The 442,644-nt window shown below is 67.3% G+C and carries 447 protein-coding genes, 9 tRNA genes and 9 pseudogenes (1 of these 465 running past the window's edge); 184 read left to right on the forward strand and 281 right to left on the reverse strand.

Annotated features, from left to right (window positions below; translation table 11 throughout):
• Window positions 1-10 precede the first annotated feature (10 nt).
• Window positions 11-679: an ArsR/SmtB family transcription factor gene (locus tag RJT50_RS10465; RefSeq protein ID WP_313691248.1), complete on the forward strand. Its 669-nt coding sequence runs from the start codon at window positions 11-13 to the stop codon at window positions 677-679.
• Window positions 680-696: 17 nt separating this feature from the next.
• Here RJT50_RS10465 and RJT50_RS10470 read toward each other — a convergent pair whose 3' ends face one another.
• Window positions 697-1,236, reverse strand: coding sequence for a hypothetical protein (locus RJT50_RS10470; protein WP_313691250.1), 540 nt, complete (start codon window positions 1,234-1,236; stop codon window positions 697-699).
• Between the two features lie 256 nt (window positions 1,237-1,492).
• On the opposite strand from RJT50_RS10470, the gene RJT50_RS10475 reads away from it, so the two are divergent.
• Both RJT50_RS10475 and RJT50_RS10480 read left to right on the forward strand, forming a co-directional pair.
• On the forward strand, window positions 1,493-1,651 hold the full coding sequence (locus tag RJT50_RS10475; RefSeq protein ID WP_313691252.1) for a DUF7559 family protein: 159 nt from the start codon (window positions 1,493-1,495) through the stop codon (window positions 1,649-1,651).
• Complete coding sequence (locus RJT50_RS10480) at window positions 1,648-2,238, forward strand: Hsp20/alpha crystallin family protein (RefSeq protein WP_313691254.1); 591 nt, start codon at window positions 1,648-1,650, stop codon at window positions 2,236-2,238. The genes RJT50_RS10475 and RJT50_RS10480 overlap by 4 nt, the downstream gene beginning before the upstream one ends.
• Here the strand turns inward: RJT50_RS10480 and RJT50_RS10485 are convergent, their stop codons facing one another.
• The 8 genes from RJT50_RS10485 to RJT50_RS10520 form a co-directional block, all read right to left on the reverse strand.
• Window positions 2,239-3,360, reverse strand: a complete 1,122-nt coding sequence (locus RJT50_RS10485) for an NAD(P)/FAD-dependent oxidoreductase (RefSeq protein ID WP_313691256.1) — start codon at window positions 3,358-3,360, stop codon at window positions 2,239-2,241.
• A gap of 34 nt (window positions 3,361-3,394) precedes the next feature.
• Window positions 3,395-4,162, reverse strand: a complete 768-nt coding sequence (locus RJT50_RS10490) for a creatininase family protein (RefSeq protein WP_313691257.1) — start codon at window positions 4,160-4,162, stop codon at window positions 3,395-3,397.
• Between the two features lie 293 nt (window positions 4,163-4,455).
• Window positions 4,456-4,698 carry a hypothetical protein gene (locus tag RJT50_RS10495; protein ID WP_313691258.1) on the reverse strand — a complete coding sequence of 81 codons (243 nt, stop codon included), beginning with the start codon at window positions 4,696-4,698 and terminating at the stop codon, window positions 4,456-4,458.
• A 253-nt stretch (window positions 4,699-4,951) separates the two neighbouring features.
• Entirely contained in the window at window positions 4,952-5,176 is a 225-nt protein-coding gene (locus RJT50_RS10500) for a hypothetical protein (RefSeq protein ID WP_313691259.1), read from the reverse strand.
• A 72-nt stretch (window positions 5,177-5,248) separates the two neighbouring features.
• Window positions 5,249-6,220: a GNAT family N-acetyltransferase gene (locus RJT50_RS10505; protein ID WP_313691260.1), complete on the reverse strand. Its 972-nt coding sequence runs from the start codon at window positions 6,218-6,220 to the stop codon at window positions 5,249-5,251.
• Complete coding sequence (gatD, locus tag RJT50_RS10510) at window positions 6,211-7,470, reverse strand: Glu-tRNA(Gln) amidotransferase subunit GatD (RefSeq protein WP_313691261.1); 1,260 nt, start codon at window positions 7,468-7,470, stop codon at window positions 6,211-6,213. The genes RJT50_RS10505 and gatD overlap by 10 nt, the downstream gene beginning before the upstream one ends.
• 599 nt (window positions 7,471-8,069) lie before the next feature.
• On the reverse strand, window positions 8,070-9,548 hold the full coding sequence (locus RJT50_RS10515; protein WP_313691262.1) for a sodium:solute symporter family protein: 1,479 nt from the start codon (window positions 9,546-9,548) through the stop codon (window positions 8,070-8,072).
• Window positions 9,541-9,762, reverse strand: coding sequence for a DUF3311 domain-containing protein (locus RJT50_RS10520; protein ID WP_313691263.1), 222 nt, complete (start codon window positions 9,760-9,762; stop codon window positions 9,541-9,543). The genes RJT50_RS10515 and RJT50_RS10520 overlap by 8 nt, the downstream gene beginning before the upstream one ends.
• Before the next feature lie 138 nt (window positions 9,763-9,900).
• On the opposite strand from RJT50_RS10520, the gene RJT50_RS10525 reads away from it, so the two are divergent.
• Entirely contained in the window at window positions 9,901-11,082 is a 1,182-nt protein-coding gene (locus tag RJT50_RS10525; RefSeq protein WP_313691264.1) for a glycosyltransferase family protein, read from the forward strand.
• Window positions 11,083-11,172: 90 nt separating this feature from the next.
• Window positions 11,173-11,772, forward strand: a complete 600-nt coding sequence (locus tag RJT50_RS10530; RefSeq protein ID WP_313691265.1) for an NUDIX hydrolase — start codon at window positions 11,173-11,175, stop codon at window positions 11,770-11,772.
• Window positions 11,773-11,798: 26 nt separating this feature from the next.
• Here the strand turns inward: RJT50_RS10530 and RJT50_RS10535 are convergent, their stop codons facing one another.
• Both RJT50_RS10535 and RJT50_RS10540 read right to left on the reverse strand, forming a co-directional pair.
• On the reverse strand, window positions 11,799-11,954 hold the full coding sequence (locus RJT50_RS10535; RefSeq protein WP_313691266.1) for a hypothetical protein: 156 nt from the start codon (window positions 11,952-11,954) through the stop codon (window positions 11,799-11,801).
• Between the two features lie 39 nt (window positions 11,955-11,993).
• A complete protein-coding gene (locus RJT50_RS10540; protein ID WP_313691267.1) occupies window positions 11,994-12,146 on the reverse strand; it encodes a hypothetical protein in 153 nt (50 codons plus the stop codon).
• A 309-nt stretch (window positions 12,147-12,455) separates the two neighbouring features.
• Between RJT50_RS10540 and RJT50_RS10545 the strand changes: the two genes are divergently transcribed.
• Complete coding sequence (locus RJT50_RS10545; RefSeq protein WP_313691268.1) at window positions 12,456-13,247, forward strand: DUF7388 family protein; 792 nt, start codon at window positions 12,456-12,458, stop codon at window positions 13,245-13,247.
• 104 nt (window positions 13,248-13,351) lie between these two features.
• On the opposite strand, the gene RJT50_RS10550 is transcribed toward RJT50_RS10545, so the two are convergent.
• Complete coding sequence (locus tag RJT50_RS10550) at window positions 13,352-13,825, reverse strand: DUF7975 family protein (RefSeq protein WP_313691270.1); 474 nt, start codon at window positions 13,823-13,825, stop codon at window positions 13,352-13,354.
• A 144-nt stretch (window positions 13,826-13,969) separates the two neighbouring features.
• On the opposite strand from RJT50_RS10550, the gene RJT50_RS10555 reads away from it, so the two are divergent.
• Window positions 13,970-14,596, forward strand: coding sequence for an adenylate kinase (locus RJT50_RS10555; protein ID WP_313691271.1), 627 nt, complete (start codon window positions 13,970-13,972; stop codon window positions 14,594-14,596).
• A 207-nt stretch (window positions 14,597-14,803) separates the two neighbouring features.
• Complete coding sequence (locus RJT50_RS10560) at window positions 14,804-15,457, forward strand: dolichyl-phosphate hexose transferase (protein ID WP_425499727.1); 654 nt, start codon at window positions 14,804-14,806, stop codon at window positions 15,455-15,457.
• Between the two features lie 29 nt (window positions 15,458-15,486).
• On the opposite strand, the gene RJT50_RS10565 is transcribed toward RJT50_RS10560, so the two are convergent.
• The 7 genes from RJT50_RS10565 to RJT50_RS10595 all read right to left on the reverse strand — a co-directional run bounded on the left by RJT50_RS10565 (window position 15,487) and on the right by RJT50_RS10595 (window position 25,459).
• Window positions 15,487-17,163: a GMC family oxidoreductase gene (locus tag RJT50_RS10565; RefSeq protein ID WP_313691275.1), complete on the reverse strand. Its 1,677-nt coding sequence runs from the start codon at window positions 17,161-17,163 to the stop codon at window positions 15,487-15,489.
• Window positions 17,156-17,779, reverse strand: coding sequence for a gluconate 2-dehydrogenase subunit 3 family protein (locus tag RJT50_RS10570; RefSeq protein WP_313691276.1), 624 nt, complete (start codon window positions 17,777-17,779; stop codon window positions 17,156-17,158). Before RJT50_RS10570 ends, RJT50_RS10565 begins: the two co-directional genes overlap by 8 nt.
• A gap of 72 nt (window positions 17,780-17,851) precedes the next feature.
• Window positions 17,852-20,155 carry a DUF7846 domain-containing protein gene (locus RJT50_RS10575; protein WP_313691277.1) on the reverse strand — a complete coding sequence of 768 codons (2,304 nt, stop codon included), beginning with the start codon at window positions 20,153-20,155 and terminating at the stop codon, window positions 17,852-17,854.
• Window positions 20,152-21,384 (reverse strand): ABC transporter ATP-binding protein, encoded by a 1,233-nt coding sequence (locus RJT50_RS10580; RefSeq protein WP_313691278.1) that lies wholly within the window; start codon window positions 21,382-21,384, stop codon window positions 20,152-20,154. The genes RJT50_RS10575 and RJT50_RS10580 overlap by 4 nt, the downstream gene beginning before the upstream one ends.
• The gene (locus RJT50_RS10585; protein WP_313691279.1) at window positions 21,377-23,011 is read right to left on the reverse strand and encodes an ABC transporter permease; all 1,635 of its coding nucleotides are present in this window, start codon (window positions 23,009-23,011) and stop codon (window positions 21,377-21,379) included. The genes RJT50_RS10580 and RJT50_RS10585 overlap by 8 nt, the downstream gene beginning before the upstream one ends.
• Window positions 23,011-24,147 carry an extracellular solute-binding protein gene (locus RJT50_RS10590; protein ID WP_313691280.1) on the reverse strand — a complete coding sequence of 379 codons (1,137 nt, stop codon included), beginning with the start codon at window positions 24,145-24,147 and terminating at the stop codon, window positions 23,011-23,013. Before RJT50_RS10590 ends, RJT50_RS10585 begins: the two co-directional genes overlap by 1 nt.
• Window positions 24,148-24,214: 67 nt before the next feature.
• On the reverse strand, window positions 24,215-25,459 hold the full coding sequence (locus tag RJT50_RS10595) for an alpha-1 4-glucan-protein synthase (protein WP_313691281.1): 1,245 nt from the start codon (window positions 25,457-25,459) through the stop codon (window positions 24,215-24,217).
• Between the two features lie 145 nt (window positions 25,460-25,604).
• Here RJT50_RS10595 and RJT50_RS10600 point away from each other — a divergent pair, with 145 nt between their 5' ends.
• The 4 genes from RJT50_RS10600 (at window position 25,605) to cruF (ending at window position 30,543) form a co-directional block, all read left to right on the forward strand.
• The gene (locus RJT50_RS10600; protein WP_313691282.1) at window positions 25,605-26,507 is read left to right on the forward strand and encodes a DUF106 domain-containing protein; all 903 of its coding nucleotides are present in this window, start codon (window positions 25,605-25,607) and stop codon (window positions 26,505-26,507) included.
• Between the two features lie 769 nt (window positions 26,508-27,276).
• Entirely contained in the window at window positions 27,277-28,773 is a 1,497-nt protein-coding gene (locus RJT50_RS10605) for a phytoene desaturase family protein (RefSeq protein ID WP_313691283.1), read from the forward strand.
• 7 nt (window positions 28,774-28,780) lie between these two features.
• The gene (locus tag RJT50_RS10610) at window positions 28,781-29,659 is read left to right on the forward strand and encodes a prenyltransferase (protein ID WP_313691284.1); all 879 of its coding nucleotides are present in this window, start codon (window positions 28,781-28,783) and stop codon (window positions 29,657-29,659) included.
• Window positions 29,656-30,543, forward strand: a complete 888-nt coding sequence (gene cruF, locus RJT50_RS10615) for a bisanhydrobacterioruberin hydratase (RefSeq protein ID WP_425499671.1) — start codon at window positions 29,656-29,658, stop codon at window positions 30,541-30,543. The genes RJT50_RS10610 and cruF overlap by 4 nt, the downstream gene beginning before the upstream one ends.
• Window positions 30,544-30,669: 126 nt before the next feature.
• Here cruF and RJT50_RS10620 read toward each other — a convergent pair whose 3' ends face one another.
• Together RJT50_RS10620 and RJT50_RS10625 are read right to left on the reverse strand one after the other, a co-directional pair.
• Window positions 30,670-31,623, reverse strand: coding sequence for a phytoene/squalene synthase family protein (locus RJT50_RS10620; protein ID WP_313691285.1), 954 nt, complete (start codon window positions 31,621-31,623; stop codon window positions 30,670-30,672).
• Between the two features lie 129 nt (window positions 31,624-31,752).
• Window positions 31,753-31,914, reverse strand: coding sequence for an HVO_2523 family zinc finger protein (locus RJT50_RS10625; protein WP_313691287.1), 162 nt, complete (start codon window positions 31,912-31,914; stop codon window positions 31,753-31,755).
• An 87-nt stretch (window positions 31,915-32,001) separates the two neighbouring features.
• On the opposite strand from RJT50_RS10625, the gene RJT50_RS10630 reads away from it, so the two are divergent.
• From RJT50_RS10630 to RJT50_RS10640, 3 genes are all read left to right on the forward strand, one after another.
• Complete coding sequence (locus RJT50_RS10630; RefSeq protein WP_313691288.1) at window positions 32,002-33,531, forward strand: molybdopterin-dependent oxidoreductase; 1,530 nt, start codon at window positions 32,002-32,004, stop codon at window positions 33,529-33,531.
• A gap of 41 nt (window positions 33,532-33,572) precedes the next feature.
• Window positions 33,573-34,430, forward strand: a complete 858-nt coding sequence (locus RJT50_RS10635; RefSeq protein ID WP_313691290.1) for a ZIP family metal transporter — start codon at window positions 33,573-33,575, stop codon at window positions 34,428-34,430.
• Between the two features lie 168 nt (window positions 34,431-34,598).
• Entirely contained in the window at window positions 34,599-35,153 is a 555-nt protein-coding gene (locus tag RJT50_RS10640) for a GNAT family N-acetyltransferase (protein ID WP_313691291.1), read from the forward strand.
• A gap of 21 nt (window positions 35,154-35,174) precedes the next feature.
• On the opposite strand, the gene RJT50_RS10645 is transcribed toward RJT50_RS10640, so the two are convergent.
• Both RJT50_RS10645 and RJT50_RS10650 read right to left on the reverse strand, forming a co-directional pair.
• Window positions 35,175-35,468, reverse strand: a complete 294-nt coding sequence (locus tag RJT50_RS10645; protein ID WP_313691292.1) for a DUF8060 family membrane protein — start codon at window positions 35,466-35,468, stop codon at window positions 35,175-35,177.
• Window positions 35,461-36,468 carry a DUF7490 domain-containing protein gene (locus RJT50_RS10650; RefSeq protein ID WP_313691294.1) on the reverse strand — a complete coding sequence of 336 codons (1,008 nt, stop codon included), beginning with the start codon at window positions 36,466-36,468 and terminating at the stop codon, window positions 35,461-35,463. The genes RJT50_RS10645 and RJT50_RS10650 overlap by 8 nt, the downstream gene beginning before the upstream one ends.
• A gap of 130 nt (window positions 36,469-36,598) precedes the next feature.
• Here RJT50_RS10650 and RJT50_RS10655 point away from each other — a divergent pair, with 130 nt between their 5' ends.
• Entirely contained in the window at window positions 36,599-36,997 is a 399-nt protein-coding gene (locus RJT50_RS10655; RefSeq protein WP_313691296.1) for a universal stress protein, read from the forward strand.
• A gap of 290 nt (window positions 36,998-37,287) precedes the next feature.
• Here the strand turns inward: RJT50_RS10655 and RJT50_RS10660 are convergent, their stop codons facing one another.
• From RJT50_RS10660 to RJT50_RS10675, 4 genes are all read right to left on the reverse strand, one after another.
• Window positions 37,288-38,514, reverse strand: a complete 1,227-nt coding sequence (locus tag RJT50_RS10660) for an ornithine cyclodeaminase, nickel-pincer nucleotide-dependent (RefSeq protein ID WP_313691297.1) — start codon at window positions 38,512-38,514, stop codon at window positions 37,288-37,290.
• 60 nt (window positions 38,515-38,574) lie between these two features.
• Window positions 38,575-39,504, reverse strand: coding sequence for an alpha/beta hydrolase (locus RJT50_RS10665; protein WP_313691298.1), 930 nt, complete (start codon window positions 39,502-39,504; stop codon window positions 38,575-38,577).
• A gap of 314 nt (window positions 39,505-39,818) precedes the next feature.
• Window positions 39,819-40,250, reverse strand: a complete 432-nt coding sequence (locus RJT50_RS10670; RefSeq protein ID WP_313691299.1) for a universal stress protein — start codon at window positions 40,248-40,250, stop codon at window positions 39,819-39,821.
• Window positions 40,251-40,424: 174 nt separating this feature from the next.
• Window positions 40,425-40,616 (reverse strand): hypothetical protein, encoded by a 192-nt coding sequence (locus tag RJT50_RS10675; protein WP_313691300.1) that lies wholly within the window; start codon window positions 40,614-40,616, stop codon window positions 40,425-40,427.
• Between the two features lie 171 nt (window positions 40,617-40,787).
• Between RJT50_RS10675 and RJT50_RS10680 the strand changes: the two genes are divergently transcribed.
• Window positions 40,788-41,630: a hypothetical protein gene (locus RJT50_RS10680; protein WP_313691301.1), complete on the forward strand. Its 843-nt coding sequence runs from the start codon at window positions 40,788-40,790 to the stop codon at window positions 41,628-41,630.
• A 5-nt stretch (window positions 41,631-41,635) separates the two neighbouring features.
• Here RJT50_RS10680 and glmS read toward each other — a convergent pair whose 3' ends face one another.
• The 26 genes from glmS to RJT50_RS10810 all read right to left on the reverse strand — a co-directional run bounded on the left by glmS (window position 41,636) and on the right by RJT50_RS10810 (window position 58,199).
• Window positions 41,636-43,444 (reverse strand): glutamine--fructose-6-phosphate transaminase (isomerizing), encoded by a 1,809-nt coding sequence (glmS, locus tag RJT50_RS10685; RefSeq protein ID WP_313691302.1) that lies wholly within the window; start codon window positions 43,442-43,444, stop codon window positions 41,636-41,638.
• 190 nt (window positions 43,445-43,634) lie between these two features.
• Window positions 43,635-45,104 (reverse strand): preprotein translocase subunit SecY, encoded by a 1,470-nt coding sequence (gene secY / locus RJT50_RS10690; protein WP_313691303.1) that lies wholly within the window; start codon window positions 45,102-45,104, stop codon window positions 43,635-43,637.
• A 3-nt stretch (window positions 45,105-45,107) separates the two neighbouring features.
• On the reverse strand, window positions 45,108-45,602 hold the full coding sequence (locus tag RJT50_RS10695; RefSeq protein WP_313691304.1) for an uL15m family ribosomal protein: 495 nt from the start codon (window positions 45,600-45,602) through the stop codon (window positions 45,108-45,110).
• Window positions 45,602-46,060 carry a 50S ribosomal protein L30 gene (rpmD, locus tag RJT50_RS10700; RefSeq protein ID WP_313691305.1) on the reverse strand — a complete coding sequence of 153 codons (459 nt, stop codon included), beginning with the start codon at window positions 46,058-46,060 and terminating at the stop codon, window positions 45,602-45,604. The genes RJT50_RS10695 and rpmD overlap by 1 nt, the downstream gene beginning before the upstream one ends.
• Window positions 46,060-46,713, reverse strand: a complete 654-nt coding sequence (locus RJT50_RS10705; RefSeq protein WP_313691307.1) for a 30S ribosomal protein S5 — start codon at window positions 46,711-46,713, stop codon at window positions 46,060-46,062. Before RJT50_RS10705 ends, rpmD begins: the two co-directional genes overlap by 1 nt.
• Window positions 46,714-47,271, reverse strand: a complete 558-nt coding sequence (locus RJT50_RS10710) for a 50S ribosomal protein L18 (protein ID WP_313691308.1) — start codon at window positions 47,269-47,271, stop codon at window positions 46,714-46,716. It lies immediately after the preceding gene.
• A complete protein-coding gene (locus RJT50_RS10715; protein ID WP_313691309.1) occupies window positions 47,271-47,732 on the reverse strand; it encodes a 50S ribosomal protein L19e in 462 nt (153 codons plus the stop codon). Before RJT50_RS10715 ends, RJT50_RS10710 begins: the two co-directional genes overlap by 1 nt.
• Entirely contained in the window at window positions 47,725-48,462 is a 738-nt protein-coding gene (locus RJT50_RS10720; protein WP_313691310.1) for a 50S ribosomal protein L32e, read from the reverse strand. Before RJT50_RS10720 ends, RJT50_RS10715 begins: the two co-directional genes overlap by 8 nt.
• A 3-nt stretch (window positions 48,463-48,465) precedes the next feature.
• Complete coding sequence (locus RJT50_RS10725) at window positions 48,466-49,002, reverse strand: 50S ribosomal protein L6 (RefSeq protein WP_313691311.1); 537 nt, start codon at window positions 49,000-49,002, stop codon at window positions 48,466-48,468.
• 2 nt (window positions 49,003-49,004) lie between these two features.
• Entirely contained in the window at window positions 49,005-49,397 is a 393-nt protein-coding gene (locus tag RJT50_RS10730; RefSeq protein ID WP_313691312.1) for a 30S ribosomal protein S8, read from the reverse strand.
• Window positions 49,398-49,399: 2 nt separating this feature from the next.
• Window positions 49,400-49,591 carry a 30S ribosomal protein S14 gene (locus tag RJT50_RS10735; protein WP_313691313.1) on the reverse strand — a complete coding sequence of 64 codons (192 nt, stop codon included), beginning with the start codon at window positions 49,589-49,591 and terminating at the stop codon, window positions 49,400-49,402.
• On the reverse strand, window positions 49,588-50,112 hold the full coding sequence (locus RJT50_RS10740) for a 50S ribosomal protein L5 (protein WP_313691314.1): 525 nt from the start codon (window positions 50,110-50,112) through the stop codon (window positions 49,588-49,590). Before RJT50_RS10740 ends, RJT50_RS10735 begins: the two co-directional genes overlap by 4 nt.
• A complete protein-coding gene (locus RJT50_RS10745) occupies window positions 50,109-50,810 on the reverse strand; it encodes a 30S ribosomal protein S4e (RefSeq protein ID WP_313691315.1) in 702 nt (233 codons plus the stop codon). The genes RJT50_RS10740 and RJT50_RS10745 overlap by 4 nt, the downstream gene beginning before the upstream one ends.
• Complete coding sequence (rplX, locus tag RJT50_RS10750) at window positions 50,811-51,173, reverse strand: 50S ribosomal protein L24 (protein ID WP_313691317.1); 363 nt, start codon at window positions 51,171-51,173, stop codon at window positions 50,811-50,813.
• Window positions 51,170-51,568: a 50S ribosomal protein L14 gene (locus tag RJT50_RS10755; RefSeq protein WP_313691318.1), complete on the reverse strand. Its 399-nt coding sequence runs from the start codon at window positions 51,566-51,568 to the stop codon at window positions 51,170-51,172. Before RJT50_RS10755 ends, rplX begins: the two co-directional genes overlap by 4 nt.
• Window positions 51,568-51,894 carry a 30S ribosomal protein S17 gene (locus RJT50_RS10760; RefSeq protein ID WP_313691319.1) on the reverse strand — a complete coding sequence of 109 codons (327 nt, stop codon included), beginning with the start codon at window positions 51,892-51,894 and terminating at the stop codon, window positions 51,568-51,570. The genes RJT50_RS10755 and RJT50_RS10760 overlap by 1 nt, the downstream gene beginning before the upstream one ends.
• Window positions 51,885-52,463: a ribonuclease P protein component 1 gene (locus tag RJT50_RS10765; RefSeq protein WP_313691320.1), complete on the reverse strand. Its 579-nt coding sequence runs from the start codon at window positions 52,461-52,463 to the stop codon at window positions 51,885-51,887. The genes RJT50_RS10760 and RJT50_RS10765 overlap by 10 nt, the downstream gene beginning before the upstream one ends.
• A 1-nt stretch (window position 52,464) precedes the next feature.
• Window positions 52,465-52,683, reverse strand: a complete 219-nt coding sequence (rpmC, locus tag RJT50_RS10770) for a 50S ribosomal protein L29 (RefSeq protein ID WP_313691321.1) — start codon at window positions 52,681-52,683, stop codon at window positions 52,465-52,467.
• A 2-nt stretch (window positions 52,684-52,685) separates the two neighbouring features.
• Window positions 52,686-53,717 (reverse strand): 30S ribosomal protein S3, encoded by a 1,032-nt coding sequence (locus RJT50_RS10775; protein ID WP_313691322.1) that lies wholly within the window; start codon window positions 53,715-53,717, stop codon window positions 52,686-52,688.
• On the reverse strand, window positions 53,717-54,184 hold the full coding sequence (locus RJT50_RS10780; RefSeq protein ID WP_313691323.1) for a 50S ribosomal protein L22: 468 nt from the start codon (window positions 54,182-54,184) through the stop codon (window positions 53,717-53,719). Before RJT50_RS10780 ends, RJT50_RS10775 begins: the two co-directional genes overlap by 1 nt.
• Window positions 54,185-54,186: 2 nt before the next feature.
• Entirely contained in the window at window positions 54,187-54,609 is a 423-nt protein-coding gene (locus tag RJT50_RS10785) for a 30S ribosomal protein S19 (RefSeq protein WP_313691325.1), read from the reverse strand.
• Window positions 54,610-54,612: 3 nt separating this feature from the next.
• The gene (locus tag RJT50_RS10790; RefSeq protein WP_313691326.1) at window positions 54,613-55,338 is read right to left on the reverse strand and encodes a 50S ribosomal protein L2; all 726 of its coding nucleotides are present in this window, start codon (window positions 55,336-55,338) and stop codon (window positions 54,613-54,615) included.
• A gap of 2 nt (window positions 55,339-55,340) precedes the next feature.
• Window positions 55,341-55,592 (reverse strand): 50S ribosomal protein L23, encoded by a 252-nt coding sequence (locus RJT50_RS10795; protein ID WP_313691327.1) that lies wholly within the window; start codon window positions 55,590-55,592, stop codon window positions 55,341-55,343.
• Window positions 55,589-56,335 (reverse strand): 50S ribosomal protein L4, encoded by a 747-nt coding sequence (rpl4p, locus tag RJT50_RS10800; RefSeq protein WP_313691328.1) that lies wholly within the window; start codon window positions 56,333-56,335, stop codon window positions 55,589-55,591. The genes RJT50_RS10795 and rpl4p overlap by 4 nt, the downstream gene beginning before the upstream one ends.
• Before the next feature lie 3 nt (window positions 56,336-56,338).
• Entirely contained in the window at window positions 56,339-57,355 is a 1,017-nt protein-coding gene (locus RJT50_RS10805) for a 50S ribosomal protein L3 (protein ID WP_313691329.1), read from the reverse strand.
• 10 nt (window positions 57,356-57,365) lie between these two features.
• Window positions 57,366-58,199: a putative RNA uridine N3 methyltransferase gene (locus RJT50_RS10810; RefSeq protein ID WP_313691330.1), complete on the reverse strand. Its 834-nt coding sequence runs from the start codon at window positions 58,197-58,199 to the stop codon at window positions 57,366-57,368.
• Between the two features lie 232 nt (window positions 58,200-58,431).
• Here RJT50_RS10810 and RJT50_RS10815 point away from each other — a divergent pair.
• A tRNA-Gly gene (locus RJT50_RS10815) sits at window positions 58,432-58,502 on the forward strand.
• Between the two features lie 31 nt (window positions 58,503-58,533).
• Here RJT50_RS10815 and RJT50_RS10820 read toward each other — a convergent pair.
• Window positions 58,534-58,812, reverse strand: a complete 279-nt coding sequence (locus tag RJT50_RS10820) for a hypothetical protein (RefSeq protein ID WP_313691331.1) — start codon at window positions 58,810-58,812, stop codon at window positions 58,534-58,536.
• A 493-nt stretch (window positions 58,813-59,305) separates the two neighbouring features.
• On the opposite strand from RJT50_RS10820, the gene RJT50_RS10825 reads away from it, so the two are divergent.
• The 4 genes from RJT50_RS10825 to RJT50_RS10840 all read left to right on the forward strand — a co-directional run bounded on the left by RJT50_RS10825 (window position 59,306) and on the right by RJT50_RS10840 (window position 62,081).
• Window positions 59,306-59,641, forward strand: coding sequence for an MTH1187 family thiamine-binding protein (locus tag RJT50_RS10825; protein WP_313691332.1), 336 nt, complete (start codon window positions 59,306-59,308; stop codon window positions 59,639-59,641).
• A 223-nt stretch (window positions 59,642-59,864) separates the two neighbouring features.
• The gene (mch, locus tag RJT50_RS10830) at window positions 59,865-60,800 is read left to right on the forward strand and encodes a methenyltetrahydromethanopterin cyclohydrolase (RefSeq protein WP_313691333.1); all 936 of its coding nucleotides are present in this window, start codon (window positions 59,865-59,867) and stop codon (window positions 60,798-60,800) included.
• A 4-nt stretch (window positions 60,801-60,804) separates the two neighbouring features.
• A complete protein-coding gene (locus tag RJT50_RS10835) occupies window positions 60,805-61,371 on the forward strand; it encodes a double winged helix-containing putative transcriptional regulator (protein WP_313691335.1) in 567 nt (188 codons plus the stop codon).
• Window positions 61,368-62,081: an HAD family hydrolase gene (locus RJT50_RS10840; RefSeq protein ID WP_313691336.1), complete on the forward strand. Its 714-nt coding sequence runs from the start codon at window positions 61,368-61,370 to the stop codon at window positions 62,079-62,081. The genes RJT50_RS10835 and RJT50_RS10840 overlap by 4 nt, the downstream gene beginning before the upstream one ends.
• Here RJT50_RS10840 and RJT50_RS10845 read toward each other — a convergent pair.
• Both RJT50_RS10845 and RJT50_RS10850 read right to left on the reverse strand, forming a co-directional pair.
• Entirely contained in the window at window positions 62,066-63,691 is a 1,626-nt protein-coding gene (locus RJT50_RS10845; protein ID WP_313691337.1) for a GTPBP1 family GTP-binding protein, read from the reverse strand. The genes RJT50_RS10840 and RJT50_RS10845 overlap by 16 nt on opposite strands.
• A gap of 214 nt (window positions 63,692-63,905) precedes the next feature.
• Complete coding sequence (locus RJT50_RS10850) at window positions 63,906-64,463, reverse strand: J domain-containing protein (protein WP_313691339.1); 558 nt, start codon at window positions 64,461-64,463, stop codon at window positions 63,906-63,908.
• Between the two features lie 214 nt (window positions 64,464-64,677).
• Between RJT50_RS10850 and RJT50_RS10855 the strand changes: the two genes are divergently transcribed.
• Window positions 64,678-64,914: a hypothetical protein gene (locus RJT50_RS10855; protein WP_313691340.1), complete on the forward strand. Its 237-nt coding sequence runs from the start codon at window positions 64,678-64,680 to the stop codon at window positions 64,912-64,914.
• On the opposite strand, the gene RJT50_RS10860 is transcribed toward RJT50_RS10855, so the two are convergent.
• The 4 genes from RJT50_RS10860 to proS all read right to left on the reverse strand — a co-directional run bounded on the left by RJT50_RS10860 (window position 64,911) and on the right by proS (window position 74,312).
• Window positions 64,911-66,611 carry a histidine kinase N-terminal 7TM domain-containing protein gene (locus RJT50_RS10860; RefSeq protein ID WP_313691341.1) on the reverse strand — a complete coding sequence of 567 codons (1,701 nt, stop codon included), beginning with the start codon at window positions 66,609-66,611 and terminating at the stop codon, window positions 64,911-64,913. The genes RJT50_RS10855 and RJT50_RS10860 overlap by 4 nt on opposite strands.
• A gap of 60 nt (window positions 66,612-66,671) precedes the next feature.
• Window positions 66,672-67,496 (reverse strand): orotidine-5'-phosphate decarboxylase, encoded by an 825-nt coding sequence (gene pyrF, locus RJT50_RS10865; protein ID WP_313691342.1) that lies wholly within the window; start codon window positions 67,494-67,496, stop codon window positions 66,672-66,674.
• 478 nt (window positions 67,497-67,974) lie between these two features.
• On the reverse strand, window positions 67,975-72,558 hold the full coding sequence (gene gltB / locus RJT50_RS10870; RefSeq protein ID WP_313691344.1) for a glutamate synthase large subunit: 4,584 nt from the start codon (window positions 72,556-72,558) through the stop codon (window positions 67,975-67,977).
• Window positions 72,559-72,827: 269 nt separating this feature from the next.
• Window positions 72,828-74,312 carry a proline--tRNA ligase gene (gene proS / locus RJT50_RS10875; RefSeq protein ID WP_313691345.1) on the reverse strand — a complete coding sequence of 495 codons (1,485 nt, stop codon included), beginning with the start codon at window positions 74,310-74,312 and terminating at the stop codon, window positions 72,828-72,830.
• Window positions 74,313-74,564: 252 nt separating this feature from the next.
• Here proS and RJT50_RS10880 point away from each other — a divergent pair, with 252 nt between their 5' ends.
• A complete protein-coding gene (locus tag RJT50_RS10880; protein ID WP_313691346.1) occupies window positions 74,565-75,032 on the forward strand; it encodes a GNAT family N-acetyltransferase in 468 nt (155 codons plus the stop codon).
• 11 nt (window positions 75,033-75,043) lie between these two features.
• Here the strand turns inward: RJT50_RS10880 and RJT50_RS10885 are convergent, their stop codons facing one another.
• From RJT50_RS10885 to RJT50_RS10910, 6 genes are all read right to left on the reverse strand, one after another.
• Window positions 75,044-75,502 carry an 8-oxo-dGTP diphosphatase gene (locus RJT50_RS10885; RefSeq protein WP_313691347.1) on the reverse strand — a complete coding sequence of 153 codons (459 nt, stop codon included), beginning with the start codon at window positions 75,500-75,502 and terminating at the stop codon, window positions 75,044-75,046.
• Between the two features lie 721 nt (window positions 75,503-76,223).
• Window positions 76,224-76,403 (reverse strand): RNA-protein complex protein Nop10, encoded by a 180-nt coding sequence (locus RJT50_RS10890; protein WP_313691348.1) that lies wholly within the window; start codon window positions 76,401-76,403, stop codon window positions 76,224-76,226.
• 37 nt (window positions 76,404-76,440) lie between these two features.
• Entirely contained in the window at window positions 76,441-77,241 is an 801-nt protein-coding gene (locus RJT50_RS10895; RefSeq protein WP_313691349.1) for a translation initiation factor IF-2 subunit alpha, read from the reverse strand.
• Between the two features lie 124 nt (window positions 77,242-77,365).
• On the reverse strand, window positions 77,366-77,542 hold the full coding sequence (locus RJT50_RS10900) for a 30S ribosomal protein S27e (RefSeq protein ID WP_313691350.1): 177 nt from the start codon (window positions 77,540-77,542) through the stop codon (window positions 77,366-77,368).
• A 2-nt stretch (window positions 77,543-77,544) separates the two neighbouring features.
• Window positions 77,545-77,826: a 50S ribosomal protein L44e gene (locus RJT50_RS10905; protein ID WP_313691351.1), complete on the reverse strand. Its 282-nt coding sequence runs from the start codon at window positions 77,824-77,826 to the stop codon at window positions 77,545-77,547.
• 142 nt (window positions 77,827-77,968) lie between these two features.
• Window positions 77,969-78,964 (reverse strand): radical SAM protein, encoded by a 996-nt coding sequence (locus RJT50_RS10910; RefSeq protein WP_313691352.1) that lies wholly within the window; start codon window positions 78,962-78,964, stop codon window positions 77,969-77,971.
• A 180-nt stretch (window positions 78,965-79,144) separates the two neighbouring features.
• On the opposite strand from RJT50_RS10910, the gene RJT50_RS10915 reads away from it, so the two are divergent.
• A complete protein-coding gene (locus tag RJT50_RS10915) occupies window positions 79,145-79,801 on the forward strand; it encodes a DUF6517 family protein (RefSeq protein ID WP_313691353.1) in 657 nt (218 codons plus the stop codon).
• Between the two features lie 125 nt (window positions 79,802-79,926).
• Window positions 79,927-81,060, forward strand: coding sequence for a DUF373 family protein (locus tag RJT50_RS10920; RefSeq protein ID WP_313691354.1), 1,134 nt, complete (start codon window positions 79,927-79,929; stop codon window positions 81,058-81,060).
• Window positions 81,061-81,101: 41 nt separating this feature from the next.
• Here the strand turns inward: RJT50_RS10920 and RJT50_RS10925 are convergent, their stop codons facing one another.
• A complete protein-coding gene (locus RJT50_RS10925; RefSeq protein ID WP_313691355.1) occupies window positions 81,102-81,566 on the reverse strand; it encodes an NYN domain-containing protein in 465 nt (154 codons plus the stop codon).
• A gap of 188 nt (window positions 81,567-81,754) precedes the next feature.
• On the opposite strand from RJT50_RS10925, the gene RJT50_RS10930 reads away from it, so the two are divergent.
• A complete protein-coding gene (locus RJT50_RS10930; RefSeq protein ID WP_313691356.1) occupies window positions 81,755-82,201 on the forward strand; it encodes a DUF5799 family protein in 447 nt (148 codons plus the stop codon).
• Between the two features lie 52 nt (window positions 82,202-82,253).
• Here the strand turns inward: RJT50_RS10930 and RJT50_RS10935 are convergent, their stop codons facing one another.
• The 9 genes from RJT50_RS10935 to RJT50_RS10975 form a co-directional block, all read right to left on the reverse strand.
• A complete protein-coding gene (locus RJT50_RS10935; RefSeq protein ID WP_313691357.1) occupies window positions 82,254-82,403 on the reverse strand; it encodes a DUF7557 family protein in 150 nt (49 codons plus the stop codon).
• A gap of 32 nt (window positions 82,404-82,435) precedes the next feature.
• The gene (gene leuB, locus RJT50_RS10940; RefSeq protein WP_313691358.1) at window positions 82,436-83,416 is read right to left on the reverse strand and encodes a 3-isopropylmalate dehydrogenase; all 981 of its coding nucleotides are present in this window, start codon (window positions 83,414-83,416) and stop codon (window positions 82,436-82,438) included.
• A 1-nt stretch (window position 83,417) separates the two neighbouring features.
• Entirely contained in the window at window positions 83,418-84,098 is a 681-nt protein-coding gene (gene leuD, locus RJT50_RS10945) for a 3-isopropylmalate dehydratase small subunit (RefSeq protein WP_425499672.1), read from the reverse strand.
• Window positions 84,095-85,522, reverse strand: a complete 1,428-nt coding sequence (gene leuC / locus RJT50_RS10950) for a 3-isopropylmalate dehydratase large subunit (RefSeq protein ID WP_313691359.1) — start codon at window positions 85,520-85,522, stop codon at window positions 84,095-84,097. Before leuC ends, leuD begins: the two co-directional genes overlap by 4 nt.
• The gene (locus tag RJT50_RS10955) at window positions 85,519-85,905 is read right to left on the reverse strand and encodes a DUF7989 family protein (protein WP_313691360.1); all 387 of its coding nucleotides are present in this window, start codon (window positions 85,903-85,905) and stop codon (window positions 85,519-85,521) included. Before RJT50_RS10955 ends, leuC begins: the two co-directional genes overlap by 4 nt.
• The gene (ilvC, locus tag RJT50_RS10960) at window positions 85,902-86,963 is read right to left on the reverse strand and encodes a ketol-acid reductoisomerase (protein ID WP_313691361.1); all 1,062 of its coding nucleotides are present in this window, start codon (window positions 86,961-86,963) and stop codon (window positions 85,902-85,904) included. The genes RJT50_RS10955 and ilvC overlap by 4 nt, the downstream gene beginning before the upstream one ends.
• Complete coding sequence (gene ilvN / locus RJT50_RS10965; protein WP_313695978.1) at window positions 86,956-87,633, reverse strand: acetolactate synthase small subunit; 678 nt, start codon at window positions 87,631-87,633, stop codon at window positions 86,956-86,958. Before ilvN ends, ilvC begins: the two co-directional genes overlap by 8 nt.
• Before the next feature lie 152 nt (window positions 87,634-87,785).
• Entirely contained in the window at window positions 87,786-89,573 is a 1,788-nt protein-coding gene (ilvB, locus tag RJT50_RS10970) for a biosynthetic-type acetolactate synthase large subunit (RefSeq protein ID WP_313691362.1), read from the reverse strand.
• Window positions 89,574-89,891: 318 nt separating this feature from the next.
• Window positions 89,892-91,127, reverse strand: coding sequence for a LeuA family protein (locus RJT50_RS10975; protein ID WP_425499728.1), 1,236 nt, complete (start codon window positions 91,125-91,127; stop codon window positions 89,892-89,894).
• Between the two features lie 331 nt (window positions 91,128-91,458).
• Here RJT50_RS10975 and RJT50_RS10980 point away from each other — a divergent pair.
• A pseudogene (locus RJT50_RS10980) lies at window positions 91,459-91,746 on the forward strand (DUF5779 family protein); the annotation flags it as partial.
• Window positions 91,747-91,781: 35 nt separating this feature from the next.
• Here the strand turns inward: RJT50_RS10980 and RJT50_RS10985 are convergent.
• Complete coding sequence (locus RJT50_RS10985; protein ID WP_313691363.1) at window positions 91,782-92,549, reverse strand: VOC family protein; 768 nt, start codon at window positions 92,547-92,549, stop codon at window positions 91,782-91,784.
• Window positions 92,550-92,609: 60 nt separating this feature from the next.
• On the opposite strand from RJT50_RS10985, the gene RJT50_RS10990 reads away from it, so the two are divergent.
• Both RJT50_RS10990 and RJT50_RS10995 read left to right on the forward strand, forming a co-directional pair.
• Window positions 92,610-93,284: a hypothetical protein gene (locus RJT50_RS10990; RefSeq protein WP_425499729.1), complete on the forward strand. Its 675-nt coding sequence runs from the start codon at window positions 92,610-92,612 to the stop codon at window positions 93,282-93,284.
• A 126-nt stretch (window positions 93,285-93,410) separates the two neighbouring features.
• Entirely contained in the window at window positions 93,411-93,839 is a 429-nt protein-coding gene (locus RJT50_RS10995; protein ID WP_313691365.1) for a JAB/MPN domain protein-containing protein, read from the forward strand.
• 68 nt (window positions 93,840-93,907) lie between these two features.
• Here RJT50_RS10995 and RJT50_RS11000 read toward each other — a convergent pair whose 3' ends face one another.
• Complete coding sequence (locus RJT50_RS11000; RefSeq protein ID WP_313691366.1) at window positions 93,908-94,117, reverse strand: ribbon-helix-helix domain-containing protein; 210 nt, start codon at window positions 94,115-94,117, stop codon at window positions 93,908-93,910.
• Between the two features lie 132 nt (window positions 94,118-94,249).
• Here RJT50_RS11000 and RJT50_RS11005 point away from each other — a divergent pair, with 132 nt between their 5' ends.
• Window positions 94,250-94,576 carry a DUF5789 family protein gene (locus RJT50_RS11005; RefSeq protein ID WP_313691367.1) on the forward strand — a complete coding sequence of 109 codons (327 nt, stop codon included), beginning with the start codon at window positions 94,250-94,252 and terminating at the stop codon, window positions 94,574-94,576.
• Between the two features lie 23 nt (window positions 94,577-94,599).
• On the opposite strand, the gene aglJ is transcribed toward RJT50_RS11005, so the two are convergent.
• The 6 genes from aglJ to RJT50_RS11035 all read right to left on the reverse strand — a co-directional run bounded on the left by aglJ (window position 94,600) and on the right by RJT50_RS11035 (window position 102,012).
• Window positions 94,600-95,511 carry an S-layer glycoprotein N-glycosyltransferase AglJ gene (gene aglJ / locus RJT50_RS11010; RefSeq protein ID WP_313691368.1) on the reverse strand — a complete coding sequence of 304 codons (912 nt, stop codon included), beginning with the start codon at window positions 95,509-95,511 and terminating at the stop codon, window positions 94,600-94,602.
• Window positions 95,512-95,587: 76 nt separating this feature from the next.
• Window positions 95,588-96,283 carry an enolase C-terminal domain-like protein gene (locus RJT50_RS11015; protein WP_313691369.1) on the reverse strand — a complete coding sequence of 232 codons (696 nt, stop codon included), beginning with the start codon at window positions 96,281-96,283 and terminating at the stop codon, window positions 95,588-95,590.
• Window positions 96,284-97,305: 1,022 nt separating this feature from the next.
• Window positions 97,306-98,598, reverse strand: coding sequence for a UDP-glucose/GDP-mannose dehydrogenase family protein (locus RJT50_RS11020; protein WP_313691370.1), 1,293 nt, complete (start codon window positions 98,596-98,598; stop codon window positions 97,306-97,308).
• 109 nt (window positions 98,599-98,707) lie between these two features.
• On the reverse strand, window positions 98,708-99,442 hold the full coding sequence (aglF, locus tag RJT50_RS11025; protein ID WP_313691372.1) for a UTP--glucose-1-phosphate uridylyltransferase AglF: 735 nt from the start codon (window positions 99,440-99,442) through the stop codon (window positions 98,708-98,710).
• A gap of 191 nt (window positions 99,443-99,633) precedes the next feature.
• Window positions 99,634-101,076, reverse strand: a complete 1,443-nt coding sequence (locus RJT50_RS11030) for an oligosaccharide flippase family protein (RefSeq protein ID WP_313691374.1) — start codon at window positions 101,074-101,076, stop codon at window positions 99,634-99,636.
• A 135-nt stretch (window positions 101,077-101,211) separates the two neighbouring features.
• Window positions 101,212-102,012 (reverse strand): FkbM family methyltransferase, encoded by an 801-nt coding sequence (locus tag RJT50_RS11035; RefSeq protein ID WP_313691375.1) that lies wholly within the window; start codon window positions 102,010-102,012, stop codon window positions 101,212-101,214.
• 352 nt (window positions 102,013-102,364) lie between these two features.
• Between RJT50_RS11035 and RJT50_RS11040 the strand changes: the two genes are divergently transcribed.
• The 4 genes from RJT50_RS11040 to RJT50_RS11055 all read left to right on the forward strand — a co-directional run bounded on the left by RJT50_RS11040 (window position 102,365) and on the right by RJT50_RS11055 (window position 107,059).
• Window positions 102,365-103,207: a hypothetical protein gene (locus tag RJT50_RS11040; RefSeq protein ID WP_313691376.1), complete on the forward strand. Its 843-nt coding sequence runs from the start codon at window positions 102,365-102,367 to the stop codon at window positions 103,205-103,207.
• 264 nt (window positions 103,208-103,471) lie between these two features.
• The gene (locus tag RJT50_RS11045) at window positions 103,472-104,428 is read left to right on the forward strand and encodes a glucosamine inositolphosphorylceramide transferase family protein (protein ID WP_313691378.1); all 957 of its coding nucleotides are present in this window, start codon (window positions 103,472-103,474) and stop codon (window positions 104,426-104,428) included.
• Window positions 104,429-104,537: 109 nt separating this feature from the next.
• On the forward strand, window positions 104,538-105,560 hold the full coding sequence (locus tag RJT50_RS11050) for an N-acetylneuraminate synthase family protein (RefSeq protein WP_313691379.1): 1,023 nt from the start codon (window positions 104,538-104,540) through the stop codon (window positions 105,558-105,560).
• A gap of 56 nt (window positions 105,561-105,616) precedes the next feature.
• Window positions 105,617-107,059: a glycosyltransferase gene (locus RJT50_RS11055; protein WP_313691380.1), complete on the forward strand. Its 1,443-nt coding sequence runs from the start codon at window positions 105,617-105,619 to the stop codon at window positions 107,057-107,059.
• On the opposite strand, the gene RJT50_RS11060 is transcribed toward RJT50_RS11055, so the two are convergent.
• Both RJT50_RS11060 and RJT50_RS11065 read right to left on the reverse strand, forming a co-directional pair.
• Complete coding sequence (locus tag RJT50_RS11060; protein ID WP_313691381.1) at window positions 107,056-107,775, reverse strand: glycosyltransferase family protein; 720 nt, start codon at window positions 107,773-107,775, stop codon at window positions 107,056-107,058. The genes RJT50_RS11055 and RJT50_RS11060 overlap by 4 nt on opposite strands.
• 25 nt (window positions 107,776-107,800) lie before the next feature.
• Window positions 107,801-109,228, reverse strand: coding sequence for a hypothetical protein (locus RJT50_RS11065; RefSeq protein ID WP_313691382.1), 1,428 nt, complete (start codon window positions 109,226-109,228; stop codon window positions 107,801-107,803).
• A 168-nt stretch (window positions 109,229-109,396) separates the two neighbouring features.
• Here RJT50_RS11065 and RJT50_RS11070 point away from each other — a divergent pair, with 168 nt between their 5' ends.
• Entirely contained in the window at window positions 109,397-109,942 is a 546-nt protein-coding gene (locus RJT50_RS11070) for an acyltransferase (RefSeq protein ID WP_313691383.1), read from the forward strand.
• Window positions 109,943-109,948: 6 nt separating this feature from the next.
• On the opposite strand, the gene RJT50_RS11075 is transcribed toward RJT50_RS11070, so the two are convergent.
• The 4 genes from RJT50_RS11075 to aglG form a co-directional block, all read right to left on the reverse strand.
• Window positions 109,949-111,460: a sulfatase family protein gene (locus RJT50_RS11075; RefSeq protein WP_313691384.1), complete on the reverse strand. Its 1,512-nt coding sequence runs from the start codon at window positions 111,458-111,460 to the stop codon at window positions 109,949-109,951.
• Window positions 111,461-111,541: 81 nt separating this feature from the next.
• Window positions 111,542-112,912, reverse strand: coding sequence for a sulfatase family protein (locus tag RJT50_RS11080; RefSeq protein WP_313691385.1), 1,371 nt, complete (start codon window positions 112,910-112,912; stop codon window positions 111,542-111,544).
• Between the two features lie 151 nt (window positions 112,913-113,063).
• Window positions 113,064-114,113, reverse strand: a complete 1,050-nt coding sequence (locus RJT50_RS11085) for a glycosyltransferase (protein ID WP_313691386.1) — start codon at window positions 114,111-114,113, stop codon at window positions 113,064-113,066.
• A gap of 231 nt (window positions 114,114-114,344) precedes the next feature.
• Window positions 114,345-115,304, reverse strand: coding sequence for a glucosyl-dolichyl phosphate glucuronosyltransferase (aglG, locus tag RJT50_RS11090; protein WP_313691387.1), 960 nt, complete (start codon window positions 115,302-115,304; stop codon window positions 114,345-114,347).
• 109 nt (window positions 115,305-115,413) lie between these two features.
• Here aglG and RJT50_RS11095 point away from each other — a divergent pair, with 109 nt between their 5' ends.
• From RJT50_RS11095 to RJT50_RS11110, 4 genes are all read left to right on the forward strand, one after another.
• The gene (locus tag RJT50_RS11095) at window positions 115,414-118,761 is read left to right on the forward strand and encodes an oligosaccharyl transferase, archaeosortase A system-associated (RefSeq protein ID WP_313691388.1); all 3,348 of its coding nucleotides are present in this window, start codon (window positions 115,414-115,416) and stop codon (window positions 118,759-118,761) included.
• 168 nt (window positions 118,762-118,929) lie between these two features.
• Window positions 118,930-119,826: a DUF368 domain-containing protein gene (locus RJT50_RS11100; RefSeq protein ID WP_313695981.1), complete on the forward strand. Its 897-nt coding sequence runs from the start codon at window positions 118,930-118,932 to the stop codon at window positions 119,824-119,826.
• A 110-nt stretch (window positions 119,827-119,936) separates the two neighbouring features.
• Window positions 119,937-120,350, forward strand: coding sequence for a DUF371 domain-containing protein (locus RJT50_RS11105; RefSeq protein WP_313695983.1), 414 nt, complete (start codon window positions 119,937-119,939; stop codon window positions 120,348-120,350).
• 309 nt (window positions 120,351-120,659) lie between these two features.
• Window positions 120,660-121,487: an endonuclease III domain-containing protein gene (locus RJT50_RS11110; RefSeq protein ID WP_313691389.1), complete on the forward strand. Its 828-nt coding sequence runs from the start codon at window positions 120,660-120,662 to the stop codon at window positions 121,485-121,487.
• A gap of 3 nt (window positions 121,488-121,490) precedes the next feature.
• On the opposite strand, the gene RJT50_RS11115 is transcribed toward RJT50_RS11110, so the two are convergent.
• Both RJT50_RS11115 and RJT50_RS11120 read right to left on the reverse strand, forming a co-directional pair.
• Complete coding sequence (locus RJT50_RS11115; RefSeq protein WP_313691390.1) at window positions 121,491-121,934, reverse strand: DUF7332 family protein; 444 nt, start codon at window positions 121,932-121,934, stop codon at window positions 121,491-121,493.
• Window positions 121,935-122,071: 137 nt separating this feature from the next.
• Entirely contained in the window at window positions 122,072-123,997 is a 1,926-nt protein-coding gene (locus tag RJT50_RS11120; protein WP_313691391.1) for a beta-CASP ribonuclease aCPSF1, read from the reverse strand.
• 207 nt (window positions 123,998-124,204) lie between these two features.
• On the opposite strand from RJT50_RS11120, the gene RJT50_RS11125 reads away from it, so the two are divergent.
• The 4 genes from RJT50_RS11125 (at window position 124,205) to RJT50_RS11140 (ending at window position 127,520) form a co-directional block, all read left to right on the forward strand.
• A complete protein-coding gene (locus tag RJT50_RS11125; RefSeq protein ID WP_313691392.1) occupies window positions 124,205-124,702 on the forward strand; it encodes a DUF7984 family protein in 498 nt (165 codons plus the stop codon).
• Window positions 124,703-124,937: 235 nt separating this feature from the next.
• Window positions 124,938-125,699, forward strand: a complete 762-nt coding sequence (locus RJT50_RS11130; protein ID WP_313691393.1) for a proteasome assembly chaperone family protein — start codon at window positions 124,938-124,940, stop codon at window positions 125,697-125,699.
• Between the two features lie 159 nt (window positions 125,700-125,858).
• Window positions 125,859-126,698, forward strand: coding sequence for an aldo/keto reductase (locus RJT50_RS11135; RefSeq protein ID WP_425499673.1), 840 nt, complete (start codon window positions 125,859-125,861; stop codon window positions 126,696-126,698).
• A gap of 81 nt (window positions 126,699-126,779) precedes the next feature.
• The gene (locus RJT50_RS11140) at window positions 126,780-127,520 is read left to right on the forward strand and encodes a hypothetical protein (protein WP_313691394.1); all 741 of its coding nucleotides are present in this window, start codon (window positions 126,780-126,782) and stop codon (window positions 127,518-127,520) included.
• 34 nt (window positions 127,521-127,554) lie between these two features.
• Here the strand turns inward: RJT50_RS11140 and RJT50_RS11145 are convergent, their stop codons facing one another.
• Window positions 127,555-128,685 (reverse strand): DUF373 family protein, encoded by a 1,131-nt coding sequence (locus RJT50_RS11145; RefSeq protein ID WP_313691395.1) that lies wholly within the window; start codon window positions 128,683-128,685, stop codon window positions 127,555-127,557.
• A gap of 85 nt (window positions 128,686-128,770) precedes the next feature.
• Here RJT50_RS11145 and RJT50_RS11150 point away from each other — a divergent pair, with 85 nt between their 5' ends.
• Window positions 128,771-129,160, forward strand: a complete 390-nt coding sequence (locus RJT50_RS11150; protein WP_313691397.1) for a RidA family protein — start codon at window positions 128,771-128,773, stop codon at window positions 129,158-129,160.
• Between the two features lie 44 nt (window positions 129,161-129,204).
• Here RJT50_RS11150 and RJT50_RS11155 read toward each other — a convergent pair whose 3' ends face one another.
• The 5 genes from RJT50_RS11155 to RJT50_RS11175 form a co-directional block, all read right to left on the reverse strand.
• Window positions 129,205-130,203, reverse strand: coding sequence for a S49 family peptidase (locus RJT50_RS11155; RefSeq protein WP_313691398.1), 999 nt, complete (start codon window positions 130,201-130,203; stop codon window positions 129,205-129,207).
• Between the two features lie 588 nt (window positions 130,204-130,791).
• Window positions 130,792-131,715: a coiled-coil protein gene (locus RJT50_RS11160; protein ID WP_313691399.1), complete on the reverse strand. Its 924-nt coding sequence runs from the start codon at window positions 131,713-131,715 to the stop codon at window positions 130,792-130,794.
• Between the two features lie 240 nt (window positions 131,716-131,955).
• Window positions 131,956-132,711, reverse strand: a complete 756-nt coding sequence (locus RJT50_RS11165) for a metallophosphoesterase (RefSeq protein ID WP_313691400.1) — start codon at window positions 132,709-132,711, stop codon at window positions 131,956-131,958.
• Window positions 132,712-134,346, reverse strand: coding sequence for a hypothetical protein (locus RJT50_RS11170; RefSeq protein ID WP_313691401.1), 1,635 nt, complete (start codon window positions 134,344-134,346; stop codon window positions 132,712-132,714).
• Window positions 134,343-135,644 (reverse strand): Single-stranded DNA binding protein, encoded by a 1,302-nt coding sequence (locus tag RJT50_RS11175; protein ID WP_313691402.1) that lies wholly within the window; start codon window positions 135,642-135,644, stop codon window positions 134,343-134,345. Before RJT50_RS11175 ends, RJT50_RS11170 begins: the two co-directional genes overlap by 4 nt.
• 290 nt (window positions 135,645-135,934) lie before the next feature.
• Between RJT50_RS11175 and RJT50_RS11180 the strand changes: the two genes are divergently transcribed.
• On the forward strand, window positions 135,935-136,711 hold the full coding sequence (locus RJT50_RS11180; RefSeq protein WP_313691403.1) for an SDR family NAD(P)-dependent oxidoreductase: 777 nt from the start codon (window positions 135,935-135,937) through the stop codon (window positions 136,709-136,711).
• A 173-nt stretch (window positions 136,712-136,884) separates the two neighbouring features.
• Here RJT50_RS11180 and RJT50_RS11185 read toward each other — a convergent pair whose 3' ends face one another.
• Complete coding sequence (locus RJT50_RS11185; protein ID WP_313691404.1) at window positions 136,885-137,523, reverse strand: DsbA family oxidoreductase; 639 nt, start codon at window positions 137,521-137,523, stop codon at window positions 136,885-136,887.
• Window positions 137,524-137,636: 113 nt separating this feature from the next.
• Between RJT50_RS11185 and RJT50_RS11190 the strand changes: the two genes are divergently transcribed.
• From RJT50_RS11190 to RJT50_RS11200, 3 genes are all read left to right on the forward strand, one after another.
• Window positions 137,637-138,101, forward strand: a complete 465-nt coding sequence (locus RJT50_RS11190) for a DUF7575 domain-containing protein (RefSeq protein WP_313691405.1) — start codon at window positions 137,637-137,639, stop codon at window positions 138,099-138,101.
• Window positions 138,098-138,715 (forward strand): TetR/AcrR family transcriptional regulator, encoded by a 618-nt coding sequence (locus tag RJT50_RS11195; protein WP_313691407.1) that lies wholly within the window; start codon window positions 138,098-138,100, stop codon window positions 138,713-138,715. The genes RJT50_RS11190 and RJT50_RS11195 overlap by 4 nt, the downstream gene beginning before the upstream one ends.
• Window positions 138,716-138,834: 119 nt before the next feature.
• Window positions 138,835-139,164 (forward strand): hypothetical protein, encoded by a 330-nt coding sequence (locus RJT50_RS11200; RefSeq protein WP_313691409.1) that lies wholly within the window; start codon window positions 138,835-138,837, stop codon window positions 139,162-139,164.
• Window positions 139,165-139,190: 26 nt separating this feature from the next.
• Here RJT50_RS11200 and RJT50_RS11205 read toward each other — a convergent pair whose 3' ends face one another.
• On the reverse strand, window positions 139,191-141,050 hold the full coding sequence (locus RJT50_RS11205; RefSeq protein ID WP_313691410.1) for a cbb3-type cytochrome c oxidase subunit I: 1,860 nt from the start codon (window positions 141,048-141,050) through the stop codon (window positions 139,191-139,193).
• Between the two features lie 60 nt (window positions 141,051-141,110).
• Entirely contained in the window at window positions 141,111-141,566 is a 456-nt protein-coding gene (locus RJT50_RS11210; RefSeq protein ID WP_313691411.1) for a DUF6789 family protein, read from the reverse strand.
• Between the two features lie 304 nt (window positions 141,567-141,870).
• On the opposite strand from RJT50_RS11210, the gene RJT50_RS11215 reads away from it, so the two are divergent.
• The 3 genes from RJT50_RS11215 to mutS all read left to right on the forward strand — a co-directional run bounded on the left by RJT50_RS11215 (window position 141,871) and on the right by mutS (window position 146,925).
• Window positions 141,871-142,566: a hypothetical protein gene (locus RJT50_RS11215; protein WP_313691412.1), complete on the forward strand. Its 696-nt coding sequence runs from the start codon at window positions 141,871-141,873 to the stop codon at window positions 142,564-142,566.
• A 267-nt stretch (window positions 142,567-142,833) separates the two neighbouring features.
• Complete coding sequence (locus RJT50_RS11220; RefSeq protein WP_313691414.1) at window positions 142,834-144,198, forward strand: PQQ-dependent sugar dehydrogenase; 1,365 nt, start codon at window positions 142,834-142,836, stop codon at window positions 144,196-144,198.
• A 39-nt stretch (window positions 144,199-144,237) separates the two neighbouring features.
• Window positions 144,238-146,925, forward strand: coding sequence for a DNA mismatch repair protein MutS (gene mutS, locus RJT50_RS11225; protein ID WP_313691415.1), 2,688 nt, complete (start codon window positions 144,238-144,240; stop codon window positions 146,923-146,925).
• A gap of 53 nt (window positions 146,926-146,978) precedes the next feature.
• Here mutS and RJT50_RS11230 read toward each other — a convergent pair whose 3' ends face one another.
• Window positions 146,979-147,665: a TIGR00266 family protein gene (locus RJT50_RS11230; protein ID WP_313691416.1), complete on the reverse strand. Its 687-nt coding sequence runs from the start codon at window positions 147,663-147,665 to the stop codon at window positions 146,979-146,981.
• A 203-nt stretch (window positions 147,666-147,868) separates the two neighbouring features.
• Here RJT50_RS11230 and RJT50_RS11235 point away from each other — a divergent pair, with 203 nt between their 5' ends.
• The 4 genes from RJT50_RS11235 (at window position 147,869) to RJT50_RS11250 (ending at window position 153,298) form a co-directional block, all read left to right on the forward strand.
• Complete coding sequence (locus RJT50_RS11235) at window positions 147,869-149,008, forward strand: Fic family protein (protein WP_313691418.1); 1,140 nt, start codon at window positions 147,869-147,871, stop codon at window positions 149,006-149,008.
• 385 nt (window positions 149,009-149,393) lie between these two features.
• Complete coding sequence (gene mutL / locus RJT50_RS11240) at window positions 149,394-151,646, forward strand: DNA mismatch repair endonuclease MutL (RefSeq protein ID WP_313691420.1); 2,253 nt, start codon at window positions 149,394-149,396, stop codon at window positions 151,644-151,646.
• A gap of 85 nt (window positions 151,647-151,731) precedes the next feature.
• Window positions 151,732-152,691 (forward strand): bifunctional 2-dehydro-3-deoxygluconokinase/2-dehydro-3-deoxygalactonokinase, encoded by a 960-nt coding sequence (kdgK1, locus tag RJT50_RS11245; protein WP_313691421.1) that lies wholly within the window; start codon window positions 151,732-151,734, stop codon window positions 152,689-152,691.
• A 10-nt stretch (window positions 152,692-152,701) separates the two neighbouring features.
• Window positions 152,702-153,298 (forward strand): cupin domain-containing protein, encoded by a 597-nt coding sequence (locus RJT50_RS11250; RefSeq protein ID WP_313691423.1) that lies wholly within the window; start codon window positions 152,702-152,704, stop codon window positions 153,296-153,298.
• A gap of 57 nt (window positions 153,299-153,355) precedes the next feature.
• On the opposite strand, the gene RJT50_RS11255 is transcribed toward RJT50_RS11250, so the two are convergent.
• A complete protein-coding gene (locus RJT50_RS11255) occupies window positions 153,356-153,958 on the reverse strand; it encodes a J domain-containing protein (RefSeq protein WP_313691425.1) in 603 nt (200 codons plus the stop codon).
• Window positions 153,959-154,060: 102 nt separating this feature from the next.
• Window positions 154,061-154,318 (reverse strand): MTH865 family protein, encoded by a 258-nt coding sequence (locus RJT50_RS11260; protein ID WP_313691426.1) that lies wholly within the window; start codon window positions 154,316-154,318, stop codon window positions 154,061-154,063.
• A 127-nt stretch (window positions 154,319-154,445) separates the two neighbouring features.
• Between RJT50_RS11260 and RJT50_RS11265 the strand changes: the two genes are divergently transcribed.
• Both RJT50_RS11265 and RJT50_RS11270 read left to right on the forward strand, forming a co-directional pair.
• Window positions 154,446-155,504, forward strand: a complete 1,059-nt coding sequence (locus tag RJT50_RS11265) for a M42 family metallopeptidase (protein WP_313691427.1) — start codon at window positions 154,446-154,448, stop codon at window positions 155,502-155,504.
• Between the two features lie 273 nt (window positions 155,505-155,777).
• Window positions 155,778-156,404, forward strand: coding sequence for a plastocyanin/azurin family copper-binding protein (locus RJT50_RS11270; RefSeq protein WP_313691429.1), 627 nt, complete (start codon window positions 155,778-155,780; stop codon window positions 156,402-156,404).
• A gap of 53 nt (window positions 156,405-156,457) precedes the next feature.
• On the opposite strand, the gene RJT50_RS11275 is transcribed toward RJT50_RS11270, so the two are convergent.
• Together RJT50_RS11275 and RJT50_RS11280 are read right to left on the reverse strand one after the other, a co-directional pair.
• Window positions 156,458-157,324 (reverse strand): hypothetical protein, encoded by an 867-nt coding sequence (locus tag RJT50_RS11275; RefSeq protein WP_313691431.1) that lies wholly within the window; start codon window positions 157,322-157,324, stop codon window positions 156,458-156,460.
• A 114-nt stretch (window positions 157,325-157,438) separates the two neighbouring features.
• The gene (locus RJT50_RS11280; protein WP_313695987.1) at window positions 157,439-158,503 is read right to left on the reverse strand and encodes a glycosyltransferase; all 1,065 of its coding nucleotides are present in this window, start codon (window positions 158,501-158,503) and stop codon (window positions 157,439-157,441) included.
• 233 nt (window positions 158,504-158,736) lie between these two features.
• Here RJT50_RS11280 and RJT50_RS11285 point away from each other — a divergent pair, with 233 nt between their 5' ends.
• The 6 genes from RJT50_RS11285 (at window position 158,737) to RJT50_RS11310 (ending at window position 166,033) form a co-directional block, all read left to right on the forward strand.
• A complete protein-coding gene (locus RJT50_RS11285; RefSeq protein WP_313691432.1) occupies window positions 158,737-160,584 on the forward strand; it encodes a S9 family peptidase in 1,848 nt (615 codons plus the stop codon).
• A 115-nt stretch (window positions 160,585-160,699) separates the two neighbouring features.
• Window positions 160,700-161,899 carry a GAF domain-containing protein gene (locus tag RJT50_RS11290; protein ID WP_313691433.1) on the forward strand — a complete coding sequence of 400 codons (1,200 nt, stop codon included), beginning with the start codon at window positions 160,700-160,702 and terminating at the stop codon, window positions 161,897-161,899.
• A 155-nt stretch (window positions 161,900-162,054) separates the two neighbouring features.
• A complete protein-coding gene (locus RJT50_RS11295; RefSeq protein ID WP_313691434.1) occupies window positions 162,055-162,651 on the forward strand; it encodes a zinc ribbon domain-containing protein in 597 nt (198 codons plus the stop codon).
• Between the two features lie 87 nt (window positions 162,652-162,738).
• Window positions 162,739-163,161, forward strand: a complete 423-nt coding sequence (locus RJT50_RS11300; RefSeq protein ID WP_313691435.1) for a cobalamin B12-binding domain-containing protein — start codon at window positions 162,739-162,741, stop codon at window positions 163,159-163,161.
• Entirely contained in the window at window positions 163,158-164,312 is a 1,155-nt protein-coding gene (meaB, locus tag RJT50_RS11305) for a methylmalonyl Co-A mutase-associated GTPase MeaB (protein WP_313691436.1), read from the forward strand. Before RJT50_RS11300 ends, meaB begins: the two co-directional genes overlap by 4 nt.
• 755 nt (window positions 164,313-165,067) lie before the next feature.
• A complete protein-coding gene (locus RJT50_RS11310) occupies window positions 165,068-166,033 on the forward strand; it encodes an alpha/beta fold hydrolase (protein ID WP_313691437.1) in 966 nt (321 codons plus the stop codon).
• Between the two features lie 69 nt (window positions 166,034-166,102).
• Here the strand turns inward: RJT50_RS11310 and RJT50_RS11315 are convergent, their stop codons facing one another.
• From RJT50_RS11315 to RJT50_RS11345, 7 genes are all read right to left on the reverse strand, one after another.
• Window positions 166,103-166,516, reverse strand: a complete 414-nt coding sequence (locus RJT50_RS11315) for a Zn-ribbon domain-containing OB-fold protein (protein WP_313691439.1) — start codon at window positions 166,514-166,516, stop codon at window positions 166,103-166,105.
• A complete protein-coding gene (locus RJT50_RS11320; RefSeq protein WP_313691441.1) occupies window positions 166,513-167,679 on the reverse strand; it encodes a thiolase domain-containing protein in 1,167 nt (388 codons plus the stop codon). The genes RJT50_RS11315 and RJT50_RS11320 overlap by 4 nt, the downstream gene beginning before the upstream one ends.
• Window positions 167,680-167,880: 201 nt before the next feature.
• Window positions 167,881-168,087, reverse strand: a complete 207-nt coding sequence (locus tag RJT50_RS11325) for a hypothetical protein (protein WP_313691442.1) — start codon at window positions 168,085-168,087, stop codon at window positions 167,881-167,883.
• A gap of 140 nt (window positions 168,088-168,227) precedes the next feature.
• On the reverse strand, window positions 168,228-168,758 hold the full coding sequence (locus RJT50_RS11330) for a 50S ribosomal protein L16 (protein WP_313691443.1): 531 nt from the start codon (window positions 168,756-168,758) through the stop codon (window positions 168,228-168,230).
• 105 nt (window positions 168,759-168,863) lie between these two features.
• On the reverse strand, window positions 168,864-169,718 hold the full coding sequence (gene nucS, locus RJT50_RS11335; protein WP_313691444.1) for an endonuclease NucS: 855 nt from the start codon (window positions 169,716-169,718) through the stop codon (window positions 168,864-168,866).
• Between the two features lie 214 nt (window positions 169,719-169,932).
• Window positions 169,933-170,127: a cold-shock protein gene (locus RJT50_RS11340; RefSeq protein WP_313691445.1), complete on the reverse strand. Its 195-nt coding sequence runs from the start codon at window positions 170,125-170,127 to the stop codon at window positions 169,933-169,935.
• Window positions 170,128-170,339: 212 nt separating this feature from the next.
• A complete protein-coding gene (locus tag RJT50_RS11345; protein ID WP_313691446.1) occupies window positions 170,340-170,534 on the reverse strand; it encodes a cold-shock protein in 195 nt (64 codons plus the stop codon).
• Between the two features lie 609 nt (window positions 170,535-171,143).
• Here RJT50_RS11345 and RJT50_RS11350 point away from each other — a divergent pair.
• Window positions 171,144-172,514: a DUF4397 domain-containing protein gene (locus tag RJT50_RS11350; protein WP_313691447.1), complete on the forward strand. Its 1,371-nt coding sequence runs from the start codon at window positions 171,144-171,146 to the stop codon at window positions 172,512-172,514.
• 96 nt (window positions 172,515-172,610) lie between these two features.
• On the opposite strand, the pseudogene RJT50_RS11355 reads toward RJT50_RS11350, so the two are convergent.
• The 3 genes and pseudogenes from RJT50_RS11355 to RJT50_RS11365 form a co-directional block, all read right to left on the reverse strand.
• Window positions 172,611-172,981: pseudogene (locus RJT50_RS11355) on the reverse strand (DoxX family protein).
• Window positions 172,982-173,119: 138 nt separating this feature from the next.
• Window positions 173,120-173,193: transfer RNA gene (locus RJT50_RS11360), tRNA-Phe, on the reverse strand.
• Window positions 173,194-173,244: 51 nt separating this feature from the next.
• Window positions 173,245-173,793 (reverse strand): hypothetical protein, encoded by a 549-nt coding sequence (locus tag RJT50_RS11365; RefSeq protein ID WP_313691448.1) that lies wholly within the window; start codon window positions 173,791-173,793, stop codon window positions 173,245-173,247.
• 376 nt (window positions 173,794-174,169) lie between these two features.
• Here RJT50_RS11365 and RJT50_RS11370 point away from each other — a divergent pair, with 376 nt between their 5' ends.
• Complete coding sequence (locus tag RJT50_RS11370; protein ID WP_313691449.1) at window positions 174,170-175,183, forward strand: tyrosine-type recombinase/integrase; 1,014 nt, start codon at window positions 174,170-174,172, stop codon at window positions 175,181-175,183.
• 1,948 nt (window positions 175,184-177,131) lie between these two features.
• On the opposite strand, the gene RJT50_RS11375 is transcribed toward RJT50_RS11370, so the two are convergent.
• On the reverse strand, window positions 177,132-177,341 hold the full coding sequence (locus RJT50_RS11375; protein ID WP_313691451.1) for a hypothetical protein: 210 nt from the start codon (window positions 177,339-177,341) through the stop codon (window positions 177,132-177,134).
• A 536-nt stretch (window positions 177,342-177,877) separates the two neighbouring features.
• On the opposite strand from RJT50_RS11375, the gene RJT50_RS11380 reads away from it, so the two are divergent.
• Both RJT50_RS11380 and RJT50_RS11385 read left to right on the forward strand, forming a co-directional pair.
• Complete coding sequence (locus RJT50_RS11380; RefSeq protein WP_313691452.1) at window positions 177,878-178,159, forward strand: hypothetical protein; 282 nt, start codon at window positions 177,878-177,880, stop codon at window positions 178,157-178,159.
• Window positions 178,156-178,839 (forward strand): hypothetical protein, encoded by a 684-nt coding sequence (locus RJT50_RS11385; RefSeq protein WP_313691453.1) that lies wholly within the window; start codon window positions 178,156-178,158, stop codon window positions 178,837-178,839. The genes RJT50_RS11380 and RJT50_RS11385 overlap by 4 nt, the downstream gene beginning before the upstream one ends.
• 328 nt (window positions 178,840-179,167) lie before the next feature.
• Here RJT50_RS11385 and RJT50_RS11390 read toward each other — a convergent pair whose 3' ends face one another.
• Window positions 179,168-179,977 carry a hypothetical protein gene (locus RJT50_RS11390; protein WP_313691455.1) on the reverse strand — a complete coding sequence of 270 codons (810 nt, stop codon included), beginning with the start codon at window positions 179,975-179,977 and terminating at the stop codon, window positions 179,168-179,170.
• A 745-nt stretch (window positions 179,978-180,722) separates the two neighbouring features.
• Here RJT50_RS11390 and RJT50_RS11395 point away from each other — a divergent pair.
• Window positions 180,723-181,079, forward strand: a complete 357-nt coding sequence (locus tag RJT50_RS11395) for a hypothetical protein (protein WP_313691457.1) — start codon at window positions 180,723-180,725, stop codon at window positions 181,077-181,079.
• A 179-nt stretch (window positions 181,080-181,258) separates the two neighbouring features.
• Here the strand turns inward: RJT50_RS11395 and RJT50_RS11400 are convergent.
• Window positions 181,259-181,331, reverse strand: a tRNA-Val gene (locus RJT50_RS11400).
• A gap of 93 nt (window positions 181,332-181,424) precedes the next feature.
• Here RJT50_RS11400 and RJT50_RS11405 point away from each other — a divergent pair.
• The 4 genes from RJT50_RS11405 (at window position 181,425) to RJT50_RS11420 (ending at window position 185,925) form a co-directional block, all read left to right on the forward strand.
• Window positions 181,425-181,919 (forward strand): DUF192 domain-containing protein, encoded by a 495-nt coding sequence (locus tag RJT50_RS11405; protein ID WP_425499674.1) that lies wholly within the window; start codon window positions 181,425-181,427, stop codon window positions 181,917-181,919.
• A 67-nt stretch (window positions 181,920-181,986) separates the two neighbouring features.
• Entirely contained in the window at window positions 181,987-183,954 is a 1,968-nt protein-coding gene (locus tag RJT50_RS11410) for an ABC transporter ATP-binding protein (protein WP_313691459.1), read from the forward strand.
• A gap of 202 nt (window positions 183,955-184,156) precedes the next feature.
• Entirely contained in the window at window positions 184,157-185,386 is a 1,230-nt protein-coding gene (locus tag RJT50_RS11415; RefSeq protein WP_313691460.1) for a phosphoglycerate kinase, read from the forward strand.
• 50 nt (window positions 185,387-185,436) lie between these two features.
• Window positions 185,437-185,925: a metallophosphoesterase gene (locus RJT50_RS11420; protein WP_313691461.1), complete on the forward strand. Its 489-nt coding sequence runs from the start codon at window positions 185,437-185,439 to the stop codon at window positions 185,923-185,925.
• A gap of 35 nt (window positions 185,926-185,960) precedes the next feature.
• Here the strand turns inward: RJT50_RS11420 and RJT50_RS11425 are convergent, their stop codons facing one another.
• Window positions 185,961-187,034, reverse strand: a complete 1,074-nt coding sequence (locus tag RJT50_RS11425; protein ID WP_313691463.1) for a type II glyceraldehyde-3-phosphate dehydrogenase — start codon at window positions 187,032-187,034, stop codon at window positions 185,961-185,963.
• A gap of 182 nt (window positions 187,035-187,216) precedes the next feature.
• Here RJT50_RS11425 and RJT50_RS11430 point away from each other — a divergent pair, with 182 nt between their 5' ends.
• The gene (locus tag RJT50_RS11430; protein ID WP_313691464.1) at window positions 187,217-188,167 is read left to right on the forward strand and encodes an aminopeptidase; all 951 of its coding nucleotides are present in this window, start codon (window positions 187,217-187,219) and stop codon (window positions 188,165-188,167) included.
• A gap of 43 nt (window positions 188,168-188,210) precedes the next feature.
• Here RJT50_RS11430 and RJT50_RS11435 read toward each other — a convergent pair whose 3' ends face one another.
• Genes RJT50_RS11435 through RJT50_RS11445 form a run of 3 tightly spaced genes read right to left on the reverse strand, consistent with a single transcriptional unit; the run spans window position 188,211 to window position 189,793 of the window.
• Window positions 188,211-188,642, reverse strand: coding sequence for a hypothetical protein (locus RJT50_RS11435; RefSeq protein WP_313691466.1), 432 nt, complete (start codon window positions 188,640-188,642; stop codon window positions 188,211-188,213).
• Between the two features lie 27 nt (window positions 188,643-188,669).
• Entirely contained in the window at window positions 188,670-189,314 is a 645-nt protein-coding gene (locus tag RJT50_RS11440) for a hypothetical protein (protein ID WP_313691467.1), read from the reverse strand.
• Window positions 189,311-189,793, reverse strand: coding sequence for a DsbA family protein (locus RJT50_RS11445; RefSeq protein ID WP_313691468.1), 483 nt, complete (start codon window positions 189,791-189,793; stop codon window positions 189,311-189,313). The genes RJT50_RS11440 and RJT50_RS11445 overlap by 4 nt, the downstream gene beginning before the upstream one ends.
• A 344-nt stretch (window positions 189,794-190,137) precedes the next feature.
• On the opposite strand from RJT50_RS11445, the gene RJT50_RS11450 reads away from it, so the two are divergent.
• Window positions 190,138-190,929 carry a sugar phosphate isomerase/epimerase family protein gene (locus RJT50_RS11450; protein ID WP_313691469.1) on the forward strand — a complete coding sequence of 264 codons (792 nt, stop codon included), beginning with the start codon at window positions 190,138-190,140 and terminating at the stop codon, window positions 190,927-190,929.
• Between the two features lie 180 nt (window positions 190,930-191,109).
• On the opposite strand, the gene RJT50_RS11455 is transcribed toward RJT50_RS11450, so the two are convergent.
• Window positions 191,110-191,952, reverse strand: a complete 843-nt coding sequence (locus RJT50_RS11455) for an alpha/beta fold hydrolase (protein ID WP_313691471.1) — start codon at window positions 191,950-191,952, stop codon at window positions 191,110-191,112.
• A gap of 47 nt (window positions 191,953-191,999) precedes the next feature.
• Complete coding sequence (locus RJT50_RS11460) at window positions 192,000-193,220, reverse strand: acyl-CoA dehydrogenase family protein (RefSeq protein WP_313691473.1); 1,221 nt, start codon at window positions 193,218-193,220, stop codon at window positions 192,000-192,002.
• Window positions 193,221-193,317: 97 nt separating this feature from the next.
• On the opposite strand from RJT50_RS11460, the gene RJT50_RS11465 reads away from it, so the two are divergent.
• Window positions 193,318-194,493: a phosphotransferase family protein gene (locus RJT50_RS11465; protein ID WP_313691475.1), complete on the forward strand. Its 1,176-nt coding sequence runs from the start codon at window positions 193,318-193,320 to the stop codon at window positions 194,491-194,493.
• A 555-nt stretch (window positions 194,494-195,048) separates the two neighbouring features.
• On the opposite strand, the gene RJT50_RS11470 is transcribed toward RJT50_RS11465, so the two are convergent.
• The 3 genes from RJT50_RS11470 to RJT50_RS11480 form a co-directional block, all read right to left on the reverse strand.
• Complete coding sequence (locus RJT50_RS11470) at window positions 195,049-195,984, reverse strand: branched-chain amino acid transaminase (protein WP_313691476.1); 936 nt, start codon at window positions 195,982-195,984, stop codon at window positions 195,049-195,051.
• Between the two features lie 93 nt (window positions 195,985-196,077).
• Window positions 196,078-196,755 (reverse strand): 3,4-dihydroxy-2-butanone-4-phosphate synthase, encoded by a 678-nt coding sequence (gene ribB / locus RJT50_RS11475; RefSeq protein WP_313691478.1) that lies wholly within the window; start codon window positions 196,753-196,755, stop codon window positions 196,078-196,080.
• Window positions 196,752-197,525 carry a DUF120 domain-containing protein gene (locus RJT50_RS11480; RefSeq protein WP_313691479.1) on the reverse strand — a complete coding sequence of 258 codons (774 nt, stop codon included), beginning with the start codon at window positions 197,523-197,525 and terminating at the stop codon, window positions 196,752-196,754. Before RJT50_RS11480 ends, ribB begins: the two co-directional genes overlap by 4 nt.
• A gap of 223 nt (window positions 197,526-197,748) precedes the next feature.
• Here RJT50_RS11480 and argS point away from each other — a divergent pair, with 223 nt between their 5' ends.
• Window positions 197,749-199,512, forward strand: coding sequence for an arginine--tRNA ligase (argS, locus tag RJT50_RS11485; RefSeq protein WP_313691480.1), 1,764 nt, complete (start codon window positions 197,749-197,751; stop codon window positions 199,510-199,512).
• Between the two features lie 215 nt (window positions 199,513-199,727).
• Here the strand turns inward: argS and RJT50_RS11490 are convergent, their stop codons facing one another.
• Window positions 199,728-201,140 (reverse strand): nucleotide-binding protein, encoded by a 1,413-nt coding sequence (locus RJT50_RS11490; RefSeq protein WP_313691482.1) that lies wholly within the window; start codon window positions 201,138-201,140, stop codon window positions 199,728-199,730.
• 179 nt (window positions 201,141-201,319) lie between these two features.
• Between RJT50_RS11490 and prf1 the strand changes: the two genes are divergently transcribed.
• The 3 genes from prf1 to RJT50_RS11505 all read left to right on the forward strand — a co-directional run bounded on the left by prf1 (window position 201,320) and on the right by RJT50_RS11505 (window position 204,290).
• Window positions 201,320-202,582, forward strand: a complete 1,263-nt coding sequence (prf1, locus tag RJT50_RS11495) for a peptide chain release factor aRF-1 (RefSeq protein ID WP_313691484.1) — start codon at window positions 201,320-201,322, stop codon at window positions 202,580-202,582.
• A 99-nt stretch (window positions 202,583-202,681) separates the two neighbouring features.
• A complete protein-coding gene (locus RJT50_RS11500) occupies window positions 202,682-203,758 on the forward strand; it encodes a DUF2891 domain-containing protein (protein ID WP_313691486.1) in 1,077 nt (358 codons plus the stop codon).
• Window positions 203,759-203,858: 100 nt separating this feature from the next.
• Window positions 203,859-204,290 (forward strand): hypothetical protein, encoded by a 432-nt coding sequence (locus tag RJT50_RS11505; RefSeq protein WP_313691488.1) that lies wholly within the window; start codon window positions 203,859-203,861, stop codon window positions 204,288-204,290.
• A 30-nt stretch (window positions 204,291-204,320) separates the two neighbouring features.
• Here RJT50_RS11505 and RJT50_RS11510 read toward each other — a convergent pair whose 3' ends face one another.
• From RJT50_RS11510 to RJT50_RS11520, 3 genes are all read right to left on the reverse strand, one after another.
• Window positions 204,321-205,217, reverse strand: coding sequence for a DMT family transporter (locus RJT50_RS11510; RefSeq protein ID WP_313691490.1), 897 nt, complete (start codon window positions 205,215-205,217; stop codon window positions 204,321-204,323).
• A 90-nt stretch (window positions 205,218-205,307) separates the two neighbouring features.
• A complete protein-coding gene (locus tag RJT50_RS11515) occupies window positions 205,308-205,727 on the reverse strand; it encodes a DUF6276 family protein (protein WP_313691492.1) in 420 nt (139 codons plus the stop codon).
• Window positions 205,728-205,800: 73 nt separating this feature from the next.
• Window positions 205,801-206,499 carry a V-type ATP synthase subunit D gene (locus RJT50_RS11520; RefSeq protein WP_313691494.1) on the reverse strand — a complete coding sequence of 233 codons (699 nt, stop codon included), beginning with the start codon at window positions 206,497-206,499 and terminating at the stop codon, window positions 205,801-205,803.
• Between the two features lie 210 nt (window positions 206,500-206,709).
• Here RJT50_RS11520 and RJT50_RS11525 point away from each other — a divergent pair, with 210 nt between their 5' ends.
• Window positions 206,710-207,981, forward strand: coding sequence for a 5'-nucleotidase C-terminal domain-containing protein (locus RJT50_RS11525; protein ID WP_313691495.1), 1,272 nt, complete (start codon window positions 206,710-206,712; stop codon window positions 207,979-207,981).
• Between the two features lie 290 nt (window positions 207,982-208,271).
• Here the strand turns inward: RJT50_RS11525 and RJT50_RS11530 are convergent, their stop codons facing one another.
• From RJT50_RS11530 to ahaH, 8 genes are all read right to left on the reverse strand, one after another.
• Entirely contained in the window at window positions 208,272-209,705 is a 1,434-nt protein-coding gene (locus RJT50_RS11530) for an ATP synthase subunit B (protein ID WP_313691496.1), read from the reverse strand.
• Window positions 209,706-209,709: 4 nt separating this feature from the next.
• Window positions 209,710-211,473: an ATP synthase subunit A gene (locus RJT50_RS11535; RefSeq protein WP_313691497.1), complete on the reverse strand. Its 1,764-nt coding sequence runs from the start codon at window positions 211,471-211,473 to the stop codon at window positions 209,710-209,712.
• Window positions 211,474-211,477: 4 nt separating this feature from the next.
• Window positions 211,478-211,810: a V-type ATP synthase subunit F gene (locus tag RJT50_RS11540; protein WP_313691498.1), complete on the reverse strand. Its 333-nt coding sequence runs from the start codon at window positions 211,808-211,810 to the stop codon at window positions 211,478-211,480.
• On the reverse strand, window positions 211,807-212,856 hold the full coding sequence (locus RJT50_RS11545; RefSeq protein ID WP_313691499.1) for a V-type ATP synthase subunit C: 1,050 nt from the start codon (window positions 212,854-212,856) through the stop codon (window positions 211,807-211,809). Before RJT50_RS11545 ends, RJT50_RS11540 begins: the two co-directional genes overlap by 4 nt.
• On the reverse strand, window positions 212,849-213,433 hold the full coding sequence (locus tag RJT50_RS11550) for a V-type ATP synthase subunit E (protein ID WP_313691500.1): 585 nt from the start codon (window positions 213,431-213,433) through the stop codon (window positions 212,849-212,851). Before RJT50_RS11550 ends, RJT50_RS11545 begins: the two co-directional genes overlap by 8 nt.
• Before the next feature lie 18 nt (window positions 213,434-213,451).
• Window positions 213,452-213,709 carry a F0F1 ATP synthase subunit C gene (locus tag RJT50_RS11555; RefSeq protein ID WP_313691501.1) on the reverse strand — a complete coding sequence of 86 codons (258 nt, stop codon included), beginning with the start codon at window positions 213,707-213,709 and terminating at the stop codon, window positions 213,452-213,454.
• Window positions 213,710-213,869: 160 nt separating this feature from the next.
• Window positions 213,870-216,113, reverse strand: a complete 2,244-nt coding sequence (locus RJT50_RS11560) for a V-type ATP synthase subunit I (protein WP_313691502.1) — start codon at window positions 216,111-216,113, stop codon at window positions 213,870-213,872.
• A 4-nt stretch (window positions 216,114-216,117) separates the two neighbouring features.
• Window positions 216,118-216,450 carry an ATP synthase archaeal subunit H gene (gene ahaH / locus RJT50_RS11565; RefSeq protein ID WP_313691503.1) on the reverse strand — a complete coding sequence of 111 codons (333 nt, stop codon included), beginning with the start codon at window positions 216,448-216,450 and terminating at the stop codon, window positions 216,118-216,120.
• Window positions 216,451-216,707: 257 nt separating this feature from the next.
• Between ahaH and RJT50_RS11570 the strand changes: the two genes are divergently transcribed.
• From RJT50_RS11570 to RJT50_RS11595, 6 genes are all read left to right on the forward strand, one after another.
• The gene (locus RJT50_RS11570) at window positions 216,708-217,247 is read left to right on the forward strand and encodes a CDP-2,3-bis-(O-geranylgeranyl)-sn-glycerol synthase (protein ID WP_313691504.1); all 540 of its coding nucleotides are present in this window, start codon (window positions 216,708-216,710) and stop codon (window positions 217,245-217,247) included.
• 118 nt (window positions 217,248-217,365) lie between these two features.
• Window positions 217,366-217,866: a hypothetical protein gene (locus tag RJT50_RS11575; RefSeq protein ID WP_313691505.1), complete on the forward strand. Its 501-nt coding sequence runs from the start codon at window positions 217,366-217,368 to the stop codon at window positions 217,864-217,866.
• Window positions 217,867-217,996: 130 nt separating this feature from the next.
• Window positions 217,997-218,533, forward strand: a complete 537-nt coding sequence (pyrE, locus tag RJT50_RS11580) for an orotate phosphoribosyltransferase (RefSeq protein WP_313691506.1) — start codon at window positions 217,997-217,999, stop codon at window positions 218,531-218,533.
• 256 nt (window positions 218,534-218,789) lie between these two features.
• The gene (locus RJT50_RS11585) at window positions 218,790-219,503 is read left to right on the forward strand and encodes a phosphoribosyltransferase family protein (RefSeq protein ID WP_313691507.1); all 714 of its coding nucleotides are present in this window, start codon (window positions 218,790-218,792) and stop codon (window positions 219,501-219,503) included.
• Window positions 219,504-219,675: 172 nt separating this feature from the next.
• Entirely contained in the window at window positions 219,676-221,118 is a 1,443-nt protein-coding gene (locus RJT50_RS11590) for an NCS2 family permease (RefSeq protein ID WP_313691508.1), read from the forward strand.
• Window positions 221,119-221,231: 113 nt separating this feature from the next.
• Window positions 221,232-222,650, forward strand: a complete 1,419-nt coding sequence (locus RJT50_RS11595; protein WP_313691509.1) for an aryl-sulfate sulfotransferase — start codon at window positions 221,232-221,234, stop codon at window positions 222,648-222,650.
• Window positions 222,651-222,834: 184 nt separating this feature from the next.
• Here RJT50_RS11595 and RJT50_RS11600 read toward each other — a convergent pair whose 3' ends face one another.
• A complete protein-coding gene (locus RJT50_RS11600) occupies window positions 222,835-224,181 on the reverse strand; it encodes an alkaline phosphatase family protein (RefSeq protein WP_313691511.1) in 1,347 nt (448 codons plus the stop codon).
• Between the two features lie 145 nt (window positions 224,182-224,326).
• On the opposite strand from RJT50_RS11600, the gene RJT50_RS11605 reads away from it, so the two are divergent.
• Together RJT50_RS11605 and RJT50_RS11610 are read left to right on the forward strand one after the other, a co-directional pair.
• Window positions 224,327-225,730: an MFS transporter gene (locus tag RJT50_RS11605; protein WP_313691512.1), complete on the forward strand. Its 1,404-nt coding sequence runs from the start codon at window positions 224,327-224,329 to the stop codon at window positions 225,728-225,730.
• 212 nt (window positions 225,731-225,942) lie between these two features.
• Window positions 225,943-226,248, forward strand: a complete 306-nt coding sequence (locus RJT50_RS11610) for a DUF7536 family protein (protein WP_425499730.1) — start codon at window positions 225,943-225,945, stop codon at window positions 226,246-226,248.
• Window positions 226,249-226,296: 48 nt separating this feature from the next.
• On the opposite strand, the gene RJT50_RS11615 is transcribed toward RJT50_RS11610, so the two are convergent.
• Window positions 226,297-227,520 (reverse strand): potassium channel family protein, encoded by a 1,224-nt coding sequence (locus RJT50_RS11615; protein WP_313691514.1) that lies wholly within the window; start codon window positions 227,518-227,520, stop codon window positions 226,297-226,299.
• A 99-nt stretch (window positions 227,521-227,619) separates the two neighbouring features.
• On the reverse strand, window positions 227,620-228,783 hold the full coding sequence (locus RJT50_RS11620; RefSeq protein WP_313691515.1) for a sensor histidine kinase: 1,164 nt from the start codon (window positions 228,781-228,783) through the stop codon (window positions 227,620-227,622).
• 117 nt (window positions 228,784-228,900) lie between these two features.
• Here RJT50_RS11620 and RJT50_RS11625 point away from each other — a divergent pair, with 117 nt between their 5' ends.
• Window positions 228,901-229,491, forward strand: coding sequence for a hypothetical protein (locus tag RJT50_RS11625; protein WP_313691516.1), 591 nt, complete (start codon window positions 228,901-228,903; stop codon window positions 229,489-229,491).
• Between the two features lie 83 nt (window positions 229,492-229,574).
• Here RJT50_RS11625 and RJT50_RS11630 read toward each other — a convergent pair whose 3' ends face one another.
• From RJT50_RS11630 to RJT50_RS11645, 4 genes are all read right to left on the reverse strand, one after another.
• Window positions 229,575-230,039, reverse strand: a complete 465-nt coding sequence (locus tag RJT50_RS11630; protein ID WP_313691518.1) for a PaaI family thioesterase — start codon at window positions 230,037-230,039, stop codon at window positions 229,575-229,577.
• A gap of 95 nt (window positions 230,040-230,134) precedes the next feature.
• The gene (locus RJT50_RS11635) at window positions 230,135-230,839 is read right to left on the reverse strand and encodes a DUF502 domain-containing protein (protein WP_313691520.1); all 705 of its coding nucleotides are present in this window, start codon (window positions 230,837-230,839) and stop codon (window positions 230,135-230,137) included.
• A gap of 111 nt (window positions 230,840-230,950) precedes the next feature.
• Complete coding sequence (locus RJT50_RS11640; protein ID WP_313691521.1) at window positions 230,951-231,790, reverse strand: proline dehydrogenase family protein; 840 nt, start codon at window positions 231,788-231,790, stop codon at window positions 230,951-230,953.
• Window positions 231,791-232,262: 472 nt separating this feature from the next.
• Complete coding sequence (locus RJT50_RS11645; protein WP_313691522.1) at window positions 232,263-232,892, reverse strand: FAD-dependent oxidoreductase; 630 nt, start codon at window positions 232,890-232,892, stop codon at window positions 232,263-232,265.
• Window positions 232,893-233,108: 216 nt separating this feature from the next.
• Here RJT50_RS11645 and RJT50_RS11650 point away from each other — a divergent pair, with 216 nt between their 5' ends.
• Both RJT50_RS11650 and RJT50_RS11655 read left to right on the forward strand, forming a co-directional pair.
• Window positions 233,109-234,857: a 2-oxoacid:acceptor oxidoreductase subunit alpha gene (locus tag RJT50_RS11650; protein WP_313691524.1), complete on the forward strand. Its 1,749-nt coding sequence runs from the start codon at window positions 233,109-233,111 to the stop codon at window positions 234,855-234,857.
• 1 nt (window position 234,858) lies between these two features.
• Entirely contained in the window at window positions 234,859-235,722 is an 864-nt protein-coding gene (locus tag RJT50_RS11655; protein ID WP_313691526.1) for a 2-oxoacid:ferredoxin oxidoreductase subunit beta, read from the forward strand.
• A 471-nt stretch (window positions 235,723-236,193) separates the two neighbouring features.
• On the opposite strand, the pseudogene RJT50_RS11660 reads toward RJT50_RS11655, so the two are convergent.
• The 5 genes and pseudogenes from RJT50_RS11660 to RJT50_RS11680 form a co-directional block, all read right to left on the reverse strand.
• A pseudogene (locus RJT50_RS11660) lies at window positions 236,194-237,037 on the reverse strand (polyprenyl synthetase family protein).
• Between the two features lie 228 nt (window positions 237,038-237,265).
• A complete protein-coding gene (locus RJT50_RS11665; RefSeq protein WP_313691527.1) occupies window positions 237,266-237,982 on the reverse strand; it encodes a class I SAM-dependent methyltransferase in 717 nt (238 codons plus the stop codon).
• Between the two features lie 118 nt (window positions 237,983-238,100).
• Window positions 238,101-239,057 (reverse strand): electron transfer flavoprotein subunit alpha/FixB family protein, encoded by a 957-nt coding sequence (locus RJT50_RS11670; RefSeq protein WP_313691529.1) that lies wholly within the window; start codon window positions 239,055-239,057, stop codon window positions 238,101-238,103.
• Window positions 239,054-239,845 (reverse strand): electron transfer flavoprotein subunit beta/FixA family protein, encoded by a 792-nt coding sequence (locus RJT50_RS11675; protein ID WP_313691531.1) that lies wholly within the window; start codon window positions 239,843-239,845, stop codon window positions 239,054-239,056. Before RJT50_RS11675 ends, RJT50_RS11670 begins: the two co-directional genes overlap by 4 nt.
• A gap of 172 nt (window positions 239,846-240,017) precedes the next feature.
• Window positions 240,018-241,214, reverse strand: a complete 1,197-nt coding sequence (locus RJT50_RS11680) for a helix-turn-helix transcriptional regulator (RefSeq protein ID WP_313691533.1) — start codon at window positions 241,212-241,214, stop codon at window positions 240,018-240,020.
• 105 nt (window positions 241,215-241,319) lie between these two features.
• Between RJT50_RS11680 and RJT50_RS11685 the strand changes: the two genes are divergently transcribed.
• Both RJT50_RS11685 and RJT50_RS11690 read left to right on the forward strand, forming a co-directional pair.
• The gene (locus RJT50_RS11685) at window positions 241,320-242,621 is read left to right on the forward strand and encodes a DUF7096 domain-containing protein (RefSeq protein ID WP_313691534.1); all 1,302 of its coding nucleotides are present in this window, start codon (window positions 241,320-241,322) and stop codon (window positions 242,619-242,621) included.
• Window positions 242,622-242,663: 42 nt separating this feature from the next.
• Complete coding sequence (locus tag RJT50_RS11690) at window positions 242,664-243,125, forward strand: type IV pilin domain-containing protein (protein ID WP_313691536.1); 462 nt, start codon at window positions 242,664-242,666, stop codon at window positions 243,123-243,125.
• 45 nt (window positions 243,126-243,170) lie between these two features.
• On the opposite strand, the gene RJT50_RS11695 is transcribed toward RJT50_RS11690, so the two are convergent.
• Window positions 243,171-243,854: a methyltransferase domain-containing protein gene (locus tag RJT50_RS11695; protein ID WP_313691537.1), complete on the reverse strand. Its 684-nt coding sequence runs from the start codon at window positions 243,852-243,854 to the stop codon at window positions 243,171-243,173.
• Window positions 243,855-243,989: 135 nt separating this feature from the next.
• Here RJT50_RS11695 and RJT50_RS11700 point away from each other — a divergent pair, with 135 nt between their 5' ends.
• Window positions 243,990-244,709 (forward strand): creatininase family protein, encoded by a 720-nt coding sequence (locus tag RJT50_RS11700; RefSeq protein WP_313691538.1) that lies wholly within the window; start codon window positions 243,990-243,992, stop codon window positions 244,707-244,709.
• A gap of 25 nt (window positions 244,710-244,734) precedes the next feature.
• Here the strand turns inward: RJT50_RS11700 and RJT50_RS11705 are convergent, their stop codons facing one another.
• From RJT50_RS11705 to RJT50_RS11735, 7 genes are all read right to left on the reverse strand, one after another.
• Complete coding sequence (locus tag RJT50_RS11705) at window positions 244,735-245,178, reverse strand: DUF5790 family protein (protein WP_313691539.1); 444 nt, start codon at window positions 245,176-245,178, stop codon at window positions 244,735-244,737.
• Window positions 245,179-245,241: 63 nt separating this feature from the next.
• Window positions 245,242-245,604: a dihydroneopterin aldolase family protein gene (locus tag RJT50_RS11710; RefSeq protein ID WP_313691540.1), complete on the reverse strand. Its 363-nt coding sequence runs from the start codon at window positions 245,602-245,604 to the stop codon at window positions 245,242-245,244.
• Window positions 245,605-245,802: 198 nt separating this feature from the next.
• On the reverse strand, window positions 245,803-246,504 hold the full coding sequence (locus RJT50_RS11715; RefSeq protein WP_313691541.1) for a LysE family transporter: 702 nt from the start codon (window positions 246,502-246,504) through the stop codon (window positions 245,803-245,805).
• Window positions 246,505-246,565: 61 nt separating this feature from the next.
• Window positions 246,566-247,297 (reverse strand): metal-dependent transcriptional regulator, encoded by a 732-nt coding sequence (locus tag RJT50_RS11720; protein WP_313691542.1) that lies wholly within the window; start codon window positions 247,295-247,297, stop codon window positions 246,566-246,568.
• Between the two features lie 69 nt (window positions 247,298-247,366).
• Entirely contained in the window at window positions 247,367-248,548 is a 1,182-nt protein-coding gene (locus RJT50_RS11725) for a threonine synthase (protein WP_313691543.1), read from the reverse strand.
• 50 nt (window positions 248,549-248,598) lie between these two features.
• Window positions 248,599-249,738 carry a thiamine pyrophosphate-dependent enzyme gene (locus RJT50_RS11730; protein WP_313691544.1) on the reverse strand — a complete coding sequence of 380 codons (1,140 nt, stop codon included), beginning with the start codon at window positions 249,736-249,738 and terminating at the stop codon, window positions 248,599-248,601.
• An 88-nt stretch (window positions 249,739-249,826) separates the two neighbouring features.
• Window positions 249,827-250,534: a metallophosphoesterase gene (locus RJT50_RS11735; protein ID WP_313691545.1), complete on the reverse strand. Its 708-nt coding sequence runs from the start codon at window positions 250,532-250,534 to the stop codon at window positions 249,827-249,829.
• A 145-nt stretch (window positions 250,535-250,679) separates the two neighbouring features.
• Between RJT50_RS11735 and RJT50_RS11740 the strand changes: the two genes are divergently transcribed.
• Window positions 250,680-251,342: a DUF6663 family protein gene (locus tag RJT50_RS11740; protein ID WP_313691546.1), complete on the forward strand. Its 663-nt coding sequence runs from the start codon at window positions 250,680-250,682 to the stop codon at window positions 251,340-251,342.
• Between the two features lie 161 nt (window positions 251,343-251,503).
• Here RJT50_RS11740 and RJT50_RS11745 read toward each other — a convergent pair whose 3' ends face one another.
• The 3 genes from RJT50_RS11745 to RJT50_RS11755 all read right to left on the reverse strand — a co-directional run bounded on the left by RJT50_RS11745 (window position 251,504) and on the right by RJT50_RS11755 (window position 255,219).
• On the reverse strand, window positions 251,504-252,250 hold the full coding sequence (locus RJT50_RS11745) for a G protein-coupled receptor family protein (RefSeq protein ID WP_313691547.1): 747 nt from the start codon (window positions 252,248-252,250) through the stop codon (window positions 251,504-251,506).
• Window positions 252,237-253,817 (reverse strand): methyl-accepting chemotaxis protein, encoded by a 1,581-nt coding sequence (locus RJT50_RS11750; RefSeq protein ID WP_313691548.1) that lies wholly within the window; start codon window positions 253,815-253,817, stop codon window positions 252,237-252,239. The genes RJT50_RS11745 and RJT50_RS11750 overlap by 14 nt, the downstream gene beginning before the upstream one ends.
• A gap of 364 nt (window positions 253,818-254,181) precedes the next feature.
• Entirely contained in the window at window positions 254,182-255,219 is a 1,038-nt protein-coding gene (locus RJT50_RS11755) for a tyrosine-type recombinase/integrase (protein WP_313691549.1), read from the reverse strand.
• Window positions 255,220-255,643: 424 nt separating this feature from the next.
• Between RJT50_RS11755 and RJT50_RS11760 the strand changes: the two genes are divergently transcribed.
• Window positions 255,644-255,916 (forward strand): hypothetical protein, encoded by a 273-nt coding sequence (locus tag RJT50_RS11760; RefSeq protein ID WP_313691550.1) that lies wholly within the window; start codon window positions 255,644-255,646, stop codon window positions 255,914-255,916.
• 158 nt (window positions 255,917-256,074) lie between these two features.
• On the opposite strand, the gene RJT50_RS11765 is transcribed toward RJT50_RS11760, so the two are convergent.
• From RJT50_RS11765 to RJT50_RS11795, 7 genes are all read right to left on the reverse strand, one after another.
• On the reverse strand, window positions 256,075-257,319 hold the full coding sequence (locus RJT50_RS11765) for a hypothetical protein (RefSeq protein WP_313691551.1): 1,245 nt from the start codon (window positions 257,317-257,319) through the stop codon (window positions 256,075-256,077).
• Entirely contained in the window at window positions 257,319-258,164 is an 846-nt protein-coding gene (locus tag RJT50_RS11770; RefSeq protein WP_313691552.1) for a serine/threonine protein kinase, read from the reverse strand. Before RJT50_RS11770 ends, RJT50_RS11765 begins: the two co-directional genes overlap by 1 nt.
• A gap of 35 nt (window positions 258,165-258,199) precedes the next feature.
• Window positions 258,200-258,877: a hypothetical protein gene (locus RJT50_RS11775; RefSeq protein WP_313691553.1), complete on the reverse strand. Its 678-nt coding sequence runs from the start codon at window positions 258,875-258,877 to the stop codon at window positions 258,200-258,202.
• Between the two features lie 126 nt (window positions 258,878-259,003).
• The gene (locus RJT50_RS11780; protein WP_313691555.1) at window positions 259,004-261,019 is read right to left on the reverse strand and encodes a hypothetical protein; all 2,016 of its coding nucleotides are present in this window, start codon (window positions 261,017-261,019) and stop codon (window positions 259,004-259,006) included.
• Complete coding sequence (locus tag RJT50_RS11785) at window positions 261,012-261,416, reverse strand: hypothetical protein (RefSeq protein ID WP_313691556.1); 405 nt, start codon at window positions 261,414-261,416, stop codon at window positions 261,012-261,014. The genes RJT50_RS11780 and RJT50_RS11785 overlap by 8 nt, the downstream gene beginning before the upstream one ends.
• Before the next feature lie 410 nt (window positions 261,417-261,826).
• A tRNA-Ile gene (locus tag RJT50_RS11790) sits at window positions 261,827-261,902 on the reverse strand.
• 89 nt (window positions 261,903-261,991) lie between these two features.
• Window positions 261,992-262,064 (reverse strand) — tRNA-Asn (locus tag RJT50_RS11795).
• Window positions 262,065-262,159: 95 nt separating this feature from the next.
• On the opposite strand from RJT50_RS11795, the gene cca reads away from it, so the two are divergent.
• Window positions 262,160-263,554, forward strand: coding sequence for a CCA tRNA nucleotidyltransferase (gene cca / locus RJT50_RS11800; RefSeq protein WP_313691557.1), 1,395 nt, complete (start codon window positions 262,160-262,162; stop codon window positions 263,552-263,554).
• Here cca and RJT50_RS11805 read toward each other — a convergent pair.
• The 4 genes from RJT50_RS11805 to RJT50_RS11820 all read right to left on the reverse strand — a co-directional run bounded on the left by RJT50_RS11805 (window position 263,551) and on the right by RJT50_RS11820 (window position 267,776).
• Window positions 263,551-264,555, reverse strand: a complete 1,005-nt coding sequence (locus RJT50_RS11805) for a histone deacetylase family protein (RefSeq protein ID WP_313691559.1) — start codon at window positions 264,553-264,555, stop codon at window positions 263,551-263,553. The two genes, cca and RJT50_RS11805, sit on opposite strands and share 4 nt — an antisense overlap.
• A complete protein-coding gene (locus tag RJT50_RS11810) occupies window positions 264,556-264,987 on the reverse strand; it encodes a histone (protein WP_313691560.1) in 432 nt (143 codons plus the stop codon).
• Between the two features lie 547 nt (window positions 264,988-265,534).
• Entirely contained in the window at window positions 265,535-266,974 is a 1,440-nt protein-coding gene (locus tag RJT50_RS11815) for a single-stranded DNA binding protein (RefSeq protein WP_313691561.1), read from the reverse strand.
• Between the two features lie 235 nt (window positions 266,975-267,209).
• Window positions 267,210-267,776, reverse strand: coding sequence for a hypothetical protein (locus RJT50_RS11820; protein ID WP_313691563.1), 567 nt, complete (start codon window positions 267,774-267,776; stop codon window positions 267,210-267,212).
• Window positions 267,777-267,900: 124 nt separating this feature from the next.
• On the opposite strand from RJT50_RS11820, the gene RJT50_RS11825 reads away from it, so the two are divergent.
• The 3 genes from RJT50_RS11825 (at window position 267,901) to RJT50_RS11835 (ending at window position 268,979) form a co-directional block, all read left to right on the forward strand.
• Window positions 267,901-267,973 (forward strand) — tRNA-Arg (locus RJT50_RS11825).
• Window positions 267,974-268,109: 136 nt separating this feature from the next.
• Window positions 268,110-268,748 carry a DUF309 domain-containing protein gene (locus RJT50_RS11830; RefSeq protein WP_313691565.1) on the forward strand — a complete coding sequence of 213 codons (639 nt, stop codon included), beginning with the start codon at window positions 268,110-268,112 and terminating at the stop codon, window positions 268,746-268,748.
• A gap of 105 nt (window positions 268,749-268,853) precedes the next feature.
• Window positions 268,854-268,979 (forward strand): hypothetical protein, encoded by a 126-nt coding sequence (locus tag RJT50_RS11835; RefSeq protein WP_313691567.1) that lies wholly within the window; start codon window positions 268,854-268,856, stop codon window positions 268,977-268,979.
• 88 nt (window positions 268,980-269,067) lie between these two features.
• On the opposite strand, the gene azf is transcribed toward RJT50_RS11835, so the two are convergent.
• Window positions 269,068-269,868, reverse strand: coding sequence for an NAD-dependent glucose-6-phosphate dehydrogenase Azf (gene azf / locus RJT50_RS11840; protein WP_313691569.1), 801 nt, complete (start codon window positions 269,866-269,868; stop codon window positions 269,068-269,070).
• Between the two features lie 418 nt (window positions 269,869-270,286).
• On the opposite strand from azf, the gene RJT50_RS11845 reads away from it, so the two are divergent.
• A complete protein-coding gene (locus RJT50_RS11845; RefSeq protein ID WP_313691570.1) occupies window positions 270,287-271,333 on the forward strand; it encodes an NAD(P)-dependent glycerol-1-phosphate dehydrogenase in 1,047 nt (348 codons plus the stop codon).
• A gap of 29 nt (window positions 271,334-271,362) precedes the next feature.
• Here RJT50_RS11845 and RJT50_RS11850 read toward each other — a convergent pair whose 3' ends face one another.
• The gene (locus RJT50_RS11850; protein WP_313691572.1) at window positions 271,363-272,082 is read right to left on the reverse strand and encodes a M48 family metallopeptidase; all 720 of its coding nucleotides are present in this window, start codon (window positions 272,080-272,082) and stop codon (window positions 271,363-271,365) included.
• Window positions 272,083-272,224: 142 nt separating this feature from the next.
• Window positions 272,225-272,740: an NUDIX hydrolase gene (locus RJT50_RS11855; RefSeq protein ID WP_313691573.1), complete on the reverse strand. Its 516-nt coding sequence runs from the start codon at window positions 272,738-272,740 to the stop codon at window positions 272,225-272,227.
• A gap of 133 nt (window positions 272,741-272,873) precedes the next feature.
• Here RJT50_RS11855 and RJT50_RS11860 point away from each other — a divergent pair, with 133 nt between their 5' ends.
• The 6 genes from RJT50_RS11860 (at window position 272,874) to RJT50_RS11885 (ending at window position 278,974) form a co-directional block, all read left to right on the forward strand.
• A complete protein-coding gene (locus RJT50_RS11860) occupies window positions 272,874-273,518 on the forward strand; it encodes a DUF420 domain-containing protein (protein WP_313691574.1) in 645 nt (214 codons plus the stop codon).
• A gap of 129 nt (window positions 273,519-273,647) precedes the next feature.
• Entirely contained in the window at window positions 273,648-275,030 is a 1,383-nt protein-coding gene (locus tag RJT50_RS11865) for a M28 family peptidase (protein ID WP_313691575.1), read from the forward strand.
• A gap of 487 nt (window positions 275,031-275,517) precedes the next feature.
• Entirely contained in the window at window positions 275,518-276,222 is a 705-nt protein-coding gene (locus RJT50_RS11870) for an NAD(+)/NADH kinase (RefSeq protein WP_313691577.1), read from the forward strand.
• Window positions 276,223-276,337: 115 nt separating this feature from the next.
• The gene (locus RJT50_RS11875) at window positions 276,338-276,790 is read left to right on the forward strand and encodes a DUF7313 family protein (protein ID WP_313691579.1); all 453 of its coding nucleotides are present in this window, start codon (window positions 276,338-276,340) and stop codon (window positions 276,788-276,790) included.
• Window positions 276,791-276,883: 93 nt separating this feature from the next.
• The gene (locus RJT50_RS11880; RefSeq protein ID WP_313691580.1) at window positions 276,884-277,906 is read left to right on the forward strand and encodes an NAD-dependent epimerase/dehydratase family protein; all 1,023 of its coding nucleotides are present in this window, start codon (window positions 276,884-276,886) and stop codon (window positions 277,904-277,906) included.
• 75 nt (window positions 277,907-277,981) lie between these two features.
• Window positions 277,982-278,974 (forward strand): NAD-dependent epimerase/dehydratase family protein, encoded by a 993-nt coding sequence (locus RJT50_RS11885; RefSeq protein WP_313691582.1) that lies wholly within the window; start codon window positions 277,982-277,984, stop codon window positions 278,972-278,974.
• A gap of 37 nt (window positions 278,975-279,011) precedes the next feature.
• Here RJT50_RS11885 and RJT50_RS11890 read toward each other — a convergent pair whose 3' ends face one another.
• The gene (locus RJT50_RS11890) at window positions 279,012-279,710 is read right to left on the reverse strand and encodes an HD domain-containing protein (RefSeq protein WP_313691583.1); all 699 of its coding nucleotides are present in this window, start codon (window positions 279,708-279,710) and stop codon (window positions 279,012-279,014) included.
• Between the two features lie 616 nt (window positions 279,711-280,326).
• Between RJT50_RS11890 and RJT50_RS11895 the strand changes: the two genes are divergently transcribed.
• The 4 genes from RJT50_RS11895 to RJT50_RS11910 all read left to right on the forward strand — a co-directional run bounded on the left by RJT50_RS11895 (window position 280,327) and on the right by RJT50_RS11910 (window position 283,435).
• Window positions 280,327-281,058 (forward strand): alanyl-tRNA editing protein, encoded by a 732-nt coding sequence (locus RJT50_RS11895; protein ID WP_313691584.1) that lies wholly within the window; start codon window positions 280,327-280,329, stop codon window positions 281,056-281,058.
• A gap of 115 nt (window positions 281,059-281,173) precedes the next feature.
• Window positions 281,174-281,632 (forward strand): FlaD/FlaE family flagellar protein, encoded by a 459-nt coding sequence (locus RJT50_RS11900; RefSeq protein ID WP_313691586.1) that lies wholly within the window; start codon window positions 281,174-281,176, stop codon window positions 281,630-281,632.
• Window positions 281,633-281,634: 2 nt separating this feature from the next.
• On the forward strand, window positions 281,635-282,699 hold the full coding sequence (locus RJT50_RS11905) for an actin-like salactin (RefSeq protein WP_313691587.1): 1,065 nt from the start codon (window positions 281,635-281,637) through the stop codon (window positions 282,697-282,699).
• A gap of 4 nt (window positions 282,700-282,703) precedes the next feature.
• Window positions 282,704-283,435, forward strand: a complete 732-nt coding sequence (locus RJT50_RS11910) for a hypothetical protein (RefSeq protein WP_313691589.1) — start codon at window positions 282,704-282,706, stop codon at window positions 283,433-283,435.
• 57 nt (window positions 283,436-283,492) lie between these two features.
• Here the strand turns inward: RJT50_RS11910 and RJT50_RS11915 are convergent, their stop codons facing one another.
• The 3 genes from RJT50_RS11915 to RJT50_RS11925 all read right to left on the reverse strand — a co-directional run bounded on the left by RJT50_RS11915 (window position 283,493) and on the right by RJT50_RS11925 (window position 287,752).
• Entirely contained in the window at window positions 283,493-284,635 is a 1,143-nt protein-coding gene (locus RJT50_RS11915) for a CBS domain-containing protein (RefSeq protein ID WP_313691591.1), read from the reverse strand.
• A gap of 250 nt (window positions 284,636-284,885) precedes the next feature.
• Window positions 284,886-285,734, reverse strand: a complete 849-nt coding sequence (locus tag RJT50_RS11920; RefSeq protein WP_313691593.1) for a phosphatase PAP2 family protein — start codon at window positions 285,732-285,734, stop codon at window positions 284,886-284,888.
• Window positions 285,734-287,752, reverse strand: coding sequence for an ABC transporter substrate-binding protein (locus RJT50_RS11925; protein WP_313691595.1), 2,019 nt, complete (start codon window positions 287,750-287,752; stop codon window positions 285,734-285,736). Before RJT50_RS11925 ends, RJT50_RS11920 begins: the two co-directional genes overlap by 1 nt.
• Before the next feature lie 218 nt (window positions 287,753-287,970).
• On the opposite strand from RJT50_RS11925, the gene RJT50_RS11930 reads away from it, so the two are divergent.
• The 3 genes from RJT50_RS11930 (at window position 287,971) to RJT50_RS11940 (ending at window position 292,850) form a co-directional block, all read left to right on the forward strand.
• Entirely contained in the window at window positions 287,971-289,365 is a 1,395-nt protein-coding gene (locus tag RJT50_RS11930; RefSeq protein ID WP_313691596.1) for an aryl-sulfate sulfotransferase, read from the forward strand.
• On the forward strand, window positions 289,362-291,041 hold the full coding sequence (locus RJT50_RS11935; RefSeq protein ID WP_313691597.1) for a hypothetical protein: 1,680 nt from the start codon (window positions 289,362-289,364) through the stop codon (window positions 291,039-291,041). Before RJT50_RS11930 ends, RJT50_RS11935 begins: the two co-directional genes overlap by 4 nt.
• 129 nt (window positions 291,042-291,170) lie before the next feature.
• On the forward strand, window positions 291,171-292,850 hold the full coding sequence (locus RJT50_RS11940; protein WP_313691598.1) for an alpha-amylase family protein: 1,680 nt from the start codon (window positions 291,171-291,173) through the stop codon (window positions 292,848-292,850).
• Here RJT50_RS11940 and RJT50_RS11945 read toward each other — a convergent pair.
• From RJT50_RS11945 to RJT50_RS11975, 7 genes are all read right to left on the reverse strand, one after another.
• Window positions 292,835-294,580, reverse strand: coding sequence for a glycoside hydrolase family 13 protein (locus tag RJT50_RS11945; protein WP_313691599.1), 1,746 nt, complete (start codon window positions 294,578-294,580; stop codon window positions 292,835-292,837). The two genes, RJT50_RS11940 and RJT50_RS11945, sit on opposite strands and share 16 nt — an antisense overlap.
• A 69-nt stretch (window positions 294,581-294,649) precedes the next feature.
• Window positions 294,650-295,366 carry a hypothetical protein gene (locus RJT50_RS11950; RefSeq protein WP_425499731.1) on the reverse strand — a complete coding sequence of 239 codons (717 nt, stop codon included), beginning with the start codon at window positions 295,364-295,366 and terminating at the stop codon, window positions 294,650-294,652.
• Between the two features lie 163 nt (window positions 295,367-295,529).
• Entirely contained in the window at window positions 295,530-297,056 is a 1,527-nt protein-coding gene (locus RJT50_RS11955; RefSeq protein WP_313691602.1) for an ABC transporter ATP-binding protein, read from the reverse strand.
• Window positions 297,053-298,066 carry an ABC transporter ATP-binding protein gene (locus RJT50_RS11960; RefSeq protein WP_313691603.1) on the reverse strand — a complete coding sequence of 338 codons (1,014 nt, stop codon included), beginning with the start codon at window positions 298,064-298,066 and terminating at the stop codon, window positions 297,053-297,055. The genes RJT50_RS11955 and RJT50_RS11960 overlap by 4 nt, the downstream gene beginning before the upstream one ends.
• Window positions 298,063-299,499, reverse strand: a complete 1,437-nt coding sequence (locus tag RJT50_RS11965; RefSeq protein ID WP_313691605.1) for an ABC transporter permease — start codon at window positions 299,497-299,499, stop codon at window positions 298,063-298,065. Before RJT50_RS11965 ends, RJT50_RS11960 begins: the two co-directional genes overlap by 4 nt.
• 1 nt (window position 299,500) lies before the next feature.
• Window positions 299,501-300,523, reverse strand: a complete 1,023-nt coding sequence (locus RJT50_RS11970) for an ABC transporter permease (protein ID WP_313691606.1) — start codon at window positions 300,521-300,523, stop codon at window positions 299,501-299,503.
• 110 nt (window positions 300,524-300,633) lie between these two features.
• The gene (locus RJT50_RS11975; RefSeq protein ID WP_313691607.1) at window positions 300,634-302,538 is read right to left on the reverse strand and encodes an ABC transporter substrate-binding protein; all 1,905 of its coding nucleotides are present in this window, start codon (window positions 302,536-302,538) and stop codon (window positions 300,634-300,636) included.
• 154 nt (window positions 302,539-302,692) lie between these two features.
• On the opposite strand from RJT50_RS11975, the gene RJT50_RS11980 reads away from it, so the two are divergent.
• The 6 genes from RJT50_RS11980 to RJT50_RS12005 all read left to right on the forward strand — a co-directional run bounded on the left by RJT50_RS11980 (window position 302,693) and on the right by RJT50_RS12005 (window position 307,103).
• Window positions 302,693-303,169 (forward strand): DUF7529 family protein, encoded by a 477-nt coding sequence (locus RJT50_RS11980; RefSeq protein WP_313691608.1) that lies wholly within the window; start codon window positions 302,693-302,695, stop codon window positions 303,167-303,169.
• Complete coding sequence (locus tag RJT50_RS11985) at window positions 303,166-304,104, forward strand: metallophosphoesterase family protein (protein WP_313691609.1); 939 nt, start codon at window positions 303,166-303,168, stop codon at window positions 304,102-304,104. Before RJT50_RS11980 ends, RJT50_RS11985 begins: the two co-directional genes overlap by 4 nt.
• 256 nt (window positions 304,105-304,360) lie before the next feature.
• On the forward strand, window positions 304,361-304,807 hold the full coding sequence (locus RJT50_RS11990) for a site-specific integrase (RefSeq protein WP_313691610.1): 447 nt from the start codon (window positions 304,361-304,363) through the stop codon (window positions 304,805-304,807).
• On the forward strand, window positions 304,792-305,358 hold the full coding sequence (locus RJT50_RS11995) for a site-specific integrase (RefSeq protein WP_313691611.1): 567 nt from the start codon (window positions 304,792-304,794) through the stop codon (window positions 305,356-305,358). Before RJT50_RS11990 ends, RJT50_RS11995 begins: the two co-directional genes overlap by 16 nt.
• Before the next feature lie 186 nt (window positions 305,359-305,544).
• A complete protein-coding gene (locus tag RJT50_RS12000) occupies window positions 305,545-306,405 on the forward strand; it encodes an IS5 family transposase (protein WP_425499675.1) in 861 nt (286 codons plus the stop codon).
• Window positions 306,406-306,686: 281 nt separating this feature from the next.
• Window positions 306,687-307,103 (forward strand): universal stress protein, encoded by a 417-nt coding sequence (locus RJT50_RS12005; protein WP_313691613.1) that lies wholly within the window; start codon window positions 306,687-306,689, stop codon window positions 307,101-307,103.
• A gap of 260 nt (window positions 307,104-307,363) precedes the next feature.
• Here the strand turns inward: RJT50_RS12005 and RJT50_RS18660 are convergent, their stop codons facing one another.
• From RJT50_RS18660 to RJT50_RS12015, 3 genes are all read right to left on the reverse strand, one after another.
• Complete coding sequence (locus tag RJT50_RS18660) at window positions 307,364-307,510, reverse strand: rubrerythrin-like domain-containing protein (protein ID WP_425499676.1); 147 nt, start codon at window positions 307,508-307,510, stop codon at window positions 307,364-307,366.
• A gap of 237 nt (window positions 307,511-307,747) precedes the next feature.
• A complete protein-coding gene (locus tag RJT50_RS12010; RefSeq protein ID WP_425499732.1) occupies window positions 307,748-309,637 on the reverse strand; it encodes an SLC13 family permease in 1,890 nt (629 codons plus the stop codon).
• 366 nt (window positions 309,638-310,003) lie between these two features.
• Window positions 310,004-310,336, reverse strand: a complete 333-nt coding sequence (locus tag RJT50_RS12015; protein WP_313691614.1) for a DUF5789 family protein — start codon at window positions 310,334-310,336, stop codon at window positions 310,004-310,006.
• A 93-nt stretch (window positions 310,337-310,429) separates the two neighbouring features.
• On the opposite strand from RJT50_RS12015, the pseudogene RJT50_RS18755 reads away from it, so the two are divergent.
• Window positions 310,430-311,196: pseudogene (locus tag RJT50_RS18755) on the forward strand (DUF7972 family membrane protein).
• 867 nt (window positions 311,197-312,063) lie between these two features.
• Complete coding sequence (locus RJT50_RS12030) at window positions 312,064-312,555, forward strand: MOSC domain-containing protein (RefSeq protein WP_425499677.1); 492 nt, start codon at window positions 312,064-312,066, stop codon at window positions 312,553-312,555.
• A 230-nt stretch (window positions 312,556-312,785) separates the two neighbouring features.
• On the opposite strand, the gene RJT50_RS12035 is transcribed toward RJT50_RS12030, so the two are convergent.
• From RJT50_RS12035 to RJT50_RS12055, 5 genes are all read right to left on the reverse strand, one after another.
• A complete protein-coding gene (locus RJT50_RS12035) occupies window positions 312,786-313,220 on the reverse strand; it encodes a hypothetical protein (protein ID WP_313691619.1) in 435 nt (144 codons plus the stop codon).
• Window positions 313,221-313,646: 426 nt separating this feature from the next.
• Window positions 313,647-313,721: transfer RNA gene (locus RJT50_RS12040), tRNA-Val, on the reverse strand.
• Window positions 313,722-313,755: 34 nt separating this feature from the next.
• The gene (locus RJT50_RS12045) at window positions 313,756-314,013 is read right to left on the reverse strand and encodes a DUF7553 family protein (RefSeq protein ID WP_313691620.1); all 258 of its coding nucleotides are present in this window, start codon (window positions 314,011-314,013) and stop codon (window positions 313,756-313,758) included.
• Between the two features lie 96 nt (window positions 314,014-314,109).
• Entirely contained in the window at window positions 314,110-314,643 is a 534-nt protein-coding gene (locus tag RJT50_RS12050) for a cob(I)yrinic acid a,c-diamide adenosyltransferase (RefSeq protein WP_313691621.1), read from the reverse strand.
• A 2-nt stretch (window positions 314,644-314,645) separates the two neighbouring features.
• Window positions 314,646-314,885 (reverse strand): glutathione S-transferase N-terminal domain-containing protein, encoded by a 240-nt coding sequence (locus tag RJT50_RS12055; RefSeq protein ID WP_313691622.1) that lies wholly within the window; start codon window positions 314,883-314,885, stop codon window positions 314,646-314,648.
• Between the two features lie 290 nt (window positions 314,886-315,175).
• Here RJT50_RS12055 and RJT50_RS12060 point away from each other — a divergent pair, with 290 nt between their 5' ends.
• Both RJT50_RS12060 and RJT50_RS12065 read left to right on the forward strand, forming a co-directional pair.
• Window positions 315,176-316,150, forward strand: a complete 975-nt coding sequence (locus RJT50_RS12060) for a hypothetical protein (RefSeq protein WP_313691624.1) — start codon at window positions 315,176-315,178, stop codon at window positions 316,148-316,150.
• Between the two features lie 47 nt (window positions 316,151-316,197).
• On the forward strand, window positions 316,198-318,360 hold the full coding sequence (locus tag RJT50_RS12065; RefSeq protein ID WP_313691625.1) for a S9 family peptidase: 2,163 nt from the start codon (window positions 316,198-316,200) through the stop codon (window positions 318,358-318,360).
• A 446-nt stretch (window positions 318,361-318,806) separates the two neighbouring features.
• Here RJT50_RS12065 and RJT50_RS12070 read toward each other — a convergent pair whose 3' ends face one another.
• Both RJT50_RS12070 and RJT50_RS12075 read right to left on the reverse strand, forming a co-directional pair.
• Entirely contained in the window at window positions 318,807-320,636 is a 1,830-nt protein-coding gene (locus RJT50_RS12070) for a ribosome biogenesis/translation initiation ATPase RLI (RefSeq protein ID WP_313691627.1), read from the reverse strand.
• A gap of 1 nt (window position 320,637) precedes the next feature.
• Window positions 320,638-320,958 (reverse strand): EMC6-like membrane protein, encoded by a 321-nt coding sequence (locus tag RJT50_RS12075; RefSeq protein WP_313691628.1) that lies wholly within the window; start codon window positions 320,956-320,958, stop codon window positions 320,638-320,640.
• Between the two features lie 209 nt (window positions 320,959-321,167).
• On the opposite strand from RJT50_RS12075, the gene RJT50_RS12080 reads away from it, so the two are divergent.
• On the forward strand, window positions 321,168-321,446 hold the full coding sequence (locus RJT50_RS12080) for a winged helix-turn-helix transcriptional regulator (RefSeq protein WP_313691629.1): 279 nt from the start codon (window positions 321,168-321,170) through the stop codon (window positions 321,444-321,446).
• A 194-nt stretch (window positions 321,447-321,640) separates the two neighbouring features.
• Here RJT50_RS12080 and RJT50_RS12085 read toward each other — a convergent pair whose 3' ends face one another.
• Together RJT50_RS12085 and RJT50_RS12090 are read right to left on the reverse strand one after the other, a co-directional pair.
• Window positions 321,641-323,065 (reverse strand): DUF402 domain-containing protein, encoded by a 1,425-nt coding sequence (locus tag RJT50_RS12085; protein ID WP_313691631.1) that lies wholly within the window; start codon window positions 323,063-323,065, stop codon window positions 321,641-321,643.
• Window positions 323,062-323,439: a DUF7532 family protein gene (locus tag RJT50_RS12090; protein WP_313691633.1), complete on the reverse strand. Its 378-nt coding sequence runs from the start codon at window positions 323,437-323,439 to the stop codon at window positions 323,062-323,064. The genes RJT50_RS12085 and RJT50_RS12090 overlap by 4 nt, the downstream gene beginning before the upstream one ends.
• Window positions 323,440-323,546: 107 nt before the next feature.
• On the opposite strand from RJT50_RS12090, the gene RJT50_RS12095 reads away from it, so the two are divergent.
• Window positions 323,547-324,584: a PrsW family intramembrane metalloprotease gene (locus RJT50_RS12095; RefSeq protein ID WP_313691635.1), complete on the forward strand. Its 1,038-nt coding sequence runs from the start codon at window positions 323,547-323,549 to the stop codon at window positions 324,582-324,584.
• Between the two features lie 18 nt (window positions 324,585-324,602).
• Here RJT50_RS12095 and RJT50_RS12100 read toward each other — a convergent pair whose 3' ends face one another.
• Both RJT50_RS12100 and RJT50_RS12105 read right to left on the reverse strand, forming a co-directional pair.
• On the reverse strand, window positions 324,603-324,959 hold the full coding sequence (locus RJT50_RS12100; protein WP_313691636.1) for a cell division protein SepF: 357 nt from the start codon (window positions 324,957-324,959) through the stop codon (window positions 324,603-324,605).
• Window positions 324,960-325,063: 104 nt separating this feature from the next.
• Window positions 325,064-325,399 (reverse strand): putative quinol monooxygenase, encoded by a 336-nt coding sequence (locus RJT50_RS12105; RefSeq protein WP_313691638.1) that lies wholly within the window; start codon window positions 325,397-325,399, stop codon window positions 325,064-325,066.
• 188 nt (window positions 325,400-325,587) lie between these two features.
• On the opposite strand from RJT50_RS12105, the gene RJT50_RS12110 reads away from it, so the two are divergent.
• On the forward strand, window positions 325,588-326,343 hold the full coding sequence (locus RJT50_RS12110; protein WP_313691639.1) for a DUF1028 domain-containing protein: 756 nt from the start codon (window positions 325,588-325,590) through the stop codon (window positions 326,341-326,343).
• Window positions 326,344-326,414: 71 nt separating this feature from the next.
• Here the strand turns inward: RJT50_RS12110 and RJT50_RS12115 are convergent, their stop codons facing one another.
• Window positions 326,415-327,614 carry an outer membrane protein assembly factor BamB family protein gene (locus RJT50_RS12115; protein WP_313691640.1) on the reverse strand — a complete coding sequence of 400 codons (1,200 nt, stop codon included), beginning with the start codon at window positions 327,612-327,614 and terminating at the stop codon, window positions 326,415-326,417.
• A 100-nt stretch (window positions 327,615-327,714) separates the two neighbouring features.
• Window positions 327,715-328,194, reverse strand: a complete 480-nt coding sequence (locus RJT50_RS12120; RefSeq protein WP_313691641.1) for an RNA-binding protein — start codon at window positions 328,192-328,194, stop codon at window positions 327,715-327,717.
• A gap of 210 nt (window positions 328,195-328,404) precedes the next feature.
• On the opposite strand from RJT50_RS12120, the gene RJT50_RS12125 reads away from it, so the two are divergent.
• From RJT50_RS12125 to RJT50_RS12135, 3 genes are all read left to right on the forward strand, one after another.
• Window positions 328,405-328,740: a DUF7562 family protein gene (locus tag RJT50_RS12125; RefSeq protein ID WP_313691642.1), complete on the forward strand. Its 336-nt coding sequence runs from the start codon at window positions 328,405-328,407 to the stop codon at window positions 328,738-328,740.
• A gap of 63 nt (window positions 328,741-328,803) precedes the next feature.
• A complete protein-coding gene (locus RJT50_RS12130) occupies window positions 328,804-330,138 on the forward strand; it encodes a ribonuclease catalytic domain-containing protein (protein WP_313691643.1) in 1,335 nt (444 codons plus the stop codon).
• A gap of 100 nt (window positions 330,139-330,238) precedes the next feature.
• Window positions 330,239-330,727, forward strand: a complete 489-nt coding sequence (locus RJT50_RS12135; RefSeq protein ID WP_313691644.1) for a DUF7992 family protein — start codon at window positions 330,239-330,241, stop codon at window positions 330,725-330,727.
• Window positions 330,728-330,827: 100 nt separating this feature from the next.
• Here the strand turns inward: RJT50_RS12135 and RJT50_RS12140 are convergent, their stop codons facing one another.
• From RJT50_RS12140 to RJT50_RS12150, 3 genes are all read right to left on the reverse strand, one after another.
• A complete protein-coding gene (locus tag RJT50_RS12140; RefSeq protein ID WP_313691645.1) occupies window positions 330,828-331,004 on the reverse strand; it encodes a hypothetical protein in 177 nt (58 codons plus the stop codon).
• 220 nt (window positions 331,005-331,224) lie between these two features.
• Window positions 331,225-332,304, reverse strand: a complete 1,080-nt coding sequence (locus RJT50_RS12145; RefSeq protein ID WP_313691646.1) for a branched-chain amino acid ABC transporter permease — start codon at window positions 332,302-332,304, stop codon at window positions 331,225-331,227.
• Window positions 332,305-332,331: 27 nt separating this feature from the next.
• Window positions 332,332-333,684 carry an ABC transporter substrate-binding protein gene (locus RJT50_RS12150; protein WP_313691647.1) on the reverse strand — a complete coding sequence of 451 codons (1,353 nt, stop codon included), beginning with the start codon at window positions 333,682-333,684 and terminating at the stop codon, window positions 332,332-332,334.
• 169 nt (window positions 333,685-333,853) lie between these two features.
• On the opposite strand from RJT50_RS12150, the gene RJT50_RS12155 reads away from it, so the two are divergent.
• From RJT50_RS12155 to RJT50_RS12175, 5 genes are all read left to right on the forward strand, one after another.
• On the forward strand, window positions 333,854-334,735 hold the full coding sequence (locus RJT50_RS12155; RefSeq protein WP_313691649.1) for a branched-chain amino acid ABC transporter permease: 882 nt from the start codon (window positions 333,854-333,856) through the stop codon (window positions 334,733-334,735).
• Window positions 334,732-335,514, forward strand: a complete 783-nt coding sequence (locus tag RJT50_RS12160; RefSeq protein ID WP_313691650.1) for an ABC transporter ATP-binding protein — start codon at window positions 334,732-334,734, stop codon at window positions 335,512-335,514. Before RJT50_RS12155 ends, RJT50_RS12160 begins: the two co-directional genes overlap by 4 nt.
• A complete protein-coding gene (locus RJT50_RS12165) occupies window positions 335,514-336,230 on the forward strand; it encodes an ABC transporter ATP-binding protein (RefSeq protein ID WP_313691651.1) in 717 nt (238 codons plus the stop codon). The genes RJT50_RS12160 and RJT50_RS12165 overlap by 1 nt, the downstream gene beginning before the upstream one ends.
• 95 nt (window positions 336,231-336,325) lie before the next feature.
• Window positions 336,326-336,562, forward strand: a complete 237-nt coding sequence (locus RJT50_RS12170; protein WP_313691652.1) for an antitoxin VapB family protein — start codon at window positions 336,326-336,328, stop codon at window positions 336,560-336,562.
• A gap of 1 nt (window position 336,563) precedes the next feature.
• Window positions 336,564-336,953 carry a type II toxin-antitoxin system VapC family toxin gene (locus RJT50_RS12175; protein ID WP_313691654.1) on the forward strand — a complete coding sequence of 130 codons (390 nt, stop codon included), beginning with the start codon at window positions 336,564-336,566 and terminating at the stop codon, window positions 336,951-336,953.
• 342 nt (window positions 336,954-337,295) lie between these two features.
• Here RJT50_RS12175 and RJT50_RS12180 read toward each other — a convergent pair whose 3' ends face one another.
• Window positions 337,296-338,459: a tyrosine-type recombinase/integrase gene (locus RJT50_RS12180; RefSeq protein ID WP_313691656.1), complete on the reverse strand. Its 1,164-nt coding sequence runs from the start codon at window positions 338,457-338,459 to the stop codon at window positions 337,296-337,298.
• A gap of 442 nt (window positions 338,460-338,901) precedes the next feature.
• On the opposite strand from RJT50_RS12180, the gene RJT50_RS12185 reads away from it, so the two are divergent.
• Complete coding sequence (locus tag RJT50_RS12185) at window positions 338,902-339,192, forward strand: ArsR family transcriptional regulator (protein ID WP_313691657.1); 291 nt, start codon at window positions 338,902-338,904, stop codon at window positions 339,190-339,192.
• A gap of 174 nt (window positions 339,193-339,366) precedes the next feature.
• Here RJT50_RS12185 and RJT50_RS12190 read toward each other — a convergent pair whose 3' ends face one another.
• From RJT50_RS12190 to RJT50_RS12255, 14 genes are all read right to left on the reverse strand, one after another.
• Window positions 339,367-340,383 (reverse strand): DUF7972 family membrane protein, encoded by a 1,017-nt coding sequence (locus tag RJT50_RS12190; RefSeq protein WP_313691658.1) that lies wholly within the window; start codon window positions 340,381-340,383, stop codon window positions 339,367-339,369.
• Complete coding sequence (sp36, locus tag RJT50_RS12195) at window positions 340,380-340,586, reverse strand: Sp36 family protein (RefSeq protein WP_313691659.1); 207 nt, start codon at window positions 340,584-340,586, stop codon at window positions 340,380-340,382. The genes RJT50_RS12190 and sp36 overlap by 4 nt, the downstream gene beginning before the upstream one ends.
• 73 nt (window positions 340,587-340,659) lie before the next feature.
• Window positions 340,660-341,379, reverse strand: coding sequence for a DUF2270 domain-containing protein (locus RJT50_RS12200; protein WP_313691660.1), 720 nt, complete (start codon window positions 341,377-341,379; stop codon window positions 340,660-340,662).
• 551 nt (window positions 341,380-341,930) lie between these two features.
• A complete protein-coding gene (locus RJT50_RS12205; RefSeq protein ID WP_313691662.1) occupies window positions 341,931-342,272 on the reverse strand; it encodes a HalOD1 output domain-containing protein in 342 nt (113 codons plus the stop codon).
• A 77-nt stretch (window positions 342,273-342,349) separates the two neighbouring features.
• Entirely contained in the window at window positions 342,350-343,000 is a 651-nt protein-coding gene (locus RJT50_RS12210) for a helix-turn-helix domain-containing protein (protein ID WP_313691663.1), read from the reverse strand.
• Between the two features lie 263 nt (window positions 343,001-343,263).
• Window positions 343,264-343,602: a DUF7344 domain-containing protein gene (locus RJT50_RS12215; RefSeq protein WP_313691665.1), complete on the reverse strand. Its 339-nt coding sequence runs from the start codon at window positions 343,600-343,602 to the stop codon at window positions 343,264-343,266.
• Between the two features lie 283 nt (window positions 343,603-343,885).
• Window positions 343,886-344,137, reverse strand: coding sequence for a hypothetical protein (locus RJT50_RS12220; protein ID WP_313691666.1), 252 nt, complete (start codon window positions 344,135-344,137; stop codon window positions 343,886-343,888).
• A gap of 198 nt (window positions 344,138-344,335) precedes the next feature.
• A tRNA-Ala gene (locus tag RJT50_RS12225) sits at window positions 344,336-344,407 on the reverse strand.
• A complete protein-coding gene (locus tag RJT50_RS12230; RefSeq protein WP_313691667.1) occupies window positions 344,387-345,073 on the reverse strand; it encodes a rhomboid family intramembrane serine protease in 687 nt (228 codons plus the stop codon). Before RJT50_RS12230 ends, RJT50_RS12225 begins: the two co-directional genes overlap by 21 nt.
• Before the next feature lie 220 nt (window positions 345,074-345,293).
• Entirely contained in the window at window positions 345,294-345,608 is a 315-nt protein-coding gene (gene rpsJ, locus RJT50_RS12235; RefSeq protein ID WP_313691669.1) for a 30S ribosomal protein S10, read from the reverse strand.
• Window positions 345,609-346,877 (reverse strand): translation elongation factor EF-1 subunit alpha, encoded by a 1,269-nt coding sequence (gene tuf, locus RJT50_RS12240; protein WP_313691671.1) that lies wholly within the window; start codon window positions 346,875-346,877, stop codon window positions 345,609-345,611.
• Window positions 346,878-347,158: 281 nt separating this feature from the next.
• Window positions 347,159-348,139 carry a homoserine dehydrogenase gene (locus RJT50_RS12245; protein ID WP_313691672.1) on the reverse strand — a complete coding sequence of 327 codons (981 nt, stop codon included), beginning with the start codon at window positions 348,137-348,139 and terminating at the stop codon, window positions 347,159-347,161.
• Window positions 348,136-348,801 (reverse strand): amino acid-binding protein, encoded by a 666-nt coding sequence (locus RJT50_RS12250; protein WP_313691674.1) that lies wholly within the window; start codon window positions 348,799-348,801, stop codon window positions 348,136-348,138. Before RJT50_RS12250 ends, RJT50_RS12245 begins: the two co-directional genes overlap by 4 nt.
• Before the next feature lie 366 nt (window positions 348,802-349,167).
• The gene (locus RJT50_RS12255) at window positions 349,168-351,360 is read right to left on the reverse strand and encodes an elongation factor EF-2 (protein ID WP_313691675.1); all 2,193 of its coding nucleotides are present in this window, start codon (window positions 351,358-351,360) and stop codon (window positions 349,168-349,170) included.
• 246 nt (window positions 351,361-351,606) lie between these two features.
• Here RJT50_RS12255 and RJT50_RS12260 point away from each other — a divergent pair, with 246 nt between their 5' ends.
• Together RJT50_RS12260 and RJT50_RS12265 are read left to right on the forward strand one after the other, a co-directional pair.
• A complete protein-coding gene (locus RJT50_RS12260; RefSeq protein ID WP_313691676.1) occupies window positions 351,607-352,518 on the forward strand; it encodes an NAD(P)-dependent oxidoreductase in 912 nt (303 codons plus the stop codon).
• A gap of 109 nt (window positions 352,519-352,627) precedes the next feature.
• On the forward strand, window positions 352,628-353,422 hold the full coding sequence (locus RJT50_RS12265) for a DUF5781 family protein (protein WP_313691677.1): 795 nt from the start codon (window positions 352,628-352,630) through the stop codon (window positions 353,420-353,422).
• A gap of 75 nt (window positions 353,423-353,497) precedes the next feature.
• Here the strand turns inward: RJT50_RS12265 and RJT50_RS12270 are convergent, their stop codons facing one another.
• Window positions 353,498-354,790 carry an MFS transporter gene (locus tag RJT50_RS12270; protein ID WP_313691678.1) on the reverse strand — a complete coding sequence of 431 codons (1,293 nt, stop codon included), beginning with the start codon at window positions 354,788-354,790 and terminating at the stop codon, window positions 353,498-353,500.
• Window positions 354,791-355,252: 462 nt separating this feature from the next.
• Here RJT50_RS12270 and RJT50_RS12275 point away from each other — a divergent pair, with 462 nt between their 5' ends.
• Together RJT50_RS12275 and RJT50_RS12280 are read left to right on the forward strand one after the other, a co-directional pair.
• Complete coding sequence (locus tag RJT50_RS12275; RefSeq protein WP_313691679.1) at window positions 355,253-355,963, forward strand: ribulose-1,5-bisphosphate 5-phosphatase; 711 nt, start codon at window positions 355,253-355,255, stop codon at window positions 355,961-355,963.
• Window positions 355,960-356,595, forward strand: coding sequence for a ribulose-1-phosphate aldolase (locus RJT50_RS12280; protein ID WP_313691680.1), 636 nt, complete (start codon window positions 355,960-355,962; stop codon window positions 356,593-356,595). Before RJT50_RS12275 ends, RJT50_RS12280 begins: the two co-directional genes overlap by 4 nt.
• 40 nt (window positions 356,596-356,635) lie before the next feature.
• Here the strand turns inward: RJT50_RS12280 and RJT50_RS12285 are convergent, their stop codons facing one another.
• The 4 genes from RJT50_RS12285 to RJT50_RS12300 all read right to left on the reverse strand — a co-directional run bounded on the left by RJT50_RS12285 (window position 356,636) and on the right by RJT50_RS12300 (window position 360,136).
• Entirely contained in the window at window positions 356,636-357,778 is a 1,143-nt protein-coding gene (locus tag RJT50_RS12285; protein ID WP_313691682.1) for a GAF domain-containing sensor histidine kinase, read from the reverse strand.
• A gap of 138 nt (window positions 357,779-357,916) precedes the next feature.
• Window positions 357,917-358,816: a hypothetical protein gene (locus tag RJT50_RS12290; RefSeq protein ID WP_313691683.1), complete on the reverse strand. Its 900-nt coding sequence runs from the start codon at window positions 358,814-358,816 to the stop codon at window positions 357,917-357,919.
• 274 nt (window positions 358,817-359,090) lie between these two features.
• Window positions 359,091-359,705: a 30S ribosomal protein S7 gene (locus RJT50_RS12295; RefSeq protein ID WP_313691684.1), complete on the reverse strand. Its 615-nt coding sequence runs from the start codon at window positions 359,703-359,705 to the stop codon at window positions 359,091-359,093.
• A gap of 2 nt (window positions 359,706-359,707) precedes the next feature.
• On the reverse strand, window positions 359,708-360,136 hold the full coding sequence (locus RJT50_RS12300) for a 30S ribosomal protein S12 (RefSeq protein ID WP_313691686.1): 429 nt from the start codon (window positions 360,134-360,136) through the stop codon (window positions 359,708-359,710).
• A gap of 261 nt (window positions 360,137-360,397) precedes the next feature.
• Between RJT50_RS12300 and RJT50_RS12305 the strand changes: the two genes are divergently transcribed.
• Complete coding sequence (locus tag RJT50_RS12305; RefSeq protein ID WP_313691687.1) at window positions 360,398-360,541, forward strand: hypothetical protein; 144 nt, start codon at window positions 360,398-360,400, stop codon at window positions 360,539-360,541.
• A 204-nt stretch (window positions 360,542-360,745) separates the two neighbouring features.
• Here RJT50_RS12305 and RJT50_RS12310 read toward each other — a convergent pair whose 3' ends face one another.
• The 8 genes from RJT50_RS12310 to RJT50_RS12345 form a co-directional block, all read right to left on the reverse strand.
• Entirely contained in the window at window positions 360,746-361,009 is a 264-nt protein-coding gene (locus RJT50_RS12310) for a hypothetical protein (protein ID WP_313691689.1), read from the reverse strand.
• A gap of 81 nt (window positions 361,010-361,090) precedes the next feature.
• Window positions 361,091-361,972, reverse strand: coding sequence for a mechanosensitive ion channel family protein (locus tag RJT50_RS12315; protein WP_313691691.1), 882 nt, complete (start codon window positions 361,970-361,972; stop codon window positions 361,091-361,093).
• 105 nt (window positions 361,973-362,077) lie between these two features.
• Complete coding sequence (locus tag RJT50_RS12320; protein ID WP_313691692.1) at window positions 362,078-362,503, reverse strand: NusA-like transcription termination signal-binding factor; 426 nt, start codon at window positions 362,501-362,503, stop codon at window positions 362,078-362,080.
• Window positions 362,504-363,742, reverse strand: a complete 1,239-nt coding sequence (gene rpoA2, locus RJT50_RS12325) for a DNA-directed RNA polymerase subunit A'' (protein ID WP_313691693.1) — start codon at window positions 363,740-363,742, stop codon at window positions 362,504-362,506.
• Window positions 363,735-366,671 (reverse strand): DNA-directed RNA polymerase subunit A', encoded by a 2,937-nt coding sequence (locus tag RJT50_RS12330; RefSeq protein ID WP_313691694.1) that lies wholly within the window; start codon window positions 366,669-366,671, stop codon window positions 363,735-363,737. Before RJT50_RS12330 ends, rpoA2 begins: the two co-directional genes overlap by 8 nt.
• 2 nt (window positions 366,672-366,673) lie before the next feature.
• On the reverse strand, window positions 366,674-368,500 hold the full coding sequence (gene rpoB / locus RJT50_RS12335) for a DNA-directed RNA polymerase subunit B (RefSeq protein ID WP_313691696.1): 1,827 nt from the start codon (window positions 368,498-368,500) through the stop codon (window positions 366,674-366,676).
• Between the two features lie 2 nt (window positions 368,501-368,502).
• On the reverse strand, window positions 368,503-370,068 hold the full coding sequence (locus RJT50_RS12340; protein WP_313691697.1) for a DNA-directed RNA polymerase subunit B'': 1,566 nt from the start codon (window positions 370,066-370,068) through the stop codon (window positions 368,503-368,505).
• On the reverse strand, window positions 370,065-370,295 hold the full coding sequence (locus tag RJT50_RS12345) for a DNA-directed RNA polymerase subunit H (RefSeq protein ID WP_313691698.1): 231 nt from the start codon (window positions 370,293-370,295) through the stop codon (window positions 370,065-370,067). Before RJT50_RS12345 ends, RJT50_RS12340 begins: the two co-directional genes overlap by 4 nt.
• A gap of 259 nt (window positions 370,296-370,554) precedes the next feature.
• Between RJT50_RS12345 and RJT50_RS12350 the strand changes: the two genes are divergently transcribed.
• A tRNA-Asp gene (locus RJT50_RS12350) sits at window positions 370,555-370,627 on the forward strand.
• 239 nt (window positions 370,628-370,866) lie between these two features.
• Here the strand turns inward: RJT50_RS12350 and RJT50_RS12355 are convergent.
• Window positions 370,867-371,646: a DUF7504 family protein gene (locus RJT50_RS12355; RefSeq protein WP_313691699.1), complete on the reverse strand. Its 780-nt coding sequence runs from the start codon at window positions 371,644-371,646 to the stop codon at window positions 370,867-370,869.
• Window positions 371,647-372,409: 763 nt separating this feature from the next.
• Between RJT50_RS12355 and RJT50_RS12360 the strand changes: the two genes are divergently transcribed.
• Window positions 372,410-372,784, forward strand: a complete 375-nt coding sequence (locus RJT50_RS12360; RefSeq protein ID WP_313691700.1) for a CBS domain-containing protein — start codon at window positions 372,410-372,412, stop codon at window positions 372,782-372,784.
• A gap of 180 nt (window positions 372,785-372,964) precedes the next feature.
• Here RJT50_RS12360 and RJT50_RS12365 read toward each other — a convergent pair whose 3' ends face one another.
• A complete protein-coding gene (locus tag RJT50_RS12365; protein ID WP_313691701.1) occupies window positions 372,965-374,842 on the reverse strand; it encodes a serine hydrolase domain-containing protein in 1,878 nt (625 codons plus the stop codon).
• A gap of 662 nt (window positions 374,843-375,504) precedes the next feature.
• Between RJT50_RS12365 and RJT50_RS12370 the strand changes: the two genes are divergently transcribed.
• The 3 genes from RJT50_RS12370 to RJT50_RS12380 all read left to right on the forward strand — a co-directional run bounded on the left by RJT50_RS12370 (window position 375,505) and on the right by RJT50_RS12380 (window position 377,572).
• Complete coding sequence (locus RJT50_RS12370) at window positions 375,505-375,843, forward strand: DUF7344 domain-containing protein (RefSeq protein WP_313691702.1); 339 nt, start codon at window positions 375,505-375,507, stop codon at window positions 375,841-375,843.
• A 295-nt stretch (window positions 375,844-376,138) separates the two neighbouring features.
• A complete protein-coding gene (locus RJT50_RS12375) occupies window positions 376,139-377,302 on the forward strand; it encodes a hypothetical protein (RefSeq protein WP_313691703.1) in 1,164 nt (387 codons plus the stop codon).
• Between the two features lie 42 nt (window positions 377,303-377,344).
• Complete coding sequence (locus RJT50_RS12380; RefSeq protein ID WP_313691704.1) at window positions 377,345-377,572, forward strand: DUF8119 family protein; 228 nt, start codon at window positions 377,345-377,347, stop codon at window positions 377,570-377,572.
• A gap of 160 nt (window positions 377,573-377,732) precedes the next feature.
• Here RJT50_RS12380 and RJT50_RS12385 read toward each other — a convergent pair whose 3' ends face one another.
• The 4 genes from RJT50_RS12385 to RJT50_RS12400 all read right to left on the reverse strand — a co-directional run bounded on the left by RJT50_RS12385 (window position 377,733) and on the right by RJT50_RS12400 (window position 380,874).
• Complete coding sequence (locus RJT50_RS12385) at window positions 377,733-377,999, reverse strand: hypothetical protein (protein ID WP_313691706.1); 267 nt, start codon at window positions 377,997-377,999, stop codon at window positions 377,733-377,735.
• A 205-nt stretch (window positions 378,000-378,204) separates the two neighbouring features.
• Window positions 378,205-379,446, reverse strand: coding sequence for a hypothetical protein (locus RJT50_RS12390; protein ID WP_313691708.1), 1,242 nt, complete (start codon window positions 379,444-379,446; stop codon window positions 378,205-378,207).
• Window positions 379,447-379,545: 99 nt separating this feature from the next.
• Window positions 379,546-379,737 carry a DUF7333 family protein gene (locus tag RJT50_RS12395; protein ID WP_313691709.1) on the reverse strand — a complete coding sequence of 64 codons (192 nt, stop codon included), beginning with the start codon at window positions 379,735-379,737 and terminating at the stop codon, window positions 379,546-379,548.
• A gap of 150 nt (window positions 379,738-379,887) precedes the next feature.
• On the reverse strand, window positions 379,888-380,874 hold the full coding sequence (locus RJT50_RS12400) for an NAD-dependent epimerase/dehydratase family protein (RefSeq protein WP_313691711.1): 987 nt from the start codon (window positions 380,872-380,874) through the stop codon (window positions 379,888-379,890).
• Between the two features lie 86 nt (window positions 380,875-380,960).
• Between RJT50_RS12400 and RJT50_RS12405 the strand changes: the two genes are divergently transcribed.
• The gene (locus RJT50_RS12405) at window positions 380,961-381,620 is read left to right on the forward strand and encodes a helix-turn-helix domain-containing protein (RefSeq protein ID WP_313691712.1); all 660 of its coding nucleotides are present in this window, start codon (window positions 380,961-380,963) and stop codon (window positions 381,618-381,620) included.
• Between the two features lie 232 nt (window positions 381,621-381,852).
• Here RJT50_RS12405 and RJT50_RS12410 read toward each other — a convergent pair whose 3' ends face one another.
• Window positions 381,853-382,023 (reverse strand): glycine zipper domain-containing protein, encoded by a 171-nt coding sequence (locus tag RJT50_RS12410; RefSeq protein ID WP_313691714.1) that lies wholly within the window; start codon window positions 382,021-382,023, stop codon window positions 381,853-381,855.
• Window positions 382,024-382,264: 241 nt separating this feature from the next.
• Here RJT50_RS12410 and RJT50_RS12415 point away from each other — a divergent pair, with 241 nt between their 5' ends.
• The gene (locus RJT50_RS12415; protein WP_313691715.1) at window positions 382,265-382,966 is read left to right on the forward strand and encodes a class I SAM-dependent methyltransferase; all 702 of its coding nucleotides are present in this window, start codon (window positions 382,265-382,267) and stop codon (window positions 382,964-382,966) included.
• A gap of 124 nt (window positions 382,967-383,090) precedes the next feature.
• On the opposite strand, the pseudogene RJT50_RS12420 reads toward RJT50_RS12415, so the two are convergent.
• Window positions 383,091-383,336: pseudogene (locus RJT50_RS12420) on the reverse strand (TFIIB-type zinc ribbon-containing protein); the annotation flags it as partial.
• Window positions 383,337-383,639: 303 nt separating this feature from the next.
• On the opposite strand from RJT50_RS12420, the gene RJT50_RS12425 reads away from it, so the two are divergent.
• Both RJT50_RS12425 and RJT50_RS12430 read left to right on the forward strand, forming a co-directional pair.
• Complete coding sequence (locus RJT50_RS12425; RefSeq protein ID WP_313691717.1) at window positions 383,640-383,978, forward strand: Cdc6/Cdc18 family protein; 339 nt, start codon at window positions 383,640-383,642, stop codon at window positions 383,976-383,978.
• Window positions 383,948-384,256 carry a hypothetical protein gene (locus RJT50_RS12430; protein WP_313691719.1) on the forward strand — a complete coding sequence of 103 codons (309 nt, stop codon included), beginning with the start codon at window positions 383,948-383,950 and terminating at the stop codon, window positions 384,254-384,256. The genes RJT50_RS12425 and RJT50_RS12430 overlap by 31 nt, the downstream gene beginning before the upstream one ends.
• A 160-nt stretch (window positions 384,257-384,416) precedes the next feature.
• Here the strand turns inward: RJT50_RS12430 and RJT50_RS12435 are convergent.
• Window positions 384,417-384,566, reverse strand: a pseudogene (locus RJT50_RS12435) (IS5/IS1182 family transposase); the annotation flags it as partial.
• 183 nt (window positions 384,567-384,749) lie between these two features.
• Entirely contained in the window at window positions 384,750-385,376 is a 627-nt protein-coding gene (locus RJT50_RS12440) for a helix-turn-helix domain-containing protein (RefSeq protein ID WP_313691721.1), read from the reverse strand.
• 176 nt (window positions 385,377-385,552) lie between these two features.
• Here RJT50_RS12440 and RJT50_RS12445 point away from each other — a divergent pair, with 176 nt between their 5' ends.
• The 4 genes and pseudogenes from RJT50_RS12445 (at window position 385,553) to RJT50_RS12460 (ending at window position 387,460) form a co-directional block, all read left to right on the forward strand.
• A complete protein-coding gene (locus tag RJT50_RS12445; protein ID WP_313691722.1) occupies window positions 385,553-386,122 on the forward strand; it encodes a carboxymuconolactone decarboxylase family protein in 570 nt (189 codons plus the stop codon).
• A 30-nt stretch (window positions 386,123-386,152) separates the two neighbouring features.
• The gene (locus tag RJT50_RS12450) at window positions 386,153-386,515 is read left to right on the forward strand and encodes a DoxX family protein (protein WP_313691724.1); all 363 of its coding nucleotides are present in this window, start codon (window positions 386,153-386,155) and stop codon (window positions 386,513-386,515) included.
• Window positions 386,516-386,755: 240 nt separating this feature from the next.
• A pseudogene (locus tag RJT50_RS12455) lies at window positions 386,756-387,090 on the forward strand (ester cyclase).
• 148 nt (window positions 387,091-387,238) lie between these two features.
• Window positions 387,239-387,460: a hypothetical protein gene (locus RJT50_RS12460; protein WP_313691726.1), complete on the forward strand. Its 222-nt coding sequence runs from the start codon at window positions 387,239-387,241 to the stop codon at window positions 387,458-387,460.
• Window positions 387,461-387,555: 95 nt separating this feature from the next.
• On the opposite strand, the gene RJT50_RS18665 is transcribed toward RJT50_RS12460, so the two are convergent.
• From RJT50_RS18665 to RJT50_RS12510, 11 genes are all read right to left on the reverse strand, one after another.
• Window positions 387,556-387,852, reverse strand: a complete 297-nt coding sequence (locus tag RJT50_RS18665) for a DUF1801 domain-containing protein (RefSeq protein ID WP_425499678.1) — start codon at window positions 387,850-387,852, stop codon at window positions 387,556-387,558.
• Window positions 387,853-387,897: 45 nt separating this feature from the next.
• Entirely contained in the window at window positions 387,898-388,638 is a 741-nt protein-coding gene (locus RJT50_RS12465; protein ID WP_313691727.1) for a DUF899 domain-containing protein, read from the reverse strand.
• Between the two features lie 34 nt (window positions 388,639-388,672).
• The gene (locus RJT50_RS12470; RefSeq protein ID WP_313691728.1) at window positions 388,673-389,413 is read right to left on the reverse strand and encodes an SDR family NAD(P)-dependent oxidoreductase; all 741 of its coding nucleotides are present in this window, start codon (window positions 389,411-389,413) and stop codon (window positions 388,673-388,675) included.
• Between the two features lie 216 nt (window positions 389,414-389,629).
• Complete coding sequence (locus tag RJT50_RS12475) at window positions 389,630-390,277, reverse strand: dihydrofolate reductase family protein (protein ID WP_313691730.1); 648 nt, start codon at window positions 390,275-390,277, stop codon at window positions 389,630-389,632.
• A gap of 1 nt (window position 390,278) precedes the next feature.
• A complete protein-coding gene (locus tag RJT50_RS12480) occupies window positions 390,279-390,770 on the reverse strand; it encodes an SRPBCC family protein (RefSeq protein WP_313691731.1) in 492 nt (163 codons plus the stop codon).
• A complete protein-coding gene (locus tag RJT50_RS12485; protein ID WP_313691732.1) occupies window positions 390,767-391,339 on the reverse strand; it encodes a dihydrofolate reductase family protein in 573 nt (190 codons plus the stop codon). The genes RJT50_RS12480 and RJT50_RS12485 overlap by 4 nt, the downstream gene beginning before the upstream one ends.
• 2 nt (window positions 391,340-391,341) lie before the next feature.
• Window positions 391,342-391,797 (reverse strand): SRPBCC family protein, encoded by a 456-nt coding sequence (locus tag RJT50_RS12490; protein ID WP_313691733.1) that lies wholly within the window; start codon window positions 391,795-391,797, stop codon window positions 391,342-391,344.
• A complete protein-coding gene (locus tag RJT50_RS12495) occupies window positions 391,794-392,297 on the reverse strand; it encodes an SRPBCC family protein (protein WP_313691735.1) in 504 nt (167 codons plus the stop codon). The genes RJT50_RS12490 and RJT50_RS12495 overlap by 4 nt, the downstream gene beginning before the upstream one ends.
• On the reverse strand, window positions 392,294-392,632 hold the full coding sequence (locus RJT50_RS12500) for an ArsR/SmtB family transcription factor (RefSeq protein WP_313691737.1): 339 nt from the start codon (window positions 392,630-392,632) through the stop codon (window positions 392,294-392,296). Before RJT50_RS12500 ends, RJT50_RS12495 begins: the two co-directional genes overlap by 4 nt.
• Window positions 392,633-393,022: 390 nt before the next feature.
• Complete coding sequence (locus tag RJT50_RS12505) at window positions 393,023-393,820, reverse strand: ABC transporter permease subunit (RefSeq protein WP_313691738.1); 798 nt, start codon at window positions 393,818-393,820, stop codon at window positions 393,023-393,025.
• Window positions 393,813-394,793: an ABC transporter ATP-binding protein gene (locus RJT50_RS12510; RefSeq protein ID WP_313691740.1), complete on the reverse strand. Its 981-nt coding sequence runs from the start codon at window positions 394,791-394,793 to the stop codon at window positions 393,813-393,815. Before RJT50_RS12510 ends, RJT50_RS12505 begins: the two co-directional genes overlap by 8 nt.
• Window positions 394,794-394,890: 97 nt before the next feature.
• Between RJT50_RS12510 and RJT50_RS12515 the strand changes: the two genes are divergently transcribed.
• On the forward strand, window positions 394,891-395,550 hold the full coding sequence (locus RJT50_RS12515; RefSeq protein WP_313691741.1) for a TetR/AcrR family transcriptional regulator: 660 nt from the start codon (window positions 394,891-394,893) through the stop codon (window positions 395,548-395,550).
• A 57-nt stretch (window positions 395,551-395,607) separates the two neighbouring features.
• Window positions 395,608-395,820 (forward strand): annotated as a pseudogene (locus tag RJT50_RS12520) (cupin domain-containing protein); the annotation flags it as partial.
• A 331-nt stretch (window positions 395,821-396,151) separates the two neighbouring features.
• Here the strand turns inward: RJT50_RS12520 and RJT50_RS12525 are convergent.
• Complete coding sequence (locus RJT50_RS12525; protein ID WP_313691744.1) at window positions 396,152-397,054, reverse strand: ABC transporter permease; 903 nt, start codon at window positions 397,052-397,054, stop codon at window positions 396,152-396,154.
• A complete protein-coding gene (locus tag RJT50_RS12530) occupies window positions 397,051-398,064 on the reverse strand; it encodes an ABC transporter ATP-binding protein (RefSeq protein WP_425499733.1) in 1,014 nt (337 codons plus the stop codon). Before RJT50_RS12530 ends, RJT50_RS12525 begins: the two co-directional genes overlap by 4 nt.
• A 443-nt stretch (window positions 398,065-398,507) precedes the next feature.
• Here RJT50_RS12530 and RJT50_RS12535 point away from each other — a divergent pair, with 443 nt between their 5' ends.
• From RJT50_RS12535 to RJT50_RS12550, 4 genes are all read left to right on the forward strand, one after another.
• Entirely contained in the window at window positions 398,508-399,191 is a 684-nt protein-coding gene (locus RJT50_RS12535; protein WP_313691747.1) for a helix-turn-helix domain-containing protein, read from the forward strand.
• Window positions 399,192-399,511: 320 nt separating this feature from the next.
• A complete protein-coding gene (locus RJT50_RS12540) occupies window positions 399,512-400,213 on the forward strand; it encodes a beta-eliminating lyase-related protein (protein ID WP_313691749.1) in 702 nt (233 codons plus the stop codon).
• Window positions 400,214-400,343: 130 nt separating this feature from the next.
• Window positions 400,344-400,715: a winged helix-turn-helix transcriptional regulator gene (locus tag RJT50_RS12545; protein WP_313691751.1), complete on the forward strand. Its 372-nt coding sequence runs from the start codon at window positions 400,344-400,346 to the stop codon at window positions 400,713-400,715.
• Window positions 400,712-401,392 carry a B3/B4 domain-containing protein gene (locus tag RJT50_RS12550; protein WP_313691753.1) on the forward strand — a complete coding sequence of 227 codons (681 nt, stop codon included), beginning with the start codon at window positions 400,712-400,714 and terminating at the stop codon, window positions 401,390-401,392. Before RJT50_RS12545 ends, RJT50_RS12550 begins: the two co-directional genes overlap by 4 nt.
• A 310-nt stretch (window positions 401,393-401,702) precedes the next feature.
• Here RJT50_RS12550 and RJT50_RS12555 read toward each other — a convergent pair whose 3' ends face one another.
• Entirely contained in the window at window positions 401,703-402,290 is a 588-nt protein-coding gene (locus tag RJT50_RS12555; RefSeq protein ID WP_313691755.1) for an anthrone oxygenase family protein, read from the reverse strand.
• Window positions 402,291-402,368: 78 nt separating this feature from the next.
• Complete coding sequence (locus tag RJT50_RS12560; RefSeq protein WP_313691756.1) at window positions 402,369-403,109, reverse strand: SDR family oxidoreductase; 741 nt, start codon at window positions 403,107-403,109, stop codon at window positions 402,369-402,371.
• A 368-nt stretch (window positions 403,110-403,477) separates the two neighbouring features.
• Here RJT50_RS12560 and RJT50_RS18670 point away from each other — a divergent pair, with 368 nt between their 5' ends.
• A complete protein-coding gene (locus RJT50_RS18670) occupies window positions 403,478-403,726 on the forward strand; it encodes a winged helix-turn-helix transcriptional regulator (protein WP_425499734.1) in 249 nt (82 codons plus the stop codon).
• Window positions 403,727-403,826: 100 nt separating this feature from the next.
• On the opposite strand, the gene RJT50_RS12565 is transcribed toward RJT50_RS18670, so the two are convergent.
• Window positions 403,827-404,618, reverse strand: a complete 792-nt coding sequence (locus RJT50_RS12565) for an ABC transporter permease subunit (protein WP_313691757.1) — start codon at window positions 404,616-404,618, stop codon at window positions 403,827-403,829.
• On the reverse strand, window positions 404,611-405,531 hold the full coding sequence (locus RJT50_RS12570; RefSeq protein ID WP_313691759.1) for an ABC transporter ATP-binding protein: 921 nt from the start codon (window positions 405,529-405,531) through the stop codon (window positions 404,611-404,613). Before RJT50_RS12570 ends, RJT50_RS12565 begins: the two co-directional genes overlap by 8 nt.
• A 97-nt stretch (window positions 405,532-405,628) precedes the next feature.
• Between RJT50_RS12570 and RJT50_RS12575 the strand changes: the two genes are divergently transcribed.
• Window positions 405,629-406,249 (forward strand): TetR/AcrR family transcriptional regulator, encoded by a 621-nt coding sequence (locus tag RJT50_RS12575; RefSeq protein ID WP_313691761.1) that lies wholly within the window; start codon window positions 405,629-405,631, stop codon window positions 406,247-406,249.
• Between the two features lie 19 nt (window positions 406,250-406,268).
• On the opposite strand, the gene RJT50_RS12580 is transcribed toward RJT50_RS12575, so the two are convergent.
• Complete coding sequence (locus RJT50_RS12580) at window positions 406,269-407,042, reverse strand: SDR family NAD(P)-dependent oxidoreductase (protein WP_313691762.1); 774 nt, start codon at window positions 407,040-407,042, stop codon at window positions 406,269-406,271.
• A 134-nt stretch (window positions 407,043-407,176) separates the two neighbouring features.
• On the opposite strand from RJT50_RS12580, the gene RJT50_RS12585 reads away from it, so the two are divergent.
• Window positions 407,177-407,812 (forward strand): helix-turn-helix domain-containing protein, encoded by a 636-nt coding sequence (locus tag RJT50_RS12585; RefSeq protein ID WP_313691764.1) that lies wholly within the window; start codon window positions 407,177-407,179, stop codon window positions 407,810-407,812.
• 139 nt (window positions 407,813-407,951) lie between these two features.
• Here the strand turns inward: RJT50_RS12585 and RJT50_RS12590 are convergent, their stop codons facing one another.
• Window positions 407,952-408,614, reverse strand: coding sequence for a helix-turn-helix domain-containing protein (locus RJT50_RS12590; RefSeq protein ID WP_313691765.1), 663 nt, complete (start codon window positions 408,612-408,614; stop codon window positions 407,952-407,954).
• Between the two features lie 238 nt (window positions 408,615-408,852).
• On the opposite strand from RJT50_RS12590, the gene RJT50_RS12595 reads away from it, so the two are divergent.
• Together RJT50_RS12595 and RJT50_RS12600 are read left to right on the forward strand one after the other, a co-directional pair.
• A complete protein-coding gene (locus RJT50_RS12595; RefSeq protein ID WP_313691767.1) occupies window positions 408,853-409,617 on the forward strand; it encodes an SDR family NAD(P)-dependent oxidoreductase in 765 nt (254 codons plus the stop codon).
• A gap of 126 nt (window positions 409,618-409,743) precedes the next feature.
• Window positions 409,744-409,881: a hypothetical protein gene (locus tag RJT50_RS12600; protein WP_425499679.1), complete on the forward strand. Its 138-nt coding sequence runs from the start codon at window positions 409,744-409,746 to the stop codon at window positions 409,879-409,881.
• A gap of 272 nt (window positions 409,882-410,153) precedes the next feature.
• On the opposite strand, the gene RJT50_RS12605 is transcribed toward RJT50_RS12600, so the two are convergent.
• The 3 genes from RJT50_RS12605 to RJT50_RS12615 all read right to left on the reverse strand — a co-directional run bounded on the left by RJT50_RS12605 (window position 410,154) and on the right by RJT50_RS12615 (window position 412,492).
• Entirely contained in the window at window positions 410,154-410,948 is a 795-nt protein-coding gene (locus tag RJT50_RS12605) for an SDR family oxidoreductase (RefSeq protein ID WP_313691768.1), read from the reverse strand.
• Between the two features lie 202 nt (window positions 410,949-411,150).
• Window positions 411,151-412,107, reverse strand: coding sequence for a permease (locus RJT50_RS12610; RefSeq protein ID WP_313691769.1), 957 nt, complete (start codon window positions 412,105-412,107; stop codon window positions 411,151-411,153).
• A 1-nt stretch (window position 412,108) separates the two neighbouring features.
• Window positions 412,109-412,492 (reverse strand): ArsR/SmtB family transcription factor, encoded by a 384-nt coding sequence (locus tag RJT50_RS12615; RefSeq protein ID WP_313691770.1) that lies wholly within the window; start codon window positions 412,490-412,492, stop codon window positions 412,109-412,111.
• 596 nt (window positions 412,493-413,088) lie between these two features.
• Here RJT50_RS12615 and RJT50_RS12620 point away from each other — a divergent pair.
• Window positions 413,089-413,956, forward strand: a pseudogene (locus RJT50_RS12620) (glycosyltransferase).
• Window positions 413,957-414,058: 102 nt separating this feature from the next.
• Here RJT50_RS12620 and RJT50_RS12625 read toward each other — a convergent pair.
• The 3 genes from RJT50_RS12625 to RJT50_RS12635 form a co-directional block, all read right to left on the reverse strand.
• A complete protein-coding gene (locus RJT50_RS12625; protein WP_313691774.1) occupies window positions 414,059-414,709 on the reverse strand; it encodes a helix-turn-helix domain-containing protein in 651 nt (216 codons plus the stop codon).
• A 74-nt stretch (window positions 414,710-414,783) separates the two neighbouring features.
• A complete protein-coding gene (locus RJT50_RS12630; protein WP_313691775.1) occupies window positions 414,784-415,206 on the reverse strand; it encodes an ester cyclase in 423 nt (140 codons plus the stop codon).
• 309 nt (window positions 415,207-415,515) lie between these two features.
• A complete protein-coding gene (locus tag RJT50_RS12635) occupies window positions 415,516-416,157 on the reverse strand; it encodes a helix-turn-helix domain-containing protein (protein ID WP_313691776.1) in 642 nt (213 codons plus the stop codon).
• 189 nt (window positions 416,158-416,346) lie between these two features.
• On the opposite strand from RJT50_RS12635, the gene RJT50_RS12640 reads away from it, so the two are divergent.
• Window positions 416,347-417,108, forward strand: a complete 762-nt coding sequence (locus tag RJT50_RS12640) for a class I SAM-dependent methyltransferase (RefSeq protein ID WP_313691777.1) — start codon at window positions 416,347-416,349, stop codon at window positions 417,106-417,108.
• 515 nt (window positions 417,109-417,623) lie between these two features.
• On the opposite strand, the gene RJT50_RS12645 is transcribed toward RJT50_RS12640, so the two are convergent.
• From RJT50_RS12645 to RJT50_RS12660, 4 genes are all read right to left on the reverse strand, one after another.
• Window positions 417,624-417,941 carry an antibiotic biosynthesis monooxygenase gene (locus RJT50_RS12645; RefSeq protein WP_313691778.1) on the reverse strand — a complete coding sequence of 106 codons (318 nt, stop codon included), beginning with the start codon at window positions 417,939-417,941 and terminating at the stop codon, window positions 417,624-417,626.
• A gap of 242 nt (window positions 417,942-418,183) precedes the next feature.
• Window positions 418,184-418,603 carry a VOC family protein gene (locus tag RJT50_RS12650; protein WP_313691779.1) on the reverse strand — a complete coding sequence of 140 codons (420 nt, stop codon included), beginning with the start codon at window positions 418,601-418,603 and terminating at the stop codon, window positions 418,184-418,186.
• A gap of 103 nt (window positions 418,604-418,706) precedes the next feature.
• Window positions 418,707-419,192, reverse strand: coding sequence for an SRPBCC family protein (locus RJT50_RS12655; protein WP_313691780.1), 486 nt, complete (start codon window positions 419,190-419,192; stop codon window positions 418,707-418,709).
• Complete coding sequence (locus tag RJT50_RS12660) at window positions 419,189-419,527, reverse strand: ArsR/SmtB family transcription factor (protein ID WP_313691781.1); 339 nt, start codon at window positions 419,525-419,527, stop codon at window positions 419,189-419,191. Before RJT50_RS12660 ends, RJT50_RS12655 begins: the two co-directional genes overlap by 4 nt.
• 130 nt (window positions 419,528-419,657) lie before the next feature.
• Between RJT50_RS12660 and RJT50_RS12665 the strand changes: the two genes are divergently transcribed.
• Window positions 419,658-419,966 carry a hypothetical protein gene (locus RJT50_RS12665; protein WP_313691782.1) on the forward strand — a complete coding sequence of 103 codons (309 nt, stop codon included), beginning with the start codon at window positions 419,658-419,660 and terminating at the stop codon, window positions 419,964-419,966.
• A 166-nt stretch (window positions 419,967-420,132) separates the two neighbouring features.
• Here RJT50_RS12665 and RJT50_RS12670 read toward each other — a convergent pair whose 3' ends face one another.
• The 4 genes from RJT50_RS12670 to RJT50_RS12685 form a co-directional block, all read right to left on the reverse strand.
• Window positions 420,133-420,288, reverse strand: a complete 156-nt coding sequence (locus RJT50_RS12670) for a hypothetical protein (RefSeq protein ID WP_313691783.1) — start codon at window positions 420,286-420,288, stop codon at window positions 420,133-420,135.
• 95 nt (window positions 420,289-420,383) lie between these two features.
• Window positions 420,384-420,749: a fluoride efflux transporter FluC gene (locus RJT50_RS12675; RefSeq protein WP_313691785.1), complete on the reverse strand. Its 366-nt coding sequence runs from the start codon at window positions 420,747-420,749 to the stop codon at window positions 420,384-420,386.
• A complete protein-coding gene (locus tag RJT50_RS12680; RefSeq protein WP_313691786.1) occupies window positions 420,746-421,087 on the reverse strand; it encodes a fluoride efflux transporter FluC in 342 nt (113 codons plus the stop codon). The genes RJT50_RS12675 and RJT50_RS12680 overlap by 4 nt, the downstream gene beginning before the upstream one ends.
• A gap of 22 nt (window positions 421,088-421,109) precedes the next feature.
• Window positions 421,110-422,177, reverse strand: coding sequence for an ATP-binding protein (locus RJT50_RS12685; protein WP_313691787.1), 1,068 nt, complete (start codon window positions 422,175-422,177; stop codon window positions 421,110-421,112).
• A gap of 75 nt (window positions 422,178-422,252) precedes the next feature.
• Here RJT50_RS12685 and RJT50_RS12690 point away from each other — a divergent pair, with 75 nt between their 5' ends.
• Complete coding sequence (locus tag RJT50_RS12690) at window positions 422,253-422,705, forward strand: Ig-like domain-containing protein (protein ID WP_313691788.1); 453 nt, start codon at window positions 422,253-422,255, stop codon at window positions 422,703-422,705.
• Window positions 422,706-423,575: 870 nt separating this feature from the next.
• Here the strand turns inward: RJT50_RS12690 and RJT50_RS12695 are convergent.
• A complete protein-coding gene (locus RJT50_RS12695; protein ID WP_313691789.1) occupies window positions 423,576-424,553 on the reverse strand; it encodes a C40 family peptidase in 978 nt (325 codons plus the stop codon).
• 477 nt (window positions 424,554-425,030) lie between these two features.
• Between RJT50_RS12695 and RJT50_RS12700 the strand changes: the two genes are divergently transcribed.
• The 14 genes from RJT50_RS12700 (at window position 425,031) to RJT50_RS12765 (ending at window position 439,938) form a co-directional block, all read left to right on the forward strand.
• Window positions 425,031-425,852 (forward strand): SDR family NAD(P)-dependent oxidoreductase, encoded by an 822-nt coding sequence (locus tag RJT50_RS12700; RefSeq protein ID WP_313691790.1) that lies wholly within the window; start codon window positions 425,031-425,033, stop codon window positions 425,850-425,852.
• Between the two features lie 315 nt (window positions 425,853-426,167).
• Window positions 426,168-426,932 (forward strand): IclR family transcriptional regulator, encoded by a 765-nt coding sequence (locus tag RJT50_RS12705; RefSeq protein WP_313691792.1) that lies wholly within the window; start codon window positions 426,168-426,170, stop codon window positions 426,930-426,932.
• A gap of 120 nt (window positions 426,933-427,052) precedes the next feature.
• Window positions 427,053-428,171, forward strand: coding sequence for a mandelate racemase/muconate lactonizing enzyme family protein (locus tag RJT50_RS12710; protein ID WP_313691794.1), 1,119 nt, complete (start codon window positions 427,053-427,055; stop codon window positions 428,169-428,171).
• Window positions 428,168-429,331 carry a hypothetical protein gene (locus RJT50_RS12715; protein ID WP_313691795.1) on the forward strand — a complete coding sequence of 388 codons (1,164 nt, stop codon included), beginning with the start codon at window positions 428,168-428,170 and terminating at the stop codon, window positions 429,329-429,331. The genes RJT50_RS12710 and RJT50_RS12715 overlap by 4 nt, the downstream gene beginning before the upstream one ends.
• Window positions 429,332-429,426: 95 nt before the next feature.
• Window positions 429,427-430,593 carry an exo-beta-N-acetylmuramidase NamZ family protein gene (locus tag RJT50_RS12720; RefSeq protein WP_313691796.1) on the forward strand — a complete coding sequence of 389 codons (1,167 nt, stop codon included), beginning with the start codon at window positions 429,427-429,429 and terminating at the stop codon, window positions 430,591-430,593.
• A gap of 89 nt (window positions 430,594-430,682) precedes the next feature.
• Window positions 430,683-432,317 (forward strand): ABC transporter substrate-binding protein, encoded by a 1,635-nt coding sequence (locus tag RJT50_RS12725; RefSeq protein WP_313691797.1) that lies wholly within the window; start codon window positions 430,683-430,685, stop codon window positions 432,315-432,317.
• A 64-nt stretch (window positions 432,318-432,381) separates the two neighbouring features.
• A complete protein-coding gene (locus RJT50_RS12730) occupies window positions 432,382-433,326 on the forward strand; it encodes an ABC transporter permease (RefSeq protein WP_313691798.1) in 945 nt (314 codons plus the stop codon).
• 3 nt (window positions 433,327-433,329) lie between these two features.
• Window positions 433,330-434,235, forward strand: a complete 906-nt coding sequence (locus RJT50_RS12735) for an ABC transporter permease (protein ID WP_313691799.1) — start codon at window positions 433,330-433,332, stop codon at window positions 434,233-434,235.
• Window positions 434,236-434,237: 2 nt separating this feature from the next.
• Entirely contained in the window at window positions 434,238-435,470 is a 1,233-nt protein-coding gene (locus RJT50_RS12740; RefSeq protein ID WP_313691801.1) for an ABC transporter ATP-binding protein, read from the forward strand.
• Entirely contained in the window at window positions 435,467-436,552 is a 1,086-nt protein-coding gene (locus tag RJT50_RS12745) for an ABC transporter ATP-binding protein (protein WP_313691803.1), read from the forward strand. Before RJT50_RS12740 ends, RJT50_RS12745 begins: the two co-directional genes overlap by 4 nt.
• Complete coding sequence (locus RJT50_RS12750) at window positions 436,552-437,625, forward strand: serine hydrolase domain-containing protein (protein WP_313691804.1); 1,074 nt, start codon at window positions 436,552-436,554, stop codon at window positions 437,623-437,625. The genes RJT50_RS12745 and RJT50_RS12750 overlap by 1 nt, the downstream gene beginning before the upstream one ends.
• Window positions 437,618-438,805 carry an anhydro-N-acetylmuramic acid kinase gene (locus RJT50_RS12755; protein WP_313691806.1) on the forward strand — a complete coding sequence of 396 codons (1,188 nt, stop codon included), beginning with the start codon at window positions 437,618-437,620 and terminating at the stop codon, window positions 438,803-438,805. Before RJT50_RS12750 ends, RJT50_RS12755 begins: the two co-directional genes overlap by 8 nt.
• On the forward strand, window positions 438,802-439,533 hold the full coding sequence (locus RJT50_RS12760; RefSeq protein WP_313691808.1) for an HAD family hydrolase: 732 nt from the start codon (window positions 438,802-438,804) through the stop codon (window positions 439,531-439,533). Before RJT50_RS12755 ends, RJT50_RS12760 begins: the two co-directional genes overlap by 4 nt.
• A 27-nt stretch (window positions 439,534-439,560) precedes the next feature.
• A complete protein-coding gene (locus tag RJT50_RS12765) occupies window positions 439,561-439,938 on the forward strand; it encodes a Rid family detoxifying hydrolase (protein ID WP_313691809.1) in 378 nt (125 codons plus the stop codon).
• Window positions 439,939-439,978: 40 nt separating this feature from the next.
• On the opposite strand, the gene RJT50_RS12770 is transcribed toward RJT50_RS12765, so the two are convergent.
• Window positions 439,979-440,782: a creatininase family protein gene (locus RJT50_RS12770; protein ID WP_313691810.1), complete on the reverse strand. Its 804-nt coding sequence runs from the start codon at window positions 440,780-440,782 to the stop codon at window positions 439,979-439,981.
• Between the two features lie 640 nt (window positions 440,783-441,422).
• Window positions 441,423-442,644 carry the 3' portion of a TRAP transporter large permease gene (locus tag RJT50_RS12775; protein WP_313691813.1) on the reverse strand. It continues 74 nt past the right edge of the window, so 1,222 of the gene's 1,296 nt are visible here — the last part of the coding sequence; its start codon lies off the right edge, out of view; its stop codon occupies window positions 441,423-441,425.

The following is a 442,644-nucleotide window of genomic DNA, read 5'->3' on the forward strand; positions in this document are numbered from 1 at the left end:
CCTCACGTGTATGGACTCCGCGGTACTTCTGGATCTCCTCGGCAACGAGAACCGCCGGCGCATCCTCCGGCTGCTCTCGCACAAATCCTGCTACGTGACCGAGATATCCGAGTACCTCAGCGTCTCGCCGAAGGCCGTCATCGACCACCTGCGGAAGCTGGAGGAGGCCGGCCTCGTCGAGAGCCACACCGACGACCGCCGACGGAAGTACTTCCACATCGCCCGCGACATCCGGCTCGAAGTGAGCGTCTCACGTCACGGCTTCGGGGCCAAGAGCGCCTACCCCGCGAACCCGAGCCTCGACATCACCGGTCGCTGTCCCCACATGCGGATCGACGACGACGTGCCGGGCGAACCGCCGACCGAGAACGACGACCTCGCGGAGCTCGCGGCCGAGTTCGACCGGCTCCAGCAGCTCGAAAACGAGCTCTCGCTCGCACAGCGCTGGGTCCACGGCCGGATCGCGGAGACGCTCGACCGGGTGAACGACCGGCTGGGCGTCGAGGCCGACTCGCGCTTCTTCGCCGAGTTGCTCGCGGCGGTGGTGGCGACGGACGGCTCGAAGGCAGCCGTCGCCGACGAGGTGAGCGCCGACGAGGAGACGGTCGAGGAGGGACTGCGACAGCTGACCGAGGGCGGACTGTTGCAAAACAGCGGCGGCTCCTGGGCGCTCGCCTGAGTTCGCCCGGGTCCGGGCTAGACGTCCCGCGTCAGCCCGTCGCGCAGGTCACGGCCGAAGTAGTAGCCGGTGAGCGACAGCAGCAGGCCGACACCGACGCCGACGCCCACCCCGGCCGCCGCGCCGGTGAGGCCGAGTTCCGCGACGAGGTTCGTGCCGAGCAGCAGGCTGCCGCTCGTGAAGAGGCTGAGCAGGAACACGCCCGTCGCCGAGAGCGCCCCGGCCAGGCCGACCTCCAGATACGCGCGGCGCGACCTGAGCAGCCCCAGGCCGAACGTGGCGACCACGAGCCCGAGATAGCGCGTCAGCCCGCCCACCAGCGGCACCGCGCCCCCGACGACGAGGCCGCCGACACAGACGACCAGCGAGAGGAGGAACCCGCGGAGCGAGACCGGCGAGCGGCCGAGCAGCCCCCCGCGGCCTCGTGAGGAGTCCGCGGCCGTCGAGGAGGCGTTCTCGTCGCTCGTGTCGCCTCTCTCGCCCGCGTCGTCGCCGGCGTCCCCGTCGCCGACGTCACGTTCGGCGAGGTCCTGGAGTTCCTCGACGCTCTTTCCCATGGTCGCGTGTGGGTCGGCTGGGGGCATGATTCTTGTGTCGGGCTTGTCGGTGGTGTGTCGGTGAGGGTTTTGGGTCGTCCTGGCTGTTGGCTTCCGTGTTGGGTGAACCGTCCCTTCCATGCCTCGAAAGCCGAGACAAGACCGAACACGATGCTGGAGACGATCCCAAGCGTAACAGCCGAGCCGGTCGCGCCGTTCGATCCGTCGACACGGACCCGCCACGCCGTTTATACCCCATCCGCCCCTATCGCCGGGCATGCCCGCCACGAAGGAAGTCAAGTGTACCAGCGGCGACTGCGAACTCGACATGTTCGAGAACCACTACACGTACGACGTCGCCGAGGACCACTCCGTCTCGGACCTGTCGTGCCCCCTCTGTGGCGAGACGGACTCGCTCGAGGTCATCGAACTATGAGCGAGCAGACCGACCGAGCGCGCGACCTGAAGGAGGTCGGAAAGTCCGCCGTCAGCACCGTCCTCGACCGCGTCGGGCGGGGCGTGGGCAAGGTGCAAGAACGGACGCCGCTGCCCTACGACCTGCTCGAATCCGAGGACGCCTACCTCGTGGTGTTCGACGCGCCCGGCGCCACGCGGAGCGACATCCAGGTGCGGTTCAACGAGGGCGCAGTCGAGGTGCGCGTGGACCGCTTCCGCGACTTCCACGAGGGGTTCGAAATGCGCTTCCCCGGTCGGGGGCTGGCGCTCGACGGTCGGGCGACGCTCCCCGCCCACGCGTCGGTCGACGCCCGCGGTGCCGAGGCGACGCTGACCGACGAGGGGACGCTCCAGGTCCGAGTGCCCAAGACGGAACTGGAGTCGGCGACGAGCGTCACCATCGACGACGAGGAATCCGAGGCCGAGGACGTCGCCTCGGAACCCGATGAAGCCGCTTCGGAACCTGAAGAATTCGAAGCGGGGACGGAAGACGAGGAAGCTTCGAACGAGGCCGGACTCGCGGACGACGGAGACGCGGGCGGCGGAGACGCTGACGACGAGGAGTAGTTACGACCCGTCCCGCTCGACGGCCATTCCTTCCCGAATCTCGAACTCCTCCCCGCCGGAGAACCGGCCGGGATCGAACGCCGGGACCCCGTCCGAGTCGCCGAGCACCTGTGCGGCGATTTCTTCGCCCGTGGCCGGCGCGCGCATGAAGCCGTGGCCCTGCCAGCCGGCGGCGACGTAGAGGTCCTCGCGGAGTTCACCGAGCAGCGGATCGCCGTCCGGCGTCGCGGTGCAGAGTCCCGCCCAGGCGCGCTCGACCTCCTGGTCGTACCCGGCCCGGGTGCGGAGCGCATCCCCGAGGTCCTCGAGGAACCAGCCGTCCGCGTCCCGGTCCCACTCCGCCGGGTCGGACTCCACGGGCACCGTCCCGTCGCCGCCGAGCAGCCCCGTCGGGTGCGGCCGAAAGTAGACGCCGGCGGTCGCGTCGTAGCACATCGGCCCGTCGTACGCGACCGACGAGGTGAGCGCCTGCACGCGATACGGTTTCACCGGGACGTCGACGTCCGCGTCGGCGAGGACCCGCTTGGTGTGCGCGCCGGTGGCGACGAGCACGGCGTCGTAGTCGGTACACGCGCCGTCCTCGGCCTCGATTCCCGGCCCGTCCGGATCGACCGCGACCGGCTCGTTCGCGCGGAGTTCGACCCCCGCCCCCGTGGCCCGGTCCGTCATCATCCCCACGTAGGACGCGGGGTCCGTCCAGCCGGCGTTCCCCGCGACCGCCGCGGCGGCGACGTCGTCGGTCCGGAGCGCGGGGAACCGCTCGGCGAGTTCGTCGGGCGCGACGGCGTCGACCGGCCGACCGTGGGCACGCATCCGGGCGGCGCTCCTGGGGATCGCATCCGCGACCTCGTCGTCACCCTCCCGCGCGAGGAACACGTACGGACACTCGTGGAACTCGAATCCGCCGGTGCCCGAGAACTCCCGAAAGCGCTCCATCGAGCGCGCGCCCAGTTCGGCGTCGACGTCCTCCGCGTAGGCGTCGTACAGCACGCCGGCGGCCCGGCCCGACGACCCCGAACCCGGTTCGTCGCGGTCGTACAGCGTCACCGACGCGCCGGCCGCGGCGAGGTCGTGGGCGGCCGTGACGCCCACCGCGCCGGCGCCGACGACGGCGACGTTCACCGTCCCGTCCTCCGACCCGGCGTGTCCGGCCGACTCATCGGTGCGGTTCGGGCAACAGCGCGTCGAACGGTCGTTCCGCGAGCCAGCCGACGAGCGCGTCCAGTTCGCTCACGGACTGCTCGTACAGCTTCCGGCCCTTCTCGGCGGTGCCCTCGGTCGGGCGACCGACCGCGCCCGACTCGGTGAAGTCCGCGGCGTCGAAGCCGACCCGCGCGCCGTGGACCGTCTCCCCCCACGAGTCCGCAGCGCCCTCCTCGGCGTCCCGAAGCGCCGACTCCCGGACGAGCTCCTCGGCCAGGTGGGCGATCATCGCGGTCTCCATCGCGTCGGCGTGGCCGATGCCCGACTGGTCGAACAGCTCCTCGTCGAGGCCGTCGAGGCTCGACCACCAGTTCCAGGGCGCGGCGAACGCGACGCGCTCGTCACGGAGCCGGCGGGCCGCACGCGAGAGCGCGTCCGCGTTGCCGCCGTGGCCGTTGGCGACGACGAGCTTTCGGACGCCGTGGCTCGCGACGGAGGCGAGGATCTCGCCGACGTAGTCCTCGAACGTCTCGGGTTCGGCCCAGAGCGTCCCGTCGAACTGCCGGTGGTGGGCCGAGACGCCGACCGGAACCGTCGGGAGGACGACGGCGTCCTCGCGGTCGAGCCCGCGCGCGACGGCCTCCGCGGCGAGGAAGTCGGTGCCCAGCGGGAGCGCGGGGCCGTGCTGTTCGACCGAGCCGGTGGGGAGGACGGCGACCTCGACCTCGTCCTCGAACAGGTCGCCCGCCTCCGTGGTCGTCCGCTCGTGCAGGAGTCGCATGTCCGAGCCTCCGCGGGGAGCCACTTAGCCGGTCGGGTGGTGGTTGGTCGCGGTGGTGGTTGGTCGCGGTGGTGGTTGGTCGCGGGAGAACCGACCGGCCGGCCGCGGCGAGCGCGCGCGAAGAGTACGGGATAGTTTCCCGAGCGAGCCTGCGAGTGAAGGTGCGTACCGAGGAACCGCCCGAGTGAAGGGTGAAGCCGCGGTTCGTCGTCGGACGGGACCGAACGGGGCTGCCGTGTCGTGTCGGCGTCCGCGGGGACTACCTCCGCCCGCACTCGTCCGAGGGGTAGCGATCAGTCCCGCCCGACGAGCACGTACAGCAGCGCCACCGCCGGCGCGCCGACGATCCACGCGAACAGGCCGGCGATCACCGTCGCGATCGCCCAGACGATCGCGCTGTCGTTGCCACGCGCCGTCGCGTCCTGATACACCCAGTAGGCGACGCCGATCGGGATGAGGAGCCCGAAGACGCCGAACATGAGGAAGATGATGAGCAGTTCCGGGCCGCCGGGGATCGCACCGAAGAGGGGAACCATGTCAGGACCGTGCCACGGCCTCCCCATCAACGTTACCGTTCGATCCCGTCCTCGTCCCGACCGCCCACGGCCGGCGACGACGTGGAGAGTTCCGACCACGAACCCGGAGAGGATCGAGCCGAGTCCGGCGACGCGGACAGCCGGGACGAGCCTGAACGGCAACTCGGTCGCGAGCGTTCCGCCGCCGAGCAGCGCGCCGAAGAGCGGGACCACGGTCGCTCGCCCCGCCGACCGGACGAAATCGGGCGGTGGGCTACCGCCTGACGACGACGAGGTAGTAGATCACGTACGCGACGAGGAACCCGACGAGCGAGAGCAGCAGCGACGCGACGGCCATGCCCACCGCCCACAGCGCCGCGTTGTCGGTCCGCCTGCTCGCGTCGCGGTAGATGAAGTAGCCGACGACGAGCGCGATGACCACGTTGAACACGAGCAACTCCACGCCGCCGGGAATCTGCAGCATCGCGCCGGTGAGCATGGTCGTGTCCTCGGCCGGCCGACGGAAATAGTCGGTGGCCGAGGGGACCGCGTCGGGCCGGCTTAGCCGGTCTCAGTCCAGGACCGTCGCGGGGTCGGTCAGGTCGGCGCTCATCACGAAGTCCGGTTCCCCCGAGACGGGGAAGCGGGCGGCGGCGACGTCGCTCACCCAGCGGGCACCCTCCGGGATCAGGACGCGGGTGTTGTCCAGGCCCGCCTCGCCCGCGTCGCGTGCGACCGCCCGGAGGATCGCCCCGGCCGCCGCGGGCGTCTCCCACGCGCCGACGCCGTAGATTCCCCAGGTCTCGACCTCGCCGTCGTCGGTCTCGCGTTCGTAGTCGTACGCGCGGTAGCTGAACCCGCGCGTGCCGCCCTCGTCCCGCGCGACGAACAGTCGGTCGTCCTCGGCCGCCGCGCGGAGTTGCTCGCGGCGCAGTTCCGAGCAGGCCCAGGACTCGTTCGCGTCCATCGCCAGCCCGCGGAGGTGCGTGCGGGCGTCGCTGTCGGTCCACCAGGCCCACGCGGCCGCGGGGTCCGCAGTCACCTCGACGTCGGGCGTTCCGCCTCCCTTGGGGGTCGCGTCCGGGTCGGGGTCCGGCTGTGCCCAGCGGAACTCGGTCGCCGGCCTGAAGCCGACCGCGCGCGACTGGCCGAGGCCGGCGACGTTCCACGAGAACACCATGTTCCGGCAGACCGCCGCGCCCCGCTCGCGCGCCCAGTCCATGAGCGCGGCCGAGAGCGACGGGGAGAGCCCCTCGCCGCGGTAGTCCGGGTTGACGCGCATCCCCTGGGCCCACGCCTCGGTGTCGGTGAGCATGGCGCCCTGGATGACGCCGGCGACGTCGTCGCCGTCGTCGACGTCGATGACGAACGTGCGCTGGTCGGGGCCGTCGGTCTCCACCCAGTGGCCGAACACGTCCGGGAGGTAGTCGCCGTGCCGGTCGCCCCAGGTGTCCCGCGTGAACGAGACGACCGCGGCCTCGTCGTCGGCCCTGGCCTGCCGGACGACGAACTCGCGGTTCGGCGTCCGGTCGCTCACGCCCATGGCTTCGACTCCTCGGTCAGTTCGCCGGCGAGGTTCCGCCCCATCGCCTCGGCGGGGTTCTCGACGTTGGCGAGCGCCCACATCAGCTTCACCTTCGCCGTCCCCGGGAGGGTGTCACCCGCCTCCACGACGCCAGCGTCCAGCAGGTCCCGACCGGTGTCGTACACGCGGACACAGACCCGGCCCTCGAGACACTGGCTCGTCATGGCGACCGTCGCGCCCCCGTCGACGAGTTCGGCGAGCCGCGGGATGCGATCGGTGTGGACGTGGCCGAGGCCGGTGCCCTCGATCACGATGCCGGCCTTGCCGTCGAGGTAGTCGAAGGCGGCGGGGTCCATGCCGGGCGTGAACTTCACGAGTTCCACCGCGGGCTCGAGGTCGGGCGCGATGTGGAGGGCGCGCTCGCCGCGCTCCGCGTACGTCTTCCCGTCGGCGATGGTGACCGTCTCCGACTCGTAGTCGACGCGGCCGAGCGGTTCCGCCCCGACCGTCTCGAACGCGTCCCGGCGCGAGGTGTGGTTCTTCCGGACGCGCGTGCCGCGGTGGAGCGCACAGTGGTCGTCCGAGGGGGTCCCGTGCATGCAGACCATCACCTCGGCGCAGTCGGCCTTGGCGGCCTCGACCGCACAGACCGCGTTCATCACGTTGTCCGAGGAGGGCCGGTCCGCGGAGCGCTGGCTCCCGGTGAACACGACGGGAACGGGCGTGTCGAGCATGAACGACAGGGCGGAGGCCGAGTACTGCATCGTGTCGGTGCCGTGCATCACGACGACGCCGTCCGCGCCGGCCTCGATCTCCTCGTGGACCGCGCGAGCGAGGTCCGTCCAGATCCCGGGGTCCATGTTCTCCGAGAGGATGTTGGCGACGACGCGCCCGCGGTAGTTCGCCCGGCCGGCAAGGTCCGGGACGGCCCGGAGCACGTCCTCGGCGTCGAACTGGGCGGTGACCGCGCCGGTGCGGTAGTCGACCGTCGAGGCGATGGTGCCGCCCGTCGAGATGAGCGAGACGGTCGGCAGGTCCTCGTCGAAGGCGATCTCGGAGGCGTCGCCATCGTCCTCCTCCTCGTCGCCGACGGCGTGTGCGTCGCGTTCGAGTACGTCGACCGTCGCGTCAGCGCGGGCGATGCCGACGTTGTAGCCGCCCTCGAGCTTCACGACCAGGTGTTCCGCGTCCGAGGAGGGCATGAGGACGCCCTCGTCCGTCACGTCCGCGTGCGCGACGCGGACGCGGTCTCCGGGGCTCGGTGTCATGTCCGGGAGTGGTGCGGCGTCGGACTTCAAACTGCCCTTGTGGGTGTTCGGGGTCGGACCTGTTCGGGCGACCCGGCTTCATCGGCCGCGTTCGACTGACCGACGGTCGCGGTGGCGCGCGGCGGCCGCCCCTCGTGGGCGGCCAACTCGCGCGAGGGACGAGAAGCGCAGCGAACGAGCGAAGCGAGTGAGTGAGCATCGCAGGAGGCTGGGGAGGGCGAGGTGCGGTGCCGTGCGGTCGCGGTGCGGCCCGGGTGGGACTGAAAGGGGCCGCGGCTCTCGACGGGGGCGCGGACCGACGAGCACCGCAGGAAGGAGGTCGGAGGCCGAGTGACGAGGAGCACAGCGGCCGCACCGAGTCGAGAGCCGCGGGGGCTTTCGAGGCAGCCGAAGTGACAACTCAACCATCACGGACGCAGAGTACCGCGGGGGGCTTTCTAGGGATGCGGCACTGTAGCGGAACCAGCCAACTTGTCGACAGCCGCGGGGGCATTCGAGGCGATCGAAGCGAGGATCGAGCCTCGGCACCCAAGACACCGAGGCATTCGAGGCGTGCGTCACAACGACCGAACCGAAAACACGACCACTGAGGACCAGCCCTAATCCGCGGAGACGCCGAACTTCGCGGCGTTCTCCTCGGCTGCCGGGGAACTGACCAGCGAGACGCCGACCGTCAACAGGAGGCCGAAGAGCATGCACCAGAGCGCGTAGTCCCACGTGAGATACGTCGCGGGGAGCGGGAGGAACACGTGGAGGAGGTAGAGGACATGCCCGCCGACGACGCCCGACGCGATCCCCCAGCGGGTCACCCCGCCCCAGTAGAGCGCGAGCAGCACGGGCAGCGTCAGTTGCGCGTAGCCGCCAAAGGCCGTGTCGCCGAGCGCGACGAGGAAGTTCAGCCCGGTGCCCGCACCGACGAACAGCGAGGCGAGGAACGTCAGCGCCGCGAACGCCGCGACGCCGACGCGGCCGATCCAGCCCTCGCGGGCGTCCGAGGCGTCGGGCGCCACGAACGGCCGGTAGAGGTCGCGGGTGAAGTACGACGAGCCCGAGAGCAGCATCGAGTCCGAGGAGGACATCATCGCGGCCATCGCGCCCGCGATCACGAGCGCGGCGAACCAGACCGGAGTGTACTCGGTCAGCAGCGCCGGGATGACGTTGCCGCCCTCGGGAACCTGCACGCCGAGGCCCGCCGCCCACGTCCCGAGCAGGAACGTCGGCACGAACAGCAGCAGGACGAGCACCGGCCAGAGCGCGAACGAGCGCTTCAGCGTCGCCGAGTCCCGGGCGATGAAGAACCGCTGGTTCACCTGCGGGAACATCGTCACGCCGAACGCGATGACGACGGCCGTCGAGATGACGTACTGGGGGGAGTAGAGCCCGCCGCCCAGCGCGAGGAACTCGGGCCGGTTCGTCGCCAGCGCCGAGGAGACCGAACCCAGCCCGCCGGCCGCCGAGAGCACCCAGGCGACCGCGACCCAGACGACCCCGAGCATGAACAGCCCCTGGATCGTGTCGGTCCAGGCGACCCCGCGCATCCCCGCGAGCCCGACGTACAGCACCATGAACACGGTGATGAGCGCCGCGCCCGCCCAGTAGGGGACCGCGCCGTTCGTGAGCCCCGCGATGGCCTGGCCGGCGCCGACCTGCTGGAGCATCACGTACGGGAACAGCCACAGGAGGCCGACGACGGCGACCAGCCCGCGAAGCGACTGCGAGCCGAACCGGTCGCCGAGCATCTCGCCCAGCGTCACGTAGCCGTGTTCCTGCCCGACGAGCCACTGCTTGTAGCCGATGACGTACCAGAGGATCGCGAACAGCACGCCGTCCATCAGCCCCATCACGAGGATCCACTCGGGCCCCGCCGAGAACGCGACGTTGGGCCCGCCGAAGAACGTGAACGCCGAGAGCAGCGTGGCGAACGTCGTGAACAGCAGCACGACCGTCCCGACCGAGCGGCTGGCGAGGTAGTAGTCCTCCGCCGTGCGCTCGGTGAGCCGGTAGGCCAGCAGGCCGATGGCGAGCGCGACGAGCAGGTAGCCGATGACGATCCCCAGCGAGACCGCCAGGTCAGCCACGGTCCACCTCGAGGTCGACGCCGCGGTCCCACGCGCCGCGGGTGAAGCCGTAGAACGTCACCGACGCCACCGCCATCCAGCCGACGTGCCACCAGAGCCAGACGGGAAGCCCGGCGACGGTCGTCGCGTCGCCCCACAGGAACCAGGGCACCGCGAGCGCCACCAGCACCGCGAACGCGAGTACCCACAGGAAGTCCGTTCGATTACGGGTCATCGAAGCGTGATTGCCGCGTCCACCCCCTAAGTGTTACCCTTCGTTCTCCGTATGCCGGTATCGAAGACAAATTTTCTTCAACCTGGCGAGTGTGGTGGAACACTGGCTTTATGCGGCGAACGGCCGGACGTGGGCGTGATGGAGTACGTGCAGGAGCGCGTCGCGACGCTCCACGAGTTCGACGCGGGGGCCGGGACGGGCCGGGGCTCGGGGGCCGGCGGCGGATCGACGACGGGGGGTTCGGCGACCCCGGCGGGCACGACCGCGGGCGGGAAGTCGTGGTCGCTGCCGACCGGGCGAACCGCCGTCGTCGTCCCGATGACCGAGCAGGAGTACCCCGGACTCGCCGCCGAGCGAGTGCTCGGGGAACTGGAGTCGCTCGACCTCGGGCGGGTCGTGGTCCCGCTGCGCGCCTCGCCCGACCGCGTCGGTGCCGTGCGCGACTGGCTCGACGGCTTCGACCTGCCGCTGGAGCTCCTCTGGTGTGACGGCCCGCGCCTCGGCGACCTGCTGGCCGACGCCGGCGTCGACGGCGACCGCGGGAAGGGGCGCGACGTCTGGCTCGCGCTCGGGCGCGCGCTCGCCGAGGACTACGTGGTCGTCCACGACGCGGACACCACCTCCTACTCGCGCGAGTACGTCCGCCGCCTGCTGTTCCCGCTCGCCCACGGCTACGACTTCTCGAAGGGGTACTACGCCCGCATCGAGGAGGGGAAGCTGTACGGCCGCCTGTTCCGGCTCTTCTACGCACCGCTGGTTCGCGCGCTCCGGGACGAACACGACGACGCGCTGCTCGCGTACCTCGACTCGTTCCGCTACGCGCTCGCCGGCGAGTTCGCGGCGACGGCCGAGGTGGCGGCCGCCATGCGCGTCCAGCGAACGTGGGGACTGGAGGTCGGAACCCTCGCGGACGCGTTCGCCACGGCGGGGTTCGACGGGTCGGCACAGGTCGACCTGGGGAGCTACGCGCACGACCACCGCGCGGTCTCCGGGCCGACCGGGCTCTCCGACATGAGCGAGTCCGTCGGCGCGGCGCTGCTGCGCGCGGTCGAGGAGCGGGGCGTCACCCCCGACTACGGGACGCTGCGCGCACGATACCGCTCGGTCGCCGACTCGTTCGTCCGGGCGTACGGCGCGGACGCGGCGTTCAACGGGTTCGAGTACGACGCGGCGGGGGAACGTGAACAGATCGAGACGTACGCCGAGGCGGTCGGTCCGCCCCGGGAGGACGCCCGCCTCCCGCCCTGGACCGACGCGCCCGTCGACCCCGACGACGTGCTGGCGGCCGCGGCCGAGGACGTCGCCGCGGTCACGACCTGACGCCGTTCCCTCTGAGACTCGTGCCGGTCGCGTGCCGAGAGGCGCGGCCCCGACTGCAACGTTGAAGGGCCACGGTCGCACACTGGGTGCATGGACCTGGACGGGGTCGCCCGCCACTCGCCGGTGACGGTCGCCGACGCCGAGGAGCGAGCGGCCGTGCTGGCCGCGGTCATCCACCGGAGCGGGGAGCCACACGTCCTGTTCACCAAGCGGGCCGAACACCTCAGCAGCCACCCGGGCCAGATGAGTTTCCCCGGCGGCGGCGTCGAGTCGGTGGACGAGGACCTCGAGGCCACGGCGCTCAGGGAGGCCCGCGAGGAGATCGGCCTCGAGGCGCGCGAGGTCGACGTCGTCGGTCGGCTCGACGACGTGCCGACCGTCTCGGAGTTCGCGGTCACGCCGTTCGTCGGCACCGCACCCGACCGCGAGTACCGGCCCAACGACGGGGAGGTCGCGGAGATCGCGCTGCTCGCCGTCTCGGACCTGATCGACCCGGCGAACTACGAGTCCGAGCGGCGCGACCACAGCCACTACGGGCCCGTCCGCATCCACTTCTTCCACGTCGACGGCTACACGGTCTGGGGCGCGACCGGCCGGATGCTCGTCCAGTTGCTCGAACTCACCACGGACTGGCGGATGCCCGCGGAGGTCGACCGCGTCGTCGATCCGGACGCAGACCTGCCGCGGTGACGGGCAAGCCCGTTCGAAGACGAAGCTCAGACGTAGCTCACGACCACGAGCGCGCCGAAGAACAGGACGAGAAAGCCGACCAGCACGAGGACCGTCTTGAGCCGGTCGGACTCCACGTAGCCGTCGCCGGGGCGAGCGCCGCCCTCTCCCCCGTCACCCAGGATGCCGCCGCCGATGTCCATGGACGACCTCCCGACTCGCCGGGTAAATAGCTTCTTCCGTTACAGGTAGCTGAGGGCGACGAGGAGGAGGAAGAACGCCGCGAGCGCGCCGAACAGCACGAGGATGGAGACGACCCGGCCGGACTGGAGGACGTCGCGGCCGCCGTGCTCGGCGGCGGTGAGCCGGTCGCCGAGGAGGTTGCTGATGTCCACATCGCCTGGTCGTCGTTCGTTGCCAAATAGCCGTCGTCCGTGCCCGGTCGTCCCGACCGCCCGCACGGCCACGTCGAATCTGACGCGGACGCCACGCTTATTGCGGTGACGCGAGTCGACTCTGACATGGCCGCACAGGCGATGGATCGCGTTCCGCGATCGTTCTGACCGTTCTCACTCGATGAGTCACGCACAGCACCCCGACAGCGTCGCGTCCGCCGTCGGCGGCGCGGTCGTCGCTCGCGCCGCCAGCGGCGCGGTCGGCGTTCGCACAGCCGGTGGCCTCAGTGCCGCCCGCGGAGGTCGCCGATGAGGTCCCGCACCGAGCACGGCGACCGTCGCTCCGCCCGGCTGGGACTCGACGGCGTCGCGCTGAAACCGACCGAGTGCGACGTCTCGGTCGCGCCGGAGCTCCCGTACGACCTCGTCTGTCTCGACTACGAGGGGCGGGAGTCGCTGCCGGCGTTCGACCTGCTCGCGGAACTGGCGCGGGGAACCGACCTCATGCTGACGATGCCGGTCCGCGCGGACGGCTTCGACCCGCGCGGCGACGACTCGCTGGCCCGGGCGCTCCCCGAGGGCGTCGGTCGCGTGCTCGTCGCCGGTCACCCCGCGTACCTCTCGGACGAGGAGAAGCGCCGCGCGGTCGCGCCCCGACTCGGGGACGCCGTCCGCGCGACCGCCGATCCCTGGGTCGGAACCGAGGGAGTCGAGCGTGTCGCGCTCGCCGCGGGCGGGGTCCAGTACGAACTCCTCTCGCGGACCACCGAGCGCGACCTCCGCGCCCTCCGGGCCGCCGGCTTCGGCGGCGGCCTCGCGGTGTACGCGCCGACGGTTCCGACCGACGACGAGGACGCGATCCTCGACGCGGTCGGTGCCTACGCGGCCCGCCGGAAGCCGGTCCGGCGAGCGCTGCCCGAGAACGCGGCGACCGACTCGACCGCGACCGGTCGCGCCCGGGAGGTGCTCTCGAAGGCGGTCCGCGACTTCGCGCTGGTCGGCACGCCCGCGCGGGTCGGTGACCGGGTGGCGGCGCTGAAGGACGCCGGAGCCGACTACGTCGTCGGCTACCCCGCCGCCGGCGTCGAGACGCTTCGATAGGCGTTTGGGGAACCGGGGAGTTTCGAACGTCGCTGCTCGCGTGAGCCTGTCCGCCCGGCCGCGCGCGGCTGCCAGGAGTCGAGGCCGACGCCGGCCAACCCGGCTCAGACCTGCACGACCCACGCCCGGTAGTCCGCCGGCCGCTCGTACACCTCGCGGAACGCCCGGTCGAGGAAGTCGGCGAGCCGGTTTGCATCCGAGCGCGCCGAGACGCGAACGTTCGTCCCCTCGGCCTCCTGGGGCGACTCCAGTTCGTCGATCCGGAACTCGGGATACGCGTCGAGCAGGTCGTTCAGCCGCTCCAGTTCCGCGTCGGTGCAGTCGAGGTTGAACGTCTGCTCGGCGAACTGGATCCACGGCGGGACGCGTGGCTCCCCGTCGGCGTCCTCGGACCCGGCTCCGTCGTCGCCGCTCGCTTCACCGTCCTCACCCGCCGCGTCGGCCTCGAACCCGGCCACCTGTTCGGGTTCCCGCACCTCGACCGTGAGGAACGCGCTGCCGCGCGTCCGGTGGGCGGTCACGGCGTCCGCGAACAGCTTTCGCCTGTCGGTCGGGTCGTCCGCGTCGAAGCGAGTCATGGCTCGACGTACGGTGAAGCGGGGTAAAAACCGGACGCTCCGCGGGGCGGCGGTCGGACCATCGCCCCGCCGTTCCGCCGCTCCGTCCGGGCAAGCCGGGCGGGATTCAGCACGCCTTTTACCGTGGCGGCGGACGCTGTGTCCATGAGCGATCACCGAATCCTGTTGCTGGGCCCGCCGGGTGCCGGCAAGGGGACCCAGAGCACGCGCCTCACGGACGAGTACGACCTCGATCACATCACGACCGGCGACGCGCTCCGGGCGAACAAGGAGATGGAGACGGAGTACGGCACGCCCGGCGAGTACATGGACGCCGGCGAACTCGTCCCCGATCCGGTGGTCAACGAGATCGTCGTGACGGCCCTCGAGGACGCAGACGGCTTCGTCCTCGACGGCTACCCCCGGAACATCGAGCAGGCGGAGTACCTCTCCGAGCAGACCGACCTCGACGTCGTCGTCTTCCTCGACGTTCCCGGGGAGGAGCTCGTGGATCGGCTCACGGGTCGTCGCGTCTGTGACGACTGCGGCGCGACCTACCACGTCCGCTTCGACCCGCCCGAGGAGGAGGGCGTCTGTGACGAGTGTGGCGGCGAACTCGTCCAGCGCGAGGACGACACCGAGGACACCGTCCGCGAGCGCCTGCGCGTCTACCGCGAGAACACCGAACCGGTCGTGGAGCACTACCGGGAGAAGGGCTCGCTCGTCGAGGTCGACGGCGAAGGCTCGCCCGACGAGGTGTTCGATCGCATCCGCGACGTGATCGAGGGCTGACCCAGGCCGTTTTTGGCAAACCTAAACTATCAAGTACGGGGCCACCTACCGGCAGGTATGAACACGAACGCGGCAACCGAGGCCGGTTCCCGGACCGGGGCCGGACACGGAGACGACGTCGACGCGACCGGTCCCGTCGAGGGAACGCCCCGAGTCGACGGGGCGACCGGCGGCGACGAGTACACGTTCGACGACCTGAGCGTGGTCATGGGCACCTACAACGAGGAGGCGGCCATCGAGCACGTGCTGGACGACGTCGACGCCGTCACCGACGGCCGGGCCGAGGTCGTCTGCGTCGACGGCTCCGACGACCGGACGCCCGACATCGCCCGCGAGCACGGCGCACGGGTCATCGAGCAGGAGCCGCGGGGCTACGGCGTCGCGGTCGAGGCGGCGCTCTCGGCCGCCGAGCGACCGGTCGTCGTCACCACCGACTGCGACGACACGTACCCGATGGAGGAACTTCCGTCGTTCCTCGCCGCGATCAACGACGGAGCGGACGTCGTCAGCGGCGACCGCCTCTACTGGGGGGCAGCCGAGATGCCGGCGCTGAACCGGCTCGGCAACCACGCGTTCGCCGCGCTGGCGAGCGTCCTCGCCGGCGAGCGCGTCCACGACACCACCACCGGCATGCGAGCCTACCGCCGCGAGGTGATCGAGGCCATCGACTGGACCGAGAACACGGGGCTCTCGGCGGAACTGCTCGTCCGGCCGCTGATGCGCGGCTACGAGGTGACCGAGCGACCGATCCCCTACGACGAGCGCCGCGGCGAGACGAAACTGGATCCGTTCGCCGGCGGCGCGGCCATCGGGAAGTCCATCCTGACGGTGTGTCTCGAGGAGCGACTCCGACGGTTCTGAGTCGGCAGCCCGGGGGAACCAGCTTCGTTCTACGACAGTTCCGCGTCCAGATCGTCCGCGACCCGGAGCGCCAGCGCCGCGATGGTGAGCGTCGGGTTCATCGCGCCGCTCGTGACGAACGCGCCCGAGGACGGGAGCCAGCAGTTCTCCAGGTCGTGAGTCCTGAGCCGCGGCGTCACCACGCTCCCGTCGGGGTCGGTTCCCATCCGCGTCGTCCCCATGTGGTGGAACGCGGGACCGGTGCTGTCGGGGCCGACGGTCCACCGGACGTCGACCCCGAGTTCCGACAGGACGGCGTGCTGGATCTCGTTGGCCCGTTCGAGCGTCCGCCTCGTTCGGTCGTCGAGCGACCAGCGTATCTTCGGCACCGGGTTGCCGTGGTCGTCGGTCCGCGAGGGGTCGAGCTCGATCCGGTTCTCCGCGCGCGGAAGCTGTCCGACCAGCCCGCCCATGGCGACGTGGGTGCCGTACGAATCGCGGAGGGTCCCCAGCAGGTCGTCGCCCCACTCCTCGGCCGAGAGCGCCATCTCGACGGGCGAGGGGCCGGCGTAGTTCAGGAACTCCAGCTTGATGGGGCCCAGATCACCGTCGGCGGGTGGAATCGAGCCGGCCGTCCCGGACGCGCCGGCCCCCGGTCGGTCGTAGAACTGGTGGGACTCGCTGGTGAGAAAGCCGACGTGGTTCTGCCGGGTCGGCTCGTCGAGCACCCCGCCGGCGCCCGCGAACAGGTGGTCCATGAAGTAGCGGCCGACCAGCCCCGAGGAGTTCGCCAGGCCGTCCGGATGCCGGGCCGACTCCGAGAGCAACAGCAGTCGCGCCGTCTCCACCCCGCCGCAGGCGACGACGAACTGGCGGGCCTCCTGCCGATGCTCCGTCCCGTCCGGCGTCGCGTACACCGCCGCTTCGACGCGGTCGCCGGACTCGTCGTGTTCGAGCCGCTGGACGGGCACCCGGGTCAGCAACCGCGCGCCGGCCTCCTCCGCCCGCTCGACGTGGCGCTCGGCGCTGTACTTCGCCCCCGAGGGACAGACCGGTTTGCAGGTTCCGTAGCCGACGCAGGCCGAGTCGTCCCCCCGCGACTCGGAGAGCCGGGCGTTCGGCACCGAGTGTGTCGCCACCCCCAGCCGCTCGCACGCCTCGGCGAACAGCGAGTCGCTGTAGGACGGCGGGAACGCGGGCAGGTCGTACGGCTCCTCGCGCGGCGGCGCGAACGGGTTGTCGGCCGCGCCCGAGACGCCGAGCGCCCCCTCCGCGGCCGCGTAGTACGGCCGCAGGTCCTCGTAGTCGATGGGCCAGTCGGCGGCGACGCCGTCGCGCGTCCGCCGTCTGAAGTCCGACTCGTGGAGCCGCATCACCATCCCCTGCCAGTGGAGCGTCGACCCGCCGACGCCCTTCACCCGGGCGGCGTTCAGCGGGTAGTGCCGGTCCCCGCCGGTCGTGTACGCGTCGCGCTCGCCGCCCATCTCCCAGACGGAGTCGGGTCCGTACGCCGGCCTGATGTCGCGCTCCATCCGCTCGGTTCTGTCGCCATCGAATCGTTCGCCGGCCTCGAGCACGACGACGTCGTGGCCCGCCCCGGTGAGCCGGTGTGCGACGAGCGCGCCCGCGGGGCCGCTGCCGACGACGCAGACGTCCACGCGCCCGCTCGGCGTCCGGTCGGCGTCGGCGGACGCGGCCGGGTCGTCACCGTCCGTTGACTCACGCATCGTCGGTCCCCGCGGGCGTCCTCGTGCCGGGGTCCGATCCGGTCGTGTCGTCGGTCCCACCGCCGGTGTCGGCGGCGGCGTCCCCGTTCGTCGGCGGTTGCCGGTAGCTCACCGTCCCGCCGGGGAACCCCTGCGGGTTCTCGATACCGACGAGCTCGCCGCCGGTCGGCGTGGTGTAGAGCGCGTACAGCAGTTCGTTGACGAGGAAGTGCCGGACGCGTTCGGGGTCGTCGCCGTCCGGAACCGGGTCGGCCGTGTCGACGGCCATCTCTCGGAGGTGGGCGTCGCGGGCCGCCGGGTCGAGGTCGGCGAAGCGCGCGTCGCGCCACGCCTCGGCGTACTCGTCCAGCGTCTCGACCGCGTCGGCGACGCCCTCGCGGTGGTTCGGTCGGTCCCGGACCCTGCCGACGCAGTACGTCTCCACGAACTCGGGCACCCCCGATACCGTACTCGGGTAGACCGTGCGTGCGACCGCCACGAGCGCCTCCCGCTCCGCGGGCGTGAACCGTCCCTCCGTCGCCTCGCCGTCTCCCCACTCGAGCCCCGCACAGCCCCCGGCGACCGCCGCACCACCGGCGGCCAGCGCCGCGAGCGCGTCACGACGGCTCAGCTGCATGGCCGACGGGTTAGGGTAGCCTAAACAAATGGCTTGTCATCCGGACGAGGGCGGCGCCGGTCGGCGGGCCCGTCAGCCGGTCCGGTCCGGGGCCGTCCGGTCCGACGCCGTCGGGTCCGACGCAGCGGAGTTCGAGGCCGTCCCGTTCGGCGCCGTCCCGTCGATCGTCGTCCCGTTCGACGCGGACAGGGCAAGTTCGACGGAGACGCCGTCGGCCGCCGCCTCGGGGACGTAGGCCGCCTCGCCGCCACAGAGTCGCGGCGTGGTGCAGACCTCCGCGTACGGCGTCAGCGCCCGGACCTCCTCGTCGTCGAGGAGGACGGGCACGTCGAGCCGGTAGCTGAACGCGCCAGTCCCGCCCGTGCTGACGTACACCACGAGTTCGAGCGTCTCGCGGCCGGTGACCGGAACTGCGGTGTCGTTACCGACGGGGGCGACCGCCCCGTCCACGGTCGCGCGCCCCGCGGCGACCGTCAGCGACAGCGGGAGCGAGGACGGCGTGCAGTTCGCCGCGTACAGCGCGCTCCCTTCCTCGCTCCGGAGCCGGAGCGACACCGACTGCGCGTTCGCCGGGACCCCGAGCGTCGCGTTGAGCCGAACTTTCCCGCCCGAGACGTGCCGGACCCGCTGGATGCGCGGCTCGACGGTCACGCCGGCGGTCGGGGCCCAGTCGCCGCGGTAGGTGTACCGATGCACGGTCCGCTCCGGGAAGGCATCGACGACGGCGAACTGCTTCTCCCGGAGCGCGTACACCGCGTCGCCGTCGTAGTCGGGGTCGTTCCGCAGCGCCTGGAACGGGTGGTTGAGCCAGTCGCCGTAGGGGGTGGGGAGGAACACGAGCGCGTCCTCGAACGACCGGTCCACGAACGGTTCGTACGCCTCCTCGTAGGCGGCGGTGACCTCGGCGTTGCGGTCGATCGGCCCGCCCAGGGCCGTCGCCGCCGGAACCGCGAACGCCGCCGCGCTGAGCACCGTGACGGCGGCGAGGACGGCGGCCGCGCGCGACTCGGAGGACGCCCGGTCGCGCACGTACCCCGGGAGCCGTCGACCGAGGATGACCAGCGCGTGGGCGGCGAACAGCCCGGTCGGGACGAGCAGGTCGAAGTGGTAGTACGGTCCGAGCCCCGCGATCAGCCCGTCGCCCGGCGCGGTCAGGTTCCCGAGGACGTTGAAGTTCCCCCAGAAGAAGACGTTTCCGAGCGGGACGGAGACGGCGAGCCCCGCGAGCGCGACCTGTCGAGAATCGACGCGGTCGATGCCGGTTCCGCCTGCGATCCGGGCACCCAGGTCACTGCCGGCGGCGGAGCCGACCGCACGCGCGCCGAACAGACCCAGTCCGATCGCGGCGAGCAGCGTTCCCGCACGACCCCCGGCGACCCAGTCGGTGAGGAACGCGGCGAGCACGCGCGCGTTCGCCTCCAGCGCGAGTTCCGGCGTGTACTGAACCTCGTGGCCGAGGATCTCTCGGTGCCCGAAGCCCAGGCCGTCCGCGGGAGCGAACGCGACGTACGGGAACACCAGCGGGTCGCCCGTGAGGACGGCGTTGTACGCGAGCGCGGCCGCGACGCCGCCACAGCCGAGCGCCGCGGTGACGAGGTTCCGGGAGAGCGCGCCCCGGTCGAGTTCGCTGACGAACTCCCCGCGGTCGAACCCGTCCGCGGCGAGGCCCCGAACCGTCGACCCCGAACCGAGGATGCGCCACCCGGCGTGGGCGACGAACGGCGCGGCGAACAGCGTCGCCGTGTACGGCCGGGAGAAGAACGCGACGCCGACGGCGACGCCGGCGAGCGCGGCCCACCACGCGCTCCCGGTTCGGTCGGCCCGGAGGTACGCCAACGCGAACAGCAGGTTCCAGAGCGTCGTCGCGGCGTACGGGAGGAACACGCCCGACTGGACGACGAACAGCGGGGAGGCCAGAACGAACGCGGCCGCGAGGACCCCGTGGCGGGCGTCGAACGCCTCCCGCACCGTCAGGTGGGTCAGGCCGACGACCGCCGCGGCGATGCCGACGAGCGCGACCTGCGGCCCGCCGAGCAGCGTGCCGCCGGCGAACATCGCGGCCGGGACTGGCGCGTACTTCGGGTACAGCGTCGCCGCGTCGGTCTCGACGAAGAACCACGGCCGGAACGGGTCGACGACCGGCGGGTCGAGGACGAGTTGCCCCTCGAGCAGCATCGCCGCCTGCTGGAGGTAGACGGCCTCGTCGTGGTTCGACGAGTGGTACGGAAACAGGCCGGTCGCGACGAGCGCGGCGACCAGTGCCCCGGCAACCATCAGGAGAACGGCGACCGCGTCGGCCCGCGTCGCCCCCTCCACCGCCCGGCGGCGCGCCGTTCGGAGGCGCCGTCGGACCGCGTACACGAAGCCACCCGTCATTCCGCAACGCCGTCGGCGGCCGGATACCAGGCGAGCGTGTGATCGGCCACGAGCTCGACGGTCACCCGCCGGTCCAACGCGAACTCGGTCGCGTGGTTGTGTTCACACCTGACGACCCGACCGCCGTCGAGTTCGACGTCGTAGACGAACGACGGGCCCGTGTACGTCCGGCCGACGATGACGCCGTCGCCGTCGCCCCCGGCCGGGACCGCCTCGAGGTCGTCGGGACGAACGAGCACGTCGACGTCGGCCCCGTCGTAGTCGGGGGTGAGTCCCTGAAGCAGCTCCTCGTCGAGCGTGCCCAGCGCGGTCTCGACGCTTCCGCCCTCGAAGCGGCCGGGCAGGAAGCTGGCCTGACCGATGAACTCCGCGACGAACCGCGACTCGGGGTGTTCGAACACGGCTTCGGGCCGCCCAACCTGCTGGAGCGTCCCGTCGTGCATGACGGCGACGCGGTCGGAGATGCTCAGCGCCTCCTCCTGGTCGTGGGTCACCGAGACGGCCGTGACGCCCGCCTCCTTCAGGATCCGTCGCACGTCCTCGCGCATCCGCACCCTGAGCCGCACGTCGAGGTTGGAGAACGGCTCGTCGAGCAGCAGCACGTCGGGTTCGGGCGCGAGCGAGCGCGCCAGCGCGACGCGCTGGCGCTGGCCGCCCGAGAGCGTGTCGGGCGACTGGTCCGCGTACTCGGTCAGGCCGACGAGCTCGAGCAGATCGGCGACCCGCGCTTCGGTCTCGCCGTCGTCGGCGTCCTGCAGGCCGAAGGCGACGTTCTCGGCGACCGAGAGGTGGGGGAACAGCGCGAACTCCTGGAACACCATGCCGACGTCGCGGTCCTCGGGGTCGGTCACGACGCCCTCGCCCGCGACCGTCTCGTCGGCCACGACGACCACGCCGTCGGTCGGGGCCGCCAGCCCGGCGATCATGCGGAGCGTCGTCGTCTTTCCGCAGCCGGACGGCCCCAGCAGGGTGAGCAGTTCGCCGTCCCTGACGGTCAGGTTCAGCCCGTCGACGGCCGTCTCCGTGCCGTACTCCTTCCGGACGCCCTCCAGCCGGAGCACCGGCTCGGCGTCGTCGTACGGTCCCCGCGGGGGGTCCTCGGCCGTTTCCGAGCCGCCCGCGGCGCCGGCGGGTGGTCCCTCGCCCGATCCGGCGTCCGCGTCGTCGTGGCCATCGCTGGTCCCCGTCGTCCCGCCCGCCGTCACCTCGTCGAGCGTCCTTTCAGCCATCGGTCCCCTCCTGGCGCAACAGGAGCACCATCGACAGGCCGGAGACGGCCACCAGCACGAGCGCCGGCAGCGCGGCCCGGCCGTAGTAGCCGGCCTCCTGAACTCGCCAGATGTACGTCACGAGCGTTGTAAATCCTGTCGGATGGAGGATGAGCGTCGCCGGCAGCTCCTTCATCGTGGTGAGAAACACCAGCGCGGCCCCCGCGACGAGCCCCGGCGTGATCAGCGGCAGCGTCACGCGGCGGAACGCGCCGCGCGGCGGCTCGCCGAGCGTCCGCGCCGCACCCAGAAGGTCCCCGTCGACGCCGAGCACCGACGAGCGGGTGGTGCCGACCGCCTGCGGGAGAAAGCGGACGACGTACGCGAACACGAGCAGCGGGAGCGTCTGGTAGAGCCCCGGCGCGTAGCTGGTTCCGAAAAACACCAGCGCGAGCGCGAGCACGACGCCCGGCATCGCGTAACCGACGTACGTCGAGCGCTCCGAGAGCCGTGCGGCGAGCGAGTCCGAGCGTCCGGCGTAGTAGGCGATCGGCAGCGCCAGCACCACGGTCACGAGGGCCGCGAGCAGCGACGCCGACACCGAGTTCAGCCCGAACGCCCAGTCGAACGCGATGCCGCCGCCGGCGTAGCCCGGGCCGCTCCGGAGCAGCCACATCGCCAGGATGCCGACCGGGAGCGCGAGCGTGAAGGTCGCAACCGTCGCGGGGAACAGCATCGCGGGCCAGCGGAGCCGACCCAGTTCGATGACAGTCGAGGACGACGCGGCCGACCCGTAGCCGTCGGACTCCTCGGGGCCGATCCGGGATTCGAGCGCGAGGACGAACGCGGTGACACAGAGCAGTTCCAGCGCGAGCACCGTCGCCCGCGCCTGCCCGAACGCGCCGAGTTCGACGTAGATGACGCGCGTGAACACGTCGTACTGCATGATCGCCGGCGTCCCGAAGTCCGAGAGCGCGTACAGCGCGACCAGCAGCGCCCCCGCGGTCACTCCCGGGGCGATCTGTGGCAACACCACGCGACGGAACGCCGAGCGGTAGCGGTGGTTCAGCGTCCGTGCCGCCTCGAGTTGCGTCGTGTCGAACGACAGCAGCGACGCCCGCGTCGTGAGGAACACGTAGGGGTAGACGAACAGCGTGAGGACCAGCACCGCTCCCTCGAGCCCGTAGATGGTCGGAATCCGGACGCCCAGCGGCGCGAGCAGGTCCGCGAGCGCCCCGCGCGGGCCGAACGCCGAGACGTACGCGAACGCTCCGAGGTAGCTCGGCACGACGAGGGGGAGCGCGGCGACGACGGTCCAGAACCGGCCGAACGGCAGGTCAGTCTGGACCGTGAGGACCGCCAGCGGGACCCCCAGCGCGAGCGACCCGCCGGTGACGAGCGCGACGACCAGCAGGCTGTTCACCAGCACCTCGACCGCGGTGGGTGACGTCGCCAGACCGACGGCCTCGACGAGCCCCACGTCGGCGGCCCTGAGAACGAGCCAGAGCACCGGCGAGACGACGGCGGCCGCGACCGCGACGGCCGCGGCGGCGAGGAGGAGGCCGGCGGCGTCGCCGTCCGCAGCCTCCCGGGCTCGCCGGGTCAGGGTCCCCCCGACCCCCGCCGCATCGTCGCCCCCGGAGGCCATCAGAGCACGCCGGTCTCGCGGAGCAGTTCCAGCGTCGGCTGGACGTCCGAGAGTTCGGTCAGGTCCAGGTCCGGCGGGTTCAGTTCGTCGATGGTCGGGAGCCCGCCGACCGGCGGGATCCCCGGAATCATCGGGTAGCCGTACGTCCGTGTGGCGAAGAACTCCTGGGCCTCCGCCGAGAGCAGGTGGCGGATGAACGTTTGCGCCAGGTCACCGTTGTCGCTCGGCGCGAGCTGTGCGGCGCCGGCGACGTTGATGAGCGCGCCAGCGTCGCCGCTCGTGAACGCGAGGTCGAGCGGTGCGTCCGGCCTGCTCGCCCGCACCCGGAGCGCGTAGTAGTGGTTCGCGAAGCCGGCGGCGATCTCGCCCTCCGCGACCGCGTTCGAGACGAGGAACTCGTCCGGGTACTCCGTGATCCCGGCGTCGAGCATCCCGTTCAGCCACTCGCGCGTCGGCTCCTCGCCCTCGATGACCCGCATCGCGGTGACGAACGCCTGGAAGGCGCCGTAGGTCGGCCCCCAGCCCATCGCGTCCTGCAGCGGCGACGCGCCCGGGAAGTCCATGACCGTCTCCGGGATGTCGTCGGACGAGAGCGCATCCGTGTTGTACGGCACCGCGCGTGCGCGGCCGGCCGTGCCGACCCACTGGCCGTTCGGGTGGAACGTCTCCGGAACGGGCTCGACGACCTCCGAGGGGAGTTCCGCGGTGAGGCCCTCGTCGGCGACCGCGCCGAGCGAGCCGGCGTCGACCGACCAGAACACGTCGGCGGGCGTCGACTCGCCCTCGGTGATGATCGTGTTCGCGCCCTCCGCCGCGCCGTAGCCGCGGATCCGCCCGGTGAAGTCTGGGTAGATGTTCTCCAGCAGCGTCACGAGGTCGCGGTAGAGGCCGCCCTCGCCCCCGCCGAGGTAGATGTCGAGTTCGCCGCTCAGCTCCGGCAGGTCGGAGAGTCGCGTTCCCTCCAGCGGCGGGCGCGACTCGACGAGCGGGCCGGAGCCGCGGAAGTCCGAGAAGGCGACGTTCCGCGAGGGCGTCCGCGAACTGCCGAACTGACAGCCCGCCAGCCCCGCGGTGCCGGCGGCCCCCACCGCCGCGAGGAAGCGCCGCCTGCTCCGTGATCCGTCGGTGTCGGTCATCGTCGAATTTGGTTCGCCTAAAGCCGTTAACTCCTGCGGTTCGCTGCCGTCCGCACGGCCGGAGGGGTCAGTCATCGGCGGTCACCACCCGCGTCCGCTCGACGGTCGAGAGCGCGTCCAGGCAGTCGAGCCAGTCGCGCATGTACTCGCCACAGTGGTTCAGGAACGCGCCGTTGGCGTACTCGCTCCAGTCGCCGGTCGCCAGGCGGTCGGCCATCGCATCGAAGACGGCCGCGTACTCGTCGGCGTCGGCGACAGCGTCGGCCCGTCCCTCGCTCGCGTCGACTCCCGCGGGGGAGACGTCGTCGACGATCTCCCAGAGGTGCTCGTTCAGTTCGAGCCCCGGCACCTCGTCGTTGAGGTCGTCGAACGTCGGTCGCGGCGCCTTGTTGTGCTCACAGAGCGGGCCGCCGGTGACGACGTCGTCCCCGAGCAGGTCCGCCGCGCGCTTGAGGAACACGCCCGACCAGATGTCGTCGAACCGGCCGACGTCCCACTCGTTGTCGTCCATCGGGAGCTGGTAGAACGCCGGGACGACCTCCCGGCGGAACGCGAGGTTCATCGAGCAGACCGTGAGGTACTGACCCGGCGCGGCGACGAAGTCCGCCTCGAAGTCCTCGGCGGTCGTCCTGGTCTCGGCCTGTCCCCGCAGGTCGCCGTCCATCAGGATGCGGACCGCGTCGAGGTCGGGCACGTTGGTCCACAGGCCCTGCGAGGCGACGACGCTATCGACCTGGGCTGTGCCCGTCTCGACCGTCTCGTCCATCGCTGCGTAGGGGTAGCCGCGCGGGTAGAGCCCGTGTTCGTCGGCGTTCTCGTGGAGCACGTTGACCCAGTTCTCGTCCGAGCGGACCTCGGTGAGTTCGCCCTCGTACTCGAGGGTCGCCAGGTGCTCGCCGAAGAAGTCCTGGTCGGAGTGGGGGAGCGTGTCGTCGTCGATGAAGACGCCGAGGTCGAACTCGTTCGCCCAGAGGTACAGCAGGCCGAAGGAGGTCTGGGCGTGGCTGGCGGCCGGGACGAGGTGCTCGAACTCGTCCACGTCGTGGTCGGCGAGCCACTGTTCGCGGCCGTTGCCGTCGAACACCGCGCCCGAGACGCCTTCCTCCCGGAGCATCGCCCGCATCTCGTCAACGTCACAGAAGTCCTCGGTGACGAGGACGACGTGCAGGCGGTCGAGGTCGAAGCCGTGCTCGCGGGCGTTCTCGAAGTAGGCTCGCATGCACTCGTACTCGCGGATCGTCGGGACGACGACGCAGACGTCCGGTCGCTCGCCGCCGGGCGCTTCCGTCGATTCGGTCGTCTCGGTAACCATGTGTCGTTCTCGGAAATCGTTTAGGTTGTCCTAAAGTCTGTCGTTTATTAGGTAGTCCTAAACCGAATCGAGGCGTCGACGTTCGCCCGCGGTCCGCGGTCGAAGAGTACAACCTTCATACGTGCCGGTCGCATACCGGGTCTCAATGGCACGTATCGAATCGCGCGTCCGGGACCTCGCGGAGGACCCGGAGATGCGCGAGGCCATCGAACTCGTCCTCGAGCGCGCGGAGGACGGGGAGGTGCAGTGGGTGGACGTGCGCGATGAGATCTCCAGCGGCGAGTGGGGTCGGCTGATCGAACGCGGCATCCTGGAGGACGGCGAGGCGGGCTTCGCGCTCGCGGACCGGGAGGCCATCGAGGCGGGGCTCGAATCCGAGGGCGGCGACTCCGACATCCCCGAGGTCCCCGACGCCGAGGGGTCGTCCTGGAGCAAGTGGGACAAGGGCGCGGCCGGCGTCACCGTCCTGTTCTTCATCGGCTACTCCTACGGGCCGGTCAGGGACATCATCGGGGGCGGCATGGACGTCCTCCTCGGGCCGCTCCAGGAATCGCTCCCGCTGTACGCGGTCATCATGGTCATCGCGACGCTGACGGGGCTCTACTCGACGCTCCTGCGTGCGAACCTGATGGACATGGACCGCATGGCGGCCTACCAGGAGCGGATGCAGGACATCCAGAGCCGGATGAAGGACGCCCGCAGCCGCGGTGACGACGACGCGGTCGACCGCATCCAGGAGGAGCAGATGGACGCGATGGGCGACCAGCTCGGCATGTTCAAGGAGCAGTTCCGCCCGATGGTCTGGATCATGGTGTTCACCATTCCGTTCTTCCTCTGGCTCTACTGGAAGGTCGGCTTCCGCGGCGCGAGCGGCGACCCGACGGCGGAGTTCGCCAACGTGGTCCTCCCGCTCGCGGGCGAGGTGGCATGGACGGACAGCCTGCTCATCATGCCGACCTGGATCATCTGGTACTTCCTCTGCTCGATGGCGTTCACGCAGATCATCCAGAAGGGGCTGAACATCCAGATGAGCCCGACTACTTCCTAGGGGTTCGATTGGAGCGGGTTTTCTGATCGGTTCGGTTTATCACCGGTCACAAAGCTGTTTGGACGGTTGTGAGTCCTTCTCGAAAGTTCCCGTGGCGCTCTCGTCTGGCGGCTTCTCTGTTGTCGTGACGCACGCCTCGAAAGCCCCCGCGGCGCTCGACTCGGTGCGACTGTTGCGCTCCTCGGCTCGCTGCGCTCGTCTGCGGTGCTTGACAGTCGCGCCGTCGTCCAGCGCCGCGGCCCCTTTCAGTCCCACCCGACCGCCCCGCACAGCCACACGCCTCCCCAACCGATTCGCTCGGTCGGCTCGCTTCGCTCGCCTTCCTTACTCATCCCTCGCGCGCGTGCCGGCGGGCCTCCGTGCCCGCCGGCACGCGCCGACCGCATCTGATGGACGAGCCACGTGGCGCGCGGCGGTCGTGCTGACGCGCGACCGCTCGTGCGAGGGACGAGCACCGCAGCCGAAGGCGAGGAGCGCAGGAGGCTGGGGCGGGCGAGGTGCGGTGCCGTCCAGGTGGGACTGAAAGGGGCCACGGGTCTCGGCGAACCCCGACGACGCAAGCACTGCAGCGCGACCGAAGGGAGCGCGAAGCGCGCAGCGAGGCGCGGGAGTCGAGACCCGCGGGGGCTTTCGCGGGTTGCACTACGATTCTCTCGATTGCGAGCCGGTCGAGCCGATCGTCGGCTACCTTTGGGGAACCAGTCGACTTACGCCCGCCACCTCGTCATGCTACCCACCTTTATACAACCCGGCTCCGTAGGACGGTTTCATGCGAGACCAACGCGACCTCTCGTCCGTCGCAGGGGACGACGTGGTCGTGGTCGGGGGCGGCTTCGGCGGCCTCTCGACCGCCTGCTACCTCGCGGACGCCGGCGCGAACGTGACCGTCCTGGAGAAGAACGAACAGCTCGGCGGCCGAGCGTCGGTGCTGGAGGCCGAGGGGTTCCGGTTCGACATGGGCCCGTCGTGGTACCTGATGCCCGACGTGTTCGAGACGTTCTTCGGCCACTTCGACCGGACGCCCGCGGACTACTACGAACTGGCGCGGCTCGACCCCCACTACCGCATCTTCTTCAAGGACGGCGACCGGATCGACATGGTTCCCGACCGCGAGACGAACCGCGAGACGTTCGAGTCCTACGAGGAGGGCGCCGGCGAGGCGTTCGAGAGCTACCTCGAAAAGTCGAAGGAGAACTACGAGGTGGGGATGGAGCACTTCGTGTACGAACACCGCGACCGCCTGCGGGACTTCGTGGACCTCGACGTGCTCCGCCATGCCCGGGGGCTCTCGCTGCTCGGGACGATGCAGGGCCACGTCGAGGAGTACTTCGAGCACCCCAAGCTCCAGCAGTTGATGCAGTACACGCTCGTGTTCCTCGGCGGGTCGCCCCACAACACGCCGGCGCTCTACAACCTGATGAGCCACGTCGACTTCAACCTCGGCGTCTACTACCCCGAGGGCGGCATCGGCGCGGTCGTCGACGGCATCGCCGACCTCGGCACCGAACTCGGCGTCGAGTACGTCACAGACGCGCCCGTGAACTCGATCAGGGGCTCCCGCGGCGGCTTCGCGGTCACGACGCAGGACGGCCGAACGTTCCTCGCCGACCGGGTCGTCTCGGACGCCGACTACGCCCACACCGAGCAGGACCTGCTCGCCCCGAAGAAACGCCAGTACGACGCCGACTACTGGGAGTCACGGACGTACGCGCCCTCCGCGTACCTGCTGTACATGGGCGTCGAGGGCGACCTCGACCCGCTGGCCCATCACACGCTCGTCCTGCCGACCGACTGGGACGACCACTTCGCGGACATCTTCGAGGACCCGGCGTGGCCCGACGACCCCGCCTACTACCTCTGTGCGCCCTCCGCGACCGACGATTCGGTCGCCCCGGAGGGCCACAGCGCCCTGTTCGCGCTCGTCCCCGTCGCCGCCGGACTGGACGACACCCCCGAGCAGCGGGAGCGCTATCGGCGCCTCGTACTCGACGACGTCGCCGAGAACGCCGGCGTCGACCTCCGCGACCGCATCGTCTTCGAGGAGTCGTTCAGCGTCGACGACTTCGCCGACCGCTACAACTCGGTGCGTGGCACCGCGCTCGGGATGGCCCACACCCTGAGACAGACCGCGCCGTTCCGGCCGAACCGCCGCTCTTCCGCGGTCGACGGGCTCTACTTCACCGGCTCGTACACCACCCCGGGCATCGGCGTGCCGATGTGTCTCATCAGCGGCCTGCTCACCGCCGAAGTCGTGGGGCGGGAGTGACCGCCGGATGAGCGCACCGACGACCGTGGACGAGGTCGGCAATCGACTGCGGTACCTCCTCGTCCTCTCACGCCCCCGGTTCTGGCTCTACCTCGCGGGACCCGTGCTTGTCGGCGTCGCCTACGGCGCGGGAAGCGTCGACGACCTGGTGACGACCGGATCGGTGCTCCTGTTCGCCTACTTCCTCGTCCCCGCGAACCTGCTGCTGTACGGCGTGAACGACGTGTTCGACCGCGAGGTCGACGCCGACAACCCGAAGAAGGAGGGGCGGGAGGCGCGCTACGGCGGCGGCCGACTCGTGCCGACGGTCGTCGTCGGCTCGTTCCTGCTCGGCCTCGCGCCGTTCCCCGCCACGCCGCGGGTCGCCTGGCCGTACCTCGCGGGGTTCCTCCTGCTGGGCGTCGAGTACAGCGCCCCGCCGTTCAGGTTCAAGACGACCCCGCCCCTCGACTCCGTCTCGAACGGGCTGTACGTGCTCCCGGGCGCCGCCGCCTACGCGGCCCTCGCAGGCGCTCACCCGCCGCTCGCGGCGCTGGTCGGCGGGTGGCTCTGGGCGATGGCGATGCACACGTTCTCGGCGATTCCCGACGTCGAACCCGACCGCGAGGCCGGAATCCGGACGACCGCAACGGTGCTCGGCGAGGGACGGACGCTCGCCTACTGTGCCGCCTGCTGGCTGCTGGCCGCGGCCGCGTTCGCGCTCGTCGACCCGCGGCTCGGCGGCCTGCTGCTGGTCTACCCGGTTCTCGTCGCCGGCATCCGTCGGGCAAACGTCGACGTGGCGCGGGCTTACTGGTGGTACCCGGCGATCAACGGCGTCGTCGGGTTCCTGCTCACCGTGGGCGGGCTCTCGCGGCTCGTCTCGCCGGGGGCGGTGTTGCCGTGAGCACCGCCGCGTCGACTGTGCGGGACTGGTGGCCGGGCGACAGGGCCGAACTGGAGTCCCGGCTGGACGCGCTCGTCAGGGAGAACCGGTTCACCATCTCCGTGTTCTTCCCGCTGAACGGGATCGTCCTCCTGCTCGCGAGCGCCACCGTCGCGGCGGTTCCCGACTGGCTGGCGTTCACCGGGACGCTCATCCTGCTCGGGACGGTCGTGATGCGCTCGCCGCTCGTCGCCGGCCTCGCGCCCCTGGTCGACCGGCGGGCGGCGACGGGGATCGGCCTGCTCGCGCTGTACGCGTACGCCATCGAGTACGTCGGCGTCCACACCGGCTGGCCGTACGGCCCGTTCGAGTACGGCGTCTCGCTCGGGCCGATGGTGTCGGGCGTGCCGCTGGGGCTTCCGGTGTTCTTCCTCCCGCTCGTGGCGAACGCCTACCTGCTCTGTCTCCTGCTTCTGGGCGACCGGGCCGAGCGTGGCCCGCTCCGGCTCGCCGCCGTCGTCGCGCTCGTCCTGCTGCTCGACGTCGTGCTCGACCCCGGCGCGGTCGCGCTGGGGTTCTGGAACTACGAGGGCGTCACGACCGAAGGAGCCCTCGCGGTCCTCGCCGGCGGCGGCTTCTACGGCGTGCCGCTCTCCAACTACGCGGGATGGGTGCTCTCGGCCACCGTCGCGGTGGTGACGCTCGATCTCGCGTTCGACCGCGCGGCACTGGTCCGGCGGCTGGCCGAGTGCGAGTTCATGCTCGACGACATGGTGAGCTTCGTCATCCTCTGGGGCGGCGTGAACGCGCTCTTTGGCAACCTCGTGCCCGCGCTCGTCGCCGCCGGGATCGGGGTGGGGCTGGTCCGCGCTGACCGCTTCGACGCGTCGCTGCTCCGGCCCTGACCGTGACCCCGACGGGTCGTGAGAGTGGTTCCGAGGGGTCGTGAGAATGGCCCGACGAGTCCTGGGAACCGTCGGGGCTGAAACCCGTGGAGCGCGTCGAACCGTCGGTTCCCGTCGGTCCCGGATTCAGCGGACCGGAAGACAGCCGCCCAGCCTGGTGTGCTCCCTGTCGGTTCCGTCATACTCGACCGCACTCACCGCCCGGAAGACGGCGACCGGGTCCTTCGTGTGCGCCCACGCCAGCCGGGTGCGAGCGAACAGCCAGACCTTTCGGAGCGTCCCCAGCGACGGGGTCGCGGTGAGCGTGTCGTACTCGCGGCGGCGGATGAGCCGGTGGTGGTCCGCGTACAGGACCGTCGCGAGCAGCACGGCGAACTGGCAGTCCCGCGGGAGGTACTTGATCCCCTTCACGCCCTCCTCGTACAGCGACTCCGCGCGGCCGAGTTCGTGGCGGATCGCCGCGGCGAAGTTCCCGTCGAACTCGAGCCGGCGGAGCTGCGTCTCGGTCACGCCGTGGGTTCGCAGCGTCTCCTGCGGGAGATACACCCTGTCGCGTTCGAGGACGTCCTCGCGGACGTCGCGAAGGAAGTTCGTGAGCTGGAACGCCTCGCCGAGCGCAGTCGCGTGCGGGAGCGCCGCGTCCGGGTCGTCCGGCTCCATCACGGCCGTCATCATTCGCCCGACTGCGGAGGCCGAGCCGTCCATGTACGCCTCCAGCTCCTCGTACGTCTCGTACCGATCCACGGAGACGTCCGAGGCCATCGCGTCGATGAACGTCTCCACGTCCGACTCGGCGATGTCGTACGTCTCGCGGATGTCCGCAAACGCCTCCAGCACCGGGTCGTCGGTCTCGGTTCGGCCGAGCGCGGCGTCGCGCAGTCGGTCGAGTTCCGCGCGCTGCTCGGCCGGCGGGGCCGTCTCGGCGGCGTCGACGACCTCGTCGGCGACGCGGAAGAACGCGTACATGACGTACGTCGGGTGGCGGACCCGCTCGGGCAGGACGCGGGTCGCAAAGTGGAACGTCTTGCCGGTGCGCTGCTGGATCCGCTTGCTCCGCGCGACCGGGTCCTCGGCTACCATGACTGTGCGAGTCGGCGGGTGCCTGGCTGACAGCGGGTCCCTCCGCACATAGTAAGTGTACGACGTAAGGGACGGCGAGACCATAACAGTTTGTGGCCGATTCGGGTGCCGTGGCCCCCGACGCCCGACTTAGCGGTGGAAGAACGTGTCCGCACAGTCCATCACGACGCCGTGTTCGGGACAGACGTACTTGCAGTGGCGGTGGGTCATCGACGAGCCGCAGAACGGACAGGGTCGCGTTCGGACCGTCTCGACGTCGTCCGGCGTCTCGACGTCGTCCGACCCGTTCATACCTGTCGATGCGGGCGAGATCGCTTCAGTGTTCGGTCCACGCGGATCCGCGGTAGCCCTTTCAGAGATGGGGCCCAAGCGTCCCCGATGAACCGACCGACGGGCCGACGACTGCTGGTATCGCTCGCGGCCGGTGCCGGCGTCCTCGCCGGCACGTTCCTCGTCGCGGGGTTCACGCCGCGGTGGGTCGTTCTCGCGCTCGCACGGACCGCCTTCTTCCTCGCGCCCGATGCGTTCGTCACGTTCGGCATCCAGCGGCTCGGCGACCTGGCACGGCCGCTGCTCGTCGTCGGCACCGCGCTCGCGTCGCTGCTGCTGTTCGGCGGGCTGGCGCTCGCCGCGACGCTGGTGGCCGGCGCGCTCGGCCGGGAGCGTGCCGAGGTCGTGTTCGCGGTCGGAGTCGTCGAGACGCTTGCGGCGTTCGCGCTCACGGTCGCCCCCGTCCCCGCGCTCGTCGGCGGTGCGGTCGGCGCGGCGGTGGTCGGACTCGGCGGCCCGGGCAGCGGCGGCGACGTCGACGTCGCCCGGCGCGACCTGCTCCGGTCGGTCGCCACCGCGGCCGCAGCGGTCGGGCTCGCCGGCGCGCTCGGTGCCCGACGAGCGATGGGGAGCGGCACCGACGGCGCGGACGGACGAACGATCAGCGAGGTGGAGGACCCGCTCGTTCGGGAGCTCCTCTCGACCGCCGCGGAGCGGTCGCTCCCGCTCGATGGCGTCGACCCGCTCGTCTCCGAGCGGTTCTACGAGGTCGACGTCAATTCGGCCGACCCCGACGTCGACCCGGAGTCGTGGACCCTCTCGGTCGGCGGCGAACTGGGCGAGTCACGCGAGTACGACCTGGCGGACCTGCGGAACCGGCCCGCACGGCACCGGTTCGTCTCGCTCCGGTGTGTCGGCGACTCGCTCAACGGGAGCAAACTCGACACGGCGCTGTGGACCGGCGTCCCGGTGATGGACCTCCTCGAGGAACTTGGCGTTTCCGACGAGGAGCCCTGCTGTGTGTACGTCCGGGCCGACGACGACTACTATCAGGAGTTCCCGCTCGACGCGCTCGAATCCGCGTTCCTCGCGTACGGGACGAACGGGCGGCCGCTCCCGACGGGCCACGGCTTCCCCGTTCGACTGCTCGTCCCCGGCCACTGGGGCGAGATCAACCTGAAGTGGATCACCGACATCGAACTCGGCCGCGAGGAGCGGACGGGTTACTGGGAGAAGCGGGGCTGGCACGGCACCGGCCCGGTGAACACGGTGGCGAAACTCCACGGCGTCGACGTCGACGGCGGAACGGTCACGGTCGGCGGCCACGCCCACGCGGGCACCCGCGGAATCTCGGCCGTCGAGGTGTCCACCGACGGCGGCGACACCTGGACGGAGGCCGTGCTCTCGGACCCGCTCCCCGCCGCGGTTGCTGCCGACGCGGAGCCGTCGGACCCGTCCGTCGGCGACGGCGAGGCGGCCGACGCCTGGCGGATGTGGCGCCACGAGTACGAGGCGAGCGAGCCACACGAGGTCATCGCGCGCGCGACCGACGGCGATGGCGACCTGCAGGAGCGCGAGGAATCGGAGGCGTTCCCGAGCGGGGCGTCCGGGTGGGTGTCCCGACGGGTCTCCCCCTGAACCGCAGGCATTATTAACTGTAGATCCCGATTTGCTAATCGATGGGAGCCACACTCGACGGCGACGGGGGGAGACGGCACGGGCGGGCCGCACTGCTCGGCGCGCTCAGCACGGCCGCGCTGGTCGGTGCGTCCGCGCTCACGCTCGCCGCCGGTCACGAGAAACTGTTCGCCATCGCGTGGGTCGCCTTCCTCGGGATGGCGCTCGCGGGCTGGCTCGGCACGCGCGCGTCCGGGGGGAACACGGGCGCGCTCGTCTGGGGGTACGGGCTTGCGAGCGGCGCGATGGTGACGAGCGCGGCGGTGTTCCTGCTCCCGCAGGCGATGGGTCAGCATCTCACCTACGGGGGGTTCGGCGTCGCGCTCGGCCTGCTGGCCGGCTTCGGGGCGCACACGCTCGGCCACCGGCTCGCGCACATGGATCTCCCGCTCGACCGGACGATGGCGGAGCTGACCGCCCACGCCGTGGCCGCCGGGGCGATCATCGGCATCGTTTACGGCAACATGCCGGAGCTTGGTCCCGTGCTCGGCCTGGCGATCGTCTCGCACAAGGGTCCGGCGGGCTACGCCGCGGTGACCCGCTACGCCCGTCGGGGCGGCGACTGGCGCGCGATCTTGCTCCCCGCGGCGGGCGTCGGCGTCGCCGCCGCCGCGTCCTCGGTTCTCGCGTTGCCCGCGTCGGCCCCCGTCCGCGGGGTCGTCTTCGGCTTCGCGACCGGGGTGTTCCTCCACGTCGCCATGGACTTTCTCCCCGAGTGTGAGATCGGGAGCGAGGTCCACGAATCGCTCTCCCGCGAGGGCGACGCCCACGCGATGCTCGACCGGATGCGCACCCACGCCGTCGCGAGCACGCTGCTTGGCGGACTGGTCGTGTTCCTCGCGTGGCTCGTCGTCGCCTGAGTTCTCACCGGCCGATTCGTCCTCGTCCGGCTCGACCTCGCCGGACTGCCTACACCGGTGGTACCCGTCGCACGCTCCGGGAGGCCGGAGCGAGCGGGAGCGGGCCGATGTGGGACCGAATCACGCGGAAGCGCCACCGTTTTCCCGACCCGCCGGCAGCGGTGAGCCATGCCAGGACCCGTCTTCCTGCGGGGCGACAGCGTCACCCTCCGCCCGGCCGAGGAGGAGGACCTCGCGTTCATCCGGCGGTGCATGAACGACCCTCGCGTCTGGCGACCGGCGCTCGACGTGAACCCGATGAACCGCGAGCAAGGAACCGAGTTCCTCGAGCGGGTCGTCTCCGACGAGGACGGGGTCCAGTGTCTCGTCTGTGACGGCGACGAGCCGCTGGGCTTCGTTTCGCTGACCGGGAGCCGGTACGGCCCGGACGAGACGTCCCGGTCGCGCTCGGCGGAACTCGCCTACTGGCTCGCTCCCGAGCGCCACGGACAGGGCTACGGCTCCGACGCGGCGGCCCGGATGGTCCGGTACGCGTTCGAGGACCGGAACCTGCGCCGCGTCGGCGCCCGCCTCGGGAGCTTCAACGACGCCTCGGCCGCGCTGCTGGAGTCGCTCGGGTTCGAGCACGAGGGCACGCTGCGGGAGGCCGCGTGGTTCCGCGGCGAGTACCACGACGTGCTCCGGTACGGGCTGCTCCGCGAGGACTGGCGCGACCGACGGTAGCGCCCGGGACCGACCTCCTGGTCACCGAAGTCGGCGCACCTGCACCGAGATGCCGTATCCCGCGAGCAGCAGCAGCGCGAGGTTGAACACGGCGTGGAACAGCGACCGGTACTCGCGGACCACCCAGCGGTCGATGGTGGTCGACGCGGCGAGGTAGAACCGGAGGCCGGCGACGAGCGCGAGCAGGACGAGCCCCGCCAGCGCGAGCCGGTTGAGCAGGTACCGGAGGTCGCGGCCGCCGCTCGCCTCGTCGTCCTCGTCCGTCGGGCGGTTCTCCGTCGGTTCCGTCGAGGTGGATGAGTGGGTGTCAGTCATCGGGATTCCTCCGTGCGAGCAGCGCGGCGGCCAGCAGCGCGAACACCGCCAGGCCGGCCGTGAAGCCGGGCGTCTGGGTGGCGGTCGCGCGGGCGGGCTGTTCGGTTACGCGGTCCCCGGCCCCGTCGTCGGCGAAGTCGCCGACGCGGAACTCGACCTCGCGCTCGGTCTCGTTGGCAGAGATGGTCTCGCGCGGGTCCAGGTTGGCGACCGAGCGGGCCGAGTCGACGAGGACGCCGTCCTTGTACAGCGCGGCGTCGACGTAGTAGTTGTACTCGGTCGGCACCGTCAGCGTCGCCGCCTCGTCGGCCGTCCGACCGGGGCGGATGGAGCCGACCTCGATCTCCGTCCGGTCGGCGACGAGGTTCGAGTCGGCCTGCCGGAGGATGAGCTCCACGCGCAGGTCCTCGCTCGCCTCGTCGCCGGCGTTCGTCAGCGAGGCGGCGACGCGGAGCGTCGTCCGGTTGCCCGTCGCGGAATCGACCGAGACGGCCAGCGGCGGAACGACGTCGCTCTCGGTGAACCGGACGTCCGTCTCGGCGTAGGCCGGGACGAGCGCCCGCATCCCCTGCACCTCGGTGGTCGACCGATCGACGAGTTCCCCGTCCCGGAAGATCGTGGTCTCCAGCCGGTAGCCGCCCTCGCGTTCGACGCGGAGGCTGGCGTTCACCGGCACGGAGCCGTCGCCCCGCAGGGTGCTCATCTCGACGGTTTGCTCGTCGGCGAGCAGTCCCGACTCGGCGTCGTAGGCCCGGAACCGAACGGTGACGTTCCCGGTCGGGTTGCCGTCGTGGTCGATGCGTGCGTGGAGGCGGAGTTCCGCCGTCGCGCCGCCCACGTCGCCCGGTGCGACGGCGACTTCCTCGACGCCGACGGGGCCCGGCCGGATCGGGTCGTCAGCGGCGGGGGAGGCGAGGACCCCCGGTCCGAGCATGGCTCCGAGGAGGGCGAGCGCGAGCAGGACGGCGGCAGATCCCGCCAGATACCTCTCGCGTGACACGGGAGCGGCTTCTCGAACTCGGGGTATATGCTTTGTGCACTGACCTGTTGGGCGGGGCTCGGGCGGGCGTCGGCGCTTTCGGACGCGAGCCGCCGGTACCGTTATCGGCCCCGCGAGCCGTCTTCCGTCCATGCTGTTCGTGCTTGCCACCGACTCGGTCTCGACGAGCGCCGTCGTCTGTTCGTACCTGCGGGACCGCCTGCGCGCGGACGACGAAGTTCACGCGGTGAACTCGAAGGAGGGCGGGGGTGCCACGGCCGCCGACGAGATGCGGGCCGGGGAGGACGCCCTGGAGGCCGTCGTGGACGAGCTCGGCGACGACGTGACCGTCGAGACCCACCAGTACGTCCGCGGGAACGAGCCGGCCGAGGACGTGCTGGCACACGCGGAGAAGGTCGACGCGGACGAACTCGTCATGGGGATTCGCAAGCGGAACCCGACCTCGAAGATCGTCTTCGGGAGCGTCGCCCAGGATCTGCTGCTGGAGTCGAACCTGCCGATGCGCGTGGTCCCCCGGGAATCGGTGTGATCGGCGTTCGAGTCGTTCGGAACGGTCGGGCCACGTTGGAACTGCATTCGCGTGAGGACCGCCTCGAAAGCTCCCGCGGTGCCCGACTCGGTGCGCCTGCTGTGCTCCTCAGTCGCTCACTTCGTTCGCTCGTGAACGCCGCGCGCCGCGCGGGCTGATGGGCTGTTGGGGTCCGTGCGTGCCACCGCGGCTCCGTCCGCGCCGGCACGCGCCACCCCACTGGGACGGTCGAACGGCCGAACCGAATCCGAAAGTCCGTCGGCAGCACCACTCGACCGCGCGGAACCGGCCTACCGAACCAGTTCCTCGGCGAGCGTCGGCACGAACATCCCGACGTCGGTCACCATCCCCACCGCCTGCGCCGAACCCCTGTCGAGCAACTGCGTGACGGTTGCCGGGTTGATGTCGACGCAGACGACCCGGGTCGTCGAGGGGAGACAGTTCCCCACGGCGACCGAGTGGAGCAGCGACGAGAGCATGAGCACGAGGTCCGCATCGTGGGCTTGCTCCCTGATGGCGTTCTGTGCCTCCACCGCGTCGGTGATGGTGTCGGGCAGCGGCCCGTCGTCACGGATCGAGCCGGCGAGCACGAACTCGCGGTCGTTCGTGACGCACTCGTACATCACGCCCTCGTCGACGAGCCCCTCCTCCACCGCCGCCTCGATGCCGCCCGCCCGCGCGACCTGGCTGATGGTGTAGATGTGGTGCTTGTGGCCCTTCCGGGGGTGCTCCATCGTCTCCACGTCCATCCCGAGCGAGGTGCCGTACATCGAGCGCTCCATGTCGTGGACGGCGAAGCCGTTGCCGGCGGAGACGGCGTCGACGTAGCCCTCGCGCACCAGTTCGGCGAGCGCGGGGCCGGCGCCCGAGTGGATGACCGCCGGGCCGGCGACGACGAGCACGTCACCGCCCTCCGCCTTCGTCTCCGCGATGGATTCGGCGACCCGGCGGATGGTCGACTCGGACGGGCGCTCGGCCGAGACGCCGCCGCGCATGAACCCGAACGGGCCGGACGACCCCCGCGGTCGCTCGGGCGGCTTGACCCTGATACCGGCATCGCCCGTGACGACGTGGTCGCCCGCTTCGATGGCGTTGAGCACCTTCGTTCGTGCCCGCGTCGGTTCGCCCTCGTCCTCGACGACCACCGCACAGTCCATCTCAATGTTCCCGACCGGCACCCACTCGCCGTCGACGCGCACGTCGGTCGGGTGGTTCGTCGTCGAGTAGAACCCGTCCGGGACGACGCGGTCGGCCGGAGCCGGCTGCAGGGTCGCGTCCGTCGGCGCAGCCAGGGTCGCGCCCGACTGGTGGAGTTCGTGCAGGATCGGATGCAGGCCGGCCTCGTCGGCGGCGAACACTCTGAGCCGACAGTAGGACGCCTCGTCGCTGTGTTTCCCGACCCGGAACTCCTCGACCTCGAACTCCCCGCCCATGTCCATCACGACGGTGAACGCCCGCTCCATCAGCCCGGAGTCGATGATGTGACCCTCGAGTTCGACCACCTCGCTCGTGCTCATGACTGGTTCTGGGAGGCGGGCCGTTGAAAAGGTAGCTTCGACGGCGAGTACGGCCCGGCGCTATCGAGCCCGCTCCCCCTCGTCGAACGTTGCCCGCAGGAAGGCGAGCTGGTGGTCGAACAGTTCGGGGAACGCCCCGTGAGAGGCGTCGAAGTGGCCCATCCGCTTGGAGACGAGCGTCGCGTCCGGGAGCGTCTCGACCAGGCTCTCGACCGCGCCGTACGGGTGGAGTTCGTCCTCGGTGCCGGCGATCACGAGCGTCGGCGCGGTCACGTCCGCAGCGACCGCGATGGGACGGTAGCGCGGAAGCGCGAGCAGCGTCCGGGCACGCGTTCGGTTCCGCCAGCGCGACTCCCGCGGGATGAGTCGGACGTACGCGTCCTTCGCGCCCGGTTCGTTCAACAGCGCGAACTCGTCGGGGTCGCCGTACACCTTCACCTCGTGCGTTCGGCCGAACCGTCCGCCGAGCCGGTCACGGAGCCCCGACGCCAGCGCGCGGAGAACGTACCGGGGGGACTTCGCCCGGAGGAGTTTCCGGCCGTCCAGCAGCGGAACCTGCGTGACCACCGCGTCCACGTCGCTCCGCTCGGCCGCGAGCGTCAGCACGTAGCCGCCCGAGAGCCCGGTCCCCCAGAGTGCCCGTGCGTCGCCGACGCCCCGAAATCCCGCCGCGGCACGGTCGAGCGCGGCCCGCCAGTCCTCGAGCTGGCCGTCGGGAAGCACCAGTGGCTCCCCCGCCGAGCCGTCGAAGCCGCGGTAGTCGAACGTGAACGCGGCGATGCCGGCCGCGGCGAACCGCTCCGCGTAGCGCGGGAGCCCGAAGTTCGCCTCGGCGGCCAGCCCGTTGGCCATGACGACGAGCGGCGGGTCGGTCCCCTCCGCTGGGAGATACAGCGTCCCCGTACAGGAGTCACCGTCCGAGTCGAACGCGACCCGCCGGGTGGCGAACGACTCGCGGGAGGGTTCCCGTTCCAGGCGGTCACCGGCCATACCGTACGGTATCACGTCGGGCGACTTACCGGTTCCGGGCAGTAGCGGTCACGCGCGGTTCCGGTCGGCAGAACGGACGGCGAGGTCTGGCGGACGGGGGGATGACATGTCAGAGGCACACGTGTCCGCCGGACCAATCGCCACCGAAGTGGGAACGCCGGCTGACTTAATTGCTCGGTGAAATCAGGTTCACACGACTTCGGCTGCCGGTCCGGATCGCCGCCACCCGCTCGGAATTCGGCGACCTCGGGAGTCCGCTCACCGTCCGAGGACGGATCGACGGATGCCGGTCGACATCTCGCCGCCGCGGGGTCTCACCGGCTCTCGTCCGCCCGCGGGAGACTGACCACGGGGACCGGCGATTCCGTGACGAGTCGGAGGGCGACGTCGCCCGAGAGGTACCGAACCAGCCGACCGCCCTCACGCGGGGAGAACACGACCGCGGTCGAACCGGTCGCCGCCGCGGTTTCCAGGATGCCGTCGACGACGTCCTCGTCGAACACGCGACGGGACTCGACGGTCGGGCCGTCGAGCACGGCCTCGAACGCGGCGTGTGACTCGTCGATGACGCCCTCTCCCCCCTCGCCGCCAGCATCGGCCGGCGTGCCGTCGGCCCTCTCGACGACGTGGACGACCGTGACGCGGTCGACGTCGGCGGCGTATCGGTCGAGCGCCCGCGCCGTCATTCGGGCGTCGTCCGGCGACACGACGGGGACGAGGACCGACCGTAGGAGCTCGGTACTCACGCGCGCTCACCCGCAAGGGGGTCCCGGCACCGGGAAGTCCTGATCTGGTTCACGGCCGGCAGGTCGGTCCCGGCTCGTTTAATGATGGCCCTCCACGACCGCTACTTCGTGGCGGTCGATCGGCTAGGTCGAAACTCGACGGAAAACCGGATCGGCGAGTCGGTCGAACGCGTCTCAGCGAACGTCCGACAGCGACACGGCGTCCTCACAGCCCGCGGTCAGCCAGGCTGTCTCCAGCGCGTCGGGCGAGTAGACGGTTACCGAACTGGGGTGGTCGCCGTCGTCGAGGAGGTAGCTGAGGTCGAACTCCGGCAGCTCGTCCAGCGTGCGGTCCGTCCCGTTCGGTAGCCCGTCCGTCGCGCTCATCAGCCGTACGGGCGAACTCGCCGTATATACCTCTTGTTCGCCGCGTATCAGGGTTGAGAGATTGCGTCGCCGGGAGAGCCGAACGCCCGTTTCTGTTCGCTGTCGCGTGGGGGTCTCCGACCCCACGTCCCCTGGTATGATATGGAACCAACACTTGGTCCCCGATGATCCATGGGCCACCAGCGTGAGACCGGAGTCAGTGCCGAACCCGACGATGTGGAGGCGGAACTCCGCCTCATACGCGAGGACATCCGGGAGTCCTCACGTCACCTCGAGGAGCAGAGCCAGCGGAAACGAGCCGAGAACATCCACGTCCTCGTGGCGGTGTCGGTCCTGGGCGGCTACGCCACGATCTATCAGTCGGTCTCGATCGAACCGGCGATCTGGTCGGCGGTGCTGCGGACGTTCGTCGGCCTGTCCGCGATATTTCTCCTCGCGAAGCTCACGACGATCACGTTTCGCCCGGTGTCGGATCGGGAACTCGTCACCTACGTCGACGAGATCATCGAACCGATCGTCTACATCCTCTCGTTGTACGGCATCATCTCGGCGAGCATCGTGATTCACCTCCTCGAGACGTTCGACCTGCGTCAGAACGCGCTCGTCAACGCGCTCGGAGCCGGCTTCGTCGCCGCCTCGCTGCTGGTAGCAACGACGTACTACGTTCGGCTCACGGTCGGTACCATGTACGAGGAGCGGTACGGGCGCGCCGAGGACGTGTACGAGAACATCGACGACATCCTGACCGGGCTCGTCCGGCAATCCGCGATGGCACCGACGCAGGCGCGCGCGTTCCGCGCCCGTCTCGACGAACTGCTCGTTCCCGACGGCGAAGCAACCGTCCTCGACGAACTGCGGGTTCTCGTTCCCTGGAGCGGACACGAACCGGTCGGGGAAGCCGCACAACTGATGCTGTTGAACAAGTTTCGGAACCTCCAGAACATGCGGCGGATCCCACCCGAGGAGCTCGAAGCGATCGATGAGTATCTCCAGGAACTCGAAACGGACACCTGAGGTCCCTATTCGACGTTGACGGACTTTGCCAGGTTTCGCGGTTTGTCGATTGGCCGACCGAGTTCGCGGGCGACGTGATAGCTCAGGAGCTGGAGTTGCACGTTGGCCATGAGCGGCGCGAGTTCCGGATGGGTCTCCTGGACCTCGAGCACCTCCCGAGCGATTTCGTCGACCCATTCGTGGGCACCGTCCGAGATGGCGATGATCGGTGCGCCCCGCGAGCGAATCTCTCGGAGCTGTGATCGAAAGTCCCGCTTTTCCGTCTCGCCGCCGGTCACGAGGGCGACGACCGGCGTCTCGGACGTGACGAGCGCGAGCGGGCCGTGTTTCAACTCGCTTCCCCGGTAGCCGTACGTGTCGACGTAGGAGACCTCGCGCAGTTTGAGCGAGCCCTCACGGGCGGCCGGATAGTTGAGCCCCTTTCCGAGGACGAAGAACCGTTCGGAGCCCGCGAACTCGGCTGCGACGCTCGCCGCCGTCGACGAGGCGACGTCCTGGCGAACGTAGCCGTCCAGGTTTCGCAGGGCATCGAAGTACGGGTGGAAGTCGCGGTCGGACTCCAGGGCTCCCGTCAACACTTTGTGCAGGAGGTTCAGCGTGATCGCCTGGCCGGTGAACGTCTTGGTCGCTGCGACGCCGATTTCGGGGCCCGCACGGACGTACACCGTGTGATCACACTCGCGCGAGAGCGACGAGCCGAAGACGTTCGTGACCGCGATCGATTCGACGGCCCCCATCTCCCGGGCGACGTCGAGGACGTCCGAACTCTCCCCGCTCTGTGAGACGAAGATTGCCAGCCCCTCGTCGGCCTCACGTTCCGCGTCGTGATGCTCGCCCGGCGAGACGGCGGTCGCTGGAACCCCTGAGCCCCGGAGGAGCGACGCCGCGTACAGACACGCGTGATACGACGTCCCGGCACCGACCAGTTCGATCCCGTCGAAATCGGACGCCGAGACGTCGATGCCGACGTCGACGTCGTTCCGTAGTTCGTCGATCCGACCGTCGAGACAGCCCCGGACGGCCTCCGGCTGCTCGTGTATCTCCTTGAGCATGTAATGCTCGAAGCCACCTTTCCCGGCCTCCTCGGCCTCCCAACTGATCGTTTCCGTCTTTCGCTCGGCCAGGTTGCCGTTCGAGTCCCTGATCTCCACGTCGTCGGGCGCGATCTCCGCGACGTCACCGTCCTCGAGGTAGACGACGTCCTCCGTGTGATCGAGGATGGCCGGAACGTCGCTCGCGACGAAGTTCACGTCATCGCCGGTTCCGAGCACGATCGGTGACCCGTTCCGGGCGGCGTACAGCTTTCCGAACCCCCTCACGGCCATCAGTACCGAAAACGACCCCGTCAGCTTCAGCGTCGCGCTCCGGAGCGCCGTCAGCGGCGTGTAGCCGTCGGCGAGATACTCTTCGACGAGATGCGGCACGATCTCCGAATCCGTCCCGCTCGTGAACTCGTGACCGTCGGCCACGAGTTCCTCCGTGACCGATTCGTGGTTTCCGATGATTCCGTTGTGGACCACGGCGACCCGACCGTCGCAGTCCACGTGCGGGTGCGCGTTGTCGTCGGTCGGCGGGCCGTGGGTCGACCACCGAGTGTGGCCGATGCCCGCCTGGAACCGTCGACCGCGATGGTCGTCCAGTTCCTCGTCGAGGCGGGCGAGTTCGCCGGTCCGTTTTTCGATCACGAGATCGTCCTGAAGGAGACCGACGCCGGCCGAATCGTACCCCCTGTATTCGAGATTTTCCAGACAATCGACCACGACGTCCACGTCGATCGAGTTCGGTTCCCCCACACAGCCGATGATTCCACACATAGTGTTGACTCGTACGTCCGCCGTCGGTTCGACCGACGGGGCCCGACTTCAGTCCGGTAGCTGACAGCACGGACGGACCAGGGGGATATAATGGTTTCATCGGTGACTCGTTCAGCCGGCGATCGACCGACGCGGCCGGCACTCCGAGCGGGTGAGTCGCGTCGTGAAAAATCGAACCGCGGAGTCGAGCCTACTCCGAACCGAACATCGAGCGCATCATCGGATGCATCTCCATGAGCTGCTCCTCGGCGATCTCCTCGTACAGCTTGTACGTGATGGAGACCGTGAGCAGCAGGCCCGTCCCGGAGACGCCACCGAGGGTGCCGAGCATGTTCGCCAGCACGGCGAGCAGGCCCACGAGCGCGCCGCCGATGACTGTCACCTGCGGGATGTAGCGCTCCATGACCTTCTCGATGACCTGCGGGTTACGCCGGAAGCCGGGGATCTGCATCCCCGAGTTCTGGATCTGCTGGGCGGTCGACTTGGGCCCCATGCCCGTCGTCTCGACCCAGAAGATGGCGAAGATCGCCGACCCGACGACCGTCACGACGAGGTCGACGAGCACGCGCAACGCGATCTCGGCCGGTTCGGCGGCCGGCGCGTAGACGAACCACATCCAGTCCTGTCGGGACTGGATCGGGGCCAGGTAGTAGAACAGCCCGCCGACGACCTGCCCGTCGGCGTACTGGCCGATCCAGGCCGGCATCGACGCCAGCTGCTGGTTGAGGATCTGGCCGAGGAACTGGACGTTCGCCTGCAGCGCGCGGATGAGGATCATCGGCAGGACGCTCGCGTAGATGAGCTTGACCGGGAAGCGTCCCCGGGCGCCCTTCACGCGGGCGTGGCTCAGCGGGATCTCGATGCGAACGCTCTCCGCGTAGACGACGATGGCGAAGATGAGCACCGTCGTGAACAGCGCGAGGATGTTCCCCGGCTCGAAGAGGATCGCCTCGATGAGCGACCCCTCGAGCTGGACGCCGCCGGTCACGATGCCGAACCACGCCGGGAAGAAGCCGGTGACGTTCCCGAGCGCCTGCGTGGAGAACAGCCCGGCGACGAGCTGCTGGCTCACCGACGCGATGATGAACAGCCCGATCCCGGAGCCGACGCCCCACTTCGAGATGACCTCGTCCATGAACAGGATGAGCACCCCGCCGACGAACATCTGTGCGAAGATGAGCGTCTGGACGCCGGTGGTCGCCCCCGCCGAGCCGAACAGCGTCTGGGCGACCTGCGGGTCGGCCGGCAGGTAGTTGCTGGCGAACACCATCGGGAGCCCCGTCAGACAGATCATCACGACGACGAGCAGCTTCTGGAGGCCCTGATACAGCACCTGGTCGCGCGGGTCGTCGGTGTCGAGCCCGAGCAGGTCCGCGCCGCCGAGCAGCTGTAGCACGATCGACGCCGTGACGATCGGGCCGATCCCGAGCTGCATGATCGACCCCGACTGGCCGGCGAGGATCGACCGGAACTGTCCGTAGAAGTCGCCGCTCGCGGTCTGGGTCGCCAGCCCGAACAGCGTCACGTTCGTCAGGAAAAAGTACATCACGAGGACGCCCGCGGTCCAGGCCAGCTTCCGCTTGAAGGGCACGTGGCCCTCCGGCCTGGTGACCGTGGGCATCCGCGTGAGTACCGGTTCCGCGGCCTCCTTCCAACTCATGGCTTACGCCTCTTCCTCGTCCTTTTGAGTATCTTCCGCTTCCGCCTCGGCCTCCTCGGCGCGGTCGGTGAGCGAGGCGGAGCCGCCCGCCTCCTCGATGAGCGTCCGCGCCTCGCCGGTGAACGCGTCGGCGGTGACGTGCAGTTCGCCGCGCACGGAGCCGTTCCCGAGCACCTTCACGACGTCCGCCTCGTGGCCGTCCTCGGCCACGTCGCGGGCGTCGATGGCGTAGCCGTCGCCCCGCTCCTCGGCGAGGCCCTCCGCGGCCAGCAGCGCCGCGTCCTCGTCGAGCTTCTGGGCGGTGACCTCGACGACGTCCTCCTGCACGGAGGGCGGTCGCTTGAAGCCGTGCTTGCCGAGCGGCCCGTAGAGGTTCCGCTCGTGCTTCTTCCGGCCGGCCGCGCCCCGGCCGCCGCGGTGACCGGCGCCGCGCCGGTTCTTGTGGCTGCCGCCGCCGTGCGTGCGCGAGCCGCGCTGTCGCCTCTTCTTGTTCGACATTATCGCATCGCCTCCAGGAGCGCGTCGATGTCCTCGTGACGGCCGAGTTCGCCGCCGTTCTTCTCGGCGTGCTTGATGCCGCGGTGGCCCTTGCGCGGGGGGTGGAGCCGGATGGCCGGGGAGAGCCCCTGCTCGCGCAGGGTCGTCTCCTCGGCGACGAGCGCCTCGGCGAGCGCGCCGACGTCGTCGTAGTCGGTGTGCTCGTCGACCCACTCGTCGTCGACGTCCGCGTCGCCCTCGAGCGCCTCGCCGCGGCGCTCGATGAGCTCGGCGACGGTCTCGGCCGAGGGCTCGCCGAAGGCGACGTAGTCGTTCACCTTGGCGATCATCCCGCGGTAGGTGTCCTCCTCGGGCACCAGCGTCGCGTGGTTCACGGCGTGGAGGTTCAGCATCTGCAGGGTGTCACGCTGTGCGGCCGAGGTGTCGACCTCGCCGCGAAGCTGGACGACCGCCTGCATCACTGGGCCCCCTCGCCGGCCTCCCGCTGGACGCGCCGTGCCCGGTCGGGCGTGCGCGCCTGCGACGCGTTCGTCAGCGCGTTGAACGTCGCCTTCGCGAGGTTGACCGTCGTTCGCGTGTTGCCGTCGGAGCTGGTCCAGGCGTCCTGCACGCCGGCCAGCTCGAGGATGTTGCGCACCGTCTCCGCGGCCGCCAACCCGAGCCCCTGCGGGGCCGGGCGGATCTCGACCGTGACGGAGCCGGCCTTGCCGGTCGCCGTCCGGGTGAGCGAGTTGACCCCGCCGGCGGAGTCCTCCCAGCTACCCGAGCCGCGGTCGACCTTGATGATGTTCAGCTTGGCGACCTCGATCGCCTTCTGGATCGCGCCGCCGACCTGGTCGTCGCGGGCCTCGGCGTAGCCGAGGTAGCCGTCGCGGTTCCCGATCGCACAGACGCAGCGGAACTTGACCCGGCGACCCGAGTCGGTCATCCGCTGGACCATGTTGATGTCGAGGACCTCGTCGTCCAGGCTCCCGAGGAGCTGGTCGACGATCTCCGGCTCCTTCAGCGGGAGGCCGGTGGCGAGCGCCTCGTCCATCGAGGTGACGTCGCCGTCCTGTACCTTGCGGCCGAGCCGCGTTCGCGGCTCCCAGCCGTCGTTGTTTCTGCTCATTTACTCGAAGTCCTCCGTTAGCGCCTCACGGACCTCGTCGAAGTGGTCCGGGAGATCCGCGGCGTCGAACTCCCCCGAGTAGAGCGGCTCGTCGAGCGACTCCGCGTAGGCGGCGATGTCCTCGCCGCGGTTGCGCGGCCACTCGGCCAGCACGTCCTCGCTGTGGGGGATTTCGAGCCCCGCGTCGATTGCACCTTCCTGTACTGCGAACGTCTTGTTGCCGGGGGTCGCCGTGTTGAGCCCGATGTCGAGCACGGCCTCGTCGAGGCCGGCGTCGACCGCGCGCAGGCCCGCGAGATAGCCCGTCAGGTACGCGCTGGGGATGTTGCCCGTGGGGGCTTCCCAGCCGTACTCCGACAGGTCCTCGCTGGACGCTGCGGCGTGGGTCTCGTCTCCGCTCGGACCGGGGGTGACCAGCTGCGCCCTGACGTGCCTGTTCGACACGCGCGCGACGAGTCGCGGCTTGCCGGATTTCAGCAGGCGCAACCTCTGGTGGTAGTCGGTCCGAACCTCGCGGCGGCGCCGCATCGGCACCTTGTATCGTGGTCCGGTTGCCATTAGTCGTCCTCCAGTGTCACGTCGTAGTTGTTCACGACGTACGATTCGAGCCGGCGCACGTCCTCGAACTCCCCGCCGGAGGCCTTGTCGTACAGCTCGCGGTACTGCGAGCGGTCGAGCGGGCCGTCGTCGCGGAGCTCCTTCAGGCGTGCACGCTGTGCGCGGATGCGGGCGATCCAGTCGGTCTTCTCGCTCTGCCGGCCGCCGGCCTTCCCTCGTCGGGAGCCGGCGCCCTTGCGGTGACCGTACGCGCGCTTCTCGTCGCGCTCGCGGGCGCGGCCGCGGGAGTTCGCCTTCGCGTCCTCCGCGCGGATGTTGCCCTGCTGGATCTGCTCGCGGATGTCCTCGCGCGTGATCGAATCCGCCAGCTCGGACTGTGCTTCGGGGTTGAACCAGACGCGGCTCTTGCCGACGTCGAGGACGTCGGCGGCGAGCCGTCGCTGGGCGCTCAGATCACTCATCGTCGACCTCCACTTCGATGTACGTCGGGTTGAGGACGCGGATCTCGCGGTCCTCGCAGACGTCCTCGATGTTCTCGCGCTTGCGGTCGCCGACCTTCGAGGCGATGCGCACCGCCTCGGTGTCGGCGTCGACGCCCTCGAGGTCGTCCGTGTTGTGGACGCGGACCTCCTCGAAGCCGCTCGGGTGCAGGCCGCGTGCGCCCTTCGGCGTTCGGTAGCCGGCGGCGACCTTCGGGCCCTTGCCCTTGATGCCGCGGCGCTGTTTCGAGAGCCCGCCGCGCGGGCGTCGCCACGAGGTCGGCGTCCGTTTCTTCTTGTGGTAGTCCTGTCGGTTGAACTGGGGCATGCCCTCGCGGTGCTTCTGTGCGAGCGCACGCGCCGTCTCGTCGTCGAGGTCGGGGGTCTTGTCGACGTGGCCGCGCGGCTGCAGCTCCGTCTCGACCGCCTCGTCCTCCTCGGCCTCCTCGGCCTCGGGTTCCTCCTCCTCGATCTCGGCTTCGGTCTCGTCCTCCGACTCGACCTCGAGCCCGCCGACGTCGGCCTTGATGCGGGCCGCGAGGGCGTTCCCGACGCCCTCGATGTCGGCGAGTTCCGACTGGGACGCGGCCTTCACGTCCTCGACGGTCTCGTAGCCGGCCTCGCGGATCGCGTCCGCCTTCGAGGGGCCGACCCCGGAGATGTCCTCTAGCGACTCGACGTCCTCGGTCGTCTCGGCGTCGTCGTCAGCCATGGATCAGGCACCTCCGGTCGGTTTCTCGGTGATGTACACGCCGTCCTGGAAGACGCGCGTGTCCTTGTCGGTCACGCGGGTGAGCTGCTCGATGTTGGCGGCCGTCTGGCCGACGTCCTCCTTCGAGGGACCCGTGAGGGTGAGCTCCTCCCCGTCGATCTGTACGTCCGTGTCGCCGCGGATCGCCGCGCGGCGCGGAGCCTTCTCCCCGAGGAAGTTCGTGATGACGACGTCCTCGCCCTCCACGGAGACGTCCATCGGGAAGTGGGCGTAGAAGACTTCCATCTTGTACTCCCACTCGTCGGTGACGCCGTGGATCATGTTTCCGACGTGGCTGCGGAAGGTGCCGACCGTCGCGGTCGTCTTCCGGTCCGCGTCGTCGTCGTGTTCGATGGCCACCAGGCCATCCTCGACGGAGACGCTCACGTTCGGGTACCACAGGCGACGCGTCGTCGAGCCGTTCGGCCCCTCGATCGTGAGATCGAGGTGGTCGAGCTCGGCCGACACGTCCTCGGGTAGTTCGATTTCTGTTCGTGCCATTGTCAGTAGACGTATGCGATTACCTGGCCACCGATGCCCTGTTCGCGGGCCTCGTAGTGGCTCATGACGCCGTGGGAGGTGGTCACGATGAGCGAGCCGTAGTCGCGGGCGGGGAGGTAGCGCTTCTCCCAGCGCTCGTAGTCTTCCGCGCCCACGGAGTATCGGGGCTTCACCGCGCCACACTCGTTGATGGCGCCCTTCAGTTCGACCTCGAACAGGCCGGCTTTCCCGTCCTCGACGTACTCGAAGCCGTCGACGTAGCCGCGGTCGTACAGCACTTCGAGGATGGAGCCGACGATGTTCGAGGCGGGCTGGACCGTGTACTCCAGATGGCCGACGCTCTCGGCGTTGTCGAGTCCGCCGAGCGCGTCGGAGAGTGGATCGTTACCTGCCATTGTTATCGGTACTTACGGAAGCCCATGTCCCGGGCGACCTCGCGGAAGCACTGGCGACAGAGGTTGATGTCGTACTTGCCGACGAGCCCCTGCTTGCGCTGACACCGGCGGCACTCGTGGCGCTGGCCGGTGCGTTTCTCCGCGTGCTCGCCCGTGGATTCGGGCCCCTTCTGTTCGATGTCTGCGTCGCTCATTCGTTCACCTCGACCTCGAACTCGCGTTCGAGGAACGTCGTCGCGTCCTCGACGGACATCCGGTGCTTGGTCGGCAGCGACCGGGTGACCTTGTCCCGCTTGGAGACGCGGTAGCCCGGGCGCGTGAGCGCGACGGTGACGTCGAGCCCGTAGATGCCGATGCTCGGGTCGTACTCCTGGCTGGGGAACTCGGTGTGTTCCTCGACGCCGAAGCTGAAGTTGCCGTTGTCGTCGAACTGGTCGGCCGAGAGGTCGACCAGTTCCAGCGCCGTGTCGAGGAACGCGAGGGCGTCCTCGCCGCGGAGGGTGACCTTCGCGCCGATGGGGTCGCCGGGACGGATGTCGAACTCGCCGATGGCCCGCTTGGCCGTCGTGCGAACCGACTCCTGTCCGGTGACCTCCTCGAGGATCTCCTCGGCGTTCGCGAGTTCGCGCCCGCCCTGGCCGACGCCCATGTGGACGACGACCTTGTCGATGCGCGGTGCGCGCATCTCGTGGAACTCCGATTCGGCCTCGCTCATTCCTCATCACCCGTGAAGTTCTCGTCGATGACGACGACGTACTCCTCGACGGTCTCGAAGTCCTCGTCGTCCTCCCGTGCCACGGTGACGCCGTTCGCGCCCGAGCCGGGGGTGACGGTGATCTCCTCGACGGTTCCGATCTCGCCGGAGTGGGTCCCGTCGACGACGGTGACGAGCGCGCCCTCCTCGTAGGGGAAGTGCGCCACGATCTCCTTCGACTCGTTGTCGACGACCAGCGAGTCCTTGCCCGCGTACTCGCCGTCCTCGGTCTGGAGCGTCGTGCCGTCGTGGAGCGTGTACTGGAACGTGCCGCCGGCGACCTGCGTCTTGCCGGCCACCTTCCCGAGCCGCGAGGAGGCGGACTCCTCGTCGATTGGGGTCAGCGCGAGCCGACCGCCTTCGCCCGGGAACACGCGGAAGTACTCCTCGCGCTCGCGGAACGCCAGGATGTCGAACATCCCGACCGGGCGGGCCTCGTCCGAGACCGCCACGCCGTTGACGAGCACGGAGTCGTTGTCGAGCGCGTAGCGCGCCTCCTTCTTCGAGTCGACGTAGCCCAGCACGTCCCGGAGGACGATGAGCAGGGGCACGCCGGCCTCGCCGTGCGGGCCCGCGCCCGCCTTGACCGTGAACGTCCCTTCCTTGCGTTCGACCGGCCAGGCGTTCGGGGCCGACAGTCGCTTCTGGTGGTTGCTCATCTATGCTGCCTCCTCGTCCGATTCGAGACGCGCCTCGCGGCGGTCGTCCTCGAGGTCGAGCTCCGTGACGCGGACGTTCGACGTGTCGAGCGGGCGGGGAACCTCCTCCCCGTCCGCCGACTCGATAGTGACGTCCTCGACGTGGATCGTCGCGTCGCGGAGGTCGACCGCCAGGACCTCGCCCTCCTCGCCGGCGAAGTCGCCGCGCATGACCTCGACGGTGTCGCCCGCGTTGACGCGGACGTTCCGCTGGTCGTACTCCTCCCGGAGCTCCTCCGAGAGGGTCGCGCGGACCTGCTTGTGTCGCTCGTGAAGGGGCGCGTCCCGCTGTCGGGTGCGCTGTTTGTGCGGTTGCGTGGTCATACGATCTGTGTCGCCGTTGATGCGATGCTCCCGAAGCGTTCGGCGACCTCGCGCGCGATGGGACCCTTGATCTCGGTCCCGCGCGGCTCGCTCATGTCGTCGATGACGACTGCAGCGTTGTCCGCGAACTTCACGCGCGTGCCGTCGGGGCGACGGATGGGCTTCCGTTGACGCACGACGACGGCCTCGAGGACCTGTCGGCGCATCTCGGGCGTGCCCTTGGTGACCGAGACGGTCACCTTGTCGCCCACTCCCGCTTTGGGGTGTCTGTTCTTGGTCCCGGTGTAGCCGGAGACGCTGATCACTTTCAGCTCACGCGCGCCGGTGTTGTCGGCACACGTGACGAGCGACCCCTTCTCGAGTCCCTGCGTGACGTCGGCCTTGAGGGCTTCCATCAGGAATCACCCTCCTGGATCTCGACGACCACGTGGGATTTCGTCTTCGAGAGCGGTCGCGTCTCGGCGATGCGCACCTCGTCGCCCTCCTCGACGTCGAGGCAGGGCGAGCAGTGCGCGGGGACGCGGCTCCGTCGTTTCATGTAGCGGTCGTACTTCGGTACGAAGACGTCGTACTCCCGCTCCACGACGACGGTCTTGTCCATCGCTGTGGAGGCGACCGTCCCCTCGAGCGTCTGCCCGCGCACGGATAGCGTCCCGTGGTACGGACAGTTCTCGTCGGAGCAGGCCTCCTCCGGTTCGTCTGTGTTCAGTCCTATTGCCATGTCGAATCACCCGCACGTTCCGTGCGGAAGGCGGGTCGTGAGAGCAGTCTGTCCCCATCCACCGTAACGTAGACCGTACCCTCGCAACCGCCCGACTGACCGGCTGTGACCCCGGCAGTATCGTCCTGCCCGCGCCCGACGGACAGCGTGTCGGGCGCGGACGACGGAAGTTCGGATACGGACCCCGGGGGCTTGCGCGCCCCGGCGGCTTCATATGTGGGCTCGCCCGCCGCGGTCGGATCCGCGGGAGCGAATTGGACGGAATCGTCCTCCGAGGGGAGCGCGAACTCGAACGTCGCGCCCCGTTTGGGTACACGCCTGTCCCCCGAGGCTCCGGCGGCGTCGCCGTCATCAGAACCGCACAGCGGTTCTGATTGGCTCACGAGAGCTTTGCTCTCGTGAACGCCTCGCCGAGACGCCTGCGGCGTCTCGCGGATAGATATGGTCCGCTGGCTCTCGGACACGACGCGCCCGGCGATGCCGACGTGGGCGTCGCTGGGCGCGGCGGCCACCCGAACGGGCAGCCCGATGAGTTCGTGTCGCGTGAGCGTTTCGGGGGTCAGTGGCATATTACTCCTCGGCGTCGTCGATGTCGCCTTCCTCGCGCCGGATCGTCTTGATCCGCGCGATCGTCGTTCGCAGTTCGCCGACGCGGCCGGGGTTCTCCGGCGCGCCGCCCGCGGCCTGGACGGCCTTGGCGTTGAGCAGTTCCGTCTCGAGTTCCTCGAGCTCGGCCTCCCGCTCCGCGGGCGTCATGTCGCGAATCTCCTCGACGTGAAGGATCGCCATGATCAGGCCTCCTCCTCGTCGCCCTCGTCCGCCTCGTCGGCGGCCTCGGTTTCGCTTTCGCTCGATTCGTCCTCGGACTCGTCGGCGTCGGCTTCCGCCTCCTCGGCGTCAGCGTCGTCGGCGGATTCCTCCTCCTCCGACTCCATCTCGGCCACGAGCTCCTCGGCCTCGGCTTCGACGTCCTCGTCGAGCTCCTCGAGCTCCTCGGTCGGCTCCTCGTCCGGCTCGCCGGTGTCGGCGGCGCCGTCGCCGTCCTCGGTCTCGTCCGCCTCGATGACCTCCTCGACGATCTCCTCGTCGATGACGTCCTCGGGCTCGTCGGTCGGCACGTCGACGTCCTCCTCCTCGTTGGACGCGTCGGGAACCTCCTCGGGTTCCTCCTCAAGCAGGGACTCGACGCCCGCCTCCTCGACCTCCTGGTCGACCTCGGGGGCCTCGGCGTCCTCGTCGAGTTCGAAGTCGTCGGGGAGCTTCGCGCCCGGCGGGATGATCTTCACCGTGACGCCGATGGTGCCGAGCTTCATCACCGCGACGCCCTGGCCCTCGTCGACGACATCCTTCGCGGGTTCGCCGTTGTGCTTGACGTAGCCGCGGTTGAACTTCTCGACGCGCGAGCGCGCGCCGGTGACCTTCCCGCTCAGGACGATCTCGGCGCCCAGCGCGCCCGCGTCCATGATGCGGTCGATCGTCGTGTGGCCGGCCTTCCGGAAGTACCAGCCGCGCTCGAGCGCGTTCGCCAGCCGGTCCGCGACGATCTTCGCGTTGAGGTCGGGTTCGTCGACCTCCTGTACGTCGATCTGGGGGTCGTCCATGTCGAACCGGTTCTCCAGTTCGGTGGTGACCTTGCGGATGTTCTTCCCGCCCTTGCCGATGACCATGCCGGGCTTTTCGGCCTTCAGGACGATCTGGGTCCCCATCGGGGTCTTGGCGACGTCCATGCCGCCGTAGCCCGCGCGGCCCAGTTCCTCCTCGAAGAACTCGTTGATCTGGCTCCGCTGGAGCCCGTCCTCGATGAACTGGTGCTCGTCCGCCATTATTCGGCCTCCTCCGGTTCTGTCAGTATCATCTCGATGTCCACCTGCGTGGAGTTCCAGGGCGACGCGCGACCCATCGCTCGGGGCTTGCGACCCTGCTGTTCGCCGACCTTGTGGGCCGCGACGTGGTCGATGACCATCTCGTCGGGCTCGAAGCCGGCGCGGTCGGCGTTGTTCTTGACGTTCTCGAGGAGCTTCTGCAGGTCCTCGGTCGCCTTCTCGGGGTAGCGACCCGCGTCCCACCCGTCGATGTCCGAGCGGTGGCCGACGCCGGTGTTGTGCTGTCGGAACGGGACGGAGCGGTCGCCGGCGAGCACCGCGTCGAGGTACTCCTCGGCGTCCGCGACCGTCTCGCCCTTGATGGCACGGGCGACGGCCTTGCTGTGCTTCAGGCTGAGTTGCCGCTCCCGGAGCATCCCCTTCGCGGAGGCGTCCGGGTCGGCGTCGACGCTGTAGTTGATTCCCATGGTTACTTGAGGGGCACGAACTTCGAGGACCGGGTCGCGCCGAGACCGGCCTGACCGTGTTCGACGGAGTTCCGCGTGAGGTGGAACTCGCCCAGGTAGTGCCCGATCATCTCGGGCTCGATCCGGACGCGTTCGAACTCGTGTCCGTCGTAGACCGCGAACGTCAGCCCCACGAACTCCGGCACGATGGGCATGTCCCGAACGTGGGTCCGGAGCGGGTCGTTCGCCGTCTCCTCCTCGGTCGATTCCCGGGCGTCCTCGAGCAGTTTCAGCTGCTCGGTGCCCAGTCCTCGGGTGATGGTTCGCCGCTGTCGAGCGGGCAGCAGTTCCGCGACGTCCTCCAGCTCCATCTCCTGCAGTTCGTCGAGCGTGTGGCCGCGGTAGGTGAACTCACCCTCGCGGCCGGTTCTGTACTCGGAGCTCATGGTTCAGTTGTCCCCTCCACGGCCAGTGCGCTTGGAGGCGATGTCGCCCACTTTCCGTCCCGGCGGTGCGTTCCGCGAGACGGACTTGGGCTGGCCAGGGTGCTGTCGGCCGCCGCCACCGAACGGGTGGTCGACGGCGTTCATGGCGACCCCGCGAACGCGCGGGTACTTCGTGCCGCGCGATTTCATCTTGTGGTGCTTGTTGCCGGCCTTCACGAACGGCTTCTCGGTCCGACCGCCGCCGGCGACCACGCCGATGGTGGCGCGGGCCTCCGGGTTGAGTCGCTTGACCTCGCCGCTCGGCAGCTGGACGACCGCGACCGTGCGGTCGTGGGTGAGCAGCGTCGCGTTGACGCCCGAGGCGCGGGCGAACTTGCCCCCGTCGCCGGGCTTGGACTCGACGTTGCACACCGGAACCCCCTCGGGGATCTCCGCGAGCGGGAGCGTGTTGCCGGGCTTGATCTCGGCGGAGACGCCGACCTGGATCTCCTCGCCGACCGTGACGCCCTCGGGGGCGAGCACGAGGCGGCGGTCGTCGTCCTCGAACTCCACGTCGGCGAGCGGCGCCGAGCGGGCCGGGTCGTGCTCGATGCCGACCACGGTGCCCGAGATCGTGGCGTCGTCCTCCTCGAGTTTCTTGTGGTGCTTGTCCGACTTGTAGCGGTGCGACGGCGCACGGAACGTGGAGCCGCCGCGACCGCGTCGTTGTCCCTGAATTCTTCGTCCCATTCTCAGAACACCCCGATCCGCGAGGCCACTTCCTGGGCGTCGTCGTCCTCGCCGAGCGCGACGGTGGCCTTCTTTCGCCCCTTCGGCGTGACCTGCGTGTTCACGTCGGCGACGGTCACGTCGAACTGCGACTCGACCGCCTCGATCACGTCGGGCTTGGCGGCGTCGATGTCCACGATGAACTGCAGCTTGTTGCCGAAGTCCATCTCGTCCATCGCCTTCTCGGTGACGAGCGGGTGTTTGATAGTCTTCATCGCTCCGCCACCTCCTCGAGCGCGCTCTCGGTAAAGAGCGTGAGTCGGCCGGCGTGCGTGCCGGGCGCGAGGTCCTCAGCGTTCACTTCCGCGGCGGTCGTCACGTCGGCGCCCGCGAGGTTGCGGGCGGCCTTGGACGGCTCGCCGGCGGTCACGAACAGCAGCGACTTCGGCTGCTGGTACTTGCGACCGCGGGCCTTGCCCTGGCCCGAGCGAACCGAGCGTCCGTTCTCGGCGCGCTCGACGTCCGCGTGGACGCCGAGCGATTCGAGGAGGTCGACGACCTCCTTCGTCTTGACGAGGTCGTCGAACTCGTCCGAGACGACGAGCGGGAGCGTCGCGTCCTCGTCGAACGCGTGGCCGCGTTCGGCGACGAGTTCGGCGTCCGCGGTGGCCGCGAGGGCCGAGCGGACGGCGAGTTTGCGCTCCTTGTCGTTCACCTTCTTCGACTGGTCCTTCTCGGCCTTCGGCGGGTGCGCCTTGCGCCCCTTCACCGTCTGGGGCACGCGCCGGCCCTGCCCGTTCTGTCGGGGCACGTGGGCCATCCCGCGGCCGGAGCCGAACGACTCGGCGGGCGTGCGGAGCCCGGCGAACTCGTCGGCCCCGTAGGCCTGCTTCCTGTTTGCCTGCGCGGCGACGACGGCCCGCCGGATCAGGTCCGGTCGGAACTGGGTGTCGAAGACCTCGGGGAGGTCGACCTCACCCGTCTCGTCGCCGTTCAGGTCGTGTACTGTTGCCTTCATGGGTTAGCCCTGGTTCGATGCGGTGGAGACGTAGCGCACCTCGGGGTCGAGGCGCGGCTGGTCGTTCGGCCGGATGGCCGGGCGGAACCGCAGGAGGCGCTTGTCGGGGCCCGGCAGCGAGCCCTTGACGAGCGCGTAGTGACCGTCCACCTCGCCGTAGTTCGGGAAGCCGCCATCGACCGAGGCGTCGTCTCCCTCGCCGAAGTCGATGAGCCGCTTGTTGAGTTCGGTCCGCTGGTGGTAGCCGGTCTGTCCCTGCTGGGGAACGGTCGAGCGCACGCGCGAGGGGTTCCACGGGCCGAGGTTGCCGATCCGGCGCCGCCAGCCCTGGCGTGCGTGCTTGCCCTTCCGCTTCTGGACGCCCCAGCGCTTGACGGGGCCCTGGGTGCCCTTCCCCTTCGTGACGCCCGAGACGTCCATGTACTCGCCCGCGCGGAACACGTCGCCGAACTCGTGCTCGCCGCCGTCCTCGACGAGGTCGAGGGCGTACTCGAGCCGGTCCGACAGCGCGTCGCCGCCGACGCGAGTCTCCATGACGTCGGGCTTCTTCTTCGGGACGTTCGCCATCGACGCCGGCTCCGTGTGGGTGATGAAGCGCAGGTCGTCGACGACGCCGTCGTCCACGAGTTCGCGGAGTTCGGTCGCGTCGTCCTCGAAGGTGTCCTCCGCCGGCAGGTCGAGCGTCCGGTCGAGTTCGTCGTGGAACTCGGGAGCCCAGACCTCGGTCACCGGCTTCTGTCCGTACGGCGTGTCCTCGTATGCTCGCAGGGCGACCGCCCGCATGGGGGGCACCTCCACGACCGTCACGGGAACGGACTCCTCCATCCCCTCGCGCGGGGAGTCGGATTCGTCGTTCACCATGACGACGTGGGTCATGCCCGCCTTGTAGCCCGCGAAGCCCTGGACGCCGGCGGCGCCGTCGTCCTCGGGCCACGAGCGGATGCGGGGGACTTCGCTGTTCGCGCGCGTACGCGGACCGAAGCCCATCGAGCCCTTGCGTGGTCTGCTTGGTTGTGGCATGTGTGTTGGCTTACTCCGTGAGCGTGAGGGGCGAGAGCGTGGTGAAGACCGCCTCTTCGGTCCGCACGACCTCGCTCCCCTGTCGCGGAATCGTATTCAGCCAGAGGTCGAACCCCGAGTCGTCCTGTACCCCGGGTTCGACCGGCACCTCCTCGGGGTCGACCCCGAGGATGGCCGGAAGCCCTCGGCCCGGCGCGCCGAACGCGACGGCGACACGCTTGTCGCGCAGTCGCGCGCGGAGGTCGCCCAGTCCTGACACGGACAGCGGTCGTCCGTGCCGTGACGTGGCGACCCCCACGTCGGCGGCGGCGAGGGCGTCCGAGATGTCCTCGCCCGCGACGCGGAACCCCGGCGAGGGGCCCTCGACGACGCGGGCGCGGACGGGTTCTCGCGAAGAGACCCTGACGGTGACGCGCTCCCCCTCCGTCGCCTCCCGTTCGGGAGGCAGGCGAAGGGAGATCGGGTGTTGCAGTCCGCAATTGACCCGAACGCGGCCTTCAGGTCCGACCTCGGTCACGATTCCGTCTCGCAACTCCGACCCGTCGGGGCCGGAGGTGTCGGGCCGCATGGGTGGAAGCACGCCGACGTGCCGGAGCTCGTCGCGCATCCCCCAGACCTCCTTCCGGAGGTAGGGGGGCGTCGCGCAGTACTCCAGCACCGTGGTGACGTACTCGCCGCCCCAGCGGCGTTCGCCTTCCCCGTCGGGGAAGACGACCAACCGGTCGGCCCGGAAGATCGTCGCCGCGCGGGCGACGTAACCGAGTTTTCGCGTGGCCTCGCGGCCGTCCTCGGCCTCCCGGACGAGCGACGACGGCACGAGGACGTCGAGTCTCGTGTCGTCCATGTCGCTCACACCGGACTGTATCGTACATCTCCTCAGCCACGCCCTAAAAGAACATCGGAACGCTGTGGGCGAGTGACGGCCTCTCACACCCGATTACGGGCGATTTGCATGTGAGGTGGTGTCGTGGGCCAGTGGCGGCCGTGTGTGAGAAACCCCCACGCCCGCGTGCGGTTATTCGGATTCCATCCGACAGCGTTAAGTTGGTCCCTCGGGAATCGTTGGGTGTAGCAGGGCGCTGGTAGTGTAGTGGTATCACGTGACCTTGCCATGGTCACAACCTGGGTTCAAATCCCAGCCAGCGCAGTTCTGTCGCGTCCAATTCGGGAGCCGAGCGTCACTCCATATCCTCTCCCGAGTCGCCGCCGTATCCGACCGCGTTCTCCGTCTCGACCGTCTTCAGCCCGTCCAGCTCACAGAACTGGTCGACGGCAGTCTGGGGAAGCCGGAGCCGGTAGGAGTCGAACCGGAGCTCCGCCTCGACCTCGCCGTTCAGGTCAGCCACTGCGTCCCGGAGGTCGTCCGCAGAGAGCGACCCCAGTTCGACGACCAGCACGACGTCCTCCTCGGGGTGCGGGTCCGTTCGGAGCCGTCGGACCGGATGACTCAGGTACATACTCTAGGGGTCGGGTGGACGACCAAGCCCGTTTCGACTCCGCTACTGAGTCGGTGGAACGCTAGCGAGTCGTGTGTGCCAGCTCGGTGGGACGACCCCGAGAGCCCCGCCGACGTTCGATTCGATATCGGCTCGGCCGTCGGGGCCCAGTCCTCGAAAGCCCCCGCGGCCCCGTTCAGTCCCACCCACACCGCAACCACACGGCAAACCGCAGTCCCACGCCTCTCTTCCCTCGGAGCACATTCCTCGGAACTCTCCCTCGCATCGCTCGCGTGAGCAGCCGATTCGGTCGGCTCGCTCCCTTCGGTCGCTCCCCCACTCATCCCTCGCGCGACGGGTGGCCGCACACGAGGCGCGGCCGCCGCGCGCCTGAGAACGGGGTTCGCAGTTGATTTGCGACGGTTCGAAACGCAGCGAGCGCCCGCACCGAGGACCACGCGCCCGCGAACCTACGGGCCCCACAGTTAGGTGGCCGCGCGCCGAAACGGCAGCCATGACAGTCATCGCGCTCTTGAGCGTCGCACCGGTCACCGAGGGAAGCATGGCCGGCGAAGTCGCCAGGGCCGTCGCCGCGCTCGACGATTTCGAGGTGGGCTACGAGACGAACCCGATGGGGACCGTGATCGAGGCCGACTCCATCGAGGAACTGATGGCCGCCGCCACCGCCGCCCACCAGGCCGTCGACGGCGACCGCGTGAGCACGGTGCTGAAGATCGACGACAAGCGGACCAGCGACCAGCACGCGAACGAGAAGGTCGACGCCGTCGAACGGGAACTCGGCCGCCCGGCCAGAAGCGAGGGGGATGACGCGGTCGGCGACGACGACTGAACCACCACGAGGCGGTCGCCACCGACACCCCACAGCGGAACGAGCGGGTGTCGAGGTAGCGACGACCGACCTACCGCCACGGGTGGGACTGAAAGGCGCCGCGGGGGCTTTCGCGGTCATCACGGTGGAATCGAATTCCGCTGTCGCGTTGTGCCGTGTACACCCAACACATCGAACTCGCGAACTGACAAACTCTTTCCGTGGAACCGCCCAACCCCTCCGCATGGACAGCCTCAATCGCATGGCGGTCGAACTCGTCGACGAGGCGCTCGACTTCGCCGACGAGTTGAACCTGGCCGCCTACGAACTGGACTCGGGTGCGACCGTCATCGACTTCGGCGTCGAGGCGGACGGCGGCCTGGAGGCGGGCCTGCTGCTCGCCGAGATCCAGACCGCCGGGCTGGCGACCGTCCAGTCGCGGATGGACCGGGTCGCCGGCGCGCCGGTCCCGCACGTCGAACTGACGACCGACCACCCGGGCATCGCGCTGCTCTGCTCGCAGAAGGCCGGCTGGGAGCTCGACATGGACGGCTTCGACGGCCTCGGCTCCGGCCCGGCCCGCGCCATCGTCGGGGAGGAGTCCGAGTTCGAGGCGGTCGGCTACTACGACGAGTTCGACCTCACCGTCCTGGGCGTCGAGAGCGTCGAACTCCCGGGCGACGCGGTCGCCGAACACGTCGCCGAACGGACCGGCGTGAACGAGACCGCCGTCTACCTCCCGACCTGCGCGCTCGGCTCGACTGCCGGCAGCGTGACGACCGCGGCCCGCGCCGCGGAACTCGCCGTCTTCCGACTCTTCGAACTCGGCTACGATCCCCTGGACGTGCTCTCGGTCGCGGGCTCCGCCCCGGTCGCCCCCGTCAGCTACGACGAGACGGTGGCGATGGGGCGGACTAACGACGCGCTCGCGTACGGCGGCGAGGTCCACCTGACGGTCGCCGAGGACTTCGACCGGTTCGAGGAACTCCCCTCCAGCGCGGCCGACGAGTACGGCACCCCCTTCGCAGACATCTTCGCCCAGGCCGACTACGACTTCTACGAGGTGGACGAGTCCGTGTTTGCGCCCGCGTCCGTGACGGTGGACGTGGCGGACGGCCCGACGTACGCGCTCGGGGAGACGCGCGAGGACCTGCTCGCCGAGTCGTTCGGCCTCGCGTGAGTCCGTGAAGTTCAAACTCGTCCCGGAGCCGCCCTCGCCGACGGCAAACGGAGCGGATCCGGGTGAGGAGACCGGCGACGCCGGCGACGTGGAGTCGGTTCTCGCGGAGATGCAGGCCGCGGTGCCGCTCGTTCCGGGGAGCGAGGACGACTGCTGTGCCCGGCTGATGCGCCGCCGCGACCTGCCCTCCCGGGACGTCGCCCGGACGTGGCTCACCTTCCTCCGGGCGCTCGGGCTGGCCGAGGAGACGCCCTCGGGGTTCAGACGCGTCCGCGAGTCCGCGAGCCTGGCGGACCTCCGGCGCGCGTTCATCGAGAGCGTGTACGGGGCCGACGTGGTCGCGGAGACGCTCGCTCAGGCGGACAGCGAAAACCCGCTGAGGGTCGAGGACGCGTTCGACGCGCTCCGCGACCGCGTGCCGACCTGGGAACGGAACCGGACCGACGACTGGGAGTCGGTGTGGCGCGAACGCGCCCGACGCCACCTCGACTGGTTCGTGTCCCTGGGCCTCGCCGAGCGACGCGGCGGGGGGTACGTGCCGACCGACGCGCTCGCCCCGGAGGAAGTGTGACGCCGAACGCAGTCACGTTCGACCTCGACGGCACGCTCCTGGACTACCGTCGGTCGCCCGGGGAGATCCTCGCCGTCGCCTTCGACTCGGCGGGCGTCGACCCGCTGTTCCCGGTGACCGCCTACTTCGACCGGTTCGACGAGTTCAACGACCGGACGGACAGGATGGGTGAGCTACGCGCCGAGTGCTTCGCCGCGCTGGCCGAGGATCGCGGCCACGACCCCGACATCGGCAGGGCCGTCGCGGCCGCCTTCGCCGACGCGCGCGATCACGCGAACGTCGAGTGGTGTCCCGGCGCAGAGCCGCTCCTCGACGCCCTGGACCGCGGGGGCGTCCCCTGGGCCGTCGTCACCAACGGCCCGCGGGACGCACAGTCCGAAAAGCTGTCCGCGGTGGGGCTCGACCGCCGTGCCGACGCCGTGGTGTACGCGGGCCACGACACGCCCGCGAAGCCCGACCGCGAACCGTTCGTTCGCGCGCTCGAGGCGCTCGGAGCCGACCCCGCGGACGCCGCTCACGTCGGGGACTCCCACGGGACGGACGTCGTCGGCGCGCGGGCGGTCGGGATGGGAGCCGTCCACGTCCGCGACGGCACCGCGGACGGGAGCGAGCCCGCTCCGGACCTGCGGGTCGAGACGCTGGAACAGGTGATCGAGGAGGGCTGGCCGGCTCCATCGTCCGACCGCGACCCCGACTACTCGTCCGCGTAGGTCACGTCGCTCACCGTGCCGACGCCCTTGCTGCGGCCCTCGCGGAACACGAACCGCTGGCCCTCCTCGACGAGGTACGGCCGGAACTTGAACTCGACCGTCGTCTCGCCGGTGTCGCCGGGCAGCAGCCTCCCGCCCTCGGGGTGGAACACCGCAGCCTCGCTCACGGTTTCGAGGTGGATGACCGGCTCGTACCCCTCCTGGATCCGGGTCGGGTGGTTGAGCACCATCACCTCCGCCTCGAACGACCTGACTGGTCGGACGTCGGCGGTCCGGGGGACGAGCGCCATGCCGCGCTGGATCTCGGCCTCGCGGACGCCCTTCAGCGCGATGCCGACGATGCGGCCCGCCCTGGCCCTGTCGACCCGGTGGTAGTGCATCTCGATGGAGCGGACCTCCACCTCGCGGAACGAGCCGTCGGGCATCGGCCCGAGCAGGAGTTCGTCGCCCGCCTCGACCGTTCCGGCCTGGATGGTGCCCGAGGCGACCGCGCCGACGCCCTTCACGTCGTACGTCCGGTCGACGTACATCCGGAACGCCGCGTCGGCGTCGCTGGTGCGCTTCGGGAGCGCCTCCAGCAGGTCGTCGAGGTCGTCCAGTCCCTCGCGGGTGACCGCCGAGGTGGCGAACACCGGGACGACGCCGTCGCCGACCTCCTCGACGGCCGTCGGGACGCCGTGGCGCTCGGCCCGGAGCGGCGTCTGGTTGACGTCCCGGAGCATCGACTCGACCTCGTGTTCGACCTCGGCGGCGCGCTCGGCGGGGACGGCGTCGACCTTCGTCACCGCGACGAGCGTCGGGAGGTCCATCGCGAGCAGGATGCCGAGGTGCTCGCGCGTCGTCTTCGTCGGGCCGTCGTCGGCGGCGACGACGAGCAGTCCGTAGTCCAGTTTCTGCCCGACCAGCCCGCGGATGGTCGTCCGGAGCCACGGCTCGTGACCGACGGTGTCGACGAACGAGACGAGTCGGTCGGACTCCTGGACCACGCGGGCGCGGTCGGACTTGCGGTGCGGGTTGTCCATGCGGACCTGGCCGTCGTCGTCGAAGCCGTAGACGGCATACGAGAGGTCCGCCGAGAGGCCGCGTTCGACCTCGTGAGGCTGGACGTCGAGGAACGACCGGGTGCCGCCCTCGCCGTCGTCGGCCTCGCCCGTGACGAGCGAGCCGACGAGCGTCGACTTCCCGTGGTCGACGTGGCCGGCGGTGCCGACGACGATGTGCTCGTCGTCGGTTTCGAGCATCGCGCCCTCGCGGACGGTCGCAAGCCCGACCAGCCCCTCCTCGTCCGCGGGACCGGAACCGGCGCTCCAGGTCTCGACGTCGTGGATGTGCGCCTCCGCCTCCTCGGCCAGAAGCGACAGCACGTCCATGCTCTCGGAGAACTCGGCCGGCGAGATGCCGGCGACGCCGCCGTCGTCCCGGACGCCGACGACGTACAGGGCCTCGCCCTCGCCGGAGAGGACGCGGTGGCGAAGTTGTGCGGCGAGACTCTCCAGGCGGCCGTCCGCGAGGTGGACGTCCCTGGAGAGGCGGGTCTTGAACTCGATGTGCCCGCCCTCCTCCTCGCCACGCTCGATTGCCCGTTCGAGCGCGGCGCGGTCAGCGCTCATGCCTCCGGGTCAGTATCGGGCGAGTATAACGTTTTTCACGGTAGGGAGACCCAACCACGCGTACGTTTCACACGGTGAGCGCGGGGAATCGGCGGGTTCGACGACACCACGTCCCGGCAGGAAACACCCACGATGTGACGCGGTGTCCGTCAAGATGCCGGCCCACTACTGCCCGGAAGTCGACCACGGTTCTCGAGCGGTCCGGGCCCCGATCTCACTCCCTGAGAACGTCGTACGCGCGGTTCACGCGCTTGAACGCCTCCTCGTCGCCGCCCGAGTCGGGGTGGGTCTCCTTGACCCGCTCGCGGTACGCGTCCTTCACGTCCGCCTGCGACGCGCCGGGTGACAGGTCGAGTTCCCGGTAGGCGTCCGCCGGCGGCATCCCGGTCCGCATCGTCGGGGAGCCGGTCGGCCCGCCGCTCCCGCCCGGCCCGCGCGCACGTCCCGATCGGGCACCGTTCGCGCGTGCGTCACCCGATTCCGCCCACGCGCCGCCCGCCTCCGCCCGTTCCCGCGCCTCCCGGGCGAACCGTGACCGGGGATCACGGGGACCCCGGTTCGCTCCGAATCCCGGTTCCCGCCGGGCGTCGCTCTCGCGCATCCGTCGGGCCAGCCTGCCCGTCGCGTGCTCCCAGAGGATCCACGACATGATGCCGAACGGGAGCGCCACGACTAGCAGGAACGGCGAGGAGGTGAACGCCAGCACGCCCATGAGGACGGCGATGCCGGCGAACACGGCGGCCACCCCCAGCAGCAGCGGATCGCGGTCCACGCCGGGAACTGGGCGTCCCGCGACCGTAAACCTCCCGTCGCGTGACCGTCACCGGCCGCGCTGCGGTGCCGATCATCGACCGAACTGAAGTGCCGTCACCAGCAAGAGTGGGGTGGCTGTCGTTTTCCCGTGTGGCGAGCCGACACGGACGGGTCGTCGCACGCCTGCAGTGCCCTGAAGGGGGCGCGCGCCGAACCCGAACCCGGGAGTTCACATGAGTGTCAGCGGCCTCTGCCAGATCTGCGAGGCGAAGGAGGGTCGGTTCACCTGTGACAACTGTGGCGCGTTCGTGTGTGAGGACCACTACGACAGGACGGAGGGGCTCTGTGCCGACTGTCTGCGTCTCGTCCGCGGCGGCGACGAGGACCGACCGGGTGGCCGCGACGGGCCGGACACGGCGGACGGCGAGGACGACGTCGGCGACGGCGACCCCGGACCAGTCTCCGACTAATCGGTCCCGACCGTCTCGTTGGAGGCGGGAAGTCGAAGCTCCACCGCGGTCCCTCGCGGTTCCCGATCGGCGAAGGTCAGCGTCGCCCCGAGCGCGCGGGCAGCCCACTGGACCAGCCACAGTCCCAGCCCGCTGCCGTGTGAGAGCGCCGTCTCCCGCCCGGCGCTCAGCGCCTCCAGTTCGGCCTCCGGGATGCCGGGGCCGTCGTCCTCCACCCGGAGAACGACCTCGTCGCCCTCGGGTTCGGCCGTGAGCGTTATCGACGTGGTCTCCCGGTCGGCGTGCTCGACGGCGTTTTCCGCGAGGTTCTCCATCGCCGCCCGCACGACCGCCGGTCGCGTGGTGACGACGAGCGACTCGGGGGCGTCCACGGCGACCGCGACTGCCGTCCCGTCGTCGAGTGCCGCCGCGAGTTCGCGGACCAGCGCCGCCAGGTCGGCATCCCGCCGTTCGCGTCGCTCGCCCCCATCGCTGGTGACGAGGTCCTCGACGTCCCGGGCCTTCTCGCCGAGTTCCTGGAGGTCCCTGCCGCGCTCAACGACCGCGCTCGCCCAGTCGCTCTCGGGGCCCTCCAGCCGGTCTTCCAGCATCTCCGCGCGGCCGACGACGACGGTCATCCCGTTCCGGAGGTTGTGTCTGAGCACCCGGTTGAGCACCTCGAGGCGCTGTCTTCGCCCTTCCCGCTCGGTGACGTCGGTGAACGTCACCGTGTTGCCGACGACCCTGTCGTGGTGGTCCTCGATGCTCGAGACCGTCACCTCGTAGGTCCGGTAGCCGTCGGCGTCCGCGAACTCGAGGAGCTGACCGCCGTCCGCGTCCAGGTCGACGTCCGGTGCGATGTCGTCGAGCCGGTCACGCACGACCGTCCCCGCGGACTCGCCGAACACCGCCGCGGCCGCGCTGTTCAGTTCGATGATCCGGCCGTCCGCGTCCACCACGACGACGCCCACGCCGACGTCCTCGATGGCCGCGCGCCTGCCGAGCGCCTGCGTCGCCGGAACGAGCCCGAGCAGTTCGAAGCGGAACAGCGCGAACGCGAACGCGACCCCCGTCAGCGCCAGCGCGAGCGGCGTCGGGTCGAGCGCGGGCGCCGGCGGGAGGAAGAACACCGACTTGACGTGCGCGGCGAAGCTGACGACCGCACCAGCCAGCAGCGCGAGCCCCTGGTCACGGTAGAGCGCGCCGTAGGAGACGACCGTCTCGAGCAGCAGCAACAGTCCCGCGCCGATGATCGCCCAGCCGTACGCGGCGTGGACGTAGTGCCAGATCTCGGGGTCGTACAGCACCGTCGCCGCGCCGAACGTCGGGGCGATCCGGTAGTTCGTCCACAGGAGGTCGTGCGAGCCGGTCGTCGCAACCAGCACGAGCGTCGCGGCGGGGACGAGACAGGTGGCGACGACGACCCTGCGGGTGACGTACTCGCCCCGCCCGGTGTACCCCAGCGCGAAGAACAGCCAGGCGGGCGCGACGATGGCCTTGCCCACCTCCAGGGGAACCTCCATCGCCTCGCGCAGCAACGGGTCGAAGGTGACGAGCGCGACCGCGTACGAGAGCGACCAGACGGCGACGCCGACCATCAACAACACGAACGACGGCGCGCCGGGTTCCGCGCGTTCGCGCCAGGTGTAGCTTCCCACGGCGACGGCCGTGCCGGCGGCCACCAGGGCGAAAAACACCAGCACGGAGCCGGTCAACATCACCGGACCGATGGAGGCCAGGGGCTTAAATCGCCACCAAGGAGCCGGAGCCGGCCCGGTTCAGCCGTCGTCCCGTTTCCGGTGCTCGTTCAGGCGGTCACGGAGCCGCTTTGCGGCCTGGCCGGCGACCGTGGCGAACTCCTCGCCAGCCTCGGAGCCGGCGAAGATGATGCCCCGCGAGGAGTTCACCAGCCCGACCCCGTCCGCGAGGCCGTACTCGACGGCTGCCTCGGCGTCACCGCCCTGCGCGCCGACACCCGGGACGAGGAACGGCAGGTCCGGCACCGCCTCGCGGACGTCCGCGAGTTCGTCTGGCGTCGTCGCGCCGACCACCAGCCCGACGTTGCCGGCCTCGTTCCACAGGTCCGCCAGCGCGGCGACCCGCCTGTACAGCGGTTCCCCGGAGTCGAGTTCGAGGTCCTGGAGGTCCGCGCCGCCCGGGTTGGAGGTGCGACAGAGGACGAACACGCCCTTCTCGTGCCGGGAGAGGAACGGGGAGAGCGAGTCGCGCCCGAGATAGGGGTTCACGGTGATGGCGTCGGCGTGATCGAGCAGTTCCGCGTACTTGCGCGCGGTGTTTCCGATGTCGGCCCGCTTGGCGTCGAGCAGCACCGGCACGTCCTTCCCGTGCGCGTACGCGATGGTTTCCCGGAGCGACCGCCACCCGTCGGCGTCCTCGTAGAAGGCGACGTTCGGCTTGTAGCAGGCGGCGTACTCGTGGGTCGCGTCGATGATGCGTCGGTTGAACGCCCAGCGCGGGAGATCTCTGTCGTGGAGGTGCTCGGGGAGTTTGTCGAGGTCGGCGTCCAGGCCGACCGAGACGACGGTGTTCTTGGCGTGGATTCTGTCGGCGAGGTCGGAGAAGAAGGGGTTGAACTCGGGCATTCTTGAGTGGTGTGGGTGGTCGGGTGGGGCTAAGTGTTCCTGTTTTTCTTCTCGGGCGGTGTTGGATCGGTCCTGGTGTCGAACAGCTGGAAAGCCCCCTCGACCATCGGTTCAGGGGCTAGCTTCAATCCCCTGACGCACGCCTCGAAAGCCCCCCCGGCTGTCGGCTCGGTGCGGCCGCTGCGCTCCTCAGTCGCTCACTGCGTTCGCTCCTCATCGGTCGGCCTCCGGCCTCCCTCTTGCGGTGCTTGTCGGTCCGCGCCGTCGCCGACAGCCGCGGCCCCTTTCAGTCCCACCCGGACGGCACCGCAACCGCACCGCACCCTCCCCAGCCTCCTGCGGTGCTCGGAACTCACCCTCGCTGCGCTCGCGTGAGCCACGCACGAGCGGCCGCGCTTCGCTTGGCCGCCGCGCGCCATTCGGCTAGTTCCGTTCGTGAATCACGCGCGAAAACAAGAAACTGCGAATCCGAACTCACCTAGTCGTCGCCCGAGACCGCGCCGCGCTCGAAGCCCGGAACCGCGTCGCCGCCCGCCACCGGCTCCGGCAGTTCGTCGCGCACGTCGTCGCCGCGGCCCTCCGCGATGACTTCCGCGTAGGCGTCGGGCAGCACGCGGACGAACTCGCCGACGGCCTCCGACCAGTTCTCCAGCAGGGCGGCCGCGCGCTCGCTGTCGGTCCGGGCGAGGTGGTTCTCGACCAGGCGGCGCAGCATCGCCTCGTCGGCATCGGTCAGTTCCTGGGAGAGCGACACCATCCCGCGGTTCACCTTCGCCGGGAACTCGTCGTCCGGGTCGAACACGTACGCGACGCCGCCGGACATCCCCGCGCCGAAGTTCCGGCCCGTCTCGCCCAGCACCGCGACGGCGCCGCCGGTCATGTACTCACAGCCGTGGTCGCCCAGCCCCTCGACGACCGCCTTCGCGCCCGAGTTGCGGACCGCGAAGCGCTCGCCCGCGACGCCGTTGACGTACGCCTCGCCGCTCGTCGCGCCGTAGAGCGCGACGTTGCCGACGACGATGTTCTCGCTCGGGTCGAACGACGCGTCCGCGGGCGTCTCGACGGCGAGCGTGCCGCCCGAGAGCCCCTTGCCGACGTAGTCGTTCGCCGCGCCGGTGAGGTGGCTGCTCACGCCGGGCGCGAGGAACGCGCCGAACGACTGGCCCGCGGTGCCGTCGAACTCCAGGCTGACCGTGTCCCGGGGGAGCCCTTCGCCGCCGTGTTCGGAGGCGACGCGGTTCGAGAGCGTCGCGCCGACTGCCCGGTCCGTGTTCCCGAGCGTCCGCGAGACGGCGACCGGTTCGCCCGACGAGAGCGCCTCGTCCGCCGCCTCGATGAGCTCCCGGTCGATGCCGTCCGCGACGTCGGCGTGGTCCTGCTCGCGCACCTTCGTCCGCGCGCCGGGCGCGGGGTCGGCGAGCACCGTCGAGAGGTCGAGTTTCGCGGCCTTCCCCTCCAGGTCGTCGCGCTGGGTGAGCACGTCGGGCCGGCCGATCATCTCCTCGACCGTGCGGAAGCCGAGGTCGGCCATGATCTCGCGGAGCTCCCGTGCGATGAACGTCATGTAGTTGATGACGTGCTCGGGCTCGCCGGGGAAGCGCTCGCGGAGGTCCTCCCGCTGGGTGGCGACGCCGACCGGGCAGGTGTTCTGGTGGCACTGCCGGGCCATCACACAGCCCGAGGAGACGAGCGAGGCGGTGCCGAAGGCGAACTCCTCGCCGCCCAGCAGCGCGCCGACCGCGACGTCGCGGCCGGTCTTCATCCCGCCGTCGACGGCGACGCGGATGCGGTCGCGCAGCCCCGTCGCGCGGAGCATCTGGTTCGTCTCCGCGAGGCCGAGTTCCCACGGGAGGCCGGCGTTCTTGATGCTCGTCTTCGGCGACGCGCCCGTCCCGCCCGAGTGGCCCGAGACGTGGACGACGTCGGCCTCGGCCTTCGCGACGCCGGCCGCGATGGTGCCGATGCCGGCCTCCGAGACCAGCTTCACGTTGACGTCGGCCTCCGGGTTCGCGGACTTCAGGTCGTGAATGAGCTGTTTCAGGTCCTCGATGGAGTAGATGTCGTGTTGCGGGGGCGGCGAGATGAGGCCCACGCCCGGCGTCGAACACCGGACGTGCGCGATGTACTCGTTCACCTTCGCGCCGGGGAGATGACCGCCCTCGCCGGGCTTGGAGCCCTGCGCCATCTTGATCTGGAGTTCGTCCGCGCTCGCGAGGTACTCCGCGGTGACGCCGAAGCGGCCCGAAGCGACCTGTTTCACGTCGCACTCGCGCTCGGTGCCGAACCGCTCGGGCGGCTCGCCGCCCTCGCCGGTGTTCGACTTGCCGCCGAGCCGCCGCATCGCGATGGAGTTGTTCTCGTGGGCCTCCGGCGAGAGGCTGCCGAGGCTCATCGCTGCCGTGGTGAAGCGCGTGGCGATCTCCGAGACCGGCTCGACCTCCTCGACCGGGATCGGGTCGCGGTCGGAATCGAACTCAAGGAGGTTCCGGAGTTCGGCCGGTTCGTCGGCGTCGTTCACCTGTTCTGCGAACGAGTCCCACGACTCGCGGTCGTCCCCACGGACGGCGGCGTGGAGGTCCCGCACCGAGTGGGGGTTCCAGCCGTGGTGGAGCCCCGACGAGCGGTTCTCGTACTCGCCGTGGGTCTCCAGTTCGGGGTCGTCGCCGAAGCCGACCGCGTGGCGCTCGCGGACGTCGGCCGCGAGTTCGTCGACGCCGATGCCCTCCGTGCGGATCTCGGTCCCCTCGAAGTACTCGCGGACGAACGCGGAGTCGAGCCCCACCGCCTCGAAGATCTGTGCGCCGCGGTAGGACTCGGCCGTCGAGATGCCCATCTTCGCCATCGTCTTGAGGAGCCCCTGTTCGAGCGCCGCGCGGTAGGTGGCGAGCGCCTCCACCTCGTCCGCGCCGTCGGGGCCGGCGACGAGGTCCCGGACCGTCTCGTACGCGAGGTACGGACAGACCGCGCCCGCGCCGTAGCCGACGAGCGTGGCGACGTGGTGGACCTCGCGCGGGTCGCCCGACTCGACCACGAGGCCACAGCGGGCGCGCAGGCCCTCGCGGACGAGCGCGTGGTGGACCGCCGCGGTGGCGAGCAGGCTCGGGATGGGCGCGCGGTCGGCGTCGACCGCGCGGTCCGAGAGAACGAGCACGTCGGCGCCGTCGCGGACGGCCGCGACCGCCTCCTCGCGGAGGGCCTCGACCGCGGCCTCCATGTCGCCCTCGGGGTCCCAGGTCGTCTCCAGCGTCGTCGACGTCAGGTCGCCGTCGGTCCGGCCCGCGAGGTCGCGGAGCCCGGCCGTCTCGGCCTCGGTGAGGATCGGCGAGTCGCAGACGACCTGCCGGGCGTGTTCGGGCGACTCGTCGAGCAGGTTCCGCTGGGGGCCGAGTCTGGCCTCGAGCGAGGTGACGAGTTCCTCGCGGATGTAGTCGATCGGCGGGTTCGACACCTGCGCGAACAGTTGCTTGAAGTAGGTGAACAGCGGCCGGTTGTACTCCGAGAGCACCGACAGCGGCGTGTCGTCGCCCATCGAACCGACGGGGTCCTTCCCGTCGTGGGTCATCGGCTCGATCATGTGGTTCAGCTGGTCGGTCGTGTAGCCGAACGTCGCCTGGAGCCCGCGGAGGTTCTCGGGAGCCTCGCCGGCGTTCGGAACCGTCCTCACCGCGTCGGCGTCACCCGGCCGGCCGTCCGCGTCCGTCTCGACCGCCACGGCGTCGAGTTCGCGCTGCTCGGCGTCGACGAACTCACCGTACCTGTCGTCGACGAGGTCCGCGAAGACGGCCTCGTCGGGGACGACCTCGCCGGCCTCGCGGTCCGCGACGAACACCTCGCCGGGCTGGAGCCGGCCGCGCTCGGCGACCGCGCTCGGCTCGTGGTCGAGCGCGCCGACCTCGCTGGCCATCACGAGCCGGTTGTCGGTCGTCACGTCGTATCGGCACGGACGCAGGCCGTTCCGGTCGAGCACGCCCGCGACGCGCTCGCCGTCGAAGCCGATGACCAGTGCGGGGCCGTCCCACGGCTCCACGAGCGAGGCGTGGAAGTCGTAGAACTCCCGGCGCTCCTCGCTCATCGCGTCGTCCCCGCGGTACGCTTCGGGGATGAGCATCCGGAGCGCGTGCGGGAGCTCGCGGCCGCCCCGGAGCAGCAAGTCGAGCGTCTCGTCGACTGAGGCGGTGTCGGACTGGTCCGGATCGGAGATGACCGGCGTCACCGTCTCCAGTTCCGCGTCGGTGAAGCCGCCGTCCGCGAGGTCGGCCTCGCGGGCGCGCATCCAGTTCACGTTCCCCCGGATGGTGTTGAACTCGCCGTTGTGGACGATGTTCCGGTACGGGTGCGCGAGGTGCCACGCGCCGAGCGTGTTCGTCGAGAAGCGCGCGTGGACGAGCGCGACGCCGGATTCGAGCCGGTCGTCGCGAAGGTCCGGGAAGTACGTCCCGAGCTGGCTCGCCTTCAGAAGGCCCTTGTAGACGAGGCGCTCGCGGTCGAGCGAGCAGACGTAGAATCGCCCCGCACCCTCCACGTCCGCGGCCGCCTTCTCCAGTTCGCGCCGGCCGACGTACAGTCGCCGGTCGAAGTCGTCGGTCGAGAGTTCCCCGTCGGGCGCGACGAACGCCTGCCAGACGGACGGCTCCGAGTCCAGCGCAGTCTCGCCCAGGTCCGCCGCATCCGCGTCCGTGGGAACCTCCCGCCACGCGACCGTCTCGACCCCGTAGGAGGCGAACGTCGTCTCGAACAGGTCCCGGAGCTCCGCCCGTACCCCCTCGTCGGTCGGCATGAACAGCGATCCGACCGCGTAGGTGTCCGGGAGGTCGCCGACGACCGCCTCGAAGAAGCCGTCCGGCCGCTGGAGCATGACGCCCGCCCCGTCGCCCGTGTTCGGTTCCGCGCCCGTCGCACCCCGGTGTTCGAGGTTCTCCAGGAGTTCGATGCCATCCTCGATTACTGCGTGTGACCGACCGCCGTCGAGGTCGACGACGGCACCTACACCGCAGTTCGAACGCTCGTCCGCGGGGTCCGCCAGGCCCGCGGCCGGGCGCTCGCGCGCGTCCGGCTGAGTCATGTGGGAGGGTGCGCGTGACCCACATAAAGCCGTGACCCTGAAGGACTAAGGGCGTACCAATACCATACAAGGGAATAATAGGTCAAGGATGTACGGAATCGAGTAGTCAATTGACGATCAGCGTCCGATTACGACTCGGATAGTCGTGATAGCTGCAAATTTTCCTCTGATCGTCCAGCCCGAAAATCGTTCGGAATTTCGGTGGACGTTCGTCCAGTTCCAATCGGCGGTTCCCGTCCGATCGGACCCCCCGAGTTCGGACGGCGCGGTCAGTAGGACTTCGCGAAGTACGCGGTTCGTTCCGCGCGCTCCCCACAGACCGCACACGTCTCCTCGTCCTCGCCGCCGACGAGGTCGTCCTCGTCCTCGAACGGGACCATGACGATCTCGGCGGCGATCTGCTCTTTGATCTCGTCCTCGCAGCCCTCCTCGCCACACCACGGCGCATTGACGTAGCCGCCGTGCTGGCCGATGGTGCCCAGGATCTCCGCGCGATCCGACGCCTCGCGCACCTCGCCCTCGAGGTTCTCCTCGGCGGCGGCGTACAGCTTTGCGAACACCTCGTCGAGGTGGACCCGCGCGGCGTCCGCGATGCCCTCGCGCTCGGCGGTCGCCTCCTCGCCGTCCGGGCGGTGGACGACCGTCACCTCGTCGTCCTCGACCTCGTGGGGGCCGATCTCGAACCGGACGGGGACGCCGTTGAGTTCGTGCTCGTTGAACTTGAAGCCGGGATTGCGCGTGTCGCGGTCGTCGAGTTCGACGCGGATGCCCGCCTCCTCGAGTTCCTCTGCGATGCCCTGGGCGTACGAGAGCACGTCCTCCTTCGTGTCGGCCTGCCAGATGGGGACGATGACGACCTGCTCGGGCGCGACCGTCGGGGGGAGCACGAGCCCCTGATCGTCCGAGTGGGTCATGATGAGCGCGCCGAGCGCGCGCCAGGAGAGCCCCCAGGAGGTGGTGTGGGCGACCTGCTCCTCCTCGTCCTCGTCCGAGTAGTGGATGTCGAACGCCTCGGCGAACGAGGTGCCGAGGTGGTGGGACGTCCCGCCCTGGACGGACTTGCCGTCGGGCATCAGCGCCTCGACGGTCGTCGTGGTGTCCGCGCCGGGGAACTTGTCGTGGTCGGGCTTCTGGCCGCGGAGGACGGGCATCGCGAAGAACTCCTCGTACACCGACTCGTACTGATCGAGCCGGCGCATCGTCTCGTCCCAGGCGTCCTCGTGGGTGGCGTGGGCCGTGTGGCCCTCCTGCCAGAGGAACTCCTTCGTGCGGAAGAACGGCTTCGTCTCCGTCGCCTCCCAGCGCACGACCGAGCACCACTGGTTGACGCGCAGCGGCAGGTCGCGGTGGCTCCGCACCCAGCGGGCGATGTACGGGGTGATGATGGACTCGGAGGTGGGCCGCACGGCGAGCCGTTCCTCGAGTTCGTCGTTGCCCGCGTGGGTCACCCACGCCACCTCGGGGTCGAACCCCTCGACGATGTCCTTCTCGCGCTCGAGGTACGACTCGGGGATGAACATGGGGAAGTAGGCGTTCCGGACGCCCGTCTCCTTGAACTTCGAGTCGAGGAACGCCTGCATGCGCTCCCAGAGCTCGTAGCCGCGGGGCCGGGTCACGATGAACCCGGACATGTTCTCGGGGCCGTAGTTCGCCAGGCCCGCCTTCTGGACTACCTCGGCGTACCACTCGCCGGTCTCATACTCCTTGGATTTCGTGACGCCGAGGTCCTGCTCGGCGCCGTCGTCGTCGTTCATACTCGTTGGTTTCGGACTGCGGTCTTAAACGCGGTGCGTTTCGGTCGCGCCGGGAGAAGTGATGGTGGGTGGCCTAGGCGCCACCCGGCGGGAGCGGGACTGGGACGGCGCGCTGGGCGGACTCACGTGCGTGACCCCGGCGCCGTGTCATGGTCGCCACTGGGATCGGCCCCCACAAGAACGTACCGGGGGGTCGTCACCGGCTGGCACGAACGACCAACGGTTATGCCCCTCCCAGCACAGCCGCGACGCATGGACGCAGCCGACCTGGACGTGGTCGACCTCGACCGGAGCGACGCCGAGGAACTGCTGTCGCGCTACCGCGAGTACGGCTGGTGGGACGAGCGCGAACGCGAGGCGGTGGCCGAGGCGCTGGCACACACGGACCTCGCGATCGGACTCCGGGACGGGACGACCCTCGTCGCCTCGGCACGGGTGATCACCGACTTCGTCTACTACGCCCGGGTGTACGACGTCATCGTCGCCGCGGACCGGCGCGGCGAGGGGCTCGGCCGAAAACTCCTCTCGGCCATTCTCGCGGACGACCGACTCGCCGACGTGAACCCCGTTCTGCTGTGCCGGGACGGGCTCGTTCCGTTCTACGAGTCGGTGGGCTTCGAGCCGTACCCGGAGACGGTCGATGCGCCCGAGGGCGAGGACGTCGAACTCCGGCAGCTGATCCACGTCGACGGTGAACTGGAGGACGCCGGGGGCGAGTGAAGAGCCGTGAGTCAGTCGAGGGCGACGTCGCGCTCGACCTCGACCAGTCGGGGTTCGCCGTCGTGGTAGACGAACCGGCCGCGGAACGTCCCGCCCGCGAGCACCGTGGGGAGCCAGTCGCGGTCCGTCTGCCACATCTCCGCGAGCGGAAGGTCCCTGACCGGGAACCACTCCGGGACGGCCTCCTCGCTTTCGGTCGGTTCGCCGTCGTACGCGGTCGCGCGGTAGACGTGGACGAGCGCGTTCCAGTCCTCGGAGTAGTACTCGAACTCGCCGAGCTTTTCGGGGTCGCGCACCTCGATGCCGACCTCCTCCCGGACCTCGCGGACGACGCACTCGCGGGGCGTCTCGCCCGGTTCGACCTTGCCGCCGGGGCCGACGTACTGGTCGCTGCCCACGCCGCGCTTCTTGTGGATGAGTAGCGTCCGGTCGTCGTCGGTGACGAGGTGACACAGCGTCGCGTCGCGCATCTCGTTGGGTTCCGGTTGGCCGGTGGTGAGTAAACGATGTCGGCCTCTCTGCTAGTTCGGTCGTCGCCTGGAACTGGTCGGTCGTCGCTTCGACCGCCTCGAAAGCTTTCGTGGCGGTCGACTCGGTGCGGCCGCTGTCGTTCGAAAATCGAAGAGTTTCGTGATGTGGTCGGATTCCGCCGGAATCCGACCGCGGACGGGAAACCGACGGTTTCCCGTACTGACGAACGACGCGAGCGCCTTTCGAACCACGCTCCTCGCTCCCTCCGGTCGCGCTGTGGTGCTCGTCGGTCCGCGCCGTTCACGAGAGGCACGGCGTCTCGTGAACGCCGCGCGCTACGTGGATTGACTGGTCAAATGCGGTCGGCGCGCGGCTGGCGGACCTCCGTGTCCGCCGCCGGCGCGCGAGGGATGAGACAGCGACGGCGAGCGCAGCGAGCCGAGCGAACGAATCGGCTGCTCACACGAGCGGAGCGAGGGTGATTCCGAGGAGCGTGCTCCGAGGTAAGGGAGGCTTGTGGCTGCCGTGCGGTGCGGGGCGGTGGGTGGGACTGAAAGGGGCCGCGGCGGTCGGCGAACCCCGAACTCGCAAGCACCACAGCGCGACCGCAGGGAGCGCGAGGAGCGCAGCGCGGTTCGCGGGAGCCGAGCGCCGCGGGGGCTTTCGAGCCGTTAGCACCAGTGAACGCCCCCCAGTTCCGGAAAAGGACTACTCGAAACCCTACTCCGACGAAGCCCGAGCACGACGGCGATACTCCCCGTACGGGTCCTCGGGCGAGAACGGCGCGGGCGCGGAGTTCACCGCCTCTGCCCCGCACTCGGGACACGTCGAAGCGAGCGTGTACACCGGGCGCTCGTGACGCCCCTTCCACGCCGAACACTCCTTGATGTCCGATTTCATGAATTTCTCCTCCGGCTCCCGGCCAGCGAGATCGGCCCTACTCGTCCTCGGTCTCGCGCTCGCGGTGGAACGCCCCCACGCCGCCCGCGGTCTCGATGGACTGCCGGGCGCGGTCGGCCGACGCCTCCAGTTCGTTCTCGGCGGTCTTGTAGTCGGGCGCGCGGACGCGGATGCGGTACTCGGGCGCGCCGACGTACGAGACCTCCAGTTCGACCTCCTCGGGCACCTCGCCGTTGCCCTCGGCGGCCTCCAGGGCTGCCTTCACGTCGTCGACGCCGTCGGCCTCCGCGGACTCGAGGTCAACGTAGCCCGTGACGTTGACGTACGGGACCGAGACGTTCTCGCGGGCGGCCTCCACGATGGCGTCGATCTCGTCGTCGTCGAGGTCCGTGTCCGAAAGCGCCTCCTCGCCGTGGATGGCCGCCTCCTCGAAGCCGTCGTACATCGAGCCGAACGCCGAGTAGAGCGCCTCCGCGACGCGGGTGTACTGCTCGTCGCTCACGTCCTCGCCGAACGCGATGGTCATCCAGTTGTCCGCCTTGCGCTCGTTCTTCCACTCCTGGATCTTGTCCGAGCGCTGGTGGTCGTTGACGTCCTTGATCGAGAGGTCGATCTGCTGGGACGACTCGTCGACGTCGAGCACCTTCGCCACGACGCGCTCGCCGACGCTCACGTGGTCCCGGATGTTCTTGATCCACCCGCTCGCGACCTCGCTGACGTGGGTCAGGCCGCGCTTGTCCTCGTACTCGTCCAGGTCCACGAACACGCCGAAGTCGGTGATCTCGTCGACCTCGCCGACGACGAGTTCGCCCTTCTCGGGCCAGCCGCTGAATTTCATGGTCGGGGATAACGGGCGGAGCGTAATACGGTTTCCCTCTCGGGGCGGCGGAGCGGTGGCCGTGGACGACGCTGCTGCTCGGTCGTGACCCGGCTGGACGGAAAAACGGGAGGGGCGGACCGGTTCAGGCGCGCTGCTCGACGGTCTCGACGACCTCGCCGGCGAACGCGGCGTCGCCGCCGGTCGGCGACGCGAGCGTCGTCCCGCAGACCGCACAGTTCACCACGGAGGACGCCTTGCCGAAGACGACCTGCTCGTTCTCACAGTCCGGACACCGGACGCGGTAGAAGGCTCCTGCCATCCTTACTCCTGGAAGGTGAGTCGGCCGGCGCGCCAGCCCTCGCGCATGTGGGCCTTGCCGCACTCGCCACAGCGGTACTTCAGGTGGGTCTTCTTCGTCGGCTTGTCGCCGCCGGGCACCTTCGAGAACTTGCCGGCGTTCCCGATGACCGACGTGCCGCGGGCCTGCTGGCGGTCGGTCCACTTCATGCCGGTCTCGCGGCCCTTCCGGACCTTCTCGACCTCGACCTCGTGGTGTTCGTTACAGTGCGGACAGTACGTGTTCATGCGTCGTGGCATCTCCATGGCGAGATCTCCTCTTGGCCACGACTACTGGTCGGGTGCTTAAAACGCATTTGGTCCGGCGACGCCGTGCGGGAGCGTCACGCGCGGCCCGCCCGGGTGTGGTCGGTCGCCCCGGCGCGTCCGGGTCCCCGTGAAACGACGCTCAGGCCAGCGGGGTCCGCTCGACGACCGTGCCGTCGTAGGTGGGGTACTGCTCGACGAGTTCCCCGTCCTGTAGGTCCCCCTCCTCGACCATCTCCTCGAGCAGCCACCAGGCCACCTCGACGTGGTCCGCCTTGACGGTGTAGAACTCCTCGGGGACGCCGAGGTCGACGAGGCGCGCGGCGTCGGCGTACGTCTTCCCGTACACCAGGGTCCCGTCCTCGGTCACGTCGTCGAACGGCCGGCGGACGTTCTTCGCCATTCGCTTCAGCCGGTTCCGGTGCTGGGCGGCGTCCTTGAACACGCTCGTACAGAAGTAGACGCGCTCGTGGTCGCCCATCGCGTCGAGGATCTCCGCCTTCGAGCCGTCGACCGCCGACATGTGGCCCTCCTGGAGTTCGAACCCCTCCTGTTGCATCCGGCGGTAGTTCCCCTGGCTCATCTCGAACTCGTTGACGTTACAGAAGTCCGCGGCACCCTCGTCGAGGAACTCGAGGAACTCCTCCTCGGCGCGGATGCCCGGAATCTCGAACGCGGGCGTGAGCCCCTCCTCGCGCGCGACGTGGAGGATCTCCTCCCACTCCGTGCCGTGCATCTCGCCCCACAGCTCGTAGGGCGGGTGGAAGCGAATCTCGTCGAGCCCCGCCTCGGAGAGCCGTCGCATGTTCTCCCGGCCGCCGGTGATGCCGGTGTACAGGTGCGTGTGGTGGTCCTCGCCGAACTCGTCTTTCAGCAGCGAGAGGTAGCGGCAGGTTCGGTCCATCGCCTCCTGTGGTTCTCCGCCGGTGATGGAGGTGCCCAGCGCGTCCATCCGGTGGGCCTCCTCCAGGACGTCCTCCTCGCAGGTGACCTCGCGCTCGTTGGCGTACACCGTGTTCACGTTCTTCCGGTTCTCGCCGAGCGGGCAGTAAAAGCAGTCGCGCTGGTCGCAGTAGCCGTAGACGAAGAGCACCATCTTGCCCCCCATCGCGCACTGTTCACAGCCCTTCGAGATCATTTCGGTACCCGACGTTCGCCGCGGAACGGCAAAAACGCCCCGACTCGCACCCGCGCACGTGGGTCACAGCCACGGTCACGGCGAGTGGACCCGTGAACGGGGAGTGCGTCCCGCGAAGACGCCGGGTCGAGCCGCACACACCACGAAACTCATTACGTTCGACCGCATCCGGTCACCAACATGAACAGACGAACGGTCCTTCGGACGGCCGGCATGATCGGCGTCGCCAGCGCGAGCGCGGGCTGTCTCGGCGTTCTTACCGGATCGCAGCCTGCCGAGTTCGCCTCGGGCACCGCGACCGTCTCCGGGTCGGCCCTCGAGGAGACCGGCTACGAGTCGGTCGGCGTGGAGTCGCTGGAGGTCGATCGGACGATCTCGGTCGCGGGCCAGGAGCGGCGGGTGATCGTGACGAACCGGCTGGCACAGTACGACAAGAGCGTCGATCTGCCGACGGGCGACAGCTACCGCGGCGCGCTGTTCGCCCTGCTGGCGACGCCGGCGGTCGAGGTGCTGGGCCGGTCAGTGAACCCGGTGGCCGAACTCGGCACCGGCGAACTCGCCCGTCGCGTCCTGTCCCAGTACGAGGGCTTCGGCAGCCTCGACGAGGAGGGGACCGAGACGGTCTCCATCCTCGGGACGGACACGGAAGTCGGGCTGTTTCTCACCGAGGCCGAAGTCACCTCCGACGTGACGACCGAGGTCCGCATTCACGTCGCGGAGGCGGTTCGCGTCGAGGACGACTTCGTCGTCGCCGTCGGCGCGTACCCGACGCTCATGTCCGAGGAGGGCGACGCGGTGGGGACGCTGATGGAGTCCGTCGAACACGAACCCAACTGAGCCGCACGAGCGCCCAAACGGCCCGCGTGACACGAACTGAACCGCACCGAACCCGTCCGCCCGGGCGCGACGACTGCGACCCGTCCCCGAAAACAGATATACCCGGAACGTCCTAGCGCACCACGATGCTGCTGGTCCTCCCAGTCGACCTCGACGACGACCTCGGTCGCAAGACCGGGCGGTCAACGCCCGTCATCGGGCGTGACGAGGTCGAGGACGCCGCAGTCGCGCTGGCGACGGCCGACCCGGAGGACTCCGACGTGAACGTGCTCTTCCAGGCGGTCCACACGTACGACGAACTCGTCGCGGACGAGTCCGTCGAGGAGGAAGTCGCCGTCGCCGCGGTGACGGGCGTCGACGGGGGGGACGTCCAGGCCAACCGCGCCGTCGGCGACGAGGTCGACACGGTGCTCGCGGCGCTGGCGACCGGCGAGGACGTGCGCGCCATCGTCATCACGGACGGCGCCCAGGACGAGTCGGTGCTGCCGGTCATCCGTTCTCGCGTCCCGCTCGACGGCGTCCGGCGCGTCGTCGTCCGGCAGGCACAGGACCTCGAATCGATCTACTACACGATGAAGCAGGTGCTCGCGGACCCGGAGACGCGGGGGACCGTGCTCGTGCCGCTGGGCGTGCTGTTGCTCATCTACCCGTTCTCGGTCATCGCCGGCATCCTCGACATTCCCGGTGCGGTCGTGCTGGGGCTCGTCTCGGCGCTGCTCGGGCTCTACACCCTCTTTCGGGGGCTCGGCCTGGAGCGCGCCGTGGACTCGACGGTCGAGCAGGTGCGCAACAGCCTCTACGCCGGGCGGGTGACGTTCATCACGTACGTCGTCGCGCTGGCGCTGCTGGTCGTCGGCAGCGTGCAGGGGTTCGAGACGCTGTCGAGGGTCGAATCGGCGACCGGACCGCTCCGGCTCGAGACCGAGGTCGCGGTGTTCGTCCATGCGGCGGTCCAGTGGGCCGCGGCAGCGGGGATCACCTCGTCGCTCGGCCAGGTGACCGACGAGTACCTGAACGACAGCTTCCACTGGCGCTACCTCAACGCGCCGTTCTACGTCGCCGCCATCGCCATCGTCCTGTACGGCCTCTCGGGCTACTTCGCACCCCCGGGTGCCGGCGACGTCCTCGTGCGCCTCACGCTACAGGAGCTGGCGATGGCGCTGACGGTCGGCACGCTGCTCGGGGTGCTCTCGACGCTCACGTTCGCCATCGCCGAGTCGCGCGAGGAGGGGGAAGAGGAGACGGCAAAGCCCGCATGAGGACCCATCGCGGTCGCGGCGAAGGGGTCCGGGAGGACGACTCACTCCCCCAGCGTGACGCTCTCGTCTGCCGCGTTCCGGAGGGCGTCCGAACGGCCGTACGTCCCGGGCGCGATGGCGAGCGTCCGAAGGCCGCGCTCGTTAGCGACCTCCAGTGCAGGCTTGAAGTCCGTGTCGCGGGACGCGACCGCGACGGTGCCGGCGCGGCCGGTGACCGCGAACGTGGCGACGTCGACCGCGAGCTTCACGTCGACGTCGCCACTCGTCACGACGACCTGGAAGCCGCGGGCCTCCGCGGCCTGGATGAGTCCCGGCGTCGCGTGCTCGTCGAGGTAGAGCCGGGCCGTGACCAGGTCGCCGGCGTCGGCCGCGGCCGCCCGAATGTCGTCGAGGTCGACGTCGAACTCCTCCCGGAGGACGTTGGGGCCGTCGACGAACAGCGCGACGCCGCCATCGGCGCCGACGCTTCCGCCGAGTCGGTCCCGAAGCCGCTCCAGCAGTTCCATGGCCGGAGGTCCGCTCGTGACCCGATACGCCTTCCGGTTCGAGGCTCCACACGGCTCTGCTGGCCGCGACAGCGCAGTGCTGGGACGGGGCGACGGTGGCAACTGACGGCACACGGCGGGACACGGTCCACGTTCGGCGGTGGCGTGAGAGGGAAATTGACATACCCCAGGCCCACCATCGGTCGGGTATGAGCGACTGGACCGACGCGATCGTCGGCGACAGGATGGCCGTGGACCGCGAGTTCACCGAGCGGGTCCGTGAATCCCGGTTCTCGAACCAGGAGTGGGGACTCATCATGACCGCCACGGAGTTCGAGATCGAGGACTCGGACGACCCGGAATCGGCACGCATCGTCGCCGATACGAGCGATCTGCCGGGCATCATCCCGGAGCTGGACAACATCTCGAACCAGATGAACGCGATGGCGGGCGGCGGGTCGTCGGACGGCGGCGTGTTCGGCGGCATCCTCGAGGACATCAGGAGCCTCTTCGACGGCGCCTCCGGCGGCGGCGGCGTCGACCGGGAGAAGCTCCAGGCAGCGGAGCGACTCACGGGCGAGTACGCCGACGAACTGCAGCGGCACCTCGAATCGAAGGGCACCTGGGAACAGGTCAGGATCGCCTACCAGGAGTAGCCGTTCCCGGACGGGTCGGCTCCGGGAGGCGACCGGGATCGGACGGCCGTGCTCACGGCACGTCGCCCGAGTGGAACATCGTCAGCTCCTCGGCCTCGTAGATGTTGATGAGCTCCTCGACCAGTTCGTCGTAGCTTTCGCCGTTCTCGCGGAGACCCTTCAGCCGTTCGAGCGTCTCCTCGCTCACCTCGATCTGGGGCATGTCGGGTGAAGTTCGACTCGCAGGCGTAAAAACTACAGGCGAGCCAGCACCGCGTCGGTCACCTCGTCGGTGCCGGCGTCGCCGCCCAGGTCCGGCGTCCGCGGGCCCTCCGAGAGCACGACCTCGACCGCCTCGCGGACCGATTCCCCCGCCGCGTCGTACCCGAGCGACTCCAGGAGCATCGCGGCCGAGAGGATCGTCGCCGCGGGGTTGGCGACGCCCTCGCCGGCGATGTCGGGCGCGGTGCCGTGGACCGGCTCGAACACGCCGCGATCGGGGCCGACGTTCGCCGACGGGAGCAGGCCGAGCCCGCCGACCAGTCCCGCCGCGAGATCCGAGAGCACGTCCCCGGCGAGGTTCGGACAGACGACGACGTCGAACTGCGCGGGGTCGAGACACACCTTCGTCGCGAACGCGTCCATCAGCACCTCCTCGGCCGCGACGCCGCGCTCGTCGGCGACGCCGACGACGGCGTCGCGGAACCGGCCGTCCGTCTCGCGCATCACGTTCGCCTTGTGCGCGACGTGGAACCCGCCCGTCCCGCGCTCGGCGACGAACTCGCAGGCGAACTCGGCCAGCCGTTCGGACGCCGACGTGGTGACGACGCGCGTCAGCGTCGAGAGGTCCTCCGAAAGTCGGTCCTCGTGGCCCGAATACACGCCCTCGGTGTTCTCGCGGAGGAACACGAGGTCCGTCTCCGGCCGGACCGCGTCGACGCCGGGGTAGGCCCGCGCGGGCCGCACGTTGACGAACGAGTCAACGGCCTCTCGCAGCGGGAGGATAACGTCAGCCGCGGTCTCGCCGGCCGCGCCGAACAGCGTCGCGTCCGCGGACGCGACGCGGTCGTACGTCTCCGCCGGCAACGCTTCGCCGGTTTCCTCGGCCACCGCGTCGCCCGCGTCGGCCTCGACGAACTCGAACTCGCCGACGTGATCGAGCACACGTCGCGCCGCCGGGACGACCTCCGTCCCGATGCCGTCGCCCGGAATCACGACGATCTCCTCGCCCGCCATCTCAGTCGCTTGCCTCCGGAAGCTGGTCGTCGCACACGTACGGGAGCGACGCCGCGGTCTCGCGGACCGCGCCCGCGTTCGCGCCCATCAGCGCGGTCGTGTCCCACTCGCCCTCGACGAGCGCGCGCCGCTGGGCCTCGTCCACGGTGGCGTCGACGGTCGTACCGCCGTACGTTACCGTCTCGGCGGCGACGTCGACGTCGATCTCGCCGTCGGGATGCTCGTCGATCCAGTCCTGCAGGGCCGTGAGCTCCTCGTGGCTCGCGGTCAGCGTCGGGACGCCGAGCGCGAGGCAGTTGCCCGCGAAGATCTCCGCGAACGACTCGCCGACGACCGCGTCGATCCCCCAGCGCATCAGCGCCTGCGGGGCGTGCTCGCGCGAGGAGCCGCAGCCGAAGTTCGCGTTCACCGCGAGCACGCTCGCCTCCCGGAACCGGTCCTCGTTGAACGGGTGATCCTTCTCCTCGTCGTCCTCGTCGAACCGCAGGTCGAAGAACGCGAACTGTCCGAGGCCGTCGAACGTGACCACCTTCATGAAGCGCGCGGGGATGATCTGGTCGGTGTCGACGTCGTTCCCGCGCACCGGGACGCCGGTGCCCGAGACGGACGTCACCGTCTCGGCGGGCCCGCCGCCGCCGTCGCCGTCGCTCCGTGGGGCGTCGCCGTTCGCGTTCGAACTCACGCCTCCACCTCCGGACGCTCCTCCAGGTCGCGCACGTCGGTCACCTCGCCCGTGACGGCCGCGGCTGCGACCATCCGGGGGTTCATCAGCACGGTGCGGCCGTCCTTCGAGCCCTGCCGGCCGACGAAGTTCCGATTCGAGGAGGACGCACACGCCTCGTCGCCCTCGAGCTGGTCCTCGTTCATTCCGAGACACATCGAACAGCCCGCGTTGCGCCACTGGAAGCCGGCCTCGCGGAAGGTGTCGGCCAGGCCCTCCTCCTCGGCGGCCCGCTGGACGCGCTGGCTGCCCGGGACGACGAGCGCCCGGACGTCCTCGTGGACTTCGCGGCCGCGCACGACCGCGGCGGCCCGCCGCAGGTCCGGCAGGCGCGCGTTCGTACACGAGCCGAGGAACGCCACGTCCACCCGATAGCCCGCCATCGTGTCGCCGGGGTCGACGCGCATATGTTCCTGTGCGCGTCGCGCGGAGTCCTGCTTGTCCGGGTCGAGATCCTCTGGGGCCGGAATCGGCTCCGTGATGCCGACGCCCTGGCCCGGCGTCGTCCCCCAGGTGACCGTCGGTTCGAGCGCGTCGCCGTCGATCGTGACGACGTCGTCGTACTCGGCGTCCCCGTCGGAGGCGACCGACTCCCAGTACGGCTTCAGCCGCTCGAACTCCTCGGGGTCGTCGACGAACGCCTGCGCGTCGGCGAGCCACTCGAAGGTGGTCTCGTCGGGGTTGACGTAGCCGGCGCGCGCGCCGCCCTCGATCGACATGTTGCAGATGGACATCCGCCCCTCCATGTCGAGCGACTCGACCGCCTCGCCCCCGTACTCGTACACGTAGCCGACGCCGCCGTCGGTGCCGAGCTTCCGGATGATCTGGAGGATGACGTCCTTCGCCTCGACGCCCTCGCCGAGTTCGCCCGTCACCTCGATGCGGCGGACGTCCTTCTTCTCCATGGCGATACAGCCGGTCGCTAGCACGTCCCGGATCTGCGAGGTGCCGATGCCGAACGCCAGCGCGCCGAACGCGCCGTGGGTCGAGGTGTGCGAGTCGCCACAGACGACGGTCTTTCCTGGCTGGGTCAGGCCCTGCTCGGGGCCGACGACGTGGACGATGCCCTGGTCGCCCGAGGACGGGTCCGAAAAGTCGATGCCCGCCTCGCGGACGTTCCGCTCCAGCTCGCTCATCATCTCCTCGGCCGCGTCGTCGCCGTAGGGGCGCGATTGGTCGGCCGTCGGGAGGATGTGGTCCACCGTCGCGTGGGTCAGGCCGGGGTAGGCGACCTCGACGTCGCGCTCGCGGAGCATCCCGAACGCCTGCGGACTCGTCACCTCGTGGACGAGGTGGAGCCCGACGAACAGCTGGTCCTGCCCGGTCGGCAGCGTCGTCACCCGGTGTCGGTCCCACACCTTGTCGTACAGGGTTCCCTCGCTCATCCGTCGGCTCCCCCGTCGCCGGACCCTTCGTCGCCGGACCACTCGTCACTCGACCCTCCGTCGCCGGACCACTCGTCACTCGACCCTCCGTCGCCTGGCCGTTCGACGCCGCGCGTCCAGACGCGGTTCGTCTCCTCGTAGGGCGGGTCGTGGCTCACGTCCGCGAGGGTCCCGTCGGCCGCCGTCCCGCGCCCGCCGCCCGCCCCGCCGCGTCCGTCCTCACCCGTCCCGGCCGTCGACGCCGACGAGGTACCGTTCCGCCGGGCTCGTCGCTCCCCGCCGTCGGCCATCGCCGGCCCGCGGCGGTAGACGTCCCAGAACGTCTCGCTCGTCTCCGGGTGGACGTGGCTCACGTCCGCCAGCGTGTCGCTGCCGTCGGTCATTCTCGCATCCCTACCTTCGATTTGTCGTCGTCCTCGCGCTCCGTGTTCTCGGCGTCGTCCCAGGCGAACAGGCTCCGGAGCTCCGCGCCGACGGCCTCGATGTCGTGGTTCTTCTCCGCGGTACGCAGCTGCGTGTAGGAGGGACGGCCGGCCTGGTTCTCGGCGATCCACTCGCGGGCGAACGTGCCCTCCTGGACCTCGGCAAGCACCTCCTCCATCCTGGCGCGTGCCTCCTCGTTCACCACGTCGTCGCCGCGGGTGAGCCCGCCGTACTCGGCCGTGTCAGACACCGAGTCCCACATGCCGCCGAGCCCGCCCTCGTACATCAGGTCGACGATGAGTTTCAGCTCGTTCAGGCACTCGAAGTACGCCATCTCGCGGCTGTAGCCGGCGTCGACGAGCGTCTCGTACGCCTGCTTCACCAGGGCGGTGACGCCGCCACACAGCACAGCCTGCTCGCCGAACAGGTCCGTCTCGGTCTCCTCGCGGAACGTCGTCTCGATGACGCCCGCGCGGGTACAGCCGATCGCCTGGGCGTAGGCGAGGCCCTCCTCCCGTGCGCGACCGCTCTCGTCCTGATAGATCGCGAGCAGGCCGGGAGTGCCCTCGCCCGCCTCGTAGTTGCGGCGGACGAGGTGGCCCGGCGACTTGGGCGCGACCATCGTGACGTCGACGCCCTCGGGGGGCTGGATCTGGTTGTAGTGGATGTTGAACCCGTGGGCGAACTGGAGCGTGTCGCCCTCGTCGAGTTCCTCCCGGATCGCCTCGAACACGTCCGGCTGGACGGTGTCGGGCACGAGCATCGAGACGATGTCGGCCGCGGCGGCCGCCTCGACCGGCGTCGCCACGTTGAGCCCGTCGGCTTCGGCGGCCGCACGCGAAGAGGAGCCCTCGCGCAGACCCACGACCACGTCGACCCCGCTGTCCGCGAGGTTCTGGGCGTGGGCGTGGCCCTGGCTGCCGTAGCCGAGCACGGCGACCGTCTTGTTGTCGATGTAGCTTCGGTTCGCGTCGTCGTCGTAGTATACCGGGGAGTCGAAGGTGTCGTCGTCAGTCATCGTAGTTGGGTGTGGATTCGTCGGTTGTCGTCTCGTCGTCGGTCGGTTCGTCGGTCGCGGAGCCGCCGGCCGAGTGGCCGGGCTCCTCGCCGGGCGTCGTCGGGGAGTCGCCGCGTTCGAGCGCCGTCTGGCCGGTCCGGGCGATCTCGATGATGCCGAACTGCCGGAACGCGTCGACCGCGTCGTCGATCTTCCGCTCGTCGCCCGTGATCTGGACGGTGATGGTTCGCGGCCCGGCGTCGAGCGTCCGGCCCTCGTACATCTCGGTGATGGCGTGGACCTTGTCCGGCTCGGTTCCGCGGACCTTCAGCAGCACCAGTTCCGCACGCACCGCGTCGGACTCGAGTTCGCCGACCGCGATGACGGGCGTGAGCTTCAGGAGCTGTTTTTTCGCCTGGTCGATGCCCGGATCCGTCTCCTCGACGACCAGCGTGATTCGGGCGTGTCCCTCGACGGTCGTCGGGCCGACCGTCAGGCTCTCGATGTTGAACTGCCGCCGGGAGAACAGCCCGGAGACGCGCGAGAGCACGCCGGGTTCGTGTTCGACGAGCGCGGAGATGACGGCCGTCCGTCGGCGGTGTTCGGCCCCCGCGTCGGGGTCGACCTTGATTCCCTGCGCGTTGCGCCGGGCGGTCGGCTGCGGGCGCTCGTCGGGCCGGGGGCCGGCCATCCCGCGCCGGGGAACCGGCCCGCCGTCGTCGCTCGGGGTGGCGTGTTCGGCCGCGGGCGCGTCCGCCGGGTGGGCGTCGAACGTCGCGCCGCCCGCGTCGCCGCGGCCGGTTCCGTCCGTGGACGCCTCGCTTCCGGTGCCGTCCGCGTCGCTCATAGCTGGTCCTCCGTGAGCGCGAACTCCCCGTTCGCGCCGCCGCTCGACACCATCGGGTAGACGTTCTCGCGCGGGTCGACGTGGACGTCGACGACCGAGGGGCCGTCGTACGCCAGCGACTCCGCGACGACGTCCGCGACCTCGTCGTACTCGTCGACCCGGAAGCCGCGCGCGCCGAACGCCTCGGCGAGCTTGTCGAACTCCGGCATCCAGTCGTACTCCGAGGCCATGTGCCGGCCCTCGAAGAACGCGTCCTGCCACTGGCGGACCATCCCGATGTACTCGTTGTTGAGCACGACGACCGTGACGTCGAGGTTCTCGCGGACGGCGACCGAGAGCTCCTGGATCGTCATCAGGAACGAGCCGTCGCCGTCGAAACAGACCACGTCGCGGTCGTCGTCGGCCGCCAGGCGCGCGCCGATGGCTCCGGGCAGGCCGTAGCCCATCGTGCCGAGGCCGTGTGAGGAGACGAACGTCCGCGGCTCGGTGTACGTCCAGTACTGGGCGGCCCACATCTGGTGCTGGCCGACGCCCGTCGTCACGATCGCGTCGTCGTCGGTGGCGGCGTCGTACGCCTCCACGACGAACTGTGGCTTCACCGGTTCGTCCGGGTCGACCGCGTAGTCCATCGGGTACTGGTCGCGCCAGGTCGTACACTGCTCGCGCCACTCGCCGGCGTCGGGCGAACGGTCCAGAGCCGCGTCGATCTGGTCCAGGACCGTCCCCGCGTCGCCGACGACCGGGTAGTCCGCCTGGACGTTCTTCGAGATCTCCGCGGGGTCGATGTCGACGTGGACGACGTCCGCGCCGGGCGCGAACGTCTCGACGCCGCCGGTCAGGCGGTCGTCGAACCGCGTCCCGACCGCGATCAGGCAGTCGGTGTGGCTGATCGCCATGTTCGCGTAGCCGGTGCCGTGCATGCCCGCCCACGAGAGACAGAGGTCGTCGTCCTCGGGGAACGAGCCGATTCCCGGCATCGTCGTCACCACGGGAATCCCGTGTTCGCGGGCGAACGCCCGCGCCTCGTCGGTCGCGTTCCCCTTGATGACGCCGCCGCCGAACAGGCAGAGCGGCTTTTCCGCGCGCGCGATGGTCCGGGCGGCCGCATCGACCGACTCGGGGTCGGCCTCGGGATCCGGCTTCGAACGCGCCGGGGGTTCGGGCGGCTTCGGCGCGCGATCGGTCTCGCCGAAGGAGACGTCCTTCGGGAGGTCGACGAGCGTCGGGCCGGGACGACCGGTCTCCGAGAGTGCGAACGCCTCGCCGACGACGTCGCCGACGGTCGTCGAGTCGCTCGCGAAGTAGTTGTGCTTCGTGATGGGCGCGGTGACGCCGGTCGTGTCGGTCTCCTGGAACGCGTCGGAGCCGACCATGTCGCTGGGCACCTGGCCCGTCAGGGCGAGCATCGCGTCCGAGTCCATCGAGGCGTCGGCGATGCCGGTGACGAGGTTCGTCGCGCCCGGCCCCGAGGTGGCGAGACAGACGCCGGGCGTGCCGGTCACGACGCCGTACGCGTCGGCGGCGTGGGCCGCGCCCTGCTCGTGGGCCATGGTCACGTGATCGATGCTGGAACCGTACAGCGCGTCGTAGACGGGCATGATCGCGCCCCCCTGGACGCCGAAGGCCGTCTCGACGCCCGCGGATTCGAGGGCGGCGACGACGGCTGCCGCGCCGTTTTCGGGGATCGCCGCGGCGGTCGCGGCCCCCGCTTCCCCGGTCGCGTCCGGGTCGGGGTCGACCTCCTCATCGGTCGCGTCGACGGCGGGTTCGGCTGACTCGCTCATCCGTCCGCTCCATGCTGGTGTCGTGTCATTTCTGGTGTGCTGGCTGGGTCGCTGTCGGGTGAACTGTCGGGCGTCGATACGGTCGAACCGGGTCGTGAGAACGGTGTGGTGTAGGGGTGGCTAGACCCCTACAATGATCGAGACGGCGGGCGCTACGCCGGGACCGCCGACGCGAGCGACCGGAGCTGTCTTCATCTCGACCGACCGTATCGGGGCCACGTATAAAATCCTGTCCCGGACGGCAACGGTTGCATCCGGGAGACCTGTCGCGGCCGCGATTCACCCGTCGCTGGCCGCGGGTGGCCGACGCGGCGGGCGTCATTTCAGCGTTGCCTCCCGCTCGCGGTTCCGGTCGTCCTCCGGCCGCTCCACCCCGGCATCCTCGGCGAACCGGCGCACGTCGGCCATCGTCACGCGCTGGGACGCGCCGTACTCTTTCACCTCGCGCGTGACCGCGCGAACCTGCTCGTCGGTGGGGTCGAACCCGTCCTCGCGCAGGCGCTGGCGGACCGAGTGGGTGCCCGTGTGCTTGCCCATCACGAACGAGCGCTCCGCGCCGACCATCTCGGGGGTCATGACGCCCGGCTCGAACGTGTCGCTGTTCTCGATGACGCCCGCGGCGTGGATGCCCGACTCGTGGGAGAACGCGTTGCGCCCCACGACGGGCTTGTTCGCGGGCACGGGCATGTCGCTCGCGCCCTCGACGAGCCGCGACAGCTCGGTGATTCGGGTCGTCTCGATGCCGGTATCGGCACCGTACACCGATTCGGCGGCCATCACGACCTCCTCCAGCGCGGCGTTGCCGGCGCGCTCGCCGATGCCGTTCACGGACACCTGCATCTGGTCCGCGCCGGCCTCGATGCCGGCCAGCGCGTTCGCCGCCGCCAGCCCGAAGTCGTCGTGCGTGTGCACGTCGATGCGCGCGTCCGTGTGCTCGCCCACGACCTCGATGAGGTCGGCGAAGCGGGACGGCGTGGCGACCCCGCACGTGTCGGGGACGTTGATCCAGTCGACGCCGACGTCGTCGACGGCCTCGATCACCTCGACGAGGAACGACTCGTCGGTGCGGGTCGCGTCCATCGGCGAGAACATCACCTCGACGCCCGCCTCGCGGACGCGCTCGACCGACTCGACGGCGCGTTCGACGACCTCCTCGCGGGTCGCGTGCATCGAGTCCTCGATCTGCACGTCGCTCGTGGAGACGAACGTGTGGACCGTGTCGACGCCCGAGTCGAGCGCCGCCTCGACGTCGCCCTCGACCACGCGGGCGAGCCCGCAGGTCGTGGCGTCGGTGGCCGCGGCGATGTCCGAGACCGCCTCGAACTCCGCCTCGGAGTTGACCGGGAACCCCGCCTCGACGACGTGGACCCCCATCTCCGAGAGCACCGCGGCTATCTCGCGTTTCTGTTCGTAATCGAACGACGTGCGTGGCGACTGTTCGCCGTCGCGCAGCGTCGTATCGAAAATCCTGACCGTCTCGAACTCGTCAGTTGCACTCAGCGTGCCCTGGAAGAACTCGTTCCGCCGGACTGGATACCGACGAGTCCTGATTATGGGACATCGACTGGAGCAAGAGCGGAACTCCTTGTAAAGCGTTGTGGTCGGACAGTTCACCCGATCGGTCGTCCCGTCGACCCCGGACGTAACGACCCGAAAACCGCAGGAGGGCGTCGACTATCATCCGGACGTAACACCTTATACAGAATAATACTCTTGTCAGGGTCCGGTTCGTGTTCGTCCAGTTTTCGGTTCCCCGGGCGCTCGTTTGCGGCCGACGGCCGGTTCCGTGCGGAGCGGATCCGACGAACTCGTCCGACAGGCGTCGACAGACGCGCGTCGGACGGAGTACCGAACCCTTTTGCCCGGTCACTCCGAGTGACGCCGTATGACCGACTTCGGCCTCGACCTCCAGGACGCCGAGGAACTGCTGGACGAGGAGGTCGCGGGCGAGGTCGTGCTCGGGCTCCTCGACGGGAGCACGGATCCGACCGAGTGGATCCGCACGGTCGAGTACGGCAACGTGCTGATCCTCTCGGTCGAGGGCGACCTGAACGAGCTGGCGGCCGGGTTCGCACGAGAGATCAACGACATGGGCGGGGAGCTCTCGCACTTCCGTGGGTTTCTGATCGTCTCCCCGCCGAACGTCCCGATCAACACGGACCGGCTCGGCGACTGACGGCGAGCCTCCACCCGTCGACGGCTGGACGGTCACGTCCGTCGCGGCGACGCCGGTGAGAGAACGAGGTGGTGACCGTCGGGGTCGTACAGTTCGACGCTGCCGTCCTCGCGTTCCAGAATCCGGACCGAGGGCAGGTCGCCGAACGCGCGCTCGGCCGCCGCGAGCGGCTCCGCGAGCCTGATTCCGAAATCGACGTGGACGCCGCCGCGTGCGCCCGCGAGACCGAGCTGTGGCTCCCAGAGTTCCAGGTCGAACGGGAGGGGGGCGTCCGGCCGTGAGTCGGCGGCGGCCCGCTCCCCGCCCTCGTCGTCCGGGACCGGCCCGCGAAGTCGCACCCGCCGGCGCTCGATGCCGCGGTCGACTTCCACGAAGCCGAGTTCCCGATACGCCCGCTCGGCCGCATCGACGTTCGCCACCTCCAGGACGACCTCGAAGACGCCCACGAGCCCCCGGCCGCCGTCCGCGAGGCCGGCGATCTCCGGGCAGTGGCCGTCCCCGTCGAACGGGTACACCGAGCGGAACGAGTCGAACGCCACTTCCTCGGCGTCGGGGAAGCGAGCCCGCCAGGCATCGTACTCCCCGCCGGTCGTCTCGAACGCGAAGTGGACGTGGAGCCCGCCGCGCGGGACCGATTCCGGGCGACGACACACGAGTTCGGTGCCGCCCACGTCGAACGCGAGCTCCGTTTCGCTCCGCCGTCCGGGGACGAGGCCGAGCCGGTCGGCGTAGAAGCCGGCGGCCCGGTCGAGGTCCTCCACCTCCAGGGCGAGATGGGCGAGCGCGGGGGTCCGTGTCACGTCCGAGGCTGCGCGTCGCCGGCACTTAAGCCCGCGGCGTTCCTCGGTCCGAGCATGTCGATGAAAGGGTCCGACGGGACCGACCTGCAGGAGATCGACGAGTTCGACGGCGGCGTCGGCTGGCTCGCGTACCCGGCCGAAAGCATGCGACGAGCGAGCCACGCGCTGTCGGTCGACGGGGAAATCTGGGTGCTCGACCCGGTGGACGCGCCCGGCGTCGACGAACTGCTCGCGGACCTCGAGGGCGACGTCGCCGGCACGGTCGTCTGTCTCGACCGGCACGGGCGTGACGCGGCCGCCGTCGCGCGACGCCACGACGTCCCGGTCCACGTCCCCGACTGGATGACCGGCGTCGCGTCGGAACTCGACGCGCCGGTCGAGCGGTTCGGGAGCGAACTGGGCGGGCTGACGGCGATCCGCGTCCGTGACTCGTCGATCCCGCCGTGGCAGGAGGTCGCGCTCGCCGACGAGGATCGCGGGACCCTGTACGTTCCCGAGGCCCTGGGGACGGGATCCTACTTCCTGGCGAACGACGAACGGCTCGGCGTACACCCGATGTTGCGTCTCATCCCCCCACGCCGTGCACTCGGGGGACGGTCGCCCGAGCGCGTCCTCGTCGGGCACGGTGCGGGCGTCCACGAGCGGGCGAGCGAGGCCCTGGAGACGGCGCTCCGTCGGTCGCGGGGGAACGCCCCACGGCTGTACCTGGGGACCATCGCGTCGCTGATACGCTGAGTCCCCGCGAACTGTCGTCTCGCTACACGCCGAGTCGCGCCCGCTCGAACTGCTTCCCGCCGCGGCGAGGGAGCGTTTCGCCGGCTCGTCCGCGGGTTTTTGGTCGGTGAACCCCACGTAATACCCGTGGTACTGCTCACGCGCGGCCTCGTCACGGTGTTGCTCGAACGCGCCAGCGAGGCCGAACCGGGTGGGGTGAACGTGCTGCTCGATACGACGCCGGCCGGCGAACTCGCCGGAGAAACGGCCGGCATCGACCCGGACTCGCCCGTGCTCACGCACTTTTACTTTCCCGAGGCCGGCGGGTCGGTCAGGGCCGTCTTCGGGATGGACATCGGGACCCCGGCCGGTCGGGCACGGTTCCTCTCGCACCCCGACGGCGACTCGACGTTGCGACAGACGGACGACCTCGCCGGCGTCGTGCTCGTCGCGGTGCCGCCGTTCGGGGAGTCGGACGTGTCGGCGTACGACCGGCGGGGACGCGAACTGGACCTGCAGGTCCTCGACGCCGAGCCGCCGGAAGAACACATCGGGGAAGCTCGGACCGACGAGTGATCGGGGAGGCGGGCGATCGGGCGCTATCGTCCCGAATCCTCCCCCGTGCCCGGTGACTCCCGAGCCTGCTACTCCAGATAGCCCAGGTCGCGCAACTGGTCGGTGATCTCGCCGAACTCCGCCTCCGTCAGTTCGCCCTGTTTCTGGTGCTGGATGACGATGCTGCGCAGGAGGAACCTGACGAGGTCGCTCGTCGAGGAGAAGCTCGTCCCCTCGATGGTCTCTTCGACCCGTTCGGCGAGGTCCTTGGGGATGGAGACGGTGGTGTACTCGGTCACGGTTCCCGATGTGGCCGACACGGGGATAAACGCGACGCCTCCGCGGGTCGAATCCCACGTCGAGCCAGCTCCCACCGCCCGGCCTCGTGTGCTCCCCCGTGTTTTAGGAGCCGGGGGAGTAACGAACCTCTCATGGCCATCAGACCGCCACGAGGGGACTCCGGGGAGCGCGAGTCCGTCGAGTTCGGCATCGCGGCGCTGAACGCCCGGCTCGACGACGCGGGGGTGGCGTTCCCGGCGACGACCGACGAGATCCTCGCGGCGCTCGGGGAGACCGAGGTTCCCTACGACGCCGCCGGTCACACGCTCGACCTGCGTGACGTACTCCACGACGCCGAGACGGACAGCTTCGAGACCGAGACGGAACTGCTCGACGCGCTGTATCCCGCCTTCGAAGCGCGCCGCCAGGGGCGGGCCGACACGCTGTTCAACCGGATCCGATCCCTTCTCCCGGTGTAACTGGTCCCGTCGGGCTCAGCTCCCTACTCGTCCCGCTCGATCCGGTCGAGCGTCTCCGCGTGGAGCGTGACGATGAGATCCGAGAGCACGCCGAAGATGAGCAGCTGGACGCCGAGGATGAGCGCGACGCCCGCGACGACGGCGAGTACGTTGTGGGAGATCCCCCTGATGAACCACTCGTACGCGACGTAGGCGGCGATCATCACGCCGACCAGTCCCGAGAGGCCGCCCGCGCTCCCGAAGTAAAAGAGCGGGTTGGACGTCTTCGCCTGCCGGTAGATCGCCATGAGGATGATGCCCCCGTCCTTCACCGGATGGAGGTTCGTGTTCGACCCGTCGGGACGCGGGAGGTACGTCACCGGGACGACCGCCGTGGGGACGCCGTGGCGAGCACACTCGACCGAGAGCTCGGTCTCGATGCCGAACCCGTCGGCCGAGAGGGTGAGCCGCCGGAAGGAGTCCCGCGAGAAGGCTCGATAGCCCGAGAGGATGTCGCCGAAGTCCTCGCGGTGGATGAGATCGAACAGCCAGTTGAAGGCGCGGTTTCCGACCCTGTTGAACCCCGTCATCGCCCCCTCGCGCATGTCGGCGAACCGATCGCCGACGACGTGCTCGGCCCCGCCGTCGAACAGCGGTTCGAGCATGGCCTCGGCGTCTTCCGCGCGGTAGGTCCCGTCCGCGTCGGCCATCAGCACGTACTCGGTCTCGATGTGGTCACGGACGGCCTCGCGGATGGCCTGGCCCTTGCCGGTTCCCGTCTGGGTGACGACGCGCGCACCGGCGGCTTCGGCGAGTTCCCGCGTGTCGTCGGTGGAGTTGCCGTCGATGACGAGGACGTTCGAGAAGCCGTGGTCTCGAAAGTCGGTGACGACGTCCGCGACCGTCTCGGACTCGTCGTAGGTCGGAAGGAGTACGCAGACGGCGTCCCTGTTCATTACAGGGTTGGTTATATGGGTGGGGGATAAACGGTTCGGGACCGCGCCACGTGGGACGCCTGGTTCGCCGGGGAAACTACACTGACGACCGATCACGTTCTGTTCGACGCCGGCGGCTAGCTGCACGGGACGGTCCCGTGACCCGGTCGCTCGAGGGCGACGGTCGAGCCGTATTCAACCTGGACGGCGTCCTCTGCGAGCAGCAAGTTGCCGTCGAGTCGACGTACGAGAACGCGCCGGTGCCGGCGACGACGTGCGCGCTGGCGTGGATGCCCAGCGCGGACTCCAGCATGCATTTGACCATCAGTTCCAGGTTGGCCGCCTCGGCGATGGCGGCGATCTCCACGGCGGCGAGCGGCCCGGACTTGCTGAGCTTCATATTGGGAACGTCGGCCATGTACACCTGCACGACCGCCAGCGCGTCAGCCGGGGTCAACACCGCCTCGTCGACAGCCACCGGGACCGTCACCTCGTCACAGACTCGCGCTAGGCCGGCGAGGTCGTCGGCACGCACGGGCTGTTCGAGCAGCACCAGGTAGACGCCGCGCTTCCGGACCGCACGTGCGAACTGGATCGGCTCGTGTACCGTCCACTTCTGTTGGCGTCGACCTTGACCACGGCGTCCAAGGTGATCTCGACGACGGCGACGACACGGTCCACGTCGCTCCCGGCCTTTTACCTTCTGGTGCTCGAACCCTGCCGCGGCGGCCGCTTGAGTCGTCTCTGCGGCCTCGTCAGGCGAGACGATTGGGACGGTGAGGTCGGTCTCCATCAGCGTGGAGGGACAGCCGAACAGGTCGCTCAGCGCGAAGTCCTCGGCCCCAGCAGTAGGAGTCGAGCAGCGTCGTCTCGACCGTGAACGGCGCCGACATCACATGGCGAACCGCCTCGGCCGCAGCATCGACCGCCCGCGCAACCTCGCCAAGAGCGTCACCGTCGAATGAGTTCGTCCAGGAGGTCAGATTCTCGATTATTTGGTTTGAACAGTTCCGGTCAAACTCCGAACACGACTCGCTGCTTCGAGTTTGTCTATCTGGGGAGTGGGTGTCATCGAACTTCTCGAACCTCCGCTACACAGACAGTCACAGTTCCAAACTCGGTACGAGGCCATCCAAACCGGCTGGAGGTCTTCTCAAGCGGTTTCAGGGACTCACTTGGCTTCCAAAATCACTGTTCTCGTCCGCAAGGATAGCCGTGTGCCACTTTGGGAACGAACTTCGGAACTGGAAGATGGACGTCGACAGCTTGAATGGAAACCATGTATCGCCCGAACGAACGCGTCTCGGGCCATCTTTCACCACTTGAGGTTCGTTCTGACTCGCGGGGACCTGTCCCATTTCGCATTCGAAGTTCCAAAATCGGTTCCCTGCGTGCGGTTCCCCTCGTCAGTCCAGGGATGAAGTGAGGAGGGTCTATACCCTGAACTGGCATACGATGGAAACCGATCCACTCCCGCGTTGCTTCTGGAAGGTGAGTCGATGTTCAGGATTCGAGCGCGCCTGATTGTCCCGAACCCGTGGCGAACCGCGATCCTTGCGGAACTAAGGACAAACTTGGATAGCCTGTCACTGATTCTCCGACCAGCAGATGTCGTCTCGTCCCCTCTGTGCTAGTCAGACCGGTTTTGGATTTGGACGGATCTTGGCCCGGAGTACTGATATAACGCGCTTGAAACGGTGCGTCACACCCTTCACACAGTTCATCCGGGATCTGGGCGCTCCATCCTCGAAGGAACTTCGACTTGGAGATTGACAGTAGTTCCGATCCCTGTGTCTATCCATTCGGAAGACCCTGCTACCAGCAGAGTCCCTCGTACACGTCCAGTGCCCCGGTATCGACGTCGACACGGCGACCGTCGATAACCACCGAGCGGTCCATTCCGTCGAACGAGAGACCGTCGAACTCCGGCCATTCGGTCGTGAGCAGTGCCGCGTCAGCCCCTGACAGGGCCCCGGACACCGAGTCAGCATACTCGATGTCGACCTCCAGTGCGGTTCGTGCGTTCTCGGCCGCCACGGGATCGTAGGCGACGACGTCGGCACCTGCATCGTCGAGCTGTTCGATCACGTCGAGCGCGCGGGAGTTTCGAACGTCGTCGGTTCCGGGTTTGAACGCGAGCCCCAGGACGGCGACGCGAGCGCCGTCGGGATCGACGTGTTCGCGGAGAAGTCCGACCATCCGTTCGGGCTGGCGGTCGTTCACGTCGACGGCGGCGTCGAGGAGTTCGGGGGGGTACTCTTGCTGGCGGGCGAACGCTCGCAGTGCGTCGACGTCTTTCGGGAAGCAAGAGCCGCCCCAGCCAAGTCCGGATCGCATGAACGCCGCACAGATACGGTCGTCGAGGCCGAGTGCGTCCGCAACCTCGTAGGAGTCGATGTCGGCCCGTTTGCAGACGTTCCCCAGTTCGTTCACGAGCGACACCTTCGCGGCGAGGAACGCGTTGTTCGCGTACTTGATCATCTCGCCGGTCCGGACGTCCGTCTCCACGACCGGGACGTCCGCGAGTCGCTCGTCCGCGTGGTAGAGATCGCGCACGGTTGCTGCCGCTGACGGCTCGCTCGTGCCGACGACGATCTTGTCCGCGTTCCAGAAGTCCGAGACAGCGGTCCCTTCGCTCAGGAACTCCGGGTTGGCGACGAATCCGATCTCCTCCGTCCCGGTTCGTTCGGCGGCCCCGCGTACCGCCGGGACGACGACGTCCTCGATCGTACCGGGCAACACGGTGCTCTTGACCGCGACGACGTGTGCGTCCGTTTTGCCTCCGAGTGCCTCGCCCGTCATCTCAGCGGCGGCCTCCACGTACGAGTAGTCGAGGCTTCCGTCTTCCCGGGACGGTGTCTGAACGGTGATGAACGTCACGTCCGTCTCCGGGACGGCGTCGTAGGATGTCGTCGCCCGCAGGTTGTCACCGGCGTGTTCGGCGACGAGTTCCGGGAGACCCTCCTCGTGTATGGGGGATTCGCCCGCGTTGATGGCGGCGACGACGTCTTCGTCGATGTCGACGTTCACCACGTCGTGGCCGACCGCCGCGAGACAGGCCGCGAGCGTCGTGCCGACGTAGCCGCTACCCACGACTGAGACGTTCATTCGTACACCGTCCCCGGGAGGCGGCCACTCTCGAAGGCGAGTTCTACGGTTACTGTGAGCGAGGGCATGAGATAACCATGTTCAGCGTCGAATTTGTCGGTTCTGGTCGTCACTCGGAGTCCGCTGGTTGAGCCGTCCCCGCGAGTCGCTCCTCCGCACGGTCCCGATCCTCGGGGAAGCCGATGTCCATTCGCCATCCGTCGATCGGGATGGCGTCGATGGTCCGACCACTTTCGATCAGCAGTCCAACCGCGTCCGATATTTCGTACTCGTTTCGATTGGACGGCTGAACCAGATGACACGCATGGAAGATAGCCGGTGTGAACGTGTAGAATCCGGTCATTACTAGATTCGACGGGGGATCCCCCGGTTTCTCGATGACGTCGACGATTTCCCCGTAGTCGTTCGTATCACAAACGCCGTATCTCGATGCCTCATCCCAGGGGACTTCCTCCACGAGGAACGCAGCGTCCGCACGATCTTCTTGCTGACGCTGAACTACGTCCTCGAGGTTCGCCGCAAAGATGTTGTCCCCCAGGATGAGCATGAAGTCGTCGTCAATGTGGTCTTCAACGGTGAGTAGTGCATGGGCTAGCCCCTTTTGTTCACGTTGGTGTGCATAGGTGATGGGGACGCCTTCGTACTCGTCACCGTAATGTTCGATGATGTCTTGCTTTTTGTAGCCGACGACGACGATGAGTTCGGTCGCACCGAGTTCGATTAGTTCGTCGAAACACCGGGTGAGAATCGGTGCGCCTGCCACTTCGACCATCCCTTTCGGTTTATCGTCGGTAAGTGGTCGCAGTCTTGTTCCCTGCCCAGCTGCGAGGACAACCGCTTTCATAGATACGCAACTCGATGATGGATACTAAAGCCTACGTATCGCTCATCAGTGATCCTGAGCAAGTTTACTCAGGAGAGAGTTACCGAATCCCTCCGGTGTGTCACTATGAATGCAGAGGCATCCAAAGGGTAAAGATGCGATCATGGGGCCTCGATGAACGAGTTCTACTGCACCCTGTGATCCAGATCGGTCTACTGAACCGGAATGTTCTCGGTTACCTTCAACCTGAACCTTCCCGAGATCAAGAAGAGGAGACCGAAATATACCGTAGCACCGAAGGTCACCGCCGGGATGACGATCCTGACCTCGAACGGACTTGCTCCGATAGTCTTAGAGGAGTACAGTACGGCCTTTACCAGCAATCCCATGATGATTGCGGCGACCACTTGCTTCCGAATCTCTTTCCAGGGAATAGTGAAGGTGAGAATCCTCCCGAGGAGGAAGTAGGCGAAAACGAACCCACAAACCACCGAGACGAGGGTTGCTACAGCAGCACCAAGCCATCCAAAGTAGAAGACTAAGAGGAAGTTCAACACGATGTTCGACCCGACGAAGAGGATGTTCGCCTGGAAGGAAAGGTCCGGTCTGTCGAGGGCATCAATCGTGCTAACTACCTGTCGGTAGTAACTGTGAACGAGAATGGATGCGACCAGCAACACCAAAATGGCGTACCCTTGCCTGAATTCGCTGCCATACAGGTTCAGAACCCCTTCACCAACGACTACCGATCCGACGAAACCGGGGATCACGAACAGTCCGGAAAAAGCGAGGGTGTCATCGAGGTAGTTGACGATCCTCGGCCGGCCGGCTTCACCCGATAGCCTGCTCATTTCGGGGAAGAACGTACTGCTCAACGATTTCGAAAAGATCCCCATGACCGTCGCGATATTCCAGCAGATCGAATATATCCCGATCAGACTGGATGAGACGAAAAACCCAAGCACTAATTTGTCCATTAAGCTATATGTTCCGCCCTTCGCCCGCTCCAACCAGGAATACTTCGCAAAGTTAGTGATACTAGAAAAATGGCTCCTATCCGGCACTGTCATACCCAATGAACGGCCGAAAAGAGTGGGGAGGAGGATGATCGCGGCCAACCCGACCGAAATAAAACTCACAATTTCGCCGCCGAGTAACGCAAAGATCGAAAGACCAGCGGCTACACCTGCAACCTGAAGTGTGATACGAGATACGCTCTGAGAGATTCCAAGCGCAGCTTCTATGTGAACGAGGTGGTCGCCTCGGAACACGGCCATCACCACGGAGAAACCGATCCGCCCAAAAAGCAGTAAGATCACCACCCAATACAGCGGTGCCCCCAGATATTGGTTGATCTGACCGCGAAACAGGAAGATTCCAGTCGACGTCGCCGAGGTAAGAGCGAGGATCAAAACCGCTCCGGCGACGATGTGTTGACTCTTATCGACGCCTTCGCTCACACGTTTCGTGATGGACTTGGTGATCCCTGCCTTTGCGACGATGGTCAACCAACCGACGACGGCAAGCACGAGAAAGTAGTCACCGAGTATTGCTGATCCGAGTTCACGTGCGAAATAGACCGTCGCAAAGAACCCCAGTACTGAGGAACCGATCTTCGAGGCGAAGAATATCGCAGACTTTTGACCGAGTCGCACGGTTTAGCGGGCGCCCGGCGAACACATATCCTTTTCTGTCTACACGGGGACCGAGCCAGAATCCAGCCCGCGATCGGGGCAACCGACCGAAAGTATCAATCCCTTGGAATCATTCGAGTCGTTCACCCATCTCGCTCATCTGCTGGCGACGATGTGGTGCGTGTTGAGTTCATCGAGCTTCCGTCCTGGCCAGCTCTGCTGGTAATGTTCTCGGATCCGTGTCACATTATATCCATAGTCCTGAAATAGATCTTCGATTTCTTCGGGGGAGCGACCTTCTGCCGCCTGCACGTCCACGTCGTGGTGAAGCTCTATGATCCACGTGCAGTCAGTGTTCAGCAATTCCTCCGAGGACGGCAGCACTTCATACTCCCAGCCATCGATATCCATCAGGACTACGTTCGGAGTACCGAACTGGTCGACGTAGTCGTCGAGGGACAGGACCGATTCCTCGACGATCGAAATGTTGTCGAAGTCGTTCCGGTCAATCGACCTGCGAAGAAGCTCTGTCCGCGACTCATCCGGGTCGAACGCAACCGCTCTGTTTATCGATTCGCTCAGTAAAAGAGAATGATAACCCCACCCTGCACCGACTTCCCAGAAGTCGTCTTGCTCGTCCAGATTCGCGATCAGTTCTTCAACTACCTCCGTTTCGTACTCGCCAAGCACTCGGTGATGAATGTGGGGCGAATCAAGTTCGTACCAGAAACTGAACGCGGGAGTATTCTCGATGACGGGCGAGACGTTATACAGCGCGGTATATCCGATCGCCAAGGGCGATGAAACCATCCGCCCAGCATACCAGTCAGCGAATTTGTAATAAACGAGTTGAAGCTCTTTGAGAAGGAAGATCAAAGCACGAACGACGAGCCGAGAGAACCCTTTATCGCGGCGGATCCGACGAGCTTCCCTTGTTAATGAGAGTTCGGTGTCCATGGGTCGAACGGACAATCGAAGATTGATAAAATCCCGCCCCCGGAAATCAGGATTGAGAACCAGGCCATCGAGAACTATAAGGATGATTCTGCATGTGATTTTGAAGTTATACTCGTTCGTTCTTTTCAGTCTTAGTCGTGGCGCTGGCCGGTGGGATGTACTAGGTCCGGAAGAGCTAACCGTATTTTTAAGCATATGGGCGGACTGCTGCAGTTCAATGGCCCGTCATTACACACTCTCCAATCTGTCTCGTGTGCTGCAGGACCCAAGTCTGCTCCAAAACGAGTTTCGCCGAATCAATCGAAAACTCAACTCCACGTTGTTTCGAAACCGACAACAGAACGGTTTCGACGTGTTGAGCGCGGACTGGGACAACCTGATAATTCTTGACGGGTGCCGCTACGAGGTTTTCGAGGACCATCATACGTTCTCGGGAGATCTTTCTCCCATCTATTCGCAAGGGGCTCATAGCAACGAGTTCATGCAGGCAACGTTCGCTGATCGACAACTCCACGATACGATTTACATCACGTCCAACCCGTGGTCGGAACAACTCAGTGATGACACGTTCTTTCTCACGAGGACAACATACACGGAGAGCGAACAGGGTGGCGAGGCGAGACTTCCCGAGGACGTTGCCAAACTAACACTTGAGACGTTTGAGGAGTACCCGAACAAGCGGTACATCATCCACTTCATGCAACCGAACAACCCGTACGTTGGACCGATTGCGGAGGAACTTCGGGAGAAATTATTGACGAGGAACGGCGTCCTCTGTACTGAACTTGGCCTGACGAGTGCGAACACAACTACGACCATAACCGATGAAGTCCCCCACCTCAGGCGTGCGCTCAGGAAAGGATACATCACTCGACAGCAGATGCTTGAAGTGTATACTGAAAACTTGAAGGAAGTCACTCGACACTCGAAGCGCGTCATCAACGAATTGGGTGGGAAAACAACACTAACGAGTGACCATGGAGACATGTTCGGAGAACGCCTCCCCCCGCTCTATCTGAAGGACTACTCTCACTGGGAAGGGGTCCACAGCGACGTGTTACGGCGTGTCCCATGGTTCGAAATGGACTCACAGAATCGCCGGGACATCGAGGGCGGTGAGCCGATTCGAGAGGAACGAATCGGGGCGAGTGGTGTCGAAGAACACTTGAAGAGCATGGGATATCTCGCGGATTGATTGTGATCAACAAGACGATCGTAGTGAAACAAGAGAGACCAGCCAGAGAAGACCCATGAGAAGAACTAAATCGACCATCGAGACGACCACGGAGAGTCACATCGGGAGAGTACAACAGCGAAGTGCGATCCGGCATCATTCCAGTGCTCAGAAATGTTAGACATCCGTAGCCAGCTGGCGAAATCCGATCTGATCAAGCGAACATTCGAAGGGAGCCGGGAGAAAGTATCTCAACTCTATCGAGCTCTACACGAGAGCGATAGTATGGAAGAGTACAGATCACTTCGCACCGAGTCTAGCATTGGACTGAAACCGTTAGAATCCGAGGAAGGAGTATTCCGGAAAGGAGCTAATTTGAAGCCACACCCTGACGCTCCGAATCCAGTGTTGACCAAGGATGACGTTGACGACGTCCTCACTCGGTTCGTCGCCGATCCATTCATTGTTTATGAAAGTGGCGTGTACAATCTCTTTTTCGAAATAAAATCAATTGGTGGAAACGTCTTTATCGGTCACGCCTTCAGCGAAGACGGACTCGAGTACACTTACAATCAAGTCGTTATTGAACCCGAGTTTGCTCAGCACACCTACCCATATGTCTTTAAGTTGGATGGGCAGTGGATGATGGTTCCGTCCCCAGGAGCCAACGTCAATGGTCAGTTTCGCGTCTACGAAGCAGTCGATTTTCCCATTGAATGGCGACTGAGAGCCGTACCAATTCAAGAACGTGTGCGACAGGATCCCACACCGATCTTCCACGACGACAGATGGTTCCTTATATACCAAGATACAGACACATGGGACGTCGAACTGAAGCATTCCGATTCCCTTTTTGCGGACGAATGGAACACCCATCCGGCCAGTCCAATATTCGAAAACGACCCAAAGGAGATAGCAAACTGTTCAATCGGTGGTGCCGAGATGGTTCCTTCGGGGCGACCGATTTACAACGGCGATTCCGTCGATCTATTTTACAGATCCCACATCAATCGAGAGGTCTACCACTACCGGATTACAGCGCTAACTGAGGACACGTTCGAGCAGCACCGGTTCTCCGACTCGACCGTTTTTGAAGGCTTGAAAACGAACGAGTGGAACCGACGGTTCATGCACACGGTGAATCCAGTTTACCCGTGGATGTCTGATGAGCCCAGAGTTGCCGTCGACGGGCTCAAAGCCGATAGCTACGAGTGGAGCATCGGGATATATACCATCGATTGACTTCGGGAACGATTGGCAGTGAATCTGTAATGTACTGACCTTGAACCATGACGCAGGCCCAATACTGAGAAAGGATTAAATCCTAACGAGCACGGGCCTTTGCATAGACATGGTTGGCCAAATTGAATTTCTCAACGGGAACGAACCCTACATAATAGCGGAGGTCGGCGGAAACCACGGCGGCAGCGTAGACAAGGCGAAAGACTATGCAACTGCCGCTGCGGAGGCCGGTGTCGATTCGGTCAAGTTTCAGCTCTATCAGGCAGAGAACTTGATAACGAAGGATGAACCTCCGCTTCCACTTGCCGGTGACGAGTACGAGTCGCAGTACGAACGGTTCAAAGAACTGGAGTTGACGCGGTCGGAATGGCGGGACGTTATCGATCACTGTTACTCCCTCGGGGTCGATTTTTCCGCTAGCGTCTTCGATGCCGAAATGCTCGAATTTGCGATAGACGATATGCCGTTTATTAAAATCGCATCGGGTGACCTCACAAATCTTCCGCTCCTACGAAAGGTACAAGAAACTGGGAAGCCGATCGTGCTCTCTACCGGATTTTCGACCTTCGAAGAGATTCGGCGAACGATGACCCTCCTTTCCGACGCCAGCGTCGTCCTCCTCCACTGTATGGGGTCGTACCCGACATCCGATGAGGACGCGAACCTCATGATGGTTGAAGCCCTCCAGAATGAGTTCGACACACCGACCGGATATTCCGATCATACGGTGGGGATACTTGCCCCGATCGCTGCCGTAGCTAGGGGGGCGCAAGTCGTTGAGAAACATTTCACACTGGATAAATCCAAGAAGGTAGGTGACCACCGCCTATCGGCAACACCTGAACAGATGGAGGAACTGGTGGACGAAAGTCGGCGCGTTGCCAGGATGAGCGGTCGGGCACGCGATAATGAGGTATATCTCCCGGAAAAGGAGATACGTAACGATATGCGTCGGAGCCTGGCGACGAAAAAATCAATTAAAGAAGGAAAAACGATCACTGAGGAGGACTTGACAGCGTTGCGCCCTTCCGACGGCGTCTCACCGATGCGTCTGGATGAGGTCATCGGTACTTCCGCGACGAGGAACATCAACGCCAATCAGATCCTCCAAGAGTCCGATTTCGGGGGCTAACTCGGTTAGAACGGACGGAACACAGTTCCAGAACAAAAGCACGATATAAATACTCAATGACAGGTACAAAGGTCAGCGTCATCATCACTGCACACAACTATGCAGAATATCTGGAAGAGTCGATAGATAGCGTCATAAACCAAACATACGACGAATTCGAATTAGTAGTCGTTGATGACGGTTCTACGGACGAGACACCACAGATACTCCGAGAATACACTTTTGAATACCCCGAGAAGATCAAGGTAGTTACATTAGGTGGGGAGGGCCTCCCGACTGCCTGTAATCGAGGTATCGAGGCTGCGGATGGAGACTACATTATCCGGCTCGACGCAGACGATTACTTCGACGAAAACGTACTGACTGTTGAGGCATCGTACCTCGATGCCAACCCCGACGTCGATCTGGTCTACCCTGATTACTACACGGTCGACGAAACCGGCGATCTCATCGATCACGTAAGACTTCCTAAAGTTGGTGACGAAGTGAAACTGCTCGACAGATCACCGCTGGCAGCAGGTGCGATGTATCGCCGCGAATCCTGGGAGAAACTCGGAGGATACAATGAATCACTCAGTTATCAAGAGGATTACGATTTTTGGATTAAATTCGTAACAGAGTTTGAAGTCCGTAACGTCAACTTGCCACTCATGTACTATCGCCAACACGGCGAGAGTATGTCGACAAATTTCGCCGAACGGATGAACGCTCGTCGGAACGTCAAGCGTGATTTCGTCGAGGAAAACGTCGACTATGGTGACATCGAAGTGTTAGCGATGATTCCAGCAAGAAGGGAGAAACGAGTCGATTTACCTGACGGAGGGACAGATTCGCTCGCCCTGAAAGAATTGGCTGGACGGCGATTGATCGAGTATACCATAAAGGAAGCACAGAGTTCGAACCACATAGATCGCTTGATCGTCTCCACCGAGGACGAGGAGATAGCAAGCGTAGCGAAAGCAATAGGTTCAGAGGTTCCATTCCTTCGTGACTCTGAGCTAAGCTCACCAACTACACAGCTCTCAGAAGTCACCGCTTCACTTCTCGAGAGACTACGACGTGAGGAAGGATATGATCCCGACGTTATTGTCGTTCTTCCGTACGTTTCTCCACTTCGGTCCACAGACCACATCGACGAAGCAGTTGACACTAAGGTTATGTTTTCAGTGGATTCAGTTATCAGTGTTTACGAGAATAACGAGTTCCTCTGGCGACCCGGAAAGTACGGATTGGAGCCTCTGTTCGAGGAACGCCTCCTCCGGCGGGAGCGGGAGACAACTTACCATGAAAACGGTGCCATCTACGTTACGACACCGAACGTTGTCCTCAACCAAGACGACCTGATCGGCCGACACGTGGGACACGTCCTCATGCAAGAAAGCGTCTCGGTTCACATCGACTCCGTGTTCGATTATCGTACATGTGAGAATATTATAATGTCCGGCGAGATGACCACGTTCTCGAATACCGAACTCGACGGATCCGGTGAGGACTCCTAATCCATATTGTGCTCACCTAACTCAGTATTATCTACGTATGTAACTGCATCCGTGATGTCCAAGAGACCGTCGTAGTCGACGTTGGCATACACTTCTTCGAACAGTTGGAAGTCATCGGGAGTATCAAGAGTGAAACGGAGATCAGTCCTATTTTGCATATATCTCTCGTCAAACACCTGATCGGAGGACACGTTCGATGTTGTGAACGAATCGGAGGACCGGTAGTATGGCGTGACGTGCTCCCGCTCGTGTGGAGTTTTAGCTTCCTTGTTGACACGTTTGAAACTCTCGTACGTGAACACCTCCACGTCCAGACCCGCAGGAAACGTTCGTTCGATCTTGTTCGAAACATAGTCCACTTGGTCCTCGCGTGCCAATTGGATGGCGACATCGAGCACTTCGGGCGATAGTAGTGGGTTATCCGCCGTTATCCGCACGATCAGATCCGCTTCGTTCACCGTCGCTGACTCGAAAACACGGCCAAGAACGTCCGTTTCCTCTCCCCGATACACTTTCACCTCTTCTCTACGTGCGTGGCGTGCCACGATGTCGTCACGACTATTGTTTGACGTCGCGACGACGACATCGTCGACATCGCTTGCACTGGTCCGCCGAATCACGTGCTGAATGATCGGAAGACAATTCAGCGAGATCATGACCTTTCCGGGGAGTCGTGAGGAGCCCATTCGGGCCTGTATAACGGCAACGACGTTCATTGTGGGTAACGAAAACTCACACCACCTACGTCTTATAACCGTCCTCTCGCGCTTCCCCGAGATCGTTGATAGACTTAACGAAGTCTCCAGGAGATTTGCTCGCAAAGAAGTAATCGGTCTCAAAGGAGTTGACATTCGTCTCCTGCCTGGTAGCGTAGTCTGCTGGGTCCGAGATCAGTTTTGCACAGCCAAGTTCCAGAAGTGGACCCAGATATTCGTGCCCCGGCAGGTCCAGTACGTACGTGTCCAGATCGAAATAGAGACCTTCGAACAGAGCCGTGGAGTACACACCGATTTGGGCGGACGATTCGGAGAGGAGTTGATAGAGCGGAACTTCGTCACTCACTACCTCTACGTCCGCGGTTTGAAGCCAGGGGTACTCCTTGGTCCACGTGTCATACTCCTTCGGGTGGAGTTTATAGACGATGTGCTGGTGATGGTCGTCCCGGTCGGCCAAGGCAACTGCAAATCGCGAGAGCTCCTCCGCGATCACCGATTGGGAGATGAAGACGACCTGTTCCGTTTCACGTTCGTCGGCATACTCCTTGGCCCTCTGTTCGAGGAAGGGGTATCCAACCGAGTGAATGCGTCCGTCCGGCAACGGAAAGTCGACCGTCTCCCTCCAGAAATCACCGAAGGCGAAAAAGTAGTCGGGGAAGACGCGCTTCGTCCCTCCAGGGTAAGAGTACCCGAGGTGGTACTTTGTTATCACGCCGTGCTGCAGTTCGACGACGGGGATATCCTCAAGGTGACAAGCTTCGACGAACGTTTCCCGCCCATTGTAGCTGGTTACGAGAAATGCGATTTCTGGCGAAAGGCGGCCAAGCAGTTGGCGGAACATTGGGAGACGCACACGTCGTCGAGACAAGTCGCGTCTCACTAGATTCGTCAGCGGGATTTCGACGCCAAATCGGGAGTCAATCTCTGCTGCGATGTCTGCCAGGAAGGTGGAGTCCTCACGAGATAGCAACACCGTACCGACCCCTAGTTTCTCACACAGTGTTCCAGTGTACTCTATGAGATCCGTGTATCGGAGGTTCTCGGTCTTGGCTGGTTTTCGGTGAGATATTTGATAGGGGCGTTCCAGGCACTCGTAGCTCTTATCAACGCGTTCAATGATGGGGTCCAGATAGATGTCCCACCAGAGCCCATCGTCCAGCTGCTTTCGACGTCCAGTCCCGTAGAAGACTAATTCCGTATCGGCCCCGAGGTACGGGTTTCTGAACAATGCGTTCCTGAGGAGAAGACCGGCACCCGAGAGGTACTCGTCGATTCCATCACCCGAGTCACCGCCTCCCTCGTTGGGGTGGAGTTTCTCGACCAATCGTTGATGGATTCTGAACCGGACTCGTTCCCAAAAGTACACGCCACATATCTTCCTGTCCAAAAGCTCCTTCTCGTCTTCCAGACGGATGAACTCCTCATAGAGATTCCCGAAGCTCTGTCCGCTCATTGTCGTCGGATGGACGATCGTATGCTCATATTTCGCTCTGACGATCCTGTAGCCTGATCGTACATTTGACGGATCCTTTGGGGAGTTCGTTACCGCACTGTCCTCAGATGCTGCCGACAACACTTATAACTCCCCGATAACGAACCATATCACCAACTCCAAACTCAGATGATATCGAAGCTCCTTGCGGACTCATACGATGTATTCTACACGATCCGAACGTGGTTGGAGAGAGAATATTACACGTTCAAACTCACTCAACAAGCTCAGGAAGTCGGGGACGATTTTATCGTGAACGGCCCCAGCCGACTCTCCCCGAACTCGGTGATCGGAACCAACGTGAAGTTCAACGGAATGGAAGTACGTGGTGACGGCTACCTGAAAATCGGCGATAACTTTCGGTCAGCTCCAGGGTGTAAGATCGTCACCAGAAATCACGACTACGATGACAGCGATGCCGTTCCCTATGACCATTCCTACGTGCGGAAGGACGTGGAAATCGGAGACAACGTCTGGTTCGGTGTCAACGTCATCGTGGTTCCGGGAGTGGAAATCGGGGAAGGTGCGATCATCCAGGCGGGGTCAGTGGTAACTCAGGACGTTCCAAAGGGAGCAATCGCGGGTGGCCACCCTGCTGAAGTTTTCTCTTACAGGGACATGGAGCATTACGAACGGCTGAAAGAGGAAGGGAAGTTCGTTCCACCTTCCGCATAACCCGACCTACAGATACCCCAGCGCTTCGAGCCTGGAAACGTCTTCCTCGGACATCGGTCCGTCCCCGTCCCGGTCCCGCAGTTCGGACAAGTGTTGCTCCGCGGTCTCGGTCAGCAGGTCCGGTGCATCGGCGTAGGGTCGTTCCTCCCGGGCAGTACCGGCCCAGCGTGCACCGGTCGATTCAGCGATCACCTTCCACGAGGCGTCGTACGTGACCACGGAGTGTTCCGCGACCCGGTGATCGATCGTCTCCTCAGCGACGTCCGGGTGCCGTTCGTAGAACTTCTGTCCACCCGTCGCTGGATAGTGACTCTCCGTCACCCCTTCGAACGGCAACAGGCCAGGGATCACGGAGCCGCCCGTCCCGATCAGTTCCGAGGTTCCCGTCAGGAACAGGTGGTAGAGATCCTTCAGTGACACCGGCTCGGAGACGGTCCGTTGTTCGAGCGAAGGGTGAGCAAGGAGCAGCGGGACGTGGAGAACGGCGTCGCTCACGGACGCCTCGTGTCCCATCCGTCGCCACCCCCGCTCGTCAGTCTCGCCGAGGTTCTCGCCGTGGTCGCTCGTCACGACGACGAGCGTGTCTTCGAGAACGCCCGCCTCATCGAGCGAGTCTCGAACCCGCTTCAACTGTTCGTCGGCGGTTTCGACCTCGCCGGCGTACAGGCCGCGGACTGTTTCGACGTCCTCCTCGTCGATCGACCCGTTCTGTAGTTCGTCCGCGAATTCCCAGGGATACGCGACGTGTTCGTTCAACCGGCGAATCTCCGAGAACGAGAGTCGTCTTCCGAGATGTTTTTCCTGCAGTTCCGGACGGGGCTTGTACGGCCTGTGGGTGTCCATGAAGTTCATGAACACGAAGAACGGGGAGTCGCCGTGTCGATCCAGCACGGTCCGCAACCGACGAGTGTTTCGTTCGGGCGAGTAACAGTACCCGCTATCGGGCGAAACGATCGGATGGGGGATGCGCTGAACGACGTCGAACTCGGTAGCGACCTCGCCGATACCGACCGAGAGGAGGTTCGCGGCGCTCCGGAACGGGCGTCGATGGTCGGCGATCGCTTTGAGCGTGTCGACCAGAACGTCAACCCTGGAGTTGTCGGCGGAGTCGAGCTGTCGTTGGGCGAACCCGGAGACGTCCATCCCGTCGGCGTACAACTCCCGACCACCCGTGTAGTAGAACTCGTCGAAACCCTCATGGAACCCCGTGCGCTGGCTCGCGAAGCCGTTCGCCGAGATTCCGTACGTGCTGAATCCGCGTTCTGAAAGCTCGACGGCGAGCCTGGCGTCGATCGTTCCATCTAGTCGATGACAGCCGTGCTCGTGGGGATACTGGCCGGTGAACAGGGACGCGTGGGACGGCAACGACCAGGGACTCGGCGCGATCGCCCGTTCGAACCAGACGTTCTCGGACGCGAGTTCGCGGAGTTCGGACGCGTGTTCGCGGGCGTAGTCGAACCGGCACGCGTCCAGGGTAACCAGAACGATGTTAGGTGGAGATTCGCTGCTGGAGTTCACGCACCGGAGAGTGCAGACGAGAAGACTATGAACCCTTCGCTCCCGCCCTCGAGAGCCGGCGTGGAGGAACTCGGAGGGCGCTCACTTGTACCCCAGATCCTCCAGTCGCTGCTGGGTTTCGTCGTCGATCGCCACCTCCGCGACCGACCTGTCAGTTTCTTCCAGGGTCCGCTTGTGGGCCAGCACGGCGTCCCGGAACTCGCTCGCCCGCCCCGGAACCGCCTCGACGACGTTTTCTCGTTCTTCAGGGTCCTCGACGAGATCGTACAGCTCCTCCTCGGGCTTTGCGTCCGCCCGTTTGTGGTCCCCACCCCGGATGTACTTCCAGGAGTCGGTTCGGTACGCACAGCGGAACTCCTCGTCCGCGAGGGTCCCCGATTCGGCGATCACCGCGTCCTTGTTCCAGTCGCCGTGCTCCACCAACGAAACCAGGCTGTCACCGACGAACGTCTCGGGAACGTCCACGCCGGCGTAGTCGAGGAGGGTCGGTGCGAGATCCAGCAAGCTCACGAGTTCGTCGTATCGACCGCTTCCGTCCGCGTCGATCACCAGCGGAACGTGAAGGAGTTCGTCGTAGAACGTGTCGTAGTGTGCGAACCCGTGGTGATCGTTGAACTCGTCGCCGTGGTCGGAGGTGATGGCGACGACCGTCTCCCCCGACAGGGAAGCCCTCGTCTCCCGGATGAGCCTGTCCATCTGCTCGTCGAAGAACCTGACCTCCCCGTCGTAGATGTCCAGGATCGTCTGCAGTTCCCCGTCCGTGATCTCGTCGGGGGCCTCGAGCATTTTCCGGCGGAGTTTCACCGACTCACGCTTCGAGACTACCGAGTCCCTGAACTCGAGCTGATGTTCCGCCGGCGGGTGGTACGGGTGATGAACGTCCATGTAGTGGACCCAGAGGAACGCGGGCTCGCTGACGTCACTGACCCATTCGAGCGCCTTGTCGGTCTTCACGTCGGCGGGGACCGACGATTCTCCGGGGTTGTAGCCCAGCGCCCGTTCGCTGAAATCGAACGCCGACTTGAGAAGCTGGAACGCGGCGCCATCCTCGTCGAACGACTGTTTCACGAACTGGCGGAGCTTCGACGTCGAGGACGCCTCGGCGTTCGAACCGAAGTAGTGGTCGTAGCCACGCCCGTACCCGAACTCCGCCAGGAGGAACGGGTTCGACTGGAACCCGCCGGTCTCGTATCCTTGTTCGGCAAGCGCTTCGGAGATCAACGTCCGGTCCTCGGTGATCCGTTCGAATCCGCCGTGCATGAGCGGGTACGTCGAGGACAGGATCGAGGGGAACGACCGGCGTGTACTACATCCGTTGGAGAACGCGTTCGAGAAGACGTGGGCGGACTCGGCCCGTCGATCAAGGTTCGGCGTCGTGTCACGGTCGTACCCGTGATAGCCGACGTGGTCGGCCCGCAGGGAGTCGACGGTGACGAGAAGGACGTTCTTCATTACGGCAAGGTCCCAACCGTCACCGAATATTCTTTTCGACCTCGCACCGGCCCACGTTCGTCGCTCCGCACCCGGACCCGGCGGTGGCTGACCCGGTTTCGGCGGTGGAATGGTGTCGTAACGGCAACTGGCGTCTCGTGCGTCCCAGCAGTTAATGTGGCGCGTCGTGGGCACGAGAACCTCCGTACCTGCGAGAAATGTCCGAGAATAGCTCGTCGTACCCGTCCGCGATCTCCGCCCAGCTCCAGCGCCGCGCGATCGACTCGCCGGCGTTTGCGTACGATTCCCGCAACTCCTCGTCGTCCTCGAGGCGAGAGAGCGCGTCCGCGATCGCGTCCGGTTCGGGCTCGACGAAGAGCAGTTCGTCGGACCCGTACCACTTCGAGAGGTTCCCGGGGCGGACGATGATCGGGAGCCCGGCCGCCCCGTACTCCTTGAGTTTCAACGGCTGTTCCCCGTCCTTGAAACAGAAGCCGACGTCGGCGTGCGCGAGGAACCCCGGCATCAACTCGTACTCGAACGCCCCGGGATAGTACACGTTCTCGTGCGTGTCCGCGGCACGGCGGACTTGGTCCTCGAGTTCCCCCTCTCCGACGAAGAGGAACTCCCACCCGGGAGCGGCGTCAGCGGTGGCGAGTATCTCCTCGATCTCGTATCTCGATGAGAAGACGCCGATGTAGATGGCGACGGGCCCGTCCAGCGTGACTCCCTCGCGTTCGAGGACCTGCCGGGACTCCCGAACGGCGTCCTCGTCCGGCTCCGCGAAGAACTCGTAGTTCACCGCGTTCGGCAACCGCGCTGCCTCCTCGATCCCGCGTTCCATCGCCTCCTCGTGTGAGGATTCGTAGACGAACACGGTCGCGTCTGCTCGACGCAGAACCTGCCATTCGTACCACTCGAAGAACCGAAACAGCGGTCCGGACAGGTAGTCGATGTCGGAGATGGGGTCGCTCACGTCGCCGAGAAACGGCTTTCCGAGCAGTTTGGAGAGCGGGTACCCTATGTAGAGGCCGATCCTCACGTTGCCCGCGATGACGTCGTACTCGCCGGTGATCGCCCGCCGAACGGCCCGGAGGGCATCGAGTCCGCTGGCGTCCTGAATGTCGATCTCGTACCCCGCAGCTTCGAGTTCCTCGGCGATGCGTTCACGACGAACGCTGATGTTGTCCCCCTTCGAGGGTCGGAGCCACAGTATTCTCATCCTCTCACACCCCAGTTTTCCGGAGACTCCCTTCAATGCCGATGATGGGCTCCCCCGCGGTTCGCCCCGTCGCTGCCGTGGCGCGTGGACCGGTCCGGAACAGACTCCGGTCGTCCCGATGGTTACGGACTGGCCGCCGTGCCGCCGCGCGAAGCTCCCCCGTCCTCCGCATGATCGAACCGATAACGGAAAGTGCGAAACGGGGGAGCGATGGCGGCGCACGCGTGGGAATCACGACCGATCACCACCGGGGGTGGCTCCCGGCGTAAACGTCCACTTACACAGCCCGTAGACGTAGCCGAGCCCGACAGCGCCGGTAAAGACGAAGATCGCGGCGAGCCTCCCGGCACTCGTCGGCGAGCGGGCCTCGACGAGATCGTTCACCCTGGCAGGGACGGCATCCGAAGCGAGCGTCCCCAGATACGACGCCTCCTCGTCGCCCCCGGCACCCGACACCAGTTTCTCGAAGAGGAGCTTCGAGTACCCCTGCCAGAACGCCCGATCCAGCAACCACCAGAACCCGGTCCGGTACTCGAACACCTTGTGTTCCACCTCCGCTTCCGGCACGTACCACACGCCCTGTCCGTACTCCTCGCGCACGCGAACGGCGAGCTCAGTCTCGCCGCCCTGCATGTTCACGTCGCCCTTTCGGCCGCCGATCTCGACGTCGAACCCACCGAGCTCCAGAAAGACGTCCCGCCGGAACGAGATGTTCGACCCGAAGGTGTTGCGAACCTCACCTTCACCATCGGCGAAACCGCGGTGGGTCACTCCCACCAGCCAGTCGAACTCGGCGGGCAGGTACGCCGGCCGGCCCGCGACCCAGCGGCCGGTCATCTTCCCGCCGACGGCCACACGGTCGTGCTCCTCGTACGCCCCGACCAGCAGTTCCACCCAGTCCGGGGCCGGCACCGCGTCGTCGTCGATGAACGCGACGACGTCGCCAGTCGAAAGCTCCCCACCGGTGTTTCGGCTCTCCAGCAGCCCGACGTTCTCGTCGTTACAGTGGAGCACGACGTCTTCCCGGTCGCCGTAGTCGTCCCGGACCCGCTCGAACACCGCCTCCGTCCCGTCGACCACAACCACCAGCTCCACGTCGTCGTACGTCTGGTCGAGGACGGCGTCCGCGGCCTCGCGGAAGTCGTCGTACATCGACTCGGCGTACGTACAGAGGACGACGGAGACGCGCATGCTCCGGGTATGAGATGCGACGGTCATACCTGTTTCCGTCTCGCCCGAGTGCCGACCGCCGAGTCACACTTCACAAGGCTTATTCACGCTTTCCGAATCCTACACCGTAATGAGTAACGGCAGCGATAGTGACGCGAGCGCCGGGGACGTCCCCTCCCGCCTCGGCCTCGACTACGACTTCGAGGGGAAGTCGGTCCTCGACGTCGCCCGGGACGTCTACCACGTCCCGGCGCTCCTCGTCGTCGTCGCCACGATGCTGTGGATCCGCCTCCAGTCGTACGATCGCTTCACCCGGGGCGGCGAGATCTACTTCAACGGCAACGACGCCTGGTACCACCTCCGCGAGACGACCTACGCCGTCCAGCACTGGCCGTTCACGATGCCGTTCGACCCCTGGACCGGGTTCCCGCTGGGGAACGCCTCGGGCGGCCAGTTCGGGAGCCTGTTCGACCAGCTCGTCGCGCTCGCCGCGCTCGTGCTCGGCCTCGGTAACCCGTCGCCGGAGCTGATCACGCGAACGCTGCTCGTCTCGCCGGCCGTCTTCGGCGCGCTGACGGCGATCCCGGTGTACCTGCTCGGGAAGCGACTCGGCGGCCGCATCGGCGGCGTGTTCGCGGCGGTCGTCCTGATGCTGCTCCCGGGGACGTTCCTGCGGCGCACGCTCGTCGGGTTCGCCGACCACAACGGCGCGGAGCCGTTCTTCCAGGCGTTCGCCGTCGTGGCAATCATGATCGCGCTGGCGGTTGCCCAGCGCGACCGACCCATCTGGGAACTCGTCGAGGCACGCGAGTGGGACGCGCTCCGGTCGTCCGCGAAGTGGAGCGCGCTGGCCGGCGTCGCACTCGGCCTCTACCTCTGGGTGTGGCCGCCGGGCATCCTCCTGATCGGCGTGTTCGCGGTGTACCTCACCCTCCAGTCGGTGAGCGACTACGTCGGCGGCCGGTCCCCCGACCACGTCGCCTTCGTCGCGGCCGTCTCGATGGCGGTCACGCTGCTGTTTGCCGTCGTCGGCTTCGACGGCGCATCGTTCAGCCCCTCCCGTATCAGCCTCCTCCATCTCACGTTCATTCCGGGCGTCGCGCTCGGGGCCGCCGGGCTGGCCTGGCTCGCGCGCCAGTTCGACGCGCGCGACTTCTCGGACGACCGACTCGATTCCCACGGGTTCCCGCTCGCGGTCGTCGGGCTGGGATCGTTGGCGGTTCTCGCCGTGATCTTCGTCGACGCGGAGCCGTTCTCGACGATCAGTTCGAACCTGCTCCGCTTCATCGGCTTCTCGGCGAACGCACAGGCACGGACCATCGGCGAAGCCCAGCCGTTCCTCCAGTCCGCGCTCGCCCAGTACTACTCCGCCACGGGCGTCGTGCTGGCCGAGTACGGGTTCGCGTTCGTCACCGCGCTCGTCGGCGCCGTCTGGCTGCTGGCCAAGCCGCTCTGGCAGCGCGGCGAGGACGACGACTACCTGCTGCTTGGCGGTAGCGCGTTCGTGATCCTGTTCATGTTCCTCGGCAGGGGCATCTACAACGGCTTCGCGGGCGCGATCGGCGTCGACCCGCAGCTTCTCGGGCTTGCCATCGTCGCCGTGCTCGTGTTCCTCGCGGTCGTCCGGGTCCGCTACGAGGCCGAGTACCTGTTCGCGTTCGTCTGGGTCGCGTTCATCACGAGCGCGGCGTTCACCCAGGTCCGCTTCAACTACTACCTCGCGGTCGGGGTGGCGGCGTTCAACGCCTACTTCCTCCGCGAGGTGCTCCGCGCGCTCGACGTGAACCTCTCCCGGGAGACGGTTCCCGACGTGGAGACGTACCAGCTGATCGCGGTTGCGATGGCCATGATGGTCGTGCTCGTCCCGGTCCTGATGCTCCCGCTGTCGCTTGGCAACACCGGAAACCAGGGGATCGATCAGACGAGCACCGCCTGGCAGACCGGCAACAACACTGGCCCGGGCGCGGTCGTCCAGTGGGACGGGAGCCTGGACTGGATGTCGGACAACACGCCCCCACAGGGGACGCTCGGCGGCGCGAACAACGCCGATGAACTCGAGTACTACGGAACGTACGACCGACCGCCCGAAGCCGACTACGACTACCCGAGCGGCGCGTACGGGACGATGTCCTGGTGGGACTACGGCCACTGGATCACCGTCCAGGGCGAGCGCATCCCGAACGCCAACCCGTTCCAGCAGAACGCCCGCGACGCGGCGAACTACCTCCTCGCGCCGAACGCCTCGCAGGCCGACGCCGTTCTCGAGGAGAACAGCGAGGACGACGCCTCCACCCGCTACGTGATGGTCGACTGGGAGATGGTGACGCCGGGCGCGAAGCTGAGCGCCCCGGCCGTATTCTACTCCGAGGGCAACGTCTCCGCCGAGGACCTGTACGCGCGGAACCACCCCGTCCTGCAGCAGACCGAGCAGGGGTACTCGTTCGCCTTCTACGAGCACCCGCAGCGGTACTACGACAGCCAGATGATCCGGCTGTATCTCCACCACGGGAGCCGGGCCGACCCGACCATCAACACCGTGTTCGGCGAGCGAGTCGTCGTGTTCGACTACGAAGCGGTCCCGCAGGCGCCCGACTACAAGGCCCTGCCGACGGGACAGAACGCCACCGCGGTCCGGACGTTCGCGAACATGAGCGCCGCCGAGCAGTTCGTGGAGGAGGACGGCACCGCCCAGATCGGCGGCATCGGGGCGTTCCCGCGCGAACCCGTGCCGGCGCTCCAGCACTACCGCCTCGTGCAGGCGAGCCAGTCGTCCGCGTACAGTTCGAGCCAGTACGCACAGTCCGTGCTCCGTGAGTCGCGCGCCCTGGGGGTCTCCCCGCAGGTGCTCCAGCGGAACTCGCCGCGCTGGGTGAAGACGTTCGAGCGCGTGCCGGGCGCGACCGTGAGCGGGTCGGGCGCGGACCCGAACGAGACGGTCACCGCGACCGTTCGGATGGAGATGCCGGTCGATGGCGGCAACGCGTCGACGTTCACCTACGAACAGCAGACGACCGCCGACGCGAGCGGGAACTTCGAGTTCGTGCTCCCGTACTCGACGACGGGCTACGACGAGTACGGCCCCGAGAACGGGTACACGAACGTCAGCGTCCGGGCGTCCGGTCCCTACCGGATCACCGGCGAGGCGGAGTCGAACGAGAGCGCTTACGTCCTCCGGAACCAGGCGACGCTGAACGTGGCGGAGGGTGACGTCAACGGGGACGGTGACGGGACGACCTCGGTCACCCTGGAAGAGCAGGTGATCCAGCAGCCGGAGGGCGCGAACGAGTCCGGCGGCGACGAGACCGCCGGAAACGAATCAGCCGGCAACGGAACGACAGGAAACGAAAGCGGGGCCATCATCGGCACGGGCATCCAGTCCGCGACGGACGGTGGAGCCTCCGGTGACGCGTCGGCGCTCGGTTCTACCGAAGCCGCGCCGGCGGTCCGCGCCAGCGACGGCCGCTACGTGACGCCGTAGATGGTGACCGACCCGGCCGACGGCACCGACGCGGGCGAGGAAACCGACTCGGCTACCGCCGGCGATAGCGTCGGTCCGAGCGCGACCGCCGACGGAACCGGAACGGGTAGCGCTGTCGCCGACGGGGACCACGTCACGTCGCTCGGCGTCTTTCTCCGCGGGCTCTGCATGGGGACGGCAGACGCCGTGCCGGGCGTCTCGGGCGGCACCATCGCGCTCATCACGGGAATTTACGATCGGCTGATCGCGGCGGTGACGTCGCTGGACGTCGATCTCGCCCGGCGGGCGCTGGGCGGACTTGCGGGCGACCGCGAGGAGATACGGGACGCCTGGCGCGACGCGGATCTGACGTTCCTGCTGGTGCTGGGCGTCGGCATCTTCGCCGCGGTGCTCACGGTGACGCGGGTGCTCCACGTCGCCATCGAGACCAGACCGGCCCCGACGTTCGGCTTCTTCTTCGGGCTCATCGCGGCCTCGGCGCTCGTCCTCCGGGGGGAGCTCCACCTCGACTCCCGCCGGCGAATCGTGGCGGGGCTCGGCGGCGTCGTTCTCGCGTTCGTCGTCTCCGGCGAGGCGTCCGCGGTGTTGCCGGGCACCCCCCTGACGACCGCGTTCGCGGGTGCCTTCGCCGTGAGCGCGATGATCCTGCCCGGGATATCGGGCTCGCTGGTGCTCGTCATCCTCGGCCAGTACGAGCGGATGTCGGGCGCGCTCTCGGCGTTCCAGGACGCGCTCGTCGGCGTCGCCGGCGGCGCGGACCCCGCATCGGTCGTCGGCCCGGGCGTGACGGTCGTCTCGTTCATCGCGGGCGGCGTCGTCGGGCTGTTGACGGTCGCCCACCTGGTCCGGCGCGCGCTGACCAGGGACCGCGAGACGACGATGACGTTCCTCGTCGGGCTCATCGTCGGGGCGCTGCGCGCGCCGGTCGTGAGCACCGGGCAGCGGCTCGCGGAACTCGGACGCGGCTGGACGCCGGAGGCGCTCGCGCTGTTCGGCGTGGCGGCGCTGGTCGGCGGGTTCGCCGTGCTTGCGCTCGACCGCGCTGCCGGCGGCATCGAGCTGTAAGACCCGAGATGGCACCGTTCACCATCGAGGTGTGAGACCCGAGACGCCGCGATGGGCAGGCGGCGATCGGCGGGGCTTTCCCGGCCACCGCCGTTGGTCAGGTCGTGACGCTGGAAGAGGTCGTCCGGGCGCGGGGTCACGAGCACGTGCGCGCCGAGCACGCGAGCACGTTCGAACTGACGACCGACGGCTGGCTCACGCCGGCTGGCGACTGCATCCTCGCGGTCGAGGCCGATAGCACGCCGGCGGAGTTCGACGACGAGTTCGTGGCCGCCTGCCGCGACGCGGAGGCGACGATCACGGCGACGTTCGAGGCGGCAGGCGTCGAGGACGTGGTGACCGGGCGCGGCCACCCTGAGCTGACGTTCACGGGCGACCGGAGCCTGGTCGGCCGGACGAGCGAGTACGTCGACGGGCGGACCGTGATGGTCGATGCGGACGGGGCGGCCGCGGACCTCGACCGGAAGCTGGTGACCGCGCTCTCGCGGGGCGCGCCGCTGACGGCCACGTTCCGGGTGGAGTGAACCGCCACGACGCTTGACGACCCAATCGTGGTGCGGTGGCGGCGTGACGCGAGCCCCCTCGTGGGGCTCGCTCTCGCGCGCGAGGGATGAGCACCGGAGCGAGCCTGCGAGCGAGGAGCGCAATCGGTTGGGGAGGCTCGTGGGCTATACTCACCGCCAGCAGCAGCGGATACGTCCTATTCGGCCAGTCGGCCGAAGCATCGTGGTCAGTCATTCGTGACATCCGAATCGGTCGTCCGTACAGCGACGCGATCGACAGACACCCCCCGACCCCGACGGTTCTTGTAGCAAGCCGACCGAAGCGAACCCATGAGCGACGACGAGCCGGACGTGAACATCAGCGGCGGCGCGGACGGCGGCGGCTCGGTCGCCGAGTTCGCGACCGACGAGGCCGACACACGCGCGGAGGCGGTCGTCGACGAGCTCGGCGAGCTGTACTGGCGGAAGGCGTACGGCGGCCAGGACGCGTTCGAGTGTCTCGTCCGGACGATCCTCTCACAGAACACGAGCGACGTCGCCAGCCAGCCCGCACACGACGAGCTGATGGCGCGGTTCGGGCCGGGCGGCACCGCACCGGACGCCGGACCGGACCTGGCCGCGACGCTCGCGGACGCCGCGCAGGACGAGGTGGCCGAGACCATCTCGTCGGCGGGACTGTACAACCGGAAGTCCGAGACGATCGTCCGCCTCGCCGGGCGAGTCCGCGAGGAGTACGGCGGCGCGGCCGGGTTCGACGAGTTCGTCACACGGAAGGAGCCGGCGGCCGTCCGGGACGCGCTGCTCGAGATGAACGGCGTCGGGCCGAAGACCGCCGACTGCGTGCTGCTGTTCGCCGGCGGCCGCAGCGGGGTGTTCCCCGTCGATACGCACGTCCACCGGATCGCGCGCCGGCTGGGAATCGCACCCCCGGACGCCGATCACGAGACGGTGCGCGAGTGGATCGAGGCAGCCGTCCCCCCGGAAAAGTGCGGCTTCGGTCACACCGCGATGATCCAGTTCGGACGGGAGTACTGCACCGCTCGCGAGCCGAAGTGTCTCGACGGTCCGGAGGCCTGCCCGCTGTACGACCTGTGTGACCGCGTCGGCGTCGACGAACTCGCCGGGGAGTTCGTGGACCCCGCCGAAACCGTCGAGTGAGGGTCAGTCGACCGAACAGTTCGCCTCGGGGACGCCATCGACCGGCGGATCGGACTGCTCGTAGGTGACGTCCTCGCCCAGCGCCGCGCTCACCATCGGCAGCGTGAACCGGTAGTCGAACGCGAGGCCGAAGCGCGAGAACGGATCCGCGAGGAACTCGCTCGCGTCGCCGACGCCGGCGAAGACGACCCCGGTCCGGAGCGTGATGATCCGGTGTTCACCCGTCGAGCCGACGAGCGAGACGCCGAACGTCCCCTCGCCGGGGATGTTCGTGAACAGCGACGTGTACAGCGTCACGTCGATGGTGGGCCCCTCGCTGCCGATGTCGAGCTCCTCGCCCGAACCGAAGCAGTCGGCCGGATCCGCGGCGGCGGGCGCGACCGGGACGGTGATCGTGGCGACGAGGAGGAGGGACGCGAGTGCGAGCGACCGGGCGGGACCGAGCATCGTACCGAGAGGTCGCGCGGCCTCGTATAGTTCTGCTGGCTCCGGTTATCGCGTCTGAGTTTCGAACGGATCGTCGCTCGCAGGGTCGGCCGTGATCGGCGGAAAACCAGTCTCGCTCGTGTGCCCCCTCCGCCCGACTACTTGAACCGGAACGTCTCGAGGTTCTTGGGCGCGAACGTCCGCATGTTGTAGTCGTGGTACAGCGCCGAGGAGAGGTCCTGCACGGAGCGCTCGTCGCCGTGGACACACAGCACCTTCTCCGGACGGGGGTTCATCGTCTTCACGAAGTTCTCGAGGCCCTGACGGTCCGCGTGCCCGGAGAAGCCGTCGACCGTTTCGACGTTCATCTTCAGGGTGAGCGTGTTCGTCCGACCCGAGCCGTTGCGGTCCTGGACGGGGATCTCCTCCCAGCCGTTCTGGATGCGGCGGCCGAGCGTCCCCTGGGCCTGGTAGCCGACGAAGGTGAGCGTCGACTCCTCCTCGCCGCCGAGGTGGCGCAGCCAGGACATGATCGGACCGCCCGTGACCATCCCCGACGTCGAGAGGATGATGCAGGGGCCGCCGTCGGCGACCTCCTGGCGCTCCTCCTCGCCGCCGTCGATGTGGTTAAACTGGTCGGCGAGGAACGGGTTCTCGTCCTCGTGGAAGATGCGGTCCCTGAGGTCGTCGCGCAGGTACTCGGGGTAGGTGGTGTGGATCGCCGTCGCCTCCCAGATCATCCCGTCGAGGTGGACCGGCATCTCCGGAATCTTGCCAGAGCGCATCGCCTCCTCGATGACGAGCATCATCTCCTGTGACCGGCCGACCGCGAACGCCGGGATGAGCACCTTCCCGTCCCGGTCGTGTGCCTCGTTGATGACCTCGATGAGCCGCTCCTCGGAGTCCTCCTGATCGGTCTGGTAGTCGTTTCGCCCGCCGTAGGTCGACTCCATGACGAGCGTCTCCACCCGCGGGAAGTCGTTGACCGCGCCGTTGAACAGGCGCGTGTCGTCGTAGTGGATGTCGCCCGAGAAGCAGACGTTGTAGAGGCCGTCGCCGATGTGGAAGTGCGAGACCGCCGAGCCCAGGATGTGGCCCGCGTTGTGAAACGTCAGCTTCACGTCCGGCGCGATGTCGGTGACGTCGCCGTACTCCAGCGGGATGGTGTGTTTGATCGCCTCGCGCACCTGCTCGGACTCGTAGGGCGGCGTGCGCCCCTCCTTGTTTGCCACGTCGAGGTAGTCGAGCGTCAGCAGGCCCATCAGGTCCCGCGTCGGCTCGGTGGTGTAGATCGGACCGTCGTAGCCGTACTTGAAGAGCAGCGGGAGCAGCGCCGAGTGGTCGAGGTGGGCGTGGGTGAGCACCACGGCGTCGAGGTTCTGTGCGCCCGCGCCGAGCGCCTCGGGGATCTGGAGGTACGGCACCTCCCCCTCCGCGCCGGGCTTGTCGCCGCAGTCGACGAGGATCCGCGTCTCGGCGGTGTTGAGGATGAACGAGGCGCGCCCGACCTCGCGGCAGCAGCCGAGGGTCGTGATGCGCACCCACTGGTCGTCGGCCATCTCCTCGCGGTGGATCTGGCGGCCGACGCGTTCGAGGATGTCGCGGCGCTCGTCGCGCTCCTGTTTCAGGAAGTTCCGGACGTTCGAGACCGTGGAGGACTCGATCGGCGGCGTCCGGACGACCTCGGGCGTCCAGCCGACCTCCTGGGTGATCTCCCGCAGCGTCGAGCCGTGCCGGCCGATGACCATGCCCGGCTTCTCGGCTTCGATGACGACCTCGCCGGTGTCCTGGTGGAAGTCCAGGTCCTCGACGCCCGCCTCGTCGGGGATGACGTTGAGGATGCGCCCTTCCGCCTCGGTCGGGTCCGAGAGCACGTCGGGATGCGGGCGGATGGTGATGCGCTTTCGCAGCGTCGACGCCAGCCGCCGGACGAGGTCGCCGTTCTGGGCGAACTCCTTCGGGTGGCGGGTGTAGACGACGAGCTCCGGCCCCTCGTACTTCACGTCGGTGACGGAGATGTCGTCGGGGATCTCTGATTCGATCTGTGCCTTCGTCTCTTCGAGTTGCGTGTCGACTTGACTCATAGCTGCAGGGAGGTTGTGCGGGGTGCACCGCTCCGAACCCGGGCGGTGCCGTCGGTCCGACTGAACGTGAAAGATCGCATGATACGGGACTCTCGGGTCGATGTTCGGCCCCTCGTGGGGTAACGAAAACCCGCTTGGTTCGTCGTATCGGTTCGGGTTATAAAAGCCTTCGCAAAGTGGAAGGACCGCGCGTCCGACGGCTTCACCATGCATTTCGGCCCCGAGGAGGTCCACGGAGAACGCGATCGCGTCCGCGGGCGCGCCGGAGAGATCGTCCCCATCATCAACGACACCCGGGACGCGCTCGGCGAACTGTTCGGAACCGAGGTTGGGTCGGTGTCGCCGGAGCGGTACCGGGCCGAGGTGGATACCGTCTTCGCGGACGGCGACCGCGCGGTCAACGTCGCCGCGCTGGCCGGGCTGCTCCGCGAACTGGACGTCGAGGGCGACTACCCGGGGTTCGTCGTCGACGAACTGCTCGGCCGGCAACTCGCGGCGACCATCGCGGGCGAGCAGCCGCTCGCGCTGCTCGCGGAGGCGACGTTCCACTTCGCGGACGTCCACACCCACGGTGATGAGCGAGTCGACGCCGCGGGTCGGGACGACCTCGACGCCGCGCTCGCCGCGGGGTTCCAGACGAGGCTGCCGGGGTGGACCTGGCGGGACGGGGAGAGCCCGTTCGCGGTGGAGCCGACGCGCGAATGAGTGACCGACGGCGTCCCGAAACGGAACTAAGCCGGGCGTGTGCGGCCGCGGTCCGGTTTCCGACCCGGAGTCCGAGCGAACACTCGCGTGTGACCCGGCGAAAGGACGTTCCCATCCCACCCGACGAATGGACGCCACCACCCGACGCGGCGGAGGAACGCGCCCGTCGGAACCGACGAGCGCCCGCGACGCCGAGCCGACGACCCTTTATGAAGGCCAACCCAGTGTCACGACCATGGACCAGGTCGACATCGAGGTCGTCGCGGACCCCGAGCTCTCGGATCCCACCTTCATCGAGGGGCTGCCGGGCGTCGGGCACGTCGGCAAACTCGTCGCCGAGCACCTCGTCGAGGAGTTCGACGGGACGCTCATCCGGCGAGCCTACACCACCGAGTTCCCGCCGCAGGTAACCGTCGACGACGAGGGCGTCACCGAGCTCACACACGCCGAGTTCCACCACGTGGACGCCGACGGCGTCGACATCATCACGCTCACGGGCGACCACCAGGCCGCGAGCAACGAGGGCCACTACACGCTCACCGACGCGTTCCTCGACGTCGCCGAGGAATTCGGCTGCGAGCGCGCGTACGCGCTCGGGGGCGTCCCCACCGGCGAACTCATCGAGGACGACGAGTACGGCGTCCTCGGCGCGGTGAACGACGCGGACGCGAAGGACGAACTGGCGGCGGCCGGCGTGGAGTTCCGGGCGGACGAACCGGCCGGCGGCATCGTCGGCGTCTCCGGACTCGTCCTCGGGCTGGGGAAACGACGCGGCCTCGAGGCGGCCTGCCTGATGGGCGAGACGTCCGGCTACCTCGTCGATCCCAAGAGCGCGCAGGCGGTCCTCGAGGTGCTCCAGGAGACGCTCGGCTTCGAGGTCGACTTCGCCGATCTGGAGGAGCGCGCCGACGAGATGGAGGAGGTCGTGGGCAAGATCCAGGAAATGCAGGGCGGCGGCGGGATGCCCAGCGACGACGAGCTCCGGTACATCGGCTAGGCCGACCACGGAGGTCGGAAATCGAGGAGACTATCGGTGACTGGTCGCGGACGGTCCACCGGAAGCCACCGGCCCGGACGCGAACCGCTACCAACCCCCAAACCGGCAGTTCGGCCGCCTGTAACAACCTATTTCCCCGTCAGGGCCGTCCGTCCGACGATGACAGGCCAGCAGCCGCGTTCCCACGAGGACACGCCACACGCCGACGAGATGCCGATGCTCGGACTCGGCACGTGGCAGAACGACGACCCCGAGGAGTGCCGGACGGCCGTCGAGACGGCGCTGAACGCGGGCTATCGGCACGTCGACACCGCGCAGGTGTACGGCAACGAGGCCGAGGTCGGTGAGGGAATCGAGCGCGCGAACGTCGACCGCGAGGACGTGTTCCTGGCGACGAAAGTCTGGATCGAGAACCTCGCGCCCGAGGACGTCCACGAGACGGCCCGCGCCAGCCTCGACCGGCTCGGCGTCGACTCGGTCGACCTCCTGTACGTCCACTGGCCGGCCCACGAGTACGAGCCGGAGCCGACGCTCGACGCGTTCAACGAGCTGTACGACGACGGGCTCGTCGACCGAATCGGCGTCTCGAACTTCCAGCCCGACCAGCTCGCCGAGGCCGTCGACGTCTCCGCGGCCCCGGTCTTCGCGAACCAGTTCGAGTGCCACCCGCTGCTCCAGCAGCGGGACCTCCGCGACGCGTGTGCCGAACACGACGTCGAGGTGGTGGCCTACTCGCCGCTCGCCCGCGGCGAGGTGTTCCGGATCGAGGAGCTGACCGACATCGCCGACAAACACGACGCGAGCGCGGCGCAGGTGAGCCTCGCGTGGCTGCGCGAGAAGGGCGTCACGACCATCCCGAAGGCGACGAGTGAGGCGCACGTCCTGGACAACCTGAAGTCGCTCGCGCTCGATCTCGACGACGAGGACGTCGCCGCCATCGACGCCATCGACAGGGCCAACCGCCGGGTCGACCCCGACTTCGGGCCCTGGAACAGGTGAGGCCGACCGACCGGTGAGAGCGCGGACGGCCGCTCCCCCGAGTCGTAACCTTCAATCGGGTCCCCTTGTTCTACATCGCCGATGGAACGACGCGCTTCGCCGGGACTCCTTGGTGCCCTGCGCATCGACCTCGAGCGGCTGCACGCGACCTGGATGGAACTGGTGTTCCCGCGACAGCTCGACCCCGGTCGCGTCGTCGGGAAGTGGTCGCCCGAGACCGACCTGCAGAAGGCTGCCTACTACCTCTGGACCGCGCTCGGCATCCCGCTCGTCGCGGTCGGCTACCCCCTGTTGCTCGTCGGCTTCGGCGCGCGCTTCTATGCGAGCCGGGTCAACACCGCGGTCGCCCGCGTCGGCATCCTCGGCGTCGTCGCCGTCTCGCTGCTCGTCTGGGGCTCGCTCACCGCGGCCGCGTGGGTGAGCCAGTTCTCGTTCCGCGGGTTCGTCGCGGTCGCCGTGGCGAGCCTCGTCGCCACCGTCTGTGCCGCGCTCGCCGTCATCTTCTCCCGCCTCGGCGGGCGGCTCACGAGCGTCGTGTTCGCCTACCCCGCGGGAATGACGGCCTTCTTTCTCCCGCCGGTCGTGGCGGCGCTCTACTCGCCCGCGCTCGCCGGCGTCGTGTTCTCGAACAGCCAGACGATCGCGATCTGGCTGCTCGAGAACGTCCTCACGGTCGGCGGCATCGACCAGTTCCTCCGCTCGCGGTTCCAGCTTCGGGGCGTGGCGTACGTGCTGATGTGGTTCGCCATCGCCGTCCCGCTGGGCTGGCTCCTCGGCGTCACCGTCGCGCTCGCGGACGTGATCCGGCCCACGTCCGAGTGAGTCCCGCCGACGGTCGACCGAACACCCTCGACGGTCACCGGTTCTCGCTGCCGCCGCCCACGCCGTCGTCGATGACCTCGTCGAGCGTCTCGTCCGACACGGTGGCGGCCACCCGGACGCCCACCAGCGCGAGCACGATGCTGCCGACGATGAACAGGGCCAGCCGCTCGGTCGGGGCGAGCGGGACGCCGAACAGTTCCAGGGGCCCGCGGCCGGCCTCGCGTTCGAGGAACCAGCCGGCGAACCCACGGACGACGAGTCCGAGCGCGACGACGCCGAACGGGAGGTTCAGGTACGGCGTCCGGACGCCCTCGTCGCGGAGGAGTTCGTCGAGCAGCCGCCCGAACGAGGCGGTGAGCGCGGCGAGCGCCAGCCACGGGACGGCGCTGTAGCTGAACTGCATGGCCGCGACGAACTCCCCGCCCGCGACGGGTGAGGCCGCCAGCACGCCGAGGAACGCACCGATCAGCGTCAGCCCGACGGCGACGACGTAGGTGACGACCGACACCTGACCGGAGTAGAGCGCCTCGCGTGCGCGCTCGGGGCTCCGTTCGACGAAGTCGTCGATGCCGAGCCCGTAGTACAGCAGCGTCGCGCCGAGCAGCGAGGCGAGGCCGGCGACGGCCACGGCCGTCGAGAACTGCACGAGCAGCACCGGGAGGATGAGGAGACCGACGCCGAGCGGGACGAGCACCGTCTCGCGCAGTTCCTCGTCGGCCATGAACTGCTTGAGGAGGTAGTAGGTGGACTCGAGGTCGCGCGCCTGCCTGACGACGACCCTGTCGACCGAGTCGACAGGGAGCCGCGACTCGACGATGGGGACCGCGCGTTCGTCGGCGGCGCTGTCGATGACAACGATCGCCGAGTCCACGTCGTGGTCGCCGAGCACCTCGTCGAGTTGCGCGGCCAGCGCGCGGTCGGCCCCGACCGCCGAGTCGCCGGCACCCGCAAGGACCGCGACGACGGCGTCCTCGCCGCCGTCCTGCAGGTCGCGGGCGACGCGGAGCGATTCGAGGATCGAGTTGACGCCCGCGTCCTCCGGGTCGGAGAGCCCGAGGTCGGTCACGAGCGACCGGACCGCCTCCCAGCCGACGACCGGGGTCCTGACGCCCGCCTTCCGGCCGACGTCGTTCGAGCGGTCCACACAGAGGACCAGCGTCGTCACGGTCGGTGGTGGGAACTGGGGGATGAAAAACCCCGCACATGAGTCGACCGGTGGGGTTTACCCCGGCCGACGACGACGCGACCGCATGGATCGAGAACGCGTCTCGACGGGGACCGAGTGGGAATCGACGGTCGGCTACTCGCGGGCGGTACGGGTCGGCGACAGGATCGAGGTGGCCGGCACCACGGCGACCGACGAGTCCGGCGCGGTCGTCGCGCCCGGCGACGCGTTCGAACAGACGCGCGTCGCCATCGAGACCATCGAGTCGGCGCTGACCGAGGTCGACGGCGGCCTCGCGGACGTCGTCCGCACCCGGATGTTCGTCACGGACGTCGACGACTGGCAGGACGTCGGGCGTGCCCACGGCGAGGCGTTCGGGGACGTTCGCCCGGCGACGACGCTGGTCGAGGTGTCGGGGCTCGTCGACCCGGAGATGCTCGTCGAAGTCGAGGCGGTCGCCGTGGTCGACGACTGACGGGGTGAGGGGGAGTCAGTGGCGCCGTCGCGACCGGTCCGAACTCACAGTTCCAGCCCGCCCTCCTCGCCGGCGACCGCCGCGGCCGCGCCCGCGCCGAGCGCGTAGGCGACCGACGCCGCGCCCACCCCGAACCGCTCGGAGAGCCCGCGCTGGGGTTCGAACTCCTCGCGGACCGGCTCGACGTCGATGAGTTCGCCGACGCGGTCCTCGGCGTCCTCGTCGGTGCCGAGCGCGGTCACCAGCCCCATGTCGACGGCGTCCTCGCCGAGGAAGACGCGTGCCTCGGTGTCGCGGACCGCCTCCTCGTCGAGCTCGAACGACTCGGCGACGCGCTCGACGAAGTTGTCGTACCACGAGTCCGAGAGCCCCTGGAGGTACTCGCGCTCGCGGGGTTCGAGCTCCTTGAACGGCGCGCCCAGCGAGTCCTTGTACTCGCCCGAGACGATGCGCTCGTAGGAGATGCCGTACCGGTCCGCGAACTCGGCAAAGCGGGTCTGCGTGAACCGCACGCCGATGCTGCCGACGAGCGAGGCGTCCCGGGCCCAGAGTTCGTCACAGCCGGAAGCGATCCACATGCCGCCCGACGCGCACAGATCGGTGGCGTACGCGACCGTCGGGCCGTCGAACTCCATGGCGGCCATGCGGATGTCGTCGCTGGGGACGACCTCCCCGCCGGGCGTGTTGAGCTTCAACATCAGCGCCTCGACGTTGTCGTCCCCGTCGGCGCGTTCGATCTGCTCGACGATCTCGTCGGCGTCGGGCGTCGTCGGCGAGCGCGGGAGCGGTCCCCCGCCGCCGTCGCGCGTGATGGGGCCCGAGACCTCGACCTCCGCGACGGTGTAGTCCGCGAAGTACCCGCCGAGGGCGCCGGACGCGAATCTGATCGCCACGAGAACCAGCCCTGCCGTGAGCAGCACGCCCAGCAGTTCGGCGAGGTCGCCGGGGAGCCAGTACAGGAACACGAACCCGAGCGCCGCGGCCGCGAGGCCGACGACGACGAGCACGAGCGCTCGGACGCCGTTCTGACTTGAATCTGCCATACCCGGAGCAGACGCGCCGGCGACGTAAAAACAGGGGACGGATTTCGAGCAGGTGACCGGCCAACCGGCGGCGGTGGCGCGCGTGACTCGAACCCCCTTGTGGGGTGAACAGACGCGCGCGAGGGATGGGTGAGGGAGGCGAGCGAAGCGAGCCGACCGAGCGAATCGGCTGCTCACGCGAGCGATGCGAGGGTGAGTTCCGAGGAGCGTGCTCCGAGGTAAGGGAGGCGTGTGGCTGCCGTGCGGTTGCGGTGCGGCTGGGTGGGACTGAAAGGGAGCGCGGCGTTCGCGGGCGCTTGCGCTCGTGAATTCGGGAGAGCGTGCTCTCCCGTACGTCGGCGAACCCCGGTCCCGCAAGCACCGCAGTGCGACCGGAGGGAGCACGAGGAGCGTAGCGTGGGCCGCGAGAGCCGAGAGCCGCGGGGGCTTTCGAGAACTGGCTCCCGACGGATCAGTGAACGTAGAATCCAAGCGCCGCGGGGACTTCCGCGTCACCAGCCCGTTACACACGGGGCGTACCAAACTGCCGAAGCGAAAGCTACCCAACCAACGACAGCCGACCGAAAACGCGAAAATCCGACCGTCCGTCTAGAGCAGCCCCGTCTTCTGGAGCTTCATCAGGTCCTCGGTGTCGAGAGTTTCGCCTTCCTTGAACTTCTGGTAGATCTCCTCGGCCTCCTCGCGTTCCTCCTCCTTCTTCTCCTCGCGCTCGGCCTTGCGCTCCTGCTCCTCCTCCTTGTCCAGTTCGCGCAGGCGCTTCTGGACGCTGACGAAGTCCTCGTGGTGGCGGTCGGCCGCCTCCTGGGCCTCGACGAACAGCTCGTGCATCTCGTCGGCCTCGTCGCGGATCTCGTCGGCCTCGCGGTAGGCCTCGATCATCTGGTTGTGGTGCTCCTGGGCCTCGTCCGCGAGCTCGGTCACCTTCTGGTGGTGAGTCGACGCCTCGCTACGGACCTCCTCGGCCTCCTCGATGAGCTCCTCCAGGTCGCCGCTCTGCTCGACCTTGCCCTTCTTCTCGGCGAGCTGCTCGCGCTTCTCCTCTATCTTCTCGATGAGTTCGCGCTCGTCCTCGGTCGAGAGCACCTCCGTCTGCTGTTTGAACTCGAGGTCCTCGATCTCCTCCTTGAGCTCCTCGATGGATTTGCCCGAGCCGAGTTCGAGGTCCTGTTTCCGCTGCTCGACCTCGTCGAACAGCTCGTTGGCCTCGGCGTTCATCTCGTTGCGCGACTCCTTGTGCTCTTGAACCTTCTCGTTGAGCTCGTCCCGCTTCTCGCGGTGCTCCTGGGCCTCGTCGACCTTCTCGCGCGTCTTGGCGTTCAGGTCGTCGCGCTTGGACGCGCGCTCGGAGGCCATCTGGTTCAGATCGTTACGTCGGTCGCGCAGTTGACCGGCGAGTTTGATCAGCGACCCTTTCGAGCCGCTCTCGAGCTTTTCGTCGTCGAGCTCGACGTTCTGTGATTCCGCAAGCTGGTCAAGTCCGTACTCTTCGAGAACTTCCTCTTTCGTTACCATGATTCGTTACCTCGACACCATACTGCTCCGGGTGTGGCGGTCGCTCGGGGAGTGCTGTCGGTCCGGTGTGTGAGAACCCCGTATCATTCAGCGTGCTGTGCCACGACGCCCCGAAGGCGTTCTGGTACTCACGACTACACGGCTGGCGTACATAAACCCACCGGTAATTCGGCGGGTGAAAACGGGTAGCACACGGCGTGAAACCCTCGGAAACGCGTGATAACGAGTACCGTGGTTTCCTCACACGGCCCGGTAGGCACCCAGCCGAGTCCCGTCCAGCAGGTACGCCTCGCCCCCCTCGAGCCCGTCGGGCAGGAACGGCGAGAGGAACGACTGGCCCGCGACGTTCACCCACGTGCCCCCGGAGCGCTCGTTGAACGCGGGGAAGACGACCAACTCGGGGTCGCCCCACTCGTCGATCTCGACCCGATCCGCGAACGCCGCACGCGAGAGCGGGCCGCGGAGCCACGCCCGTTCGACCCGCGTCCCGCCGACCTCGTCGGCGAGCCTGACAGCCGCGTGTTCGTGGCCCATACACACCACGTCGGCACCGAGGACCGCCGGCGACGGCCAGGTGTGGCCGTGGAGGACGCCCACGTCGCCGATGCGGCCCCCGTTTGACGGCGTCACCTCGATCCGGTCGTCGAACGCCTCGGCGACGCCGGGGTCGTGGTTCCCGAGCGCGAGCGTCACCGGAACCGCGACCGCGTCGAGCAGGTCCCCGATCTCCTCGCGCTCGATCCCCTCGGTCTCGCCGATCCGATGACCGAGGTCGCCGAGCACGACCAGTCGGTCGGCGTCCGTCCCGGCCAGCAGTCCCAGCAGTCGCTCGCGTCGCTGCTGGGCGGCGCTCTGGAGCTCCACGCCGCGTTCGTATCGGAGGCCGATCTCGATGCCCGCGTGGTAGTCGGCGACGACGAGTGCCGTCTCGTCGCCCAGATCGGCGGTCGCCGCCGGCGCGCCCGGAACCGGCTCGACGAGCGACTCGGTCGCCATTCAGATGGACTTCAGCGTCCCCTCGCTGGGCTCGTAGCACTTGCCGCTCATGAGCGCGTCCTGCACGGCGTCGTCCGCCTCGTCCTCGCTCACGCCGAATCGGTCGGCGGCGGTCGCCACGACCTCGGCGCGGTCCGCGCCGTCGCCGTCGTCGAGTTCGTCCATCAGGTCGAGAACGGCGTCCTCGACGTCGACGTCCCCGGCCGCCTCGCCCGCGTCGGTCGTTCCATCCTCGCTCGACTCGGTCGCATCTCCGTCGGTCGCCGCCTCCGCCTCGTCGTCGCCTTCGGCCGGCTCGGCACCGGCTTCGGGCGCTTTCGCACCGGTCTCCGGTTCGGGCGTCTCGATGCCGGCCTCGCCCGCGTCGGGGACGTCGCTTCCCGAGGAGAACTCGACGCCGTGCTCCTCCTCGACCTCGCGGCGTTCCTCGTCGGAGACCGCGTCCTCGAAGTCGCCCAGGTCCTCGTCGTCGAAGTCGCCCAGCGCGGCGTCCTCGTCCGTGTCAGCGTCGACGTCGGGTTCAGCGGCCGACCCCTCGGACTGCTCGGCCGCATCCGCGGTCGGTTCCTCGGGATCGGGATCGGGGTCGGGGTCGGTTTCGGGCTCCGGACCGGCGTCTCCTCCGACGTCCGTCCCCGACCCGGTGTTCGCGTCGGCAGCGTCGCCGGTGGTCGCAGTCGAACTGGCGGCGTCGGCACCGCCGGTCGTCGCGGCCGCCCCCGCCGGCTCCGCGGCTTCGTCCGCTCCCGCGTCGGGCTCGGAGTCGGCCTCGGCAGCCGGTTCGTCCGGCGCGTCCGTCGGTTCGGCCTCGGCGGGCTCCGCTTCCGCCGGCTCCGACTCCGACGGTTCCGCCTCGCTCGCCCGCCCGGGAGCCGCGGAGAGGTCGAGCCCGTGATCCGGAAGCGGGCCGACCTCGGCCGGGCCCGAGGCGTCCGGTTCGGTCGACAGCGCGCGGGCCTCCTCGCGCTCATCGGCGACCACTTCGAGCGCGTCGACCGCGAGTCGGCGGACCGCCTCGACGTACGCCGGCGTCGTGCCGTAGTGCTCCAGCGCGCGCGGAATCCCGGTCGCGAGCTGTTCGGGCGCGCCGGCGGCCTCGAGCCGCGTCTCCAGCGCGTCGCCGCGCTCGTCGAGTTCCAGCGCGGCCGCGAGCACCGCCAGCCTGTCGAGCGTCGCCTCCGCGGTCGAGACCGTCCAGCGGTCGCGCGTGTCCGCGTCGACCTCGCTCACGCTCTCCGGGCGGACCGACGTGTAGACGACGTCCGCGTCGTCGGGTTCGAAGGTGCGGGCCTTCCCGGTGAGCGCGACGAACGCCGGCGGCGTGGTGCGCTCGAGGAACGCGAGTTCCTCCGGCTGGTACTGGCCGGCGTAGGTGACGAACGCGCCGGTCGGGTCGACGACCCGCCCGCGGACCGTCTCCTCGTTCACCGACTCGACCTCGGTGAGCACGCCGACCGCGAACAGGCGATTCACCCGGAGGCCGGTCGGGGTGACGACGTAGTTCGGGGCGCGCTCCTCGTCGCTCTCGGAGTACTCCAGCGAGGCGTCGTCGAACTCGGCGGCGAACAGCCGGTGGGCGACCTCGCGGGTTCCGGGGCCGGAGTCGTCGTCACCGCCGTCGTCGTTCGAACTCACGTTCTCACCTCCCCGGAGTCATCCGGGCCGGGTCGGGCACCCACCCCTTCGAGCGCGGCCTTCGCACGTTCGGCCGGGTCGTCCCCGCTCGATTCGAACTCGCTCGCGTCGAGGTTCGCGCCGTACTCGTCGACCGAGAGGTGGCCGCGGACGCGGTACTCGCGCCCGACGAGTTTCCCCCGCACGTCCTCGGCGACGACCTCGCGGCTCATCGCCTCACGCGCGGCCTCGAGGGCGTCCTCGAGGGTGCCGCCGTACACGTCCTCGGTGATGTCGCGGTCGAGGATGGCGGTGACGGTGGCGGTGCCGTCGTCGAGGATGGCCTTCACGCGGAGGTCGTCCTCCGGGTCGACCTGCCCGTGGCTGCGGCACTGTCCGTTCTGGACGAGTCGCCCGCAGTCGGGACAGCGTTCGATGAGCCCCGAGCCGTCACGGACCTCGAGCACGTTGCCGGTCACCTCGACGTCGTACATCCCGCCCGAGCCGATCGCCTCGCCGATGGCGACGCGTGGCGCCTCGTCGGTCACCTCGACCGAGGCCCCGGCGACGGTCGTGAACTCGGTGAGGTTGATGGAGGGGACGCCGCGGAACTCGCGGACGTACACGTCCTCGATGCGGAGTTCCGCGCCCTCCTCGACCGCCGGCGTCGGGTCCCAGTCGGTGAACGGGAGCCGGGCGGTCTCGTCGCCGAGCACGCCCGAGAGGATGGTGGTCTCGCCGTCCCGGCCGTCGATGACGCGCTCCTCGACCTCCATCACGCGCGCCTCGACGGTCAGGCCGCGGTCGCCCGCCTCGACGTCGATGAGGTCGCGCTCGCCGCCGACGTCGTACGGGACCTCGAGCGGCTCCGACTCGAGCGCGACGGAGGAGGACTGGCCCATGTTGAGTTCGGGCCGACCCTCCCACTCGCGCACGCCGGCGTTGCCGACGGTGACGGTGTCGCCCGGTTCGAAGCCGAAGTCCTGCCAGGCGGTGTAGCTGATCGTCCCCGTATCGTCGGCGAGTCTCCCCTCACGGATGGTCGTGTCGTCGCCCTGGTAGCGGATGCTCCGTGTCCCGACGGTCAGCACGCGCGCCGTGACGCTCACGTTGCCCGAGTCGGTCGTGACGTCCGCGACGTCGACCGACGTGGGCGAGGCGTCGCCGCCGCCACCGCCGCCGTACTTCCGGCGGACCGACTGCTTCGCCTCGTCGATGGGGACGCTGTACTCCAGTAGGTTCTGCAAGTCCTGCTTGACCTCCGTTTTGTCTTCGCCGAGAGCGGAGGCGAGCTCCTCGGCGTGTTTGTCGACGTCCATCGCTCCGAGCTAGTTCGGGACGGCTGTTAAACTCTCCGTGCCGTTTCGGCGGTGCCTGGGGTGAACGGTGGTCGGCTACAGGAGCCGATGTCGGTGTCACGGCACCACCGACGTTCTCGATGGTCGCCCCGCGCCACGGAGTCGTCCACGGAGACAGTCGGAACGGTCTGGCGGGCGACCGTCACCGCCAGCGGGTTCCGGGACGGTTTCGCCGTCGCAGCCACCAGGACGCCGACGTCGACCGGCTCGCCCGACCGTACGTTTACGTCACCTCCCGCAGACCCTCGTCCATGTCCATCGAGGAACGGTTCTCCGTCGACGGAACCACGGCAATCGTCACCGGCGCGTCGAGCGGCATCGGGAAGGCCATCGCCGAGACGTTCGCGGCCGACGGCGCGGACGTCGTGGTCTGCTCGCGCGAGCAGGGGAACGTCGACCCGGTCGCCGACGCGATCAACGACCGGGACGGCGGCCGGTGTCTCGCCGTCGAGTGCGACGTGACCGACGCCGGGGCGGTCGGCGCGCTCGTGGACGCGACCGTCGAGGAGTTCGGCGGGCTGGACTGTCTCGTCAACAACGCGGGCGCGTCGTTCATGGCGCCCGTCGAGGACGTCTCCGAGAACGGCTGGAAGACCATCGTCGACATCAACCTCCACGGCGCGTACCACTGCGTCCGGGCCGCCGCGGATCACCTCGCGGACGGCGGCGGCACAGTCATCAACGTCGCGTCGGTCGCCGGCCAGCGCGCCGCGCCGTACATGAGCCACTACGGCGCGGCGAAGGCGGGCCTGGAGAACTTCACGAAGACGCTCGCCGTCGAGTGGGCGGGCCGCGACGTGCGCGCGAACTGTCTCGCGCCGGGCTACGTGGCGACGCCGGGCGTCGAGTCACAGATGGGCGTCTCCGCCGAGAACGTCGAGCGGAGCGAGGTCGACCGCCGGATCGGCACGAGCCAGGAGATCGCCGACGTCGCGCGCTTTCTCGCGGCCGACGCCTCCTCGTATCTCACCGGCCAGACCGTGACCGCCGAGGGCGTCCCGCCGGGCGAGGAGTTGCCCGAGGCCTAAACCGCGATGCTCGCCAGGACCATCGCGGCCATCGCCGTCACGGTGAGGACGGTGAGGGACGCGAGCCCCAGGCGAACGCGGGCGGTCGTCGTCGCGCTCATGGACGAGCGGTTCCGCCGATCCCTTAAAAATCCGCGCCGCCAGTTATCGCGTCTGAGTTCCGGACGCGCCGATCACGACCCCTCGACGAGCCGTTCGAGGTGTGACGGCGGCACGGCACCCCGGGCCGTGCGTCCGTCGGCGACGAACGTCGGGACGCCCGTGACGCCACGCTGGCGGGTCTCCTCGAACCGCGACCGGAGCTCGGCTGCCAGTTCTTCGTCCTCGGTCGCGGCGCGGATCGGGTCGGGGTCGAGCCCCGCGTCGGCCGCGAGATCCGCGAGCACGTCGACGTCACCGATCTCCCGCCCCTCGGTCCAGTAGGCGTCGATGACGGCGTCGTAGAACGCCCGGAACGTCGCGGCGTCGTGCTCGCGTTTCACGAACAGGGCCGCCTGCTGGGCGTCCCAGGAGTCCACGTCGGGCGTCCCGTCGAGGTCGAGCATCTCCTCGGCACCGTACTCCTCCCTGAGTCGGGCGACGTTCTCGCGGACCTGCTCGAAGTACGCCTCGTCCTTGCCGTCGTCGACCGAGTCGTCGATCTCGCCGTCCGGGCCGCGTTTTTGCGCCCGCAGGTCGAAGAATCGCCAGTCGACCTCGAGGTCCGCCTCCCGACCGTCGCGATAGCGGTTCAACGACGCGCGCCCGAGATAGCAGAACGGGCAGACGAAGTCGGCGTAGACGGCCACGGTCTCGGACTGGTTCGTGCTCATCACCGGACGCTCGGTCCCCCGGCCGGGAAAAGCCCGCCCGCTCGTGGGCCCGCGGCGCACGGGCGTCTTCCGTGACCGACGGTCTTTTGCCACCTGACCGTTCAGTCAGGGTCATGGGCGAGACACGTTCCCCGAAGCGCCCGTGGCTGGCGGCCGTGCTCGCGCTCGCGGTGACGGGCCTCGGCCACGCCTACCTCCGGCGCTGGGGCCGCGCGTTCGGCTGGCTGGCGCTGGTGTACGCCGCGCTCGCGCTGTTCGTCCCGCCGGAGGCCGTGACGGCCGCGTCCGAGGGGTTGCGTGGCGGGTCGATGACGCTCCCGGCGTCGGTCGACCCGCTCGTGTTCCTCCCGCCGCTCATCGCGGCGCTGGGGAGCGTCGCGGACGCGTACCTGCTCGCGCGGGCCGACCGGGACGCCGCGCTCCGCGCGAACGACGCCGAGGATCACCGAACCTGTCCGAACTGCGGTCGGGAGGTCGACGAGGCGATCGACTTCTGCCAGTGGTGTACGACGCGGCTCGTCGATCCGGCCGGGGAGGCCGACGAGGACGAGCCCGGCCAGCGGGGGCGCGCGGAGTGACGGGGTCGGAACCGACCACCGACGGGCCCTCGGAGACGGAGCGACAGATCATGGAGGCGACGTTCCGCGCCCTCTGTGAACACGGCTACGCCGACCTCTCGATCGCGAAGATCGCCGAGAAGTTCGACAAGAGCAAGTCGCTGCTGTACTATCACTACGACTCGAAGGACGACCTGCTGGCGGCGTTTCTCGGCTTCGCGATCGACCACGTCCTCGCCGACCTGGAGGCGGAAGCCGGCGAGGACCCGATGGCGTCGCTCCACGCGCTGGTCGACACGGCGTTGCCGCCGGAACCGCCCGGGGACGCTGCCCAGGGCCAGCGCGCGCTGACGGAGCTCCGGATGCAGGCCGTCACCGACGAGGCGTTCCGGGAACGGATGACCAGGCAGGACGAACGGCTCGTGACCCACGTGCACGAGTTGCTCACGCAGGCGGCGGACGCCGGACTCGTCGAGGACACTGACCTCGACCGCGCGGCCGAACACGTGCAGGCGACCCTCGCGGGCGGGATGTTCGGCCGCGCGACCACCGACCGGCCCGAGGCGGCTGCCGCGATCCGGGAGTCGCTCCACGACTACCTCGACGGGCTGTGCGTTCCCGCTGAGGACGACTGAGCGGCGTCCCCGGGACGGAACCGCGGACGCCGACCCCCCACCGAACTCCTTCCGATTGCTGGGATGTCGTCGCTCGCGCCGGCCCAACAGTTATCGCCGACGCTCCGGTGTGCTCTCACATGAAGCCGACGCGACGCGGAACCGCGGCGTCGACGAGGGCGGCCGCGGCCCTCCTGCTCCTGCTTGCCGGCTCCGCCGTCGGCGTCCGGTTCGGCTGGCAGTACGCGGTCTCGGCGGCGGTCGTCGTCGGTCTCGCCGCCGCAGCCGTGTCGGCGGTGCGTGGTTCCCGATCCGACGACGGGGGCGACTCCGGCACCGTCTGGGACGCGATCCCCTCCTGGCAGTACTCGGGCCGGCACGCCGAGTCGGGCGGGCTGACCCGTGACGAGCAGGAGAGCGCGCTCCGGGACGTCCAGGAGGAGGCCGACAGGCGCGAGCGTCGCCGGTAGCCGGACGCGACGACGCGGCTCCCGCGTCAGTCCTCCTCGGTTCCGGAGGTCGTCCGCCGTCGCCGTTCCGCCAGTCGCTCCTCGAACCAGGCCCACTCGCGGCTGAACTGCCCGGTCTCCTTCAGGTCCCACGGGTCGCCCGTCGTCACCGGCGTGCCCACCCGGGCCGACTGTGCCACGTTGAACAGCCAGAGCGTGACGCTGATGCCGATGATCGCCGCGCCGCCGGTCGCCGTCCAGTGGAGCACCGGCCAGGTCGGGTGGACGCCGAGCGCGGACGCGTACTCCGCCCACCGGCGGGGGTGGCCGCCCATCCCCAGCAGCAGCATCGGGAAGAACGTCACGAAGACGCCGATGATCAGGGTGTACGCCTGCACGCGTGCCATGCGGCGGTCGTACATCCGCCTCGTGAGCAGCGGGAACCAGTAGTAGGAGGCCGCGAACACCATCATCGCGATCACCCCCATGACGATGAAGTGGAAGTGGCCGACGACGTAGTAGGTGCCGTGGAGCACCCGGTCGACGGGGATGGACGCGAGCACGACGCCCGTCACCCCGCCGACGACGAACAGGCCGACGCCGCCGATACAGAGGATCATCGGCGCGGTCAGTCGGATCTTTCCGTTCCACAGCGTCGTGATCCAGTTGAACGTCTTCACCGCCGACGGGACCGCGATCGCGAGCGTGACCGCCATGAACGACGACTGGAGCCGCGGGTCGATGCCCGTGGCGAACATGTGGTGGGCCCAGACGCCGAAGGAGAGCACGCCGATGGCGAGCGTCGAGTAGACGATGAACTTGAAGCCGAACAGCGTCCGCCCGGCGAACTTCGGCAGGATGAGACTCACCAGCCCGAACGCCGGCAGCACGAGGATGTACACCTCCGGGTGGCCGAAGAACCAGAACAGGTGCTGCCAGAGGATCGGGCCGCCACCCTCGACGAGGAAGAACGTCGTCCCGAAGTTCCGGTCCATCACCAGCATCACCAGCGCGCTCCCGAGCACCGGGAACGCGAACAGGATGATGCCCGCGGTGGTGAACAGCGTCCACGAGAGGATGTCGATGGTCGCCCAGGTCACCTCGGGGTCGCGGTCGACGAGCACGGTGACGATGATGTTCACCGCGCCGAGGATCGTTGCGACGCCCGAGAGGTGCAACCCGAGCAGCATGAGATCGACCTGCGGGTTCGCCTGCATGATCGAGAGCGGCGCGTACATCGTCCACCCGGTCGTCGGCGGCTCCAGCAGGAACAGCACCTCAAGTCGCGGGCCGAGCGCGGCGACGGCCTTCCCGAACACCTCCGTGACGAGCCCCGCGCGAACGAGCAGCAGCGACGGCGGGAGCAGCCAGAACGCGAGCGCGTTCACCCGCGGGAACGCCATCTCGTCGGCGCCGACGAACAGCGGGAGGAAGTAGTTCGCCACGCCGGTGAATGCGGGCGTCACGAAGAAGAACAGCATCGTCAGCCCGTGGGTCGTGAACAGCGCGTTGTACGTCTGCTCGTCCCAGACGGTCGTGCCGGGCGTGAGCAGTTCCGTCCGGATCATCAACGCGTCCGTCCCGCCCCACAGCGCCGCCACCAGCGCGAACGCGAAGTAGAGCGTCCCGACGTCCCGGTGGTTCACGGTCGTCAGCCACCTGATCGGGTCGTACGGGAGCCGCGCCCGCAGCCGCGTGAGCCGAGACGCTCGCGTCCCGCCGTCGGACCGGCTCGCATCCCCGGCCCGGTTCCGACCGTTCGCCCGCGACCCGGCTCGCCCTCGAGCGCCGCCCCGCCCGTCCGACCGGATCGTCCGCGAGAGCCAGCCTGCACCGAAGAGCAGAGCCCCGACGACGAGGATCGCCGCGATCGACTCGGCGAGCGTGGCCTGGAGGGCAGGAAACATGCCCCAGGCTTCGTCGGCACCCGACTTATGGGTGGGGATGTTCGACCGCGTCGCCGGCGATCACTCCTCGTCCGGATACGCCGGCATCGGTCGCCGGGCCTCCGTCTCGCCCGACAGCCTGCCGTAGACGGCTCCGAGCGTGAAGCCGTACGCGACGTGAGCGAACAGCGTCAGCACGCCGAAGACGATCAAGATCGCACCCGAGAGTTCCCCCCGCCCGAGCAGGACGAACGCGACCCACAGCGGCAGCGCGAACCCGACGCCCCTGATGGCGGGGTCCGGACCGAGCGGCAGGTACGCCTCCAGCGCGACGAACACGAGCGGCCACGCGATCGTGCCCGCGGCGACGAACAGCAGGAACCCGAGCGCCTGGTTGCCGGGAACGCCCACGAACCGCGCGACGACGGCGAACAGCCCGATGCGCGAGCGCGTCTCCACCTCGATGAGCAACAGCGCGACCGAGAGCACCGACACGCCGGCCGCGCCGCCCACGATCGCGCTCGTCGGCTTGTTCATGGCCGTCGGTTGGCCGCTCGCCGGGAAAAATCCACGCGATGTTGAGGGCGGGGGTGGGGTGGTGTTCTCGTCGACGGCGGCCGTTGCCCTGATCTCGAAAGCCCTCGTGGCGCTGGAGCCGGTGCGACCGCCGCGTTCGCGTGAGCCTCGAACGAGCGGCCCCGCGGTGTGCGGCCGCCGCGCGCCCGATGGAACGGATCCCAGCACATCGATGCGATCGCTGGGCGGTCCCGCGCTCCGTCCGCTGTGTAGCACCCCGTGGTCGTGGACAAGGTACTTACGGCGCGCTCGTGAGCACCCGCCCATGCCGCCCTCCGCCGGACGCCGACGGATCGCCGACGTCGCAACCGCGCTCCTGCTCGTCGCATCGCTCCTCGCGGTCCCCGCGGCGGTCGACGCCCGCGGGCCGCCACGACCCGCCTGCGGGGTCTGTACCGACGCGCTCGAGGACGCCGCGGCCGACCGTGACGTCGCGGTCGAACGCGCGGACTCCGAGCTGACGGTCCGGGTCGCCGAGAACGGCTCGTCCCGCTGGACGGCCCGGGTGACCCTCTCCGAGGGGGCCGCGGCCCTCGAAAACGACTCGCTCCGGGAGGCCGTCGTGGCCGACGCGCGACACCGGGCGGTCACCGACCCCGAGTCGGTCACGAGCCGGATGGAGGGAGACACGCTCGTCGTCTCCTACCGGACCGACGCCGCGACCCGATGTGAGGCCGGCGTCGTGCTGTTCACCGCGTTCCGGGCGACCGGCCCGTCGATGCCGTTCGCCATGGGCGGTGAGGGGCCGGCGTATCTCGGCGCCGAGGAACTCACGCTCCGCGGCCCCGACGACCGCGTCGCGGCGGGCGAGTACCCGGAAGCGAACGCGTCCGGCGGGCGGATCCGGTGGACCGGGTCGGAAACCTCGTTCGGCGGCTCGGCGGTCGTTCCGTTCGTGCCCGAGGACGCCGCGTTCCCGGGGGTCCGGGCCGGGGTCGCACGGCTGCTCCTCCGCTTTTGAACCCGGAGCCCCGCGCTCGTCCGCCCCGGCGTCCGGTCGTCGCTCCGCGGGCTCCCGTCGCGGCGACGTCGGCCGGAGCGTAACCTAAAAGGAACCGCATCGCCCCGGGTTGACCGTCGTACGGTCGGGCAGCCGTCGGGTAGGGGCCCCTGCTCGTCCGTGCGGCGGTCGTCACTGAACCGACAGCGGCGCCGCTCCGACGGTTCGAACCCCACGAGCCGGCTCACCCGCACCACGTATTTTCCGTCTCGCGGCCGTAAACCCCCCATGGACCCTGCGACCGGCAGGCGGGAGGTACTCGGCGCACTGTTCGCTGGCGGCCTGGCTGGGCTGGCGGGCTGTAGCGGAACGACCGGCCAGGGGACGGAGACCGGCGGCGGCGGATCCCCGACACCGTCCGAGTCCACGCCCTCCGGGACCGACGGAACGTCCGCGGCGAGCCCGCCCGAGACGGTCGGACTCGAAACGCTCGCGTCGGGGCTGCAGGCGCCAGTCGACATCGCCTTCGCGCCGGACGCCGACAGGCGCTACGTCACCGACCAGAACGGGCGCGTCTTCGTTCACGAGTCCGGCGGTCTGCGCGGGGAGCCGTTCCTCGACCTCCGCGAGTCGGTCGAGGTCGGCGGCGAGAAGGGGTTGCTCGGGCTCGCGTTACACCCCGAGTTCGCGGACAACAGGCGGCTGTTCGTCCGCTACAGCGCCCCCTCCCGGTCCGGAACGCCCGACTCGTACAGCCACACGTTCGTCCTCTCGGAGTTCACGGCGAACGCCGACGGGACCGCCGTGGCCCGCGACTCCGAACGCGTCGTGCTGGAGATTCCCGAACCGCAGGCGAACCACAACGCCGGCTCCCTCGCGTTCGGCCCCGACGGCCTCCTGTTCGTCGGCGTCGGCGACGGCGGCGGGGGCGGCGACCAGGGGACCGGCCACGTCGAGGACTGGTACGACGCGGTCGAGGGAGGGAACGGCCAGGACGTGACCGAGAACCTGCTGGGGAGCATTCTTCGGATCGACGTCGACGGCCAGTCCGGAGGGAACCCGTACGCCGTCCCCGAGGACAACCCGCTCGTCGGGCAAGCCGGGCTCGACGAGCAGTACGCCTGGGGGTTCCGGAACCCGTGGCGGTTCTCCTTCGACGGCGCGGACCTCTACGTCGGTGACGTCGGGCAGAACCGCTTCGAGGAGGTCGACCTCGTGGAGCGTGGCGGCAACTACGGCTGGAACGTCAAGGAGGCGACCCACTGCTACGACGCCGACGAGTGCCCCGACGCGACGCCCGCGAGCGTCCGCGGCGGCGAACCCCTCATCGACCCCATCACCGAGTACCCGCACTCGGGCGAAGGAGTAACCGGAATCTCGGTCATCGGCGGAACCGTCTACCGCGGCTCCGCGCTGCCGGGGCTGGCGGGACGGTACGTCTTCGGCGACCTCCAGGCGGGCGGCCGGCTGTTCCTCGCGTCCCCGTCCGAGGGCGGCGGCCGCTGGTCGACGTCCGTCCTCCCGGTCGCCGACGACGACGCCGGAAAACTGGAGCGGATCCTCTCGTTCGGCCGCGACGCCGAGGGCGAGGTGTACGTGCTCGGTACCGGCGCGGACGGCGGCGGCGTCCACCGCGTCGTCCCCGCCGGGTAACCCGTAGCGTTTTACGGACCCCCGGCCCCACTCACGACCATGTCGAACGAGGCGGGCGGCATCGTGGGCGAGTTCCTCTCGCTGAAGGCCGACACCGAGGCCGACGTGCTCGCGATGCAGTGTGGCGACTTCTACGAGTTCTTCGCCGACGACGCCGAACTCGTCGCGGACGTTCTCGACCTCAAGGTGTCACAGAAGTCCTCGCACGGCTCCTCGTACCCGATGGCGGGCGTCCCGCTCTCGGAGCTCACCCCCTACCTCAACGCGCTCGTCGAGCGCGGCTACCGCGTCGCCGTCGCCGAGCAGTACGAGACCGACGAGGGCCACGCACGACGGGTCGAGCGCGTCGTCTCGCCGGGCACCGTCGTCGACCCCGACGACTCGGCCGCGCGCTACCTCGCGGCGGTCGAGGAGGCAGACGGCGAGTACGGCGTCGCGTTCGCCGAGGTGACGACCGGCCGGTTCCGCGCCGCGTCGGTCTATTCGGCGGAGGACGTGCGCGCGGAACTTCACCGGTTCGCGCCCGTCGAGATCCTCCCCGGCCCGGGCGTCCGCGAGGACGACGCCCTGCTCGCCACGCTCCGGGAGGACACCGACGCGCGGCTCACCCTCCACGAGGTCGACGCGTTCGCGCCCGGCCGCGCCCGTCATCGCCTGCGCGAGCAGTTCGGCGACGAGACGCTGGACGCGGTCGGCCTCGAGGCCGACGCCCCGGTCGGAGCCGCCGGCGCGGTGTTGCACTACGTCTCCGAGACGGGCGTCGGCGTGCTCGCGGCGATGACGCGACTCGGGGCGCTCGACCCCGGCGGCCGCGTCGCGCTCGACGCGACGACCCAGCGCAACCTGGAACTGACCGAGACGATGCAGGGCGAGCGGGACGGCACCCTGCTCTCGACGCTTGACCACACCGAGACGGCGGCCGGGTCGCGCCTGCTCCGCGAGTGGGTCACCCGACCCCGCCGGGACCGCCCGGAACTCGAGCGTCGCCAGGACGCCGTCGCCGCGTTCGCCTCGGCGGCGCTCGCCCGCGACCGCCTGCTCGAGGAACTCGACGGGACGGCCGACCTCGAACGCCTCGCCTCGCGGGCGACGAGCGGGAGCGCGGATCCCCGCGACCTGGCGGCCGTCCGCGACGCGCTCGCCCGCCTCCCGCGACTCGCGTCGGCCATCGAGGGAACCGAACTCGCCGAGTCGCCGGTCGCGGACGTCCTCGCCCGCCCGGACCAGGCCGCCGCCCGCGCGCTCCACGACGATCTGGGCGACGCGCTCGCGGCCGACCCGCCCGGCACCGTCACCGAGGGCGACATCTTCGCCCGCGGCTACGACGGGGAACTCGACGAACTGCTCGACGAGTACGAGGAGGCCGAGCGCTGGCTCGACACGCTCGCCGAACGCGAGAAGCGCCAGCACGGGCTCTCACACGTCACGGTCGACCGCAACACGACCGACGGCTACTACGTCCAGGTCGGCCGCTCGGTCGCCGACGAGGTGCCCGAGCACTACCGCGAGATCAAGACGCTGAAGAACTCGAAGCGGTTCGTCACCGACGAACTCGAGGACAGGGAGCGCACCATCCTGCGCCTGGAGGAGGCGCGCGGCGAGCTGGAGTACGACCTGTTCCGGGAACTCCGGGGGCGCGTCGCCGAGCACGCGGAACTCCTCCAGGACGTCGGCCGCGCGCTCGCGGAACTCGACGCGCTCGCCTCGCTGGCCGAACACGCGGCGGCGAACGACTGGGTCCGGCCCCACCTCGTTGGCGGCGCGGACGGTGATGCGACCGCGAACGGTGCGGGCGACGACCACGACGACGAACTCCGCATCGACGCGGGCCGCCACCCGGTCGTCGAGCGGACGACCGACTTCGTGCCGAACGACCTTCGACTCGACCGCGAGCGCGGCTTTCTCATCGTCACCGGGCCGAACATGAGCGGGAAGTCCACCTACATGCGCCAGTGCGCGCTCGTCGTTCTGCTCGCCCAGATGGGCAGTTTCGTCCCCGCGGACTCCGCCCGCGTGCCCCTCGTCGACGGCGTGTTCACGAGGGTCGGCGCGCTCGACGAACTCGCGCAGGGGCGCTCGACGTTCATGGTCGAGATGCAGGAGCTCTCGAACATCCTCCACTCGGCGACCGAGGACTCGCTGGTCATCCTGGACGAGGTGGGTCGCGGCACCGCCACCTACGACGGCATCTCCATCGCCTGGGCGGCCACGGAGTACCTCCACAACGAGGTGCGCGCGAGGACGCTGTTCGCGACCCACTACCACGAACTCACGGCGCTCGCCGACCACCTCCCGCGGGTCGAGAACGTCCACGTCGCGGCCGAGGAGCGGGACGGCGACGTGACGTTCCTCCGCCGGGTCCGCGAGGGGCCGACCGACCGTTCCTACGGCGTCCACGTCGCGGACCTGGCGGGCGTGCCCGACCCGGTCGTCGACCGTTCGGCCGACGTGCTCGACCGCCTCCGCGAGGAGAAGGCCATCGAGGCGCGCGGGTCGGCCGGCGACGGTGACGGCGATGGCGCCGACGTGCCGTCGACACAGACCGTGTTCGACCTCGGGAGCGGGCAGTTCCGGGGATCGGCGAGCGCCGATGGAGGCGATTCCGAGCCCCTCGACCCCGTCACGGAGTCGGTGCTGGAGGAGCTAAGGGCGACCGACGTGAACGAGGTGCCGCCGGTCGAGCTGATGGCGAAAGTGCAGGAGTGGCGCGAGCGGCTGGACGACTGATCGCGGCCGAGGATCGGTGCCGGTTCTGTGCCGCGGATCGCCTCGCGGCGACCTCACGTCGATCCCGACGAGTTCCCGGTCGGAAGCTGGGGGATGAGCCACGCGAGGAACGAGTCCTGGCTGCGCGTCTGGAGCCACACGTGCCCCTCGCCGCTGAACTCCGCGACGAGCCCCTCGCCGCTGAGCAGCGTCGACTTCAGGCCGCCGACCCGCCGGACGGCGAAGTCGGCGGTGTCCTCGAAGGCGACGATGTGACCCGTGTCGATGGTGTACGTCTCGTCGGGATCGAGGTCGACCTCCTCGATGGCCCCGTAACTGGACATGAACAGCGGCCCGCTTCCCTCGATCCGCAACAGGAACAGTCCCTCGCTCCCGAAGAACGTCTTCGCGCCCCCGAACTCGGTGTCGACCTCCAGCGCCGTGTCCGAGGCGATGTACGACCCGGACTGGACGTAGACGGTGTCCGCGTCGAGTTCGTGGTGGACGACGTCGCCCGGGAGCGGCGGCGCGAACGTGACCGAACCGGCCTCGCTCGCGGTGAACGTGTTCTGGAAGAAGCTCTCGCCGCCGAACAGTCCACGCTGGAGCGACTTCAGGAACCCGCCCGTGGCGTTCGTCTCCATCTCGATGCCGTCGCCGTAACTCACCATCGCGCCCGACTCGGCCAGCACCTCCTCGCCCGCCTCCAGCGAGATCTCGGCCGTGGCGAACGAGGGACGGTGGGCTATCTCGTGGTCCATACCTCCCGTACGGGGAGAAACGGAATAACGCTACTCCACCCCCGCCCCCGGCCGGGCGTTCGCCTAACTATCTCCCGCACGCGCCGGCACACAGTTAACGACCGCCGGTGAACTCTGACCACGGCCCGGAGATGTGTCCCAGTAGTTAGGTATATTGGTAATCGGTTAACTTATGTGGCGTCCCCGCCGAGGCCAGGTTAGCCATGGACCCGGCGGAGTTTACGGACGGCCCGGGCAGCATCGACGACCACGACGGGCTGCCGTGCTACCGGCCGCCGAGCCTTCCGCCGGATCTGGAGTACAGCGACGACCTGCTCCGGGTGTACGGCGACGCCCAGTACGCGCTCGGCCGACTGACGACCCTGCACCGGGACCTGGACAACCCGAACCTCCTCATCGCGCCGTTCGTCCACCGCGAGGCGGCGATGAGCTCACAGGTCGAGGGGACGAACGTCACCATCTCGGACATCTACCAGCACGAGGTCGGCTCCACGCCCGCCAGGTCGGCCGCGGAGGGGACCGACGTCCGCGAGGCGTACAACTACGTCGACGCGGTGAAACAGGGGTTCGCCAGGCTGGACGACGGCGAGCCCATCGACCTCGACCTCGTTCGGGACCTTCACGAGGTGCTGCTGGGCGGCGTCCGGGGCGAGGAGGACCGGCCGGGCGAGCTCCGCGACGTTCCGGTGTACATCGGCGCGCGGGGGGACGACCCGTCGACGGCGACGTTCATCCCCGCGCGGCCGGATCTGGTGGAACTGCTGCTCGAACAGCTGTTCTCGTACGCCCGGCGCGGGGAGTACCCGCCGCTGGTCGACGCGGCGCTGTGTCACTACCAGTTCGAGGCGGTCCACCCGTTCCGGGACGGCAACGGCCGGCTCGGCCGGCTGCTCATCATGCTCCAGCTGTACGACGCGGGGCTGCTGCCGGGGCCGTACCTCTACCTCAGCGCGTCCTTCAAGCAGTTCGGCCAGCAGTACCGCGACAAGCTGCTCGCGGTGAGCACCGGGGGCGCGTGGGACGACTGGATCACGTTCGTACTGAACGCCATCGCCGAGCAGGCCATCGACGGTTACGACTGCGGCGTCCGGCTGAAGGAGCTCCGGGAAGGGTACCGCGAGCGGTTCCCGAGTTCGGTGACGACGCGGGAGCTGGTCGATTACCTGTTCGAGCAGCCGTACCTGACGGGGCCGCGTGCGGTGGAGGCGACCGGCCGGTCGAAGCCGTCAGTGTACGAGGCGATCGATACGCTGGAATCGGCGGGCATCATCGTGGAGACGACGGGGAAGCAGCGGAACAAGGTGTACGAGGCGCCCGAGATTCTGTCCGTGTTGAGTTCGTGATCGGTTTGCTGGTGTGTTGAATTTCGACACGCTCTCAGTGTGAACAGCACGACTCGGGTTCGGACCACTTCGGAAGTCACCGGGACGCTCTCCATCAGGACTTGTTTGGGTGTCGCTTCGGCTGCCTCGAAAGCCCCCGCGGCTCCCGACGAACCCCGGACCCGTAAGCACCATAACGCGACCGCAGGGAGCGTGAGGAGCGCGGCGTGGTCCGCGGGAGTCGAGAGCCGCGGGGGCTTTCGAGCCGTTCTCAACCACCACAAACCACCCACAATAATCCAAATCCAATCCGAAAAGCAACACTGGATTCATAGGGACCACCCGCCACATCCGACCCAATGAGTAGTCGCGGTCGGACCCAACCCAAAGTAAAAGGAGCCGACCCATGAGCGACCGCACCGACCCGACCACGACCGAGATCAGATCGCTCGACGACCGAACCGTCCGCGAGATCGCCGCCGGCGAGGTCGTCGAACGCCCCGCGTCCGTCGTGAAGGAACTCGTCGAGAACGCGCTCGACGCCGGCGCGGGGCGCGTCTCGGTCGCCGTCGAGAACGGCGGCATCGACGGCATCCGGGTCCGGGACGACGGCGAGGGGATGGCCCCCGACCAGCTCCCCGGGGCCGTCGCCAAACACGCCACGAGCAAGCTGGGCGGCATCGACGACCTCGACTCGGGCGTCGCCACGCTGGGCTTCCGCGGCGAGGCGCTCCACACCGTCGGCGCGGTCGCGGAGTTGACCGTCCGCTCGCGCCCGCCCGCCGCCGACACCGGCGCCGAACTGGCCGTCGACCACGGCGACGAGGGCGACGTCGAGCCGGCGGGCTGTCCGGTCGGCACGACCGTCGAGGTCCGGGACCTGTTCGGCGAGACGCCCGCGCGCCGGAAGTTCCTCAAGACGCCCGCGACCGAGTTCGACCGGATCAACGGCGTCGTCTCAGCGTACGCGCTCGCCAACCCCGACGTGGCCGTCTCGCTGGAGCACGACGGCCGCGAGGTGTTCGCCTCGAACGGCGACGGGAACCTTCGCTCTGCGGTCCTGGCGGTGTACGGCCGGACGGTCGCGGAGTCGATGGTGGACGTCGACCGCGGCGGCGATGAAACGGAAGCAGGCCGGAGCGACGGCGGCGAGGGAACCGGCGTCTCCGTCTCGGGGCTCGTCTCGCACCCGGAGACGACCCGAGCTGGCAGGGAGTACCTCACGACGTTCGTGAACGGCCGCTGGGTGCGCGACGGCGACCTCCGCGGCGCGGTCGTGGACGCCTACGGCGGGCAACTCGCGCCGGACCGCTACCCGTTCGCCGCCCTGTTCGTCGACGTGCCCGCCGACGCCGTGGACGTGAACGTCCACCCGCGCAAGACGGAGGTCCGGTTCGACGACGACGTGGACGTGACGGGGACGGTCCGGGACGCGGTCCGGAACGGCCTGCTCGAGCACGGACTGATCCGCAGTTCCGCGCCGCGCGGGAAGTCGGCCCCCGAGGAGGCCGCCGTCGACCCCGAGGTCGTCGGCGGGGCCGGCACCGACCACGAGCGCGCCGCGGCCGACGCCCGGGCCGACGAGGACGGAGACGCGGACGATGGCGACACCGCGGACGAAGCGGGGGCCGGGACGACCTCGTCGGTGCTCGACGCCTGGGGCGGCTCCCCGGCCGCGGACCCCGAGGCTCCGGGCGCCGACTCCGGCTCCGGGACGGTTCGGAAACCGGAGGACGAAAAGACGGCGGATGACGAATCGGCGGTCGAGGGGACGGCGGGGGACGTGGACGAAGTGACGACCGACGCCGCGACCGGAGCGGCCGACCGACCGACCGACCACCCGGTCCGACGGCCGCACCACGACGAACCGTGGAGCGACCGCCCGTCACCGCGCCGGTGGCAGGCCGAGGACTCGCCGGACGGGGGACCGTCGACTGACGACCGATCGGGTGACGATCCCCGACCGACCGACGATCCGACCCGGCAGGCCCCCCGACAGTCGACGCTCGCCGGCGGCACCACCGACGAGCGGACGGAGCACGACTCGCTGCCCGCGATGCGCGTGCTCGGCCAGTACGACGGGACGTACGTCGTCTGCGAGACCGACGAGGGACTGGTGCTGGTCGACCAACACGCCGCCGACGAGCGGGTGAACTACGAACGGCTCCGCGCGGCCGCCACCGAGGACGCGCCGGCACAGACGCTCGCCGAGCCGGTCGAACTCGAACTCACCGCCCGCGAGGTCGAACTGTTCGAGACGTTCCGCGACGCGCTGCTGTCGGTCGGGTTCGCGGCCGAGCGCGCGGGCGACCGGACCGTCGCCGTGACGGCGGTGCCGGCCGTGTTCGACGCAACGCTCGACCCGGACCTCCTGCGGGACGTGCTCGCGGCGTTCGCCGACGAGGTCGCCGCGGGGGACCGGCCGGTGGCCGAAGTCGCGGACGCGCTGCTCTCGGACCTGGCGTGTTACCCCTCGGTCACCGGCAACACGTCGCTCACCGAGGGCTCGGTCGCGGACCTGCTCTCGGCGCTCGACGACTGCGAGAACCCCTACGCCTGCCCGCACGGCCGGCCCGTGCTCGTGGAGTTCGGGCGCGGCGAGATCGAAGCGCGGTTCGAGCGTGACTACCCCGGCCACGCCGGCCGGCGCGAGGAGTAGCCGCCGGTCGGGCCCGGGTCCGACCGGTCGCGCTCGCGGCCGGCATTCCCACGGGTTCATGTGTCCCGGCTCCGACCTCCCGCCCATGACCGACCTCGTCACGTTCGGGGAGACGATGCTCCGGCTCTCGCCGCCGGAGGGGGTCAGGCTGGAGACCGCCCGCGAGTTCGACGTGCGCGTCGGCGGCGCGGAGAGCAACGTCGCCGTCGCGGCTGCGTCGCTGGGGCTGGAGTCGGCGTGGCTCTCGAAGCTCCCGGACTCGCCGCTCGGCAGACGGATCGTCCACGAACTGCGCGGCTACGGCGTCGAGACCGACGTCGCGTGGGACGGCCGCGAGGACGCGCGCCTGGGCACCTACTACCTCGAACCGGGCGGGGAACCGCGCGGGACCGACGTCGTGTACGACCGCGCCGACGCCGCCATCACGACCGTCTCGGCCGACGAACTCCCGACCGAGTCGCTCCGGGACGCCGAGTACGTGTACACGAGCGGCATCACGCCGGCGCTCTCCCAGCAAGCCGCCGAGACGTCGATCCAGCTCCTGAACGCCGCGCGGGAGGCGGGGGCGACGACCGCGTTCGACCTCAACTATCGGAGCAAACTGTGGGACCCTGCTTCGGCCCGCGAGGGGTTCCGGGCGCTGTTCCCCCACGTCGACGTGCTCGTCGCGGCGCGGCGAGACGCGGCGGAAGTGCTCGGCCGCGACGGTGATCCGGTCGAGGTCGCACACGGGCTCGCGACCGACCACGGGTTCGAGACGGTCGTCATCACGCGCGGGGACCGCGGGTCGCTTGCGCTCCACGACGGGGAGATCCACGAACAGCCGATCTACGAGGCCGAGACGCTCGACCCCATCGGCACCGGCGACTCGTTCGTCGGCGGCTTCCTGGCCAGGCGCGCACGCGGCGGGAGCGTCCCGTCGGCCCTGGAGTGGGGCGCGGCGACGGCGTCGCTCAAGCGGACGGTCGCCGGCGATCTGGCGGCCGTCACGCCCGCGGAGGTCGAGCGCGTCGTGGCCGAGGGCGACGGCGGCATCTCGCGGTAGCCCGATTCGCATGGGAGGGGAGTCGCCGTATCCGGTCGTCGAAGCGCCCCGGAGCGGGAAGCGCGTCCGCTACCTCGAAACCGCCGAGGACACCGACGGTGCCGCCGCCCGGTTCGAGATGTGGCTCGCGCCCCCGCCCGACTCTCACGGCCCGATGCGACACGTCCACCCCGAGCAGGACGAGATCCTCGAAGTCCGCGATGGCAGCCTCGGAGTCTGGCACGACGGACGGACCCTGGAGCTCTCGCCCGGCGAGCGCGTGACGATTCCGGCGGGCGACCCGCACCGGTTCTGGAACGCTGGCGAGGGGGAACTCCACCTCGTCGGCGAGGTGCGACCGGGACGCTCGACGGAGGCGTTCATGTACGTGACCTACGGGATGGGGGGCGACTACGCGACGACGCCGTCGGGCATGCCGCTCAACCCGCTCCGGCTCGCACCGGTTCTCGAGCGGTACGATGACCTGCTGTATCTCGCGCTCGTTCCGATCTGGCTCCAGAAGTTCGGCATTCGGCTCCTCGCCCCGCTTGGCCGGTTGTTCGGCTTCTCGGGGGAGTACCCGGAGTACGTGCCCCCGGGGCGGGAGGAGTGTCTTCGGCGGTCGTGAGTCCCGGCGGTCGGGACCGGACCAGCACCGCCGACCCGGGTGCAACGGACGGACGAGTCAGCCGTTCTCGACGTGGTTCAGCGCGGTCGCGTACGCCTCCCTGACCCGCGTGAACGCCTCGCGGCTGCCGCCGCGGTCCGGATGCGACTCCTTGACCCGCTCGCGGTAGGCCGACTCGACGGCGTCCTCGTCGGCTCCCCGGGGGAGTCCGAGCGTCTCGAACGCGGCTCGGACCGGGTCGCGGTCGGATCCGTCGTCGAGGTCCGGCACGCCGAACGGGAGGCGACGGCCGAGCTGATGGCCGGGCATCTCGTGTTCACAGAGCACGACGTGGCGACCGTCCTCGGCGTCGCGGAGCCGGAAGTACGCCTGCGCGTCGAAGGTGATGACGACGTCCCGTTCGGGGAGGTAGAACGCCACTTCCCGTCCGTCGAGGACGTACCGCTCGTGGAACCGCTCGTCGATGGCCGCGAGGTACTGGCGGATCTCCGCGCGGCGGCGGAGCGAGCCGCGTGACTCGCTCGCGGTCCGGGCTGGCGGGTCGGGGAACCACCGGTTCGCCGCGAGAAACACCGCAGCGACGAGCGTCGAGGCCGCGGCGCCGACCCCGACGCCCAGCATCAGCCACGCGGGCAGCATCCCGAGCCACTGGTCGAGCACAGTCGTGGTTGGCGGCCGGCGAAGTTGAACCTCCCGGAACGCGCAGTCGCCCGAAGAAAACTGGATCGGTGCGCGGCGCGAAGCGCCGCGACGGGGTCCGGCTCAGAGCATGTCTTCGGCCTTCAGCCCCTCGATGACGTCGTCGACGAGCGACTCGACGTCGTCGTAGGGGAACTCCTGGTGGGAGCCGAGCTTGGCGGCCATCTCCATCGCGGTGAAGGAGGTGTCGCCGGCCTCGAAGCGCGTGCCCGGGCCGCTCGGGAGCGCGGGGACGAGGTCCATCTGGTTCGAGACGGGGTAGTCGGCCCCCTCGAACGCCTCGGTCAGCTGCGAGCGGAGTTCCGCCTCTGTGTCACTCATGCCCGCATCCGGGGCCGTTGCGACAAAAAGCGTTCCGGAACCACTGAAAACTCCGGGAGAGTTCCAACTCCCGGCCGGCCGGGCCGGAACTCGTGGCTTTAGGAGCCTCGACGCGCCAGCAGCACGCATGTCGTTCGAGTTCGAGTTCGACCTGCTACGCGAACTGACGGAGACGAGCGGGGTGCCGGGGTACGAGGATCGGGTGCGCGAGGTGGCCGAGCGCGAACTGGCCGAACGGACCGACGAGGTCCGGACCGACGCGATGGGGAACGTCGTCGGGACGGTCCACGGCGCCGACGGCGGCGACTACGAGGTGGCGGTCGCGGCCCACATGGACGAGATCGGGTTCATGGTCAAACACGTCACCGAGGACGGCTTCCTGAAACTCGACGCGCTCGGCGGGTGGGACGCGCGCGTGCTCCGCGCCCAGCGCGTCCGGGTCCACACAGACGACGGCGACCTGACGGGGGTCATCGGCTCGGTTCCCCCGCACACGCTCGACGAGGAGGAGGCGGAGGCGGACGACACCGTCGAGGGTGCGGTCGTCGACCTCGGAATGGACGGCGACGCCGTCGCCGAGTCGGTCTCGGTCGGCGATCTGGTGACGATGGAGCAGTCGACCGTCGAACTGGGCGACTGCGTGACGGGCAAGGCGCTCGACGACCGGGTCTGCCTGTTCGCGATGCTCGAGGCCGCAGAGCGGGTCGAGAACCCGGACGTGACGATCCACTTCTGTGCCACCGTGCAGGAGGAGGTCGGCCTCCGCGGCGCGAGGGCGCTCGGCGTCGACGTCGACCCGGATCTGGCGGTCGCGCTCGACGTCACCGTCGCCAGCGACGTCCCGGGCGTCAGCGAGGACAAGCGGGTGACGGAACTCGGCGAGGGGACCGCGATCAAGCTGAAGGACTCCTCGGTCATCACGACGCCGAAGGTCCACCGCCGGCTCCGCGCGGTCGCCGAGGACGAGGGGATCGACCACCAGCTCGAGGTGCTCCCCGCGGGCGGGACCGACACCGCCGGCTTCCAGAACACGAACGGCGCGAAACCGGTCGGCGCGATCTCGATTCCCACGCGCTATCTCCACACGGTGACCGAGACGGCAAACGGCGACGACGTCGCCGACACGGTCGACCTGCTGACGGCGTTCCTCGACACCGAGACGGGCGAGCACGACTACTCGCTGTAGCTCCGGAAGTCCGGCGTTTCAGCGCGTGTTAGGTCGAGGATTGTTCTGTTCCAGCAAGATTCGTGGTCCCTCTGCGGTACCACTCCGCTACCTACCGTGAGGGAGGGAGGCGTGGCGAAGCCACGCCGAACGAGCGAGCGGCATTTTGTCATCGACGGGGTTTGCGGGGGGTCTGGCCGCAGCGTGTCGGCTTCGCCGACACGCGAGGACATGCCCCCCGACAAAAGCGGTCGAATCGACGGATTCACCTTGGGGAGGCGCAAACCCGCATCCATGAGCGAGCAGATGAGCCGCCGGAACTTCATCCGGGGCGCCGCGGGCGCGACCGCCCTCTCGGCCGGCGTCGGCAGCGCGGCCGCACAGGAGGGAACCGGCACTGGTACCGGGACCGGTGAGGGGACCGGAACGGCTGGCGGCACCGGAACGGCGACGGGCGGCGGTGGCGGTGGCGGCGGCAGCGCCACGGTCGCCGTCGGTCCCGACGGTGACTTCGTGTTCACGCCGGGGACCGACGAACCGCTCTACGTCACGCCCGGGACGACGGTGACCTTCGTCTGGGAGTCAGACAACCACAACGTCGTCGTGGACACTCAGCCCTCGGACGCGAGCTGGTCCGGCCACGAGACGATCGAGAACACGGGCTTCGAGTTCTCGTACACGTTCGACGTGCTCGGCACGTACGAGTACTTCTGCCAGCCCCACCAGCAGCAGGGGATGGTCGGCACCATCGAGGTCGTCGAGAGCACGCCGACCGCGACGCCCGCGCCGGCCGGCCCGCCCGAGGTGCCCGAGTCGGCCAAGAGCCTCGGCGTCGCCGCCTTCATCGCGATGTGCTCGACGCTCGGGCTGGCGTTCTTCTTCACGAAGTACGGCGGCGACTACGAGCCGCCCGAGGAGTAGCGGAGCGACGACGGTCGCCGATTCTCGCGGATCGGTGAGATGCGGACGAGCGCTCAGTCGAGCACCAGCCACGGCACGTCGACGAGCGGCGGGATGTGCGTCTCCACGTGGTGTTCCCACACGTCCTGCTCGCCGAACGCCTCGCCGTGGTCCGAGGTGACGACGATCCGACCCTCGAGGTCCGCGGCCAGGTCCGCCGCCGCTTCGAGCGCGAGCCGGAGGTTCTCCTCGTAGTAGGTCTCGATCGTCTCGCGGAGCCCCCGGCTGCCGACGTCGAACACGCTCGCCGGGTCGAGTTCCACGAGCATCCCGATCATCATGGCGAGCTGGCTCCGGCCGAGCCGGCGTTCGACACGCTGGCGGAGGTCGCCGAGCACCGGGAGCCCGTCGTCGGTCGGCTCCGTCCCGCCGGGTTCGATGATCCCGCTGCGGATGTGTTTCAGCTTGCGCCCGCGCCCCCTCCGGAGGTACGGCGCGTGCGGCTGGAGGTAGTGGACCACCATGCCGTCCTCGCCGTGCTCCTCGTCGATCCGGTCGCGTGCGGCCGCCGTCACCGCGCCGGGGACCACCGCGCCGAGGTCGTCGTCCCAGGCGTCCCGCCAGAGGTCGACGACCTCGGTGATGTGGTCGGCGGCGGCCCACTCGTAGTCGCAGGAGGCACCCCACTTCAGCTCGTTCAGCGGGATGCCGAGGCTGTTGATGAATGGGTTCGCGGAGAGGTACGTCAGGTCGGCGGTGCCGGTGAACGTCTTGGCGGCCCATTCGGGGGTGGCCGACCCGGGACTCCGTCGCTTCTCGAGTCGCCCGTCGAAGTACTCGCCGTGGAGTTCCTCGAAGAAGTCGTATCGACAGGCGTCGAGCACGATGAGATAGTCCCACTCCTCCTCGACGACGTTCTGGTCGGGGAGCGTGGTAGGCATCGGTTCAGTATTCATACACTGCGGGATATTTGTAGTGATTCGTTCCGCGCGGTCGCCGACTCGACCGTCGTCCGGCGTGGGCTCGGCCGCCTCGACGGCGCTGTGGGTTCCCGGTCATGAGAACAGTCCGTACTCGGCCACGACGGCCTCGTACCGGGTCTCGTACTCGCCGAGCACCGCGTCGTGGTCGAAGCCGGCGAACGTCTCGTTGACCGCCCGCGCCTCGAGGCTCCCGCAGGCGACGAACTCGTCGGCCAGTTCCTGCGGGCTGGTGACGAGCCGCCCCCGGTCGAGCCCCTCGACGAGTTCGTGTGCGCTCGAGCCGGCCTGGTACTCGACGAGCCCGACACAGCCGCACGCGAGCGCCCACAGCAGGTTCGTGGCGAACGGCTCGTAGGTCGCGGTCTGGGCGAACACGTGGGTCCCTTTCAGGACGGGGACGAACTCCGCCGGCGGGAGGTCGCCGACGAACGTCACGCGGTCGTCGATCCGCAGGTCGCGGGCGGTCCGCTCTGCGGCCGCCCGCTCCGGGCCGTCCCCGACGACGGCCGCGCGCCAGTCGCGGTCCCGAAGCTCGGCCAGCGCGAGCAGAAACGTTCCCACGTTCGCGTCGCCGTCGAGGTCCCGGGCGTACACGATGTCGAAGCTGTCGTCGACTGGCGACTTCCGGACCAGATCGAAGTCGATGCCCTCCGGAATCACGGTCACGTCCTCTGCGGCCGCACCGTACTCCCGAACCCCGGTCCGAACCGTCTCCGACGGCGTCACCACCGCGTCGGGCTTGCTCACCACCTTGCGGTACTGGTTTCGGGAACCGATCTCCGGGTCGCGCTCCCACCAGTCGACGACGACCGGCGTCCGGAGCAGTCGGCCGGCGGTCTTCGCGGTCGCCGCGTGGGCCGGCGGTACGTTCACCGCGTGGATGACCTCGGGTGCCGCCCGGCGCAGCGCGAACGGGAGCTTCGATCGGAACGACCCGGCGCTGGTCGTCTCGGTGACGGCTCGGTAGTCGACGCCGTCCTGCTCGAAGTGGTCGATCTCGCCCTCCCACCACTGCGCGCCGAGCCAGGTCACGTCGTGACCGCGAGCCGCGAGCCCCTCGGCGATGCGTCGCGCTCGCCGGAACGCGGGGGCGTCCCGGTGCTCGGTCGTGAACATCGAGACGAACGCGACGCGCATTCTCATCCGGTCGCTTGCCACGTGGCGATAAAAATCCGTGTGGTCCGAATTTCGGGTTCGCGTGGGGGGTCGGCGTCGTTCGGTTGGTGGTTCGGGACACGTCGGACCCGATACCGTGGCGACGACCACGAAAGCCCCCGCGGACGGCCGGGAATCGTCGGTCGGTCGAGCACGAAGCCCCACGAGTCGCTGCCACCCGAACGCTTTCCGTCGATGCGGGCATATCACGCGACATGAACGATGCGCCCGCATCCCACGGCTCCGACGAGGGGTACGACATCGAGCGGTACCTCAACATCAGGAGCGCCCACGGCGCCGACTTCGCGCCCGACGGCACCCTGGCGTTCCTCATGGACACGACGGGCACGCCGCAGGTCTGGACGCTGGCGGAACCCGGCGGCTGGCCGGTCCAGCACACGTTCTTCGACGAGCGCGTCACGTTCGTCGACTGGTCGCCCGAGCGGCGCGAACTCGTGTTCGGCATGGACGAGGGCGGCAACGAGCGCGTCCAGCTCCACCGGCTCACCCCCGACACCGGCCGGATCGTGAACCTCACCCAGCGCCCCGGCGCGAAACACCGCTGGGGCGGCTGGCGCTCCGACGGCGAACAGTTCGCGTTCGCCTCGAACCGGCGCGACGAGGCGGTGTTCGACGTGTACGTGCAGAGCCGCGACCGGACCGGCGGCGGCGCCGAACGCGTCTTCGAGGGCGACGGCTGGCTCTCAGTGGTCGACTGGGGCCCCGAGGACGACCGGCTGTTGCTCCACGAGGCCCGCTCCAGCTTCGACCACGACCTCCACGTGCTCGACCTCGAATCCGGCGAGCGGCTCCACCTCACGCCCCACGACGGGAACGCGCGGTTCACCAGCCCGGAGTGGGGTCCCGACGGCGACGCGGTGTACTGCTGTACGGACCACGCGAGCGACACGCTCCGGCTCGAACGCCTCTCGGTCGACACCGGCGACCGCTCGGTGCTCGCCGACGGCGACGGCTGGAACGTCGACGGCGTCGCGCTGGACGAGGACTCCCGACGGCTCGTCTACTCGCGGAACGTCGACGGGTACACGGAGCTCTCGGCCGCGGAACTCGTCGGGACCGACGAACTCGAACCGCTGCCGGACCCGGACCACCCCCGCGGCGTCGCCGGCGGCGTCTCGTTCACGGATGGGGGCGACGCGTACGCGCTCACGGTCACCGGGAGCACCGTCAACACGAACGTCTACGTCGCCGACGCGGCCGGCGGCGACGCGGAGCGCTGGACGTACGCCGCGACGGCCGGCATCCCCGAGGACAGCTTCGTCGAACCGGAGCTCGTCCACTACCCGACGTTCGACGGCCGAGACATCCCCGCGTTCTTCTCTACTCCCTCCACCCCCCACGATGAGGGCTCGGAACACCGCGACACGCCGGTCATCGTCGACATCCACGGCGGCCCGGAGAGCCAGCGGAGGCCCTCGTTCAACGGCGTGAAGCAGTACTTCCTCTCGCAGGGGTACGCCGTGTTCGAGCCGAACGTCCGCGGCTCGTCGGGGTACGGGAAGGCCTACACCCACCTCGACGACGTGGAAAAGCGGATGGACTCGGTGGCCGACGTCAAGGCGGGCGTCGAGTGGCTCCACGACCACCCGGACGTCGAGCCGGACCGCATCGTCGCCATGGGCGGCTCCTACGGCGGCTTCATGACGCTCGCGGCGCTCACCGAGCACCCCGACCTCTGGGCGGCCGGGGTCGACATCGTCGGCATCGCCAACTTCGTCACGTTCCTCGAGAACACCGGCGACTGGCGGCGCGAACTCCGGGAGGCCGAGTACGGCAGCCTCGCGGAGGACCGGGAGTTCCTCGAGTCCGTCTCGCCCACGACGAACATCGACGCCATCGAGGCGCCGCTGTTCGTCCTCCACGGCGAGAACGACCCGCGCGTCCCCGTGGGCGAAGCCGAACAGATCGTCGAGCGGGCCCGCGAGCAGGGCGTCCCCGTGCGAAAGCTGGTCTTCGAGGACGAGGGTCACGGGTTCACGAAGCTGGAGAACCGCATCGAGGCGTACCGCGCCATCGCGGAGTTCCTCGCGGAACACGTCTGAGGTCACGTGCACGCGCCGGGCCGAACTCGGTGCCGCCGGATGCCCGTCCGGCCCCGGCGACACGTGTCGTCCCGGCGACGAATGAATTATACAGGTCGACTCGCGTGGTGGTCATATGTCCCGGGCTCCCATCGACGCGCGGGTTCTGGTCGCCGTCTCCGATTCCAGACCGGACGTCGATGCGGGGCCCGGCGAGGCGACGGCAGCCGCGCTCGCCGAGGAACTGGGCGTCGAGACCGTCACCAAGCGAGGGAGGATGGCCGTCGAGTACCTGCGCGAACTCGCCCCGACCGTGGAGTGTATCGTCTGCATGAGCGAGTGTGCCGACTGCGTCGGAAACCTCACCGACGTCGCTCCCTCGGTCCCGCTCGTCGTCTACGGCGACGAGGCACCGGCGACACCCGTCGACGGGATCGTGGCTCGGGACGGCGGGCGGGGGGTGCTCGCCGATCGCGTCGCGGACCAGATCCGCCGCGGGAGAGAGCGCGATCGCCTCGACGAGGCGAACACCAAACTGACCGCGCTCAACACGTACACCCGTGGGATCACGGCCTGCGAGACGGTCGAGGAGGTGGCCGACACCGTGGTCGCGGCCGTGACGGAGCCGCTGGCGTACGGCGAGTGCGTGCTCGCGCTGGTCGAGGACGACAAGTTCGTGCCGTACGGCGACACGCTACCGTTCGACCCGGAGGTCACGCTGACGGTCGACGAGGGCGTCGCGGGTCGAACGTACCGTCGCCAGGAGTCCCAACTCGTCGACGACTACCGGGCGGACGACGATCGGAACCCGCAGGTCCCGCTGGACGGGTCCGTCGCGAGCATCCCGATCGGCGATCACGGCGTCCTGCAGGTCTCGACCGATCGACAGGAGGCGTTCGACGGACGCGACGTCGAGTTCCTGGAGATCGTCGCCTCACACACGAACGAGGCGCTCTCGCGGCTCCGCCGGGAGACGGACCTCAGGGTCGAGCGCGACCGGCTGCACGCGTTCTTCGAGGGGCTCCCGGCGCCGACAGTGTACGTCGAGACGGAGCCTGACGGGACGCCGGTCCTGCGCGAGGCCAACGCCGCGTACGAGGCGGCGTTCCCCTCGGTCGCCGTCGGGGAGCCCGTCGAATCCGCGTTCCCGACGGCGACCGAACGGCGGCTGTTCGCCGACGCGATCCGGGCCGAAGAGGTCGTCACCGAGTCGATCGAACGGGACACCGTCACCGAGGGGAACCGGCGGCTGGATCTGACGATCGTTCCGGTGAGGACGACGGGGCTCGACGCCGCCGGCTTCGGCGTCTACGTCGCCGACGTGACGCTTCCGTAGTCGGCCCCGTCGTCAGCGCTCGTCGCAGCACCGCCCCCGATCGGCCAGGTGTCGTTCTCCGCGTCGCTTCCCTCGTCGTGCCGCTCGTCGGGGACCCGCCCGACCAGCCGCCTGGCCCGGCATATTTATCCGACGGCTATCAGTAGCCGGATGCGATGTCCAACGACGACGATCCAGTCGAGACGGCCGAGGACGCGGGGTCGGGTGCCGGGTCCGGGACCGGGGCGGAACGGGAACCGGAGGCCGAAGGCGGAGCCGGGTCGGGATCGGAAGCCGAAGGCGGTGCCGAGCCGGGGTCGGAAGCCGGAGGCGGTGCCGAGCCGGGGTCGGAAGCCGGAGGCGAAGCCGAGTCGGGGTCCGAAGCCGGAGGCGTGGGGGAGACTGCACACGACGAGGTGTACTGTTCGAGCTGTGGCGAGCCGATCAAGCGCGATGCGGAAGTGTGTCCACACTGCGGCGTTCGCCAGCGGGGCGCGGGCGACTCCCCCGAGTTGAACCCGGGAATCTCCGCGATCGCCTCGCTCGTCATTCCGGGCGCCGGACAGCTCTACAACGGGCAGATGGGCCGCGGTGCCGTCGCGTTCCTCGGCGCCATCGTCGCGGACACGCTCATCACGGTGCTCGCGCTCCTGCTCACGTTCATCCTCATCGGACCGCTGTTCTTCTTTCTCATCCCGGTCGTCCACATCGGGATCGCCTACGACGCGTACAACCAGGCCGAGCGGATCAACGCGGGCGAGATCACCGTCTGAACCGGGTCGTCCGGCGGCGGCTCCCCGGCGTTTCCTCGAGTCCGAAAGTCCGTTAGAGTCAAACGCGACGCCTCCGATACTGCGCCCATGAGCACCCAGGAACAGGAGGAGCGGACCATCCGCTGTCTCATCGCCAAGGTCGGCCTCGACGGCCACGACCGCGGGGCCCACGTCATCTCCCGGGCGTTCCGCGACGCGGGCTTCGAGGTCATCTACTCGGGGCTCCACCGGGCGCCCGACGAGATCGTGCAGGCCGCCGTGCAGGAGGACGTCGACGTGCTCGGCATCTCGATCCTGTCGGGCGCACACAACACGCTCGTACCGAAGATCATCGCGGGACTCGAGGAGTACGACGCGTTCGAGGACACGCTGATCCTCGTCGGCGGCATCGTCCCCGACGACGACCGCGAGGAGCTGCTGGAGATGGGCGTCTCGGCCGTGTTCGGTCCCGGTACGCCGATGGAGGAGACGATCGAGTTCGTCCGGGAGAACGTCCACGACCGGACATGAACCGCGCCGAATCGGACGGCCAGTCGGCCGAGGGGTCGGACGCGGGGCGGGCGGGATCCGACGCCGGACGGGACGAGCCGGGCACCGGTCCCGACGGCTCCGGGACCGAGTCGGAACTCGTCGCCGACCTGCTGGAGGGCAAGCACCGGGCGCTCGCCCGCGTCATCTCCAAGATCGAGGACCGCTCGCCGGGCTATCGGGACATCGTCTCGGAGCTCCACCGGCACACCGGCGAGGCGGAGGTCATCGGCGTCACCGGCTCGCCCGGCGCCGGGAAGTCGACGCTCGTCGACAAGCTGGCGAAGACGTACCGCGACGACGGGCAGACGGTCGGCGTCATCGCCGTCGACCCGTCCTCGCCCTACACCGGCGGCGCGGTGCTGGGCGACCGCATCCGGATGGCCTCGAACGTCGGCGACATGGACGTGTTCTTCCGGTCGATGTCCGCCCGCGGCACGCTCGGCGGGCTCTCGACGGCCACCTCGGACGCCGTGAAGGCGCTCGACGCGTTCGGCAAGGACAAGGTGATCATCGAGACGGTCGGCGCGGGGCAGAACGAGGTCGACGTCGTCCGGACCGCGGACACGGTCTGCGTGCTCGTCCAGCCGGGGTCGGGCGACGATGTGCAGATGCTGAAGGCGGGCATCCTCGAGATCGGCGACGTGTTCGTCGTCAACAAGGCCGACATGGACGGCGCGTCGCGGACCGTCGCCGAACTGGAGGAGATGATCCACATGCGCGAGAGCCCGGCGAAGAACCTCGACACGGGCCACCACGGCCCGGTGGACGAGGCGGAGATGGCCGAGGTCGCCATCGACGACGCCGACGAGGAGGCGTGGGAACCCGACGTGATCGAGACGGTGGCGACCAGCGGCGACGGCATCGCGGACCTCGTCGAGGCGCTCGCGGCCCATCGCACCTGGCTGGAGGAGAGCGGCGCGCTCGCCGAGAAGGCCCGGACGCGCTACGCCGAGGAGATCAGACAGCTCCTCCGCTCGGACACCGGGCGGCTGCTCGAGGAGGAACTGGCCGAACGCGGCGGCGTGAACGCGCTCGCGGACCGGGTGCTGGAACGCGAAACCGATCCGTACTCCATCGCCGACGAGGTGATGGGTCCGATCGCCGATTGTGTTCGGGACCGGCGGGAGTAGCGAGGATATCGGTTCTTTTCGTGGATTTGTGGTATCAGTGGTGCTCGTTGGATTGCCCCTTTAGCCCTCAGTCCACGGGGCAGTTCGGTCGTCGTGGAGCACGTTTCGAAAGCCCCCGGCTGGCTACGCTCCCGCGGACCGCGCTGTGCTCCTCGGCTCGCTACGCTCGCCTGCGGTGCTCGTCTTATCTCGGAGCGAGCTCCTCGGAACTCACCCTCGCTGCGCTCGCGTGAGCCACGCACGAGCGGCCGCGCTTCGCTTGGCCGTTCACGAGACGCACTGCGTCTCGTGAGCTCACGAGAGCAAAGCTCTCGTGAACGCCGCGCGCCACACACCTCGTCCAGCAGAGCGGTCGGCGCGTGCCGGCGGGCCTCCGTGCCCGCCGGATGCGCGCGAGGGATGAGAGAGCGACGGCGAGCGCAGCGAGCCGAGCGAACGAATCGGCTGGGGAGGCATGTGGTTGCCATGCTGTGCGGTGGGTGGGACTGAAAGGGGCCGCGGCTGTCGACGACGGCGCGGACCGACAAGCACCGCAAGAGGGAGGCCGGAGGCCGACTGATGAGGAGCGCAGCGGCCGCACCGAGTCGACAGCCGCGGGGGCTTTCGAGGCAGTCGAAGCACCGAACGAGTCACTGCCCGCACAGTGAGCCTCAGCTACTTTCGAGACAGTCGAATCGACGACCGACTCAGCCAACTAACGAACAACCCATCGAATCGCCGCCCGAACTAAGTCTCTCGCGGCCGAATACCACCCCATGAGCCTCCGTTCGAAACTCTCGACCGCCGCGAAACTTACCCTGCTGGGCGCGGGCGCGACCGTGGCGACGACCCGAACGCTGCGCCGGCGCGCGGGCGAACTGGAGCCGCCGCTCACCGGCCGGCAGGGGGAGTTCCGCTGGCGCGGGATCGACGTCGCCTACACCGAGGCGGGCGATCCCGCCGACGAGACGGTCGTGCTGTTCCACGGGATCAGCGCCGCGGGCACCGCCGGCGAGTGGCGCGAGGCGTTCCCGCTGCTGGCCGAGGAGTACCACGTCGTCGCGCCCGACCTCCCGGGGTTCGGCTGTTCCGACCGGCCGCCGCTGCGCTACTCCGCCGCGCTGTACGAGGACTTCGTCCGGGACTTCCTGGCGGAGTTCGAGACGCCCCGCGTCGTCGCCTCCTCGCTGACCGGGGCGTACGTCGCCGCGGTGGCGGGCGACTCCGACCTGACGGACCTGACGCTGGTCTGTCCGACCGCCACGGCGGGGCCGGAATCGCCGAAGCCGTGGCTCCGGTCGCTCGTCCGCGCGCCGGTGCTGGGCGAGGCCGCCTTCGGCCTCCTCACGACGAAGGCGTCGATCCGCTACTTCAACGCCGACCACGGCTACTGGGACCCCGACGCGGTCGACCGTGAGTGGACCGACTACGAGTGGCGGACGGCCCACCAGCGGAACGCGCGCTTCGCCCCCGCCGCGTTCGTCGCGGGCGAACTCAACAGCGAGATCGATCTGGGCGCGGCGCTCGCCGACCTCGACGTCCCCGTGACCGTCATCTGGGGGCGGGAGGCGGACCTGCCGCCGCTCTCGGAGGGGCGCGCCCTCGCCGAACGAGCCGACGCGGAACTGGTCGTCTTCGACGACGCGATGGTGCTCCCGCACGTCGAGTTCCCGCGCGAGTTCGCCGCGACGGTCGCGGGTGATCGCCCCGAAACTGGGACTCACATTCATCCGAGCGAGTGAATCGACCGGAGAGGGACCGGACCCGCTAGCGGGAGCGACGAGCCGGAGAGCAGAACTGGATCGAACCGATCAGGCGGGACGGAACACGACCAGCGGGTCGCCGCCCGGTCCGTCGAGTTCGACGTCGGGAGCCACGGCGTCGCCGATGGCGACCGCCTCGGGCTCGACGTCGCGCAGGACGCCGGTGAGCCGGACCGGACCGAAGTCGACGACCGCCGAGACGTACGGCGCCTCGTCGGCGAAGGCGGGCGCGGCGACGTGGACCTCCGAGAACGTCGCCACGGTCCCGGCCGGCGGCAGGTCGACCCGCGACAGGTCGGTGTCGCCACACTCCGGGCAGACGCGACGCGGCGGGAGCGACCCGTGGCCGTTCGGGCACTCGAGATGGAAGCCGCCTTCGGCGAGCCCGGCGATCCACTCGTCGTAGCCGCCTTCCCGTGGTTCCGCCGTGGCCGTGTCGGGCCCGTCGGCGTCGTCCGTCATTCCGCCACCTCCAGGACGTGGACGACGGCGCTGGCGACCGTGCCGCCCGCGTTGTGGGTCAACCCGACAGTGGCGTCCGGCACGGCGTCGCTGTTCGGGTGGTCCCCCCGCAGGATGCGGGTCAGCTCGGCCATCTGTGACCCGCCGGTCGCGCCGACCGGGTGCCCCTTCGCCTTCAGCCCGCCGGAGAGGTTCACGGGGAGGCGGCCGTCCCGCGTCGTCTCGCCGCGCCGGGCCGCGCCGACCCCCTCGCCGGGTTCGTAGAAACCGAGCGCCTCGAGCGCGGCCACCTCGGCGATGGTGAAACAGTCGTGGACCTCGGCGACGTCGACGTCGCCCGGAGTCACGCCGGCGTCGTCGTAGGCCTCGTCGGCCGCGTCGGCCGCGGCCGGGGTCCGAGCCACGTCCGCGCGGTCCTGGAGCGCTGCGCGGTCGCCGCCCTGTCCGGTGCCGGTGACCGCGACGGGCGCCTCGAGGTCGTGCTCGGCGGCGTACTCGTCCGAGACGAGCACGAGCGCCGACGCGCCGTCGGTGATGGGACAGGCGTCGAGCAGGCCGAGCGGCGAGGCGACCGTCGGCGCGTCCAGCGCCTCCTCGACGCTGATCTCGCGCTGGTACTGGGCGAACTCGTTGTTCACGGCGTTCGCGTGGTTCTTCGAGGCGACGTGCGCGAGGTCCTCGCGGTCGCCGCCGTACTCGTCGAAGTAGGCGCGGGCCATCAGCGCGTACGCGCCGGGGAACGTGACGCCGGCCCGGACCTCGAACAGTTCGTCCGCCGCGACCGCGAGCGACTCGGTCACGTCGGCCGTCGAGAGGTTCGTCATCCGCTCCATCCCGCCGGCCAGCAGCACGTCGGCCTCGCCGGACCTGACCGCCCGGACCGCCTCGCGGATGGCGACCCCTGCGGACGCGCAGGCCTCCTCGTACCGGGTGCCGGCACACTGCAGGCCGGCGGCCTCGACCATCAAGGGGGCCTGGTGGCCCTGGCGCTCGGCGAACGCGCCCATGAAGTTGCCGTAGTTGAGGTGTTCGACGTCGTGGGGGTCGACGTCCGCGTCGGCGAGCGCGGCGAGCGATGCCTCGGCGAACAGGTCCCTGCCCTCGCGTCCCTCGTGACTGCCGAACGGGGTGAGACCGACGCCGGCGATTCGGACTCCAGTCATGGATGAACTAGCGGCTGGCCCGGCTAAAGGCCTGCCGGAGTCGACACCGCTCGCGCCGATTTTCGCTGGATCCGTACTCGGATCCGGATACCCGTTTTTCCGCGGTGGGGCCGCCTCCGGTGCCCGACGATCGCTCCCGGCCGAACGTACCGGCCCTTCTCGGATCGGACACTCCGCTCGTCCGGACGGTGGACCGACCTCTCAGGTGAGTCCCGTGCCGCCGATGAACAGAAACAGCACTCCCAACCCCCGATACAGTCGGACGGGCGCGTCGGATCCGTCAGGTCGGCCGGGGGAGGAACGACGGAGGAACTCGAACCCGAACCCGTGAACCCTTCCCGGCAGGAACACGTAGACGAGGCCGAGGATTACGGCAGTGACGTATCCGATCTGCCACAGAGTGCTCATGTTTCGTGTTCGAACGGTGCTGGTATATCCGTAACGGACGGGACGCGTCCAGCCGTCGGCCGAACCCGGAGGAGCCGATAACTGACTTCCGCACGACTACCCGGCACGAACTGCCGTCGAAAACCGCAGGAAAACCCGAACTACCGGACGAGCAGGTCCTCGCCGCGCTCGACGACGATGCTGCACGGCGGCGACATCTTGTTGTACGCGCGACGGAACGCCTCCTTCACCGCGTCGGCGTCCTCGGGTTCCACGTAGGCCGTGAACACCGCCTCGTTCACGCTGATGCGGGCGGCGGTGCCCACGGGCTTGCCGAACGACTGGCGCATGCCGTCGGAGACGCGGTCCGCGCCGGCGCCGGTCGCCTGCTTGTTCTCCCGGAGCACCTGGTGGGGGAACTTGCGGAGCACCATCTTGTACCCCTCCTCGCCGATCTCGGTGAGGAGGTGGCGGTTCGCCGAGAGGCGCGCGGACTCGAGCGAGCCGTGGCGGATCTGCACGTCCTCGTCGACACACAGCGAGATCTGGACCGGGTAGTCCTCGGGGCCGGTCTTCAGGTTCCCCATGTTGTGCTGTGCGATCTTCGAACCCGGAATCCCGGTGATGTACTCCCGTCGCGTGTAGGACGGTTTCTCGATCTTCCGGTACATCGAGGCGGGTTTGTCTGACATGGTTACTTGGCCGGAACGACGGCGCTCCCGCGAATAAAGCCTTCGAACCGCGGTCCGGAATGTGCCGCCCCGACACGGCGTCTCACGGCCGTCCCGCCCCGCCGGTCACTCGTCGCACTCGGCGTTCCCGTCGGTCCGGCCCCGACCGGCGGTTCCGTCGGCCTCGCCGGAGTCGACGTTTCCGTCCCCGGCCGCATCCCGGACTCCGTCGCCGGCCGCGTCACCTGTCGATCCGTCGCCGGGGACGAGTCGTTCCACGGCGACGAAGTCGAGTCCCTCCTCCGCGAGCAGTTCGGCCGCACGGTCGGTGACGGAGGGCGCGACGAGCACGCCCTCGACCGGGGTTCCGTCCGGTTCCTCCCGCTCGATGGCGCTCACGTAGCGGGCGAGTTGCCCGACGGCGTCGGGGCCGACGCGCCGCCGCTTCAGTTCGACCACGAGCGGGGTGCCGTCCTCGTCGGTCCCGAACACGTCGATTGGTCCGGCGTCGGTCTCCCGTTCGGTCGCCAGGGGTTCGAACCCGTCGGCGACGAGGTCCGGCCGCTCGAGCACCCGGGCCTTCAGGTCTGCCTCGCTCCCGGTCACCTCGACGCTCCGGCCTCCCGTGACCGCGTACGCGGCGAGATGTTCGACCGCCGAGAACCGGACCTCGAGCCGCTCCGAGGGGCTGGTCCGCACGCAGTTCACCCGGAGCGTCCCGTCCCGGACGGCCGCCCGGTGTTCGCTTCCCGGCGGCTGCCAGTTCACGGGCGTCCGGCCCTCGTCGGTGTGGACCAGCGCGGTACCGTCCGGTTTGAGCACGAGCAGTCGAGCGCCGGGGCCGAGCGAGGACGCGGCCCGGCCGTCGTATTCGACGGTACACTCGCCGAACACGGACACCGTGTCGCCCCGCCGGAACGCCGCTTCCAGCTCCCAGAGCGTCTCGCGGTGGCTCGGCCGGTGGAGGCTGACGACGCTCACTCGCTCCACCACCCGGGAGGACGCGGCCGATGCCACCGACGGTTCCGATTCACTGTCCGGGGGTTCGCGCTCGGGGGCGAAAAGCGGCGCGTTTGCGGGACCGTCGGGTTCGCCGCGGCCGAACGGCGTCGCCGCCGGGTCGACTGGCTACCCGCCGTTCGGCGTTGGCTCGAAAGAAGTGGTTCTCGGTGCCCGGTGGGGCGTCGGTGCCGAGTTACAGGCGCTCGAGGTTCGTCGCGCGGGGGCCCTTGGGGGCCTGCTCGATCTCGAACTCGACCTCCTGGCCCTCCTCGAGGTCCGGGCCGCCGATGTCTTCCATGTGGAAGAACACGTCGTCGTCCGCGTCTTCGGTGCTGATGAATCCGTAACCGCCGGTGTCGTTGAAGAAGTCGACCTCTCCACTTGCCATACCGGCCAGAGTCGCCCGGAGTGTTTAACCCTTCCGAGATGTCGTTCCCGCGACGGCTCGGGCCGGATCGATGGCCGATCGAAGGTCGATCAGGGGTCGCCGGGCGTATCACGGCCGACGGTGAGACTGGGCGTCGAGGAGCCGAGCGCTGATGGGGTGGGACTCGTCGAAAAACGCGGTGTCCGCCGATCGCCGTGTGGCGACGGGGTTCTTTACAGGCGCTCGAGGTTCGTGGCGCGCGGGCCCTTGGGGGCCTGCTCGATGTCGAACTCGACTTCCTGTCCTTCTTCGAGGTCGTCGCCGCCGATGTCTTCCATGTGGAAGAACACGTCGTCGTCAGCGTCCTCAGTCGAAATGAAACCGTAACCGCCCGTGTCGTTGAAGAAATCAACCTTGCCTTTCGCCATTGCGTCCGTTCTGAACCTGTCTGAACGGATAAAACTTGGTATCTCGTTCGGACCGGCGCGCCGCGGCCGGACGAACCGGAGCGAGCGCCGCGGAACGCGATCGAACGTGATCCCTGTCGCGGGGCGGAGCCGCTCGTATGGGCCCTCGACCGCGGTCGGACGCTGTCCGCGCGGGTCCCGGCCCGCCGTCGATTTTCACTCGTGGCTCGGTCCGGAGTCGGTCGGGTCCGTCGTCCGAATCGGGGGTGCCGCAGGTACGATCACCGTACGTGTGGACGCCGGTCCGCGGACGTGATCCGGGGGACGTCCGTCCCGGCTTGCGGTGGGATCACCATACCAGGCCGTAACTAACCGTTAGGTCGGCGTTCTACGCGGATGCTAAACATGACAGATTGGAAACTATCATCGTGGCGAACTCGGACGGTCGGCGGAGTGAACAACGAAACGGCGTCGATCCGGTACGGTCGCGTTTCATCGCTGAAGCGACCAATAACGAAACCGTCCCGAGTCGATGTCCGGAACGCGATGCTCGAATCTCACACCACGCGGAGACGAGTCGTACAGGGCGCCGGCGTCATCGGCGTCGCAGGTCTCGCCGGGGGGTCAGTCGTGACCGCCCAGGAGGGCGGCGGGGACGACGGCGGCGATCAGGCGGCGATCCGGGTGGCCCACGCGTCGCCGGACGCGCCGAACGTCGACGTCACGCTCTCCCCGGCAGGCGGCGCGACCGGGGGAGGCGTGGGAACCGGGAACGACACTGCCGGCGCGGACGGCGGGAACGAGACGGAGGGGACACCGGCGGGCGACGGGGAGGCCGCCGGCGTCGAACTGACGGGCCTCGGGTTCGGTGAGGTGAGTTCCTACGCCGAGGTCGCCCCCGACACGTATCAGGTCCGGATCGCCACCGCCGAGGCGGGACTGCTCGGCGGGATCCTGGGCGATCTCTTCGGCGGCGACGACGCCGAGGACGGGACGGTCGTGTACGACGGCGAGATCGAGGTCGACGCGGGAACGACGTACACCGCCGTGGCCTTCGGTCAGGTCTCCGAGGGGCCGGCGTCGACGGACACCGGGATGGCCAACGAGACGGCGACGGGGAACGAGACCGGAGACGGCGTCGGCAACGAGACCGGAGACGGCGTCGGCAACGAGACCGACACCGGGGCCGAGGGGACGGACGAGCCGGGATCCACGATGGAGGGCTTCCGCGTCGAGGTCCTCGAGGACGACCTCTCCGCGCCCGCCGAGGGAGCGGCGCGGGTGCGCGTCTTCCACGCCGTGCCCGACGCGGGCCCGGTCAGCATCTCCGCTGCCGGCGGCGGCGACGCGGACGGCGCGGGGGCCGGTAACGAAACCGAAGCCGCTGGGATGGGCAACGAAACGGACGTCGGCGGAACCGACAACGAAACCGACGGGGTGGGGACGGAAACGGGGACCGAATCGGCGACGGGTGGTGAAGCCGGCGGCCAGACGCTCGTGGAGGAACTGGAGTACGGCGCAACCGAGACGTTCGAGGCCCCGGCCGGCGACTACACGGTACAGATCAGCCCGACCGGCGGGATGACGGGCGACGGCATGGGCGGCGACGACGCCGCGGTCGGCAACGAAACCGACGCCGGCGACGACGCTGGCGAGGAGGCCACGGGTCCGATCGAAGCCGACGTCACCCTGGAGGCCGGGACGGTGTACAGCGGGTTCGCGATGGGCTATCTCGATCCCGAGGCCGCCGACGTCGGCGGGATGGCCGGCAACGAAACGGCCGGCGACGCGGGCAACGAAACCGATGCCGGCGTGGGCACCGAGACGGGCAACGAAACCGGCGTCGGAAACGAGACGGACGGCGCGGGGACCGACGGAACGGGCCAGGACGGCGAGCTTCCCGGGTTCCAACTGGTCGTCGTCCAGACCTCGCAGGACGGCGAGCGCTCCGAGGGCGGCACGGACGGACTGCTCAGCGTCGGGGCGGTGTTCGGCGCGTAGTCGGGCCGTCGAACGTGGCCCGAGCGACCGGGCGAACGCACCGGTCGCCGGACCCACGCGACGATTTTTCACTGCGGGTCTCACGCCCGGTCGGAGTCAGTCGGTCTCGTCCGGCATCGGGTGGGTGTACCACCACGCCCAGCAGGGCAGGACGCCCTGGAGCGGGAGGCGCGCCCACGTCGCCGCGTCGGGAGGTTCCCTGGCCCAGCCGGGGACCCCCGCGATCGACACGTCGCCGGTCGCCATGTGGACGTTCGCCGGGAAGACGGCGAGCAGCAGCAGCACGAGCCCCCAGGCCGAGTGCCGTCGCGTCCGTGGAACAAGCACGCCGACGCCGAGGAGGATTTCTGCGACTCCGGAGAGGTGACGAGCTCGACCGGCCGCGGGAACGCGGGCGGGACGACCTGGGCGTACACCCGCGGCGCGACGAAGTGCATCAGGCCGGCGAGCACGTAGAAGGCACCCATGACGTACAGGAGCGGTCCCTTGTACCGGGCGAGGCGGCCGTCGGTCGCGTGGGTCACTCACCTAGGTGTCGAGGTGACGGGGGAAAGCTGTATCCCCGTCCGGTCGTTCGCTCGGCTCACGACGGTGAATTCGGAAAATGCCGCCTCCCCGATTTGAACGGGGGACAGCTCGATCTTCAGTCGAGTGCTCTCCCAGTCTGAGCTAAGGCGGCCCGTTCGAATCGACTCCGGCGACCGGAAAAAGGGTTTCGAAACGCCCGCCGTCAGGCGACCTGCCGGCGCTCACTGAACGTGAGCGTCACGTCCTCCGACCGGACGGTCGTCCGGATGGTGACCCAGCCGTCGTTCTGCCGGACCCGGTATCCCTCGGCGTACGTGAGCTTGACGCGCTTGGTCGCCGTCGTGGTCGCCCCGGCGTCCATCTCCCCGACGTCCTCCTTGCCCTGCCAGATCCGGTCTCCCGAGTCGGTGCTGTTCCCGGCGAACATGCGCACGTACACGGTGATGCCGGTCGCGGTCTCCTCCCGGTTGTTCGTCAGTTCGACGGTGACGTCGCGGCACGTCCGCCCGCACGTCTCGGTGTCGGTCACCTGGAAGTAGTACGCCGGGAGGCTCTGGCCCGAGCCATCGCCGCTCCCGCCGGCACCGCCGCTCCCCCCGCTCTCGACCGGCGTCCCGGTCGGGAACTCGCCCAGGTCCTCGCTGTCGCCGCTCGGTGCGAACGGCCCGACGCCGACGAAGAACGCCGCCGCGGCTCCGACCGCCACCAGCAACACCACGACGGCGACTGCTGCGACTCGTTTCCCGTTCATCGCCGTCTCCCCCACCTGTGGTCCCGCATCGCCGCCGCGTTTGTAACGGGGGGTGAAAGCTCTGATGACCGCCTCGCTGACGCTTCCCGACCGAACGTTCGGTCGAGACCACGCCGTCTCGGAAACGGCCGTCCGAACCCCGATCAGTTCAGACCCGTTCATCCGCCTCGCAGCCGTCCTCGCTCCTCGCTACGCTCGTCGCGGTGGCGTCGGCAGAAGTGGCTTCGGGCGGAGTTGAACCGCGGAACCGCGAGGCGGTTCCTATGGTATCCCCGCTTCCCGTGGGGAAGGCGGGGAACCACCGATCTCTTCAGAGCATCTGTAACGTCGTGCCTCCCCATGCAGGAGCGTGGCGTGCCGCACTCAGGAGCCAATAATGTCCGAACTGCAATCGATGAACCCTGAGGAAGCGGTAGAAATGTACATTGAAACACGCAAAGGCGACACGGCAGACGCCACAGTACAGAAGCACAGGTACAGGCTACAGAAGTTCCTTGAGTGGTGTGGAGAAGCAGATGTAGACGATACCACGCAATTGAACGGAAGGAACCTCCACAAATTCCGTCTCTGGCGGAAGGAGGACGGTGAACTGGCGAAGGTATCCCTCCGTAGCCAACTCAGCAGCATTCGAACATTCATCCGTTTCTGCGAGAATGTAGACGCTGTAGAGCAGGACCTGCACAAGAAGATAGAGTTACCAGATGTTTCGCCTGAGGAGAGTAGTCGTGATACAGTCCTTGAGCCTGAACGTGCCGAGAAGATTCAGACCTTCTTACAGCGATTCCGCTATGCAACCCGTGAACATGCACTGTTTGAATTGCTCTGGCGGACGGGGGTCCGAATTGGAACAGCACGATCTCTTGATCTTGAGGACTTTGAGGAGGAAGAGGAACGTCTGAGGATAAGACACCGTGCTGAGTCAGGCACCCCGCTAAAGAACGCGGAACGGGCTGAGCGGTACATTGCGATAAGTACCGACCTGACGGCTATACTCTCGGATTGGATCGCACAGAATCGGCCTGAGGTGACCGATGACCACGGACGGGAACCGCTATTCGCTTCATCCCGTGGAAGGTGCTCAAAGAGTACCCTGCGTCGTACAGTCTATCGCGTTTCTCAGCCCTGCTATTATGGAGACAGTTGCCCGCACGACCGCGAGCCGTCTGACTGTGCTGCAGAGGGCTACGCGGGCGGACAGAAGTGTCCGAGCAGTGTTGACCCCCACACGATTAGGAGGGGGGCTATCACGCACTTCCTATCCGAAGACGTGCCTGAGAAAGTCGTGAGTGACCGTATGAATGTGAGCGGAAAGGTCCTTGAACGACATTACGACAAACGATCTGAAGAGCGCAAGACCGAGCAGAGGCGACAATTTCTCAGTAACGTATAGTCTTCAAGCGTTTCTACTGTGATTTCTCTTCTTGTCTCTCGCGCAAGACATGGCCGTCTGCCTGCAGAGTAGCGCTGGCTGGGGGTGAACGCGTTTATCACTGCACGCCACACCCCATCTCTGAGCGGGATGGGATATAGTATTAGATTCTTTATAAGATCACACGTATTATACATTTAGTGTGGGGAGACGTATACAGAAGGACGCAGACCGATTATTCGGTAAATAGGCACTTCAACGCCTCTAACCGCTAATCGGTCTATTAGCGTCTATCTCTTTATAAGGCTCACTCGCACTACATATTCACCTGTAGAGGTGGCAAGATTATGGCAAATCGTGAGACTACGGTACGAGTTTCTGAGGCAGAGCTTGATGAACTGAAGGCGGTGAAAGAAGTGATGTGGGGGCGTCACGCGGACGACGTTGCTCACGGAGCGGTGATTTCAGAACTGTGTGAGCGGTTCCTGGCAGACGACTAATTGCTGACTTTCTATGGTAACTAAGCAAAGCGGCGGGCGAACGCTGTGGGTTGAACAGGACGATCCGACAGACACGGGGGTAGAAATTGACGCTGACTATTGCCGTGTAGATACGCGAGACGAACCTGCGACTGACGCGTATGTCGGGGGGTCGGTAGCGATCACGGACGGGGGGCAGCCACTTGACGCCCGCACAGACGCGGCGGCGACGGACACAAAGAGCGAAGATTCTGACGACCTTGACGGGAAGCCACTCGAATCTTCCTGGGCGAATACGGGCGTACAGCGGACGACGTTGTACGCGGACGACACTGACGCGAACGGGAATCCGCTTCCACAGTACGGTCTTGACGGCACGGATCTCGGAGCACGTCGAAAGCGCATGTGGGGGTACAACAGTGGCTTCGGGTGGTCCGACCGCAGCGAAACAGGTCGTGTAGACATGGAGGCGCGTGAGACGCGGGAAATGACTGAAGCGGTCGCCTCACAGTGCGGTCTCACGGACAGGCAGCAAGAGGCGGCTGTACAGATCGCACTCAGTATGGACGGGCGGCGATGGAGTTGGGCGGGTGGACGGCCCGCTATGGCCCTCGGAGCGGTCGCATGTACCGTCGCAGAGACGGCTGCAGACGCTGCGAAGCATGCCGCTGTACAATCAGACGCATTCGAAGAGGTGGCGGACAAGGCGTGTCATGTGGACGCTGAGCGGCTTGTGCGATTCGCGTTCGAGGAATGAAGCGGTGCTAAGCATGTCAAAAAGTGTCAAGGTTAGCACCGACGTGAGAGAACAGTTGAAATCGATTCGTCTAGGGGAAACCCATACACGGACAATCGGCTATCTGGCAGGTCTCTGGCAGCGACGGCAGACGGGAATAGATACGGTAGAGCATGGACCGCTTGATTCGAAAGTCACGGTTTCAGGTGACTGCCACGCAGTGCTAAGCATGTTACAGCATAGCATGGGTGTGGACAGTCTCGGCAAAGTTGTTGCCGTGCTTGTGCGGAATCACAGTAGGGAATAGGGTTCTGCCAGTGACTGCGTAACTCGGGGGCGGGGGTGGGCCGCAGGCGGCGACTTTTCCCCGACCCTTGTTATTGACAGTACATGATTCCCTCAGAGAATGAACCGAAAAGAGCACACAGAGAGGGAAACAGTATCCAGTAGACAATAATAAACGCGAGAATGAGCGCCAGGACTACAGCGAATATCCAGGAAGCTGCTTGAGCCCTCGTGTTCATGTCATAGTATTATCAAAGTGTGGAATAAGTCTTCTGTCTCCCCTATTTTACATACCTGATTCACCAACCTCGCAGATCCCCTCGGAAGGGTAATTGTCTGGCATTATTGATGCCCCTACCCCCGCCAAGCCTTCCCGCTCGGGTTTGGCGAGTTGCACTCGCAACTGGCCGAACTGCGGGGGCACTCCGCCAAGTTTGAAGGATACAATCGGCGTTTCCGAGCGGCTGTTTCAGATTTTCTCTGAGTCGGTATATTCTACCCGATATACGCGATTTTCAGGAACTACAACCTGCTGTATGTTGGTTCCAACATCAGAAATATTTCCCGAGCCGCCTCTGCCAAGGTCTACCAGCCATGCCGCTCTACTCTCATCATATGAGATATCAACGGCGTTAATCGTATTCTCTCCGCCTGGCGTTTCGTAAGTGATTCTCGCCATATCGCAGTTTATTCCCGATTACTCAAAAACCTCCGTCAACGCCAGACTCGTGGCGGCAGATGCATGTGGTGCGTTATTATGGCGATACGCGTGGCTGAAAGGGATGTGAATAACGGACGGGGAACACTCCCCGCCCGTAGGCAACTAAGCCGAGACTGCGGAGCGGATTTTCACCGCGACAGACGGGCAGTCGAAATCAACTTTGACGACCTGCAGAGGCGTGATGCCTCTGCATGAACACATATTCCATTTGACCCCGAACAGCCTCGATCACACATGCGCATAGAGGAGAGGTGCGTCAACAATGCACACGCTGGTACGACAAACTCACGGCTCAAGAGTGAGGCACAGGTGCATCATTCAGCACCTGTACAACCAGATTATTCCATCACAGATTCAATGAAGAATCTATAATAAAATAGTTTATACAATCCACCTCCCTTCACTAACACCTATTGTATTTGACCCCCCTTGATCCTCTACCTGTTGCTGAGATTCTATCTACTACTGGCAAATGGTATATGTGTTAGTGAACAATGAAGACAACAATCCGAACACTGGCAGAGGGAGACACGGTAGAACTTGGTGACGTGGAGGCGTCTACAGTCGAACGAACCCGTCACGGCAAACTACAGCTGTTAGCTGTACACAGTGGCGAGTCTCAGGAATATGTTGTAATCACTACGCACTTCGAGGACGGCGAAAAGATCCAGGTGTCAGAGGGAGGACAGATTCTTGCCGCTACAGACGGAGGCGGTCGTGCAAATCCTGTCGCCTGGATGCTTGTACCCGCAGATTCCTACGGAGGTGCAGCATGAATCTGAGTAGCCGCAGCATCATGGAATGCCGTGAGAGGGACGGGGCTGCTGCAGACGACAGGCCCGAGTACGTAGAGGATGCTCTACAGCAAAGGCGTCGGGTTGGTTGGCGTTCAGGAAAGCCTCTCGTACAGCATCCTGAGGGGGTAGACGAAGATCTTGTACTCGGGGAGGATGTTAGCGAAGCGTACAGCCACTATGTCCGTGGCAGTGACCTGTACTTGCCTGAAGCAGGGGAGTTCTTGGCAAAACTATTCGACGCAGTGGATTCTGTGGAGGATGCTGCCGAGGAACTGAATTCTGACGGGTCCACTGTTCGGAAGGCTGCAGATCTCCACGGACTTGAGATTCCTGAAGGGGGTGAATCCGCAGACGAGGGTACAGAAGATAAAATTAAGCTCCCTTCTGGAGAGTGCATCCCCCTTGAAGTGTGCTGCAGACCCGTCCATTCAGACCCCCGTGTTCTGACGCAGCTACTCGCCACGGAGGGCATGGGGGTCGAAGAGGCGGCACGCTGGTTCAGCGAAACTGTAGGCGAACAGGTCTCGCCTCAGGACGTTCGTGAGGCGGCTCAAGACTGCAACCTCCTACGCGGTGGAGGGGATTCCAGCAGCCCAATCCCTGATAGGCGGCGAACGGTGACGGCTGAGGACAGGGATGTAGTCAGCACACCGTGGTGAGGGATGGCTGTAGCGACGAATGGCGCGGAAAGCGATTCGCCAGCTGAGGTGCTTCGGGAGGCGGCACCTCTGTCCCGCGAATCGCTGTATAGTGAAGAGGTAGTGACGGCCCTATGGGAAGAGGCGGAACAGAACCCACGGACAGGTGCCGCTTCCGTCTACGAGTGCGCAGAGGTGTATCGGGCTTTCGAGCACAGCCCTGCTCACACGTACGAGATTGCGACGGCACTGAATTACCACGACCTGTGCAGCGTGCCGAGTAAACGAACTAGTACCGCGTTTCGGGCGGAATTAGAACACAACGCCCCTTGTTAGATAATCCCGATCCTCAGGATTCCTCTGCGTGCTCAATTATCGCCTCAATCTTTCTCAAGTCGTCTTCATCGTACTCCCCATATTTGTCCCGTCGTTCGATTCTCTCAAGAATATTCAGCAGCAGTGAGCGGTCACTGCGGGTGAGGGAAGTGAAATTGTCGGCATCCATCATCATCATACTGCCAAGCCAGAACCAGTGTGGTTCTCTCTGGCTGTCTTTATCCAGTAGCGCCTCAAGTCGCTCAATTAGGACTTGTTTCTTCTGAGATTCCAATACATCCCCCTCTTCTAACATTTCGAGTGCCTTCGGAAATTCCTCACGTAGCCGCTCTTCCTGACTGTGGAGAATCTGTTTTTGCTTTCTTCCCGTCCATGTGAATAGGATGAACATGAAGGGAATCATGGACGACATAAATGCCGACACTACAGTCTCCGAACTAATGCTTTGAACCGAAACCTCAAATTGTTCAGCAGCGACGATGAAGATAGCCACGACCCCGAAGCCAACAATAGAGAACAGATAGAGGCTTGAGAATATTCTATCAACCCTGTCAGAGGTTATCACATCGCCGTTTGCGACATGAGAATTGAGTATGAGCTTGTACAGTAGGAATATAAAGACAATCGCGGCAAGTATCGTAGTTGCGACATTCAGCGCGAAATTGTCAAAGAGATCGTTGAAGAAGGCCGTGATATATCCTGCAAACAGGGAGAGGGCTACGAGGATTTGGATTCTCTCTTGGTGCTGTTCTTCCCGCTCTTTTGACTGACGCCTTAGTTCCTCAAGTAGAATCCCTGAGTCAGACGAATCTTTGTCAGCCATATGAGTACCAAAATACGACAGGATGTAAAATATACCGTCACCACAGTGTAAGTGAAAAGTCTCCCGAGTTCTCGCGTATTTATCGTCCACTAATCGGATTTGACCCCACCCTCTAAAGACCTAAAGAAGCCACCGTGGGGGTGGAGTTTATTGTGATCCCATACGGTTTGCCGAGCGGAGATTCAAATGAGCGTCCCGAAGGACTACGAAGTAGATTTTGATGCAAAGCAAATCCCTGTTTGGTTCATCGATGAAGGCGAGACCATCGCCTATCACCTGTATCCAGACTGTGGACACATTGAGCATCGGAAGGACAGGGAGCTTTCGAAGCGGACGATTAGTTGGGATCGAGACAAGTTTGTCGGGATTGAGGATTTCAAAGAGCAAATTAGAAGCGGACGCCATATGTGCGGTCACTGTTTGCCTCGGTTCCGAGACGCGTGGTTTGCACACGATATGAAATAGAGTGACGGCGCTCGCGCCTTTATCCCCCACCACGGTGGAGTAGAGGGACCTGCTCACTCAGCCTAATATAGCCACGTGTGGGGTTTCAGACCCTGTTCGAACCGATAACGACGTAACATTCTACCGCTTAGATGGATGGAATTCATTCAATTCCGTCCAACACTCTGCTGTAGGTCCCAAAGTAACCCCTCCGACAGAGTGCACGGCTTCCCGTACGCGCATCTAATAGAAAATTGTGGCAGGGAAAACGTCTAATGGTTGTCCTGAATGGCATGATCATATGCCAGTCGTTGACTTCAACAGTGCCATAGATGAGGTTGTGATAGCTGCTTACGAATTTCTGGAATGCGAATCAAAGTTTTGCGATCAATACAGCGTTTCAGATTCTGAGGAAGGCAAAGAGATTACGTTCCATGACAGTTCCGATATGGAGGGTATCTACAGCGTTTCAGATGAGAATGGTGGAGTAACTGTAGTTTGGACAGTCTTAGAGGAAGCCGATGAAAGAACTCCCAAACCAGGTTCAATTGATAGCGCCTTTGACGACTTTGATGTGGCCCTAAGAGAAACATCAGCAACGAAGGTGCAAGTTCGTAGGGAAGCAGAGAAGAGGGGGATTGCAGTTGGGGACAACTAGTCACAACACAGGGGAAAGAACTAGGTTATTGGCGATTTGACTACCCTCTGAGTGCGGTACGGCACATAGGCACGTCCACAAGATGACTGGATTCCATGACGCTCCACGGGCTCAAGTATATCAAGCACGCGGAGCAGCCTGGATGCCCCCTTGCGAATATGAGGCGTCCATTCCCTGGATGGGCTCGGGCGGAGTTGAACCACCGATCTCTTCCTTGTAAGGGAAGCGTCATGACCACTAGACCACGAGCCCGCACGCGAACGAAACCCATCGATTCGAATAACGCTTGCCCTTCCCGCCGACGGGTGCGACACGCTTTCACCGCCGGGACACGAGAGCCGCGACGTGGATCGCCGCCGCCTCGCCGTCCCCGCGTTGCTTGCACTCGGCGTCGGAATCGCGGTCGTCCTCGCGTTCGCGCCCGGCCTGCTCACCGGCCTCGAGTACGACCGGACGACCGTCACGGCCGTTGACGCGAACGGCACGGAACTCGACACGATCGACGTCCGCGTGGCCGACACCTACTGGAAGCGCTACACCGGCCTGAGTGACGCCGACCGACTCCCCGACGGCGAGGGGATGTTGTTCGTCCACCCCGGCGGCGGCGAGCACGCCTACGTGATGCGCGGGATGGCGTTCCCGCTGGACATCGTCTTCGTCGCCGCCGACGGCACCGTCACGCGCGTCCATCACGCGGAGCTCCCGCCGGCCGGCACGAGCGGCGGCGACCTCACGCGCTATCGCGGCACGGGAACGTACGTTCTCGAGGTGCCGTACGGCTACACGAACGAGACGGGCATCGACGCCGGCGACCGCATCGTCATCGGGGGCGAGTACTGAGCCCGAAGCCGGCCCGTTTCGATTCGAAGCGAACCCTTTAGGGCGGCGGCTTCTTCCAGTCTGACCAATGAGTCACCCCGCCGAGGAGGACGACCCCTTCGAGGACGTCCGTGAGCGCACGGACAACGCGATGCGCCGCCTCTTCCAGGAGTACGGACGGGAAAACTGGTACCAGTTCACCGTCGGGCTCGTCGCCAGCGTCTTCGCCCGGGTGCTCGACCTCTTCCCGCCGCTCGTGCTCGGCGTCGCCATCGACGCGCTGTTCAACCCCGAGACGGACATCTCCTACGCGGAGGCCACCGCCGACCTGCTCCCCGGAATCACGCCGGCGATGCTCGCCGGGGTCATTCCGGCCGGCAGGCAGGGCCAGTTCGAACTCTCCATCGCGCTCATCGCGCTCGGCTTCTTCGGCGGGGCGGCGTTCCACTGGTCGCGCAACTGGGGGTGGAACTCGTTCGCCCAGAACATCCAGCACAGCATCCGCGTCGACACGTACAACAAGATGCAGCGGCTGAACATGGACTTCTTCGCCGACAAGCAGACCGGCGAGATGATGTCGATCCTCTCGAACGACGTGAACCGGCTCGAACGGTTCCTCAACGACGGGATGAACTCCTTCTTCCGGCTCTCGGTGATGGTCGTCGCCATCGCGGTCATCCTCTTCTCGCTCAACTGGCAGCTGGCCCTGGTCGCGCTCGTCCCGGTCCCGCTCATCGCCTTCTTCACCTGGAAGTTCATCGAGACCATCCAGCCGAAGTACGCCGACGTCCGCTCGTCGGTCGGCGCGATGAACTCCCGGCTGGAGAACAACCTCGGCGGCATCCAGGTCATCAAGACGTTCAACACGGAGAACTTCGAGTCCGACCGCGTCGACGACGTGTCGATGGACTACTTCGACGCGAACTGGGACGCCATCGAGACGCGCATCAAGTTCTTCCCGGGCCTGCGGGTCATCGCCGGCATCGGCTTCGTGCTGACGTTCCTCGTCGGCGGCCTCTGGGTGTTCTCGGGCCCGCCATGGTTCTTCACGGGCACGCTCGAACTCGGCCAGTTCGTCATCTTCATCACGCTCACCCAGCGGTTCATCTGGCCGATGGCGCAGTTCGGGCAGATCATCAACATGTACCAGCGGGCCCGCGCGTCCTCCTCGCGCATCTTCGGGCTGATGGACGAGCCCTCCCGCATCACCGAGGATCCCGACGCCGAGGAACTGGTCGTCGGGGACGGCGACGTCGTCTACGACGACGTCACGTTCGGCTACGACGAGGCCGAGACCATCATCGAGGACGTGAGCTTCGACGTCGAGGGCGGCGAGACGCTCGCGCTCGTCGGTCCGACCGGCGCGGGCAAGTCCACGGTCCTGAAGCTCCTCCTCCGGATGTACGACGTGAACGAGGGCTCGATCACCATCGACGGGCAGGACCTCCGGGACGTCACCATCCCGAGCCTCCGCCGGCAGGTCGGCTACGTGAGCCAGGAGACGTTCATGTTCTACGGCACGGTGAAGGACAACATCGCCTACGGCACGTTCGACGCCGACGACGAGGCGATCGTCGAGGCAGCGAAGGCCGCCGAGGCCCACGAGTTCATCCGGAACCTGCCCGACGGTTACGACACCGAGATCGGCGAGCGCGGCGTGAAGCTCTCGGGCGGCCAGCGCCAGCGGCTCTCCATCGCCCGCGCGGTCCTGAAGGACCCCGAAATCCTCATCCTCGACGAGGCGACCTCCGACGTCGACACGGAGACGGAGATGCTCATCCAGCGCTCGCTCGACCAGCTCACCGAGGATCGGACGACGTTCGCCATCGCACACCGGCTCTCCACCATCCGTGACGCCGAGCAGATCCTGGTGCTGGAGGACGGTCGCGTCGCCGAGCGCGGGCGACACGAGGAACTGCTCGAGGCTGACGGTCTCTACGCCCACCTCTGGGGCGTCCAGGCCGGCGAGATCGACGAGCTCCCACAGGAGTTCATCGACCGCGCGGCCCGCCGCGCCTCCCGCACGGAGGCCGGCGGGGAGGCCAACGACGACTGACCCCGCGAAGCCTTTTATTCGAAGACGGTGCCAGCGCCCGCAATGTGCTGACAGCCACGGCGCGTCGGGAAGCGGTTGCGCGGCCCGACGACGCGCCACGTCAGCCGAGAGCGCGGCCGCCTGTTCGCAACGAGGGAATCCGCGATAGCGTCCGCTCCGGGTTCCGGACCTTCTAAGTCTCGGTCCGCCGTCGATCCACGCGATGGTCGACTTCCGCACGCTCGATGACCTCCCCGCCGAGCAGCGCGTCCTCGCCCGCCTCGACCTCAACTCCCCGGTCGAGGACGGGCGAGTGCAGGGCAATCGCCGGTTCGACCGCCACGCGACCACCGTCGCCGAACTCGCCGATGCCGGCCACCGCGTGGCGCTCATGGCCCACCAGGGGCGTCCGGGGAGGGACACGTTCGTCTCACTCGAACGACACGCCGAGATCCTCGCCGAGCACGCCGGCGTCGACGTCGACTTCGTCCCGGACACGTTCGGGGACGAGGCGCTCGCGGCCGTCCGCGAGATCGAGGGGGGCGACGTGCTCCTCCTCGAGAACGTCAGGATGGCCGACGACGAACTTCCGGAGAAGGAGCCCGAGGAACACGCCGCGAGCGAGTTCGTCGAGACGCTCGCGCCGGCGTTCGATGCCTACGTGAACGACGCCTACTCGGCGGCCCACCGGAAGCACGCATCGCTGGTCGGCTTCCCGCTCCGCCTGCCCAGCTACGCGGGGCGGGTGATGGAGACCGAGTACGAGGCGAACACCGCCATCGCCGAGCGGGAATTCGACGGCGACGTGACGATGGTCGTCGGCGGGACGAAGGCGACCGACGTGATCGGCGTGATGGAGGCGCTCGACGAAACGGTCGACACGTTCTGTCTCGGCGGGGTCGCCGGCGAACTGTTCCTGCGCGCGGCCGGCTACCCGGTCGGGACCGACGTTGAGACGGACCTGTTCGGCGAGCAGTGGGCCGAAAACGAGGACACGGTCCACGAGGTGCTCGACGAGCGGAGCGAACAGATCCGGCTGGCCTCTGATCTCGCGTACGAGGGCGATGACGGCGAACGCGTCGAGGCCGCCGTCGAGGACATCGACGAGAAGACACGCGCGTTCCTCGACGTCGGCTCGGAAACGGTGGCGACGTACGACTCGATCGTCCGCGACTCGGCGGCCGTGTTCGTGAAGGGTGCGCTCGGCGTCTTCGAGGACGAGCGCTTCAGCGACGGCACCGTCGGGGTCCTCCGCGCCATCGCCGAGACTGACTGCTTCTCGGTCGTCGGCGGGGGCGACACCTCCCGGGCCATCGGGATGTACGGGCTGGACGAGGCCGACTTCTCGCACGTCTCGATCGCCGGCGGCGCGTACATCCGCGCGCTGACCGGCGAACCCTTACCGGCCGTTGAGCTACTGGAACGGAACGCGGCCGGCGAGTTCGACGGCTGATCGGGTCGGCGTCACGCGGCTTCTTGTGCGTGGGAACCGAACGCCGGGACATGAAGGTCGGCGTCGTCTCCGACACGCACGACAACGCTCGCTACGTCGAGTCGGCGGTGCAACTGTTCGAGGGTACGGCCGACGCCGTCGTCCACTGTGGCGACGTGATCGCTCCGTTCTCGGCGACGCCGTTCGACGCCGGCTTCGAGTTTCACGCCGTCCGCGGCAACAACGACGGCGAGTGGGCGCTCGCGGACGCGATCGACTCGTTCGGCACGTACTTGGGCGAGATGGGCGAGCTGACGTTCGACGGGGTCGAATTCGCCGTCCATCACGGAACGAGCGAGCCGATCGTCGACGCCCTGATCGACTGCGGTCGCTACGACTACGTGGTGCGCGGTCACACCCACGAGCGCGTCCACGAGGAGCGGGACGGGACCGTCCACCTCAACCCGGGCGGCGTCCCGATCCCGGGGAGCGAGGAGGAACCGGCAGGGGTCCTCGTCAACACCGGAACTGGAGACGTCAGGTTCGAAGAACTGGGGTAGCGTCCCCGAACGATCAGCCGCTCCGCATCCGGGACTCAGTCGTCGGCCTCGCGGGGCACGACGCGCCGCCGCGCGCCGCGAAACAGCGACTCCAGACCGACGCCGAGCGTCTCGTCGGTCGTCGCCACGCTCGTCTCCCGGTCCTCGCGGCCGAGCAGCGCCCGGACCGCGTCGATGTTCTCGGGGATGACGTCCGACTCCTGGTGGATCGACTGGAACAGGTAGAGGTCGCTCCCCTCCGTCGAGACGGACTCCTCCCAGATGCAGTTCTCCCAGAGGTCCCCCCGCGGACGGCCGGTGTCCTGGGCGAACTCCTTCAGCTTGCCCGTGCCGTCGATGCCGGCCTCCTCGGGCACGAGGAACAGGCGCGACTCGTCCGAGAGGAGGTTCCGGACGTCCGCCGCGGAGGGCTCGGCGTCGAGGGTGACGTTCACGGAGTGGAGGTGCATCAGGGTCGCGGGCACCTTCACGCCGAGCGTGTCGATGTCGACATCGGGGAAGATGGTGTTCACGTCGGGGCCGTGGTGGGAGGGGACGGTGACCGGGTCCGGGAGGATGTCGTTGATGGGGCCGCGGGAGGTCTGTCCGGGGTCTCCCCCACGTCGGACGAGCGTGACGCGCGCCTTCTCGACGCCGTACGCCTCCCTGAGCGGGGCGAGCAGCCGGGAGAGCCCGGTCGTGTTGCAGGAGACGACGCGAACGTACTCGACCTCGTCGGCGGCCGCGGCCTCGTAGTTGGCGCGCGCGACGAAGCTGGCGTCGGCGACGTCCGGGTCCTCGCCGCCCTGGAACGTCGCGGGCGTGTCGTAGCGCTCGTACAGTTCTCGGTTCTGTTCGCCGACGCCGGAGGGCGTCGTGTCGACCACCACGTCGGCCTTCATCACCATGTCCTCCACCTCGCCGGCCAGGTCGATGCCGGCATCGTGAAAGCGGTCCGCGCGGTCGGGGATGGCGGCGTAGAGCGGGTACCCCTTCCGAACCGCGGTCTCGGCCTCGTAGTTCGGGCGGGTCTTGGCGACCCCTGCGAGTTCCATGTCGGGTTGGGCGGCTACCGCGTCGGCGACGCGCTTGCCGATGGTGCCGTAGCCGTTGACGCCCACCTGAATCATCGTCCGAACATCCCCCGTCGCCGGGGTTAATCGTTACGGAGGCAACCCCAAGAAAACAACTACAGAGCGAGTAAGACGGCCGATTATCCGGTCGCTTCCGTCCGCGTCCGTCGGACGCTCGACCGGCCTCCGCGTCGTCGCCTTTGGCAAGACCTAACGTCGGGCCAACCGACGTTCCGGCCATGGACGAGGACCTTCGCGCGGCGGCGGAAACGGCCATCCACCAGTGTCTCGCGCTCGGGAGCGACGAGTCGCTCGCGGTCGTCACCGACGACCGGCGCGAGGCGATCGGCGAGGCGCTGTACGAGGTCGGCAGCGAGGTGACCGACGACGCGAGCGTCGTGCGGTATCCGCCCGGCGAACAGCACGGCGCGGAGCCGCCCGCGCCCGTGGCTGCGGCGATGCGCGACGCGGACTCGTTCCTCGCGCCGACGACGAAGAGCCTGAGCCACACCCGCGCGCGCGGCGCGGCAACGGACGCCGGCGCGCGCGGCGCGACGCTGCCGGGCATCACGCGCGAGGTGTTCCTCACCGGACTCGACGCCGATTACGACGACATCGCGGCCCACTGTGCCGACGTGCGCGAGCAGGTCGAGGACGCCGACGAGGTTCGCGTCATGACGGCGGCCGGCACGGACATCACGTTCGAGCCCGGCTCCCGCGAGTGGCGCTCGGACACCGGCGACGTGAGCGCGGCCGGATCGTTCTCGAACCTCCCCGCGGGCGAGGTGTTCGTCAGCCCGGAGACCGCGAACGGGACGTACGTGGTCGACGGGACGATGATGCCGTACGGGCTGCTGGAGGAGGGACGGGAACTCCGCTTCGAGGTCGAGGACGGCCTCGTCACCGACATCTCGGACGACGAGGTTCGCGGCCAGGTCGAGGCGGCAGCCGAGGAGGTCGGCGAGGACGCGTACAACCTCGCCGAACTCGGGGTCGGGACGAACGTCGGCGTGACCGAGCTGGTGGGATCGGTCCTGCTCGACGAGAAGGCGGCCGGGACCGTCCACATCGCCATCGGGGACGACGCCGGCATCGGGGGCGACGTCGAGGCGCCGCTCCACCTCGACGGCATCGTCCGGGATCCGACCGTCCGCGCCGACGGCGAGGTGGTCGACCTCCCTCGGCCGTAGCGTCGGGGAGCCACCCGTCGAACCCCGGAAGAACTGTCGAGTCTCAGCCAGCCGTCGAGTGGCGACGTTCGAGCGCTCCCACGAACACGAGTTTCAGCGCCGTCGAAACCGCCGCGGCGACGATCGCTCTGCCCGGCCGCCGCCGGTAGGCGGACAGGAGCGCGTAGCCGAACGCCGCGGAGTTGAGTGCGTTGAGCCGCGTCCACCCGCCGGGATCGATCCCCTCGCGGAGCCACGCCCGTTCGGCGTCGACGACGCGGGTCATCCACGCGAGGTCGGCGTCCCGATCCACCGGCGGGAACGCGACCAGATTGACGAGCGTGAAGCCGAGCGCCAGCGCGAGCAGGCGGCGGTCGCGCGCGTAGACCGCCCAGAGCAGCAACGGGGTCGCGAGGAAGCGCGACCAGCCGCTCAGCGGGTTCGCGTGGCGCTCCCAGAACCAGTCGGCGTCGGCGAGGCGGCCGGCGAGGGACATACGCGGGCTACGTATCCCGCACCTATCTCAGTTGCGCGCCGGCGAGCCATCTGGTGGGGGAACGTCGACCGGACAGCCCCGAATCTCGCCGCCGCGGAGCCCCTCCGCGAGCCAGTAGAGCGAGAGGCCGAGCGGGACGAGCGCGAGCAGGGTGAACTCCAGCCCCTCCAGCGGGAAGAACAGGAGCAGCCCCGACCCGCCCGCCAGCGACAGGACGCCGACCAGGACGGCCGACCCGCACGCGGCACAGCCGGCGCCGAGCGCGCCGAGCAGGACCCCCACGGTCCCGCCGGCGCTTCCGGCACCTCCCTCTCGCAGCGAGAGCCCGTGTTCCCGGAGGTGGTAGGCGACGACGGCGACGGCGACGCCGACGAGCACGGCGACCGCGAGGAGGAACAGCCCCGCGACCGGACCGTAGCCGGTGCTGACGAACGGGTACTGCTCGGCCAGGATGGTGAGCCGCGCGTCGAGCGGGAGCGACCCGCCGAGTACGGTGTCCCGGATCAGCGCGACGTTCTGGGAGAGCACGAACCCGGAGAGCGCGAGCGCCGCCGCGACGAGCGCGCCGACCGCGTAGGTGGGGATGCCGAGGACGAGCCTGACGGTCCGTGCGACCAGCCTGGCGTCCCGGCGCGAGCGCGGCAGTCGGGGGAGGAGGCGGCGGACGCTCACAGCTCCAGGGCGGCGGCGACGGTGTCGTAGCTCACGACGCCGGACGCGACGGTGTGGTACGTCCCGTCGCGGAACATGTATAGCGTCGGCGTGCGGTCCGCGCCGGCGGCCTCGCCCGCGTCCAGGTCGGCCTGCACGGCGTCGTCGTACGCCTCGGCCTCCGCGTCGGCGACGACCGCGTCGGCGTCGAGGTCGGTGTTGGCGTCGAGCCAGTCGCGCGTCCGGTCGAGGACGTTGTCGCCGTCGAAGTCGTCCTGCCGGGCGAAGTAGTGGTCGAACAGCCCCCAGAAGGCGTCGGCCTCTCGGGCGTACGTCGCCTCCAGCGCCTGTGTCGCCGGTTCTCCCCACGGGTAGATGATCGGGTAGGTGCGGACGACGAAGCGGAGCCGGCCGTCCGCGAGCGGGCCGTCGCGGAGCCGACTGCCGGTCTGGCGTTCGAAGCGCCGGCAGGTCGGACAGGAGGGGTCCTCGAAGGCCACGACGGTCGCCGACGCGTCGGACCCGCCGAGGGAGGGCTGCTCGGCGAGCCCCCGGCTCGCCGGGTGGGTGTCGAGCGACCGTGGCGTCTCGGTGGCGTCGCCTTCCCGACCCCGTTCCGCGTCCCGCCGCCCACGCTCCCGAGACAGCCCACAGTCGTCGCACTCGCACCGAGCGCCGCGAGCACGTCCCGGCGCGTCCTCGTCATACCGTCGACGACGGGACGTGGTGGCAGGGGGTTTTCGCGGTCGGGCGCGATTCGCGCACGGTCGTTCGTTGACTCGTTTCGGTGGCCCTCCGGCACCGCCGTCAAAACGCCAAAGTCCCACGTCTCGAACGGGTACGCATGACCGACGGCATCCGACAGGGGTTCATGGTCGGCAACGGCGCGGACCCGGAGCGGTGTTTCCGCCTGGCCGACGAGGTCGGGTTCGACTTCTTGGAACTGAACACCGACCACCAGTTCGACCGGTCGCGCGTGGACGCGGGCGAACTCCGAACGCTCGCGGACGACCACGGCCTCGACCTGGTCTGTCACCTGCCGTACCGGCTCGACGCCTGCTCGCCGCGCGAGCACGTTCGAACGGGCGGCGTCCGGGAACTGGAGGCCGCGGTCGACCACGCCGCCGCGATGGGTGCCGAGACGGGCGTGTTCCACCTCCAGACGCTCGTGAACGACGGGAAGTGGACGGCTGAGGAGGTTCGACCCGCGATGTACGAGACGGCCGCCCACCTGACCGCCCATGGACGGGATCGAGGGGTCGAGGTCGTCGCGGAGAACCTGAAGTCGGCCTTCTTCGACGCGGGCGACTTTCCCGACCTGTTCGTCGAAACCGATGCGTCGGCGTGTCTCGACACGGGCCACGCGTTCGTCACGGGGCATGACGGCGCCGAGCAGGCGGCCCTGATCCGCGAGCACGGCGACCGGATCAGTCACGTGCATCTCAACGACACCCGCATCGAGGAGGACGACGAGCACCTGCCGGTCGGGATGGGGCGGATCGATTTCGGGGCGATCGCGGACGCGATGCGTGACTCCGGCTGGACGGGGACCTGCACGCACGAGCTGTTCACGTTCGACCGGTCGTACGCCGTCGCCGGGAAGGAGCGGTTCGATTCGATGCTATCCGGCGTCTGACCGGCGAGATGCCGGGCCCCGTTTCAGTGGCGGGTCCCCGGACGTTCGCGTACCGATCCGTTCACACGGCGTTGCGTCGTGTGGCGTCCGCCTCGAAAGTCCCGCCGTGCTCGGCGCTCGGGCCGTCACGCCGACCGGAGGCGACCGGGTCCCGAGGACCGATCGGGACCCGGACCCTCCTCACCCGAGGTGATCGACGAGCTGATCGCAGTACGCCGCCGACCGGTCGTGGGTGACCCAGTGGTACGCATCCGCCAGGGCCACGACCGCTCCGTCGCCGGAAGTCGCCTCGACCAGCCGCTCGGCCTGCGACACCGGCTGGAGCACGTCGTCGCCGCCCCAGAGACACAGCAGGTCCGCGGTGATCTCCCCGTAGTCGATCTCGGTCGTGTGGTTCGTGTTGGTCGAGACCGCCGCGCGGGCGAGCGCGCGCCGGCCGCCCTCCCGCTCCCACGGGGCCTTCATCCCCGCGAGCCACTCGGGGTCGGCCTCGTCGTAGGCGCCGTCGGCGAACAGGAACTCGAGCTGCTCGTCCAGCTCCTCGTCGTCCCAGCCCTCCACCGTGCCCGGGACGCCCAGCGAGTTGATGAACTCGACCGGCCAGGAGTCGAAGCAGGCGGCGTTCGAGAGCACCAGCTTCCCCACCGAATTTGGCCGGGCGGCCGCGTAGCGGAGCGCCACCGCGCCGCCGACGTCGTGGGCGACGAAGTCGACGTCCTCGACGCCGCGTTCGGCGAGAAAGTCCGCCAGCGCGACCGTCTGTGCGCGCACCGAGCGGTCGAAGCCGTCCCGGTTGGCCGAGTTGCCGTAGCCCACGAGGTCCGGCGCGATGACCCGGCGGTGCTCGGCCAGCGCCGGGGCGGCGTCCCGCCAGAGGAACGACCACGTCGGGATGCCGTGGAGGAACACGACCGGCGGGCCGTCGTGTTCGGAGCCGTCCTCGTAGACGGCGTACCGGAGGTCGTGCCCGTCGACCGTGACGGTCGTCTCCCGCTGCGTCTCGGTCCAGTCGTGATGGTCCATATCGAACCATCAGGGGCACGGGGCTTTAGCCCGGCGCCGCTCGGCGTTCAGCCGTCGTACCGGGTGACGTTCTCCAGTTCCGAGGGGTCGACGTCCTCGAACGCCTCGCGGGCGATGACGCGCCTGTGGACCTCGTCGGCCCCGTCGACCAGCCGGAACTGCCGGACCGCCTCGTAGAAGTCCGAGACCGGGAGGTCCTTCCCGATGCCGTTCGCGCCGCACGTCTGGAGGCAGGTGTCGATCACGTCCTGGACGACGTTCGCCGCGAACGTCTTGCTCATCGACACCTGCACGCGGGCCTCCTCGCCCGCGGCGATTCGGTCGGCCGCGTCCCGGACCGTTGTCCGAACCGCGTGGAGCCGCGTCTCCGCGTCGGCGATCTCGTACCGGAGCGACTGCTTCTCCGAGAGCGGTTCGCCGAACCCCTCGCGCTCGCTGGCGTACGCCGTCGCCACGTCGAGCGCGCGCTCGGCCATCCCCGAGTAGCGCATGCAGTGGGTGAGCCGCGCGGGGCCGAGCCGCTGCTGTGCGTGCCGGAACCCCTCGTTCAGTTCGCCGAGCAGGTTCTCCTCGGGCACGCGCACCCCCTCGAACGTGATCTCCGCGTGGCCGAGGCCGTCGACGCCGCCGCCGAGGTGGGGGATGTCGCGCTCGACCGTCACGCCCGCCGTATCGGCGTCGACGAGGAACAGCGAACAGCCGGCGTAGGGGTGTGCGTCGGGGTCGGTGCGGGCCATGACGATGAGGAACTCGGCCTCCGACCCGCCCGTCGTCCACCACTTGTGGCCGTCGATGACCCACTCGTCGCCCTCCTTTTTCGCGCTGGTCTTCAGCATCTTCGGGTCCGAGCCGCCGCCCTGCATCGGCTCGGTCATCGAGAAGCCCGAGGAGACGTCGCCGGCGACGAGCGGCCGGAGGTACTCCTCCTGCTGGGCGTCGGTGCCGAGCAGTTCCAGCGTGTGCATGTTGCCCTCGTCCGGCGCGTCGACGCGGCACGCGGCCGGGCCGAGCAGCGAGCGCCCCGCCACCTCGAACATCGGCAGCGCGTCCCGGAAGTCGACGCCCATGCCGCCGAACTCCTCGGCGATCTGCGGGCAGTAGACGTCGTACTCGCGTGCCGCCCCGCGGAGCTCCGCCACCTGCTCGTCGCTCACCGGGTCCCCGCCCAGCACCTCGCGCTCGACGGGGATCACCTCCTCGTCGAGGAACTCCCGCGCCCGCCCCGCGAGGTCCCGTGCCGCCTCGCTGTCGTCGTAGCTGACGTTCACAGGAGGGTGTCGGACGGACCCGACAAAACGATGTCCCCGAACGGGGCGCGGGGTCCCACCCCCTCCGTTTTTGCGCCCACCACCGGTACGCCATCACATGACCGACGACGCGACCGGCACGGGTGAGGCCGACGAGCGGAGCGCGGACGCCGGCGACGGAGGCGCGGGCGGCGACGGCCGGAGCGCGGGCGGTGACGGCGGGACGGACGGCACGGACGACGAGTACACCGCCCGCCTCGTCGACCCCGAACGCCTCCGGGCCCACCTCGACGCGGAACTCGGCCCCGCCGACGAGTTCGCCGTGGAGCGCCACCAGGCGGGCCACTCGAACGAGACGCTGTTCGTGACCCACGGCGACCGCGAACTCGTCGTCCGCAGGCCGCCGCCCGGCGCGACAGCCGAGACGGCACACGACGTGCTCCGGGAGTACCGGGTGATGGACGCGCTCCAGGACACGCCGGTCCCGCTCCCGACCACCGTCCTCGCCTGCGAGGACGAGTCGGTGCTCGGCGCGGAGTTCTTCGTGATGGACCGGACCGCGGGCGACGTGCTGCGCGCCGAGGAGCCGGAGCGCTTTGCCGCGCCCGAGCCCCGCCGACGGATCGGCGAGGAACTGGTGGACACGCTCTCGGCGATCCACTCCGTTGACCCCGCGGCGGTGGGGCTCGCGGAGTTCGGCAGACCGGCGGGGTTCACCCAGCGGCAGGTCGACCGCTGGGCGAAGCAGTACGAGTGGGCGTTCGCGGTGACCGCCGACGAGCGCGAGGTGCCCGCCATCCACGAGACGACGGCGTGGCTCCGGGAGCACGTCCCCGAGTCACACCCCGAGACGCTGGTTCACGGGGACTACAAGCTGGACAACGTGATGTTCGGTCCCGGGACGCCGCCGGACCTCGTCGGCGTGTTCGACTGGGAGCTGTCGACGCTGGGCGACCCGCTGACTGACCTTGGCTGGATGCTGTCGTTCTGGCGCGAGGCGCGGGACCCCGAGCCCGCGGTGCCGGAGCTTCAGGCGACGTTCATGGCCCGGGAGGGGTATCCGAGCCGACGGGAGCTGGTGGAGCGCTACGAGGCCGCCACGGGCCTCGAGTACGAGCACGACCGCTTCTACCGGACGCTCGCGGTGTACAAGCTGGGCGCGCTCGGCGAGATGTTCTTCCGGCGACACCTGGAGGGGAACAGCGACGACCCGCTGTACCCGCTGATGGAGGACGGCGTGCCGGCACTTGGCGAGCGCTGTCTTCGTATTATCGGCGGTGAAGAGGAGTTGTAAGTAGGCTTCTCCGTTCGGTGTTTTCGAAGTTCGGTTCGTTTCATCGGTTCCTGGTTGGTTCGATACGCAACTACTGCTTGATCGGCCGAGTAGACCACTACTGCTTGATCTAGGAGGGCCTCGCCCTCCCCAACCGCTTGCGATGCTCGCTCGCAGGCTCGCTGCGATGCTCACCCCCCACGCGCGTCGACTCACCCCACAGGGGGGTTCGAGTCACGCGCGCCAAGCCAACCACCAGCAGGCGCAGACCGCACCCCTGCTGCCGACGCACCCGCCAGTTGACCGGGAGAACGCTCCGGTGGACTACCTACGGCGTGCTCGTTCGGTAGTCGGGGGCGCGTCGCTCGGCCGACTTTCCGCAGGGTGGGACTGAAAGGGGCCGCGGCGCTCGTGGTGCCCCGACGACGCAAGCACCGCAGGAACGAGGCCGCAGGCCGAGTGACGAGGAGCGCAGCGAGGCGCGGCCCACGAGCGCCGCGGGGGCTTTCGAGGCCACTCCGACGCTCACCTGATACTGGTTGAACCGAAGACCGCTAAAGATCCCCGAGAAGAACCCTAAACGTACGCGAACCACTCCTCGTGGTCGTCCGTCCGCCGCTCCACGAGGTCGAAGAACGCCTGCTGGAGTTCCTCGGTGACGGGTCCACGCGAGCCGTTGCCAATCTCGACGTTGTCCACCTGGCGGATCGGGGTCACTTCCGCGGCCGAGCCGGTGAAGAACAGTTCGTCGGCCGTGTTGAGTTCGCCCCGCGAGATGCTCACGTTGTCGTGCACCTCGTAGCCGCGCTCCTCCGCGAGCGTGATGACCGTGTCTCGGGTGATGCCGTCGAGGATCGACTCGCTCAGGCCCGGCGTGTAGAGCTCGTCGTCCCTGACGAGGAAGATGTTCTCGCCCGGCCCCTCCGCGACGTTCCCCTCCTTGTTCAGCACGATGGCCTCAGCGAAGCCGTTGCGGCGGGCCTCCTCGCCCGCGAGCAGCGAGTTGACGTACAGGCCGGTCGTCTTCGCGTTCGTCGGAATCTGGCTGGAGGCGTGCTTGCGCCAGGAGGAGATCTTCACCTTGATGCCGTTCTCCAGGGCCTCCTCGCCGAGGTACGCGCCCCAGGGCCAGGCGGCGACGACGACGTCCGTCGGGCACTCGCCCGGCGAGACGCCGAGACTGTGGTAGCCGTAGTACGCGAGGGGGCGGACGTACGCCGAGTCGAGGTCGTTCCGCCGGATCGCACCCATCGTCGCCTCGGTGAGCTCCTCGCGCGAGTAGTCGATCTCCATGTCGTACGGCTTTGCCGACTCGTAGAAGCGGTCGAGGTGCTCCTCCCAGCGGAAGACCGCCGTGCCCCGCTCGGTGTCGTACGCGCGGACACCCTCGAAGATGCCCGTACCGTAGTGGAGCCCGTGGGTGAGCACGTGGGTCGTCGCGTCCGCCCAGTCGACGAACTCGCCGTTCTGCCAGATGACCCCGCCGTCCGCCATCTCCTCGAAGGCCGTCATGCGAGACTCGAGGTATCGCCCGGACTTAAAATCATGAGAACCGCCCGCGTTCGACGCGAACGTTGCCGGAGAACCGAGCGGGAACGGTGCAGGTTAGCCGAGCGCGTCGACCAGGTCCGCGCCCTCGACGTACGGGAAGCCGTGGCGCCGGGCGTACTCGCGGGCCGCTTCCGGCGCGAGCGCCGCGCCCGACTCGTCGTCGAGCATCTCACAGACCACGACCGCGGGCGCGCACCCGGCCTCCGCGGCGAGCGCGAGACCGAGTTCCGTGTGGCCGACGCGGTCGGCCAGTCCGCCGGGCGCGCCGCGCAACACGTCGACGTGGCCCGGCGAGCGGAACTCCGCCGCGAACTCCTCGGCGCCGTAGTCGTGGCCCGCGGCCACCGTCTCGGCCATCGAGGCGAGTTCGGTGATGGTGCGCGCCCGGTCGTCGTCGGTGACGCCGGTGAACGTGTCGCGGTGGTTCACCGGCAGCGAGAACGACGAACGGTCGTCGTACGCGAGGTCGTGGCCGCCCGCGGCCGGGTGGTCGAGCGCGTCCTCCAGGAACGGGAGGTCGACCGCGTCGGCGACGTCGTCCGGGACGGCGACACAGATCAGCCCGCCCGCGTCGTTCCGCATCCGGGCCACGTCGGCCGGCGTCACCGACTCGGCTGGCGTGACGACGTCAGTCTCGCCCTCCCGGTCGGCGAAGTCGTGGACACACACCGGGTCGCCCGCGCGGAACGCCTCCAGCGCGCGGTCGAACGCGGCCGCCTGCTTGCGGCTCATTCGGTCGCCTCCGTCCCGCCCGCAGGCTCCTCGTCGGCGTCCGCGTCCCCGGCTGTGGGGCCGTCCGCCCGCACCGCGTCCTCGACGCTCACGGTGAGTTCGTCGCCGTCGTCCAGCCCCAGTTCGTCGCGGAGCTTCGCGGGCGCGATGACCTCGAGCTGCTCCTCGTCGTGGTGGGTCCGCTCGGGGACGATGACGTGTGCCGGCTCGAACGAGCCGCCGGTCGCCTCGACGCGCGCCGCGTAACACGTCGCCGGGCCGAACGTCCGCTCGTCGTCCTCCCAGCCGTCGATGGGGACGCCGTCCACCGAGTCCATGCCCGCACGCGCCCGGACGGACGCCTCCGTGAGTGCGACGTTCAGCGTCCCCAGGAACGGCTCGTAGCCGAGCCGCTCGCGGAACTGCGCCATGTACCCCGACAGCGAGATGTAGTGGCGTCCCTCGCCCATGCCGCCGGTGACGGTGCCCGAGAGCGTCAGGCCGGTTCCGTCCTCGAACACGCGCCGGTAGTCGGCGTACTCGGCGCGGAGGCGGCGCTCGCCCTCGTCCGTGACCGACACCCACTGGCCGTCGCTCACCACGTCCCGGTCGAGCAGCCCCGCCTCCTCCAGCCGCTGGAGGCGGCGAGAGGCGGTCTGGCTCGACGCGTCGAGACGGTCGCCGAGCGCGGAACAGGAGACTTTGACGGGCTCGCGGAGCCCGCCGCGGAGGGCGACCGTCTTCAGCGCGGCCACCTCGTCGTGGCCGACGGTCCTCGCAGTCGTTGCCATTGGCCACAGTACCGGGGCGACCGGCAAAAGCGTATCGAAGGTGAGGTGCGTCCCGAATTCGTTATGGAGGGCGTACGATCCGGATCTCGTGAGTTAACGCGGGAGCGACACGCTGAAAAATCGTCGGATCCCGGCGTCCATCGACGGTGACCGCGCCGAGGACCGCGTGGCGTGGCCGGGCGCTTCGGAAACCCCTTTATCGGCGGCGGGGGAAGCCTCGCCCATGTTCAGACAGTTCCGGTCGGCCGTCGCGGCGGCGCTCGCCGAGGCGCTCGCCGAGCGCGGGTACCCGACCGACGACCTCGGCATCGAGGAGCCGCCCGGCGACGTGGCGGCGACGCTGGCGTCGAGCGTCGCCTTCCGGCTGGCCGGCGAGGCGGGGGCCCCGCCGCCCGAGGTGGCAGCGGAGGTCGCCGACGGAATCGACGTCGACGCGACCGAGTACCTCTCCCGGGTCGAGACGAGCGGGCCGTACCTCAACTTCTTCACCGACGACGCGTACCTCGCGGGCACCCTCGAGGCGGCCCGGGCGGACGGCTACGGCTCGCTGCCCGAGCGCGGGGAGTCGGTCGTCGTCGAGCACACCTCCGCGAACCCGACCGGCCCGGTCCACGTCGGCCGCGCGCGCAACCCGATCGTCGGCGACGCGGTTGCGAACACCCTCGCGTACGCCGGCTACGACGTGGAGCGTCACTACTACGTCAACGACGCGGGCCGTCAGATGGCCGTGTTCACCTGGGCGTTCGAGACGTTCGACGAGTCGGAGCTTCCCGAACCGGACCGCGAGAAACCCGACTACGACCTCGTGCGGTACTACCGGAAGGGGAACAGCTTCCTCGAGGCGGGGGACCCCGACGAGGTCGCGGACGCGGAAGCCGAGATCGAGTCGATCATGCGGGGGCTCGAATCCGGCGACGAGGCGACCTACGAGCGCGTGAGCGAGGTGGTCGACACGGTGCTCTCGGGCATGCAGGAGACGCTCTCGCGGCTCCCCGCCGGCTTCGACGAGTTCGTCAAGGAGACGCGGTTCATCCGCGACGGCAGCGCGGCCGAGGCGGTCGACCGCCTGAAGGACAGCGAGTACGCCGAGACGGACGACGGCGCGTGGGTGCTCAACCTGGGGGAGTGGGGCATCGACAAGGAGTTCGTGTTCCTGCGCTCGGACGGCACCTCGCTGTACACGACCCGCGACCTGGCCCACCACGAGTGGAAGTTCGAGAACTACGACCGCGCGGTGACGGTGCTGGGCGAGGACCAGCGCCTCCACGCGAGCCAGCTCGAGGCCGCCCTGGAGGTGCTGGGCAACGACACCGACCAGCTCACCTCGATGTTCTACTCGTGGGTGAACCTCCCCGGCGGCGAGGGGATGAGCACCAGGGAGGGCACCGGCGTCGACCTGGACGACCTGCTGGACGAGGCGATCGACCGCGCCCGCGAGGAGGTCGAGACGCGGATGGACGACCGCATCCGCGACGACGACCTCACCTACGCGGACGTCGAGCGCATCGCCGAGCAGGTCGGCGTCGGGGCGGTCCGCTACGACATCGTCTCCAAGCAGCCGACGAAGACGATCACGTTCGAGTGGGATCACGCGCTCGACTTCGAGGCCCAGTCGGCGCCGTACGTCCAGTACGTCCACGCGCGCTGCTGTGGCATCATCGACGAGGCGGCCGCCGGGGGGACGACCCCCGCGGCCGACGTCGACGCCGAGGCGCTCTCGACGTCCGAGGAGCGCGCCCTGCTGGCGAGCATCGCACGGCTGCCGGCCGTGATCGAGGAGGCCGCCGAGGATCTCGAACCCCACCGCGTCGCCACCTACACCCGCGAGTTCGCGGAGACGTTCAACGCGTTCTACCGCGAGTGTCCGGTGCTGACGGCGGAGGACGAACCGACCCGCGAGGCCCGTCTCGCGCTCGTCGCCGCCTCGCGCACCACGGTCGCGAACGCGCTCGACGTGCTCGGCGTCGCGGCTCCCGAGTCGATGTAGGCGGTCGGAGAACTGTCGGGGCTCGATCCTTCGACGGCCTCAGGCGACGAGCGTGCCGCCCGAGGTGGTGACGGCGTACGCGCCCAGTCCGAGCGCGAGCACGACGAAGACGATGACCCACCACAGCGGGACGCGACCGCTCTCTGCTTGACTCATACGTTGGGGTCGCGTTCGCGGCCCAATGAACTTCGCGGTTCGCCCCGGGCGAGCGAACGTCAGCGGAACAGTCTGCTGAGGATTCCACCGCCGGCGTCGTCCCCGTCGCCCTCCTCGTCGTCCGTCTCGTCCGCGTCCGCGGCGGCGGCCGCGGACGTGCCCTCGTCGTCGCGCTCGGCGAAGGGGATCGCCTCGTCGTCGATCGCATCGCCCTCCGCCGCCTCGTCCCCCGCGGAACCGTCCTCCGTGAACTCCTCGTACTCCTCCCGGCCGAGGACGGTCCCCCGTGCTGCCGCGGCCGCCCCGTCCTCCCCGCCGTCGTCCTCGATGATGACTGCGTCGTCCGAGACCGACTCCTCGTCGCCGGCCGACTCCTCGTCCGCGATCGACTCGTCTCCCTCGGCGACGTCCGGGTCGGCATCGTCGGCGTCGCCGGCCGGCTCCGCCGTCACGTCGGAACCGTCGGCGTCCCCGGCGGAGTCCGGTTCGTCTTCGCTATCGGGCGCTCGCTCCGCGTCTGCCGGTTCCCTCCGGTCGCCGTCGGGGTCCGTGTCCGCACCAGCGTCACCCTCGCCGTCCGAATCGACATCCACGCCGTCGTCCCCGTCTCCGTCCACCTCACCGTCGGGGTCCGCGTCCCCGTCGGAGTCCGCGTCGGTCCCCGGATCCGTGCCGGCGACGGCGGCATCACCCGGCATCGTCGGGTCCTGTTCGCCCTCCTCCACCTCGTAGGAGAGGGGCGGACGGATCGGTTCGCCCGTGAGCGAGGACGCGAGCGATCGGTAGCTCGCGGCCGCGTCGCCGCCGGGATCGTGCTGGGAAATCGGCTCCCGTGCCGCGATCGCGTCGGCGATGACCGACTCCTCCTCGATCCGCCCGAGCACCGGTGCCTCGAACGCCCCGGGGTCGACGTCGGCGGCCGCGAGCGCGGACTCGAGCGTGTCGTCGGGGCCGACGCGGTTGAGCGCGATGCCGACGATCGTCCCGCCGAGCCGTTCAGTCAGGTCGATCGTCTTGCCCGTGTCGACGATGCCGTCCCGTGTCGGCGTCGAGACGAGCAACACCCCGTCCGCGAGCGAGAGCGGGAGCGCGCTCTCGTGGGTGAGCCCCGCGCCGGTGTCGACGACGACGTAGTCGGCAGCCGTGATCGACCCGAGCACCTCGCGGATCCGCGAGGGGTCGGCCGTCCGGAACGCCGACAGCGACTGGTCGCCCGGGACCACCGAGAGCCCGTGGGGGCCCTCGTAGGTCGCGTCCGCCGGGTCGGCCTCGCCGGCGAGCACGTCGTGGAGCGTCGCCCCGTCTTCCGGTACCTCGAGGCCGAGCGCCGGCGCGAGGTTGGCGGTCCCGATGTCGCCGTCGACCGCCACCGTCTCGAACCCGGCGGCCGCGAGCGTCGCCGCCAGGTTGGCGGCGGTCGTCGTCTTCCCGACTCCCCCCTTCGCGCTGGCGACGGCGTAGATAGTCGGCATTTGGGAGGAATCGGAGGCACGGTGATATAAAGGTGGGTCCCAGCGTCCGACACCGCTGCCGCGAGTCTCGACCGGGCAGAGCCGCCATCGGCGGGTTCGGCGGCCGCCGGGCGGACGACGGATGTGGACGTATCGCAGTATTCAACAGTTACTTACACGCACGCCGGCGACTAGGACCAATGAGTAGCGACGCGGCGGACGGGGCGGACGAGCCCTCCGAGGACCGACGGAAGTACGAGTTCCGCAAGGTCCTCGAGGAGCTCGACGAGTACGAGGGCTCGGGCACCCAGCTCGTCACCATCTACATCCCCGAGGACAAACAGATCTCCGACGTGGTCGCCCACGTCACCCAGGAACACAGCGAGGCGTCCAACATCAAGTCCAAGCAGACGCGGACGAACGTCCAGGACGCGCTCACCTCCATCAAGGACCGGCTCCGGTACTACGACATCTACCCGCCGGGCAACGGGATGGTCATCTTCTCGGGCGCGGTGAACGCTGGCGGCGGCCAGACCGACATGGTGACGGAGGTGCTCGAGTCGCCGCCCGAACCCGTCGAGTCGTTCCGCTACCACTGCGATTCGGACTTCCTGACCGAGCCGCTCGAGCACATGATGGCCGACAAGGGCCTGTTCGGGCTCGTCGTCCTCGACCGACGGGAAGCGAACGTCGGCTGGCTGAAGGGGAAACGCGTCGAGCCGGTGAAGTCGGCGTCCTCGCTCGTGCCGGGCAAGCAGCGGAAGGGCGGCCAGTCCGCCCAGCGGTTCGCCCGCCTGCGGCTGGAGGCGATCGACAACTTCTACCAGGAGGTCGCGGGGATGGCCAACGACCTGTTCGTCGCCAAGCGCCACGAACTGGACGGCATCCTCGTCGGCGGCCCCTCGCCGACGAAGGACGAGTTCCTCGACGGCGACTACCTCCACCACGAGATCCAGGACAACGTGCTCGGCAAGTTCGACGTCGCCTACACCGACGAGTCCGGGCTGTACGACCTGGTCGACGCCGCCCAGGAGGTGCTCGCAGACCAGGAGGTCGTCAAGGACAAGCGACAGATGGAGGAGTTCTTCGAGAACCTCCACACCGGCGACGAGGCGACCTACGGGTTCGCCGAGACGCGCCGGAACCTCGTGATGGGCGCGGTCGACCGCCTGCTGCTCTCGGAGGACCTCCACCACGACGTCGTCCCGTTCGAGTGTCCGAACGGCCACGAGGAGTACGAGATCGTCGAGCGCCGCCACTCGACGCCCGAGCACACCTGTTCGAGTTGCGGCGAGGAGGCGGAGCCGGGCGAGCGCGAGGACGTCGTCGAGCACCTGATGAACATCGCCGAACAGCGCGGCACGGAAACGAAGTTCATCTCCACCGACTTCGAGAAGGGCGAGCAGCTCATGGACGCGTTCGGCGGCGTCGCCGGCATCCTCCGCTATCGGACCGGCGTGTAAGCCGGCGATCAGGGTCCCGGTAACCGGTTCTCGGGGGCGTGTGTGTCGGTACCACGCCACCAGCCGATTCAAGAGGGGGAACCGAGAACCGACGGTCGAATGAATCCGCTCGCAGCCGTCGACACGGACGTGATCCTCTCGGGCCGGAGCGACTGGATCGGTCCGGACCTCGCCGAGACGCTCTCACACCACCCGTTGGCGTCGATCGAGACCGAGTTCCCCCACCACGTCCGCTCGATGGAGTCGCCCGAGAGGAACGAGCGCCCCAGGGAGCGGCACCCGGTGTTTTACGGCTGCTACGACTGGCACTCGGCGGTCCACAGCCACTGGGCGCTGGTTCGACAGCTCCGACTGTTCGACGAACACCCCCGGGAGTCCGAGATTGTCGGGAGCTTCGACTCGCGGTTCACCGAGGAAAACGTCGAACGGGAGGTCGAACGGTTCGCGGAGACCGAGTCCTTCGAGAAGCCGTACGGCTGGGCGTGGCTCCTGCATCTCGCCTCGGAGCTCTCGCTGTGGGACGACCGGCGCGCGGACGGGTGGGGAGAACTGCTCGAACCGCTGGAGGAGACCATCGTCGACCTCGTCGAGTCGTCGTTCCTGACCGGGGAGCGGCCGTTCCGGGTCGGGACCCACGGGAACACGGCGTTCGCCCTCCACTGCGTCCTCGATTACGCGCGGACCACGTCGAACGACTCGCTGGAGTCCGCGGCTTCGGCGACTGCGCGGAAGTTCTACGCGGACGACCGCGACTACCCGGTCGCGTACGAACCGCTCGGCTGGGACTTCCTCTCTCCGGCGCTGACCGAGGCGGATCTCATGCGGCGCGTCTACGATCGGGACGAGTTCGTGACGTGGCTCGACGGCTTTCTCCCGGAGCTTTCCGCTTCGCCCCACGAGTCGATCCTCGACCCGGTGCGGGTCGACGCTGCCCCCGACGAGGGTGTCGCGCTCCACCTCGTCGGACTGAACGTCTCGCGCGCGTGGTGTCTGGCGGGCCTCGCGGACGCACTCGACGGGCACCGGTACGGCGACCCGTTCGAGCGGAGCGCCCGGCGGCACGCCGAGCGGGGTCTGGAGGGGGCGTTCACCGACGATTACGCCGGGTCACACTGGCTCTCGTCGTTCGTGCTCTATCTGCTGACCCGAACCGAGGGCGGCATCGCGCCGGAGTGACCCCGGACCGTTCCCGCCGTCAGACGCACGGGAACGGCAGCCGCTCGGCCGGCCGCGCGGGCCCAGTTTTACGGTAACGGGGTGAGACGTCCCAGCAGCGATGACCTCGCCAGCGGTTTACGACCACTTCCGCCCCGCCGACGCCGACCATCCGGACGGGGTCTACCGCGTCGTCGGGGCCGGCGAACGCGGCGTGACGCTCCTCCGCGTCGGCGACGCCCGGGGACGACGCGTCAACACCGGCGAGCTACTCCGCCTCGACGCCCTCGACGGGTTCGAATCCGCGGAAAACCCGGACGGGAACCGGCGGGCCGGGGACGTCGTCGCGTCGACGGTGAAGACGGCCTACTGGTCGGTTCGCGCGTTCGTTCAGCAACTCGTCGCCAACCCGCTCCCGGCGACCGCCGCGCTCGCGTTCGTCGTCGTCGGAGCGGCGGGCGAAGGGATCGTCCCCCTCCCCGACGTCGCGTTCGGCGGCCTGATCGTCGTCGGGAGCCTCGGACTCGCGTACGTCGGCAGCGGCCGCCTGTAGTGCCCCGGGCGACCGATCCACGGGAGCCGCTCACTCCCTGGCCGTCTGAATCAGGACCACGCCGCTCAGGATGAGTCCGGCACCCACGAGCATCACCGGCGTCACCGCCTCGTCGAGGAACGCCGCGCCCAGCACCACCGCGACGGCCGGCTCGACGGTCGAGATCACGCCCGCGCGGCTCGCGCCGACCCGCTTCAACCCCGCGAAGAACGCGAAGATGGCCAGCGCCGTGGCGACGGTGCCGAGCGCGAGGATCACCGCCCAGCCGACCCGGGTCGTCGGGAGCGAGAGCGATCCCGTGGCGGCTCCGACGAGGCCCATCGAGGCGGCGGCCGCGGGCGCGACGTAGGCAGTCAGCACCCGCTCGTCGGCGGTCCGGAGCGCGACCCGCGAGGTGGTGATGTAACCGGCGTACAGCACGGCCGCGGCGAGCGTCGCCGCCGCCCCGACCGCGTCGAACGTGGCCGCGCCGGTCCACGAGACGAGACCGACGCCCGCAAGCGTGAGCACCGCCGCGGCGACGGTTCGGCCCCCCACACGCTCGTCGAGGACCGTCGCCGCGAGCGCGACGACGAACAGCGGGTAGGTGTACAGCAGCACCGCGGCGAGCCCCGCCGAGGTCCGTTCGACGCCGACGAAGAAGCCGTAGCTGACGCCCGCGTAGCCGACCGCGCCCAGCGCCACCGCGACCGCCGCGTCCCGCGTCGGCAGGCGGAGGACGGGCGAGGTGTCGGGGACGAGGAGGCGGTGGACGCCGAGTCCCGCCCAGACGACGGCCCCGCCGACCAGAAATCGGAGCGTCAGCGCGGCCGGCACCGACAGCCCCGCGCGGAACGCGAGTTCGCCGAGGACGCCGAGCGTCCCGAAGCAGGCCGCCGAGAGGAGGACGAACAGCGTGCCGACGGTTCGGCTGTCGAGACGACCCATCCGTCGGCGGCGACGGGGGCATCGCGTAAATCCCTCGCGGTCCGCGTCGGCCGACCCGTGCGGGACGTGGTCGACGCTCCTCCCGTCGGCTCACTCGAGTAGGGAATCGAGTTGACTGGTTCGCCGTTCCAGGTCGAACTGCGGGTTCGGATCCGCACCGATCAGCCGGTCGAGCGTCAGCGCGACGTCGACGCCGGCGGCCTCCGCGTGCTCGCGGAGGGTCGCGATCGCGTCCTTCTCCAGGGCCAGGCTCGGGAGTTTCCCCAGGAGGAGCGCGAACGCGACGCCGCCCTCGCCGCCTGGAAACGAGTCGTCGATCCGTCCGAAGTCGGGCGTTTCGTCCGAGATAACACCGGCGTCGGCGGCGGCTTCCTCGGCGTCGACCGGACTCACGCGGAGACAACGCGGGCAGATGGCGGCCGTCGACGCGCCCTCGGGGGCGTGTTCCCGGAGCGTCTCGGGAACGGCGAAGGCGACCGGCGGAACCTCGCAGTCGGGGCAGGTCGGCATACCGGATGCTGGCGAGCGAACGACGAAAAAGCGCCGGTGGCCGGTGCCGTGGGGACGGGCGTGGACGCGTCGGTCAGTCGTCGGCGTTGACCGTGCCGGGTTCCAGAACCTCCTCGGGATCGCGGGCGGCCTCCTCCTCGGCTTCCTTCTCCTCCTTTTTCGCCTTGATCTTCTTCAGCCGGAAGATCTCCTCCCGCTCCTGCTCCTCGAGCTTCTGCTCGATGAACTCCTGGTTCTCGCGCAGGGTCGGCAGGAGCGTGAACTCCAGGGCGTTGACGCGGCGCTTGGTCGTCTCGATCTCGGTGAGCATCTTCTTCATCGCCGTCTCGACCTCGGCGGCGAGGATGATGCTCTCGATGAGCTCCTCGTAGTCGTCCGCGGCCTCATCGATGCGCGCCGAGGAGCCCAGCAGGCCGTAGCCCCGCTCGTCGAGGCTCTTTCGCACCTTCGAGGACTCGATCTGCGGGACGACGACGCCCATGATGTTCTTCGACTGCGTGGTGATCTCGGGGTGTTCCTGCAGCGCCGCCGCGGCACCGCGGACGGCAACGTCGCCCTCCATCGCGCGAGCCTTGTTGATGGTGTCCTGGGCGGACTCGTAGTCGTCCTCCAGTTTCGAGCGGACGTCCTGGGCCTGATCGAGGATGTCCATGAACTCCATGATGAGCCCGTCACGCTTCTGTTCGAGCGTGTCGTGGCCGCGCTCGGAGAGTTCGATGCGGTCCTCGATCTCCATCAGGTTCTTGCGAGTCGGTTTGACGTCCTCGGCCATGGCTGTTGGTGGTGGCTTGCCGGCGGAGGGTGTTAATGCTTGTTAGTCTGCCCGCGATTCTCGGGAGCAGGCGTCACGACCGTAGTCAGTACTCGGCTGGTGACGACCTCGAAAGCCCCCGGACGCTCGACCGTCGGCCCTCGGCCGCCGGTAGTCGTGCGGTGGCCCGAGTGCGGTGGCTTTTCGGCCCGACCACGAGACGTCGGTCCCATGACCCCTCCACCCCGCCTGGTTCACCTCTCGGACCTGGAGACGATCTACGACCGACCCGAGGACGCCGGCCGGCTAGCCGGTGCCGTCGAGGCGTTGCGGGACGAGCGAACGATCGTCGTCACCACCGGCGACACGACCGCCCTCGGGTCGCTCGCGCTCGCGACCGACGAGGGTCGGCGCCACGGACTGCCGTTCATGCGTGCTGTCGCCCCGGTCGCGAGCACCTTCGGGAACCACGACCTCGACGAGGGGCCGGGCTGGGCCGCCGAGTGGGCGCGCGACGTGCCCGGCACCCACCTCGCGGCGAACCTCGACGGCCTCGCCGCCGACGCGTTCGAACCCGGCCTCCTCACGGAGGTGGACGAAGCGCGCGTCGGCCTCGTCGGCGTCGTCAACCCCCGCACGCCGGAGATGTGTCACGCCGTCGAGTCGCTGACGTTCACCGACCCGGTCGAGGCGGTCCGCAGGGAGGCCGCCGCCCTCCGCGACAGGGGTGCCGAGTTCGTCGTCGTCCTCTCCCACTGCGCGAGCGTCGACGCGGACATCGCGGGCGGGACCGACGTCGACGCGGTGCTCGGCGCGCACGACCACGAGCAGGTCGAGGAGCGTGTCGACGGGACGCTCGTCGCGCGCACCCGCGGCGGACAGGCGAACGAGTACGAGGTCGTGACGCTCGGCGAGGACCCGGCGGCCGACGTCCGGGACCTGACTGACGCGCCGGTGGACGGGCCGGTCGCCGCCGAGTACCGCGAGCGCCGCGCGGCCGCGGGCATCGACGAGGAAGTGTGCTCGTTCCCCGAACCGCTCCCGGAGGCCGAAACCGGGTGGGCCGTCGCCGAGACGTACCGCGTCCGAGGCGAGGCGGACATCGGCGTCGTCGTCGCCGGATCGGTCCGGGGCGGCTTGCCCGCGACCATCACGGTCGGCGACCTGCTCGGCGTCGTCCCGTTTTCGTCACACCTCCACACGCTCGCCGTCGGCGGCGAGGACCTCGCGAACGCGATTCGGCTCGGTCGCGACGAGCCCGACGACACCCACGGCCGCATGTACGTCGCGGGCGCGTCCGTACGCGAGGACGGGCCGGTCGTCGTCGACGACGACCCGATTTCCCCCGACGCCACCTACCGTGTCGCCTGCACGAGCTATCTCACCGAGGTCGCCCCGCTCCCGGGGTTCGAGCCGGATGCGCTCGTCGCGGACCACGGGCTCCAGTACGAGCACATCATCGCGCAGGCACGGGCCGGGGAGTTCGGTCGCGACGTGGAGTGAGTGCAGAGAGGCGACAGTCCCCGACTACCGACCGCGGGGACGAGCGGTAGTTCCGATGAAACGCGAGCCCGACCGACCGACAGGGCGGGAATGGAAGGGGCCGCGGGTCTCGGGGAAGGCGCGGACCGTCAAGCACCACAGGCGAGCGACCGGAGGGAGCGAGACGAGGAGCGCAGCGGCCGCACCGAGCCGAGACCCGCGGGGGCTTCCGCGGTCGTCACTTCGCAACCCACGATGCGATCCGTTACACTGCAATGGAACGAAATCTAACAGAAAATTCCGAAGGGAACTCAGTCCGCCGAGACTTCCTCGGCCGACTCGTCGCCGCCCGTGATGTCCTCGCGGTAGTGCTCCTCGATGAGGTCCTCGCCGACGCGGTTGAGTTCCTCCCTCGGCAGCGTCGAGAGGAGGTCCCAGCCGATCTCGAGCGTCTCGTCGATGGTGCGGTCCGTGTCGTACCCTTGCTCGACGAACTCCTCCTCGAAGCGGTCCGCGAAGTCGAGGTACTTGTTGTCGCGCTCGGAGAGCGCCTCCCGACCGACGATGTTCACGAGGTCGCGCAGGTCCTCGCCCTCCGCGTACGCCGCGTACATCTGGTCGGAGACGTCGCCGTGGTCCTCGCGGGTGAGCCCCTCGCCGATGCCGTCGTCCATCAGGCGCGAGAGGCTCGGCAGCACCTGCACCGGGGGCTGGATGCCCTGGCTGTGCAGGTCGCGGTCGACGTAGATCTGCCCCTCCGTGATGTAGCCGGTCAGGTCCGGGATCGGGTGGGTGTCGTCGTCGCCCGGCATCGTGAGGATCGGAATCTGGGTCACCGAGCCGTCACGACCCTCGATCCGGCCCGCGCGCTCGTACAGCTGCGCCAGGTCGGTGTACATGTAACCGGGGTAGCCACGCCGCCCCGGGACCTCCTCGCGGGCCGCCCCGATCTCGCGGAGCGCCTCGCAGTAGTTGGTCATGTCCGTCAGGATGACGAGCACGTGGTAGTCCTTGTCGAACGCGAGATACTCCGCGGTCGTCAGCGCCATCCGCGGGGTGACCGTCCGCTCGACCGCGGGGTCGTCCGCGAGGTTCATGAAGACGACCGAGCGCTCCAGCGCGCCGGTGCGCTCGAAGTCCTCCATGAACTCGTTGGCCTCCTCCTGGGTGATGCCCATCGCGCCGAAGATCACCGCGAACTCCGAGCCCTCGTCGTCCTCGGACGCCTCGTCCTCCTCGGGCACGGTCGCCTGGCGTGCGATCTGCAGCGCCAGGTCGTTGTGGGGCAGCCCCGAGGCCGAGAAGATCGGGAGCTTCTGGCCCCGGACCAGCGTGTTCATGCCGTCGATCGAGGACACGCCGGTCTGGATGAACTCCTCGGGGTACTCCCGGGAGACGGGGTTGATGGCGGCGCCGACGATGTCGCGCCGCTCGTCCGGGACGATGTCCGGGCCGCCGTCGATCGGCTGGCCCGAGCCGTCCAGCACCCGCCCGAGGAGGTCCTCGGTGACGGGCATCTTCAGCGTCTCGCCCAGGAAGCGGACGGACGCGTTGCGGTCGATGCCGGTGGTCCCCTCGAACACCTGGATGGCGACGAGGCCGTCCTCGCTCTCGAGGACCTGGCCGCGCTTCGTGTCGCCGCCGGGCGTCTCGATCTCGACGATCTCGTCGTAGCCGACGGGCTCGTCGACCTCGGCGTACACGAGGGGGCCACTGATCTCCGTGATTGTCTGGTACTCTTTCATTGGTCTAGTAGAGCGAGCGAAGCTCCTCCGTGATCTCCGCCTTCAGTTCCTCGACGTACTCCTCCCAGTCCCCCTGGGTTGCGATGCGGTTGAGCCGCGGCGCGGCGTCGATGCTCTGGATGTCCTCGACCGGGACGCCGGCGTCGAGCGCGTCGAACGCCTCGTCGTTGAACGTCTGGATGGCCGTGAGGATCTCGTAGGTCTTCTCGGGCGGACAGTACATGTCCTCGTCGACGAACGCGTTCTGCTGCAGGTAGCCCTCGCGGAGGTAGCGCGCCACCTCGAGGGTGAGCTGCTGGTCCTCCGGCAGGGCGTCCTTGCCGACGAGCTGGACGATCTCCTGCAGTTCGCCCTCCTCGTCGAGCGTGTCGACTGCCCACTGGCGCTTGTCGGGCCAGTCCTCGGCGACCTCCTCCTGGAACCACGGGTCGAGCTGGTCCTGGTACAGCGAGTAGGACTCGTTCCAGTTGATCGCCGGGAAGTGCCGCCGTTCGGCCAGGTCGGCGTCGAGCGCCCAGAACGTCTTCACGATGCGCAGCGTGTTCTGGGTGACCGGCTCCGAGAAGTCGCCGCCGGGCGGGGAGACCGCCCCGATGACCGAGACGGATCCCTCGCTCCCGTTGATGTTCTCGAAGTAGCCGGCGCGCTCGTAGAACTCCGCCAGCCGGGCGGCCAGGTACGCGGGGTACCCCTCCTCGCCGGGCATCTCCTCGAGCCGCGAGGAGATCTCGCGCATCGCCTCGGCCCACCGCGAGGTGGAGTCGGCCATGAGCGCGACGTCGTAGCCCATGTCGCGGTAGTACTCCGCGATGGTGATGCCGGTGTACACGCAGGATTCGCGCGCCGCGACCGGCATGTTCGACGTGTTGGCGATGAGGCTCGTCCGGGCCATCAGCGGGTTCCCGTTCGCCGGGTCCTCCAGTTCGGGGAAGTCCTCGATGACCTCGGTCATCTCGTTGCCGCGCTCGCCACAGCCGACGTAGACGATGATGTCCGCGTCGGCGAACTTGGCGAGGCTGTGCTGGGTGACCGTCTTCCCGGAGCCGAACGGCCCCGGAATCGCGGCCGTCCCGCCCTTGGCGATGGGGAAGAGCCCGTCCAGGATGCGCTGGCCCGACACCAGCGGGGTGCGCGGGGTGCGCTTCTCGACGGTCGGCCGCTGCTCGCGCACCGGCCACTCCTGGTGCATCGAGACCTCCTCGCCGTTCTCGAGCGTGACGACCGCCTCGTCGACGGTGAACTCGCCGGTCTCGGCGCTCTCGACGGTCCCGCCCTCGTAGTCGGGCGGCACCATCACCTTGTGGTCGATGGTGACTGTCTCGGGGACGATCCCGACGACGTCGCCGGGTTCGACCTCGTCGCCGGCCTCGACCTCGGGAGTGAACTCCCACTCCTTGTCGAGGTCGATGCCCGGCGCGTCGACCCCGCGGTCGAGGAACGCGCTGTCCATCTTCGTCTCCAGCACGTCGAGGGGGCGCTGCACGCCGTCGTAGATGGCGTCCAGCATGCCCGGGCCGAGGTCGACCGAGAGTGGTTCGCCGGTGTTCTCGACCGGTTCGCCGGGGCCGACCCCCGAGGTCTCCTCGTACACTTGGATGGTCGTGACGTCGCCCTCGATCTCGATGACCTCGCCCATCAGCCCTTCGTCGCCGACGTAGACGACGTCGTTCATCCGGGCGTCGAGATCGACGGCCGTCACGACCGGACCACTCACGCTGTCGATGCGTCCGGTCCCGTCCGTGACTTCCGCGTCTGTTGCTTGACTCATGGTTTTACTCGTTGTCGTCGTCTTCGGCCATCAGGTCGATCCCGATGGCGCGTTTGATCTGTTCGCGCAGGCCGCTCCCGGCGCCGCCGCCGAGCGTGACGAGCACGGGCTCCACGCTCCCCTCGGCGGACCGGCGGACGGTCCGCGAGAGGTGATCGAGGTCCTCGTCGCGCATGACGACGATGCCGACCTCGTCGTCGGCGAGCGTGCGCTCGACGGCGTCGTCGAGCCGCTCGTCCTTCTCGTCGTCCGCGACGTTCTCGCACTTGCGGACCCCCGCCAGTCGAAAGCCCGTCGTGAACTCGGGGCTGCCGATGACCGCGATTTCCTGACTCATAGGATCACCAGTTCCTCCTCGATCTCCTCCTCGGAGAGGCCGGCCTCCTTCCCGCGGGCGATGGCCCGGATGTTGTCAACCTCGCGCTCCTTGGCGAGGATGTACGACACCACGGGCGTCACCGACAGCGGGTAGACGTGCCCGAGCGAGTCCGCGTACTCCAGCAGCGCCGCCTCCAGCGCGCGCTCGAACCCGATGAGGCTCTCCGCGGCCTCCAGGTCGGCCAGCGCGTCCGAGAGGTCCTCGCCGTACCGACTGTCGCGGACCCGCTGGACGAGCTCGTCGGGGTTCTGTGCCAGCGCGCGGAGCTCCTCGGCCGAGAACAGGACGCCGCCCTCGATGTAGTACTCCGAGGGGTCGACGTCGGCGCCCGACCGGGCGAGCCGCAGCGCGTTGATCGCGTTCCGGAAGTCGATCTCGGACTCCAGGAACTCGCGGTACTCGGCGAGCGCCTCGCCGGAGAGGTCGCTCGTCGAGAGCAGTTCGTAGTACGCGCGGTCGACCGCGTTCTCCAACGGGACCAGCACGCCGCTGGCCTCGTAGTCGCCGTACGCCTCCTCGAGCCCCGGACCGAACGGGGTGTCGGAGAGCACTTCGACGACCTCCTCGATGGACCCTGCATCGAGCAGCCGCCCGATGCGGGCGTCGTCGAACTCGCCGGCGCGGATGAAGTCGGCCTCGACCGACTCGCGCTCGGCGTCCGCGTACTGCCCGCGGAGCGCGGTTTTGACGTTCCACGCGTCGAACTTGCGGAGGTAGCGGGCCACCTGGTCGTACAGCCGACCCTCACACCAGTCGAGGACGTCCTCGAACTGCTCCGCGAGGTTCCCGTTCAGCGCGTACTCGATGAGGTCGACGCCGGAGAACCGCGAGCCGAGCTCGTTCACCTGCTCCTCGTAGGCCGATTCCTCCATGAAGCGGGCGATCTCGGCCGGGCTCATCCGGACGAGCTTCCGGTAGTCGTCGGTGTCGTACAGCGCGCCGCGTCGGGAGCTGACGCGGGCGTTCACGTACTCCGGGTTCGACGTGCCGGCGCTCTTACTCATCGTCGAACAGTCGGTCGCTCAGCTCCTTGAGGTTGTCCTCCCAGACGTCCTCGAGGACCGAGTCGAACGTGTTGTTGACCCGGACGCGGGAGCCCTCGCTCTCGACGAACACGCCGCCGAGACAGTCGCGGGACCCCGCGTACGACCAGCCCTCGTACTCCGAGAGCACGTCGGTCAGCAGTTCCTCGTCGCCCGCGCGGCCGTAAACGGAGACGGTCTCCGCGTCGTCGAACTCCTCGGCCGCCTGGTCGAGCAGCAGTCGGGTCAGCTCCTCGCGCCGCTCGCCCTCCAGGTCCGCGATGGCCGCCTCGACTTCCGCCCGGACCGTCTCCAGGGCGTCGCGGCGGGCCTCGAGTCGCTCCTGCTTGGCTTCGAGCTTCGCGCTGGAGAGCGCCTGTTCGCGCTCCTGGTCGATCTGTCGTTCGACGGCCGCCTCGCGCTCCTCGCGGACGCGCTCGGCCTCGGCTTCCGCCTCGGCGACGATCTCGTCCGCGCGTTCCTCACCGTCTTCGCGGATTTCCTCCGCACGCGCGCGGGCTTCCTCTCGAATGTCCTCGGCGACAGTGTCCAAACTCATGGTGAAGAGAGGGGGTGGTTACACCAGGAAGAAGGTGACCAGCGCGAGAATGACGAGGGTCTCCGGCAGGACCGTGAAGATCAGGCCCGTGACGAAGAGGTCCTCGTCCTCCGCGACCGCGCCGACGGCGGCCGACCCGATGCCGCGCTCGGCGTAGCCCGAGCCGAACGCCGCGAGGCCGACCGCGAGCGCCGCCGCCGCGTTGGGCGGAATGGCCGCCGTGCCGCTACCATCCTGCAATACAACGTCTGCCAGTTGAGGGAGTGTGTCGATCATGGTTTTCGGTGGCTGGTTGCCAGTCTCCGGACAGTCGGTGGTTGCACCCAGAGGAGACATAAACCTTCCCAAAGAAACCGGCCGAGGGCCCCGAATCCGAGGGGTACGGGCTCGGAGCTATTCGCGTCTCGGGTTGAAAAACGCGCCGAAGTCGGTCGAGCTACTCGTCGGTGGTGTGAGTCCGCTCGTGGCCGAACGGCGTGTACTCCGTGCCGCCGCCGTCGAAGAACTTCGAGAAGAACTCGTAGTACTCCAGCCGGACGGCCTGCAGGCCGGCGGAGGTGACCCCCAGCGCGAGCACCAGCAGGTGCCCGAACAGGAGGACGAGGATGCCGCCGACGAGCGCCGCGACGCCGCCGTGCATCAGTCCGCCGAACATGATCTCGGTCACCTCGTGCCCGTGGTACGTCGAGCCGACCTCGGGCATCCCCGAGAGCGCGAAGTGCCACTGGGCCTCCTCGCCGTGCCCGGTGACGTAGACGCCGAAGAACAGGAGGTTGACGACGAACGCCATCCCCGCCTTCGCCAGCAGCACCGCGGCGAGCCGGATGTACGAGAGCCCGTTGACGAGCGACAGCAGGAACAGGGCCTCGATGGCCTCGCCGTAGTCGCCCGACGCCCAGATGAGCACGAGCCCGAGGAAGAACGCGCCGAGGCCGATCTGCCCCACGAGCGGGGAGAACCCGGCGAAGCCGAGCGGGAGCGGCTCCCCGTTGAACACGTAGAACAGGAACTCCGGCTTCTTCCCGGCCAGGAAGTTGCTCAGCACGAACACCCACAGCCCGTTGAGCATCAGGATCCACGAGCCGCTCTCGAGGATCGCGTCCTTCAGGCCGTGGAACTCGTAGTCCTCGAGGAAGCTGAACACGTAGCCCACGTCGAGGTGGACCACGCCCGCGAGCACTGCGACGACGAGCCACGTCTCAGCCCAGTTGGAGTAGTACGGCTGGAGCCCCTTGTGGAGCGGCGCGCTCCCGAAGCCGAGGAGGCCCTCCCAGAAGTGCGTCGCGATCAGGTGCAGCCCGAACAGTTCGCCGTAGAGCACGCCGAACAGCATCGTGAACAGCCCCGCCGCGATGGTGACGCCGCCCATGCTCTTGAACGCCGGCGACTCGAAGTTGCTGTAGAGGAAGTAGCCGATGAGCGAGTAGAGGATCCCGTAGCCGAGGTCGCCGATCATGAACCCGAAGAACGCCGGGAACGTCAGGAAGAGGATCACGGTCGGGTCGAACTCGGTGTACTTCGGACGACCGACCGCCTTCACCAGCACCTCGAACGGGTTGACGATGCCGGGGTTGTTCTGCACGACCGGCGGCTGGTCGTCGCGCATGACGACCGGGCCGCCGGAGCCGTCCGCGACCGCGCGCTTGGGCTCTTCTTCCGCGGCCTCCGACTCGTCGTCCTCCCCGTCGACCGTCTCCCGCTCCGAGACGCCCGCCGGGACGTCCTCGCGGAGCTTCACCTCGCCGTTGGAGCCGAACGCCGCGCGTTCGAGCTCCTCGACCTCGGCGTGGCTGCCCACCGCGTCCTGGATCACGCTCGCGAACTCGGTGTAGCGGTCGCTCGGGATCCAGCCCTCGGCGACGAAGGCGTTGTCGGTCGTCGCGAACGAGAGCGGCGCTTCCGTCTTCTGGACCTCGATGGACAGCCGCTCCTCGGCGGCCAGCAGGAACGCCGCGGCGTCCTGCTTTTCGGCCTCGAGGTCGTCCTCGACCTGGTCGAGCTCCGATTCGAGCTCCCGTTTCCGGGCCTCGAGGTCGTCGAGGTGTGCGGTCGGGCTGACGCGGTCCCCCTCGACGGTCGGCACCTCGACGGCGGTGAACTCCGCGCTCACCAGCGCGTCCGTCAGCGCGTCCTCGTCGCCGGAGGGCTCGGGGCGAGCCAGGACGGCGAGCGTCCCGTCCTCGCCCTCGTAGAGCTCGTACTCGCCGAGCGTGTCGGCGTCGAGCAGGGCGCGCTCGACCGCCTCACGGTCGCCCTCGCCGACGGCGACCTGCAGCGTGTCGTACCCCTGCAGCAGGTCGAGGTCGATGTCGAGGTCGGCGAACGGGCCCACCGCGTCGATCCGCTCCTCGAGGTCGCGGATCTCGCCGCGGAGGTCGTCGCGCCGGTCGTCGAGCGCGTTCACGCGCTCGCGGATCGATTCGAGTTCCGCCTCGAGTTCGTCGTCGTCGAGCACCCGGGCGGGACCGCCGTCGTCCTCGTCCACGTCGAGCATCGACTCGATGGAGCGGACGGTGACGAGTTTGTCCGCGGCGTCCTCGGCCCCCTCGGTGGGCGTGCCCGGCCGGAACCCCGACCAGGAGTCGTCGTAGTCGGTGACGTGCAGGAGGTTCAGGTCGTGGACCGCCTCGACGACGGACTCCATGACGCCCTTGGAGCCCGTCACCGAGACCTTGCTCATTCGTTCAGGTCTGAGCATGTACCGCCTCCTCGAACCGTGTCACCGCGAACTCGACCGCCTCCTCGGTGCGCTCCTCGGCCTCCTCGACGAGCCGCCGCCGCTCGTCGCGGCCCTCATCGAGGACGTCCTCGCGCTCCTGTTCGATCTCCTCGCGGGCGGCCGCCAGCCGGTCTTCCTCCAGCTCGGCGGCCTCCTGCTCGGCCTCGGAGACGATCTCGTCGGCCCGCTCCCGGGCCGCCGTGAGTCGCTCCTCCCGATCCGCCTCCGCCTCGGCCACGATATCCTCGGCGTCGGCTTCGGCCTCTTTTACGCGTTCGAGAACTTCGGGTCTCGGCATGGGTAATCGTCGGTTGGGACTTGTACGACCTCCGTATAAGGCGTTTGCGGAACCGCGTTGCGGCGGCCCGAACCCTGGGCTCGGTCAGCGGTCGGTTTCGGGGGCGCTCGGCTCCTGGATTAATTCGGTCGTCGCGTCGACCGAACTAGTACGCGAGTCCAGACCCGCACCGAATCTCGAGGACAGTGCCGCGAGGAGTCCGAACACGCCCGATGGAAACCGAAGCAACAAAACGCAGTTGCGGAGACAGGTCGACCATGCTCGAACTCGTCGCGGGCGCGCTCTGGGCGATGCTGCCCGCGTACGTCCCCAACAACGCCGCCGTGCTCGCGGGCGGGGGGCGACCCATCGACGGGGGCCGGACGTGGGGCGGCCGCCGGCTGCTCGGCGACGGGAAGACGTGGCGCGGCACCGCCGTCGGCGTCGTCGCCGGCGTCGCGCTCGCGCTCGTGCTCGACGCGATCGTCGCGCCCGTCGGCGACGCGCTGGGCATCACGCTCCCGGGGTTCCCGCTCGCTGCGGCCGTCGGGCTCGCGCTCGGCGCGATGCTCGGCGACGTCGCCGCGTCGTTCCTCAAGCGCCGGACCGGCCGCGACCGGGGGGCCTCGTTCCCGATGCTCGACCAGCTCGACTTCGTCGTCGGGGCGCTCGCGCTCGCCGCGCTCGTCGCTCCCGCGTGGTTCGGCGCGACGTTCTCGCCCGCGCGCATCGCGGTGGTCGTCGTCGTGACGCCGCTGCTCCACGTCGGCACGAACGCGATCGCGTACGCGGCGGGGCTGAAAGCCGAGCCGTGGTGAGACGCGAACGCGCCGGACGACCGGGCGCGTAGTGCGCCGACGGGACGGCCGCCACCCCGTTCTCAGCGCTGATTTTCGGGCCGACGAGTTTTAGCCTCCGCCCGGACCCCGTCCGCACATGGTATCGGTGAGCCGATCCCCCGAAGCGGAGGACGACGACACGGAGGGTCGCACGCTCCGCGGCAGGACGCGTGCCAACCTCCCGATCCTCGCGCTCGGGTTCATGCTCGCCTCGGCGGTCAGCGTGGCCGCCATCGGGGGCGCGGTCGCGACGGGCGTCGGCGAGTCCTCGTTCGACGGCCCGACGGGGTTCACCTTCTCGGTCGACCGGAGCGGCGACACGCCCGCGATCGTCATCAGTCACGACAACGGGACGGTCCCCCACTCCGACCGCGTCTACGTCGTCGACGAAGCCGGAACCGAAGTGCCCTGGACCGACCTCCGACGCGACGCCGGGAGCGCGAAGGTGACCGGCGACAGCGCGCTCGCCTGCCCGCGACAGGGAGCGACGCTCACGGTCGTCTTCCACAACAAGCGGACCGTGGAGACGATCGACAGCTACGAGGTGTCCGCTCCGATTCCCGCGAGCGTCGTGGAGCGGTGTGAGGCGGCGGGCTGAACTGACGCGACGGCGGGAACGGCGATCGGACGTCGGGAAGCGCTCCGCTGCCGTCGTTCTCGGTGATTCGTCCGAACGGGTCGCGGTCGAGACCGGCACCTTTTCGCCCGTCCCAGCCCCCGATTTCCCCATGACGACCACCGACACGTCGGCCCTGCTCGCCGCGCTGCGGGACGCCGACGCGGTGCTGTTCGGCAAGTTCGAACTCTCCCACGGCGGCACCAGCGACTACTACGTGGACAAGTACCGGTTCGAGACCGACCCCGCGTGTCTCGAACGCATCGCTCGGGCGTTCGCCGAACGCGTCGAGGGGACGAAACTCGCGGGCGTCGCACTCGGGGGCGTCCCGCTGGCGGCGGCGACGGCCGTCGAGACCGGGCTCCCGTACGTCATCGCGCGCAAGGCCACGAAGGAGTACGGCACCGGCAACCGCATCGAGGGCGAACTGGCCGAGGGCGAGGAGGTCGTCGTCGTCGAGGACATCGCCACGACCGGCCGGTCGGCGGTGGACGCCGTCGAGGCGCTCCGCGAGGCGGGCGCGACGGTGAACCGCGTGCTCGTCGTCGTCGACCGCGAGGAGGACGCGACCGAACTGCTCGCGGACCACGGCGTCGAACTCGACGCACTGCTCACCGCGTCCGAACTGCTTGCTGACGCGGACGAGTAGCAGGGCGCGTTCAGGCACCGGCTCGGTGCCAGCCGCCGCGTTCGCCGTCGACGGATCGATGCCGGACAGCGCGTCTTCTTCCGGTCGATTCCCGGCCCGGCCGTTCGTCGCTCGAACCGTCGCTGCCGGGTCGAGGGTCGTCGTCGCACCGCCGCCCCGGACCGGCCGGATACGCCCTCGTGGGCATCACCCTCGTGATCATGTACCACCATCCGCGATTCGAAGTGTTCATACTTGCACGAACGAGCATACATGCATGAACCGAGCCGAGAAGGCCGCCCTGCAGTTGCAGGCGGTCACCGTCCTGCGGACGCTGAAGGAGACGCGGACCTACGAGCAGCTCGCCGAGGTGACGGGCCTCCCCGCCGGCGACCTGAACCGCTACGTCAACGGACACGTCCTGCCGGGCGCCGAACGGGCACAGGAGGTCGTGGGCGGCATCGGGCACGAGACGCTCGCCGAGGAGCTTGAAACCCGCGTGAGCTTCGACGACGAGGGGTACGTGGACAACTCCGCGGTCGTCTTCGACCAGCCGTTCCTCGACCTGGTGGCGCCGGTCGCCGCGGAGTCGCTGTCGTTCGAGACGCCCGACGTCGTCCTCACCGCCGCGACCGACGGCATCACCCTCGGCGCGGCGATGGCCTCCCACTTCGACGCCCGCCTCGCGTACGCGAAGAAGTCGAAGGAGACCGCGGTCGAGGAGTTCATCGAGTCCCGCCAGCGGCTCGCCTCCGGCATCGAACTCACCTACTACCTGCCGGCGGGCGCGCTCGACGCCGGCGAGCGGGTGCTCGTCGTCGACGACCTCATCCGCTCGGGCGAGACGCAGGAACTCCTCCTCGACATCGCGGCGCAGGCGGACGCCGACGTGACGGGCGTCTTCGCGCTCATCGCCGTCGGCGAGGAGGGGACCGACCGGGCCGCCGCGATGACCGACGCGCCGGTCGGCGCGCTCACGACGTTCGAGTGAGTCCGATCCCGTCCGGTTGACGCGAGGCGCGGTCCGGCTCGGCGAATTGTATGCACGAAGGTGCCTTCTCTTACCGATTTCTCCCGTTATGGCCTCCCGAATTATCCACTACTGTGCATGGGTGGGTACAATATTCCTAAACGTTTAAGATGGGTGTGCACAAGCGTGCGGTATGGGGTTAACTGACTCGCTGTCGCAGTACTTCGAGTTCGGGGAGCACGACACCGACCTCCGCACCGAGGTCGTGGCCGGGATAACGACGTTCCTGACGATGAGCTACATCGTGGTCGTGAACCCGAGCATTCTCGCGGGGGCCATCTCGGTCCAGGGGCGGACGGCAGACCAGACCGTCCAGATGCTCGCCGTGGTGACGCTCATCTCGGCGGCAGTGGCCACGTTCGTCATGGCGCTGTACGCGAACCGGCCGTTCGGACAGGCTCCCGGGCTCGGCCTCAACGCGTTCTTCGCGTTCACGGTCGTGCTCGGGCTCGGCATCCCGTGGCAGACGGCGCTCGCGGCCGTGGTCGTCGAGGGGATCGTCTTCATGATCCTCACGGCCGCGGGGGCCAGAGAGTACATCATCAGGCTGTTCCCGGAGCCGGTGAAGTTCGCGGTCGGCGGCGGGATCGGCCTGTTCCTCGCCATCATCGGCCTCGAGGCGATGCGGGTCACCGTCGACGACCCGGCGACGTACATCCAGTTCTCGCCGGTGTTCGCACAGGACCCGGTCGCGGTCGTCTCGGTCGTCGGGCTGTTCGTCACGTTCATGCTGTACGCCCGGGGCGTGCCCGGCAGCATCATCATCGGCATCGTCGGGACGAGCGCCCTCGGCGGACTCGTCTCGATGCTCGGCTACTCGCCGTATCCGGCGGGCGAACTCCCCGACGGGAGCATCCTCCCCGCTGCGTCGCTCGCGCCGTCGCTCGACTCGCTCACCTACTCGGCGGCGGGCTACGACATCACGCCGCTGGCGGGCGCGTTCGTCTCCGGACTGACGAACGTCGACGCGTTCGCGTTCTCGCTCATCGTGTTCACGTTCTTCTTCGTGGACTTCTTCGACACGGCGGGCACGCTCACGGGCGTCTCGCAGGTCGCCGGCTTCCTCGACGAGGACGGCAACCTCCCCGACATCGACCGGCCGCTGATGGCCGACGCCATCGGCACGACCGTCGGGGGGATGCTCGGCACCTCGACGGTGACGACGTACATCGAGTCCGCGTCCGGCGTCGAGGAGGGCGGCCGGACGGGAATGACCGCGCTGGTCGTGGCGATCCTGTTCGTCGCCTCGCTCGCGGTCGTCCCGCTCGCGGCCGCGATTCCCCAGTACGCCAGCCACATCGCGCTGGTCGTCATCGCGGTGCTGATGCTCCGCAACCTGGTCGACATCGACTGGGCGGACTACACCAACGCGGTCCCGGCCGGCCTCACCGTGCTCGTCATGCCGTTCACCTACTCCATCGCGTACGGCATCGCCGCGGGCATCATCGCGTACCCGCTCGTGAAGCTCGCGGCGGGACGAACCGACGAGGTGCGGGCGGGCCACTGGGTGCTCGCGGGCGCGTTCGTCCTGTACTTCTTCGTCCGGACCGGCGGCGTCCTCGCGTCCGCGGTCTGATCGTCGCCCGGCCGACGGCCCCCCGTCCACCACAGCGCTCGTTCGACCGCGATCCACCGCCGGCCGGCCGGCAAGCACAAGAGTTTCATCCGGCGACGGTCCTTCGAAAAACGATGGACATCTCGTCGGTCCCTCGTCGCCGCGTCGTGCGTTCTCTCGCCCTCCTCTGTGTTCTCGCGCTGTTCGTCCCGGCACTCGGACAGGCGCTCGTGCCACAGGAGACGGGGACGCCCGGAACCGTCGGCCTCGAGAACGGCACCATCCAGTCGCCCGCCAACGGCTCGACCGTCGTCGGCATCCAGGGGTTCCACTTCCGCGGCCAGGGCTCGACGAAAAAGCCCGCCCGCGTCGTCTCGGTCGGCCCGAACGGCTCGACCGAGTGGGTGTACGGCGGGAGCAGTCGCGGGGCGACCTGGTTCTACGACGTCGACCCGCTGGCGAACGGAAACCTCCTGATCGTCTCGACCGACGCCGACGGCACCACCGTGTTCGAGATGGACCCGGAGACGCGGGACCGGGTCTGGGAGGAGCGCTTCGACATCCACGACACCCACGACGTCCAGAAGCTCCCGAACGGCGACCTGCTCGTCGCCAACATGCGACAGTGGAACGAGTCGACCGGCCGCTCGGACGACCGCGTGTTCGTCTACAACCGCTCGACCGACGAGATCGACTGGGAGTGGACGTTCCGGAACCACTACCCCGAATCGACCGACGGCGGCTACAGCCAGGACTGGACGCACGTCAACGACGTGGAGCGCATCGCCGAGGGACAGTACCTCGTCTCGCCGCGCAACTTCGACCAGGCGATCGTCATCAACCGCTCAACGAAGGAGATCGACTACCGGCTGGGCTCGGACGGCGACCACGACACCCTGAACGAGCAGCACAACCCCGACTGGCTCGTCAGCGAGGACGGCAACCCCGTCATCCTCGTGGCCGACTCCGAGAACGACCGCGTCGTCGAGTACGAGAGGCGCGACGGCGAGTGGGAACTCGTCTGGGAGCTGGGCACCGATCAACTCTCCTGGCCGCGCGACGCCGACAGGCTCCCGAACGGGAACACGCTCATCACCGACTCGCTGAACCACCGCGTCATCGAGGTGACGCCGCGCGGGGAGATCGTCTGGGAGTACTACGCCACCTGGGGGCCCTACGACGCCGAGCGGGTCGCCCACGGCGGCGGGTCGAACGGCCCGACGATGTCCGACCAGGGCGTCGCCGGGAGCTATCGCATCTACGGCAGCGCGGGGCTCATCGCCGGCACGGGCGACTCGATGACGTTCGCGGCGACGGTCCAGAACACGTTCGCCGGCACGCCGCTCTCGGGGGTCGCCACCGAGTTCGCGAACCTGTGGGCGGGCGTGACCCCCTGGATTCGACCGGTGTGGATGGGTCCCTGGGCGTTCGCCTGGGCCGTGCTGGGCGTGCTGACGTTGCTCGGCTGGGGGCTCGCGGAACTCGTGTTCGCCCGGGAGCGGGTGGTTGCGACCGTTCGCCGTGTCGGCGGGCGCGTCGCCGAGTTGTCCTGAAAACCGTAGGGCATCCGGCGAGCGCTTCCGGGTGCGACCCGGTTCCGTCGTTGCGTCGACTACTTCGAAACGGGGGCGGGACTGGTCCTGACGCCAAGGATGGACGGACTTCCGGGGAGCCTCCGCTCGGGACACGGCCACTTACGACCAGAAATCCACGGCCGAACCGACTACCCCACCTGACTCACACCAGCGAAGCGCCGTCGAACTCCGTCCGGGCGTAGTCGACCCCCATCAGGTCGAGGATCGTCGGCGCGATGTCGAGCAGGTCGGCGTCGGCGATCGTCGCCTCCCGGTCGTCGACGAACAGCGTCGCGTTCTCGAAGCTGTGCATCCCGTTTCGCGGTCCCGTCGAGAACACGCCGTCGTCGTGGGCCTTGAACTTCGACTTGAGGTCGAAGCCGTGGTTCGGGATGACGACGAGATCAGGGGCGATGTCGTCGTGCTCGCCGCGGAACGCCGCCTCCTTCTCGACGACGCGGGCGGCGACCTTCGTGCCGTCCGGCCCCTCGAGCGACTCGATGTCCGCCTTCAGTTCGTCGCGCACGTCCTCGTAGTCGGACTGGGGCACCGAGCCGCGCGGTTCGCGCCCCTCCAGGTTGATGTAGAACCGGCCGGGGATGAGCGAGTAGGCCCGCGCGTCGTCCGCGATGTCGTCGAGGCTGTCGTGGTCGTCGTCCTCGAAGGAGAGCCACCCCTCGTCCTGGAGCCACCGGTTGAGTTCGACCTCGTAGTTCTGGACCGTGAACCCGTGGTCTGAGGCGACGACGAGCGTCACGTCGTCGGCCAGTTGCTCGCGGATCTTCCCGATATAGTCGTCGATCTTCCGGTAGAACTCCACGAACTCGTCGTGGTAGCGCCCGTCCTCCGCGTAGTCATTGAACAGGAAGTGGTTCACGCGGTCGGTCGTCATGAACACGCCGAAGAACAGGTCCCAGTCGTCCTCCTCGATGAAGTGGGAGAACGCCTCGTACCGCGCGTCGACGGTCTCGTGGGCGTTCTCGATGAACTCGGACTTGTCCTCCTTGTGCCCGAGCTTGGGGTTCGTGTCGATGCGGTAGTCGGTGCCCTCGAGGTACTCCCGGAGCTCGTCGGGGTAGGACGCCTTGTCGACGTCCGGCGAGAGGAAGCCCGAGACCATCCGCTGGACGTTGCGCTGGGGCGGGAACGTCACGGGCACGTTCATCACCGTGGCGTCGAGTCCCTCCTCCGCGACCCGGTCCCAGAGGCGAGTGGCCTGCACGTCCCGACCCATCGGGACGTACGTGTCGTACGAGCCGACCTCGCGGTCCTGGAAGCCGTACACGCCCGTCTCACCGGGGTTGACCCCGGTCGTCAGTGCTGGCCAGCAGGCGGACGACTCCGGCGGCACGATGGAGTCGATGTCGCCGCCGGCACCCTCCCTCGCCAGCGCGGCGAAGTTGGGAAACTCCTCCGGGTGGTCATCGAGCAGCGAGTACGGCACCCCGTCGATGCCGATGAACGCGACGCGCGGGTTGTCGTCCCCCCGCAGCCGGTCGAACAGTCCCATACTCCCCGCGTCACCCCCGACGAATAAAGTCCTTCAGGTTCGATGCGAAGTTAGACGCCGTATAGTACTGTTGAACCCCCTGGCCGGCGAACCGAACCGGCTGGTACCCCCAACCGTTTAGCGACCCGAGTGCGACCCGCCGACCATGGCCGGGGAATCCGAAACGGGGGGAGAATCGGACACCAACGGGCGGGTGGGAGCCGGGGCGGAACCCTCGCCCGAGCCGGACCCGCTCGACGCGTTCCGCCAGTTCGTCTCGCTCCCGGGCGACGTGCTCGTCCTCTCGCTCGCCATGTTCGCGTTCAGCCTCGGCTTCCAGATGACGGGGCGGTACCTCCCGGAGTACCTCTCGGTGCTGGGGGCGGGCAGCGTCGTCATCGGGCTGTACGGCAGCGTCGGCAACCTGATCTCGGCCGTGTTCCCGTATCCGGGCGGCGCACTCTCGGACCGGATCGGCTCCCGCTCGGCGCTCACGCTGTTCGGGGTCGCCTCGACGCTCGGGTTCGTGGTCTGGTGGGCCGCGGACCCGCTCCGAACGGTGACGCTCGGCCCGACGAACCTGGCCGTGATCGTCGTGTTCCTCGGACTGTTCCTCTCGCAGGCGTGGAAGTCGTTCGGCCTGGGCGCGACGTTCGCGGTCGTGAAGCAGTCGGTGCCCGACGGAAGCCTCGCCTCGGGCTTTGCCGCAACCGAGACGTTCCGCCGGACGGCGTTCCTGCTCGGCCCGCTGCTCGCCGCGGGCGTCCTCTCGCTGTTCTCGTTCACCGAGGGGTTTCGGATCCTGCTGCTCGTCGCGGCCGCGGCCGGCGGCCTCGCCACGGTCGCCCAGCGCTCGCTTTATGACGCCTCGAAGGACTCGCTCGGGAAGTCGTTCGAGGGGCTCGACTCCGTCGTCGAGGACCTCCGGTCGCTGCCCGACCCGCTCCGCCCGCTGCTCGTCGCCGACACGCTGGTCCGCTTCGCCAACGGGATGGTGTACGTGTTCTTCGTCATCGTCGTCGTCGACTTCCTCTCCGTGGGTGCGACGCTGCCGGTCGTGGGGCGGCTCTCCCCCGAGGCGTTCTTCGGCGTGCTGCTGGCCGTCGAGATGGCGGTCGCCTTGCTCACGATGGTGCCCGTCGCACGGCTGGCCCGGCGCGTCGGGCTGAAGCCGGTCGTCGCCGTCGGGTTCGCCGTATACGCGGTGTTTCCGGTGCTGCTCATCAGCGCTCCCGGCGAGGCGGTCGCGGCCACCGTTCCGGTTCTCGGGACGGTGACCGTCCCGCCGGCGGCCATGCTCGCCATCCTGTTCGCGTTCTCCGGGCTCCGGTTCGCGGGGCTGCCCGCCCACAAGGCGCTCATCGTCGGCCCCGCCGAGCGGGACGCCGGCGGCCGCGTCACGGGGTCGTACTACCTCGTTCGCAACGCGATCACCATCCCGAGCGCGGCCGCGGGCGGGCTCATCTACGGGGCCTCGCCGGCGGCGGCGTTCGGGACCGCGACGGTCGTCGGCCTCCTCGGAACCGGCTACTTCCTCCTGCGCGGCGAGGAGTTCGCGGCGTACGCCTGAACGGGGCCGATTCCGTCGGAAGCGGGCCGGGCGGCGACGCCGTGCGATGGTGCTTTGAGCGTCCCCCGCCAACGGCCGCTGTGACACGAGACGGCTCGGACGCGGGGACCGGTGCCGAGGCGGGGGCCGGGACGGGCGAGCGCGCGACTGGAGCCCCCGGCGTCGATCCGAGCGGGTCGGGCGATCCGAGCGGGCCGGGGGATCCGAACGACGTGGGCGACCCGACGGACGACCGCGCCCCCGACCGACCGCCCCGGGCCGCGATGCTGGAGGCGCTGTCGGTCCGCCGGAACGTGCTCGCGGGGCTCGCGGCCGGCGTCGCGCTCGCGCTCCTCGTCTACCTCGTCCGGACGTTCGAACTCCTCGGGCCGAACCTGGAGACGCGACAGTACCCGCTGCTCGGCCCGGAGGGCTACTTCCTGCTGCTCGGCTTCGTGCTGGCGAGCGCGACGGCCATCCTCGTCGCCACCGCGCTCACCGTCGTCTCCGTCGTGCGACTCGCCAGGGAGGAAGTGTAGGTTCGGAACCGGACGCACCGGCCGGTACCCGTCCGCGTTCGCACCCGCTCAGTCCTCGAACTCGCGCGGGTCACCGACGAGCCGCGAGAGCCGCTCCGCGCCCGCCCTGGTTCCCTTCGCGAGCACCACGTCGCCGGCTCGGAGCGCCGTCCCGCTCCCGGGCGAGACGACCCACTCGCCGTCGCCATCGGCGCCGGCCGGCCGGCGGACGGCGATGACGCGCATCCCCGTCTCCTGTTTCACCGTCCGCTCGCCGAGCGTCGCGTCGGCGAGTTCCGACCCCGACGCGACCGACAGGCGCACGATGACCTCGTCGGAGGCTTCGACGGCCTCGGCGACGACGGGGTGGGCGTCGAGCCCACGGAGGACGCCCTCGCTGATCTCCAGGGCCGCGTCGCTGATCACCTCCGTCGCCGACGCGAGGTGGACGAGTCCACGGAGCGAGACGGGGTCCTCGACCCGGGCCGCCGCGCGGAGCGTCCAGGCCTCGAATCGTGACTTGAGCGCGTCGACCTCCGCCTCCAGTTCCGCGACCTCGCCCGCGACCGCCTCGCTGTTGAACAGCACCGAGCCGTACGCCAGGTCGACGGCGAGTTCGCTCATGTTCTTCATCAGCACGACCGAGTCGACGGCGCGCTCGAGGTCCTCGACTCCCGCGGTGGGGGCGTCCGGTTGAACGTAGGACTCCCCCGTGGCGGCCTCATAGACCGTCCGGAGCCCCTCCTCGCCCCCGCGGAGGAACAGCGTGTCGCCGGGCTCGATGGTGGTCTCGGCGTCCGGGTTGAGCAGCCACTCCGTGCCGCGCCGCAGGGCGATGACACGGACCCCCGTCTCGGTTTCGACGTTCGCGTCGGCGAGCGTCCGCCCGGCGTAGGCCGAGTCGTCCGCGAGTTCCGCCCGGACTAGCGTCTCGACCGCCTCGGGCAACGCGGCGCGGATCGCGTCGGGGAGCCCCACCTCCTCCAACACGACCTTCGCGATGTCGCCCGCCGCGTCGCTGATCTTCTCGGCCGCGCCGATGACGCCCAGCACGGGCGCGAGTTCCTCGGCGTCCTCCGGCGAGCGCGCGGCCATCATCACGCTCATCCGGGCCTGTAACTGCAGCTGGTCCATGCGGGACTCCAGTTCGAGCACCTCCCCCGCGAGGTCGGCGCTCCCGTGGAGCACCGCGGAGTACGAGAGGTCGATGAGCAGCTCCGCGGTGTCCTTCATCTCCGCGAGCACTGCCTTCACGGAGGTCGGCTCGTACGCGACGCGGTCCTCGGGGGTCATCCGTCGTGGGCGGCTTCGACGGGCCGGCGGAAAAGGGTTGCTCGCACGGGACCGTGCGGTTCCCGCCCGGCTCAGGCCGCTTCGGTCTCCAGTGACGGCTCAGGCCGCTTCGGTCTCCAGTGACGGCTCCGGCGTGGAAGCGCCCTCCGGTGCCGCCCGTTCGAGCAGTTCGATCACGAACTCCGTCCCCGCCGGACCCGTGCTGTGCAGTTCGAGCCTCCCCCCGTACAGTTCGACGAGGTTCCGCGTCAGGAACAGCCCGTAGCCGTGATCGCCCGACCTCGGCGGTTCGAAGAGTCGCTCGCGCTCGGTTCGCGGGATTCCACGACCGTCGTCGCTGACGCGAACCGAGACGCGCTCCCCGTCGGCTTCGACCGAGAGCGTGATGGTGACCCCGGCCTCGTTGTGCTCGACCGCGTTCTCGATCAGGTTGACGAGCACCCGGTCGAGGAGGTCGCCGGCCAGCACGAACGCCGAGTCCGGGGCCTCGAGCACGAGTTCCGCCTCCGGATGGGAGCGCCCGATCCAGTCGAGTTCCGTTTCGATGACCGAGACCACGTCGAGCACTTCGAGCTCCGGGTCGTGGTCCGTCGTATCCAGGATGTCCCGGATCGAGTCGATGAACAGGGCGATGTCCTCGCTGCTGTGGCGGATGATGTCGAGATAGCCGGCCGTCGCCTCGGTCTGTTCGCCCCGTTCGGCGAGCAGGCCGGCGTAGCCGTTGATCTTCGCGACCTCGTTCAACACCTCGTGTCTGAGGTAGTTGTTCAGGTGTTCGAGCTGTTCGCGCTCCCGCTTGCGGCGTCGCGCGACCAGCCGCGATCGGTTCCGCTCGCGTTCGCTCTGTTTCGATCTGACGCCCATGATTCCGATGACCGACCCGGAGGAGGCGCCGAACCCGGTCGACAGCAGGAGGATCAGCCAGCGCTCGCCGGGGTCGAACGTCGTCTCGATGACGAACAGCGCCGCGTACATCGCCACGACGAACAGCAGCGCGCTCCCGGCCGTCCAGCCGATCACCGGCGGCCGGAGTTCGGGGTCGGTGTCCGACTCGTGGAGCCACATCGCCGCCGCGAGCAGGACGACCGACGGGATCGCGAGCAGGATGACCTCGAGGTAGCCGTCGAGGCTCGAGTCGGCGATCTCGCGTGCGTCCTGAAACACGTAGAAGAAGGACACGTACGCGACGGTGAACCCGACCCACAGGAACGCCATGATTCGCGTCGTGGTGAGGCACCGTCCGGTTCCGAGGGGAGGTCCCATCGCCTACGCAGTCCGCCAATCGGCATACAGCGTTTACTATGATGACTCAATACTGCCCACTATTCGGACGGAGGGCTACTAGAAGCAGTTATTCTCGGGTGCCGCCGTTCGCCGGCCGTGTCACGAGGAACCGGCGGGTCGACCGGGGTCGGCGACGCGATCGGGCGGGACCCACGCTGGGAACGCACGGTCCTCGCTCTCGGACTCCTCAGCGCGCTGCTGTTCGGACTCGGGCTACAGGTGACCGAGGCGGCCGGCGAGTTCGCGGTCGACGTGGACCTCAAGCCGTTCTTCATCCCGTACCTGCTCGTCGGCCTGGCCAGGTTCGGCATCCCGACTCTGTCGGTCGGGCTCGGGGCCGCGCTCGGCGAGGGCGTCCTCGACGTGTTCGAGGGGTACGAACTGGACGACCCGATCGGGTTCATCGGCTACGTCGTCGGCTTCGTCGTGTTCGGCTGGTATCTCGACCAGCGAACCGCGGACCCGACGTCGTCCCGGTCGCTCGTCGTCGCGGCCGTCCTCGGCGCGCTCGCCCAGGCCGTGTTCGAGGGATCGGCGTTCCTCATCTTCGACCCGAGCGCCGGCCCCCTCGCCGCGACGCTCAGCGTCCTGGGGAACACGGTCACCCACGGAGTCCTGCTGGGCGCGATTCCGCTCGTGCTGCTCCACGACCCGGTTCGGCGGCGGTTCGGCGCGTACGTGCCGTGACTGGAGGGCCGAGCCGCCGGGGGACTGACGGGACCCCCCGCGACCGGTTCATCGCCCGTCCGACTCGTTCACGGAACGGCCGCTCACTCCCGAAACAGCCGATAGGAAGTCCGCCCGACCGCGACGTCCTTCTGCTCGCCGTCCGGGTCGACGCTCGAGACGACCGTGTCGGTGTAGCCCATCGAGCCGCCCGTCCGGAGCACCTCGGCTTCGACGCGGAGGTCGTCAGTCGCGGGCCGGAGGTAGGTGACGTTCAGGTCGGTCGTCGCCAGCGACCCGGTCGTCGGGTCGTCGAACGTCGAGCGGAGCGCGAACCCGGACGCGGTGTCCACGAGCGTCGCCGCGATGCCGCCGTGGATGGAGCCGACGGGCGAGCCGGGGTTCACCAGCTTCTCGTCGTACGGGACGGACATGACGATGCGGCCGCGATCGAGCTCCTCGACGCGCAGGTTCAGCCACGAGAGGAAGCCGTGGCTCTCGATGAACGACTGGAGCAGTTCGACGTGGTCGGCGTCGAGGTCCGGGAACAGTTCGTCGTCCTCGCTCATGGGAGAAGGGGGCCGCCGCGGTACTTCACCGTTCGGAAGTCGCCGGGCGGTAGCCGCCGCCTCGGGTCAGTACCGAACCCGCGTCCCCGTCCGAGTCAGTCCTCGCCGTCGGCGACGACGCTCTCGCCCGTGTCGTCACGCTCGTCGGTACCGTCGTCCCCGGCGGCGCTCTGTCGACCCTCGGCGGCGCTCACCGGCCCGCCGTCGCCCTCGCCGAAGCCGGCCGAGAGGACGCGGGTGAGCGCCTCCTCGACCCGCTCGTCCGTCTCGGTGATGTCGGCCGACTCCACCTCCAGCACGAACCCGGTGGTGATGTTCGGCGCTGTCGGCATGAACAGCACCTCGCGGTCGTCGCTCGTTCGCTTGCCGGTCTTGAACGCCGTCATCCGCATCCCCTCCCAGGGCTCGATGCGGACGGGCTTCTGGAGTTCGTCGGTCCCGGTGAGCGCCGTCTCGACCGCGAGCTTCGACGCGTTGTACAGCACCCGAATCACCGGGAGGCGGTTGATGGCGGCGTCGAGAAATCCCTCCGCGAACCGCCCCGCGGTCGTCCGCATCATGTACCCGGCCGCGAACACGACGAGGACGAACACCGTCAGGACGATGACGACCTGCAGGAGGTTGACGACGAACGCGACGAGCCAGTCGGCCATCCCCGGCGGCGGCGACTCCCAGACCACCGTCGGGACGAACGGGAGTTCGAGGAGCTGGGTGTAGAGCCAGTTGGCGACGAACAGGATGACGAGCAGCGGGATCACGACCACGAGCCCGCTTGCGAAGTCCCGCTTCCACGTGGACATTGTTGTGCTACTTCACGTTCGGGGACGAGGGGTTATCAGCGCTTCTACACGCGCGAGGCTCGCCCTCGGAGGCGAACGAGCCGGACGGACCTCCGGGGGAACTCGGTCCGTTCAGACGCCAACGACCGCCCGCAGCGCGAACAACAGGTTCTCCTTGCGCTCGCGCACGCGGCGGTAGAAGTACGAGAGCCACTTGTCGCCGTAGGGCGCGTACTGCCACACCTCCACGCCCTCGGCGGCGAGTTCGCGCTGGGCGTCCGGGCGCACGCCCATGAGCATCTGGACCTCGAACCCGGCGCCGTGTTCCGCGTGGAGCTCCTTCGCGTACGAGATCATCGCGGGGTCGTGGCTCCCGACCGCGATGCCGCCCTCCCGGCGCGAGAACAGCAGTTCCAGCCCCTCGCGGTACGCCTCGTTCACGTCGGCCTTGTCGGTGTACGCGATTTCGGGGTCCTCGTCGTAGGCCCCCTTCACGAGCCGGAGTTTGCCGGGGACGTCGGCGAGCCGGTCGAGGTCCTCCCGCGTGCGCCGGAGGTTCGCCTGCACGCAGAGGCCGACGCCGCCGTCGTGTTCGCGCGCCAGCTCCTCGAAGGCGTCGAGCGTCGCGCCCGTCGTGGTTGCGTCCTCCATGTCACACCAGACGAACACGTCGTGCTCCCGGCCCGCCTCGACGACCCGGCCGAAGTTCTCGCGGAACACGCCCTCGCCGACGTCGAGGCCGAGTTGTGACGGCTTGACCGAGACGCAGGCGTCGAGGTCGGTGCCGCCGATGTCGGCGACGAGCGACTCGTAGGTCGCGGCGTCCTCGTCGGCCGGGGCGCGCTCGTGGTAGTGTTCGCCCAGGAGGTTGAGGATGACCTTGACGTCGTCCTCGTTCTCCCGGCGGGCGTGTTCGAACGCCGCCGCGGGCGTCTCGCCCGCGACGAACCGGCTCGCGATGGGAGGAATCATCTGGTCGCACGCTTGCCACCCCCCCGTCTTGAGTGTTGTCGGTTCTGCTCCGCGGTGTCCGGGCGGAGTGGTATCTTTCGCGGTGTTCTCCGGATTTTTGTCGCGTGCGTGTTCTGACCGGTCGTCGTCGCAGGGGTGACGCTGGTGACGACCGCGGAAGCCCCGCGGCTCTGTCATTCCCGTCCACCGGTTTTCCTATCAAGCGTCGTTCCCCTGACTACCGAACGTGCACGCCGTGGGCAGTCCACCGTGACGCCGCCCGGCTGACGGTCGACGGGATGTGGCGGGCGCGACCGCGAGCGACCCGTGGGAGCGAGCCGCGCCCGCCGGGGAGGCGTGGGGAGCCCACGCGACGACCCGACCGTCCCACGGGGCGGGACTGAACGGGATCGGATCGGGCGTCCGGGGGCTTTCAACGTAGTCGTCAGGCGGGCGATCGAAACGGCAGGAGTACTGGCTCCGTTCAGGACGGCTAGCCGAAACTCTCGATCTTCGCGTCGTCCACGTCGGCACCCGCCGCCGCCAGCGCTTCCGAGGCGTCCTCGACGAACCCGGCGAACCCGTAGACGAACGCGCGCTCGCCCTCTGCTCCCGTCACCGCGTCCGCCACCGGGTCCGCTATGTCGCCCTCGGTCACGACGACGCTCGCGCCGCGCTCGCGGATGTCGTCCAGGCGGTCGACGTGGGCCGGTCGGTCGTCCCGGTACACGACCGCCGCATCGTTGCCCGTTTCGAGGGCGGCCTCAGCGATGGCGACCGCCGGGCCGATGCCGGGCCCGCCCGCGAGGACGACCGCGCGGGACTCGCCCTCGTAGTACTCGTCGCCGAAGGGGCCCGACAGTTCGACCGTGTCACCCGGGTCGAGCGCGGCGAGTTCGGCCGAAAAGTCGCCGCCGTCGAGGCCGACGGTCGTCTCGAACGTGCCGTCGGCGTCGGGCGAGGAGACGGTGTAGAATCGCGATTCGGGCTCGCCGTCCACCTCCGCCGTCAGGCGGGCGAACTGGCCGGGCTTCGCGTCGAACGCGGCGGGGGAGTCGAACGCGACCGCGACGGTGTCCGGGCCGACCTCGGTGACCGACCTGACCGTGATCGTAGCGTCCATGCCCGTCGTTTTGAACGGGGGGTACGGGAAGGTGTCGTTCCCCCGACGGGCGAGCACGCTCGGCAGCGGCGGACGAACGTCCGGTTTTCGTCCGTCGTTGGGTGGCCGGTTCGACAGATGACGGCGAATCCGCCGGATCGCCGGCCGAACGGCAAGCACGTGAAGTCTCCCCCTTTCAGAAGGCTTTTCCTCCGACCACGGGAACCACCGACTAGTATGCCAGCGGACTTCAACTGGGCCATCGGCGGCGAAGCCGGCGATGGGATCGACTCCACCGGGAAAATCTTCGCGCAAGCGCTCTCCCGCGCGGGTCGACACGTCTTCACCTCGAAGGACTTCGCCTCCCGAATTCGGGGCGGCTACACCGCCTACAAGGTGCGAACGTCCGTCGACAAGGTGCAGTCGGTCGTCGACAGGCTCGACGTGCTCATCGCGCTCACCCCCCGGACCATCGACGAGAACCTCGACGAGCTGCACGACGGCTCGGTGATCATCTACGACGGCGAACGCACCACGATGCAGGACGTCGAGATTCCGGGCGAGATGATCGGCCTGAACGTCCCGCTGAAGGCGCTGGCCGAGGAAGCCGGCGGCGCGATCATGCGGAACGTCGTCGCGCTGGGGGCCGCGTGTGCGGTCACCTCCTTTCCCATCGAGAACCTCGACTCCTCGCTGAAGAAGCGCTTCGGCGACAAGGGCCAGGCGATCGTCGAGAACAACAAGGAGGCCGCCCGGAAGGGGCTCGAGTACGTCCGCGAGGAGTACGACGAGGAGGACCTGGAGTACGACCTCGACACGACCGACAACGACTACGTCCTGTTGAACGGCGACGAGGCCATCGGGATGGGCGCCATCGCCGCCGGCTGCAAGTTCTACGCCGGCTACCCCATCACACCCGCGACGGACGTGATGACCTACCTGACGGGTCGCATCGAGCAGTTCGGCGGGCACGTCGTGCAGGCCGAGGACGAGCTCGCGGCGATCAACCTCGCGCTGGGCGCCGCTCGCTCGGGCGCGCGCTCGATGACCGCGACCTCCGGCCCCGGCATCGACCTGATGACCGAGACGTTCGGGCTCGTGGCGACCTCCGAGACGCCGCTGGTCATCTGTGACGTGATGCGTTCGGGCCCCTCGACGGGGATGCCGACCAAGCAGGAGCAGGGCGACCTCAACATGCTGCTGTACGGCGGGCACGGCGAGATTCCCCGCTTCGTCCTCGCGCCGACGACGGTCGCCGAGTGCTTCTGGAAGACCGTCGAGGCGTTCAACCTCGCCGAGCAGTATCAGACTCCCGTCTATCTCACCTCCGACCTCTCGCTCGCGGTCACCGAGCAGACGTTCGAGCCGGACGCCTTCGACATGGACGCCGTCGAGATCGACCGCGGCAAGGTCGTCGACGACGACTCCATCGGCGACCACCGGACCGAGCAGGGACAGTTCAAACCCCACGAGCTCACCGACGACGGCGTCAGCCCGCGCGCGTTCCCGGGCACCGCCGGCGGCGCGCACATGTCCACCGGCCTGGAACACGACGAGCTCGGGCGACGGACCGAGGACACGGAGATGCGCGTGAAGCAGGTCGAGAAGCGCGACCGGAAGGTCGAGACCGCGCGGGCCGAGGAGGACTGGAGCCCGCGGGAGTTCGGCGACCCCGAGGCTGAGAACCTCGTCGTCTCGTGGGGCTCGAACGAGGGCGCGCTCGTCGAGGCGCTCGACCTCCTCGAGGAGGAGGACGTCGAGGTCCGCGTGCTTTCGGTGCCGTACATCTTCCCCCGACCCGGCCTCTCCGAGGCGTTCGAGTCGGCCGAGGAGGTCGTCGTCGTCGAGTGTAACGCGACCGGACAGTTCGCGGACGTGCTCGAACACGACACCCTTACCCGCGTGAAACGTGTGAACAAGTACAACGGCGTCCGCTTCAAGGCGGACGAACTCGCGGCGGACATCAAGGAGACACTGGAGGCCTAACATGAGCTCGCAGGTCAAATTCACCGACTTCAAGTCCGACAAGCAGCCGACGTGGTGCCCCGGGTGCGGGGACTTCGGCACGATGAACGGCATGATGAAGGGGCTGGCGGAGACGGGGAACGACCCCGACAACACCTTCGTCGTCGCCGGCATCGGCTGTTCGGGCAAGATCGGCACGTACATGCACAGCTACGCCATTCACGGCGTCCACGGCCGGGCGCTCCCGGTCGGCGCCGGCGTGAAGATGGCGAACCCGGAACTGGAAGTGATGGTCGCCGGCGGCGACGGCGACGGCTACTCCATCGGCGCGGGCCACTTCGTCCACGCGGTCCGGCGCAACGTGGACATGAGCTACGTCGTGATGGACAACCGCATCTACGGGCTCACCAAGGGCCAGGCCTCGCCCACCTCGCGCGAGGACTTCGAGACGGCGACGACGCCCGAAGGGCCGAAACAGCCCCCGGTCAACCCGCTCGCGCTCGCGCTCGCCTCCGGCGCGACGTTCATCGCCCAGTCGTTCTCCAGCGACGCCCTGCGTCACCAGGAGATCGTCCAGCAGGCGATCGAGCACGACGGGTTCGGCTTCGTCAACGTGTTCTCGCCCTGTGTGACGTTCAACGACGTGGACACGTACGACTACTTCCGCGACTCGCTGGTCGATCTGGCCGACACCGACTACGACGCCACGGACCGCGAGGCGGCAAAGGAGAAGGTCCTCGACGCGGACAAGGAGTACATGGGCGTCCTCTACCAGGACGAGGACTCCGTGCCGTACGAGGCCCAGCACGGGCTCGACTCGCCGATGCACGAGGTCGACGACGGCGCGCCCGAGGGCGCGATGGACCTCGTTCGGGAGTTCTACTGAAGGAACCTCTTTTCCGGAGGTCCTCCTCGCTCGCGCGCCGGAGGCGCGCTCGCTCGTCGAACCCCCGCAAAACCCGTTCATGCCAAAAGGCCGCGAGCAACGGTCGGCGCGGCTTCGCCGCGCCTCCCTCGCTCGCGGTGGGTACCGGAATGACTGATCCCCTGATCGGGTTCGTCGCTCACCAGTTGTCTTCCTGCTATCTCCTCGGCCGGAGAACTGAACGTTTGCACTAGACACCCTTGCTTTTGTACCCCGTTCACGGAGAAGCTGCCGTGGCGTACGACGGCCGATGAGCATCCATCGCTACGATAGCAGGACCCCCAATGTCGCACCAGTAGTTGTACCGTGAGAGAGGGAGGCCGGAGGCCGACCGAGCGAGCGGCTCTTTGGCATGAACGGGTTTTGCGGGGGTCTGGCCGCAGCGCTCGACGAAGTCGAGCGCGAGGACATGCCCCCGCAAAAGAGGTTCGTTTACCGTTCCCGAACCACGACGAACTCGGCGAGGTCCCGCAGGTAGCCCGACGCCTCGGAGTCCTCGATGGTCGCCGTCTCCAGGGCCTCCAGCGCGCGGGTCGGCCTCCTCGCGTGCCCGCTCGTCGGCCTCCTCGGGCGTCAGGTCCGTCACCTGGAGCAGCGACGGCCGGTCCACCGCCTCGTCCTGGCCGGTCGGCTTGCCGAGGTCCGCCGCGTCCGCGGTCGCGTCGAGCACGTCGTCGCGGATCTGGAAGGCGACCCCGACGCGCTCGGCGTACTCGCCGAACGACTCGACCGTGAACCCGTCGGCGCCCGCCGCGACCGCGCCGAGTTCCGCTGACGCGCGGAACAGCGCGCCGGTCTTCCGGCGGGCCAGTTCCATGTACTCCGCCTCGTTCGTCGGCCGGGCGACGAGTTCGGTCGCCTCGCCCTCGCCGAGTTCGACCATCGCCTCCGCGACGATCTGCATCGCCCGCTCGTCCCGCGAGAAGAGGCCGAACGCCTCGCCGAGCAGGCCGTCGGAGGCGACGATGGCGGGGCCGTAGCCGAACTCCGCCCAGGCGCTCGGCGTCCCCCGGCGCACCTCCGACCGGTCGATGATGTCGTCGACGACGAGCGAGGCGTTGTGGACGAGCTCCGCGCCGACCGCGAAGTCGACCGCCTCCGTCGGGTCGCCCCCGGCCGTCTCGCAGACGAGGAGCGTCACCGTCGGGCGGACGCGCTTGCCGCCGGCGAGCGCGACGTGCTCCAGCTCCGCGGCGAGTGCGTCGGGCTCGACCGACTCGGCAACCTCGCCCAGCCGGTCGTTCACCATCACGACCCGGCGCTCCAGGTACTCCATTGCCCATGCTTCCGGGATGGCCCGGCAAGTACGTGACGGAACGTCCGGGCGGACTCGGACGAGCGGCCGCGGGCGACCGGAACGAGCGACGAGAAGCTGAGCGAAACCAGGCGTAGGTTCATGTCCGAAGCCGTGGCCACGCCACCCCATGACCTGACCGACGCCGCGGGTCGGGCGAGGCCGGTGTACGGCGTCCCGCCCGCGGACCGTCTCGCCGTCTGTCAGCCCTCAACGGAGCGTCGCGCGGAGACACAGGGACGTCGGCTCCCGCGACACGCGCTCGTACGTCTCCGGGGATTTCTCGCGGAACCCCCCGGTCGGCGTCGCCTCGGAGACGCGGTCAAGCCGAAAGCCCGCTTCGAGCAGTGGGTTTAGCGCCGTCTCCAGCGGTCGGCGGTACGTCGGCACCTCGACCGGGTCGCCAAAGTCCTCCCAGACGGCGCTCACCGCCTCGACCGCGAAGTAGTCCTCCGGGTCGAAGAACGTCGCGTCCGCGAACGGGTGTCCGACCGAACAGACGAGAGTTCCGTCTGCCCGAAGTATCCGCGCGAGCTCCCCGAACAGCGGCGTCCAGTCCCGGACGTAGTCGAACGCCAGGGAGCCGTGGACGACGTCGAACGAACCGTCAGGAAACGGGAGGGGGCCGCCGAGGTCCGCACGGAGCAGCGACGCGTCCCCGTCGATGCGGCCCCAGGCGTGCCGGAGCATCGCCGGACTCACGTCGAGACCGACTACCTCGGTGCCGGCCGCCAGCAGTTCGGCGGTCGTGATGCCGGGACCACAGCCGGCATCGAGAACTCGTTTCCCGTCCAGATCCGGGAGTAGCTCCCGCGTTTCCGGGCGTTCGAGGTCGGCGTTGAACGGCTTCGTCGGCGCGCGTTCGGCGTAGGCGTCCGCGAGCCGCTCGTAGGCTTCGAGCGCCCGCGGTCGCTCCTCGTCAGTCATGACTTCCCTGCGCGATCGGGGATGAAAACGGCGTCGGGCGACGAGCCCGACGGATCGCGGCGGGGTCGGTGGGCGACGCTCGGTTCCGCGGTCGGCGACGGTCGACGCCCGCCCCCGGCTACTCGAACTGTTCGATGAGCGCCGGTACCACGTCGAACAGGTCGCCGACGACGCCGTAGTCGGCGATGTCGAAGATGGGCGCGTTCGGGTCCGTGTTCACCGCGACGATGGTCTCGGCCCCCTTCATCCCGGCGACGTGCTGGACGGCCCCGGAGATGCCGATCGCCAGGTAGACGTCCGGCGTCACCTGCTTGCCGGACTGGCCGACCTGCCGATTCTTCGGGAGCCAGCCGTTGTCGACGATGGGCCGCGACGAGGACAGCGTCGCGCCCGTGGCGTCGACGAGGTCGCGGATGAGATCGAGGTTCTCCTCCTCCTCGATGCCGCGGCCGATGGAGACGAGGAAGTCCGCGTCCGCGATGTCGACGTCGCCGCCGCCGACCTCCTCGAACCCGGTCACGCGCGAGCCCGCCGCGTCGGCGTCGAACTCGTAGTCGAACGGTTCGACCGCCGCCTCGCCCGTCCCCTCCGTCGGTGCCCACTCGCCGCCGCGGACGGTGACGGCGAACTGCTCGGCGTCGACCGTGACGGTCGTCTCGACCTTCGAACCGTACATCTCGCGGGTCGCCTCGAGGCCGCCGTCGTAGGCGAAGTCGATGGCGTCGGAGACGTACGGCAGTTCCAGCGCGTTCGCGACCGCCGGCGCGTAGTCGAGGCCGTTCACCGAGTTCGGCATGAGCAGCGCAGTCGGGTCGATCTCGGCGAACAGCGCCTCGAGCGCCCCGGCGTAGAGGTCGTGGTTGAACTCCGCGCCGTCGTCGACGGTGTCAATCGTGTCCACGCCGTCCAGGTTCAGCGTCTCCGCGAAGCCGTCCACGTCGCCGGCGATGACGGCGAGGTGGAGGTCGCCACCCATCTCGGCGGCGAGTTCGCGGCCCGCGGTGACGACCTCGAAGGTCACGTCCCGGAGCTCCCCGCGCCGGTGCTCAGCGACGGCGAGCACGTCGGAACTCATTCGCCGACCACCCCCTTCTCGCGGAGCATGTCGGCGAGTTGGCTGGCCTGGTCACCGGCGTCGCCCTCGAAGTAGGTCGCGTCTGACTCGGTCTCGGGCTCGTACATGCTCGTCCGTTCGATGGGCGAGGCGACCGCGTCGGTGTCGAGACCCAGGTCATCGAGCGTCATCGGCGCGATTTCCTTCGACTGGGCCTGCCGGATGCCGCGCAGGCTGGCGTAGCGCGGCTCGTTCAGGCCGGTCTGAATCGTGAGCACCGCGGGGAGGTCGACGTCGGTCAGCTCCTCGACGCCGCCTTCCAGTTCGCGGTGGACGCTGGCCGTCGAGAAGTCCTCCGACATGTCGAGCGCGTTGACGACCGCCGCCCACTCGAAACCGAGCTCGTCCGCGAGGGCGACGCCGGTCGCGCCGAAGCCGTCGTCGTTGGCCTGCACCCCCGAGAGGATCAGGTCCGGGTCCTCCTCGTCGGCGACCGCGGCGAGCAGTCGTGCCTTCGCGGCGACGTCGAGGTCGGCGGCCGCGACATCGTCGTCCCAGACGCGAACGGCCCGGTCTGCACCCTTCGCCAGCGCCATCCTGATGGTCTCTTCGCTCCGCTCGGGGCCGATCGTCACGGAGACGACCTCGACGTCGTCGAACGCCTCCGAGAGCTGCACGCCGGCCTCGATGGCGTAATCGTCCCACTCGTTGAGGTCGTACTCGAGGTACTGCTCCCCGACGTCGAGCCCGTCGATCTCGAAGTCGTCGGCCGCCTCCGCGACTTCCTTGACGGTGACGAGAACTTTCATCGTCCGTCGATTGCTCCGGTCGGCGCTAAATCCTTTCGAAACCCCGCACACGCCGTTCCGGATTGTCGGGGGAACCGTCGAACGGATCGGCCAGCCTACCGGGGACGATTCGACCGTCCTCGACGACCCGGATCGCCTCCCGCTTCCATCACGACCGACCGACGCCGACGGCTCAGACGCCGTTACCGCGCGGACCCTCGTCCTCGTCGCCGTCCGGGAGCGAGATGAGGTTCTCGCGGCCGAGCCTGAGTTTCTCGACGTCGCCGTCATCGGCCATCGTCGAGAGCAACTGCGACACCTTCGCGTCCGACCAGCCGGTCTCCGAGACGATGTCAGCCTGTCGCATCCGCCCGCCGTTCCTGTCGAGCAGCCGTTCGACCCGTTCCTCGTCGGAGAGGAGTTCCGGGTCGGGCTCCGGGTTCGACGCGGCCGCACCGCCCCCCTCTGCAGCGACGGCGTCCTCGGTTCCGCCGTTCGTCGCGTCGCCCCCGACCGCGGCCACGCCGTCACCGTCCACCGACCCGGCCGGCGGATCGCCGGCGGTCGTCCGCTCGTCCGCGGTCCCGGCCGTTCCCGGCCGGCGGCGCGAAAGGAGATACGCCCCGACGACGAGCACCCCGAGCAGGAGCGCCGAACCGATCAGGAACTGCGTGTCCTGCCAGAACGGTGCCTCCTCCTCGGAGCCGGTGAACGTGACCGAGATGTCGCCCGCGGCGAACGTGTACGGCTCGGTGACGACGATGTTTCGGCTCACGAGGCGGTAGTTCGCCTCGATCGAGATGTCCGGTGCGGTGTACCCGGGTGGCGGCTGGATGACCAGCCGCTGACCCGACTGGAGCGTCCGGAACCAGGTCTCCTCGGGACCCGTGACGAACACGTCGCCGAGAACGAGGGTCCCGTTCTCGGTCCGTTCGAGGAAGTTCGTCCACGTGAACCGGAGGCGGAGCACGCCGGTCGTCTCGTTTCGCAGCCCCGCCGTGTAGTTCACGTTCCGAATCCGCATCTCCCGGCCCGTGTGTTCGGCCGCAACCACGGCCGCGTTCCGGAACACGTCGGTCGACGGGCCCGTCTCCGACCCGTCGTCACGGTACCCGTCGGCGTACGCCTCGAACGCCTCCCGCGATTCCGGGTCCTCGAGTCGGTACTCGACCCCGACCGTCCAGCGTGCGTTTCCGTTCTCCCGCAGCGAGATGTTGAACGTCGTCGTGCTGTCGTCGAACGGGGTGGCCGTGTCGCCGAACTGGGACGGGGCCGTCACCCGTCCCGGGTCGCTTGCGGCCCCGGGACCGGCGTCCGCCGGGAGCGTCGCGGCGGCCGGCACTGGTGCGAGGAGGCACAGAACCGCGAGGAGGAGGGCAACGTGCCGCATTCATCGCCTGAGTCACGGCCGCGCACCTAAACGCTTTCCATGCGGGAGTCGGGCTCACGCTCGGTTCGCTCGGTTTTTTAGTGTTGGCGGCGAAAGCCGCGCTCGATGAGAACAGCCCCCGTCGTTCTTACCCTCCTCCTGGTCTGTGCCGCCGCCGCGGGCGCCGCCGGGACCGGCGGCCCCGGGGCCGTCGAGGCGACCACACCGACCGCCGAGCAGGCCCCCCCGGAGCCGGTGCCGACCGCAGTGACCGCCGTGGCGAACGGGACGGACGTGACGAACCGGACCCACGTGCTCTCGATCCCGAGCGAGAACGTCACGAACGCCCGCATCGACGAGGCCCGCATCGACGCCGGCCTGGCGGTCGGGGTCGAGGTGAACACCTCCGCCGAGCGGATGGAAACCATCGCCCTCCGGCAACGCATCACCGCCGCGGAAACCAACGACGAGCGCCAGCGGCGCGTCCTCGACGGGATGAACGAGCTGGAAAAACGGGTCGTCACCCTCCGAACGGAGCACCGAACCGCCATCGAAGGCTACGCGAGCGGGGAGCTCGGCACCCGCGAACTCCTCGCCGAACTCGCCCGAATCAAGGCCGAGTCCGACGCGCTCGAACGGCGACTGGCGGTTCTCGAGGAACTGGCCAGCGAGACCGAGGGGAGCACGCTCGACAGCGACCGCATCCCGGCGCTCGCCTTCCAGCTTCGTGCCTTCGACGGCCCGGTCCGGGATCGGGCGCTCCAAGCCAGTAGCGGCGAGGCTCCGCCGACGCGCATCTACGTCGCGGCGAGCGAGGACGGCGTCGTACTCTCGACGGTCATCGACGGCCAGTACGTCCGAGAGGTGTATCGCGGTGACCTCCGGAGCCTGCAGAGTGGAACCGTGGCCATGGCGGAGAACGTCACCGCCAGAAGCTACCCCGCGATCTGGGCGGCCTCTACCAACCCGAGCGGAACCGGTTCCGGTTCGACGCACATCGTCGACGTGCCGTACGCCACCGGGAACCTCACGGCGTTCGTCGACGGCGGGAGCGAACGCGTGTTCAAGGAGTACCAGCGGATCCGGCTGGCGAACGTGACCGGCGGCGAGGTCCGGGAGCGAACGATCGACCTGACCGTTCGCGTCAACCGGACGTACGCCGGCGGGCCGCTCCGGATCGAAGTGCTCGACCCCGGGACCGGCGATCCGATCGACGCGTCCGTGCGGATCGCGGCCGGCAACGAGGGGAGCGTCGACGTCGGCACGACCGGGGAGGACGGCGTCCTCTGGACGGTCGCGCCCCGCGGGACGTTCGTGGTCACCGCCATTCAGGAGGGGTCGAACGACCTCTCGACGGTCGAGATCACCTCGACCGAACCCGTGTCCGTGGCGGAGGCGTACGGATCGAACGACAGCGGCGACGACTGAACCGGGCGAACGCTTTTGGCCGATGACGGGACCAGCCTGCCCGTGTCGTCACGCGCATCCGCACCGGCGGTCGGCATCGCGCTGCTCCTGCTGGTCGCCGTCGGGCTCTCCGCGACGGTCGGCGCGGCGGCCTTCGGCGTCGCCGGGACGCCGGCCGACCCCGCACCGGTCGCCAGCCTCTCGCTTGCGATCGACGACGGGGCGCTGGTGTTCGAGCACGGCGGCGGCGACACGCTCGACGTCCGGACCCTCCACCTCCGCGTCTCGGTGGCGAACGAGGAACTCACCCACCAGCCGCCGATTCCGTTCTTCGCCGCACGGGGGTTCGTGTCCGGTCCGACCGGCCCGTTCAACGTCGCGGATGATCCCCGCTGGAGCGCCGGCGAGCGTGCCCGAGTCGAGCCGGCGGGGACGAACGAACCGGCCATCAGACCCGGCGTGACGGTCACGGTTGACGTGTACGTCGACGCCCACAGGCTCGTCCGACTTACCGCCATCGCGTGACCGGTGCACGGATCCGGGGGAGAAGAGTCGAGCGGTGGCCGCCAGTCAGTCGCCCGCCGACGCGTCGATCCGATCGGCCTCCGCGTCGCTCGCCCGCGCCGCCACGTCGCCATCGGGGACGGTTGCGACGGTCGTGATCGCGCGCGGAGCGCCGACGTGTCGCTGCTGGATGTAGTGGTTCATCTCCGAAAAGCCCGCCCCACGGAACATGCGTTCCGCCTCCTCGGCGTCGTAGAACAGCATGATCGCGTCCGCGAGCTTCTGGAACGGCTTCGTCTTCGGGTAGTCCGGGCCGACGACGAGGACGGTTCCGCCCGGCTTCGTGACCCGTCTGAACTCCGCGAGCGCGTCGACGGGGTTCGGCCAGTACTCGATCGAGCCGGACGACCAGAGCTTGTCGAAGCTGTCGTCCGCGAACGGGAGCCGCTCGGCGTCCCCGCGGTAGAACCGGACCTTGCCGCGCTTGCCGAACTTGGCGAACGCCCGCTCCATCTGGTCCATCGACTGGTCGAGCGCGTGGACCTCGTCGACGTGGTTGAGCAGCCCCTCCGTGGCGAAACCGGTGCCCGAGCCGACGTCGAGCACCCGGTCGTCGCGGTCCGCGTCGAACCAGTCGAGCGCCCGGTTGCGCATCCGGTCGTCCCAGATGTACGGGTTGACCGTGTCGTAGACCCTGGAGAGGTACTTGTAGAACAGGCGGGCGCGCGCCTTGTTCTCGAGGATTCCCATTACCCGTTCGTTCCGACCGGCCGGTCATAATCCCAACGGGTTCCGAGCGACCGTCGGGCGTACCACGCCGTCCTGCGACTAGATCCGCCGGCGTCGAACTCGGGGGTACAAGTCGCCCGCGTCCCCAGCACCGGCATGAAGCTATCGGAGGCGACCTGGACCGACGTTCGGGACGCCGCGCCCGACGCCGCGCTGCTCCCGGTCGGGAGCACGGAACAGCACGGTCCGCACGCGCCGCTCGGGACCGACTCGCTGACCGCCGAGGCCGTCGCCGCGGCCGCGACGGAGCAGCCCGGAGACGACGTCGTCGTCGCACCGCCGGTCCACGTCGGCGTCGCCGAGGAGCACCGCGCGTTCGACGGCACGCTCTGGGTGTCGCCCGACACCTTTCGTGCCTACGTCCGCGAGACGGTCGAGAGCCTCGCCCACCACGGCATCGACCGCGTCGTGCTGGTGAACGGCCACGGCGGCAACGTCGAGGCGCTCGCGGAGGTCGCACGCCGGGCGTCCCGGGACGGGACGACCGACGCCTACGCCGTCGCGTTCACCTGGTTCGAGGCCGTCGGCGAGCACGCCTCGGAGATGGGTCACGGCGGGAAACTGGAGACCGCAATGCTCCAGCACGTCGCGCCGGAGCTGGTCCGTGAGGACCGCGTCGATGCGGCCCGAAACGGAGGGAGCGACCGCTGGGGCGAGTGGGTTCGCGGGGTCAACCTCGCACACGACAGCGACGAGTTCAGCGACAACGGGGTCGTCGGCGATCCGGGTGCGGGTGACGCGGAACTGGGCGAGGAGCTGCTGGACCGCGCGAGCGACGCGCTCGTGGAGGTGCTCGCCGCGGTACGGGAACGGTAGGCGAGCGCGTCGGTCAGTTCCCGCCCTACGCTTCCGCTTCCCCGCCGTCCGCGTCGTCGCTCCCGGCCTCGGCACCCTCGGCGTGGGCATCCTCAAGCTGGCTGCGTAGCCCGGGGACGGTGCTCGTGAGCTCGCCGACCTGCTCGTGGGCGTCCTCGATGCTGCCGACGAGGTCGGCGACCTCCTCGATGTCGGTCGCCAGCTCGTCGTCGTCCTCGAACGCGCCGGCGCGCTCGCCCATCACGTAGCTCTTCTTCGCCTGGCGTAGTTCCTCGGCCGCGTCGCCGGTGTCGAGCGCCGAGCGGAGGCCGTTGAGCGCGCCGAGCACGTTGTCCGCGTCGGTGTCCCAGACGGCGTCGGCGGTCGGGAGCGTCGCCCGCGCGTTCCGGAGGTGCTTCTCGACGTCGGCACGGGCCTCGTCGGCCGCCTCGCCGAACAGCTCGTCGTCGTCGAACGTGGTCTGTCCCATACGACCGATTCGGGCCGTCCGTAGTTAAACGGACGCCCGAAAGTGAAAGTGAAGCTCCCGGTTTCACGCCGTCTCGCCGCCGTCGTCGCCCTCGACGGCGATCAGTTTCATCAAGGGGTAGCCGTCCTCCATCTCCATCCGCGTTCTCGCGGCCGCTCCCTCGTACTCGATCCGCATCTCCACCTCCATCAGCCGGCCCGTCAACTCCGTGTAGCCGTTCTCGTGGTCGATGGCGTCGGCCACCGCGTCGTCGTCGATCCACACGTCGACGGACTCGCAGTAGGGCTGGTTCTCGATCGCTTCGGCCATCGCGCGTTCCAGCGAACGCGCGCTGTCACGGGAGACGGGCGTCCCCGCGAACTGGTGATACAGCGAGCCGAACTTGATCCCCGCCTCGAAGCACGCCTGCTGGGCGTCCGTGACCATACGTCGCCGTCGGGGTCGGCCGGCAAATGCGTACCGGGCCGGCCGTCGCGGATGGCGAGCCCGGTTCGGCCGAAGGTTCAAACCGGAAAACGGCTCCAGACGCCCCGTGACCTGAGCCCAGCCGGGCGCACCGCACGCGATTGCGCGGCCGAGGTGCGTCCGTGAGCCGAACCGCCGCCAGTCAGCCACGACACCGTGTCACCCGACCAGCGACGCTACAGTTCCGCTCGCGTCGATCAGGAAGGCGATGCCGAAGCCGGCCAGCACGACAGCCGAGAGCCCCGCGACCACCGGCGCGAGCGCCTCGACCCGCCGCCGTGCCGCCACGAGCGCCGCCGGAAAGCCGGAGATCCAGAGCCCGATTCCCGCGAAGAAGCCGACGAGGAGCGCGGGGCTACCGGTCTCGACGACCACTGAACCGGCCAGCGCCGGGACGCCGGCCTCCGCGAACACGTCGACGGTGCCGGGTTCGAGCAGTCCCACGCCGACCGTGAGCCAGAACAGCACCTGATACGGGTTCGTCAGCGCGAGGACGAACGCCTTGCGGAACCCCGCCGACCCCGCGGCGATCGGTTCCCCCTCACTCGCTTCCGACGCGAGAAACGAGGTCCGGACCGAACGGGCCGCGTCGACGGCGTAGTAGAGCATCAGGACGCCGCCGACGGCGATCATGAGACCGCGGAGCATCGGGAACCGCTCGACGACGCCGACCACGCCGACCAGCGCGAGGACGAGGAACACCGCGTCGGCGGTCGCCGCGCCGAGTCCAGCCCTCGCGCCGGCGCTCCAGCCGCGGACGACGCTCTCCTCGGCGATGACGGCGTTCATCGGGCCCGGCGGGGCCGCGAGCGCCAGGCCGAAGAGCACGCCCGCAGCAGGCGTGAGGAGCGTCGAGAGCACGGTCCGTCGAACGGGAACGGCCGACTTAAACGGTGTGACAGCCGGTCGGGGACGCGGCGGCTCAGCCGTCGCTCGCTTCGAGGGAAGCGTCCCCGTCGGGTCCAGCGTCCCGGTCGCTCCCGCCGTTCTCGCCGTCCCCGCCCGACCGGACGCGAACCGACGCCGCGATCGTGTCAGGGAGGCTCTGTTCCTCGCCGGCGACCCGGACCGTCACCATGCCGAACGGCGCGACGTCGACGAGCGTTATCGTCGTGCCGGGGACGATGCCCGACTCCTCGAGGTATTCGAGTTCCTCGTCGTTCCGGTCGCTGACGCGCGCGATGACCACCTCGTCGCCCACCTCGAAGTCCGTGAGCGGCCGGGTGTCCGACTCCGCGAGCGGTTCGAGGTCCGCCCCGGGGATCGGGTCGCCGTGCGGATCCACCGTCGGGTTGCCGAGCGCCTCCGCGACGCGCCGCTCGAACTCCTCGCTGATGTGGTGTTCGAGCGCGTCGGCCTCCTCGTGGACCTCGCTCCAGGAGTAGTCCAGCTGCTCCGCGAGGTACGCCTCCAGCAGCCGGTGGTGGCGGATCACTTCCAGGGCGACGGTCCGGCCCTCGGGCGAGAGTTCCACCCCCTTGTACTTCTCGCGTTCGACGAGTCCGCGCTCCTCCAGGGAGTCCAGCATGCTCGTCACAGTCGGGGCGGTCTTGCCGAGCCGCTCGGCGATGGCGGAGGTGGAGACCGGCGGCCCCTCCTCCGTCTGGAGGACGTAGATGGCCTTGAGGTAGTCCTCCATCACGTCGCTCAACATACCCGGATTAGTGGAGTCTAATCCTTATGCTTGCCGGAGCAAAGCGGGCGGTCGCCCGCCACGAGCCGCTCAGACGCCCTGGCCCATGAGGTGGCTCCGGAGAACGTCCGGCGTCTTGCCGGCGGCGTCGGGGTTCACGACGACGACCTCGTCGTCTCCTCCGAGTTCGTCCTCGTCGGCGAGCGCCCACGCGCCCGCGAGCGCGACCCCGCCCGCCCCGCCGACTTCGAGCACCTCGGACCTGCACGCCGACACCGCGCTCTCCAGCGCTTCGTCGTCCGGGACGGCGAGCGCGTCGCCGTCGACCGCCGCGAGCGCGTCGAGCGCTCGGTCGCCCCCGGCGGGCTCCTCGATCTCCAGTTCGCCGACGATGGTGTCGGGATGATCCCACGGTTCCACCGCGTCGGCGTCGGCCGTCCACGCCGCTGCGATCGGCGCACAGCCCTCGGGCTGTACCGCGTATATCGCCGGCAGCACGTCGCTCGCACCGATCTCGCGGAGTTCCCGGAAGCCCTTCGCCAGACCCACGAGCAGTTCGCCGGTGCCGACCGGGGCGACGACCGCGTCAGGCACGCCCAGGTCCGCGAACAGTTCGAACGCCACCGTCTTCGCGCCCTCGTGCCGGTACGGCGTCGTGAACTCCTGGAGCGAGTGGTAGTCGGTTTCGAGCTGCTCGTCGACAGCCGCCGCCGCGTCGCCGTATCGGCCGCCGACCACCCGCATGTCGCCGCCGTGGACGTTGACCATCGCCTTGTTCGAGAAGGCGGCCCGCGAGGGGACGAACGCGTACGAGCGGAGGTCGGCCGTGCCGGCGTACGCTGCGGCCGACTGGCCGGCGTTACCGGCGGCCGCGAGCGCGAGCGGTTCCAGCCCGCGGTCGCTCGCGGCGGTCACGGCCAGGCTCATCCCGCGGTCGATGAACGTGCCCGTCGGGTTCCGACCCTCGTCTTTCACGTGGGCGGCCCCGACGTCGAGTTCGTCCGTGAGCCGGTCGGTCCGAACGAGCGGGGTGTCGCCCTCGTTCGCCGAACGCCCCGTGTCGGCCGGGAACGGGAGGAGCGCGTCGAACCGCCAGTGGCCGGGCCGGTCGGCCGTCCGATCGGCAACGAGTTCCGTCGGGTCGACGCCGTCGTAGTCGTACGTCGGGTCCAGCGACCCCCCGCACGACGGACAGCGGCCATGTTCGCCGGCGTCGAACGACGCGCCACAGCCCGTGCACGCGAGCCCGCGGAACGCATCCGTCGTCTCCATGCCCGCGGCTTCGGCCCGGCGGGCATAGTGGCTTCCGTTCGACCGTCGGCTCACTCCTCGCGGTCGAACGCCCCGTGACCGTGTCGCTGGATGGCGTCCAGGAGTTCGTCCCGCTGACGGCGAAGCTCGGGCGTCGGTCGCTCGGACACGTGCTCGAACATCGACGCCGGATCGGGATCGACCGCCTCCGCGGCCTCGATCACCGCGGCCACTTGCTCGTCCGCATCCGATTCGATCGCGTCGATCCGCTCGTCGTCGAGCAGCCCGCGGCCCCGGAGGAACGACTCGAACCGGGGGAGCGGGTCCCAGCGCTGCCAGCGCTCCAGTTCCGCCTCGTCGCGGTACACCGTCGGATCGTCGGCGGTCGTGTGCGCGCCGAAGCGGTACGCCACCGTCTCGACGAGCGTCGGTCGGTGGTCGCCGTCGGGGGAGCCGCGTGCCTTTCCGGCCGCCCGCCGGATCACCTCGTACACCGCCAGCGGGTCCATCCCGTCGACGCGGACGCCCTCGAACCCGTACGCCTCGGCCTTTCCAGCGTACGACGCCGCGGCGGTCTGCTGGTCGGACGGCGTCGAGATCGCCCACCCGTTGTTGGTGCAGACGAAGACGGTCGGCGTGTCGAACACGCCGGCGAAGTTGAGCGCCTCGTGGAAGTCGCCCTCGGAGGTCGAGCCGTCGCCGAAGAACGCCGTGACCACCCGGCCCTCGTCCCGGTAGTCGAGCGCCATCCCCGCGCCGACGGCGTGGGGGAGGTGCGAGCCGATGCCGATGGTCAGCGGGAAGACGTCGATGTCGGCCAGCGCGGCGGTCCCGGACTCGTGGCCCATCCAGAACGCGAGGTAGCCGGGCGGGAACCCGCGCGCGACGACCGTGCCGTGCTCCCGGTACTGATAGAACACCGGGTCGTCCGCACGCAGCGCGTGGGTGGCGGCGACGGAGATCGCCTCCTGGCCCGCGATCGCGGCGTAGGTTCCGACGCGCCCCTGCCGCTGGAGGCTCACCGCGCGCTCGTCGAACCGGCGGGTCGTCCACATGTCGCGGTAGAGGTCGACGAGCACGTCGTCGGCGACCTCGGGGACTGGACGGACCGGGTCGCCGTCGGCGTCGAGCACCCGGTAGACGTCGCCCATCGGGTCGTCCACCTCGGCGTCCGCTTCGCCCGGCGCGTCCGCCCCGTCTCGACGTGTCATGTGGGCACGTGTCACTCGGGGTGCCTATCGGTTCCGGTCGAACAGACGAGGGGAACTCACTCGAAGGAACCTCGATCGGCCGTCCCGCTCAGAGCATCCGGCGGAACTCCCCGAGCGGGGGGAACTCCAGCGTCTCGCGCGCGTCGGGGTCGCGGACGGCCGGCCGGAGCGCGTTCGCGTCGGTCACGAGCGGCGAGTCGAAATCGCGCGTCCCCATCCCGTTCACCGCCACGCCGGCCGCGAGTCGCGTGAACGCGGGGAGCATCAGCACGTCCGCGTCCCGGAACTGGCCGTCACCGTAGAGGAAGCACGGGCGGCGGGCTCCCTCGACGTCGATGGTCGGGTGGTCGTGGCCGACGACGTAGCAGTCGGCGTCCTCGTCCCGAGGCGGGGTCTCGTGGCCGTGGCGGACGACGACCCGCTCCCCGTCGGCGTCCAGCGCGTAGGCGTCGTAGACCGTCCCGTCCCAGACCTCGTGGAGCACCGTGTCGTGGTTGCCGGCGACGACGACCGGCGACGCGCCAGCATCGCGGCAGGCGTCGACGAGGCCGCCGAGCGACCGGTCCGTGGCGAGGGAGGCGCGGCCGAACTCGTGGAGGACGTCGCCCGCGAACACGACCTCGGCGGGGGCACAGTCGGCGAGAAGCGTCTCGAGTCGTCCCCTCAGGTCGGTGCCCTCGCCGAGCGGGTACTCGACGTCCGACGCCTCGGCGCGGCCGACGTGAAGGTCCGCACAGATGAGCGCGTCGGCCCCCGGGAGGAACACGGCGCGGTCGCGAAAGCGAAACGAAGCCACGAGTCGTGGGTCGCGCCCGAGCGGCTAAGGGGTGTCGCCCGGCAGGGTGTGGCGGCCAACCGGCGGAGCGCCCGCTTCAGGAACGACCGGCCGACCACGAGGCGGAAGCGACACGCGCTTGTGTCCCGGGTGACTCCCCGGTACCATGGAGGCGACCACCGACGGACGGTTCCGGGTGCTCTCCCACGCGGACGACGAGTACGTGCTCGTCGATCTCACGCCGGTCGAGGACCCGGCCGACGCGTACGAACCGGTCCGGGTCGCCGCCGAGGGGTACGGCGACGATCTCGCCGAATCGGTGGCGGAACTCGAACCTGGGGTGGTCGTCGACGCGGAGCTGATCTGGACCGACGGCGAGGCGCGGTTCCGCTCGGTCTCGGTCCGCCGCCGGGGCCGGGTCGCGTTCGCCGACGACGTCGAGAACCTCTTCGAGGCGGCCCGCGAGACGTGGCGGGACGCGCGGGCCGCCGGCGACGCGATGGCCTCGCGGGTCACCCGCGACACCGACGGCGAGCCGAACGGCGCGCTGTACGTCTTCGCCGACGCCGGCGCCCGCGACCTGCTCGCCGAGTTCCGGAGCGGGACGACGCCGCTCGAACCGCTGATCGAGCGGGTGAACGCGGAGGAGATGGACGGTGAGGCCACGGACGCGGACCCGACGACCGATGACGGGAGTTCGGACCCGAGCGAGCCGCCCGAGCGCGAGGCGTTCGTCCTCCGCCCCCGGGACGGCGAGTTCGTCGTCGTCTACGTCGCCTTCGAACCGGGCGGGCTGCTGGCGCGGACCGTGCGGGACACGTACTTTTGAACCCCCGGGCGGGCCCCAGCGACGCCGAACGGGCGAACCTCGTGCCGGCCGCTGCGCTCCCGACGTGATCGACACGCTGGCGAGCGGGAGCAGTCGAGCGGGCCGTCGAACCGGAATCAGGAGCGCGGGGACAGCCCGGACGTGGTCGTCACTTCGCGCGGTCAATCGGCACCGGAGCCGACGCCCGGCACGGTGCTCCCGAGTTCGCGGAGCGGGTCGCTCGCCGCGTCCCCGTCCGCGCCGTCGCCGACGATCGCGTCCAGGTTGACGAACAGGAACCCCGCAAAGCCCACGCGGATGAGCACGCCCATGTACGCCGACACCGTCGTCGAGACGAACGTCCCGAACACGCCGAACAGCGACAGCAGGGCGTAAACGATCAACATCCCGGTCATGAACAGCAGGAGGTTCCGTGACTTCCAGTGGAGCAGCCTGCGTCCGTCGGCACAGTCGGCGGCCGTCCGCCAGATTCGACCGCGGTAGAGGGACAGGAGGACGGCGTGGCCGACGACGACCAGGAGCGCGGCCACGAGCGCGAGGGTGCCGCCGGTGACCGACGCCACGTTGAACGAGAGCACCTGCAGGAACGGGATCGCCGTGACGAGCGCGATGCTGCGTCGGGACGCTCCCGCGAGGAGCGCGCTGACGACGTAGAGGGCGGGGTAGCCGACCATGTCGTTCGAGACGCTCGCCACGTTGATCGACCCGCCGGCGACCGCGATGCTGCCGACGCCGAGCGCCTGGAGGCCGGTCGTGACCGCGCCGAAGCCGACCACGAACAGCACGGGGAGACAGTACGGGTGTCGCTGGTCGGGGTTCTGCCACAGCCAGCCGCCAAGCACGGCGAGCGCGACGGCGTAGACGCCGGCCGTGATGGCGTAGACGGTCGGGTCGCTAATCATCGTCATCACCCGTCACGGCGCCGGCCCCGGAAGCCAGCGGCTCGGCGTCGGCCGGTGCCGACCCCCGGGTCTCGAACGCGCTCAGCATGGAGCGCAGGTCCCCGGCCCGCCCGACCAGCGCGTCGGTCCGGCCGCGGACGTCGCTCATCGTCTCGGCGGTCTCGTCGGCCGTCGCGGCCAGGTCGCGGGACCGGTCGGCAACGTCGACGGCGACCTCCCGGACGTCCTCGACCGCGGCGGCGACCTCCTCGGTGGCGGCCGCGCCGTCGTCGGTCGCGTTGGAGATCTCGGCCATCGCGTCGTCCACCTCGTCGATCGTCCGGGTCAGTTCCTGGAGCGTCTCGCTCGTCTCGTTGACCGTTCCCACGCTCTCGGTGATCTGGCCGGAGGTGTCGTCCATCTCCGCGCTCACGTCCTCGAAGTGGGTCCGCGCGCGATCGACGATCTCGCCGATCTCCCCGACCGCCTCCTGGGTCTCGGTCGCGAGCTGTTTCACCTCCGCGGCGACGACCGCGAAGCCGTCGCCGGCCGCGTCGGCCCGTGCGGCCTCGATGTTGGCGTTCAGCGCGAGCATGTTGGTCTGTTCCGCGATGTCGTCGATGAGGTCGGTCGTCTCCGCGACGTCGTCCATCTGCTCGTCGAGTTCCCCGATCAGCCGGCCGAGCTCCTCGACGGTCCCCTCGATCGCGTCGATGGCCTCGATCGCCTCCGCGGCGCGCTCGGAGCCGCGTTCGCCGACCGCGGCGGCGTCGGTCGCCCGCCCGGCCACCTCGTCGGTGGTGGACGCGACCTCCTCGATCGTCGCCGAGAGCGTGTTCGCCTCCTCGACGGCGCTGCCGAGCTGGTCGGCCTGATCCACGATGTCGTCGGCGAGCGTGCGGATCTCGGACGCGAGCGACCCGTTCAGTTCCTCCACGGTTTCGGCGTCCTCGGCGACCGCCTCGCTGGCCCGCTCGACGTCGCCCGCGAACTCGATGATCTCGTCGATCGTCGTCGAGAGCTCGCCGACCATGCCGTCGTACGCGACCCCGATGCGCTCGATCGCCTCGATGTCGTCGTCGACGTCGAGCCGGGCCGTGAGGTCGCCGTCGGCGACCGCCGACATCGCGTCGCCGATCTCGCCCGCGCTGTCCAGAAGCGCATCGTTGCGCTCCTCCGCCACCGTTTGGGCACGCTCTGCATCCTCGCGTGCGGCCTCCGACTCCTCGAACGCCTCCGAGAGCGACAGCCGCATCGTGTCGAACGACGCCGCGAGCCGTCCGAACTCGTCCGCGCGTCGGCTCTCTGGCGAGACGTCGAGGTCGCCCGCCTCGATGGCCTCCGCGGCCGTCGTGAGCTTCTTCAGTTCCACGCCGACGCTCCCGCCGAGGACGATGGCGAGCAGCCCGATGTGGAGCGAGACGACGAACAGCGTGCCCGCGATCGCAGAGAGTCCGGAGCCCCCGGCGGTCGTCGCGTACCACGCGAACAGCCCGCCGAACGCGAGCGTCCCCGCGAGCGTGACGAGCAGCGCCGTCGCGATGCGCCTGCTGTACTTCCTGGTGAACCACCGACCGCGTTCGGTGACTGACATCTACCCGACGCTCCCGACTTCGCCCGCAAATACGTTCGCCCCAAATTATCAGTTCGAACAACTTACCCCCGTGTCATTGGCTATCGAGGCCCGAGACCACCGCATTTACCGTCTGAATAACGATATTATTTCGTATACTATCGCGGTTTTCTCACCCGAGTCAGGGTCGAATACTTCCGCGAAATCACGGCTCGCTCGGGGACGGTCGTCCCTGGAGTGCGGTCAGTGCGTCGAGGGTGTAAGGTTCGAGCGTCGAGTGAGTGTGAGAACCGGTGAGCGGATGGGCCCTGAGGGGACGGAAATCCGGGGGTACTGCCCGATTTCACAGGCCGACCGTTTGCCAAGTGATGTGCTGGGGAACTCGTCATAGGTCAGGGAGGTAATCGCGCCGCTGTTCTGCTTTCTCACGGGAACTCCGCCGGTCATAGTGCTCATCGAGGATTCCGCTACTCGCGTCGAGTCGGTCGGAGACGATCCGACGCGGAACGTCGTCCCGACGGTACGCGGTCACTCGTCCGCTCCGAACGTCATGCGGCGAGCGGGCAGACGGGCACTTACTCGCGTGGTCGGTCTGGGTCGCCAAGCACTCGTCTACCTCCCTGTCGTGAGGGCAGCCGGCTCCGCGCCAGCACGGACGCGTCATCCGATACAGGGTGTCCCGAAGCGTCGAGATCGAGGGGCGACCGTACTGTGTCGTGATCAGCGGTTCGCGGGCGTACTCGTCCCGAACATTGTCCCGCGGGCCGTCGATGTAGTCCTCGAGGATACGGGAAATGTACGGACTGATCGCATTCCAGCGCTCCCCGCGCTCCTTGTTCTTGAGCGGGGTATCCGACTCCGGGCGGTGCCGGAACTGGAGTCCCGGCCGCTCGGCGTCCAGGTCGAGATCGCCCAGGTCGAGTGACCGAATCCCACCGACGCGCGCGCCGGTGTGCCACATCATCAGGAGGATAACGTGCTCCCGACTCGCGTACTTGTAGCGGTCTAAGTACTCCAGAATGTCACCGACGCGCTCGGGTTCGAGCGTCGTCTCACTCACGTTCTGTCCGTCGTTCACGATCGGAAGCGGGACGTCGGACCGGAGGTCATCGCGCACCGCGTCGATTTCCTCCGCGAACCGGAGGAACGCGCGCAGTGTCGCCAACTGGCCGCGCAGCGTTACCGGGGCGATCGGGTCGCGGTCGTCGCCGTTCCCCTCTCGCCGCCAGACGCGATATCGGTAGAGATCCCGTCCGGCGAGGTCGTTCAGGTTCTCGACGCCCTCCTCTTCGCACCACTGCCGGAACGCGTCGAGCCGGTAGCTCTGTCCCTGAATCGTCTGCTCGGTCAGCTCGTCCCGGCGGGCTTCGAGATACATCTCGATGCCCTCTTTCGGGGAAAGCGGGTCGAGCCCGTCACTCATCGTTCGACACCTCGGTTGCGGTTCGGCCCATCATCACGTCGGGCTGATGGGACTGGGTTGGAAATATTCGAGCACCCTTGCTACGGTGAAAGTAAATCCACTTTCGCCGCGCACGGCGGTGATCGGTCGCTCGGGCTACCGAGTCGTCGTCGGGGGTTTCATGCGCCCCCAGCAGGATTGCTGACATGGCTTTCGTGCCTGGTCACGGAAGCCCACGCGGGCCCGCTGTCCCAGCAGCGGGGTCCGCTTGCGTTCTACGGTGGACCCATCGAGCAGTGACGAGTCCGCGAGATGCTTCCGCTATCTGTTTGCGTATTGTAGTGAGTTAATAAAGGTGACCCTATTTAGGCTTGAAATGTATATTTGAGGTTTCTTCTGTCACCTACCAGAGTCGTTAAGAGTGTCTCCGTGTGTTACCTTGCCAATGAAGCCACGCCCACCGTGGGCAAGTAAGTACGATGAGCCAATTCTTGAATTATTAGACGATTCTGAAACAGTTCTTCCGCCTGCTGCTGTAGAGTTTAATTTGGATTACAAGGGTATTGCATCACCTGCATACTCTACAGTCAAGCGAAGGATGAGAAAACTCGCTGAACACGGTTTCCTAAACCGGGTTGAAGGAAAATCTGGATACTATGTCATAAGTGATTGTGGTAGAGCATATCTTTCTGGAGAACTGGATGCCGACGATTTCTGATCTACTATATTGCGCTCGGTCCACACAAGGGAGCCACTCCCGCAATGGCTTCAATCGGCCATCCCTCAATTTGAGAGAGAAGCTGGTACACGAGCTGGACGAGACATTTCTGATTGAGATTTAAACTACAGGAGAAAAGAAAACCGCGTCGAAACTATTTATACGAGCCTTTTTAACCGTTTAAATTCGTCAGAGTTAGCAATCTCATCTAGTGATGTCTCCCAGTCATCATAAATATCTGATTCGATTTCATCAACGTATTCGTCGATTTCAGTAGATATCTGTTTGTATAGCGCTTTAGCACGCCTAATTTTGGATCTTGCTTTTTCAACTCTCTTCGGGAGGTTTTTGCCTTCATATGAGGAGGCGATATGGTCACAGGCCCAAACGTAGTGATCCCAAGAACCCTCCGCCTTACCCCATCCTGTGTTCGCTGGTGTGACTGACCCATCGAACAGATCGCTTTCATATGGAGACTTGGTGCGGATTTTTTCTTCATCAAAACCTGGTTCTTTATATAGCTCATCGAGGAGGCTATCAGGCCTAATTGATGTGAGTAACTCGTCGGAATAGTATCTAATAACAGGCGTTCTAATCTGAGTTTCGTCTGGAACAATCCACCTTTCTGTATCGAAACTCCTCAAATTCTTGTAGTGTCCAGAGCCAACTGCATTGACCCCAATAGCGAATAGGAGATGAGCGATTTGGTGAGTGTGCGCAGCGATAACATTGTATCTATTAACCCTAAGTGTCGCCATCAATTCGAGGTAAGAGGTTACTTTTTCCACACCTTGTAATGGCAACCTCGTGTCTCTATCTGAATATGATACTGAAACATAGAACCCATCAGTATCCAATTCTGTTGCCGAATCCATCAATTGATTTCGGATTTCAAGGTTCGTTAAACGATCGCCATTAACGGGTAGAGAAAGATAGACCGGAATATCTCTCCCCTCAGACCGTGCAATTTCTAGGAATGCCTCAGTGAAATCTTGCCAATCATCGATTTCCTCTGCCGAAAGTTCTCCGAGATATGACGATGGAGAGAGATAGGCATTAGTGTCATAATCATCTTGCGCCTCGATAACCAATTTTAGAAATTCGTCTCTCCGTTCTGTATCAAATAATACGCCGCTAGTATAGTCCTCACCACCGTATTTCTCGTGGTATTCATATTCATTCAGATCCTTCCGATCCCCCTGACCAGGTAGGTAAAGGTGGGGATCAAACAGTGTGACTAAGTCTTCAGAATTTAAGCTATTGGCCAGCTCCTTGTTCACTTCCGGTTTATAGTCTGTCGGGCTGAGTATAGCACCGTCAAGATGGTCTCCCTCAATTGCGTCATAGACGCGGTTCTTTCCATGATGCCCAACCTGAATTAGGTAGCTTGGTTTGTCAAACATTAGTTAGTCACCTCCAAGCTATCAAAGAAATCCTCCGCAAACTCCGGTTTTCGGAACCGTTTACTTGGGACCGGATTAGTTAACGTATCGAAGAAATAATCTAAGTCTTCTCCTTCATCCCCATCAATATAATCTGTTAGACTTTGTTTATCGCCGTCACAGATTGCGTCTGTTACGGACTTTCCTCTGTCCTTAAATGGATGAACTCCTGTAATTGTCTCAAACATAACGACCCCAGATGAGAATAGATCTGTCTTGATACTTTGCTTACTCTTATCGTAATCAAGCTGCTCAGGAGCACCATAGAAAGGCGTCCCAAGTCGATCAAGATGATCCGGAGTCAAACTTTCCTTTTCCTCAAACCGCATGATTCCAACGTCCAAAAGCCGAATTTCTTCATCATCGGTTACCATGATATTGGCTGGTTTGATATCTCGATGAATCATCTCTTTCTCGTCAAATTCCTTAAGTATATCCAAGAGTGTAGAAATTGTATACAGGCCAAAATCAAGTCCGAAGTTTCCATCTCCAATGTACTGTTCCAGTGTTTGGCCATTAATATATTCTTCAAATATAATGAATGTTTGTCTTCCATCGATTTCTTCTTCATAGTAATCGATCAGATCAACAAATGTGTTCGACTCAATTTCTTTCATGGCTTCCCCTTCTCGATGAGCGCGCCTTCTTCTACTTCTGCGATCTACCGGTAGAAGTTTTAGAACGACCTCTTCGCCCCTATCATTGACGAGGAATACATCTTTGAACCCGCCAGAATCAATATGTTCTATTAGTTCGAGACCATCGAAGTGGGATTCAACCACATCGATATCATAAAACTTTGGCATTTAACTGCAATCTATAACTCCAACCGTAAATACTTCTAGGCTGACTTCTCGATGAGAGTGCTTTCGTTCAGCTTCCAACGATATAGCTCCGAATGGGGATTACCGCGACCTGGTTTATGATGCATGTAGCAATCCCCACTCTGGTCAATTGATAACAATCCAATATTGCGGCTTTTGAATTGTTCAAGATTATCCAAAGCAGGTTCAATATGGTCGTGGTCAAGAGCTACAAATTTATATTCTGCAAACGAACGTCCTCGGGATGCTTGTTTAATTGCTTTTTGCCATTTTCTTAACTTCAATTCAACTGCGACTGTTGTAGTTATGTGCCGCCGCAGATCGCAGGCAGTTTTAATTTTTCCTTCTTCCTCTTCTTGGACAAAGCCTCGATCCTTCAACCAGTTCAAGGACTCCCGTTTATACCGCCGCTTCAAGGCACCAATTTGATAGAAGTACTCCTCGGTGACAGCGCCATCTCTCGCATGCAACTGGAGGAATGTAATTAGGACATTCTTGTCCTCGATTGGTGTCTCTAGATTGAGCCGTTTAGTTCGTCTTTCCCAATATGGCTCTGAGACATTTACGAATACTAAATCAGTTCTTCCAGTCCCATATCCAAATTCAGTAAGAACCTCATAGTCTTTCTTACGTAAGGTTGAGGGTATTAGGTCCTGTGCCACATCCTTCATATCGTCCTCTGAATCAAATCCCATCAATTATCCTCCATTTTGGTCCGAGTCGTGGGCACCTTTTGGATTTAATGAATTAATAATACTTGGCATCTGGAATGTTCCGAAGGCAAATATTTTTTGGTTGTGAAAATGTAATATTAGCCGAAATTAACCCTTCATCGACCCTCTCGCCTTGGCCAGTGAACTAACTGGATCATACGAAAGTACGCGGTCAGCCGCTTTCGGTTCCACAAGACCGTGATCGACGAGGTGACCGGCCATCATCTCCGGATCATGTATCGCAACGTTACACTTGCCACAGCGCCAGATTTCGCCTTTCTGGAGCGGCTTCGCTAACCGCGTCTCTTCGAGTACGTGCGTCTCCGGGAGGTGCAGCTGCACCATGTCGACGCCACCCTCACCGGGTGGGTGTTCCTCGCCGTCGGCGTCCACGATCGCGTCCAGGTGCCAGTCGGATTCGATCGGGGTCGCTCGTTGGAACGAGTCGACCCCATGACCAGCGTCGAGATCGTTGAGGAGATCCGCGACGAACTCGCGGTGGCGCGGGTCGATGCCGAGGTCACCGCACACGAACGCAACGGAGTGAACGGCGTCCGGATTCGCACGACGCCATCGGGTAACGAGTTTCCGAACGCGGGCTTTCTCGCGCGACTCACCGACCGACGCAGCAGCGTCGGCATCGCGCCACAGTTCTGACAGGGACGGCTCCGTGTCCTCGGGGTCGTGCGGGTCGGGGAGCGCGTCCGCGAGTTCGTCATCACCTACAGGTTCGTCCAGCCGGGACTGGTCGACTTGCCAGCCGGACGAGCAGCACGAGCAGACGACGTCGGGACCGTTCGCGTCGGACCACTCGATGTTCTCGCCGTGGTCGACGGACTGCGAGGCTTCAGCGGACTCAGCGCGCTGGCGACAGCGGTCGGCCGTGATGGCCTGGTTGACCACCTGCGAGCGCGACGTTCGCCGGCGCGACGCGGACCAGTAGAGCGCGCCCCACGCGAGGTATTCGACCGGCCGCTCTACCAGCCGCTCGTCGTACGAGCCGCCCATGTAGGCGGCGAGGTAGCTCCCGAGGTTCGACACGTCCATGTTCACCGAAATGCAGCCGTCCGACTCGCTCACGTAGTCGGAGACTGCCTCGTAGTCGTGCGCGGAGCGACCGGCCGGATCGCACACGTCGAGATGTTTCTCAACGATCCGCTCTAGCTCGGTGCCAATCTGCTGCCCGTCGAGGCCGGCGGCGTCGAGGTAGACGCCCACGTGCAGGTGCGTGTAACAGGCGTTCATGCCGGCGTACGCGTCCGGGTCAGCGGCAGCACCGACGCCGTGCGGTTCTGACTGGAGCCAGAACCCCCACTCGTTGGCGTCCAGTCCGAGATGGTACTCACACACGTTTCGCAGCGTGTCACGGACGCCGTCGTAACTCCAGGCGTCGTGCAGCGCGTCGAGGTGGTCCACAGGCGACAGCCGCTCACCACCGGGGACAGACGACGCTGTGAGCGTCACCATGCCCGTCGCAGGCCGTTCCCATGCAGAGACGGCGTCACCACCGGACGGACGTTCACCACCGCTCATCTGCCGCTGGAGCGCGCGAGCGCGGGCGTACTGCTTCGCGTGATACTCCGTTCCCCACGCGTCCGTCAACGGGAGTTCGAACGTCTCACCGTCGTCGTTCGCAAAGCGCGCCATCAACCCGTCGTAACGGGTGTGTGCGGTTAGGAACGCTTGCAGAGCTTCGCCCCACGTTGCAGCTTCGCGCCTGTCGAGTTCAGTCAGCGTGAACGCGGATTCGCCCTCACCGTCCGGGTCGACGTGTACGTCAGACCACTCAGCTTCCGTAACGATGCGGCGGAGTTTCCGCCCGTGCGTCTGCGACAGGGGAAGCTCGGCCAACTCCGGGTACGCCGCATAGAACTCACTCACGCGGTCGAGGACTGTCTCGGGAACGTCGTCCCCGTGAAAACGACCGGGAGAGGCCTCTACAGAGTTGGTCTCCTTGGAAGGCCAAGACTGGCCCTGGTCAGTCGGTGGCGCTTCCGGGCCGGCAGACCGGGACTCGGAGTCGTCGACTTTCGGAACGACGCGAACGTGATACGGCACCGAAGCCGACGGCTCTCCGGATTCGGCGCTGCCCGCGTCCGGTCCATCGACGGGTTCGCTAGTCACCGTCCTCGGCGGGAACCCACTGCGCCGCGTCTCGTTGCGAGGACACCGAGGTGTCCTCGCTGCGCGCCGGCTTCCGGGTCGGGGGCAAGCCCCCGCTTCCGGCGGGCGAGGCCGGGGCGGCCGCGTTAGCGCCGCGGCCGCCGAACACCGGCCTCGCCGCTCCGTCGCTTGCGGCGGATGCGACGAGGGTCGCGTTATACGCCCAGAGCAACCCGTCGACGCGCACGTCGATGAACTCACGCTGGAGATCGGGCGCTTTCACGCAGTGCTCACACTCCCGGTACCGGGCGTGCTCCGTGCGCGGCTCCGTGGTCACGAGGTACTGACAGCCGCGGCACTGGTACTCGATGAACCTCGGAAGGCCGGGGCCTCCGACGGCATTCGTGCCGCCGATCATCGTCGCCTCCGTCGGGTCGAGCGCGCGTCCCCTGGGGAATCGTGTGTACCACCCGCCTGCCTACCCCCCAAAAGAGGGGCAGGCAGGCGGGGACGGGCGTAAGGTGAAAGCTCAGGGTTTGCGTCCGGCGTGTCAGTGTGCCGACGAAGCTGGTTCCCTCTACGCCCTGTCCAGCGGAGAACACTGGAAGGGAGAGAGGGACGGACGGACGCCGCTACCCCTGCAAACCGCGGGTGTGTCGGGTGGGAATCGACTAACGAATTCGGACGACGGCGAAGACCCGGAACCGCTATCCGGTCGACATACCGGTCAAACTGGCCTCTCGTCCACTGTCGGAAGTGGCGAGTTCGAACGTTTGAACGGCTTTTTCGGCGGTATCGGGGTCGAGTTAGAACCGAGCAGCGTCCGGATGGGCCCTGAGGGATTCGAACCCTCGGCCACCCCGTTATGAGCAGGGCGCTCTAGACCGGACTGAGCTAAGGGCCCGTGGTCGGAGTTTCCGGGAGACGGTGAAGTAGCTTACCCTCCGGCGATCCGGGGACGTCGCTACCGAGGAACCGGGCCGAATCGAGAAGCGCCGAAGCCAGGACTCGAACCTGGGACAACCTCGTTAACAGCGAGGTGCTCTACCAGCTGAGCTACTTCGGCACGCAGTACAGGGTACCGGACTGTATTTGATAGGGCTTTCGTTTCCCCCCGACGGGACCGACACGCTCGTTACGGGCGGGCCTGAACGGGCCGGTATGACCGAGACGGACCTCGACGCGCTCCTGGCCCGCGTCGGCGAACGGGTGCGGCCCGACGAGGCCGAGCGCGAGCGGCTCGCCGAGGCGGCGGCCGACCTCTCCGCCCGGGCCGCGGCCGCCGTCGCGGAGCTCCCCGCGCCGGCGAACGAGGCCGAGGTGCTCCAGGTCGGCTCGACGGCCCGGGGGACGTGGCTCGCCGGCGACCGCGACATCGACCTCTTCGTCCGATTCCCGACCGATGTCGACGAAGCTGACCTCGAGACGTACGGCCTCCGCGTCGGCCACGCCGCGCTCCCCGGAGGACGCGAGGAGTACGCCGAACACCCGTACGTGAAGGGGCGCTACGAGGGGTTCGACGTGGACCTGGTCCCCTGTTACGACGTGGAGAGCGCGGCGGACATCCGGTCCTCGGTGGACCGCACGCCGTTCCACAACGCCTACCTCGACGCGCGGATCGACGAGGCGCTCGCGGGCGACGTTCGAACGTTCAAGCGATTCCTCAAGGGGATCGGCGTGTACGGCAGCGACCTCCGGACCCAGGGGTTTTCGGGCTACATCGCCGAACTGCTCGTCCTCGACCACGGCGGGCTCCGGCCGCTGCTGGAGGCCGCCGCCGACTGGACGCCGCAGGTCACGATCGACCCCGAGAACCACGGGCGGGGCTCGTTCGACGATCCGCTCGTGGTCTACGATCCGACCGATCCCGAGCGGAACGTCGCCGCCGTCCTCTCGCGCGACAACCTCGCGCGCTTCCAGCACCACGCCCGGAAGTTGCTCGAGGATCCACGCGATGAGGCGTTCTTTCCTCCGAAACGGGAGCCGATGGGCGAGGCTGACGTCCGCGAACACGTCGGCCGGCGCGGCACCGTTCCGGTCGCCGTCGCCTTCGACGCGCCGGACATCGTGGACGACCAGCTCTACCCGCAGCTCCGCCGGTCGCTCGACGGACTGGAACGGGAACTGTCCGGCCGCGGCTTCGAGGTGGTCCGGTCGACGACCGCCGCCACCGACGGTGGCGACGTGGGCGACGCCGACGGCCGACGCGGGATGCTCCTGTTCGAACTCACACACCGCCGGCTGCCGGCGGTCGAACGCCACGACGGCCCGCCGGTCCACGTCCGGGAGCACGCGGAGGGGTTCTTCGACAAGTACGCCGGGACCGACGCGTACGGCCCGTTCGTGGAGGACGGCCGGTACGTGGTCGAGCGCGAGCGCGAGGAGCCGGACGCCGTCGCGCTGCTGGAGTCCGACCGGCTGTTCGACGCCGCGCTCGGCACCCGCGTCGAGTCGGCGCTCCGCGGGGGGTACGACGTGCTCGCGGGGGAGGCGGTGGCCACGCTGGCGGAGGAGTTCGGCGACGACCTGCGGGCGTACTTCGCGCCGACGATCTAGAGGTCGAATCGGGACCGGAGGTCCTCGATGACGGGTTCGGTCGCGTCCGCCGGCTCCCCGTCGGGGTCGATCGGCGGCCGACCGTCGAACGTCTCGTGGACGACGGCGACGCCCGCCGAGAGCGTGTCGAGCCCGTAGCCGCCCTCCAGCACGAACGCCAGGCCGGCCCCGGTTCGCTCGGCGAGCGCGCGCATGCGGTCGGTCATGAGCGCGTACCCCTCGGTCGAGACGCGCATCCGCGAGATTGGGTCGTGGCGGTGGGCGTCGAAGCCGGCGCTCACGAGCAGCAGGTCTGGGTCGAACCGCTCGATAGCTGGATTGACTGTGCGCTCGACGACCGCGAGGTAGTCCGCGTCGCCCGCGCCCGCACCGAGGGAGGCGTTGAGGGTGGTGTCCGCGCCGTCGCCACGTCCGGTCTCGGCGGCGTCGCCGGTGCCCGGGTAGAGCCCCTCCTCGTGGATCGAGGCGTAGAACACGTCGCCGCGCTCGTAGAAGATGTCCTGTGTGCCGTTGCCGTGATGGACGTCCCAGTCGAAGATGGCGACCCGCTCGGCATCGCCGGCGTCGATCGCCGACTGTGCCGCGACCGCGGCGTTGTTCACGAAGCAAAAGCCCATCGCGTCGTCCTCGACGGCGTGGTGGCCCGGCGGCCGGCCGAGCGCGAACGGCGTGTTCCGTCCGCCCTCGCCGGCGAGTGCCTGCTCGGCGGCCCACTCGGCCTGCCCGGCGGCCGCGAGCGCGGCCGCCCAGGTTCCGTCGCTCGCCACGGTGTCGGGGTCCCAGTTGCCCCCGCCGGACTCGCAGAACGACTCGACCTCGTCGACGTAGTCGTCGTCGTGGACCGCCGCGACCGCCTCCCGCGAGGCGGGGTCGCCCTCGACGTACTCGATGCCGTGCTTGCGCTTCAGGCCCTCGCGGATGGCCCGGAGGCGGTCCGGGTTCTCCGGGTGTCGGTCGCCGGTGTCGTGGTCGAGACAGGTCTCGCTGTAGCCGAAGCGCATCTACTCGAAGAGGGCGAAGTACGTCTCGATGTCCTCGGCCTGTACGGTCCGCCGGTTCGCGTGGTGTGCCAGAATCGTCGCCGCCCTGGCGACGTTGTCGGCGTAGTCCTCGAGGATGTCCGCGAGCGCGACCCGGGCGTCCATCGAGACGCGGAACGAGTCGTCGATGTCGAGGCGCGCGATGCGGTCGACGGGCGCGATGGGGAGGGTGAGCTCCTCGCGGGCGACGAGTCGTTCCACGCCGAAGTCGGCGGGCATCAGGGTCTTGCGCCCGTCCTCGTGGGCGAGTTCCGCGGCGTCGGTTGCGAGTTCCGCTCCGCGGGTCTGGATGCGCCGGGCGAGTTCCTCGGCGGCGTCGGCGCTCACCCGGAGGTCGCCCGCGTTCCGGCGGATGACCTCGTCCACGGGTGCGAACGGAAGCTCGACACTCATACACATACGCCGGGTTCTGTCCTGTATAACGCTTTCCGTTGCCGTGATTCAGGCTCTCGTCGGAACTGCGTCGTTCGTTGATCACGGGGTGTTGTCGATTTCGGCTGTCCGGTTCGTCGTGAACTACTGTGGTGCAGACCGCGAAAGCCCCCGCGGCCCCTTTCAGTCCCACCCGGCGGGAACTCGGTCGAACGTCGCGGGCCCGACTACCGCTCGCGCCGCCGTGGGTAGTCCGCCGGGACGTCCGTCAGTCCAACCGGCGGGTACGTCGGCAGCAGGGGTGTGGTCGCGTTTACTGGCGGTCGGCGCGCGTGACGCGAACCCCCTCGTGGGGTGAGTCGACGCGCGCGAGGGATGAGCGAGTCGGCGCGCCCCTGTGGCGCGCCAAAGCCGAGCGAATCGGCTGGGGAGGGCGTGGTGCGGTGCGGTTTCAGGTGAGCTAGGGATAGTGGTTCGCTGCTTGATTGCCGAATCGTCCGCTGCCCGACGGCCGGTACACACTGAGCCATCGAAACGGGGACGACACCGCAGAAAACCCGCCGGAAACTCAGAACACGTCCTCGGCGTCGATGGAACCGCCTTGCTCCATCCCCCGGACGGTCACCTCCTCGCCCAGCCGCAGGTTCGCGCCGGTCTCGACGCTGCGGGTCTCGGTGCCGTCGTCGAGGATGACCGGGTCGCCGGCCTGGACGACCGTGCCGGTGAACTCCACGACGCCGCCCTCGTCGCCGCTCCCGCCGTCGGCGTCCGCGGTCGCACCGGCCTCGCCGGCCGAGTCCGACGCGCCGTCGCCGAACGAGGAGAGGCCGCCCTGCCCCGCCTCGCGGTCGGCCGCGGCGGCGTCCGCGCTCCCGCCCGCTCCGCCCGCGGAGCCGGTCGGCGCGTCGCCCTCCAGCACCGAGACGGTCGAGCGCCAGCCGGCCGAGGCCTCGAGGTCGTCCTGCCAGCCGTCCTGGATCTCGACGTCCGTGAAGACGACCCGGTCCGCGAGGTCGATCTCCTTGTCCGCCTTCTCGCCCCAGAGCGCGACGCGGATCTCGCCCGTCCCGTCCTTGACCCGGACGTTCCGGACCTGCCCCTCCGAGCCGTCGTCGCGGTCGAACGTGCGCTTCTCGTCCGTCTCGATGACGCCGCCGGCGATGTCGACCGTCTCGCCGAGTTCCAGCGCGGCGATGTCGGTCGTCTCCGGGACGTACTCGACGTCCTCGTCGACCGCCTCGATCGCCCCGCGGTCGCCGACGTGGAGTTCGAGCGAGCCGTCGCGCTCCTTCACGTAACCGTCGACGACCTCGACGGTCGTGTTCGGCTCCAGCTCGGTCGCGCGGTCGGCCTGGTCGTCCCACAGCGTGACCCGGATGCGGCCGGTCTCGTCGCCGAGCGTGACGTTCGAGACGCGGCCCTCGGTGCCGTCGTCGCGGTCGAACGTCCTGATCGTGTCCGTGTCGAGCACCTTCCCGAGGAGGTTCACGTCCGAGGTACCCATCGCCAGGTCCTCGACGCGGTAGCTGTCGGTCGCCTCGACGTCGACCTCCGCGTCATCGTCCGGTTCGGCCTTGTCGACGGCGACCTCGAGGCCGTTGTACCCCTCCTTCGGGCGGCCCATGATCCGCAGTACGTCGCCGGCGTTCAGCGTCTCGGCGGCGTCGACGGCCATGCCGTCCCACATCGAGATCGTGATGCGACCCGACTCGTCGGCCACCTCGACGTTGAGCACGTTGCCGTCCTCGTCCTCGCCGTCCCGCTCGAACGTCCGCACCTCGCCGACCGTCATCACCTTGGCGAGGAACTTCACGTCGTCCATCCCCGGCTCGATGTCGGCGACCGAGTTCACCTCGTCGTCGCGGAGTTCGTGGGCGATGAGCATCGCCGCCGTCTCCTCGTCGGCGAGCCCGCCCATGTCCTCGACCTTCTCCTCGACGGCGGCCTCGAACTCCTCGAACGGGACGTCGGTCTCCACGTCCTCGTAGACGTCCTCGATTACGCCCATGGTTCTGTTCCGGTGTGGGCGGAGCCGTCGCTTAAGGGTTGTCGTTCGGACGGTTTCGCCGCGCAATCCGGCGGTTTCGACGTCGGCCTCGTCGGGGTCGATCCGGGTATCCGACGATTCGGGTGGGACGCTGGCATGGACGGAGATGCTCGCGGCTTCGGTCAAAAACCTCCGCCGGCCGAGGACGTTCCGGCTGGTCGAGGACGTCCCCGCCGGCCGACCGCGTCCCCGCCGGTCACGCGCGCGAGGCGGTGGCGGCCTCGGTCCGTTCGCCCATCGACTCGTGGACGACGCTGACGCGGTCCGGGAGGTCGCCGGCGAACGACACCGTCGCCTCGTAGGCCCGGCGGACGAGCTGCTGGGTGCAGGCAGCCGGCGTCTCCTCGCCCGTGGTCGTCGTCACCACGATAGTCAGCGTGTCGGACGCGTCGTCGTACGTCGTCCCCGCCAGCGCGGCCCGCTTGCAGCCGTTGTTCCCGGTGATGCAGCCGGTCGCGGTCACCGCGTCCGCGCCGAAGGTTACCTCGGCAGTACCCGCCCGCTCGACGGGGCAGTCGCCGGTCCGTTCGAACCGCCGATTCGAGATCCCCGACGCGGGGGCCGACGTCCCGGTTTCCGCGTCCGTGTCGTCGCCCCCGGGACCGTCGGTGCTGGTGGTATCCGTCGGTTCGTCGTCGCCGTCCGCCGGTTCGTCTGCATCGCCGTCGTCGTCGCCCGGGCCGCCGCCGCCACCGAGACAGCCACCCGTGGCGTCAAGCAGGGTCGTCCCAGCCAGTCCCGAGAGGAGGGCTCGCCTGTCCATACCCGTGCGGTGGCTCGCCGGGGGGAAAACGACGCCGTAGGCACAAACGGGCCTTTGAGTCTCGGGGAGGGCGCGGCCGCCGTATCGTAACAGTCTTACGTGACTCGGGAGTACACTTGCATGAGTCCCGGTAGGGTAGTGGACCATCCTATTGGCTTGCGGAGCCAGTGACCGGAGTTCAAATCTCCGTCGGGACGTTTTCGCGGCACAACGGCGACGAGCGTAGCGAGTCGGCCGCGTCGCTTCGACGCGACGTGTGGCAGCCACGAGTTCGATTCCCGAGCATCGCGCCCGGCGGACACGCCTTTACCGGTCGGCCACCAATCGCCGTCAGTGACCGAGTTCCGCGCCGCGCTCAGGGCCGGCGTCGCGCTGTACGACGCCGGCGAGTTCCACGCCGCCCACGACCCGTGGGAGGCGGCCTGGCTGCCGCTCGAATCCGGGACCGACGACGAGCGGCTGCTCCACGGGCTCATCCAGTCGACCGCCGCGGTCCACCACGCCCGGGGGCGAAACTGGAGCGGAGCGGTCGGCCTCGCCGGGAGCGCCCGCGAGTATCTCGAGGGGCTCCCGGCCCAGTATCGAGGGATCGACATCGACACCGTGAGCCGCTACCTGCGGGCGCTCGAACGGGACCCGGAGCGCGTCGAACGCGCTCGACCGCCGATGTTGACACACGAGGGCGACGTCCTTGCGGCGACCGACCTCGGGTTCGAGGCGGCGACCATCGCCGCCGAGGTGCTGGCCGAGGAGCACGGCTTCGACGGGGAGGTCGTCGCCGACGCGGTGGCGTTCGCCCGGGAGGAGCAGGGAACCGGACGGTCGCGGTTCGCCGCGATGGTGTACGACTTCCTCGCGGGCGAGCCGACGCGCGCGTTCGTCTTCGACCGACTGGAGCGACACGTGGCGCGGAAGCGGCGCGAGGCGACCGACGTCGCGGGACTGTTCGAGGAACGCGACGTCGACGGGTGACGAACCGCCGAACCCCGGCTCGACCGTCGCTGATCTCCTCGAAACCGGTCCCCGAACCGTTCCCCACAAGAGCCAAGTGTGTCAGACGGTAACATGGGAGTACGGATGCACCACCACGTCGTTCGCACGGACAGGTCGGCGTTCGAGCGCGTCCGCGACGCCATCCTCAACCGCGGCGACCCGGACGAGGACGACGACCCGACGGGCCCACGCGTACCGACGGGAGGGTAACCGTCGGTCCCATCGGCGCCCGGACCGCGGGCCGGTCAGCCCCGTCTCCGGCGGGGCGCCCGAGGGCCGATGAATCCGACCCGTCGCTTTACTCCTCGATCATCTCTTCGTCCTTCGGCTCGCCCCCGAAGGTGAACTCGGCGGAGTTGTCCTGCGGGTCGTAGCCCAGCACCTCGCGGGCGCGCTCGATGGAGTAGTACTTGCGGTCGTTGTCGGAGATGCCGTAGACGATCTCGTAGCCGTAGTCGGCGGCGAGACAGCGGTCGAACAGGTGCGCGCAGTCGCGGTGTGAGAGCCACATCGCCTGGCCGCGCTCGTACTCCTTGGGCGGGTGCTCCCGGGTGAGGTTGCCGATCCGGACGCACGCGACCGAGAGGTCGTGGTGGTCGTGGTAGTAGCGGCCGAGCGTCTCCCCGGCCGCCTTGGAGACGCCGTAGAGGTTCGAGGGTCTGGGAAGTTCGTCCCCGTCGAGCCTGAACTCGTCGGCCTTGCGGTACATGTCCGGCGTCCGGTCGTCGGTCTCGTAGGCCCCGACCGCGTGGTTCGAGGAGGCGAACGCGACCGTCCCGACGCCGACGTCGGCCGCCGCCGCGAACACGTTGTACGTCCCGTCGATGTTGTTCCGGAGCACGGAGTCCCACGGCGCGTTCGGCCGCGGGTCCCCGGCGAGGTGGACGACGGCCCCGATGCCCGCGACGGCCTCGCGGATCGCGGCCTCGTCGGTCACGTCCGCGACGATGACGTCCTCCTCGCTCACGCCGGCCGGGAGGGCGTCCTCGCTCAGGGGTTCCCGGTCGAGCAGCCGCCAGTCGTAGGCGGTACCGATGCCCGCGAGGATGGCCTGCCCGACGCGGCCGCCCGCGCCCGTGAGAAGCACCGGGTCGTCCATTCGGGCGGGTGTCGGGCCGGCGGGGGTAAATATGGGTCGGTCGGTGATTTTCGTCGTGTTCGCGTTTGCGCACGTCCCCGTCAGAATCCTGGTGCAGACCGCGAGAGTCCCGCCCGCCGCGCCGCAAACGGCGGTCCACACGCCTCCCTTCCCTCGGAGCACGCTCCTCGGAACTCGCCCTCGCTTCGCTCGCGTGAGCAGCCGATTCGCTCGGCTCGCTCCCTTCGGTCGCTCCCCTCACTCATCCCTCGCGCGGGTTGGCCGCCCACGAGGGGCGGCCGCCGCGCGCCGACGCCGGCGTCCCGGCGTCAGCGTACACGTGGGGACAGTTTGGCGGCCGGAAACCGGCACCGTCACCGAGGTCCATCGACGTTACGGGACGGGAAACCCTTTGGCCCGGCATTGCGAGGTGGCCGGTATGTTCGGGAAATCGAAGTGGATCAAGCTCCCGCGGAACGTGCTCATCGGCCACGGCGTCGTGGACCAGGTTGGCGCGGCCGTCGCGGAGCTGTCCGTCGCCGGGCGCCCCCTGCTGGTGACGAGCCCCTCGCCGGAGGACATCGCCGGCGACCGGGTTCGGGCGCAGTTCGACGACGTGGCGACGACGACCGTGAGCGACGCCAGCTTCTCGGCGGTCGGCGAGGTCATCGAGGCCGCCGAGGCCGCGGACGCGACGTTCCTCGTCGCGCTCGGCGGCGGCAAGCCCATCGACATCGCGAAGATGGCCGCCGACGAACTCGATCTCGGCTTCGTCTCGGTGCCGACGGCCGCGAGTCACGACGGCATCGTCTCGGGCCGCTCCTCGATCCCCGACGAGGACACCCGCCACTCGGTCGCGGCCGACCCGCCGCTCGCGGTCATCGCCGACACCGAACTGATGGCGAACGCGCCCTGGGAGCTTACGACTGCGGGCTGTGCGGACATCATCTCGAACTACACGGCGGTGAAGGACTGGCGGCTCGCCCGGCGGCTCCGGAACGTCGAGTACTCGGAGTACGCCGGCGCGCTCTCGGAGATGACCGCCGAGATGCTCGTGGGCAACGCCGGCTCGATCAAGCGCGGGCTCGAGGAGTCGGCCTGGGTCGTCTCCAAGGCGCTCGTCTCCTCGGGCGTGGCGATGTCGATCGCCGGTTCCTCCCGCCCCGCCTCGGGGTCGGAACACCTCTTTTCCCACCAGCTCGACCGGATCGCGCCCGGCGCGGCGCTCCACGGCCACCAGGTCGGCGTCGGCTCGATCATGACGGAGTTCCTCCACACCGGCGAGAACGGCTCCTGGCGGGACATCCGGGACGCGCTCCGGGCCATCGGCGCGCCGACCACCGCGGACGAACTCGGCGTCGACGGGGAGACGGTCATCGAGGCGCTCACCACGGCACACGAGATCCGCGACCGCTACACCATCCTCGCGGGCGGGATCAACGAGAACGCCGCGCGCGAGGTGGCGTCGTTCACGGGCGTCATCTGAGGCCGCGAACCCGTCGGCGACTCGCCGAATCAATCGTCGGTCGCACGCGGCTCCTCGACGGAGTCCCGGGTCGGGTCACGCGGCGACAGTTCCGACCTCTCCGCGCGCTCTTCGAGCCGCGTGACCCGGGTCGACAGCGGCGGGTGCCGGGAGAGCCGACCGCCCTCGGCGACGTGGCCGGCCGAGGCGAGCGAGTCGAGCGCCGCGGCCAGGGCCCCGCCGTCGGCACGGGCGGCGGCGAAGCGGTCCGCGTCGCGTTCGCTCCAGCGCGAGACGCGAACCGTGAAGTACGCGGCAGGCAGGACGAGCGCGGCCCCGACGAGGAAGCCGGGGACGGGCGCGACCGTCGCGCCGACGGCCCAGGTGACCGCGAACGCGACGGGGACGGCGATCCGCAGCGGGACGTGACGTCGCGCCAGGTGGCCGTACTCGTGACGGACGACCGCGGCGACCTGGTCGGGCGACAGGTCTGCGACGAGCCGTTCCGAGACGAACACCCGGCCGTGGCCGGGCGAGAAGCCGGCGGCGAACGCGACCGGGCCGCGGTCGCCAGCCAGCACCCGAACCCGCTCGGCCGGGACGCCGGCGGCGGCGACCGACTCGGCGAGCCCCGACGCGAGAGGGGTGGTGGACTCCGTCCGGCCGACGACGAGGGGTGCCAGGCCGGTTCCGAGGACGCCGGCGACGACGATCGCCCAGAGCTCCCACCAGGAGAGCAGCCACGCGCTCAGTGCCTCGACCGGGCTCATCGAGCGCGGGTCGGGGAGCGACGGTGACGGGGTCGGCGGAGCGACACGGGGAACCCTCGCGCGAGCGTTGACGTAGGCTTTTCGCCGCGGTGAGGGGCACCCTCCCGCGGGAAGACCTCACCGGAAAGACCTCACCGGAACCCTACAGCGGGAACTCCCTGACTGCGGGGTAGCGGACGGCGTTCGGCTGCTCGTCGACCCAGCGTGCCTCGGCGATCTCGCCCGGCTCCGGCCGGACGTCGCCGCCCTCGTAGCGCGCGTCGAACACGACGACGAGGCGGGTGATGGGTGGTCGGTCGGCGTGTTCGTGGACGGCGACCGCGGCGCGGACGACGCCGACCGGTCGACAGTCGATGCCGGTCTCCTCGCGCGTCTCCCGTACCGCCGTCTCGGCGAGCGGCTCGCCCGGTTCCTGCTTGCCGGCCGGTTCGGACCAGCCGTCGCTCCCCACCTCCCGGACCATCAGCGCCGCGCCGTCCCCACGTCGGACCCACGCGCCCGCGCCGCCGACCGTCCCGGCCTCGGCACGCTCCCTGGTTCGTCCGTACGTCTCGGCGTCGACCCGCCACGTCTCCTCGACGACCGGGACCTCGTCGAAGCGCTCGCGGAGCGAGTCGAGGGCGCGGTCGACCGCGCGGCGCGACGACTCGGCGATCACGGGATCGAATCGTCCGGGGAGGCGGTGAACGGGGCGGATACCGGAAATCGTCTCCGGTACGGCGGCGGGTCCGGCCGGGTCACGCCGAGGCGAGAACCGAAGAGGAAAGGGACCCCACCCCGTACGGCCGGCCATGGCAACTACCGACGTGGATGGGATCAGGGGGGCGGTCAAGTCCCATCCGCGCGCGTTCGTCGCCGCGGTGTCGGTCGTGGGGTACGGGCTGGTCATCGGCACGTTCGCGGGGGTCGTCCCGCAGTCGGTGTTCCCCTCGCTCACCGAGGCCGAGGTGAACGTCCTCAGCCACGCCATCGCCGCGGTGAACACGGTGACGACCGTGCTGCTGGTGCTGGGCTGGAAGTGGATCCGCGAGGGGGAGGTTCGCAAGCACGCGGCCGCGATGTCGGCGTCGTTCGGGCTCATCATGCTGTTTCTCGTCATGTACCTCTCGAAGGTCGGCGGCGGGCCGGGCGAGAAGCGCATCGTCGTCGAGTCGGGGATGTTCCTCGGGCAGTTCGCGGGCGCGGTCGAACTCGGCTACCTGCTCATGCTCGCGGTCCACATCCTCCTCTCGGTGGTGTCGGTCCCGGTGGTGCTGTACGCCATCACGCTCGGGGCCACGCACACGCCCGCGGAACTCCGGCGGACGCCCCACGCCCGGGTCGGTCGGGTCGCGGCGACGGCCTGGATCCTCTCGCTGGTGCTCGGGGTCGTGACGTACTTCCTCCTGAACTGGGTGTACGGCTACGAGTTCGCCCGCGTCTCGTACATGGGGTAACGACGAACTGACGGGCGAGGGGAGGAACCGACGTGCGAGGCGCGGACTGACGAGTCGAGACGAACTGGCGACGCGGACAGCGGGGCCGCCTCCCGAAACGCTTTCTCCCGCGAGACGGACTCCCGGTCGATGACTGATCTCTCGGAGCGGCCGGCGTGGATCGGCGAGACGTTCACCAGCGACGCGGGCTGGGACCTGCTCGAGGACCTGGTGGATCTTGGCAACCGGATGGCCGGACAGTCCGGCGAGCGCGCTGCGCTCGAACGCGTTCGGAACGCCCTCGCCGACGCTGGCTGTCGTGACGCGCGGATCGAGGAGTTCGACCTGCAGGGTTGGGTGCGCGGCGACGCCGGCATCGACGCGCCCGGCGGCGACGAGGACTGCATCGCGCTCCCGCGCTCGCCGCCGGGCGAGGCGACGGGCGAACTCGTCGACCTCGGCTACGGCCTCCCCGACGACTTCGAATCGACCGACGTCGAGGGAAAACTCGTCATGGTCTCCTCGACCGTGCCGGACCACTACGAGCGCTTCATCCACCGTCGCGAGAAGTACTACTTGGCCGTGACGAACGGCGCGGCCGGCTTCCTCTTCCGGAACCACGTCGAGGGCTGTCTCCCGCCGACCGGCTCGGTCGGGACCGCGGACGCGCCGATCGGTGACGTCCCGGCGGTCGGCGTCTCCGCGGAGGTCGGCGCGCGGCTCGAACGGCGCGCGGCGGGCGAGGCGGTCACGGTGACGGTCGACTGCGAGACGCCGGCGGCCACGAGTGGGAACGCGATGGCCGAACTGGGGCCGCGCGGCCCGGCCCGCGGAGGAGCCGGCGATGCCGGCGGAACCGACGAGGAACTGCTCGTGACCTCCCACGCGGACGCCCACGACATCGCCGAGGGCGCGATGGACAACGGCGCCGGAACCGCCTCGATCGTCGAGGTTGCACACGCGCTCGCGCGGAATGAGGACGCGCTCGACACGCGGGTTCGCTTCGTCGCCTTCGGGGCCGAGGAGGTCGGGCTGGTCGGTTCCTCGGTCGAGGCCGAGCGCACGGACCACGACCGGGTGAAAGCGATCGTCAACGTCGACTCGAACGTGTTCGGCCGGACGCTGAAGCTCCACACGCACGGGTTCGACGACCTGACGGCGGCCGCCGAGCGCGTCGGCGAACGCTTCGACCACCCGGTCGCGACGATTCCCGAGCAGAACCCCCACAGCGACCACTGGCCGTTCGTGCAGGCCGGCGTTCCGGGCTACATGGTTTCCGGCAAGACCGAGGGCAGGGGCCGCGGCTGGGGTCACACGTTCGCGGACACGCTCGAGAAGCTGGAGGTGCGGAACCTCCGCGAGCAGGCCGTCCTCCTCGCTGGGCTCGTCGCGGACCTCGCCGACGGGGACACCGCCGTCGCCCGGCAGGACCCCGCCGACATCGCCGCCGCCGTCGAGGCCCAGGACCTCGCGGAGGGCATGAAGGTGACCGGCGACTGGCCGTACGACGAGGACGGAAACCTGGCGGAGTAGCGACCGAACGACCGCGACTGCGGCCTTTTCCGGCCGTTCCCTCGGCGACGATCGCCGGCTCATCCCTCAGGCGACGTGTCCCGTCCGTCCACCCTGCGACGACCACCGACCGACCGCCACGGGTGGGAATGGAAGGGGCCTCGGCTTTCATGGGCTCAAACACCCGTGAACTCGGGAGAGCGTGCTCTCCAGTAGCTCGGGGAACCCTGGACCCGCAAGCACCGCAGGAGCGAGTGAAGCGAGCGACGAGGAGCGCAGCGCGGTCCGCGGGAGTCCCGTGAGCGAACGCGAACGAGAGCTCGGAAGTCGCAGCCCGCACAGCGAAGCGAGCAGGAACGTCTTCCGTAGGCCGAGAGCCGCGGGGACTTCCGCGGTCGTCACCAGCGGGAGCCGAACGAACACTACGCCACCGGCTCCACTCGCGAACGAAACCGACGGCAGAATCGGACCCACGCCGATTAAGTCCCGGCCCGCGAATCGTCCCACGATGAGCGAACTCGCGGTCGCGCTCGCCGGGGACGACGGGACGGTCCGCGACGCCGTCGAGGCGGTCGGCGGGGCGGTCGTCCCGGCCGCCGAGGCGGACGCGCTGGTGACGCTCGGCGAGGCGGCGCTCGTGGACGCCGCGCTCTCGGAGCCGGCGGTCCCACTCCTCGCGGTCGGCGCCGACGGAGGGCTCCACTCAGTGTCGTCACGCGAGGTCGGGCGGGCCCTCGACGCGCTCGAGGCCGGAAGCGTTCGGAGAACCTCCCACGACGTACTCTCGGTCGCGGTCGGCGGAGAGCGCGTCGCGCGCGGGCTGCTCGACGTCTCGCTGATGACCGACGGACCGGCACACATCTCGGAGTACTCCGTCCGCGCCGGCGGCGACGAGATCGACCGCTTCCGCGCGGACGGGGTCGTCGTCGCCACGCCCGCCGGGTCGTCGGGCTATGCGCGGGCCGCGGGCGGGCCGGTGCTGGGACCCGGCGCGGGCCTGAGCGTCGTCCCCGTCTCGGCGTTCGAGACGAACCCGGACACGTGGGTTCTCGACGACGACGTGGGGCTGGTGGTCGAGCGCGACGACAGCGCCATCGACCTCGTGGTCGACGGCTCGGTGGTCGCGTCGGTCCCGGTCCGGACGCCGGTCGAGGTGGTGCCTGACGGGAGCGTCGACCTGCTCCGGGTACCCAAGGTGGCGTCCTCCGGGTAGCCGGGCCCCCGACTCCGGGGCGGCGACCCGCTTCCGGCGAACCGCCCGGAACCGACGCGGCGCCACGGCGCCCCGATTGGAAACCTTCTAATGAGTCGTGTCCACACTACTCCGTATGCAACCGCTACCGCTGCAGTTCCTCGTCCCGGTCGGGGCGCTGGAAGCCGTCGCGGGAGTTCTGCCGGCCGTCATCTTCGTGGTGGTGCTGGTGAACCTCCTGACCCGGTACCTCGCCCAGCGTGCCTACGCCCGACAGGCCGAGGAGGGCGACGACGACGAGGCCATCTCGCGGTACATCCCCCACGAGGTGGCAAACTTCGCGCTGATCCTGCTCGCGTTCGCCATGACGGTCGTACAGCCCCACGGCGGGCTCGTGCTCGCCACGCTCGTCGTCGGCCTGTTCATCTCGGACTTCTTCGAGTTCGAGGCCCGGCGCGTCGAGGCGCGCAACGGCATGGAGATCGAATCGCCCAAGGGCGCCATCTTCGCCTCCGCGCTCGTCGTGCTGTACGCCGGCTTCCAGGCGTTCTTCTTCCTCGTCGAGCCGTACTGGGGCCAGATCGTCTGAGCGACGACGACCCCGGGAGTCCGGACCGACGATCCGTTCTCACGCGCGTTCCGCGACCCGCACGTACTTGCCCGTCTCGGACGAGGACGTCCCATGGCGAGTGACAGCCAGCACGGCAGCGCGCTGTTCGTGGGCGGCACGCGGTTCATCGGCCGGCACGCGGTCGAACGGTTCCGCGAGGCGGGGTACGACGTGACCGCGCTGAGCCGCGGCACCCACGAGTTCCCGTTCGGGAACGACGTGGGCCACGTCGAGGGCGACCGCACGAACCGCGAGGCCCTCGTTCGGGCCCGCGACGCGGCCGACCCCGACGTCGTGATCGACACGTACGCGATGCACCCGGGCGAGGTCCGGGCCGCGACCGACGTGTTCGCCGACGCCCGCTACGTCTACGTCTCGTCGGGCAGCGCCTACGACGCGCCCGACGTGCCGATGCGCGAGGGCGAGACGCCGCTGCACGCCTGCGAGCCCGGACAGGAGGACGAGGACTCCGTCGAGACGTACGGCCCGCGGAAGGCCGAGGGGGACCGCGCGGTGTTCGCGGCCGCCGAGGGGGGCGTCGAAGCGATGGCGGTCCGTCCGATGCTGGTGTACGGCCCGCACGATTACACCGAGCGGTTCGGCTACTGGGTGAACCGCGTCGCCGAGTACGACCGCGTGCTGGTGCCGGGCGACGGCGGGTCGCTGCTCCATCGGGCGTACGTCGAGGACGTCGCCGCGGGACTGCTCCGGGTCGCCGAGCGCGGGGACCCCGGCGAGGCGTACAACGTCGCCGACCGGAACACGTTCCCGCTGGAGCGCTCGCTCGAACTCGTCGCCGACGCGCTCGACGCGGACGTCGAGGTCGTCCACGCGAGCGAGCGCGAACTGGCCGAGTTCGACGTCGAACCGACGGACTTCCCGCTGTACACGCCGCGGCCCGCCGTGGTCTCGACCGGGAAACTGGCGGCGCTCGGCTGGGAGTCGACCCCGCCGGCCGAGGCGGTCGCGCGGACCGCCGAGGCCCACGTCGACGCGGGCGTGACCGGTCCCGACGACGCGCTCGACCGCGGGACCGAAGAGCGGGTGCTCGACGCGCTCGCCGAGCGAGCGGCCGATGGATCCGACGCCGGGTGAGGTCGGGAGCCGGCGTAACCGGCAACCGGGCCGCCGACCGCGGCAGTTTTCCCCACCGCAACCGAGGCGACTCGTATGACCGACTCCGCGCTCGTCATCGGCGGGACGCGATTCATCGGCAGGCAGGTCGTCGAGGACCTGCTGGCGAACGGCTACGACGTCACCATCTTCAACCGCGGGAACCACGAGACCCCCTTTGCGGATGACGATGCTGTGACCCACGTCGAGGGCGACCGGACCGACGACACCGACCTGAAGGCCGCCGCGCTGTCGGTGACGCCCGATATCGTGGTCGACTGCGTCGCCTACTACCCCGCGGACGTGGAGGCTGCCGTCGAGATCTTCGCCGACGTGGACGGCTACGTCTACATCTCCTCCGGGTCCGCGTACGCGAGCGAGGAGATTCCCAAGCGCGAGGGCGTCACCGACCTGTGCGACTGCACGCCCGAACAGGCCACCGACGATTCGATGGACAGCTACGGCCCGCGGAAGGCCGAGGGCGACCGGGTCGTGGAGCGGGCCGCAGCGGAGGGGGTGAACGCGATGTCGGTTCGGCCCTGCATCGTCTACGGTCCCCACGACTACACCGAGCGGCTGGACTACTGGCTCGACCGCGTGATGAGCTACGACCGGGTGGTGGTCCCGGGGGACGGCCAGAACCTCTGGCACCGGGCGTACGTCGAGGACGTCGCCTCGGCGCTCCGTGTCGTCGCGGAACGGGGTCAGCCGGGCGCGGCGTACAACGTCGGCGACCGACGGGTCGTGACCCTGGAGGAGCTGGTGGACCTGATCGCGGACGTCGCCGGGACCGAATGCGAGGTCGTCCACGCGAGCGACCGCGAGCTCTCCACGGCGGACCTGTCCGCCTCGGAGTTCATCCTCTACCGCGACTACCCGCACGTGCTGGACACGAACGAGCTGGCGGCCCTCGGCTGGGAGTCGACGCCGCTGCGGGAGGCGATGGAGCGAACGCTGGCCGAACACCGGGAGTCCGAACGCGACGGTGCCGAACACGACCCGGGACGGGAGGCCGAGGAGACGGTGCTCGGCGTGCTCGACACCGTGTGAGTCGAAGCGGGCGACGGAGGCTGACCGCCGCGCCCGGTCAGGGCCGTCCGCCGTCCTCGCGGTCCCAGTCCATCTCGGCGACCTCGTCCTCCAGCCACTCGCGGAACCAGCGGACGCGCTTGAGTCGCTCGTGCGCGATGGACTCGGCCGTGTCGGACTCGACGCGGGAGACGTGGTCCTCGCCGCGTTCGAGCACGCGCTGGACCATCTGGGCGGCGTCCATGTGCGTCCGCGCCTCGTAGCCCATCCGGAGGAGCATCAGCGCGGTGCCGTTCGCGCCCACCTTGTCGAGCAGGTCGCCCTCGATGAGACACTGGGCCTCCAGCGAGAGGTCCGAGAGCGGCCCCTGGTACGAGTGGGCGGTGACGGCCGCACACACCTCGTCGACGAACGAGTCGGGGTACTCCCCGCGGCTAGTCAGGTACTCGCGGGCGACGCGAGCGCCCTCCTCGGCGTGGACGTCCTGGTCGGCCTCCAGCTTGGAGACGTCGTGGAACAGCGCCGCGACGCGGACGGCGTCGGTGTCGGCTCCCTCGCGCTCGGCGATGCGCTCGGCGATGGACACCACGTTGAGGATGTGGTTGAAGCGGTACTCGGCGGAGTGCCAGGGGTACCAGCGCATCCGGCCGCCGTCGTCCTCCGACTCGACGGAGGCGGCGAGGTACTCGCGGACGAACCGCTTCATGTCCGCGAACTCCTCCTCCGGGACGCGCGATCCCTTTATTTCGACGCCCACGCGGAACACCTCCGGCTCCGCGGCGGGCGAGCAACGAGCGTAGTTCTCATTACGCGTACGTGAGGCGTGTTTCGTTCTTAGGCGTTACGACACCCGTACTTCGGCCCGTGATGAATTACGAAAGCGGTGGCAGCGAACGGCGAAACGGCTGCCGTGGTGGTGTTGAGGGGGGTGGACGATTGAATGGAGGAATGATAGTTCTCTAATGGTTTCGGGGGTTCCGTGTCCACGGACACTCGTTCTCCGTGGGTTCGTTCCTCGTGAAGCCGTTCTCGAAAGCCTCCGCGGGTCTCGACTCGGTGCGGCCGCTCGTGCGAGGCTCACGCGAGCGAAGCGAGGGTGACAACGGAAGTCGCAGCCGACGAGCGCAGTCGTTCGAAAATCGAAGATTTTCGTGATGACGAGAGAGCTTTGCTCTCTCGAACCGCGAGGAGGACCGTCTTCCCGTAGCGGAGCCAGCCGGGGGCTTTCGAGGCGGGCGTTACGATACCCGAAGCAGGACCGACTGCGACGAACCGAGCCGATAGCCACTGGGTCCTTCCGGACCACGCAGTGGATTACCCAATCCGCCCTCGACGTCAGAACCGCTATAACCCGAGCCCCACTTCCAGCAGCCATGACCGAACAACTGTATCTCGCGGACAGCACCGTCCGCGAGTTCGAGGCGACCGTCGACCGATCGCTCGACGAGCGAGTCGTGCTCGACGGCACCCACTTCTACCCGACCGGCGGCGGCCAGCCGAACGACACCGGCACCCTCCGGTTCGACGGCGGGGAGGCGACGGTGACCGACGTGCGAAAGAGCGACACCGTCTACCATCACCTCGACGGGCCGGTTCCCGAGGAGGGGGCCACGGTCACGGGCGCGATCGACTGGGACCGCCGCGGGGCCCACATGCGGTATCACACGGCCCAGCACCTCCTGTCGGCCGTGCTGCTTTCGGAGTTCGACGCGCCGACCGTCGGCAACCAGCTGTACGACGACCGCGCGCGGCTCGACGCCGAGCATCCGAAGTTCTCCGAGACCGACCTGGCGGACGTTGAGGTGCGGCTGAACGAACTCGTCGCGGACGCGCTCCCCGTCCGCCACTACACGATGGACCGCGAGGCCGCCGAGGCCGAACTCGACGTCGAGCGCACCCGGATCAACCTGCTCCCGTCCTCGATCACCGAACTCCGGATCGTTGAGATCGGGGGCGGTGGCGACGCCGACGGAACGGAGCCGTTCGATCGCACGGCCTGTGCCGGCACCCACGTCGGCTCCACCGGAGAGATCGGCGACGTGACCGTGACCGGCCGGACGACCCAGGGGAGCGACACCGAGCGGGTCGAGTTCACGCTCGGGTAGGTCCCACGACGACGACCGGGCGGCGGCCGTTTTCACCGCTGATACGCGGGGGCGAACCCCTTTATGTCGGTTCGAAAAGAGGCTGGTAGCGGCACTGGGAGTGCGGACGAACACAATGCTCAATCCGAGCGACTACGACCCGGAGGAGTTGCGGGCCCTGGCGGGAGCGGAAGCGCCGGCCCGCGAGCGCCGACGTGGGGACCGGTGGACGACACCGGACGACTTCCTCGTGCGGGCGGACGCGCGGGTCCGGGCCGCACAGCTCGAGGACGCCTTCGTCCTCCGTGCTGCGGCCGGCGGGGCCAGCAAGCCCTACCTCCCGAGTCTGCCGGACTCGGGGGTCGGGGCGCGGCTGGCGCTCGACTGGATCCGGTTCCTCGCCGACGTCGGCGGGCGCGACGGTGCCCGCGACGCGCTCGCGTACTACCGCGAGGTCGAGTGGCTCGGGGCGGACGCCGAGGAGGCGCTCGTCGCCCACCTGGAAGCGTTCCCCGAGGAGGGGAGCCGGCGGGTGGGAGCCGGTCACCATCGGACAAGCCTGTTGTTCGTCGCCCGCCTCGCCGCGCTCCGATAACCATGGCAGCAGAATCAGACGCATCCGACGACAGCTTCGAATCCGGAGAACCGACCGCCGTCGGCGTCAAGCTCGGCTCGACCCGAACGGTCCTGAAATACCCCGACGTGGACGGCGACCTCTCGACGGTCCGCTCGCTCACCTGTCTGGCGACCTACGAGGACGCCATCACGGGCGAGGAGCGCGCACTGTTCGGCGAACGGGCCGCCGCCGAGTACCCGGACCGCGTGGAGTACATGCTCCGGTCCGGGCTCCCGGAGGACGACGAGCGTGCCGAGCTCGCGGACCGCTACTTCCGCGAACTCGTCGACGCCAACAAGGTCCCCCGCGACAGCACGGTGGTGTACGCCGTGCCGACGATGGAGAACGACGCCGGGCTGGAGAACCTCACCGACGTCATCGAGTCCTCCCCCATCGGGGAGGTCCAGATGCGCTCGTACCCCGAGTCGCTCTGTGGCGCGGTTCCCGCGCTCGGTGACGGCGTGGAGGCGGTGAACGAGGTGTTCATCGCGGTCAACATGGGCTCGACGAACCTGGAGGCCTCGGCCTACCGCCGCGGCGACCAGCTCGTCCCGTTCTCGACCGGCTCCATCACGGGCAACGACGTCGACCGTCGCATCGTGGCGAACGTCGAGGAGGAGACGCAGGGCCGGGTCCACGTCGACCTCACGACCGCCCGCGAGTACAAGGAGGAGCACGGCGACTTCGAGGGGTTCGAGCCGTTCTCGGACGTCGTCCAGCAGCCCGGCGGCGGCTCCCACGAGTTCACCATCGAGGACAGCGTGCAGGACGCGCTGAACTGGTACCTCGACGCGGCCGTCGACGCGGTCGCGAACGAGTTCCTCCCGGAGCTCGCCAACGACTTCATGAAGCCGTACCAGCTGGCGCTCTCGAACGACATCGCGCTCACCGGCGGGATGGCCTGCATCCCCGGCATGACCGAGGAGTTCGAGCGCCGCCTCTCCGAGGAGATCGACCGCGAGGTCGACGTCGTCTCGCCCGACGACCCGGACCTCGCCGCGACCGAGGGCGCGTACCGCATCGCCGAGCGGCTCGCGGGCCGGTAGGCCGATGGCCGGGGGGTTCGAGTTCGGCGACGACGACGCGTCCGATACCGCGACGGCGCCGATCGACGTCGACGCCCCCGCCGACCTGGAGCCGCCCGACGACCGACGTCCTTCTCCGAGCACGCCGACCGCGTCGGACGCGAGCGGCCCCCGAACCAGCGACGGCGACCGCGCGGAGCGGGACCCCGATCCCGAACTCGACGCGCTCCTGTACGACGGCGAGACCGCGGAAGCGAGCGTGCCGCTCGACGACGGGCGACTGGTCCGCACGAGCCATCGCCTGCTGCTCTACACGCCCGAGACCGACGGCCGGACGCTGACGGTCGTGCAGGGGCCGAACGTCGAGGACGTCTCGCTCTCCGCGTCGGGGCGGGGCGCGTACGTCTCGCCGGCGCTGAAGTCGGTGCTCGTGGGCGGCGTCCTCCTCGCCGCGGGGTCGGTCGTCCCCGTGGACGGGATGGCCGGGGCCGCACCCTCGAGCGCCGGCGCGGGCGCGACGGGGATGGGCGGCACGATAACGCTGCTGGGCGACGTCATGGGCGTCATCGCGCTGCTCGACGACGCGCTCCGGACGCTCGGGGCGCTCGTGCTCCTCGGCGGCGTGGCGCTGCTTGGATTGTACCTGCGTTCGCGAAAACGGGAGGTCGTGGTTTCGGTGGCCGGCGACGAGGACCTCACCCTGCCGGCGGGCGGGGTGACGGAGGCCGACGTGGCACGCGTCGCGGCCGGCCCGTGATCCTCGTCGGAATCGCCGTCGCCGACCGGCGGGGCGGCGGATGCTCGCCCCGGGGACTCAGAGGTCGCCGAGCTTTCGGAGCAACTGGCCGCGGTAGCGCTCGTCGGCGGTGACGCCCTTCAGTTCGAGGACGTTCCGCTCCAGTTTGTCGAGCGCGACGTGGAACGCGTGTTCCGCGCCGTACCCCTCGCCCGAGCCGGCGACCTGCCCGTGACTCGTCCGCAGGCGAATCTGTGCCTGGATGAGCGGCGTGCCGCGGAGCTTCTCCTTGTGCTCGTGGAACCGGACGTGCGCGTGCATCACGTGCATCTCCTGGTACTTCTCGGACACCTGCCCGATGGCCTCGCGGACCTCCTCGCGCGAGATGGTATCGAGCAGGTCGACGTTCGTGATCTGGACGTCCATCGCCTCCTCCTCGGTGAACGTGAGCGCGCGCAGCACGTCGGTCTTGGTGACGACGCCCGCGACGAGGCCGTCCTCGCCCGGCGGAGTGACGACGAGGCCGTTGACGTCGTTGTCGAGCATCCGTTCGACCGCCTCGCGGACCGAACTGTCCCGGGTCGTCGTCAGCACCGGGCTCGACATCATGTCGTACACCGGCAGGTCGAGCATCCGGTCGAGGTCGCCGCGGCGGTCGCCCCGTCCCTGGCGGTCGTCCTCGCGGACGACGAACTCGACGATGTCGTGGGTGGTGAGCACGCCGGCCAGCGATCCGTCGCCGTTGACGACCGGAAGCCGGGAGATGCCGTGCTCGCGGAGACGGTTAATCGCCTGTCCGACGCCCCCGTCCTCGCCGATGGAGACGACGTCGGCCGTGTAGATGTCCTCGACGTCGAGCGCGTCGAGGTTCTCGAGCACCGCCTCCAGGATGGCGTCCGCGGTGACGATGCCGTACAGCCGTTCCCCCTCGTACACGGGCGCGACTTTCACGTTCCCCTCGACGAGGACCCGTGCGACCTCGCGCACGTCCTCGTGGCGGCTCACCCTGGGGGCCGATTTCATCAGCGCGGTGGCCTTGGTGTCGTCGTCGACGCGCGACCGGACCAGGTCGCGCTCGCCGATGACACCCGCATACTCGCCGTCCTCGGTCACGATGATGCCCTTGGGATTCTCCCGCTCGAAGAGCGCGCGGATCTTCCCGAGTCGTTCGTCCGACGCCACCTCGACGAACTCCGGCACGGCGATGTCTTCGATATCCATAACTCCGTCATGAGAGTAGGCCGGCCCGGGTCTTGAAGCTTGGTTACGGGTAGCATGGTCGGCGGACCGTCGGCCCTCGCGGGAGCCGAACGTTCATCAGGGAAGCCGGGGGCACTCGCCCCGTGATCTGACCATCGCCGTCGGCGGGTCCGCGGGTGTGTGGTCACCCCGTCGACGGAGGCCCGACGACCACCTGTTCGCCAGTGTGAAATCCCCGTCGCGTCCGACCGGCCGGGACGGGACCGGGGGGCTACCGGTCGGGGCTCCAGGCCCGTCCGAGCCGCGTGGCGCGGACCCGGTCGGCGACCTCTCCCGGCAGGGAACTGCGCGCGACGGCCACGCAGAAGGCCGCCAGCAGCGCCCCTGCGACGACGTCGGTCGCCCAGTGGATGCCGAGATACATCGTCGCCACGACGATGCTTCCCGCGAGGACGGGCGCGAGCACCGCCCAGACCGGATACACTCGCCGCGTCTGGAACGCGAACGCGGCCGCGGTGAGCGCCAGCGACGTGTGCAGCGACGGGAACACGTTCGTGTTCGTGTTCACTTCGCTCACGAGCGCCTGGTACTGCGGGTACGTCGAGTACAGCAGCGGCTCCACCTGGTCGACGAGCAGGTTGCGCGGGCCGTAGGCGACGAAGACGGTGTAACAGGCCAGCCCGATAACGTAGTTCAGGCCGTACGCGACCGCCAGCTCGCGCAGCTGGTTCGGGTCCGGGTGGAGCAGGTAGGCGAGAAGCGGGAACACCAGCACGAACACGTAGCCGTACACGTAGACGAACGAGAAGTACGCCGTCCCGAGCGGGGTGGCGAACGACTGGAGCCACGGGACGAACCCGCCCTCCAGCGCATAGATGGAGCCGGTGATGTTCACGCCGACCACCCACGACAGCGCGGGCACCTGATCGCGCAGCAGTCCGTTCACCAGCAGCACGACGCCGAGCGCGACGAACGCCGGCCCGACCTCCCGCAACCGACGGCGACCGTCGCGTCGGAGGGGGCCGAGGCCCGTCCCGCGGGCGAGCAGGAAGACCCCGGCGAGGACGAGCGCGCTCACGACGGCGACCACGTGGACGAGGACCGAGACGAGGACGCTCATCAGCTCCTGAGTCGACCCTCCTCGTCGTAGCGGTAGCCCGCCTCACGAAACGCCCGTCGTGCGGCCGTCTCGTCCAGTTGGCCGTCCTCCCCGTGGAACCCCGCCTTGCGGGTCTCCGCGTCCCAGCGGAGGTCGGGCGCCTCCCACTCGGTCCCGGCCAGCGGCGTCGCCGCCGGACGCGCGTACCCGCCGAGCTGTTCGGCCGCAACCGCGCCAGCGTCGAGCAGCCCCGCGACCGCCTGCCTGAAGTGCGGGTTCGTGAGCGGCGAGCGCCGCATGTTGAACCCCAGGTGGTAGAACGACCACGAGCGGGCCGAGACCAGCCTGAGCGCGTTCGAGCGCCCGATCCGTGGCACCGTCGCGGGATCGAGCTGTGAGACGGTCGCGTCGACGTCGCCCGCGGCCGCGAGTTCGACCGCGGTGGAGTCGGAGGGCGCTCGCTGCACGAGCAGTTCGTCGAACGCCGGCTTCCCGTGGAACCGCTCCGGAACGTCCGCGGGCGGCCGTTCCCTGGCCAGGAAGTGGTCGGAGAACCGCGTGAACAGCGCCGACTCGCCGCCGCTCGCGCGCTCGAACGAGAGCGGCCCGCTGCCGACCGGTTCGGGGTTCATCCAGACGAGCGCCTCGGTGACGCCGTCGGTGCCGAAGCCGGGCACGTCGACCTCCCCGGTCCGCTCGGTCCAGATGTGCTGGGGGAGCAGCGGGACCGTGAGCGCCCGCGCCGCCACGGTTCGGCTGGGGACGGTGAACCGGAGTTCGGCCGTCAGCGGACCCGTCGCGGTAACCGAGTCGACGAGCGAGGACCGGCCGCGGAACCGCGGCGCGGGAACCGGCGAGTCCAGCCCGCCCATCGAGGTGTCCGCGAGGAACGCGTACGTGAACGCCACGTCGTCGGCGGTGATCGGTTCGCCGTCGTGCCAGGTCAGCCCCTCGCGGAGCCGAACCGTCGCCACCGTCGGGTCGATCTCGTCGGCGTCGGTCGTCCCCTCCCCGACGGGCGCTTCCGTCCTCGTGTCCGTGCCGGCAGCGGCCGCCGTCCCCGTCTCGGCCTCGTCGCCTCGATCCGTGCCGGCCCCGCCGGCCCGATCCGTGTCGTCGCTCACGCCGCCATCCCAGGTCCACTCGGACGCGAGCCACGGGCGTACGGCGCCGGCGTACTGGCGGGCGAGCGGGTCGTACAGCAGGCCGGTGAACGTGCCGGTGTCGCGGAACTCGGCGGCGACCGGGTTGCGGTTCTCCGTGATCCGACCGTCCGTCGTCGCCAGTCCGAGCCTCGTCGGCTCCGCTCCCGACCCGTCGGGAGTCGTGACCGGCGTCGCGGTCCCGCCCTGACCGCCCGGCCCGGCACCGTCGTCCCCGGCGGGGTCGGTCCCGTCGGTCGCCGTCCGGTCGAGCCCCAGCAGCCCCAGCGGCGTGTCGAAGCCGTCGGTCGCGCCGAGCCACCCCTCGTACTCGCCGAGGCGAACCGCCGAGAGTTCGTCGGGGAACGCGAGCGTCGAGAACGGGAGGATCTCGGCGATCGTGCGCTGGAGCTCCATCACCGCGTCGCGCCGTCGCTGGCCGGACGTCATCCGCTGTCTGTCGAGCAGTTCATCGAGCGCGAGGTCGGTACAGCCGAAGGGGTTTTGCCACCCCGGCTCGCTCGTGAACTTCGAGTGGATCATCGGGTAGAGCTCGTCGGGGTCGATGAGCGTCGAGGCGGGATAGCGCCCGACGTAGAGGTCGAACTCGTTGTTGATGAGCACCTGCCGGTGGAGTTCCTCGACGGCGACCGGCGTCACGCGAGCGCCGACGCCGACGGTCCGGAGGTTCTCGGCGAGCGTCCGGGCGATCTGGATCCCGACCGGATCGGCGTCCGCGGGCGCTGCTTTGATGTCGACCGCGACCCGGTCGCTAGAATCCCGGCCGGCGACGCTGCGGATCCGGTCGAGACAGCCGCCCGTCGCCGCGGTTCCGGCGGTCGCCGCGAGCGCGGCGAGCGTCCGACGGCGCGTCGCGACTGGGAGGGCAGGTGTCATCGGCTCCCCACACACTACGCCGCAGAGCCGTTTAATCGTTCCGCGACCCGGCGATACCGGCCCGATGTCGACACGATCGTGACGGCTTCGTGACCGGCCGTCGAGCCGTCGTCGGGGCCGGTTTCGGCGGTTCCGACGCGTCTGCCCGGAATCGGGGGAGCCGTCGATCGTCCGAGCAGGCACAAGCGTTTTTCCCGCGGTTGGCGATTGATGAACACGTGAACAGCGGGACCCCGCGGCGGGTGACACTGGCGGCGCTCACCGTGCTGGCCGCGGCCGTGCTCGTCGGCGGCTACGCGACGGCCCAGTTGACCGGCGAGGGCGTCAGGGGCGACCCCGCCGTCGAGCGGGCGTTCCGCTCGGGCGACGCCGGCCAGGTGGTCGGGGAGCGGGACGCGATCACCGTCGTCGCCACGGACTCGACGGCGTTCGTGAGCGACGAGGGGTCGGGGCCCAGGCGACTCGCGGAACTCGTCGCGTTCGCCCCCGACGGCAGCGTCTACTACTACGACGACGACCACACGCGCTACTGGGACGTCGACCCGTTCGAGGGGACGAACGCCACCGTCGAGTACGTGTACGCCGACCACCTCGACGCCGACGAGTGTGGCGCGGAGACGGTGTGTACCCGGAACGGCGTGGAGCGGGTGAACCTCACCACCGGCGAGGTGACCGACGTGTACAGCCGCATCACGCCGGGCAAGCATTCGACGCGCTGGCACGACGTCGACCGCGTCGACGACGAGCGCCTGCTGGTCGCCGACATCTTCCGCGACCGCGTCTACGTCGTCAACACGACGACGGGGCTCGTCGAGTGGGAGTGGGACGCACAGAGCGAGTTCGACCCCGAGAGCGGCGGCCCGTACCCCGACGACTGGACCCACCTCAACGACGTCGAACTCGTCGAGATCGACGGCAGGGAGGCGGCCATGGTGAGCCTGCGGAACCACGACCAGGTCGTCTTCGTCGGCTTCGAGCGCGGCCTGCTGGACGAGTGGACGCTCGGGAGCGACGACGACCACGACGTCCTGTACGAGCAGCACAACCCCGACTTCATCCCCGCCGAGCGGGGCGGCCCCGCGGTCCTGGTCGCCGACTCCGAGCACGGGCGGGTCGTCGAGTACCAGCGCGTCGACGGCGAGTGGGAGCGGTCGTGGGTGTGGGCCGACCAGCGACTCACGTGGCCCCGCGACGCCGACAGGCTGCCGAACGGCCACACGCTCGTCACCGACTCGAACGGCGACCGCGTCCTCGAGGTGGACCGGTCGGGCGAGGTCGTCTGGAGCGCGGACGTCGGCTTCCCGTACGAGTCCGAACGGCTCGGGACGGGCGACGAGAGCGCGGGCGGGGAAAGCGCCGCGTCGCTGGGGCTCGCTTCCCAGGAACCGCCCGCCGCACGCGGCGAGGGCGACGCCGTCTCCCGGGTCGCTGCGGCGGCACCACCCTCACTCGTGAACGCCGTCGCGTACGTGCTGCCGCCGTGGATGGGGGTTCCCAAGGTGCTCGCCGCCCTCGTTCTGCTCGTCGTCGCCCCCTGGTGGCTGCTCGTGGAATACCGCCGGAGTGCGTACGAACTGTCCGTCCGCTCGCCGCTCACGGTGCGGCGGCGATGAGCGGGGAGTCGTCGGTCACGTCGGATCGCCCCGCCGGCGAGGAGGACGACGACGGCGACGAGGGGTGGACCGGCACGGTGGCGCGAGCGTTCGCGGGCGTCCGTCGGCGGCCGGGGCTGCCCGTCACCCGCGCGGACCTGCCGTGGCTGGGCGGGCTGCTCGCCGTGGGACTGGCCGTCGTCGCCGCGTACCTGCTGACGAACCCCTATCCCGCCTACGGTGCCGGGCTGTACACCGTCATCGCGGACGCCATCCGGGCGGCCGGCTACGGGCTCCCCCGGGGTATCGAGGGGTACACGACCGAGCCGGTTCCCGTCGCGTACCCGCCGCTCGCGCTCTACGGCCTGGCGGTCCTCCGTGATCTGGGCGTCGGCACGTTCGCGGCGGCGCGATACGTCCCGCCGCTCGTCACCGTCGCCGCGCTCGTTCCAGTGTATCTACTCGGGCGTGACCTGCTGGGCCGTGGTCCGATCGGGACGGAACCGTCCGTGGGCGGACGGGTCGAGGGCCGGTTCGTCGGTCGCGCCGCCGGGGCCGCGTCCGCGCTCCTCGTCGGCCTGAACCCGCAAGTGCTGGAGTGGCACGTCTCGGCGGGCGGGCTGGTCCGGGCTCCCGCGTTCCTGTTCGCGCTCTCGAGCGCCTACGCCGGGCTCCGACTGTTCCGGGACCGGGACGCTGCGTGGCTCCCCGTGGCGCTGGGGACGTTCACCCTGACCGTCCTGACCCACCCGACGTACACGCTGTTCGTCGTCCTGACGGACCTGCTGTTCTGGGTCGGCTACGACCGGTCCGGCCCCGGCCTGCTTCGCGGTGCCGCCGTCGGCGTCGGCGGAGCCGTGCTGTCCGCGCCGTGGTGGCTCACCGTCGTCTCCCGGCACGGACCGGGCGTGTTCGCCGCCGCGGCGGGGACCCACGGCGGCGTCGGCGGCGGCCTGGCTGACGCCGCGATCGGCTGGTCGCTGGTGCCGCTCGTCGCGGCCGGACTGCTCGCCATCACCGGGTGGCGCGTGCTGCCGGCGTGGGTCCTGCTCGCGTGGGTCGCGTTCGACCAGCCCCGGTTCGTCTACGCCGTCGGCGCGTTCGCGCTCGTCGGCGTCGCGACGGAGTGCGCCGGACGGTTCCCGACGGCCCGGCCGCGGAACGGGGACCGGTTGCGACGGGTCGCGGTCGCCGTCCTCGTCTGCGTGGCGGCCGTCGGCGTCGGCAACCTCGCCTACTCGTTCGCCGGGGCGACCGACCCGACGACCCCCTCGTTCGTCGACGACGACGACGTCGCGGCGATGGAGTGGATCGCCGCCGAGACCGAGCCGGACGCGACGTTCGTCGTGCTCGGGGACGCCGCCGAGTGGTTCCCGGCCGTCGCCGAGCGGACCATCCTCGTCGCGCCCTGGGGTGCGGAGTGGCGGACGCCCGAGACGTACGACCGACAGCTGGGGGCGTTCGAGAACGCGTCGGTCTGCCGGAGCGTCGGCTGTCTCGACGCGGAACTCGCCACGACAGCTCCCACCCCCGCCCCCGACTACCTCTACGTCCCGCGCGGCGGCTACACGGTTCGGGGGGACCGGCACGTCCAGTTCGGAACGCTGGAGCGGTCGCTCGAACTCGCCGGGGGCTACGAGCGGGTGTACGCGAACGAGGGCGTCGTCGTCTACCGGGTGGACGACGGGACGAACTGACTTCGGGTGCAGTCCGCCGTGCGAGGAGTGAGACGACCCATAGTTCCGGGGGAACGCCCGTAAGCACTACTTACTCGGTGAAATCGCCACGAACGGTTAACGGCCTGGCTCCCGTACGGTCACAGAGTAATGGCGAGCACGTCGCCGGAAACCTGGTTCAAGAACGCGGTCGTGTACGCCGTGGACGTCGAGACGTTCAACGATTCGAACGGCGACGGCGTCGGCGACTTCCCGGGACTGATGGAGAAGCTGGACTACCTCGACCGGCTGGGCGTCTCCGCGCTCTGGCTCCTCCCGTTCTACCCGACGCCGAACCGCGACAACGGCTACGACGTGGCGGACTACTACGGCGTCGACTCCCGGCTCGGCACGCTCGGCGACTTCGTGGAGTTCATGGACGAGGCCGAGGCCCACGGCATCCGCGTCCTCGTGGACCTCGTGGTGAACCACACGTCCGACCAGCATCCGTGGTTCCAGGCCGCCCGGCGCGACCCCGACTCGAAGTACCGCGACTACTACGTCTGGATCGAGGAGCGCCCGCCGCCGGACCCCGAGCGCGGGACGGTGTTCCCCGGCGAGGTCGAGGACGAGCGGGTGTGGACGTACGACGAGGAGGCCGGGGCGTACTACTACCACCGGTTCTACCCGTTCCAGCCCGACCTGAACCTCGCGAACCCGGAGGTTCGCGCCGAGATCTACCGCATCATGAAGTTCTGGCTCGAACTCGGCGTGTCGGGGTTCCGCGTCGACGCCGCGACGCTGATGATCCAGCCCAAACACCCCGACGCCGAGCAGCTCGACGACCCCCACGAGGTGCTCCGGAGCCTCAAGCGCCACGCAGTCGCGCGCCGGAGCGACGCGGTCCTGCTCGCGGAGGCCGACGACGCGCCGGGGGAGCTGGCGTCGTACTTCGGGGACGGCGCGGAGATGGACCTGCTGATGAACTTCGTGCTCAACGCCCACCTGGTCGCCGCGCTCGCGACCGAGCGGGCGGCGCCACTTGCCGAGGGGCTCGAACGCCTCCCCCCGGCCGACGTTGGCCAGTGGATGAACTTCCTGCGCAACTACGACGAACTCAACATCGGCCGGCTGCCGACGGACCTCCGTGAGACCGTGTTCGACAGGTTCGCGCCCGAGGAGGACATGCGGATCTACGGTCGGGGCATCCGCCGCCGGCTCGCGCCGATGCTCGAGGGCGACGAGCGCCGGATCAAGCTCGCGTTCAGCCTGCTGTTCTCGATGCCGGGGACGCCGATGCTGCTGTACGGCGACGAGATCGGGATGGGGGAGGACCTCTCGCTGCCCGGCCGGACGTCGGTCCGGACGCCGATGCAGTGGACCGACGAGGAGAACGGCGGCTTCTCGACGGCCGACCCGGACGACCTGGTGCTCCCGGCCGTCTCCGGCGGGGAGTTCGGCTACGAGTCCGTGAACGTCGCCGCCCAGCGCGCGGAGGCCGAGTCGCTGCTCAACTGGATGGAGCGGCTCATCGCGACGCGCCGGGAGAGCACCGAGATCGGCGAGGGGGAGTTCAGCGTGCTCGAGGCCGACGACCCGTGCGCGTTCGCCCACCGGTACGACTACGACGGGAACTCGGTCGTCTGCGTCCACAACCTCGCCGACGAGACGTGTTCCCTGGAGTTCGATCTGGAACTCCGCGAGGGGGACGCGCTCTACCCCCTGCTCGGCACCGCGGACCACGCTCGCCACGACGACGGGAGCTGTGCGGTCACGCTCGAGGAGTACGGCTACATCTGGCTCAGACTCCACCGGACCGGCGCCGGCTCGGGCGGTCACTCGAGCGCGTAGACCCTCGCCTCGTAGGGTCGGAGGTCGAACCGATCCGGCCGCGTGGGACCCTCGACCTCGTAGTTCGCCAGCAGGAGGTCGGCGGCGTCGTACTCGATGCCGTCCGGGAGTTCGAACGCGGGCTCGCCGTCAGTGAAGTTCAGGACGACGAGCGCTCGCTCCTCGCCGAGCGTCCGCAGGTAGGCGTACAGTTCAGGGTCATCGGGGAGCAGCAGGTCGTAGTCGCCGTAGACGAGCACGTCGTTGTCGTGCCGCAGGTCGATGACGCGCCGGTAGTAGTGCCAGAGCGAGTCGGGGTCGGCGCGGGCCTCGGCGACGTTCACCTCCGGGTAGTTGGGGTTGACCGCGAGCCACGGCTCGCCGGTCGTGAAGCCGGCGTTGTCCGCCGGCGACCACTGCATCGGCGTCCGGGCGTTGTCCCGGCTCCCGTACCGGACCGCCTCGCCGATGTCCGCGAAGTTCTCCACGTCGTCGCGTTCGAGCATCCGCTCGACGTACCGCAGCGTCTCCACGTCGATGAACTTCCCGACGCTCTCGAACGGGACGTTCGTCATGCCGATCTCCTCGCCCTGGTAGACGAACGGCGTCCCGCGGAGCGTGTGGAGGAACGTGGCGAGCATCGTCGCGGACCGGACCCGGTAGTCCTCGTCGCCAAAGCGGGAGACCATCCGCGGCTGGTCGTGGTTGTTGAGATACAGCGCGTTCCAGCCGTCCTCGGCCAACCCCCGCTGCCAGCGGGTGAACGTCTCCTTCAGCTCCGCGAGGTCCCAGTCCCGGAAGTCCCAGTCGCCGCCCTCGCCGGCGTCGAGCCGCATGTGCTCGAAGTGAAACACCATGTCGAGCGGGCCGTCGCGCCCGACGTACTCGCGTGCGTCCTCGACGGCGATGCCGGGCATCTCGCCCACGGTGACGACGTCGTACTCGGAGAGCACTTCCTCGTGCATCTCGCCGAGGTACTCGTGGATGTGTGGCCCGTTGATGAAGTGCTCGCTGCCGGTGACGACCGCGCCCTCGTGACCGTCCGGGAGGCCGTCGGCCTTCGAGAGGAAGTTGATCACGTCCATCCGGAAGCCGTCGACGTCGCGGTCGAGCCACCAGCGCATCAAGTCGTAGACGTCCCCGCGGACGGCCGGGTTCCTCCAGTTCAGGTCGGGCTGTTTCCCGTCGAACAGGTGGAGGTAGTACTCCCCGCGCACCTCGTCGTACGTCCAGGCCGGGCCGCCGAACAGCGACTCCCAGTTGTTCGGCATCGCGGCCGGGTCGTCGGGGTCGACCCCGTTCCCCAGGGAGGCCCGGTCGCCCTCGCGCCAGACGTAGTAGTCGGTGTACGGGTCGACCTCCCGGCGCGACTTCTCGAACCACTCGTGCTCGTCGGACGTGTGGTTCACCACGAGGTCCATGATGAGCCGGATGTCGCGGTCGTGGAGGTCGTCCCGGAGTCCCTCCCAGTCGCCCATCGTGCCGTATTCCGGAAGGATCGAGCGGTAGTCGCGGATGTCGTAGCCGAAGTCCGCGAGCGGAGAGTCGTAGACGGGCGTCAGCCAGACCAGGTCGACCCCGAGGTCGTCGAGGTACTCGACCTTCTCGCGGATGCCGGGGAGGTCGCCGACGCCGTTGCCGGTCGAGTCGAAGAAGCTCCGGGGGTAGATCTCGTAGGCGACGGCCTCCTTCCACCACGCTCGGTCCGGTTCCGCGACGCTCGCGGCGGCCTGGGACGATGAGGGGTCCATTCGGTCCTCCCTAGGCCGTCGACGTAGGAAAGGGTTGAGTCGGTGGGGCCGTGTCGGGCCGACCCGGGTTCAGAACCCGCCCCAGCGGAGGGCCACCATGACGACGATGATGGCGAGCTGGAACGCGCCCTGGACGCCGCTCAGTTTCGCGTTCCGCAGGCCGATGGTGCTGATGACGTTCGGGTCCGGGTCCGACGAGACCATCTCGCGGTACATGCGCGTCTCGCCGGGCATGAGCACGCCGAACCCGAGGAACGTGAGCACGGTGACGATGCCGAGCGCGAGCGCGATGAGGGGGTTCGTCGGCCCGAACTGGCCGATGCTGGAGAGCAGGTAGGCGACGCTGCCGCCGCCGACGAGGAGGAACGCTGCCCACCAGCGGCGGTCGCGGAACGCGTCGAACTGGTAGCCGATCGAGAGCAGCGCCGGCACCATCGACGCCGTGGCGAACAGCGCGATCCACGGGTCCGCGTTCGGGAAGATGCCGAGCCGGAGCGCGAGCAGGATGCCGCCGAAGATGGTCGTGAACGCGAGCGCGGGCATCAGGAACGTCATCTTCGGGGTGAACCGCTGGAACACGCTCGCGCGTTCCTCGACCGCGAGCCCGCCCAGCACGGGGCCCAGAACGAGCGCCATGAACAGGTCGGTGCCGGTCCACAGCACCCCTGCCATCACGTGGACGAAGGTGAGCTGCTGGACGGTTCCCCAGAGCGCGGTCGCGGCGAGCGCCCCGAACGGGACGGCGAGCGCGCCCACGCTGAACGCCGGGTTCGCCCGGCCCGCCATGCCACGGATCGTGCCACGAACTGTCGCAGCCATGGCGGGTCAACGTCGACAGATCGCCTAATAGGTTCCGAAACTGTCAACCGGTTACAAAACTGCGAACCGTGGCCCGCGCTCCGGCGGGAGGTGGTGCACACGAGACGGATCGAGCGCCGTGAACGGGCCCTCAGCCGCCCCGCTCCCGACGGGCGATCGTCTCCGCGACGTCGGCGTACTCAAGCTCGTGTCGGAAACACTGGCTCCGGGAGCCGCCGCCGGCGTCGTAGGTGTCCGGGTCCTCCCGGTCACAGCGGGAGCCGAACTCGCTCCGGAGACGCTCTGCCGCGCCAGCGTCGTCGCCCGCGCGTGCCAGTTCGACGGCCTGGTCCACGACGTCCCGTGCCTCGGGCGGGAGGTCGTGGCCCTCGAGGAGATCCGAGACGGTCTCGTCGAGCTCCCGGCCGGCGACGTCCATCCCGAGGACGCCCTTCACCGTCTCGACCGCCGAGTTCTCCGCCCGCGCCCTGGTCCGGAAGACGACGTGGAGTTCGTCCAGCGCGCGCCACGTCGCCTCCGGAAGCTCCCGGTCGTCGGGGCGGATCTTCGCCGGACAGCGCGTGGCGAACGGACAGCCCTCCGGCGGTTCGCGGGGGCTCGGCGGGGTCCCCCTGAGGGTGACGCGGCCGCCCTCCCACGGCGACCCGCTGCCGGGAATGGCAGAGAGCAGCGACACGGTGTACGGGTGGGACGGGTTCGAGTAGACCGACTCGGTCGGGCCGAGTTCCACGACGTTGCCCAGATACATCACCGCCACGCGGTCGGCGATGTGGCGCACGACCGACAGGTCGTGGGCGATGAACAGGTAGGTGAGCCCCAGGTCGTCCTGGAGGTCCTCCAGCAGGTTGATGATGCGGGCCTGGACGGAGACGTCGAGCGCCGAGACGGGTTCGTCGAGGACGACGAACTCCGGTTCGAGCGCGAGCGCGCGGGCGATGCCGACCCGCTGGCGCTGCCCGCCCGAGAACTGGTGGGGGTAGCGGTAGAAGTGCTCCTCGTTCAGGCCGACCCTGTCGAGGAGCCCGAACACGCGGTCGCGGCGCATCTCGGCCTTCCCCTTCCCGACGGTCACCGAAACGGTGCGGTCCTGGCCCCCGCCGGTCACGGAGACTGAGACGTCCTCCGCGGTGAGCGGGAGCCCGGACCGGACGCTCACCTCGGGGTCACCGGCCGCCAGGCTGACGGTGATGTCCGGGGTGTCGTCGTCGGGCCCCGCTTCGGTGACCGCGCTGCCGGCGACCTCCGCGTCGGCGCCCTCGACCGCGACCGGCAGGAACGGCCAGTCGTGGGTGTCGAGCGGCTCGCGGACGATCTCGCCGATCGTCATCCGGTCGTTCAGGCTCTCCTGGGGGTCCTGGAACACCATCCCGACCCGGCGCTGCCAGGCGCGGCGTTCGGCCCGGCCGAGTTCGGTCACGTCGCGGCCCTCCGACCGGACCGTCCCGCCGGTCGCGGTTTCGAGCCCCAGGATCGTCCGGCCGAGCGTCGTCTTCCCGCAGCCGGACTCGCCGACGAGCCCCAGCGTCTCGCCCTCGTGGATGTCGAAGGAGACGCCGTCGACCGCCTGCACCGGCGGGGTCGAGGTGAGCAGGCTGCCGTCCCGGTAGTACGTCTTCACGTCCTGCAGCGAGACGATCGGCTCCTCCCTGGCGGTCATCGCGGCTCACCCCCGCCGTCGACGGCCGATCCGTGCGCGTCGTCGTCGGCCCCGTCGTGGAGCAGACACGCCGCCGACCGGTCCTCGCCCTCGATGGCGACGTGCTCGGGCGCGACCTGCCGGCAGTCCTCGAACGCGTCGGGACACCGCGGCGCGAAGCGACACTCGGTCGCCGGCCCCGTCGGCGTCGGCACCTCGCCCCCGATGGTCGGGAGGCGCTCGTCGGGGTCGGTCCGGCCGGGAATGCTCTTGAGAAGCGCGCGGGTGTACGGGTGTGCCGGATCCTCGAACAGCGCCCCGGTCGGGGCGCGTTCGACGATCTCGCCGGCGTAGATGACGTTCACCCGGTCGGTGGCGTCCTCGATGACGCCCATGTCGTGGGTGATGAAAAGCACCGCCAGGTTCTCCTCGCGCTGGAGGTCCGCGAGCAGTTCGAGGATCTGCGCCTGGATGGTCACGTCCAGGGCCGTCGTCGGCTCGTCACAGACGAGCAGGTCCGGGTCACAGGCGAGCGCCATGGCGATGACCGCGCGCTGTTGCATTCCGCCCGAGAGCTGGTGGGGGTACTCGTCGACGCGGCGGGGGGCGTCGGGGATGCCGACGTCCTCGAGCAGTTCGACGGCCCGCCTCGTCGCCGCCGAACCGCGGAGGTTCTGGTGGATGCGCAGCGCCTCCTTGATCTGGTTACCGACCGTGTACACCGGGTTCAGCGAGTTGCTCGGGTCCTGGAACACGATGGCGATGTCCCCGCGGTGGTCGTCCCAGTTGTCCTGCGTGAGGTCGTCGCCGCGATAGGTGATCGACCCACCCTCGATGGAGCCGGGCGACTCGACGAGCCCGAGGATCGACCGCGCGGTCACGGACTTGCCGGAGCCGGACTCGCCGACGAGCCCGACCGTCTCGCCCTCGTCGACCTCGAAGGAGACGCCGTCGACGGCGTGGATCGTCTCGCGCTCGGTGTGGAACACGACCTCGAGGTCCTGCACGTCGAGCAGGGGGTCGGCGCTCATGCGCCACCACCCCGCCCGGCCGCGCTCTCGCCGGCGGCATCCGAGCGCGGGTCGATGGCGTCACGAATGCCGTCGCCCAGCGCGTTGAAGCCGGTCACGACGAGCGTGATGAGCAGTCCCGGGATGAGCGAGATGTGCCACGAGCCGGTGTTCACGTAGTCCTGCCCGAGGTTGATCGCCCGGCCCCACTCGGGGGTCGGGGGTGCGACGCCCAGCCCGAGGAACGAGAGGCCCGCGATGGCGATGATCGCGCCCCCGAGCGTCATCGAGCCGTAGATGAGCAGGTAGCCGGTGATGTAGGGGAGCATGTGTTTCCGCATGATGGTGCGCGGGCGCTGGCCGAAGCTCTCGGCCGCGTCGATCCACTGGCGCTGTGACACCTGGAGTGCTGGTCCGCGTAACGAGCGCCACATGTACGTCCATCCGGTGAACGCGAAGATGAGCGCCAGGATGAACGCGCCGCTGTAGAGCCCCCCGATCCAGGTGTCGGCCAGCACCGTCGTGAGCATGATCAACAACAGCAGCTGTGGCATCGCCATCACGGAGTCGGAGACGAGCACCATCCCCAGGTCGATCCGGCCCTTGTAGTAGGCCGCCACGAGCGCGAGCGAGGCCGCGATGCCGGCGCTCAGCCCGACCGAGAGCAGCCCGATGACGAGCGAGATGCGCGAGCCGACGGCGATGAAGGTGAACAGGTCCCTGCCGGTCGGGAGCGTCCCGAACGGGTGGAACCGGCCGAAGTCGTCGTACTGCATCGGCAACACCCGGTCGGCGCTGTCGCCCCGGGACTGGGAGGCGAGGTTCGCCTCGCCCACGAGGGTCGTCTGCACCTCCTCCGTCTCGGCGTTCCAGTACTGCATCTCGTGGTCGTAGGAGTTCCGCATGTTCTTGTCGACGGTCGTCGGCCCCAGCGCCGGGGCGAACACGGCCATCACGACGAACATGAACACGACGACGAGCCCGAAGATGCCCCAGCCGTGCGAGCGGAAGCGGTCGATCACGTCGTCGCGGGGCGTCCAGTCGGCGGCCCGGAACTCGCGGCGGTACAGCCGGTAGCCGAGCACCGCCCACCCGGCCAGCGCGAAGGCGTACAGGTAGATCAGCGCGACCCTGACGCCCCACGCGAGGCCGGGGCGCAGGCCGAGGAAGGTGTCCACCCAGCGGCTGCCGTTCCAGTAGCCGCCGTTGGGGATCGTCTCGCGGGAGAGCAGCGTCGGGATCTCGGCGGCCGAACGGGCGAGCCCCTCGACGAACGCCGTCCCCGGGAGCGCCGCGGCGGCGAACCCGTCGGCCAACAGGGAGACGAGGAACGTCACGGCCGCGCCGGCTTCCAGCGCGAGCAGGGCGACGCCGATCCCGGCCCACACGAGCACGGGGGAGTCCGTCGGGAGGACGGTCGATTCGGCGGTTCTGTCGCCGTGAGCCCGTGCCATCTCAGGCACCCTCCAGCCCGACGCGCGGGTCGATGATGGTGTACAACAGGTCCTGAATCAGGTTGATGCCGACGATCATGAGGATGAATACGTACATCAGCGTACCGACGAGGGGGAGATCGCCCTGGATCGCCGCCTGGAAGAACAGGAATCCGATCCCGTTGATCCCGAAGACGGTCTCGACGAGGACGCTCCCGCCGATGAGGAGGAACGCCTCGCTGGTGATGATCGGGACGAGCGGAACCAGCGCGTTCCGCAGGATGTGTTTCCAGACGAGCGCGCGGTCGGAGACGCCCTTCGCCTTCGCCAGGTCGACGTAGTCCTCGTTTCTGACCTCCAGCACGGCCGTCCGACCGATCCGCATCTCGTTGCCCATCGACGCCGAGCCGAGGACGAGCGCGGCGGGCAACACCTTCTTGGTCGCCGCGAGGAAGCCGTCGACGGTGCCGAGCCGCGACATGTCGGGGCTCCCGGTGAGCGCGTCGAGCGGGACGACGAACGACTGCCAGTCGAAGCCGAAGAAGATGGCGCTCGAACTGCCCAGCACGGTGAGCAGCATGATGGCGAGCCAGAAGTTCGGCATGGCTCGCCAGACGATGCCGCCCATCGAGGCGAGGTAGTCCGAGCCGGTGTTCGAGTGCATCCCCGCGTAAAAGCCGAGCGGGACGCCGATACAGACCGCGATGAGCACCGACCAGAAGCCGAGCCAGAGCGTGCGCGGCAGGAAGTCGAGGATGAGGGCGTTCACGTTCGACCCCTGATAGAGGAGCCACGTCCGGCCCAGGTCGAACACGATCAGGTTCGACATCCAGTCGAGATAGTGTTGCAGCGGCGGCTGGTCGAGCCCGAGCTGGGCCTGTGCGGCCTCGTAGGCGGCGGGGTTGCGCGTCTGTCCCTCGCTGAGCAGGCGGGTCGCGGGGTCGATGGGGCCCATGAAGATGATGAACCACGTCATGGACGCCCCCAGCCACACCACCGGGATGCTCATCAGCAGGCGCTTGCCCAGGTACGTCAGCTTGCTCACGTGTGATCCTCCTCCCGTGTCGTGGGACTACGGGCGGTCGAACGAAGTGGTCGGTGTCGTGTAACGTGCATGAATAACGGCGCGGTCGGTGCCGGTGCGACCTGGCGGGCTCAGCGGCTCAGCGTGACGTCGGTGAACGTCTGGTTCTCCATCACGCCGTACATCTCGACGTCGACGTGGTCGTGCCAGAAGCGCTGGCTGGTCGTGTGCACCGTGGGCAGTTCCTGCACCGACGCCCAGTTGATCTCCTCGATGGTCTGGAACGCCTCGTTCCGGGACGCCTGGTCGGCGTCGTCGGCCGCGTAGTTCTGCTCCCAGGCGTCGAGCGCCGTCTGCCGGAGCTCGGTGTCGTGGTAGCTCCCTTCGGCACCCCACCGGGTGAACTGCCCCGACGGGCTCTCGCCGTAGAGGAACCGCAGGAAGTTCTGCGGGCCGGGGTACTCCATCCCGTCGCCGAGCGCGAACACTTCCATGTCCGCGGAGATGGCCCGGCTGATGATGGTCCCGAACTCCGCCTCCTCGATGCTCATGTCGATGTAGGCGGAGCGGAGCTTCGACTGGAGCCGGGTGAACACGGAGGCGTAGCCGCTGTTGCCGGCGATGGTGGTGGCGGTGATCGAGAAGCGGTCGTTCTCGCCGTAGCCCGCCTCCTCCATGACCGCGCGTGCGTCCTCGAGCCGCGTCTCGCCGTAGCCGTACGGGTAGCCGTCCGCCGCGAAGTCGGTGTTCGACTCGTAGCCCGACTCGGCGTGCTGGTCGTAGGAGTCCTCGCCGGACATCCCGTCCTCGAACGTCGGGTACGGCGCGGGCGGCGTGATGTGGTAGCCGGCCTTCGCGTTGCCCTTGTAGACGTTGCGCGCGATCTCGTGCTGGTTCATCGCGTAGGCGAACGCCTTCCGGACCGGGATGGGAACTTCGAGCGTGTTGAAGACGAGGTACTCGGTCGAGAGCGACGGGATCTCGCCGTAGTTCACCTCGGTGCCGTCGTCGAAGGTGTACGTCCCGACCGAGCGGTTGCCGTTCTCCTCCTCGATGGAGACGTTGTCGGGGTTGAACGACGCCGTCGGCATCCCCTCGAGCACGTCCGCGTTCCCGTTCTGGAACCGGCTGAGGCGGGTGTTCCCGCTGCCGACGACCGTGTAGGTGACGCCGTCGAGCTGGGGGCCCTCGCCGTAGTAGTCGTCGAAGGCGGTGAGCTGAATCTGGCTCCCCTTCGTCCACGAGTCCACCTGGAACGGGCCGAGGCCGGCGTACGTCGGGCCGCCGTTGGCCGTGCTGAAGAACTCGTTGTACTCGTACTCGCCCTCGTAGCCCTCGACGTCGCCGACCGCGCCCTCGGGCAGGACCGCGAACGCGCCGCCCGCGATCTGGAAGAGCGTGTACTGGAACGGCGAGGCCAGCGTCATCTCGAACGTGTAGTCGTCGACGGCCTCGACCCCGAGCGAGCCCGGGACGTAGTCCGCGAGGCTCGTCTCGTCGGTCGGCTCCGTCCGCGAGGCGTCCTTCTCGTGCTCGACGGTCATCGTCTCGCCGATGATGTCGTCGCGGTTCCGCGAGTTCTCCGACCCGGCCAGGCGCCGGTAGGAGTAGACGACGTCGTCGGCGGTGAACTCGGAGCCGTCGTGGAACGTGACGCCCTCCTTCAGCGTGAACGTGTAGGTGAGGCCGTCGTCGGACATCGAGTAGTCCTCCGCTAACGCGGCCTCCGGCGGGTAGAGGCCGTTCCGGAACTCCATCAGCGAGCGGCCGTACTGGTCGTAGCCCGCGCCGGACCCCTTCGCGTTGATCGGGTCGAGCGTCTGGATGGAGCCGGTCGCCATCATCTGGAGCGTGCCGCCGGCCATCGGCGTCCCCTGGTCCGACTCCTCGGTGTCGTCCCCGCCGTCGCTCGGTTCGCTCGGCTCCGGCGTGTCGGTTGGATCACTCGAGGGGCCCGACTGGCACCCGGCGAGCGCCGTCACTGCTCCCGTCCCTGCAACCGTCAGAAAACCGCGCCGCGTTGTGTCCTGAGGCATCACTGTAATCTGACCTTTCAGCGGTTAACTGGTTTTCTATTATAAACATATACCGATATTAGTCAATATATACCGGTACGTATCCGTAGCGGGTCGACGGGAGATCCGCCCGCGAGGGAGTGGATATTTGTGCCGGCGAGCGAAGCCACGGACGATGCCGGACACCACGAACGACGCGTCCAACGCGTGGGCCAGAACGCTGGAGTCGGCCACGGAGATGGCCGAGCAACTGCGCGCAGACGGGTGGGAGGTCGTGACCGTGCGCGCGGGCCACGTCGCACCGGAGGACCCCGAGCACGGCGACACGGATCGGTTCGGCTTCGTCTACCTCGCCCAGGGCGAGGTCGCCGACGACTTCCGTGCGGCCATCGCCGACGGCGAGTTCGACGGCTACGAGGCGTTCAGCCGCCGCGACGGCTCGGATCTGTTCGTGCTCACCCGGATGACGGACGCGGACCGGCGGACGGCCGTGTTGCTCGTCGGGTCGGTGAACCTCGCGCACGCGGGGGACCTCGCGGCCGCCGCACGCGAACGCGGCGAGATGTACTCACACGTCGTCCTGCTCGACGGGACCCACCTCGGCGCGTTCCGCCACGACGACCCCGACGCCTTCCTCCCGGAGGACGTATGACCGGCGACGAATCGGCCGGGTCGCTGCTCGCACGGCTCGACGCGCCCGCGGGGGAGCACACGCGTTTCGCGGTCCTCGCCGACGCGCACGTCTCCACGCGCGAGGAGGGTACCTCGAAGCTGTTCGATCACACCCTCGCGCACCTGGAGGCCGCGGTCGCGGACATCAACGAGCGCGACGTCGACGTCGTCCTCTCGCCGGGGGACCTGACGAAGGACGGCGAGCCGTGGAACTACGACGCCGTGGACGGTGCGCTCGACGCGCTCGAAGCCCCCTTCTTCGCCGTCCCGGGCAACCACGACGTGCCGAAGGCGGGCGACGAGCACGACACCCCGCCGGTCTCGCGCTTCGCCGAGCGCTACGGCCCCGGCCGGCTCCCGTTCCACGTCGAGGTCGGGGGCCTGGACGTCGTCGGCGTCAACAGCGCCGGCACCGCGGACCGCCTGTTCGAGCGCCACGAGGGGCGCGTGGACGAGGAGACGAACGCATGGCTGGCGGAGACGCTCGCTGACGCGGACACCCCGGTCGTGCTCTCCCACCATAACCTCCCGCCGGTCGACGACCAGATCGCGGCCCACCGCGAGATCGAGCCCGAGATGGTGGAGATCCCGGGCATGCTGGACGCCGACCCGTTCGCGGAGGCGCTCGCGGCCGGGGGCACCGATCTGCTCCTCACCGGCCACTACCACCTGCCCGCCACCGGACGGTACGACGGCGTACGCGAGATCGCGACCCCGGCGACCTGCTCGTTCCCGCAGTCGTACCTGCTCTGTGAGACGACGCCCGCGGGGACGGAGATTCGGCTGGTTCCCGTCGCCGACGAGGTCGGACTGGAGACCGGGCATCACGGGCGTGCCGGTGACTCGGCGACGTCGCGGGGCTTGACGGCGATCGCCGCGGCGCGGCTGGCGTCGTTCCCGCTCGTATCGGAGTAGGGTGGGTGTTCCGAGGTTCCGTTCCGGTGAGGGTCGGAACGGATTCGACCACGCCGAGACGTGCTCGCTTCGCCGCGCGCGCCTCGTCTCCTTCGAATCCGCCCACGACGCCGTTTCGATACCACGGACTCCTCGCTCCGCTCGTCGTTGCGAGGTATCAGAAGTGGATCGGGGCGGAAAAAGCGCTAGAGACGCACCGGCCCTTCGCCGCCGTTCACGCGCGGGAGAGGCTCTCTACTGGCGGCCCGTGTGAACTATGACCACGGACAAAGACGAACTGGAGCCGCTTGATCCCGAGATGGGAACCGAGCTGTTCCTCGAACACAAGGCAACTGACTGTACAGATTCGACCGTCCAGAACCATCGGTACCGGATGAAGCACTTCTTAGAGTGGTGCGAAGAAGAAGGAATTGACAACCTCAACAAATTGTCCGGACGGGATCTCCAGCGGTATCGCCTCTGGCTTGCCGACAATAACGAAATCAATGCTGTCACGATGAAGAACATGACATCCGGGTTCCGCGTCTTCCTCAAGTGGGCAGGCTCAGTTGAGGCAGTGCCGGAGAACCTCTACTCCAAGCTGATGATCCAAACGTCCGGCGCAGTCAACAGAGTAGTGAGGACATCCTCGACGCAGAGCGAGCTGAAGAACTCCTCAAACACCTCTCACGGTACGAGTACGCCTCGATGCACCACGTCTTGATTGCGCTCCTGTGGGAGACGGGAATGCGAATGGGCGCTTCCCATGCAGTCGATTTGACGGATGTAAGCTTCGAAGACGAGCGTGTCGAGCTTGTCCACCGTCCCAATCAGGATACGACGCTAAAAAACGGCAAGAGTGGTGAGCGGTTCGTTGCGATGTCCACTGAATTGGCGAAGATGCTCGAAGACCATGTTGATGAGGTTCGACATGATGTCACCGACGACCACGGTCGGGAACCGCTCTTGACCACGGAGCATGGACGAATGTGTCGAACGACGATTCGTCGGAATGTGAACCGGGTCACCGCTCCGTGTTACCTGAATGAGTCGTGCCCGGATTGCAACCATAGTACTCAAGAGAAGTGTCCCGAGGCAGTCAGCCCGCACGCAATCCGTCGTGGCAGCATCACGCACTTTCTCACGAAAGACGTGCCAGTCGAGGTAGTCAGCGACCGCATGGGCGTGAGTCGGAAAGTGCTCGACAAACACTACGACAAGCGGTCAGCTGAGGTGAAACTGGAACAGCGGCGCGGGTATCTCGACGAGGTCTGACCGAATAGCCGAATAGCGAAACAGCTTCGTTTTTGACCCTGTTGACATCCTCAGCAGTTGATAGAACTGGCCTGCTGAATAGAGAGCATGGGCCTTGTTTAGACGCTCAGGATCGACCCAAAAAGGTCATCTCTAGTAAACCCTAGTGTCCTAGCAAAAGCCGCTACTTGTCGAATGCACTAGGGAGTGAAGCGGGTCGGTTTCGGTGTGCTGACGAAGACCGCCCGCTTCGCGAAGACAGTCGTGACGTTCGCTCAAAAAGCCGTCGCTGGCCCGCCGGTACCGGCATACCGACCGGGTGAAGACGGGTATGCCGACTGGGTGATTCTCGCGGTTCAAGGCCTCAAAGAGTACCTCAACCACGAGTACAGAAAGCTGATGGATGTTCTCCGAGAAATGCCGAGAGTCGCGAATCTGCTCGACTTGACGCCTGAAACGCTACCACACTTCTCGACGGTGTGCGCACGAAAGCAGGAGATCCCGATGAAGCGGTGGCGAGCGATGCTCGATTCGTCGGTCGATCTGTACGAGCTCGGAGACGTTCAGGCGATCGACGCAACCGGTGTGGATCGCGTCCAAGCCAGCCAGCACTACGCGAAACGGACGGACTACACGTTCGAAGCGGTGAAAACCACGCTGCTGGTCGATTGTGAGACGAGTGCGATCCTAGATATACACTGTTCGATGAAACAACCACACGATACACAGGTCGGCTGGCAGGTGCTCGTCCGGAATTTGGACGTGTTAGGCACTGTCACAGCGGATAAGGGCTACGACTGGGAGGAACTTCGAACACGGTTACGTGCGGAAAGTATCACACCACTGATTCCGCAGCGAGATCCTGGGATGCGGGGATGGGCGAAAAACTTGCTCATCCATGATCGGGCGTATCACCAACGTTCGAACGCTGAGTCGGTGTTTTTCGGTCTCCGGCGCAGATACGGAGATACGCTCTGGTCGAGAACCTGGTTCGGCCAATTCCGTGAACTTGTCATGAAATCCGCGGTCCGAAACATCGAACGCGCATTAGAGGGTTCAAACTGGTGAAATCTGGCGTCTAAACAAGGCCGAGAGCATGAATTCAGCACTGGGCTGCTGCTTCATTCCAGCAAATCTACGGCGAAATCGCTGTTATGTCTATACGCGTATCGACCATTCGGAGTCTCCGATAGTCGTCCACACTCGCTACGAGACATCGGTTGAATCTGAGTAACGTCAATTAGTTGGTTGGTACTCTCTCTGCATCTGTCTCGGTGCTTCCCTAAAAGGCATCTCAATGAGTCTGCCGGGGGGTGGAGGTTTATACACGTCGGGTACCGAATGGCGATATGGCAATTCTCGTGCCCTACGATGGGTCACACCCAGCGCAGAACGCGATAGAGCATGCGGTCAGAACAACGGGCGACGAGGAGATTATTCTGTTACGTGTCATCGAAGTGGCCAGCGGGTCGATCCAAGCAGGGATCAACCTTGTGCAGGAGAAACTCAAAGAGAAGCAGGAAGAGGAAGCAGATGAGTTGTCTGAAGAGATTGAAACGATTTTGGACGCAGACCGCGTCGAATTCCGAGTGGAAACTGCCGTTGGCAAGCCCTCCAGAGAGATCGTCTCCTTCGCGGAGGAACACGATATCACTCAAATCATCATCGGCAGCCACGGTCGAGAAGGCGTCTCTCGCGTGTTACTGGGGAATGTCGCCGAGAACGTTGTCCGACGTGCCCCAACCACAGTTACCGTTGTTCGCTGACTCAGACCCGGTGTGCGGAATTCATAGTCACGTGTCGTGATAGATAGCTCGTCTGTACTTACCGAAGCGACTCACCACATCGAGGCGAGTTCTCACCAGCGGATTCGATGTGAAACATCCGGTAAGTGGGGTTGCGTATCTATCGCCGTAGTTCCTCGGGGGACCAACTCGTCTACCGGTACCGTCTGCTTGTGTCGGTAATTGTTGATACTGCTGCAACATAACGGCTATCGCGTCATCGGCTACGCCCTCGGCTGGGATCAGTCGTGAGCGACAGTTGTGTCTCGCAGTGGCCCACCACAGTCGGGACACTCATCTTCGTGTTCCGGGTTGTCGACACCATCTCCACACTCTTGACACACATACAACGTGGACTCGGCGGGGGCAGGATCAGTTTCTACCATCATCAATCATTATGTATGGGGGAATATAAGGTATGGGGTCTACTCATCGCGGTACAGTAGCAACGGGGCAGCAATCCATACAATATTGGGACACGTTGGTGGCTACCCACACTGCATCATCCGTCCTTGCTACCCCCTACGTCACGCTCCTCGTTCAACGTGCACATCTCCGTTGAAATCACTGCCCTACCCGATGAGAGAGCTGTCACCGATCGGTCCCTCGGAACTCGCTCGGCTCCGTCAGGTGAGCCCCCAGAAGAACGCGATCCCAAGGACTGTGACGACCGACAGGAGGAGTTGGAGCGGGGCACCGACGCGGGCGTAATCAGTGAACTTGTAGCCACCGGGCCCGTAGACGAACAGGTTCGTCTGATAGCCCACCGGCGTGATGAACGCGGTGGACGCGGCGAAGGTGACAGCGAGGATGAACGCGAAGGGATTCCCGCCGACTTCCTGTGCGGTCGTGACGGCGACGGGGATCATGAGGACGACGCTGGCGTTGTTCGAGATGACGCTCGTGATGAGGCCGGTGGCGATGTAGAACACCCAGAGGACACCCATGACGGGCAGGAACGTCCCGGTGAGGGCGATGATCGACCCGATGTACGTCGCCGCACCTGACTGTTCGAGTGCAATGCCGAGCGGGATCACTCCCGCAAGGAGGAGGATGACGCTCCAGTCGACACCGTCGTAGATCTCCCCGGGTTTGATGACGCCGGTGGCGACCATGGTAACGACGCCGGCGAGCGCGGTCTGTACGATGGTCAGATCGATAGCCGCGAACGCGCCGACACCGGTGATGGACGCGACTGTATCCCAGGGGATACCGACAAGGCCGACGACGGCGACGATGATACCGATAGCCCACGGGATCTTCTCGGTGCGGTAGTCCGCCGTCTCCGATTCGTGAGCAACGATGAAGTCCGGATTCGATGAGAGACGGTCGATGCTGTCCGACGGGGCTTGGACGAGAAGCGTGTCGCCGACGCGGAGTTCGACGTTATCGAGCCGACTCCGGATCGTTTCCCCACCCGAGCGGAACGCGAGGACGCTCGCGTTGTATCGTTCACGGAACGAGGAGGTCGTGAGCGTCTCGCCGAGGAGAGAGGAGCCGGACTGGATGACGATCTCGACGAGCGCCTGTGCGTCTCCCCCGGGTTCGAGTTCCGAGTCGGTGGGTGGCGTGCCGACGAGGTTGAGCCCAGTGAGTTCGCGGAGGGACCCGAGCGTCTCGCGGTCGGTTCGGATCGTGAGGACGTCGCCGGCGCGAATGCGCTTGCTTCCGATCCCTTCGAAGTACGTCTCCCCGTCACGGAGGATCTGCATGATGTCCGCGTCGAATCGGGATTCGTCGATAGCGTCTCCGACCGTTTTTCCGACGATGGCGGCGTCCTCGCGGACGACGACTTCCGTAACGTAGTTCTGGAGTTCGTACTCCTCGATGTAGTCATCCCGGGCGGGGACGCGTTCGGGGAGCAGTCGATGGCCGACCGTCATGAGGTAGAGGGACCCGATGACGAGCACGATGACGCCGAGGGCGGTGAAGGTGAACATCGAGAACGATCGACCGATGAGTCGTTCGGAGACGCTGGAGGCGAGAAGATTCGTGGACGTTCCGATAAGCGTGAGCATCCCGCCGAACATGGATGCGAACGAGAGCGGGATGAGCAGCTTGGAGGGGGAGGTGTTCCCCTTGTGGGCGAGATCGGAGATGATGGGGACGAGGATCGCGACGACCGGTGTGTTGTTGATGAACCCCGAGACCGGGCCGGCGACAGCGATCGTCGCACCGAGTTGCTTGCGCTGGCTGTTCCCGGCGAACGCCGCCATCTTCCGGCCGATGATCTGGACGATACCGGTCTTACTGATGCCGGTGCTGAGGATGAGCATCGCGAGCACGGCGATGGTCGCAGTGCTGGAGAAACCGGAGATCCCCTCCGTGACGGAAACGTTCGTCCACGGCGAGAGGAGGGTGAGCACGACGATGATGAATATCGCCGTGATGTCGATCGGGAGAAGTTCCGTGACGAAGAGGAAAAGCGCCAAGAGGACGACACCAAACACGACGAGCATGTCCGTCGTGACCGGCGGGATCGTCCCGGCCTGCGCTTGAAGCAAGGTGAGACTCATAATTCGGGTTTCAGACATCCATTCATACGGTAGCTATGGGGGTCATATTTATAGGATATAGCAGTCGTACTGATATGATTATTGGATATCCGGCCGTACTTTCGCCACTCTCCCGTGACCCCGACTCTGGCCGTCATACACGACCGCAACCACGCCACGGACTTCGCTCTCAGTGAGGTCAACAGCTCTGTTGAGGGCTTCAACAGCTCATAACTGATACAGCTCTGAATTGTCTCACTACATTCAGTCATATTCTCGGGTGTTTGCTGCATACAGAGAGTGGATTCAGCAGAGAGATACCTACAGACGAAGTATATCTCAGCACAGGCGGTCCAATTTTCGAGTTGAGTGTGTTGGGCCGTTGTGCTATCGGCCGATGAGTCCCAGTACCCGTCTGCGAACGTCCTCGGCTGAGTCATATATCTGGTCATCAGTTGAAGAGAGTACGTCCGCCAGGGATTGCTTGCCGCCCTGCGTTTCAAGTTCATACTCGCCATAGGCCTCAACCAACTCATTTGTCGTGGCTGGATAGTCGTGAGATTTGAGCGCTTCATCAAGATCATCAAGCCGCTCACCAGGGTCGCCGCGCATCGGCTCTTCTTCATCGGCACGGGTCCGTGCCTCCTCTTGCATCCGCTCTCGCTGGCGCTCCTCTTCACGATCCGCTTGCTCATCTCGGCCCTGTTTATCATCTGCCATATGCCGCGGTAGGAGAGCCAGGCGGATAACAGTAGGGCTGAGGAGTCATAGAACAGTTACCACACCAAAGAGCAGGGTGAACGCTAAGGTAGAATGAGTTCAGCGACTCTGCAAGATGATCCTCCGGAAGGACGTCGAGGACGTCATCGAGGAGCCGGTGAGTCCCGCCAGCCGTCGGCGTTTCTGCGGTCGCTCGTGAAACTCACGAAGCGCCACACGGACGCCCTCGCAGACATCGACAACGACAACCTGAACGACCAGGTGGCCGCGTTCACAGAGAACGTAAAGCGGAACGCGGACGCCGTCCAGAGCAATCTCGAAGGCTCCCAGTTTGGGGAGTTCGACGTGGTGTTCTCCGCGCTGAGCTTCAACTACTCGTGGAAGTTGTACGCGGCACGCCGCATCCGCGCGGAGAACGAGGACGTGCTCACCGAGGAAGCGCACCACGCGTTCGACGAACTCATCAACGCGCTCGAACTGTTCGGGCCGGCGCGCGAGCACTTCAAGGCGCTGTACTTCCAGTGGGCGCTCATCGACCTTTCCCGGACGATGCTGTACGCGTCCATCCCCGCGCTCCCCACGGTGGTCGCGGGCGTCGTCTACCTCGAACCGTCGCTGTTCCCGGGGACCGTGTTCGGCGTGCGCACGCTCTCGTGGTGGTGAGCGCGGGCGTGGCCGTCTCTCTGCTACCGTTCGCGTTCCTGTTGTCCTACATTCTTCGCATCGTCACCGTGACGAAGCGTACGCTCTCCATCGGGCCGTTCATCCTCCGGGAGACCGACTGGTCCCGCGACCTTGACTGGGGCGAACCCGAAGCGAAGAGCGAGGAGAACGCGGGCGTCGGCGACGAGGGAGAGTAACGCGGACGTCAGCCGTTCACTCGGCCCATCGGACGTTCTCGTAGCCGAGGTAGCGTCCATCATGTCCTCGAACTCGAACCCCGAGAGATCGTCCAGTACAGCCATCCAGAGATCAGGGTATCATAGAACGAGTTACAGTCCGGCTTCATATCATTGCTAACAGACGCGTTAGAAGCCCCGATTACGACGCGTGTAGAAAACTATCAGGCCGAGTACACAGAGGCTAATCCCCAACCAAAGGTCATCCCGGGCAGTAGTGTAAGAGTCATTGTCACGATACCTGATGACAGAAGCGACCATCCAAGCGTTGTCTGGGATGACATAGTGGTCATAGCAGGGGAGAGCGATTAAATCACTGGAGGAGACATAAGCACATCTACTGAGTGGTTATTTTATTTGTCCTCATGGAGGATATAATATCCTGTGAACGGTTCTATGACAGACTCCGTAGTGCTAACTGCGACTACCGAGAAATCCGGTCGACCGTGCTCCCCTGTCACTCTCCGACTTGGCCTCGTCGTTGTATTAGTCGTCAGCGAGGCGTACCCCGCCCGGGTATCGGCCGTGATGACGATCAGATTCGGCGCTGGGTACGCTGACGCCGGGTCCCCGTCATCGAGGCCAGTCGATCTCACGTGCTCTCAGTACTGTCGCAACCGTGGAATGATGAGTCAGGATAATTCGATCCAGAATGATGGATTAATGATCGTTCTTTTGCGGCGTGCGAGATATAGAGGATGAGTTCACCACGGTGATCGCGTTCTATTCAGGCAGTTACGGCTGAATCAGCCGTTTCGCAGGACTGCAAACCTAACGCGGTTGCTTCTACCAGCAAGATATTGGGCTGGAGGACTAAACTCTGTGAATATGAACAGTGTTGGAACTGTCGAACGCATCTTCACTGCTCCTGAAGCCGAAGTCGAGATGACTGAACGCAGTGAAGTTGAGGCCGTCGCTCGAAGTGGCCTTCGGGGTGACAGATATTTCCGCGAAATAGAAACCGGAACCTTCGTCACGTGGGAGCCAGACGAGGAACGCCACGATGGCTACGATTTGACACTCATCGAGCGAGAAGCCGTTGATGCAATCAAGCGCGATGCAGATATTGAACTCGCTCCCGGCGAACATCGGCGGAATATCGTCACCCGTGAAACCGCACTCAACCATCTCGTCGGCAAGCGCTTCCGTGTCGGTGATGCCATCTGTCGGGGCGATAGACTGTGTGAACCATGTGGGTATCTTCAGGACCTCATCGGGAAAGACGTCCTGGATGCATTGGCCCACCGAGGTGGGCTTCGAGCTGACATCCTCGAAAGTGGAGTGATTCATCCGAGTGACAAAATCGAACCGCTCGATTAGTTGCCGTCATAGAGTCGGCGTCGAAAGAACCCTCCGTATTCAGCACGACCCTCTTGACAGTCAATCAGCGCGCCCGATTCCCGGATAGGTAACTGCTTGACCTGTACTGAGCAATTCATGGCTCATCCAATCGGCCGGAGGAGTGGCAGAACCTAACACCGGCTGAGGATTTCAACGTAGCCACAGGAAAGAATATTCTCATAGTAGAAGTCCGAAGCGAGGGTTTTTGATCAGATGTTATCGAGATACCCCCTCCGCTCCTCTAGTTTCACCTCCTCGGAACGACGGTCGTAGTGCTTGTTAAGGACGTCACGACTTACGTTCACCCTATCGCCGACAATCTCCAAAGGAATGTCCTCGGTGAAGAAGTGCGTAATGCTGCCACGACAGATGGGGTGTGGACTGGCTGCCTCTAGACACTTGTTATCGTCCGCACCGGTACAGCCAGGGCATGGCTCGTTCCGAAAACAACGCGCTGTAGTCCGATACACGACCCTCCGGAACGTGCTCCGTCGCATCCTCCCACGTGAAGTCGTAAACAGCGGCTTCCGACCGTAGTCGTCGACGACACCCTTTCGCGTGTTCTCGATGAAATCCTGAAGGACATCAGCGAGTCTCTCCGTAATCGCAATCGGCCGTTCCCCTGCGCCTCCGTTCTTTAACATCGTCCCCCTCGTCGGGGCGATGGGCGAGTTCGATTCGCTCGTTCGCCACGCCGACGTTGCCGATATCGAGGGGATTAGCACCGCCCAGTCGCATTCCGGTCTCTCAAAGTAACGCGAAGACTGCATGCTCAACAGAAGTATACTGATACCTCACCAGATGCTCGAGAACTGCTTCTTCAGTCTCCAACTCAAGAATTGCGAACCATACTGTCCGCTGTTGGTGGTTATTGAAATCCGCCCCCACCTTTTTATGTGCGTCACTTGATCGAATATCCGGACTCTCGGATGTAGGCGACCCGCGCACACCCGGTGTATGGAATCACACGATTTCACCGCCGTAATACGGTCGGTGAAAATGAGTGCTCGCACCGTAGATCTACCGATAACCGTGATTTCCGCACTGTTAGAAAGCGTACGCAACGCGAATGGGTCGGGGCGGATTCGAACCGCCGGCCTGCTCCGTGTGAAGGAGCCGTCATAACCGGACTAGACCACCGACCCGGCAGCCGAACTACCCCGGTCGGAGACTTAACCCTTACCTCTCGGCGCGGTACGCCGCCAGCCGGTCCCGGGCGTCCCCCACTGCCCGCTTCGTCTCGCCCTCCGCGCGCTCGGAGAGCTCCTTCAGGTCCGCCTCGATCCGCTCGAGTCGGGATGGGTCCGGCTCCGCTTCCTCGCCGACGAACTCCCGGACGCGCTCCTCGATCGGTTCGAGTTCCTCCTTCACGCCCGCCGCCGCGTGTTCGGTCGCGCGACCCAGGTAGTACCGTGCGTCCTCGAAGTGCTTCGACATACCTGTCGTTCCCGAGGCGACGAATAAACGCCTTGTGGCCACTACCCGGTCACTACGCTCACAGTAAACGGAGCCGCCGAACCCGCCGAACGGGGGTCAGTACGTCGGTTCGTCCTCGGGTTCCCCGTCCCGCTGGTTCACGACCCGCGCGAAGGTGAACAGCGCGTCCGACACCCGGTTGAGGTACGCGATGGCCGCCCCGTTCACTGGTTCGTCGTTCGCCAGCGCGACCGCGCGACGCTCGGCGCGCCGGGAGACGGTCCGGGCGTGGTGCAGTTTCGCCCCCGCGTCGCTCCCCGAGGGGAGCACGAAGTTGCGGAGCGGTTCGAGCTCCTCGTCGAGTTCGTCGATCCAGTCCTCCAGCTGTTCGGTGTGTTCGGGACGGACCTGCGGGTCGTCCTCGTCTGGGTCCGGGTTGGCGAAGTCCGCCTGAACGACGTGGAGGTGGTTCTGGACCGCCCGGAGCATCTCGTCGACGTCGTCATGACCCGTCGGCCGGACCGTGCCGATCAGCGCGTTCGCCTCGTCGACCGTGCCGTACGCCTCGATCCGGGGCGACGTCTTCGACACGCGGGACATGTCACGGAGGTCGGTCTCCCCCTCGTCGCCCCGCCCGGTGTACACCGGCATCGTCAGGCGAGCGTCCGATCGACGTACTCCAGGATGTTCGCGGACTCGTTCATCGTCACGCCGCGCTCGCCGTCGACGAGCACGGGGACGGCACGCTGGCCGCTCACGCGCTTGACCTCGTCGCGCTCGGAGTGCATCGCGCCCGTCCACTCGGTCTCGTACTCGACGTCCGCGTCCGAGAGCGCGTCGTGCACCTTCTCACACCACGGACAGCCGTCCAGCGCGTACAGCGTGATGGACATGTTCCCGCCTTGGACGAGCGTGGGGAAGTAGCTTCGGACCCCGCGGGTGACACGCCCGGTCGACCGTGTCGAACGCGTCGACGAGTAAGGGTCGCGCCCGTTCCGCGTGCCAGCGGGTCGACCCGCCCTCCGGACGCGACGACCGGCCCGAATCTGGAGTTCAGCCCCGTTTCCCGGCGTGGAACGTCGTCTCGGGCTACCGTCCGCGAGAACAGTCCGACTCGCGTCAGACGGACGTCGGACGTTCCGAGACGCTTATGAGACGTGAAATGAATCGGTTCCGCGATTCGATGGAACCGAGCGACGGCGTGCCGGAACGGGAGCGGGAGCGTGCCGTGGCCGACCTCGGAGCGGGGTCGCTCCCGGCCAGCGTCGAGCGGCTGGTCGGCCGCTACGACCGGATCATCCCCGAGCGCGGCCGGTACGTGTGGGACTGGCTGGCCGACACGCTCCCCACGTTCCGGCTCGGCTCGGTCGTCCCCGAGCACGAGGCCCGGGCCGACGAGGCGCGGCTGCTCGTCTCCGTGTTCGTCACGACGCTCAACGACCTCTCGGACCGGCGTGAAGACGACGACGCGTTCGAGACGGCCGCCCTGATCCCCCAGGGGGAGTTCGACGCCGCGACCGCGGCCGATCCGGCGGTCGAGCTGGCGGCCGACGCCTGGGACGCGCTCCTCGACCGGCTGGAGGGAGCACCACGGTTCGACACCCATCTGGCGACGCTGCGCCGCGATCTGGCCTGGACCGTTCGCGCCCAGCGTCACGCCGCCTGGTCGGCGCGGCGACCCGCGGAAACGACCTACGAGGAGTGTCTCCAGGAACAGGCTCCGACGATGTGTATGGACGCGCTCGCCACGGTCGATCTGATGTGTTCGCCGACGTTCGACCCGACCGAGGAGCGCGCGGTCCGCGAGGCCGTCGCGCTCGTCGAACCGCTCGGCCGCATCGGCAACTGGCTCACGACCTGGGAGCGCGAGCTCGAGGAGGGTGACCTCGCGAACGGGATCGTCGTGAAGGGCGTCGAGGACGGCGTCGTCTCCCCCGAGGCGGTCCGCCGTGCGAGCGCCGAACCGACGGTTCGTCCCGCGTTCCGCCGTCGGATACGCGAGGCCGGGGTCGAACTGGCCGTCGAGGAGGACTGGCGACGTCGGTACGAACGGGCGCTCGGCCACGAATGGGAGACGGGGACGGTCGATCTCGATTCGTTCGTCGCCGCCATGGACGACGTCCGGCGGCGCCATGACGCGAGCCGCGGGAAGAAGTAGGGTTCCCGTTCCCGAACGGTGAAGTGGCCGCTCTCCTTGCCCCCGCCATGGACGACGGAATCGACGTCGAGGAGCTGTACGACCTCCGGCTCCTCACCGATCTCGCACTGTCCCCCGACGGCGGGCGCGTCGCGTTCGTCGCCAGCGAGTCCGATCCCGACGAGGACGCATCCCGCACGGGTCTGTACGTCGTCCCCGCCGACGGCTCGCGCGACCCGCACCGGCTGACGCGCGCCTCCGCCGCCTCCGCGCCGACCTGGGGACCCGACGGCGACACGCTGGGCTTTCTCGCGGCGCGCGACGAGGACCTCGACCGGACTGCCGGTCGGTCCGGGGACGCGGCCCGGAGCGACGCCGAGAACGGCGAGGACGACGAGTCCGGGGAGGACGGTGACGGCGACGAACCCGACCGGAACGGCGAAACCGACGGCGGCGGGAGCGACGAGCCGAAACCGCAGGTCTGGACGTTCGACCTCGCGCTGGGCGGCGACGCGCGCCAGGAAACCGGCTTCGAGCACGGCGTCCGCGAGTTCGACTTCGCCCCCGACGGCGACCGCCTGGTCGTCTCGGCCCGCGACCCGACCGACGAGGAGCAGTCGTATCTCGACCGGCGGGAGGAGGACGGCCCCATCGAGGTCACCAGGCTCCAGCACAAGCGCGACGGCGCGGGGTGGCTCGACGACGTGACGACGTACCTGTTCGTGGTCGACCGCGAGTCGGGCGAGACCGATCGGCTGGACGACGCCTACGGGGCCGGTTCCAGCGAACCGCTCGCGGGACTCCAGCCTGCATGGGGACCGACCGACCGCATCGCGTTCACCCGCTCGGCCGCCCGGAACCCGGACGACGACGGCTCGATGGACGTGTTCACCATCGGGCCGGACGGCTCCGACCTCCGGCGGCTCACCGACGGCTCGCTCCGCTGTTCCGTGCCGACGTGGAGCCCCGGGGGCGACCGCCTGGCGTTCGCCGGCGGGAACCACGAGAACTGGTACGAGCCGACCGGGGTGTACGTCGCCGAGGACGAGGCGGACGACGGCGGGGCCGACGCCCGGTACGAGTCGCTCTCGGCCGGCCTCGACCGGACGCTGGCCCGAGTCGGGACGATGGCGTGGCTCGACGGGGGGACGGTGGTCGCGCCCATCGCGGACGAGGCGTGGACCAGGCTGGCGGTCATGCCGCTCGACGGCGAGCCCCGCCGGACCTACGAGCGTCAGGGTCGCGGGCGGACCATCTCGGCGTTCGACCACGCGGGCGACACCGTCGCGCTCGGGCTCACGACGCCCGACGACACCCCGCAGGTGTTCGCGCTCGACGCCGGCGAACTCCGGGACGGCGAGACGGGCGGCCCCATCCGGCGGCTCACCTCGCTCAACGCCGCCTGGGTCGCGGACGCGCCGCTGCCCGACCACGAGGTCGTCTCCTTCGAGAACTCTGATCTGGAGGAGATCGAGGCGGTCGTCTACTACCCGTCCGAGTTCGACCCCGAAGCGGACGGCCCGGCCCCGGCCATCGCGTCCATCCACGGCGGGCCGATGAGCTACGACGCGCCGGGGTTCCGCTTCACGACCGCCTGCTGGACCAGCAGGGGGTACGTCGTCGTCAAGCCGAACTACCGCGGGTCGACCTCCTACGGCCGCGCGTTCTCGGAGTCGCTGAAGGGGAGCCGCGGCGACCTCGAATCGGACGACGTGATCTCGGCGATGGACCACCTCGTCGCGGAGGGCGTCGCCGATCCGGACCGGCTGTTCTGTACCGGCTTCAGCTACGGCGGCATCACGACGGCCCACGTCGTCACCAGGACGGACGAGTTCGCCGCCGCCGCACCCGAGCACGGCGTCTACGACTTCTACTCCAACTTCGGCACCGACGACAACCACAACTGGCACGAGTGGGAGTTCGGGATGCCCTGGGAGAACGAGGAGACGTACCGCGACATCTCCTCGATCTCGCGGGTCGACCGGATCGACACGCCGCTGCTCATCACGGCGGGCGAGGAGGACTGGCGCTGCCCGCCGACGCAGGCCGAACAGCTCTACGTCAGCGTCCGCAAGCGCGGCGTTGACGCGAAACTCGTCATCTACCCGGACGAGCACCACAACATCGGCGACCCCAAGCGGGCGACCCACCGCATCGAGGAGCTGACCGAGTGGTTCGAGGCGCACGACCCGGCACTTTCGGGCGACGACGAGGAGCAAAACGAGGACTGAGCCGGCCGGGTTTCGGACGGGGAGGAACGCTACGTGGGAGGAAGGCGCCACGTGGCGCGCGTGACTGCGGGCCGAGGCGCGCAGCGCGGTCCGCGGGAGTCACGCGAGCGAAGCGAGGGTGACAACGGAAGTCGCAGCCGACGAGCGCAGTCGTTCGAAATCTTCGATTTTCGTGATGCCGTCGGAATCCGGCGGAATCCGACTGCTGACGGGAAACCGTTGGTTTCCCGTACTGACGAGGGGGCTTCGCTCTCTCGAACCGCGAGGAGGACCGTCTTCCCGTAGCGGAGCCAGCCGAGTGCTTTCGAGAACGGCTACACGGAGAAAGGACGTACGTCGAAGTCGATAGCCGCGGGGACTATCGAGACGGTCGTCACCGAGTCCGCTCCCCAGGTCGAAACGACCGAAGAAGCAAGTCGAACTGTAGAACCGAGTAGCCGGAATCCTCAAACGGAGTAGTAGTACTCGCCCTCCCGCTTCTGCTCGCGATCCAGTTGCGAGTCCGGCTTGTTGATCCGCGGCCGGCCGGTCCGCTCGTCCCGCCTGAACGTGATGTCCAGGTCCGAGAGGAAGTCGTTCATGCCCGCGCGCATCTCCTGGGGCGGGCTGGCGTGCCCGTGTTCTGCCGGCTCGCCGTCGAACACCATGAGCCGGTCGGCGATCAGGTCGACCATGTACATGTCGTGGTCGATGACCATCACCGTCGCGTCGTGGTTCTCGGCGTAGCGCCGAATGGCCGTCGTCGCCTGCACGCGCTGCTCGACGTCGAGGTGGGCCGAGGGCTCGTCCAGCAGGTAGAGGTCCGCGTCCTTCGAGAGGCAGGCCGCGACGGCGACGCGCTGGCGCTCGCCGCCCGAGAGGTCGGTGAGGTTCTGCTCCATGATCGGGTTGAGTTGCAGCGGGCGCGCGACCTCGGTGTCCCAGTAGGAGGTTCCGAACTGGTCGGTGATCGACGAGAGGAACGCGTCCACGCGCATCGGCTGGTCGATGTCGATGTACTGGGGCTTGTAGGCGATGTCCAGCCGGACGTCGAGTTCGCCCGCGTCCGGTTCGAGCCGTCCGGCGAACAGCTTCGCCATCGTCGACTTCCCGATGCCGTTCGGGCCGACGATGCCGAGCACCTCCGACTCGTACACCGTGCCGCCCTCGACCGAGAGCGAGAACTCGCCCTCGCCGTAGGACTTCTCGAGGTCCGGGTACTCGAACAGCGGCCGGCCCGTCACCGACTCGCGGGGCGCGTGCTCCTCGAAGGTGATGGCGTTCGGCCGGATGCGCATGTTCTCGTTGTCGAGATACCCCTTCAGGTACTCGTTGATGCCGTTGCGGACCGACTTGGGGTCGGTGACGACGCCGTAGGCTCCCGGCTCGCCGTAGGTGACGTGGAGCGTGTCCGCCAACAGGTCGAGGATGGCCAGGTCGTGCTCGACGACCATCATCGAGCGCTCGCCGTCCTCGGCCAGTTCGCGGATGAGCCGGGCGGCGATCATCCGCTGGCCGATGTCGAGGTACGGCGTGATCTCGTCGAGGAAGTAGAAGTCCACGTCGCGCGCGAGCGTGGCCGCGAGCGCGACCCGCTGTAGTTCGCCGCCCGAGATGGAGTCGATGTCCTGGTCCATCACCGGCGCGATGTTCAGCCGGTCGATGAGGTAGTCGAGTTCCCCGCGTTCGTCAGTCGCCTCCAGCAGGTCGCGGGTGTTGCCGTCGAACTGGTTGGGGATCTGGTCGACGTACTGGGGCTTGCGCGCGACCGAGACGTCGCCCTCGATGACGTGCTCGACGTAGTTCTGGAGCTCGGTCCCGCGGTAGCGGTCCAGCACGGCGTCCCAGTCAGCCTCCTCGTCGTGGCGGCCGAGGTTCGGCGTCAGTTCCCCGGAGAGCATCTTCACGGCCGTGGACTTCCCGATGCCGTTCGGGCCGAGGATGCCCGTCACGGAGCCGGGTTCCGGCACCGGCAGGCCGTACAGTGAGAACGCGTTGTCGCCGTAGCGGTGGACCGGATCGTCCTCCAGTTCCGAGGGGAGGTTGATGATCTCGATGGCGTCGAACGGACACTTCTCGACGCAGATGCCACACGACTCGCCCAGACAGATCTCCTCGGAGATCCACACCTGGTCGGGGCCGCCGTCGTACGGCTCGTCCTCGTCGTAGTGGTCCCCGCGCGTGACGATGCAGTCCTTCCCGGTGCGGTTGGGCGGGCAGAAGTTCGCGCACTCGTAGTTGCAACGGTCGGGCTGGCACCTGTCCAGGTCGACGACCGCGATGCTGTCGTCGGCCATCTCAGACCGATCCGGCGAGGGTGGTCGACAGCAACACGCCGTAGGAGATGAACCAGAGGGTGAACGTCATGAACCCGACGTAGAGGTTGTCCTTGATGCCGAAATCCTCGACGGCGACGCCGAGCAGCTTCATGATCGGGTACTCGGCGAACAGGAGGCCTGCGAGGACCAGCAGCGGCTGCGTGCTCGCGGCCGTCTCCGCCGAGAGGCCGAACACCGACGCGGAGATGAACGCCGCGGCCACCCCGGTCAGACACGCGACGGTGGTGACCGCCACCCCACGCTTGTGGTCCGACAGCCCGGAGGCGGTTTCCGTACTCATACCACCACCTCCGACAGCCGGCGACAAAAGGGGTTCGCTTGGCGGTCCCGCCCAGTGCGGCCGGCACCCCCCATTCTGGCCGGTCGGCCCTGGCATCCGCTGGTCGACCCCGGTACCGGCCGGTCGACCCCGACGTGGAAACCGCTCCGGGATGTTTCGATTCGTAATCCGTCAACCTTTATGACGATGGGTTGTTTCGAATCGTAACGATGGCTGCTACCGAAGAGGAGAGTCTCGACGACCTGCCGCCCAGCGCCAAGCTCGTGTTCAAGGTGCTGGAGTACAACGGCTCGCTGACCCAGAAGGGGATCGTGGAGGAGTCGATGCTCTCGGCCCGGACGGTTCGCTACGCGCTCGAACGACTGGAGAACATCGGCATCGTCGAGGAGGACGTCTACTTCGCCGACGCACGACAGAACCTCTACCAGCTCGACGGCCCGCAGACGGCGGAGGCGGACGGCGGGCAGGAAGCCTGCTGCGCCGAGTAACCGGACGACGCTCTCCACCCCTCTCTCGTTCCGTCGCCCCACGGAGCCGAAGGTTCATCACCGAAGCCGGGACCAGCGGCCCCGTGCGCTGACGTCGACCGCGCGCCGCCACGCGAAACCCCGGGGCGAGCGGCGCACGGACGGCCGCCCCGGCCGTCCGCGCGTCCGCAGCGTGCCGTTCCCTCGAAAGCCGTTCAGAGCGCGTTCTCCACCGCGCGCGCCACCGACCGCGCCTTCTCCGCCAGGGGCTCCGGCACCTCGCCGGCCGCGACCGCCTCGTCGAGTTCGTCGTCGTCCACCCGCTCGACGCGGCCGTCCGCGTGCTTCACCACGTCGACGTGGAGGTCGACGTAGCGGACGCGCCGGGGAAACACCTCGACGGGCGTGCAGACGTTGACGTAGGTGCCCTTCCGCTCGCCGTCGGCGCTCCGGTACACCGTCGGGTACCACCAGCGGCCCTCGCGGAACGTCGTGGACGCGACGTCGCCGGCCTCCCGCCGCGCGTCCAGCGCGTCGTACGTGCCGCCGGCGCTCATCTCGCGCGCCAGCGAGACGGTGCCGTCGGCGTCCAGGTCGGTCACCTCGCCCCGGCCGAGCGTGATGAGCCGTCCGTCCGGCTTCCCGTGGCCGATGCCGAGCGAGTCGCCCGCGGCAGGCCCGAACTGGTCGGTCACGACCGCGAAGGGGAACTCGGCGTCGTCGGTCCCGTCGCCAGCGCCGTCGTCCCCGAACGAGGAGAGCGCCTCGGCGAGGTCGACGCCGGCGCTCGCGGCCGAGGACGCCGCCTTCGTCCGGTGGTGGCCCGGCATCGTCGTCGTCACCGCGCGCCGGTGCCCGTCCAGCGCGAACCGGGACTCGCGGCCGAACCAGACCCACGACCCCGCCGTCGGCGTCGCCACTGGCCCGGGCTCCCCCTCGGGTTCCGCCAGCACCGGGTCGAGCGCCCGAGCCCGTTCGGCCGCCCGGTCGAGCGCGCCGCCGAGCGCGTCCATGTCCGCGTCGCGGGCGTCGCGCGACCACTCGACCCCCCAGCCGTCGGGCACGTCGGGGTCGAGCAGGTCGGTCACCCCGACGAGTTCGCGGGCCGACGGGTCGTCCCTGCCGGCGACCCGGGTGTCCTCCCGGCCCGGAACGAGCGTCGCCAGCCCGCCCGGCGCACGGATGCGGGTGTCGAGTTCCGGCCTGCCGTCGGTCCAGGGAGCGCTCGCCTCGACGACTTGCACCCGGAACGTGTCGTCCTCGCCGACGTACCCCTCCGCGTCGTCGAACGGCAGGTACCCCTCGGCGTCGCCGAGGTCGAGCACCGCGCCGCCGCCGAGCGTCCCGGTCACGCGCCCGTCGAAGACGGCTCCCCGGGGGGTCGGGTCGCTCCAGGCGAGCGTGTCGATGCCGACCTCGCGGAGGAGGTCCGTCGCTTCGGCGACGGCGTCCGGGTCGCCCGCGACGCCGACGCCCTGCCTGTCGTCGGTCGTCTCGACGGCGACATCGTGGTCGGCCGCCGGGAGGTCGGCGTCGAACCGCCGGCGGATGGGCCGGGAGGCCTGGACGACCTCGTGGCCCGCCTCGAGCAGCAGGCGCGTCAGGGCGGTCGCGTAGATGCCGCGGACGCGCGCCCTCATCGGAGCGCGTCCGCCGTCCGGGCGAACCGAACCCGGTCGTGGACCGTCGGGCCGAGCGTCAGTTCCACGACCTCGTCGTTCAGGACGCGCCCGCCCTCGACGTAGACGCCCCACGAGTCGAAGCGGAGATACCCCCGCAGGTCGGCGGCGTGGGTGTACGTGTCGAGCCGTTCGACGTCGTGCTCCTGGATCTCGTCGTCGCCGTGGGCGACGTCCATGTCCGAGTAGTACGGCCCCGGCTCCTCGAAGAAGGACTCCAGCGCGGCAGCGTCCTCCCGGACGGCTTCGGCGACGAGCTCCGAGGCCTCCGCGAGGTCGTCCGTGTCGAGCCCGACCGCGCGGAGCGCGGCCTGCGTACGCGGGTCGAAGTGCATACCCCGGCCAACGGGGGCGAGGGATTTGAACGGTGCCACTCGCCGCGGGCGGCGTTCCAGGTGACACGGCGGCAAGAACTTAGGGGGAGGCAGGCGATTCGCAGGACATGACCGCGAAGGAACGACGGGACCCGATCGAGGAGGCCGACGACGGTTCCGCCGACCTCTACGACATCGCCACCTGGCAGGAGCGGACGTCGATCGACGGGCTCTCGGTCGCCATCTATCGGCTGCTCTCGGCGTCGGCGCGGTGGGGACTGATCCTGCTCGCGCTCCTGTTGCTCGTCGGCATCGGCGGGTTCTCGGCGCTCACCAACCCCGCGATCGGGCTGCTCACGGTGCTGTCGGCCATCCCGGCGCTCGCGCTCGCGGCCTACGTCTACCGCTCGGACATCACGACGGACGAGCCGGTGCGGCTGCTCGTCGGGACGTTCCTGCTCGGGGTGCTCACTGCGAACTTCGCGGCCGTGGTGAACACGGTCGCACAGCCGTGGTTCCGGCCGCTCGGCTTCCTTGGAACCGTGCTGTTCTTCTTCGTCATCGTCGCGCCGGTCGAGGAGACGGTGAAGCTGCTGGCGGTGCGGCTCTACGCCTACACCGACGAGAGCTTCGACGCGGTGCTCGACGGCGCGGTGTACGGCGCGATGGCCGGGCTCGGCTTCGCGTTCATCGAGAACGCGCTCTACATTACCCAGAGCGTCGGCGGCGTCGGCGAGCTGGACCTCGGGCTCGGGCTCATCGGGATGGGCGGCGGGATCACGGCGACGCGGGCGCTCGCGGGGCCGGGCCACGTCATCTACTCGGCGTTTGCCGGCTACTACCTGGGACTGGCGAAGTTCAACCCGGAGAACCGCGGGCCGATCGTCATCAAGGGGCTGCTCATCGCGGCGTTCATCCACGCGCTGTACAACTCGACGGTCGGCATCGGCTCGGGCCTGTTCGGACTCCTGTTCGAGGCGGTCGGGGTTCCGACGTTCGGCGGGCTGTTGGCCTTCTTCGTCTACGTCATCATCTACGACGGCCTGTTCGGGCTGATCCTGCTGCGGAAGATCCGGCGCTACCGTGGGGCCTACCGCGCGGCCCACGACGACGGGCGGGACGCGGCGGCGACCCCGGAGTCCGAACTGACCGAGTTCGAGAGCTGAGGACGCCGTCGGGCGGACTCAGGAGTTGAGTTTCTCGCGCGAGACGGTGACGCCGGTCGGCGTGAGGATGAGCTGGTCGTCGCCCTTCTGGACGATGTCGCCGTCGACCTCGGTGGCGACCTGTCGGAGCTCGTCGATGATGGACTCGACCGTCCGGTCGGACGTCGAGTGGCGCGTGATGTCGGCGATGACGAAGTCGCCGTCGTAGACGGCGTCCTTGATGTCGATGACGTCGCTCTGGTCGGCGATCTCGGCGATGTGGACCTGCATCCCGGCGCCCCCGTGGGCGCTCTCGAAATCGTTCAGGTCGAGCTCGACGTAATCCTCGGCGCTGTGGGTTCCCCCGCCCCCGAGAATCTTGCTCATGATGCCCATGAACTCCCATGTGTGACTGCACGCTTAAGGTCTTACGTCAGACGGGCGGGTGACGTGGCGGGCCGGCGACCGTTCCCTGCCAACCTGGACGTCCGCCGCCGGACTCACTCGACCGACTCGACCGCCTCGCTCGCCTCGAACTCGTGGACCACGAACTCGTCCGTCTCGAACTGGATCGTCTCGAGGGCTCCCGACGAGAACGCCGGGAGCGCCTCGACGAACTCGCGGTACCGCTCCGAGTTCGTGTGTCGTTCCGCCGCCGCGACGTCCTCGTACTGCTCGAAGAACCGGACGACGTTCGGCTCCGTGAGGTCCTCCATCGCACGGTACCGGACGGTCCCGTCCTCGGCCCGGGAGTCCTCGACCATCGACGCGACGTGGGCGATCGCTTCCTCGCGGCGCTCCGGGTCGATCGGGATGCTGGTGTGGACGACGAACACGGCGTTTCGTGTCGCGGTGGGGTCATGTAGCTTTCCCGGGCGTGGGAACGCCCCACTGGGAAGCGGGAGCTTCCACGGACGCCGCCCCGCGGGGAGTCGGGGCGTCGAGGTGTACCGGGGGGCGAGGCGTCGGGATCCCGACTGCCGGGACCCCCGCGTTTTTGCGCCCGCGACCCCCGCTGGGGAGCATGACCTTCAGCATCTGCGTGCGCGAGGCGTACGCCGGCGAGGACGGGGGGCGCCACGTCCGGTTCGGCGTCGCGGTGACGACGCGGCTCCCGGCCGTCGGGACGCTCTGTCCGTTCGCCTCCGAGAACGGCGCGGTTGCGACCCAGTCGCTCGTGAACGTCGAACTCGGCCGGAAGGGGGTCGAGTACCTCGACGACGGCCTGGCGGTGGAGAAGGCGCTCGACGCGCTGCTCGACGCCGACGACGGCAGCGAGAACCGACAGCTCCACGGCGTCGACGCCGATGGGACGTTCACCTTCTCGGGCGAGGCGTGCAACGACTGGTACGGCCACACGAGCGGCGAGAACTACACCGTCGCCGGGAACCTGCTGACCGGCGAGGCGGTGATCGACGCCGTGGCTGCGACGTATGAGTCCGCCGCGTTCGACGACGCCCCGCTCGCCGAGCGACTGATCGACGCGCTCGCGGCCGGCCACGAGGAGGGCGGCGACAGACGCGAGGAGCTTCCCGTCCAGTCGGCCGCGCTGAAAGTCACCGCGACCGAGGAGCGCGAGTTCGAGCCGTACTACGACGACCTCCGCGTCGACGCGACGGAGACGCCGATCGTCGACCTGCGCGAGACGTTCGAGGAGGCGCGGCGCGGCCAGGAGCTCATCCTCGAACGGTACGACGAGGACGGCGACGACGACGTGGACGACGGGACCGGCGAAGACACCGGGACCGGTGCGGGCAACGAGATCGGCGAAGAGGACTGACCGGCGAACCTGACACGGCCGGCGTGCCCGAGGCCCCCGCCGACGGCGGGGATTCGACCGCCGAGACGTGATCAGGCGTCGGCGTCGAGCGCGTACACGTGGTGGTCGTACGGGTCGTTCCCCTCCCGCTTGATGCACGCGCCGGTGAACACCTGGCCCTCCCGAACCACGGGCGTGCCGAACGCGCCCGCGATGCCGCCGAGCTCGAAGCGCCACTGCTCCTCGCCGCCGGAGCCGAACGCGACCAGCGCCTCGCCGCCGACGTACGTCCGGCCGTCCGCCACCGTCAACCCGGTCCGACGCACGTCGCCGACCTCGGTTCGCCACCCCTCCACGCCCTCGAACGACAGCGCGATGACGTCCGTCCCGGCGACGACCCGGAGGCCGTTGGGCGCGACCGCGGGCGTGACGAACAGTTCCCCGCCCACGTCGGTCGTCCAGGCCGCCGAGCCGTCGGCCGCGACGGCGTGGACCCGGCCACCCTCGGTCCCGACGTAGAGTCGCCCGCCGTGGACGACCGGGGCGGCCGCGACCGCGGACTCGGTCTCGACGGTCCAGTCCGGGTCGCCGTCCCGGACGGCGACGAGTCGGGAGTACGTCGAGCCGTCCGGCCGGACCCCGTTCACGGTCGCCACCAGCCGGTCACCCAGCACGACCGGCGTGACGGTGCCCCTGTCGCCAGCCTCGCCGACGTCGACCGCGCTCTCCTCGCTGCCGTCCGCGAGCGCGTGTGCCCGGAGCGTGACGCGCTCCTCGGTCCTCGTGACGACGTGGGCGCTCCCGTCGTGGACGACCGGCCCGGCCGTGATGGGGCCCTCGACGCGCCAGCGCTCCTCCCCTTCCCGCGAGAACGCGGCGAGGACGCCGGGCGCGTCGCTGACGACGCTGCCGCCGACGGCGTCCCTGCCGACCGCGACCACGCCGTCCGGCGTGAGCGCGGGGGTGAACGCGTGGGTGAGCGCGCCGAGCGACCCCGTCCAGATCTCGCTCCCGCCCTCCGTGTCGAGCGCGAACAGCGAATCCTCGGTTCCGATGAAGAGCCGGCCGTCGGCGACCGCCGGCGCCGCGAGCGTGTACAGCCCCGGCAGGAACGTGTCCCACTCGGCGGCCACGTCGGCCGTCTCGGGCGTCGGTGCCGGGGTATGCGTCGCCGGCCCCGTCGTCGCGTCGGTCGGGGAGGGCGTCTCGTCGATCGAGGGAGACTCGCCGGAACAGCCGGCCAGTCCCGCGATCCCGGCACCGAGTGCCGAGAGCAGGGGGCGTCGCTTCATACCCGACAGTACGACCCCGGCCGGAAAGCGGTGGCGTTCGGACGGCGACCTCGTCGGGTCAGATGACGACCTCGTCGGGTCAGATGACGACTTCGTCGGGTCAGACGGCGAACTCGTAGAGGTCGTCGCCGACGTGGTGTAACGACTTCACGACCTTGCCCGAGTCGCCGACCATCTCCGAGCCGTCGACGAGCGCGCGCCCGACGCCGAGCGCCTTCCCGTGCGACTCCTCGGCGACGACGACCAGCTCGCCCTCGGCGATCCCATCGTCGGCCTCGGTGATCCCCGGCCGCATCACGTCCGCGCCGTCCGAGACGAACGAGATCGCCCCGGAATCGACGGTCACGACGCCGCGTTCGGGCGGGTGGGCGTTCGCGCCCCGGACCGTGATGAACGGTTCGTCCTCGTAGTAGAGCACGTGTTGCTCGCCGTCCACGAGCACGAGGTCGAACGGCGAGTCGGTGAGTTCCACGAGTTCGAAGGCCTCGCCCGGAAGCTCGACGCCCAGTCGATCCGCGAGCGTCTCCCGGATCTCCGAGACGGCGTCGCTCCGGAGGTGGTGACGGGATTTCACGTCCATACCTCCGTTGGGTCGGTGTCGTGCATAAATCGCCCGTTCCGACGGACCCGGCCGGGGGATCGCTTACACGAGTGGCGGTCCTCGTGGCCGAACCCGGAGCGGCCGGTGCATGCCAGTCCGACGTCGCTCCACGGCCGCGCGTGTCCGCCGGGTGGACTGTCAGGCTGTCGCACGAAAACCGCTAAGTTCCCCGCACCCGGATGCGTGTTCATGTGGAGTGCCCGGCCCAACCGGGACGAGGAGTCGGTGGTCTGTATCGCGTGCGGGGACTCGCTCCCGCGCCGACGGGCCCGCGAGTACGACAAGGAGGGCGATCGGTGGGACCGGCGGGGCAAGGAGTTCGAGTACCTCTGCAAGTCGTGTCACCGCGATCTCTGCCACCAGCCTCGGGAGGACCTGGAGGACGTGCTGCTCGACGTGGAGTCCGAGCGGGAGGGGAGTCGGGACGCCGAGGCGTTCATGCGGACGTACATCCGGGCGGTCCGGGAACGGTACGGGGCTCCCGAGTCGGACGCCGAGGACGGAACCGACTCCGGGGACGATTGAGTTCGGTCGCGGGCCCACGTCGACCCCAAAACGCATACGTACCGCACCCGCGTAGCCGGCAGCATGACTGACGCTTCTTCGGACGCCGACGACCAGGCGGCCGCGGGCACCGCGGAGGGACAGGGGCCCGTCACCATCACCGAGGACCTCGCCGGCCACCTCGCGGACAAGCGCGAGGAACTGTTCGAGGAGTTCGAGATCCGCGACGAGTTCCCCGTCGAGGTGAAACGGGAGGCCAAGGAGCGCACGGAGGGCGTGACCGAGGAGATCCAGTCGGAAGTCGACGAGCGGCGGGACCTGCGGGAGCTGACGACCTGGACGACCGACCCCGTCGACGCGCAGGACTTCGACGACGCCATCTCCATCGAGGAGCGCGAGGAGGAGTACCGGCTGTGGGTCCACATCGCCGACGTCTCCCACTACGTCCACCCCGAGTCGACGATGTGGGAGGAGGCGGTCCGGCGTTGTAACACGGTGTACCTCCCGGCCTACACCATCCACATGCTCCCGCCGGTGCTGGCCGAGACCGTCTGCTCGCTCGTGCCCAACGAGGACCGGCTGGCCCACACCGTCGAGATGCTCCTCGACAAGGAGACGCTCTCGTTCGAGGAACTCGACATCTACAAGTCCGTCATCAACTCCGACGAGCGGCTCACTTACTCCCAGTGTGAGAACCGGCTCGACGACCCCGACCTCCCGCTCCACGAGGAGAACGTCCTCGCCTACGAGGTCGCAGATCAGATGCACGAGCAGCGGAAGGCCGACGGGTCGCTCGTCCTCAACCCCAGCCGCGATCGGGCCCACACCATCATCGAGGAGTGCATGCTGAAGGCGAACAAGGCGGTCACCCACGAACTGATGTGGAACCGCGGGGTCGAGGCGATGTACCGCGTCCACCCCCAGCCGACGCCCGACCAGTGGAACGACGCGCTCAGGGAGATCCAGGAGACCGAGGGCGTCTCCATCCCGGGCGACTCGTGGGACGACCCGCGCAAGGCCGTCAACGCCGCGCTGGAGGAGGCGCCCGGGCGCGCGCTCAACAAGATCCAGCGTGCGGTGCTGAAGGTGATGCCCCGCGCGAAGTACATGAACGACCCGTTCGGGGGCCACCACGCGCTCAACTTCGACATCTACGGCCACTTCACCTCGCCCATCCGGCGGCTGTCGGACCTCATCAACCACTGGATCGTCCACTCGAACGACGTGCCCGAGAACTTGATCGAACTCTGTGACCGCGCCTCGGACAAGCAGAAGGACGGCGAGACGGTCGAACGGCTGTACAAGCAGTTCCTGCAGGAGGTCGGGCTCGACCCCTACGCCGTGAACAACCGGGGGCTCGAAGTGGTCGAGGACCCGGACGAGGCGACCCACGACTCGCCCGAGACGATTCCGAAGTGACGCCAACGGGTCCCGGAGGCCCCGCCGCTACCGGCTCGAGGCTCCGACATCGTGCTGTGGCGAGCGAAGACACATCACCTCGGCCCACGTACGGGAACGCATGACCCTCGACGTCGAGGTGCCCGACCCGCCGTCGCTGCGCGGCCCGCAGTCGCGGGACAGCTACGAGGCCATCGCCGATTCCCCGGACGAGGTCGGCGACGACTACCGCCGCGAGGAACTCGAAGCGGTGCTCGCCGACGGCGCGTGGGCCGACGCCTTCCGTGAGTGGGCGACCGGGACGACCCTCGCCGAGTCGGAGTTCGAGACGGTCGTCGAACTCGACCTCGTCGACGACTTCGACTTCTACTGGGACCCCGCGAGCGACGAGGTGGGCTACCGCTCGCCGGCGGTCCCCTCGGACGCGAAGGGCGCCTTCGACCCCGAGGACGCCGCGATCGTCGAGGAGGAACTCGACGACCTCGGCCGGGCCGTCACCGAGATGCTGGAGAACGACTACCTGCTGCGCGACGAGGAGACGTGGGGCTTCTTCGCCGAGGAGGAACCCGAGGATGAGTCGGCCTACGAGTCGGAGAACTCCGAGGAGTGAGGACGCGCCGTCCCGTTGTGGATCGATCGCCGCCGACGGTGGCGGGCGGGGCCACCGACCGATGGGCACGGCGACCGAAACGCGGGCGGGACGTCGCCGCCTATTCGGCGACGGCGACGAGGTAGGTCCGGCCGCCGCGGCGCTCCAGGTGGACCTCGCAGTCGTTGCGCTCCGCGAACGCCCGTACCTCCGCGGAGGTGGACTCTGTCACGTCGATGCTCGCACGCGTGGAACTCTCGACGTCGATGCGTTCGGGTGCGGTGACGGTCGCGCTCATACTTCCAACGTGGTAGGGGAGTGACTTGTAGGTCGGCCTAGCGGAGTGAAAGTGAAAGTGAGGGGCGGCGTCGGGTCGACGCGTGACGGGCCGCTCGACCGTCATCGCACGGGCGAGGCCGTTTTCGAGGGCTGATCGGGACCAACCTGGTCGAGAACTGAAACGCAGGGGCCGGAGAACCGGGGCGACGACCGCTCGGTCGGTGCCGGGAGCGGCGAGGTCAGTCCTCGCCGCCGTTCGCCATCGGCTCCGTTCCGCTCCCCTCGTCGCTCCCGTACCGGCGCGCGAGCGTCTTCAGCCCGCCCGCGACGCCGTTCTCGAAGAACAGCACCACGACCAGAAGCAGCAGGCCGAACGCCAGCTGCCAGCGGTTGTTGAGCCCGATCTGGGTGATGAACTCGCGGAGGTAGACGTAGGTGAACGAGCCGATGGCCGGCCCGAGGAACGACGCCGGGCCGCCGATGACGGTCATGATGACCGGCTCGGCCGACGTGCTCCAGTAGGCGATGCCCGGGCCGATGCTCCGTTCGAGCACCATCAACAGCGCGCCCGCCAGCCCGGAGAACGCGCCCGAGATGATGAACGTCAGCCACGAGTGGTGGGTGACGTCGATGCCGAGCGCCTCCGCGCGTCCGGGGTTCTCGCGGATCGCCTTGCAGGTCATGCCGAACGGCGACCTGACGACCCGGTAGAGCGCGTACATCGAGACGGCGAACACGGCGAGGATGATGAGATAGATGTTCGTGTAGCTCAGGATGTTGATCAGTTCGATCTCCAACCCGAACAGGTTCACCGTCCCGAGGGTGTGGGTCATCCCGTCGGAGCCGTTCGTCAGCCCGCCGATGTCGTTGTTCGCCATCACGTAGATGGCCATGCTGAACGAGAGCGTGATCATCGCGAAGTAGATCTCGCGGAGCTGCACGCTCAGGTAGCCGACGAAGGTGGCCAGCAGCGTCGCCACCGCGACGGCGAGGACCAGCCCGACCGCGAAGGAGACGAGCGGTTCGACGCCGCCGAACGCGGCGAACCCGAGCGCCTCCGACCAGGTGCGGAGCCAGTTGGCGATGAAGTAGCCCGACACCGCGAGGAACATCGCGTGACCGAACGACAGCAGGCCGGTGTAGCCGTACAGCAGGTTGAACGCCGTCGAGAAGATGGCGAACACCAGCACCTCGGCCAGCAGGAGCTTCTGATACGCGGGCAGCACGAGCGGTGCGACGACGAGCAGCACCGCCACGCCCGCAAAGAGCAGCGTCGAGCGGTCACCGTCGAGGAGCCGCTCACTGAATCCGTAGCTCATGTGAGATGGTGTGTGTCGGTGTCGTGATCAGACGCCCGGCGGCAGGCCGCTGTCGCCGAGCAGGTCGGCCGCAGTCGAGCGATCGAGCGAGTACGTCCGGCTCGGGCTGAGCCCGACGCCCTCGTAGGGGACGTCGTCGTCGCTGCTCGTCTCGCCGATGACCGTCGGCGCGGTCGCCTGGTGGGAGTCGGCATCGAGCGTCCACTCGCCGCGGGGGCCGTTGAACGTTGCCCCCTCCAGTTCGCCGATGATGCCGTCGGGTTCGGTCCCGCCCGAGTTCTCGATGGCCCGCTTGTACAGTCGAATGGCCGACCACGTGCTCGCGCCCGTGAACGATGGGACCCCGATGGTGTCGGTGCCCTCGTACGCGCTCTGGTAGTAGTCGAGGTAGCTGCTGTTCTGCTCGTTGTCGAACGCGGAGTGCCAGTACCACGAGGAGTAGTGGACGCCCTCGGGCATCGTGTCCCCGAGCGCCTTGAACACGGTCGGGTCCGCGCCGAGCGTGTCGAACACGTCGTCGACCTGCTCGAACAGGCCCTGCTCGCTGGCCTGCTGGACGAAGGTGACCGCGTCGCCCGCCCAGAACGAGGTGAACACGAGGTCCGGGTCCGCGTTGAGCACCTGGTTGATCTGGGGGGTCATGTTGCTGGCCCCGAGATCCGGGAACACCGACTCGACGTACTCGAACTCGCCGCCGAGCGCGTCCGCGTACGCCTTGAAGTAGTCCCAGCACTGGGTCCCGTAGGCGTAGTTCGGCCCGATGTTCGCGACGGTCTCGATGCCCTCGAGTTCCTCGACGGCGTATCTCGCCATCGCGTACGTGTTCGGCGAGGTGTTCGCGTTCGTCCGGAACATCGGCTCGACGTACGCCGACTTCCCGTTCTCGCTCTCGAAGTAGGAGCCGTACGTCTCCGTGTCGGGCTCGGTCACGTACGGGGTCCCGATGTCGGTCAGGATCATCGGCACGCCCAGGTCGCGGATCGTCGGCGCCGCCTCCAGCGTCTCCCCGGAGGAGGTGAGCCCGATGAGCGCGTCGACGTTCTCCTGCTGGACGAGGCTCTGGATCTGGGAGGCGGCACCCGAGTCGGCGTGGTCGCGGAAGATGATCTCCGCGTCCTCGCCGTTGATGCCCCCGTTCTCGTTGACGTAGTCGACGGCGAGCTGGGCACTCGCCTCCGAGGCGCTCCCGAGCGCCTCGGCGAGTCCCGACAGAAGATACACCCCGCCGAACGTCACGCCGCCGCCGCCCCCGAGTGGGTTGCCGATACACCCTGCCGTGGAAGCCAGGGTGGCTCCCGCACCCGCCGTCGTGAGGAACCGCCGTCGGTTCATGCCGCCGTCGTGACCGTTCTCGGACACGTGTGTGTCATGTTCAACCATGGCAGTCGGGAATGACATGCCCGGCACTACGTAAATATCCCCGGGTTCATATCTTAACCCGATTCTATTCGACGCCCGTATATTAGCTACAGAGGCCCCATAACGCCCGAATCAAATATTTCGCCGATCGCGGCGCAAGGTTTAATCGGTACGTCTGGTAGTGGTTGGTATGGTAGACCCTGTGTTGGTCGCAAACCAGATACTTACCGGGCTCAGCATCGGCAGTCGCCTCTTCCTGGTGGCGGTCGGGTTGACGCTCATCTTCGGCGTGCTCGACGTGCTGAACTTCACGCACGGGGTACTGTACATGATCGGCGCCTACGTCGCCATCCAGGTGGTGACGGGGCTCGTGGGGAACTTCTGGGTGGCGCTCGTCGTGGCGGCGCTCGTCGTCGGCCTCATCGGCGTGGTGCTCGAGTCGGTGTTCATCCGCCGGGTCTACGACCGGGAACCGCTGGACCAGTTGCTCCTCACGTTCGCGTTCGTTCTCATCCTGACCGACCTCGTCAGGATCACGTTCGGCTCGCTGGGGACGGCGATCCAGGAGCCGGACGTGTTCAACTTCACCGTCCAGTTCACGGGGAACGTCGGCATCTCGGGCTACCGCCTGTTCGTCATCGCGCTCTCGATCTTGACGATGGCCGCGCTGTTTTTCACCCTCCAGCGGACGAACATCGGCCGGATGGTGCGGGCCACCTCCTCGGACCGGGACATGGCGCGCCTGCTCGGCATCGACGTGCCGAAGCTGTACACGGGCGTCTTCTTCGTCGGCGCGGTACTGGCCGGCCTCGCGGGCGGCATCTCCGCGCCGCTGCAGGCCGTGACGACCGAGGCCGGCAACCAGGTGATCATCCAGGCGTTCGTCATCACGGTCATCGGCGGGCTGGGGTCGTTCGTCGGCGCGTTCATCGGCGCGTACCTCATCGGCATCCTGATCGCGGTCGGATCGCTCTGGATCACGGGTGGGGGACAGCTGTTCCCGTTCGTGGCGATGATCCTCGTGCTCGTCCTGAAACCGCAGGGACTGTTCGGGGAGGCGGTGGAAGCATGAACGCGGACGCCGACGCCGTGCTGGAGACGGACGGGCTCCGCCGGGAGTTCGGGAAGCTCGTCGCCGTCGACGACGTCTCGGTCACCGTCCGGGACACGGAGATCACCAGCATCATCGGCCCGAACGGCGCGGGCAAGACGACGTTCTACAGCATGCTCGCCGGCCAGCTCGATCCGAGCGCGGGCTCGGTCCGCATTCGCCCGCGCGGGGAGTCGGGGCTCAGCGACGTGACCGGGATGGAGCCCTACGAGATCAACCGACTCGGGCTCGCGCGCGCGTTCCAGATCAACAACGTGTTCGAGGGGCTGACGGTGCTCGACAACGTCCGCATCGCGCGCATCTCGCGGGAGGGGCGCATCACCGACCTCACCGCCGTCGCCACCGAGGACGAGGAGCTCACGGAGGGCGCCCGGGAGGTGCTCGAACTGACGAACCTGACCGAGGTCGCCGACCAGGAGGTGGCGAACCTCTCGCACGGCGACGTCCGGAAGGTCGAGATCGCGCTCGCGCTCGGCACTGACCCGTCGGTCGTGCTGCTCGACGAGCCGACCGCGGGCATGAACGCGACCGAGACGGCGAAGATGGTCGACCTGATCCGGGACCTTGACGAGCACACCGACACGACGTTCCTGCTGACCGAACACGACATGGAGGTCGTACTCGGCATCTCGGACCGCATCCTCGTGCTGGACAACGGCGCGCTCATCACCGAGGGCACGCCCGACGAGGTGATGGCCGACGAGCGCGTCCGCGAGGCGTACCTGGGGGGTGAGAACTGATGTCCGTGCTCGAACTCGAGGACGTGAACGCGTTCTACGGCAACAGCCACATCCTGTTCGACCTGGACCTGACGGTCGAGGAGGGGGAAGTGGTCGCCCTGCTGGGCCGAAACGGCGCGGGCAAGACGACGACGCTCCGGGCGATCACCGGCACGGTTCCGCGCCGCGAGGGCCGCATCGACTACCGCGGGCAGGACATCACGGACGAGTCGGTCGACGACATCAGCGACATGGGCGTGAAGCTCGTCCCGGAGGAGCGGCGCGTGTTCCCGACGCTGACGGTCCACGAGAACCTGCAGGTCGCCCGCGATGCCTGCGAGACGCCCCGCGAGATCGACGAGATGTACGACATCTTCCCCGCACTGAGCGATCTCAGGGGCAACGACGCCCGGAACCTCTCGGGCGGGGAACAGCAGATGCTCTCGGTCGCCCGCGCGCTCGTGCAGGACCCGGACCTGCTGTTGCTCGACGAGCCGACCGAGGGGCTCGCGCCGGTCATCGTCGACGACCTCCGCGAGGTGTTCGCCGACGTCGTCCAGCGCGACGTGACGGTGTTCATCACCGAGCAGAACGTGGAGTTCGCGCTGGAGCTCTCGGAACGCGCCTACATCATCGAGAAGGGCGCGAACGCCTGGGAGGGGAGCATCGACGAACTGGAGGAGCAGGAGGACCTGCTGGACGAGTACCTCTCGGTGTCGACCGCCGAGGCGGACTGAGTCGACGAGTCGAGTAGCCAGCTCCCACGGACGTGGGGCGGACCGAAGCGACGGCGGGGAAGCACTTTTCACCGGCTGCATACAACCGTATGCACATGTCGAAGAGCATCCGGCTCTCGGAGGACGCTTACGACCGCCTCGCCGCTCACAAGCGGGAGGACGAGACGTTCTCCGAGGTGATCCTCCGACTCGCCGGCGAGCGGTCGCTCCTCGAACTCGCCGGCATCCTCTCCGACGAGGAGGCCGAGGCTCTCCGGAACGCCGTCGACGAGCGCCGGACCCGCCGTCGCGAGGAACTCGACGGAATCGCCGAGGAACTGCAGGGGGCCTGACGTGCTGCTCGACACGTCGTTTCTGATCGACCTCATGAACGGCGACGAGGGCGCCGTCGAGACGGCTCGTGAACTGGAGACCGATCTGGTCCAGCAACGCCTCTCCGCGATGACGCTGTTCGAACTGTACCACGGCGTCGCTCGCTCGACACAGTCGGCCGACGAACGGGAGAAGATCGAGAACGTCCTCGCCTCCAAGCCTGTACATCCCGCCGGCGAGGCCGTCATGCGGAAAGCAGGCCGGATCTCCGGTGAACTCGTGAACGACGGTGCTGCCGTCGGGGATGGGGACGCGATCATCGGGGCGACCGCGGACGTCGTGGACGAGCCTGTGCTCACCCGGAACGTGGACGACTTCGAACGGCTCGGCGTCGAGACCGAGACCTACTGAGCACAGGTGGTTGCGACGGAGGCTCGGGCGAGCACCGGGGTCGCGCCGGACGTGTCGGGCCCGGCGACCGTGGTCCGCCCCGCCGTTCACTTTCACTCCGTACCGCCCGTTAAATCACGTGCGGGCCCTGCCAACTGTACCATGGAGCGGTACAGGACGGTCACCCAACACGACGTCGTCCCGTGTCCCGAGTGTGGAGCGGACCTCACCGTCGTCAGTAGCGTCATCCCGGAGAATCGACCCTACGTGTGCTCGCAGTGCGAGGCGGTCCTCGGCTCGACGCGCGGGCATCTGAAGCCGGGGCAGGTGCGGGTCCGGTCCGGAGAGTCGAATGCTCGGCGTTTACGACTGCGGTGAGGCGACGCTGAATCGGATGCAACGAGGACCGGCCGGGATGCAGCTACGGGCTCCTTCGAAAGCGAGAACTTCGGGGATGGACTCGCTGGCGGTTGCCGGATTGGAAGCGCGACACCCCGCCGCAGGAGCGTGGTTACCATGCCGATACCTCGCCATCAAACGTCGGCGGACCTCCATCTTCTCGCGCTCGGACCGCTTGTCGTAGTGCTTGTCGAGGATCGGCTCGGTCACGTCCATCCGCTCGCTCACGAGTTCCTTCGGAACACCCTCGTTCAGGTCGCGGGAGATAGCTCCCTTCCGAAGCGGGTGCGGCGAGACGGACGACGGGCAGCGACTAGCCGTCTTCTGGTTATCCATCGCCTCGCACGTCTCGGGGTCCCTGTCGTACGGGCAACCGCCGATGACGCACGGCCGGGAAACGCGGTCCACCGTCTCTCGGATGCTCGTTTTGCTCAGCCGTCCGCTTCTCGACGAGGTGATCAGCGGTCGCCGGTCGTTCTCATCGGTCACATTCGTACGGTTCCGAGCGAGGTAGTCGTCGACGGCCGCCGCCACGGATGGCGGCAGAGCAACGTCCCGCTGGCCGCGATCCTCGTTCTTGAGCGTGGTTGCCGGCGGTCGGTGACGCAGCTCGATGCACGGCTCGTCCGCGTCGTAGTCGCCCACGTCGAGGCCGTGCAGCGCGCCCATCCGCATTCCGGTGTGCCAGAGCAGCAGGTAGATCACATGGTCACGGCTGGCGTAGCGGAACGTCTCCAGGTAGTCGAGAATCTCGTTCGCGGGCTCGGTGCGGAGCACGTCGCTGTTCGTCTCATCCTCGGGCGAGACCTCCGGCATCGGGACGTGCTCGCGCAGTCCCTCCTCGCAAGCGTCGACGGAGTGCCAGAAGTCCAGCGCAACGCGGAGCGTCGCGAGGTGATTCTTCAGCGTCACCGACTTCACCGCTCCCTTCCGGTAGTTGTAGAACCGGAACAGGTCACGACCGGAGAGGTCGTTCAGGTTCTCGATTCCGTTCTCGTTGCAGAACTCGAGGAACGGGCACAGCCGGTACTGCTTGTTTTCGACCGTGTGCTCACTATCCTTGCCGTCGCGGCTTTTCGAGAGACCACTCGATACCCTCCTCGGGTGAGAGGGGTTCGAGATCGTCACTCATCGACCGGCACCTCAGTTGCGTTCGGGGACATCAGCACGTCTGGCTGATGGGGTGTGTCTGGAAGTATTCGATCACCCTTGCAACGGTGAAAGTAAATCCACTTTCACCGCGCAGGGCGGTGGCTGTACCATCGAACTGCTACGCCGTCGTCGGGGGATTCATGCGTCCCCAGCGGGATTACTGACATGGCTTTCGTGCCTCAGTCACGGAAGCCAACGCGGATCCGCTGGCCTAACAGCGGGGTCCGCTTGCGTTCTACGGTGGACCCATCGACGAGCGACGAGTCCGCGAGATGCTTCCGTTGACAGGTCCACCGTAGGCGTTCACATTGAATCTACTGACAGTAGATGCTGAAAGTATGTACTGATTAGACATACTATAACGACAAACACGCCTATGTACTATCGGTATATGTGGTCCTCTACAGGGGACTCAGACGTGAAGCTCGTACAGCCTACCGGTTTTGAAATCTTGTCCACTCTCGAGGAGACTGGCCGGAACGTCGCCTCAAATATCGCACTTCACACCGAAAGGGACCGGAACTACCTCAACACCCGATTTCCTCAGCTGATGGATTACGGATTGGTCGAGAAGATCGGCCCCAGTGAAAACAGCGGTTTGTACGAAATCACAGATCGGGGTAAGGCCGTGGTTAGGCTACGGGACAAATACGACGATACCGAGGAATTTGAGCAGCTGGTCGAGTCGTACCTTTCGGACGAACTGTAAACGGGAGGCGGGCGCTCGGACCCGCAGGGGGCCTCTCGCGCCGCCTCCTCAACCGGGCGCTAACGCTATTGATGGAGCGAGAGATGCACGTCGAACGCGCCCCGCATGGAGTTACGCGGGGAACAGGTGCGGGACGATTGCTAAGTGTAGAGGAACAAGATACTGCGTCGGATCTTAGCGTTGTGATTCGCGGAGGATCAGCGGCTCGATGGCAAGTGTCCGTTTCGCTATGGTGACGATGCGAAGGACGTACGAGACGAACAGCATGAATGGAACGAGCGTCACCGCAAACGCACCGCCCACGACGAGGATGATGTGATCGAGACCGAGTGTGCTTCCCGGGAACGTCCCCGCATCGACGATTCCGACCATGATGCCCGCAACGGCCAATGCCGGGACTGCAGCATAGAGAATCATCTGAGACAAGTCGATGAGTGCCCACTGGAAGTACAGCGTCTTGATGTGTTCGCGCGCCGGACCAAACAGAGACAGCGCTGTTTTGAGATCGTCAAGCAAGCCGTGTTCTTCCTCAGTGAGGCTCTCTTCGTATTCGTTCGTAAGACGTTCAACTTGGAAGATTTTCCAGCTATAGTTGAAATTTAGTGCGGCGAATACCACATCGAACGAGCCGAACTGCGCATCCTCAAGTTGGTCACGGACCATGTCAGCGTTCCCAGTGACGCTGTCAGCGAACTCATCGACCTCTTCTCGGAGGTTCTCGTCGTCATTCTTGCCAATTGACTCTCGAAGAGCCGTCGTCCGTTGTGCCGTGATTCCGATGATCTGCCGGAGGAATTCGGATGGATCGGCAGGACTCGGAGATCCAATTAATTCTTCAGTATAATCCCGGAAATCCATTGAACTGGACATACGCTCGCGTTGATCGCCGAGCGGGCCGTTCTCCTGGGAGAGGACGAGCTGACCGATCGTGACGACGAGTGTCGTCCCGGTCACGATGACCGTGATCATCGTCGAGAACATCGTGTCGATCATGTCGCCGGACTCGATTTGCCGTGAAAACGGTGGATCGAGGACAGCGACGGCGATGACGAATGCGACGAACACGGCACTGGTCAGGATGCTGGAGACGAGAAGGCGGTTCGCGCGCATCAGCACCCAGAGTTTAATCCGACTCTCGCCCGAGCGTTCACGCATCTTGTTGGCCGTACTGATGTCGGTCTCGTCAGTCATACTGGCTCATCCGATTGGGCAGGTCGCTTGAAAACGAGGTACTTGGTGCCGCCTCCCTCGTAGTCGATCGTCTCCACAAACTCCCAGCCCTCTGCACCGAGTTGATTCAACTCTGCTTTCGGATCCTCTGCTTCTTTTTGGGTCTCATCGCGCGGCGGGCGAAGCGTCTCGTACTCCCAGCGGATCGCCTCTGATTCGGACATCACTCCCAGTAGGTACTGCAACCCCCTATATACAGTTCCACTACCGAGATGGTACAGTATACGGAGAACGGATTTATCGGTCTGTCTCTTTCCAGTCGTCCGTGTCTCCTTCACGGAACTCACCCTTGGCATGGCGCTCGCGGGGCCAGAAGGTGACGCCCAGCAGTGCGACGTAGAACACACCCACAACGGCAACCACAGCAATCCCGGGAATACGGGCGATTCCAGCGGTTGTCAGCCAATCTTGGCGCGGTGCGAACGCTGTAATCCTGAAGACCCACGCGACCAAGAGGACACTGAGCAGAGCAAGGTACACACGCTGGAGCCGGTTTGCGAGTGCTTCGTAGAACGAGACTTTCAGCGTCGGCCTTCGATAGTCCCTGCTCAGTTCCGCTCGCCAGTCGTGACTTTCAGTGCCTTGGGACGGATCGAGGGCGTTTGCGAACAGGTTCTCTTGGATGAGTCGAGCACGAGAGCGAAAGACGTCGTAGTCCCGGTACCGCCGTGCTTCGATGCCCAGAAAGACGGTGACGACAACGATCCCGATCAGCACGATATAGTGCGGGTTATCGGTACTCGAAAACGCCCACGTCAAGATTGCTGCCATCAGCGTCACCGCCCACGTCGTCGTCTCGTCGAGGCGCTGCCGCCACGTCCCTACTCGGTCTATCTCTCCGCGATAGGCGTGGGCCATCACCGAACCGAGTCCCGTACTGTCGTCAACCATTTCGCGGCCGATCTCCCGTTGGTCTGGTGCTGTTGGGTCGAACTCGTCGCTACTCGAATCGGTCATAGAGGAGAGACATCTCCTCGTTCCATAAGCAGTGATGGTGGCGGTGTAATCTGAGTGTCATGTACTGGAGAGCATCGAACGGTACTCAGGACTATTGAACAGATGTTCCAGATAGCCAGCTCAGAAATTACGTGCATCTCTTCAGCGCCCAAGGGATATAATACGAATAAGAATCGTGCAGACTGTACGGAAACGCTTGACTGCGTACAGGTCTATCGCCGGCTCACTGGTCGAGCCAATAGGTTACAGAAATATACCCAATCGAGAACCACAGTTCCTATTTTGGCTGTACTCCGCGCATGGAAATCGTGGGCTCTCTCACTCAAATTCGCTAACTACAGAGAATGAGTTCAGCACAGTCACGATGTCCTCGTGATTCGGATTACCTTGTTCACTCGTCTGTAGCCTCACTTCCGATATCGAAAATTCTCGCGTCCGCACTTCGAGCTCGTGTCCTGATACGGAATGACCTCAGCATCAGACGTTAGTTTCCGGCCTGTCCGAGGCGTTCCACAGATTACACACAATTTGATACGGAATAATCAGGCCGATTACGAGTTCTCGATGGGTGCTGCCTCAATGACTCCCTCGCTCCGTACTGTCACTTCAAAGTCCTCGTATGAGAACGAGATACTATCACAGTTCCCACGATCGGTAGCTGACTCCGTAGCCAATTCATCAAGCGCGTCTGTATCAATGGCGGACTGAAGCGGCGTCAAGTCCCATGGTTCCCTGCCAAGCGCGGACGCAACAACTTCAACGACTGCTAAACTCGTCAAGTCCTGAGTACTGTCGTACGCCGCCCGGAAACTGTCTTGGTCCGCATCGAATTCAACAACACTCATCGACTTCGTAATCTCAACAGTCATCGATTTCTCTTCAGGAGGCTCCATCAACACAATGTTGGCATTCTCTGGGGAAGAGGGTGGCTTTTGCTCCCGCAACATTCCTTTATGAGTGGTTTCCGGGCTCACTCGTCGGGAGCGATGAGGGTACTCGCTACGAGACGTCGAAAACCGCGCTGTAACCGTGATGAAACCGCCTGCCGGGTGATTCCGAGTTCGTCGGCGAGATCCTGTTGCGTGGCGTCTCGCGGCGAGTCAAAGTGCCCCCGGGAATACGCCAGTACCAACGCATTCCGTTGACCCTCGGTCAGATCGTATTCTCGATCGGACTTGAGCGACGAAATCGCGTGCAGCTCAGTCAGCTCAAGCGGGATGTCGTGGTCCTGGCAATACGTCTGGAAGTTCGAGAGGTCTTGTTGCTCGTTTGCACGGACTTCAAACGTCCATCGCGTATCGTCTCCAATCCCAGAAACGAGTGAAATATCGGTATTGACGACCGCCGTCAGAACACTCTCATAGTCCAGGTTCCAGTCGATACGGACGAGCATCTGTTCCTCCAGTTTATCGATTACTTTGACCTGGTCAATCCCGAGATCTACACTCAAATCTGTGTCGAGTTTATCCGTATCATCGGCGGAAATCCAGAAATAGGGGACGACTGCCTCACCGGTTGGGACAACCCGGTCTAACTCGATAGTCACATCGGCTAATTGCTCGAAAACAGCACTCAACGGGAAATCCGCCTGCTCGATGGTGAACGAGGCCTCGATAGCCATACCCGATCAGTAGTGATCCAGCCTCTTGGGTCAGTCGCTACTGATCTCTAGGGTGCTCCCAGCGTTTGATGAACCAACGTCCTGTGCTGAGCGTTCACCTTGAGGGATGCTCAACCGCTAACTAGGCAGGTCTACCTAGCGGCTATTTCGAATTGAAAAGTACGGAACACTGGGATCAGCGTCAACAGAACACCACAGTTTGTCTGTGATTGATGGTGCTGATAGGAAATCGGGGGCTCTCCGTCACCTCAGTCTCTCGGACGTTACGGGTTTCGGTCCGGGCGTTCGATCACCTTCGCAATCGAGAGGATGGCGGCGAACGAAGGAGGAGTTTCGGTGAGTTCGACCGTTCCCTCATCCGGATTATACTGAATGTACGTTGTCTCGGATGCTTTCGGTAAATCGACGTGGTAGAGTTTGAGTTCAATTCCGTCGAACGCCCCCTCAGGAACGGGGCCGATTCCAGGGTCGGATTCCCACTCTGCGACCTGTGCTGCTACCTCGTCGATAAGAACAGGTCCCTCCTGTTGGTCAAGATAGTAGAGTGCGTACCGTCGCCGCTTCTTGCTCAGGAGTTCAAATATCCGATCCATAGAGACCATTCTTAATGATTAATCCCAATAATCAAAACGGTTGCGGTGCCAGTAACAGATCCTCTACCGACCCCTGAAACTCCATGACGCATTCCTGTGCTATCGTTGACTTTTAGCTCGATTCAAATCAATGAGGACCCTGCAGGCTGAAGGAGAACGCTGGGCGGATTTGAGGAAACGCCGGTTCAACGGCCAGACCGATAGGGTACAGAAACGGTTCCGCCTGCTCACTATTCCAAGATATATTATGAGAATACTTGAGTAACTGAATTAGTGAACAATAGATCAGTTATCAGGCACGCCCGTAAGTGGTGGTATGGACATCAAGACGGTCCATACTCGAGACGACGACGGACAGCACACCTACCGCGTGGTCCCCATCCAGAACGCCGGTGAGACGTACCGCCACACGTTCGAAGTGACCGACGACGGCGAACACGTCGGCCACGAGTACGTCGGCGCTGGCGAGCCGGGCGACGTCGACGGTGGTCTCACGCTCGCCGTCGAACGTCTCGGGGTCGTCCCCCGGATCGTCGGCGCTCATGCGGCACCACCGCCTCGTTCCTTCGCCGTTTCAGGGGTGTCACTCGCGGAAGTTACGGGACGGCGGCTCCCGGAAGTGGCGAGTTCGTGAACTCGCTCAGACACCCCCATTTCTTCCCGGCGTCCGATTCTCGGAACGGGCGAGAAACAGGTGTCACTCGCCAGTTTAGTGCGCCTTCGCAGCGAAGGAGTATTTAAGTGGACTCGCTGGGATTTGAACCCAGGGCCTCTTCCTTGCGAAGGAAGCGATCTACCACTGATCTACGAGCCCGCACCAGAACGAACCGCTGGCGTTCACTTGAGGGTTCCGTTTCGCGCCACCAGCCAGCAAAAACTCACGCACGCAACAGCCGGAGCCGTCCCGTGACCAGCCCGAACACCGCCCCGTGAAGTGGGCCACCAGCGCGCTCCCGACGGCGCTGAACGCGAGCGTCAGGCCGGCGGCGACCAGCGCGACGACCGCCGCTGCGACCCGGGTCGAGAGCCCGATTCGATCGAGCAAGCCGGTCGAGACGGGGTTCGCCGCGAGCACGTAGCCGGCGAGCGCGAACGCCGCGCCGCTGGCGCCGAGCACGCCCGCCGACGGGCCGAGGAGGCCGCCGAGCCACACCTGGGCGAGGCCGGCGAGCGCTCCCGTGGTGACGAAGAACGCGTGAAAGCGGAATCGGGTCGTGTTCCGAGCGACGAGACTCCCGGCGAGCGCGACGACGACCGCGTTGGCGAGGAGGTGGCCCGGACTCGCGTGGGCGTACACGCTCGTGAGGAGTACCCACGGCCGGGAGACGAACGACTCCGAGAGGACGAACAGGCCCGCCAGGCCGACCAGGGCTCCCGCCCAGGTCATCAGCGAGACGAGACACATGGCCGCGAGCGTCTCGATGACGGGGTTCCCGGCGAGCGTGAGCCACCGACGGCCCGTCGAGTCGTCGTCGGTCATGGCGATGACACCGTGCGAGTCACGGGTGGTCAGTCTCCGTCGCCCGGGACCTAAACCTCTCGGCCCGGGTACCGAAAATGGCTCGCGAGCCGGACGGGCGCGCCCCATCGCCCGTACGATCCACTGGGCCCGGTTCGGTATTTGAACCTTCGCCAGAGCCGTCGCTGGGCGGTCGGAAAGAGATGAGAATCGAAGCGGCGTGGGTGCGCCTTAGCGGTCCTCAGTCCTCGAGGACGATCTCGATGCTGACGTCGTTTGGCACCTGAATCCGCATCAGCTGCCGGAGCGCGCGTTCGTCGGCGTCGATGTCGATGAGCCGCTTGTGGACGCGCATCTCCCAGTGCTCCCACGTGGCGGTGCCTTCACCGTCCGGGGACTTCCGGGACGGGACCTCCAGCGTCTTGGTCGGGAGCGGGATCGGCCCCGACAGGGCGACGCCGGTCTTGTCCGCGATCTCCCGGACGTCGTCGCAGATGTCGTCCAGGTCCTCGGGGCTCGTCCCCGCGAGTCGGACCCGCGCCTGTTGGCCCGGCATCTATCGCTCGTTGACGCTGAGGACCTGGCCGGCCGCAATGGTCTGACCCATGTCGCGGATGGCGAAGCTGCCCAGCTCCGGAATCTCGCCCGACGGCTCGATGCTGAGGGGCTTCTGGGGTCGGACCGTCACCTTCGCGGCGTCGCCGGACTTGATGAAGTCCGGGTTCTCCTCGGCGACCTCGCCCGAGGACGGGTCGATCTTCGCGTCGAGCGACTCGACGGTACAGGCGACCTGGGCCGTGTGGGCGTGGAACACCGGCGTGTAGCCGGCCGTGATGACCGACGGGTGCTGCATGACGACGATCTGAGCCTGGAACGTCTCGGCGACCGTCGGCGGATCGTCGGCCGGGCCACAGACGTCGCCGCGGCGGATGTCGTCCTTGCCGACGCCGCGGACGTTGAACCCGACGTTGTCGCCGGGCTCGGCCTTGGGCACTTCCTCGTGGTGCATCTCGATGGTCTTGACCTCGCCGCCGGCGTCCGAGGGCTGGAACGAGACGTTGTCCCCGGTGTTGAGGACGCCCGTCTCGATGCGGCCGACCGGGACGGTCCCGATGCCCGAGATGGTGTAGACGTCCTGGATCGGCAGGCGGAGCGGCGCGTCCGTCGGCGGGGACGGCACCGGCAGGTTGTTCAGCGCCTCGAGGAGGATCTGGCCGTCGTACCAGTCCGTGTTGTCGGACCGCTCGGCCACGTTGTCGCCCTCGAAGGCCGACAGCGGGATGAACTCCGCGTCCTCGGAGTTGAAGCGCACCTGCTTGAGGAGGTCCTGCACGCCCGACTTGACCTCGTTGTAGGTGTCCTCGCTGTAGTCGACGACGTCCATCTTGTTGACGCCGACGATGAGTTCCTCGATGCCCAGCGTGCGCGAGAGGAACACGTGCTCGCGGGTCTGGGGCGCGACGCCGTCGTCGGCCGCGACGACGAGCACCGCGTGGTCGGCCTGGGACGCACCGGTGATCATGTTCTTCACGAAGTCACGGTGGCCCGGCGTGTCGACGATGGTGAAGTGGAACTCGTCCGTGTCGAACTCCTTGTGGGCGATGTCGATGGTGACGCCGCGCTCGCGCTCCTCGGCGAGGTTGTCCATGACGTAGGCGAACTCGAAGCCGCCCTTGCCCTTCTCCTCTGCTTCCTCTCGGTACTGCTCGATCACGTGCTCGGGGACGCTCCCTGTCTCGAAGAGGAGGCGACCCACGAGCGTGGACTTCCCGTGGTCGACGTGGCCGATGATGGCCAGGTTCTGGTGGGGTTTGTCTTCGCTCATTGTGGAATCACGCGCTAAGGCGCTCTGTAAGGGTCCGTTCGTCTGATTGCCCTAAAACCATTTCGATACGCTGCACGCCCCGTCACGGCGCAGTCTTGCGATTTTTCGTGTGTCGCGTTCTCGTGCGTTCGGTTCCCACGGTGTGATCGGGAGGACGTGGTCGGCGTGTTTCCGGCTGATCGTCGACCGGGCCGAAACGACAGGTTGGCGTCCGAGCCGTTCCTGACGGTGCAGAGCGGCCCACCGGACGTCCCGAACCGGAATCGAAACTCGGTCCGCCCCTACCCCAGCCGCCCCACGTCCGAGAGCACCGCGCTGGCGGTCTCCTCCCCGCCCGCGCCGGCACCGGAGATCGCCAGGTCGCCCGAGTAGTCCGCGTCGATTTTGACGATGTTCCTCGTCCCCGACACCGCGAGCGTCCCGTTCTGGGGCACGAGCCGGGGGCCCACGCGGACCCCCTCCCTCGTCGCCTCGCCGATGAGTCGCACGGTTCGGCCGTCGTTGATCGCGAGTTCGAGCGCGCTGCCGGTGACGTTTCGGATCCCCTCGACGTCGGCGTCCGCGAGAGCCAGTTCCCGGTCCCGGAGTTCCGCGACCGTCTCGCAGCCGGCCTCCCGGAGCACGTTCGCCAGGATGACACACTTCAGCGCGGCGTCGGTCCCCTCGACGTCGAATGAGGGGTCCGCCTCGGCGACGCCGAGGTCCTGGGCCTCCGCGAGCACGTGGTCGTAGTCCAGCCCCTCGGCGGCCATCCGCGAGAGCACGAAGTTCGCGGTGCCGTTGAGCACGCCCCTGACCGCGGTCACGCGCTCGGGCCCGAGGTCGTCGATGGTCGCGAGCGCCGGGATCGCCCCCGCGACGGTCGCCTCGAACAGCACCTCGCCGTGGCTGTCGGCCTCCAGGGCGCGCACGTCCGCGAAGCGCTCGGCGACCGGACCTTTGTTCGCGAGCACGACGTCCCTGTCGCGCTCTAGCGCGGTCCGCACGTGCGAGAAGCCGGGTTCGGCGTCGCCGAGCGTCGTCGGCGTCGCCTCCACGAGGGCGTCGTAGTCGGCGGCCAGCACGTCCGCCGGGTCCGCGTCCCCGAGGCCGGCCCCGTCGTCCTTGCCCGCGAGCGCGCCGGCGACGTCCACGCCGTCGGGGTCGACGACCGCCGAGGACGAGTCCGCGAGCGCGACCACGGCGTAGCCGTACTCGCCGGCCAGTTGGGCGACGGAACGGCCGACCGCGCCCGCGCCCAGCACCGCGAGCCGCGTCGTCATTGGCCCCCCTCCATCGGCTCGATGACGTGGATTCCCTTCTCGGCCGCGACCGAGCGAACCGTCTCCAGCACCCCGGCCGTCTCGCCCTCGCGCGCCCTGAGTCGCAGGCGGGCGCTCGACTGCTCGTCGCTCCCGGCCCCGGCGGGCGCCGACAGCTCCAGGTCGGCGACGGTCGCGTTCGAACCGTCCACGAGCCGCCGCAGCGTGTCCGAGAGGTCGGTGTCGACGAGGTGGCCGACCAGCACCACCGTCACCTCGGCTCCGAACTCCTCCGCGCCCGCGCGGGTGACGTTCACCCCGTTGTCACGCAGCGCCTCGAGGATGGTCTCGAACCGGTCCGGCGGACACTCCAGATCGACGGCGACGGGGATTCGCCCCCGCGGCGTGATGTTCCCCCGTTCGTGGAACACCGACAGCAGGTTGCCGCCGTTCTCGGCGATGGGTTTCAGCGCGGCCAGTAGCTGGCCGGGCTCGTCGACGAGTTCGATGCGGACGGTGTGTGCGACGGGCGCGTCGCCGCCGTCGGCCCGGGTCGCCTCCTCCTCGGGCGCGTCGCCGCCGTCGGCTCCGGGCTCGCCGTCAGTTCTCGGTCCGCCGTCGGTGCGCGCGCCGGCCTCGGACGGCGGGCGCTCGCCGGGGGCTGCCGCCGGGTCGGCGGGCATCTACCTCGCCCCCCGGCCCGCGTCAGCCCGTCCCATCCCGGTCGCGGTGTGGCAGGACCCGACAGTTGTTGTCGACGTGCGGGGCTGGTGGAGTCGTTCGCAGCCGTCGCGCCGACCGTGGGTCGTGCCACTTGGCATGCTCTGTTTCTGGGGAGGGGGAGGTGATAAGTCTTCTACGGTGGCGAGGATTGCCAGTGTGTGGTCGGTTCTGAACTGCACGCAAAGTTGGTTCGTCCATCGTCGGGATCACGCTGGTGACGACCGCGGCAGCCGCGGTAGCGAACGCGGTCACGGTCGGACTCGTCAGTCGGAGCCGTCACTCACGGACGAAGCACGACTGAAAGAAGGGAATCGAGAAGAAACCGACTAGATGTACTCGATCGAGGGCGGCAGTTCGAGCTTCATACCCTTCCGCTCGCGGATCTCCATGATCGTCTCGCGCTGGAGGTTGTCCACGAGCACGCGGAAGCCCGCGTTCTCCGTGTTCCAGGAGGCGCGACCCTCGGTCGCGCTGCGGATGTCGCTGGAGAAGCCGATCATCTCCTCGACGGGCGCGATGCCCTCGATGACCATGAGGTCGCCCTCCTGGTACATGTCGTCGACGCGGCCGCGGCGACCCTGGATTTCCCCGGAGGCGTCGCCCATGTACTCGTTGGGCACGTCGATGCGGACGTCCTGGATCGGCTCGAGCAGGCGGACCTCCGCGTCGATGAGCGCGCGGTGGACCGCGTCCCGGACCGCCGGGATGACCTGTGCGGGGCCGCGGTGGATCGTGTCCTCGTGGAGCCGCGCGTCGTGGAGGCGGAACAGCGAGCCCTGGACGGGTTCGGCGGCGAGCGGGCCATCGTCGAGTGCCTCGTCGAGGCCCTCGATGACGAGCTCCATCGTCTCGTTCAGGTGCTGGATCCCCTTCGTGTCGTCGATGAGGATGTTCGTCCCGTGGATGTGCTCGACGTTCTGGGACGTGTCCTTGTCCATGCCGGCCGCCTGGAGCGCCTCGCGGCGCTCGAGTTCGGGCATGTCCATCGAGATCTCGCCGAGCTGGATGTCGTCGACGATCGACTGGGCCATCGGCTCGACGGTGATGTAGAACTTGTTGTGCCGGTTCGGCGAGACGCCCTCGACCTCGCGGGAGGCCTCCTGTGGCTGCTCGCGGAACACGACGATCGGTTCGCCGGTGTTGACCGGGATGCCCTGGTTCTTCTGGATGCGCTGGGTGATGACCTCGAGGTGGAGCTCACCCTGCCCGGAGATGAGGTGCTCGCCGGTGTCCTCGTTGATCTCCACGCGGATCGTCGGGTCCTCCTTGGCGACCTGCTGGAGCGTCTGGATGAGCTTTGGCAGGTCGTCCATGTTCTGGGCCTCGACGGACTTCGTGATGACCGGCTCCGAGATGTGCTCGATCGACTCGAACGGCGTCATCTCGATGTCGGAGACGGTCGAGCCGGCGATGGCGTCCTTCAGGCCGGTGACCGCCGCGATGTTGCCGGCGGGGACGCCCCGATCGAGCTCCTCACGCTCGCCGCCCATGTAGATCCCGACCGACTGGACGCGGTTCTTCCCGGCCGTCCCGGAGACGAACAGCTCCTGGCCCTTCTCGAGCGTGCCCGAGAAGACGCGGCCGGTCACGATCTCGCCGGCGTGGGGGTCCATCCCGATGTCGGTACACATGAGGACGATGTTGCCGTCGCGGTCCACGGTCTGCATGTCCTCGGCGACCTCGGAGTCGTCGTCGCCGCGCCAGATGCGCGGGACGCGGAACGGCTGGGCCGTGAGCGGGTTCGGGAAGTGCTCGGCGACCATGTCGAGCACGACGTCCGAGAGCGGCGTGCGCTCGTGGAGCTCCTCGCGGTTGTCGTTCTGCTCCATCTCGATGATGTCCGCAAAGGAGATGCCCGTCGCCTCCATCGAGGGCATCGAGACGCCCCACTTGTACAGCGCGGAGCCGAAGCCGACGGTGCCCTCCTCGACCGAGACCGTCCAGTCCTCGGTGATGTCGTCCATCTCCTCGGTCATCCCGCGGATGAGCTCGTTGACGTCGCCGATGACGTCCATGAGCCGCTGTTGCATCTCCTGGGGACCCTCCTGGAGCTCGTTGATGAGGCGGTCGACCTTGTTGATGAACAGCGCGGGCTTGACGCCCTCGCGGAGCGCCTGCCGGAGCACCGTCTCGGTCTGGGGCATCGCCCCCTCGACCGCGTCGACGACGACGAGCGCGCCGTCGACGGCGCGCATCGCCCGGGTCACGTCGCCGCCGAAGTCGACGTGGCCGGGGGTGTCGATGAGGTTGATGAGGTGGTTGGTGCCCTCGTACTCGTGGGTCATCGAGACGTTCGCCGCGTCGATGGTGATGCCCCGCTCCTGCTCGTCCTCCTCGGTGTCCATGGCGAGCTGCTGGCCCGCGGTGTCGTCCGAGATCATGCCGGCACCGGCCAGCAGGTTGTCCGAGAGTGTCGTCTTGCCGTGGTCAACGTGAGCCGCGATGGCGATGTTCCGGATGTGCTCCGGCTCGTCCATCAGCGTCTCACATTCCTGTACGATTTTCTTTCGTCGGCCCATTACCGGGCGCTACTGTGCGCCCGGTCAAAAGGGTAGTGCTTTGCCGGCGCCGAAAGCGCCGTCTGCGGCGCTCTCCCGCCCCGTGACAACGGTTCTCGTGCTATCCCGGTTCCGGCGGCTACCGCGCTCGCCCGCCGTCCGACCACTCGGCTTCGTGACCGGTGAGGCTCCGGCGTGACGACCGGCCGACGCAAACCCGCCGCCGTCCGTAGCTATTTACGAGTCTCACACCCACGTCCCCACGTCATGTCGGACAAGACGGTCGGCTTCATCGGCCTGGGAATCATGGGGCTCCCGATGGCGACGAACCTCCTCGACGCCGGCTACCGCGTCGTGGGCCACAACCGCTCGCCGGAACCGACGGCGGAACTGGTCGCCCACGGCGGCGAGGACGGCGAGTCGCCGGCGGGCGTCGCCGAACGGAGCGACGTCGTGCTGCTGTGTCTCCCCGACTCGCCCGACGTGGAGCGGGTCGTCCTCGGCGACGGCGGGGAACCGAACCCGGTGGTGGACGGCGTCGGCCCGGGGACGACCGTGATCGACCACTCGACCATCTCGCCGACCGTCGCGGAACGCGTCGCCGAGGCGCTCGCAGCCGAGGACGCGACGCTGCTCGACGCCCCCATCTCGGGCGGCGAGGAGGGCGCGATCGAGGGGACGCTCTCGATCATGGTCGGCGGCGACGAGGACGCGCTGGACGCCCAGCGGGACGTCCTCGACGTCGTCGGGGGGACCGTCACCCACTGTGGCCCGAGCGGCGCGGGCCAGACGACGAAGGCGTGCAACCAGATCGTCGTCGCCGCCCAGATGGTCGGCGTGAGCGAGGCGCTGGTGTTCGCGGACAACGCGGGCGCCGACCTCGAAGCGGTCGTCGAGGCCATCAGCGGCGGCGCGGCCGGCTGCTGGGCGCTCGACAACCGCGCCCCGGACATGATCCACGGCGACTTCGACCCGGGCTTCTTCGCCGAGTACCAGTACAAGGACCTCCGCATCGCCACCGACGCGGGCGAGGCGTTCGGCTCGCCGATGCCGCAAACGTCGCTCGCCCACGAACTGTACAAGTCGATGGTCGAGAACGGGATGGGGCGGGACGACAACTCCGGCGTGATGCAGGTGCTCGAACTCATGAACGGCGGGCCGGCCCGCGCCGAGGAGTAGGGAACGACTCGCGTCGAGGAGGAGGGAAGACTACGCGTCGCCGGCCGGTCGGGCCGCCCCCCCAACCGGCACAAGAGTGAAACGGTCGCGGGCCGTGACAGTCTCTCACATGGAACTGCGACTGGGTGACGACGGCCCGCCCGAACCCCTTCTCGGCGCCGCGTCGCTCCTCGAGACCGAACGTGACCTCGACCTGCCGGTCCACGTCCGCGTCAGCGACGACCCCGACGAGCGCACGTGGGCCGGCCACTACGAGGACCGCCACGTGCTGAACATCTCCCGGAAAGCCGCGACGAGCGCGATGGCCCGGGAGCTCGCGCTCCACGAGTTCGCCCACATGGCCCGCTACGAGGAGGGTCACCCCTCCCACGTCCAGCCGACCGAGGAGGCGCTGTTCCTCGCGCTCGCCGGGCGATCCGTCGAGCGCCACAGGCTCGCCCACTGCTATCAGATCGCCAACCACATGAAGGACGTCTACGCCGACGACATCACGCTCTCGGTCGGCCCGGGCGGCAAGCTCGTCACGTTCTTCGAGTCGCAACTGGCCGCCGCCGTCGCGGACCGCCCCCGCGAGCACCACCACCCGGACTCGCGGCTGCTCACGGGGAGCGCCGACCCGGACATCACGGCGGTGAACGCGGCGTTCGCGCTGGCGATGTGCGAGCGACACGACCTCGTCGACCGCGGCCACCGACTGTACGACCTCGCGCACGCGGCCGCGGACGACGCGCCCGGCGTCGACGTCGCCGCGTTCACGCGGCTGTTCCGCTCGCTCGCCGAGGACCCCTCCGCCTCGGAGTACCGCAGAACGCTGGTCGACGCGGCCCGACGATACGCGGTCGACGCGAGCGGCTCGGGCGGTTCGGGAGACGGTCCCGGCGACGGCACGGCGGCGGCCGACTGAGCGGGCTCTGGCCCCCTGACGGCGTGGGCCAGGATCGGCTGGACCGGCACCGGAGGCGGCCCGACGGAACTGGCGCTACGAGGTCGTTCGGGTGCCCGCCGCGACCGGCCGTCCGACCGCGGCGGCACCGACCGCGAGCAGCACCACACAGCCCAGCATCGCCGGCGCCGCCACCGCGCCGAAGGCGTCGGCGACCACCCCCGCCGCCAGCGCGAGCGGCGTCCGGACGGCGCCCTGGACCATCGACACCGCCGAGAGCGTCGTCGCGCGCCCCGCGTCGCCGACACGGTCGTTCACGTAGCCGTACGCGATGGGGACGAAGAGGGGGCTCGTCGCCGTCCGCGCGACGAACATCGGCAGCGCGGCGACGAGGACGAGCGGTGGCAGGAGCATGAGGACGGCGGTCACCGCGGGAACGAGCAGGACCGCGCCGCGGACGCCGAGCAGGTCCTCGACCCTGCCGGCCGACGCGGCGGCCACGCCGGCGACGCCGGTGAAGGAGGCGTACATCGCGCCCAGCAGCGACGACTCGGGAACCGCCGACAGCGACGGCGGCAGGAGCGTCCGGAACAGGTCGACGCCGATGGGCTGAACGTAGCCGCCGGCCGCGCCCACGCCCGCCAGCACGACGGCGACGAACGGGACGAACCCCCGGAGGCCCGGGGTGGCGAACGAGTCGCGGACCACGCCCAGCGCCGCACGCGCGGACGTGCCCGCACCCGGGGCCGACCCTCCACCCGCCTCGCGGTCGCCAGTCGACCCCGACTCGCCGTCGGCCACCGATCCCGTCCCGTCGCCCCTCCGGCCGCTCGCCGGGAGCGTCCACAGGACCCCGAAGCCGAGGAGGTTCAGCGCGACCGAGGCGACGAACGGGACGCGCGGGTCGACGGCGTACAGGACCCCGCCCGCGAGCATCGTCGCCACCGAGGTCCAGCGCTCCACCGCGCCGGCGCGTCCGCGGACGCGGGTGAACGCCCCCGCGTCGAGGTGCCGCTGGAGCGTCTCGTAGAGCCACGCGTCGCCGCTGCCGGAGTTGAACGTCGTCGCGAACGCCCAGATCACGTAGAGGACGGCGTAGCCGGCGAACGAGTCGGCGACGACGAACCCAGCGAGCGAGAGCGCGGTGCAGGCGACGCCGCCGGCCATGCTCGCGCGGCGGCCCCACCGGTCGCCGACGTAGCCGGTCGGCACCTCGCTCGCCACGACGACCGCGGCGTAGATGGCCGACAGCGTGCCGTAGCCCGTGAACGACACGTCGCGGAGCACGAACAGCGCGAAGATGGGGTAGATGAACCCGACCGACCGCGTGACCTGGAACCAGTAGAACCGGCGGACGAGGCGGCGTCCTCCGGTTGCCTCGTTCGACATGGGTACGAGTGGCGGCGGCCGGGGCAAATGCGTTCCCTGAAGCGCGTTTCAGTTTTCGGTGGTGTGATTGGTCCGTCGGATGGTGGCAGGAACGACCGGTCGGGTAGTGGGAGGACCAGTCGGTCGGGTAGTGGCAGGAACGGTCGGTCGGGTAGTGGTGACGACCGCGAAAGCCCCCGCGGCTGTCGGCTCCGGCGAACCGCGCTGTGCTCCTCGGCTCACTGCGTTCGCCTGCGGTGCTTGCGGGTTCGGGGTTCGCCGACAGCCGCGGCCCCTTTCAGTCCCACCCGCCGTACTGCACTGCACCGCACCTCACCCTCCCCAGCCTCCTGTGCTCCTCGCGTGCGCTCGCTTCGCTCGCAGTCACGCGCGCCATGTGGTTGATTCACTTCGCACCGAGAGCGGTCGCCACGGTGCATCGTCCGAGTGGGCTTTTTACCCCTCCGCCCCGGACGCGGCGGTATGCCCTACGACGCGGTGTTTCTCGACCTCGACGACACGCTCTACCCGTACCCCCCGTGCAACGAGGCCGGCAAGGAGGCGGCCCGGGAGGCGTTCCTGGAGCTCGGCTACGACCTCGACCGGGAGGAGTTCACCGACCTCTACCGGGAGGGCCGCCGCGCGGTGAAGCGCGAACTCGCCGGAACGGCCTCCGCCCACGAGCGATTCCTCTACTTCAAGCGGGCCATCGAGAGCCACACCGGGACCCATCGCTCCGGGGACGCGCTCCGGCTCGGCGAGGCGTACTGGGACGCGTACGTCGACGAGATGACCCTGTTCGACGGCGTCGTCGAGACGCTGGCGGCGTTGCAGGACGCGGGAGTCGACGTCGCGGTCGTCACCAACCTCACGACGCGCATCCAGCTCGAGAAGCTCGACCGCCTCGGCATCGACGAGCACGTCGACCTGCTGCTCACCTCCGAGGAGACCGGCCGCGAGAAGCCCGGCGCCGTGATGTTCACCCTCCCGCTGGCCCGGCTCGGACTGCGCGCGAGCGAGGTCCTGATGGTCGGGGACGACGTCGAGGCCGACGTCGGGGGGGCGAACGCGGTGGGGCTGGACACGGCGCTGTTCAACGGTCCCGACGACGTCGTCGTCGACGACCTGCCCGACGACCGACGCCCGGACCACACCATCACGGATTTCACGGCGCTCTCCGAGGTGGTCGTATGATCGCCGAGGATGCGCGACGCGCCGTGGTCGAGCACGCACCGGATCTCGCGGCCCTGACGCCGGGCCGCACGGGGAACCTCAGCGTCCGCGAGGGCGACGCCTTCGCCGTCACGCCGACCGGCGTCGCCTACGACGCGTTCGACGCCGCGGACGTGCCGGTCGTGAATCTCGAGGGCGAACGCGTCGCGGGAGAGATGAAACCCTCCAGCGAGGTGCCGATGCACCGCCACATCTACCGCGGGCACGCCGAGGAACCGGGCGCGATCGTCCACACCCACTCGCCGATGTCGACGACGATGGGCGTGCTGCGCGAGCCGCTGCCGCCGATCCACTACATGATCGTCGCCGTCGGCAAGCGCGTCCCCGTCGCCGAGTACGCGCCCTACGGCACCGAGGAGCTCGCGGCGAACGTCGTCGCCGCGCTCGAGGAGGCCGACGCGTCGGCCTCCTTCATCGAGAACCACGGGCTCGTCGTCGTCGCCGACGACGTCGAGACCGCCGTCGAGAACACCCACCACGTCGAGAGCCTGGCGGAGCTGTACCTGCGGTCGCGTTCGGTCGGCGACCCCGTCGAACTCCCCGAGTCGGAACTCGACACGGCGATCGAACAGTTCGAGAGCTACGGACAGTAGACGACCCGGAACTGCCGCCCCCCCCTCCTCGACGGCCCTGTCAGGGCTCCTCGGGCGCCGACCCGGCCACCGCGAACTCGAACCGGACGCCGCCCGCCTCGCTTTCGGCGACGGTCACGTCCCAGCCGTGGGCGTCGGCGATGCGCTCGACGATGTGGAGGCCGAACCCGGTGCCGTCCTCGCGGGTCGAGTAGCCGCGTTCGAACACCCGGTCACGCTGCTCGGGGGGGATGCCTGGGCCGTCGTCCGCGATGGCGAACCCCGAGTCGGTCCGCGCGACCCGGACCGTCACCTCCGAGCCGCCGTGGGCGACCGCGTTGCCGAGGACGTTCTCCAGGAGCTGACGCAGCCGGTCGTAGTCGGCGGTCACCGTGGTCACCGCCTCGTCGACGACGAGCCGTGAGTCCGTGTTCTCGGCGCCGAGCACGGCCCAGGAGGACTCGACGGCCTCGCGCAGGTCGACCGCCTCGGTCGTCCCGATCTCCTGGCCCTCCCTGGCGAGATACAGCAGGTTGTCGATGATGCGCTCGATCCGGTCGTGGGCCGACTCGATCCGGTCGAAGTCGGCCGCGTCGCCCGACTCGCGGATCACGTCGAGATAGCCCTGCGCGACGGTCAGGGGGTTCCGGAGGTCGTGGCTCACGACGCTTGCGAACTCGTCGAGGCGCTCGTTCTGCCGGACGAGTTCGGCCTCGCGGTCGGCCTGCCCGAGCGCGGCCTCGACGTTGGCCGCGAGCACCTTCGCCACCGAGAGCGACGGCTCGTCGAACGCGTTCGGCGTCGGGGAGGCGGCGATGAGGATCCCGTACTCGCCCAGCGGCAGGTGGAGCTCGCTTCGGATGTCGGTGCCGGGGTTGTACACGTCGGGGTGCTCGCGCACGTCCTCGAACACGGCCGGCTCCCCGTGCTCGTACACGCGCCACGCGATGCTTTCGCCCGGCGTGAACGTGGGCACGTCGCCGATGAGTTCGCGGGTGGTGGGAGTCACGGCGACCGGGACCAGTTCGTGGGCCCCCTCGTCGTAGAGGTGGATCGAGTTGGCGTCGAGCCCCAGCACGCGCGAGGCCGCCTCGACGGCGACCTCGGCCACGGTCTCCCGTTCCGTGGCGGCCATCAACTCCCGCGTCGTCTCGTGCAGCGCCTCCAGCCGACGGGCACGCTCGGACGGGGGACGGTCGGTCATCCTGTAGCCTCTGGCAAGCGCGTCCCTAAGAACCTCGGTTTCGGAAGTCCGTCGAGCCGATCCGATCATCCCACTGTCCGATCGATGTCCCGATCGCCTTGCCGTCCGGCCGCCGTTCAGATCACCGTCCGCGCTGCGCTACGTGGGCTCCTCCTCCAGGAACCCGCCGTACTGCAGTTCGGCCCAGTAGACGGCTCCCCGATACTCGACCACCCACGAGCCGCCGTACTCGTCCACGCGGACGCCCTCGACGGCGCGGAACCGCTCCATCACCGAGCGGAACGCCTCGTCGTCGGTCGACTCGGCGTAGTAGGACGACTCGATGGCCTCGGAGACGACCCCGCGCTCGGCCTCGGAGAGTCCGGACAGTTCGAACCGGTACGTCTCGCGGAGGTCGCTCGCGTACGCCTCGGCGCTGGGCGCGATCTCGGTCGCGGTGTAGCGGTAGGTCGTCACCGTCACGTCGGTGGAGTCGACCGCGATCGGATAGCGTTCGCCCTCGTAGTGGACGGCGTCGTACTCGCCCGAGACCAGCACCGACTCGTTCGCCTCGGCCCGGGTGTAGCGTTGCCCGGAACCGAGGTCGTAGCCGGCGGTCGGCGAGTGGTCGGCCGGCGGCGGGAGCAGCGTGTCGAGCAGCGCGCGGTCGGCCGGCGTGAGGTCCTCGTAGGCGACGGCCGGGCCGTCGGTCGAGCCGTTGTAGTCGACCTTCACGTCGACCATCCGCTCGGTGTGGTTCCCGACCGGCTCGGCCGAGATGTCGTAGTACGCGCCGTCGACGGCGTAGGGCGGCCCGCCGGGTTCGACGAACGGCGCGGTGTCGTTCGCGGTCGCCGAGCCGTTCTCGACGGCCGTCTCGACGATCTCGCGGTACCGGACCGCGGGCCGCTCGTCCGAGTCGGGCAGGTCGCGGCTCGCTTCCGCGGCGAGTTCGGTGTCGTTCACGGCGGTCATGTGCAGCGACCCGGCGGCCGAGCAGCCGCTCAGCCCGGCCAGGAGGGCGACCGCCACGAGGAGGAGGAGGGTGCGGGGGTTCACAGCCGGGCGGTTGGTGCTGGCCGGGAAGTGTCTTGTGGGATTCGTCGGTGTTTCTCGTGTCGTTCGTAGTTCGTCGGCTGTTGTGCGACAGTGACGACCGCCCCCACGGGCCATGACGACACTGCGGGCGATACACTGGGAGCCGAGAACGCCGTGAACGTTCGAGGTCCCCACCGTCACGTCCGGCCCGGAACGGCCCTCCTCCACACCGAACGCAGACCCGCCGCTCACCGAACCGAGCAAAAACCGCAAAGGGAGAACCGATCGAAGAACCTTAGCGTGCCGCAGCGGCGACGCGCTCCTTCTCCTCCTTCTGGGAGATGGGGTACGCCTGCACGTCGTAGCGGGCCGCGCCGACGAGCAGGTCCGCGAGCGCCTCGGCGGCGGTCGTCGTCGACTTGTACGTCGCGGACTCGACGCCGTCGCCGATGAACTTCAGCGCCTGGTCGACGCGGCGCTGGGGCGCGACGTCGACGGCCTTCGGGACGGAGATGCCGCCGTACTTCAGGCGGACCGTCTCCTCGCGCGGCGCGGCGTTCTCGACGGCCTCGACGAGCGTCTGCACCGGGTTCTCGTCGGTGCGCTCGTGGACGATGTCGAAGGCGTCCCGGACGATGCGGGTCGCCTGCTGCTTTTTCCCGGTGTTGTCCTCGCTCTGCATCAGGCGGTTGATGAGCCGCTCGACGATGGAGAGCTCCGACTTGCGGAACTGCTTGGACGCGTGCCGGCCCATCGTGTGCGCGATGGGGGTGACGTTGAGGTAGTTCCGGGTCGACGGGTCGCTGTACTCGATCTCGGAGACGTCCCAGACGCCGAACAGCAGCGCGTTGTCGACCGCGTCGTCGCTGTCCGCGGGCGCCTCGGGTTCGGGGGCTTCTTCCTCCGACATGGTTATCGGACCGGCTTCTCCGCGTTCCCGCGTACCAGTTCGAGCATGGCGACGCCGTTCACCTTCTCGACCTTGTAGTTCACGCCCGAGAGGTCGCCCATCGCGCGACCCTTCGCGCCACCGATGCCGGCGATGGTGACCTCGTCGTGCTCGTCGATGAACGAGATGGCGCCGTCGCCGGGACAAAAGGCCGTGACCTGCTTCCCGTTCTTGATGAGCTGAACCCGGACGCACTTCCGGATCGCCGAGTTGGGCTGTTTCGCTTCGATCCCCACCTTCTCGAGGACGATGCCACGCCCCTGCGGGGCGCCCTCGAGGGGGTCGGACTTCTCGCCGAGACCGCGCTCGCGTCGCGCGTACTTCGAGTCGGACCACCGTCGCTTCTGGCGGTCCTTCTTGAGTTTCCGCGCGGCGTATTTGCCGTTCGCCATGGTACCCGCGAGTTCAGGACCGAGCTACGTAAGGGTTCCCTTTCTCGACCGACGAGACGCCACGAGAACGGCCGAGAGGCACCGCTAATCGAATCTGAGGGCGTAACTCGGGTCGCGTTACGACACGAGAAGCGGTCTGCGTCCGAATGCGGCGCGGAGAGGGCGTCGTTCGCTCGGCCGTGTCGTCGTCCTGCCCCCGCGCGAGCCACTGTTTGCAAGTACCAGCACGGCACCCAACCCGCTCGAGGACGAGGTCCATCCGTGACGTATCGAACGACGATCGGCTGGTCGCTCATTTCCTCGGGTGTCGTCACGCTGCTGCTCGTGTACCTCCCGGGCGATTCGCTCTGGTGGGGCCTCGGACTCCTGGCCCTCGGCGTCGCGACGTTCGTGATTCGCCGGTAGCGTCCGGTCCCCGTCCTCCGGATCGCCGGGTCGCCGGGTCGCCGAGTCGCCGGAATCGGGGGTCTCCGACGGTCACGGCTCGCGCCGGTACGGAGCGGACGCGAACGTGGGCGGGGCAGCGTGATCTGAACCGGGACGACCTCGGCCCTGGACCGGGACGACCTCGGCCCTGGACCGGGACGACCTCGGCCGCCCCCGGCGGGGTCACTTGCGTACCACGAACGGCTCGTAGGTGCCCCAGTTGTAATCGGTCGCCTCGCGGGCGAGTTCGTGCATCCGGTCGGCCAGTTCCTCGCGGTCCATGTTCAGTTCGTTTGCCCACTTGCCGAGCACGTTGGAGTCCTCCAGCGCGAACACGAGCGACTTCTCGCTCTCGCCGACCTGTTCGCCGTGGACGTCGCGCAGTCCCGTCACCAGTTCCTCGCGGTCGTCGACCTCGACGCCGAACTCGGTGAGCGTGTCCGTCATGGCGTTCCGTTCGACACGTGTGGACCCACGCGATTAAGCGACGTGGCGGCACGTCACGGGTCCCGCTCCCCGGGCGGCCGCTCACTCCTCCCGGTCGACCGTGAGTCGGCCGTCCAGTTCGCGTCGCGCCGCCGGACCGAGTTCGACTCCCTCGGCTTCGAGCGCCACGATCGCCCGCTCACGGACCGCCGACCGCACGTCCGCCACGTCGTCGACGGTGGGGTCCTCGATCCAGTAGGCGACCGCGAGCCGCACCCCGCCACCGTCGCCCAGTTCCGCGACCCCCGCTTCAGGCACTGGCGAGTCGAGCACGCCCTCGACGCTCCCGGCCGCCGCCGCGAGCGTGCGCAGGGCCACGTCGAGGTCCTCGCCGTGGGCCAGCACCACGGCGTCGCTGACGCGGACCCGGTCGCGCCGGTACGGGCGGGTGATCGTTCCCGTGGCGAGCGAACTGTTCGGCACGGTGACGATCTCGTTTCCGGCGGTCCGCACCCGCGTCGCCCGGAACCCGACCCGCTCCACCCGGCCCTCGCCGTCGGGCCACTCGATCCAGTCGCCGACGTTGAACTCCGGGTCGGCGACGAGCGAGAGGCCGCTGACGAGCGAGCCGATGAGCTCCTGGCCCGCGATTCCGAGCGCGAGCGTCGCCGCCGCGACGACCACGGCCGAGTCCGAGAGGACGGAGCCGTAGCCGGCGGCGACGACGCCGACCAGGGTGGCGACGACGACCAGCAGGACGCGGAGGTACGTCCCGGTCGCGTCGACGACCGTCGGGTTGTTCGGGTTGCGAGCGCGGACGACCCTGACGGCCGCCGGGACGAGGAGCGCCCCGCCGAGGAGGTACACGAACGCGGCGACGGCGAGGAACCACGCCGCGGTGACGAGCGCCGCCGCGAGCGCGTCGGCCGCGACGTCGACCGGACCCGGAACCGGGTCGGGCGGGACGATCTGGCGCGAGCCCATCGGCTCGGCAAACGGCGTCCAGTTCCAAAAGCAGGCGGCGCTTACCCGGCCGTCACCGGCTGCGACGCCGACGGATCCGCCGGCGGGGAGACGGCGCGCGCGGACCTACGCGAGTTGCACGTCGTCGACGTCGAAGTGACGGCGCGCGAGTTCGCGGGCCGTCTCGATGGTCCGGCCCTCCGACCCGATGGCGACCCCGCGGTCGCGTTCCGGCACCTCCACGTAGGCGACCGTGTCGTTCTGCCGGGAGACGGTCACCCCGCGGACGGCCGCCGGCGCGAGCGCGTTCGCCACGAACGCCTCCGGGGTGTCGGCGTCCTCGACGAGCGAGACGTCCGCGCCGAGCCGTTCCTCGACCCGGCGGACGGTCCGGCCGTCCGGGCCGATCGCGTCGGCCATCTCGCCCGCCGGGAGCAGGAAGACGACGCGGTCGCCGCCGTCCTGGAGGAGGCAGTCGACCGGCCCGACGTCGGTCAACTCGTCGAACGTCCCGATGTACTGCCGGGCCTCGTCGGAGAGCTGGACGCGCATTCAGTCGTCGCCGGAGGTCGGGGTGGGCTTCGAGCCCATCCGCAGGTCCACGTCGCCGGTGCCGATCGACACCGGCTTGCCGACGATGACGTTCTCGATGACGCCGTCCAGGTCGTCCTCCTCGCCCATGATCGCCGCGTCGAGCAGGTGGTTGACCGTCACCTCGAACGCCGCGCGGGCGAGCACGGACTCCTTCGAGCCCGAGATGCCGTGTCGACCGATCGACTCGACCGTGCCCCGGTTCGTCATGATGTCCGAGACGAGCATCAGGTGCCGGACGTTCACGTCGTCCAGACCCTGCTCCTCGAGCGTCTCCATCGTCTCGTTGATGATGGACTCGCGGGCGGCCTCGACGCCGAGCGTCCGGTAGATCTCGTGGATGTTGTTACACGTCGTCCGGGAGGCGTCCACGCCCTCGATCTCCAGGGCGTCCGAGAACGCCGACCCCTCGGTGTAGAGGACGAACTCCTCGTCGCCGTCGTCGGTCTCCTCCTTCCGGATGACGACGCGGGTGACCTCCTCGATCCCCTTGAACACGATGTCGCGAAGCTCCTCGACGAGCTGGAGCAGCCGGCGGTAGCTCGGCTCGTCCGGGCCGAACTCGATGTCCGTGCCCGACCGGCGCGTCTGCACGCCCAGCGAGTCCTCGATGATGTCGGCGACCTCGGTGGCGACCTCGGTGGCGTCGTCGTAGGTCGGCCAGCGCTCGAGCAGCGTCTCGTCGTTGAGGTCGACCGAGACGAGCATGTCCGCGACGTTCGTCGAGACGTCCCCGAGCGCGAGGATCTTCGAGGACTCGATCTGCCAGACGACCTCGTGGGCCTTCTCGCGGTCGGTCGCGTGTTCCCCGTCGAGCCGGACGATCATGATCGGGGTGTCGGGCGTCTTTCGGGCGTCCACGAGCTCGATGAGCCGGGGGAGCCCCTGGGTCACGTCCATCTCCGCGACGCCCGCGTAGTGGAACGTGTTCATCGTCATCTGGGTTCCCGGCTCCCCGATGCTCTGTGCCGAGACAGTCCCGACCGGGTCAAGCGGGTCGACGCGCGTGTCGAGGTAGCGTGACTCGACGGCCTGGGCGATCTCGTTCGCCTGCTCGGTCGTGACGCCGCCGCGCTCGTCGACCGTCCCGTACACGCGGTCCTTCAGCCGGCGCGGCAGTTCCGTGTCCTCGACGACGAGCGCGATGTCCTCGGTGACCGCGTCGTGGGCGTCCACGAACCGGTCGACGCTCTCAGTCATCCGACTCCACCCCCACGCCGCCGGCCTTGTCCAGGCCGGGGCCGGCGTACTCCGAGAGGTTCGTCGGCGGCTCCTCGCGGCCGAGGAACTGCGCCTTCTCCTCGTCGGAGCCGAACTCGGCGTCGACGATGCGGTCGGCGATCTGGTCGACCTCGATGGCGTTCTCCTCGGTGGAGGACACCTTCACGGGCGAGGTGCCGTCCTCGCCGTACTCGAACTGGACGATGTTGTCCGAGGTGTCCCGGACGGTGCCGTCGTACTGCGCCTCGAGTTCCGAGAGCGCGTTGATGAGCCGGCGCTGGAGGTAGCCGGACTTGGAGGTCCGGACCGCCGTGTCGACCAGCCCCTCGCGCCCCCCCATCGCGTGGAAGAAGAACTCCCGCGGCGTCAGCCCGCCGCGGTAGGAGTTCTCCACGAAGCCGTGGGCGTCCGCCGAGAGGTCGTGCTCCTCGTAGTGGGCGAGCGTGCGGTCCTCGTAACCGCGGTTGATGCGCTCGCCCCGGACCGCCTGCTGGCCGACGCAGCCGGCCATCTGGGTGAGGTTCAGCATCGACCCACGGGCGCCCGAGCGCGCCATGATGACCGCCGGGTTGTCGTCGGCGAAGTGGTCCTCGGCGATCTCGCCCGCGGAGTCGCGGGCCTTCCCGAGCGTCTGCATGATCTTCATCTCCAGCGTCTCGTCGACGGTACGGCCGGGCAGCGACTCGAGGTCGCCGGCCTCGTACGTGGAGATGAGCTCCTGGACGCGCTCGTAGGCGCTCTCGATCGCCTCGTCGACCTGCTCGTTCGCCTGGGGCGGGATCGACTCGTCGTCGATGCCGAGCGAGAAGCCGAAGTGCATGATGGCACGCATCGCCAGCGACGCCACCTCGTTGATGAACACGCGGGCGCGGGTCTCGGAGTACACCTTCGTGAGCGTGTCGACGACCTCGCCGCCGAACGCGCCGACGGCGTCCTCGTCGATCGTCCCCTCGACGAGCTGGCCGTCCTCGATCCGGACGGTGTCGCCCGCGGAGGAGGTGAACTCGAGGTTCAGGTCCTCGGGCAACAGCTCCGAGAAGACGGTCCGGCCCGTCCAGACCGCCTGGCCGGCCTCGTTCTCGCCGTCGGCCTCGGGCAGTTCGTCGACCGAGGTCGCACGCAGCAGGTCGAGCGCCTGCGTCTCGGTGAACTCGGGGTTCTCGTGGGTCAGCAGGTACGTCCCGGAGATGTGGTCCTGGATCGCCCCGATGATGTTCTCGCCGAAGCGGGGCGAGAGGATCTGTTCTTGCACGCGCATGAGGACGCGCGCCTCCGCGCGGGCTTCCTCGTTCTGCAGGGCGTGCATGTTCATCTCGTCGCCGTCGAAGTCCGCGTTGTACGGCGGGCAGACGACGGTGTTGAGCCGGAACGTCTTGTACGGCATCACCACGACCTCGTGGGCCATGATGGACATCCGGTGGAGCGACGGCTGCCGGTTGAAGATCACGATGTCGCCGTCGACGAGGTGGCGGTTCACCTCCCACCCGGCCTCGACCTTCTCGGCGAGCTCCTCGCAGTTCTTCGCGGTCACCTTCAGCCGGCGGCCGTCGGGCCGCTTCACGTAGTTCGCGCCGGGGTGGCCCTCGGGGCCGTTGGCGACGTAGCGTCGCGCCCGGTCGACGTTCCGCTCGGAGACGTTCATCACCTGCGTCATCTCGCTCGCGACGCGCTCGGGGACGCCGACCTCGTTGAGCGAGAGCGTCGGGTCCGGGCTGATGACCGTCCGGGCAGAGAAGTTCACGCGCTTGCCCGAGAGCGACCCGCGGAAGCGCCCCTCCTTGCCCTTGAGGCGCTGGGAGAGCGTCTTCAGCGGGCGGCCAGAGCGGTGGCGCGCGGGCGGGGTGCCCGAGATCTCGTTGTCGACGAACGTGGTCACGTGGTACTGGAGCAGCTCCCACAGGTCCTCGATGATGAGCTGCGGGGCGCCCGCCTCGCGGTTCTCCATGAACCGCTGGTTGATGCGGATGATGTCGACGAGCTTGTGGGTGAGGTCGTCCTCCGAGCGCTGGCCGTTGTCCAGCGTGATGGAGGGACGCGCCGTCACCGGCGGGACCGGGAGGACGGTCAGGATCATCCACTCGGGCCGGGACCCCTCGGGGTCGATGCCGAGCGCCTCCAGGTCCTCGCCGGGGATGTCCTCGAACCAGTCGCGGATGTCCGAGGGCATCAGCTTGTTCATGTCCTCCTCGGTGAGGTCGACGTCGAGCGCCTTCTCCAGCGCCTTGCGGTCCTCCTGTCGCGGGCGGAACTCGCCCGAGAGGATGTCGTTGACCCGCGAGAGGTCGATTCCGGTCTCCTCCGCGAGTTCGGGCGGTGCCATCCCCTCGTCGTCCTCGTCGTCCTCGTCGGGCTGCATCGCCTCGGCGATGAGTTCGGAGTACTCGCCCGAGAGCACGTCCTGCACCTCGTAGTAGGTGGTCGGCTTCTCGTGTTTGATGTCGGCCTGGGGCGCGCTGCAGTACGGGCACGTCGAGGCCTTCCGGGCCTGGCGGACCGCGGACTTGAGCACGTCCGTCGGGTCGCCGCCGAGGTCCTTCGTCCGCTGCAGGTTCGCCGAGAACTCCTCCTTCTCCTCGTCGGTGAGCGCGAGCCGACCGCACTCGCGGCACGTCGAGCGGAGCAGCCGGCGGATGAGCTTCGTGAAGCCGACGTGGATGACCGGCGCGGCGAGTTCGATGTGGCCGAAGTGGCCGTTACACGACCCGGAGTGCTGTCCGCAGGTGCGACACTCCAGCCCGGGGTCGATGACGCCGAGCCGCGGGTCCATCAGCCCCATGTCGATGGGGTAGCCGTCGTCGTCGTACGTGTCCGCCGTGATCACCTTCGTAGCGGACATGTCGCGGTACGTCTCCGGGTCCATCAGCCCGAACTTGATGGCCCCGATCTCCTTGGGTGTCTGACCAGCCATTGTTATACAGCGTCCTCCAGTTCCAGGGTCGGTCGAATGCCGAGCGCCTTCATCTCGTCCAGCAGGAGCTTGAAGGCGTAGCTGACCTCGATCTCGTGGATGTCGTCCTCGTCACCCGTGATCGGGTCGTAGATCCGGCGCTGCTCGCGGTCCTCGACCGCGACCATGCCGGTCTCCTCCGAGATGTACACCGTCTCGCGGTCGGAGGCGTCGAGCAGCCGTTCCTTCAGCGCCATCGCCGCGCCGTGTCCGATGAGCACCTCGCGCTCCATCTCGCCGACGCGGAGCCCGCCCTCGCGGGCGCGCCCCTCGGTCGGCTGGCGGGTGAGCACCTGCACCGGCCCGCGCGATCGGGCGTGCAGCTTGTTCGACACCATGTGGTACAGCTTGTGGTAGAAGATGGTGCCGACGAAGATCTCCGCCTCGATCTTCTCGCCGGTGACGCCCGAGTACATGACCTCCTTTCCGGAGGACTTGTAGCCGTGCTCCTCCAGCGAGTCGCGGAGTTCGTCCTCGTTCTCGCCCTGGAACGCGGTGCCGTCGACGCGCCGGCCCTCCAGCGCGCCGACCTTGCCGCCCAGCATCTCCAGCACGTGGCCGACCGTCATGCGCGAGGGGAGCGCGTGCGGGTTGAGCACCAGGTCAGGGACGACGCCGTCCTCGGTGAACGGCATGTCCTCCTGGGGGGCGAGGTGGCCGACGACGCCCTTCTGGCCGTGCCGGGACGCGAACTTGTCCCCGAGTTCGGGGATGCGCTCGTCCCGGACCGAGACCTTCGAGAGCTTCGAGCCGTCCTCGCCCTCCATCAGCGTCACGGTGTCGACGACGCCGTCCTCGCCGGAACGCATCGTGACCGACGTCTCGCGGCGCTTCTGGGGGGAGAGCCCGCCCATGTCGTCGGGCTCCTCGAGGAACCGCGGGGGGCTCGTCTTCCCGAGCAGGACCGAGTTCTCGTCGACCTTCGTCTCGGGGTTGACGAGGCCGTCCTCGTCGAGGTGGGTGTACGCGTCCTCGCCGCGGGCGCCGCGGACGTCCTGGGAGGGGATCTCGAAGCGGTCCTCCTGGCCGCCGGGGTAGCGCCGCTCCTCGCCCTCGTAGGTGCGGAAGAAGTGCGAGCGCGACATCGCGCGGTCGACCGACCCCTTGTTCATGACCAGCGCGTCCTCGATGTTGAATCCCTCGTAGGACATGACGGCGACGACGAAGTTCTGCGCGGCGGGGCGCTCGTCGAAGCCGATCTGCTCGGTCGTCTGGGTCTTCACCATCGACAGCTGCGGGTAGTGCATCAGGTGCTGCCGGGTGTCGGGCCGGATGCGGTAGTTGGCCGAGGGGAGCCCGAGCGACTGCTTCATCATCCCCGCGCCCATGGTGATCCGCGGGCTGGCGTTGTGTTCCGGATACGGGATCATGCCCGCGCCGATGCCGAAGATGAGCTGCGGGTCGATCTCGAGGTGGGTGGTGTTCTCGGTGATGTCGTCCTCGTCGACGGCGACGAGGATGTTTTCCTCCTCCTCGGCGTCGATGAACTCGACGAGGCCGTGCTCGACGAGGTCCTCGAACTCGATCTCGCCGTCGTTCATCGCCTCGACGTGCTCGTCGTCGAGCATCGGCTCGCCGTTCTCCACGACGATGAGCGGCCGCCGGGCGCGCCCGGCGTCGGCGTTCACGATGACCTCGCCGGTGCGCTCCCGCACCGAGACGTTCACCGTATCGGAGACGTCGCCGCGCCGACGCGCCTCCCGGATCTGTGCTGCGAGCTGGTTCGGGTCGGGGTGTGTCCCGACCAGGCTCCCGTTGACGTATACTTTCGCTTCTCGTGCCTGAGCCATGTTTAGTCGTCCGCTGATGCGCGGTCCACGCCCTCGATGCCGGGCATCCCTTCGACGCCCATGGACGCGAGTTCACGTTTGAGTGCCTGTTCGTCCTCGATGTTCTGTGAGAGCTCCATCGCCTGCGCGAAGTTCTTCACGAGCCCGCAGTTGGGCCCCTCCGGGGTTTCGGAGGGACAGATGCGACCCCACTGGGTCGCGTGCAGGTCGCGCGCCTCGAAGTGCGGCTGGGACCGCGAGAGCGGCGAGCGGAGGCGACGAAGGTGTGAGAGCACGCCCATGTAGTCCGTCCGGTCGACGAGCTGGGAGACGCCCGAGCGGCCGCCCACCCAGTTCCCGGTGGCGATGGGGTGTTCGAGCCGTTCGGTGAGCACGTCCGAGCGAACCACCGTGTTGACGGTGAGCTGCCGGTTGCGCATGTTCGCACGTTCGAGCTGGTACTTCACGTCCCGGGCCAGCTTGTTCAGCGCCGTCCGGAACAGGTCGGTCATCAGGTCGCCCGAGACCTTGAGCCGCTTGTTCGCGTAGTGGTCCTTGTCGTCGGACTCGCGCCGGCCGAGCGCGAGTTCGAAGCAGGCTTCGGCCATCCGGCAGAGGTAGAACGCCTTGTTGCTGCGGGTCTCCTCGTCCTCGATGCCCTCCTCGTGGAGGTGCGGGAGGAGGTAGCGGTCGATGACGTAGTTCGCCCGCTTGAGCTGGTAGTTCTTCCCCTGGCCCGAGGCGACGCGCTCGCCGAGGGTCTCGATGGCCTCCTCCTCGGTCTGCACTTCGGCCTCCTCCAGGTTCTCCAGCATGTACTTCACGATCTCGGGGTCGTCCGAGACGCGGTGGACGATCTCCTCGTCGGATTCGAGCCCGAGCGCACGGACGAGGGTGACGAAGTTCACCGAGCCGGAGACCGACGGGAAGCTCACTTCGAGCAGCCCCTCGCGGTTGCGCTCACAGAGGACCAGGGCGCGGTAGCCACGGCGCTGGGAGAACGTCTTGGCGACCTGGATCTCGTCGCCGTACTTCGTGTCGTACTCGGCGAGGATCTTGTTCGGCGCCAGGTCCTCCGAGGTCATCAGCACCCGCTCGGAGCCGTTGACGATGAAGTAGCCGCCGGGGTCGACGGGGTCCTCGCCGATCTCGACGAGTTCGTCGTCGGAAAAGCCCGCGATGTTGCACTTCTCGGAGCCGACCATGATCGGCATCCGACCGACCTTCGTCTCGGTCTGGTCGACGACCGTCTCCGGCTCCTCCTCGCCGCCGCGGATGACCTTCATCTCCATGAACACCGGGGCGGAGTAGGTGATGTTGCGGAGGCGGGCCTCCTGCGGGTAGAGCAGTTCCTCGGAGCCGTCGGCCTCGCGGACGCGCGGGGTCGTGATGCGCACGTCGCCGAGTTCGACGTAGACGGGCTCCTGTCCCTCCTTGTCGCCGATGTCGGTCTCGATGGTCTCCTTCTCGTCGACGACGCGCTGCATGCCCCGCGAGAGGAAGTTGTTGAACGACCGGAAGTGGTGTGCCGCGAGCCGTTCCTGGGAGAAGTACTCCCGGGACACCTCGCGTCGCGCCTCCCGGTTCATTCTACCACCAGTCGGTAGACGACCGCCTGATCGGTGGTGCGGGAGTCGCGCTCGATGCGGATGACGTCGCCGACCTCCGCCTCGTCGGGGAGCGCGGGGTCCGTCCGCGTGATCTTCGGCAGGTCTGTTTTCTTCACGTTGTACTCCTCGAGGACCTCCTCGACGCGCTCGGGATCGTCGAGGACGCTGTGGTCCGGAACCAGTTCGTGTTCGCTTACGTTTACCATGAGTGGGTGGTGGTGGCGTTCGGCGTCGGCCTGTCCGGCTGGGGAGAAGTTGTCACGAGATACTACGGCGCACTATACGACTCAGACATTTAACGCTTGTCAAGTCGTCCGGGACGCGACGCTAGTCGACCCGCAGGGTAGTACGGGCGAACAATCGGCGACGTGCCTCTTCAACCTTGCGCCGAGTGGTATCGGGGGACACGCCGGCGGTGGATAACAAGCCTTAATTACGTACCTCGGATACGAGTGAGTGCAGTAAGCCCGGATGGTGTAGTGGCCCATCATACGACCCTGTCACGGTCGTGACGCGGGTTCAAATCCCGCTCCGGGCGCTTTCTGACGTCGTCGAACGGCGAGCGATCGGTGTTCGACGAGCGAGTCCGGGACACCAGGACGGGGCCGACCGACCTGTGAGTCCCGCCACGGACGAATAGAGAGTCGCACCTGAGCCGATACCCGCATCGCGCTCGAACCCCTGGGGGTGAACAGACGAACGTTCATCGGTCGGCGGGGACGGTCCACCGGGCGATCGAACGGTGTCACTCCGAACTCCACGGCCAAGGTCGGCCCCTCAGCCGTCTCGGCCCTGATCAACGTTCGTGGGTGCGAGGCGCCCCCTCGTCGGCCGGTACTCGAACCCGAGCCGGTCCGGGTCCGATCGGGTCACCCACAGCACGCCGTCCACGGTCTCGGCGACCGCTTCCATCGTCACCTCGTCGTGGGCCGTGTAGTCCACGCCGAGCAGACAGAGCCCGTCGGCCGATCGGAGCCCCGTGATTCGCTCCAGCACCGTACACACGTGGTCGGTCGCCGCGGCGTCGAGAATCGGCGTGAGCGATCGCACGACCAGGTGTCGTGTGCCGTCCGGCGAACCGACGGTCCGGGACAGGTCCGAGAGCGCGACGACCAGGCGTTCGAGGTCGCCCGGGGACGGCGTGGAGAGGACGGGCTGATCGCCGTACGGGGCGGAGACTGACTCGCGCCCGCCGCTCGTGTCCACGAGCCCGAGCGACGGCCGACCCGTCCCGGACGGGAGCCGCTCGTACGTCTCGATGGCGTGGCCGGCGGCGTCGGCGGTCGTGACCACGAGCGCGCCGTCGCCGGCCCGCCCGTATCGATGGAGGGCGCGGAGGCAGACGGCGGCCAACGACGGCTCCCGGGTCCCCGCGACCAGCACGGTCGACCCGGTCGTGAGGCCGTCGGGGAACTCGACCGCCAGCGTGCCGTCAGGGTCGCCGGCCGGGGAGGGGGTCCCGTCCATCGCTACTCGCCCCGCCGGCGTGATGGGGACCAGTTCGACCGGCGGCCGAGCCGCGACAGCGCCCGTTCCGGGGAGGTCCAGGCTCCACATCGAGGGCACTCGGCGAGCGCGATCTCCCCGTTCAGGTCGGTCGAACCGGGTCGACCCCGCGCGTAAACCGTGTGGTCGACGAGGTCCGCTCCACGCGCCGAACGGGGGACGTTCATTTCGTTCATGGATAGAGAGGGTGCGGCCGGCCCGTCGGGGACACCCACGGCTCCCCCCGACGGCGGCATCCGGCACGGCGCATCTCGGAGCAGTGCCATCGAACGACGCCACCGTGGCGGCGGCGAACCGATGGGCGAACGAAGAATGGACGGGTCGACGTCCGTGACGAATTTTCGGGCGGTATCAGGTAAATAGGTTACGCTGGGGCGTCGGGGCCGGCCGTTCCGATCGGCGGCCCCGTCCGCGTCGTCGAACCCCGACGACTAATCGACTCTCGACTCACCGGTCCCGTGTCCGAACGTCGGTCTGCCACGGGAGCGTCCGATGCCGACGACGGGCGCCCGATGAGGCCATCCGGCTGAGGGCGTGTATCGCGAGCCTTCGGCAGTGACCGCCGTTGCCATAGCTTCCGTGGGCCCCACGCTGGCATACATGGGAACGAGTACTCCGGCAGCCCGTTCCGGGGGCGTCTCCCGGACGGGCCTGCTTCTGTTCGTGCTTCGAGCCACCCGTCGTGCGGTCGATACGCCTGGCGGTAGAACCGGAGCAGCGGCCCCGCCGCGGTTCGGAGAGGAGGGCGGGTCCCTCAGCGGGACCGACCGGGAGAAGGGGAACTTCCATACCTGCAGCGTCCCACGTGGTCGATATGACCGCCGAACCCAGGCCGACCGTCGCCGACGTCATGTCGACGCCGCTGGAGACGATCTCGAAGGACGCGACGGTAGAGGAAGCCGCGCGGCGGATGCAGGAGGAGGGGATCAGCGCGCTGGTCGTGCTCACCTCGCCACGATCGATCGTCAGCAGCACGGACGTGCTCGGGGCCGTCGCCGACGGCCGCGACACCTCCGTCCTCACCGTGGCCGACGTGATGACGACCGACGTCGAGACCGCTTCCCCGGAACTCTACATGGAGGAGGCCGCCGCGATGATGGCGACGTACGGCATCAAACACCTCCCGGTCGTCGACGACGACTACGTCGGGATGATCTCCTCGACGGACGTCACCGCCCACCTCTCGTAGGCGACGTTCGCCGGGAGTCGATCGCCATCGCTCCGGAGTCGTTCCCGTGAACGGCCCACTCGACGCCCCAAACTGGGTCCTCACTACGAGACCGGACGGGAAACCGTGTCGCGTGAGGGTCGGCTGATTCGATCCGATCGGCGCCCGATCACGGCGTGAAACCGGGCGAGCGAACGGCGATCAGCCCACGCGGATCCAGAGCAGGTTCCAGTACTGCAGGAGCCAGTACAGGGCGGCGGACGCGACGACGACCGCCGAGTAGTGCAGGCGAGCGGGAAGCGACCACTCGGCTCGGAGCCACGCCCGCCCCGCGAGGCCGACCGCGGCGGTGGTCGCGAGGACGCCCGCCGTCGGCACGACGAACACGGCCTCGAACCACCCCGGTGGACGATTGAACAGGGTCGGCCCGTCCGTCGCCGCCACCGCGACGCTCGTCGCGACGAGGACGGCGACGAACAGTGCGGTGCCGGCGACGCCCGCACCGGCGACCCACCGCGCACGGGTGAGCGGCGGCGGCGGCGAGTCGCCCCCGCGATACCGACGCCAGCCGCGGGCGGCCGGCCAGCCGACGAGGCCGGTGAGGACGGTCACCGCGGCGAGGGCCGCGAGCCGTCCCTGAGTCGACAACTGCTCGTGATAGCCGATCGGCTCGTAGGCGCTCAGTCCGTCCAGCAGGTGTGTCACGTCGCCGCCGTCCTCGCGGAACAGCAGCGTCGCATCCGCCTCGACGTGCCTGAAGACGAGCGGGTCGATCTCCACCCACTCCTCCCGTCCGTCCCCCTGCTCGGTTATCAGCCGGCCGTCGTCGGCGACTCGAACGTCGATCGGCCGCCCGGTGAAGAGACCGAAGACGGGCTTCTCGGCGGTCGCGTTGTCGGTCGTGTTGACGGAGCGATACCGGCCGCCGAGTTCGTCGGCGCGCTCGGGCGGTCCCGACGGCGTGAGCCGTTCGCCGGTCGATTGAGTCGGCGCGAACCGCTCGAACAGCGCGTCCACCACGACCTGCTTCGCCCCGGACGCTTCCTCGCCGTGGGCGACGACGAACAGGCCGACTCCGTCGTCGGGAAGCAGCGCGAATTCGGATGAGAACTGTGGGACTGCGCCGCCGTGTCTGACCAGTCGCGTCTCCCCGCGGGACTGCTCGAACAGGCCGAACGCCATCCCGTCGACCGCCTCGTGGGGCGTGTACCACCGCCGGTGCATCTCCTCGACCGCGTCGGCCGAGAGGACCCGTTCACCGTCGACGACGCCGGCGTTCAGGTGCGCCCGGAGCAGCCGCGCCATGTCCGCGCCGGTCGTGTGAAACCCGGACGCGGGAGCGACGTCGGAGTAGAAGCTCACGACGTCTTCGACGGCCGTTCCCTCGGCCGGGACGAGGCCGGGCGGCGCGGGGTCGAACGTGCTGTTCGTCATCCCCAGCGGGTCACGGACGTTCTCGGTGACGTAGGTTCCGAACGTCTCGCCGGTGACGTCCGCGATCAACTGGCCCGTCAGCGCCGCGGCGTAGTTCGTGTACTGGGGGAGTTCGCCGGGCGGCCGGACGCGTGTCGGGACGTCGGTCGAAACCGACTCCGCGAGCGGACGCACGTACTCGGGGTCCCGAACCGAATCACCCCAGCCACGGACCTCGAAGCCCGGCGTGTGCGTGGCGAGATGTTCGAGCGTGATGGGGTCGTCGTACCGCCGCGGGAGGTCGACGGCCTCGAGGGAGTCGTTCACCGGTTCGTCCGGGTCGATCCGATCGCGGTCGACCAGCTGCATCGCCGCCGACCACGTGACCACCTTCGACACCGAGCCGGCGCGAAAGAGCGTCTCGTCGGCCCGGACCGGCACGTCCTCGCTCCGAAACGCGTGGCCGTACCCCTTCGTGAGGACGTCGTCGCCGTCGACGACCGCGACCGTCAATCCGCCGGCGTCGTGGTCGGTCAACGCCCGGTTCGCGGTCTCGTCGAGCAGTGCTTCGAGGCCGTCCTGCCGGGTCGTCGCGGATTCGCCGCGTGCGAGCCCGCTGGCGGCGACGGCCGTTCCGACACCGGCTGCGGCGGTTCGGGACAACACCTGACGTCGTGAGAGGGCGGTTTGCATCGGGTAGGGGGCTGTGAGTCCGTCGGTTCGCGCCTCGGGGGGCGGCCGCCGTTCGCCGCGTCCGGTGACGACGCGAGCGCTCGCGTCGACCCGGTGGAGCCGAACTGGAGGGGGGAGACTCCGTCGTGGCTCTCGTGTCTCGACAGTGTCGTGAACCGGTGATAAAATCCACAGATCGTCCTGGAAGGAATAGGTATAAATCGGGGCGGTGGACCCACGCGGAGCCAACGCCGGTTGTCGGCCCGCCCGCTCCGGCCAGCGGCCGGAGCGCGACGGTGGCGGCTCGACCCGAGCGGAGCTGCGGTGGTTCGTCGGCTCACGCCGGTGGTGGACGCGGTTTCGTGAGCGCTTCCCGGCGCGTATCGTCCACGACCGTGACCGATCGTGATCGAACTCGCTACCGATCGGTACGGGAGATGTGCACATCATGTTCCGGTTGCTGTGTGAGGATACGAGTGAATATGCCTCTTAACTGTCCTGGGGACGTTCGAGATGACGTCGGAACAGAGTATGCGTCCGCTCGCACACGCAGTGGACGTCGTTCTGACGGCGATAGCCGTCCATTCCCGTGGGTCTCCCCACGTGGGTTCGCATACACAGTTCAGATGGCCACTGAGCCGTACAACCGAATCCACATGGACCGCCAGCAATCGACCCACCCCGACAGGATGAGTCAGCTTCTGAGTACCCTTGCGACAGAGGAGAGCCGCGCTACGCTCGACTACTTCCAATCCACATCGGACGATATGGCTTCGGTTGCGGAGCTCGCAGATGAACTGAACGAGTATGGAACGAAAGACACGGAACGGATCGCCATCCAGTTGCACCACAGTACCCTCCCCAAACTGGCGGACGTGGGCGCCGTCGAGTACGACCCGAGAAGCAGAACGGTGCGGTACCGGGGTCACGACGAACTGGAACTGCTGTTGGGCGGTATACAGACTGCTGAACGACGGATGGACTGTCCGTGCTGACTGAAACTGTGTTCGCCATGTAAGCAGGCCCACGGACCAGCCGATTCACCGCATCGTGACCGGGATGAAGCCGGGTCAACGTTCCCAGCGGCGGTCACCGTGGTCGCGCCACCGGCTGTTCTCACGAACTCGCGTCGGTTCATCCGTGTGAGGATGGTGGGCTGTGAGGGAACGCCGGGTGACCCAGTCCGGCTCGATCAGAACGGCCGGCCCGGGCCGTACACCCCCGATGCCGTGAACGCTCGGCAGATGCCGGGCGAAGCGAGTTATGCGTGGACGTCGAAACCTGCCCCGAGTGGAAGGCCAGGATCGCGACGCCGGCGCCCCGTCCGGGTCCGACGGCGACACGAGCGTCCACGTCGGGCGACGCCAACTGCTACAGACGGGAGTGAGCGTCGGCGCGAGCGCCGGCCTCGTCTGGGGGTTCGGCACGGACTACGTCTCGGCGGGGCGGACGGAGACGATCACCTACGCGATGGCCCGGCCCGAACCGGGATCGAACACGCTCGAACCCCGAACGCGAGAGGTGCCGGTCGAGTGGTACCGGAGCCTCAGGCTCGCGTTCGAGGTGCAGGCGGAGATCCTCGAGGCGGGCCTCTCGCCGCTGATCGGCTCCTTCGTCGTGCCGGGCACGCTCGCCGAACCGGCGGCGTCGATCCGGGTCGACGCGACCGACGAGCGCGTCTCCGCGACGCTCGAGGACGTGGCGGAGGGCGTCGCGGTCGACGTGAACCTCGTCGACGCGATCCCGCCGAAACCTGGCCCCGAGACCGCCCTCGCGGACGCCTACCGGGTGTCCGATCTGGCGCGCGGGCGCGTCCCCGGCGGCGTCGTCTGTACCGCCGGCGGCTCGTTCGGCACGCTCGCGCCGGCGCTGTTCGACGCCGAGAGCGGGTCGCGCTTCTTTGCGACCTCGAACCACGTGTTCGGCGCCTCGGGGACGAAGGAGACCGAACACCGCGGCGAACCGCTGTCGGTCCGCTACCGGGACGACGGCCGCCACGTCGGGGACGTCCGGAGGGGGTACCCGCTGGCGGACGTCGTCCGCGTCGCGCCCGTCGAGGGGTTCCGTCCGGCATCGGCCATCGAACGGGCGACGCCGTCGCGAGTCATCGGCCAGTACACGAAGCTCGGGCTGGCGGACCTCGTCGCACGCGGGGAGCCGCTCACCAAGGTCGGCGCGCTGTCGGGTCGAACGACCGGCAGGATCCGAGGGATCGACGGCGTGACCTGCTACTCGGGGAAGGCCTGCAAGCTCGGCCAGGTCAAGTGGGGCGACGCGCGGAGCATCCTCGACGGGGACAGCGGCTCCGTGACGTTCCACGAGGACCCCGAACGTCCCGGGGAGTGCGTCCTCGTCGGGAGCATCAACAACGCCCGGTCGTGGTGGTCGGGGGCGGACTTCGTCTGGGGGACCGCCGCACACCACCTGCTCGACGCGTTCGGCTGTCACTTTTGAGCCGGACTTTTGGCTCGTGAGGCCGTACGGACGACGGTGACCATGCCCGACGCCTCGCGGGTTTCTGATCGACTCGACGCGGTTCACCGGTCGGTACCCTGGCAGCTCGTCCTGCGTGACCTGGGAGCCACCTTCGTGTGGGTCGTCGCGGTCTCACTCCTGTTTCGGGCGACCGGGTGGCCGACGTGGCCCTACGTCGTCACCGTGTTCGCGGGCGTCCTCATTTACTCGCTGCTCGCTGACCCGTGGACGACCGCGCCCGACGACTGAGGTGGGTTGCGCGGTTCGGTAGTCGGTTCGTCCCCGGGCGCTGACGCCTCGCCCCGCCACCTCGTCGGCCGGAGCCCCCGGCCACCCTCGCCGTCCAGCAGCCGTGGAGTTCTGCTCGCCCGTCGTCCGCCGTGGAGTCCGATTCGTCCGTCGTCGAGTCTTACTCCTCGGTCGTGATCGCGTCGCGCTCGTGGGTCTCCGCCAGCAGTTCGTCGCGCTGGACCATGGCCGAGTTCGGCTCGGCGCGGGAGGTGGACCGGGGGACCCGGAACTTCACGTGGACGTAGCGACCGCGGTCGTCGACGCCGACGATGTTCGGGACGATGCCGGTCGTCTCCTCCTGCTCGACGGTCACGGTCTTCCCCGTCAACTCCGTGTACACCTCGCCGAGCAGCGCGCTCGGCCACCCACTGACGTCGTCGTTCATCGCTCGGATCGGTACGGACGAGCCGTAAAAACGTTCGGCGCCGATTCTCAGCGCGCGAACCGCGCCCGTCGAGTCCGTCGGTTCCACCACGCCGACCGGTGCAGCCACGTCGCCACGCGGGGGGTTCGGGCGGTACCGGTCGCACGTCGCCGCTCCTGGCTCTCGTTCGGCAGGCGTGGCCAGCACCGGGGCGCGCCGAGCCCGCTCAGTAGGTCACGTCCCTGTCGAGCACACTTGAGAGGTAGTCCCACGTCGGGGCGCGCGTCCCGTCGGGCCTGACGAGGTAGTAGCCCTGGACGTCGTCGTTCGCGGTGACGTCCCCCTCGACCGTCTTCTCGTTACAGTACAGTTGCCAGTAGAGCGCCCACCGGACCCCCCAGTCGAGACTGTGTTCGAGCACGGGTCGGATGATCCGCATCGCCCGCTCGCTACCGTGTCGCTGAAGGGGCGAGCCGAACTCGCCCAGATAGACGTTGGACTGGCGCTCGGAGAGCGCCCCGGCCACGTAGTCGTTCGGCTCCGGCGCCTGCGACTCGACGTACTCGAGCGTCTCCGTGATCACCGACTCCGCCTCGTCGAACTGCCGCCGCCCGTTGTGACCCGGTGCCCAGCGGTAGCCGGCGAGCTGATCACCGAGCTCCCATGCCGAGTACGAGACGAGGTCGACGTCGACCTCCGGGATCACCTCGTTAATGAGCCGCGGCGTCCCGTCGTTCTTCGCGTCGAGGACGAAGTTCACCTCCGGGGCGTGCAACACCGTGACGTCGCTGGGGACCGCGTTCCGCGCCCGCTCGACGCCCTCCTGGCGGGCGGTGAGCCACCGTCGGAAGTTCCCCGCGATCCCGTCGGGAAGCGGGTCGTTCGGGTTCCCCTGGGCGAGGTTGTCGCCCTCCCAGTGCTGGAGGACGAACGTCTTCCCGGTGCCGTCGTACGTCGTCAAGAGGTGCCGCGTCAGTTCCTCGAACCGGCTCCGGACCGTGCGCATCTCGCGGTCGGTGATGCCGTTCTGGAACCCCAGCCACTCGCCCCACGTCGAGGAGTGCGCGAGGAGGACGTACGTCGAGAACGACCCTTCGAACAGCTCCCGCATGTACCGGGACCTGGCGACGTCGACCAGCGACGGGCCGACTCCGCTCCAGTCGCTGTTGTACGAGTACTTCTCGTCGACGCGGTGGAACCAGACCTTGATGACGTTCGTCCCGAGCGTCGAGAGCCGTTCGGCACCCTCGTTGAGGAAGTCCCCGTCGGTCAGGTGGTACTGGCCGTTCGAGTGCGTGACGCCGATGACCTCGGAGGGAGCCAGCGCTTCCGGCGGCTCGCTCGGGGTCCAGACCGGCGTCGCGGGGGTCGGGCTCGCCCCCGATACCCCGCCGGGCAGCCGCCGGCTACACCCGGCGACGGCTCCCGTCCCGAGCGTGCCGAGTTTCAGGAACTCCCGTCGGTCCATTGGCCCGGATGGAACGGTCGGTGACGTAAACATTGGGGCCCGGCGGGGTCGTGACGGTCGGGGCCCTCCGTCTCCGCCGATCGTCTCGCGTCGAACTAGTTACCGGAGGGAGCGGTACTCGCCGTGTTTCATCCCGAGCCAGAACGCGACGGCCCCGAAGACGGCCATCGACGGCAGCACCATCGTGAGCACGGTCCCGACGGGCATGACGTCGCCCGCGATCAGTCCGCCGACGCCGATGACGACGAGCGCGACCAGGGCGCCACCCGCCCTGGGAAGGTCGAACTCCATGCCGCCCCGTCGGAACGGTAGCTCCTAATACAGTTTGTCCGCGGTCGTGGGGCGCCGCAGTTTCCCGACATCGACGCTCGTGAACCACGGGGTAGTTCGGACGCTCAGCCAGCACGACCCCAAACGCCTCCATTTCGACGGGGTCCGAGTTCACCCGTCAGTCCAGGCGTACCCGCCGTCCGTTTCCCGGAGCGTCCCGTCGGCCTCCCACGTCGACGCCACCTGCTCCAGACCGTTTTCACAGTTGGGATACGTCGGCTCCCAGCCGGTCGCAGCCGTGAACCGGTCGTTCGACGTCGGCATCGGCTTCAAGAGCAGGGCCGCGTTCTCGGCGCCGATGACGAACCGGGCGAGCCACGCCGGGAGCCGGCGCGGGGCGGGAGCGGCGAGTTTCCCCGCGAGCGTCGTGAGGAAGTCGGCGAGCGTGGTCGGCCGGTCGTCCACCACGTGATACGATCCGGAGACGTCGGCGTCGACGGCCGTGGCGAACGCTCGGGCGGCGTCGTCCGCGTGCAGGAACGACAGCCGTGCGTCGCCGCGCCCCAGGGGGCCCCGGCCGACGATCGGAAAGTCGCGTGAGAGCAGCGACCGACCGAACTGGCGGGTGTGGGCCGCGTCGGGCGCGTAGAAGAACCCACACCGGAGGAGGGTGACGTCGAACCGCCCGTCGTCGCTCTCGCCGGTCAGGAAATCCTCGACGGCCGCGGCGGACCGTGAGGTCCGGTCGGGATGGCGGTCCGCGGTCTCGTCGAACCGTTCGCCGTCGGGCTGACGGGCGACCCAGACGACGCTCGGAAAGAGGACCCGTTCCAGCCGGTCGCCCGCGACCGAGACGAGGTTCCTGACGCCGTCGAGTCGAACGCGGTCGTTCCGCTCCCAGGCCGCCGCGGACGGCTTTCTCGCCGTCGGAATCGACGTGGCGGCGTGGACGAGCACGTCGACGTCGGGGACGACCCGTTCGAGCGATGCGCGGTCGAGCACGTCTCCCCGTCGGGGGGTGCCGCCGCGGGCGGCGACGATTTCGGCCCCCGACTCGTCCCGGACCAGGCCGTACACCCGGTGGCCTCGGTCGGCGAGCCGTTCGACGAGTCGCTTCCCGAGGACGCCGGACGCGCCCGTCACGAACACGTTCACCACGTGTGACCGAACGTGTCCCGCCCCCGAGGTCGTTGCGCGATAGCACAGTCGGGGGTTTAACCGTCGGTCGGCGTCTGGACGACGGTATGAAGCACGTTCGCCTGACGCTCGATGCGGGGGGACGGGAAGCCGAGATTCACCCGATGTACGACCTCCTCGTCAACGCCCCCTACCTCGAGCGGGCGAGGGCGATGCACTGGAACTACTCGGGGGAGGAACTCGGCATCATGCACTACGTGGAGGGGGACGCCGAAACGTTCCGCGAGGACGTCGCGGAGATACCGGCGGTCGTCGACTTCGAGCTGACGGCGGCCGAGCCGAACGCGTTCTACGTCTACGTCCGGGACGCCACGAACCGGCGGCTCCGCGAGCTGTTCGACCTGCTGGATCGGAGCCCCGTCGTCGCCCTTCCGCCGGTCGAGTATCTGCCCGACGGCACGGTGGCGTACTCGGTGTTCGGCCCGTCGGCGGCGATCCAGTCCGCGCTGGAGGAGTTCCCCGAGCCGATCACGGTTTCGGTCACGGCGGTCGGGAGCCTCGCGGCGGTTCCGGACGCCGTCGAGACGGCCCTGAGCGACCGGCAACGGGAGGCGATTCGGGCGGCGGTCGAACTCGGCTACTACGAGATCCCGCGGACGGCCACCCACGAGGACGTCGCGGATGCGATCGGCTGTGCGCCCAGCACCGCGGCGGAGCACCTGCAGAAGGCGGAGTCGAAACTACTGCGATCGCTCGTGAGTCCGTGATCGGGGCAGTAACGGGCTGCTGTCTCCGGACACCGGTTTCAGCACTGTCCGTCTGGCAGCGTCCGGTCGGCCGTCACTATGTGCTGCAACAGGGCCCGTATCGGTCACACGATTTTCCTGGCCTCGATAACATAAGTGTGCGTATCTTGCACGGCTGATCGGCGGGAAATGGTCGGTAGCTACACCCGTGTACCTAACGCAGTAGCAAGATGTGAATTCACGTGGTGTCTCCCTATGCTTGACTCCACGCTGCGCCGAAAGCGACACCGAGTGCCATGCCGATACCGATTCCCATCCCTATATTATCCATCGTCACTCCAATAGCGATCCCGATTACGAGTCCGGCCGCGATCCCTGTGCCCATTTTGTTCGAATCCAGCCGGTTATTCTCTTCCCCAGACATGTGTCCTCCTTCGCCTTTCTGGAGGATAAGTGTATAGTCAACTAATACGTAGTCCACCTGTATCCAGCAACTCTGGAGGCTGAAATATGAGCATGCTGACTGTTTTATGATGCCATACCTCGAAAAGCAATCGTGCACTACGGCCCGGTCGTCACACGTTCGGGCGGGGTTCGACGGGTCGGACACACTTTCTCATACCACCGGTAGGATATTGGCGGTTTGACTCGTCGGTACTGGCAGTATGGGGCCGGGCTGGACGATAGACGAAAAACGGCACGCAGGGACAGAACACCTCGACCCCGAGGAGGTCGCCAGGTTCGACGAGAAGATGCCGTTCGATCCCTCCGTGGAAATTGACGTGCTCCGGGAGTTCGGTCTCTCTCGTGAGGATACGGTCATCGACTTCGGGACCGGAACGGGAGTGTTTCCGCTCGCCGTCGCCAAACACTGTGACCGCGTCGTGGCTGTCGACGTCTCCGAAACCATGCTCAATGCGGTTGAGGAGAAAATCGAAGACCGGCGCATGCGGAACGTCGAGACCGTCCACGACGGATTCTTGAGCTACGACCACAGTGGCGGCCCTGCGTCGTTCGCCTTCTCGAAGGACGCACTCCACCACCTCCCCGATTTCTGGAAGATCGAGGCGCTCAAAAACGTCGGGAACACGCTCGAAGCGGGCGGCATCTTTCGCTTGCGGGACTTCGTCTTCTCGTTCGATCCACAGGACAGTCGGACCGAAATCGAGTCGTGGCTTGAGGAGAAGAATCGATCGACGATATTCACCGACGAGGAGCTGTACGTCCACTTTCGGGAGGAGTATAGTACGTATGGATTCGTGCTCGAAGCCCTCCTCGAACGGGCCGGGTTCGAGATCCTCGAAGCGACGTACGAAGACGACTTCTACGCCGCGTACATCTGTCGATGGGTGGATTGTTCCGAGTGAGCACACGGTGTCTTTGGAATACTCCGATACCACCGCGTGGATCGACGTTTTTCGTGACGATGTCGTTCGCTGGGGAGATTCGCTCCGTGAACCGTGTCGCTACACGTAGTGGCTCGTCGGGGAAGCGGTCGTGGCGGGCGGGGGTGAGCGGGGCACCGGTGCGTTCCGGATTCGAATCCCCATCACCGTAGTCCCGCCACTTCGGGCCGTGGTCGATCGGCTCCTCATCGATGACCAGTCCGCAGTCCTTACACACCGTTTCGACCGTGTTTGTCGGTACTCGACCGTTTCACTCGGGGCACTGGCCGGACTGTTCGTCGGGCTGTACGTCCTCGTCGAACGTCGTCTCGTAGATATCACTAATTGCCATACGAATCACTAGTTGAAGCGCTCGCGACCGCGACGAGCCCCTCACCCATCGAGGGGCCCAAAAGCAACAGTAGTGCGTCTCTGCAGTCGATTCCCTATCGGATCTCCAGGAAGCGGGGGATCCTGTCGATTCCTCCGCTTCGATGTCGAAGCCGTCTACGTGAACTGCTGGGAAGATCACTCGCGCTTCCAGGCACTCTATCGGATTCTGGACGAGTTAACGAGTACCGTCGACATCCACCGCCAGTCCACGCCACGAGACGTCCTCCTCGAACGACTTCGAGACCATGACGAGTCGCCGTCAGTGATCATCTTCGACGAGGTCGACCAACTGGAGGACAAAGCTATCCTGTACGAACTCAACAGGCTGCCACAGTTCTCGTTCATCCTGATCGCGAACAGAGAAGACGAACTCATGGCGGGGTTGGACGACAGACTTGCGAGTCGGCTCCGGGCAAGCGAGCGCATTCGATTTAGCCGCTACACCGTCGACCAGCTCGTCGATATCCTTCGAGAACGAGCGACACGTGCGCTGGTTCCGGACGCGATCGGGAGCTCGGAACTCGAACTCATCGCCGATGCAGCCAGCGGCGACGCTCGACTCGCAATCACATGTCCTTCTTTGGTATCTGCATCGACGTAGTTGAATTCGGCGACAGTGCTCAACGGTTCGGCACCACTATCGCGTTTTTCGCGAAAGAACGCCATGTTCTCCACCTTGTCCAGAGCAGTTACCGTGCCAGTTTCATCGATCTTGACAATTGTCAACTGATCGTGGTAGATACTGTCGAGTTCCTCGACGTTAAATTGGCTCCCGCTTTCGATGAGGTGCTCGACGGTCTGCCTTACAGCACTATTGGAGTTTTTGCTTATGTCGATACGGTGAACTACTGGGTCGCCTCCGGCATATCGAAGTCGTAGAACTGACCCTCACGCTCCGTCGGAAGGTTAACCGATGCAGTTACAGCCTCGTAACGTACCGACCTGACCAAATTAGATATTCCTAACATCATTCTACTACTCGTTTGAGAACACCGTAAGGTACTATGTGAACATATACACGCTACTATCATGATGTCGGGCTGTGGCCATCTTCGAGCCGAAAGCGGTGCAGAACGACGGGGACCCAGCGGACGAACACGACGGTGGCGGGCTTGCCCGTGTGCTTCCCCAACCCTTGTTTAGTTAGGTGACGACACTGCTCAACGAAGTCGAATAGGTCGACTTCCATAAGCCAGAATCGAGTTCATCGGCTTCACCCTTCTAACGCGTTGAATCCGTAGTGTGGCTCGGCGGGTGGTGCTAAGCTACTCACGCCACTCCTCCGTGAGGACCGCCACAATGTGCATACACCTGATGAGGCCTCGATTGCCCTCACTCCCAGCTCCCGCAATTCGACTTTCTTTGCAGCCGCCTATGAGATAAAATTCTTGATAATCCGACCTTCAGCCCGATGCAGAACGCCGCTCGCCGCCGATTGATTGACCCCGAATGTTTCTGCAAGCTCGACGAGCGTACAGTCGCGAGGACTGTCGTAGTAACCGCGTTCGACCGCTTCAGTAATGACCTCCCGCTGGCGCTCGGTCAAAAGTCCGTTCGAATCGTACGATTGGGTTACCGACAGTATCTCATATGGGATATCAGCCGCCGCTAACTCGGCAGTTAGCTCCGACAACTGCTCCTGAGGGGCAGTTTGTTCACCGGATGCCCACCCGTCTTGGATGATGAAGGGAAATCGCGGAAGAATCCCCTTCGCACGCCTCGCTTCATACGTTGAAGACATCGGAAACACCAACTGGACCAGCACCGTCCCGTCGCCAGAATGGAGCACGTCGTACGAACGCACTTCCGGTGCGTCGTCGAACCGGCGAACGATAGCGTCCCCGTCCGGTGTCGTTACCTCGACCAGTTCGAGCACGCCATCGTCTACGGGCTGGCTCGTTAGAATCGTGAACTGGGCGTCAGAGAAATCGGTCGAGACCCCGGCAAGCCAATTGTCGTCGTCTGCTCCGATCTCGACTTTCAGGTGTACGCGAACCATACGCACTGGAGTTGGCCGGCGATCGGCTTAACGGATCCCCAGAGAACTTAATAGGGTGAATATATTCACGAGCAAGTCCGTGGTCTCGTCAGGCGTAGCAGACCTATGCCTCGCATGGCAACTGCGATTGACGTCTTGGCGCGTGTACCGAGTACCCCTACGGAGGAGGATGCCTCGTGACTCCGAGACTAGAGCCGATCGAGGAGCCCGATGAACCCGAAATACAGTCAGCCTACAGGACGATGCGACAGGAGTTCGGCACGGTACCGACTCCGGTGAAAGTCGTGACTGCGCGCATGTCAGAGTCTCTGGAAGTTAACCGCATGCTCCAGAAGTTCCACGAGGGAATTCAGCTCGAGCCCGAACTCAAGCTCGTGGTGGGGATGTTCACCTCGGAGATTAACGGGTGCGGCTTTTGTGTAGATCTCACGCAGTCGGAAGCAATCCGCGAGGATCTCGATATGGAGAAGTTCGACGCGCTCACGGAGTATCAGGCGAGCCCGCTCTTTTCCGATCGGGAGCGAGCAGCACTGGCGTACGCGGAGGAAGTCACGTGCCAGAAGAACGTCTCTGACGCCACGTTCGAAGCGCTCTGCGAGCATTTCGACGAGCAGGCGATCGTCGAAATCACGTGGCTGAATGCGTTTCAAAACTACACTAACCTCGTTAATATTCCGCTCGGAATCGAATCCGACGGCTTGCGTGCGATCGCTCAGTCGGAGACACAGATGGAACATGAGGAATGAACTCCGGAACATAATGCACGAGAACAAACCATGACACTCACTACGTCCACCGCTTACATAGGCATCAGTATTCTGACCATCATCGCTGTCGGCATCTCGGCGGCAGCTTTCTTTCGCCCCCCTGAGGCCATCCTCGAATCCATGGCCGAGGTAGACGTGAAAGAATCGTGGCTGCCTCTACTGGGCACCTTGAAAGCAGCGGGCGCGTTCGGACTGCTGATCGGCATCGGCGTGCCAGTGCCATCGATCGGGACGGCCGCCGCAGTCGGCCTCGTCGTATACTTTGTCGGTGCCGCCTTCGTCCACATACGCGCTGGCGACTACTCGGTCAGTGGGCAACACGTGTTCCTCCTGCTGGCCGTGGCCACACTGGTGTTGGACCTAGCCTCGTGAACCGCCCGTAGGCAAGGTCGTCGTGGTCGAGGAGTAGGATCGTTTCGAGACCCGGAGTGGCGACTTACGAAGATCGATTTAATCAACAAAACTGCTGGCATCGTCGGCTTTTGTGAACGGGCGAAGACACGATGACGGATACAGCACTATCTCCCCGGGAGAAAGAACGTGAACGGCTCGCCCGCCGCATTCTCGAGGACGCCTTCGGGGATGGGAATCTCGATTTACTCGACGAACTGTATGCCGTTGACACCATTGACAACAACGCCTTCGATAATCAGGAGGGGGTACACGGCGATTCGAGAGTCCTACGAGGCCTTCTTCACGGCGTTCCTGGACGTTTCACAGACGGTCGAGGATGTCGTCGTGGACGGAGACATAGTCGCGATGTTCCTCATGAGTCGCGGAACGCACGAGGGCCCCTCTGGGGCATCGAACCGACCGGTCGCGAGATCGAGGTCCAGCAGATGGCGTTCATCCGGTTCGAGGACGGCCTGATCGCCGAACGGTGGCTCCTTCCGGGCAAGCTCAGTCTCCTCCACAAGCTTGAGGTCGTCGACTTCCTGCCGTCGTAACGCGTTCTCTATCGCTGGCATTCTCGGATCTCCCGAGGGCTGTCGACAGGCTCACTAGAGGATCCTCGGTGCTCACTGGCGTCGACGCCCGGCGGAACTGGGGGTCAGGAGTGGCTAAAGTTAAGGCCCCGACAGTCGATGTGATCGTATGGACCCCAGAGCATGGTCCGATGATAACGGAACTGCGTACGTCGCCCTGATGGCGGCGTCGTGGCTCGGCGTGGCTCTGCTGATCTCCTATACCGTACTGAAGATCGTCGGGACGCCGTTTGAGCCCATCGACCCGGTATACGTGGTCGCTCTTACCACGATCTTCTACAGCGTGGCGAGGGGACACACGAAATCCAAAAGGAACGAGATCGGGGCATAGACACGGCCGTTCGACGGAATCGGAGTTTTACATCCACGTTGCGTCGTTCTCTTTGACGTCTGTGACTCGAAATGCGGCAATCTCTTGGATAAGATCTATCGGAAGCGGCTCGTCGAGCGGAAACTTGATCGTACTCTCGCTCGTTCCGTACGCGTCGAGTTCGTCCTCGAATGCCTGGATGGCTGCGGGCGTGGGATAGAACCCGATGTGGTGTTTGAATTCGCCGTAGTGAACAGGATTCGATCGAGCGAGAAGGCGGGGTTGCCCCACTTCAGGCCCTCCTCGGCGTCCGGTGCGACCTCGCGGAGACACGCGCGCAGTTCGCGTAGTTTTGCTTGCGTTCCGTCCGGCGCCTGGTCGATGTATTCGCTTACGGTTTCGGGATCTGTCATGATTGGGTTCGATCTATCGTCCGTGAATCGTCAGAGGGGCGGTGATCATTTGACAGAGTCTTCGTACTCGTCGTGGCGGCGCCAGCCCCAGTACTCCTGGTCGCTGCGACCCTGGGGCTCCTCCCAGGCCTCCTGCCGGCCAAGGGCCGTGTAGTCGAGCAGCGTGTAGGTGCCGAGCAGGGCCTCGACGCCGCGGGCGTACGTGGAGTAGGTGTGGAACACGCGCTCGCCGTCCCGCAGGAAGACGCTGAGGCCGTGCCCCTCCACGCTGCCCTCTGGGACCTCATCCAGGATCTCGTAGTTGTACTCGACCGGGGCGACGCTCTCATCGAGGGTGGTGTGGAAGTCGTAGTTGAAGTCGCTCCCATGGGAGGAGTACCAGGGGAACTCCCAACCCATCCGTTCCTTGTACGACTCCAGCTTGTCCAGCGGCGCCCGGGAGACGAGCGCGAACGTGGTGTCCCGAGCGTGCAGGTGGGCGAGGTGGCCGATGTTGTCGGTCAGGAACGAGCAGATCGGGCAGCCCTCTTCCCACTCCGGGTCGAACATGAAATGATAGACGATGAGTTGGTGACGGCCCTCGAACAGGTCGAGCAAGCTCGATTCACCGTTTGGCCCGTCGAAGACGTACTCCTCGTCGATCTCGACCATCGGCAGCCGACGACGCTCGGCGTTGAGTTCGTCTCGCTTGCGGGTGAGTTCTTTCTCTTCGACGAGTAGATCCTCTCGAGCTTCGCGCCACTCGTCTCTCGATACGACCTTCGGTAATGCGGTTTCGTTTGTCATTGGTTTGTCTCTAGTGTACTCTCACTCCCAGTTCTCACGTCGATACGTAGCCCCGCCCATCGCCTACGGTGACGCGCATCACGGCCCCGGCACGCGAGTCGTCCGTGATGAGTTCCACGACCCCGGCCGCGATGTCCTCGGGAGCGAGGATTTCGTCCGCCGCGCGTAGCTCCGCTAATTGCTCTTCGCCGAGACCGAGGGCCATGGGCGTGTCGACGAGTTCAGGACAGATCGTGTTTACTCGGATCTCGGATTCATCGTCCAGGTGCGCGAGCGATCGCGAGAAGTTGACCACGCCCGCCTTCGCAGCAGCGTACACAGGGGCGTCCGCCATCGGTGCCAGTCCGATCAGCGAGGCGGTGTTGACGATCACTCCGCCTCTGCCTGTCCGCTTCATCTCCCGGACCGCAATGCGGGTCGCATCGATCACCGCCGTGAGGTCGACGTCGACGATGCGCTCCCAGTCGCCGGGATCGTCGGCAAACAGGTCTCCGCCGGCGATGCCAGCGTTGTTGAACGCGATGTCGAGCAGGCCAAAGCGATCCACCGCGAGTGCAAACGCTCCGGCGAGGTCGTCAGTCTCCGTGACGTCGCAGCGAGTGAAGACAGCAGTGCCGCCCAGCCCGTCAACGAGGTCGACAGTTTGTCGCCCTCCCTCCTCGTCGACGTCAGCGACGACGACCGATGCTCCCCGCTCGGCGAGCGCGAGGACTGTGGCCCGCCCGATCCCCGAGCCGCCACCACTTACGACGGCCACCGTGTCCGTGATGTTCACGTTGTTCTCCCCCGCCTCACTCTCGAAACGACAGGTCGTGCGCTTCGAGTGTCTCGAAGCGTCTTCGGCGCCTCGGCGTTCAGTTCGTCGCGCTTCCAGGTGAGTTCCTTCTCCTTTTCGAGGAGTTCGATGCGGGCTGCTCGCCATTCGTCTCGTGAGACGACCGCCGGAAGGTCGAGTTCGGGTTGTGTCATGATTGTCTCTCCTGTCGTGGCGTCACTCCCTTCCGACCCGGTACCCGAGATGCGTGACGTCGGGCGAATCGACCACCCACGTTCGTTCCAGTTCGATCGGCCCGGTACCGAGATGCTCGAACAATCGGATACCGTCACCAAACAGTACGGGAACGACGTGAAGCTGAATCTCGTCCACGAGTCCCGCCTCGACGTACTGGCGGACGACGTCCGCACCGCCCGAGATTCGGACGTCCCCGTCGCCAGCGGCCTCCTCGGCGCGTTCGAGGGCGCGTTCGATTCCCTCGGTGACGAAGTGGAAGGTCGTCCCGCCGTCCATCTCGAGCGGCTCCCGGGCGTGGTGCGTGAGGACGAACACTGGCGCGCCGAAGGGCGGGTCGTCGCCCCAGGGCCCTTCGAACGGGTCGTCTCCCCACGGACCGTCGCCGTTGTCGAACATCCGCCGGCCCATCACGAAGGCGCCGGCCCGTTCGATCGATTTCGCCACGATCTCGTCGTCCCGGTTGGTCTCGCCCCCCTCGAGGCCCTGCTGCTCGCGCCAGGCCGCCAGGTCGAACACCCATTCGTGGAGCCGCTCGCCGCCATCACCCAGGGGGTTCTCCCGGCTATCGTTCGGGCCGGCGATGTACCCATCGAGCGACATCGACATGTCGACGAAGACGGTTCCCATGCTACGGGGTCCCTCCGTTTGCCAGGTGTTTGGCGAGCCGGCCCAGGGTCTGCTTCGCGCCGTCGTCGGCGCCGAACTCCGCTATGCTCTCGTCCAGCGCCGCGGCCGACTCGTATTGCTGGCGCATTGTGAGTTCGGTCGTGCCGCCCTCTCGCTCGTCGAACGTCACCGTCATCCGAAACATCTCGGGATCGTCGGGAGAGCCATGGGTGTAGACCAGGCGCTCGGGTTCCTCAACTTCGTCGTAGACGACCCGGTTCGGGTACTCGTCGCCGTCGGGGCCAGTCATCACGAACCGCCAGGTTCCGCCGGGCCGTACCTCCATCTCGTCGGTCGTGGTCGTGAAGCCGTTCGGTCCCCACCACTGGTCGACCTGCTCCGGGTCCGTCCACGCCTCGAACACACGCTCCCGCGGTGCATCGAACGTTCGTCGGACGGTCATCGTTCGTTCGCTCGTTTCGATCTCGGTTTCGTTGGTCGTGTCGTCCGTCATTGATTTCCCTCGCCTTCTTCCGCGGGTTCGTAGGTGAGATCGACGACCCCCGAGCCGATCGTCTCCGTCTCGACGAGTTCCAGACCGGCTGGCACGCTCTCGTCGGTGAAGAGCTGCGTCCCGCTCCCGTGAACGACGGGATGGACCATGAACCGGTACTCGTCGACGAGACGGTGCTCCATGAGCGTCTGCAGCAGCTCGCCACTCCCGACCAGCAAAATGTCCGCTCCCGACTGCTGTTTCAGCGCGGCGATTTCGTCGACGACGTTCTCCGCGATCAGCTGTGCGTTCCACTCGAGATCGTCTTCGTCCAGGGTCGTCGAGACGACGTGCTTGGGGATCTCGTTGATCCAGTCTGCGTACCCGACGTCGTCCGTCATGGCTGGCCAGACTGCGGACAACCCTTGATAGGTCACGCGGCCCAGCAACAGTGCATCGAACGCAGTGATATGCTCTTTCGAGTAGCGCGCCATCTCATCGGGCCCGTTCCAGAACTGCATTTGCCACTCCGCTTGTTTATCGAAGATCCCATCGAGCGTGACCTTGTTTTCGACGACGAGTTTCCGCATGACTACGCCTCCTCGACCACGTCCGCCAGGTTGTCGAAGGAAATCTCCCAGCCCATCCCGGCGCCACCGACGAAGTCGCCCTCCGGGAGTTGTTCGTGGGTGAGGACGACTGCTGTGCCGGCCTCGACGTCGGTGAACTCGACGGTGACGCGGCTGTCGACATCGGCTTCCGGGAAGTTGATCCACTGGTCCGTGTAGACGATCCGTTCGTTCTCGACGACGTCCTCGAACACACCGTCACTACCGAACCATTCGTCGTCCGTGTGGAAGCGAATCGAACGCTCGCCGTCGGGCTCGGGCGTGAAGGCCTCGACCTCGGTCGTGACGTCGCCCGGTGACGGAGCGAACCACTCCTCCAGTTCCTCGCGCTCCGTAAATGCGCGGAATACTCCCTCGCGCGGTGCGTCGAACGTCCGGTGGATCGTCAGGCTCGTCTCGCTCGTTTCTAGATCGCTCATCGGTCTTCCTCCACGAGTGCCGCGAGGTTTCCGAGCGAGTCGTTCCACCCGGCGTTGGCGTCACTCGGGGGGATCGCCTCCGGGATGCCCTCCTGTCGGACAGTGATCTCGGTCCCGTCGGGGACGTCCTCGAAGGTAACCGACACGGTCATCTCGCCGGCCATGCTCGGCTCGTCGGTCTCGAAGGATTCGGTGTAGACGATCCGCTCGCCAGGCGAAAGCTCCCGGTAGGTGCCGCCGAAGGAGTGGCCCTGGTCCGCGAGCGCTTCGGTTTCTCCGGTGAACGTGGCGCGGAACGTCCCGCCCTCCTCGGGCTCCAGGTGGTGGACCTGGGCCGAGAAGCCAGTCGGCGGCAGCCACTGGGCGAGTTCGTCCGGATCGAGAAACGCCTCGTACACTCGCTCGGGCGATGCTTCGATGACGCGGCTCACGGTCATGCTTCGTGAGTCATTCTGGTCGCTGTTCGTCGTCGGCTCGCTTCCGCTGTTGTCGTTTGTCATTGGTCTTCGTTCTCCAGATGGTCGGCCAACGCGTCGAATCGGTCCTCCCAGAGCACGCGGTAGCGGGTCAGCCACCCGAACGCCTCACTCAGTGGCGCGGCGTCGAGGTGACATCGTCGAACCCGGCCGTCCTCCTCGACGTCGAGGAGGCCCGCGTCCTCCAGCACGCGAAGGTGCTTCGAGACCGCCGCCAGCGACACGTCGTGGGGGGCGGCCAGCTCGTTGACGCTCTCCGGCCCGTCCGCGAGCTGCTCGAGGATCTCCCGACGGATCGGGTGGCCCAGTGCCTTGAAGACCGCGTCGAGGTCCAGGTCGTCCGGCCGTTGTTCAACCATCTGGTTAAACACATCCGGTTCGAGATATTAAACCTATGGGTTAAACATTCTTGATCCCTCTTCCCGGCGCTCACGCTACGTGAAGCGTTCGAGTAGATCGAATGGCCCAGGCGGCTCACACCGGTTGAGTCATTCCTCGTGACGCTGTTCGTGGTCCGGGTCGGACTCCTCCTCGCCACCGTCGATGGGGGCCGGCTCCCTCCACGGGTCCGCCGTGGTAGCAGTGGGCGCGCTCGATGACGAGTACGACCTCGGCCCCTTCGTGGCGGTCGGCACTGGCTGCGTCGAAATGAAAGTTCCCGGTCGGCGAGAAGCTCGGTGGGAACCTCCCGGACGAGTTCTGGCGGTGCGTCGCCATTGGTTTCGATCAGTTGCATCGTTCGGGGCATCCTATGCCACATCCTTTCGAGCGAACCACACCTGGCTAGCACCGACGAGTGCGATCGTCGCCACGAGGAGGACGCTCGCCGCCACGAGGTCGTACTCGCCGTGCATGAGGATCGCAGTCGGGTCGAGGTAGTGCATCGGGGCGACGTTCCCGATCCAGCCGAAATCGGTGCCGGCCACGACCGATTCGAGGAGGAAGAGGCCGAAGAGTGCGCCGAGGACGCTCCGCTGGGCGATCGAGGCTCGATCCACGACGACCGAGAACAGGAGGCCGATCGCCGCACAACACAGGAGGTACGGGATCGAAAGCAGGTGCATCATCACCACGTCCAGGGCGGCGATCGGGTACCCGATGGCCCGGGACGCCACGTACACGACGACCGGAACGACGACGTTGATGGCGACGAGCGGGACGAGCACGGAGGCGAACTTCTCGGCGACGAGGCGCGACCGCGAAACGGGCAGGAACAGCAGCACGTCCATCCGGCCCCGATCCACGTCGTCGGCGATCAGGCCCGCCCCAGTGTACCCGAAGTAGAGGCCGGCCAGCAGTATCCACCCGACTGTGTACAGCTGGGAGGCGAGATACCCCTCGATGGTCGTGAGCGACTGGAGATTGAGCGCCTCGATCATCGCGTCCGGGTACGACGACGTCAGCTGGTCGAGCGTCTCGGGGTCCATCCCCTCGACGATCGACGGGAACGTGCCCGTGTACATCCCGGCGAGTGCGGTAAAGAGGAGCGCGAGCGCGAGCGACCCCTTGACCCGCTTTCGCCCCTCGTAGGTGGCGAGTTCAAGCACTGGCCTCACCACCGTAAAACTGCATGAAGACCTCGTCGAGTGGCGCTTCCTCGACGTCGAACTCGCGGAGTTCGTACGGCGCCACTGCGTCGACGAGGTCGTTGACGTCCCCGGTGAACGTGAACGACACGTCGGTCACGGTCCCCGTTCCGTCGCTCTCGTCCGCCCGGAGTTTGAGGTCGTGATCGCTCTCCTCTTGCGGTGGGTTTCCCGTCTGTGCCCCGACCGTCGAACGAACGTCGAGGTCGTGGACGCCCTCGATGTCGAACGCCGTTTCGTCGACAGTGCCGTCGATCCGGAGATGGACGACCTTGCCGCTGCGGTGAAGCAGCGATTCGACCGGTTCGGTGGCAATGAGGTGGCCGTCCCGGAGGATCGCTACGCGGTTACAAAGTCGGCGCACCTCGCTCAGGACGTGCGAGGAGAAGAAGACGGTCACGCCGCGCCGTTGTTCCTCGTGAATGTAGTCGTTGAACCGTTGCTGCATGAGGGGGTCGAGCCCCGAGGTGGGTTCGTCCATGACCACGAGGTCGGGGTCGTGCATGAACGCCTGGACGATGGCGAGTTTCTGGACGTTCCCGGTCGAGTACTCCCGGACCGGCCGATCGACGGGCGGGTCGAACCGTTCCAGCAGTTCCTCGCGCCGAGAGCCACCCTTGATATCGGCGTGGAGGTCCAGGATCTCGGTCCCCGTCGCGGTTTCGTCGAACACGGGGGTCGCCGGAAGGTAGCCTACGTCGGCCTTGGCCCGGAGGAATTCGCCTTCGTCTTCTACGTCTCGCCCGAGGATGGTCGCCGTTCCAGAGGTCGGCGATTGGAATCCAAGTATCGTCCGGATCGTGGTGGTCTTGCCCGCCCCGTTGGGCCCGAGAAAGCCGAACACCTCGCCCTCCTCGACGCTGAACGTGAGGGAGTCGATCCCGACGACGCTCCCGTAATCCTTGGTCAGATCGGTCACTTCGATCGGTGCCATACTTGCCCTTCAACTCTATAACTAAATATCTTTTCCGGTTATGAAGTTATAACTGACAACCGGTTCGGTTATACAGTCACGGACCTGATCGTGAGACATGCGCGGATTCAGCGACGAAGAGCGTGACCGCATCCGGGAACAGCTCGTCGAGACCGGTCGCGAGTTGCTCCTCACCTACGGCCCGGAGAAAACCACCGTGAAGGACATCACGGATCCCGTCGGGATCGCCAAGCCCACCTTCTACCAGTTTTTCGACGCCAAGGGCGACCTCTATCTCGAGATTTTCCAGCGTGAACTGGAGACCTACGTCGATCGCGTGCGATCAGAATTGGGAGAGGTAGAGGACGCCAGTGAGGGACTCGAGCGGTTCTTCTGGTGCTACGCGGAGTTCGCCGAAGGAAATCCCTTCATCCAGCAGATGATCATCCAGGGCAATCATCAGGAGAGTCTCGGTCTTCGCAACGTCTCATCGGAGAAACTCGAGGAAGTTCAGCGAGGGAGCATGGCGGAGTTGCTTCCGTTCATCGAAGAACTACAGGCAGAGAGTGATGGACCACTTTCGGACCTCGAACCGTTCGTTCTCCTCGGTCTCATGGGTGGATCGATCGGCCTCCTCGCGCTACATAAGGACGAATTCGAGGAATACGAGGCCGAACTCGACGGGTTCGAAGTCGGCTATTACGACCGACTCCAGGAGGTCCTCATTACCTCACTCGCAAGAGGACTGACGATCGAGCAGGGACGGGAGGGCATCTGATACCGGCCCTCACACCGGGATGTCGCGGTCCCGGCGACGAATAGCCCCGCAGACGTCATCCGTCCGATCTCCCGGGCACTCGGGACGACCGATTGCGCGATGAACTACTTCGAACTCGCCCCCAGCGAGAGCTTCGGCTACGCGTACCACCGCCACAGCGATCAGGAGGTGTTCTACGTCCAGTCGGAAATGACTACGTTCGAGATCGAGATCGGAGAAGTTGAGGTTGGCGCCGGGGAGGCAATCAGATTCGCGCCCGGTGAATTTCAGTTCGCAAGTCATCAACCACCGATGCGACACTGAATTCCTCCCCAAGGGGCTTGGAGGCCCGTGTCCGCGGGTGTCCTCGGTGAGAGCTCGATATCCAGTGGCGGTGAGCGGTTGGACTTGCGGGTCGAACATCCGGTCGTCCATCGATGCACCGTGGATGCAGGCGACAAGTGGCCCGTCTTCCGGACCCCTGACCCAGTAGTGGATCACAGAATCAGATCGTCGTAGCTGCCCACCCTCAGAACCTGTTTCACCGGCTTGATCACTCATGTTATCTCCCGTCTTCATATTTGTGGAACATTGGAATACGTCGAAAAAACAGCAAAGCGGGTTAGCGGACTCGTGAACTCGCCACGCGTCGCAACAAGACGACGACAATCCCACCAAGCGCGAGGTCGAACACGCCGAGCACTACTACCGCAGGCACGATGGTATTCCAGATGCCGGAGAACGCCGTCACGTCGATCACCGTGAGGACGTCCTGGCCGAGCATCAGCGCACGAACGGCATCGACACCATACGTAACCGGGTTGACCGTCGCCACTACCTGCATCCACTTCGGTAGAGCGCTGACTGGGACAAATGCACTCGAAGCGAACAACAACGGAAACTGCAACATATACGCCCACATAGCGGTCGACGTCGCATTCTTCGTCACGAGCGCAGCGATATTTGAGAAGGCCATAAACCACAGCGAAAACAAGATAGCGATGGCGAACACGCCAAGTACGCCTCCCAGTCCCGTCTGGATGTACGTCCCGACCGAGCCACCGGAATCGATCCAGAGGATGAGGTATCCGAGTACAAGAATTATCGCCGTTTCAACGATGACTCGGATAACATCTGCGAGGGCTTTTCCGAGGAACATCGCCCCTCGGTGGGTCGGTGAGACGAGTATTTTTTCGAACATGCCACTCTCCATGTCGTCGATGAACCCCATCCCAGAGTGGATGGCTACGACCATGGCTGAGAGGATGACGATACCCGGAGTGAGGAAGGTGATGTAGGTAACATCCGCTCCAATCATCTCCTGGATTGGTCCTTCGGCAATCTGCCCGAACACCTGTGTGAATAATATCAGGAAGAGGAACGGCGTTAACAATGCCTCAAACACCACGGACGTGTTACGGACGGATTTCCGGAGCCAGCGTTTGAGCGTAACCCACACGTCGACAGGAAAATTGTTGCCAGCCGCTTGGTGCTCGGCAACCTGCTCCGTTTCGATCGTACTCATCGGCCAACCTCCGTCTGGACGAGCTCATTCGGCTGGTCGTCGGCCGTCTCTTCGCTCGCTGTTTCGCCAGTGATGGCGAGGAAAACGTCATCGAGGGTCGGCGATCGAACGTCGAATCCCGTGACTGTGAAGTCAGCGTCCCGCAGTGCGATCAGGAGGTCGGTCCCGGCCTGGCGCGCGTGTTCGGACGTGATAGCGATGCCCTCGTCGGTGCGGCCGATGCTGTCGTTCTCGAACAGCCCCGAGTTACGCGCCACTTGTTGGGCTCGGGTACGCGGCTCGGCAGTCGAATCTTCGAGCGTTATCTCGAGGACGTCACCGCCGACCTGCGCTTTGAGCGCGTTCGGTGAGTCAGTGGCGATGAGTTGTCCGTTTTGAATCACCGAGAGACGGTCGCAAAGCTCGTCGGCCTCTTCGAGGTATTGGGTCGTGAGAAATATCGTCGTGCCTTGCTCGTTGATTTCACGGAAGTGTTCCCACAGGCGGAGTCTGGCCCTCGGGTCTAACCCGGTCGTGGGTTCGTCGAGGAACACGAGCTCTGGCTCGTGAACCAGTGCAGTCGCGACGTCGAGGCGCTTTTTCATCCCGCCGGAGAACTCCCCCGGCGGCTTGTCGGCGACATCAGCGAGATCGACGAGATCTAATAGGTCGTCGATGCGTCCGCCGCGCTCGCTGCGTGGAACGCCGTACATCTCACACGCATACTGGATGTTTTCGCGTGCAGTGAGCTCCTCGTCGACGCTCGTCTCCTGGGCCATATAGCCGATGGACGAGCGGACAGCGCGGGACTCGTCAGTGACGTCGAACCCGTTGACGGTCACCGACCCGGCAGTGGGCCGTAGCAACGTCACGAACGTCTTGATCGCGGTGGTCTTCCCGGCGCCGTTCGGCCCTAAAAACCCAAAGAACTCACCCTGAGGGATGTCGAGGTCGATACCACGCACCGCTCGGGTACCGTCCGAGTACGTGAGCTCGACGTTTCTCGCCGTGATCGCATTTGCGGACGCCATCCGTGTCTCGGTAGTTTCGGTCGACACGGTCACACCTCCTCGGCAGTTGCTTCCGGAACCCCGTCTTGGGTCTTGGTCCCACAGACGGTGAAAGAGTCAGTCGGAGTCGTTTTCAACGACGGGAGACGAGTGGTTCGAAGCTCTGCGGCCCCGCTGATTTCGTTCGGACCGCCGATCACTGCCGTATCCTGTGTTGATCGTGGAGTGATTCTATTCGGAGCGTCGATGCATCCTGTGTTGAGTTCTCGCTTTTGCATCCCTTGCATCGCGTAGGGAGAGACGCCGTTTGCCCTCGGGGATTACCCCGATTATAAACGGGATCATTATAATAGACCGTATTCATAGCCACTCGTATGAAACGGTCAACAGCTCCCCATCAAGAGACACGATCCGAGAGAAAGAGAGGGGAGAGACTGCGCCCGCAGACGTGACCCTCGACGATAATGAGATACATAACCGTCATTATTACCCCGACTGAGGAATACCTTCGATCGAGCGACCACCAAGAGCTGCCGGAAAACACCGACGATCCGAGAGAAATATGGATCGATGGCAGGCTCGTCGCGACTCAGGAAACGATAGAGTACGCCAATCTTCTCGATGATGGGACCGCCGTTGCGATCGTGCGGTTCCGAGGTGATGCCGATCTCCTCGAAAAAATCGTAGACGAAACGCCGGAGTTCATCTCTTGTACCGTAACGGGTGGTGAAACGTGGCTGGCCTATCTCCAGTACGAGCCCGACGAGATTGAAACAACGCTCCTTGAATTGGCAGATACCGAACCAATCAGTATCGACTGGCCGATCGAGGAGACTGCTGAGGGGCAGGAAGTCACCTTCTTCGGTGAGGATCCAGCCCTTCACCGGATGATCGCTAGCATCCCTGACGAAATGGACCTCCGTCTCGAACGGACAGGAGAGTATCAGCCGGACATGGATAACCCAGCGGCGCAGCTCACCGACCGTCAAAAAGAGATCGTGCGGGCAGCGATCGTGGCGGGATACTACGACATCCCGCGCCGTGCAACCCAACAGGACTTGGCTGCCAAGCTTGAACTGTCGCAGGGGACGATTGGAGAACATCTTCGGCGAGCAGAAGCGAAGATCATCCAGTCCGTAGTCGTATAAGAGCTACCGTGAAACGGTAACCAGTAGAGTATATTACTCGACACGACACCTCTAATTTGATACGAAGTGGATCCGACGTTCCGACTGGAGTTCGACTTTGGTGTTAGCGAGGATTACCTGGCTCGTGTTCTCCACGGCTCGCAAAGACGCCGCCCGAGCGAGTGAGGCAAGCCAGACCCAGATTCCGGAGCCGCTTCCGCGACGAACCCCGTGATGATCCGATTTTCGGCCCTCGGCGACGGTCCACGTCAGGCTAAGCGACTTTCGGATGTGGGAGTCGGCCTCCTGGATTATGGCGAATCCCCACCGATCAAACCATTATGCCTCCGGAAGCGACGGAAGATTACGCCTACAAGACCAAGGTTGCGACCCGAATCGAACTCCCGAACCGTGACGAACGGGAAGGGATCTTAGAAGCGGCGGCCTACAACATCTTCAACATCGATGCACGCGACGTCTACATCGATCTGTTGACCGACTCGGGCACCGGCGCAATGAGCGACGACCAGTGGGCCGCCCTACAGCGTGGCGAGGAAGCCTACGCCGGCTCGGAGAGCTTCCACGAACTCCGGGACGCCGTCGCGGACGTGATGGGCTTCGACCGACTCGTCCCGGCCAACCAGGGACGAGGGGCCGAGACGGTGCTGTACGGGGCGCTCGTAGACGAAGGCGACGTGGTGATCAACAACACCCACTTCGACACGACGCGAGCCCACGTCGCCAACCAAGGTGCCGACCCCGTCGATTGTCCGGCACCCGAGGCCTGGGAAATGGACTCGACCGAACCATTCAAAGGCAACCTCGACGTCGAGCGCGCCCGGGAGGTAATCGCAGAGGTCGGCCCCGAGAACGTCCCAACTATCGTCGTCACGATCACTAACGACTCCGTGGCAGGCCAGCCCGTCAGCGTCGATAACGTCCGCCAGGCCCGCGAGACAGTGTCGGGGTATCGGATCGCTGGCGAGCCGTCGATGCCGGAGTTACGCCACTTCACTGCGGATCTTGAACCGATCGGGAGTTGACCCGATGCAGAGCCATCCTCGTGCTCAAGTGGAGGCTCGGGAGCGTTGGGAGTACCGCTGGTGGCTGCTCCACTAACGGACCTGGGAGTCGGCATCACTATTTATCCCGTCGATACACGAGTGTAGAATCATGCCCGAGAAGACGACGGACGACTGGCAGCGGACCTGGCACCACCTTCAGCAGGGACTCGGCAATAAGTGGGCGTTGCACGTCCTCCAGGTCCTCGCGACGGATTCGCATGGGTTTGGCGAGCTGGAACAGGAGATCGACGGCATCTCCGAGACGATGCTCTCCCGACGACTGTCGGATCTCACGGAGAAAGGCTTCATCGAGAAGACCACGGTCGCCTCGACACCACCACGCACGCTGTACCAGCTGACGCCCGCCGGTGATCGAGTTGCCACGTTCCTCGGGGAGATGGAACGGATCACCGCCATCGCCGAAACGGCGGACGGACCACAGCTCATCTTTGAAACAGAGGATTCACGGATCGACCCATGACCTCCGCCCCGACGTTCAGCATCGCCGACCCGGTCTCCCAGCGTTTCCCGGATTTAGCCGTGCAGTCGTTCGTCGTAAAAGGAGCGAGGATCGAGGCCGAGTCCGAGCAGCTTGAGGGATTCAAGGACGACGTCCTCTCGGACTTCCGCTCGAATCACGACAGGGACGACATCGCGGATGAGCCGCTGTTCCAGGCGTATCGCGCGTTCTTCTGGGACCTGGACATCGATCCGACGAAGATCAGGCCCGCCGCGGAGGCACTCGCCCGCCGGACGCTTCAGGGCACGCCGATACCGACCATCAACACGTTCGTCGATGCGTCCAATCTCGCGTCGCTGACGTCGAAGGTCCCGCTCGCAGCGTTCGACCGCGATCTGTTGGGTGAGAAGCTCCGCCTCCGGTTCGCCGAGGAGGGCGAGCCGTTCCGTGGCATCGGAATGAACGACTCGACGACGCTCGGGGGTGGGGAGCTCGTTATCGATGATGGCGATTCGTTGATCGCCGTCTATCCCTACCGAAATGCCGCCGACACGAGGCTAACGCTAGACAGTACCGATGCATTTGTGCTGGTCTGTGGTGCCCCCGGCGTGTCCGGTTCCGTACTGGACAGGGCAAGCGAGAAGGTCCAAGAAAACGTGACGCGGTTCTGCGGCGGCAGTGTCAATGATTCCTCCTGACGTGCTACTCTCCGTGCTCTGGTCGGACGCACCGTCGTATTCGTGGAGGAAATCAGACGGATTCGCGCACACTCGCATTTCGCCCGTAGACTCTCCGGATAGTTGTATATCGATTGGAAATAGGTGTTGACTGGAATCGGCTTCGAGACTGGAAAGCTGATGCTCGTACGTATAACATTCCGATGCGGAATCATCCAGGAGTACACACGGGAGCCATATATGGCACCCTCCGAGGGAGGACCCCTCAACCAGGCGTGCGAAGATCGAATCGAACGAGTGTTCTGTCGCGTCCGTCTACTACGATTTCAGCTCACGTCATCGATGCCGTCGCAACGAGAGACAGCACGAACGAGACGACGGCGGCCACTGTTCGAACGTGGTTCCATTGCGCCCACCGTGACCGGACCGTCCGCCAGTCGTCCGGGGGCGACTCGACGGACCACGTTTCGATGGAGTCGTTCATCGGAATATGGATTCTTGACGTGATCCCGACCGTCCCGACTAGGTAGATGAGTGACGCCATGAGGAACGACTGGCCGTACGTCATCGTCCAGTGTCCGCCGGCGAACACGACAAGCGTACCGACGACCGGGACGACGATCGCACCTCCAAAGGCGATGCCGAACACCGCGTTCAGGATTTTCTCGTTGATCGACTGCATCACTTGCGTGTACGCCGACGCCGGGAGCGTCTCGAGCGCCAGTACCACGCTCACCGAGTAGGCGAAAAAGAGCCCGGCCATGAGCCCGATCAGGATGGTTGACGCGGCAAACAGGCCAACGAGAAGCGAATCCGACTGGCCGAGTAGTCCAGTCACGGATCCCCTCCCCGACGCGGAGTGACCGGCGACATTCGGTGCTGGAACGGCCAGCCCTGGAAGGGCTTCGATCGCGAACACACGGCAGTGACCGGTGACGTTCTCGACAACTTCACGGGGTGGACGGGTTCGAAGCGAGCGTTCCTCGCAGTACTCCCGTCACACATGGGAGGACATCACCGGCGAATCCTCGCCGTCGTTCCATTCTATCGAGGTCCGGCTACGTGGATCCACGTCAGTTGCGGACTCCCGGGAAACAACCTCGAACGTCCGACCCGTCGCCGCTGGCGTATTAAGAGCCGCCACCATGAGGTGGGCGACGTCTGCGCGCGGCACCGACCCGGTCATGGGTCCGCCCCCTTCGGCGAGCACGAGATCGTTCGTCGCGGGATCGTCAGTCAGCCAGCCCGGCCGGAGGATGACGTATTCGAGGTCGGAGTCGTGGAGTGCTGCCTCAGCACGCGCCTTCGCGCGAACCGTCCATCGGAGGACGAGCAATCGCGCCCACCACGGCATCCCCGGCCGGGAGTCGCCGACCCCGATCGAACTCTGCAGGACGAACCGACGAATGTCGGCCTCTTCGGCTGCTTCCACCAGGGTGAGCACACCGTCGCCGTCGACGACCCGACTGGGTCGCAAGAGTCCCGTGGAGAGGCTCGACCCTGCGGCGAACAGGACCGCATCGCAACTCTCGACAGCGGTTCGAGCATCAGCACTATCGATCAAATCACCGACGACAACATCATCAGCGCCGTCCGCTAGAAGTGATTCGCGGTTCTCCGCCGATCGGGTGAGCGCGCGAACGGTGAGCGACGTGTCGGCGAGTTCCGCCAGCAGTTCGCGGCCGGTCCGACCGCTCGCACCCGTGACCAGGACTTTCGATGGACTCTGTCGTTCCATGTTCGTGGTTGACTTTGCGTGGGATGGACAAGTACTGTCAAGTGTACCGGAATAAAGCGACTTTCTCGGCGGAAAGTGGGCGTCGCCGGACCGTGGACGCTTCCGATCGGTCAGCGCGTATTTATCGCCGTCCGTCGTACCTGGAGCATGGAGCATCCCGAAGAATCCCGAGGATCTGCGTCGGCACCCGAACGGGCGACGTCGTCCGCTGACGACCGCGATCCGGAGGACGTGGTGGAGGCTCACCGCGATCTGCTAGCGGACGTCCCGCCAATCGACGAGACACCCGAAGAACTCCATTCGGCGGTCGGTGAACTCCTCGATCTGGTGACGAACGCGTACGCGATGGCGATCCTGTATCACCTCTTCTGCGAGCAGCGACCGATGCGCTTCAAGAACTCGAGGACGCGACCGGCGCATCACCGAAAGTCCTCTCCCAGCGCCTCTCGGAGTTCGTCGATGCCGGATTGGTCTCCCGGCGATCCTACGACGAGATTCCACCGCACGTCGAGTACGAACCGACGGAGAAAGCTTCGGCCCTCGATCCCGCGTTCCAGTTCCTCTACGCGTGGGCGCATCGGTACGACGTCGAATCTGAGACGACGGAACGTTCTTGACTCACGGTCGTGTTTGGCGGGTCTGTCTCGTGGCTTCAGCTATCCGGGGAGCTGACGTGGAGCGACGAGAACACGATCCTGTGGATATATCGTGAATACATCAGTCAATGTCCCTTCGCTGAAATCGACGTTGACTGACGAGCACGAGTACAACGGCTGCGATTAGTAGGATACCAGCAGAGACTAGATTATAGTTCCCTTCGATCAGAATCGCTGCTGGATTGTAGTACTCTCGTGGACTGGCAATCATCATCCACGAGAGTACCGTCCCGGACGCGAAAATCCCGATCAAATTGAGAAGGGCTATTACTCCCACGGCAGTTCCCTGTGCGACGGTAGCCCGATTGAACACCGTCAACGTTGAGAGATAGATACCGATCCCTGCACAGGTGAGCAGATATGGAATAGCAAGGAGATGAACCATCACTAGGCGAATCGGATCGACAGGCTCTCCGATACCGAGGGCAGTAACGTAGACAACGACCAGCAAAACCCCATTCACAATGAAAATCGGGACAAGTATCGAGGCAAATTTCTCTACGAGGAGGCGCGACCGGGAGAATGGGAGTAACATAAGGAGATCCATCCGGTCGTGTTCAATATCGTCAGCGATCAGGCCCGCTGCGGTGTACGCGAAATAGATACCGAGTGCCCAGATCACGACGAACGTGTAGACCTCGGCCGCGAGCCATCCTTCAATAGTAGATAGTTCTACGATACCAAACGCATCGAGCACGCTCGGTGGCATTATTTCAACCGACGTGCGTAATTGCTCCTTCGGCAATGACTGGAAAAAGAACGCCAAAAATACTGCATAAACGCTAACACTTACTGAAAGCCCGGCTGTCCCACGGAGTCGTCGACTCGCTTCGTACCGGGCCGTCTCAAACATGCGCTTCCTCCCTGCTCCCATCGATCATGTGTGAATCGGAGTCTCCATAGTAGTGCATGAACACGTCCTCGAGTGGTGGCTCGCTGATCTCGACATCGAGAATCCCGTAGTTCGCAAGCTGTCTGAAGAGCGTGGTGTACTCACCCGTGTAAGTGAATTGCAGTTCGTCACCAATCGCCGTAATGTCTACCACACCATCAACCGTCGACAGTTCCTCGCTTGCCTCGTCAACTAACTGAACACGAACACGTTTTCCGCCGCGGTTCACCAGTGATTCGATATCCTCAAGCCCGACGATACGACCCTTGCGGAGGATTCCCACCCGATCACAGACACGACGGACTTCGCTCAGAACGTGCGACGAGAAGAAAAACGTCGTTCCGCTTTCTTTTTCCTCTCTAATGAACTCGTTGAACTGTGCCTGGTTGAGTGGATCGAGTCCGGAGGTCGGCTCATCCATGATGACGAGATCGGGATCGTGCATGAACGCCTGGACAATGCCGAGCAGTTGCCTGTTCCCGCTCGAATACTCCCGAATCGGTCGATCGAGCGGTGGTGTGAACAACTCGAGAAGTTCCTCCCGTCGTCGATCACCCTTGACTGACGCGTAATAATCGAGAAGCTGGTTTCCCGTGACCGCTTCGTTGAATCCGAGATCGGCTGGCAGATACCCAATCCGTTGTTTCACGTTGATGAGCGCATCTTCATCGTGCACGTCCGCGCCAAGTACCGTGGCGGTTCCAGCGGTTGGGTCGAGCAATCCGAGAATCGTCCGGATCGTCGTCGTTTTTCCCGCCCCATTTGGCCCGAGAAATCCGAAGATCTCTCCCTCTTCAACGGTGAACGAGAGGGAATCGATACCGAGGACGGTCCCATAGTCCTTCGTTAGATCGGTCACGCTGATGGCTGCCATGTCTCTACCTTCACTGCGTTACCACCTAACTGTTTCGGTTAATGGAGTATACCGAGTTATCGATTCGTTTATTCGCTATCAACTCGAATAGCGAAACATGCCCGGCTTCAGCGACGAAGAACGCACACGCATCAGAGAGGACCTTATTCAGTCGGGACGCAGACTGATGTTTCGGCACGGACCAAAGAAAACCACAATTACGGACATCACCGACTCGGTCGGCATCTCTAAGCCGATGTTCTACCGATTTTTCGACTCAAAAGCCGATCTATATCTCGAAATCCTTCAACACGAGAGTGAGGTCTTTTACGAGAACCTTCGTGAGGAGTTAGATGGAGTAACTGATCCGTGTGAGGGACTCAAACGGTTGCTCTGGTGCTATCGAGACTATCTCGAGAGCAACCCGCTCGTCCAGCAGACATTCACCCAAGACAACTACCGAGAGATATTTCGGAACGTCTCCCCCGAGGTGTTGGCGGAAATCCAACAGGAAGGCGTGGCGGACATCATCCCCTTTATTGAGGCGCTCCAGGAACACAGTAGTGGTCCGTTTGCGGAGCGTGATCCAGCGGCGATTCTCGGGGTCTTGAGTACGATTGCTCTACAGGTACTGCACAAGGACAGGTACGATGAGTACGAGGAGGGGTACTACGACCAGATAATGGATCTGCTCATCACATCTCTCGCAGAAGGACTGACTACGACGGAGACGCACTAAACATTTCTATTAACTGTAATCAGAGTTCAGGCGTCTCCTCGATTCGAGGGACGCCATCGACCGTAATCGTCTCGCCAACGATATGAGATGAATCCGGACTGGCGAGAAACACCGCGATAGCGGCGATCTCTTCGGGAAGCGCGATGGACCGCTTAATTTCAACACGGTCGATCTCCGCTGCGGAGATACCGAACCCGCTTTCGACGGCTGGAGTCGCAACGAAACCTGGCGCGATGCAGTTGACTCTGACATTGTGGTCCGCCCACTCGTATGCCAGTGTCGTTGTGAGATTGATCACGGCGGCCTTCGCGGCGCTATAGTGGCTTAGAGATGGTGTCCCGCGCTGATTTGCGGCGCTGGAAAGACCGAAGTTGACCACCGTTCCACCGGCTTCCTTAAGGTGTTTGCCAGCAGCCTGTGTACAGTTATATGTACCATGGAGATTGACATCGATGACAGTCTTCCACTCCTCCTCAGAGATGTCATCGAAGCCGGTCATGAACCTCGTACCAGCGTTGTTGATGAGTGTGTCTACGGTACCGAATTCTTCGACTGTGGAGGTGAAAAGTCGGTCAACGGCCTCACGATCAGTCACGTCGCACTCGATAGCGAGCGCATTGCTCCCCGATTCTTGTATCTGTTCGGCAACTTCGTTGACATTTTCCTGGGTACGAGAGCAAATTACAACGTTTGCTCCATTCGCGGCGAACCGTTTCGCGACGACTTCTCCGATTCCACTTGATGCCCCGGTTACAACTACAGTGGCTCCGTCAACAGTGGTTTCAAGACTCATTGTTGCTTCTCAGTCTGTGTCGTCACGAGCTTGTGTGAGTTCATCGCGGTATACGTAATCGCCGGGCAATCATCGTAGTCTCGGCTGGAAACCGGTTTCCATGTTTAAGTACTACGTACTCTAAGCTCAGTGAAATGGCCCATCTGCAGCTAAAAATTGACGCATCGAAGGTTGAAGATTGGCTGGCGATTCTCTCAACAGAGTTTCCGGAGGCACAGTTCAACATATCAGCGACGATTCCCATTAACAACGGCTTGCTCGGGATCGTCGAAATCCGGACACGAGATGGTGGAAGGATAGTGGAAAGTGTCGAAGAGAAACCCGAGGTAGAGTCTTGCGAACCACTCCATACGGACGATCAAATGGTGGTATTCCAATTCACAAGCCGGATGACAGAGTCATATGAGGCACTCATCTCGTCGGGGACTGTTCCACTGTATCCAGTTAGCCTTCAAAACGGATGGTATTCGGCCCAATTAACGGCTCCACAGGACCAATTGTCGGAATATCTGGATGAGATAACGGACGTCGGGATTCCGTATGAAATCGTCTCACTAACCCACTCATACGACCCAAGCGAGTTGCTTACGGAGCGCCAATGGCAGGTGGTTGCTGAAGCGGTTGAACGTGGGTACTACGAGGCGACCCAACGCTGCACGCTCACCGAGTTAGCAGAAACGTTCGATATCAACAAATCGTCGATGAGTAAGCTGCTTCAGCGGGCAGAAAATAGAATCGTTACCGAGTTCGTCGCCAGGGCGTCCGCATAGCGCGAGACGGTGACGGTGTAACGCAGTCGGCGTTCGATCGTTGATGTAGACACGCGTTCTTGGTGTGAAAGACTGCAGCGCTAGTCGCAGGCAAGAACGCGACTGACTATTGGTGGAGTCTCCGAAACAGCCGGTCGTGTTAGCGGTCGGTGGCGCCGACGCGCAGCGACGAGAACACGGCCGCCTCGATCTTCCGCAGGTGCTCGCCGACGGTCGTCTCGGAGAGTCCGGTTGCCGCCGCGATCTCGTTGTGGGTCGCCTCGCGAGGCTCTCGGTAGTATCCGAGGTCGACTGCTGCCTCGAGCACCTCGCGCTGGCGCTCGGTCAACCGGGAGACTACGTGGCGAGGCCCGGGGTTGTACGGGCCGGTTCGCTCGACATCGACCCTGACGCCGTCCGGCTGCTCGGAGAGCACGTCGGCGAAGGCCGCCTCCGTCCCGATGTAGGTCACCCGGAGACCGCCTTCGTCGGTGTACTCGACCGGCATGTCGATCAGGTACGACGACTCGCGACGACCCTGCATGAGCATCCGAGTCAGATCGTCCGCCACATAGCGCGTGTAGGCGAAGAACCCGGCATCGTCGCCGGAGATCGAGAACTCGTAGACCTCGGGCGCCTCCGACAACACCTGTCGGAGCCCCTCGACGTCGCCGCGACCCTCGGCGAACATCGCCACCGTGTCATCGTCGAGGAGTTCCATTCGGTGGATGGCTCGGTACGCCAAGCCGAGCTCGTTGACCCGTCGGTCGAGCCGGTTGATTCCCTCCTCGTCGGGATAGGCCACGACGGTGACGTAACGCATGCACTCACCATGGCGCGCCACCGCAAAAGTCGTTGACTATAAGCGTCCGGGGATCACCGGCAGTGCCGTCATAGCTCCCGGTTAAGGAGAGATAACTGATGAATCTCATAAATTTAATCGCGGAGATCTCGAGCTTTGATCCCACCATTGGGGCTGAGAGAACGCTTTCTCTTGGAATCTGTCACCGGGCTACCAATCGTGAACGTTTTCCTCATACTGGGGACCGACGCGACGGAATATGACCACGTCGAACGACGAGATGGTCGTCGTCCTCACCGGCGCGAACGCAGGTATCGGCTACCACATGTTGAGAGTCCTGGCCAAGGACAAACACCGGATTGCTGCCCTCGATATTGCTGGCGACAACGTTCGTGACGTTCGAGACGACTATCCCGGTCAGGTTCGATACTACGAATGCGACGTCACCGACGCCGACGACGTGGACATGGCGGTGAGCGACATCATCGACGACTGGGACCGAATCGATATCCTCGTCAACAACGCGGGTGTCGCCCGATTCGCTCCGTTTCAGGAGCGCTCGATGGCTGATACCCGTCGCGAGTTCGAGATCAACTTCTTCGGCTACCAACGACTGATTCGGGCGGTTCTCCCGCACATGCTAGAACAGGGGACCGGTATCATCCACAACATGGGCTCCGGGACACCGGACACCGGACATCCTGGTCTATCTGGGTATTCCGCAACCAAAGGTGCGATCAAGGGGTTCACCCGCTCCCTCCGGCTCGAACTCCGACACACGGATGTCTCCTGTACGTTGATGATTCCGCCGTCCACGAACACGCAGATGACTGCAGATATCGAATACCCGGAGTGGATGACGGTCGAAGCCGAGGAAGTGGGTCGCAAGCTGGCATCCAAGATCCATTCGACCCAGTCGGTAATCACGCCCGACTGGAAAACAAGGGCCGGTTTATCGCTTACCCGATGGTTTCCCTCGATCTGGCGAAGAATGACGGCCGGGCTCGTCGAAAAGCCAGAATAGCGACACGAACGGCCCCATGTCGATCCCCGTTGACGAGGAAGCAACACCTCCCTCACATCGTGCACATGAGCGTCCGTGGATCACCGGCAGTGCGCTCATCGCCCCCGGCAAGGAAGGGTACTCACCATGTCCGGCCGGTCGCCGACGAGCGTCCTGCTGCCCACGATGAGGTGGACCGACGCCTGCGCGGAGCAAGCCGCCCAACTCGGAGACGACGACGAGCTACTGGTCATCCACGACGGCGAGGAAGGTCCCGTCACCTAGCGGGAGGATCTCCCCGAGCGAGTCCGACTCGTCGCCGTCAGTGAGCGGGAACCGATACCGGGAAAAGGCCACCGCCACCGGGATGGAGGCTGGTCGCGCCGAGCCGTTCCGCAAACTCCTCCGAGATATCCGCGGCGCTCACCGGTTCGTCATCGACCACGTGTCAGAGTTCCCTTCGACCGGCCTCGGCGACGGCGACAAACGCGCTGGCGGCGTCGTGGACGTGGAGTCGCGAACTGGTCACGTTTTCCGAGCCCTCGATGATCGTCTGCTCACCAGCCGATTTCCCAGCCGCCGGATGGGTGGATGGTCTGTCCGGTCACCCACCGCCCGTCGGCACTGACGAGGAAGGCGACCACGTCAGCGACCTCGTCCGCCCGTCCGCGGCGACCGAGAGGCGTCCGTTCGACCATCCGTTCGACCGTCTCGTCGCTCATCAGTAGCCCATCGGTGTCCGTGATCCCGGGCGAGACCGTGTTGACCCTGATGCCCCACTCGCCGAGTTCTTCGGCGAGCGCGATTACCATCCGCTCTCCCGCCGCTTTGCTGCCGGCGTAGGGACCGATTCCCGATCCACCCCGTGCAGTTCCCACGGTCGAGAAATCGACGATTCGTCCGCCCTCGGCGATGCGGTTCGCCGCCTCCCGGAGAACCAGGAAGGTTCCCTTCGCGTTAACGTCGAAGACGCGTTCGAAGTCCGCCTCCGCGAAGTCCGACAGTCGTCCGCAGATGGCAATTCCCGCAGCGTTGACGACGATATCGACGCGTCCGAACGCGGCTTCGGCCTCGTCGAACAATCGCTCGACGTCGTCCGCTTCGCTCACGTCTCCCTGGACGACGATCGCTTCGCCGCCGTCGGCATCGATCGCGTCGAGGGTGCCTTTCGCCGCATCCTCGTCGGCCACGTAGTTGACGAGGACGGACGCGCCGTCGTTCGCGAGTCGCTCGGCGGTCGCACGGCCGATGCCGCGCGAGGAACCAGTCACGATAGCCACATCCCCGTCGAGGTTGGTCATCGTCTGTGCGCCACCGTCCGTCCGATCGTGGTCGTCGTTTCGTTCGTTCATCACTGGCACGTTCCTTCGATATCGCCGTCGCGGGACCGCCCGGTTTTCGTCGCACCGAATCGAACGGTCGTCCGTGCGGTCGAGTGCCGTTCGGCAGTACTGCCATCGTTTCGTCGTTGGTTTCGTGTCATGTTTTCGAAGCGGTTGGTAACGTTCGCGTGGGAAGTGGATCGTTTGTCGACTCGATCTGGTCGTCCCGTACTTAGAGGAGGAGATTGAACGCGAGACCGACGGTGACGCCGATCGCAACGATGGTCCCGGCGTAGACGAGCAGCAATCGGCGATCGAAGAGCTTGTTCAGGAGGACGAGATTCGGGACGCTCACGCCCGCGCCACCGACGACGAAGGCAAGAACCGTCCCGATGGCGACCCCCTGTTCGCTGAGCGACGCCGCGATGGGCAACATACCGCTGAGGCTGACGTAGACCGGCGCGCCCGCAAGTGCGGCCAGCGGGACGGCCAGCAGGTTGTCGGGTCCGAGGACCGTTCGCAACGCGTCGACGGGAACGACGCCGTGGATCAGTGCGCCGATGACCATGCCGAGAACCAGATACGGAAGGGTATCGACGAAGAACGACCAGGCATCCTGCGCCGCCGCCTCGATGCGCTGGCCGCGGGTCGCCTCGGTGGGTACCGTCCTGGCCGCCTCGTGATCGGCTGTCCCGCCGTCTGCCACGGCGGTTCGACTGCCGTCGTCCACGATGCGGACGTCTTTGACGTGCTCGGCTAGCCCCAATCGACCGATGACGAGCCCACCGACGACGGACGCGGCGAAGGTCAGGACGACGTACCAGACGGTCACTTCGAGGCCGAACAATCCGAGCAGCAGCACCACCGCGATCTCGTTGACGAGCGGCGAGGCGAGCAGGAACGAGAACGCGATTCCGAGCGGCGCACCCGCCTGCAGCAATCCGGCCAGGACGGGCACGGTCGAGCACGAGCAGAACGGCGTCACCGCACCCAGTCCGGCAGCGGCCACGTTGCCTGTGCCTTCGTCGTAGCGACGAAGTTTGCGCTCGATGTCTTCCGGTGGCAGGTACTCGCCCACGAGGCCCACGAGGAACGACGCCCCGAGGAACAGCGGAACGAGAACCAGAGCCAGGTACACGAAGTACGCGCCAGAGTCGAGGAGCGCACTCTCGAACCCACTCGGCAACACGTCAGGCGTCCTCCCCGACGGCCCGGGCGAGGTCGAGGAGTTCGAACACCGCGGTGTCGGCGATGCGATAGTAACTCCACTTTCCTTTTTTGCGAGACTTGACCAACCCCGCCGCTTTCAGCTTTCGAAGGTGCGTGGCGACGGTCGATTGGGGTGCGTCGAGGACGACCTGCAGTTCACATCCACAGCACTCCGACTGGCGCAGCACTTCGAGAACCCGGAGTCGATCCTCGTTCCCGAGCGCCTTGAAGACGGTTCCCTGACCGGCGACGTCCTCCACTGACGGGCGAATGTCCTGCAGGGCCGCTATTTTGGCGTCCGGATCGTCGTACAGTCGATCGATCGTGTCGTAGACATCGTCGGGCGTCGAGTCCGTTTCAGACATATCTCGTTTTTCCGTTTTTCTCTTATTCGCTGCAGGGCCCCGAGTCGTCCTCGCGTGAATCCGATTCAACCGATTCGACTTCGGCACCGCAGCAATCCGATTCTTCTTCCGGTTCGTACCGCGCAACGATTCGATCCCAAAGGCGACCGATGTTGTTCTGAGCCATCGCATCATATTGTATTTCTACAATTTGTATTAACCTTTCGTTTGCCCGTCGATCTAGACTCTCATGGGCGAGGGGAAGTCAGTCAGTAGTTCCGACGTTACGATAGGACGCTTCGTTCAGGGCCGAGTTTGATTCCAAAGCCGATGAGAACGCTGCCACGTACCGTACGAAGAGCCGTCTGGATGAGTTCGCGCTCGGTGATTGCCCGCCGGTCCCGTGCCGAGATGATTGTAAGAACCACTCGATGCCAAAATCCGAGCGTGACAGACGAGACTCCAGTTCTCGAATACGACGTGCTCCCCGTTCGGGTTGTTCGGCTCCTACCGGCAGCATCGGCGCGCACTGACGCGACCGTGACCTCGTCGCTTCACGTCGATGTCGCCGATCGCTGAAGCGACCGACAGTCTCAGGAATCTCCGGCTTTGTTCAGATGAACCGATGCATGCGGGAACTGGCTCCCCAGCTCGAATACAGCGACGAGCTATTGGTCGTCCACGACACCGAGGACGACCCAGTCGCCGAACACGATGGCCACGGTGAGGGCGTCAGGCTCGTCGCCGCCGGTGAGCCAGCGGGCTGTTCGGGGAGCCACCGCCATCGCCGGCGGGATGGAGGCTGCACGCCACGACCGCCTCGTCTGGACGGACGACGACTTCCACCACCCGCCGGACTGGCTGGCGACGATGAACGCGGACTACGAAACCCACGGCCCCGTGTCGGAGGTGCCGTACTTCGTCGGAGAGGATCCCCTGTCAGTGCTGCTCGAACCGCTGTACGCCTCGGCCGGCTCGCTGGGTCTCTATCTCGGCAATCAGATTTGGGGTGGTGCGGTCGTGTTCGAGCGAAGCGACATCGACGAGGTCGCGTTTCTTGACGAGCTTCGGCGGACCGTCAGCGACGACGGACTCCTCATGGAGTACCTCCAGGTGACGACGGTCGGCCGGACGCGCATCGTCCCCATCGGGGGAACCATCCGGGAGGCGGTCGAGCGCCCGGTCCGATGGACACAGATTCTCCGCTGGCATTTCCCCGGGACAGTCGCCGGGATCTGTCCGGTCTCGTTGCTCGTCCTCGCTGGAGCGATCTTGGCTCCGCTCCATGCGGCAGTCGTTCTGACGGTGGTGCACCTCGGCGTCAACGAGGTACTGGGCGTCCGCCGGTGGACGGCCGTGCTGGCCTACCCATCGCTGTTCGTGTTTGTCCCTCTCATTTTCTACGCGCTCGCCCGACGGACGTTCGTCTGGGGCGGCCGGCGATACCGCTGGCGCGGGAAGTTCGACGTGGCTATCGTTGAGTAGCGACCTGGCCGAAGACGACACCATAATCGAGATGTGTTCGTGACCCGCTCACCCCGTTCGAACGACAGCGATCGATGCAGTTGCTGGAAGCGCGGGGACTCGCTATCGCTCATTCGTCGAGGATCGTGAATCGCCGCCCGCCGACCCAAACGCAGTGATGATCTTTCCCTCGGCTCGATGGAGCACGCGACTCACGGCGGATTTGTTCACGTCGAGGTGCTCGGCGAGCGCCGTCAGCGTGCAGTCACGCGGTGAATCGTAGTATCCGTGTTCCAGGGCAACGTCGACGACCTCGCGCTGACGGTCGGTAAGCAGGGGAGACTCCGTGGACGTCGCAGAAACCTGCGTGATCCGATACTCGATCCCTGCCGAATCCAGTTCGTCGCGAAAGGCGGAGAGCTGATCTCGCGACGCGACGAGGTCACCGACGAGCCACCCGCCTTCGAGGTGCAACGGAAACGACGGGACGACACCGGAGTCCGCAATCGCCCCATGTGGTTCGGGTATCGTCGTGGCCACCTCGCAGAGAACCCGGTCGGAACCCGCGTGCCGGACCTCGAAATCGGTGACGTCGGAGATCGTTCCGAGCGTCTCAGTGAGTGGGTCGACATCGAGTACGTCCGTCTCCACGAGCAGGCGGAGCTCCTCCCCATCGGGCCACGCTCCAAGAACCTCGAACGCTACGTCGGGATGGGCTTCTGAAAGCGCGACGAGCCCGTCGTTCGACTTGACCTTCAACGTCGCCTGGGGCATGATTCATCCCTCGAGTGTCCTTGGTGCAGACCGACGTGCATACAGGTACGAGACGATCCACTCCTATCAAACCGTCAGTTGATCTCGGAGAGTGCACCGACCTGTCCCATGAGGCCCAACTGGTCGCTTTGCGTCCAGGTCTCGATCAGTTGCCCGTCCTCGAAACGATTGATCTCGATGGCAGCCAGTTCGACCCGCTCCCCGGTGGGCTCGACCCCGAATAGCCGCCCTTCGTGCGTTCCCACCATCGTCCACCGAAGCGCGACCTCGTCGTCCGCGGCGACCACGTCTTCGATAGTGAACGATAGATTCGAGAATAACTCACGCGTCGACGACGCGAGCGCGTTGTAGAGGTCGGGCCCCTGCAACTCCTCGGCGAGTTCTCTGTCGTGGATGACGTACGCGTCGTGGACCAGTTCCTCGGCCGTGTTCGGGTTCTTGCCGTTCCAAACGTCCTCGTAGAGTCGCTCGATTACCTGCCGGTTGGTGTCGCCCATCCGAAGTAGATAGCGAGGTGACGACCGTAGCCATTATCGTGAACATGTTGACGTAATGGGGTTGCTCGTTTGAGACGAGTATTGAGTCGTCCACCGGGAGTCGTTACGACGGCGCCACCACCTAATTTCGAACTCCGTCGGTTGGACTCCTCGCGAGCCAGCGCGATACTGTCTGGACGGTGAGACGACCGAATCGACATCAAGACAAACCCTTCATCTGGTGATTCCAAGTGTTTCCCTATGGCCACTATGAATCGAAGGATGGACTGAGTAAGGCGATTTTTTCGAGAGTGTGGAACTACACCGGATTCAAACGAGTTCCATAATGACCTTCGTCTCGATCTTCCGCAAGTGCTCACCTACCGTTCCCGCAGAGATGTTCGCTCGGTCAGCGAGGTCTCGGAGAGTCGTACGCCGTGGCATCTCGTAGTAGCCCTCGTCGATCGCTAGTTCCAACAGTTCTCGCTGGCGATCCGTCAGCAGCGACGATAGCTGGCGCATCTCCGGTCGATACTCGCCGAGGCCTTCGAGCGTAATCCGGATGCCGTCGGGGATTTCCTCGATGGCCTCTCGGATCGTCCCCTCCTCTCCAATGATGGTTACCCGAAGGCCGCCCCGATCGGTGTATTCCATCGGCCAGTCCACGACGACCTCATACCGTCGGAATATACCGAGGAGGTCGGTCATGAGGGCGTTTGCTCGAAAGTGGAGATGGACGAGCCCTTCCGATGCTGTCGACTGCTCGACGGAAAGTACATCGGGATCCGCTTCCAGTGCGTCCATGCCCTGTTCGAAATCGCCACGGAGTTGATAGAGTCCAACGCCAGTTCCGTCGTTCAAGAGGTTGATGTAGTGAATCGCTTCACCGTGGACTGCTGAATCGGACACACGCTCACCGCTAGAACAGCGTTCGTCGTCGATCTGCTCGATGACGAACGTCGTATATCTCATGCTAGTGATCCGTTCCCCGCGGCCGGAACGACTGTGTTCGGCCGGACTGTGTAGGGAGAGAGTGACTGGACCGCGTCTGGAGCGTGCTGCACTGCATCAAAGAAAGTGTACGCAACGTGCGTATTTAAACCCACCTCAGATGTATGGCACTATTCGCATGCGGCGGTAGCTCGTCTCTATCGCCAACACATGCCAGGAAGCAAATCCGGAAGAGGCCACACGAGTCGGACGGAAACGAGCGCACCAGCCCTCGGTCAGCCGACGGCCCCATTCACCGAGCGATTCGACCCTGCTGCGCACCGGCGGTATCTCTCTCGTGACCTCCACGGGGAGGTACTGGATCTCGGTGCGGGGAACGGTGCTATGTTCCCGTATCTGCGTACGGCCATGCAGCGCGAACCAACACTCCACCTGCACGCAATCGAACCGGATCCCGGCCGACGCAAAGAGGCGAATCGAATCGCCAGCGCGCACGATCTCGAGATACACGTACGGTCGGGACGAGCCGAATCCCTCCCGTATGCGGACGACACGTTCGACGTGGTCATCGCCTCCGCGGTGTTCTGTACGGTACTGGACCCGGCTCGTGCGCTCGAGGAAGTCCACCGCGTCGTGAAGCCGGATGGTGAATTCCGCTTTTTCGAACACGTTCGGTCGGACGGCCTCCGTGGCTACGTTCAGGACGTCTTGACACCACTCTGGAAACGGGTCGACAACGGCTGCCACCTCGACCGTCGAACGGCCGACTGGATCGCAGCGGGCCCGTTCGCTCTCGACGAGATCGAAACGCTACGTTTCGGAATTAGCCCGGTCAGGCCATTCGTGCGGGGAACTGCCACGCCAGTGAGTCAAACCGAGACTGCCAGCCGAAGCGAGTGGAGGGAGTCCGTCTCTTCGGCCACGCTGAAATCCACGAGTGACGGTCGGTTTCAGGAGTCGATTGAAACATGAATGCGAAAGTGGCTGTATTGACAGTCCTCGGTCCCATCGTGACGATTCTCGGGACGTTGTGGTTAGTTCAAGGCCTCGGAATCCTCCAGATAGGCCCCGTCTTGTGCGTCGCGGACTGTGAACCGATCACTGGAAGATCAATGCAATGGACGGTCATCGGCGTGATAGCCCTGATCGCGGGAATTGCCATTAGCGGAGCGGGGCTACGTCGCATCAATCGATGATGGGTCCGATCGAAGTCCTCATCACTATCGGGTTTGGCTCTAGGACCACAGTAGTCAGGAGGTTGAGATCATCCCAAGGTCGATAGAGGGAGTTTCTACATCATTCAGCGCGTTGAACTATCCCATATTTGCAAAGAGCGGCGTGCTGGGAGCGATCAGTTACGAATCGAGCTACTCGCGTGGAAATGATCTCCGACAGTCTGCGGGATGAACGCGACGACGAACGTCACTCCGTTCGGGTTCAGGACGGTGATCAGCGAGGCACCTCACTGGTAGATTCAGGTGTGCCACTTAGTACTCTCGTTGCTCCCTTACCTCATAATGTTGCGCACGGTCATCGAATCGAGTGAGGACTTCACGCGCGTCCGAGGGGACGTACGCGGTCTCGTAATCGTCCCCCGCAAACTCCGTTACGGAGTTCATCGATTCGAACCGCATGATGGTGATGAATTCGACTTCGTCGTCGCGGGAGCGCCGTAGCAGTCTGATACCGTAATAGCCGTCGACATCTTTGTCGGCGATCCCCGGAAAAATCTCCTCTTGCAGAAGCCGCTCGTACTCGTCCGCGTTCTCCAGGTCGGTCCATCCGTGCCAAATTCGTTCGATCATCTGAAATCTCGTCGGTCGTAGTTTATCACACGACTCGGTTCTTAGTTGATTCTATTCGCTTCCACATCGATCCTGAGCTGGAGCGTTCCTTGACCCTCCGATTTGAGCACTCGGCCTCAGGCAAGCGCTACTAGAGCGGCGCGTCTCCGCAATTCATCGCCTGATTGGCTCTGACTCGGCGACGAATTTCTTCACGATGACGCTGTTGCCGGGGGATCTCAGTGAAACGGGAATCGTTACCTCTAGTGGTTGCCATCAAAGTTCAACTGCCAGGAAACGCCGAACTCGTCGGCGACCCAGCCGAATTTCTCGCTGAACGGATACGAGTCAAGCGGCATGAAGACGTCTCCGCCGTCGGACAGTTCGGCGAAGAGTTCGTCGATCTCCGCTTCCGTCTCGCAGTTCACGTACAGCGATATCGCGGGCGTAAATTCCCACTCGTGTTCGACGCTACTGTCGATACACATGTACGGTTCCCCGTTCAGCGTGAACGTCGCTTGCTTGACCGTCCCTTCGACGCCCTCTTCGTCCGCTCCGTACTTGGTGAGGTTCGTCACCTCCGAATCGTCGAACAGCGACGTGTAGACGTTCATCGCCTCTTCGGCCTCCCCTTCGAACGTCAGGAAGGGAGTGATCTTTCGACTGGTGGTGGAATCAATCATGGTGAGTTCTCCTTTGTGCCGTGTGCCGTCTCGATCGTGTGTCTAAGCGCCATCCCTGATTCGGCCGTTTCCTGTGTGCGTTCCGTAACTGTTCGGATACGTATCATTCGTCCGTAGTTTCGATCCGGGTTTCGAGCAGGTCGAACATCTCGACCCAGCCCTCCTCACTTTCGCGCTTGTACTCCTCAGCCTGCTCCGGCGGCCATGAGAGCCCCTCTTGAGTGAACGTCATCACACAGCCGTCGCCGTCTGCCTCGAATTCGACGACGATTCGATCCTCGTCGGGCGAGAATTGGGGCATGGCGAAGGTAAAGACCAGCCGGTTTGGCCGGTCGATCTCCTCGTACTCGCCGATGGCCGTGTAGTCCTCACCCCCGCGCCGGTCGGTGATGGTGTACGACCCGCCGACCCGGGCGTCGATCTCGATTTCCTGGTTCGTCTCCGGCGTGGTGAACAACCACTGCTCGACCGTCTCGGGGTCGATCCACGCGTCGAAGACGCGCTCCGGTGGCGCGTCGAACGTCCGGCTTAGGGTGAGGGTCGTGTCCATCGTTTCGATCTCGGTGTCGTCGGTTGCGTCGGGTGTCATGCGTCGTCGTCCTCCAGATGGTCGTCGAGCGCGTCGAAGCGGTCCTCCCAGAAGACACGGTAGCGAGTCAACCAGCCGAATGCCTCGCCGAGCGGCGCGGCGTCGAGGTGACACCGGCGGACTCGCCCATCTTCCTCGACCTCGATGAGATTCGAGTCATCGAGGGCCTGGAGGTGTTTGGACACCGCGGCCAGCGAGACGTCGTGAGGTTCGGCGAGCTCGGAGACGCTCTTGGGGCCGCTGGCGAGTTGCTCGATGAGCGCTCGCCGCGTCGGGTGGGACAGCGCCTGGAACACTGCGTCGAGGTCCAGGTCATCCGTCTGTCGTTCAACCATCCAGTTGAACGTCAGCCCCGCAAATATTTAACTATGCCGTTGAATACTGGTTCGATCGCTTTCCGGCATCAAGGAGAGGATTACATGTTCACCATACCCTCTCTACTCGGGGCAGCGAGTAGGGAGCGCGATGACCGACGCGAACGAGCGCATGATAGAACGGGTCGACGATGATCTGTGGAACGGCATTCGCTCTGAGACGACGGATGAACTGGTCAACGGGGCGTCCGTCATCCATGCCCGAAATCTCGCCGAGGAATTACGGGAGAAGAATATTGACGCGCTCATCCCTACCAGCACCAGGTCTAGGACGTGCTCGGCGATCACGGGAGATTGCATCTGGGGACATCTAGCAGAAATACCGACAGTGGGTCGAGGATCCGAAGGCCGTCGGACGATCCGGAACTATCTCGACAAGCTGGAGCGGTACGTCGTGTGAGTTCGTGATCGGTCGTGGTTCGTCCCGTCCTGAGAGCTGTTCCCGCCAGTCTGGAATCCCGCGAGAACCGTCCTGCCGACGTATCGAAGCCGATCGCGTTTCACCCGAAGAACGGGGCGCGTACCGGCGTGTCCACAGCACGGCGTCCGCGCCACCCCACCCTGTCTCACAGGACCACGTACAGTCCGACGGCGAGGAAGCTGAACGCCAGCAGCAGCAACAGCAGCACGAACAGCGCGAGCACCGGTTCGCTGCTCGCGCCGGAAACGACGCGCTCCGTGACGGAGTCAGCGTCGTCCTCCCCCGGTCCCCGCTCGCTCATACCGGGTCGTTCGCGGGAACCGAATAAACTCCACCGACTCCGGCGACGACGGGCCGGACCGTTCGGGCGGACGGCTCGGGACGACGCCCGGGCGGTCACGGTCCCACGACCAGAAGTCGGCCGAGGGCCGCGCCGGCGAGCGCGGCGACCAGCGTCCCCACGCCGAAGAGCACGAGAGTGCGCCACCGGCGCGACGCCAGCAGATCGTGGAGTTCGACCGCGAACGTCGAGTACGTCGTGAACGCGCCACAGAACCCGGTGCCCGCGAGCAGCGCCAGCGTCGTCGGGTAGCCCGCCGAGACGGCCCCGCCGACCGCGCCCAGCACGAGGCTGCCGAGGACGTTCACCAGCGCGGTCGCACGGCGGCTCGGAAGCCGCTGTCCGACGAGGAACCGGCCGGCCGCTCCGAGCGCGCCCCCGACCGCGACGAGCAGGGCCGGCACCGCCCCGTCCGGGATCATCGCCACCTCCCGACGGTGACGCCCGCCGCGGCGGCGGCGACGCCGAGCCCGTAGGTGAGGCCGACGTAGACGACGCCGGCCGTCCCGCCGAGCGCGGAGGCGTCGACCGCGAACGTGCTGTAGGTCGTGAACGACGAGCAGAGCCCGGTCGCCGCGAACAGGCGGACGCGGTCGGGGAGGAGCGCGACCGTGATGAGTCCGAGGGCGAAGCTCCCGAGGACGTTGACGAGCAGCGTCCCTGCCGGGCCGCCGACCGCGACGTCGACGCCGTACCGGAGGAGCGCGCCGACCGCCCCGCCGGCCGCGACGAGGGCGAGTGCCGCGATTCGTCCGCGCATCGGCAGTTTCGTCGGGGTCACACTATTCGGGGGTTCCGGTTCGGTCGCGCGAGCGGGCTCTCGGTTCTCCGGGGACCATCGCCGACGCGCGGGGTGAGTCGCCGTCGTGGCGCGTCTCCCTGGTCCTGATCCGGACCGAGTGGGCCGACTCCGTGGCGTCGTCGACGACGACCGCCTCACCCACGTCGAGCGCGAGGCGGTCCGCGACCTCCTCCTCGAGCAGCGCCGGATGAGCGTCCACGAGCGCGTCGAGATCGGCGCGTGTCGTCAGCCGGTGCGCGACGAGCAGGTCGGCCTGCGAGCGCGCGACCGACGGGAGCGCGCGCGGCCGCTGGGTCGCACAGATCAGCGAGACGCCGGGGGACCGCCCCCTGGTCAGCAGCGTTCCCAGCGCGGGCCCGGCCAGGCCGTCGAAGCAGACGTGGGCCTCGTCGAGGAACAGCCAGGGGAGTCGGTCGAGTTCGCCGCCGACGGCGGCGCGATACAGTCCGGAGGCGATCGCACGACAGATCGCGTTCGTCGCCGCCGCGGGGAGCGCCGAACAGTCGAGGACGGTCGGTTCGCCGTCGTCGAGATCGGTCGCGCCGAGTCCGTCCGGGCTGAACACGTCCCAGGAGGCTGCCAGCGAAAGGTGATTGCGCCCCGCACGACGGACCGCCCGCTCGGCGTCCGCTTCCCGGAGCCACTCGATCGCCGCCCGGAGCGTCCCCGTCTCGGTGAACGCCCGCCAGACGAGCCCACCAACCTCGCTCGCCGGGTCGAGCTCGAGCAGCTCCGGCCACGCGGCGGGCGGGATCGCGTCGGCGCGGACGCGTGGGCGACGATGGACCGTCCCCCCGCGTTCGACGAGTCCGGCGAACGCGTCCATCGGGTCGAGTACGACCGGGGCCAGTCCCGGGACGTCGGTGACCTCCTCCACCAGTACGCCGAGCGTGTACGACTTCCCGCTTCCGCGTTTGCCGACCACGAGGCCCGCGTGCGGGCGATCGAGATCGAGCGCGACGCGTCCGCCGGTACTCCCGTCGCGGGCGAGATAGCGCCCGAGATCGGCGGTCGGACCCTCCCCGTCGGTTCGGCCGATGACGTGCACGGGGGTGCTGGTCCCGGCTTCACTGAAGAACCCTCGTGCGAGGGTTCAAGTAGCGAACCGAGGCCAGGCCGGGGTATGTCCGACGAACTGAGCGCACTGCTCCGTGACGAGCGCGCGATCGAAGGGTTGCCGGTCAGGCTCGTCATTGCGCTCGTGGTGGGCGTGGCGAGCCTGAGCGTGATGTTGAACATGGTCTCCGGGATCGGTGGGCTGGCGGTCAGCGAACTCGACGCACGGCCGAGCCCCGAGGTGACGACGCCCGGCGAGCAGAAACTGTCGATCACGGTCGTCGATGCCGACGGGAGCGCCGTCTCGGGCGCGACGGTGGTCGTGTCGGGCAGCACCGCCGAACTCGACGGGGTGGCGACCGCACGAACCGACGCGGACGGGCAGGCGAACGTGACCGTCTCACCGTCGCTCGGCCCGAACCAGGCCGAGGGGACGCTCGACATCGAGATCAAGCCGCCTGCGGGCGGATCCTACAGCGACAACCGGGGGAACACCAGGATCTTGATCGTCTCCGAGTGAGCGGTCCGCCACCGATCCGAGGCTGATTCCGGTCGAGTTCGGATCGATCCGAACGACGATACCGGGAGGATTAGCATGGCGACCAACGCCGAAGACGATTCGTGGGGTGAGAGGAACCGCACGAGTCGTTACCCCGGTCTGCACCCGGGAAGCGGAGTTCAATCTCGCGATCCGTTCCCCCACCATTCGGATCATTCTTGAAACTTTGGTAATCAGTAATCCTTCTTCATCGAGTATACTTTCGATGGCAGTGCGTTCCCGGGCGTGACGTGCACGGGTCGAAGTCTTCGGTGGGCAACCCGCAGCGACGTCGCTTCGTACGGCGAACACGATCTCCACGTCGAAGTGACGGTTCGCACGGAGCCCGGACGGGACGTTTCGATCACCTCCGTGTTCCCGTCGGAAGACGTCTGACGTACGACGGGCTGTTAGTGACGGTTACGCGGCGGACTCGGAGCCACTCGTCGGTGAACTCGTCGGAAGGTTCCTCGACCGCAACGCGAGTCGGGTCGTCCGCTTGAGCGACTGTAAACCCGCCTTCTGAATCGAGTGTGGATGGTCTATCGACGCGGTTCGATTGCCAAATTACCAGTTATCAATACAGTATTATAATCTTATATCTCTGCGAAGTCAGAACCGGGGCTTAATCTCCGGCTCGGTATTTCGTCCCGTTCTCGGAACTCTCACTCAACGCAGTCGTTCTCGTCGACGAAGCGAGCATTCTCTGACATCGGTCATCGAAATCACCCGCCGCACCCCTCACGCTCGTCCGAGTACCGCTACCGTCAGAAATCTGGTCGTCATCGGATCCCGACGGTCGGGTCCGTTTCGGGCGTCCCGGCACCGCTCCGAGGAACGCAGTCTGCCCGGTCAGCCAATCCGCCGACAGCAGGCAAGTGAGTCGTCCAGCGACTCGACGTACCCCGACTGTGGCGGGTCGAGGCTGCCTTCGACGACGCCGTCACTGTCGCCGTGCGCGTGGATGAATCGAAGGCCGCCGGTGCTCATCCCGACGTGACCCGGGAAGAAGAGGAGGTCGCCCGGCCGAAGCTCGTCCCGATCGACGCTCCTCCCGACCCGCCGCTGCTGATCCGAATCACGCGGAAGCACCAGCCCGTGAACCCGGTAACTCGTCCAGACCAGCCCGGAGCAGTCGATGCCCTCGCTCGTCAGCCCGCCCCACCGGTACGGGGTGTCGAGGAACTGGCGTGCGGTCCGGACGACGGCCGCCCCGTCGACCGCTCCCGAGGGAGTCGTGACGGCCTCGTCCGGCACCGTCGTTTCGAGCCCGGTTCGGAAGCGAACGGTGCTCCCGGACCCGTTCGAAGCGCGTCCGAAACAGGCCGTTCCGGCAGGGAGAAACCCACCCGGGACGTCATCACGGGGGACGTCCCGACGCAGCACGTCGGACGGGTCCCCGGACGTCGCCCGCTCCGTGAGGTGATCCGCCCGAACCCACCCGACGTATCCGTCCGCGACCCGAACTCGCCGCCAGTCGCCCGACGAGTCGAACGCGCGGACGGGGGAGGCGTACAGCGCGGCGGTCACCTGCTCGGCGGACGGGTCGGGCGCGGCGCGAACCGGGGACGAGCGTCGATCGACCGTCCGCGGGACGGCGTTCGATTCGAGCATCGTGATCTCCGATGCCGCCGGATCCACGTCTGCGTCCGTCCGGAGGAACTCGGCCAGTCGCCGCGCTTCGTCGTGTGTCGTGACCGTCGCGTCAACTCCGTACGGCGGGCCCGCCCCGTCGATCGAGCACGCCCACGCGCTCGTCCGCTCGTCCCCGAACGACCGGACGGCGAAGGATTCGAGCGCCGATCGGAGGGCGGATTCGGATCGTGTCATACCCTGGAAGAGCCAGCCAGATCCTTCATGCTTCGGTCGCGAGGGTGTGCGTGGGCCACAGCGCTACAAGCCACCCGGGGAGCCAGTGGGAGTCCGCCCCGCTCGCGTGGGCACGATGAGGTGAAGCAATGATCACTCGAATTAGTATTCTACAATCAAATAATTCTCATGTTCCGTTCTCGTCGCCATCCGGGCAGTCCGAACCGACAGAGCTCGAATGCCGGCTTGAACCCCACGAACGGCTATTAGCTGTGGATTATCTCGTTGAAAACCACCATTTCTCCAACCTCCGAACCGAAATCGAACGTTCTGGTGGACGAGTCGAACCACGAATCCAGCGGAGACGAGCGTGACGATTCGATCACGCCGCCTCCACGGACGAACAAGAACAATGATACGTTGTAGATATGAAAACTGATCGATCGGCACGCTGAGAGACACCGGTACTTATGTACGTCCCGGGGGCAGCCACGTGGTATGGATCCAGCGGTCGACGGGGCGACGGTCGTCGTTACCGGCGGGGCGAGCGGGATCGGGCGGGCGACGGCTCGGGCGTACGCCGAACACGGTGCGACGGTCGTCATCGCGGACGTTGCCGTCGACGACGGCGAAGCCGCCGTCCGATCGATCACCGAGGACGGCGGGACGGCGACGTTCGTCGAGACCGACGTGACCGACCGCGAGCACGTGGCGAGCCTGCTGGACGCCGCCGCCGACGAGTTCGGCGGCGTGGACGTCGTGATCAGCAACGCCGGCGGCTCCGCCGGCGACGACGCGCTCCACCGGCTCGACGTCGAAACGTGGACCCGGATGATCGAGTTGAACCTCGGGAGCCACTTCCTGCTCGCCAGGGAGGCGCTGCCCCACCTGGTCGACTCCGAGATCGGCTCGATCACGTTCACGTCCTCCGTGAACGGCGTCACGGGCATCGGTCTGGTGGGGTATTCGGCCGCCAAGAGCGGGCTGTTCGGACTGTCGAGGGTGATCGCGGCCCAGTACGGTCGACACGGCGTCAGGTCGAACGTCGTCTGTCCGGGGACGATCCAGTCGGAGGCGCTCGCGGCGAAACGGGAGGCGGAGTGGTCCGAGGAGCTTCACGACCTGTGGTACGCCCAGTACCCGCTCGGGCGGTTCGGCCGACCGGAGGAGGTCGCGGACGCCATGCTGTTCGTGGGTTCACGGCTGGGGAGTTTTCTGACCGGGACCGAGCTCGTCGTGGACGGCGGGCTCTCGACGTCGCTCGACGGGACCCTCCTCGACTCCATGTACGACCTGGAGGAACTTTCGCGGGACGATTGAGCTCCGGGTCTGGTTCGGCCAGTCCCGCCGTTTCCGCATCGGTGAACTCGGCGTCGACGCCGGCGTTCCGTCGAAGCGGGGGAGCGATACACGTCCGGAATCGACACGGAAGCGGACGCTACATGGTGATTAGCGCGGTCGACCGTCACGCAGTCAATTACAGGTATATGTGTGTAATCCCGTTCCGGGGCGAGCCGGAGCGGGCGGGCTTTCACCGATGGTGAAACCGGCGGTCGCCCGGAGAATCGTCCGCCCGAATCGCGTGGGAGAAAGACCTTTCACCTCGACTCCTCATGAAAAACGCGTGACCTCGGCATGAGCTACGAAGCGAAAAACCCGGTGCAAGCCACCCAACGCTCATTCGACATCATCGAAGCGCTTCGTGCGGAGAACGGGGCACGCCTCACGACCATCGCGGCGTCTCTGGATCTGCCGAACAGCACGGTTCACAACCACCTGAGCACGCTCATGGAGCGCGAGTACGTGGTCAAGGAGGACGACGTCTACCGGCTCAGTCTCCGGTTTCTGGAGCTCGGAGAGCACACCAGGAGCCTGCGGAAGATTCACCGCGTCGCGAAACCGGAACTCGAGGAACTGGCCGCCGAGACCGGCGAGGTGGCGAGCATGATGATCGAGGAGAACGGGCTGGGCGTGTTCCTCTTTTCCGCCCAGGGGGACGACGCGGTTCCGGTCGAAACGTCCGCGGGAACGCACGTGTCCCTCCACGAGACCGGGCTCGGCAAGGCCATCCTCGCGAACGTCTCGACCGAACGAGTCGACGAGATCATCGACCGGCACGGGATGGCCGGGAGGACGACCCGGACCGTCGTCGATCCGGCGGCGTTACACGAACAGCTCGCCGAGGTGCGCGAGACCGGAATCGCGCTCGGCGACGCCGAGCGGATCGAGGGGATCAGATCGGTCGGCGCCCCCGTGAAGGACGAGAACGGCCGCGTGCTCGGGGCGATCGGCGTCTTCGGCCCGGCCGGGCGGCTCTCCGACGACAGGATCGACGGACCGCTCGGCGACGCCCTGGAGAACACGAGCAACATCGTCGAACTCAAGTTCACGTACTCGTAGGGACGTCGGGTCGATCACGAGCCGGTTTCAGCGACGTGGAAGCGTCGCCCGTTCGAGCCGTCCGGTTTCAGTGGTGGCCGTGGGAGAATGATTTTTATACGTCACGCCAGTCGTTGGCCCATGGCAATCGAGCGAGTCGAGGCCGTCCCCGTAGCGGTAGACGTGAAGCCGCTGGAGGAGGAGTTCGGTCTCGCTCCGTATCGCAGCAATCACGATGCCGTCGAGTCACGTGACCGAATGCTGGTGCGGCTCGAGACGGGCGACGGGCTCGTCGGCTGGGGCGAGATGCTGGTGGCGATGGAGTCGGCGACGGCGACGAAAACGATCATCGAAGAAGTCATCGCCCCCGAACTCCGCGGGCGGGAGCCGTCGGAGATTCGATCGTTCCTGGAGTCGTTCTACTTCCCGTACACCAGGATCCATCCGTATCTCGGCGCCGTCGAGATGGCGATGTGGGACCTCTTTGGGAAGCGAGTCGGCGCGTCCGTGTCACAGTTGCTCGGCGGCGCGGTCACCGAGTCGGTAAATGTGGCGTACTGTCTCGGCATCCTCGGCCCGGATCGGTCACGCGAACAGGCACGGTTCGCGCGGGACGCGGGGTTCGAGGCGCTGAAGACCAAGGCGGGTCCCGACGCGGGCTTCGACGTCGAACGGCTCACCGCGATGCACGAGGCCGTCGACGGGGAGCTCGAGTTCCGGATCGACCCGAACCAGGGGTGGTCGTTCGAGGACGCGGTCCGGTCGGCCGCGCGGCTGGAGGACGCGGGGATCTACCTCCAGTATCTGGAACAGCCGTGTCGGATCGACACGCCGGGGACGTACGCGAACCTCCGGTCGCGCATCCGAACCCCGCTCGCGGTCAACGAGGACACGTACTTCGAGCGGAACTTCGGGCAACTGCTGAAACGGGACGCCGTCGACGTCGGCGTCGTGGACATGATCCCGGCCGGCGGCATCATCAGGGTCCGTGAGCAGGCGGCGCTGGCGGCCGACGCCGGCGTCTCCCTGTCGTTCCACAGCGGCTTCGACCTCGGGATCAAGACGGCGGCGATGCTCCACACCGTCGCGGCGACGCCGGCGATCAGCCTCCCCCCCGACTCGGTCTACTACGCCTGGGACGAGTATCTCGTCGAGGATCCCTTCGAGATCGACGACGGAGCGTACCCGGTCCCCGAGTCACCCGGCCTCGGCATCTCGGTCGACGAGGACGCGGTCCAGGCCCACCGGACCGACACATGACGGGCGTCTGGGCGTATCCCTGGGCGCTGGAGGCGGGCGGACTCTCGTCCGAACTCGAGTCGATCGCGGCACTCGGCGTCCGGGAGGTCAACGTCGCGACGGCCTACCACTCGATCCGGACGACGCTTCCACGCGGGGAGGACGGCCTGTTCGACTCCTATCGCGGCGGGCTGTTCTTCGACCCGGGCGAGTCGATCGAGCGGGCCGCGATCGAACTCCCACGCGCCCGCGCTCCGTGGACGAGCGACGCGCTCGGCGACGTCGTCTCCGCGGCCGACGAGCACGACCTCGCCGTGAACGCGTGGACGGTCTGCAATCACGGCTCCCGCCTCGGCGAACTGAACCCGGAGTACCGCGCCGAGAGCGCCTTCGGCGACGCGCTCGACCACGCGCTCTGTCCGTCCCACCCGGCCGTCCGAACGGCGATGGGGGCGGTCGTCGAATCGGCGGCCGACTACGGCGTCGACCGCATCGACCTGGAGTCGATCGGCTTCCCGAGCGCGTTTCACGGACACGGCGCGAACTGGGGCCACGGGAAGGATCACGTCATCACCACGCCGCTCCAGAAGCTGCTCGTCTCCCAGTGTTTCTGTGACGCCTGCAGATCGGAGGCGCGGTCGGTCGGGTTCGACGTCGCGGCCGCGCGGGAGCTCGTGCGGGAGCTCGTCCGCGACTCGCTCGGGGGGCCCCGCGCCGGTCCGGACGGGAGCGTCGAGTCGCTCCGCCGGGCCGAGCCCCTGCTGGCCGACCTCTTCGAGTTCCGGACCCACGTCATCGAGACGCTCCTCGGCAAACTGGCCGCCGCGTCCGGGGACCGCGAACTGAACTACTACGTCGCCGACGGGCTCGGGCGCGACGTCTCGGACGTGGCCCCGGCCGGGGTGGACCTGACCCGGTTCGACGCGCATCTCGACTCGGTAACGTCCATCTGTTACACCGACGACCCGGCCGTCGCACGCGAACGGTCCGAAGCGCTCGTGGAGACGTTCGACGGCACCGTCCACGCGGGCGTGTCACTGAACCCGGAGTACGTCTCCTCGCGGGAGGAACTCGGATCGCTGCTCGCGCCCGTTCGTGAGACCATCGACGGGACCGTCAGCATCTACAACCACAGCCTGTGTGGACCGGAGCAACTCGACTGGATCGGCTCCGTCGCCTGAACTGGCGACCCCGAACTCGGGGGGGTTCGAGCGCTCGGACGCCACCCTCGTTGCCACACACAGTTTTATATTAAGGAGCACAGACGTGTACTCACATGGTACGTTTGGGTGTCGAAACCCTCGCCGAGGAGGCCGACGGCCGCGAGTTCGGCGGCCGGATCGGCCTGATCACCAACCCGTCGGGGGTGACCGGCGACCTGACGCCGACGATCGACCTGCTCCACGCCAGTGATCGGTACGACCTGGAGGTCCTGTTCGCCCCCCAGCACGGACTGCGTGGAAACGTTCAGGGGGAGCTCGATCGCTCGCGGTCGGTCGACGAGCGAACCGGCCTGCCCGTCCGGATCCTCTCGGATCAGAGCGAGGCCCGCATCCGCGAGTCCTTCGCGGACGTCGACGTCCTGATCTACGACATGCAGGACATCGGCTGTCGGTTTTACACGCTCGTGAACACGCTCGCGATCGCGCTCAGGGAGGCTGCGGCGACCGGGACGCGGCTCGTGATACTCGACCGACCGAACCCGATCGCGCCGGTGGCGCCGGAGGGCAACACCGTCCCCCCGTTCGGGACGCCCTCGCTCGACCGGTTCGACCTCCCGATCACACACGGCCTGACGGTGGGGGAACTCGCCCGCTACTTCAACGTCGAGTTCGACGTCGGGGGGGACCTCGAGGTCATCGGACTCGACGGCTGGGATCGGGACACGTGGTACGACGAAACCGACCTCCCGTGGGTCCACCCCTCCCCGAACATGCCGACGTTACAGACCGCGCTTCTGTATCCGGGCACCTGTTTCTTCGAGAGCACGAACCTCTCGGAGGGGCGGGGGACGACCAAGCCCTTCGAACTCGTCGGCGCGCCGTGGATCGACGGCGAGGACTGGGCGGCCACGCTGAACGACTACGACCTGTCGGGTGTCGCGTTCCGCCCCGCCCACTTCACCCCGATGTTCTCGAAGCACGAACGCAAGGACATCGAGGGCGTCCAGGTGCACATCCTCGACAGGGACGAACTGGACCCCGTCGCGCTCGGGATCACGATGCTCGTTTCGACGTTCGACAGTCACGAGGAGTCGGAGTGGCTCCCCTACAACGGGGGGTACTTCGTCGACAGGCTGGCCGGCGGGAGCTATCTCAGGAAGACGATCGACAACTCGGGAGACGGGGTGACTCCCGTCCACCTCGCGGAGGGGATCCGCGAGTACTGGTCGGACGACCTGGCGGCGTACATGGACGTGTATGACGAGTACCGGCTCTACTGATCGGGGTCCAGTCTCCCCGAGCGGCCGGGTGGTCTCCCCAGATATTACCAAACATTTATGATACAGGACTAATACGCCCTATCTGCGCAATGAGAACCAATCGCACGACCACCGGGACGAGCAGGCGTCGCCTCATTCGATCGGTCGGCGGGGCTGCCGTGGCGACCGCACTCGCCGGGTGTAGCTCCGACTCGGCGGGGACACCGACGACGAGCCCGGACGACTCGGACGGGCAGACGAGCCCGTCGACGGACACGCAAGCCCAGGATTCCATCCCGACGGGCGGGACGCTGAACATCGCGACGGCGGGCGATCCACAGAACCTCGACCCCCACACCACGACCATCAACGTCGCACAACTGGTGCTGTCGAACGTCGTGGAGGGGCTGTTCGAACTGGACGCCGACATGAACCTCACCGGCGTGCTGGCGACGGGCTATGAGGTCAGTGACGACAACCGGACGTACACCATCTCGCTCAAGGAGGGCGTCACGTTCCACACCGGGGCCGAGTTCACCTCGGCGGACGTCAGGTACTCCATCAATCGCATCCTCGACCCCGACGTCGGCTCGCCCCGTGCCGCGAACTTCTCGCTCCTCGAGTCGATCGAGACGCCCGACGACTACACGGTCGTCTTCACGCTCTCGGAGCCGTTCGCGCCGTTCATGGTCAGCCTGACGGATACGGCGGCGATCATCCCCGAGGGGTCGGCCGAGGAACGAAACTTCCAGCAGGAGCCGGTCGGGACCGGCCAGTTCGTGCTCGACAGCTGGTCGACCGACGACAGCGTCGTCCTGCAGCGGTTCGACGACTACCACGTCGAGGACCAGCCGTACCTGGACACCTGCGAGTTCAACATCATCCCCGAGGCCGCCACGAGACAGACCCAGCTCCAGAGCGGTCCAGCAGAAGTCATGTTCGGCGTGCCGTTCCAGCAGGCCGGCGCCCTCGAGTCGGGGTCGTCGACGAACCTCCAGTCCACGTCGGGGCTCTGGAAGCAGGCGCTGTGGTTCAACACGGACCGGGAGCCGCTCGGGGACGCCCGCGTTCGTCGGGCGATCAGTTACGCCGTCAACCGCCAGCAGCTCGTCCAGGGAGTCCTGTTCGGCCACGGCCAGGTCGCCAACTCGCCCGCGCCGCCGACGAGCGCCTGGCGTGACAGGATCGATAGCGGCCAGTCGTACGAGTACAGCCGGGAGCAGGCCAACTCGCTCCTGGACGAGGCCGGACTGGACCCGGGCTCGATCTCCCTGTCGGTCAAGGCGTCACGGACGCCGGGGACGACCTACGCGGACACGGCGACGCTCGTGCAGTCGCATCTCACCCAGCTCGGCATGGACGTCGACGTCGAGATCATGGACTTCTCGACGTGGCTCCAGGAGGCGTGGGTCGACAAGAACTACGACCTCTCGATCGGCTCGTGGTCGGGCCGGACCGACCCCGACGGCTGGTACTACCGGCAGTACCACAGCGAGGGCGCCTGGAACCGGTTCAACTACGCCAACGACGAGGTCGACCAGCTGCTTCAGGACGGCCGCACGACCGTCGACACGGACGAGCGGGCCGACATCTACAGTCAGGTCGACCGGATCGTCTCCGAGGAGCTCCCGATGACGTACCTGTACTTCCGTGAGGACATGACGGGGCTGACGCCGTCGGTCGGCGGCTACCAGCTGACCCCGACGTCCCAGGCGGAGTTCGGGACGACGTATCTCGAGCAGTGACGATGCACGTGGAGTCCCCGAACCGGTTCGAATCGCCGATTCGCTCCCCCCCGCTGACGCCCACATGAGAAAGTACGTCATCAGACGGCTCGCCCAGTACGTCCCCGTGCTGTTCGGCGTCTCGGTCATCTCGTTCAGCATGATGCATCTGGTCGCCGGCGGTCCGGTGCGGACGATGCTGGGGACGCAGGCGACCGAGGAACAGGTCCAGCAGGTGAGAACGGAACTCGGGCTCAACGCGCCGCTGCACGAACAGTATCTCGACTGGATGTGGGGCGTCCTCCACGGCGACCTGGGCAACTCCATCATGAGCGGCAAGCCCGTCGCGGCCGAGATCGTCGCCCGCTTCCCCGAGACGTTCTGGCTGGCGGCGGGAGCGACCGTGATCTCGATCCTCATCGGGATCCCGGCCGGGATCCTCTCGGCCACGAACCGGTACTCGAAGGTCGATTACGCGGCGACCGGCGTCGCGTTCACCGGCATCTCGATCCCCAACTTCTTCCTCGGGATCCTCCTCATCCTCCTGTTCGGGAACACGTTGAACGTCCTGCCCGTCGCCGGGTTCGTCTCCCCGCTGAAGGACCCAGTCGCGGCGGTGAAACACCTGCTGTTACCGTGGATCACCCTCGGCACGGCCCTCTCGTCGATCGTCATGCGGATGATGCGATCCAGCCTGCTGGAGGTGTTCAACGAACAGTACATCCAGGTCGCGAACGCGAAAGGGCTCTCACGCGAACTCGTCACCAACAAGCACGCGATCATGAACGCGTTGATCCCGACGGTGACGATCATCGGCCTCAACGTCGGCTACCTGCTCGGCGGGACGATCGTCGTCGAACAGATCTTCGCCATCTCGGGGCTAGGACGGCTGATCCTGAGTGCGGTGTTGAACAGGGACTTCGTCGTGCTCCAGGGCGTACTGCTCGTCACGGCCGGGCTCTTCACGACCGTCAACTTCGTGACCGACCTCGTCTACGCGGGACTCGATCCGCGAATCGGCTACGAGTAACCAATGGCTGGACAACCAACCGAATCATCGAACGCGGAATCGTCCGCCCGAACGACGCGAACGGGCGTCATCGTGCAAACGGTGATCAGGGACAAGCTGGCCATCGCCGGCCTGATCGGCCTCCTCACGATGGGCGTGCTGGCGATCTTCGGGCCGATCGTCTCCCCGTACGACCCGACGAACACGAACCTCGCGGTCATGTTGCAGGGCCCGTCGCTCGCCCACCCGCTCGGCACCGACCGGTACGGCCGCGACATCCTCACGAGGGTGCTCGTCGGCGCACGGGTGTCGCTGTACGTCGCGTTCGTCGGCGTCGGCATCGCGACCGGCCTCGGGGTTCCCCTCGGGGCGATCGCCGGCTACTACGAGGGGCTCCTCGGGGAGACGATCATGCGCGTGGCCGACATGGTGTTCTCCTTCCCGGCGCTGCTGCTCGCACTCGCGCTCGTGACGGTCCTCGGCCAGTCGAAGTTTAACATCGTCATCGCGATCGGCATCGTCTACTGGCCGGTGTTCGCCAGACTCACCCGCGGGAGCGTACTCTCGGTCAAGGAGGAGGACTTCATCCAGTCGTCGCGGGCGATCGGCGACGGCGACGTCCGAATCATCTTCTGGGAGATCCTGCCGAACGTCATCGCGCCGATCATCGTCCAGATCACCATCAGCCTGGCCGTCGCAGTCCTCGTGGAGAGTTCCCTCTCCTTCCTGGGGCTCGGCGTGCCCGCGCCGGAGCCGTCCTGGGGCCGGATGCTCGCGTCGAGTCGGAGCTTCATGACGCAGGCGCCCTGGTGGGTGATCGCCCCGGGCGTGTCCATCATGCTCACCGTGTTGAGCTTCAACTTCCTCGGGGACGCGCTCCGTGACGCGCTGGATCCACACCAGGAACGACAGCTGGAAGGGAGGAACTGAGAATGCAATCCGAATCACCGACGGCCGAACGGGCCGTCCGACACGACGAGGAACCGTTGCTCGACGTGACCGACCTCAGCGTCGAGTTCGAAACGTCCGCCGGCGCGGTACAGGCGGTCAACGGGATCGATCTCACCATCGCCCCCAACGAGACGCTGGGGGTGGTCGGCGAGAGCGGAAGCGGGAAGTCCGTCACCGCGTTGAGCCTGCTCCGACTCCTGGAGGGCTCCGCGAACGTCTCCGGCGAGGCACGGTTCCGGGGCGAAGACCTGCTCTCGAAGCCCGAGGCGGAGATGGAGGACGTCCGCGGGAACAGCATCTCGATGGTGTTCCAGGATCCGGGCTCGTCGCTGAACCCCGTCCTCACGGTCGGCGATCAGATCTCCGAGACGATCCGCACCCACCGGTCGCCGCCCGGCGAGGGGATCACCCGCCGGGAACGGAACGTCATGGGGAACCTGTTCCGGTCGAAGCGGAGCTTCAGACGGTTCGAGGAGTCCTGGGACAGGACCGTGGAACTGTTCGAACGGGTCGGCATCCCGCTCCCCGAGCAGCGAGCCCTGGAGTACCCCCACGAGTTCTCCGGCGGGATGAAACAGCGCGCGCTCATCGCGATGGCGATCTCCTGTCAGCCCGATCTCCTGATCGCGGACGAGCCGACGACCGCCCTCGACGTCACGATCGAGGCACAGATCCTTGAGCTGATCGACGAACTCCAGTCGGAGTTCGGCACCGCCGTCCTGTTCATCACCCACGACATGGGCGTCGTCCGGAAGGTGTGTGACCGGGTCGCGGTCATGTACGCCGGCAGCGTCGTCGAGAACGCGCCGACCGAGGAGCTGTTCGAGCAGCCGAAACACCCCTACACGGAGTCGCTCCTCCGGAGCGTCCCGCGCCTCGACGGCACGGACGAACTGGACCCGCTCTCGGGGAGCGTCCCCGACCTGACGCAGCTTCCGTCCGGCTGTCCGTTCGCGCCGCGCTGCCCGGCCGAGAACGACGCGTGCCACACGGCGTTCCCGCCCGCGTACTCGGTGACCGCCGGGAGCGAACCGTTGCCGGTCACCGCCCGGGAAGCGGACGGCGACGCGGTGACCGACGTTCCGCCCGGTCGACGCGAGACGGCGACCGACCACCTGGTCAACTGCGTGCTGTACGGCGACGCGGACCACCTGACCGCCCGTGACCCGACGGGGTCCCGGTCGGACGACCGACCGGAGGGGGTCGACCGATGAGCACCGAACCCGCGTCGAGGACGGAAGCCGCCCCCGACGACGCCGCGCTTCGCGCCGAGGGGCTCGAGAAGTACTACACGGTCAACCAGGGGATGCTGTCCTCGCTGCTGGGACGGGACGAACGACACGTCCACGCGGTCGACGGCGTCTCCCTCTCGGTCGACGGCACCCGGACGCTGGGGCTGGTCGGCGAGAGCGGCTGTGGCAAGTCGACGCTCGGCCGGACGCTCGTTCGCCTGGAGGAACCGACTGCCGGCAAGATCTGGTTCCAGGGCGAGGAGATCTCCGGCCGGTCCGAGCGGGACCTGCGCTCCTACCGGAGCGACATCCAGTTCATCCATCAGGACCCGTCCTCGTCGCTGAACCCTCGCAAACGGGTGAAACAGATCCTCTCGCGCCCGCTCGAGATCCACACCGATCTCGACGAAGCGGGTCGGGACGAACGGGTCGCGGAGCTGCTGGATCGGGTCGGGCTCGATCCGAACCAGCGCCACCGCTATCCACACGAGTTCTCCGGCGGGCAACGCCAGCGCATCGAGATCGCCCGCGCGCTCAGCGTCAACCCGTCCGTCGTCGTGGCCGACGAGCCCACGAGCGCGCTCGACGTCACGGTCCAGGCACAGATCCTCCAGCTGCTCGAGGAGCTCCAGACAGAGTTCGACCTCTCGATGGTGTTCATCTCCCACGACCTCCGAACCGTACGGTACATCGCGGACACGGTGAGCGTGATGTACCTCGGCCAGCTGGTCGAGACCGGTGCCACCGACGAGGTGTTCGAGTCGCCGCGCCACCCCTACACGCAGTCGCTGCTCTCGTCGGCACCCTCGGTGTCGGGTGCGGGCGGGGAGAGCATCACCCTGGAGGGCGAGCCGCCGGACCCGGTCGACCCGCCGTCCGGCTGTCGGTTCCACCCGCGGTGCCCGGTGGCGGAAGCCGGCTGTGAAACGCACGTTCCCGCCGAGTATGCCGTCTCCCCGTCACACACCCACCGGTGCCACTTCGAGGACGCGGACGTCTTCGATGCGGACGCGAGCAGCCCGACCCCCGTGGCACCGCTCGGGGACGGGACGGAGGGGGCCTGATGAGCGGGTCGCGTTCGCTCTCGACCCTCCTCCGGCGGGGGGTCGAAGCGGACGCGTACGTCGGCGCGGCCGCGGCGGTCGGCGACGCCGACGGCGGACTCGCCGTCGACTGCGTCGGGTTCGAGGACGAACGGGGCGGCGACCCGGTCACCCGGGAGACCAGGTTCGACGTCGCCTCGCTCACGAAGCCCGTGGTCACGACGACCGTCTGTGCGCGGCTCCTCGAGCGGGACACCGTCCAGTTGTGGGCTCCGCTCGCGGAGTACGTGCCGCCGCTCGAGGGGACGGCTCGGGGGGAGATTCCCCTCCGCGACCTGCTGTGTCACACCTCCGGGCTCCCCCCCTACAAGTCGTTCCCGTTCGGCTGGGAGTCGCCCGAGGCGCTCCGCGAGTCGCTGTACACGAGTCACCTCGGACTGCTCGCGGACCCCGGGGAGTGGTTCGTGTACAGCGATCTCAACTTCGTCCATCTGGCCGACGCGCTCGCTCGGGCGGCCGGCGAGTCGCTGTCGAGTCTCGCCTCCGCGCACGTGTTCGACCCGCTCGGGATGGAGCGCGCCTCGCTCGGCCCGCTCGAAGCGACCAGCGACGTCGCAGCGACGCGCGATCACCGCTGGCGGAACGAACGGCTTCGGGGCGAGATCCACGACTACATCGGTGCCGTCCTGGGGGCGGAAAGCGGGAACGCCGGGCTGTTCGCGACGATCGAGGACCTGACGCCCGTCGCGCGGATGCTCCTCGGCGATGGCGCCCTGGACGGGAGCCGCGTCCTCTCGGCGTCGACGGTCCGCCGGCTGACCTCGAATCAGACGCCGGACGCGGATCGTCCACACGGGCTCGGCTGGCGGCTACCACACGACGGGTCGCCGAGCGGGCCCTGGTCGGAGCGATCGTTCGGCCACACCGGGTTCACCGGCACGTCGATCTGGATCGATCCCGACGCCGGCCGGTTCGCGATCCTGCTGACCAACCACCTGTTGACCGGGGAATCAAGTACCGAGCTTTCGAACGTCCGAGCGAAATTCCACGCCGCCGTCGCCGACGGCGGTGACGAGCTGCTATCCAATGACTGAACCACACGACACGATCCGCGCCGTCGGCCTGATGTCGGGGACGTCCCTCGACGGCGTCGACGGCGCCTGCTGTACGATCGACCGAACCGCGACCGACGACCCGTTCGGGTACGACGTCACCCTCGAGTCGTTCGTGACCGTTGCGTATCCGCCCGCGCTCCGTGACCGGCTGGTCGCCGTCTGTGACGACGAGACCGGGACCGTGGACGACGTCTGTCGTCTCAACGTCGGTCTCTGTGAAGTGCTCGCCGACGTCGCGGAGCGGGCGTGGACCGAGGCCGGACACGAGCGGTCGGCCGTCGACGTCATCGGGAGCCACGGACAGACCATCTGGCACATCCCCGCCGAGGAGCCGGTTCCCGGGTACGAGCGGGCGAGCAGGTCGACGCTCCAGATCGGCGACGGGAGCGTCCTGAGCGCCCGCACCGGCGTCCCGACGGTCTCGGACTTCCGGATGCGCGACGTCGCCGCGGGCGGACACGGCGCCCCGCTCGCGCCGTTCATGGACGCGACCCGCTTCGCCGGCGAGTCGGCGTTCCGGGCCGTCCAGAACGTCGGCGGCATCGGAAACTGCACGCTCCTCCCCCCGAACCCGACGATGGACAACGTGACGGCGTTCGACACCGGCCCGGGGAACATGGTGATCGACGCCGTGGTCGAACTGCTGACCGACGGGGCGGAGACGTACGACGTCGACGGCGAGCTCGCGGCACGCGGCTCGGTCGACGAGGGGCTCCTCGAGACGCTGCTGGCGGACGACTACTTCGCGGAGGCCCCGCCAAAATCCACCGGGCGGGAGTACTTCGGCCACGAGTACGCGAGGACCGTCATCGAAGCGGGCCGCGAGCGAGGCCTCGACGACGAGGATATCGTCGCCACGGCGACGATGCTGACCGCGGCATCGATCGACGCCGCCTATCGGGACTTCGCCGACCGGTATCCGGACGAGATCTACGTCTGTGGCGGCGGCGCGTCGAACCCGACGCTCCTCGAGTTCCTCCGGACGCGGACGGACGCGCCCGTCGCCCGACTGCAGGAGCTCGGCATGGATGCGGACGCGAAGGAGGCCGCGATGTTCGCGCTGTTCGCGGCGACGAACTGCTGGGGGGAGCCGAACAACGTCCCGTCCGCGACGGGCGCCGACGGCCCGGTCAGCATGGGGAAGGTCTCCCGGCCATGAGCGACCGCCTCGAGGGGCTCCTCCCCGACCCGGACGCGATCCCGGCGTCGGGTCCCGGTCCCGCGCTCGTCGTGTTCGACTTCGACGGCACGCTCGCCGAACAGCGCGGGAGCTGGGGCCTGCTCTACCGCCTGTTCGGCGTCGAACCCGACGGCGTGGACCGCACCGACGCCTACTGGGACGGCGACCTGTCGTTCCAGTCGTGGTGTGAGGGCAACGTCGCCGACTGGCGCGAGCGGGGCGTCACGGCTTCACACCTGCGACGCGCGGCCGAGGCGATCAAGCTCACGGAGGGGGCCGGTGACCTCCTGGAAACGCTCTCGGCGGGCGACGTGCCGTTCGGCGTCCTGAGCAGCGGCGTGCTCGATCTGATGGCGCGGATCGAGACGCACGACCCGGCCTTTATCGTGTCCAACGAGATCCTGTACGAGGACGGCGTCCCGGTGGACGTCAGGGCACACGTCGGCCCCGACGACAAGGGGGAGCTCCTCCGGCGGCTCTGTGCCGCGGTCGACGTCGATAGCGAGGACGTCGTCTACGTGGGCGACTCCCACTCCGACGTCGAGGCGTTCGAGGTCGCCGGCACCGCCGTGCTGTTCGACCCCGACGATCGGATCGAGGAGGACCAGTACGACCTCGTCGACCACCTGCAGACGCGTCGGGACCTCGCGGAACTCGTCGACGTGATTCCCGTGCCCGGACCCCCGTCGTCCGGACACGAAACCTAGTTGGTGGCCCGCGCTCTCACCGTGCGTATGGAGGAAGTCAGTACGGATGAGGCTCCTGCGAGCATCGGGCCGTTCTCACAGGCGATTCGGGACGGGGACACCGTGTACGTCTCCGGACAGGGCCCGGTCGACCGGTCCGGGGAGATCGTCGGCGACGACGTCGCCGAACAGACGGCCCGGACGCTGGAGAACGTCGACGCCGTCCTCCGGGCGGCCGGCGGGTCGCTGGACGACGTCGTCAAGGCGACCGTCTTCGTTCGGGACATGGACGCGTACGACGTCGTCAACGAGGTGTACGCCGAGTCGTTCAGCCCCCCGTTCCCGGCCCGCAGCGCCGTCGAAGTCCGCGATCTCCCGATCGACATCGAGGTGGAGATCGAGGTGATCGCGAGCATCCCCGAGTGATCAGGGAGGCCCGGAGTCGGGTTCGACCGAACACGAGCGGCTACCGATTCCGCTCGTGAACCGTGCGTAGCAACTCCTCGAGTTCCGTCCGGACCGCCTCGAACATCTCGGCGCCCTTCTCACGGTCAGCCAGGGCCGGGTCGCCGATCGCGCCGGAGTCGGAGTAGGCGTCGAACCCACGGTAGACGGACACCGGACCGCCGACGAGCAGGTCCTGTCGCCCCCCTTCGTACGGCTCGTCCAGGTACGTTCCGTCGGCGAGCTCCTCCCTGACGAGGTCGGGAAACAGGTGGAGCATCAGCGACGTTTCGAACTCCCCGCCGTGAGCCATCCCGCCGGGGTCGCTGTCCCGGAGCTCGGTGATCGCCTCAGTCGCCAGTTCGAAGTACGTCACCCCGAGCACCTCCGCCGACTCGTTCGCCCGTCCGACCGTGTTCACCACCGTGGAAACGAGCGAGGTGTTCCCGCCGTGCCCGTTGATCAGCACCATCGCGTCGAACCCGTTGTCGAGCGCGGAGGTGCTGAGCTCCTCGAGAAGCGCGTGTGCCGTCTCGAACTCGGCCGTCATGGTCCCGCCGAACGGGAGGTGGTGAGACGAGAGGCCGCTCCACACCGTCGGCGTCACGAGGAGCGGAACCTCGTCGACGAGCCGGTCGGCCGTCCGGTTCGATACCTCCCCGGCGAGGAGACTGTCGGTGCCCACCGGGAGGTGGTCGCCGTGCTGTTCGACGCTCCCGAGCGGGACGACGAGAATCGATCCCTCCCGCCCGGCGATTTCACGGATCTCCGAGGCGGTGCGTGTCAGCCACGCCGCGTCGCCGCCGGTCAGCAAGCTCTGAACCATGTGGCTCGATGGGAACCCCGCACCAAAGTTCCACGGGACTCCGGCACTGGAGCGGAGGTCACCGGTCGACCGAACTCGGACGGGTGACGTACGGTAAACGAGATTGGAAGTGGGACGATATACAACTATCCTTATATTAATTCAAGTAAGTTTTTCACTACCTTCGAGAGCACGGGTGATAGTAGCCCATATGACGATGGTAGTCCGAAAAGAATGGGAGTATTCCCAGTACCGGCGTGTAATTAACGATGAATGAGTAAACTCGACTCCAGTCCGACGGCGGGAGGCGAGCTGGGCCGAAACCCGGCGAGTGCGTGCGAGCAACCTCTTCTGACCGTAATACCCGGTTCATCCGCGTTTTTGGACTGAGGGATGCGACGTTTCGTCCGGCTCCCGATCGCGGTCCCGAACCGGGGACTGGAAAGAACCATCACTATTCGATGTATTCTGTGAAAGGAGAGCGTCACGGAACGAGCGGTCAGTCCCTGCCGCCGGCACACGCGGTGCGGTCGTCTCGCTCCCCTCGCGGTAGCGGCGCGGAGGCTCGTGACCGCTCCGCTCGCGGACTCACTGTCTCAGGCGTGAACGCTCCCCGACGAACCGTGAACGGTTCCCGCCCCCCGAACGTCGTCCCGGACGCTCAGAGGGTCGGCAGGAACAGCGCGATCGAGGGGAAGAAGACGATGAGCAGGATGACGAGGAGGATCGGGACGTAGAAGGGGATGACCGCGCGCACGATCTCCTCGATCTTCGCGTCCGTGACCTTCTCCAGGACGAACAGGATGACCCCGAGCGGGGGCGTCAGCAGGCCGAGCATCAGCGTCAGCACCATCACGATCCCGAAGTGCAGCGTGTCGATGCCGGCGATGGTGAGGACCGGGAGGAGGATCGGGACGAGGATCGTGATCGCCGCCATCGTCTCGAGGAACGTCCCGACGACGAGCAGCACGAGCACGAGCAGCAGGAGGATCATCGTCGGGTCGCTCGTCAGTCCGGTCAGGGCTTCCGCGATGAAGATCGGCAGCTGGAGCTGGAGCGCGATCAGCCCGTAGAGGGCGGCCACGCCGACGATGAACATGAGCGCGAACGTCTCCACCATGCTGTCCCGCGTCTCGAGGTAGAGCCCGTGGAGGTCGAGTTCGCCGTAGTAAAAGCCCATGGCGATCACGTAGATGACCGCGATCGCGCCGGCCTCGGTCGCCGTGAACCACCCGCTGAGGATCCCGCCGATGATGAGAACCGGGGTGAGTAGCGGTAGCAGTGCGGCCTTGAAGCTCTCGACCGCCTCCTCGGTCGTGAACGCGTCGCCGCCCTCGTAGCCGCGGTGCACGACCATCAGCATCACGAACGCCATCAGCAGGAGGCCGATGAGCACGCCCGGAACGATCCCGGCGATGAACAGGTCGCCGATCGACTCCTCGGCGAGGATGCCGTAGATGATCATGACGACGCTCGGCGGGATGATCGGCCCGATGACCGCCGACGAGCCGGTGACGCCCAGCGAGATGTCCTTGTCGTACCCCTCGTCCCGCATCGCCTTGTACTCGACGCGGCCGAGCCCGGCGGCGTCGGCGACGGCCAGCCCGGACATGCCCGAGAAGATCATGCTCGCCACGATGTTCACGTAGGCGATCCCGCCGCGGAACTGGCCGACGAGCGCGGTCGCGAAGCGGAAGATGCGTTCGGTCAGCCCGATCCGGTTCATCAACCGGCCGAGCAGGAGGTAGAACGGAACTGCGAGAATGGTGAAGCTGTTGACGCCGAACAGCAACTGGGAGGCGATCAGCTCGTAGTTCAGCCCGCGGCCGAACGGCGAGACCATGATGAGCACGCTCGTCACGCCCATCGCGACCGCGACGGGG

It is taken from the genome of Halobaculum sp. XH14, from assembly GCF_032116555.1.
GTDB lineage: Archaea > Halobacteriota > Halobacteria > Halobacteriales > Haloferacaceae > Halorarum > Halorarum halobium.

Excerpts from the sequence above, each read along its gene's own strand:
- RJT50_RS12360 (WP_313691700.1), top strand. The coding sequence starts at position 372,410 with ATGACCGCCGAACCCAGGCCGACCGTCGCCGACGTCATGTCGACGCCG.
- RJT50_RS12110 (WP_313691639.1), top strand. The coding sequence starts at position 325,588 with ATGACCTTCAGCATCTGCGTGCGCGAGGCGTACGCCGGCGAGGACGGG.
- RJT50_RS10790 (WP_313691326.1), bottom strand. The coding sequence starts at position 55,338 with ATGGGACGAAGAATTCAGGGACAACGACGCGGTCGCGGCGGCTCCACG.
- RJT50_RS12565 (WP_313691757.1), bottom strand. The coding sequence starts at position 404,618 with ATGTTTGAGACGGCCCGGTACGAAGCGAGTCGACGACTCCGTGGGACA.
- RJT50_RS10730 (WP_313691312.1), bottom strand. The coding sequence starts at position 49,397 with ATGGCAGGTAACGATCCACTCTCCGACGCGCTCGGCGGACTCGACAAC.
- RJT50_RS12750 (WP_313691804.1), top strand. The coding sequence starts at position 436,552 with ATGAGCGGGTCGCGTTCGCTCTCGACCCTCCTCCGGCGGGGGGTCGAA.
- RJT50_RS12715 (WP_313691795.1), top strand. The coding sequence starts at position 428,168 with ATGACGGGCGTCTGGGCGTATCCCTGGGCGCTGGAGGCGGGCGGACTC.
- RJT50_RS12345 (WP_313691698.1), bottom strand. The coding sequence starts at position 370,295 with ATGGTAAACGTAAGCGAACACGAACTGGTTCCGGACCACAGCGTCCTC.
- RJT50_RS10560 (WP_425499727.1), top strand. The coding sequence starts at position 14,804 with ATGGGCACCTACAACGAGGAGGCGGCCATCGAGCACGTGCTGGACGAC.
- RJT50_RS10775 (WP_313691322.1), bottom strand. The coding sequence starts at position 53,717 with ATGGCGGACGAGCACCAGTTCATCGAGGACGGGCTCCAGCGGAGCCAG.
- RJT50_RS10745 (WP_313691315.1), bottom strand. The coding sequence starts at position 50,810 with ATGAGCAACCACCAGAAGCGACTGTCGGCCCCGAACGCCTGGCCGGTC.
- RJT50_RS11545 (WP_313691499.1), bottom strand. The coding sequence starts at position 212,856 with ATGAGTAAGAGCGCCGGCACGTCGAACCCGGAGTACGTGAACGCCCGC.
- mutL (WP_313691420.1), top strand. The coding sequence starts at position 149,394 with ATGAGCGACCGCACCGACCCGACCACGACCGAGATCAGATCGCTCGAC.
- RJT50_RS10660 (WP_313691297.1), bottom strand. The coding sequence starts at position 38,514 with ATGAGCACGAGCGAGGTGGTCGAACTCGAGGGTCACATCATCGACTCC.
- RJT50_RS11235 (WP_313691418.1), top strand. The coding sequence starts at position 147,869 with ATGGACCCGGCGGAGTTTACGGACGGCCCGGGCAGCATCGACGACCAC.
- meaB (WP_313691436.1), top strand. The coding sequence starts at position 163,158 with ATGAACCGCGCCGAATCGGACGGCCAGTCGGCCGAGGGGTCGGACGCG.
- RJT50_RS11950 (WP_425499731.1), bottom strand. The coding sequence starts at position 295,366 with ATGGCGGGCCGGGCGAACCCGGCGTTCAGCGTGGGCGCGCTCGCCGTC.
- RJT50_RS12735 (WP_313691799.1), top strand. The coding sequence starts at position 433,330 with ATGGCTGGACAACCAACCGAATCATCGAACGCGGAATCGTCCGCCCGA.
- RJT50_RS12485 (WP_313691732.1), bottom strand. The coding sequence starts at position 391,339 with ATGCGGAAACTCGTCGTCGAAAACAAGGTCACGCTCGATGGGATCTTC.
- RJT50_RS11685 (WP_313691534.1), top strand. The coding sequence starts at position 241,320 with ATGAGAACAGCCCCCGTCGTTCTTACCCTCCTCCTGGTCTGTGCCGCC.
- RJT50_RS12535 (WP_313691747.1), top strand. The coding sequence starts at position 398,508 with ATGAGATACATAACCGTCATTATTACCCCGACTGAGGAATACCTTCGA.
- RJT50_RS10470 (WP_313691250.1), bottom strand. The coding sequence starts at position 1,236 with ATGGGAAAGAGCGTCGAGGAACTCCAGGACCTCGCCGAACGTGACGTC.
- RJT50_RS10880 (WP_313691346.1), top strand. The coding sequence starts at position 74,565 with ATGGACGCAGCCGACCTGGACGTGGTCGACCTCGACCGGAGCGACGCC.
- RJT50_RS12140 (WP_313691645.1), bottom strand. The coding sequence starts at position 331,004 with ATGAGCGCGACCGTCACCGCACCCGAACGCATCGACGTCGAGAGTTCC.
- RJT50_RS10605 (WP_313691283.1), top strand. The coding sequence starts at position 27,277 with ATGCGAGACCAACGCGACCTCTCGTCCGTCGCAGGGGACGACGTGGTC.
- argS (WP_313691480.1), top strand. The coding sequence starts at position 197,749 with ATGTTCAGACAGTTCCGGTCGGCCGTCGCGGCGGCGCTCGCCGAGGCG.
- RJT50_RS12700 (WP_313691790.1), top strand. The coding sequence starts at position 425,031 with ATGGATCCAGCGGTCGACGGGGCGACGGTCGTCGTTACCGGCGGGGCG.
- RJT50_RS12690 (WP_313691788.1), top strand. The coding sequence starts at position 422,253 with ATGTCCGACGAACTGAGCGCACTGCTCCGTGACGAGCGCGCGATCGAA.
- RJT50_RS11695 (WP_313691537.1), bottom strand. The coding sequence starts at position 243,854 with ATGGGAATCCTCGAGAACAAGGCGCGCGCCCGCCTGTTCTACAAGTAC.
- RJT50_RS11675 (WP_313691531.1), bottom strand. The coding sequence starts at position 239,845 with ATGAAAGTTCTCGTCACCGTCAAGGAAGTCGCGGAGGCGGCCGACGAC.
- RJT50_RS10475 (WP_313691252.1), top strand. The coding sequence starts at position 1,493 with ATGCCCGCCACGAAGGAAGTCAAGTGTACCAGCGGCGACTGCGAACTC.
- RJT50_RS11120 (WP_313691391.1), bottom strand. The coding sequence starts at position 123,997 with ATGAGTCAAGTCGACACGCAACTCGAAGAGACGAAGGCACAGATCGAA.
- RJT50_RS10765 (WP_313691320.1), bottom strand. The coding sequence starts at position 52,463 with ATGCCACTGACCCCCGAAACGCTCACGCGACACGAACTCATCGGGCTG.
- RJT50_RS11055 (WP_313691380.1), top strand. The coding sequence starts at position 105,617 with ATGACAGGTACAAAGGTCAGCGTCATCATCACTGCACACAACTATGCA.
- RJT50_RS12260 (WP_313691676.1), top strand. The coding sequence starts at position 351,607 with ATGTCGGACAAGACGGTCGGCTTCATCGGCCTGGGAATCATGGGGCTC.
- RJT50_RS10635 (WP_313691290.1), top strand. The coding sequence starts at position 33,573 with ATGGGAGCCACACTCGACGGCGACGGGGGGAGACGGCACGGGCGGGCC.
- RJT50_RS11385 (WP_313691453.1), top strand. The coding sequence starts at position 178,156 with ATGAATCTGAGTAGCCGCAGCATCATGGAATGCCGTGAGAGGGACGGG.
- RJT50_RS12580 (WP_313691762.1), bottom strand. The coding sequence starts at position 407,042 with ATGAGTCTTGAAACCACTGTTGACGGAGCCACTGTAGTTGTAACCGGG.
- RJT50_RS11670 (WP_313691529.1), bottom strand. The coding sequence starts at position 239,057 with ATGAGTTCCGACGTGCTCGCCGTCGCTGAGCACCGGCGCGGGGAGCTC.
- RJT50_RS11870 (WP_313691577.1), top strand. The coding sequence starts at position 275,518 with ATGAGCGAACTCGCGGTCGCGCTCGCCGGGGACGACGGGACGGTCCGC.
- RJT50_RS11655 (WP_313691526.1), top strand. The coding sequence starts at position 234,859 with ATGAGCTCGCAGGTCAAATTCACCGACTTCAAGTCCGACAAGCAGCCG.
- RJT50_RS12010 (WP_425499732.1), bottom strand. The coding sequence starts at position 309,637 with ATGAGTCTCACCTTGCTTCAAGCGCAGGCCGGGACGATCCCGCCGGTC.
- RJT50_RS12460 (WP_313691726.1), top strand. The coding sequence starts at position 387,239 with ATGGACCCCAGAGCATGGTCCGATGATAACGGAACTGCGTACGTCGCC.
- RJT50_RS10735 (WP_313691313.1), bottom strand. The coding sequence starts at position 49,591 with ATGAGCGACGCAGACATCGAACAGAAGGGGCCCGAATCCACGGGCGAG.
- RJT50_RS11820 (WP_313691563.1), bottom strand. The coding sequence starts at position 267,776 with ATGGACAGGCGAGCCCTCCTCTCGGGACTGGCTGGGACGACCCTGCTT.
- RJT50_RS11275 (WP_313691431.1), bottom strand. The coding sequence starts at position 157,324 with ATGCCTACCACGCTCCCCGACCAGAACGTCGTCGAGGAGGAGTGGGAC.
- RJT50_RS11215 (WP_313691412.1), top strand. The coding sequence starts at position 141,871 with ATGCCGCCCTCCGCCGGACGCCGACGGATCGCCGACGTCGCAACCGCG.
- RJT50_RS11060 (WP_313691381.1), bottom strand. The coding sequence starts at position 107,775 with ATGAACGTCGTTGCCGTTATACAGGCCCGAATGGGCTCCTCACGACTC.
- RJT50_RS12215 (WP_313691665.1), bottom strand. The coding sequence starts at position 343,602 with ATGGTCTCTATGGATCGGATATTTGAACTCCTGAGCAAGAAGCGGCGA.
- RJT50_RS12645 (WP_313691778.1), bottom strand. The coding sequence starts at position 417,941 with ATGATCGAACGAATTTGGCACGGATGGACCGACCTGGAGAACGCGGAC.
- RJT50_RS12150 (WP_313691647.1), bottom strand. The coding sequence starts at position 333,684 with ATGGTTGAACATGACACACACGTGTCCGAGAACGGTCACGACGGCGGC.
- RJT50_RS12760 (WP_313691808.1), top strand. The coding sequence starts at position 438,802 with ATGAGCGACCGCCTCGAGGGGCTCCTCCCCGACCCGGACGCGATCCCG.
- RJT50_RS12265 (WP_313691677.1), top strand. The coding sequence starts at position 352,628 with ATGGAACTGCGACTGGGTGACGACGGCCCGCCCGAACCCCTTCTCGGC.
- RJT50_RS11935 (WP_313691597.1), top strand. The coding sequence starts at position 289,362 with ATGAGCGGGGAGTCGTCGGTCACGTCGGATCGCCCCGCCGGCGAGGAG.
- RJT50_RS12355 (WP_313691699.1), bottom strand. The coding sequence starts at position 371,646 with ATGTGGAGCCTGGACCTCCCCGGAACGGGCGCTGTCGCGGCTCGGCCG.
- RJT50_RS11115 (WP_313691390.1), bottom strand. The coding sequence starts at position 121,934 with ATGCTCGGTCCCGCCCGGTCGCTCGCACTCGCGTCCCTCCTCCTCGTC.
- RJT50_RS11395 (WP_313691457.1), top strand. The coding sequence starts at position 180,723 with ATGCCAGTCGTTGACTTCAACAGTGCCATAGATGAGGTTGTGATAGCT.
- RJT50_RS10680 (WP_313691301.1), top strand. The coding sequence starts at position 40,788 with ATGGGCCACCAGCGTGAGACCGGAGTCAGTGCCGAACCCGACGATGTG.
- RJT50_RS12530 (WP_425499733.1), bottom strand. The coding sequence starts at position 398,064 with ATGGCGTCCGCAAATGCGATCACGGCGAGAAACGTCGAGCTCACGTAC.
- RJT50_RS11345 (WP_313691446.1), bottom strand. The coding sequence starts at position 170,534 with ATGGCGAAAGGCAAGGTTGATTTCTTCAACGACACGGGCGGTTACGGT.
- RJT50_RS11525 (WP_313691495.1), top strand. The coding sequence starts at position 206,710 with ATGACCCCTCCACCCCGCCTGGTTCACCTCTCGGACCTGGAGACGATC.
- RJT50_RS11315 (WP_313691439.1), bottom strand. The coding sequence starts at position 166,516 with ATGACGGACGACGCCGACGGGCCCGACACGGCCACGGCGGAACCACGG.
- RJT50_RS11640 (WP_313691521.1), bottom strand. The coding sequence starts at position 231,790 with ATGATTCCTCCCATCGCGAGCCGGTTCGTCGCGGGCGAGACGCCCGCG.
- RJT50_RS11745 (WP_313691547.1), bottom strand. The coding sequence starts at position 252,250 with ATGACGATGATTAGCGACCCGACCGTCTACGCCATCACGGCCGGCGTC.
- RJT50_RS11910 (WP_313691589.1), top strand. The coding sequence starts at position 282,704 with ATGGCCGGGGGGTTCGAGTTCGGCGACGACGACGCGTCCGATACCGCG.
- RJT50_RS12770 (WP_313691810.1), bottom strand. The coding sequence starts at position 440,782 with ATGGTTCAGAGCTTGCTGACCGGCGGCGACGCGGCGTGGCTGACACGC.
- RJT50_RS10665 (WP_313691298.1), bottom strand. The coding sequence starts at position 39,504 with ATGGCCGGTGACCGCCTGGAACGGGAACCCTCCCGCGAGTCGTTCGCC.
- RJT50_RS11165 (WP_313691400.1), bottom strand. The coding sequence starts at position 132,711 with ATGGCGACCGAGTCGCTCGTCGAGCCGGTTCCGGGCGCGCCGGCGGCG.
- RJT50_RS10580 (WP_313691278.1), bottom strand. The coding sequence starts at position 21,384 with ATGGCTGAAAGGACGCTCGACGAGGTGACGGCGGGCGGGACGACGGGG.
- RJT50_RS12650 (WP_313691779.1), bottom strand. The coding sequence starts at position 418,603 with ATGATTGATTCCACCACCAGTCGAAAGATCACTCCCTTCCTGACGTTC.
- RJT50_RS11835 (WP_313691567.1), top strand. The coding sequence starts at position 268,854 with ATGCACCACCACGTCGTTCGCACGGACAGGTCGGCGTTCGAGCGCGTC.
- RJT50_RS11740 (WP_313691546.1), top strand. The coding sequence starts at position 250,680 with ATGGAGGCGACCACCGACGGACGGTTCCGGGTGCTCTCCCACGCGGAC.
- RJT50_RS10525 (WP_313691264.1), top strand. The coding sequence starts at position 9,901 with ATGGAGTACGTGCAGGAGCGCGTCGCGACGCTCCACGAGTTCGACGCG.
- RJT50_RS12005 (WP_313691613.1), top strand. The coding sequence starts at position 306,687 with ATGGCAATTCTCGTGCCCTACGATGGGTCACACCCAGCGCAGAACGCG.
- RJT50_RS12510 (WP_313691740.1), bottom strand. The coding sequence starts at position 394,793 with ATGGCACCGATCGAAGTGACCGATCTGACCAAGGATTACGGGAGCGTC.
- RJT50_RS11015 (WP_313691369.1), bottom strand. The coding sequence starts at position 96,283 with ATGGAGACCGACCTCACCGTCCCAATCGTCTCGCCTGACGAGGCCGCA.
- RJT50_RS12720 (WP_313691796.1), top strand. The coding sequence starts at position 429,427 with ATGGTACGTTTGGGTGTCGAAACCCTCGCCGAGGAGGCCGACGGCCGC.
- RJT50_RS11785 (WP_313691556.1), bottom strand. The coding sequence starts at position 261,416 with ATGATCGGCGGCACGAATGCCGTCGGAGGCCCCGGCCTTCCGAGGTTC.
- RJT50_RS12135 (WP_313691644.1), top strand. The coding sequence starts at position 330,239 with ATGACCCTCGACGTCGAGGTGCCCGACCCGCCGTCGCTGCGCGGCCCG.
- RJT50_RS12255 (WP_313691675.1), bottom strand. The coding sequence starts at position 351,360 with ATGGGCCGACGAAAGAAAATCGTACAGGAATGTGAGACGCTGATGGAC.
- gatD (WP_313691261.1), bottom strand. The coding sequence starts at position 7,470 with ATGACACCGAGCCCCGGAGACCGCGTCCGCGTCGCGCACGCGGACGTG.
- RJT50_RS10600 (WP_313691282.1), top strand. The coding sequence starts at position 25,605 with ATGGCACGTATCGAATCGCGCGTCCGGGACCTCGCGGAGGACCCGGAG.
- RJT50_RS12525 (WP_313691744.1), bottom strand. The coding sequence starts at position 397,054 with ATGAGTACGATCGAAACGGAGCAGGTTGCCGAGCACCAAGCGGCTGGC.
- RJT50_RS10720 (WP_313691310.1), bottom strand. The coding sequence starts at position 48,462 with ATGGCTGACGACGACGCCGAGACGACCGAGGACGTCGAGTCGCTAGAG.
- rpsJ (WP_313691669.1), bottom strand. The coding sequence starts at position 345,608 with ATGCCGGGCCAACAGGCGCGGGTCCGACTCGCGGGGACGAGCCCCGAG.
- RJT50_RS12590 (WP_313691765.1), bottom strand. The coding sequence starts at position 408,614 with ATGCGTTACGTCACCGTCGTGGCCTATCCCGACGAGGAGGGAATCAAC.
- sp36 (WP_313691659.1), bottom strand. The coding sequence starts at position 340,586 with ATGTCCGAATCAGAGGCGATCCGCTGGGAGTACGAGACGCTTCGCCCG.
- RJT50_RS10760 (WP_313691319.1), bottom strand. The coding sequence starts at position 51,894 with ATGGCAATAGGACTGAACACAGACGAACCGGAGGAGGCCTGCTCCGAC.
- RJT50_RS11435 (WP_313691466.1), bottom strand. The coding sequence starts at position 188,642 with ATGTCCCTCGCCGGCCGCCTCGCCGACGCCGACTGGTTCTGGGAGCGC.
- RJT50_RS11915 (WP_313691591.1), bottom strand. The coding sequence starts at position 284,635 with ATGGATATCGAAGACATCGCCGTGCCGGAGTTCGTCGAGGTGGCGTCG.
- RJT50_RS11325 (WP_313691442.1), bottom strand. The coding sequence starts at position 168,087 with ATGAGCACTCTGTGGCAGATCGGATACGTCACTGCCGTAATCCTCGGC.
- RJT50_RS11635 (WP_313691520.1), bottom strand. The coding sequence starts at position 230,839 with ATGTCCACGTGGAAGCGGGACTTCGCAAGCGGGCTCGTGGTCGTGATC.
- RJT50_RS11750 (WP_313691548.1), bottom strand. The coding sequence starts at position 253,817 with ATGTCAGTCACCGAACGCGGTCGGTGGTTCACCAGGAAGTACAGCAGG.
- RJT50_RS10505 (WP_313691260.1), bottom strand. The coding sequence starts at position 6,220 with ATGGGCGTGAGCGACCGGACGCCGAACCGCGAGTTCGTCGTCCGGCAG.
- RJT50_RS12340 (WP_313691697.1), bottom strand. The coding sequence starts at position 370,068 with ATGAACCGGGAGGCGCGACGCGAGGTGTCCCGGGAGTACTTCTCCCAG.
- RJT50_RS10590 (WP_313691280.1), bottom strand. The coding sequence starts at position 24,147 with ATGACCGACACCGACGGATCACGGAGCAGGCGGCGCTTCCTCGCGGCG.
- RJT50_RS11815 (WP_313691561.1), bottom strand. The coding sequence starts at position 266,974 with ATGGGCGTAATCGAGGACGTCTACGAGGACGTGGAGACCGACGTCCCG.
- RJT50_RS12030 (WP_425499677.1), top strand. The coding sequence starts at position 312,064 with ATGAACAGTGTTGGAACTGTCGAACGCATCTTCACTGCTCCTGAAGCC.
- RJT50_RS11100 (WP_313695981.1), top strand. The coding sequence starts at position 118,930 with ATGGGGACGGCAGACGCCGTGCCGGGCGTCTCGGGCGGCACCATCGCG.
- RJT50_RS10885 (WP_313691347.1), bottom strand. The coding sequence starts at position 75,502 with ATGCGCGACGCGACGCTGTGTCACCTCGTCACCGACGACGACCGGACG.
- RJT50_RS11940 (WP_313691598.1), top strand. The coding sequence starts at position 291,171 with ATGGCGAGCACGTCGCCGGAAACCTGGTTCAAGAACGCGGTCGTGTAC.
- RJT50_RS12430 (WP_313691719.1), top strand. The coding sequence starts at position 383,948 with ATGTCCTTCTTTGGTATCTGCATCGACGTAGTTGAATTCGGCGACAGT.
- RJT50_RS12085 (WP_313691631.1), bottom strand. The coding sequence starts at position 323,065 with ATGAGGGCGCGCGTCCGCGGCATCTACGCGACCGCCCTGACGCGCCTG.
- RJT50_RS10465 (WP_313691248.1), top strand. The coding sequence starts at position 11 with ATGGACTCCGCGGTACTTCTGGATCTCCTCGGCAACGAGAACCGCCGG.
- RJT50_RS11065 (WP_313691382.1), bottom strand. The coding sequence starts at position 109,228 with ATGAGCGGACAGAGCTTCGGGAATCTCTATGAGGAGTTCATCCGTCTG.
- RJT50_RS11415 (WP_313691460.1), top strand. The coding sequence starts at position 184,157 with ATGGTCGACTTCCGCACGCTCGATGACCTCCCCGCCGAGCAGCGCGTC.
- RJT50_RS12380 (WP_313691704.1), top strand. The coding sequence starts at position 377,345 with ATGCCCGACGCCTCGCGGGTTTCTGATCGACTCGACGCGGTTCACCGG.
- RJT50_RS12450 (WP_313691724.1), top strand. The coding sequence starts at position 386,153 with ATGACACTCACTACGTCCACCGCTTACATAGGCATCAGTATTCTGACC.
- ahaH (WP_313691503.1), bottom strand. The coding sequence starts at position 216,450 with ATGCCGAGACCCGAAGTTCTCGAACGCGTAAAAGAGGCCGAAGCCGAC.
- RJT50_RS11455 (WP_313691471.1), bottom strand. The coding sequence starts at position 191,952 with ATGGACCATCACGACTGGACCGAGACGCAGCGGGAGACGACCGTCACG.
- prf1 (WP_313691484.1), top strand. The coding sequence starts at position 201,320 with ATGAGTAGCGACGCGGCGGACGGGGCGGACGAGCCCTCCGAGGACCGA.
- RJT50_RS12165 (WP_313691651.1), top strand. The coding sequence starts at position 335,514 with ATGTCCGTGCTCGAACTCGAGGACGTGAACGCGTTCTACGGCAACAGC.
- RJT50_RS12220 (WP_313691666.1), bottom strand. The coding sequence starts at position 344,137 with ATGAGCGCCGACGATCCGGGGGACGACCCCGAGACGTTCGACGGCGAG.
- RJT50_RS12205 (WP_313691662.1), bottom strand. The coding sequence starts at position 342,272 with ATGGAGCCTCCTGAAGAGAAATCGATGACTGTTGAGATTACGAAGTCG.
- RJT50_RS10630 (WP_313691288.1), top strand. The coding sequence starts at position 32,002 with ATGAACCGACCGACGGGCCGACGACTGCTGGTATCGCTCGCGGCCGGT.
- RJT50_RS10530 (WP_313691265.1), top strand. The coding sequence starts at position 11,173 with ATGGACCTGGACGGGGTCGCCCGCCACTCGCCGGTGACGGTCGCCGAC.
- RJT50_RS12755 (WP_313691806.1), top strand. The coding sequence starts at position 437,618 with ATGACTGAACCACACGACACGATCCGCGCCGTCGGCCTGATGTCGGGG.
- RJT50_RS12545 (WP_313691751.1), top strand. The coding sequence starts at position 400,344 with ATGCCCGAGAAGACGACGGACGACTGGCAGCGGACCTGGCACCACCTT.
- RJT50_RS11550 (WP_313691500.1), bottom strand. The coding sequence starts at position 213,433 with ATGAGTTTGGACACTGTCGCCGAGGACATTCGAGAGGAAGCCCGCGCG.
- leuC (WP_313691359.1), bottom strand. The coding sequence starts at position 85,522 with ATGAGCGAGGGAACCCTGTACGACAAGGTGTGGGACCGACACCGGGTG.
- RJT50_RS12075 (WP_313691628.1), bottom strand. The coding sequence starts at position 320,958 with ATGAGTACGGAAACCGCCTCCGGGCTGTCGGACCACAAGCGTGGGGTG.
- RJT50_RS12035 (WP_313691619.1), bottom strand. The coding sequence starts at position 313,220 with ATGTTAAAGAACGGAGGCGCAGGGGAACGGCCGATTGCGATTACGGAG.
- RJT50_RS10955 (WP_313691360.1), bottom strand. The coding sequence starts at position 85,905 with ATGACCGACGGCAGCGACACGCTGGCGGACGTGAGCCACGTCCACCCG.
- RJT50_RS11420 (WP_313691461.1), top strand. The coding sequence starts at position 185,437 with ATGAAGGTCGGCGTCGTCTCCGACACGCACGACAACGCTCGCTACGTC.
- RJT50_RS12130 (WP_313691643.1), top strand. The coding sequence starts at position 328,804 with ATGACTGACGCTTCTTCGGACGCCGACGACCAGGCGGCCGCGGGCACC.
- RJT50_RS12055 (WP_313691622.1), bottom strand. The coding sequence starts at position 314,885 with ATGTCCATCACGCTGTACGCGCTGGACGGCTGTCCGTGGTGTGAGAAG.
- RJT50_RS10550 (WP_313691270.1), bottom strand. The coding sequence starts at position 13,825 with ATGACTCGCTTCGACGCGGACGACCCGACCGACAGGCGAAAGCTGTTC.
- RJT50_RS11290 (WP_313691433.1), top strand. The coding sequence starts at position 160,700 with ATGTCCCGGGCTCCCATCGACGCGCGGGTTCTGGTCGCCGTCTCCGAT.
- RJT50_RS12250 (WP_313691674.1), bottom strand. The coding sequence starts at position 348,801 with ATGCCCGCCGACCCGGCGGCAGCCCCCGGCGAGCGCCCGCCGTCCGAG.
- ilvN (WP_313695978.1), bottom strand. The coding sequence starts at position 87,633 with ATGGCCGGCCCCCGGCCCGACGAGCGCCCGCAGCCGACCGCCCGGCGC.
- RJT50_RS11880 (WP_313691580.1), top strand. The coding sequence starts at position 276,884 with ATGGCGAGTGACAGCCAGCACGGCAGCGCGCTGTTCGTGGGCGGCACG.
- RJT50_RS12330 (WP_313691694.1), bottom strand. The coding sequence starts at position 366,671 with ATGGCTGGTCAGACACCCAAGGAGATCGGGGCCATCAAGTTCGGGCTG.
- RJT50_RS12640 (WP_313691777.1), top strand. The coding sequence starts at position 416,347 with ATGCCAGGAAGCAAATCCGGAAGAGGCCACACGAGTCGGACGGAAACG.
- RJT50_RS12080 (WP_313691629.1), top strand. The coding sequence starts at position 321,168 with ATGGCTGCTACCGAAGAGGAGAGTCTCGACGACCTGCCGCCCAGCGCC.
- RJT50_RS12045 (WP_313691620.1), bottom strand. The coding sequence starts at position 314,013 with ATGTCGAAGCACTTCGAGGACGCACGGTACTACCTGGGTCGCGCGACC.
- tuf (WP_313691671.1), bottom strand. The coding sequence starts at position 346,877 with ATGAGCGAAGACAAACCCCACCAGAACCTGGCCATCATCGGCCACGTC.
- RJT50_RS11575 (WP_313691505.1), top strand. The coding sequence starts at position 217,366 with ATGGTATCGGTGAGCCGATCCCCCGAAGCGGAGGACGACGACACGGAG.
- RJT50_RS10545 (WP_313691268.1), top strand. The coding sequence starts at position 12,456 with ATGAGGTCCCGCACCGAGCACGGCGACCGTCGCTCCGCCCGGCTGGGA.
- RJT50_RS12300 (WP_313691686.1), bottom strand. The coding sequence starts at position 360,136 with ATGGCGAACGGCAAATACGCCGCGCGGAAACTCAAGAAGGACCGCCAG.
- RJT50_RS12310 (WP_313691689.1), bottom strand. The coding sequence starts at position 361,009 with ATGACGGACACGCTCACCGAGTTCGGCGTCGAGGTCGACGACCGCGAG.
- RJT50_RS11570 (WP_313691504.1), top strand. The coding sequence starts at position 216,708 with ATGCTCGAACTCGTCGCGGGCGCGCTCTGGGCGATGCTGCCCGCGTAC.
- RJT50_RS12550 (WP_313691753.1), top strand. The coding sequence starts at position 400,712 with ATGACCTCCGCCCCGACGTTCAGCATCGCCGACCCGGTCTCCCAGCGT.
- rplX (WP_313691317.1), bottom strand. The coding sequence starts at position 51,173 with ATGACCACGCAACCGCACAAACAGCGCACCCGACAGCGGGACGCGCCC.
- RJT50_RS12320 (WP_313691692.1), bottom strand. The coding sequence starts at position 362,503 with ATGCGCGTCCAGCTCTCCGACGAGGCCCGGCAGTACATCGGGACGTTC.
- RJT50_RS10890 (WP_313691348.1), bottom strand. The coding sequence starts at position 76,403 with ATGAAATCGGACATCAAGGAGTGTTCGGCGTGGAAGGGGCGTCACGAG.
- RJT50_RS11805 (WP_313691559.1), bottom strand. The coding sequence starts at position 264,555 with ATGCGCTTCGGCTACAGCGAGACCTGTCTCGACCACGACACCGGCGAC.
- RJT50_RS11130 (WP_313691393.1), top strand. The coding sequence starts at position 124,938 with ATGGACCAGGTCGACATCGAGGTCGTCGCGGACCCCGAGCTCTCGGAT.
- RJT50_RS11810 (WP_313691560.1), bottom strand. The coding sequence starts at position 264,987 with ATGAGTGTCGAGCTTCCGTTCGCACCCGTGGACGAGGTCATCCGCCGG.
- RJT50_RS11465 (WP_313691475.1), top strand. The coding sequence starts at position 193,318 with ATGACCGACGACGCGACCGGCACGGGTGAGGCCGACGAGCGGAGCGCG.
- RJT50_RS11035 (WP_313691375.1), bottom strand. The coding sequence starts at position 102,012 with ATGGACACCGAACTCTCATTAACAAGGGAAGCTCGTCGGATCCGCCGC.
- RJT50_RS12765 (WP_313691809.1), top strand. The coding sequence starts at position 439,561 with ATGGAGGAAGTCAGTACGGATGAGGCTCCTGCGAGCATCGGGCCGTTC.
- RJT50_RS10705 (WP_313691307.1), bottom strand. The coding sequence starts at position 46,713 with ATGAGCAGAAACAACGACGGCTGGGAGCCGCGAACGCGGCTCGGCCGC.
- RJT50_RS11865 (WP_313691575.1), top strand. The coding sequence starts at position 273,648 with ATGACTGATCTCTCGGAGCGGCCGGCGTGGATCGGCGAGACGTTCACC.
- RJT50_RS11620 (WP_313691515.1), bottom strand. The coding sequence starts at position 228,783 with ATGGGACCTCCCCTCGGAACCGGACGGTGCCTCACCACGACGCGAATC.
- RJT50_RS11960 (WP_313691603.1), bottom strand. The coding sequence starts at position 298,066 with ATGAGCGCCGACCCCCTGCTCGACGTGCAGGACCTCGAGGTCGTGTTC.
- RJT50_RS12015 (WP_313691614.1), bottom strand. The coding sequence starts at position 310,336 with ATGGCAGATGATAAACAGGGCCGAGATGAGCAAGCGGATCGTGAAGAG.
- RJT50_RS11990 (WP_313691610.1), top strand. The coding sequence starts at position 304,361 with ATGACCACGGACAAAGACGAACTGGAGCCGCTTGATCCCGAGATGGGA.
- RJT50_RS11920 (WP_313691593.1), bottom strand. The coding sequence starts at position 285,734 with ATGAGCGTCCTCGTCTCGGTCCTCGTCCACGTGGTCGCCGTCGTGAGC.
- RJT50_RS12190 (WP_313691658.1), bottom strand. The coding sequence starts at position 340,383 with ATGACTGACGAGACCGACATCAGTACGGCCAACAAGATGCGTGAACGC.
- RJT50_RS11425 (WP_313691463.1), bottom strand. The coding sequence starts at position 187,034 with ATGATTCAGGTGGGCGTCAACGGCTACGGCACCATCGGCAAGCGCGTC.
- RJT50_RS10990 (WP_425499729.1), top strand. The coding sequence starts at position 92,610 with ATGAAAGGGTCCGACGGGACCGACCTGCAGGAGATCGACGAGTTCGAC.
- RJT50_RS10520 (WP_313691263.1), bottom strand. The coding sequence starts at position 9,762 with ATGACCCGTAATCGAACGGACTTCCTGTGGGTACTCGCGTTCGCGGTG.
- RJT50_RS12410 (WP_313691714.1), bottom strand. The coding sequence starts at position 382,023 with ATGTCTGGGGAAGAGAATAACCGGCTGGATTCGAACAAAATGGGCACA.
- RJT50_RS11775 (WP_313691553.1), bottom strand. The coding sequence starts at position 258,877 with ATGGGATTTGATTCAGAGGACGATATGAAGGATGTGGCACAGGACCTA.
- RJT50_RS12500 (WP_313691737.1), bottom strand. The coding sequence starts at position 392,632 with ATGGTTGAACAACGGCCGGACGACCTGGACCTCGACGCGGTCTTCAAG.
- RJT50_RS12495 (WP_313691735.1), bottom strand. The coding sequence starts at position 392,297 with ATGACAAACGACAACAGCGGAAGCGAGCCGACGACGAACAGCGACCAG.
- mutS (WP_313691415.1), top strand. The coding sequence starts at position 144,238 with ATGTCGAACGAGGCGGGCGGCATCGTGGGCGAGTTCCTCTCGCTGAAG.
- RJT50_RS10805 (WP_313691329.1), bottom strand. The coding sequence starts at position 57,355 with ATGCCACAACCAAGCAGACCACGCAAGGGCTCGATGGGCTTCGGTCCG.
- RJT50_RS12125 (WP_313691642.1), top strand. The coding sequence starts at position 328,405 with ATGTGGAGTGCCCGGCCCAACCGGGACGAGGAGTCGGTGGTCTGTATC.
- RJT50_RS11205 (WP_313691410.1), bottom strand. The coding sequence starts at position 141,050 with ATGTTTCCTGCCCTCCAGGCCACGCTCGCCGAGTCGATCGCGGCGATC.
- RJT50_RS10595 (WP_313691281.1), bottom strand. The coding sequence starts at position 25,459 with ATGGTTACCGAGACGACCGAATCGACGGAAGCGCCCGGCGGCGAGCGA.
- RJT50_RS10555 (WP_313691271.1), top strand. The coding sequence starts at position 13,970 with ATGAGCGATCACCGAATCCTGTTGCTGGGCCCGCCGGGTGCCGGCAAG.
- RJT50_RS11725 (WP_313691543.1), bottom strand. The coding sequence starts at position 248,548 with ATGGAGACGACGGATGCGTTCCGCGGGCTCGCGTGCACGGGCTGTGGC.
- pyrF (WP_313691342.1), bottom strand. The coding sequence starts at position 67,496 with ATGCCCGAGTTCAACCCCTTCTTCTCCGACCTCGCCGACAGAATCCAC.
- RJT50_RS12570 (WP_313691759.1), bottom strand. The coding sequence starts at position 405,531 with ATGGCAGCCATCAGCGTGACCGATCTAACGAAGGACTATGGGACCGTC.
- RJT50_RS12595 (WP_313691767.1), top strand. The coding sequence starts at position 408,853 with ATGACCACGTCGAACGACGAGATGGTCGTCGTCCTCACCGGCGCGAAC.
- RJT50_RS10795 (WP_313691327.1), bottom strand. The coding sequence starts at position 55,592 with ATGAAGACTATCAAACACCCGCTCGTCACCGAGAAGGCGATGGACGAG.
- RJT50_RS11590 (WP_313691508.1), top strand. The coding sequence starts at position 219,676 with ATGGGGTTAACTGACTCGCTGTCGCAGTACTTCGAGTTCGGGGAGCAC.
- RJT50_RS11285 (WP_313691432.1), top strand. The coding sequence starts at position 158,737 with ATGAACGATGCGCCCGCATCCCACGGCTCCGACGAGGGGTACGACATC.
- RJT50_RS11760 (WP_313691550.1), top strand. The coding sequence starts at position 255,644 with ATGAAGCCACGCCCACCGTGGGCAAGTAAGTACGATGAGCCAATTCTT.
- RJT50_RS10655 (WP_313691296.1), top strand. The coding sequence starts at position 36,599 with ATGCTGTTCGTGCTTGCCACCGACTCGGTCTCGACGAGCGCCGTCGTC.
- aglF (WP_313691372.1), bottom strand. The coding sequence starts at position 99,442 with ATGAAAGCGGTTGTCCTCGCAGCTGGGCAGGGAACAAGACTGCGACCA.
- RJT50_RS10495 (WP_313691258.1), bottom strand. The coding sequence starts at position 4,698 with ATGGTTCCCCTCTTCGGTGCGATCCCCGGCGGCCCGGAACTGCTCATC.
- aglJ (WP_313691368.1), bottom strand. The coding sequence starts at position 95,511 with ATGAACAGGGACGCCGTCTGCGTACTCCTTCCGACCTACGACGAGTCC.
- RJT50_RS11900 (WP_313691586.1), top strand. The coding sequence starts at position 281,174 with ATGCTCAATCCGAGCGACTACGACCCGGAGGAGTTGCGGGCCCTGGCG.
- RJT50_RS12160 (WP_313691650.1), top strand. The coding sequence starts at position 334,732 with ATGAACGCGGACGCCGACGCCGTGCTGGAGACGGACGGGCTCCGCCGG.
- RJT50_RS11280 (WP_313695987.1), bottom strand. The coding sequence starts at position 158,503 with ATGCGCGTCGCGTTCGTCTCGATGTTCACGACCGAGCACCGGGACGCC.
- RJT50_RS11470 (WP_313691476.1), bottom strand. The coding sequence starts at position 195,984 with ATGACGGCCTTCGAGGAGATGGCGGACGGCGGGGTCATCTGGCAGAAC.
- RJT50_RS11230 (WP_313691416.1), bottom strand. The coding sequence starts at position 147,665 with ATGGACCACGAGATAGCCCACCGTCCCTCGTTCGCCACGGCCGAGATC.
- RJT50_RS10610 (WP_313691284.1), top strand. The coding sequence starts at position 28,781 with ATGAGCGCACCGACGACCGTGGACGAGGTCGGCAATCGACTGCGGTAC.
- RJT50_RS12095 (WP_313691635.1), top strand. The coding sequence starts at position 323,547 with ATGACCGCGAAGGAACGACGGGACCCGATCGAGGAGGCCGACGACGGT.
- RJT50_RS11700 (WP_313691538.1), top strand. The coding sequence starts at position 243,990 with ATGAAGCTATCGGAGGCGACCTGGACCGACGTTCGGGACGCCGCGCCC.
- RJT50_RS12675 (WP_313691785.1), bottom strand. The coding sequence starts at position 420,749 with ATGATCCCGGACGGGGCGGTGCCGGCCCTGCTCGTCGCGGTCGGGGGC.
- RJT50_RS11370 (WP_313691449.1), top strand. The coding sequence starts at position 174,170 with ATGTCCGAACTGCAATCGATGAACCCTGAGGAAGCGGTAGAAATGTAC.
- RJT50_RS11480 (WP_313691479.1), bottom strand. The coding sequence starts at position 197,525 with ATGGCAACGACTGCGAGGACCGTCGGCCACGACGAGGTGGCCGCGCTG.
- RJT50_RS12585 (WP_313691764.1), top strand. The coding sequence starts at position 407,177 with ATGGCCCATCTGCAGCTAAAAATTGACGCATCGAAGGTTGAAGATTGG.
- RJT50_RS11945 (WP_313691599.1), bottom strand. The coding sequence starts at position 294,580 with ATGGACCCCTCATCGTCCCAGGCCGCCGCGAGCGTCGCGGAACCGGAC.
- RJT50_RS11975 (WP_313691607.1), bottom strand. The coding sequence starts at position 302,538 with ATGCCTCAGGACACAACGCGGCGCGGTTTTCTGACGGTTGCAGGGACG.
- RJT50_RS11220 (WP_313691414.1), top strand. The coding sequence starts at position 142,834 with ATGGACCCTGCGACCGGCAGGCGGGAGGTACTCGGCGCACTGTTCGCT.
- RJT50_RS10855 (WP_313691340.1), top strand. The coding sequence starts at position 64,678 with ATGAGTGTCAGCGGCCTCTGCCAGATCTGCGAGGCGAAGGAGGGTCGG.
- RJT50_RS10565 (WP_313691275.1), bottom strand. The coding sequence starts at position 17,163 with ATGCGTGAGTCAACGGACGGTGACGACCCGGCCGCGTCCGCCGACGCC.
- RJT50_RS11410 (WP_313691459.1), top strand. The coding sequence starts at position 181,987 with ATGAGTCACCCCGCCGAGGAGGACGACCCCTTCGAGGACGTCCGTGAG.
- RJT50_RS11600 (WP_313691511.1), bottom strand. The coding sequence starts at position 224,181 with ATGGGACTGTTCGACCGGCTGCGGGGGGACGACAACCCGCGCGTCGCG.
- RJT50_RS11125 (WP_313691392.1), top strand. The coding sequence starts at position 124,205 with ATGCATTTCGGCCCCGAGGAGGTCCACGGAGAACGCGATCGCGTCCGC.
- RJT50_RS10570 (WP_313691276.1), bottom strand. The coding sequence starts at position 17,779 with ATGCAGCTGAGCCGTCGTGACGCGCTCGCGGCGCTGGCCGCCGGTGGT.
- RJT50_RS12680 (WP_313691786.1), bottom strand. The coding sequence starts at position 421,087 with ATGCGCGGACGAATCGCGGCACTCGCCCTCGTCGCGGCCGGCGGGGCG.
- aglG (WP_313691387.1), bottom strand. The coding sequence starts at position 115,304 with ATGCGCGTCTCCGTCGTCCTCTGTACGTACGCCGAGTCGATGTACGAC.
- RJT50_RS11510 (WP_313691490.1), bottom strand. The coding sequence starts at position 205,217 with ATGGGTCGTCTCGACAGCCGAACCGTCGGCACGCTGTTCGTCCTCCTC.
- RJT50_RS11955 (WP_313691602.1), bottom strand. The coding sequence starts at position 297,056 with ATGACCGCCAGGGAGGAGCCGATCGTCTCGCTGCAGGACGTGAAGACG.
- RJT50_RS11585 (WP_313691507.1), top strand. The coding sequence starts at position 218,790 with ATGAACCGAGCCGAGAAGGCCGCCCTGCAGTTGCAGGCGGTCACCGTC.
- RJT50_RS10780 (WP_313691323.1), bottom strand. The coding sequence starts at position 54,184 with ATGGGAATCAACTACAGCGTCGACGCCGACCCGGACGCCTCCGCGAAG.
- RJT50_RS11885 (WP_313691582.1), top strand. The coding sequence starts at position 277,982 with ATGACCGACTCCGCGCTCGTCATCGGCGGGACGCGATTCATCGGCAGG.
- RJT50_RS11905 (WP_313691587.1), top strand. The coding sequence starts at position 281,635 with ATGGCAGCAGAATCAGACGCATCCGACGACAGCTTCGAATCCGGAGAA.
- RJT50_RS10500 (WP_313691259.1), bottom strand. The coding sequence starts at position 5,176 with ATGCTCACCGGCGCGATGCTGCAGATTCCCGGCGGCGTGGAGTTGCTC.
- RJT50_RS12615 (WP_313691770.1), bottom strand. The coding sequence starts at position 412,492 with ATGTCTGAAACGGACTCGACGCCCGACGATGTCTACGACACGATCGAT.
- RJT50_RS12285 (WP_313691682.1), bottom strand. The coding sequence starts at position 357,778 with ATGACCGACCGTCCCCCGTCCGAGCGTGCCCGTCGGCTGGAGGCGCTG.
- RJT50_RS12070 (WP_313691627.1), bottom strand. The coding sequence starts at position 320,636 with ATGGCCGACGACAGCATCGCGGTCGTCGACCTGGACAGGTGCCAGCCC.
- RJT50_RS12660 (WP_313691781.1), bottom strand. The coding sequence starts at position 419,527 with ATGGTTGAACGACAGACGGATGACCTGGACCTCGACGCAGTGTTCCAG.
- RJT50_RS12695 (WP_313691789.1), bottom strand. The coding sequence starts at position 424,553 with ATGACACGATCCGAATCCGCCCTCCGATCGGCGCTCGAATCCTTCGCC.
- RJT50_RS12295 (WP_313691684.1), bottom strand. The coding sequence starts at position 359,705 with ATGTCGGAGGAAGAAGCCCCCGAACCCGAGGCGCCCGCGGACAGCGAC.
- RJT50_RS11540 (WP_313691498.1), bottom strand. The coding sequence starts at position 211,810 with ATGAGTCAGGAAATCGCGGTCATCGGCAGCCCCGAGTTCACGACGGGC.
- RJT50_RS11850 (WP_313691572.1), bottom strand. The coding sequence starts at position 272,082 with ATGAGCCCGGTCGAGGCACTGAGCGCGTGGCTGCTCTCCTGGTGGGAG.
- RJT50_RS11390 (WP_313691455.1), bottom strand. The coding sequence starts at position 179,977 with ATGGCTGACAAAGATTCGTCTGACTCAGGGATTCTACTTGAGGAACTA.
- RJT50_RS12415 (WP_313691715.1), top strand. The coding sequence starts at position 382,265 with ATGGGGCCGGGCTGGACGATAGACGAAAAACGGCACGCAGGGACAGAA.
- cca (WP_313691557.1), top strand. The coding sequence starts at position 262,160 with ATGACCGAGACGGACCTCGACGCGCTCCTGGCCCGCGTCGGCGAACGG.
- RJT50_RS11965 (WP_313691605.1), bottom strand. The coding sequence starts at position 299,499 with ATGGCACGGGCTCACGGCGACAGAACCGCCGAATCGACCGTCCTCCCG.
- RJT50_RS10845 (WP_313691337.1), bottom strand. The coding sequence starts at position 63,691 with ATGAGCGCTGACCGCGCCGCGCTCGAACGGGCAATCGAGCGTGGCGAG.
- RJT50_RS11110 (WP_313691389.1), top strand. The coding sequence starts at position 120,660 with ATGAGCGACGACGAGCCGGACGTGAACATCAGCGGCGGCGCGGACGGC.
- RJT50_RS12100 (WP_313691636.1), bottom strand. The coding sequence starts at position 324,959 with ATGGGCATCATGAGCAAGATTCTCGGGGGCGGGGGAACCCACAGCGCC.
- RJT50_RS10695 (WP_313691304.1), bottom strand. The coding sequence starts at position 45,602 with ATGTCGAACAAGAAGAGGCGACAGCGCGGCTCGCGCACGCACGGCGGC.
- RJT50_RS11210 (WP_313691411.1), bottom strand. The coding sequence starts at position 141,566 with ATGAACAAGCCGACGAGCGCGATCGTGGGCGGCGCGGCCGGCGTGTCG.
- RJT50_RS10625 (WP_313691287.1), bottom strand. The coding sequence starts at position 31,914 with ATGAACGGGTCGGACGACGTCGAGACGCCGGACGACGTCGAGACGGTC.
- RJT50_RS12170 (WP_313691652.1), top strand. The coding sequence starts at position 336,326 with ATGTCGAAGAGCATCCGGCTCTCGGAGGACGCTTACGACCGCCTCGCC.
- RJT50_RS11320 (WP_313691441.1), bottom strand. The coding sequence starts at position 167,679 with ATGACTGGAGTCCGAATCGCCGGCGTCGGTCTCACCCCGTTCGGCAGT.
- pyrE (WP_313691506.1), top strand. The coding sequence starts at position 217,997 with ATGACGACCACCGACACGTCGGCCCTGCTCGCCGCGCTGCGGGACGCC.
- RJT50_RS11340 (WP_313691445.1), bottom strand. The coding sequence starts at position 170,127 with ATGGCAAGTGGAGAGGTCGACTTCTTCAACGACACCGGCGGTTACGGA.
- RJT50_RS12280 (WP_313691680.1), top strand. The coding sequence starts at position 355,960 with ATGATCGCCGAGGATGCGCGACGCGCCGTGGTCGAGCACGCACCGGAT.
- RJT50_RS11330 (WP_313691443.1), bottom strand. The coding sequence starts at position 168,758 with ATGTCAGACAAACCCGCCTCGATGTACCGGAAGATCGAGAAACCGTCC.
- RJT50_RS12560 (WP_313691756.1), bottom strand. The coding sequence starts at position 403,109 with ATGGAACGACAGAGTCCATCGAAAGTCCTGGTCACGGGTGCGAGCGGT.
- RJT50_RS11615 (WP_313691514.1), bottom strand. The coding sequence starts at position 227,520 with ATGACCCCCGAGGACCGCGTCGCGTACGAGCCGACCTCCGTGAAGGCA.
- RJT50_RS12600 (WP_425499679.1), top strand. The coding sequence starts at position 409,744 with ATGTCCGGCCGGTCGCCGACGAGCGTCCTGCTGCCCACGATGAGGTGG.
- RJT50_RS10820 (WP_313691331.1), bottom strand. The coding sequence starts at position 58,812 with ATGTACCTGAGTCATCCGGTCCGACGGCTCCGAACGGACCCGCACCCC.
- RJT50_RS11260 (WP_313691426.1), bottom strand. The coding sequence starts at position 154,318 with ATGAGTGACACAGAGGCGGAACTCCGCTCGCAGCTGACCGAGGCGTTC.
- RJT50_RS11605 (WP_313691512.1), top strand. The coding sequence starts at position 224,327 with ATGGCCGGGGAATCCGAAACGGGGGGAGAATCGGACACCAACGGGCGG.
- RJT50_RS12605 (WP_313691768.1), bottom strand. The coding sequence starts at position 410,948 with ATGAACGAACGAAACGACGACCACGATCGGACGGACGGTGGCGCACAG.
- RJT50_RS11155 (WP_313691398.1), bottom strand. The coding sequence starts at position 130,203 with ATGGCAGATTCAAGTCAGAACGGCGTCCGAGCGCTCGTGCTCGTCGTC.
- RJT50_RS12730 (WP_313691798.1), top strand. The coding sequence starts at position 432,382 with ATGAGAAAGTACGTCATCAGACGGCTCGCCCAGTACGTCCCCGTGCTG.
- RJT50_RS10620 (WP_313691285.1), bottom strand. The coding sequence starts at position 31,623 with ATGGTAGCCGAGGACCCGGTCGCGCGGAGCAAGCGGATCCAGCAGCGC.
- RJT50_RS11295 (WP_313691434.1), top strand. The coding sequence starts at position 162,055 with ATGTCCAACGACGACGATCCAGTCGAGACGGCCGAGGACGCGGGGTCG.
- RJT50_RS11765 (WP_313691551.1), bottom strand. The coding sequence starts at position 257,319 with ATGTTTGACAAACCAAGCTACCTAATTCAGGTTGGGCATCATGGAAAG.
- RJT50_RS11630 (WP_313691518.1), bottom strand. The coding sequence starts at position 230,039 with ATGAGCGAGGACGACGAACTGTTCCCGGACCTCGACGCCGACCACGTC.
- RJT50_RS11265 (WP_313691427.1), top strand. The coding sequence starts at position 154,446 with ATGTCGTTCGAGTTCGAGTTCGACCTGCTACGCGAACTGACGGAGACG.
- mch (WP_313691333.1), top strand. The coding sequence starts at position 59,865 with ATGGACAGCCTCAATCGCATGGCGGTCGAACTCGTCGACGAGGCGCTC.
- RJT50_RS12665 (WP_313691782.1), top strand. The coding sequence starts at position 419,658 with ATGACCGACGCGAACGAGCGCATGATAGAACGGGTCGACGATGATCTG.
- RJT50_RS11505 (WP_313691488.1), top strand. The coding sequence starts at position 203,859 with ATGACCTCGCCAGCGGTTTACGACCACTTCCGCCCCGCCGACGCCGAC.
- RJT50_RS11710 (WP_313691540.1), bottom strand. The coding sequence starts at position 245,604 with ATGGTCACGGACGCCCAGCAGGCGTGCTTCGAGGCGGGGATCAAGTTC.
- RJT50_RS10860 (WP_313691341.1), bottom strand. The coding sequence starts at position 66,611 with ATGTTGACCGGCTCCGTGCTGGTGTTTTTCGCCCTGGTGGCCGCCGGC.
- ribB (WP_313691478.1), bottom strand. The coding sequence starts at position 196,755 with ATGAGCCGCAAGCAGGCGGCCGCGTTCGACCGCGCGCTGGAGGCGTTC.
- RJT50_RS12200 (WP_313691660.1), bottom strand. The coding sequence starts at position 341,379 with ATGACCGATTCGAGTAGCGACGAGTTCGACCCAACAGCACCAGACCAA.
- RJT50_RS11645 (WP_313691522.1), bottom strand. The coding sequence starts at position 232,892 with ATGGACGCTACGATCACGGTCAGGTCGGTCACCGAGGTCGGCCCGGAC.
- rpmD (WP_313691305.1), bottom strand. The coding sequence starts at position 46,060 with ATGCAGGCGGTCGTCCAGCTTCGCGGCGAGGTCGACACCTCGGCCGCA.
- RJT50_RS10910 (WP_313691352.1), bottom strand. The coding sequence starts at position 78,964 with ATGATCTCGAAGGGCTGTGAACAGTGCGCGATGGGGGGCAAGATGGTG.
- RJT50_RS10785 (WP_313691325.1), bottom strand. The coding sequence starts at position 54,609 with ATGAGCTCCGAGTACAGAACCGGCCGCGAGGGTGAGTTCACCTACCGC.
- RJT50_RS12155 (WP_313691649.1), top strand. The coding sequence starts at position 333,854 with ATGGTAGACCCTGTGTTGGTCGCAAACCAGATACTTACCGGGCTCAGC.
- RJT50_RS12710 (WP_313691794.1), top strand. The coding sequence starts at position 427,053 with ATGGCAATCGAGCGAGTCGAGGCCGTCCCCGTAGCGGTAGACGTGAAG.
- RJT50_RS10585 (WP_313691279.1), bottom strand. The coding sequence starts at position 23,011 with ATGGCCTCCGGGGGCGACGATGCGGCGGGGGTCGGGGGGACCCTGACC.
- RJT50_RS10715 (WP_313691309.1), bottom strand. The coding sequence starts at position 47,732 with ATGAGTGATCTGAGCGCCCAGCGACGGCTCGCCGCCGACGTCCTCGAC.
- RJT50_RS11490 (WP_313691482.1), bottom strand. The coding sequence starts at position 201,140 with ATGCCGACTATCTACGCCGTCGCCAGCGCGAAGGGGGGAGTCGGGAAG.
- RJT50_RS11755 (WP_313691549.1), bottom strand. The coding sequence starts at position 255,219 with ATGAGTGACGGGCTCGACCCGCTTTCCCCGAAAGAGGGCATCGAGATG.
- RJT50_RS10675 (WP_313691300.1), bottom strand. The coding sequence starts at position 40,616 with ATGAGCGCGACGGACGGGCTACCGAACGGGACGGACCGCACGCTGGAC.
- RJT50_RS12575 (WP_313691761.1), top strand. The coding sequence starts at position 405,629 with ATGCCCGGCTTCAGCGACGAAGAACGCACACGCATCAGAGAGGACCTT.
- RJT50_RS11045 (WP_313691378.1), top strand. The coding sequence starts at position 103,472 with ATGGAAGAGTACAGATCACTTCGCACCGAGTCTAGCATTGGACTGAAA.
- RJT50_RS11555 (WP_313691501.1), bottom strand. The coding sequence starts at position 213,709 with ATGATCGACACACTCCCTCAACTGGCAGACGTTGTATTGCAGGATGGT.
- RJT50_RS11180 (WP_313691403.1), top strand. The coding sequence starts at position 135,935 with ATGTCCATCGAGGAACGGTTCTCCGTCGACGGAACCACGGCAATCGTC.
- RJT50_RS12405 (WP_313691712.1), top strand. The coding sequence starts at position 380,961 with ATGAAGCACGTTCGCCTGACGCTCGATGCGGGGGGACGGGAAGCCGAG.
- RJT50_RS10935 (WP_313691357.1), bottom strand. The coding sequence starts at position 82,403 with ATGCCCCAGATCGAGGTGAGCGAGGAGACGCTCGAACGGCTGAAGGGT.
- RJT50_RS10490 (WP_313691257.1), bottom strand. The coding sequence starts at position 4,162 with ATGCGACTCCTGCACGAGCGGACGACCACGGAGGCGGGCGACCTGTTC.
- RJT50_RS11050 (WP_313691379.1), top strand. The coding sequence starts at position 104,538 with ATGGTTGGCCAAATTGAATTTCTCAACGGGAACGAACCCTACATAATA.
- RJT50_RS12060 (WP_313691624.1), top strand. The coding sequence starts at position 315,176 with ATGGAACCGAGCGACGGCGTGCCGGAACGGGAGCGGGAGCGTGCCGTG.
- RJT50_RS11185 (WP_313691404.1), bottom strand. The coding sequence starts at position 137,523 with ATGAGCACGAACCAGTCCGAGACCGTGGCCGTCTACGCCGACTTCGTC.
- RJT50_RS11365 (WP_313691448.1), bottom strand. The coding sequence starts at position 173,793 with ATGAACGGGAAACGAGTCGCAGCAGTCGCCGTCGTGGTGTTGCTGGTG.
- RJT50_RS12245 (WP_313691672.1), bottom strand. The coding sequence starts at position 348,139 with ATGACGACGCGGCTCGCGGTGCTGGGCGCGGGCGCGGTCGGCCGTTCC.
- RJT50_RS11270 (WP_313691429.1), top strand. The coding sequence starts at position 155,778 with ATGAGCGAGCAGATGAGCCGCCGGAACTTCATCCGGGGCGCCGCGGGC.
- RJT50_RS10925 (WP_313691355.1), bottom strand. The coding sequence starts at position 81,566 with ATGGAACTGCTGGAGCGGCTTCGGGACCGACTCGGCGGAAGCGTCGGC.
- gltB (WP_313691344.1), bottom strand. The coding sequence starts at position 72,558 with ATGACTCAGCCGGACGCGCGCGAGCGCCCGGCCGCGGGCCTGGCGGAC.
- RJT50_RS11095 (WP_313691388.1), top strand. The coding sequence starts at position 115,414 with ATGAGTAACGGCAGCGATAGTGACGCGAGCGCCGGGGACGTCCCCTCC.
- RJT50_RS11070 (WP_313691383.1), top strand. The coding sequence starts at position 109,397 with ATGATATCGAAGCTCCTTGCGGACTCATACGATGTATTCTACACGATC.
- RJT50_RS11770 (WP_313691552.1), bottom strand. The coding sequence starts at position 258,164 with ATGCCAAAGTTTTATGATATCGATGTGGTTGAATCCCACTTCGATGGT.
- RJT50_RS10575 (WP_313691277.1), bottom strand. The coding sequence starts at position 20,155 with ATGACGGGTGGCTTCGTGTACGCGGTCCGACGGCGCCTCCGAACGGCG.
- RJT50_RS11085 (WP_313691386.1), bottom strand. The coding sequence starts at position 114,113 with ATGAGAATACTGTGGCTCCGACCCTCGAAGGGGGACAACATCAGCGTT.
- RJT50_RS11875 (WP_313691579.1), top strand. The coding sequence starts at position 276,338 with ATGCAACCGCTACCGCTGCAGTTCCTCGTCCCGGTCGGGGCGCTGGAA.
- RJT50_RS11005 (WP_313691367.1), top strand. The coding sequence starts at position 94,250 with ATGGCCATCAGACCGCCACGAGGGGACTCCGGGGAGCGCGAGTCCGTC.
- RJT50_RS10905 (WP_313691351.1), bottom strand. The coding sequence starts at position 77,826 with ATGGAGATGCCACGACGCATGAACACGTACTGTCCGCACTGTAACGAA.
- RJT50_RS12270 (WP_313691678.1), bottom strand. The coding sequence starts at position 354,790 with ATGTCGAACGAGGCAACCGGAGGACGCCGCCTCGTCCGCCGGTTCTAC.
- RJT50_RS12370 (WP_313691702.1), top strand. The coding sequence starts at position 375,505 with ATGGACCGCCAGCAATCGACCCACCCCGACAGGATGAGTCAGCTTCTG.
- RJT50_RS12655 (WP_313691780.1), bottom strand. The coding sequence starts at position 419,192 with ATGACACCCGACGCAACCGACGACACCGAGATCGAAACGATGGACACG.
- RJT50_RS12115 (WP_313691640.1), bottom strand. The coding sequence starts at position 327,614 with ATGAAGCGACGCCCCCTGCTCTCGGCACTCGGTGCCGGGATCGCGGGA.
- RJT50_RS18660 (WP_425499676.1), bottom strand. The coding sequence starts at position 307,510 with ATGATGGTAGAAACTGATCCTGCCCCCGCCGAGTCCACGTTGTATGTG.
- RJT50_RS12065 (WP_313691625.1), top strand. The coding sequence starts at position 316,198 with ATGGACGACGGAATCGACGTCGAGGAGCTGTACGACCTCCGGCTCCTC.
- RJT50_RS11730 (WP_313691544.1), bottom strand. The coding sequence starts at position 249,738 with ATGACACGTCGAGACGGGGCGGACGCGCCGGGCGAAGCGGACGCCGAG.
- RJT50_RS12385 (WP_313691706.1), bottom strand. The coding sequence starts at position 377,999 with ATGAACGACGACGTCAGTGGGTGGCCGAGCGCGCTGCTCGGCGAGGTG.
- RJT50_RS12275 (WP_313691679.1), top strand. The coding sequence starts at position 355,253 with ATGCCCTACGACGCGGTGTTTCTCGACCTCGACGACACGCTCTACCCG.
- RJT50_RS10755 (WP_313691318.1), bottom strand. The coding sequence starts at position 51,568 with ATGGAAGCCCTCAAGGCCGACGTCACGCAGGGACTCGAGAAGGGGTCG.
- RJT50_RS11515 (WP_313691492.1), bottom strand. The coding sequence starts at position 205,727 with ATGCCGACCTGCCCCGACTGCGAGGTTCCGCCGGTCGCCTTCGCCGTT.
- RJT50_RS18665 (WP_425499678.1), bottom strand. The coding sequence starts at position 387,852 with ATGACAGATCCCGAAACCGTAAGCGAATACATCGACCAGGCGCCGGAC.
- RJT50_RS12120 (WP_313691641.1), bottom strand. The coding sequence starts at position 328,194 with ATGGACGTGAAATCCCGTCACCACCTCCGGAGCGACGCCGTCTCGGAG.
- rpoA2 (WP_313691693.1), bottom strand. The coding sequence starts at position 363,742 with ATGACTGAGAGCGTCGACCGGTTCGTGGACGCCCACGACGCGGTCACC.
- RJT50_RS11375 (WP_313691451.1), bottom strand. The coding sequence starts at position 177,341 with ATGGCGAGAATCACTTACGAAACGCCAGGCGGAGAGAATACGATTAAC.
- RJT50_RS10640 (WP_313691291.1), top strand. The coding sequence starts at position 34,599 with ATGCCAGGACCCGTCTTCCTGCGGGGCGACAGCGTCACCCTCCGCCCG.
- RJT50_RS11160 (WP_313691399.1), bottom strand. The coding sequence starts at position 131,715 with ATGGTAACGAAAGAGGAAGTTCTCGAAGAGTACGGACTTGACCAGCTT.
- RJT50_RS11380 (WP_313691452.1), top strand. The coding sequence starts at position 177,878 with ATGAAGACAACAATCCGAACACTGGCAGAGGGAGACACGGTAGAACTT.
- RJT50_RS12395 (WP_313691709.1), bottom strand. The coding sequence starts at position 379,737 with ATGGAGTTCGACCTTCCCAGGGCGGGTGGCGCCCTGGTCGCGCTCGTC.
- RJT50_RS11190 (WP_313691405.1), top strand. The coding sequence starts at position 137,637 with ATGGGCGAGACACGTTCCCCGAAGCGCCCGTGGCTGGCGGCCGTGCTC.
- RJT50_RS11925 (WP_313691595.1), bottom strand. The coding sequence starts at position 287,752 with ATGACACCTGCCCTCCCAGTCGCGACGCGCCGTCGGACGCTCGCCGCG.
- RJT50_RS11595 (WP_313691509.1), top strand. The coding sequence starts at position 221,232 with ATGGACATCTCGTCGGTCCCTCGTCGCCGCGTCGTGCGTTCTCTCGCC.
- proS (WP_313691345.1), bottom strand. The coding sequence starts at position 74,312 with ATGAACGACGACGACGGCGCCGAGCAGGACCTCGGCGTCACGAAATCC.
- RJT50_RS11080 (WP_313691385.1), bottom strand. The coding sequence starts at position 112,912 with ATGAAGAACGTCCTTCTCGTCACCGTCGACTCCCTGCGGGCCGACCAC.
- RJT50_RS12725 (WP_313691797.1), top strand. The coding sequence starts at position 430,683 with ATGAGAACCAATCGCACGACCACCGGGACGAGCAGGCGTCGCCTCATT.
- RJT50_RS12480 (WP_313691731.1), bottom strand. The coding sequence starts at position 390,770 with ATGACGGACGACACGACCAACGAAACCGAGATCGAAACGAGCGAACGA.
- RJT50_RS12210 (WP_313691663.1), bottom strand. The coding sequence starts at position 343,000 with ATGGCTATCGAGGCCTCGTTCACCATCGAGCAGGCGGATTTCCCGTTG.
- RJT50_RS12440 (WP_313691721.1), bottom strand. The coding sequence starts at position 385,376 with ATGGTTCGCGTACACCTGAAAGTCGAGATCGGAGCAGACGACGACAAT.
- ilvC (WP_313691361.1), bottom strand. The coding sequence starts at position 86,963 with ATGACTGACGACGACACCTTCGACTCCCCGGTATACTACGACGACGAC.
- RJT50_RS11450 (WP_313691469.1), top strand. The coding sequence starts at position 190,138 with ATGACCGACGGCATCCGACAGGGGTTCATGGTCGGCAACGGCGCGGAC.
- RJT50_RS12315 (WP_313691691.1), bottom strand. The coding sequence starts at position 361,972 with ATGGGCTCGCGCCAGATCGTCCCGCCCGACCCGGTTCCGGGTCCGGTC.
- secY (WP_313691303.1), bottom strand. The coding sequence starts at position 45,104 with ATGAGTTGGAAGGAGGCCGCGGAACCGGTACTCACGCGGATGCCCACG.
- RJT50_RS12705 (WP_313691792.1), top strand. The coding sequence starts at position 426,168 with ATGAGCTACGAAGCGAAAAACCCGGTGCAAGCCACCCAACGCTCATTC.
- RJT50_RS11300 (WP_313691435.1), top strand. The coding sequence starts at position 162,739 with ATGAGCACCCAGGAACAGGAGGAGCGGACCATCCGCTGTCTCATCGCC.
- RJT50_RS11705 (WP_313691539.1), bottom strand. The coding sequence starts at position 245,178 with ATGGGACAGACCACGTTCGACGACGACGAGCTGTTCGGCGAGGCGGCC.
- RJT50_RS12145 (WP_313691646.1), bottom strand. The coding sequence starts at position 332,304 with ATGAGCTACGGATTCAGTGAGCGGCTCCTCGACGGTGACCGCTCGACG.
- ilvB (WP_313691362.1), bottom strand. The coding sequence starts at position 89,573 with ATGAGCGAGTCAGCCGAACCCGCCGTCGACGCGACCGATGAGGAGGTC.
- rpmC (WP_313691321.1), bottom strand. The coding sequence starts at position 52,683 with ATGGCGATCCTTCACGTCGAGGAGATTCGCGACATGACGCCCGCGGAG.
- RJT50_RS10645 (WP_313691292.1), bottom strand. The coding sequence starts at position 35,468 with ATGACTGACACCCACTCATCCACCTCGACGGAACCGACGGAGAACCGC.
- RJT50_RS12635 (WP_313691776.1), bottom strand. The coding sequence starts at position 416,157 with ATGAGATATACGACGTTCGTCATCGAGCAGATCGACGACGAACGCTGT.
- glmS (WP_313691302.1), bottom strand. The coding sequence starts at position 43,444 with ATGTGTGGAATCATCGGCTGTGTGGGGGAACCGAACTCGATCGACGTG.
- RJT50_RS10825 (WP_313691332.1), top strand. The coding sequence starts at position 59,306 with ATGACAGTCATCGCGCTCTTGAGCGTCGCACCGGTCACCGAGGGAAGC.
- RJT50_RS10930 (WP_313691356.1), top strand. The coding sequence starts at position 81,755 with ATGAGCGACTGGACCGACGCGATCGTCGGCGACAGGATGGCCGTGGAC.
- RJT50_RS11650 (WP_313691524.1), top strand. The coding sequence starts at position 233,109 with ATGCCAGCGGACTTCAACTGGGCCATCGGCGGCGAAGCCGGCGATGGG.
- RJT50_RS10900 (WP_313691350.1), bottom strand. The coding sequence starts at position 77,542 with ATGGCAGGAGCCTTCTACCGCGTCCGGTGTCCGGACTGTGAGAACGAG.
- RJT50_RS11175 (WP_313691402.1), bottom strand. The coding sequence starts at position 135,644 with ATGGACGTCGACAAACACGCCGAGGAGCTCGCCTCCGCTCTCGGCGAA.
- RJT50_RS11530 (WP_313691496.1), bottom strand. The coding sequence starts at position 209,705 with ATGAAAGAGTACCAGACAATCACGGAGATCAGTGGCCCCCTCGTGTAC.
- RJT50_RS10535 (WP_313691266.1), bottom strand. The coding sequence starts at position 11,954 with ATGGACATCGGCGGCGGCATCCTGGGTGACGGGGGAGAGGGCGGCGCT.
- RJT50_RS11200 (WP_313691409.1), top strand. The coding sequence starts at position 138,835 with ATGAAGCCGACGCGACGCGGAACCGCGGCGTCGACGAGGGCGGCCGCG.
- RJT50_RS12515 (WP_313691741.1), top strand. The coding sequence starts at position 394,891 with ATGCGCGGATTCAGCGACGAAGAGCGTGACCGCATCCGGGAACAGCTC.
- RJT50_RS12670 (WP_313691783.1), bottom strand. The coding sequence starts at position 420,288 with ATGAGCGAGCGGGGACCGGGGGAGGACGACGCTGACTCCGTCACGGAG.
- RJT50_RS10915 (WP_313691353.1), top strand. The coding sequence starts at position 79,145 with ATGAACAGACGAACGGTCCTTCGGACGGCCGGCATGATCGGCGTCGCC.
- RJT50_RS11020 (WP_313691370.1), bottom strand. The coding sequence starts at position 98,598 with ATGAACGTCTCAGTCGTGGGTAGCGGCTACGTCGGCACGACGCTCGCG.
- RJT50_RS11135 (WP_425499673.1), top strand. The coding sequence starts at position 125,859 with ATGACAGGCCAGCAGCCGCGTTCCCACGAGGACACGCCACACGCCGAC.
- RJT50_RS12230 (WP_313691667.1), bottom strand. The coding sequence starts at position 345,073 with ATGACCGACGACGACTCGACGGGCCGTCGGTGGCTCACGCTCGCCGGG.
- RJT50_RS10480 (WP_313691254.1), top strand. The coding sequence starts at position 1,648 with ATGAGCGAGCAGACCGACCGAGCGCGCGACCTGAAGGAGGTCGGAAAG.
- RJT50_RS11980 (WP_313691608.1), top strand. The coding sequence starts at position 302,693 with ATGCCGGACACCACGAACGACGCGTCCAACGCGTGGGCCAGAACGCTG.
- RJT50_RS11665 (WP_313691527.1), bottom strand. The coding sequence starts at position 237,982 with ATGACTGACGAGGAGCGACCGCGGGCGCTCGAAGCCTACGAGCGGCTC.
- RJT50_RS11985 (WP_313691609.1), top strand. The coding sequence starts at position 303,166 with ATGACCGGCGACGAATCGGCCGGGTCGCTGCTCGCACGGCTCGACGCG.
- RJT50_RS11140 (WP_313691394.1), top strand. The coding sequence starts at position 126,780 with ATGGAACGACGCGCTTCGCCGGGACTCCTTGGTGCCCTGCGCATCGAC.
- RJT50_RS12475 (WP_313691730.1), bottom strand. The coding sequence starts at position 390,277 with ATGGGAACCGTCTTCGTCGACATGTCGATGTCGCTCGATGGGTACATC.
- kdgK1 (WP_313691421.1), top strand. The coding sequence starts at position 151,732 with ATGACCGACCTCGTCACGTTCGGGGAGACGATGCTCCGGCTCTCGCCG.
- RJT50_RS11250 (WP_313691423.1), top strand. The coding sequence starts at position 152,702 with ATGGGAGGGGAGTCGCCGTATCCGGTCGTCGAAGCGCCCCGGAGCGGG.
- RJT50_RS12050 (WP_313691621.1), bottom strand. The coding sequence starts at position 314,643 with ATGCCGGTGTACACCGGGCGGGGCGACGAGGGGGAGACCGACCTCCGT.
- RJT50_RS12465 (WP_313691727.1), bottom strand. The coding sequence starts at position 388,638 with ATGACAAACGAAACCGCATTACCGAAGGTCGTATCGAGAGACGAGTGG.
- RJT50_RS11560 (WP_313691502.1), bottom strand. The coding sequence starts at position 216,113 with ATGAGCAAGGTCTCGGTGACGGGCTCCAAGGGCGTCATGGAGTCCGTC.
- RJT50_RS11720 (WP_313691542.1), bottom strand. The coding sequence starts at position 247,297 with ATGTTGAGCGACGTGATGGAGGACTACCTCAAGGCCATCTACGTCCTC.
- RJT50_RS12090 (WP_313691633.1), bottom strand. The coding sequence starts at position 323,439 with ATGCACTTCGACCCGCGTACGCAGGCCGCGCTCCGCGCGGTCGGGCTC.
- RJT50_RS10725 (WP_313691311.1), bottom strand. The coding sequence starts at position 49,002 with ATGGCACGAACAGAAATCGAACTACCCGAGGACGTGTCGGCCGAGCTC.
- rpl4p (WP_313691328.1), bottom strand. The coding sequence starts at position 56,335 with ATGAAGGCAACAGTACACGACCTGAACGGCGACGAGACGGGTGAGGTC.
- RJT50_RS12390 (WP_313691708.1), bottom strand. The coding sequence starts at position 379,446 with ATGGACCGACGGGAGTTCCTGAAACTCGGCACGCTCGGGACGGGAGCC.
- RJT50_RS10920 (WP_313691354.1), top strand. The coding sequence starts at position 79,927 with ATGCTGCTGGTCCTCCCAGTCGACCTCGACGACGACCTCGGTCGCAAG.
- rpoB (WP_313691696.1), bottom strand. The coding sequence starts at position 368,500 with ATGGCTCAGGCACGAGAAGCGAAAGTATACGTCAACGGGAGCCTGGTC.
- RJT50_RS11860 (WP_313691574.1), top strand. The coding sequence starts at position 272,874 with ATGGCAACTACCGACGTGGATGGGATCAGGGGGGCGGTCAAGTCCCAT.
- RJT50_RS12490 (WP_313691733.1), bottom strand. The coding sequence starts at position 391,797 with ATGAGCGATCTAGAAACGAGCGAGACGAGCCTGACGATCCACCGGACG.
- azf (WP_313691569.1), bottom strand. The coding sequence starts at position 269,868 with ATGGACGACCCGGTGCTTCTCACGGGCGCGGGCGGCCGCGTCGGGCAG.
- RJT50_RS11535 (WP_313691497.1), bottom strand. The coding sequence starts at position 211,473 with ATGAGTCAAGCAACAGACGCGGAAGTCACGGACGGGACCGGACGCATC.
- RJT50_RS12630 (WP_313691775.1), bottom strand. The coding sequence starts at position 415,206 with ATGGGCGACACCAACCGGCAGGTAATCGAGCGACTCTACGAGGACGTT.
- RJT50_RS10710 (WP_313691308.1), bottom strand. The coding sequence starts at position 47,271 with ATGGCAACCGGACCACGATACAAGGTGCCGATGCGGCGCCGCCGCGAG.
- RJT50_RS12625 (WP_313691774.1), bottom strand. The coding sequence starts at position 414,709 with ATGCCCCAGGCGACGTTGAAGGTCAAGTCGAACGACGGGCTCGTCGCG.
- RJT50_RS11520 (WP_313691494.1), bottom strand. The coding sequence starts at position 206,499 with ATGGCCGAGGACGTCAAACCGACTCGCAAGAACCTGATGGAGATCGAG.
- RJT50_RS11150 (WP_313691397.1), top strand. The coding sequence starts at position 128,771 with ATGGATCGAGAACGCGTCTCGACGGGGACCGAGTGGGAATCGACGGTC.
- RJT50_RS12740 (WP_313691801.1), top strand. The coding sequence starts at position 434,238 with ATGCAATCCGAATCACCGACGGCCGAACGGGCCGTCCGACACGACGAG.
- RJT50_RS11310 (WP_313691437.1), top strand. The coding sequence starts at position 165,068 with ATGAGCCTCCGTTCGAAACTCTCGACCGCCGCGAAACTTACCCTGCTG.
- RJT50_RS11680 (WP_313691533.1), bottom strand. The coding sequence starts at position 241,214 with ATGCGGCACGTTGCCCTCCTCCTCGCGGTTCTGTGCCTCCTCGCACCA.
- RJT50_RS12745 (WP_313691803.1), top strand. The coding sequence starts at position 435,467 with ATGAGCACCGAACCCGCGTCGAGGACGGAAGCCGCCCCCGACGACGCC.
- RJT50_RS11845 (WP_313691570.1), top strand. The coding sequence starts at position 270,287 with ATGTTCGGGAAATCGAAGTGGATCAAGCTCCCGCGGAACGTGCTCATC.
- RJT50_RS11500 (WP_313691486.1), top strand. The coding sequence starts at position 202,682 with ATGAATCCGCTCGCAGCCGTCGACACGGACGTGATCCTCTCGGGCCGG.
- RJT50_RS11895 (WP_313691584.1), top strand. The coding sequence starts at position 280,327 with ATGACCGAACAACTGTATCTCGCGGACAGCACCGTCCGCGAGTTCGAG.
- leuB (WP_313691358.1), bottom strand. The coding sequence starts at position 83,416 with ATGGCGGGCGAGGAGATCGTCGTGATTCCGGGCGACGGCATCGGGACG.
- RJT50_RS10740 (WP_313691314.1), bottom strand. The coding sequence starts at position 50,112 with ATGAGCGAGGCCGAATCGGAGTTCCACGAGATGCGCGCACCGCGCATC.
- RJT50_RS11995 (WP_313691611.1), top strand. The coding sequence starts at position 304,792 with ATGCACCACGTCTTGATTGCGCTCCTGTGGGAGACGGGAATGCGAATG.
- RJT50_RS11430 (WP_313691464.1), top strand. The coding sequence starts at position 187,217 with ATGGACGAGGACCTTCGCGCGGCGGCGGAAACGGCCATCCACCAGTGT.
- RJT50_RS10895 (WP_313691349.1), bottom strand. The coding sequence starts at position 77,241 with ATGAAATTCAGCGGCTGGCCCGAGAAGGGCGAACTCGTCGTCGGCGAG.
- RJT50_RS10810 (WP_313691330.1), bottom strand. The coding sequence starts at position 58,199 with ATGGACGACACGAGACTCGACGTCCTCGTGCCGTCGTCGCTCGTCCGG.
- RJT50_RS12540 (WP_313691749.1), top strand. The coding sequence starts at position 399,512 with ATGCCTCCGGAAGCGACGGAAGATTACGCCTACAAGACCAAGGTTGCG.